Origin of the sequence: Burkholderia sp. AU31624 (genome assembly GCF_020420065.1) — a bacterium.
GTDB lineage: Bacteria > Pseudomonadota > Gammaproteobacteria > Burkholderiales > Burkholderiaceae > Burkholderia.
The window spans coordinates 391,925-839,021 of the sequence record NZ_JAIZRT010000003.1 but is presented as its reverse complement, the minus strand read 5'-3'; the positions used below and the strand labels follow the sequence as shown (position 1 = coordinate 839,021).

General features: G+C 67.4%; 406 protein-coding genes, 2 tRNA genes, 1 pseudogene and 1 riboswitch (2 of these 410 cut by a window edge). Of the genes and pseudogenes, 217 read left to right on the top strand and 192 right to left on the bottom strand.

The features are described from left to right. On the bottom strand, positions 1–1,642 hold the 5' portion of the coding sequence (locus tag LGM89_RS14155) for an EAL domain-containing protein (RefSeq protein ID WP_226273265.1). The gene continues 197 nt to the left of window position 1, outside the view; the window shows 1,642 of its 1,839 coding nt (coding positions 1–1,642); the start codon lies at positions 1,640–1,642; the stop codon falls past the left edge of the window. 425 nt (positions 1,643–2,067) lie between these two features. Beyond that, positions 2,068–3,099, bottom strand: coding sequence for a bile acid:sodium symporter family protein (locus LGM89_RS14150; protein ID WP_226273264.1), 1,032 nt, complete (start codon positions 3,097–3,099; stop codon positions 2,068–2,070). A gap of 346 nt (positions 3,100–3,445) precedes the next feature. Between LGM89_RS14150 and LGM89_RS14145 the strand changes: the two genes are divergently transcribed. From LGM89_RS14145 to LGM89_RS14135, 3 genes are all read left to right on the top strand, one after another. Further along, positions 3,446–3,943 carry a peptide-binding protein gene (locus LGM89_RS14145; protein WP_089495765.1) on the top strand — a complete coding sequence of 166 codons (498 nt, stop codon included), beginning with the start codon at positions 3,446–3,448 and terminating at the stop codon, positions 3,941–3,943. 345 nt (positions 3,944–4,288) lie between these two features. Further along, the gene (locus LGM89_RS14140; protein WP_089426481.1) at positions 4,289–5,365 is read left to right on the top strand and encodes a porin; all 1,077 of its coding nucleotides are present in this window, start codon (positions 4,289–4,291) and stop codon (positions 5,363–5,365) included. A 181-nt stretch (positions 5,366–5,546) separates the two neighbouring features. Next, entirely contained in the window at positions 5,547–6,509 is a 963-nt protein-coding gene (locus LGM89_RS14135; RefSeq protein WP_226206712.1) for a LysR family transcriptional regulator, read from the top strand. A gap of 118 nt (positions 6,510–6,627) precedes the next feature. Here LGM89_RS14135 and LGM89_RS14130 read toward each other — a convergent pair whose 3' ends face one another. Then, positions 6,628–7,587, bottom strand: a complete 960-nt coding sequence (locus tag LGM89_RS14130) for an NAD(P)H-dependent flavin oxidoreductase (protein ID WP_226273263.1) — start codon at positions 7,585–7,587, stop codon at positions 6,628–6,630. 266 nt (positions 7,588–7,853) lie between these two features. Here LGM89_RS14130 and LGM89_RS14125 point away from each other — a divergent pair, with 266 nt between their 5' ends. Further along, positions 7,854–8,750, top strand: a complete 897-nt coding sequence (locus LGM89_RS14125; RefSeq protein WP_089495762.1) for an alpha/beta fold hydrolase — start codon at positions 7,854–7,856, stop codon at positions 8,748–8,750. 48 nt (positions 8,751–8,798) lie between these two features. Here the strand turns inward: LGM89_RS14125 and LGM89_RS14120 are convergent, their stop codons facing one another. Next, the gene (locus tag LGM89_RS14120) at positions 8,799–9,290 is read right to left on the bottom strand and encodes an Lrp/AsnC family transcriptional regulator (protein WP_089495761.1); all 492 of its coding nucleotides are present in this window, start codon (positions 9,288–9,290) and stop codon (positions 8,799–8,801) included. Positions 9,291–9,402: 112 nt separating this feature from the next. Here LGM89_RS14120 and LGM89_RS14115 point away from each other — a divergent pair, with 112 nt between their 5' ends. Beyond that, positions 9,403–10,305 carry a DMT family transporter gene (locus LGM89_RS14115; RefSeq protein WP_226273262.1) on the top strand — a complete coding sequence of 301 codons (903 nt, stop codon included), beginning with the start codon at positions 9,403–9,405 and terminating at the stop codon, positions 10,303–10,305. Between the two features lie 267 nt (positions 10,306–10,572). Here the strand turns inward: LGM89_RS14115 and LGM89_RS14110 are convergent, their stop codons facing one another. Genes LGM89_RS14110 through LGM89_RS14095 form a run of 4 tightly spaced genes read right to left on the bottom strand, consistent with a single transcriptional unit; the run spans position 10,573 to position 13,216 of the window. Further along, positions 10,573–10,785, bottom strand: a complete 213-nt coding sequence (locus tag LGM89_RS14110; protein ID WP_011353411.1) for a DUF1289 domain-containing protein — start codon at positions 10,783–10,785, stop codon at positions 10,573–10,575. After that, on the bottom strand, positions 10,782–11,288 hold the full coding sequence (locus LGM89_RS14105; protein ID WP_226206716.1) for a YbaK/EbsC family protein: 507 nt from the start codon (positions 11,286–11,288) through the stop codon (positions 10,782–10,784). The genes LGM89_RS14110 and LGM89_RS14105 overlap by 4 nt, the downstream gene beginning before the upstream one ends. A 26-nt stretch (positions 11,289–11,314) precedes the next feature. Continuing rightward, positions 11,315–12,247, bottom strand: coding sequence for a hydroxymethylglutaryl-CoA lyase (locus LGM89_RS14100; RefSeq protein ID WP_226273261.1), 933 nt, complete (start codon positions 12,245–12,247; stop codon positions 11,315–11,317). A gap of 27 nt (positions 12,248–12,274) precedes the next feature. Then, the gene (locus LGM89_RS14095) at positions 12,275–13,216 is read right to left on the bottom strand and encodes a 2-hydroxyacid dehydrogenase (RefSeq protein ID WP_226273260.1); all 942 of its coding nucleotides are present in this window, start codon (positions 13,214–13,216) and stop codon (positions 12,275–12,277) included. A 320-nt stretch (positions 13,217–13,536) separates the two neighbouring features. Between LGM89_RS14095 and LGM89_RS14090 the strand changes: the two genes are divergently transcribed. Continuing rightward, positions 13,537–14,160 (top strand): RBBP9/YdeN family alpha/beta hydrolase, encoded by a 624-nt coding sequence (locus LGM89_RS14090; protein WP_226273259.1) that lies wholly within the window; start codon positions 13,537–13,539, stop codon positions 14,158–14,160. 228 nt (positions 14,161–14,388) lie between these two features. Here the strand turns inward: LGM89_RS14090 and LGM89_RS14085 are convergent, their stop codons facing one another. After that, positions 14,389–14,676 carry a hypothetical protein gene (locus LGM89_RS14085; protein WP_089495758.1) on the bottom strand — a complete coding sequence of 96 codons (288 nt, stop codon included), beginning with the start codon at positions 14,674–14,676 and terminating at the stop codon, positions 14,389–14,391. Positions 14,677–15,229: 553 nt separating this feature from the next. Between LGM89_RS14085 and LGM89_RS14080 the strand changes: the two genes are divergently transcribed. Genes LGM89_RS14080 through LGM89_RS14070 form a run of 3 tightly spaced genes read left to right on the top strand, consistent with a single transcriptional unit; the run spans position 15,230 to position 19,227 of the window. Continuing rightward, entirely contained in the window at positions 15,230–15,985 is a 756-nt protein-coding gene (locus tag LGM89_RS14080) for a (2Fe-2S)-binding protein (protein WP_226273258.1), read from the top strand. 18 nt (positions 15,986–16,003) lie between these two features. Then, complete coding sequence (locus tag LGM89_RS14075) at positions 16,004–17,005, top strand: FAD binding domain-containing protein (RefSeq protein WP_226273257.1); 1,002 nt, start codon at positions 16,004–16,006, stop codon at positions 17,003–17,005. Continuing rightward, positions 17,002–19,227 carry a xanthine dehydrogenase family protein molybdopterin-binding subunit gene (locus tag LGM89_RS14070; RefSeq protein ID WP_226273256.1) on the top strand — a complete coding sequence of 742 codons (2,226 nt, stop codon included), beginning with the start codon at positions 17,002–17,004 and terminating at the stop codon, positions 19,225–19,227. Before LGM89_RS14075 ends, LGM89_RS14070 begins: the two co-directional genes overlap by 4 nt. 3 nt (positions 19,228–19,230) lie before the next feature. On the opposite strand, the gene LGM89_RS14065 is transcribed toward LGM89_RS14070, so the two are convergent. Continuing rightward, on the bottom strand, positions 19,231–20,151 hold the full coding sequence (locus LGM89_RS14065; RefSeq protein ID WP_226273255.1) for a LysR substrate-binding domain-containing protein: 921 nt from the start codon (positions 20,149–20,151) through the stop codon (positions 19,231–19,233). A 111-nt stretch (positions 20,152–20,262) separates the two neighbouring features. On the opposite strand from LGM89_RS14065, the gene LGM89_RS14060 reads away from it, so the two are divergent. Continuing rightward, positions 20,263–20,901 carry a glutathione S-transferase family protein gene (locus LGM89_RS14060; protein ID WP_089495753.1) on the top strand — a complete coding sequence of 213 codons (639 nt, stop codon included), beginning with the start codon at positions 20,263–20,265 and terminating at the stop codon, positions 20,899–20,901. A 56-nt stretch (positions 20,902–20,957) separates the two neighbouring features. Here the strand turns inward: LGM89_RS14060 and LGM89_RS14055 are convergent, their stop codons facing one another. Beyond that, on the bottom strand, positions 20,958–22,229 hold the full coding sequence (locus LGM89_RS14055; protein ID WP_226273254.1) for an MFS transporter: 1,272 nt from the start codon (positions 22,227–22,229) through the stop codon (positions 20,958–20,960). Positions 22,230–22,335: 106 nt separating this feature from the next. On the opposite strand from LGM89_RS14055, the gene LGM89_RS14050 reads away from it, so the two are divergent. From LGM89_RS14050 to LGM89_RS14040, 3 genes are all read left to right on the top strand, one after another. Beyond that, positions 22,336–23,373, top strand: coding sequence for a LysR substrate-binding domain-containing protein (locus tag LGM89_RS14050; RefSeq protein WP_226273253.1), 1,038 nt, complete (start codon positions 22,336–22,338; stop codon positions 23,371–23,373). A gap of 115 nt (positions 23,374–23,488) precedes the next feature. Continuing rightward, entirely contained in the window at positions 23,489–23,698 is a 210-nt protein-coding gene (locus LGM89_RS14045; protein ID WP_089495750.1) for a hypothetical protein, read from the top strand. Further along, on the top strand, positions 23,698–24,078 hold the full coding sequence (locus LGM89_RS14040) for a type II toxin-antitoxin system VapC family toxin (RefSeq protein WP_226273252.1): 381 nt from the start codon (positions 23,698–23,700) through the stop codon (positions 24,076–24,078). The genes LGM89_RS14045 and LGM89_RS14040 overlap by 1 nt, the downstream gene beginning before the upstream one ends. Positions 24,079–24,134: 56 nt before the next feature. Here the strand turns inward: LGM89_RS14040 and dapA are convergent, their stop codons facing one another. Continuing rightward, positions 24,135–25,028 (bottom strand): 4-hydroxy-tetrahydrodipicolinate synthase, encoded by an 894-nt coding sequence (gene dapA, locus LGM89_RS14035; protein WP_226273251.1) that lies wholly within the window; start codon positions 25,026–25,028, stop codon positions 24,135–24,137. A gap of 452 nt (positions 25,029–25,480) precedes the next feature. On the opposite strand from dapA, the gene LGM89_RS14030 reads away from it, so the two are divergent. Together LGM89_RS14030 and LGM89_RS14025 are read left to right on the top strand one after the other, a co-directional pair. Continuing rightward, positions 25,481–26,500, top strand: coding sequence for a sulfate ABC transporter substrate-binding protein (locus tag LGM89_RS14030; RefSeq protein ID WP_069249019.1), 1,020 nt, complete (start codon positions 25,481–25,483; stop codon positions 26,498–26,500). 179 nt (positions 26,501–26,679) lie between these two features. Further along, positions 26,680–27,642, top strand: a complete 963-nt coding sequence (locus tag LGM89_RS14025) for an ion channel (RefSeq protein ID WP_039346434.1) — start codon at positions 26,680–26,682, stop codon at positions 27,640–27,642. A 52-nt stretch (positions 27,643–27,694) separates the two neighbouring features. Here LGM89_RS14025 and LGM89_RS14020 read toward each other — a convergent pair whose 3' ends face one another. After that, a complete protein-coding gene (locus LGM89_RS14020; RefSeq protein WP_089495746.1) occupies positions 27,695–28,309 on the bottom strand; it encodes a glutathione S-transferase family protein in 615 nt (204 codons plus the stop codon). Between the two features lie 400 nt (positions 28,310–28,709). Between LGM89_RS14020 and LGM89_RS14015 the strand changes: the two genes are divergently transcribed. Together LGM89_RS14015 and LGM89_RS14010 are read left to right on the top strand one after the other, a co-directional pair. Continuing rightward, the gene (locus LGM89_RS14015; RefSeq protein WP_226206857.1) at positions 28,710–29,267 is read left to right on the top strand and encodes a sugar O-acetyltransferase; all 558 of its coding nucleotides are present in this window, start codon (positions 28,710–28,712) and stop codon (positions 29,265–29,267) included. Between the two features lie 2,003 nt (positions 29,268–31,270). Then, positions 31,271–34,843, top strand: coding sequence for an indolepyruvate ferredoxin oxidoreductase family protein (locus tag LGM89_RS14010; protein ID WP_226273250.1), 3,573 nt, complete (start codon positions 31,271–31,273; stop codon positions 34,841–34,843). Positions 34,844–34,935: 92 nt separating this feature from the next. On the opposite strand, the gene LGM89_RS14005 is transcribed toward LGM89_RS14010, so the two are convergent. Then, a complete protein-coding gene (locus tag LGM89_RS14005; RefSeq protein WP_226273249.1) occupies positions 34,936–36,603 on the bottom strand; it encodes a Na+/H+ antiporter in 1,668 nt (555 codons plus the stop codon). A 298-nt stretch (positions 36,604–36,901) separates the two neighbouring features. Between LGM89_RS14005 and LGM89_RS14000 the strand changes: the two genes are divergently transcribed. Both LGM89_RS14000 and LGM89_RS13995 read left to right on the top strand, forming a co-directional pair. Next, positions 36,902–38,188 (top strand): EAL domain-containing protein, encoded by a 1,287-nt coding sequence (locus LGM89_RS14000; protein WP_039346416.1) that lies wholly within the window; start codon positions 36,902–36,904, stop codon positions 38,186–38,188. A gap of 95 nt (positions 38,189–38,283) precedes the next feature. Further along, positions 38,284–39,009, top strand: coding sequence for a copper homeostasis protein CutC (locus LGM89_RS13995; protein ID WP_089495742.1), 726 nt, complete (start codon positions 38,284–38,286; stop codon positions 39,007–39,009). A 196-nt stretch (positions 39,010–39,205) separates the two neighbouring features. On the opposite strand, the gene bioB is transcribed toward LGM89_RS13995, so the two are convergent. The 11 genes from bioB to aceK form a co-directional block, all read right to left on the bottom strand. After that, positions 39,206–40,228 carry a biotin synthase BioB gene (gene bioB, locus LGM89_RS13990; RefSeq protein ID WP_089495741.1) on the bottom strand — a complete coding sequence of 341 codons (1,023 nt, stop codon included), beginning with the start codon at positions 40,226–40,228 and terminating at the stop codon, positions 39,206–39,208. A 54-nt stretch (positions 40,229–40,282) separates the two neighbouring features. Beyond that, on the bottom strand, positions 40,283–41,002 hold the full coding sequence (bioD, locus tag LGM89_RS13985) for a dethiobiotin synthase (RefSeq protein WP_089495740.1): 720 nt from the start codon (positions 41,000–41,002) through the stop codon (positions 40,283–40,285). Continuing rightward, positions 40,999–42,447 (bottom strand): 8-amino-7-oxononanoate synthase, encoded by a 1,449-nt coding sequence (gene bioF / locus LGM89_RS13980; RefSeq protein WP_226273248.1) that lies wholly within the window; start codon positions 42,445–42,447, stop codon positions 40,999–41,001. Before bioF ends, bioD begins: the two co-directional genes overlap by 4 nt. Continuing rightward, a complete protein-coding gene (gene bioA / locus LGM89_RS13975) occupies positions 42,444–43,790 on the bottom strand; it encodes an adenosylmethionine--8-amino-7-oxononanoate transaminase (protein ID WP_226273247.1) in 1,347 nt (448 codons plus the stop codon). The genes bioF and bioA overlap by 4 nt, the downstream gene beginning before the upstream one ends. Before the next feature lie 398 nt (positions 43,791–44,188). Beyond that, on the bottom strand, positions 44,189–45,538 hold the full coding sequence (locus LGM89_RS13970; RefSeq protein WP_226206730.1) for a type II toxin-antitoxin system HipA family toxin: 1,350 nt from the start codon (positions 45,536–45,538) through the stop codon (positions 44,189–44,191). Beyond that, positions 45,538–45,927, bottom strand: coding sequence for a helix-turn-helix domain-containing protein (locus tag LGM89_RS13965; RefSeq protein ID WP_226206731.1), 390 nt, complete (start codon positions 45,925–45,927; stop codon positions 45,538–45,540). Before LGM89_RS13965 ends, LGM89_RS13970 begins: the two co-directional genes overlap by 1 nt. A gap of 154 nt (positions 45,928–46,081) precedes the next feature. After that, positions 46,082–47,356 carry a dienelactone hydrolase family protein gene (locus tag LGM89_RS13960; protein ID WP_226273246.1) on the bottom strand — a complete coding sequence of 425 codons (1,275 nt, stop codon included), beginning with the start codon at positions 47,354–47,356 and terminating at the stop codon, positions 46,082–46,084. Positions 47,357–47,462: 106 nt separating this feature from the next. Further along, complete coding sequence (locus tag LGM89_RS13955) at positions 47,463–47,900, bottom strand: YchJ family protein (protein WP_069248996.1); 438 nt, start codon at positions 47,898–47,900, stop codon at positions 47,463–47,465. Between the two features lie 45 nt (positions 47,901–47,945). Beyond that, entirely contained in the window at positions 47,946–48,623 is a 678-nt protein-coding gene (locus LGM89_RS13950) for an SDR family oxidoreductase (protein ID WP_089441137.1), read from the bottom strand. Positions 48,624–48,735: 112 nt separating this feature from the next. Further along, positions 48,736–49,503, bottom strand: coding sequence for a carbonate dehydratase (gene can, locus LGM89_RS13945; RefSeq protein ID WP_226273245.1), 768 nt, complete (start codon positions 49,501–49,503; stop codon positions 48,736–48,738). Between the two features lie 55 nt (positions 49,504–49,558). Continuing rightward, positions 49,559–51,376, bottom strand: a complete 1,818-nt coding sequence (gene aceK, locus LGM89_RS13940) for a bifunctional isocitrate dehydrogenase kinase/phosphatase (RefSeq protein ID WP_226206734.1) — start codon at positions 51,374–51,376, stop codon at positions 49,559–49,561. A 304-nt stretch (positions 51,377–51,680) separates the two neighbouring features. Between aceK and LGM89_RS13935 the strand changes: the two genes are divergently transcribed. Next, positions 51,681–52,760, top strand: a complete 1,080-nt coding sequence (locus LGM89_RS13935) for an MBL fold metallo-hydrolase (RefSeq protein WP_089495733.1) — start codon at positions 51,681–51,683, stop codon at positions 52,758–52,760. A gap of 16 nt (positions 52,761–52,776) precedes the next feature. On the opposite strand, the gene LGM89_RS13930 is transcribed toward LGM89_RS13935, so the two are convergent. Beyond that, entirely contained in the window at positions 52,777–54,423 is a 1,647-nt protein-coding gene (locus LGM89_RS13930) for an ABC-F family ATP-binding cassette domain-containing protein (RefSeq protein WP_226273244.1), read from the bottom strand. 186 nt (positions 54,424–54,609) lie between these two features. Continuing rightward, on the bottom strand, positions 54,610–55,719 hold the full coding sequence (locus LGM89_RS13925) for a tetratricopeptide repeat protein (RefSeq protein ID WP_226273243.1): 1,110 nt from the start codon (positions 55,717–55,719) through the stop codon (positions 54,610–54,612). A gap of 407 nt (positions 55,720–56,126) precedes the next feature. On the opposite strand from LGM89_RS13925, the gene LGM89_RS13920 reads away from it, so the two are divergent. The 10 genes from LGM89_RS13920 to LGM89_RS13875 all read left to right on the top strand — a co-directional run bounded on the left by LGM89_RS13920 (position 56,127) and on the right by LGM89_RS13875 (position 76,560). After that, entirely contained in the window at positions 56,127–70,964 is a 14,838-nt protein-coding gene (locus tag LGM89_RS13920) for a LysM peptidoglycan-binding domain-containing protein (RefSeq protein WP_226273242.1), read from the top strand. Beyond that, positions 70,965–71,234 (top strand): hypothetical protein, encoded by a 270-nt coding sequence (locus LGM89_RS13915; protein WP_226273241.1) that lies wholly within the window; start codon positions 70,965–70,967, stop codon positions 71,232–71,234. It abuts the gene before it with no gap. A 91-nt stretch (positions 71,235–71,325) separates the two neighbouring features. Further along, the gene (locus tag LGM89_RS13910; RefSeq protein ID WP_226273240.1) at positions 71,326–71,790 is read left to right on the top strand and encodes a DUF2846 domain-containing protein; all 465 of its coding nucleotides are present in this window, start codon (positions 71,326–71,328) and stop codon (positions 71,788–71,790) included. Positions 71,791–71,813: 23 nt separating this feature from the next. Then, positions 71,814–71,969 carry a type II toxin-antitoxin system RelE/ParE family toxin gene (locus LGM89_RS13905; RefSeq protein ID WP_226273239.1) on the top strand — a complete coding sequence of 52 codons (156 nt, stop codon included), beginning with the start codon at positions 71,814–71,816 and terminating at the stop codon, positions 71,967–71,969. Beyond that, positions 71,962–72,267 (top strand): helix-turn-helix domain-containing protein, encoded by a 306-nt coding sequence (locus LGM89_RS13900; RefSeq protein WP_226273238.1) that lies wholly within the window; start codon positions 71,962–71,964, stop codon positions 72,265–72,267. The genes LGM89_RS13905 and LGM89_RS13900 overlap by 8 nt, the downstream gene beginning before the upstream one ends. A gap of 435 nt (positions 72,268–72,702) precedes the next feature. After that, entirely contained in the window at positions 72,703–73,920 is a 1,218-nt protein-coding gene (locus tag LGM89_RS13895) for a hypothetical protein (protein ID WP_226273237.1), read from the top strand. Next, on the top strand, positions 73,917–74,126 hold the full coding sequence (locus LGM89_RS13890) for a hypothetical protein (RefSeq protein WP_226273236.1): 210 nt from the start codon (positions 73,917–73,919) through the stop codon (positions 74,124–74,126). The genes LGM89_RS13895 and LGM89_RS13890 overlap by 4 nt, the downstream gene beginning before the upstream one ends. Then, a complete protein-coding gene (locus tag LGM89_RS13885) occupies positions 74,092–74,883 on the top strand; it encodes a LysM peptidoglycan-binding domain-containing protein (protein WP_226273235.1) in 792 nt (263 codons plus the stop codon). The genes LGM89_RS13890 and LGM89_RS13885 overlap by 35 nt, the downstream gene beginning before the upstream one ends. Before the next feature lie 178 nt (positions 74,884–75,061). After that, on the top strand, positions 75,062–76,000 hold the full coding sequence (locus LGM89_RS13880) for a hypothetical protein (protein WP_226273234.1): 939 nt from the start codon (positions 75,062–75,064) through the stop codon (positions 75,998–76,000). Positions 76,001–76,122: 122 nt separating this feature from the next. Then, positions 76,123–76,560 (top strand): hypothetical protein, encoded by a 438-nt coding sequence (locus LGM89_RS13875; RefSeq protein WP_226273233.1) that lies wholly within the window; start codon positions 76,123–76,125, stop codon positions 76,558–76,560. A gap of 22 nt (positions 76,561–76,582) precedes the next feature. Here the strand turns inward: LGM89_RS13875 and LGM89_RS13870 are convergent, their stop codons facing one another. From LGM89_RS13870 to argS, 31 genes are all read right to left on the bottom strand, one after another. After that, the gene (locus LGM89_RS13870) at positions 76,583–76,975 is read right to left on the bottom strand and encodes a hypothetical protein (RefSeq protein ID WP_226273232.1); all 393 of its coding nucleotides are present in this window, start codon (positions 76,973–76,975) and stop codon (positions 76,583–76,585) included. A gap of 17 nt (positions 76,976–76,992) precedes the next feature. Beyond that, positions 76,993–77,562 (bottom strand): tetratricopeptide repeat protein, encoded by a 570-nt coding sequence (locus LGM89_RS13865; protein WP_226273231.1) that lies wholly within the window; start codon positions 77,560–77,562, stop codon positions 76,993–76,995. A 9-nt stretch (positions 77,563–77,571) separates the two neighbouring features. Continuing rightward, on the bottom strand, positions 77,572–78,369 hold the full coding sequence (locus LGM89_RS13860; protein WP_226273230.1) for a sigma-70 family RNA polymerase sigma factor: 798 nt from the start codon (positions 78,367–78,369) through the stop codon (positions 77,572–77,574). Next, positions 78,366–79,112, bottom strand: a complete 747-nt coding sequence (fliP, locus tag LGM89_RS13855; RefSeq protein ID WP_226273229.1) for a flagellar type III secretion system pore protein FliP — start codon at positions 79,110–79,112, stop codon at positions 78,366–78,368. The genes LGM89_RS13860 and fliP overlap by 4 nt, the downstream gene beginning before the upstream one ends. 47 nt (positions 79,113–79,159) lie before the next feature. Next, the gene (locus LGM89_RS13850) at positions 79,160–79,459 is read right to left on the bottom strand and encodes a flagellar biosynthetic protein FliO (protein ID WP_226273228.1); all 300 of its coding nucleotides are present in this window, start codon (positions 79,457–79,459) and stop codon (positions 79,160–79,162) included. A 96-nt stretch (positions 79,460–79,555) separates the two neighbouring features. After that, positions 79,556–79,891 (bottom strand): FliM/FliN family flagellar motor switch protein, encoded by a 336-nt coding sequence (locus tag LGM89_RS13845; protein ID WP_226273227.1) that lies wholly within the window; start codon positions 79,889–79,891, stop codon positions 79,556–79,558. Then, a complete protein-coding gene (locus LGM89_RS13840) occupies positions 79,888–80,712 on the bottom strand; it encodes a FliM/FliN family flagellar motor C-terminal domain-containing protein (RefSeq protein ID WP_226273226.1) in 825 nt (274 codons plus the stop codon). The genes LGM89_RS13845 and LGM89_RS13840 overlap by 4 nt, the downstream gene beginning before the upstream one ends. Beyond that, positions 80,709–81,875, bottom strand: a complete 1,167-nt coding sequence (locus LGM89_RS13835; protein WP_226273225.1) for a flagellar hook protein FlgE — start codon at positions 81,873–81,875, stop codon at positions 80,709–80,711. Before LGM89_RS13835 ends, LGM89_RS13840 begins: the two co-directional genes overlap by 4 nt. Before the next feature lie 7 nt (positions 81,876–81,882). Continuing rightward, on the bottom strand, positions 81,883–82,290 hold the full coding sequence (locus tag LGM89_RS13830) for a flagellar hook assembly protein FlgD (protein ID WP_226273224.1): 408 nt from the start codon (positions 82,288–82,290) through the stop codon (positions 81,883–81,885). Then, complete coding sequence (locus tag LGM89_RS13825) at positions 82,280–82,600, bottom strand: hypothetical protein (protein WP_226273223.1); 321 nt, start codon at positions 82,598–82,600, stop codon at positions 82,280–82,282. Before LGM89_RS13825 ends, LGM89_RS13830 begins: the two co-directional genes overlap by 11 nt. A gap of 401 nt (positions 82,601–83,001) precedes the next feature. Continuing rightward, positions 83,002–83,451, bottom strand: coding sequence for a hypothetical protein (locus LGM89_RS13820; RefSeq protein ID WP_226273222.1), 450 nt, complete (start codon positions 83,449–83,451; stop codon positions 83,002–83,004). Next, complete coding sequence (locus LGM89_RS13815) at positions 83,448–84,731, bottom strand: FliI/YscN family ATPase (protein ID WP_226273221.1); 1,284 nt, start codon at positions 84,729–84,731, stop codon at positions 83,448–83,450. The genes LGM89_RS13820 and LGM89_RS13815 overlap by 4 nt, the downstream gene beginning before the upstream one ends. A 25-nt stretch (positions 84,732–84,756) precedes the next feature. Next, complete coding sequence (locus LGM89_RS13810) at positions 84,757–85,452, bottom strand: hypothetical protein (protein ID WP_226273220.1); 696 nt, start codon at positions 85,450–85,452, stop codon at positions 84,757–84,759. After that, complete coding sequence (locus LGM89_RS13805; protein ID WP_226273219.1) at positions 85,449–85,961, bottom strand: hypothetical protein; 513 nt, start codon at positions 85,959–85,961, stop codon at positions 85,449–85,451. The genes LGM89_RS13810 and LGM89_RS13805 overlap by 4 nt, the downstream gene beginning before the upstream one ends. After that, positions 85,958–87,439: a flagellar basal-body MS-ring/collar protein FliF gene (fliF, locus tag LGM89_RS13800; RefSeq protein WP_226273218.1), complete on the bottom strand. Its 1,482-nt coding sequence runs from the start codon at positions 87,437–87,439 to the stop codon at positions 85,958–85,960. The genes LGM89_RS13805 and fliF overlap by 4 nt, the downstream gene beginning before the upstream one ends. A gap of 1 nt (position 87,440) precedes the next feature. Beyond that, positions 87,441–87,731, bottom strand: a complete 291-nt coding sequence (locus LGM89_RS13795; RefSeq protein WP_089431753.1) for a flagellar hook-basal body complex protein FliE — start codon at positions 87,729–87,731, stop codon at positions 87,441–87,443. Further along, positions 87,728–88,177 (bottom strand): flagellar basal body rod protein FlgC, encoded by a 450-nt coding sequence (locus LGM89_RS13790; protein WP_226273217.1) that lies wholly within the window; start codon positions 88,175–88,177, stop codon positions 87,728–87,730. Before LGM89_RS13790 ends, LGM89_RS13795 begins: the two co-directional genes overlap by 4 nt. A 2-nt stretch (positions 88,178–88,179) precedes the next feature. Further along, the gene (locus tag LGM89_RS13785) at positions 88,180–88,533 is read right to left on the bottom strand and encodes a hypothetical protein (RefSeq protein WP_226273216.1); all 354 of its coding nucleotides are present in this window, start codon (positions 88,531–88,533) and stop codon (positions 88,180–88,182) included. 14 nt (positions 88,534–88,547) lie between these two features. Beyond that, positions 88,548–89,696, bottom strand: a complete 1,149-nt coding sequence (flgI, locus tag LGM89_RS13780; RefSeq protein WP_226273215.1) for a flagellar basal body P-ring protein FlgI — start codon at positions 89,694–89,696, stop codon at positions 88,548–88,550. Then, positions 89,690–90,322: a flagellar basal body L-ring protein FlgH gene (locus tag LGM89_RS13775; RefSeq protein WP_226273214.1), complete on the bottom strand. Its 633-nt coding sequence runs from the start codon at positions 90,320–90,322 to the stop codon at positions 89,690–89,692. The genes flgI and LGM89_RS13775 overlap by 7 nt, the downstream gene beginning before the upstream one ends. Beyond that, positions 90,319–91,095: a flagellar hook-basal body protein gene (locus LGM89_RS13770; RefSeq protein WP_226273213.1), complete on the bottom strand. Its 777-nt coding sequence runs from the start codon at positions 91,093–91,095 to the stop codon at positions 90,319–90,321. Before LGM89_RS13770 ends, LGM89_RS13775 begins: the two co-directional genes overlap by 4 nt. 1 nt (position 91,096) lies before the next feature. Then, positions 91,097–91,789: a flagellar hook-basal body protein gene (locus LGM89_RS13765; RefSeq protein WP_226273328.1), complete on the bottom strand. Its 693-nt coding sequence runs from the start codon at positions 91,787–91,789 to the stop codon at positions 91,097–91,099. A 36-nt stretch (positions 91,790–91,825) separates the two neighbouring features. After that, entirely contained in the window at positions 91,826–93,910 is a 2,085-nt protein-coding gene (locus LGM89_RS13760; protein WP_226273212.1) for a flagellar biosynthesis protein FlhA, read from the bottom strand. After that, positions 93,907–94,971 carry a flagellar biosynthesis protein FlhB gene (locus LGM89_RS13755; RefSeq protein WP_226273211.1) on the bottom strand — a complete coding sequence of 355 codons (1,065 nt, stop codon included), beginning with the start codon at positions 94,969–94,971 and terminating at the stop codon, positions 93,907–93,909. The genes LGM89_RS13760 and LGM89_RS13755 overlap by 4 nt, the downstream gene beginning before the upstream one ends. Next, positions 94,971–95,729 carry a flagellar biosynthetic protein FliR gene (locus tag LGM89_RS13750; RefSeq protein WP_226273210.1) on the bottom strand — a complete coding sequence of 253 codons (759 nt, stop codon included), beginning with the start codon at positions 95,727–95,729 and terminating at the stop codon, positions 94,971–94,973. The genes LGM89_RS13755 and LGM89_RS13750 overlap by 1 nt, the downstream gene beginning before the upstream one ends. A gap of 3 nt (positions 95,730–95,732) precedes the next feature. After that, a complete protein-coding gene (locus LGM89_RS13745; RefSeq protein WP_226273209.1) occupies positions 95,733–95,999 on the bottom strand; it encodes a flagellar biosynthetic protein FliQ in 267 nt (88 codons plus the stop codon). Between the two features lie 268 nt (positions 96,000–96,267). Beyond that, positions 96,268–97,863 carry an ABC transporter substrate-binding protein gene (locus LGM89_RS13740; protein ID WP_226273208.1) on the bottom strand — a complete coding sequence of 532 codons (1,596 nt, stop codon included), beginning with the start codon at positions 97,861–97,863 and terminating at the stop codon, positions 96,268–96,270. A 427-nt stretch (positions 97,864–98,290) separates the two neighbouring features. After that, complete coding sequence (locus LGM89_RS13735) at positions 98,291–99,064, bottom strand: SDR family oxidoreductase (RefSeq protein WP_226273207.1); 774 nt, start codon at positions 99,062–99,064, stop codon at positions 98,291–98,293. A gap of 19 nt (positions 99,065–99,083) precedes the next feature. After that, entirely contained in the window at positions 99,084–99,722 is a 639-nt protein-coding gene (locus LGM89_RS13730) for a thiol:disulfide interchange protein DsbA/DsbL (RefSeq protein ID WP_089441130.1), read from the bottom strand. A 69-nt stretch (positions 99,723–99,791) separates the two neighbouring features. Next, entirely contained in the window at positions 99,792–100,697 is a 906-nt protein-coding gene (locus tag LGM89_RS13725) for an SPOR domain-containing protein (RefSeq protein WP_089441129.1), read from the bottom strand. 92 nt (positions 100,698–100,789) lie between these two features. Then, complete coding sequence (gene argS / locus LGM89_RS13720) at positions 100,790–102,571, bottom strand: arginine--tRNA ligase (protein ID WP_089426440.1); 1,782 nt, start codon at positions 102,569–102,571, stop codon at positions 100,790–100,792. 200 nt (positions 102,572–102,771) lie between these two features. Between argS and LGM89_RS13715 the strand changes: the two genes are divergently transcribed. Then, positions 102,772–103,095 carry a DUF1840 domain-containing protein gene (locus LGM89_RS13715; protein ID WP_089426439.1) on the top strand — a complete coding sequence of 108 codons (324 nt, stop codon included), beginning with the start codon at positions 102,772–102,774 and terminating at the stop codon, positions 103,093–103,095. A gap of 115 nt (positions 103,096–103,210) precedes the next feature. On the opposite strand, the gene metH is transcribed toward LGM89_RS13715, so the two are convergent. The 5 genes from metH to LGM89_RS13690 all read right to left on the bottom strand — a co-directional run bounded on the left by metH (position 103,211) and on the right by LGM89_RS13690 (position 110,025). Beyond that, positions 103,211–105,928, bottom strand: a complete 2,718-nt coding sequence (gene metH / locus LGM89_RS13710) for a methionine synthase (protein ID WP_226273206.1) — start codon at positions 105,926–105,928, stop codon at positions 103,211–103,213. Between the two features lie 42 nt (positions 105,929–105,970). Beyond that, complete coding sequence (locus LGM89_RS13705; RefSeq protein WP_226273205.1) at positions 105,971–107,038, bottom strand: homocysteine S-methyltransferase family protein; 1,068 nt, start codon at positions 107,036–107,038, stop codon at positions 105,971–105,973. Between the two features lie 201 nt (positions 107,039–107,239). After that, entirely contained in the window at positions 107,240–107,497 is a 258-nt protein-coding gene (locus tag LGM89_RS13700; RefSeq protein ID WP_006477667.1) for a DUF3567 domain-containing protein, read from the bottom strand. A gap of 254 nt (positions 107,498–107,751) precedes the next feature. Then, positions 107,752–109,032 carry a DUF3108 domain-containing protein gene (locus LGM89_RS13695; RefSeq protein ID WP_226273204.1) on the bottom strand — a complete coding sequence of 427 codons (1,281 nt, stop codon included), beginning with the start codon at positions 109,030–109,032 and terminating at the stop codon, positions 107,752–107,754. Positions 109,033–109,158: 126 nt separating this feature from the next. Beyond that, complete coding sequence (locus LGM89_RS13690) at positions 109,159–110,025, bottom strand: IclR family transcriptional regulator (RefSeq protein ID WP_179254841.1); 867 nt, start codon at positions 110,023–110,025, stop codon at positions 109,159–109,161. A 155-nt stretch (positions 110,026–110,180) separates the two neighbouring features. On the opposite strand from LGM89_RS13690, the gene LGM89_RS13685 reads away from it, so the two are divergent. The 6 genes from LGM89_RS13685 to rfaE2 all read left to right on the top strand — a co-directional run bounded on the left by LGM89_RS13685 (position 110,181) and on the right by rfaE2 (position 116,215). Next, entirely contained in the window at positions 110,181–111,173 is a 993-nt protein-coding gene (locus LGM89_RS13685) for a fumarylacetoacetate hydrolase family protein (RefSeq protein WP_039346348.1), read from the top strand. 137 nt (positions 111,174–111,310) lie between these two features. Further along, entirely contained in the window at positions 111,311–112,138 is an 828-nt protein-coding gene (locus LGM89_RS13680) for an enoyl-CoA hydratase/isomerase family protein (RefSeq protein ID WP_226273203.1), read from the top strand. A gap of 88 nt (positions 112,139–112,226) precedes the next feature. Next, positions 112,227–112,988 (top strand): PhaM family polyhydroxyalkanoate granule multifunctional regulatory protein, encoded by a 762-nt coding sequence (locus tag LGM89_RS13675; RefSeq protein ID WP_226273202.1) that lies wholly within the window; start codon positions 112,227–112,229, stop codon positions 112,986–112,988. A gap of 24 nt (positions 112,989–113,012) precedes the next feature. After that, positions 113,013–114,239: a patatin-like phospholipase family protein gene (locus LGM89_RS13670; protein WP_175236814.1), complete on the top strand. Its 1,227-nt coding sequence runs from the start codon at positions 113,013–113,015 to the stop codon at positions 114,237–114,239. A gap of 467 nt (positions 114,240–114,706) precedes the next feature. Continuing rightward, positions 114,707–115,585, top strand: coding sequence for a diiron oxygenase (locus LGM89_RS13665; protein WP_011353352.1), 879 nt, complete (start codon positions 114,707–114,709; stop codon positions 115,583–115,585). A gap of 150 nt (positions 115,586–115,735) precedes the next feature. Continuing rightward, a complete protein-coding gene (gene rfaE2, locus LGM89_RS13660; protein ID WP_226273201.1) occupies positions 115,736–116,215 on the top strand; it encodes a D-glycero-beta-D-manno-heptose 1-phosphate adenylyltransferase in 480 nt (159 codons plus the stop codon). 22 nt (positions 116,216–116,237) lie between these two features. Here rfaE2 and LGM89_RS13655 read toward each other — a convergent pair whose 3' ends face one another. The 3 genes from LGM89_RS13655 to LGM89_RS13645 all read right to left on the bottom strand — a co-directional run bounded on the left by LGM89_RS13655 (position 116,238) and on the right by LGM89_RS13645 (position 118,404). Next, positions 116,238–116,480, bottom strand: coding sequence for a hypothetical protein (locus tag LGM89_RS13655; protein ID WP_089426666.1), 243 nt, complete (start codon positions 116,478–116,480; stop codon positions 116,238–116,240). A 206-nt stretch (positions 116,481–116,686) separates the two neighbouring features. Next, positions 116,687–117,487, bottom strand: coding sequence for a type III pantothenate kinase (locus tag LGM89_RS13650; protein WP_226206744.1), 801 nt, complete (start codon positions 117,485–117,487; stop codon positions 116,687–116,689). Continuing rightward, on the bottom strand, positions 117,484–118,404 hold the full coding sequence (locus LGM89_RS13645) for a biotin--[acetyl-CoA-carboxylase] ligase (protein WP_069248972.1): 921 nt from the start codon (positions 118,402–118,404) through the stop codon (positions 117,484–117,486). Before LGM89_RS13645 ends, LGM89_RS13650 begins: the two co-directional genes overlap by 4 nt. Before the next feature lie 432 nt (positions 118,405–118,836). Between LGM89_RS13645 and LGM89_RS13640 the strand changes: the two genes are divergently transcribed. The 3 genes from LGM89_RS13640 to LGM89_RS13630 are packed head-to-tail and all read left to right on the top strand — an operon-like array spanning position 118,837 to position 120,473. Then, positions 118,837–119,391 carry a hypothetical protein gene (locus tag LGM89_RS13640; RefSeq protein WP_089495721.1) on the top strand — a complete coding sequence of 185 codons (555 nt, stop codon included), beginning with the start codon at positions 118,837–118,839 and terminating at the stop codon, positions 119,389–119,391. Next, complete coding sequence (locus LGM89_RS13635) at positions 119,378–120,052, top strand: M35 family metallo-endopeptidase (protein WP_226273200.1); 675 nt, start codon at positions 119,378–119,380, stop codon at positions 120,050–120,052. Before LGM89_RS13640 ends, LGM89_RS13635 begins: the two co-directional genes overlap by 14 nt. Before the next feature lie 49 nt (positions 120,053–120,101). Further along, a complete protein-coding gene (locus LGM89_RS13630; protein ID WP_179254839.1) occupies positions 120,102–120,473 on the top strand; it encodes an OmpA family protein in 372 nt (123 codons plus the stop codon). 77 nt (positions 120,474–120,550) lie between these two features. Here the strand turns inward: LGM89_RS13630 and LGM89_RS13625 are convergent, their stop codons facing one another. The 3 genes from LGM89_RS13625 to LGM89_RS13615 form a co-directional block, all read right to left on the bottom strand. Further along, positions 120,551–121,099: a hypothetical protein gene (locus LGM89_RS13625; RefSeq protein WP_089495718.1), complete on the bottom strand. Its 549-nt coding sequence runs from the start codon at positions 121,097–121,099 to the stop codon at positions 120,551–120,553. A gap of 214 nt (positions 121,100–121,313) precedes the next feature. After that, the gene (locus LGM89_RS13620) at positions 121,314–122,159 is read right to left on the bottom strand and encodes a tetratricopeptide repeat protein (RefSeq protein ID WP_089495717.1); all 846 of its coding nucleotides are present in this window, start codon (positions 122,157–122,159) and stop codon (positions 121,314–121,316) included. 8 nt (positions 122,160–122,167) lie between these two features. Beyond that, on the bottom strand, positions 122,168–124,237 hold the full coding sequence (locus tag LGM89_RS13615) for a bifunctional 2',3'-cyclic-nucleotide 2'-phosphodiesterase/3'-nucleotidase (RefSeq protein ID WP_226206748.1): 2,070 nt from the start codon (positions 124,235–124,237) through the stop codon (positions 122,168–122,170). A 246-nt stretch (positions 124,238–124,483) separates the two neighbouring features. On the opposite strand from LGM89_RS13615, the gene LGM89_RS13610 reads away from it, so the two are divergent. The 10 genes from LGM89_RS13610 to LGM89_RS13565 all read left to right on the top strand — a co-directional run bounded on the left by LGM89_RS13610 (position 124,484) and on the right by LGM89_RS13565 (position 133,610). Beyond that, entirely contained in the window at positions 124,484–125,719 is a 1,236-nt protein-coding gene (locus tag LGM89_RS13610) for an MlaE family ABC transporter permease (protein ID WP_306427110.1), read from the top strand. Continuing rightward, positions 125,716–126,630 carry an ABC transporter ATP-binding protein gene (locus LGM89_RS13605; protein WP_089495714.1) on the top strand — a complete coding sequence of 305 codons (915 nt, stop codon included), beginning with the start codon at positions 125,716–125,718 and terminating at the stop codon, positions 126,628–126,630. The genes LGM89_RS13610 and LGM89_RS13605 overlap by 4 nt, the downstream gene beginning before the upstream one ends. A gap of 18 nt (positions 126,631–126,648) precedes the next feature. Further along, positions 126,649–127,578 (top strand): MlaD family protein, encoded by a 930-nt coding sequence (locus LGM89_RS13600; protein ID WP_089426421.1) that lies wholly within the window; start codon positions 126,649–126,651, stop codon positions 127,576–127,578. A 38-nt stretch (positions 127,579–127,616) separates the two neighbouring features. After that, a complete protein-coding gene (locus LGM89_RS13595) occupies positions 127,617–128,240 on the top strand; it encodes an ABC-type transport auxiliary lipoprotein family protein (protein ID WP_089495713.1) in 624 nt (207 codons plus the stop codon). 19 nt (positions 128,241–128,259) lie between these two features. Further along, positions 128,260–129,411, top strand: a complete 1,152-nt coding sequence (locus LGM89_RS13590) for a VanZ family protein (protein WP_226273199.1) — start codon at positions 128,260–128,262, stop codon at positions 129,409–129,411. A 139-nt stretch (positions 129,412–129,550) separates the two neighbouring features. After that, positions 129,551–129,868 (top strand): (2Fe-2S) ferredoxin domain-containing protein, encoded by a 318-nt coding sequence (locus LGM89_RS13585; protein WP_226273198.1) that lies wholly within the window; start codon positions 129,551–129,553, stop codon positions 129,866–129,868. A gap of 13 nt (positions 129,869–129,881) precedes the next feature. Next, positions 129,882–130,526: an alpha/beta hydrolase gene (locus LGM89_RS13580; RefSeq protein ID WP_175236804.1), complete on the top strand. Its 645-nt coding sequence runs from the start codon at positions 129,882–129,884 to the stop codon at positions 130,524–130,526. Positions 130,527–131,013: 487 nt separating this feature from the next. Next, a complete protein-coding gene (locus LGM89_RS13575; protein ID WP_089495710.1) occupies positions 131,014–132,327 on the top strand; it encodes a D-alanyl-D-alanine carboxypeptidase family protein in 1,314 nt (437 codons plus the stop codon). A gap of 48 nt (positions 132,328–132,375) precedes the next feature. Further along, positions 132,376–133,302 carry a D-amino acid aminotransferase gene (locus LGM89_RS13570; RefSeq protein ID WP_226273197.1) on the top strand — a complete coding sequence of 309 codons (927 nt, stop codon included), beginning with the start codon at positions 132,376–132,378 and terminating at the stop codon, positions 133,300–133,302. After that, positions 133,302–133,610: a YbeD family protein gene (locus LGM89_RS13565; RefSeq protein ID WP_011353335.1), complete on the top strand. Its 309-nt coding sequence runs from the start codon at positions 133,302–133,304 to the stop codon at positions 133,608–133,610. The genes LGM89_RS13570 and LGM89_RS13565 overlap by 1 nt, the downstream gene beginning before the upstream one ends. On the opposite strand, the gene LGM89_RS13560 is transcribed toward LGM89_RS13565, so the two are convergent. Then, complete coding sequence (locus LGM89_RS13560; protein WP_089441104.1) at positions 133,594–134,580, bottom strand: transcriptional regulator GcvA; 987 nt, start codon at positions 134,578–134,580, stop codon at positions 133,594–133,596. The two genes, LGM89_RS13565 and LGM89_RS13560, sit on opposite strands and share 17 nt — an antisense overlap. A 102-nt stretch (positions 134,581–134,682) precedes the next feature. Between LGM89_RS13560 and LGM89_RS13555 the strand changes: the two genes are divergently transcribed. From LGM89_RS13555 to LGM89_RS13520, 8 genes are all read left to right on the top strand, one after another. After that, entirely contained in the window at positions 134,683–135,009 is a 327-nt protein-coding gene (locus LGM89_RS13555) for a DUF2917 domain-containing protein (RefSeq protein WP_089426664.1), read from the top strand. A gap of 84 nt (positions 135,010–135,093) precedes the next feature. Further along, a complete protein-coding gene (gene lipB, locus LGM89_RS13550) occupies positions 135,094–135,852 on the top strand; it encodes a lipoyl(octanoyl) transferase LipB (RefSeq protein WP_089495708.1) in 759 nt (252 codons plus the stop codon). Beyond that, positions 135,845–136,837 (top strand): lipoyl synthase, encoded by a 993-nt coding sequence (gene lipA / locus LGM89_RS13545; protein ID WP_039346279.1) that lies wholly within the window; start codon positions 135,845–135,847, stop codon positions 136,835–136,837. Before lipB ends, lipA begins: the two co-directional genes overlap by 8 nt. A gap of 334 nt (positions 136,838–137,171) precedes the next feature. Next, a complete protein-coding gene (locus LGM89_RS13540; protein WP_089495897.1) occupies positions 137,172–137,540 on the top strand; it encodes a helix-turn-helix domain-containing protein in 369 nt (122 codons plus the stop codon). Between the two features lie 7 nt (positions 137,541–137,547). Continuing rightward, positions 137,548–138,873 (top strand): type II toxin-antitoxin system HipA family toxin, encoded by a 1,326-nt coding sequence (locus LGM89_RS13535; protein WP_226273196.1) that lies wholly within the window; start codon positions 137,548–137,550, stop codon positions 138,871–138,873. A gap of 182 nt (positions 138,874–139,055) precedes the next feature. Further along, positions 139,056–140,072 carry a taurine ABC transporter substrate-binding protein gene (gene tauA / locus LGM89_RS13530; protein ID WP_089495706.1) on the top strand — a complete coding sequence of 339 codons (1,017 nt, stop codon included), beginning with the start codon at positions 139,056–139,058 and terminating at the stop codon, positions 140,070–140,072. A gap of 26 nt (positions 140,073–140,098) precedes the next feature. Further along, the gene (locus LGM89_RS13525) at positions 140,099–140,896 is read left to right on the top strand and encodes a taurine ABC transporter ATP-binding protein (RefSeq protein WP_089495705.1); all 798 of its coding nucleotides are present in this window, start codon (positions 140,099–140,101) and stop codon (positions 140,894–140,896) included. Continuing rightward, positions 140,896–141,858, top strand: coding sequence for an ABC transporter permease subunit (locus LGM89_RS13520; RefSeq protein ID WP_089495704.1), 963 nt, complete (start codon positions 140,896–140,898; stop codon positions 141,856–141,858). The genes LGM89_RS13525 and LGM89_RS13520 overlap by 1 nt, the downstream gene beginning before the upstream one ends. A 15-nt stretch (positions 141,859–141,873) precedes the next feature. Here the strand turns inward: LGM89_RS13520 and LGM89_RS13515 are convergent, their stop codons facing one another. The 3 genes from LGM89_RS13515 to LGM89_RS13505 form a co-directional block, all read right to left on the bottom strand. After that, positions 141,874–142,470 carry a hypothetical protein gene (locus LGM89_RS13515; protein ID WP_089495703.1) on the bottom strand — a complete coding sequence of 199 codons (597 nt, stop codon included), beginning with the start codon at positions 142,468–142,470 and terminating at the stop codon, positions 141,874–141,876. Positions 142,471–142,475: 5 nt separating this feature from the next. Beyond that, positions 142,476–144,353 (bottom strand): gamma-glutamyltransferase, encoded by a 1,878-nt coding sequence (gene ggt / locus LGM89_RS13510; protein WP_226273195.1) that lies wholly within the window; start codon positions 144,351–144,353, stop codon positions 142,476–142,478. Between the two features lie 71 nt (positions 144,354–144,424). After that, on the bottom strand, positions 144,425–145,387 hold the full coding sequence (locus tag LGM89_RS13505; RefSeq protein ID WP_226206754.1) for a LysR family transcriptional regulator: 963 nt from the start codon (positions 145,385–145,387) through the stop codon (positions 144,425–144,427). A gap of 248 nt (positions 145,388–145,635) precedes the next feature. Between LGM89_RS13505 and LGM89_RS13500 the strand changes: the two genes are divergently transcribed. From LGM89_RS13500 to LGM89_RS13460, 9 genes are all read left to right on the top strand, one after another. Further along, positions 145,636–147,768 carry a 3-hydroxyacyl-CoA dehydrogenase NAD-binding domain-containing protein gene (locus tag LGM89_RS13500; protein WP_226206755.1) on the top strand — a complete coding sequence of 711 codons (2,133 nt, stop codon included), beginning with the start codon at positions 145,636–145,638 and terminating at the stop codon, positions 147,766–147,768. A 29-nt stretch (positions 147,769–147,797) separates the two neighbouring features. Further along, the gene (locus LGM89_RS13495; protein ID WP_226273194.1) at positions 147,798–149,006 is read left to right on the top strand and encodes an acyl-CoA dehydrogenase family protein; all 1,209 of its coding nucleotides are present in this window, start codon (positions 147,798–147,800) and stop codon (positions 149,004–149,006) included. Between the two features lie 14 nt (positions 149,007–149,020). Continuing rightward, a complete protein-coding gene (locus tag LGM89_RS13490) occupies positions 149,021–150,157 on the top strand; it encodes an acyl-CoA dehydrogenase family protein (protein ID WP_226273193.1) in 1,137 nt (378 codons plus the stop codon). Between the two features lie 30 nt (positions 150,158–150,187). Further along, a complete protein-coding gene (locus LGM89_RS13485; protein WP_226273192.1) occupies positions 150,188–151,393 on the top strand; it encodes a CaiB/BaiF CoA transferase family protein in 1,206 nt (401 codons plus the stop codon). 101 nt (positions 151,394–151,494) lie between these two features. Then, complete coding sequence (locus LGM89_RS13480) at positions 151,495–151,800, top strand: DUF485 domain-containing protein (RefSeq protein WP_071335156.1); 306 nt, start codon at positions 151,495–151,497, stop codon at positions 151,798–151,800. A gap of 11 nt (positions 151,801–151,811) precedes the next feature. Continuing rightward, positions 151,812–153,497 carry a cation acetate symporter gene (locus tag LGM89_RS13475; protein ID WP_226273191.1) on the top strand — a complete coding sequence of 562 codons (1,686 nt, stop codon included), beginning with the start codon at positions 151,812–151,814 and terminating at the stop codon, positions 153,495–153,497. Positions 153,498–153,854: 357 nt separating this feature from the next. After that, a complete protein-coding gene (locus LGM89_RS13470) occupies positions 153,855–155,144 on the top strand; it encodes a dicarboxylate/amino acid:cation symporter (RefSeq protein ID WP_039346259.1) in 1,290 nt (429 codons plus the stop codon). A 4-nt stretch (positions 155,145–155,148) separates the two neighbouring features. Next, positions 155,149–157,158 (top strand): sensor histidine kinase, encoded by a 2,010-nt coding sequence (locus LGM89_RS13465; protein ID WP_226273190.1) that lies wholly within the window; start codon positions 155,149–155,151, stop codon positions 157,156–157,158. 94 nt (positions 157,159–157,252) lie between these two features. After that, positions 157,253–158,608, top strand: coding sequence for a sigma-54-dependent transcriptional regulator (locus LGM89_RS13460; protein ID WP_226273189.1), 1,356 nt, complete (start codon positions 157,253–157,255; stop codon positions 158,606–158,608). 97 nt (positions 158,609–158,705) lie between these two features. On the opposite strand, the gene LGM89_RS13455 is transcribed toward LGM89_RS13460, so the two are convergent. Further along, positions 158,706–159,242, bottom strand: a complete 537-nt coding sequence (locus tag LGM89_RS13455) for a peroxiredoxin family protein (RefSeq protein ID WP_089426404.1) — start codon at positions 159,240–159,242, stop codon at positions 158,706–158,708. A gap of 160 nt (positions 159,243–159,402) precedes the next feature. Between LGM89_RS13455 and LGM89_RS13450 the strand changes: the two genes are divergently transcribed. Continuing rightward, positions 159,403–159,975, top strand: coding sequence for a hypothetical protein (locus LGM89_RS13450; protein WP_089495694.1), 573 nt, complete (start codon positions 159,403–159,405; stop codon positions 159,973–159,975). A 333-nt stretch (positions 159,976–160,308) separates the two neighbouring features. On the opposite strand, the gene LGM89_RS13445 is transcribed toward LGM89_RS13450, so the two are convergent. Together LGM89_RS13445 and LGM89_RS13440 are read right to left on the bottom strand one after the other, a co-directional pair. Further along, complete coding sequence (locus LGM89_RS13445) at positions 160,309–161,940, bottom strand: YifB family Mg chelatase-like AAA ATPase (protein WP_226273188.1); 1,632 nt, start codon at positions 161,938–161,940, stop codon at positions 160,309–160,311. A gap of 321 nt (positions 161,941–162,261) precedes the next feature. Then, the gene (locus tag LGM89_RS13440; RefSeq protein WP_006489451.1) at positions 162,262–162,513 is read right to left on the bottom strand and encodes an accessory factor UbiK family protein; all 252 of its coding nucleotides are present in this window, start codon (positions 162,511–162,513) and stop codon (positions 162,262–162,264) included. Positions 162,514–162,868: 355 nt separating this feature from the next. On the opposite strand from LGM89_RS13440, the gene LGM89_RS13435 reads away from it, so the two are divergent. The 7 genes from LGM89_RS13435 to ptsP (LGM89_RS13405) all read left to right on the top strand — a co-directional run bounded on the left by LGM89_RS13435 (position 162,869) and on the right by ptsP (LGM89_RS13405) (position 170,295). Beyond that, positions 162,869–163,207, top strand: coding sequence for a P-II family nitrogen regulator (locus tag LGM89_RS13435; protein ID WP_027789049.1), 339 nt, complete (start codon positions 162,869–162,871; stop codon positions 163,205–163,207). A gap of 37 nt (positions 163,208–163,244) precedes the next feature. After that, positions 163,245–164,759, top strand: coding sequence for an ammonium transporter (locus LGM89_RS13430; RefSeq protein WP_226273187.1), 1,515 nt, complete (start codon positions 163,245–163,247; stop codon positions 164,757–164,759). A 244-nt stretch (positions 164,760–165,003) separates the two neighbouring features. Further along, positions 165,004–166,293 (top strand): glutamate--cysteine ligase, encoded by a 1,290-nt coding sequence (gene gshA, locus LGM89_RS13425; RefSeq protein WP_011353295.1) that lies wholly within the window; start codon positions 165,004–165,006, stop codon positions 166,291–166,293. Between the two features lie 26 nt (positions 166,294–166,319). After that, a complete protein-coding gene (gshB, locus tag LGM89_RS13420) occupies positions 166,320–167,276 on the top strand; it encodes a glutathione synthase (protein WP_089456980.1) in 957 nt (318 codons plus the stop codon). Positions 167,277–167,507: 231 nt separating this feature from the next. Continuing rightward, complete coding sequence (locus LGM89_RS13415) at positions 167,508–167,978, top strand: PTS sugar transporter subunit IIA (RefSeq protein WP_089426398.1); 471 nt, start codon at positions 167,508–167,510, stop codon at positions 167,976–167,978. A 73-nt stretch (positions 167,979–168,051) separates the two neighbouring features. Further along, on the top strand, positions 168,052–168,321 hold the full coding sequence (locus LGM89_RS13410) for an HPr family phosphocarrier protein (RefSeq protein WP_089441083.1): 270 nt from the start codon (positions 168,052–168,054) through the stop codon (positions 168,319–168,321). A 201-nt stretch (positions 168,322–168,522) separates the two neighbouring features. Continuing rightward, positions 168,523–170,295: a phosphoenolpyruvate--protein phosphotransferase gene (gene ptsP / locus LGM89_RS13405; RefSeq protein ID WP_089495691.1), complete on the top strand. Its 1,773-nt coding sequence runs from the start codon at positions 168,523–168,525 to the stop codon at positions 170,293–170,295. A 72-nt stretch (positions 170,296–170,367) separates the two neighbouring features. Here the strand turns inward: ptsP (LGM89_RS13405) and LGM89_RS13400 are convergent, their stop codons facing one another. The 3 genes from LGM89_RS13400 to gpmA form a co-directional block, all read right to left on the bottom strand. Further along, entirely contained in the window at positions 170,368–171,120 is a 753-nt protein-coding gene (locus tag LGM89_RS13400) for a HesA/MoeB/ThiF family protein (RefSeq protein WP_226273186.1), read from the bottom strand. Between the two features lie 103 nt (positions 171,121–171,223). Continuing rightward, positions 171,224–172,771 carry a S41 family peptidase gene (locus LGM89_RS13395; RefSeq protein WP_089495689.1) on the bottom strand — a complete coding sequence of 516 codons (1,548 nt, stop codon included), beginning with the start codon at positions 172,769–172,771 and terminating at the stop codon, positions 171,224–171,226. A gap of 278 nt (positions 172,772–173,049) precedes the next feature. Then, entirely contained in the window at positions 173,050–173,796 is a 747-nt protein-coding gene (gene gpmA / locus LGM89_RS13390) for a 2,3-diphosphoglycerate-dependent phosphoglycerate mutase (protein ID WP_027789056.1), read from the bottom strand. Positions 173,797–173,931: 135 nt separating this feature from the next. Between gpmA and LGM89_RS13385 the strand changes: the two genes are divergently transcribed. The 5 genes from LGM89_RS13385 (at position 173,932) to LGM89_RS13365 (ending at position 176,845) form a co-directional block, all read left to right on the top strand. Continuing rightward, positions 173,932–174,354, top strand: coding sequence for a rhodanese-like domain-containing protein (locus tag LGM89_RS13385; RefSeq protein WP_089426395.1), 423 nt, complete (start codon positions 173,932–173,934; stop codon positions 174,352–174,354). Continuing rightward, on the top strand, positions 174,351–174,611 hold the full coding sequence (gene grxC / locus LGM89_RS13380) for a glutaredoxin 3 (protein WP_039346228.1): 261 nt from the start codon (positions 174,351–174,353) through the stop codon (positions 174,609–174,611). Before LGM89_RS13385 ends, grxC begins: the two co-directional genes overlap by 4 nt. A gap of 107 nt (positions 174,612–174,718) precedes the next feature. Continuing rightward, on the top strand, positions 174,719–175,201 hold the full coding sequence (gene secB / locus LGM89_RS13375; protein ID WP_089426394.1) for a protein-export chaperone SecB: 483 nt from the start codon (positions 174,719–174,721) through the stop codon (positions 175,199–175,201). 25 nt (positions 175,202–175,226) lie between these two features. Further along, positions 175,227–176,225 carry an NAD(P)H-dependent glycerol-3-phosphate dehydrogenase gene (locus LGM89_RS13370; protein ID WP_089426393.1) on the top strand — a complete coding sequence of 333 codons (999 nt, stop codon included), beginning with the start codon at positions 175,227–175,229 and terminating at the stop codon, positions 176,223–176,225. A gap of 95 nt (positions 176,226–176,320) precedes the next feature. After that, entirely contained in the window at positions 176,321–176,845 is a 525-nt protein-coding gene (locus LGM89_RS13365; protein ID WP_089426392.1) for an O-acetyl-ADP-ribose deacetylase, read from the top strand. Positions 176,846–176,879: 34 nt separating this feature from the next. Here LGM89_RS13365 and trmL read toward each other — a convergent pair whose 3' ends face one another. Together trmL and LGM89_RS13355 are read right to left on the bottom strand one after the other, a co-directional pair. Then, a complete protein-coding gene (trmL, locus tag LGM89_RS13360; RefSeq protein ID WP_226273185.1) occupies positions 176,880–177,350 on the bottom strand; it encodes a tRNA (uridine(34)/cytosine(34)/5-carboxymethylaminomethyluridine(34)-2'-O)-methyltransferase TrmL in 471 nt (156 codons plus the stop codon). A gap of 103 nt (positions 177,351–177,453) precedes the next feature. After that, positions 177,454–178,251 carry a ComF family protein gene (locus LGM89_RS13355; protein ID WP_226273184.1) on the bottom strand — a complete coding sequence of 266 codons (798 nt, stop codon included), beginning with the start codon at positions 178,249–178,251 and terminating at the stop codon, positions 177,454–177,456. A gap of 81 nt (positions 178,252–178,332) precedes the next feature. Between LGM89_RS13355 and LGM89_RS13350 the strand changes: the two genes are divergently transcribed. The 8 genes from LGM89_RS13350 to LGM89_RS13315 all read left to right on the top strand — a co-directional run bounded on the left by LGM89_RS13350 (position 178,333) and on the right by LGM89_RS13315 (position 185,397). Then, positions 178,333–179,298 (top strand): methyltransferase domain-containing protein, encoded by a 966-nt coding sequence (locus LGM89_RS13350; RefSeq protein ID WP_089495684.1) that lies wholly within the window; start codon positions 178,333–178,335, stop codon positions 179,296–179,298. A gap of 195 nt (positions 179,299–179,493) precedes the next feature. After that, on the top strand, positions 179,494–180,018 hold the full coding sequence (locus tag LGM89_RS13345) for a DUF2244 domain-containing protein (RefSeq protein ID WP_089441077.1): 525 nt from the start codon (positions 179,494–179,496) through the stop codon (positions 180,016–180,018). Between the two features lie 55 nt (positions 180,019–180,073). Continuing rightward, a complete protein-coding gene (gene coxB, locus LGM89_RS13340; RefSeq protein ID WP_226273183.1) occupies positions 180,074–181,675 on the top strand; it encodes a cytochrome c oxidase subunit II in 1,602 nt (533 codons plus the stop codon). 43 nt (positions 181,676–181,718) lie between these two features. Further along, positions 181,719–183,326, top strand: coding sequence for a cytochrome c oxidase subunit I (gene ctaD / locus LGM89_RS13335; RefSeq protein WP_069248929.1), 1,608 nt, complete (start codon positions 181,719–181,721; stop codon positions 183,324–183,326). Between the two features lie 69 nt (positions 183,327–183,395). After that, the gene (locus LGM89_RS13330; protein ID WP_226273182.1) at positions 183,396–183,536 is read left to right on the top strand and encodes a cytochrome oxidase small assembly protein; all 141 of its coding nucleotides are present in this window, start codon (positions 183,396–183,398) and stop codon (positions 183,534–183,536) included. A 35-nt stretch (positions 183,537–183,571) separates the two neighbouring features. Further along, a complete protein-coding gene (locus LGM89_RS13325; RefSeq protein WP_089426388.1) occupies positions 183,572–184,180 on the top strand; it encodes a cytochrome c oxidase assembly protein in 609 nt (202 codons plus the stop codon). 17 nt (positions 184,181–184,197) lie between these two features. Next, positions 184,198–184,398, top strand: coding sequence for a DUF2970 domain-containing protein (locus LGM89_RS13320; protein ID WP_089426387.1), 201 nt, complete (start codon positions 184,198–184,200; stop codon positions 184,396–184,398). Between the two features lie 141 nt (positions 184,399–184,539). Next, complete coding sequence (locus LGM89_RS13315; RefSeq protein WP_059233128.1) at positions 184,540–185,397, top strand: cytochrome c oxidase subunit 3; 858 nt, start codon at positions 184,540–184,542, stop codon at positions 185,395–185,397. 171 nt (positions 185,398–185,568) lie between these two features. On the opposite strand, the gene LGM89_RS13310 is transcribed toward LGM89_RS13315, so the two are convergent. Continuing rightward, positions 185,569–185,778, bottom strand: a complete 210-nt coding sequence (locus tag LGM89_RS13310; RefSeq protein WP_043187227.1) for a twin transmembrane helix small protein — start codon at positions 185,776–185,778, stop codon at positions 185,569–185,571. An 84-nt stretch (positions 185,779–185,862) separates the two neighbouring features. On the opposite strand from LGM89_RS13310, the gene LGM89_RS13305 reads away from it, so the two are divergent. Genes LGM89_RS13305 through LGM89_RS13285 form a run of 5 tightly spaced genes read left to right on the top strand, consistent with a single transcriptional unit; the run spans position 185,863 to position 189,944 of the window. Next, complete coding sequence (locus LGM89_RS13305; protein WP_226273327.1) at positions 185,863–186,573, top strand: SURF1 family protein; 711 nt, start codon at positions 185,863–185,865, stop codon at positions 186,571–186,573. 60 nt (positions 186,574–186,633) lie between these two features. Continuing rightward, complete coding sequence (locus LGM89_RS13300; RefSeq protein WP_089431714.1) at positions 186,634–187,260, top strand: SCO family protein; 627 nt, start codon at positions 186,634–186,636, stop codon at positions 187,258–187,260. 24 nt (positions 187,261–187,284) lie between these two features. After that, positions 187,285–188,397, top strand: a complete 1,113-nt coding sequence (locus LGM89_RS13295) for a COX15/CtaA family protein (protein ID WP_089495681.1) — start codon at positions 187,285–187,287, stop codon at positions 188,395–188,397. A gap of 8 nt (positions 188,398–188,405) precedes the next feature. Beyond that, complete coding sequence (gene cyoE / locus LGM89_RS13290) at positions 188,406–189,308, top strand: heme o synthase (RefSeq protein WP_089441071.1); 903 nt, start codon at positions 188,406–188,408, stop codon at positions 189,306–189,308. A gap of 18 nt (positions 189,309–189,326) precedes the next feature. Next, complete coding sequence (locus LGM89_RS13285) at positions 189,327–189,944, top strand: SCO family protein (protein WP_043187233.1); 618 nt, start codon at positions 189,327–189,329, stop codon at positions 189,942–189,944. 153 nt (positions 189,945–190,097) lie between these two features. Here the strand turns inward: LGM89_RS13285 and LGM89_RS13280 are convergent, their stop codons facing one another. Beyond that, on the bottom strand, positions 190,098–190,388 hold the full coding sequence (locus LGM89_RS13280; RefSeq protein ID WP_089441070.1) for a YciI family protein: 291 nt from the start codon (positions 190,386–190,388) through the stop codon (positions 190,098–190,100). Positions 190,389–190,636: 248 nt separating this feature from the next. Here LGM89_RS13280 and LGM89_RS13275 point away from each other — a divergent pair, with 248 nt between their 5' ends. Together LGM89_RS13275 and LGM89_RS13270 are read left to right on the top strand one after the other, a co-directional pair. Beyond that, a complete protein-coding gene (locus LGM89_RS13275) occupies positions 190,637–192,241 on the top strand; it encodes a methyl-accepting chemotaxis protein (protein ID WP_089495896.1) in 1,605 nt (534 codons plus the stop codon). A 212-nt stretch (positions 192,242–192,453) separates the two neighbouring features. After that, entirely contained in the window at positions 192,454–193,269 is an 816-nt protein-coding gene (locus LGM89_RS13270; RefSeq protein ID WP_089473595.1) for a MetQ/NlpA family ABC transporter substrate-binding protein, read from the top strand. A 111-nt stretch (positions 193,270–193,380) separates the two neighbouring features. Here the strand turns inward: LGM89_RS13270 and LGM89_RS13265 are convergent, their stop codons facing one another. Continuing rightward, positions 193,381–193,689 (bottom strand): VF_A0006 family four-cysteine protein, encoded by a 309-nt coding sequence (locus LGM89_RS13265; protein WP_226273181.1) that lies wholly within the window; start codon positions 193,687–193,689, stop codon positions 193,381–193,383. 333 nt (positions 193,690–194,022) lie between these two features. Between LGM89_RS13265 and LGM89_RS13260 the strand changes: the two genes are divergently transcribed. From LGM89_RS13260 to nagE, 11 genes are all read left to right on the top strand, one after another. Further along, positions 194,023–194,988 carry an ABC transporter substrate-binding protein gene (locus tag LGM89_RS13260; RefSeq protein ID WP_226206769.1) on the top strand — a complete coding sequence of 322 codons (966 nt, stop codon included), beginning with the start codon at positions 194,023–194,025 and terminating at the stop codon, positions 194,986–194,988. 139 nt (positions 194,989–195,127) lie between these two features. Continuing rightward, positions 195,128–196,024, top strand: a complete 897-nt coding sequence (locus LGM89_RS13255; protein WP_039346181.1) for an ABC transporter permease — start codon at positions 195,128–195,130, stop codon at positions 196,022–196,024. 1 nt (position 196,025) lies between these two features. After that, positions 196,026–196,820 carry an ABC transporter ATP-binding protein gene (locus LGM89_RS13250; protein ID WP_011353261.1) on the top strand — a complete coding sequence of 265 codons (795 nt, stop codon included), beginning with the start codon at positions 196,026–196,028 and terminating at the stop codon, positions 196,818–196,820. A gap of 306 nt (positions 196,821–197,126) precedes the next feature. Continuing rightward, positions 197,127–197,834 (top strand): translesion DNA synthesis-associated protein ImuA, encoded by a 708-nt coding sequence (gene imuA, locus LGM89_RS13245; protein ID WP_089461670.1) that lies wholly within the window; start codon positions 197,127–197,129, stop codon positions 197,832–197,834. After that, on the top strand, positions 197,767–199,263 hold the full coding sequence (locus LGM89_RS13240) for a Y-family DNA polymerase (RefSeq protein WP_226273180.1): 1,497 nt from the start codon (positions 197,767–197,769) through the stop codon (positions 199,261–199,263). The genes imuA and LGM89_RS13240 overlap by 68 nt, the downstream gene beginning before the upstream one ends. Positions 199,264–199,269: 6 nt before the next feature. Next, positions 199,270–202,476: an error-prone DNA polymerase gene (locus LGM89_RS13235; RefSeq protein WP_226273179.1), complete on the top strand. Its 3,207-nt coding sequence runs from the start codon at positions 199,270–199,272 to the stop codon at positions 202,474–202,476. 334 nt (positions 202,477–202,810) lie between these two features. Further along, a complete protein-coding gene (locus LGM89_RS13230; RefSeq protein ID WP_043187255.1) occupies positions 202,811–203,545 on the top strand; it encodes a GntR family transcriptional regulator in 735 nt (244 codons plus the stop codon). Between the two features lie 98 nt (positions 203,546–203,643). Further along, positions 203,644–204,747, top strand: a complete 1,104-nt coding sequence (gene nagA / locus LGM89_RS13225) for an N-acetylglucosamine-6-phosphate deacetylase (protein ID WP_047852242.1) — start codon at positions 203,644–203,646, stop codon at positions 204,745–204,747. After that, positions 204,740–205,747: an SIS domain-containing protein gene (locus LGM89_RS13220; RefSeq protein ID WP_179250069.1), complete on the top strand. Its 1,008-nt coding sequence runs from the start codon at positions 204,740–204,742 to the stop codon at positions 205,745–205,747. Before nagA ends, LGM89_RS13220 begins: the two co-directional genes overlap by 8 nt. Positions 205,748–205,762: 15 nt before the next feature. After that, positions 205,763–208,345 carry a phosphoenolpyruvate--protein phosphotransferase gene (gene ptsP, locus LGM89_RS13215; RefSeq protein WP_226273178.1) on the top strand — a complete coding sequence of 861 codons (2,583 nt, stop codon included), beginning with the start codon at positions 205,763–205,765 and terminating at the stop codon, positions 208,343–208,345. Between the two features lie 87 nt (positions 208,346–208,432). Further along, positions 208,433–210,202: an N-acetylglucosamine-specific PTS transporter subunit IIBC gene (gene nagE / locus LGM89_RS13210; protein WP_089495676.1), complete on the top strand. Its 1,770-nt coding sequence runs from the start codon at positions 208,433–208,435 to the stop codon at positions 210,200–210,202. Positions 210,203–210,367: 165 nt separating this feature from the next. Here the strand turns inward: nagE and LGM89_RS13205 are convergent, their stop codons facing one another. From LGM89_RS13205 to rpoH, 6 genes are all read right to left on the bottom strand, one after another. Further along, positions 210,368–212,851 carry a family 20 glycosylhydrolase gene (locus LGM89_RS13205; protein WP_226273177.1) on the bottom strand — a complete coding sequence of 828 codons (2,484 nt, stop codon included), beginning with the start codon at positions 212,849–212,851 and terminating at the stop codon, positions 210,368–210,370. 586 nt (positions 212,852–213,437) lie between these two features. Further along, positions 213,438–213,554 carry a cytochrome bd-I oxidase subunit CydX gene (cydX, locus tag LGM89_RS13200; RefSeq protein ID WP_011353251.1) on the bottom strand — a complete coding sequence of 39 codons (117 nt, stop codon included), beginning with the start codon at positions 213,552–213,554 and terminating at the stop codon, positions 213,438–213,440. Positions 213,555–213,616: 62 nt separating this feature from the next. Beyond that, positions 213,617–214,753: a cytochrome d ubiquinol oxidase subunit II gene (gene cydB, locus LGM89_RS13195; RefSeq protein WP_089426368.1), complete on the bottom strand. Its 1,137-nt coding sequence runs from the start codon at positions 214,751–214,753 to the stop codon at positions 213,617–213,619. 31 nt (positions 214,754–214,784) lie between these two features. Continuing rightward, a complete protein-coding gene (locus tag LGM89_RS13190) occupies positions 214,785–216,365 on the bottom strand; it encodes a cytochrome ubiquinol oxidase subunit I (protein ID WP_089431704.1) in 1,581 nt (526 codons plus the stop codon). Next, on the bottom strand, positions 216,355–216,633 hold the full coding sequence (gene cydP / locus LGM89_RS13185; RefSeq protein ID WP_089426366.1) for a cytochrome oxidase putative small subunit CydP: 279 nt from the start codon (positions 216,631–216,633) through the stop codon (positions 216,355–216,357). Before cydP ends, LGM89_RS13190 begins: the two co-directional genes overlap by 11 nt. Before the next feature lie 367 nt (positions 216,634–217,000). Further along, entirely contained in the window at positions 217,001–217,936 is a 936-nt protein-coding gene (rpoH, locus tag LGM89_RS13180) for an RNA polymerase sigma factor RpoH (RefSeq protein WP_089426365.1), read from the bottom strand. Positions 217,937–218,296: 360 nt separating this feature from the next. Here rpoH and pagL point away from each other — a divergent pair, with 360 nt between their 5' ends. Both pagL and LGM89_RS13170 read left to right on the top strand, forming a co-directional pair. Beyond that, the gene (pagL, locus tag LGM89_RS13175; RefSeq protein ID WP_089456962.1) at positions 218,297–218,866 is read left to right on the top strand and encodes a lipid A 3-O-deacylase PagL; all 570 of its coding nucleotides are present in this window, start codon (positions 218,297–218,299) and stop codon (positions 218,864–218,866) included. Between the two features lie 45 nt (positions 218,867–218,911). Next, positions 218,912–219,295 (top strand): nuclear transport factor 2 family protein, encoded by a 384-nt coding sequence (locus LGM89_RS13170; RefSeq protein ID WP_039346091.1) that lies wholly within the window; start codon positions 218,912–218,914, stop codon positions 219,293–219,295. 143 nt (positions 219,296–219,438) lie between these two features. Here the strand turns inward: LGM89_RS13170 and leuA are convergent, their stop codons facing one another. Both leuA and ybiB read right to left on the bottom strand, forming a co-directional pair. Continuing rightward, positions 219,439–221,085, bottom strand: coding sequence for a 2-isopropylmalate synthase (leuA, locus tag LGM89_RS13165; protein WP_226273326.1), 1,647 nt, complete (start codon positions 221,083–221,085; stop codon positions 219,439–219,441). Between the two features lie 380 nt (positions 221,086–221,465). Next, entirely contained in the window at positions 221,466–222,440 is a 975-nt protein-coding gene (ybiB, locus tag LGM89_RS13160; RefSeq protein ID WP_226206779.1) for a DNA-binding protein YbiB, read from the bottom strand. A gap of 193 nt (positions 222,441–222,633) precedes the next feature. On the opposite strand from ybiB, the gene maiA reads away from it, so the two are divergent. Continuing rightward, a complete protein-coding gene (maiA, locus tag LGM89_RS13155) occupies positions 222,634–223,278 on the top strand; it encodes a maleylacetoacetate isomerase (protein ID WP_089495895.1) in 645 nt (214 codons plus the stop codon). 83 nt (positions 223,279–223,361) lie between these two features. Here maiA and ftsY read toward each other — a convergent pair whose 3' ends face one another. Then, positions 223,362–224,516 carry a signal recognition particle-docking protein FtsY gene (ftsY, locus tag LGM89_RS13150; RefSeq protein WP_226273176.1) on the bottom strand — a complete coding sequence of 385 codons (1,155 nt, stop codon included), beginning with the start codon at positions 224,514–224,516 and terminating at the stop codon, positions 223,362–223,364. Positions 224,517–224,731: 215 nt separating this feature from the next. Between ftsY and rsmD the strand changes: the two genes are divergently transcribed. The 3 genes from rsmD (at position 224,732) to LGM89_RS13135 (ending at position 226,281) form a co-directional block, all read left to right on the top strand. Further along, positions 224,732–225,346, top strand: coding sequence for a 16S rRNA (guanine(966)-N(2))-methyltransferase RsmD (rsmD, locus tag LGM89_RS13145; protein WP_089426360.1), 615 nt, complete (start codon positions 224,732–224,734; stop codon positions 225,344–225,346). Between the two features lie 111 nt (positions 225,347–225,457). After that, a complete protein-coding gene (gene coaD, locus LGM89_RS13140) occupies positions 225,458–225,955 on the top strand; it encodes a pantetheine-phosphate adenylyltransferase (RefSeq protein WP_039346084.1) in 498 nt (165 codons plus the stop codon). Between the two features lie 59 nt (positions 225,956–226,014). Next, the gene (locus tag LGM89_RS13135) at positions 226,015–226,281 is read left to right on the top strand and encodes a YfhL family 4Fe-4S dicluster ferredoxin (RefSeq protein WP_069248899.1); all 267 of its coding nucleotides are present in this window, start codon (positions 226,015–226,017) and stop codon (positions 226,279–226,281) included. Positions 226,282–226,365: 84 nt separating this feature from the next. Here the strand turns inward: LGM89_RS13135 and hisC are convergent, their stop codons facing one another. The 8 genes from hisC to LGM89_RS13095 form a co-directional block, all read right to left on the bottom strand. After that, entirely contained in the window at positions 226,366–227,433 is a 1,068-nt protein-coding gene (gene hisC / locus LGM89_RS13130) for a histidinol-phosphate transaminase (protein WP_226273175.1), read from the bottom strand. Positions 227,434–227,547: 114 nt separating this feature from the next. Continuing rightward, on the bottom strand, positions 227,548–228,147 hold the full coding sequence (gene pth / locus LGM89_RS13125) for an aminoacyl-tRNA hydrolase (RefSeq protein WP_006477776.1): 600 nt from the start codon (positions 228,145–228,147) through the stop codon (positions 227,548–227,550). Positions 228,148–228,268: 121 nt separating this feature from the next. Then, on the bottom strand, positions 228,269–228,874 hold the full coding sequence (locus tag LGM89_RS13120) for a 50S ribosomal protein L25/general stress protein Ctc (protein WP_085042200.1): 606 nt from the start codon (positions 228,872–228,874) through the stop codon (positions 228,269–228,271). Positions 228,875–229,035: 161 nt separating this feature from the next. Next, entirely contained in the window at positions 229,036–229,992 is a 957-nt protein-coding gene (locus LGM89_RS13115) for a ribose-phosphate pyrophosphokinase (RefSeq protein WP_069248896.1), read from the bottom strand. A gap of 44 nt (positions 229,993–230,036) precedes the next feature. Then, a tRNA-Gln gene (locus tag LGM89_RS13110) sits at positions 230,037–230,113 on the bottom strand. A 55-nt stretch (positions 230,114–230,168) separates the two neighbouring features. Next, positions 230,169–231,050, bottom strand: coding sequence for a 4-(cytidine 5'-diphospho)-2-C-methyl-D-erythritol kinase (gene ispE, locus LGM89_RS13105; RefSeq protein WP_226273174.1), 882 nt, complete (start codon positions 231,048–231,050; stop codon positions 230,169–230,171). A gap of 25 nt (positions 231,051–231,075) precedes the next feature. After that, entirely contained in the window at positions 231,076–231,696 is a 621-nt protein-coding gene (gene lolB / locus LGM89_RS13100; RefSeq protein WP_089495668.1) for a lipoprotein insertase outer membrane protein LolB, read from the bottom strand. Continuing rightward, positions 231,696–233,519, bottom strand: coding sequence for a tetratricopeptide repeat protein (locus LGM89_RS13095; RefSeq protein WP_226206783.1), 1,824 nt, complete (start codon positions 233,517–233,519; stop codon positions 231,696–231,698). The genes lolB and LGM89_RS13095 overlap by 1 nt, the downstream gene beginning before the upstream one ends. A gap of 86 nt (positions 233,520–233,605) precedes the next feature. Between LGM89_RS13095 and mutM the strand changes: the two genes are divergently transcribed. Further along, positions 233,606–234,433, top strand: a complete 828-nt coding sequence (mutM, locus tag LGM89_RS13090) for a bifunctional DNA-formamidopyrimidine glycosylase/DNA-(apurinic or apyrimidinic site) lyase (RefSeq protein WP_046544386.1) — start codon at positions 233,606–233,608, stop codon at positions 234,431–234,433. 24 nt (positions 234,434–234,457) lie between these two features. Further along, complete coding sequence (mutY, locus tag LGM89_RS13085; RefSeq protein ID WP_089495665.1) at positions 234,458–235,561, top strand: A/G-specific adenine glycosylase; 1,104 nt, start codon at positions 234,458–234,460, stop codon at positions 235,559–235,561. Positions 235,562–235,776: 215 nt separating this feature from the next. On the opposite strand, the gene LGM89_RS13080 is transcribed toward mutY, so the two are convergent. From LGM89_RS13080 to kdsD, 11 genes are all read right to left on the bottom strand, one after another. Continuing rightward, on the bottom strand, positions 235,777–236,412 hold the full coding sequence (locus tag LGM89_RS13080) for an LON peptidase substrate-binding domain-containing protein (protein ID WP_089441042.1): 636 nt from the start codon (positions 236,410–236,412) through the stop codon (positions 235,777–235,779). A 27-nt stretch (positions 236,413–236,439) separates the two neighbouring features. Then, positions 236,440–237,348, bottom strand: coding sequence for an RNase adapter RapZ (gene rapZ, locus LGM89_RS13075; RefSeq protein WP_089495664.1), 909 nt, complete (start codon positions 237,346–237,348; stop codon positions 236,440–236,442). A gap of 75 nt (positions 237,349–237,423) precedes the next feature. Further along, the gene (gene hprK / locus LGM89_RS13070; protein WP_011353227.1) at positions 237,424–238,392 is read right to left on the bottom strand and encodes an HPr(Ser) kinase/phosphatase; all 969 of its coding nucleotides are present in this window, start codon (positions 238,390–238,392) and stop codon (positions 237,424–237,426) included. 129 nt (positions 238,393–238,521) lie between these two features. Further along, positions 238,522–239,061, bottom strand: a complete 540-nt coding sequence (locus LGM89_RS13065) for a PTS sugar transporter subunit IIA (protein ID WP_011353226.1) — start codon at positions 239,059–239,061, stop codon at positions 238,522–238,524. 168 nt (positions 239,062–239,229) lie between these two features. Next, a complete protein-coding gene (gene hpf, locus LGM89_RS13060) occupies positions 239,230–239,589 on the bottom strand; it encodes a ribosome hibernation-promoting factor, HPF/YfiA family (protein WP_006477786.1) in 360 nt (119 codons plus the stop codon). A gap of 159 nt (positions 239,590–239,748) precedes the next feature. After that, positions 239,749–241,254 (bottom strand): RNA polymerase factor sigma-54, encoded by a 1,506-nt coding sequence (locus tag LGM89_RS13055; protein WP_226273173.1) that lies wholly within the window; start codon positions 241,252–241,254, stop codon positions 239,749–239,751. Positions 241,255–241,413: 159 nt separating this feature from the next. Further along, positions 241,414–242,190, bottom strand: a complete 777-nt coding sequence (gene lptB, locus LGM89_RS13050; RefSeq protein ID WP_039346017.1) for an LPS export ABC transporter ATP-binding protein — start codon at positions 242,188–242,190, stop codon at positions 241,414–241,416. Beyond that, positions 242,187–242,852 (bottom strand): lipopolysaccharide transport periplasmic protein LptA, encoded by a 666-nt coding sequence (gene lptA / locus LGM89_RS13045; RefSeq protein WP_089441039.1) that lies wholly within the window; start codon positions 242,850–242,852, stop codon positions 242,187–242,189. The genes lptB and lptA overlap by 4 nt, the downstream gene beginning before the upstream one ends. 20 nt (positions 242,853–242,872) lie before the next feature. Then, positions 242,873–243,487 carry an LPS export ABC transporter periplasmic protein LptC gene (gene lptC / locus LGM89_RS13040; RefSeq protein WP_089441038.1) on the bottom strand — a complete coding sequence of 205 codons (615 nt, stop codon included), beginning with the start codon at positions 243,485–243,487 and terminating at the stop codon, positions 242,873–242,875. A 3-nt stretch (positions 243,488–243,490) separates the two neighbouring features. Beyond that, the gene (locus LGM89_RS13035) at positions 243,491–244,027 is read right to left on the bottom strand and encodes a KdsC family phosphatase (RefSeq protein WP_089426347.1); all 537 of its coding nucleotides are present in this window, start codon (positions 244,025–244,027) and stop codon (positions 243,491–243,493) included. Continuing rightward, on the bottom strand, positions 244,027–245,010 hold the full coding sequence (gene kdsD / locus LGM89_RS13030; protein WP_039345999.1) for an arabinose 5-phosphate isomerase KdsD: 984 nt from the start codon (positions 245,008–245,010) through the stop codon (positions 244,027–244,029). Before kdsD ends, LGM89_RS13035 begins: the two co-directional genes overlap by 1 nt. Positions 245,011–245,135: 125 nt before the next feature. Between kdsD and LGM89_RS13025 the strand changes: the two genes are divergently transcribed. From LGM89_RS13025 to purU, 5 genes are all read left to right on the top strand, one after another. After that, positions 245,136–247,142: a monovalent cation:proton antiporter family protein gene (locus LGM89_RS13025; protein ID WP_089495661.1), complete on the top strand. Its 2,007-nt coding sequence runs from the start codon at positions 245,136–245,138 to the stop codon at positions 247,140–247,142. Positions 247,143–247,223: 81 nt separating this feature from the next. Further along, positions 247,224–247,790 (top strand): adenine phosphoribosyltransferase, encoded by a 567-nt coding sequence (locus LGM89_RS13020; protein ID WP_011353218.1) that lies wholly within the window; start codon positions 247,224–247,226, stop codon positions 247,788–247,790. 43 nt (positions 247,791–247,833) lie between these two features. Further along, positions 247,834–248,448: a LysE family translocator gene (locus tag LGM89_RS13015; RefSeq protein WP_059233178.1), complete on the top strand. Its 615-nt coding sequence runs from the start codon at positions 247,834–247,836 to the stop codon at positions 248,446–248,448. Positions 248,449–248,454: 6 nt separating this feature from the next. Further along, the gene (locus LGM89_RS13010) at positions 248,455–249,321 is read left to right on the top strand and encodes an NUDIX hydrolase (RefSeq protein ID WP_089495658.1); all 867 of its coding nucleotides are present in this window, start codon (positions 248,455–248,457) and stop codon (positions 249,319–249,321) included. 73 nt (positions 249,322–249,394) lie between these two features. Beyond that, positions 249,395–250,279 carry a formyltetrahydrofolate deformylase gene (gene purU / locus LGM89_RS13005; RefSeq protein ID WP_175237339.1) on the top strand — a complete coding sequence of 295 codons (885 nt, stop codon included), beginning with the start codon at positions 249,395–249,397 and terminating at the stop codon, positions 250,277–250,279. A gap of 111 nt (positions 250,280–250,390) precedes the next feature. Here the strand turns inward: purU and LGM89_RS13000 are convergent, their stop codons facing one another. Together LGM89_RS13000 and uvrA are read right to left on the bottom strand one after the other, a co-directional pair. Continuing rightward, a complete protein-coding gene (locus tag LGM89_RS13000) occupies positions 250,391–251,476 on the bottom strand; it encodes an AI-2E family transporter (RefSeq protein ID WP_179243660.1) in 1,086 nt (361 codons plus the stop codon). 250 nt (positions 251,477–251,726) lie between these two features. Beyond that, complete coding sequence (gene uvrA, locus LGM89_RS12995) at positions 251,727–254,612, bottom strand: excinuclease ABC subunit UvrA (protein ID WP_089426343.1); 2,886 nt, start codon at positions 254,610–254,612, stop codon at positions 251,727–251,729. A 274-nt stretch (positions 254,613–254,886) separates the two neighbouring features. On the opposite strand from uvrA, the gene LGM89_RS12990 reads away from it, so the two are divergent. The 7 genes from LGM89_RS12990 to LGM89_RS12960 all read left to right on the top strand — a co-directional run bounded on the left by LGM89_RS12990 (position 254,887) and on the right by LGM89_RS12960 (position 262,208). Further along, a complete protein-coding gene (locus LGM89_RS12990; RefSeq protein ID WP_089426342.1) occupies positions 254,887–256,074 on the top strand; it encodes an MFS transporter in 1,188 nt (395 codons plus the stop codon). A gap of 101 nt (positions 256,075–256,175) precedes the next feature. Continuing rightward, entirely contained in the window at positions 256,176–256,733 is a 558-nt protein-coding gene (locus tag LGM89_RS12985; protein WP_059233184.1) for a single-stranded DNA-binding protein, read from the top strand. 253 nt (positions 256,734–256,986) lie between these two features. After that, positions 256,987–257,832 (top strand): hypothetical protein, encoded by an 846-nt coding sequence (locus tag LGM89_RS12980; RefSeq protein ID WP_226206787.1) that lies wholly within the window; start codon positions 256,987–256,989, stop codon positions 257,830–257,832. A gap of 5 nt (positions 257,833–257,837) precedes the next feature. Continuing rightward, entirely contained in the window at positions 257,838–260,150 is a 2,313-nt protein-coding gene (locus tag LGM89_RS12975) for a UvrD-helicase domain-containing protein (RefSeq protein ID WP_226206788.1), read from the top strand. 32 nt (positions 260,151–260,182) lie between these two features. Next, positions 260,183–260,731: a G/U mismatch-specific DNA glycosylase gene (gene mug, locus LGM89_RS12970; RefSeq protein ID WP_226206789.1), complete on the top strand. Its 549-nt coding sequence runs from the start codon at positions 260,183–260,185 to the stop codon at positions 260,729–260,731. Continuing rightward, a complete protein-coding gene (locus tag LGM89_RS12965) occupies positions 260,718–261,341 on the top strand; it encodes a DNA-3-methyladenine glycosylase (protein WP_226206790.1) in 624 nt (207 codons plus the stop codon). Before mug ends, LGM89_RS12965 begins: the two co-directional genes overlap by 14 nt. A gap of 102 nt (positions 261,342–261,443) precedes the next feature. Further along, positions 261,444–262,208, top strand: coding sequence for a ParA family protein (locus LGM89_RS12960; protein ID WP_039345972.1), 765 nt, complete (start codon positions 261,444–261,446; stop codon positions 262,206–262,208). Positions 262,209–262,271: 63 nt separating this feature from the next. Here LGM89_RS12960 and LGM89_RS12955 read toward each other — a convergent pair whose 3' ends face one another. Further along, positions 262,272–262,424 (bottom strand): hypothetical protein, encoded by a 153-nt coding sequence (locus LGM89_RS12955; RefSeq protein WP_226273172.1) that lies wholly within the window; start codon positions 262,422–262,424, stop codon positions 262,272–262,274. A 284-nt stretch (positions 262,425–262,708) separates the two neighbouring features. Between LGM89_RS12955 and phaP the strand changes: the two genes are divergently transcribed. From phaP to LGM89_RS12935, 4 genes are all read left to right on the top strand, one after another. Beyond that, entirely contained in the window at positions 262,709–263,293 is a 585-nt protein-coding gene (gene phaP, locus LGM89_RS12950) for a TIGR01841 family phasin (RefSeq protein ID WP_226273171.1), read from the top strand. A gap of 292 nt (positions 263,294–263,585) precedes the next feature. Further along, positions 263,586–264,767, top strand: a complete 1,182-nt coding sequence (locus LGM89_RS12945; protein WP_226273170.1) for an acetyl-CoA C-acetyltransferase — start codon at positions 263,586–263,588, stop codon at positions 264,765–264,767. A gap of 217 nt (positions 264,768–264,984) precedes the next feature. Next, on the top strand, positions 264,985–265,728 hold the full coding sequence (gene phbB, locus LGM89_RS12940) for an acetoacetyl-CoA reductase (RefSeq protein WP_043187380.1): 744 nt from the start codon (positions 264,985–264,987) through the stop codon (positions 265,726–265,728). 108 nt (positions 265,729–265,836) lie between these two features. Then, the gene (locus LGM89_RS12935; RefSeq protein WP_226273169.1) at positions 265,837–266,043 is read left to right on the top strand and encodes a hypothetical protein; all 207 of its coding nucleotides are present in this window, start codon (positions 265,837–265,839) and stop codon (positions 266,041–266,043) included. Between the two features lie 90 nt (positions 266,044–266,133). On the opposite strand, the gene LGM89_RS12930 is transcribed toward LGM89_RS12935, so the two are convergent. The 10 genes from LGM89_RS12930 to LGM89_RS12885 form a co-directional block, all read right to left on the bottom strand. Further along, positions 266,134–266,481 (bottom strand): hypothetical protein, encoded by a 348-nt coding sequence (locus LGM89_RS12930; protein ID WP_089426337.1) that lies wholly within the window; start codon positions 266,479–266,481, stop codon positions 266,134–266,136. Continuing rightward, complete coding sequence (locus tag LGM89_RS12925; protein WP_226273168.1) at positions 266,465–266,944, bottom strand: hotdog family protein; 480 nt, start codon at positions 266,942–266,944, stop codon at positions 266,465–266,467. The genes LGM89_RS12930 and LGM89_RS12925 overlap by 17 nt, the downstream gene beginning before the upstream one ends. Further along, positions 266,944–267,759, bottom strand: coding sequence for a beta-ketoacyl synthase chain length factor (locus tag LGM89_RS12920; RefSeq protein ID WP_226273167.1), 816 nt, complete (start codon positions 267,757–267,759; stop codon positions 266,944–266,946). Before LGM89_RS12920 ends, LGM89_RS12925 begins: the two co-directional genes overlap by 1 nt. An 8-nt stretch (positions 267,760–267,767) precedes the next feature. Then, positions 267,768–268,979, bottom strand: a complete 1,212-nt coding sequence (locus LGM89_RS12915; protein ID WP_226273166.1) for a beta-ketoacyl-[acyl-carrier-protein] synthase family protein — start codon at positions 268,977–268,979, stop codon at positions 267,768–267,770. Positions 268,980–269,042: 63 nt separating this feature from the next. Continuing rightward, a complete protein-coding gene (locus LGM89_RS12910) occupies positions 269,043–269,936 on the bottom strand; it encodes a polysaccharide deacetylase family protein (protein ID WP_226273165.1) in 894 nt (297 codons plus the stop codon). Further along, positions 269,933–272,410, bottom strand: coding sequence for an MMPL family transporter (locus tag LGM89_RS12905; RefSeq protein ID WP_226273164.1), 2,478 nt, complete (start codon positions 272,408–272,410; stop codon positions 269,933–269,935). Before LGM89_RS12905 ends, LGM89_RS12910 begins: the two co-directional genes overlap by 4 nt. After that, a complete protein-coding gene (locus LGM89_RS12900) occupies positions 272,410–273,066 on the bottom strand; it encodes an outer membrane lipoprotein carrier protein LolA (RefSeq protein ID WP_226273163.1) in 657 nt (218 codons plus the stop codon). Before LGM89_RS12900 ends, LGM89_RS12905 begins: the two co-directional genes overlap by 1 nt. Next, entirely contained in the window at positions 273,063–274,046 is a 984-nt protein-coding gene (locus LGM89_RS12895) for an acyl-CoA synthetase (protein WP_226273162.1), read from the bottom strand. The genes LGM89_RS12900 and LGM89_RS12895 overlap by 4 nt, the downstream gene beginning before the upstream one ends. After that, positions 274,043–275,791, bottom strand: coding sequence for an acyl-CoA synthetase family protein (locus tag LGM89_RS12890; protein WP_226273161.1), 1,749 nt, complete (start codon positions 275,789–275,791; stop codon positions 274,043–274,045). Before LGM89_RS12890 ends, LGM89_RS12895 begins: the two co-directional genes overlap by 4 nt. A gap of 50 nt (positions 275,792–275,841) precedes the next feature. Then, on the bottom strand, positions 275,842–276,495 hold the full coding sequence (locus LGM89_RS12885) for a hypothetical protein (RefSeq protein WP_089495642.1): 654 nt from the start codon (positions 276,493–276,495) through the stop codon (positions 275,842–275,844). Positions 276,496–277,067: 572 nt separating this feature from the next. Between LGM89_RS12885 and LGM89_RS12880 the strand changes: the two genes are divergently transcribed. From LGM89_RS12880 to LGM89_RS12860, 5 genes are all read left to right on the top strand, one after another. After that, a complete protein-coding gene (locus LGM89_RS12880) occupies positions 277,068–277,328 on the top strand; it encodes a phosphopantetheine-binding protein (RefSeq protein ID WP_039360173.1) in 261 nt (86 codons plus the stop codon). A gap of 111 nt (positions 277,329–277,439) precedes the next feature. Next, positions 277,440–278,156, top strand: coding sequence for a 3-oxoacyl-ACP reductase FabG (gene fabG, locus LGM89_RS12875; RefSeq protein ID WP_226273160.1), 717 nt, complete (start codon positions 277,440–277,442; stop codon positions 278,154–278,156). 87 nt (positions 278,157–278,243) lie between these two features. Continuing rightward, the gene (locus LGM89_RS12870) at positions 278,244–279,542 is read left to right on the top strand and encodes an endoribonuclease L-PSP (RefSeq protein ID WP_226273159.1); all 1,299 of its coding nucleotides are present in this window, start codon (positions 278,244–278,246) and stop codon (positions 279,540–279,542) included. A gap of 125 nt (positions 279,543–279,667) precedes the next feature. Then, on the top strand, positions 279,668–280,450 hold the full coding sequence (locus tag LGM89_RS12865; protein WP_089495638.1) for a glycosyltransferase family 2 protein: 783 nt from the start codon (positions 279,668–279,670) through the stop codon (positions 280,448–280,450). A 196-nt stretch (positions 280,451–280,646) separates the two neighbouring features. Continuing rightward, positions 280,647–281,408 (top strand): M48 family metallopeptidase, encoded by a 762-nt coding sequence (locus LGM89_RS12860; RefSeq protein ID WP_089446404.1) that lies wholly within the window; start codon positions 280,647–280,649, stop codon positions 281,406–281,408. Positions 281,409–281,507: 99 nt separating this feature from the next. Here the strand turns inward: LGM89_RS12860 and LGM89_RS12855 are convergent, their stop codons facing one another. Genes LGM89_RS12855 through LGM89_RS12840 form a run of 4 tightly spaced genes read right to left on the bottom strand, consistent with a single transcriptional unit; the run spans position 281,508 to position 286,235 of the window. Further along, positions 281,508–283,226, bottom strand: coding sequence for a lactate permease LctP family transporter (locus LGM89_RS12855; protein WP_226273158.1), 1,719 nt, complete (start codon positions 283,224–283,226; stop codon positions 281,508–281,510). A gap of 50 nt (positions 283,227–283,276) precedes the next feature. Beyond that, a complete protein-coding gene (locus LGM89_RS12850; protein ID WP_226273157.1) occupies positions 283,277–284,722 on the bottom strand; it encodes a LutB/LldF family L-lactate oxidation iron-sulfur protein in 1,446 nt (481 codons plus the stop codon). Further along, positions 284,719–285,438 (bottom strand): LutC/YkgG family protein, encoded by a 720-nt coding sequence (locus tag LGM89_RS12845; RefSeq protein ID WP_089495635.1) that lies wholly within the window; start codon positions 285,436–285,438, stop codon positions 284,719–284,721. The genes LGM89_RS12850 and LGM89_RS12845 overlap by 4 nt, the downstream gene beginning before the upstream one ends. Further along, positions 285,435–286,235 carry a (Fe-S)-binding protein gene (locus LGM89_RS12840; RefSeq protein ID WP_226273156.1) on the bottom strand — a complete coding sequence of 267 codons (801 nt, stop codon included), beginning with the start codon at positions 286,233–286,235 and terminating at the stop codon, positions 285,435–285,437. The genes LGM89_RS12845 and LGM89_RS12840 overlap by 4 nt, the downstream gene beginning before the upstream one ends. Positions 286,236–286,369: 134 nt before the next feature. On the opposite strand from LGM89_RS12840, the gene LGM89_RS12835 reads away from it, so the two are divergent. The 5 genes from LGM89_RS12835 to LGM89_RS12815 all read left to right on the top strand — a co-directional run bounded on the left by LGM89_RS12835 (position 286,370) and on the right by LGM89_RS12815 (position 291,703). Next, positions 286,370–287,086: a FadR/GntR family transcriptional regulator gene (locus LGM89_RS12835; protein ID WP_069248848.1), complete on the top strand. Its 717-nt coding sequence runs from the start codon at positions 286,370–286,372 to the stop codon at positions 287,084–287,086. 214 nt (positions 287,087–287,300) lie between these two features. After that, a complete protein-coding gene (locus LGM89_RS12830; RefSeq protein WP_226273155.1) occupies positions 287,301–288,926 on the top strand; it encodes a phospholipase D family protein in 1,626 nt (541 codons plus the stop codon). Between the two features lie 148 nt (positions 288,927–289,074). Then, positions 289,075–289,848: a class II aldolase/adducin family protein gene (locus tag LGM89_RS12825; RefSeq protein ID WP_089495632.1), complete on the top strand. Its 774-nt coding sequence runs from the start codon at positions 289,075–289,077 to the stop codon at positions 289,846–289,848. 368 nt (positions 289,849–290,216) lie between these two features. Beyond that, entirely contained in the window at positions 290,217–290,651 is a 435-nt protein-coding gene (locus LGM89_RS12820; RefSeq protein ID WP_046544429.1) for a CHRD domain-containing protein, read from the top strand. An 89-nt stretch (positions 290,652–290,740) separates the two neighbouring features. Further along, entirely contained in the window at positions 290,741–291,703 is a 963-nt protein-coding gene (locus LGM89_RS12815) for an alpha/beta hydrolase (protein ID WP_226273154.1), read from the top strand. Here the strand turns inward: LGM89_RS12815 and LGM89_RS12810 are convergent. Beyond that, positions 291,673–292,515, bottom strand: coding sequence for an EcsC family protein (locus tag LGM89_RS12810; protein WP_089495630.1), 843 nt, complete (start codon positions 292,513–292,515; stop codon positions 291,673–291,675). The two genes, LGM89_RS12815 and LGM89_RS12810, sit on opposite strands and share 31 nt — an antisense overlap. A gap of 107 nt (positions 292,516–292,622) precedes the next feature. Here LGM89_RS12810 and LGM89_RS12805 point away from each other — a divergent pair, with 107 nt between their 5' ends. Next, the gene (locus tag LGM89_RS12805; RefSeq protein ID WP_089495629.1) at positions 292,623–294,218 is read left to right on the top strand and encodes an MDR family MFS transporter; all 1,596 of its coding nucleotides are present in this window, start codon (positions 292,623–292,625) and stop codon (positions 294,216–294,218) included. A 26-nt stretch (positions 294,219–294,244) separates the two neighbouring features. Next, positions 294,245–294,691, top strand: a complete 447-nt coding sequence (locus LGM89_RS12800) for a MarR family winged helix-turn-helix transcriptional regulator (protein WP_089456909.1) — start codon at positions 294,245–294,247, stop codon at positions 294,689–294,691. 80 nt (positions 294,692–294,771) lie between these two features. On the opposite strand, the gene LGM89_RS12795 is transcribed toward LGM89_RS12800, so the two are convergent. Beyond that, positions 294,772–295,353 (bottom strand): DJ-1/PfpI family protein, encoded by a 582-nt coding sequence (locus LGM89_RS12795; protein WP_021161332.1) that lies wholly within the window; start codon positions 295,351–295,353, stop codon positions 294,772–294,774. 166 nt (positions 295,354–295,519) lie between these two features. Then, positions 295,520–296,800 carry an amino acid deaminase gene (locus LGM89_RS12790; RefSeq protein ID WP_226206808.1) on the bottom strand — a complete coding sequence of 427 codons (1,281 nt, stop codon included), beginning with the start codon at positions 296,798–296,800 and terminating at the stop codon, positions 295,520–295,522. A gap of 132 nt (positions 296,801–296,932) precedes the next feature. On the opposite strand from LGM89_RS12790, the gene LGM89_RS12785 reads away from it, so the two are divergent. The 4 genes from LGM89_RS12785 to LGM89_RS12770 all read left to right on the top strand — a co-directional run bounded on the left by LGM89_RS12785 (position 296,933) and on the right by LGM89_RS12770 (position 300,460). Then, on the top strand, positions 296,933–297,871 hold the full coding sequence (locus LGM89_RS12785; protein ID WP_089495627.1) for a MurR/RpiR family transcriptional regulator: 939 nt from the start codon (positions 296,933–296,935) through the stop codon (positions 297,869–297,871). A 2-nt stretch (positions 297,872–297,873) separates the two neighbouring features. After that, entirely contained in the window at positions 297,874–299,355 is a 1,482-nt protein-coding gene (locus LGM89_RS12780; protein ID WP_226273153.1) for an N-acyl-D-amino-acid deacylase family protein, read from the top strand. Positions 299,356–299,479: 124 nt separating this feature from the next. Beyond that, entirely contained in the window at positions 299,480–299,866 is a 387-nt protein-coding gene (locus LGM89_RS12775; protein ID WP_011353171.1) for a RidA family protein, read from the top strand. Between the two features lie 174 nt (positions 299,867–300,040). Next, a complete protein-coding gene (locus tag LGM89_RS12770; RefSeq protein ID WP_089495625.1) occupies positions 300,041–300,460 on the top strand; it encodes a bleomycin resistance protein in 420 nt (139 codons plus the stop codon). Between the two features lie 110 nt (positions 300,461–300,570). Here LGM89_RS12770 and queF read toward each other — a convergent pair whose 3' ends face one another. Continuing rightward, positions 300,571–301,395: an NADPH-dependent 7-cyano-7-deazaguanine reductase QueF gene (gene queF, locus LGM89_RS12765; RefSeq protein ID WP_089495624.1), complete on the bottom strand. Its 825-nt coding sequence runs from the start codon at positions 301,393–301,395 to the stop codon at positions 300,571–300,573. A gap of 11 nt (positions 301,396–301,406) precedes the next feature. Then, entirely contained in the window at positions 301,407–302,930 is a 1,524-nt protein-coding gene (ilvA, locus tag LGM89_RS12760) for a threonine ammonia-lyase, biosynthetic (RefSeq protein WP_089495623.1), read from the bottom strand. Positions 302,931–303,503: 573 nt separating this feature from the next. Here ilvA and LGM89_RS12755 point away from each other — a divergent pair. The 18 genes from LGM89_RS12755 to LGM89_RS12670 all read left to right on the top strand — a co-directional run bounded on the left by LGM89_RS12755 (position 303,504) and on the right by LGM89_RS12670 (position 325,584). Then, a complete protein-coding gene (locus tag LGM89_RS12755; RefSeq protein ID WP_226273152.1) occupies positions 303,504–307,529 on the top strand; it encodes a DUF3683 domain-containing protein in 4,026 nt (1,341 codons plus the stop codon). An 85-nt stretch (positions 307,530–307,614) separates the two neighbouring features. After that, positions 307,615–308,058 carry an HIT family protein gene (locus LGM89_RS12750; RefSeq protein ID WP_089426308.1) on the top strand — a complete coding sequence of 148 codons (444 nt, stop codon included), beginning with the start codon at positions 307,615–307,617 and terminating at the stop codon, positions 308,056–308,058. Further along, complete coding sequence (locus LGM89_RS12745; protein WP_089426307.1) at positions 308,055–308,468, top strand: gamma-butyrobetaine hydroxylase-like domain-containing protein; 414 nt, start codon at positions 308,055–308,057, stop codon at positions 308,466–308,468. Before LGM89_RS12750 ends, LGM89_RS12745 begins: the two co-directional genes overlap by 4 nt. A 53-nt stretch (positions 308,469–308,521) precedes the next feature. After that, positions 308,522–309,253 (top strand): bifunctional demethylmenaquinone methyltransferase/2-methoxy-6-polyprenyl-1,4-benzoquinol methylase UbiE, encoded by a 732-nt coding sequence (gene ubiE, locus LGM89_RS12740; protein WP_039360112.1) that lies wholly within the window; start codon positions 308,522–308,524, stop codon positions 309,251–309,253. Between the two features lie 41 nt (positions 309,254–309,294). Then, the gene (locus LGM89_RS12735) at positions 309,295–310,329 is read left to right on the top strand and encodes a Tim44 domain-containing protein (RefSeq protein WP_089495620.1); all 1,035 of its coding nucleotides are present in this window, start codon (positions 309,295–309,297) and stop codon (positions 310,327–310,329) included. A 163-nt stretch (positions 310,330–310,492) separates the two neighbouring features. After that, positions 310,493–311,119 carry an SCP2 domain-containing protein gene (locus tag LGM89_RS12730; RefSeq protein WP_069248831.1) on the top strand — a complete coding sequence of 209 codons (627 nt, stop codon included), beginning with the start codon at positions 310,493–310,495 and terminating at the stop codon, positions 311,117–311,119. 13 nt (positions 311,120–311,132) lie between these two features. Beyond that, positions 311,133–312,710, top strand: coding sequence for a ubiquinone biosynthesis regulatory protein kinase UbiB (gene ubiB, locus LGM89_RS12725; protein WP_226273151.1), 1,578 nt, complete (start codon positions 311,133–311,135; stop codon positions 312,708–312,710). 17 nt (positions 312,711–312,727) lie between these two features. Beyond that, a complete protein-coding gene (locus LGM89_RS12720) occupies positions 312,728–313,354 on the top strand; it encodes an SAM-dependent methyltransferase (RefSeq protein ID WP_089495618.1) in 627 nt (208 codons plus the stop codon). A 95-nt stretch (positions 313,355–313,449) separates the two neighbouring features. After that, a complete protein-coding gene (locus tag LGM89_RS12715) occupies positions 313,450–313,788 on the top strand; it encodes an FmdB family zinc ribbon protein (RefSeq protein ID WP_089495617.1) in 339 nt (112 codons plus the stop codon). Between the two features lie 62 nt (positions 313,789–313,850). Further along, the gene (locus LGM89_RS12710; protein WP_069248829.1) at positions 313,851–314,501 is read left to right on the top strand and encodes a DUF502 domain-containing protein; all 651 of its coding nucleotides are present in this window, start codon (positions 313,851–313,853) and stop codon (positions 314,499–314,501) included. Between the two features lie 67 nt (positions 314,502–314,568). Continuing rightward, on the top strand, positions 314,569–316,371 hold the full coding sequence (gene aspS / locus LGM89_RS12705; protein WP_089495616.1) for an aspartate--tRNA ligase: 1,803 nt from the start codon (positions 314,569–314,571) through the stop codon (positions 316,369–316,371). A gap of 159 nt (positions 316,372–316,530) precedes the next feature. Continuing rightward, entirely contained in the window at positions 316,531–317,025 is a 495-nt protein-coding gene (gene nudB, locus LGM89_RS12700) for a dihydroneopterin triphosphate diphosphatase (protein WP_071335062.1), read from the top strand. Then, positions 317,022–318,296, top strand: a complete 1,275-nt coding sequence (clsB, locus tag LGM89_RS12695) for a cardiolipin synthase ClsB (RefSeq protein WP_226206814.1) — start codon at positions 317,022–317,024, stop codon at positions 318,294–318,296. The genes nudB and clsB overlap by 4 nt, the downstream gene beginning before the upstream one ends. A gap of 201 nt (positions 318,297–318,497) precedes the next feature. After that, positions 318,498–319,097, top strand: coding sequence for a TetR/AcrR family transcriptional regulator (locus LGM89_RS12690; RefSeq protein ID WP_006751498.1), 600 nt, complete (start codon positions 318,498–318,500; stop codon positions 319,095–319,097). A gap of 58 nt (positions 319,098–319,155) precedes the next feature. Then, positions 319,156–320,943, top strand: coding sequence for an acyl-CoA dehydrogenase C-terminal domain-containing protein (locus LGM89_RS12685; protein ID WP_124580733.1), 1,788 nt, complete (start codon positions 319,156–319,158; stop codon positions 320,941–320,943). Positions 320,944–321,061: 118 nt separating this feature from the next. Then, positions 321,062–323,497: a 3-hydroxyacyl-CoA dehydrogenase/enoyl-CoA hydratase family protein gene (locus LGM89_RS12680; RefSeq protein ID WP_046544448.1), complete on the top strand. Its 2,436-nt coding sequence runs from the start codon at positions 321,062–321,064 to the stop codon at positions 323,495–323,497. Positions 323,498–323,524: 27 nt separating this feature from the next. Beyond that, positions 323,525–324,724 carry an acetyl-CoA C-acyltransferase gene (locus LGM89_RS12675; RefSeq protein ID WP_039360089.1) on the top strand — a complete coding sequence of 400 codons (1,200 nt, stop codon included), beginning with the start codon at positions 323,525–323,527 and terminating at the stop codon, positions 324,722–324,724. Between the two features lie 92 nt (positions 324,725–324,816). Beyond that, complete coding sequence (locus LGM89_RS12670; RefSeq protein ID WP_089495612.1) at positions 324,817–325,584, top strand: enoyl-CoA hydratase; 768 nt, start codon at positions 324,817–324,819, stop codon at positions 325,582–325,584. A 59-nt stretch (positions 325,585–325,643) separates the two neighbouring features. Here LGM89_RS12670 and fdhD read toward each other — a convergent pair whose 3' ends face one another. Then, positions 325,644–326,486 (bottom strand): formate dehydrogenase accessory sulfurtransferase FdhD, encoded by an 843-nt coding sequence (gene fdhD, locus LGM89_RS12665; RefSeq protein ID WP_373452550.1) that lies wholly within the window; start codon positions 326,484–326,486, stop codon positions 325,644–325,646. Positions 326,487–326,603: 117 nt separating this feature from the next. On the opposite strand from fdhD, the gene LGM89_RS12660 reads away from it, so the two are divergent. Further along, positions 326,604–327,086, top strand: coding sequence for a nitrate reductase associated protein (locus LGM89_RS12660; protein WP_089456899.1), 483 nt, complete (start codon positions 326,604–326,606; stop codon positions 327,084–327,086). Positions 327,087–327,131: 45 nt separating this feature from the next. Here the strand turns inward: LGM89_RS12660 and LGM89_RS12655 are convergent, their stop codons facing one another. After that, the gene (locus LGM89_RS12655; RefSeq protein ID WP_059684352.1) at positions 327,132–327,527 is read right to left on the bottom strand and encodes an acyl-CoA thioesterase; all 396 of its coding nucleotides are present in this window, start codon (positions 327,525–327,527) and stop codon (positions 327,132–327,134) included. A gap of 174 nt (positions 327,528–327,701) precedes the next feature. Between LGM89_RS12655 and LGM89_RS12650 the strand changes: the two genes are divergently transcribed. Next, a complete protein-coding gene (locus tag LGM89_RS12650) occupies positions 327,702–329,573 on the top strand; it encodes an ABCB family ABC transporter ATP-binding protein/permease (RefSeq protein ID WP_089495609.1) in 1,872 nt (623 codons plus the stop codon). A 197-nt stretch (positions 329,574–329,770) separates the two neighbouring features. On the opposite strand, the gene murU is transcribed toward LGM89_RS12650, so the two are convergent. Both murU and LGM89_RS12640 read right to left on the bottom strand, forming a co-directional pair. Beyond that, positions 329,771–330,490 carry an N-acetylmuramate alpha-1-phosphate uridylyltransferase MurU gene (murU, locus tag LGM89_RS12645; protein WP_089495608.1) on the bottom strand — a complete coding sequence of 240 codons (720 nt, stop codon included), beginning with the start codon at positions 330,488–330,490 and terminating at the stop codon, positions 329,771–329,773. Positions 330,491–330,528: 38 nt separating this feature from the next. After that, positions 330,529–331,578: an aminoglycoside phosphotransferase family protein gene (locus tag LGM89_RS12640; protein ID WP_089495607.1), complete on the bottom strand. Its 1,050-nt coding sequence runs from the start codon at positions 331,576–331,578 to the stop codon at positions 330,529–330,531. 223 nt (positions 331,579–331,801) lie between these two features. Here LGM89_RS12640 and LGM89_RS12635 point away from each other — a divergent pair, with 223 nt between their 5' ends. From LGM89_RS12635 to rsmA, 4 genes are read left to right on the top strand one after another with little or no spacing between them, the layout of a single operon-like run. Further along, positions 331,802–334,162, top strand: coding sequence for an LPS-assembly protein LptD (locus LGM89_RS12635; RefSeq protein ID WP_124580751.1), 2,361 nt, complete (start codon positions 331,802–331,804; stop codon positions 334,160–334,162). A gap of 51 nt (positions 334,163–334,213) precedes the next feature. Then, positions 334,214–335,572 (top strand): peptidylprolyl isomerase, encoded by a 1,359-nt coding sequence (locus tag LGM89_RS12630; RefSeq protein ID WP_226273150.1) that lies wholly within the window; start codon positions 334,214–334,216, stop codon positions 335,570–335,572. A gap of 11 nt (positions 335,573–335,583) precedes the next feature. After that, a complete protein-coding gene (gene pdxA / locus LGM89_RS12625) occupies positions 335,584–336,573 on the top strand; it encodes a 4-hydroxythreonine-4-phosphate dehydrogenase PdxA (RefSeq protein WP_089495604.1) in 990 nt (329 codons plus the stop codon). A 49-nt stretch (positions 336,574–336,622) separates the two neighbouring features. Beyond that, positions 336,623–337,450, top strand: a complete 828-nt coding sequence (gene rsmA, locus LGM89_RS12620) for a 16S rRNA (adenine(1518)-N(6)/adenine(1519)-N(6))-dimethyltransferase RsmA (protein WP_047852199.1) — start codon at positions 336,623–336,625, stop codon at positions 337,448–337,450. 60 nt (positions 337,451–337,510) lie between these two features. On the opposite strand, the gene LGM89_RS12615 is transcribed toward rsmA, so the two are convergent. After that, complete coding sequence (locus tag LGM89_RS12615; protein WP_226273149.1) at positions 337,511–338,473, bottom strand: DMT family transporter; 963 nt, start codon at positions 338,471–338,473, stop codon at positions 337,511–337,513. Between the two features lie 408 nt (positions 338,474–338,881). Here LGM89_RS12615 and gloA point away from each other — a divergent pair, with 408 nt between their 5' ends. After that, on the top strand, positions 338,882–339,271 hold the full coding sequence (gene gloA / locus LGM89_RS12610; RefSeq protein WP_089495601.1) for a lactoylglutathione lyase: 390 nt from the start codon (positions 338,882–338,884) through the stop codon (positions 339,269–339,271). Between the two features lie 108 nt (positions 339,272–339,379). Here the strand turns inward: gloA and LGM89_RS12605 are convergent, their stop codons facing one another. Genes LGM89_RS12605 through glyQ form a run of 5 tightly spaced genes read right to left on the bottom strand, consistent with a single transcriptional unit; the run spans position 339,380 to position 344,822 of the window. Beyond that, positions 339,380–340,267, bottom strand: a complete 888-nt coding sequence (locus LGM89_RS12605) for a M48 family metallopeptidase (protein ID WP_226273148.1) — start codon at positions 340,265–340,267, stop codon at positions 339,380–339,382. A 46-nt stretch (positions 340,268–340,313) separates the two neighbouring features. Next, a complete protein-coding gene (locus tag LGM89_RS12600; RefSeq protein WP_089495599.1) occupies positions 340,314–341,078 on the bottom strand; it encodes a lysophospholipid acyltransferase family protein in 765 nt (254 codons plus the stop codon). A 43-nt stretch (positions 341,079–341,121) separates the two neighbouring features. Further along, positions 341,122–341,685 carry a D-glycero-beta-D-manno-heptose 1,7-bisphosphate 7-phosphatase gene (gene gmhB / locus LGM89_RS12595; RefSeq protein ID WP_089495598.1) on the bottom strand — a complete coding sequence of 188 codons (564 nt, stop codon included), beginning with the start codon at positions 341,683–341,685 and terminating at the stop codon, positions 341,122–341,124. Between the two features lie 10 nt (positions 341,686–341,695). After that, positions 341,696–343,795: a glycine--tRNA ligase subunit beta gene (glyS, locus tag LGM89_RS12590; RefSeq protein ID WP_089495597.1), complete on the bottom strand. Its 2,100-nt coding sequence runs from the start codon at positions 343,793–343,795 to the stop codon at positions 341,696–341,698. Between the two features lie 22 nt (positions 343,796–343,817). Then, positions 343,818–344,822 (bottom strand): glycine--tRNA ligase subunit alpha, encoded by a 1,005-nt coding sequence (glyQ, locus tag LGM89_RS12585; RefSeq protein WP_011885965.1) that lies wholly within the window; start codon positions 344,820–344,822, stop codon positions 343,818–343,820. 321 nt (positions 344,823–345,143) lie between these two features. Here glyQ and LGM89_RS12580 point away from each other — a divergent pair, with 321 nt between their 5' ends. After that, positions 345,144–346,799: a hypothetical protein gene (locus LGM89_RS12580; RefSeq protein ID WP_226273147.1), complete on the top strand. Its 1,656-nt coding sequence runs from the start codon at positions 345,144–345,146 to the stop codon at positions 346,797–346,799. An 88-nt stretch (positions 346,800–346,887) separates the two neighbouring features. On the opposite strand, the gene lnt is transcribed toward LGM89_RS12580, so the two are convergent. The 8 genes from lnt to LGM89_RS12540 form a co-directional block, all read right to left on the bottom strand. Beyond that, positions 346,888–348,576: an apolipoprotein N-acyltransferase gene (lnt, locus tag LGM89_RS12575; protein ID WP_226273146.1), complete on the bottom strand. Its 1,689-nt coding sequence runs from the start codon at positions 348,574–348,576 to the stop codon at positions 346,888–346,890. 52 nt (positions 348,577–348,628) lie between these two features. Then, on the bottom strand, positions 348,629–349,516 hold the full coding sequence (locus tag LGM89_RS12570; RefSeq protein ID WP_089426284.1) for an HlyC/CorC family transporter: 888 nt from the start codon (positions 349,514–349,516) through the stop codon (positions 348,629–348,631). A 307-nt stretch (positions 349,517–349,823) separates the two neighbouring features. Next, positions 349,824–349,976 (bottom strand): hypothetical protein, encoded by a 153-nt coding sequence (locus LGM89_RS12565; protein WP_174972906.1) that lies wholly within the window; start codon positions 349,974–349,976, stop codon positions 349,824–349,826. Positions 349,977–350,046: 70 nt separating this feature from the next. Continuing rightward, positions 350,047–350,679 (bottom strand): gamma-glutamylcyclotransferase, encoded by a 633-nt coding sequence (locus tag LGM89_RS12560; protein ID WP_089426283.1) that lies wholly within the window; start codon positions 350,677–350,679, stop codon positions 350,047–350,049. 12 nt (positions 350,680–350,691) lie between these two features. Beyond that, entirely contained in the window at positions 350,692–351,468 is a 777-nt protein-coding gene (gene ybeY, locus LGM89_RS12555; RefSeq protein ID WP_226206825.1) for an rRNA maturation RNase YbeY, read from the bottom strand. A gap of 147 nt (positions 351,469–351,615) precedes the next feature. Beyond that, the gene (locus LGM89_RS12550; RefSeq protein WP_089426281.1) at positions 351,616–352,662 is read right to left on the bottom strand and encodes a PhoH family protein; all 1,047 of its coding nucleotides are present in this window, start codon (positions 352,660–352,662) and stop codon (positions 351,616–351,618) included. 29 nt (positions 352,663–352,691) lie between these two features. Beyond that, positions 352,692–354,065 (bottom strand): tRNA (N6-isopentenyl adenosine(37)-C2)-methylthiotransferase MiaB, encoded by a 1,374-nt coding sequence (miaB, locus tag LGM89_RS12545; RefSeq protein WP_089495594.1) that lies wholly within the window; start codon positions 354,063–354,065, stop codon positions 352,692–352,694. Between the two features lie 217 nt (positions 354,066–354,282). Next, entirely contained in the window at positions 354,283–355,215 is a 933-nt protein-coding gene (locus tag LGM89_RS12540) for a LysR family transcriptional regulator (RefSeq protein ID WP_089495593.1), read from the bottom strand. A 144-nt stretch (positions 355,216–355,359) separates the two neighbouring features. Here LGM89_RS12540 and LGM89_RS12535 point away from each other — a divergent pair, with 144 nt between their 5' ends. From LGM89_RS12535 to ribB, 3 genes are all read left to right on the top strand, one after another. Further along, positions 355,360–356,535: an MFS transporter gene (locus LGM89_RS12535; protein ID WP_226273145.1), complete on the top strand. Its 1,176-nt coding sequence runs from the start codon at positions 355,360–355,362 to the stop codon at positions 356,533–356,535. Between the two features lie 218 nt (positions 356,536–356,753). Continuing rightward, positions 356,754–357,455 (top strand): helix-turn-helix domain-containing protein, encoded by a 702-nt coding sequence (locus LGM89_RS12530; protein WP_069248802.1) that lies wholly within the window; start codon positions 356,754–356,756, stop codon positions 357,453–357,455. A gap of 195 nt (positions 357,456–357,650) precedes the next feature. Beyond that, positions 357,651–357,799, top strand: a riboswitch (FMN riboswitch). A 118-nt stretch (positions 357,800–357,917) separates the two neighbouring features. Beyond that, the gene (ribB, locus tag LGM89_RS12525) at positions 357,918–358,628 is read left to right on the top strand and encodes a 3,4-dihydroxy-2-butanone-4-phosphate synthase (RefSeq protein ID WP_089495591.1); all 711 of its coding nucleotides are present in this window, start codon (positions 357,918–357,920) and stop codon (positions 358,626–358,628) included. 106 nt (positions 358,629–358,734) lie between these two features. On the opposite strand, the gene LGM89_RS12520 is transcribed toward ribB, so the two are convergent. The 5 genes from LGM89_RS12520 to LGM89_RS12500 form a co-directional block, all read right to left on the bottom strand. Further along, positions 358,735–359,421, bottom strand: a complete 687-nt coding sequence (locus LGM89_RS12520; protein ID WP_089495590.1) for an HAD family hydrolase — start codon at positions 359,419–359,421, stop codon at positions 358,735–358,737. A gap of 202 nt (positions 359,422–359,623) precedes the next feature. Beyond that, a complete protein-coding gene (gene iolG, locus LGM89_RS12515; RefSeq protein WP_226273144.1) occupies positions 359,624–360,610 on the bottom strand; it encodes an inositol 2-dehydrogenase in 987 nt (328 codons plus the stop codon). Between the two features lie 71 nt (positions 360,611–360,681). Further along, positions 360,682–361,509: a TIM barrel protein gene (locus LGM89_RS12510; RefSeq protein WP_226273143.1), complete on the bottom strand. Its 828-nt coding sequence runs from the start codon at positions 361,507–361,509 to the stop codon at positions 360,682–360,684. A 39-nt stretch (positions 361,510–361,548) separates the two neighbouring features. Further along, positions 361,549–362,571, bottom strand: a complete 1,023-nt coding sequence (locus LGM89_RS12505) for a xylose isomerase (protein ID WP_089495587.1) — start codon at positions 362,569–362,571, stop codon at positions 361,549–361,551. A 156-nt stretch (positions 362,572–362,727) separates the two neighbouring features. Then, positions 362,728–363,792: a LacI family DNA-binding transcriptional regulator gene (locus LGM89_RS12500; RefSeq protein ID WP_226273142.1), complete on the bottom strand. Its 1,065-nt coding sequence runs from the start codon at positions 363,790–363,792 to the stop codon at positions 362,728–362,730. A 172-nt stretch (positions 363,793–363,964) separates the two neighbouring features. Between LGM89_RS12500 and LGM89_RS12495 the strand changes: the two genes are divergently transcribed. The 3 genes from LGM89_RS12495 to LGM89_RS12485 are packed head-to-tail and all read left to right on the top strand — an operon-like array spanning position 363,965 to position 366,638. Next, positions 363,965–365,047, top strand: a complete 1,083-nt coding sequence (locus tag LGM89_RS12495) for a fatty acid desaturase family protein (RefSeq protein WP_089495586.1) — start codon at positions 363,965–363,967, stop codon at positions 365,045–365,047. 36 nt (positions 365,048–365,083) lie between these two features. Beyond that, positions 365,084–365,392: a non-heme iron oxygenase ferredoxin subunit gene (locus LGM89_RS12490; protein ID WP_089495585.1), complete on the top strand. Its 309-nt coding sequence runs from the start codon at positions 365,084–365,086 to the stop codon at positions 365,390–365,392. Between the two features lie 4 nt (positions 365,393–365,396). Next, complete coding sequence (locus tag LGM89_RS12485; RefSeq protein ID WP_089495584.1) at positions 365,397–366,638, top strand: NAD(P)/FAD-dependent oxidoreductase; 1,242 nt, start codon at positions 365,397–365,399, stop codon at positions 366,636–366,638. Positions 366,639–366,749: 111 nt separating this feature from the next. Here LGM89_RS12485 and LGM89_RS12480 read toward each other — a convergent pair whose 3' ends face one another. The 3 genes from LGM89_RS12480 to glpD all read right to left on the bottom strand — a co-directional run bounded on the left by LGM89_RS12480 (position 366,750) and on the right by glpD (position 370,680). Beyond that, a complete protein-coding gene (locus LGM89_RS12480; RefSeq protein WP_006484467.1) occupies positions 366,750–367,466 on the bottom strand; it encodes an MIP/aquaporin family protein in 717 nt (238 codons plus the stop codon). Between the two features lie 81 nt (positions 367,467–367,547). Beyond that, a complete protein-coding gene (glpK, locus tag LGM89_RS12475) occupies positions 367,548–369,050 on the bottom strand; it encodes a glycerol kinase GlpK (RefSeq protein WP_089431661.1) in 1,503 nt (500 codons plus the stop codon). A gap of 106 nt (positions 369,051–369,156) precedes the next feature. Continuing rightward, the gene (glpD, locus tag LGM89_RS12470) at positions 369,157–370,680 is read right to left on the bottom strand and encodes a glycerol-3-phosphate dehydrogenase (protein WP_089495583.1); all 1,524 of its coding nucleotides are present in this window, start codon (positions 370,678–370,680) and stop codon (positions 369,157–369,159) included. A gap of 162 nt (positions 370,681–370,842) precedes the next feature. Here glpD and LGM89_RS12465 point away from each other — a divergent pair, with 162 nt between their 5' ends. Beyond that, positions 370,843–371,211: a hypothetical protein gene (locus tag LGM89_RS12465; protein ID WP_089495582.1), complete on the top strand. Its 369-nt coding sequence runs from the start codon at positions 370,843–370,845 to the stop codon at positions 371,209–371,211. 90 nt (positions 371,212–371,301) lie between these two features. Here the strand turns inward: LGM89_RS12465 and LGM89_RS12460 are convergent, their stop codons facing one another. Next, positions 371,302–371,499, bottom strand: a complete 198-nt coding sequence (locus LGM89_RS12460) for a hypothetical protein (RefSeq protein ID WP_011353109.1) — start codon at positions 371,497–371,499, stop codon at positions 371,302–371,304. A gap of 303 nt (positions 371,500–371,802) precedes the next feature. After that, the gene (locus LGM89_RS12455; protein ID WP_006493999.1) at positions 371,803–372,582 is read right to left on the bottom strand and encodes a DeoR/GlpR family DNA-binding transcription regulator; all 780 of its coding nucleotides are present in this window, start codon (positions 372,580–372,582) and stop codon (positions 371,803–371,805) included. Between the two features lie 223 nt (positions 372,583–372,805). Between LGM89_RS12455 and LGM89_RS12450 the strand changes: the two genes are divergently transcribed. The 3 genes from LGM89_RS12450 (at position 372,806) to LGM89_RS12440 (ending at position 376,177) form a co-directional block, all read left to right on the top strand. After that, a complete protein-coding gene (locus LGM89_RS12450) occupies positions 372,806–374,446 on the top strand; it encodes a gamma-glutamyltransferase family protein (protein WP_226273141.1) in 1,641 nt (546 codons plus the stop codon). 326 nt (positions 374,447–374,772) lie between these two features. Next, on the top strand, positions 374,773–375,600 hold the full coding sequence (locus tag LGM89_RS12445; RefSeq protein WP_039360322.1) for a ferritin-like domain-containing protein: 828 nt from the start codon (positions 374,773–374,775) through the stop codon (positions 375,598–375,600). Positions 375,601–375,670: 70 nt separating this feature from the next. Beyond that, positions 375,671–376,177: a hypothetical protein gene (locus LGM89_RS12440; RefSeq protein ID WP_226273140.1), complete on the top strand. Its 507-nt coding sequence runs from the start codon at positions 375,671–375,673 to the stop codon at positions 376,175–376,177. Here the strand turns inward: LGM89_RS12440 and LGM89_RS12435 are convergent. The 3 genes from LGM89_RS12435 to LGM89_RS12425 all read right to left on the bottom strand — a co-directional run bounded on the left by LGM89_RS12435 (position 376,171) and on the right by LGM89_RS12425 (position 379,836). Continuing rightward, complete coding sequence (locus LGM89_RS12435) at positions 376,171–377,619, bottom strand: DEAD/DEAH box helicase (protein WP_089426269.1); 1,449 nt, start codon at positions 377,617–377,619, stop codon at positions 376,171–376,173. The genes LGM89_RS12440 and LGM89_RS12435 overlap by 7 nt on opposite strands. Positions 377,620–377,753: 134 nt before the next feature. Beyond that, a complete protein-coding gene (locus LGM89_RS12430) occupies positions 377,754–379,052 on the bottom strand; it encodes a c-type cytochrome (protein ID WP_089426268.1) in 1,299 nt (432 codons plus the stop codon). Between the two features lie 19 nt (positions 379,053–379,071). Continuing rightward, the gene (locus tag LGM89_RS12425) at positions 379,072–379,836 is read right to left on the bottom strand and encodes a c-type cytochrome (protein WP_046544481.1); all 765 of its coding nucleotides are present in this window, start codon (positions 379,834–379,836) and stop codon (positions 379,072–379,074) included. Positions 379,837–380,215: 379 nt separating this feature from the next. Here LGM89_RS12425 and LGM89_RS12420 point away from each other — a divergent pair, with 379 nt between their 5' ends. Then, positions 380,216–381,148 carry a CopD family protein gene (locus tag LGM89_RS12420; RefSeq protein WP_089431658.1) on the top strand — a complete coding sequence of 311 codons (933 nt, stop codon included), beginning with the start codon at positions 380,216–380,218 and terminating at the stop codon, positions 381,146–381,148. Positions 381,149–381,301: 153 nt separating this feature from the next. Here LGM89_RS12420 and dgoD read toward each other — a convergent pair whose 3' ends face one another. Further along, positions 381,302–382,450, bottom strand: a complete 1,149-nt coding sequence (gene dgoD, locus LGM89_RS12415; protein WP_089426266.1) for a galactonate dehydratase — start codon at positions 382,448–382,450, stop codon at positions 381,302–381,304. Between the two features lie 163 nt (positions 382,451–382,613). On the opposite strand from dgoD, the gene LGM89_RS12410 reads away from it, so the two are divergent. Then, positions 382,614–383,297 (top strand): FadR/GntR family transcriptional regulator, encoded by a 684-nt coding sequence (locus LGM89_RS12410; RefSeq protein WP_089495577.1) that lies wholly within the window; start codon positions 382,614–382,616, stop codon positions 383,295–383,297. A 27-nt stretch (positions 383,298–383,324) separates the two neighbouring features. On the opposite strand, the gene LGM89_RS12405 is transcribed toward LGM89_RS12410, so the two are convergent. Further along, entirely contained in the window at positions 383,325–383,570 is a 246-nt protein-coding gene (locus LGM89_RS12405) for a DUF1272 domain-containing protein (protein WP_089495576.1), read from the bottom strand. Positions 383,571–383,725: 155 nt separating this feature from the next. Between LGM89_RS12405 and LGM89_RS12400 the strand changes: the two genes are divergently transcribed. Beyond that, positions 383,726–384,073, top strand: a complete 348-nt coding sequence (locus LGM89_RS12400) for a GFA family protein (protein WP_089431884.1) — start codon at positions 383,726–383,728, stop codon at positions 384,071–384,073. Between the two features lie 34 nt (positions 384,074–384,107). On the opposite strand, the gene LGM89_RS12395 is transcribed toward LGM89_RS12400, so the two are convergent. Next, complete coding sequence (locus tag LGM89_RS12395; RefSeq protein ID WP_226273139.1) at positions 384,108–387,209, bottom strand: transglycosylase domain-containing protein; 3,102 nt, start codon at positions 387,207–387,209, stop codon at positions 384,108–384,110. 423 nt (positions 387,210–387,632) lie between these two features. Between LGM89_RS12395 and LGM89_RS12390 the strand changes: the two genes are divergently transcribed. Continuing rightward, positions 387,633–388,025, top strand: coding sequence for an MAPEG family protein (locus LGM89_RS12390; protein WP_226273138.1), 393 nt, complete (start codon positions 387,633–387,635; stop codon positions 388,023–388,025). Positions 388,026–388,180: 155 nt separating this feature from the next. Further along, on the top strand, positions 388,181–388,465 hold the full coding sequence (locus LGM89_RS12385) for a PAAR domain-containing protein (protein WP_039359956.1): 285 nt from the start codon (positions 388,181–388,183) through the stop codon (positions 388,463–388,465). Positions 388,466–388,526: 61 nt separating this feature from the next. Here LGM89_RS12385 and LGM89_RS12380 read toward each other — a convergent pair whose 3' ends face one another. Together LGM89_RS12380 and LGM89_RS12375 are read right to left on the bottom strand one after the other, a co-directional pair. Beyond that, positions 388,527–388,838, bottom strand: coding sequence for a cupin domain-containing protein (locus LGM89_RS12380; RefSeq protein WP_089495573.1), 312 nt, complete (start codon positions 388,836–388,838; stop codon positions 388,527–388,529). An 81-nt stretch (positions 388,839–388,919) separates the two neighbouring features. Continuing rightward, positions 388,920–389,603: a DJ-1/PfpI family protein gene (locus LGM89_RS12375; protein WP_226273137.1), complete on the bottom strand. Its 684-nt coding sequence runs from the start codon at positions 389,601–389,603 to the stop codon at positions 388,920–388,922. 116 nt (positions 389,604–389,719) lie between these two features. On the opposite strand from LGM89_RS12375, the gene LGM89_RS12370 reads away from it, so the two are divergent. The 3 genes from LGM89_RS12370 (at position 389,720) to LGM89_RS12360 (ending at position 395,637) form a co-directional block, all read left to right on the top strand. After that, positions 389,720–390,691: a GlxA family transcriptional regulator gene (locus tag LGM89_RS12370; protein WP_226206839.1), complete on the top strand. Its 972-nt coding sequence runs from the start codon at positions 389,720–389,722 to the stop codon at positions 390,689–390,691. A gap of 178 nt (positions 390,692–390,869) precedes the next feature. Beyond that, a complete protein-coding gene (locus LGM89_RS12365) occupies positions 390,870–391,844 on the top strand; it encodes a LysR family transcriptional regulator (RefSeq protein ID WP_226206840.1) in 975 nt (324 codons plus the stop codon). A gap of 385 nt (positions 391,845–392,229) precedes the next feature. After that, a complete protein-coding gene (locus tag LGM89_RS12360; RefSeq protein ID WP_226273136.1) occupies positions 392,230–395,637 on the top strand; it encodes a DEAD/DEAH box helicase in 3,408 nt (1,135 codons plus the stop codon). A 121-nt stretch (positions 395,638–395,758) separates the two neighbouring features. Here LGM89_RS12360 and LGM89_RS12355 read toward each other — a convergent pair. The 4 genes from LGM89_RS12355 to LGM89_RS12340 all read right to left on the bottom strand — a co-directional run bounded on the left by LGM89_RS12355 (position 395,759) and on the right by LGM89_RS12340 (position 400,191). Then, positions 395,759–395,835: transfer RNA gene (locus LGM89_RS12355), tRNA-Met, on the bottom strand. Between the two features lie 158 nt (positions 395,836–395,993). Next, positions 395,994–397,652: an MFS transporter gene (locus LGM89_RS12350; protein WP_089495565.1), complete on the bottom strand. Its 1,659-nt coding sequence runs from the start codon at positions 397,650–397,652 to the stop codon at positions 395,994–395,996. A 236-nt stretch (positions 397,653–397,888) separates the two neighbouring features. After that, on the bottom strand, positions 397,889–399,445 hold the full coding sequence (locus LGM89_RS12345) for a sensor histidine kinase (protein WP_206148400.1): 1,557 nt from the start codon (positions 399,443–399,445) through the stop codon (positions 397,889–397,891). 17 nt (positions 399,446–399,462) lie between these two features. Beyond that, a complete protein-coding gene (locus tag LGM89_RS12340) occupies positions 399,463–400,191 on the bottom strand; it encodes a response regulator transcription factor (RefSeq protein ID WP_041492943.1) in 729 nt (242 codons plus the stop codon). Between the two features lie 187 nt (positions 400,192–400,378). Between LGM89_RS12340 and recA the strand changes: the two genes are divergently transcribed. The 9 genes from recA to LGM89_RS12295 all read left to right on the top strand — a co-directional run bounded on the left by recA (position 400,379) and on the right by LGM89_RS12295 (position 409,549). Further along, complete coding sequence (gene recA, locus LGM89_RS12335) at positions 400,379–401,452, top strand: recombinase RecA (protein ID WP_089495563.1); 1,074 nt, start codon at positions 400,379–400,381, stop codon at positions 401,450–401,452. Continuing rightward, positions 401,452–402,321 (top strand): recombination regulator RecX, encoded by an 870-nt coding sequence (gene recX, locus LGM89_RS12330; protein WP_226206843.1) that lies wholly within the window; start codon positions 401,452–401,454, stop codon positions 402,319–402,321. Before recA ends, recX begins: the two co-directional genes overlap by 1 nt. A gap of 146 nt (positions 402,322–402,467) precedes the next feature. Next, the gene (locus LGM89_RS12325; RefSeq protein WP_089473498.1) at positions 402,468–403,076 is read left to right on the top strand and encodes a DUF2889 domain-containing protein; all 609 of its coding nucleotides are present in this window, start codon (positions 402,468–402,470) and stop codon (positions 403,074–403,076) included. A gap of 68 nt (positions 403,077–403,144) precedes the next feature. Further along, positions 403,145–404,311, top strand: coding sequence for an ADP-forming succinate--CoA ligase subunit beta (gene sucC / locus LGM89_RS12320; protein WP_011353083.1), 1,167 nt, complete (start codon positions 403,145–403,147; stop codon positions 404,309–404,311). A gap of 64 nt (positions 404,312–404,375) precedes the next feature. Next, complete coding sequence (gene sucD / locus LGM89_RS12315) at positions 404,376–405,257, top strand: succinate--CoA ligase subunit alpha (protein WP_006477916.1); 882 nt, start codon at positions 404,376–404,378, stop codon at positions 405,255–405,257. Positions 405,258–405,412: 155 nt separating this feature from the next. Further along, on the top strand, positions 405,413–406,117 hold the full coding sequence (locus LGM89_RS12310) for a TerC family protein (protein WP_089473497.1): 705 nt from the start codon (positions 405,413–405,415) through the stop codon (positions 406,115–406,117). 97 nt (positions 406,118–406,214) lie between these two features. Further along, on the top strand, positions 406,215–406,811 hold the full coding sequence (locus LGM89_RS12305) for a pilin (RefSeq protein WP_226273135.1): 597 nt from the start codon (positions 406,215–406,217) through the stop codon (positions 406,809–406,811). A gap of 154 nt (positions 406,812–406,965) precedes the next feature. Next, complete coding sequence (locus LGM89_RS12300; protein ID WP_226206845.1) at positions 406,966–408,744, top strand: PglL family O-oligosaccharyltransferase; 1,779 nt, start codon at positions 406,966–406,968, stop codon at positions 408,742–408,744. A 454-nt stretch (positions 408,745–409,198) separates the two neighbouring features. Further along, the gene (locus tag LGM89_RS12295) at positions 409,199–409,549 is read left to right on the top strand and encodes a TonB family protein (RefSeq protein ID WP_226273134.1); all 351 of its coding nucleotides are present in this window, start codon (positions 409,199–409,201) and stop codon (positions 409,547–409,549) included. An 84-nt stretch (positions 409,550–409,633) separates the two neighbouring features. On the opposite strand, the pseudogene LGM89_RS12290 reads toward LGM89_RS12295, so the two are convergent. The 6 genes and pseudogenes from LGM89_RS12290 to moaC form a co-directional block, all read right to left on the bottom strand. Further along, positions 409,634–410,052 (bottom strand): annotated as a pseudogene (locus tag LGM89_RS12290) (hypothetical protein); the annotation flags it as partial. Positions 410,053–410,097: 45 nt separating this feature from the next. Further along, entirely contained in the window at positions 410,098–411,417 is a 1,320-nt protein-coding gene (locus LGM89_RS12285; RefSeq protein WP_226273133.1) for a WD40/YVTN/BNR-like repeat-containing protein, read from the bottom strand. 57 nt (positions 411,418–411,474) lie between these two features. Continuing rightward, entirely contained in the window at positions 411,475–412,623 is a 1,149-nt protein-coding gene (locus LGM89_RS12280; protein ID WP_226273132.1) for a WD40/YVTN/BNR-like repeat-containing protein, read from the bottom strand. 79 nt (positions 412,624–412,702) lie between these two features. Beyond that, positions 412,703–413,569, bottom strand: coding sequence for a hypothetical protein (locus LGM89_RS12275; RefSeq protein WP_089495557.1), 867 nt, complete (start codon positions 413,567–413,569; stop codon positions 412,703–412,705). Further along, positions 413,562–416,249, bottom strand: a complete 2,688-nt coding sequence (locus tag LGM89_RS12270) for a type VI secretion system Vgr family protein (RefSeq protein ID WP_226273131.1) — start codon at positions 416,247–416,249, stop codon at positions 413,562–413,564. Before LGM89_RS12270 ends, LGM89_RS12275 begins: the two co-directional genes overlap by 8 nt. Before the next feature lie 215 nt (positions 416,250–416,464). After that, positions 416,465–416,953, bottom strand: a complete 489-nt coding sequence (gene moaC / locus LGM89_RS12265) for a cyclic pyranopterin monophosphate synthase MoaC (RefSeq protein ID WP_089495555.1) — start codon at positions 416,951–416,953, stop codon at positions 416,465–416,467. A gap of 270 nt (positions 416,954–417,223) precedes the next feature. On the opposite strand from moaC, the gene LGM89_RS12260 reads away from it, so the two are divergent. Further along, positions 417,224–418,918, top strand: a complete 1,695-nt coding sequence (locus tag LGM89_RS12260; protein ID WP_226273130.1) for a M48 family metalloprotease — start codon at positions 417,224–417,226, stop codon at positions 418,916–418,918. 39 nt (positions 418,919–418,957) lie between these two features. Here the strand turns inward: LGM89_RS12260 and LGM89_RS12255 are convergent, their stop codons facing one another. The 6 genes from LGM89_RS12255 to LGM89_RS12230 form a co-directional block, all read right to left on the bottom strand. After that, positions 418,958–419,545: a DUF2946 family protein gene (locus tag LGM89_RS12255; protein ID WP_089495553.1), complete on the bottom strand. Its 588-nt coding sequence runs from the start codon at positions 419,543–419,545 to the stop codon at positions 418,958–418,960. After that, positions 419,538–420,575 carry a hydrolase gene (locus LGM89_RS12250; RefSeq protein WP_089495552.1) on the bottom strand — a complete coding sequence of 346 codons (1,038 nt, stop codon included), beginning with the start codon at positions 420,573–420,575 and terminating at the stop codon, positions 419,538–419,540. The genes LGM89_RS12255 and LGM89_RS12250 overlap by 8 nt, the downstream gene beginning before the upstream one ends. A 34-nt stretch (positions 420,576–420,609) precedes the next feature. Next, on the bottom strand, positions 420,610–421,056 hold the full coding sequence (locus LGM89_RS12245) for a nuclear transport factor 2 family protein (protein WP_006749968.1): 447 nt from the start codon (positions 421,054–421,056) through the stop codon (positions 420,610–420,612). A gap of 115 nt (positions 421,057–421,171) precedes the next feature. After that, entirely contained in the window at positions 421,172–422,209 is a 1,038-nt protein-coding gene (gene waaF, locus LGM89_RS12240) for a lipopolysaccharide heptosyltransferase II (protein ID WP_041492938.1), read from the bottom strand. 150 nt (positions 422,210–422,359) lie between these two features. Beyond that, entirely contained in the window at positions 422,360–422,554 is a 195-nt protein-coding gene (locus LGM89_RS12235) for a zinc-finger domain-containing protein (RefSeq protein WP_006749970.1), read from the bottom strand. 50 nt (positions 422,555–422,604) lie between these two features. Then, entirely contained in the window at positions 422,605–423,528 is a 924-nt protein-coding gene (locus LGM89_RS12230; RefSeq protein WP_089473488.1) for a branched-chain amino acid transaminase, read from the bottom strand. A gap of 193 nt (positions 423,529–423,721) precedes the next feature. Between LGM89_RS12230 and LGM89_RS12225 the strand changes: the two genes are divergently transcribed. The 3 genes from LGM89_RS12225 to LGM89_RS12215 all read left to right on the top strand — a co-directional run bounded on the left by LGM89_RS12225 (position 423,722) and on the right by LGM89_RS12215 (position 426,273). Continuing rightward, positions 423,722–424,477, top strand: a complete 756-nt coding sequence (locus LGM89_RS12225) for an AzlC family ABC transporter permease (protein WP_226273129.1) — start codon at positions 423,722–423,724, stop codon at positions 424,475–424,477. Next, a complete protein-coding gene (locus LGM89_RS12220; protein WP_069248754.1) occupies positions 424,474–424,797 on the top strand; it encodes an AzlD domain-containing protein in 324 nt (107 codons plus the stop codon). Before LGM89_RS12225 ends, LGM89_RS12220 begins: the two co-directional genes overlap by 4 nt. A 279-nt stretch (positions 424,798–425,076) precedes the next feature. Then, positions 425,077–426,273 (top strand): phosphoglycerate kinase, encoded by a 1,197-nt coding sequence (locus LGM89_RS12215; RefSeq protein ID WP_069257480.1) that lies wholly within the window; start codon positions 425,077–425,079, stop codon positions 426,271–426,273. 157 nt (positions 426,274–426,430) lie between these two features. Here LGM89_RS12215 and LGM89_RS37170 read toward each other — a convergent pair whose 3' ends face one another. Beyond that, entirely contained in the window at positions 426,431–426,559 is a 129-nt protein-coding gene (locus LGM89_RS37170) for a hypothetical protein (RefSeq protein WP_256093618.1), read from the bottom strand. On the opposite strand from LGM89_RS37170, the gene pyk reads away from it, so the two are divergent. From pyk to LGM89_RS12185, 6 genes are all read left to right on the top strand, one after another. Continuing rightward, complete coding sequence (gene pyk, locus LGM89_RS12210; protein ID WP_039360687.1) at positions 426,558–427,994, top strand: pyruvate kinase; 1,437 nt, start codon at positions 426,558–426,560, stop codon at positions 427,992–427,994. The two genes, LGM89_RS37170 and pyk, sit on opposite strands and share 2 nt — an antisense overlap. A gap of 316 nt (positions 427,995–428,310) precedes the next feature. Next, positions 428,311–429,375 carry a class II fructose-bisphosphate aldolase gene (gene fba / locus LGM89_RS12205; protein ID WP_034189083.1) on the top strand — a complete coding sequence of 355 codons (1,065 nt, stop codon included), beginning with the start codon at positions 428,311–428,313 and terminating at the stop codon, positions 429,373–429,375. A gap of 224 nt (positions 429,376–429,599) precedes the next feature. Beyond that, positions 429,600–430,490, top strand: coding sequence for a phosphoribosylaminoimidazolesuccinocarboxamide synthase (locus LGM89_RS12200; RefSeq protein WP_089495549.1), 891 nt, complete (start codon positions 429,600–429,602; stop codon positions 430,488–430,490). Positions 430,491–430,508: 18 nt separating this feature from the next. Further along, positions 430,509–431,030, top strand: a complete 522-nt coding sequence (gene purE, locus LGM89_RS12195) for a 5-(carboxyamino)imidazole ribonucleotide mutase (protein WP_039360624.1) — start codon at positions 430,509–430,511, stop codon at positions 431,028–431,030. An 87-nt stretch (positions 431,031–431,117) separates the two neighbouring features. Beyond that, positions 431,118–432,329, top strand: coding sequence for a 5-(carboxyamino)imidazole ribonucleotide synthase (locus LGM89_RS12190; RefSeq protein WP_089495548.1), 1,212 nt, complete (start codon positions 431,118–431,120; stop codon positions 432,327–432,329). Positions 432,330–432,340: 11 nt separating this feature from the next. Beyond that, on the top strand, positions 432,341–433,369 hold the full coding sequence (locus tag LGM89_RS12185; protein ID WP_089426234.1) for an L-threonylcarbamoyladenylate synthase: 1,029 nt from the start codon (positions 432,341–432,343) through the stop codon (positions 433,367–433,369). Positions 433,370–433,449: 80 nt separating this feature from the next. Here the strand turns inward: LGM89_RS12185 and LGM89_RS12180 are convergent, their stop codons facing one another. From LGM89_RS12180 to dacB, 3 genes are all read right to left on the bottom strand, one after another. Further along, positions 433,450–434,580 carry an SGNH/GDSL hydrolase family protein gene (locus tag LGM89_RS12180; protein ID WP_089473483.1) on the bottom strand — a complete coding sequence of 377 codons (1,131 nt, stop codon included), beginning with the start codon at positions 434,578–434,580 and terminating at the stop codon, positions 433,450–433,452. Between the two features lie 95 nt (positions 434,581–434,675). Further along, the gene (locus tag LGM89_RS12175; protein WP_089495546.1) at positions 434,676–435,590 is read right to left on the bottom strand and encodes a sterol desaturase family protein; all 915 of its coding nucleotides are present in this window, start codon (positions 435,588–435,590) and stop codon (positions 434,676–434,678) included. Between the two features lie 400 nt (positions 435,591–435,990). Next, positions 435,991–437,523 (bottom strand): D-alanyl-D-alanine carboxypeptidase/D-alanyl-D-alanine-endopeptidase, encoded by a 1,533-nt coding sequence (dacB, locus tag LGM89_RS12170; protein WP_226273128.1) that lies wholly within the window; start codon positions 437,521–437,523, stop codon positions 435,991–435,993. A 186-nt stretch (positions 437,524–437,709) separates the two neighbouring features. Here dacB and LGM89_RS12165 point away from each other — a divergent pair, with 186 nt between their 5' ends. From LGM89_RS12165 to LGM89_RS12140, 6 genes are all read left to right on the top strand, one after another. After that, entirely contained in the window at positions 437,710–438,372 is a 663-nt protein-coding gene (locus LGM89_RS12165; protein ID WP_021164091.1) for a response regulator, read from the top strand. Between the two features lie 3 nt (positions 438,373–438,375). Further along, positions 438,376–439,722, top strand: a complete 1,347-nt coding sequence (locus tag LGM89_RS12160) for an ATP-binding protein (RefSeq protein WP_089456846.1) — start codon at positions 438,376–438,378, stop codon at positions 439,720–439,722. A gap of 111 nt (positions 439,723–439,833) precedes the next feature. After that, positions 439,834–441,318, top strand: a complete 1,485-nt coding sequence (locus LGM89_RS12155) for a DegQ family serine endoprotease (protein WP_089440919.1) — start codon at positions 439,834–439,836, stop codon at positions 441,316–441,318. Positions 441,319–441,423: 105 nt separating this feature from the next. Next, positions 441,424–441,861 (top strand): carboxypeptidase regulatory-like domain-containing protein, encoded by a 438-nt coding sequence (locus LGM89_RS12150; protein ID WP_089495543.1) that lies wholly within the window; start codon positions 441,424–441,426, stop codon positions 441,859–441,861. Positions 441,862–441,993: 132 nt separating this feature from the next. Next, positions 441,994–442,353, top strand: a complete 360-nt coding sequence (locus LGM89_RS12145; RefSeq protein ID WP_089456844.1) for a DUF427 domain-containing protein — start codon at positions 441,994–441,996, stop codon at positions 442,351–442,353. 28 nt (positions 442,354–442,381) lie between these two features. Then, entirely contained in the window at positions 442,382–443,089 is a 708-nt protein-coding gene (locus LGM89_RS12140; protein ID WP_089456843.1) for a CoxG family protein, read from the top strand. A gap of 41 nt (positions 443,090–443,130) precedes the next feature. Here the strand turns inward: LGM89_RS12140 and LGM89_RS12135 are convergent, their stop codons facing one another. Beyond that, positions 443,131–444,147 (bottom strand): helix-turn-helix domain-containing protein, encoded by a 1,017-nt coding sequence (locus LGM89_RS12135; RefSeq protein ID WP_226273127.1) that lies wholly within the window; start codon positions 444,145–444,147, stop codon positions 443,131–443,133. Positions 444,148–444,299: 152 nt separating this feature from the next. Between LGM89_RS12135 and LGM89_RS12130 the strand changes: the two genes are divergently transcribed. After that, the gene (locus LGM89_RS12130) at positions 444,300–444,965 is read left to right on the top strand and encodes a cysteine hydrolase family protein (RefSeq protein WP_226273126.1); all 666 of its coding nucleotides are present in this window, start codon (positions 444,300–444,302) and stop codon (positions 444,963–444,965) included. Between the two features lie 83 nt (positions 444,966–445,048). Here the strand turns inward: LGM89_RS12130 and LGM89_RS12125 are convergent, their stop codons facing one another. Continuing rightward, positions 445,049–445,690 carry a TetR family transcriptional regulator gene (locus LGM89_RS12125; RefSeq protein WP_089426224.1) on the bottom strand — a complete coding sequence of 214 codons (642 nt, stop codon included), beginning with the start codon at positions 445,688–445,690 and terminating at the stop codon, positions 445,049–445,051. A gap of 402 nt (positions 445,691–446,092) precedes the next feature. Between LGM89_RS12125 and LGM89_RS12120 the strand changes: the two genes are divergently transcribed. After that, positions 446,093–447,097: the 5' portion of an efflux RND transporter periplasmic adaptor subunit gene (locus tag LGM89_RS12120; RefSeq protein WP_089495538.1), read on the top strand. It continues 270 nt past the right edge of the window; the window shows 1,005 of its 1,275 coding nt (coding positions 1–1,005); the start codon lies at positions 446,093–446,095; its stop codon lies off the right edge, out of view.

Sequence of the window (447,097 nt, the reverse complement as noted above, 5' to 3'; positions counted from 1 at the left end):
TCGTCACGAAGCCGAAGAACGCCGGGTTGCCGTGGCGGTCCTCGCCGTGCAGCCCGCCCGCCTGCCGGTCGGCCTGCGTGTAGAAGAGCTGCGCGCCTGCGTTGAAGCGGGCGATCGCGTCGGCGGCGCGTTCGCGCCAGTCGTCGCGCTGAAACAGCACGAGGAAATCGTCGCCGCCGACGTGCCCGAGAAAGTCGCGCTGCGGGTCGCACACGCCGGCCAGCACTGTCGCCGCGAACTTCAGCACCTCGTCGCCCTGCCAGTAGCCGTACTGGTCGTTGAACGGCTTGAACTGGTTCAGGTCGACGTAGCACGCATGAAAGCCGGCGTCGCGCTGGAGCAGGCGGTCGATGTGCGCGCTGATCGGGATGTTGCCGGGCAGGAACGTCAGCGGATTCGCGTAGCGCGCGGCCTCGATGCGCATCTCGGTCACCGCGCGCACCAGGCTCTCGCCGGTGCCGAGCCCGACGTAGCGGCCGTGTTCGGTGATCACGAAGCCGTCCGCGAGATAGCGCTGGTCGTGGCTCGCGAGCAGCATCGCGAGTTGCTCGAAGGTCGTCGCGTTGTCGATCATCAGCGGCGCGTCGTTCGCGAACTGCAGGCACGGCTTCTTCCCGAACACCTCGCGGTGATACGGCAGCGCGAAGCGGTCGATGAAGCCGCGGCGATTCACGAGCGCGACGGGCCGCCCGCGTTCGACGAGCGCGACCGCATGCAGGTCGGGCATCCGGTTGAACAGGTCGAGCACGTCGTTGCTGGTCGCGTCGCGCGGCAGCGCCGGCGCCGGCACCAGCATCTTCCCGGCGATCGTGCCGGCCGGCCGCACCGAGCGCGTCGCGCCGGGAAACACCGCGATGTGCGGCGCGCGGATCGCATCGCGCGCGGCCGGCGCGACGACCCGCGACGGCTGCGCGTTCGGCCGGCCGAGCAGGAAACCCTGCACGCAGCAGATGCCCATGTCGCGCACGACGATCAGGTCGCTTTCGTTCTCGATGCCTTCCGCGATCAGTTTCGCGCCGCTCGCCTGCGCGAAGTGCTGCATTGCCTTCACGGCTTCGAACTTAAGCGGGTCGCGGGCGATGTCGTGGATGAAGAAGCGGTCGATCTTCACGACGTCGGGATGCAGGCGCAGCCACAGGTTCATGCTCGCGTTCGCGGTGCCGTAGTCGTCCAGCGCGAACTGGATGCCGGCGTCGCGCAGCGACGCGACCGCCGGGCCGATCTGGGCGACATCGGGAATCGCGTTCTGCTCGGTCAGCTCGATCACGATGCGCTCGGCGCCGATCCGCGCGCGGACGAGGAGCTGGCGTGCCCGCTCGCGTTCGCTGGCGAGCTTCAGGATCGTTCCGGCACTGAAGTTGAGGAACAGCTTGCCGTCGCAGCCGAGCGCCGCGAATGCATCGAGGCAGGTGCGCGCGGCGGCCTGTTCGAGCGCGATCGTTTCGCCTTCGCGCGCGGCCTGCGCGAACAGCGCGGCGGGCGGTTCGAGGTCGGTGCCGCGCGGGCCGCGTATCAGGCCCTCGTAGCCGACGACCGTTCCCGACCCGAGATCGACGATCGGCTGGAAGACGGCGGCGAGCGCGCGATCCGCGATCAGGCGCGGGATGCTGGCGGCAGCGGAGTCGGAGTGGGGCGCGGGCATGGGCGAGGGCAGCCGAATCGACAGGACGCCCGGCATAACGGCATCGCCCGCGGAGAATTGAATGAAGATTTCGTGACGCGATGAGCGGTGGTGGTGCATTGCGCCTGGGGCGCATCGGGAAGGGCGGTGCGGCGGGAAGCGCGGTGCGGCGGTGCGGCGGTGCGGCGGGAAGGCGGAAGGCGGAAGGCGGAAGGCGGAAGGCGGAAGGCGGAAGGCGGAAGGCGGAAGGCGGAAGGCGGAAGGCGGAAGGCGGAAGGCGGAAGGCGGAAGGCGGAAGGCGGAAGGCGGAAGGCGGAAAGGCGGAAAGGCGGAAAGGCGGAAAGGCGGAAAGGCGGAAAGGCGGAAAGGCGGAAAGGCGGAAAGGCGGAAAGGCGGAAAGCGAGAACGTCGGGACGGCACCACTCGAGGGCCGTCCCGCCTGCTCGTCAGCGCTTGCCCGGGCTCAGCGCGCCGGACGCAGATGCCGCGTCGCCCTCGTCGTGCTCGCCGGTCGTGTCGCGCGCGCCCCAGCGCTGCGCGAGCGCCGCGCACGCCATCAGCTGGATCTGGTGGAACAGCATCAACGGCAGCACGATCGCGCCGACCGCGTTCGCCGAGAAGATCACCTTCGCCATCGGGACGCCGGCCGCGAGGCTCTTCTTCGACCCGCAGAAGATGATCGTGATCTGGTCGGCGCGGTTGAAGCCGAGCCGCTTGCTGACGAACGCGGTCAGCAGCAGCGCGATCGCGAGCAGCACGAGGTTGACGACGAGCAGGCCGCCGAGCGCGCGCGGCGGGATCTGGTGCCACAGGCCTTCGTTGACGGCCTCGCTGAAGGCGACGTAGACGACCAGCAGGATCGAGCCCTGGTCGACGAAGCGCAGCACGCCGCGGTTGCGGTCGATCCAGCCGCCGATCACGGGCCGCAGCAACTGGCCGGCGATGAACGGCACGAGCAGCTGCATCACGATGCTGCCGACGGTGCTCCACGGCGACGCGGCGGCCGCCGACTGCGACGTGATCATCAGCCCGACGAGCGCCGGCGTGACGAAGATCCCGAGCAGGCTGGACGCGGATGCCGCGCACACGGCGGCCGGCACGTTGCCCTTCGCGATCGACGTGAACGCGATCGACGACTGGACCGTCGACGGCAGCGTGCACAGGAACAGCACGCCCGCATACAGCGTCGGCGTGACGAGCGGCTGCAGCACGGGCTTCAGCGCGAGGCCGAGCAGCGGGAACAGCGCGAACGTGCTGAGCAGCACGACCGCGTGCAGCCGCCAGTGGGTCGCACCCGCGACGACGGCCTCGCGCGACAGCTTCGCGCCGTGCAGGAAGAACAGCAGGCCGACGGCGATGTTGGTCGCCCAGTTGAACGCATGGGCGGCCGGGCCGCGGCACGGCAGGAGGCTCGCGAGCACGACGGTGCCGACGAGCGCGAGCGTGAAGTTGTCGGGGAGAAAACGGGGACGGACCATCGGGAACTCGATTCGGAAACGACCAGGGCGCGCGTCGCGCGCGCGGATGGCGCCATTGTCCCGGTCGGCGATTCACTACACAAATGCATTGTGGGAATCGATTGATGAGCCAATCTCATGCACCAGCGCCCGCGGCGCCGGCCCGGCCGTGCGCAAAACGGCAGAAGAATGTTCTGTCGCGGTCGCGCCCGGAAGTGAAAAAACCTAGCAGTAACATGGTGTTACACCGATGCCGGCGACATAACACTTTTTGGCTCGACACGCTTTCGGCCCGCTCATAAATTACTGCTGAAAGCCTTGGGTCGGCCGAAAGGAGCCGGCGGCGGGCGTGGACAGGCACTGAACGATGACGGAACGGGTGAAACGGAAGATCGGACGATGGGTGGCAGGCGTGCTCGGCGCGCTGCTGTTGCCGCTCGCGCTCGCGCAGCCGCCCCACGGCGGTCATGCGTTCGGCGGCCAGGGCTTCGGCGGCCACGGCTTCGGTGGCGGCGACATGCGCGCGTACGGTCAGCCGGCTGGTGGCGGGCCCGTCTGGCGCCGCGTGGCGCCTTCGCCCGGTGCACGCGCCGGCGGTGTGAACGGCTACGGCTCCCGCTGGGGGCTGCGGCCGACGCCGTCGTATGGCCATTACGCCGCGCAAAGCCCGTATCGTCCGATCAGCGCCGACGTGCGCCAGGTGCCGCGCCCGCCGGGCGGCGGCAACGTGCCGCTGCGTGCCGGTTCGATCCGCGCCGACGTCGCGCGCTACAACGAGGAGCGCGGCGGACGTCCGATGCCGCCGCCCCGCTCGCAGGAAGAGCCTGCGCACTCGCCGTCTTTCTCCCCGTTCTACCGAAACTGAGCGCCCGCGCGCTCGGCCCTCCGCCGGCTGATGCGAATTCGCCACAGTCGCGCACAGATTTCCGCTGATTTTCCCGTCGCATTGCGCTATCTTTCGCGCCCGGCTCGCGTGTGCCCCGCTGCCGTCCCGCCGCGCGACCGCGTTCGTGCGGGGCCGCCGGCAGGTGCCCGGCCATGTATCCATTCCGCGAAGTTAATGCTGGCGCTATACCAGCAATAAGTGTGCGCAATTTTGGCCGGACGAATGATCCGTAAAGATGGCTGCGCCCCATACGACGCAAGCACTCGGCTCCAAAAAACAACGCTCGCGCCACTTATCGACCATTCGACAAAATCTGGAGATCCAATGAAAGCATTCGCTCGCCGTGCGTCGCGCACGTCCGTCAAGCTGATCGCCGCGGCCGCCTGCGTGGCGGCTACCGCACCCGTCCATGCACAGTCGAGCGTGTCGCTCTACGGTCAGGTCGACGAATGGGTCGGCGCAACCAAGTTCCCGGGCGGCAACCGTGCGTGGAACGTGAGCGGCGGCGGGATGTCGACGTCGTACTGGGGCCTGCACGGCGCCGAGGATCTCGGTAACGGCTACAAGGCGATCTTCACGCTGGAAAGTTTCTTCCGCGCACAGAACGGCCAGTTCGGCCGCTTCCAGGGCGACACGTTCTTCGCGCGCAACGCCTACGTCGGCATCGATTCGCCGTACGGCACGGTCACGGCCGGCCGCCTGACCACGCACCTGTTCCTGTCGACGATCCTGTTCAACCCGTTCTACGACTCGTACACCTTCTCGCCGATGGTGTACCACGTGTTCCTCGGCCTCGGCACGTTCCCGACCTACCCGAGCGACCAGGGTGCCGTCGGCGATTCGGGCTGGAACAACGCACTTTCGTACACGTCGCCTTCGTTCGGTGGCCTGAATTTCGGCGCGATGTACGCACTCGGCAACCAGGCCGGCGACAACGGTTCGAAGAAGTGGAGCGCGCAGTTCAACTATGCGAACGGCCCGTTCGCGGCGACCGCGGTCTACCAGTACGTGAACTTCAACAACGGCCCGCGTGACCTGAGCGCGCTGGTGGCCGGCATGAAGAGCCAGGGCATCGCGCAAGTCGGCGCGACCTACGACCTCAAGTACGTGAAGCTGTTCGGCCAGTACATGTACACGAAGAACGACCAGGTCGCGGGCAGCTGGCACGTGAACACCGCGCAGGGCGGCGTGTCGGTGCCGCTCGGCGTGGGCAACGCGATGGCGTCGTACGCGTACTCGCGCGATTCGGGCGGCCTCGACCAGACGCGCCAGACCTGGGCCGTCGGCTACGACTATCCGCTGTCCAAGCGCACGGACGTCTACGCCGCGTACATGAACGACCACATCAGCGGCCTGTCGACCGGCAACACGTTCGGCGCCGGCATTCGCGCGAAGTTCTGACGCGCACGCGCGGCCGGTGCGCCGGACGCGTGTGAAAAACGCGTCCGGACTGCATGTTTTCCCGCCAAAACGGCGCTGCGACCCCGCGGCGCCGTTTTGCCTTTCTTGACCTTTCTGTTTCCCCGCCTTTGTTACCCTATCTCGTAATTGGACCATTCCCCCGTCATTACGAGCTAGTTCGATGGATACCCTCGTCAGCATGAATGTGTTTCGCTACGTCGTCGAAGTGGGCAGCTTCGTCGGCGCGGCCGAGCGCATGCAGATGTCGGCTGCGATGGCGAGCAAGCACGTGATGCATCTCGAGCAGCAGCTCGGCGCACGGCTGCTGCATCGCACGACACGACGCGTCGCCCCTACCGAGGCGGGACGCGAATACTATGAGCGCCTCGTGCAGGCGCTGTCCGAACTCGACGAAGCCGGGCAGGCCGTCGGCGCTGCGAGCGTGGTGCCGCAAGGCCGGCTACGCGTGACGTCGCTATCGGCGTTCGGTCTGCGGCACGTGATGCAGGCCGTCACCGATTATGCGAGCCGGTTCCCGGACGTGACCGTCGACATGACGCTGTCCGATCGCGTGGTCGACCTGATCGAGGAAGGCTACGACGTCGCGGTGCGCGCGGCGCCGAACGGATTGAAATCGTCGTCGCTGGTCGCGCGGCAGATCGCGACCGCGCACATCCTGCTGGTCGCGTCGCCCGAGTATCTCGAGAAGCACGGCACGCCCGCGACGATCGGCGATCTCGCGCACCACAACTACCTGCGGCGCGACTCGAATTCGACGATGCTCGACTCGCTGGTGATCGACGCGGCCGCCGCGTCGCGCGTGAACCTCAACGGCAACCTGATCGTGAACCATCTCGAAGGGCTGCGTGCGGCCGTGCTCGCGGGCGCGGGCATCGCGCTGCTCGGCACCGAGGTGGTCGGCGACGACATCGAGTCCGGCCGGCTCGTGCCGGTGCTGCTCGATGCGGTGCCGCCGCACGAGGCGCCGATCTACGCGGTCTACGCGAGCCGTCGTCACGTATCCGCGAAGGTGCGTTCGTTCGTCGACTTCCTGGCCGCGCGTTTCGAAGGGCAGTCGCTGTGCCCGTCGATCGAATCGCGCCTGCGCGTGCTGCCGATCACGCGGATGAAGCGCGTGGTCTGAACCGCCGTGTGCCCCGCTGCAGCGGGGCAATGAAAAAGCGCGAACCGCTGCGGTTCGCGCTTTTTGTTTTGTCCGACGGCATGCGCGCCGACGGCGGCCGCGATGGCCGCCGCATCCGTCAGCGTGGAATGCCGAGCCGCGCCTTCGCGTCGTCGTATTCGCGCTTCAGTCGCTCGACGAGCGCGCCCACGCTCGGCAGGTCGTCCATCAGGCCGACGCCCTGCCCGGCGCCCCAGATGTCCTTCCACGCCTTCGTCTTGTCGTTGCCGAAATTCATCTTGGTCTTGTCGGATTCCGGCAGCGCCTCCGGATCGAGGCCGGCCTTCTCGATGCTCTCCCGAATGTAGTTGCCGTGCACGCCCGTGAAGAGGTTCGTGTAGATGATGTCCGACGATTTCGCGTTCACGATCGCGTGCTTGTAGTCGTCGATCGCGTGCGCTTCCTGCGTCGCGATGAAGCGCGTGCCCATGTACGCGAAGTCGGCGCCCATCGCCTGCGCCGCAAGGATCGAGCCGCCGTTCGCGATCGCGCCGGACAGCACGATCGGGCCGTCGAAGATCTTGCGGACTTCGCCGACGAGCGCGAACGGCGACGTCGTGCCCGCATGGCCGCCTGCGCCGGCCGCGACGAGGATCAGCCCGTCGACACCGGCTTCGAGCGCCTTCTGCGCGTGGCGCAGGTTGATCACGTCGTGCAGCACGATGCCGCCGTAGCTGTGCACCGCGTCGACGATTTCGCGCGCCGGTGCGCGCAGGCTCGTAATGAAGATCGGCACCTTGTGCTCGACGCACACGCGTACGTCGTGCTCGAGCCGCGCATTCGACTGGTGGACGATCTGGTTGACCGCGATCGGGCCGATCACCGCGCCGGGATTCCTCGCCTGGTGGTCGGCGAGCTCGGACTGGATCTGCGTGAGCCATTCGTCGAGCAGTTCGGCCGGACGGGCGTTGAGCGCGGGGAACGAACCGACGATGCCTGCCTTGCATTGCGCGAGCACGAGTTCGGGGTAGCTGACGATGAACATCGGCGACGCGATGACGGGCAGCGTCAGGTTCTGCAGGACGGTGGGCAATGCCATGTGATGTCTCCAGTCTCCAGGGGCGCCCGCGCGGTCGCGCCGGCGCCATGCTTTGCGGTCGAACGGTGATTCGAGTGTAGCGGTAAAACGAGGTCGTCCTTATTAATACGAACGATCGTGCGATTCTACGCGAGCTTAACAAAATGCGTGGCGTGCCGGCAATCGAGGGAGTGTTCTCTTTCTACGGATTCTGGCTGTTGCCCCGCTGTGCAGAGGCGCAAGCGCTCCTAAAATAGCGGCCATAACAAACCAACGAGAAATAAACCATGTCGTTTGAGGCGTTTGCACCGTTTCGCGTGACGGTGCAGGACACCGACATCTTCGGTGTCAAAGGAGGCGCGGGTCCGCCGCTCCTGTTGCTGCACGGACATCCGCAAACCCACATGATCTGGCATCGCGTTGCGGCGACGCTCGCGAATCATTTCACGGTGATCGCCACCGACCTGCGCGGCTACGGCGCGTCGGGCAAGCCGCCGAGCGACGCGCAGCACGTGCCGTATTCGAAACGGGCGATGGCGGCCGACCAGGTCGCCGTGATGCGGCATTTCGGCTTCGAGCACTTCCATGTGTGCGCGCACGATCGCGGCGCGCGGGTCGCGCACCGGCTCGCGCTCGATCATCCGGACGCGGTCGAACGGATGATGCTGCTCGACATCGCACCGACGCTCGCGATGTACGAGAAAACCGATCGCGCGTTCGCGACCGCGTATTTCCACTGGTTCTTCCTGATCCAGCCGGAGCCGCTGCCCGAGACGCTGGTCGGCGCGCATACCGATGCGTATATCGAGCGCGTGATGGGCAACCGGTCCGCCGGGCTGGCGCCGTTCGCACCCGAGGCGCTCGCCGCGTACCGCGCCGCGCTCGCGCAGCCGGGCGCCGTGCATGCGATGTGCGAGGACTACCGCGCGTCCGCGACGATCGATCTCGAGCACGACCGTGCGGATCTCGAGCGCGGCAGCAAGGTTGCGTGCCCGCTGCGCGTGCTGTGGGGAGAGAACGGAATCGTCGGCCGCTGCTTCGATCCGCTCGACGAATGGCGCCGTGTTGCGCGCGACGTCAGCGGCCGCGCGCTCGAGTGCGGGCACTACATTCCGGAGGAGGCGCCCGTCGCGCTGATCGACGAACTGCTGGCGTTCTTCGAGGCGCGCGACGCGGCTGCCTGACGGTACACGCGCGGGCACGTCGGCGGCGCGGCGCGCGTGCCGGCTCGTTCAGCGGTGCGCGGCGTCGTCCTCGACGAGCGGCGGCAGCCGGCGCGGCACCGGTGTCGACTTCACGATCGCGGTGCTCGTCTCGGCGCGCTCGGTCACTTTCGACAGGATGTCGTCGAGGTGCGCGATCGTGCGCAGGTAGAGCCGGCAGATGAAGCAGTCGTCGCCGGTCACCTTGTCGCACTCCACGAACTCGGGAATCCGCCGCAGCATCTCTTCGACGAGATGCAGCTGGCCGGGCAGCGGCTTCACGCGGACGATCGCCTGCAGCGTGTAGCCGAGCGCGCGCGGGTCGAGCTCGACGGTGAACGCGGCGATCACGCCCTGCGCCTCGAGCCGCCGCACGCGGTCGGCCGTCGCGGGCGCCGACAGCCCGATCTGCCGGGCGAGTTCGCTGGTGGCGATGCGCGCGTCGTCGGCCAGCGCCGCGAGAATCGCGCGGTCGGTTGCGTCGAGCGACGCGACGGCGGGCGGGGAAAGGCGTTTCGGCATGATCGCTTTGCTTTCGAAGGTGAATCGGTCGATTCACTTCAGTTTAGCCGTGGTTGCCGCGAAAGCAAGTTTCTAGAATCGAAGTCATCCACTCTTCTGAACGGAGTTCACGATGGCTTCGAATGAAATTCGCCGCGGCGCCGCCGAGATGGTCGTCGCGATGATGATGTCCGGCACGATCGGCTGGCTCGTGATGTCGTCGCAGCAGCCGCTGACGAACGTCGTGTTCTTCCGCTGCCTGTTCGGCGCCGCGACGCTCGCGATCGTCTGCGCGGCGTTCGGGTTCCTGCGCCGTGCACTGTTCTCGCCGCGGATGCTCGCGCTGGCGACGCTCGGCAGCGTCGCGATCGTCGCGAACTGGCTGCTGCTGTTCGCCGCCTATTCGCGCGCGTCGATCTCGATGGCGACCGCCGTCTACAACACGCAGCCATTCATGCTCGTCGCGCTCGGCGCGATCGTGTTCCGCGAGCGGATCACCGCGTCGACGGTCGCGTGGCTCGCGCTCGCCTTCGTCGGGCTCGTCGCCGTGGTGCGCGTCGAGCCGGCCGTGCTCGCGGTGCCGGGCGAATATCTGGAAGGTGTTGCGCTGTCGCTCGGCGCGGCGTTCCTGTATGCGATCTCGTCGATCGTCACGAAGCACCTGAAGGGCACGCCGCCGCATCTGCTCGCGTTGCTGCAGGCCGGCCTCGGGGTCCTGCTGCTCGCGCCGTTCGCGCACTTCGGCACGTTGCCGGCGACCGCCGGACAGTGGCTCGACCTCGTCGTGCTCGGCGTCGTGAACACAGGTCTGATGTATGTGCTGCTGTACGGCGCGATCCAGAAGCTGCCGACCGCGATGACCGGCGCGCTGTCGTTCGTCTATCCGGTCGTCGCGATCGTCGTCGATCGCGTCGCGTTCGGGCAGACGCTCGCGTGGACGCAGGTGGTCGGCGCGCTGCTGATCCTGCTCGCGGCGGCCGGCGTGAATCTCGGCTGGCGCATCGTGCCGGCCCGTCGTGCGGCCGTCGGCCACTGAAACGGTCGTGCGATTCGGCGAGCCGCTACGGGGCAGCGCAGCCGCTCGTCGAATGCGTATTTCAGGCGCGCCTATTGCGGGCAGCGGGTGCGTACATGGCGAGCAAAAGTCGTGCGCGCACACGCGTGGAAGACGCTGTAAGAAGTTGTAGGGAAACACCCGATGCGATGCGGCCGCGTCGCTCGTATGATGCGGGCTGTGACGTTGATCACGTTCACAGGATTCCGATCTCGATGCCGTTCGCCTGTCAGGCTGAACGGCTTTTTTTTATGCGCCGCTTCTCGCCAGCAGACGCCGCCGCGCATCGAGCCGCGCGAGCAACGCGCGCCGCGCGTCGTCGTCCGACGCACGCCATCCCTTGATCTCGTCGCGCGTGCGCAGGCAGCCCGCGCACCAGTCGGTGCGCGGATCGATCCGGCATACGTCGGTGCACGGCGACGCGACCGTGCCGACTGGCACCGTCACCGGCACGTCGCTCATGCGGGCTCCCGCAACGCGACGTCCGCGACCGGCGCGCCCGTCAGCGACACGAGTTCGTTCGGCGACAGGTTGAACACCGCGTGCGGATGACCGGCGGCCGCCCACACGCTGTCGAGCTCGAGCAGGTCGGCGTCGATCAGCGTGACGGGTTCGACGAGATGGCCGATCGGGCACACGCCGCCGATCGCATAGCCGGTGTTGTCGCGCACGAACTTCGCGTCCGCGCGGCCGACCGCGCCGACTTGCGCGGCGACCTTCTTCTCGTCGACGCGATTCACGCCGCTCGCGACCACGAGCACCGGCGCGCCGTCCGACTGGCGGCGAAACAGGATCGACTTCGCGATCTGCGCGACCGAGCAGCCGAGCCCGGCCGCGGCCTCGGCCGACGTCTTGCCGGTTTCGGCGAGCATCACGATGCCTTTCGCATGGCCGCGCTCGCGCAGCAGCAGCGCGACGCGTCGCGCGGAATCGGGGAGGGAATCGAATGAAGCAGGTGTCGTCATGTTGAGGAATCCATCGAATACCGGGGTCATACGCAGTTCGCGGCGTCGGCCGCGCTCTGCGCCTTGGCGAGCAGGGCGCGACCGGCGCGCGACACGTTCGCGCGGCCGATCGCGTTCGAGATGAAGTCGCCGGCGGCGACGACCTGCGCGAGGTCGATGCCGGTGTCGATGCCGAGGCCCTGCATCAGGTACAGCACGTCCTCGGTCGCGACGTTGCCGGTCGCGCCCTTCGCGTACGGGCAGCCGCCGAGGCCCGCGACCGACGCGTGGAAGATCTCGATCCCTTCGAACAGCGCCGCGTAGATGTTCGCGAGCGCCTGGCCGTAGGTGTCGTGGAAGTGGCCCGACAGGCGTTCGCGCGGGAACACGCGCGTGACGGCCGCGAGCACTTCGCGCGTGCGCGTCGGCGTGCCGACGCCGATCGTGTCGGCGATGTCGATCTCGTCGCAGCCGAGTGCCGCGAAGCGCTCGACGACGTCGACGACCGATGCGACCGGCACGTCGCCCTGGTACGGGCAGCCGAGCGTGCACGACACGCTGCCGCGCAGCCGCAGGCCCGTATCCTTCGCCGCCTTCGCGACCGGCTCGAAGCGCGCGATGCTCTCGGCGATGCTGCAGTTGATGTTCCGCTGCGAAAACGCCTCGCTCGCCGCGCCGAAGATCACGACTTCGTCCGCGCGCGCCGCGACCGCATTCTCGAAGCCCTTCAGGTTCGGCGTGAGCACCGAGTACACGGTGCCCGCGCGGCGCTCGATGCCGGCCATCACGTCGGCGCCGTCGGCCATCTGCGGCACCCATTTCGGCGACACGAACGACGCGGCCTCGACGTTGCGGAAGCCGGCGTGCGACAGCCGGTCGACGAGCGCGATCTTCACGTCGGTCGGCACGAAGGTCTTCTCGTTCTGCAGCCCGTCGCGCGGGCCGACTTCGACGATCTTGACGGCGGTGGGGAACGTCATGGTTGTCTCCTTGGTGTGCTTGTAGGTTCAGTAGCCGCGTGCGTAATCGACGATGCCGCCGACGCGCTCGCCGCGCTCGAGCGCGCGGATCTTGCCGGCGATCTGGGCGATGGCGTCGTCGCGCAGCGTCTCGGCCGAGCTGTGCGGCGTGATCGTGATGCGCGGCGCGTGCCAGAACGGATGGTCTTCCGGCAGCGGCTCGCGATGGAACACGTCGAGCGTCGCGGCGGCGATCTGGCCGCTCGCGAGCGCGTCGAGCAGGTCGGCTTCGACGAGATGCGCGCCGCGTGCGACGTTGACGACATACGCGCCGGGCGCGAGCCGTGCGAACGTGCGCGACGCCAGGATGCCGTGGGTGTCGGGCGTGCTCGGCAGCAGGTTGACGAGCACCTTCGCGCCGTCGATGCACGCATCGAATGCGCCGTCGCCGGCGAAGGTCGTCACGCCGTCGAGCTGCTTCGCGCTGCGGCTGTAGCCGCGCACGGGCAGGCCGAGCGCGGCGAGCGCGCGCGCGACCTGCGCGCCGAGCACGCCGAGGCCGAGCACGGCGACGGTGAAGCTGGCGCGCGCATGCGGTTCGAGCGGTTGCCAGCGGCGCTCGCGCTGCAGCACTTCGTATTCGTCGAAGCGGCGCAGGTAGCGCAGCACCGCGTGCGTCACGTATTCGACCATCTGCTGCGCCATGCCCGAATCCTCGAGCCGCACGAGCGGCACGTGGCGCGGCAGCGTGCCCGGATGCGCGTGCTCGAGCGCGAGGAGCGCGTCGACGCCGGCACCGAGGTTGAAGATTGCGCGCAGGCCGTCGCGCGGGGCGAAGAATTCGCGCGGCGCGCGCCAGACGAGCGCGTAGTCGGCGGCGGCCGTGTCGCCTGGCTGCCACGCGCGCAGTTCGGCTTCCGGCAGCGCATGCGCGATCTGGTCGCGCCACGCGGCCGCTTCCTGGTGCGGGGAATGGAACAGGATCTTCATTGGATGACGGCGCGCGCGCTGGCGAGGCGCGTCGCGGGAACAGCGAGCGGGGCCGGGCGCGGCGCGCCGGCGGGCGTAGCGGACATCGGGCGTCTCCTGACGACCGGGCGCCCGGCGCGTCGGCGCCCGGCCCCGGTTCCGTGTGAAGCTGACGGGAAGCCCACATTCTACGGTTTCGCGGCGCATCGCGCGCCGGTGCGCGGAGCAGGCGGACGCCCCTGCTGGCCCGCCCAATTAAAAGCAAAGCACAAAATATTGGTTCGGCCGCCGCGGACGCCGCGCCACAATCGAATCCCGTCTTCAAGCAAGCGAGGGCAATCATGCGCGCATGCAGCAAATCGGCGTGGCCGCCGCGGCTCGTCACCGTTCCGGGCCTGCACGGCAGCGAAGGCGCTCACTGGCAGACCTGGCTCGAACGGCAGTTCCCGCGCTCGCTGCGCGTCGAACAGGACGACTGGGACGCGCCCGATCTCGCGCGCTGGGCGCAATCGGTGCGCGCGTTGCTCGACCGCGAACGCGGCCCGTTCGTGCTGGCCGCGCACAGCTTCGGCTGCCTCGCGGCCGCGCATGCGCTCGCGCAGTGGCCGCATACGGGCGACGTCGCGGGCGTGCTGCTCGTCGCGCCCGCCAGTCCGAAGAAATTCACGTTTGCCGGGCCGTTCGACGCGCGCCGGCTCGCCGTGCCGTCGATCGTGATCGGCAGCGAAACCGATCCGTGGATGCCGCTCAGCGACGCGCGCACGCTCGCGCAGCATCTGGGCAGCGCGTTCGTGAACCTCGGCGACGCGGGGCACATCAACACCGCGGCTGGCTTCGGGCCGTGGCCGCGCGCGAAGTACTTCATCGACACGCTCGTCCATTGCGCGGCACCGCTGCGCTTTCGCGACGCGGACGACGGCTTCGAGGCCGCGCTCGTCGACCGCGCGCTCGCGCACGCGGTCTGACGGGCGGGCGGCGCGTGCCGCGCGCCGGCGCGCTTACGCCGCGGCGATGGGCCGCACCGCCGCCGGATCCGAATCGCTCGGCCGGCCGGGCTCGGCGTGGCCCGCGAGGTGGCGCGACGTCATGCCGTTTGCGCCACCGCCGACCGTGACGTCATGTCGGCGACGCCTCCCAACGAATGCCCACCGCTCTCCCCGAGCGGGTCCGACTCCTATCGCGTGGTGACGGGATCAGCCCGGCGACGACGCGGCCGCGCTGGAGGCGGCTGCATTCGCGGCGGGCTTCGCATCGTCGTCGTCATCGGGCGGGTAGTGCACGACGGGCGGCGCGAGCGGCGCGGCATCGGATGCGGCGGTATTCGCGCTTGCGTCGCTGTTGAACGCGCTGGCGGCGCCGCTCGATGCGCCGCCGGCCTGCTGCGTGGCGTCGGTCGCGTTGGCGTCGTGCGGCGCGTCGTCGCTGCACGCGGCGACGAAAACGGCGGCACACAGAACGACGGCGACGAAAACGCGACGCATGACTTCTCTCCTGGCAGGCTGATCGGGAAACGTTTTCGAGTATGCCGCCGCGATGCGACGTTTCGGTGAATCGTTTGCAATTCTGGCCTGATCGCGAAGCGTTTTCGTCAGGCTGACCGAATGCTGTCGCGGCGATCCACCGGCACGCATGGCGGAATTTTCCAGCAGAGGCGGATGCTGCGCGCATTTACACGGCGCGCGATGCCGCGACCCGGCCACGGCGACGCGGGCACCCTGCGCGGCATCGTAAATACGACCGGCAATTTGCGACCGATGCGCGGCCGGCCACGCCGAAAAACCGGGCGTTATTGCCACTTCGTCAGCGAACGGCCAGCCGCGCGCCAGCGTGGCGTCATGGCGGCGCGATCACCGCCGACCCGGCCCGTCTGCCGCCCGGTGCGCGCCGCGCACGGTAGCCCGCGCTGCACCTGCATGCGGCCTCCGCAGTGTCGCGGCACCCGAATTGCTCCTTGCCGATGCGTGCGCCGACCGCGCTGCCATCCGGGCACGCGGCGCACCGCCGCGTCCATCAACCATGGAGCTCGCAGAAGTCATGTCCAGCGATCGATCCGATTCTCCGTCTGCCGAACCGCCGCGCGACGCCCCGTCGCCGCTCGGGCCCGGCCATTCAGCGGCGCTGCCGCCGTTGCCGCACGAATTGCCGTCCAGTGCCGCGCGGCGCCGCTTCCTGCAATCCGCGGCGGCTGCCGCGACCGTCAGCGCCGCATCGCACGTTCATCCGCAGCCGTCGTACGCGGCATCCACGCCGGCCGCGCCCCGCCGCGATACGGTGCCGGCGCAGCCCGTGCGTTTCGACATCAACGGGCGCGCGTACACGCTGCAGCTCGAACCGCGCGTCACGCTGCTCGACGCACTGCGCGAATACGCCGGGCTCACGGGCACGAAGAAGGGCTGCGATCGCGGGCAGTGCGGCGCGTGCACGGTGCTCGTCGACGGGCGGCGCATCAACGCGTGCCTGACGCTCGCGGTGATGCACGAAGGCGCGCGGATCACGACCGTCGAAGGGCTCGCGCGCGGCGGGGTGCTGAGCCCGGTGCAGCGCGCGTTCGTCGAATGCGATGCGTTCCAGTGCGGCTACTGCACGTCCGGCCAGCTCTGCTCGGCGACCGCGCTGCTCGACGAGTTCGAGGCGGGGGCCGGGAGCGCCGCCACCGACGACGTGCGGCGCCGTCCCACGCAGCTGTCGGACGACGAGATCCGTGAGCGCATGAGCGGCAACCTGTGCCGCTGCGGCGCGTACCCGAACATCGTCGCCGCCGTGCGCGCCGCGTACGCGGCGCGCGGCTAGCCGACGGAGGGCACCGCAATGGAAGCGATCTCCTACGAACGCGCGACCGACGTCGCCGGCGCCGTGCGCGCGGCGCAGCGGCCCGGCGCGGCCTTCATCGGCGGCGGCACGAACCTGCTGGACCTGATGAAGGGCGGCGTCGCGCGGCCCGTCACGCTCATCGACATCACGCGGATCGCGGGCCTGGATACGGTCGATGCGCTGCCCGGCGGCGGCGTGCGCATCGGCGCGCTCGTGCGCAACAGCGATGCGGCCGATCATCCGCGCCTGCGCGCCGACTATCCGCTGCTGTCGCAGGCGCTGCTCGCCGGCGCGTCCGCGCAATTGCGCAACATGGCGACCGTCGGCGGCAACCTGATGCAGCGCACGCGCTGCCCGTATTTCTACGATCCCGCGTTCGCGCAATGCAACAAGCGCGAGCCGGGCAGCGGCTGCGCGGCGATCGGCGGCCACAACCGGATGCACGCGATCCTCGGCGCCAGCCCCCAGTGCGTGGCGGTGAACCCGTCGGACATGAGCGTCGCGCTCGCCGCGCTCGACGCCGTCGTGCAGGTGAGCGGCCCGCGCGGCGCGCGGCAGATTCCGATCGCATCGTTTCACCGCTTGCCGGGCGATCGTCCCGAACTTGACACGACGCTCGAACCGGGCGAGCTGATCACCGCGGTGGACTTGCCGCCGCCGCGCTTCGCCGACCATGCGCACTATCTGAAAGTGCGCGATCGCGCGAGCTACGCGTTCGCGCTGGTGTCGGTCGCGGCTGCGCTGCGGATGGATGGCCCGCGTGTCGCCGACGCACGGATCGCGCTCGGCGGCGTCGCGCACAAGCCGTGGCGGGCGATGGAGGCGGAAGCGCATCTCGCGGGCCGCACACCGACCGACGCGACGTTGCGCGAGGCGGCCGCGCTGGCGTTGCGCGACGCGCGTCCGCTCGACGGTAATGGCTTCAAGGTCGCGCTCGCGCAGCGGGCGATCGTCCGTGCGGTCGAAACGGCAGCCGCCATGCCGGGAGGTGCAGCATGAACACGATGACGGGACAACCGCTGGACCGTGTCGACGGCGTGCTCAAGGTGACGGGCGGCGCGCACTACGCGGCCGAATTCTCCGATGCGCGGCTCGCGCACGCGGTGCTCGTGACGAGCACGATCGCATCCGGCCGCATCGAATCGATCGATGCGGCGCGCGCACGTGCGATGCCGGGCGTGCTGAGCGTGATCACGCATGAGAACGCGATGCGGCTGCCCAACGGCGGCCGGCCGCCGTTGTCGCCGCCGGCCGGGCGCCGGCTCACGTTGCTGCAGGACGACACGGTGCGCTACAGCAACGAACCCGTCGCGGTCGTCGTCGCCGAAACGCTGGAGCAGGCGACCGACGCCGCACATGCCGTGCAGGTGCGCTATCGCGCGACCGATGCCGTGGTGGATTTCGCGCTGGCGAAGCGCTGCGCGCGCGTGCCGCCGAAGCAGCAGGGCCGCCCGATGGATACGCAGCGCGGCGACGTCGATGCGGGCCTGCGCGAAGGCGCGGTGCGCATCGACGCGACCTATACGACGCCGATGCAGCATCACAACCCGATCGAGCCGCATGCGACGATGGCGCGCTGGGACGGCCCGACGCTCACGCTGCACGATGCGACACAGGGCGTGTCGGGCGCGAGCACGGCGGTGGCCGCGGTCTTCGGCATCACGCCGGACCACGTGCGCGTGATTTCACCGTTCCTCGGCGGCGGCTTCGGCTGCAAGGGGTCGTCGTGGTCGCACGTGTCGTTGTGCGCGATGGCCGCGAAGCAGGTCGGGCGCCCGGTTCGTCTCGCGCTGACGCGGCCGCAGATGTTCGGCCCGGTCGGCGGTCGGCCGTTCACCGAACAGCGCATCGTGCTGGCCGCGCGCCAGGACGGCACGTTGACGGCGATGCGCCACGACACGATCGCCACCACGTCGACGTTCGAGGACTGGATGGAGATGTGCGGGATGCCGTCGCGGATCATGTACGCGGTGCCGAACCACGCGACCACGCACCGGATCGTGTCGCTGAACGTCGGCACGCCGACGTTCATGCGTGCGCCGGGCGAGGCGTCGGGCTCGTTCGCGCTGGAATCGGCGATGGACGAACTCGCGTGGCGGCTCGGCATGGACCCGGTCGCGCTGCGGCTCGCGAATTACGCGGCGGTCGATCCGCAGGACGGCAAGCCGTGGTCGAGCAACAAGCTGCGCGAATGCTACGAGGTCGGCGCGCGGCGCTTCGGCTGGTCGCGCCGCACCGGCACGCCGCGCACGATGCGCGACGGCGACACGCTGATCGGCCTAGGGATGGCGGCCGCCACGTATCCGGCGAACCGCAGCGAAGCGTCGGCGCGGGCGCGCATCTTGCCGGACGGCACGGCCGAAGTCGCGTCGAGCACGCAGGACATCGGCACCGGAACCTACACGGTGATGACGCAGGTCGCGGCCGATGCGCTCGGCTTCTCGCCGCGGAACGTGCGCTTCGCGCTCGGCGATTCCAGCCTGCCGCGTGCGCCGGTATCGGGCGGCTCGCAGTCGGCGGCGAGCGTGGCGCCGGCCGTGCGCGAGGCCGCGCTGCAGGCGCGCGCGAAGCTGATCGCGCTGGCGGTCGCCGACCCCGGGTCGCCGCTGCACGGCACCGCGGCCGGCGACGTGACGGTCGACAACGGCTGGGTCGTGCATCGCGGCGAGCCGTCGCGGCGCGATCCGGCCGCGGCGGTGATCGCGCGTGCGGGCGGCCGGCCGATCGACGCGCAGGCGACGACCAAGCCGGGCGACGAGAAGTCACGCTATGCGTCCCATTCGTTCGGCGCGGTGTTTGCCGAAGTGCACGTCGACGCCGAGCTCGGCACGATTCGCGTACCGCGCATCGTCGGCGTCTACAGCGTCGGCAGCCTGCTCAACGCGAAAACGGCACGCAGCCAGTTGATCGGCGGGATGGTGTGGGGGCTCGGCACCGCGCTCGAGGAAGGCTCGCATCTCGACGTGCGGCACGGCCGCTTCACGAACGCGAATCTCGCTGAATATCACGTGCCCGTGAACGCGGACATCGGCGAGCTGGATGTGAGTTTCGTCGACGAGCGCGACACGCATTTCAATCCGCTCGGCATTCGCGGCATCGGCGAGATCGGCATCACCGGCGTGCCGGCCGCGATCGCCAATGCGGTCTATCACGCGACCGGCGTGCGGGTGCGCGATCTGCCGATCACGCTCGACAAGGTGGCGATGCCGATGCGGGCGTGAGTGTCAGCGCCGCGGCGTCCTGCGCCGCACCTCGCTGCGCAGCCAGTCGAGCCACGTGCGGATCGCCGCTTCGTGCGGATGGCCCGGGCGCCACACGACGTAGTGTGCGTACACGTCGGCAATGCGCACCGTCGATACGCGCACGAGCGTTCCGTTCGCGAGTTCGGGCTCGATCAGCGAGCGGCGCGCGAGGGCGACGCCGCGGCCCTTCAGCGTCGCGTCGATCAGCGCGTTCGGATCGGTGAAGCGCGGCGCGCGTGCGGATTCGGTGAGGTCGAGCCGCGCGGCCTGGAGCCACGGTTCCCACGGTTGCGCGGGATGACGCAGCAGCGTCGCGCGCACGAGATCGGCCGGCACGCGCGGTGCGATGCCGTCGCGATTGCGATACGCGGGGCTCGCGACCGGAAAGATCGTCTCGTTCATCAGCTTCTCGGCGACGACGCCCGGCCACGTGCCGGGCCCGTAGCGCAGCGCGACGTCGATGCGGTCGCGCTTGCGCAGCGGCGCGAGCGCCACGTCCGGGTGCAGCGCGATCGCGATGTGCGGATGCGCGGCCGCGAAGCGCGGCAGGCGCGGCGCGAGCCAGCGCTCGGCGACGCTCGGCAGCACGCTGACGTTCAGCGTGACGTCGCAGGTGCGCGGGCGACTGCGCACGGCGAGCGCCGGCTCGAACGCACGCTCGAGCACGCTGAGGCCCTGGCGTACCTGCAGGGCGAGCGCGTGCGCGGCGTGCGTCGGCGTTGCGCCGTTGCGCTCGCGCGTGAAGAGCGGATAGCCGAGCTGCGCCTCGAGCGCGCGGATGTGCTGGCTGACGGCGCCTTGCGTGAGCGCGAGTTCGTCGGCCGCGCGCGTGAAGCTCTGCAGCCGCACGGCGGTCTCGAACGCGCGCAGCGTCTGCAGCGGAGGAAGGTGGATGCGTCGCATGCGGGTATTAGTAACACTAATGTCCGAGCACGACAATTCATCGTTTGCGGCGGGCAGGCACGCGTTCCTACACTCGGTTCCGTCTTCCACAGCCTCGTCGGGCCCCCCACCATGAACGCCTATCGTCTCTATCTTTCGCCGGGCGCCTGCTCGCTTGCCGCCCACATCGCCCTGGAGGAAACCGGCGCGCCGTTCGACGTCGAGATCGTCTCCGTGCAGAAGCAGCAGAATCTCGAGGCGCGCTATCTCGCGATCAACGCGAAGGCGCGCGTGCCGGTGCTCGCGATTCCAGGCGAGCCGCACGTGCTGACCGAAACGCCGGCGATCCTCACGTATCTCGCGCGCCGTTATCCCGATGCGCAATTGCTGCCGCTCGGCGATCCGCTGCGCGAGGCACGGTGCCACGAATGGCTCGCCTGGCTGGTCGGCTGGGTGCATGGCGTCGGCTATGGCGCGCTATGGCGGCCGGGCCGCTTCATCGGCGATCCGGCCCTGCATGGCGAGGTCAGCGCGCACGGGCGACGCACCATCGAAGCCGCGAACGAAACGATCGAAGCCGCGCTCGCCGACGGCCGCACATGGGCCGAGCCGGGTGCGCATTCGATCGTCGATCCGTTCCTGTTCGTGCTGTATCGCTGGGGCGTCGCGATCGGGCTCGACATGACGCGGCATGCGGCTTGGACTGCCCACGCGCAGCGCGAGGCCGAGCGGCCGGCGTCGCGGCGTGCGCTGGCGCGCGAGGCGGTCTGACGGATTGCGCGGGCGTCGTGGCGTGCGCGGCGACGCCGGCCTGAGACGTGCGGCTGCTATTTCGCGGCGAACAGCGGATAGGTCGCGCCGGCGACCAGCGCGGCCGCGAGCCACACGACACTCCACGAACTGACCGCGAGCAGCGGTGGAATCGCGAGTGGCGTCGCGAACAGCCCCAGGTAGACGATGGTATTGGCCATTCCGAGTGCGGTGCCCGCCTGATTCGCGCCCGCGAGCGTCGCGAGCTCCGTGTACGCGACGCCGTGCCACGCGGACACGCAGATGCCGGCGAACACGAGAATCGCGACGATCGCGGCGAGCGGCACGTGCGCATGGCCGGCCGTTGCGGCTGCGAGCAGCGCGAACGAGCCGGCCGCGACGAATACCGATCCGCGCAGATACGCGCGCCGGTTGCCGTGCCGATCGGTATGACGGCCGCTCCACACGCGCATCACCATCGCGCCCAGCTGCAGCGTGACCATCGCCGCGCTGATGCCGGCGAGGCCGAGCCGGCCGAAGTCGTGCAGGAACACCGTCGCGAACGTGAGCACCGCGAACTGCGGCGCGCACAGCAGGCCGATGCCGAGCACGATGCGCCACACGGGGCCGCTCGCGAGCGGGTTGCGCCCCTGATGCGCGGACGGCTGCCGCTCGACGGGGCGATGCGTGGCCGGGTGCATCACGGCCGGTTCGGCCGGCGGCTCATGCAGCCAGCGCCAGGTGAGCGCGGCCGATCCCGCGCACAGCAGCATCAGCGCGCCGAATACCGCGGCAAAGCCGATATGCGACGCGAGCGACGGCAGCAGCGCCGCGCCGATGCCGCCGCCGAGCGGCACGGCCGTCTGGCGGATGCTCATCGCGAGCCCGCGTTCGCGCTCATCGAACCAGCGCATCACCGCGCGCCCGCTCGACCCGTTCACGCTGCCGCCGAGCAGGCCGACGCAGCACATCGCCGCGACGACGCGCATCAGCGGCGGCACGCCGTGCGTGGTCGGGACGATCGTGCCCACCATCAGCGCGAACATCGCGGCCGTCGCGACGAGCCCGGCGAGCAGCACGCGGCGGTCGCCGAAGCGGTCGGCGGCCATCCCCCAAGGCAGCTCGGACAGCGCGACGCCGAAGCCGAGCGCGCCGAGCACGAGGCCGAGCGCGCCGTTGTCGAGGTGATAGGCCGTGCGCATCCACACAGCCGTGGTCGGAATGCCGGCCGCCGCGGCCGAAAAGCTCATGTTCGCGGCGACGCCGGCCGCCAGCACGCGCCAGCGATGAGCCGCGCCGCGCACGTCGCGGGCGGGCGAGGAGGGGGAAGCGATGCACGAGGTATCCATGACGGCAGGCCCGGGTGGAAATTGACATCCACAGTCTGGCAACCTACATTAATCCTGAAAATCGGAAAGTTCTTGATGAATCGTTCGATAAAACAGGATGGTTGAGATGTCCGGACAAGACATTCCACACGACGACGGCGCGTCGCTCGCGCCGGCCGATGCCACGCTGGCCCGGCCCAACTTCGACGTGGCGGCGCTGCGCAGCCTCGTCGCCGGGGTGGATCTCGGCAGTTTTGCGAAAGCGGCCGACCGCGTCGCGCGCTCGTCGTCGGCGGTGAGCGCGCAGATTCGCAAGCTCGAGGAGCAGGCCGGCACGCCGCTGTTCGTGAAGGCGGGGCGCGGGCTGGCGCTGACCGATGCCGGCGACGCGATGCTGCGCTATGCGCGGCGGATGATCGAGCTGAACGACGAGGCGGCCGCGGCCGTGCGCGGCATGAATCTCGACGGCTGGGTGCGGGTCGGGCTGCAGGAGGATTTCGGCGAGGCGATTCTGCCCGACGTGCTCGGGCGGTTCGCGCGTGCGCATCCGAAGGTGCGGATCGAGGCGCGCGTGGCGCGCAATGCCGACTTGCTCGACCGGCTCGACGCGAACCAGCTCGATCTCGCGCTGGTGTGGGGTGACCCGGCGTCGGCGGCGCTGGTGGCGCGCGCGGGGATCGACAGCGAAGCGATCGCGCAGGTGCCGATGCAGTGGGTGGGGGCGGCGGGCGGCTTCGGCGTGCCGGGCGGTGCGGAGAAGGAGGGCGGCGCGGACGAAACAGGCGGCGATGCGGTGCGCGCGCCAGGCGAGCCGCTGCCACTCGTCGTGTTCGACCGGCCGTGCCGATTCTTCGGCGCGGCGACCGGCGCGCTCGATCGCGCGGGCGTGCCGTGGCGCGTTGCGTTCACGACCCCCAGTCTCGCCGGGCTATGGGCCGCGGCGGCGGCCGGCCTCGGGCTGACGGTGCGCTCGCAGTACGGGCTGCCCGCGTCAGTGCGCGTGCTCGATGCGGCTTCGTGCGGGTTGCCGGCGCTGCCGAGTTTGCCGCTGATCTTGCTGCGACGCACGTCGTCGGCGACGCCGACCGTCGATCGGCTCGCGCGGATCGTGAAGCAGGCGGTGCGGGATGCGACGGAGGGGACGGGGGTGGCGCTGGCGGCGTGACGAAACCTTCGATTGCCGTGGCAGGGTGTTGTTCGGCACTCCCTCTGCCGATCGGTCGAATGGATCGATCAGGTGAACCTGACTACAGTGATGATCACTTGAAACGGAGGTCATCATGCGAAACGCAAATACGCCCGGCGCCAGTGCGGCCGATCCGGCCCAAAGGGCAGATGTCACGATCCGCGGTGACGGGGCGTCAACTGATCGACTCGTGCCTGGCGATCCGCCTGTTCGGTTCGGTATCCTGCAAGGGCAGGCGTGGATCGCGGACGATTTCGATGCCCCGCTGCCCGATTACCTGCTGGATGCCTTCGAAGGGCGCTGATGCGGCTGTTGCTCGATACGCACATCTTTTTGTGGATCGTGACCAATGACCCCAGGCTGAGCGCAACGGCGCGCCGGCTGATCTCGGCCGCCGACGTACGTTTCGTCAGCAGCGCGAGTATCTGGGAGGCCGCCATCAAGGCCGGCCTGGGGAAGCTCGATATCGACGTCGGCAAGCTGATCGGAGCGATCGGCTCGAGCGGGATTCGCGAGCTACCCGTTCGGGCCGCGCATGGGGCCGCGGTCCGTGATTTGCCGCACCACCATCGTGATCCATTCGATCGCTTGCTGGTCGCGCAGGCTCGTCACAAGCCGCTTCAGCTCGTGACGGCCGATGCCTATCTCGCGCGGTACGACCGGTCTCTCGTTCTGACAGTTTGAAGCAATCTGTCGGGGCGAAATCGATCGGTCGCCTGCACGTCATGTGGCGTCGCGGTTCATGCTGCCGCGACGTCCGGCTCGATTTCGTCCAGCTCCGCACAAATGGCCGCCAGCCGCTCCTTCAACCCTTCACTCGCCGGCACGAACGGCAGCCGCAACCCGTCCTCGCACCACCCTTGCGCGGCCAGCACGGCCTTCACCGGCGCCGGGTTCGGCTCCGCGAACAGCGCCGCGACGAGCGGCTGCAGCGCGACCGACAGGCGCCGCGCATCGGCGAGCCGGCCGTCGCGCAGCAGCATATGGATGCGCACATGCCATTCGGGCAGCACGTGCGCGCTGCTCGCGATCGCGCCGTGCGCACCGGCGCACATCGCCGCGAAGTTCTGATTGTCGTCGCCGGACAGGATCGCGAGCGGCGTGTCGTGCACGAGCCGGCTCATCCGGTCGAGCGTGCCGCCGCATTCCTTGATGCCCGCGACGCGCGGGTCGCGCGCGAGCGCCTGCAGCGTGTCCAGTTCGACGTTCACGCCGGTGCGGTACGGGATGTTGTAGACGAGCACCGGCAGGTCGGCCGCGTCGACGATCGCCTCGACGTGGCGGCGGATGCCGTCCTGCGTCGGCCGCACGTAGACGGGCGGCGTGACGAGCAGCCCGTCAGGCCGCAGCGCCGCGAGTTCGCGCGCACGGGCAGCCGCGAAATGCGTCGCGCTCGCGGTCAGCCCGACGACGATCGGCAGCCCGGGTGCCGCGTCGCGCAGCGTCGCGAACACCGCGTCCTGTTCGCGAGCGTCGAGCAGCACGCCTTCGCCGGTCGTCGCGCCCGCGACGAAGCCCGCGAGGCCCGCGGCCGCATAGTGGCGCGCGAGTCGCGCGAGCGCGGCATGGTCGACTTCGCCGTGGTGGAACGGCGTGATGATCGGCAGCCAGATACCTTCGAAACGTGTGTTCATGCAAAGCCTCAGGGTGGAAACGGAGTGGGAAGGAACCGTTCCGCCGGCGGAGAGCCGGAGCGAGGCGTGCGAGCAAGGAGAAAGAAACGACCTGCGGGCATCCCGTCCGGCATTCGCCTGACGGGACGCGACGTCCCCGTCAGTCGAGGAGTCGTTTTTTCAGTTTCAGCCCGGCCGCGCGCGCACCTGCCGCGACGGCGGCGAGGATCGGAAGCGAGCGCAGGGCAGCGGACATGGAGGAACCGGGAAATGGGCTGAGCGGCGATCTTAACACCGGTTCCGATCCGCGCGCGAGCGCCTGCCGTCGTTTAGCAGGATTCGAGATTTGCTTTCCACGACTGATTGGAAAGCGCGCCGCGCCCGGCCGCTAGAATGCCCGCTTACGTTTCGATGACAGCGCGTACGCGTGCCGTCACGCACATTCACCACCACTGGAAACGGGGCATATCACGATGGCAAGCATGAAGGGGATCGGCCGCTGGCTGCACACGGGCGCGGCGGCGGCGCTGGTCGTGGCGGCGACGGCCGCGCACGCGGATACGTCGATCCTGAACGTGTCGTACGACGTGACGCGCGAACTGTACAAGGACATCAACGCGGGTTTCGCCGCTGCCTACAAGCAGAAGACCGGCGAGACGGTCGCGATCAAGCAGTCGCACGGCGCGTCGAGCGCGCAGGCGCTGTCGGTGCTGCAAGGGCTGCAGGCCGACGTCGTGACGATGAACCAGCCGAACGACATCGACCTGCTCGCCGAGCGTGGCCAGCTGCTGCCGAAGGACTGGCGCGCGCGTTTCCCGGACAACAGCTCGCCGTACTCGACCACGATGGTGTTCCTGGTGCGCAAGGGCAACCCGAAGGCGATCAAGGACTGGAGCGATCTCGCGAAGCCGGGTGTCCAGGTGATCATCGCGAACCCGAAGACGTCGGGCAACGGCCGCTATGCGTATCTGGCCGCGTGGGGCTTCCAGAAGCAGAAGGGCGCGACCGACCAGCAGGCGATCGACTTCGAGAAGGCGATCTTCCGCAACGTGCCGGTGCTCGACTCCGGCGGCCGCGGCGCGACGACGACGTTCACGCAGCGCGGCATCGGCGACGTGCTGGTCACGTTCGAGAATGAAGTCGCGCTGATGGACACCGGCGCATCGGGCGCGCAGTTCGACGCGGTGTATCCGTCGGCGAGCATCCTCGCGGAGCCGCCCGTCGCCGTCGTCGACAAGGTTGTCGACAAGAAGGGCACGCGCAAGGTCGCGCAGGCGTATCTCGACTACCTGTACACGCCGGAAGCGCAGGAAATCATCGCGCAACACCATTTGCGCCCGCGCGACGCGAACGTGCTGAAGAAGCATGCGGCCGAATTCAAGTCGCTGAAGACGTTCAGCGTCGAGCAGGTCTTCGGCAGCTGGGCGAACGCGCAGAAGACGCACTTCGCGGACGGCGGCACGTTCGACCAGGTGATCGTCGACCGCAAGTGAGCGCCGCGCGCAGCGCGCCCTCGCCCATCCGCCGACGATGCAGCCGGCCGCTTCCGCGGCCGGTTTTTTTTGCGCCGCGCGGCCGGTGGCGCGACGGATTTCCATTCCGAACCGGCACGCATACCCGGCCGCCGCCGCGCGTGCTACGCTCATCGCCTCCCTGTTTCCGGCACCGCGCGATGAACGTCGATTCGTCCTCCCCAGCCTCCCGCGGCCGTGGCCGCAAGCTCTGGTCGGGCACCCGCCCGGTGATTGCGTACGGGATGCCGCCGCTCGGCTGGCGCGACCTCTATCACCGCGCGCTGACGGTGAGCTGGCCCGTATTCTTCCTGTCGCTCGCCGTGCTGTTCCTGCTGCTCAATGGCGCCTTCGCGACGCTCTACCTGCTTGGCCATGCGCCGATCGCGAACCAGTCGCCGGCCGGCTTCGGCGGCGCGTTCTTCTTCAGTGTCGAGACACTCGCGACCGTCGGCTATGGCGACATGCACCCGCAGACCGTCTATGCGCACCTGGTCGCGACGTTCGAGATCTTCGTCGGGATGTCGGGCATTGCGATGGCCACGGGGCTCGTGTTCGCGCGGTTTTCGCGGCCGCAGGCGAAGATCCTGTTCGCACGCTACGCGATCGTCCGGCCGTTGAACGGCAGGATGACGCTGATGGTGCGCGCCGCGAATGCGCGCCAGAACGTGATTGCCGAGGCGCAGGCGAAACTGCGGCTGATGCGCGTCGAAGGCACGCACGAGGGCTACACGTTGCGCAAGATCCACGACCTGGCGCTCGTGCGCAGCGAGCATCCGATCTTCCTGCTCGGCTGGAACCTGATGCACGTGATCGACGAATCGAGCGCGCTGTTCGGCGAGACGCCCGAATCGCTCGCCGCGCGCGACGCGTCGTTACTGATCACGATCGAAGGCTCGGACGAGACGACCGCGCAGGTGATGCAGGCGCGTCACTCGTGGGAGCATGACGAGATCCGCTGGCGTCACCGCTATGTCGACCTGATGCACGACGAAGACGGCATCACGCACATCGACTACACGCATTTTCATGAGGTGGTGCCGGTCGACGCCGATACCGACGAGCGCGGCTCGCCGGGTGCGGTGGTCAACGCCGGCGCCGCGACGTCGGGCCCGGCCGCGTAGCGGCGCTCGCGGGCGGGCCGGTCGTGCCGCTCCCGAGCGACGCGTCTACACGTCACGCATGCAGCAGGCGCGCCGCTTCGCGCTGTTCGATCGCGACCGCGCGGCGGAATGCGTCGCGATCCTCGGCGCGCGCGACGTAGTCGCCGAGCACGCCTTCGTGCGGCAGCAGATGCGCGTCGAAGGCGATCTTCAGCGTGCTGGCGAGCAGCAGGTCGGCCGCCGTGAAGCGGTCGCCGACGAGCCACGGACGATGGGCGAGCGCTTGCGCGAGTGCGCGCTGCACGCGCGTGATGTTGCCCCAGCCGAATGCGACCGGATTTCCCGACGCGCCGGTGAATTTTTCGGCCATCGCCGGTTCGAGGCAGGTCGGCGTGAAGAACATCCATTGGAGGAAACGGCCGCGCAGCGGATCGTCGGGCGCGACGCCGAGCCCGGCAGCCGGGCAGCGGTCGGCAAGATAGAGCAGCACGGCGCCCGATTCGGCGAACGGCATGCTGCCGTCGTCGAGTGCGGGCAGCTTGGCCATCGGGTTGACCTGCACGAACGCGTCGCTGCCCTGTTCGTGCGAACGCAGGTCGATCGGCACGAGTTCGTACACCACGCCGAGTTCTTCGAGCATCCACAAGGCCCGGAATGCCCGGGTCTTCGGCCAATAGTAGAGCTTCATCTTGCCTCCGCGTTGGGGTGCAACTGTCGGTCCGGTGGATGCTCCAGCGTACCCGAGCAGCGGCGGTTCGGACAGGGGCGCCCGGCGAGGGGCGCCCGGCTAGGGGCGCCCGGCGAGGGGCTTCCCGCCGCGCGCGGCTATCTGCGTGTGATGACCCGATGCGTTATGTGTCGGGCGTGAATTAGGCAGAAGTCCGGGCAAAGCCTTACGATACAAGAAGGTTTGGTTATGACTAGTTATACTTAAACTAGTTATAAATTTTGCGGAAATCCCGGTATTGGCTGGCATCCCGCACACGGCATCACGGAGGCCGCAGCGTCCGCGCACACGCCAACACCGGCATCCTTCCGCAAGCGCCGATGCATCGCGAAACAGGGAAATCATGGGAGACAACTCACGCATGGCAAACGACGATCGCACCACGATCATTCCGAGAAGAACGCCGGAATCGGCGGCGATGGTGGCCGAAGTCAAGCGGGCGATGTCGATCGCCGCGCGGATCAATCGCCTGACGTTCGACGATGCCGCCGAGGTGCGCACATTATTCGGAGAGCTGATCGGCACGCAGGTGGATGACGGCTTCGTGTTGATCCCGCCGTTCCATGCGACGGGCGGCACCGGCATGACGCTCGGGCGCAATGTGTTCATCAACCAGAACTGCACGTTCTACGATCTTGGCGGGCTCGAGATCGGCGATGACGTGATGATCGGGCCGAACGTCAGCCTCATCACGTCCGGCCATCCCGTCGAACCTTCGCGGCGGCGCGACTTCGTCGTCGCGAAGCCGATCGTGATCGAACGGAACGTCTGGATCGGCGCCGGCGCGACGATCATCGGCGGTGTGACGGTGGGCGAAAACTCGGTGGTCGCGGCCGGCGCCGTCGTCACGCGGGATGTTCCGCCGAATGTGCTGGTCGGCGGCAATCCGGCGGCGGTCATCCGGTCGATTGTCGAGTAATCCGACGCGAGGACGCTTGCCCATTCGAGGCAGCCGGGATGGGCGGATGTGGATAACCGACCCCCGAGGCGACTCGAAACACTGTGCATTTGAATGGTGAGGGCGCCGCCGAGGCAGTCTGGATGCGGCTTTCTGGCAAATGCCCGATAGCGGTTGGCGGATGCGCGGGCCGTTCCGGTCGATGGTTGGAAGAAAGTCGCGCCGCGCGATCGGTTGTGGATATCCTCACGCCGAAACGACTCGGCGCCCTGTGCATTTCACAGGTGAGGGTCACCGGATGATACGGAACGCATGAAGCGGGTTGTGGACAACTCGCCCGCGACACGACGCGAAATGCTGTGGAATTCAACGGTGAGGGGCCGCGTCCGATCGGGCGATGCGCCTTTCCTGGCGCGGCTTACCGGTCTTTGCGTGGTTCGAGGCGTCGCGCATTCTAGCCGAACGCGCGCATGCTTGGCGGAACCGCGTGCGTGCCGCGATGTGGAGATCCGGTTCCGGCTGTCACCCGGAAGGCCGTGCATTTTAACGGCGAGTGCGGGTGCGTGGTCTGCAACATGCAGATTTCGCGGCGCCTCGCCGCGTTCGCAAGCGACTCGAAACGCTGCGCAATGCAGCGGCGAGTGCGAATACGCGAGCGGTGGTCGGCGCGGCAAGATGCGATCGTTCCGCCAGCGGTTCCGTCCGAAGTGGCGTGCATGTCCGGTTCGGACGCGAGCGTGCGAGCGGGGCCAACGCAAGCCCCCGTGTGGATATCCGATCACCGAAACGACTCGCGACACTGTGCATTTCGACGGTGAGCGGCGGTACCCGATCGGCCGATGAGCCTTTGCCAGCAAGGATTGCCGGCCGGTCTCGCCTTCCGCGGCGCGCATCCGTCATCGCATTGGTAGATGCGCATGCATGTGGATATCCTGCGTCGCGGACCACTCGACGCGCTGTGGTTTTCAACGGTGAGGGTGCCCGCGTGGCTGGTCGGCAATGCCGGATCGGGCGTGGATAACCGCTGTTGTGGACACTCGAAGCCCTGTGTATTTCAACGGTGAGCGCGAGCCCGCGATTGTGCCGCATGCGCGTTGCGGCGTACATGTCCGGCCGATAAACCCGCGCGCGATCCGGTGTATTTCCACGGTGAGTGTGAGTCCGCGATGGTGCGGCATGCGTGCACCAGGGCGCCCGTCCGGCGGATCGTCCCGTTCGCGACCCGGTGTATTTCCACGGTGAGTGCAGGCCCGCGATTGCGCAGCATGCGTGTTCCAGCGTGCCTTTCCGGCTGATAAACCCACTCGCGACCCAACGTACTTCCACCATGAGCGCGAGTCTGCACTTGCCCGGCATGCATGTTTCCGCACGCCTTTCCAGCCGACAAACTCACTCACGACCCTGAGCATTCGAACGCCGAAGGCGAGCCGCCGATCGACGCAACACGCCCTCACCGATGTGGATATCCGCAGCCGAAACCCACTCGCCGCGCTGTGAATTTCGACGGTGAGCGTCGAGGCAAGCGCCAAACGCATGCCGCCAACGATGTGGACATCCCGGCCTCCACGCCACTCGAAACGCTGTGCAATCGAACGGTGAGCGCGCGAGCCCGGTCGGCCGAGGGGCGCGGCGTTGTGGACATCCCGCGCCGCCGACCAATCGCAACGCTGTGCATTTCAATGGTGAGGGTCACCGCCACGAAGCGCTGAAACGCTTGTCGCACGGGGCACGAGCGCCATCCGCCCCCTACCCGGGGCCACCGTCGGACCGCCACGCGTTTCCCCGACAAGCGACCCGCCCACCCCGACGCGTCGCCCATCCCGCCCGACCGCCGTGCGCGAAAACTCTCTCAAATCCCGCCAAAAAGGTGCGCAGTTTTTCTCACAGAGGGCCCGCCCGAGCAAGATGAGAAAAAACATTCTCGGCTGCGCGCGAAAAAATAGAGCCATTCGCTGCCGCCAGTCACGCGTCGCCCGACGCCCTGCCGAGCAGCCCAGAACAGCACAATCCGGAGACATCCCCCCATGACTGCCCGCCTGCCCGTCGATGGCACGCCTGCCCTGTCCGACTACCGCCTGACCGACAACCTGACCGCGACGCGCGGCCGGATCTTCCTGACCGGCACGCAGGCGCTGGTCCGCCTGCTGCTGATGCAGCGCACGGTCGACGCCGAACAGGGGCTCAACACGGCCGGCTTCGTCAGCGGCTATCGCGGCTCGCCGCTCGGCATGGTCGACCAGCAGCTGTGGAAGGCGAAGAAGCTGCTCGACGCCGGCGGCGTGCGCTTCCTGCCCGCGATCAACGAGGAACTCGGCGGCACGGCCGTGCTCGGCACGCAGCGGGTCGAGGCCGATCCCGAGCGCACGGTCGAGGGCGTGTATGCGATGTGGTACGGCAAGGGGCCGGGCGTCGATCGCGCCGGCGACGCGCTGAAGCACGGCAACGCGTACGGCTCGTCGCCGCATGGCGGCGTGCTCGTCGTCGCGGGCGACGACCACGGCTGCGTGTCGTCGTCGATGCCGCACCAGAGCGACTTCGCGATGATCGCGTGGCACATGCCGGTCGTGAACCCGGCGAACATCGCCGACATGCTCGAATTCGGCCTGTACGGCTGGGCGCTGTCGCGCTACTCGGGCGCGTGGGTCGGTTTCAAGGCGATCTCGGAAACGGTCGAATCGGGCTCGACCGTCGACCTCGACGCGCTGCAGACGCAGTGGCCGGCGCCGGAAGGCTTCACACCGCCGGCGGGCGGCCTGCACAACCGCTGGCCCGATCTGCCGAGCCTCACGATCGAGGCGCGCCTCGCCGCGAAGCTCGACGCGGTGCGCCATTTCGCGCGCACCAACAGCATCGACAAGTGGATCGCGCCGAGCGCGCAGGCGAACGTCGGCATCGTGACCTGCGGCAAGGCGCACCTCGACCTGATGGAAGCGCTGCGCCGCCTCGACCTGACGGTGGCCGATCTCGACGCGGCCGGCGTGCGGATCTACAAGGTCGGCCTGTCGTATCCGCTCGAGATGACGCGCGTCGAAACCTTCGTCGACGGCTTGGCCGAAGTGCTCGTGATCGAGGAGAAGGGCCCGGTCATCGAGCAGCAGATCAAGGACTACCTGTACAACCGCACGGAAGGCGCGCGCCCGCGCGTGCTCGGCAAGCACGACGCCGCCGGCGCCTGCCTGCTGTCCGAGCTCGGCGAGCTGCGCCCGTCGCGCATCCTGCCGGTGTTCGCCGACTGGCTCGCGCGCCACAAGCCGGCGCTCGACCGCCGCGAGCGCGTGGTCGATCTCGTCGCGCCGCAGATCCTGTCGAACGAGGCGGACGCGGTGAAGCGCACGCCGTATTTCTGCTCGGGCTGCCCGCACAACACGTCGACGAAGGTGCCGGAAGGCTCGATCGCGCAGGCCGGCATCGGCTGCCACTTCATGGCGTCGTGGATGGAGCGCGACACGACGGGGCTGATCCAGATGGGCGGCGAGGGCGTCGACTGGGCCGCGCACGCGATGTTCACCAACACGAAGCACGTCTTCCAGAACCTCGGCGACGGCACCTACTTCCACTCGGGCATCCTCGCGATCCGCCAGGCCGTGGCCGCGAAAGCGAACATCACGTACAAGATCCTCTACAACGACGCGGTCGCGATGACCGGCGGCCAGCCGGTCGACGGCAGCATCTCGGTGCCGCAGATCGCGCGGCAGGTCGAGGCGGAAGGCGTGTCGCGCTTCGTCGTCGTGTCCGACGAGCCGGAGAAGTACGACGGTCATCACGGCCTGTTCCCGACGGGTACGACGTTCCATCACCGCAGCGAACTCGACACGGTGCAGCGCGAGCTGCGCGAGACGCCTGGCGTCACCGTGCTGATCTACGACCAGACCTGCGCGGCCGAGAAGCGCCGCCGCCGCAAGAAGGGCGAATTCCCCGACCCGGACAAGCGCCTGTTCATCAACGACGCGGTGTGCGAAGGCTGCGGCGATTGCGGCGTGCAGTCGAACTGCCTGTCGGTCGAGCCGCTCGAAACACCGCTCGGCCGCAAGCGCCGCATCGACCAGTCGTCGTGCAACAAGGACTACTCGTGTGTGAACGGCTTCTGCCCGAGCTTCGTGACGGTCGAAGGCGCGGCGCTGAAGAAGGCGGCCGGTGCCGCGTTCGACGAAGCCGCGCTCGCCGTGCGCGTCGACGCGCTGCCGGTGCCGGCGACGCATCTCGACGCGGCGCCGTTCGACATGCTCGTGACGGGCGTCGGCGGCACGGGCGTGGTGACGGTCGGCGCGCTGATCAGCATGGCCGCGCACCTCGAAGGCAAGAGCGCGTCGGTGCTCGACTTCATGGGCTTCGCGCAGAAGGGCGGCTCGGTGCTGTCGTTCGTGCGGATCGCGTCGAGCGACCGGTGGCTGAACCAGGTGCGCATCGACACGCAGCAGGCCGACGTGCTGCTCGCGTGCGACATGGTCGTCGGCGCAAGCGCCGAGGCGCTGCAGACGGTGCGTCACGAGCGTTCGCGGATCGTCGTCAATACGCACCGGATCCCGAACGCGTCGTTCGTGCAGAACCCCGATGCGAACCTGCATGCGGACGCGCTGCTCGAGAAGATGCGCCACGCGGCCGGCGACGGCTACCTGTCGAGCTGCGACGCGCAGGCGCTCGCCGCGAAGTTCCTCGGCGACTCGATCGGCGCGAACATCCTGATGCTCGGCTATGCATGGCAGCTCGGCCTCGTACCGGTGTCGCTCGCGGCGATGATGCGTGCGATCGAGCTGAACAACGTCGCGGTGCCGATGAACAAGCTCGCGTTCTCGATCGGCCGGATGGCGGCCGGCGACGCGGCGGGCCTCGATGCGTTGTGGAACGCGCGTCACACGGTGGCCGCGCATGCCGCGCCGGAGACGCTCGCCGAGCTGATCGCCGATCGCGAAGCGCGTCTCGACGCGTACGGCGGCGCACGCTATGTCGAGCGCTACCGTACGCTCGTGAGCGCGGCGCGTGCGAAGGGTGACGACGCGCTGACGCGCGCGGTCGCGACGACGTTCTACCGGCTGCTCGCGGTGAAGGACGAATACGAGGTCGCGCGGCTGTACACGGACGACGCGTTCCGCACGGCGCTCGAAGCGCAGTTCGAAGGCGTGCCGGGGCAGGCCTATCGCGTGAAGTTCAACCTGGCGCCGCCGACGGTCGCGAAGGCCGGCCGCGACGGCAGCGCGCCGAAGAAGCGCGTGTTCGGCCAGTGGATGTGGCCGGTGTTCGGCATGCTGGCGCGCGTGCGCAGCCTGCGCGGCACGTGGCTCGATCCGTTCGGCCGCACTGTCGAGCGCAAGATGGAGCGTGCGCTCGCCGACGACTACGAGACGACGCTCGCGCGTGCGCTCGCCGCGATGACGGCCGGCAGTGCGGCGCAGGTCACGCAACTGGCCGATCTGCATGCACGTGTGCGCGGCTTCGGGCACGTGAAGGTGCGCAATCTCGCCGGCGTGAAGCGCGCGGAGCGCGAGCTCGCATTGCAGCTCGGCATCGAAGCGGCGACGAGCGCGGCCGTGCAGCACGCGCTCGACGAGATGAAGGGCGCGGGGATGCTGAAGGGGATTCCGGTCGTCGTCGCGAAGTAACGCGAGCGCGGGTGGATGTGAAAACGGCGACGCGTGTGCGTCGCCGTTTTTTCTTGGGCGCCGGCTGCCGCGTACGGGCAGCGGCCGGCCCTTTAGAGAATGCCTTTCTTGCGCGTCGACAGCGCGGTTTCCGACAGGTCGATCTCGCGGAGCAGCTTCGTCAGCGTCTCGTCGGAAATCTTGCTTTCGCTGCGCAGCCGGTACAGCGCGGAGCGTTCCGCGCGCACGGCCGCGATCCGCATCTGCAGTTCCATCGTTTCGGCCTGCTTCGCTTCCGCGCGCGGCGTGGGGCCGTCCTCGGCGAGCGTCGCGAGGCGGCGGCGGTACTGGTCCATCACGCGTGCGGAGATGTCCGCGCAGCGTGCGGCGCCCGATTCGTCGAGATCGACCGAGATCGCGTCGTGCGACGAGTCGATCGCGCGGATCGCGGCCTGCGCGGCGGCCGCGCGCGCGGCGCGCTCCTCGTCGCCGAGCGGGCTGCGCGACGAACGCACGCCGCGCAGCAGCAGCGGCAGGCCGATCACCGCGACGACGAGCGAGCCGAGGATCACGGCCGACGCGACGAAGATCGCCGTATCGCGGCCCGGCAGCGGCACGCCGTCGGACATCGCGACCGGAATCGACAGCACGCCGGCGAGCGTGACCGCGCCGCGTACGCCGCCGACCGTCATCACCGCGATCGTGCGCACGCCGGCCATCGTGCCCGCGAGGCCGTGGCGGGCGGCGCGTCGGCTCGCGAACCAGCGCAGCAGCCAGACCCACAGGAAGCGGATCGCATACAGCGCGAGCATCATCGCGCAGACGTTGAAGATCATCCGGCCGACGAGCGCGTCGCTCGTGTGGTGCGCGTCGACGAGCGTGCGGCCGATGATGTGCGGCAGCTGCAGCCCGAGCATGATGAACACCATGCCGTTGAACACGAACTCGATCATCGCCCACGTGCTTTCGGCGCGCACGCGCGATGCGACGGTGCTTTTACGCGAGAAGCTCGTGTAGTTCATCATCATCCCGGCCGACACGGCCGCCAGCACGCCCGACAGGTCGAGGTGCTCGGCGAACAGGTAGGCCGCGAACGGCACGAGCAGCGTCATCACGATGCCGGGGGCCGGATCGCCTTCCTGCTCGGCGTTCAGGAAACGCGTCGACAGCGCGCTGAACGCCCACGACACGATCGCGCCCGTCGCGAGCCCGCCGGCCGCGACGATCACGAACGTGACCGACGCGTCGCGCAGCGAGAACATGCCCGTCAGCGCGGCCGCGATCGCGAATTTCAGCGCGACGAGGCCGGACGCGTCGTTCATCAGCGCCTCGCCTTCTAGGATGTGCATCAGTTGCGGCGGGATCCGGCCCTTGCCGGCGATACCGGACAACGCGACCGCGTCGGTCGGCGACAGCACGGCCGCGAGCGCGAACGCGATCGGCAGCGGCAACTCGGGTATCAGCCAGTGCGCGAAGTAGCCCACTGCGAGTACCGTCATGAACACGAGCCCGAATGCGAGCATCAGGATCGCGCGGCGCTGCAGGTACAGCTCGCGCTTCGGAATCCGCCAGCCGTCCGCGAACAGCAGCGGCGGAATGAACAGCAGCATGAAGATTTCGGGATCGAACGTGACGTGCAGGTTCAGCTTCGGCCACGCGAGCATCGCGCCGAACGCGATCTGCATCAGCGGCAACGGCAGTTGGAACGGCAGGTTGCGCGTGACGGCGCCGGACAGCGCGACGGTCAGCAGCAGGATCAGGACGGTGAAGACGATTTCCATCGATACGGCGAATACGGGGAATGAAACGATCGTACGGAGTGTAGCGTGCTGGCGTGACGGCTGCGTTCGAGCGGCCGGTGCGCGTGCACGAAAACGGTGCGCGCGACCTGCGCCGGGATGGTGCGGCAAGCCGGCGCGAGCCGTGCGGCGCACGGGCTGTCGGCGCCTTGCACGGAGCTTGCTTGAGGTTCGGCAGCCGTCCGGCGTCGACCGGACAACCGAGGGTCCAACCAATGACATTGCACGTGCCGCTCGCTTCGTCGGGCGCCGCGTTCGAAGGCAATACCAGGAGGAAGGCATGACGATCGTGCAACAGGAGCGTCCGGCCGCCGCGTCGCCGTACCGGTTCGAGCGGGAGGTGAGTTCCGGCTTCGAACGTCTGGCGACGCAGCACCGCGACATGACGCTCACGACCGTATTCCAGCCGATTTTCAGCCTGTCGCACCAGCGTGCGGTGGGCTACGAGGCGCTGCTGCGCGCGCACGATGCGCTCGATCGCGCCGTGTCGCCGCTCGACGTGTTCGGCGAAGCCGCGCGCCAGGGCGAGCTGCTGCAGCTCGACCGGCTCGCGCAGGCGCTGCATCTCGAGAACTTCGCGCTGCTCGGCGCCGAGCGCGAGTGGCTGTTCCTCAACGTGCATCCGGGCGTGCTCACCGACCCGTTCCAGGCGGCCGCGCTGCTCGCGAACCTGAAGCGGCTCGGCATGCCGCCGCGCCGCGTCGTGCTCGAAGTGCTCGAGCAGCGCGCGGAAGACGTCGAGCGGCTCGCCGAGGCCGTGCGCGAATTCCGCACGCACGGCTTCCTGATCGCGCTCGACGATTTCGGCGCGGGCCACTCGAACCTCGAGCGGATCTGGCAACTGAACCCGGACATCGTGAAGCTCGACCGGATCATGCTGTCGCACGCGGCGCACCGCACCGGGCTCACCGCGATCCTGCACGGGCTCGTGACGCTGCTGCACGAGGCCGGCAAGCTGGTGCTCGTCGAGGGCATCGAGACCGAGCACGAGGCGCAGATCGCGCTGTCGTGCGAGGCCGATTTCGTGCAGGGCTACTACTTCGGCCGGCCGGCGCCGGGGCTGCCGGACAGCGCGGCCGCGACGGGCTGCATCGGCGAGCTGACCGAGCGCTTCCGGCAGCAGACCGACGCGCGCGAGCGGCGCGATGCGCAGCGGCTCGCGCCGTACCTGCGCGCGTTCGAACGTGCGGCCGAGCGTCTCGCGGCCGGCGAGCCGCTCGACGAGGTGTGCTGGAACTTCCTCGCGCTCGACGCGGCCGCGCGCTGCTTCCTGCTCGACGCGCACGGCCGCCAGTCGGGCCGCAACGTCGTGCTGCGCGCCGACCGCGCGCTCGCCGAGGCGCGCTTCTCGCCGCTGGCGGACGCGCAGGGCGCGAACTGGCTGCGCCGGCCGTATTTCCGCTCGGCGATCGCCGAGCCTGGGCGCGTGCAGGTCACGCGGCCGTACCTGTCGATCAACGAGGCGCAGCCGTGCGTGACGCTGTCGGTGGCCGTGCGCATCGGCGATGCGCAGCGCGTGCTGTGCGGCGATATCGACTGGCGCGACGACGAAGCGGACGCCGGCTAGCGCCGCGCGCATCACGGGCGGCCGCCGGCACGCTGGCGTCCGTCACGCGGCTCGGCTAGGATGCGCGAATTGTCCTGACGATTCGCGGGCCGCCCATGAACCGAAACGCCGCTTCCTCCGTTCTCCTCGAAGTGATCGCCACGACCGTCGGCGATGCGCAGGCCGCCGCCCGCGCGGGCGCCGACCGCCTCGAACTCGTGACCGCGATCACCGAGGGCGGGCTGACGCCGAGCGTCGGCCTGATCGAAGCCGTCGTGGCCGCCGTGCCGATTCCCGTCAACGTGATCGTGCGACCGCACAGCCGGTCGTTCGTCTATGACGTCGACGATCTCCGCGTGATCGAACGCGACGTGCGTGCAGCCGTCGCGGCCGGGGCGAACGGCGTCGTGTTCGGCGCGCTCGACGCACGCGGCGACGTCGATCTCGGCGCGCTGGCGCGCATCGCGGCCGCGGCGGACGGCCGCGCGCTGACCTTCCACCGCGCGTTCGACGTGTCGCGCGACCTCAATGCCGCCTTCGACGCGCTGTTGCGCGTGCCGGCCGTCACGTCGGTGCTGACGTCGGGCGGCCATCCATCGGTGCTCGACGCGGTCCCGACGATCACGCGGCTCGCGCGGCAGGCGGCAGGCTCGACCTGCACGGTGCTGGCCGGCTCGGGGCTCACGGTCGATGCGGTCGGCGATTTCGTCCGCGCGACCGGCGTGCGCGCGGTGCATGTCGGCTCGGGTGTGCGGCCGCGCGGCGAGGTGCTGGCGCCGGTCGATCAATCACTCGTCGAGCGCGTGCGCGCGGCGATCGACGGCGCGGCGGCACACGTGTGACGCGCACCGCAGCGGGCAGCGGCCGCTGCCGTACGTGCCGATACGACACACCGGTACGCCATCCGGAAGGGCGGGCCACGTGACGGGCGTGACATTCGCCACGCGGGACGGCGCGCGAGTCTATCCGGTGCAGACGATCGGGTGAAGAAAAGCCGGGGCATGCCCCGGCTTTTTCGTGGGTACGCGATGCTGCCGCTTACGCGTTCGCCGTCATCGCGTCCGCATCGCTCGAACGGATCCCGAGGCGTTCGAACAGCGCGCGGTCTTTCTGCGACTGCGGGTTGCTCGTCGTCAGCAGCTGGTCGCCGTAGAACATCGAGTTCGCGCCGGCGAGGAAGCACAGCGCCTGCAGCCCGTCGTCGAGCTGCTCGCGGCCGGCCGACAGGCGCACCACGGCCTTCGGCATCGTGATCCGCGCCACCGCGATCGTGCGCACGAATTCGAACGGGTCGAGCGGCGCGGTGCCTTCGAGCGGCGTGCCTTCGATCGCGACGAGGTTGTTGATCGGCACCGAATCCGGGTACGGGTTCAGGTTCGCGAGCTGCGAGATCAGGCCCGCGCGTTCGCGGCGCGATTCGCCCATGCCGATGATGCCGCCGCAGCACACGTTGATGCCCGCGTCACGCACGCGGTCGAGCGTGTCGAGGCGATCCTGGTAAGTGCGCGTCGAGATCACCTGGCCGTAGAACTCCGGCGACGTGTCGAGGTTGTGGTTGTAGTAGTCGAGGCCCGCGCTCGCGAGTTCCTGCGCCTGCTCGTCTTCCAGCATGCCGAGCGTCATGCAGGTCTCGAGGCCGAGTTCCTTCACGCCGCGTACCATCTCGGTCAGCGCCGGCATGTGGCGCTCCTTCGGGTTGCGCCACGCGGCGCCCATGCAGAAGCGGCTCGCGCCGTTCGCCTTCGCCGCGCGCGCGGCGTCGAGCACCGCGTCGACGTCCATCAGCTTCTCGGCCTTCAGGCCCGTGTCGTGGTGCGACGACTGCGAGCAGTAGCCGCAATCTTCCTCGCAGCCGCCCGTCTTGATCGACAGCAGCGTCGACAGCTGCACCGCGTTCGCGTCGAAGTGCTCGCGGTGCACCTGCTGCGCGCGGAAGAGCAGGTCGTTGAACGGCAGCTCGAACAGCGCGACGACGTCGGCGACGCGCCAGCGCTGCGAGACCGGAGCGGCCACGGGAATCGCGTCGGGATGCACGGTGGCGGCGGTCTGGGCTTGGGTCATATCGTTTTCCTGTCCTGGTCGGGGATGAGGGATCGGGGATCTGTTTCGGTTGGGTCAATGCCGCGCGGTGCGCAGCGTCTCGACGAGCGCGGCGATGTCGAGCATCGCCGCGGCGGATTCGGGGGCGGCGGGGCTCAGGTGCGGAATGCGGCCGAGCAGCGGCGCGCCATGCTCGCGCGCGAGCCAGTCGCGCATCGTCGCGATGTTTTCATCGGGGAACGACATCGCCGGGTCGACGTGGTTCGCGACCCAGCCGGCGAGCGTGAGGCCGCGCGCGGCGATCGCGTCGGCGGTCAGCAGCGCGTGGTTGATGCAGCCGAGCCGCACGCCGACCACGAGCACGACCGGCACGCCGAGCGCGACCGCGAGATCGGCCATGTCCTGCGTGTCGTTCATCGGCACGCGGAAGCCGCCGGCGCCTTCGACGACGACGATCTCCGCGCGCGTCAGCGCTTCGCGATGGCACGCGACGATCGTGTCGATGTCGAGCGTCACGCCTTCCTGTGCGGCGACGATATGCGGCGCGGCCGGTGCCTTCAGCAGGAACGGCGTGCGCAGCTCGGGCGGCAGCACGACGTTCGCGGCCGCGTCGAGCTGGTCGGCGTCCTCGTTGCGCCACACGCCGTCGCGTTCATACGCGCCGGCCGCGACGGGTTTCAGCGCGGCCGCGCGCAGGCCATGCCGCGCGAAGCCGTGCAGCATCGCGGCCGACACGAAGGTCTTGCCGATTTCGGTGTCGGTGCCGGTAACGAACAGCGAGAGCGGGGCGGTCATGCCGCAGTCTCCCGCCGGGCCGCCCCAAGGGAGGCTGCAGCCCCCTCGGGGGGCGGCGAACGAAGTGAGCATGGGGGCGGTTCTGTTTCCCGCCGGGCCGCCCCAAGGGAGGCTGCAGCCCCCTCGGGGGGCAGTGAACGAAGTGAGCGTGGGGGCTGTTCTGCCTCCTGCGCGGCCTGCGCTTCGCTGGCTTCGATCAGCGCGGCTTCGAGTCGCGCGAGATCGTCGAACGAATGCGCGGCCGACAGCGACACGCGCAGCCGCGACGTGCCGACGGGCACCGTCGGCGGCCGGATCGCGGGCACCCACAGGCCGTGCGCGTCGAGCGCGCGCATCGCCGCGAGCGTCGCGTCATTGCTGCCGATCACGAGCGGCTGCACGGCCGTGTGCGAATCGACCGGCTGCCAGCGCGTGTTGCGTAGCAGCGCGCGCGTGCGGTCGATCAGCGCGGCGAGATGCGCGCGTCGCGCGTCGCCTTCGTCGCCCGCGATCACTTTCAGGCTGGCCGATACCGCGTGCGCGACGGCCGGCGGCGCGGCCGTCGTGAAGATGTAGCTGCGCGCGCGCTGGATCATCCATTCGATCACGGTCTCGTGCGCGATCACGAACGCGCCCGCGACGCCGGCGGCCTTGCCGAGCGTGCCGACGTACACGAGATGCTGCGAGCGCAGCGCGGCGGCCGCGAGCGCGCCGCGGCCTTGCGGGCCGAGCACGCCGAAGCCGTGCGCATCGTCGACGACGAGCCACGCGCCGTGGCGTTCGGCCAGCGCGACGAGTTCGGCGAGCGGCGCGATGTCGCCATCCATGCTGAACACCGTGTCGCTGACGATCAGCTTCGTTTCGGCATCCGATGCGTCGAGCAACGCGGCGAGCGCGGCCGTGTCCGCATGCGGATAGACCTGCACGTTCGCGCGCGACAGCCGCATGCCGTCGATCAGCGACGCGTGGTTCAGCGCGTCGGAGAAGATCGTCGCGCCCCGGCCGGTGAGCGCCGTCATCGCGGCGAGGTTCGCCATGTAGCCGGTGCTGAAGTACAGCGCGCGCGGCGCGTCGGAGAAGCCGCCCGAGAAGGCCGCGAGTTCGTCCTCGAGCGTCGCGTGCGCACGCGAATGGCCGCCGAGCAGGTGCGAGCCGCCGCTGCCGGAGCCGTAGCGCTGCGCACCTTCGGCGAACGCGGCGACGAGCGCCGGATGCGCGGCGAGGCCGAGATAGTCGTTGCTCGCGAAGCCGACGATTTCGCGGCCGTCGACGGTCATGCGCGCATCGCAAGCGGTGTCGGCGGTGCGGCGCACGCGGCGCAGCCCTTGCGCGTCGAGCTCGGCGAGGCCGCGTTGCAGGGTATCGAGCAGAGGGTTCGTCGCTGCCTCCCGCCGGGCCGCCCCAAGGGAGGCAGCCGCCCCCTCGGGGGGCAGTGAACGAAGTGAGCGTGGGGGCTGTTGTGTCATCCGGCGATCTCCGCGAGCGTTGCATCGAGCGTGTCGCGCGTGCTTTGCGCGAGCCACGCGATGTCGTCGTCGCTCATCACGTACGGCGGCATCAGGTACACGGTCGTGCCGATCGGGCGCAGCAGCAGCTCGCGTTCCAGCGCGCGCTCGAAGAAGCGACGCGAGAAGCCGCGCGCCGCGTCGCCGTCGAGCGCGACGTCGAACGCGAACAGCGTGCCGCGCTCGCGCAGGTGCCGTACCTGCGGGTGCGCATCGAGCGGCGCGAGCGCGGCGCGCAGCGTCGCCGACTTGCGGGCATTGGCCGCGAGCACGTCGTCGCGCGCGAACAGGTCGAGCGTCGCGACCGCCGCGCGGCACGCGAGCGGGTTGCCCGTGTACGAATGCGAGTGCAGGAAGCCGCGCGTCGTGTCGTCGTCGTAGAACGCGGCGAACACGTCGTCGCGCGTGAGCACGAGCGACAGCGGCAGGTAGCCGCCGCTGATGCCTTTCGACAGGCACAGGAAATCGGGCCACACGCCGGCCTGCTCGCACGCGAAGAAAGTGCCGGTGCGGCCGCAGCCGACCGCGATCTCGTCGGCGATCAGATGCACGCCGAATTCGTCGCACAGCGTGCGCAGCCCGCGGACGTACGACGGATCGTGCATCGCCATGCCGGCCGCGCACTGCACGAGCGGCTCGACGATCAGCGCGGCGATCCGGTCGCCGCGTTCGACGAACAGGCGCCGCACGTCCGCGAGCGCGCGGCCCGCGACGTCGGCGGCCGTTTCGCCCGGCAGTGCGCCGCGTGCGTCGGGTGACGCGACGACGTGCGCATGGCGGATCAGCGGGTCGTACGCGTCCTTGAACAGCGCGACGTCGGTCACGCCGAGCGCGCCGATCGTCTCGCCGTGATAGCTGTTGGCGACGCAGACGAATTCCTGCTTGTTCGCGCGGCCGCGGTTGCGCCACGCGTGGAAGCTCATCTTCAGCGCGATCTCGACCGCCGACGCGCCGTCCGACGCGAAGAACGCATGGCCGAGCGTGCGCTGGGTGAGCGCGTGCAGCCGCTCCGCGAGCTCGATCGCGGGCTCGTGCGTGCAGCCGGCGAGCATCGCGTGCTCGAGCGTGTCGAGCTGGTCCTTCAGCGCCGCGTTGATGTCCGGGTTCGCATGGCCGAACAGGTTGACCCACCACGAGCTGATCGCGTCGAAGTAGCGGCGGCCGTCACGATCGTACAGCCACAGGCCCGCGCCGCGCGCGACGGGGATCAGCGGCAGGCGCTCGTGATGCTTCATCTGGGTGCAGGGATGCCAGACCGCGCGCAGGCTGCGCGCGACCCAGTCGTCGGTGGCTGGCGTACTCAAGGCGACTCCGGGGGATAAAACGGCTGCGCGGCATCGACGGGATGCCGCGCGGCGAGATACGAAACGCGCTGAGATTAGCGTGTTCCGCGACCCGTTGCACTACCGGTTACAAACACCGCAAAGCCTTGCCGGGCGGGAGTTCGGCGCAGATCGGGGCGGCTCGGGACGGTACGGTTCAGATATCCCGAAATGACCGCAGATGACGACGTTCGAGTGAGCCCCCCCAACTGAAAAAATCGTGGGGCGGGTGGGGCGTGATGGCGCAGAAATATGGGGAATGATGAAATGGGTGGTTTGTGGCGACACTGGGAGATCGAACGATCCAGCGTCTCGCGTTGCCCGATCGACGGGGACCATGCATGGCAAGGCGCCGGGACGGACGCCGATGGAAGGTGAGATCAGGGCAACGCTTTACGTAACGCCGGGTGGGATACGTCATCGATGTGGCGGAACGCCGGCGTGATCTTGTCGATTTCCTTGCCGGGCACGCCGCGCTCCTCGAAACACGTCTTCCACTCGCGGGTCGGCTGCCAGACTTCCGCAATCGCGAGTCCGGCATCCGTTTTCGAAAGACCGAACGCATCCCGGGCGTCGAACGCGTTGTCCAGCGTCGCGAGCCGGCCTTGCGGCCCGATGCCGAGGTGCAAATAGCGTTCGTGCGCGCTGCTCGGCCGGGGCAGGACATCGTACAGCGGGCTGAGGCGCCAGCCGGGGAGGCGGGGGTCGTAGATGAATCCGTGGTTGCGCAGGTGGTCGTCGTCGTTGCTCACGAGGATGTTGAAGACCATCCGCTTGAACAGTTCCCGGTTGTCGGCGCGAATGGCATCGATGTGTCCATGCTGCCGGATCGCGTGCGCGACGTCCTGGTAACTTTTCGCCATCGATTCCATCTCGGCACAGCCGACCAGCGTCAACGCACTCGCGAAGGGGAGTCTTCGCTCGGTTGCTCCGGCGCGAGGGGGCAGGTATAACGCGTCGTCGCCGCGAAGGGTGCCGAATTTGGGGTGGGTCCAGTACCGATCGAATCGACGGATCAACATGACCTGACGGGTTCCCACGTCGACGATGCGGGTGGGCGGTACCCGAATGCCGCACTGTGCCGCCAGACGAAGCGTGGCTTCTTCGATGACCGTCAGGTTCAACCGATCGCTGAGACTCGGGAATTTGGCCAGCCACAACACGCCTTCTTCGTCTCGCACCGTCGCCTTCGGGCGCGCACCGCCGAGACCGCTCCCTTGTACGAAGATGGCCTCGAGTTCGGCGGGCACGGTCTCGCCTTCCTCGATGCGCGCCGCCGAATCGACCAGGTATTCGAGGTTGAGCAGGCCATTGCCCGCCTGCGGGCCGGGAGGCGTGTCCAGGCTTTCCCGAACGTCGAGTGCGCCGATCCGCTGACTGCCGGCGTGCAGGAGATAGGTGGACTCGGGCAGCGCGTTGGCTTTGGCCCTGAGCTTGGCTTCGATGACACGTCGCCCCCATGCATCGGGCGCGGCATCGCGAATACCGCCGAACTGCGTCAATCCGCCCGCCGGAAAGTTCATCTTGCCGCGTATCTCGTCCTTTCTTGCGAGGCCCAGGCTGACCGGATCGATTTCGATGGCGTTGGGCCGGCCGAGATAGCGCAAGCCGTATGCGAAGCTCGACGCCTGCAGGCTCACGCCGTCTTCGGTCATTTCGAGCAGGCCGGCGGGTGCCCAGTCGTCGTCGAGATAGGCAAACACCGCGAGTCTTTTGACGACGGCAGCCATCAGAAGTCCAGATCCTTGAGTTCGTTGTCGGTGAGCGAGCGCACACGCCGGCCGCGTTCGCGGGCCGCTTGAGCCTTGAGCGACGGGTCCGTTCCGGAGAGCAGTTCCAGCAGGGTCGTTCCTGGCGCAATCGCGTCGAGATACCGAAGCCACTGCCCGAGGGCGACGCCCGGATCGCCTTTCTCGATGCGATAGGCGGTATTGCGCGAGAGCCCGGCGCGGGTGGCCGCCTCGTTTTGCTGAACGCGGCGCGAAACGCGCAGACGGGCGAGCGCTTCGCCAACGCGGGCGGCTTCCGCGAGAACGGTTGGGCCGGCGGCAGCGGCTTGATTGACCTTCATGCTCGTAAAATCGATCGTTATGTCGATAGGGATCGAAATAACGATCATGATAGATCATGACTCCACGAATTCAAGCTGGATGCTCGTAAAAACAAGCGTTCCATGGATTGCGCTCGATTTTACGAGCACGAGCGATGCGTGAAGCGAGGCGCTGAGATGGTCTCGGCGTGCCGGGCGAGGGGAGGGAAGTGACGGACTTGCGTCAGCGCGACGCCAGCGCCGGCGTACCGGTGTCGCGTGCGGTGCCGTCGTCGTGATCGGCCGTCTGCGTCGCGTCGTTCCACACGACCCGGTCGTTGACCGCATACAGCCGGCACGAACCTGCGCCCTGCTTCGAGCAGTTGTCGAGCGCGAGCGCCATCGGATCGTCGCCGCCTTCGGCCCACGACCACGCGCCTTCCGACGACACCGCGAACGCGCGGCTCGGATGCTGGTTCAGGAAGCGGCGATAGCCTTCACGGCCGGCTTCGTCGACATACGGTACCGCGTTGACCGAGTCGATCGACGCATAGCCGCTCGCCTTCGGTTCGTGCGGGCTCGCGACCGCGTAGCGCACCGACGTCGGCAGGTTCAGCTGCGCGAGGAACGCGTTGACGGCCGGCCACCACACGGGCACGCCGTCGCGATCGACGATCAGCCGGTGCGCGTCGTCCTTGTAGCGGCCGAAATCGATGAACTGGGCCTGCGTGCCGTGCGAAACGTACGCGTCGTGCATCTGCGCGACGAGCCCGGGCGTCCACACCGAGTCGTTGTCGCCGTACAGCCACAGCGACCGCACGGCCGTGTGCGCGCCGTACTGGTCGAACGCGTCGACGAGGTTTTTCTGCCAGCCGTCGCAGAGGTCCTGGCGCAGCCCGCCGGAGAAGTTGATGATGCCGCGCACGCCCGGTGCGGCTTCGGTGCCGTACGCGACCGACACGAGGCCGCCGTGCGACGTGCCGGCGACGACGATGCGCGACGCATCGACGTACGACTGATGCGACATGTAGCGCACCGTCGCGTCGACATCGGCCGCCTGCGCGAGGCCGTTCTTGCCGACGTTGCAGCCTTCCTGCTGGTACGTGCCGTCCGAGCCCGCGAAGCCCTGGCGGTTCGGCGCGATCACCGCATAGCCGCGGCGCACGAATTCGCGCGCGAACGCGAGCGGCCGGCTGCGCGGCTGCTGATGGAGATCGCCGGTGTTCTTGCCGTGGTTGAAGACGACGAGCGGGAACGGGCCGGGCCCGTTCGGCTTGAAGAGCGTGGCCTCGAGCGTGACGGTGCCCGATGCGTCGGCCGGAATGCGGAGGATCTGTTCGTTCAGGTCGGCGGCGACCTGCGGCAGGTTCGAATCGGCGTAGTCGAAGCGTTCGGCGTGGGCGAGCGACCCGCTGGCGCCGGCACCCGTCCCCGTATTGGCGCTCGGCAGCGTACCGGCCTGAGCGGCCGACAGCGCACACGCCGCCATCCATCCCACCAATCCCTTGCTGAACGCCATTCGTAAGCCCTGCCATGCAACATGACCAATTCGAGGTCATCGTAGCCGGACAAAATGGGGTTGTGCAATGCGGGAATTACCCGGCGTCTGACACAGCAACTATTTGTCAACGTTCACTGACTTCGCCGTCGACGTAGCGCCAGAAACCCTGTTCGTCGCGCTCGAAACGGCTCGTCTCGTGGAGCCGGTAAGCGCGTCCGCCAACCTTGTAGCGGGCCACGAACTCGACCTCCGCGTGCCGCTCGTCGAGCGGCGCGTGGCGTTTGACCGCGAGGCCGAGCCAGCGCGGCGCGTCGGGCGCTTCGGGGTCGGTGTCGAGATCGGGCGGGCAGGTGCGCGCGGCCCAGGTCGCGCGCAGGTAGTCGGTCGCGCCGAGCACGTATGCGCTGTACCGCGAGCGCATCAACTCGAGTGCGGTCGGCGCGGCCTCGCCGCCGTCGATGAAGCGGCCGCAGCAGGCCGCATAGCGGGGCGCCGGCGCTTTGCCGGCGGGAGCGGGGGACGCGCCGCCGCACGGGCACGCGTCAGGTCGGTTCAAAATCATGCGAAACAGGAATTAACGACGTAGGGTTGTCGGCTGACTACCCGCTCACCAGCTCAGCTCGATACCGTCGTACTGGAAGAAACGGCCGTTTGCCTGCGACACGTCCGCGCCGGATTCGGCGATCACGCGGCGCATGCCGGTCACGCTGGTTTCCGGGTCGATCGCGGCCTGCGCGCCGCCCATGTCGGTGCGCACCCAGCCGGGATGGAGCGAAATGCATGCGGCGTGGCGCGTCTGCAGCGACGCGATGCGCAGCGCATCGTTCAGCGCGGCCTTGCTCGCGCGGTACAGCCAGCCGGTCGTGCCGGTCGCCTCGGCGATGCTGCCCATCCGGCTCGACACGACGGCCAGCACGCCGCGCGCGTCCTCGACGAGCGGCAGCACGATCGGCAGCAACTGCATCGGCCCGCGCACGTTCGTATGCATCACCGCGTCGAAATCCTCGGCAGTGACCGTCTCGACTCCTTCGGTGCGCGGCCCGTACACACCCGACACCAGCACGGCCGCATCGAGCCGCTCGCCGTCGAGCTTCCAGCCGAGCGCCGCGATCTGCTCGGGCTGCGTGATGTCGAGCGCATGGGCCTGCGCGCCGAGCGCGCGCAGCGCGTCGAGCGACGCGTCGTCGCGCGCGGTGGCGATCACGTTCCAGCCGTCGCGCCGGTATTGGCGGACGAATTCGCGGCCGAGGCCGCGCGATGCACCGACGATCAATGCGGTTTTCATGCCCGTCGCTCCTTTGCTTGGCGCCGCCGTGGCGGCAGCGCCGGGGTCAGATCCATTCGATGGGTGGCACGGCTGCACGCCTGCGCAGCGATCCGCTGCGCAGGCTAGAGTGTCACTTCGTGTCGTCGCACGGCTTCAGCGTGGCGGCGACCGCCTGCGCGACGCCTTCGAGTCGTGCGGCGTCCGCCGCGATCATGTCGTTGTCCGGTGCATGCTCGCCGCCGGCGACGAGTGCGGCCACGCAGCGCTTGTAGGTCTCGTCGAGCGCGTCGAAGCTCGACACGGCCATCCCGAGGTTGCGCATCCGGCCGTCATGCACGCCGTACACGAGCCCGTGCACGGTGAGCGACTGGCCGCGCGCCCACGCGTCGTTGACGATCGTCGTGCGGCACACGTTGACGACCTGCTCGATCGCGTTCAGCTCGATCAGGCGCCGATAGCGCGCTTCGCCCACCGGCCATGCGTCGAGCAGCGCCGAGTGGCGTTCGCGCACGTCCTGCACGTGATGCAGCCAGTTGTCGGCGAGGCCGACGCGGCGGTTGAGCAAGGCGGCGTTCACGCCCGAGCAGCCGTAGTGGCCGACCACCATGATGTGCTTCACGCGCAGGATGTCGACCGCGAACTGGATCACCGACAGGCAGTTCAGGTCGCTGTGCACGACCACGTTCGCGATATTGCGGTGGACGAACACTTCGCCCGGCGGCAGGCCGATGATCTCGTTCGCGGGCACGCGCGAATCCGAGCAGCCGATCCACAGATATTCCGGCGCCTGCTGGTGGGCGAGACGCGCGAAGAACTGCGGGTCGTCCTCGAGCTTGTGCTTGACCCAGGCGTCGTTGTTGTCGAACAGGTGTGAAAGCGGATTGTCTTGGGGGTTCATCGGTGTGGATTCCGTTGACGGAAATCGGGTCGCAATCGGTGCGGTCTAGCGGGCGTCAGGCGGCGCGCTGCGCGTCGCCGGCGCCCTCGTTCTGGTCCGTCGCGCCGAAGCGCGCGGGGTAGCGCACGCAAAAGCGCAGCGCGGTGTCGTACGGGTAAAAGTCGGGCAATTCGCCCTGGATCAGCTTGTCCTTGCTGGCCTGCCACAGCGCGGGATCGAAAAAGTCCGCGTGATGCTTCATGAAGACGTCGCGCACGCGCGGGTCGCCGAGCAGGAACGGCCCGTAGGTCTCCGGAAAGATGTCGTGCGGGCCGACGGTATACCACGGCTCGCCGGACAGCTCGTCTTCCTCGTTGCGCGGCGGCGGCACGCGGCGCACGTTGCAGTCGGTCAGGTACTCGATCTCGTCGTAGTCGTAGAACACCACGCGGCCGTGGCGCGTGACGCCGAAGTTCTTGTACAGCATGTCGCCGGGGAAGATGTTCGCCTTCATCAGCTCCTTCACCGCGTTGCCGTACTCCTTCACGCCGTGCTCGACGTCGGCATCGGAGCCGTTCTGCAGGTACAGGTTGAGCGGCGTCATCCGGCGCTCGATGTACAGGTGCTCGATCACGAGATTGCCGTCCTCGTATTCGAGCAGCGACGGCACCTCCTTCTCCAGCTCGCGCACGAGCGCGTGGTCGAGCCGCGCGAGCGGCAGCGCGACGCTCGAATACTCGAGCGTGTCGGCCATTCGCCCGAGGCGGTCGTGGCGCTTCACGAGCTGGTACTTCTCCATGATCTGCGCGCGCGTCGTTTCCTTGGGCGGCGGGAACTGATCCTTGATGATCTTGAACACGTACGGGAACGACGGCAGCGTGAACACGAGCATCACGAGGCCCTTGATCCCGGGCGCGATGATGAAGCGGTCGCTCGAATGCGACAGATGGTGCAGCAGGTCGCGATAGAACAGGTTCTTGCCCTGCTTCTGCAGGCCGACCGACGTGTAGATCTCCGCCTTCGGCTTGCCGGGCATGATCGTGCACAGGAAGTCGACGTACGCGGACGGCACGCCCATGTCGACGAGGAAATACGAGTGCGAGAAGCCGAAGATGATCATCAGCTGGTCGCGGCGCAGCAGCACGGTGTCGAGCGCGAGCACGCCCGGGCGCACGTGGCGGATCGGCACCGCGAACGGCAGCACGCGGTCGGCGTTGATGATGCGGCCGACGATGTATGCGCTCTTGTTGCGGAAGAACAGCGACGACAGCACGTGGATCTGGAAATTCGGCGCTTCGTCGAAATGGCCGAATTCGTCGTGGATCGCGTCCATCACGCATGCGATGTCGCGCGGGAGATCGTCGAACGCCGGCTCGAGCTGGAAGTTCGTGACGATCCGCTCGAGCGTCGCCGCGAGCCCGTCGGTGCCTGGATAGTACGCGCGGTAGGTCGGCTTCGCGGCCGGCTCGTCGTTCTCCAGATACTCGGTCGAGATCGCCGGGCGCACGAAGATGAAATCGTTGCTGAAGTACGAGCGGTGCAGGATCTTGCAGCACACCGAATTGAAGAAGGTCTCCGCGCACTCGGGCTGGCGGTGCGACGTGAGCAGGCCGATGTAGTGCAGCTTGATCTGCTGCCACACTTCGTCGTCGATGTTCTCCGCGTCGTATTCGTCTTCCAGCACCTCGACGCATTCCTTCACGCGATCGTCGTACGACGTGATCCGCTCGCGCGCGAGCCGCTGCAGCCCGTGCCAGTCGCCGCGCTCGAACAGCGTCTTCGCCTCGACGGCCGCGTCGCGGAAGATCCGGTAGTGGCGGTCGAAGTTTTCGAGCATCGTCTGCGCGACGTCGAAACCGATCTGCGAGGACAGCAGTTTGGGGAAGTGATTCATCGCGTGCAGGCTCGTTCGGGAGGGGCTGTAAGCACTCGCCATTTTAGCGCCCAAGCGGGCGGTTCAAGGGCTTTGCGGCAAGGCGCGGCCGGCCGGCAAGCGGCGGGTTGCCCGCCGTTGGGTGCCGTTCGGTGCATCTTCGCGTAAAGATACGGGTACGGAACCGATTCTGGCACGAACTTTTTTTGACGGGCAGCAAGCCGCCGGGCACGCGTTCCCCGGGACGGCGATAGAATCGGCGGAACGCCCGCCATGGCCTGCCGCCCGCGCGCAATCGCACCGATAACGACGAGACGCCCCACCGATGAACGCACTGGAACACCAACTCGACTATCCCTTCGCCGATACGCTGCCCGCCGCGGGCGACACGTTCGAGGTCGCGCCCGGCGTGCGCTGGCTGCGCATGCCGCTGCCGTTCTCGCTCGATCACATCAACCTCTGGCTGCTGCGCGACGAGATCGACGGGCAGGCCGGCTGGACGATCGTCGATTGCGGGATCGCGTCGGATGCGATCCGCGCGCACTGGGAGCAGATCTTCGACACGCATCTCGACGGCCTGCCCGTGCTGCGCGTGCTCGTCACGCATTGCCACCCCGATCACTTCGGCCTCGCGAACTGGCTGTGCGAAGGCGGCGACAAGGGCCGCTGGAACGTGCGGTTGTGGATGACGCTCGGCGAGTACATGTTCGGCTGCCTGATGGCGGCCGGCAACGGCTCGAACGCGGGCGGCGCGGCCGCCGCCGATCACTTCGCGCGCCACGGGCTGACCGATCCGGCCGCGCTCGACAAGCTGCGCAACCGCCGCCACTACTACTCGGATCTCGTGCCGGCCGTGCCGCCGCGCTACCGGCGCTTGCGCGAAGGCGACGCGGTGACGATCGGCGCGCGCACGTGGCGCGTCGTGACCGGCTTCGGCCATTCGCCTGAACATTGCGCGCTGCACAGCGAAGCGGACGGCGTGCTGATCTCCGGCGACATGGTGCTGCCGCGCATTTCGACGAACGTGTCCGTGTTCGACCTCGAACCGGAGGCGAACCCGCTCGCGCTGTACCTGCAGTCGCTCGGCCGCTACGAGACGATGGCGCCCGATACGCTGGTGCTGCCGTCGCACGGCAAGCCGTTTCGCGGCGTGCGCACGCGCATCACGCAACTGCGCGAGCACCACGACGCGCGCCTGGCCGAAGTGCGCGTCGCGTGCGCGGAACAGCCGATGAGCGCGGCCGACATCGTGCCGATCATGTTCCGCCGCCGCGAACTCGACATCCACCAGATGACGTTCGCGCTCGGCGAGGCGCTCGCGCACCTGAACCTGCTGTGGCTCGCGGGCGAGCTCGTGCGCGAGCAGGGCGACGACGGTGTGCTGCGGTTCCGCACCGCCGGCTGACACCGTTTCGTTCTCCTCAAGCGACGGGTTCGTAGCGCCACCCGTCGCGATGCCATTGCATCGTATGCGTCGGGTCGAGCGCCGCAAGAAACGCGGGGTCGTGCGACGCGACCACGATCGCGCCGGGGAAGCCCGCCAGTGCGGCTTCGATCGCCCGCACCGATTCGAGATCGAGGTGATTGGTCGGCTCGTCGAGCAGCAGCAGTTGCGCGGGCGTGCCGCGCCACAACGCGCACGCGAGCGCGGCCTTCAGCCGTTCGCCGCCGCTCAGTTGCCGCGCCGGCTGCGTTGCGCGTACCGCGTCGAGCTGCAACAACGCGAGACGGCTACGCAGGTCGCCTTCGGCGAGCGGCGTATCGAGCAGCCCCAGTTGCTCGACGATCGAGCGATCGGGATCGAGCAGCGCGAGCCGCTGGTCGAGATACGCGGCACTTACGTGTGTCGTGCATGCGCCCGAACGCGGCGCAAGCTCGCCCGCGAGCATGCGCAGCAACGTTGATTTGCCGCAGCCGTTCGGGCCGGTCAATGCAATGCGCACCGGGCCGCTGGCCGACCATGTGATCGCGTCGGCATCGCCGGCGATGCGCCACGGCAGTTGCGCGCGGTCGAGCGTGAACAGCTGGCGGCGTGCGCTGACCTCGGTGCCCGGCAGCGACACGAGCACGGGCGCATCGGCTTCGACGCGCGCGGCCGCTTCCTGCACGCGTTCGTCGAGCGTCGCCTTGAATTCATTCTGGTGGCGCCGCACCGTGCCCATGATGCTGCGCGCCGCACCCTTGCGACTCTGTTTTGCCCCCGACGACAGGTTGGCCGTCTTCGCGTCGCGCAGCGACGCGGCCGCGTGGCGCTGGATCGTGTCGTGTTCCTGTTCGAGCCTGCGCCTGACGCGTCCGCGTTCGGCACGCGCGTTGTCGAGCGCGGACTGCGCGGCATCCTGTTCCGCGTCGCGCTGCGCACGATAGAGCGCGTAGTTGCCGCCGTACGCGCGCACGCCTTGTGGCGTCAGCTCGACGATGCGCTGCACGTCGGCGAGCAGCGCACGGTCGTGGCTCACGATGACGAGGCCGCCGCGCCAACCGTCGAGCGCCGCGCGCAGCCACGCGCGGCCCGACGCGTCGAGATGGTTGGTCGGTTCGTCGAGCACGAGCAAGCCCGCGCCGGACAGCAGCGCGCCGATCAGCGCGACGCGTGCGAGCTGCCCGCCGCTCAGTGCCTGCGCGGGCGTGTCGGGTTGCACGTCGTGCAGGCCGGCCGCGTCGAGCGCGGTGCGCAGCCGTTCCGCGAGATCCCAGCGATCGCCGATCAGGTCGAAGTCGTGCGGTTCCGCGCGGCCGTCGGCGAGACGTGCGAGCGCGCCGAGCGGTGCATCGAGTGCGGCGATCTGCGCGACGGTTCGCGGGCCGGCCGATACGCCACCGTAGTCGTGCTGCTGCGCGACGTAGACGACGTGCGTGTGCCGCTCGATCGCCCCCGCGCTCGGCGCGCAGCGGCCCGCGATCAATTGCGCGAGCTGGCTCTTGCCGATGCCGTTGCGGCCGACGATGCCGGTCGGCGTGCGATCGATGGAAAGGTTGAGCGAATCGAACAGCGTGAAGCCGTCGTCGAAGCGGAAGGAAACGTGATGAAGCGCGACGAGCGCGCCGGTGGGCGTGGCTGCAGCCATAAGCACCTCCAAAAATGCGTGAAGACCTTCGCGCGCGGCGTACGTGGCACGGCGGCGAAAACATTTTGGGAAGGCTTAGTTGTTCACTTTGGCTGGCGTCCGGTATGAGGAATAGGCGCGCAGTGTAGCAAGCGCGGCGCGCGGGCCGCAAGCGACGGTCGGACGCACCGTCGCTTGCGCGCCACGTCATGCGCCGCGTCCGGCGCGCATCAACAGCGCTTTCGCGAGGGTCCTGCCGTCAGGACCGAGCGGTCGGTCGAGCGCCGCCTGTCGAATCTCGCCGGCTTTCCGTTCATTCCCGGCCCGTGTCGCCAGCAGACTTTCGGCCAGCGCGGCGGACAGGCACGAGGCGTCGAGCCGCCGCGCGATTTCCGCATGGTGTTTCGCTTCGTCTATGCGGCCGTCGTGGACACAGACCACCGCCAGGCCGCCATGTGCGTCGGCGAAGCCGCCGTCCAGCGCCGCCGCGCGTTCGAAGCGGGGGCGCGCGGCATCCGGAGCGCCATCGAACAACTGGCCCCAAGCGGCGGCGGCCCAGGCACCTGAGTGGACTTTCAGGTTGTTTGCAGCCTGGTCGAGCAATTTGCAGGCGGTGTCGAAATGCCGTTCGGACAATTCGACGAGACCCATGCCGAGCGTTGCGCGAGCGCTGTCGGGGTTGAGCGCGAGCGCGCGCCGGAACAGCTCGCGTGCCGTGTCGACCGATGGGCCGTCGAGCGCAAGGAGGCCGCGCACGGTGAGGCCATCGACGGTGTCGGCGGCCGATTCGGCGCAACGGCGTGCTTCGTCGAGGTTCGCTGCGTCGAAGAGTGCGGTGGCGAGTGCGCCGTACAGGTCGGGGCTGGCGTCGGGGCGGTCGACGTGGAGCCGGCCGAGTGCGATCGCGTCGTCGAGGCGGCCCAGATGATGAAGCACGCGCAGCGTCAATGGAATCGCGCCGGGGACGCCAGCGACCGCGGCGTCGTCGAGCATGTCGAGCGCATCGTCGAAGCGGCCGAGCATCGCGGTTGCGTAAGCGGCGTTGTAGCGGATCGACCCCTCGCCGTGCGTCGCAAGCAGCGGCGCGAATGCGCGTAGCGCGGCGTCGAATCGACGCTGCGACAGCGCGGCCAGGCCTCGCAGGTGAGCGAGTGCAGGTGGCAGCGGTGCATGGGCGGCGTGGCGATCGAGCAGCGCGTCGCATAAGGCGACGTCGTTCGCGTCGAATGCGGCATCGGCCGCATCGGCCAGCAAATTGAGATTGTCTGGGTCCGCATCCAGGAATGACATCAGCCGCTCGACGCGGACCGTCGCCATCATGTCGGAAGCGAGAGAGGAAGGTTGAGTCGGCATCGTCTTGGATTCCTGATCGATCGACGGGTTGCGGGCGCGCGATCACGAAATGCGACGAAAGGCGCGATGAACGACGCACGCGTGCGGCGCCGGAACCCAGCATAACAGTGCATGCGCTCATTGACCAAATCGTCTCGGCTTTCGACCTTCATCTCGAAATTGATTGGTTGGCCGAAAAGATGGCGATTCGGACCGTGACTGATTCGTGCGCGTCGTCGTTCGATCTTGTCTGATGGCAAGAGGGGCGGGCGGCAGGGCGTCGAGGGACCGGCGACTAAACCATCGACGAAATCCTTCGACAACCTGTTTGCAACGCGCGCCGTGTTTCCAACGGTGCGCGATTTACATCACGAACAAGATCGAGGGGCGCCATGGTAGCGATCGTCACGGGCAACGGGTTGGGCTTGCAATCGTCATCGGCATTGGGTCTGGGGGCGCGCGGCCAACTGGGTACCGCGTCGTTCGGTCAGGCTCGCGAGCAGGTCTACGTGAACGCGGCGAACGGCAACCTGATGGTTCAGGATCTCGACCTGATGTTGATCGGCCGAGGCGTGAATGGCGCGATACACCGTGCATACAACAGCCAGGGGCGCGTGGCCGCGGATGGCTGGCGTCCGGGCGGGGCACGCACGGTGGGTGAGTTGACCGGCAAGCTCAACGAGGTTGGCAGTACGGTGACGCGAACCGATTGGGACGGCTCGACGATCATCTACGGTTACGACGCGCAGCGGCGGCTCTATGTCGCGACGAGCGGCGTGGGTGCGCGGGCGACGCTGGCGTACGACGCCGGCCTGCGGCAGTGGGACTGGCAGGATGGCGGCAAGCGCGTGGCCGAGCGCTACGATGCCGTGCGCGGCGGGCGCCTGCTTTCGAGCACCGACAGCGATGGCAACCGTGTCGATTACGCCTATGACAGCGCGGGTTTGCTGAGTCGAGTGAGTACCGCGAGCGGCGAGTCGACCTATCTCGATTATGTGGGCGGTCGGCTCGCGCGCTTGCGCACCGTTTATACGGACAGCAACGGCAGCCAGCGCACATCGACCGCGGTGCGTTACGGATACGACACGGCGGGCCGCCTGTCGACGGTGACCGTCGATCTCTCGCCCGACGACAGTAGCATCGCCGACGGCCGGGTATTCACGACGACCTATAGCTACGATGGCAACAGCGACCGAGTGGCGGCGATCGCGCAATCGGATGGCGCCGAGCTGGCATTCACCTACGCGCTGCTGGGCGGCGAATACCGGGTGACGAGCATCGCACAGCGTGCCGACGGCGGCGTCGCGCGCGTGACGCGTCTTGACTACGATCTCGACGCGCGCCGGACGACGATCACCGATCCGCTCGGGGCGGCGACCGTGCTGGCGTATGACGACCGGGGCCGGCTCGTCGAGAGCGTGCCGCCTGCGGGCGGCGTGCAACGGTTTCATTACGATGCAGCCGGCAATGTCGTGAAGGTGGAGGAGGCGGGCGGCGGCGTCGAATATCGCTACGATGCGAACGGCAACCGTGTCTGGCAGCGCGATGCGGCAGGCGTTGTCGTCGAGTGGCGCTATGGCGCGCACAACGAATTGCTCGAGGAGATCACCCGGGTCGGCGAGGGGGGCGGAGAACGCGCCAGTACGACCTACGTGTACGACGCGCGGCGCCATCTCCGGTTCGTCGTCGATGCACAGCAGCGCGTGACCGAATACCGTTACAACGCACTCGGCCAGCAGATTTCGGTTTTGACGTATGCCGGCGCGGGCTATGAGGGAACCGCGTTCGGCGAGATCGAGCTGACCCGCTGGGTCGCCGGCCTGGCTGACAAGAGCGCCGGTACCCGCACCGACACGGCATACGATTTTCGCGGCAACGTTGCGAGCGTCACGCGCTACGGCCGCCTGCTGAAGGATGGCTCGGGTGATGCGCGTGCGGGGGCCGGTGAAGTGACGCAGACCCGCTACGTCTACGATCCGTTCGGACGTTTGCTGCAACGACTTATCGGTGCGCCGGGAAAACAGCAGGTCGAACAGTTCGCTTATGACGGGCTCGGGCGAATGCTGTCGGCGCGCCGTTTCGACGGCACGTTGACGCTCTATCGTTACGACGATGCGCGTCACCAGACCATCGTCACGTTCGCCAACGGCCTCACGCGGACGTCTACGTTCAACGCAGCAGGTGAATTGGTGGCGCTCGCCGAGTCCGCGGCGGACGTGCTGTTGTCTCAGGTCGGCTATACCTACGACGCTGCCGGCAGGCTGCGTATGGAAACCGATGCGGTCGGCCAGCGCTCGCATTATCTGCACGATGCGGCTGGCCGCAAGATCGCGCAGGTCGACGCGGCTGGTGGATTGACCGAATACGTGTACACGCCGGCAGGGCAGGTCGCGCGCACGATCCGCTACGCGACGCCGCTGGCGGCCGCACAGCTGGCAGCGCTAGCGGATGCCGACGGATCGGCCGGCGCTGCCGTGCTCGAGCGTGTGCGTCCCGCGCCGCATGGAGCCGATCAGATCCAATGGCGTGCGTATGACGGTGCGGGCCGGCTTGTGCGCAGCGTGAACGGCGATGGAGCGCTGACCGAGTACCGGTACGACGATGCGGGCCGGTTGTTGCAGGCCCTCCAGTATGCGACGCGCGTCGACGCGAGCAATGGTGATCCGATGGCCGGCGCTGCGCCAGCCGAGTCGGCCGCCGACCGCAGCACGCGCTATTTCTATGACGCTAGCGGCCTGTTGCACGGGCAGATCGACGCGGAAGGCTATCTGACCGAATACCAGTACGACATGGCGGGCCGGCGTATCGCGACGATCCGCTATGCGACCGCCGTTGCGGATGCGAAGCGCGCGTCGGCGTCCGTGCTTGATTTCCGTCCCGCGGAAAGCGCCAACGACGTTCGCGAGCAGGCGAGCTACGATGCGCGTGGCCTGCTGCGCACGGAAATCGACGGCGAAGGGCACTCGACCGTGTACGAGTACGACGAATTCGGCAACGTGGCGCAGCGTATTCGCAGCGAACGAGTGGACCCGGACGCATTGCGCACGCCGCAGACCGTACGACTGACGTTCGAGGCGAGGCTGGAGCGTCCCAAGCTGACTGGCGCGGTGCTCACGGTCCGTGTCGACGGCAGGGACGTCGGCAAGGTGGACGTGATGTCCACGACCGCGCGGCGCTACGCGATCGACGTCGCGGGCGTCATCCCAGCCGACGATCACCGGGTCGAATTCGTCTTCGGCTCGTTCATGGACGATGCGGTGGTCCAGAACGCGATGTTCGGCCATCGACCGTTCGCGCGGACCGGCACGACGCCGAACGGGCGGCCGTCGGGACCGCTCGAGAAGACCCAACGCTATGTGCTCGACGCCGCCGAGACGGTGAAATACTGGCAGGCTGCCTCGACGAAGCAGGAGCGGACCACGTACCGCTACGATGCGATGGGCCGCCTCCTCGAACGGACCACCGGAACGATGCTGGGAGCATCCGCGACACGCTACACGTACGACAGCGAAGGGCGCGTGACGAGCGAGACGACCGGCAGCCGGACACGGCACTACCGCTACGACATACAGGGGCGGCTGGTCGCGCAGTTGTCGGGAGAGGGCGCGGCGGCACTCGCCGCGCTGGGCACCAGGCCGACCGAAGCGCAGGTCGACGCTGTGTGGCAAGCATGGGGAGACCGCTTCGCATATGATGCGGCGGGACGCCGGACCTCGTCGACGGACGCGGAAGGCCGCCGTACCCTCTATTTCTACGATGCGGCTGGACGTACGACCCATCGGATCAATGCGCTCGGCGAGATTGCCGAGCAGCGCTACGATGCGCTCGGCAATCTGACGCAGGCGATTGCCTATGCGCGGCGTATGGAGCGCGACGCGCTCGATCGGTTGAACGGTGGTGTCTTGACCGACGCCGTGCGGCAGGCGGTTTTCGTGCTCGGCGACGACCGGGGGTCGCGCACGACCTTTGCATATGACCGGGCGGGGCGCTTGGTGCGGAGCGTCGACGCACAGGCGTTCGTTACCTGGCGGACCTATAACGCGTTGGGCAACGAGATTGCCACGCGTCAGACGCTGTCAGCGGGCCAGCGGTCGATACGCGCGGTCGACTACGACCGGCTTGGGCGAGCCGTACGGACAACCGTCGATCCGGGCGGCCTGAATATCGTCACGCACGCCGTGTACGACGCCTTCGGGCGCGAGGTCGAAGCGGTCGACGCGAACGGCGTCGTTCGGCGACGCGAATACGATCGCAATGGCAACACGGTCGTGCTGACCGACGGCCTCGGTCGGCAGAGTCGGATGACCTACGATGCGTTCGGCAACGTACTGACGCGCACCGACCGTGCCGGCGCGACGACCCGTTACGGTTATGCACCCGACAAGCGTCAACTCACGGTCTCGATGCCGGACGGGATCGAGACCGTGACGACCTACGATGAATTCGGCCAGACCATCGCAGTGACCGACGGGCGCGGCGTCACGACGAAATTCGCGTACGACAGGGACGGCCGTCTGATCGATACGACTTCGCCGACCGGCGTCACCCGGCAGCGTTACGATCGTGCCGGCCAGTTGATCGAGACAATGGATGGGCGCGGCGTGCGCGCGACCTATCGGTACGATGCGGCGGGACGTGTGATGACACGAACGCTGGATCCGGACGGCCTGAATCTCGTGACGCGCTATGTGTACGATGCGAAGGGTAGTCTGGTCCGGACGACGGAGCCGTCGGGCACCGTGGTGGCGACCGAATACGATCTTAACGGGCGCCGGGTCGCCGTCGTGACCGATGCCGGCGAGGGCCGGCTCAACCTGCGCACTACGTTCGAATACGATGGCGCCGGCAGGGTGCTGACGGTGACGGAGGGGGCGGGTACGGCAGGCGCGCGCTTGACGCGTCACGAATACGACGTGGCGGGCCGCCTGGTCGGCACGGTCGTCGATCCGGACGGGCTCGCGCTGGCGACCACGTATCGCTACGACGGCAATGGCAACGTGATCCGGGTGGTCGATGCGGCGGGCGGGGTCACGCGATACGGTTACGACGCGGAGAATCGGCGGATCTGCGAGGTCGGTCCGACGGGGGCGGTCGTGCTGAGCCGCGTCGATGCGGAAGGACGCGTGGTGGCGCGCACCCAGTACGCGACGACGAATGCCGGATTGCTCGACGACGCCGGCGGCGTGCTGACGGTCGGCAATCTCGAATCGCGCATCGCGGCTTCGCCCGGCCGGGATCGAACGACGCGTCACGTCTACGACCTCAAGGGGCGGGTGCGCTACACGTTCGACGCGCTCGGCGCGTTGACCGAGTTTCGCTATGACGGTAACGGCAATGCCGTGTCGATCGCCCGGCATGGAAAGGTGCTCGATGCGACGCAGCCTGCGACCGAAGCCGCGATAACCGACCAGTTGCGGGGTCTCGGTGTCAATGATTCGCGGAGCGAGAGTCGCGTGACGCGCACTGCCTATGACGCAGCAAACCGGGTCGCATTCGTCATCGATCCGCTGGGTTATGTGACGCAGAATTGCTATGACGTTAACGGCAATCTGCTCGAGCGCGTCAATGCATTGCGCAGCGCATGGCAGGTCATGGCAGGTTTCACCGAGCCAACCGAAAGAGACATGCTCGATTGGGCGGAGACGGAAAGGAGGTTTATCCTGACGCGTGTTGCAAGTTGGCGCTACGACAATGCCGACCGGGTGACCGATAGCATCGACGCGGAAGGCTACCTGACGCGCCACGAATACGACGGTGCCTCGCTTCGGAAGACCATTCGCTACGGTGAGGCGGTGGACGCGCAGCGCGGCATGCCGTTCGGCGCAGCCGAAAAACTTCTGCCCGCCAAACCGGTGGCAGCTGCGACGGCGGTGACGGAATATCGTCACGACGGTGCGGGCCGGGTAACGGGCGTCATCGATGCATCGGGCGTTGCGACGCATTACGTGCTGGATGCGTTCGGTCGCGCGGTGGAAACGATCGCCGCAGTCGGCACGGACCGCCAGGTGTCGACACGCACGACGTTCGACGCGGCGGGGCGCATGACCCGGGAAGTGCGCGCCTTCGGCTCGGCGGTCGCCGCAGCGTTCGCCTATCGATACGACGCGTTCGGCAACGTGATCGCTCGTGTCGATCCGCGTGGCGTCGAGCTCGCGGAATCCGACAGCGACTGGGCGCTTGCGCAGCGCAAGTCGCTCGGCTATGTGGATGAACAGAACCGCGCGCTAGCGGCCGCCGCGTTGACGGCTGCTCAGCGCGACGCGCTGATAGACCGATACGCGACTCGTTACCGCTACGACGCCGTCGGCCGGTTGATCGAGGCCACGGATCCGCTCGGTCATGCGGATCGAACGACCTATGACGCGTTCGGCGATGCAGTCGAGCGCGTGACGAAAGGTGTCGCCGCGAAGCTGTTTTACGACGGTCTCGGCCGCGTCGTCGCGCAGGTGAACCCGGATGGCGCGGTTGTCCGGACCGAATATAGCGCGTCGGGGCAGCCGGTTCGCGTCGCGCGCTTCGAGCGCGGGACGCTCGACTGGTCGGCGCTCGCCGCAAACGGCGATGTATCCGCGGTGTTGCCGGGGTTGCAAGGTGGCCGGCCGGCCGCCGTGACGATGCTCGAATACGACAAGCTCGACCGTCTGGTGAAATCGACCGACGCTGAAGGCGGCGTCGAGTCATACGGATACAACGGGTTCGGCGACCGCATCTTCTATCAGAACAAGATCGGTGCCGTCTTCCAGTATGGGTACGACAATCGCGGCCTGGTGATATCCGAGACGCTGCCCGTTACGTCGAAAGGCCGGACGGTACAGAACTTTCACCTGTACGACGCAGCCGGTCGTCGCACCGCGACGATCGAGGCGGCGGAGTTGGCCGAGCAGCGCATCACGCGTTTCGAATACGATGCACTCGGCCGCCTGATCCGCCAGACGGGCGACAAGTTGACCGTTCGCACGGCGTCGGGCGAAACGCACACGACGGAGCCATTCGAAACCCGCGCGTACGATGCGCGCGGCAATCTGATTCGGCAAACCGGTGCGAACGGCAAGACGACTACCTGGTACTACGACGCGGCAAATCGCAAGACAGCCGAAGTGAGTGCGACCGGCACGCTGACGCAATGGATTTACGACACGGCGGGCAATCCGATTGCGGTGCGGGTGTTCAGTGACCCGGTCGCGCCGACGAACGGCGCGGAACCGCCGGATCCGGTCGATGCGGGCCGCGTTCGAGAGACCCGCTACCGCTACGACGAGAACAATCGGTTGATCGAATCGCGCGTGCTCGGCGTGGCGACCGGGTATTTCGATCCGTCGGCCGGCGAAACGCAGCGCGGCGAGTATTTCATCACGGCCGGCAGTGACCTCGTCACGCGCTATCGCTACGACGGCGCCGGACGCTTGATCGAGCGAACCGATCCGGCCGGTAACCGTACGCTCAGCTTCTACGATCGCATGGGCAACAAGCTGCTCGAAGTCGATGGCGCGGGATACGGAATTCGCTGGGAGCGGGACGCCGAAGGGCGGGTGCTGACGGAGACGCGGTTCGCGTCGCGTTATCCCGATCCGATCGCACCGAATCCGGCGCTGGCCGAAACGCTCGCGGCGAACTGGCCGACGAGCGCTGACGACCGTGTCACGCACTACACATGGGACGGCAACGGACGGCTGACCAGCGAAACGCGGCGAGGCGTCCGCCATGCGGCAGTCGACGGGAACGGGCGACTCGAGGAGCGGATGGCCGACGCGGCTTCGCGCTACGTCTACGATGGCGAGGGTCACCTGCTGCGCAAGACGGATGCGAACGGGAGCCAGTTCGACTTCACGTACGACGCACTCGGTCGGCAGACCAGCCAGACCTTGCCGCAGTTCGTCGATTATTTGAATCGTCAGGTGCGTGCGCGGATTTCGTTCGAATTCGATGGTTTGAATCAGGTCGTCAAGGAGACGAGACATGGCGACGCGGATCAGGTGACGACCTATGCGTACGGTGCGGGCGGCCGGCTCGCGTCGAAGACGAATGCGCTCGGGGTGGTGACGCGGTTCGGCTATGACGCGGTGGGCAACACGGTGCTGGTCAGCTATCTGCGCTCGGATGCGGACGGGCGGCAGCAACTCGATGAAACCGAGATTGCTTACGACGCCGCGCAGCGCGAGACATCGCGGATCACGCGTTCGCGCAATCCGCAAGGCGGTGCGGTGCTGACGAGCGGCGCATTGCGGGAGCAGTACTACAACGCATTCGGCGAGGTTGTCGCGCGTCGGACCGGCGGCGGTGGCGCGAACGGCGAATGGCAGGAGTATGCGGATTACAACAACGCCGGATGGATCGTGCGCTCGAATTTCGGCGACGGCGTGTCGCGGCTGTTCCTTCACGATCGCAACGGCAATGCGACGCTGAAGATCGAGTCGATGCAGACCGATTTGCGCGAGCTCACGATCGAAACGGGGGAAGATATCGAGAAGCTGCTGCAGAAGGTCGACATGATGCAGACCTTTACGCGCTACGACGCGCGTAACCAGGTCATCCAGATTCGCCAGCCGAAGACGTCGGGGAGCGTGCCGCGCATCAGTTTCAGTCCGGTCGACATTCCGATTGATGGCGGGGTGTTTGCGAATACACAGTTGAGCATCAATGGATGGATCGAGAAGCAGAGTCGGCCGGTGGCGGGGCCGGTGCAGCCCAGTGAGTCCGGGTCGATTGTCGGGGGCGGCACGGCTGGCCTGGGCCCTGTATCGCTCGCGTTGAATTGGACCCCGCAGGGTAGGTCGCCACTGAATATGCGCTTCTCCGTCGACTCGATTGATCTGAGACTTCAGGATCTTGCCGGCGAATTCAATCTGGAAGCGCGCGTGTCGTGGGAAATCACGGATGGCAACGGTGCATTTCCGCAGACAGGCACCCTGACGTCGACGATTCCGTCAAAAGGCGGGTTGACGCAGATTCCTCTGGGGCTCAACTTCAATCGTAGACTCAGCGCCGCGAGTCAGTTCAGATACAAGCTGGAAATCTATGCCACGCCTAAAAGTGGCGGCAGCGCGGAATTGGTCGGGTCGACGGATCAGCAAGCGAAGCTCACATGGCCGAATGAGGGCCAGGAGCTGGCGTCGACCAGGACGGCAGAGTCGCTTGTCTTTCTCGGTGTTCCGACGAGCGGGTTGATGCTCCCGCCGCGGGCGATCGTCGGGATGAACTGGGCTGCCAGTTCGCTGGGCGGGCTGGCGACCGCATTCAATGTCAAATCGATCGACTTGGCATTGCCCTATCTCAAGGGGACGTATGGCGCATACGACCTCGAGGCGCGCGTCTCATGGCAGGTAGGCCATTCGGACTATAAGCCTGAAACGGGAAATTTCACGGCAGCGTTGCCGTCTGAGGGCGGTTTTGCATCGATCGAGGTTAACCGAGCGTTCGGTCGTTTCAACAATGACGCGTTCTTCAAATACACATTGGAGCTCTACGCGAAACCGAAGAGCGGGAGTGGAGCACCCGAGTTGATCGGGTCGACTACGCAAACGGTGAAAATGTGGGCCTCTGCTAACGATCACATGGTCCTGACGGAGCGGAAAGACGGCGAAGCATTTTTCGGGCTGAACACCCCGACCAATCAATTGACGGTTGCGCAGCACTCGCTGCCCGAGGGAGCTCGAGGCGCGCTCTACTATCGACCAGCGGGTTCGAACTCGACATTCCGGCAGTTGCCGAAGGCCGCCGGCAGTCAACCCAACTCGTTCAGCGTCGATTCGGGCAGCCTGCCCGCCGGCGATTACGAGATGATCTTCCTGGCTGTTTCGGACGGCAGTGACGGACGTGAGGCCGGCACGTTGCTGCGCCGCGATGGTTATCGCGTTCACATCGAACCCGGTGGGAGCGCTTCCGTGACGTCCGAACCGATTCCCGTCGATCGGGAAAGCAGCCGTCCGGGCTTCCTGGCGGATGCATCGGGCAGCTACATCTGGACTTCACCACAGACCTTGAACCTGTATTCGGCGCGCGATTCCGCGCTGCATCTGGTCGATCATGTCGTCGTGAAGGTTCGACAGCAGGGCGCCGGTGCGTGGAGCGAAGCGCGCACGGTCATGCGCGATCCTGTTACCGGCGCGTTTGCGATCGATCTGTCCGGATACGGCCCTGGCAACTGGGACGTGGAAATCGATCTGTACGACGCGGCCGGCCAGAAGCTGGATGCCGTGCTAGGCTCGGTCGGCTTGCCGGAGGGCGGTGGCGCGCCGTCGCTTTCCACCAACTATCTTGCCGATCTGAAGTCGACGATCGTATTCCATTCGCAACCCGCCGATACCGATTACCTCATGGTGTCGTGGGAGCAGGACGGCGTGACGCGCTACTCGCGCATCACGCGCCTCGGCAATGGCGATTTCGCGTGGGATGTGATGGCGGGAGGCCTGATACCGCGGCCCGGGTCATATACCTACGCGATCAAATACACCGCCTACGACTCGGCCGGCGTGCCGCTGGCGATGGGGGCCGGCGACATCACCGTCGGCTCGCCCGGCAATTCCAGGGTCACGTTGACGGGCAGCCAGCGCCCGAGCCTTTTCGAGTTCAGACCGACTGGAACGGATGGCTTGCCGCTGACGAACGTCGATACGATTACGTTGTACTACCGTCAATCCACGGCGAAGGACCACGCCTACGATCGTCCGTTTACCGAAGTGACGTTGACGCGGGATGCCAAGGGGCGTTTCCTGTTCGACGCGTCGGCGTTGCCGACGCACACGGAATTCGAGTATCGATACCTGGCCAAGGATGCCGGCGGCAATGTCCTGGTCGAGCGTCAGAGCTACCTGCTGACCGGTACGCGAAACAATCCGATTACGAACGTCGACATTGTCGGTGTGATCGAGCAGACCGCGAAGGACATGACGATCGATCGGATGCAGGCGCACAACGCGTTCCAGGAGGTATCGGCCGAACGGGATGGTCGAGGCAACTGGACCTATCTGTCCTACAACACGATGGGGGCCTTGACGCTCAAGCGTGAGCCGACCGTCAAGGTGACGTTGGCGAACGGCGCGCAGGTCGAGCTTGCGCCGGAGACGAAGTTCTACTACGACCTGCTCGGTAATCTCGTCGGCACGCGGGATGCAAACGGCAACCTGTCGACCCGGCAATGGAACCATGGGCAGCAGCAGCCCGCGATCGCGAAATCATGGGACGCGATGGGGTACAGCAAGGTGTTCCAGTACGACGGACTCGGCAATTTGCGTACGTCGACAGACGAGTTGAATCGCAAAACCGAGTATGCGTACGACGCGGAGAATCGTCTCATTGAAAAAGCGAGGCCGGTGCTGACGAATGGTCGACGCAGCATCGAGCGCTTCGAGTACGACGCGTCGGGCAACCGCATCGCCCGCGTCGATGCGCTGGGCGGCCGAGAACGGACCTACTACGACGGCGAAGGCCGAATCGTCCGGACCGTCAGTGCCGCAGGACGAGACGTGCGCTACGACTATCGCTGGGCCAGCACGGTGCGGTCCGTCGGATCGTCGGTGACGGGCGGTTGGGTGAAGACCACCACGGACGCGAACGGCCGGACGATGGTGGACGAGAAGGACCTGTTCGGTCGATTGACGAAGCACACGGATCTCGGCGGTCGCGTATTTCTGTATGCATACAACCGGGCCGGCCTGCTGACGAAGCAAACCGGGTCCAGCGGGCAAGACGTGGACTACACGTACTACTCGCACGGAATGGTGCGTTCGATCGTCGACAACGCGACGAAGACGCAATCGCTCTACGAATACGACGGCGACGGCAATCGGACCGCGGAGTACTTCACGAACTTCGGGGATTCGTACATCTTTGCGCAATCGGCCGTCGAATACGATGCGTTGAATCGCGTCGTGTCGATCAAGGACAACGCGTATCAGGTTGCGTACGAATACGATGCGGTCGGCAATCGCCGGCGGATGCTCGCGACCTATACCGACATGGTCGGATATCACGAGAAGAATCAGGACTACTGGTACGAATACGACGCGCTGAACCGTTTCACGGTGACGATGGGCAGCTTGTCGGGCGAGCGGCCGGTAGATCCGGACGACGCCAGTGTGTCGATCGTGCCGGGCGCGGCCGGAAGCGCGGGCATACGGCTGGGCTACAACGCGGCGGGCGAGCGGGTGCTGGCGGTTTATGCGAAGGACGGCCGCACTGAGCGGTACACGTACGATGCAAATGGCTACCTGGAGACGCAGTCGATCAATGGCGTGGTGGCGCAGGAGCGTACCAATGACCTGCTTGGGCGGGCGATCCGCGTGGTGGAGCGACGCCCGGACAACGGCCAGGTGGTGTCGGATGTCACGCGCGCCTGGGATGCGGACAGCATCCTGTCGTCAGAGCGAGACCGGGTGGCGGGCAACACGACAACCTATACGCGGATGGCGGACGGTACGGTCGCGAGAGTCGACGTGAAGCCGGACGACGCGAAGGGAACTCATAGCGCATTCGTGTACGAATACGAGTGGTGGGACGGCGCGAAGCAATCGAAGATCACGGCGCAAGGGACGAATCCGAACGCACCGGGATGGAGGCCGGCCTCGTCGTGGTTCAACTACGACGTGAACGGCAACCTGAAGTCGACGTACGACGACGGCGGGAACCAGCCGGGCAACGGACGCGCGTTTACGTACTGGACGGACCTGAGAGGGCAGGTTCAGCGGCGAGACGAACTGGTCAACGTGCGAGTGGATGGCAACGGGAGGATCGTCGGGGCGGCGGGGGATCGCAAGCACAACTACTACTACCTGAACGGCACGCGAGTCGGGAACCAGGGCAACGACGGGATTGATCAGGTTGACTACGTGAAGGAACTGGCGGGCAAGCTGCAGAAAGGAGACGATAGCCAGTACAAGGTGTTCACGCCGATGGGGACGGCGGATTTCGACGAAAGCTTCATGACGATCAACGGGGTGTACCCGGGCACGAGTCCAGGCGTGTGGACGGTGCGGGAAGGCGATTCGTTGAGGTCGATCGCGTCGGCGTTGTGGGGGGACGAGACGCTGTGGTACGTGCTGGCGGACGCGAACGGTTTGAAGAGCACGGACGAGCTGAAGGCGGGCCGGTTGCTGACAGTGCCGAACAAGGTGACGAACGTGCACAACACGGCGAGCACGTTCAAGCCGTACGATCCGGGCCGCGCGATCGGGAATACGCAGCCGACGCTGCCGGATCCGCCGCCGCCGAGTCGTGGAGGTGGGTGCGGCGGGTTCCTGCCGGTGATTGCGATCGTGGTGGCGGTGGTGGTGACGGCGGTGACGCTGGGTACGTCCACTCCAGTGACAGGGCCGATGGCGGCGGGGGCAGCGGGAGCAGGAGCAGGAGGGGGGGCGGCAGCGGGGACGGCCGCCGCAGCCACTGCGGCTGGCGCGAGTGCGGCGGCGGGCGCTGCCGCTACGAGCGTCAGCATGGCGGCTGTCGGCACGGGGATTGCAGCGGGAACTGCAGGTGCGCTGGCCGGCCAGTTGGTGATGATAGCGGGTGGCGCACAGCACGGGCTGGATTGGAAAAGCCTGGCGTTGAGTGCGTTGGGCGCGGGCGTGACAGCGGGGGTGGGGAGCGCGTTGGGGGCGGTGAGTTCGGTGCCGTCGGCGATCGCGCAAGGCGCGGCACGATCGGCGGTGACGCAGGGCATTGGCGTGGCGACGGGGTTGCAGCATAGTTTCGACTGGAAGGGCGTGGCGGCGAGCGCGATCGCGTCGGGGGCGGGGTATCAGGCGGGTGCGTTGGCGAATCAGGCTGGAGCGAGCCTGGGTTTCCAGATGGGTTCGGACGGAGGGCGGTTCGCGAGTGGCTTGGTTGCGCGCGCGGCGGCTGGGTCGGCGAGTACAATGGTTCGAGGTGGGAGTCTGGGGCGGAACGTCGGGGCAATTGCGGCGGATGCCGTCGCCAGTACCGTGGGCAATATGGTCGCTGACCGGATGAAGAGTCGGCCGACATCGACCGAGCTGCGCACCCAGCAGGCGATTGAAGCGATGAACGGGCAGATCCTGCCAAGTGGTGTAGGTTCCGCCGGGACGGGTTTCGTACCCGCCAATGCGTCGTACATCCGGTTCGATAACGGCCCGTCAGTAAGCGCCGCAACGGCACTGGCGAATTACGACTTCCCTGCGGGCCTTGAACAAGCGAGGGCGCAGCGCATTGCCGAGCTGCAACTGCTCGCTGATCAACCTCTGGATCAAGGATTCTCCGGGGTACAAGTTCTGATCGAAGGTGTTGGGTCGACCGGCGAACCGATCCCCCAGCCGGCCGCTGAGCTGGGCACGATTCGAAATCTGAACTGGTTCGAGAGCCAGTTGGCCTTCAATCCGGTTGCGCAGGCAGCGCAAGGGTTTGTTGACCAAGGGCTAACGCTCGCGAGCGGTGCATGGAATGTCGTGTCGCATCCCGTGAATACGGTAGCCGCGATCGGCGCGCACTACGCGAACGCGTATGAAGCTGGCAACCTTGGTGGCGCGATTCTGCGCGACGCAAGCGGTATCGCGGCCGGTGCGGTGAAGGGCGCGCTCAGCCCGATTGATGCGCTGTATCGGCAAAACGAGGCGGGCGGAGCTTACCGACTGGGCGGGTCCATGATGGATGCGGCGCTGTCGGTGGCAACCCCCGGTGCCACGAGCGCAGCGATTCGTCTAACCGGAGCTGGACTCGAACGTGGCGCGGCAGTGTTTGGGCCGAATCTAGCCCGCATGTCGGAAAATTTCCTCGCCAGGACGGGCGGGTTGTCGTATGTGGTCGACAATGGTGGTGTTGGGATCAACTACTCAGCCGCAATCGCTCGAATTAAGTCTGAAGGACATGCTCTGGTTCGACATGGCGGGTCTGTAACGGAAAACGATCTATTTGTTCGTGCTACAACCGGTGTTGCGCCTGACGGTTCTGTTGTATTGGATAAAAAATCAGGGTTTGCAATCGTTCCTCCTTCTTCAACAGCGTTTAACTCCGATGCTTTGTTGGCTCGTGCAGACTTGAAAATTCGAGAGGGCTATCTCGATAGAGCCATCGCCTTTTCCCCACCTGGAGCAGAACGTGTCGTTATCGAAGGAGTCAATGTAGGGGCAGCTGTGGGGCGCGGCTTTGATCGAGTGAGCAGGGTGCCTGGCGTTGCGGGACCGCTTCGATATGACGCTGGGCTGTCGCATGCAACGGGTGTCTATCAATACGATGCGTTGTCAGGACTTTGGAAGACCGTAACCATTTATCCGGGGAAGTAAATGTACGAATATGTTGATCACGTTTTGGCGACTTACTTTGGCTCCTCTGCGGAAACGTCTGAGGAAGAGGCAATCTCTTTGTTGTCGGGCAACATAAAAAATAATGATGTTTTCGCGTCTGGGCTGCGTGCGGACGTAGGGAGAGCGTTGCAGGACAGCGGCTACTCATGGAAAGATGTTCTTGAGCAATATGAAGTTGCATTTTTCGACACGGAAGAAGATGCCAGGTCGTATGCAAAGCGAATTCTTTGGGATTCGTTTTTCATCTGATAACGGACGAAGATGCCTAGGGTGCCGTTTACTGGGGTGACTGTCGGTAAATTTTTTCTGGTATTTAATGACAATAAAAGAGGCGGATGAAATGCAGTTGAAGAAATTGATCCCGCTGGGTGTCTCGCTGTTGATTCTGGCGGGCTGTGCCTCGGTGCCGATGGGCGATCCCCAGCGAGATGCGGAGCTGAAGACGTTCAGCGCTCCGCAGGAGAAGGCGGCGATTTACGTGTATCGGAACGAAGGCATGGGCGGGGCCATCAAGATGCCGGTGACGCTCGACGGCAAGATTCTGGGCGACACGGCCGCGAAGACTTACCTGTATAGCGAGGTGGAGCCAGGCCGTCACCAGTTGGTCTCGAAGGCGGAAAACGACTCGACGCTGGACGTAGATACGGTCGCCGGAAAGATCTATTACGTCTGGCAGGAGGTCAAGATGGGGGTGATATACGCTCGCAGCAAACTGCAGCTCGTCGACGACACGACCGGGCAGGACGGGGTGAAGGAATCGAAGCTGGCGGTCCTGAAGTCCGAGCAGACCGAGGCTGCAAAATGACGATCTGCTGTTGCTAGCGGATCGTGTTCGGCTTCGCGAAGAACGAGCGGGCCAACGGGAGCGCGAAGGAGTTGCAGGCGCTGAAGCTGTTGGCGGCGCAGTTGCTGGGCTATGACGCGCGGACGCTGGCGAAGGCGCTGGCCGCGGGCGAGTTATATGAGGTGGAAAGCGATGAGTGACAAACTGCTGAAGGTGCTGCACGAGACGGCGCAGGGTCTGCACGAGGCGGGCGCGATGGACGCGGTGACGCTGCGCGAGTTCGATGCGCTGTGCCTGCCGCCGGTGAAGACGTACAGCGCGGCGCAGATTCGCCGGCTGCGCCAGCGCAGCATGGCGAGCCAGGCGGTGTTCGCGGCATGCCTGAACACGAGCACGTCGACGGTGCAGAAGTGGGAGCAGGGTCAGAAGCATCCGAACGGGCCGTCGCTGAAGCTGTTGAATCTGGTGGATCGTAAGGGCCTGGAAGCCCTGTTCTGAAGTTGTACGGGCGGGCGCGCAATGCGCCCGCTGTTGTTGCACGGGTGCTGGCCCGGCGACGTGCGTCGCAGTCTCCCAGCGAATCCCTTCTGAACCGTGTGTAAAGTGATGAGCGTGGCGTGTCACTGGCCGTCGCTCGTGTGTAGCCGGGTTGTATCCGACGTGTAGCCCGAGCGTATCCCGGCCGTCGTCCAGATGAACCGGACAGGCACGACGGATATGTTTACGGATCGCTGCGCGCTCCGCGAACGTATCGTGTGCCAAAGGGGCCAAGCCCCTTTGCAACCCCGGCAGTGAGCCGGAAAACCGCGTCTAGGGCGAAAATTTACGTCAAGCCTGATGGAATGGCTGGGAGGCTTGTGCTATAAGGGTTTGCGGGCGGCAGAGGCGGGGAAGTGCGTCTAAGGAGGTGTAGGGGCAATTGCGGCGGATGCGGTGGCCAGTACTGTTGGCAATATGGTGGCCAACAGCATGGCCGACCGACCGACGTCGAGTGCGAGCACGCTGTACGGTATTGGTGTTGACGTCAACTCGATGGTGCAGGGCGCGTATCCAGTCGATCCGGCCAAGCAGTTCGCGTGGTCGGCGAACGCACGGCTCCAACCCGAATTTAGCTCGTTCGATTCGACCGCAGCGAGCCTCGGTCTGTCGACGGAGCAGGCGCTGCGCTTGATGGCGTCATCGAGCAGTGCATCGATCATTGATTCGAATGGGCCGACGAGTGCGGTCGCGTATCCGGTGCCGACGCCGTATGTTCCAGCCGTTGAGATTCCCGGCGGGCCGCCGCTCAAATCGATTCCGGTGCTGACGGAAACGGACGGGGGATTCTGGCGTGGGCTCGCAGGTGATCGCCGTAGCGTGTTCGAGACGCCGGCCCCGTTGTCGGAAAAGATCGGGGCGGGGGTTCGAGCTGTGGGCGAGTTCATCGCCGATCCGCTGATCGAACTTGGCAATCAATATCGAGACGTGCACTCCGCAGCGAGCGGAGCGACGGGCGGTTGGCGCAGCGCCTTTGCGCAGCAGGTCTCGGATGGGAGCTACGGTGGAGCCGCGCTGACCGAATTGGGTATGGCGGCCGGAGCGGCACCGATGGCCGGAGCAGCGCTCAAGGGGCTGGCATGGGCCGTGCCGGCGGCTGGGCCGATGATTGATGCGTATGCTGCTAGAACCGGCATGCTGTCTTATGTCGTTGACAATGGTGGAGTGTCCGGAAGCGGCATTAGTGCGTCAGGCGGTCAGTTTGTTGTCGCTCCAACGCGAGAAGCAGTGGGTGCCCTGAAAGATTTTGGTTTGGATGCCACGCAGCGTCGTGCATTCTTCGAGGGCAAACAAGTTATCTTCGAGGACCCGGCCACAATCTATCAAACGGCAACAATATTCCAGCTTGAAAGTAATACGCTTCGCGCAGGGATTTGGGATGTTGTGAGCGACGGTAGTGGGGCAATTCTTAGCTTTGCCAACAGGTCCCGCGCGCTTGGTTCTACGCTTGGCGTTCGTCAATTGGAGCTATTCGGGGCGGATCTCCAGAATGATGCGCTTGCGAATATCTTGGTTCGTAGGGGGTTCACGCCTGGCGAGCCGGTTCTCATTAATTCATTTGGATTCAATAAGTACGTTCCCACCTTGCGCCGACTGGAGGATTTGCAAAAATGAGCGCACCACTTCACCAGGACCCAACGCCATATATCGCGATGAAGGATGCAGGCGCCTCGCCTCAAGACGTGTTTCGCAAAGCTCGGGGCGATGGCTACAAGAACTTTGAGTGCATTGTGCTGATTAGTGGCATCTTTGATATTTCCCTGAACGATGCGCGCGATATGGCGCATGCCATTTACCGCGAAGACAAAGAAGCGGGTTGATCGGGGGTATGGACACTTTTTTGTACTCAACTTTTTATCGATAGCCCATCAACGCCCGCGCAAGCGGGCGTTGTTGTATCTGAGCTCGCTGCGTAAGAAAAGCCTCTCTGCAACGCGTCGCCGCTCGTCGTCATCGAGGCACATTGCACGAATTCCATCGATCGCGCGACGCAGCCGATCGTCCGCAATAGCTCGATGTTCGTCGATCGCGCCGGATCGCAAGCACAATTACTACTACCTGAACGGCACGCGCGTCGGGAACCAGGGTAACGACGGGATTGATCAGGTTGACTATGTGAAGGAACTGGCGGGCAAGCTGCAGAAAGGAGACGATAGCCAGTACAAGGTGTTCACGCCGATGGGGACGGCGGATTTCGACGAAAGCTTCATGACGATCAACGGCGTGTACCCGGGCACGAGTCCAGGCGTGTGGACGGTGCGAGAAGGCGATTCGTTGAAGTCGATCGCGTCGGCGTTGTGGGGGGACGAGACGCTGTGGTACGTGCTGGCGGACGCGAACGGGTTGAAGAGCGCGGACGAGTTGAAGGCGGGGCAGTTGCTGACGGTACCGAACAAGGTGACGAACGTGCACAACACGGCGAGCACGTTCAATCGGGGGCAGCCATTTGTGAGCAGAACGAATTGGAATTTGCGAATGGAAGAAGGGCTCGGGGGAGAACGCATTGCTTGCGCTCAACAAGTCGAGAAGAATCGAACTTGTCCAATGGGATTCTCTGCGTCAACGTATCAGAATTGACAAGTCAGACGAGAAGATGCCATCCCGAGGCGATTCGGAAACGAAAAAGGGGGATATTTGAAAGAATTTCGCTTTGTCGCTTTGTCGCTTTGTCGCTTTGTTTGCGGGTGTTGCCATGCTTGCCGGATGTGCTCGCATGCCGATTAGTCAGCCCTTGGAGCGCGAGGCTCTAACAGTCATGCAACCTGTCGAAGTCCAGATCGGTATCGCGCAGGCCGAACTGTACGCGGCTTTCATCCCGTCTACCGCGGGTGTGACCGCGGCAGCGACCTGCGGTGCGATTCCCGGCGTTGGCATCCTGCTAGCCGCTGTCTGCGGCGGGGCTCTCGGTGCGGTAGACGCCACGACGGATGCTATACGCGCCAAGGCCGCGGAAGACACGGTGGGCCCCCTCAAGGACCAACTGGCTGAACTTAACTTCGACCAGCAGATGCGAAAATCGGTGTCACGAGCGTTCCGGAGGGAGCAAGATGTGCAGGTTGCGCGCATTGAGTTAACTAAGGAGGTCAACGACAAGGCCTATAACGAGCTGTACGTCGCCTCGAAATCAGGCTCGGTGATGTTCGTGAACGTCGACTATCACTTGTCGCCGGATTATTCCGCCTTGCTGCTATCGACACGCAGTCTATTGTTTCCGCGTAGCGTTGAGGCTCGCGCCCTAGCCAAGCTACCACCGACCGTCGAGGCGACGACACCCGACAACGAGCTGGCGGTTGCCCCGAAAAACGCCGTGTACCGGGCCAGCATTACTTATCGCGCCAAGCTGGTGTCTCCTAGCGAAGATGCGGCGCGCAACGTGTCTGCATGGAATGCAGACGATGGTCGCCTGCTGCGAGCAGCCATGGACGACGGCATTGCGCAAATGGGCCGGTTGCTGACCGAAAACCTGCAGCGCAAGCACGAGATCAATGGCAGCGTCACAGAGGTCACTGGGGACAACGGTGTTCTTGTGAGTCTGATCGGGAAGGGCGACGCAGGATCGCTGGTGCGCTATCCCGACGGATCCTTGCAATTTAACGCTAACCTCGAGGTGGCGGTGGCGAACTTCGACGCGGCTCGTCAGACAGAAAGTGTTTCCGCAGGACCGGCACAAGTTACAGCGCCCACTGAGGACTAGGGCGTGTTCATGCTATCGAAGGGCTTCGATGATCAGGGCGAAGTTGATAGCCGTCGCATCGGAATCCGTCAGCAGCGCAAAAAGCAGCCGGTCTTTCTCAATAATTTTCGCGATTTGACCAAATGCAAGACGACAACCAGAACCCGCCGCCCCCTACCCGGCCAGCTACCACGCCGGCCATGTCATCAGTCGACATTCCCGGCGGAAAGCGAACCGACTTCCCGAACGGCAGCCACGTTGTCGAGGGGCCCGCGGGTGACAAATACCTCGTTTCCGAGGCAGGCGACATCAGTGCGACCATACCAGCGATCCGGCAAGTGCAGATCGACGACATCGCGCTGGTCCTGCAACATGAGATCACGCACGTACACCGGACGACATCCCATACATTGCATTTCGTCGGGGGCGGAGTCTTTTCCTACCTGCATCATCACGACGGCTCAGGCATGTCAATCGAGGCAAATTGCATCGAGTTCCGGACGCTACCCAGGGGGGTGATCGCTGTACATGGCACGGCGCGAAACACGGCGATACACGAAGAGACGAATCGAAAGAGCTAAGGTAAGGGGGCATACCTCGGTCTCACCGCTTTTCCGGCCGATGCCCGAGCTCATGTATCACGTCGCCGAGCAGCGCCGACGTTTGCACGTCGTCCATTATCCCCTTCCAAACCCACTCCACCATTTCCTGAAACTCCGGCTCATTGCCGAGCGTCGCGCCGAATTCATGTCTCAGCACGACGTTGATGGCTATGCGCTCCAACAGGGCCTGATCGTCGACGCCGGCGGTGCGCAACGCGTCGATTCTTTCGCGCAGCAGCGCGCCCAAATCCGGGCCGGCCACGCGTGCTGCCACCGGCGCGTTGTCGTGCGTGGGTGCGCGACTCGCCTCCGCGCTCACCTGGCGCCGCGTCCGGTCGATGACTTGCTGCCGTAGCAGCGCCAACACCTGATTGAGCGTTGAAACAGGATCCATGCGTGCTCCGATGATGATTAATGTCGGGTACGAGACGCCAGATATCCGGCCAAAAGCAGATGACCGTCTTCCGCGTCGGCGGTGGCATCCCGTTTTAAGGCGTCGATGTGCGCAACGATGCTCGCTATGTAGGGGTTGATGCCCGGATAGCGCTCGTTCACCGCGATTCCCTGCTTTAACCAATCGAGTGCCACATCGAACCGATCGTCGCACAGCGCGAGCAATCCGGTTTTGAACAACTGCAGCTCTTCGTACTCGGACTGTTCTGAGTCGAGCGCCTCCCAGCGAACCGTCGCATTCTGTACGTGTCCGTCAAGCAAGTCGACGAAACCCAACATGAAGTGCGCGATAGCGAAATCCGGTGCGAGTGCGACTGTCCGAGCGAAATCGACGCGTGCTTCGGCGCGACGCTGTTCCCCGGCGTAGATCGACCCGCGCAAGAACCAGAGTCGATGATCGTCGGGCCAGTGCGTGAGCGCGGCGCTGAGTAGTTCCAGCGCTTCGCTGCCTGGCCTGTCGACGATGCGGACGATCTCGTCCATCGTATCGTCGTCGCACAACATGGCGCGGGGTTCATTGCGATTCATCGACCTCTCCTATCCGATTAGATGCATGTACTCTGCTTCGCCGAGCCGCTCGCGCAGCTCCGCCAGCGCAGTGCGATGCAATTGCGAGATCCGGCCTTTGCTGCCGCCGAGAATGTCGGCGATCTGCTCGAATGCGAGGCCGTGAAAATAGTGATACTGAATGATCTTGCGCGCGCGTTCAGGCAGATGCCGGACTGCGTCTACCAGTCGCGCTTTCGTCTGGCGCCACGCAATACCGTGATAGGCCGCGCCAGGCAGCGTCGGATCGCCCGCTGGCGCGTCATCCGCCGTCGGTGCGATGAGGCCCGTGCCGTCCAGCATGAATCCGATCGCCAGCCCGGCCGCCAGCGTGCCGAGCGCCTGCAACGCATCGCGGCCCGGGCGTGTCGCTCGATCGCCGTCGGTTTGAAGCGACGCGACCCGTTCCCTGCGCACGCGTCGGGAGAACGAAATCTGCTCCTGCCCGTCGGTCAGTTTCTCGACGCCGGTCAGGATCGCGCCTCGCACGCGCGTCGTGCAAAACGTCTCGAAAGTCACGCCGCGTGCAGGATCGAAGCGATCGATCGATTCGAGCAGGCCGATGCAGGCCAGCTGAACGAAATCCTTGAACTCGACGTCATCGCGATGTCGTCCCGCATACAGTCGAGCCGCGATCGCGCGTGCGTAGGGCAGGTAATGCGCAAATACGGCTTCTCGGGCCCCTGGGCTGTGCTCGACCGCCCACCTCCGCCACAGCCCCGTTTCGTGAGCGTTGCCGGCGTCGTCCACCGACGGCGTGTCCGGGTTCCACGCGCCCTCCTGCGTCATCTGAACCCTCCGAGCACCCCTCGCATCACGAGCCCCCAGCCGTCGATCAGAACGAACATCAGGATCTTGAGTGGTAGCGAGATGGTCGCAGGCGGCACCATCAGCATGCCGAGCGACAACAGGACGGTCGATACCACGAGGTCCAGCAACAGAAACGGCAACAGCACGACGAAGCCGATCTGGAATGCGACGCGCAGCTCGTTCAGGATGAAGGCCGGCGTGAGTTGCAGCAGCCCTACCTCGTCGGCCGACGCAGGTAACGGCTTGCGGGACAGTTCGTACATCAACCGCAGTTCGTCGTCGCGCACCTGGCGCAGCATGAAATCGCGCAACGGTGCTGCGCCAAGTTCCAGCGCGCGATCGACGGCGATGCGGCCGTCCATGAATGGCTGCAGCGCGTCGCGATGCAGGGTTTCGAACGTGGGCATCATCACGAAGGCGGTCAGGAATAGTGCGAGGCTGATCAGCACGGGCGTCGGCGGAGTTTCGAGCATCCCGAACGCATGCCGGATCATCGACAGCACGATGACGATCCGGATGAATGCCGTCATCGAGACAACGAGGGCCGGACCGATGCTGAGCAGCGTCAACAGCACCGCGATGCGCACGGCTTCCGACGTGCCGTTCCGATCGAGCGCGAAGGGGGCGCCGTGCGGCGGCGCGACGGCGACCGCGGCGGCGGTTGCGGTCCCGTGCATCGCGAGCCCGCCGATCAGCGCAGCGGCTACCAGCAGGCCCAGCATGCATGACGGCACGGAGCGCCGGCGCGAGTCGGGCAGGAGGCTTCCGGTCATGATGTCGCCTCCGACGACGGATGCGCATGCGCATCGAGCAGCGAGACGCCGTTCGCGTGAAGGACGAGGAGCACGCGCCGCTCGTCGTATTCGATCAGATGAAGTGTCGCGCGCGGAGCAAGGCGTGCGGTCTCGACGATCGTCAGCCTTTTCCGGGTCGATTGCGTGCCGCGCCTTCCCGGAAACGAACCTCCGTATCGACGCAACGCCAGCATGACGACGATGCCGAGCACCACGCAGACGAGAAGCGCACCGCCGATTCGATAGAGGTCGATACCGTCGCCGAGTGCCGGCAAACGTGCGAGCGAATAGGTCGCGTCGGCGCCGGTGCTGGTGTCGGATGCGATCGACGCCGGCGGTGGTTTCAATGACGAGTCGAATGATGGCCGCATTCAGCGTTCCTCGACGATTTCGACGATCCGGATGCCGAACTGGTCGCCGACGGCGACGATCTCGGCGCGGGCCACCGTGCGCTCGTTGAGTCGGACGTCGACGCAGTCGTCGATGAGGCGGTCGAGCGTGACGACCGAGCCGGACTGCAAGGCCAGCAGCTCCTTGACGGCGAGGGTGCCCGAACCGAGATGCACGTCGAGGGATACGATGACGTCGCCGACGAGATCAAGGCGCGGCTGGGCGGCGGCGCGCGCATCGGAGGTCTCGACCGGCCCGTGCTCGGGAAGGTCGACACGCATGACGACGGGGCGGTCGGGGGTGGCGTGGCTGGTCATCGGTGATCCTCGGGTTCGACGAGCGATTGCAGTTGAATGGAAAGTTGTCCGTCAGTGCGACCGAGGCGGCCGAAGCCGACCGCGATCTGGCCGGGATGTCCGGTCGTGACGGAAATGTCGGGATCGAGCCGATCGGCGAGCACGAGGACGTCACCGGGCGTGAGGTCGAGCAACTGAGCGACGGGTAGCGCAACGATGCCGAGCCGGGCGTGGACGTGTGTGCCGATCGATTCGATCGCAGCCGTACGCGGCGTCAACGGGGCGTTGCGTGCCGTCGATGCGTGGCGGGGCGCGTGTCGGGCCCACCAGAACGGGGCGGCGAAGACGATCGACAGGCATGGGGCATCGGAACCCAGCGCGAGTCGGACATGAACCGCGCCGTACCGTGATGCGATCGGTTTTGCCGCAACTGATTGCGGCAGGTGTCGCGCGTCGGGTGGGGAGGCACCGCAGACGGCGCGCAATGCGGCGGCCAGGTCGTCGGCCATCGACTTTCCGAACGCGCGCACGATCTCGGCGCAGTAATCGACGCGCGTTGCGGCGAAGCCGTTGGCGGGCTCGAGGTCGAGCGCGCGCAGGGCGAGCCGGTCGAGCGATCGTGGTTCGATGGCCCAGTGCAGGTGCGGCCCGCATGACCAGACATGGGCGTCGGACGACCAAGGCGGCGGTCGCAGCGGCGCTATCCGCTCGACGTCGTCGACGCGCGGTGTGTCGTCGCACCAGTTGCGCAACCAGGGGGCGATGGCGCTTTCCGACAGCGTGCCGGCTTCCAGCAGATCACGCTCGGCGAGCGGTCGCCAGCGCAACGGCGCTTCGCTCATCCCTGCCCCCGCATCTGGAACAACTGCATGATCATCTCGTTCGATGTGCTGATGACCTGGGAGGATGCCTGGAAGCCGCGCTGAATCAGGATCAGTTGTCCGAATTCGCCGGACAGATCGACGTTGGACGCCTCGACCGCACCGGAGCGCAACTGACCGACGAGCGGATCGCCGCTTTTCGAGTAACGCGGCGCAGGGAGATGCGATGCGTCGAACAGGCCCGCGCCGAGCTGAACCAGCAACTGAGGATTGGCGAAGTGGGCGAGCGCGATGGTGCCGGCTTTGCCGGTCTGGCCGTTCGAGTAGCGCAACGCGAGCTGACCGTCGCGGTCGATGCTCATCGACGCGAGCGTACCGGCTGCGTAGCCGTCCTGCTTCGATACCCGCAGAGTCGATGTGGCGCCGGCCGAGAACGCGGTGACGCCATCGGAAAAATCCAGCGTCACCGTGAGCTGCGACGACGGCAGCGTAACGTCGATCTTGTCCTGGCCGGGTTCAGGAATGCCGCCATGAAATTGCAGCGTGCCGATCTGGAGCGGCATGCCGTCGGGATCAGTGACGGTGACCTTCCAGCGTCCCGGCATCACGCCGGTATCCTCCGCAAACGATACTTTCAGCGTGTGCTTCGCGCCGTTCGCGTCGTAGACCTCGACGTTCGATACGGAAAAATCGGTCGAGCCGGGCGACAGGTTGTCGGTGAAGCGGACCACGCGCGTCGCGCGTGGCGGATCGAGCTGACGGTGTGCCAACGAGATCGGCGCGAGCGTGCCGGCCGCATCGAGCGTGGCGAGTTTCAGGCCGCTCGCTCGTTCGGTCAGCGAGCCGTCGTCGGCGATCTGGAATTGGCCGGTACGCGCGTGGCGGATCGTTTCGCCGTCGCGGAGTGCGAACAGGCCGTCGCCGTCGATGGCGAGATCGAGCTGTCCGGTACTGCCGCGCAATTCACCTTGCCGGAAATTCAGCGCCGTGTGCGCGTAGGCGATGCCGCTGCCGGATCGTGTCGCGTCTCGCGCGGTGGGTCGCCCGTCATACAGATCCTGAAAGCGCGGCGTCGACGATTTGAAGCCGGGCGTGTTGAGGTTCGCGACATTGTTGCCGATGGTCTGCAAGCCTTTCGAGTAGGCGCGCAGGCCGCTCATGCCGATATAGAGGCTGTCGAGCATGGGCGCCTCAGCGTACGGTCAGGATCTGCGACACGGTCGCATCCGCGAGGAACTGCCCGCTCTCGCTCTCGATCGTGAGTTTCGGTTCGCCGTCCTTGAACGACAGGCCCTTGACGACGCCGGTAGTCGTGCCAGCGTCGCCGCGGATGTCGACTTTGCGTCCGAGCAGCCCGAGGGTCTGGGTTGCGGATTGCACGGACAGCAGGTCGTCGATCTTGGCGGCGATCTGGCGGCTCTGCTCGAGCGACGTGAACTGTGCGAGCTGCGACACGAATTCGTAGTTGTCGACCGGCTTGAGCGGATCCTGATAAGTGAGTTGCGTCACGATGATCCGGAGCAGCGATTGCAGGTCGAGTCCGGTCGGGTCGGTTTGTCGGTCGTTGCCTGTCATGGGGCCGATGGAGTCAATCGCCATGTGTTCCTCCTGAGAGTCGGTGCGTTTCGATGAAAAGCCTGCCGTTGATAAAGAGCCGTGCGGACGGCACGCCGAGCCGGCGCAGTTCGACGAAGGCGCGTTGCGCAAGCGTCGAGTCGTCGATTCCGGCGGCGCGTACCGCGATTGAGAGGCCGACCGCACCCGTCAGCACGCTGAGCCGGCAGTGCGGCCCTGAAGTTGGGCGGGGTGCGGTCTCGCCTGCGTGACGTGACGACGAGGGGAAGGTCGCGGGGGCCGGCGGTGAGGCGGTGACGGATGCGGCGCGGTGAGCGCCGGGCACGATCGACATGGGCGGCGTGGGAGCGAGCAACGCTTGCACGTTTCCGCCGGACCGAGCCGGCGGGCGTTGTGTCGACACGGGCGCTCCCGGTTCGGCAACTACCATGTCGCGTCGCATGGGTGAGCAGTACCCGACACTCGGTGGCGTAGCTGGCACGCTGGCCGGTGCGCGATCCGGTCGTGCGGGAGCAGGAGCACTCTCGGACGCAAGTGACGGCGCAGCGCGCGGCGAGGCCGCCTGATTCGGTGCCGATGGCGCGTGTCCGGCCGTTGCCCCTCGCCACATGTCTCGTTCGAGCCGGCGCAGGGTTTGGGCGAATGCCGATGGCGAGTCGTCTCGATGTCGCGATACCGCAGATGTGTTGCCGGAGGCAACGTCGAACGAAGGGCGGACGGTTGTCGGGGGGGCGTTCACTCGACCCTCCGCCGAGTCGACAGCCACGCTTCGAGCTGCGCGTTGTCCGCCTTGTCGCGCGCGCGCCGTGCGGCGACGTGTGCCTGTGCGACGAGCGCGTCGGCTGCGTCGGCATATTGCTGCTGCCGCTCAAGCGTCGAGCGGTGTGCGTCGACCTTCGCGGCGGCTGAGTGTGCGTATTCCACCGCCGTCAGCCAGGTGTCGCGCGTCGCGTCAATTGCGCCGGCGAGATTGCGCAGCAGGTCGCTCGACAGCGCGGCGCTCGCGGTTCCGGATCGTCCGGCCAGTGCGACGGCGGCCAACCGGCCCGCTGCGTCGCGTTCGAGCCGGCATGCGTCCTGGCTGGCGGCCGCGAGCTGTCGTGACGCGGCGCGCTCGCGCGACAACCACAGGGCGCGGAGCTCGGCGATCCGCGTTGCCAGTGACAAGCGATCCGAGGGTTTCATGCGCTGTCCTCCAGTAGCGAGGCGAGCATTGCAATCGCCTGTTCGCGCCCGGTCGGAGTGTCGGCGTCCTGGCGCAGGAACGAGAGCAGCGCGGGGCGCAGGCGCAAGGCGCGATCGAGTGCTGGATGGCTGCCGGCCGTGTAGAGCCCGGATTCGACGAGCGTCTTCGATGTGTCGTACAGCGCGAGTTGGGCGATTGCGTCGGCGGCCAGCGCGCGTTCCGTGTCGCTGGCGACGTACCGGCTGACCCGGCTCACGCTTCTGGGGACCTGGATCGGCGGGAACTGCCCCTGTTCCGCGAGGGCCCTGCTCAGGACGATGTGGCCGTCCAACAGCGAGCGCATTGTTTCCGCCATCGGGTCGTCGATCTCGTCGCTTTCCGTCAGCACGGTCATCAGTGCTGTGATCGCGCCGCCGTTCTTCAACGCGCCGCAACGCTCGACGATTTTCGGTAGCGCTGCGAACACGCCGGGCGTATATGCACGCACGGTCGGCGGCTCGCCGGCAGCGAGGCCAATCTCGCGCAGCGCGAGCGCGTAGCGCGTCACGGAGTCGATCATCAGCAGGACATGTGCGCCTTGCGAGCGGAAGTATTCGGCGAGCGACAGCGCGGCCGGCACGCTGCGGGCACGCAGTGCGGCGGATTGGTCGGAGGTTGCGACGACGAGCGTCGTGCGAGCACGGTTCGCGGCGGACAGTGTCCGGTTCCAGCACTCCTCGACTTCGCGGCCCCGTTCGCCGACGAGACACAGGATGCGGACGTCGGCATCGACGTCGCGGGCGAGCGCTCCGAGCAGCGTCGTCTTGCCGACGCCGCTCCCCGCGAACAGGCCGACCCGCTGGCCGACGCCCAGCGTCAGGAGCGCGTCGAGCGCGCGCACGCCGGTTTCGAGCGTTCGCTCGGGCGATTGCCGCGTGAGCGGGGGCGTGGCGAGACCGGCAAGCGGCCACGTCGCAGTGCATTGGCCCAGTGCCCCGGCGCCGTCGAGCGGGCGGCCGAGTGGATCGACGACGCGGCCGAGATACGCGTCGCCGACGGGAATCGTCGCGCCCGCCTGCAGTGCTGCGACTTCATCGCCGATCCGGATGACGGACGCGGTCGTGTAGGGCGCGAGCGTGACGCGTGTGCGTTCGACGTTGACGATCTCCGCAAGTGTTGGCTCCGATCGGTTGCTGCCGATCGCGCACAGCGATCCGAGCGCGGCACCGGGGCCGTCCGCTTCGACGAACGTCGGCATGACGCGCGTGACGACGCCGGTGCGTCGCACCGGATCGGTCATGCGGATGGCCGCGACGTACGCGTGCTCAGTGGCTGGTCGGTGCGGCATCGTCGCGGAACTGGGTGAGGGCGGCCATCAGGCGGTCGTATTGTCGTGGGAGGTCGAGTTCGGCGCGACCGGGTGCGAGTCCGAACCGGCATGCACCGGCAGGCAGGTGTGAATGCGCGTTGACGATCGCTTCGGGTACGGCCGAGCCAATCGGCCGCAACGCGTTTTCGTCGGGGAAGTCGGTGCGCGATACGTCGACGGTCAGTACGACACTCGCCTCCATTTGCGCGACGTGATGCCGGACCGTTTGTGCAATGAGCGCCGGATAGTGCTCGGTTGCGCCGAGAATCCGCTCCAACGCGATTTGCGCGATGTCGAGTGCCAGGTTTTCGAGCGACGCGAAGCGTGCATCCAGCGACGCGCGCGCGTCCAGCACGCCGCGCGACAAGGCGTCGACACGCGCGTCGTCGTCGCGCTTCGCACTCGCATCGGCCGCGCAGCTGCCGTCATCGACACCTCGACGGTAAGCGCTGTCGCGCTCGCCTTCCAACGCGGCGCACTTCGTCTCGAGTTCGGCGAGCCGTGCAGTCAGCGCGTCGATTTCGGCGGTGTGTCCGTCGGGCGGAACAGGCACGGAGAGGGCGTCCGGGCCAGGCTCGCTTGCGGCTGTTGCAGCCAGCCGCTTGCGGCCGCCCTCGAGTCGCACGCGATGCGCTTTCAGGATGACGTTCATCGTCGTTTCCTTACCAAGTTGCGGAGCCGGGTGCGTAACGGGGGCCGCGCCGGCGCGAGTGCAGGTGGCGCGGCGTCGGCTGGCCCATCGAGCGTCAACACGACGTCGCGCAGCGCGCCGGCCGCCCGGGGCGAGATACGGAATCCGCCTGCGCGCGCTTCGACGCAGCGGGTGAGCACGTGCCGGCGCTCGTTGGTCAGATGGGCGAGCACGAGCGAGCGTTCGGCATCGTCGAGTCCTGCTGCGAGGCGTGCCGCGAGTTCGACCGGCAGTACCGCGAACGCGCGGGCGAGCCGGCCCACGTGCGTGCGTGTCTCGGCGTCGAGCGCAATCGCGGATGCCTCTGCCGATCCGCCGGCCGCGCGGAACGCGTCCGCGAGTAACGGTCGTAGCCGTTCGCGCTCGGCGTCGGACAGCATGCTCCAGATTGATTCGACGTCCTCGATCCGGCAGCTGGCGAGTTCCGCTATCGCTCGCCGCAGACGGCGCTCATCATCGACGTGCGTCATGCCGACCCCTCACGTGATCCGCCTGGTTCGGCCAGGAGTTGCCGCAAGCGCGTGGCGTATTCGGCCCGTTGGGCATCGGTCAGGCGTCGGGGTTGCGTCTGCCGACCGACGACTCTGCGACGCGCGACCCACGCGGCGATGGCACCGAGCGCTGCCGCGGCGGCGGCCGGCACGTAGGGGCGTGCGCTGTCGAGATCGGCGAAGCGAAGCCAGTGCGGCCCTGCCGCCTGCGATGCGGAAACGGGGGCTGCGCGCGGGCCGCTCGCGCCGTCCACGCGCGTGGTCAAAGCGATCGCGGCGGGCTGTGGTGCGACTTGTTTGTCCGTCGGCCCGGCCGGCGCGTCTGGCAGATAGATCGCAAGCGTGTCGCCGCGCCCGGGATCGAGGCCGATCGATGCAGACACGATGTCGCGCAGGCGGGCAGTGCGCTCGGGCGTCATCGTGCCGTCGAGCACGATACCGACCGACAGCTTGCGTATCGCGCCCGGGCTCCTGACGATTTGTTCGACGCTTCTTTCCGAGCGCGCGATTTCCTGTGCGGGCGGCGCCGGCGGTACGCCGGGTAGCGGCGGCAAGCTGACGGTCGGCCATCCGGTAGCGGCGTGTCGCGTCGGCACACCCGGCGTGCCGTCGGGACCGGCCGTCGACTGCGTGAGGCCGGATTCGCGCGTGGTGCGGATCTGATCGAAATCGAGCGTGGCGTCGACGCTCACCGTCGCGCGACCCGCGCCGGCGATGGGGGCGAGTTGCGCGAGGACCTTGTGTTCGTAGCGTTGTTCGACGGCATGCTTCAACGCGAACTGAGGATCGTCGGAATCGATGCCGCGCCCATCGGCGGACGCGCCCCGCTGATCGAGTACCGAGACGTCGGCGGCCGACATTTCGGGCACGGCCGCAGCAACCAGCCGCTGGATTCCCTTGACGACGTCGGGCGCCAGCGTATGACCGTCGCGTACGAACAGTGCGACGGATGCTTTCGGACGATTGCGATCGCGTCGAAACAGCGCCGTCTCCGGCAGGCTTAGGTGCACGCGTGCCAGCTCGATTGCATCGAGCGTCGCGATCGTGCGCGCGAGTTCGCCTTGCAATGCGCGCTGGTAATTCACTTTTTGCGCGAATTCAGTCAGGCCGAAGTCGCTCTGATTGAAGAGTTCGAATCCGACCACCCCCTGCAGACGCAAGTCAGCGCTCGTCAGCTTGACGCGCGCGGTGCGCGCGTCGTCCGCGGGCACGAGGATTGCGGACGTTGGCTCGTCATAGCGAAACGGTATCTTTTCCTTGTCGAGCTGAGCGGCGACGGCGGCCGCATCCTGTGGCTTCAGATCGCGGGCCAGGACCTGATACGACGGACGCCAGGCCAGCCAGGCGGTGAGCCCTGCACAGCCGACCACGGCGGTGAGCGTGCCCGCGAGCGCAAATTGACGCGTGCGGGAGCCGGCAGGAAAGTAGGCGCCGAGGCGGGAAATTGATTGCTTCATCTCACAGTTGCATCCGCATCAGTTCCTGATAGCCCTCGACGAGCCGCGTGCGCACGTTGAGCGCGAGCTGCAGCTTGAATCGTGCGTCCTCAAGCGCCAGCACGACCTGGTGCGGCGGTTGCTCGTCGCCGAGTGCGATCGCAGTGCTGGCTGCCTCGGCAGCATGCAGCGCCCGGTCGACGTTCTGTACCCCTGACATCAGCTGCATCCCGAAGCTGTCCACGGCGAGTGGGGACGGGGCCGTTGTCCAGGGCGTGTTCGCGTATTCGGCAATGGCCTCGATTGGCGTCATGATTGACCTCCGATGTCGAGCGCGCGCAGGTACATCGAACGCGCAGCGTTGAACATCACGACGTTGGCCTCATAGGTACGCAGCGTTTGCACCAGCAGCGCCATTTCGGCGGCATGGTCGAGGCCCGGATAGCGGACCAGCCCGTGCGCGTCTGCGTGCGGATGCGCGGCGTCGCGCACGAGGCGCGGCGGCGTATCGAGTGCGTCGATGCCGAGCGCGCGGGTGCCGGAAGGCGGGACGGCCGGGGCCGCGCCGGGTGCGCGCCGCAGCGCTTCCGGGAATGCCGGTTCGATTGGCGGGCCGGAGACGAGCCGCAACGGCCGATATGGTTCGACGCCGGGGGCAGTGGATACGCCCGCGTTGGCGAAGTTCCGAGCGATGAGTTCGAGACGCTGGCGTTCGACGTCGAGGCCGGAGCGCGCGATGGCGAAAATCGTGTCGGACATGTTTAGCCTCCCCGCACCGAGAGCTGTCGAAGCTGCAGCGCGCGGGTGAGTACGCCCGCGAGCAGCGCGTAGCGCGCCGACGTCTGCGATGCGTCGGCGATTTCGCGATCGAGACGGGGGGCATCGGGCGTCGCAACGGTGTGTGGCTGGACGGCTTCGATGCGCGCGCGTTGCGCAGCTGTCGTATCGCCGGGCCGCGCGGCCGCGGCGGCGGACAGCGCATCCTCGAAAGTCACGCGCAGTGGCGAGACGGCGGCAGCGTTGGCGGTCGCGACGTTGTGCGCGAGCGCGGCCGAGCGTGCATACAGGCCGTCCATCGCCTTGCCGGCGATCGCGGCGACTAAATCCATCGACATCGCTTGCTTCTCCTTCATTGAATGAGCAGTTCGGCATACAGCGCGCCGGCAGCCTTGACGGCTTGCAGGATCGCGATGACATCGCGGGTGCCGACGCGCGCTTTCGCGAGCGCTTGCACCAGGTCCCCGACCGTGCCGCGCGGAAACGACACGGCAACGGTTTGGCTCGCTTCGTCGACCGACAGCTCGCTGTTGGCGAGCACGACGCTGCGCACGTCACGTCCGCCGAACGTGACGAAGTTCGGTTGCGACGCCGAGTATTCGGTGGTGACCGACACCCGGATGTCGCCGTGTGAAATCGTGACGGGGGAGATTCGCGTATCGCTGCCGGCGACTACCGTGCCGGTGCGCTCGTTGACGACGACGCGTGAGCGTTGGTCCGGCTCGACCGTCAGCGTCTCGATGCGGGCGACGAACGAGAGGAGCGCCGTCGGGTCGGTTGGCGCGTCGATCTCGATGGCGTCCGCGCCGAGCGCGCGCGCGGCCGATTGCCCGAGCGTGCCGCTGATGCGTTGCGCGATGCGTTGTGCGGTGACTGGATCGGGGTCGCGAAGTACGAAGCGGAGCTTGCCGTCCGGTGTGACGAGCGCGGCGCGCACTGCGATCTCGACGATGCCGCCTCTCGGCACGATGCCGACCGTCGGATGATTCTTCAGCTTCAGGTTGCCGTTCGCGTCGTACCGGTAGCCGCCGACCGACACGGGGCCTTGCGCCAGCGCATAGATCCGGCGATCGGGCCCACGCAGCGGCGTCATGATCAGCGTGCCGCCTGCGAGGCTGCGTGCGTCGCCCGTCGACGTGACATTGACGTCGAGCGCATCGCCGAGATTGGCGGCGGGCGGCAGCGCAGCCGTCACCATGACCATCGCGACGTTGCGGCTCTGGATCTGCTCGTGTCCGACGACGAGATCGAACTGCGACAGCAGGTTCGCCAGTGCCTGGCGAGTCGCCTGGTTGCGCGGCGAGTCGCCGGAGCCGGCGAGGCCCGTCACGATTCCATATCCGACCAGCATGTTGTCGCGCCAGCCGAGGAAGCGTCCGAGATCCTTGAGCCGGACCTCGGCTTTCGTGTTTGCGGCTGCCGACTGCGTACCTGCGGCGAGCAGCGCGAGCGCGGCCAGCGGCAACAGGCGACGGAGCCATGTGTGAAGGCGGCTCACCATAGGCCGAGCCACGCGAAAAAACGGGGAATGAGTCCCGGTTTCGTGCGATCGGTGACGAAACCGTCGCCGGTGTAATCGATCCGGGCATCGGCGAGCCGGGTCGACAACACGGTATTGCTGGGGCCGATGTCGATCGCGCGCACGCGTCCGTTCAGGCGGATGCCGGTCTTCTCGCCGTTGACGTCGATGCGCTGCTCCCCTGCGACGACGAGATCGCCGTTCGGTAGCACGTCGATGACGGCTGCGCTCAGTTGCGCGAGCAGCCGGCCGCTGCGCTGGATTTGTCCGCGGCCGCCGTAGTCGTCGCCCGCGCCGACCTGTGCACGATTGTTGCCGGCATAGAGCGTCGAGACGCTGCCGTTGATCGAGAAGCCGGTGCGCGTCGACGTGTCGGCCGTCTGGCTCGCACTCGACTGTTCATAGACGAGAACCGTGACGATGTCGCCGATCGCGCCCGCGCGACGGTCGGCGACCAGCGGCTGGAAGGCATCGGGCCGGTAGAGCGTGTCCGCGTGGCTGAGCTGCGCCGCGATCAGCACGCCGCAGACGATCGCCGAGACCGGCCCGAGACGGCACGAACGGTTCGTCGCCCAGCGCGGGTGGGGGTTGCCAGGGTGCATGCTCATCGCTTCAAGCCGTTCGCGATCGCCATCAACTCGTCGCCTGCCTGGACGAGTTTTGCGCTCGCGGCATAGGCGCGCTGGTAGAGCATCAAGTTCGCGAGTTCGTCCGCGAGCGCGACGTTCGACGCTTCGCCGAATCCTTGCGCGAGCGTGCCCGCATTGTCTTCGCCGGGGCGCGAGCGGATCACGGTGGCGCCGTCGTCGGCGATCCGATAGGTGCCGTCGCCGAGCGCCAGCAGCGCACGCGGATCGGACGCCTGCGAGATCTCGATCCGGCCGACCTCGAGCGGCGCGGCCTGATTCGGGATCACGGCGAGCACTTGGCCGTCCGGCGCGATGTCGAGTTGCTCGGCGTCGCGCGGCACCGAGATCGCCGCTTTCAGCGGGAGACCGTTCGACGCGCGCAGCGTGCCGTCGTCGCCGACGCGCAGCCGCCCGCCCCGCCACAGCATCACGTTGCCGTCGGCCGCGTCCAGCTCGATGAAGCCTTCGCCGCGGATCGCGAGATCCCACGCGTCGTCGCTTTGCCGCAGCGTACCGGGCGAGAACACCGGTCGGGTTTCGGCGGCGACTCCCGAGCCGCCTGCCAGACCGGCCGTTGCGATGATTTCCTGCCGCGGCGCGGGAACACTGCTCGCGGTCAGCAGTGTCGAAAACGTCACGGCGCCTCGCTTGAAGGCAGGGGTGTTCAAGTTGGCGATGTTGTGACCGGTCGTATCGACGGCAGTTTGTTGCGCGGCAAGACCGGTCGCGCCGATGTAGAACAGGTTGTTCATGTCACATGCCTCCGAGGCGTTGCAATACGGTGCCCATCAGATCGTCGTAGGCGTGAACGAGCTTTTGTCCGGTTTCGACGCGGCGCATCGCTTCGACGAGCCGCACCATGTCGTCCGCAGCGCTGACGTTGGAGGTCTCGGTGAAGCCTTGGGCGAGCCGGGTCTGGACGGTCCGCATGCCGGCCGTACCGTCGGGCGTGTACAGGCCGCCCGCGATGCGTCGCAGCTGCGACGGTGCGTCGAACGCCGCGACGCGAATGACGGACGTCGGCATGCCGTGATCGAATACGGTGCCGTCCGGGTCGACGCGCCAGCCGTCCAGGCTGACGACGATATCGCCATGCGTGCCCTGCAGCGGCCAACCGCCGGTGCGGGTGACGAGGCGTCCGTCAGCCGTGCGCCGGAACGCACCGGCTCGCGTGTATGCCGGGCCGGCGTCAGTCAGCACTTCGAAGAAGCCGTCGCCGGCGATCGCCAGGTCGAACGGATCACCGGTCCGGACAAACCGGCCTGGTGAAAAATCGGCTAGCCGGTGGAGCGTCGGTTCGCCGCCGGCTTGCGTGGCGTCGCCGGCGAGCACGTCGTGGAACGTGACTTCGCGCTGATAGCCGGGCGTCGCTATATTCGAAAGATTGCGTGCAGCCGTTTCCGCACGCTGTGTTTCGAGCGAGATCAGTCGTAACGACAGCGTCATCAGGTCATCCATCGGGGCGTCTCGTACATGGTGGGTTTATGCGGCCAGCGGCGTAGCCGATGCAGGGGAGGCGGGTGATGCGGCCGGCGGCGGATCGATGCGGACGGTCGCGAACGCGCGCAACGGAATCGCATCGGGCACTTCATTGATCGACAGCACGACGAGCCTCGGCACGACACGGCGGGAGAAGGTCTTGAGCGCACGCCGGATATCCGGCCGGCATAGCAGCGCGGGTGTGTGTCCCTGACGCATCATCGTCTCGGTGTGTGCCAACAGGCGGGCCAGAAAGGGCTCCGCGACCCGTGGGTCGAGCACGTGCGTGCCGTGACCATCAGCGCCGGCGAGATTGCGTGCGATTTCAGCTTCAAGCGCGGGGTCGAGCGTCAGCACCGCAAGCGCGTCGCGCTCGCCCTGCACGCGTTGGCAAATCGCATGCCCGAGGCGTTGGCGCCCGGCCTCGACAAGCCGCGCGGGGTCTTTCTCGTGGCGTCCGACGTCGGCAAGCGTCTGCACGATCAGGTCGATATCGCGGATCGGAACCTGCTCGGCGAGCAGCCCTTGCAACACCTGCTGCACGTCGCCAACGGCGAGCACGTTCGGCACGACTTCGTCGACGAGGCCGGGCTGGCGCGCGCGCACGCCGTCGAGCAGCGCGATCGTTTCGGCACGGCCAAACAGGCGCGCTGCGTGGGTCTTGATCAGCTCGGTGACGTGCGTCAGAAGCGCGGTGACGGGATCGACGCACGTGTGGCCGAGCGTTTTCGCACGATCTCGCTGGTCGTTGTCGATCCAGACGGCCGGCAGGCCGAACGCCGGGTCCCGCGTCGGGGCACCGGGCAGCGTGCTCGTTACGCCGGTGGGATGGATCGCGAGCGTGCGATCCGGATACATCTCGGCCTGGCCGACGCGAGTGCCGAACAGCCGCACTTGGTATTCATCCGGCGGCAGTTGCGTCGAATCGCGAAACACGACGGCTGGCGCGACAAAGCCGCTTTCGTCGGCGTACTGTTCACGGAAGGTTGCGATGCGTTCGGCGAATACGGTTTGCATCGGCTGCCAGGCGGCCGTCAGTGCCGTGCCGAACACGACCTCGACGGCCGGCAGCGCGGTCGGGCCCGCCGCGTCCTGCGACGGCGCTGGCGGTGTGGTGTCTTCGTTTGCCGGCGTGGGGCGTGCCCGCGTGCCGGCCCAGACGCCGAGCGCTGCGAGCGCCAGGAGGGTGGCCGGCCACTTAGGCATGCCGGGCAACGCGACGAGACCCGCCAGCGCCGCCGCGACGAGCAGCTGGATCTTGGGAAAGCGAGCAAGCTGTCGCAGCGCTTCGTGGCTCAGCGCGTTGTCCGCGGACGAGCGGGTGACGATGATGCCGGTTGCGACCGAGATCACCAGCGCGGGCACTTGCGTGACGATGCCGTCCCCGATCGTGAGCAGCGTGAACGTGCGGACCGCATCCGGAAACGACATGCCCATCTGTGCGACACCGACCGCCCAGCCGCCGAGAATGTCGATGAGCAGAATAATGATGCCGGCGACTGCGTCGCCTTTGACGAACTTGCTTGCGCCATCCATCGAACCATAGAAGCCCGCTTCGCGTTCGAGTGTCTTGCGGCGGCGTTTTGCCTCATCCTGATCGATGAGGCCCATGTTGAGGTCGGCGTCGATGCTCATTTGCTGGCCGGGCATCGCGTCGAGCACGAAGCGCGCAGCCACTTCGGAGACGCGCTGCGCACCATTGGTCACCACTACGTACTGCACCACGACGAGAATAAAGAACACGATCAGCCCGATCACGTAGTTGCCTTGTACCGCGAACTGGCCAATTGCATCGATGACCTGGCCGGCGTTGGCACCGGACAGGATGAGACGCGTCGCCGCGACGTTGAGCGACAGGCGGAACAGCGTCGCGATCAACAGCAGTGAAGGAAACGTCGAGAACTCGACGGGTCGGGTCACATAGAACGTCAACAGGAGAATCGTGAACGCGAACGCAAAATTGACGATGATCAGCAGGTCGAGCAGGGCGGCGGGGACCGGCGCGAACAGAATCAGCAGGATCGCGCTCGCCGCGAACACGAGTGCGAGATCGGATTGGCCCCGGAGGCGGTGCTCGAGCCAGTTCATCGCGCAGCCTCCTGCGTGCGCCGGACGCGCAGATAGAGAGCGGCGGTCGCGGTGAACAACTGCGGCGGGATTTCTTTCTCGAGCGCACCGTGGCGGAACAACTGACGCGCGAGCGCCGGCGCCTCGATGATTTGTACGCGATGGATAAACGCGAGTTTCCTGAGACGCAGCGCGAACTCGCCGGCGCCCTTCGATACGATGGTCGGCGCAGCCATCTCGACGGGGGCGTAGCGCAGGCCGACCGCGTAATGCGTCGGGTTGGTCACGAGGATATCGGCTCCGCGCATCCCCCGCAGGCTGCGCGAGCGCTGCAGCAGTTCGCGCTGCAATTGCCTGCGACGTTGTTTGATGCGAGGGTCGCCCTCGTGCTGTTTGTACTCCTGCTTGACCTCATGGCGGCTCATCCGCATTTGCTTGTTGAATCGGCGCCGGACGAGCGCGTAATCGAGCACGGTGAAAAGTGCCGCCGCGATCAGCAGCTGTACCGCGAGCGCGAGGCCGGCCGAGCCGAGCGCGCGGGCCAGGCCGGCCGCGGTCAATCCGGCGTGCGACGCGGTGCGCGCCGCGTCGACGATGCACCGGTAGGCGAGTGTGCAGTAGACCGCCAGCTTGACGCAGGCCTTGGCTGCGTCAAGCACGGTCTGCAGCGAGAACAGGCGCTTGATTCCGGCCGCCGGGTTCAGCCGCGAGAAATCGACCTTCAGTGCGTTGGGCGCGAACAGGAAGCCGGCTTGCGCGAGCGCGCCGACGAGGGCGCCACCCGCGGCAGCAGCGACCAGCGGTGTGACGATGGCCAGCGTGTCGGGCAATAGTGCGCGGAGCCAGTGCGTGACCGCGCGACCATCGGCCGGGAGGCCGGCTGAGTCGTTCAGTACACGGATAGCGAGCGCGGCGACCCGGCTGGCCATCCGATCCCCGGACAACCACAGATAGCCGGCGCTAGCTGCGATGGCGAGCACGATGCCGGGCTCCTGGCTGCGCGGCAACTGTCCCCGCTTGCGCGCCCGGGCGAGCTTGTAGCGAGTTGCCTGCTCGGATTTTTCCTGGTCCTGATCAGCCATCAGAAAATTCCCGATGCAAGGGCGAATTCGAGCGCGGCACGCAGCAGCCGCAAGGTGACGGGCGCGAGGAGACCGATCGAGAGCGCCGTGACGACGATCGCGGCAATGGCCTTGACCTGTAGGCCGAGCATCAGTGCATTCAACTGTGGCAGCGTGCGCGACAGGAATGCGATGGACAGGTCGATCAGGAATAGCGCGAGCATCACGGCGGCGACGGCGCCGAGACCGATTGCCATGACCATGCTGAAGTAGCCGATGAACGCTTGCGGCGACGCGACGACGTGCGCGGTACCGGGCGGCATCCGTTCGATCGATGCGGCGACGAGTCGCAGCAGCTCGAGGTGCGCGCCGTTCGCAAAGCAGATTGCACCGGTGCCGAGCGTGAGGAGCGTGCCGAACAGCGGGGCGGGGCCGCGCGAACCGGGGTCGATAACCGTTGCAAGGCCGAAGCCGGCCTGGACGTCGAGCGCGCGCCCGGCGAACGACAGCGCGGCGAACGCCGCCTGAAACGGAAAAGCTAGCGCGAGCCCCAGTGCGAGTTCGGCGAGCGCGCTGGTGACGAGTGCAGTGGACGTGTCCAGGCGTGCGGCGGGAATGGGCGTGGCGAACGCGCCGGCCAATGAGAGTACGAGGCAGACGCGCATCCTCAACGGAATGCGGAGTTGCGAAAATGGAGGTGCGAGCACGAATAGCGGGCCGAGGCGTAAAGACAGCAGCAGCGCGGCCGTTGCCCATCCGGTGAAGGTTTCGGTGGGCATGATTCAGCGGAGATCGGCGATGCCAGCGAATAACGTGGTGGTAAAGCCGGTCAGACGGCCGAGCATCCACGGAGCGAGCGTCACGATTACGATGCCGGCGACGACGAGTTTGGGCACATAGCTCAGGCTCATCTCCTGCAATTGCGTTACGACCTGGAAAATGCTGACGAGCAGGCCGGCGATAAGCGTTGCGGCAAGCACGGGGCCTGCGATCAGGAGGCTATTCCAGACGAGCTGGGAGAGCATCTGTAGTGCTTGGCTTTCTGACATCGACCGTTCCCCGTTTCAGCGTGGATATTCCGCTATTAATTCGTGTTGCGTTGTTTCAACTTCGGAGTCCGGAGAGTGTATAAGCCGATTTTGGGGTTTGATATGGGACGTGTATGAATTTGAATGAATAATTTACGCGAGTCTCAAACGTCGAGTTGCGACATACCTGAATGGGAGACAAGTCGACGCGATCGAGTTACATAAAAAAGCCCGGCCGCAGATTGCGGCCGGGCTCGATGTCGAATTAACGGGTTTAGGTCGGATCGGGTTATTGAACGCTGACTGTGCCGAAGTTCTGCCGCCCGAACGGACTCACGTGATAGCCGCTCACGTTCGTGCGCGTGAGCGCGGCCGCGGTCGGATAGCCGAGCGGAATCCACAGCGCCTGGTCGTGGATGATCTTCTGCGCCGCTTCGTACAGCTTCGCGCGCTTGGCCTGATCGGCGGTCGACTTGCCGTCGCCGATCAGCTTGTCGAGTTGCGTGTCGCAGAAGCGCGCGAAGTTGATGCCCGACTTCACCGCATTGCAGCTGAACAGCGGCGACAGGTAGTTGTCCGGATCGCCGTTGTCGCCGGCCCAGCCCATGAACAGCATGTCATGCTGGCCGAGCTTCGCCTGCTTGATCAGCTCGCCCCATTCGATCACCTTGACCTCGGCCTTCACGCCGATCTTCGCGAGGTCGGCCTGCAGCAGCTCCGCACCGACCTTCGGGTTCGGGTTCAGCACGCTGCCGGTCGGGCGCGTCCAGATCGTCGTCGAGAAGCCGTTCGGGAAGCCGGCCTGCGCGAGCAGCTGCTTCGCCTTCGCCGGATCGTACGCGTACGGCGCGACGTCCTTCGCGTAGCTCCACGTGTTCGGCGGATACGGATTGTTCGCGGCCGTCGCGGTGTTGTCGAACACGACCTTCAGGTAGGTCGCGCGGTCGAACGCGAGGTTCAGCGCTTCGCGCACCTTGTCGTTGTCGAGCGGCTTCTTCTGCGTGTTCAGTGCAACGAACGCGGTCATGAACGCGGGCGTCTGCACGACCTTCAGCGCGCTTTCGCCCTTCGCGGCGAGCACGTCCTGCGGCTTCGGCGACAGCGCGATCTGGCATTCGCCGGCCTTCACCTTCTGCAGCCGCACGGACGGATCGGGCGTGATCGCATAGATCAGCCGGTCGACCTTCGGCTTCGTGCCCCAGTAGGTCGGGTTCACGTCGTAGCGGATCAGCGCATCTTTCGTGTAGCTCTTCAGCACGAACGGGCCGGTGCCGACCGGCTTCGCGTTCAGGTCGGCCTGCTTGCCGGCCTTCAGCAGCTGGTCCGCGTATTCGGCCGAGTAGATCGACGCGAAGCCCATCGTCAGGATCGGCACGAACGTCGCGTTCGGCTCGTTCAGCACGAACTTCACGGTGTTGTCGTCGACCTTCGTGACCGACTTCACGAGCTTCACGAGGCCCATCGACTGCGCGTGCGGGAAGCCGCTCGCGCCGGCCACCTTGTGCCACGGATTCGCGTCGTCGAGCATCCGCGAGAACGTGAACACGACGTCGTCCGCGTCGAGCGCGTGGGTCGGCTTGAAATACTCGGTGGTCTGGAACGCGACGTTCGGGCGCAGATGGAACGTGTACGTGAGGCCGTCGGCGCTCGCGTCCCATTTGTCGGCGAGCGCGGGCACGACCTTCTTCGCGGCTTCGTCGTACGACACGAGCGTGTTGAAGATCACGTCGGCAGACGCGTTGGTCGTGACGAGCGAGTTGTATTGCACGACGTCGAAGCCGTCGGGGCTCGATTCCGTGCAGACGGTGAGCGGCTTGGCGGCGGCGAGGCCGGGGGCGGCGAGGGCGGCGGCGAGCGTGGCCGCGGCGAACAGCTTGACCTGCATAGGATCTCCCACGTGGCTTGTGTTTTTTGCTGGGTGACGGGATGCGGGCGCGGCCCGGAAGCGGACAGGGCCGGCGCGGCTGGCGAATAGCATACCGTCAAAGCGCGCGGCGCGTGAAAAAAGGCGCCTGAACGCGGCGAATTGGCCGAAAAACGGCTGCGTTCGCGACGGAACGGGTGTTGGGGCGGCGAGTGGGGCGAAGGAGGCGGCGGGCGGCGGAACGCTGGCGCCGGGGATGCCGGGCAGCGACGCGTCGGGGATGGCGCGGGAGCGGTGCGGGCGTGTCGCGAATCGAAGCGTCGAAACGGCCAGGTGGCGGTGCGGAGAAGTGGAGAAGCGGAGAAGCGGAGAAGCGGAGAGACGGAGAGACGGAGAGACGGAGAGACGGCCCGCGAAGCTTCACGCGGGCCGAGCGCTCACCGGAGCGTCAATGCGCGCCCGCCTTCGGCTTGCGCGGCGCCTTCTCGAACAGGCGGTCGTACAGCCAGCGCGGCAACACATGCAGCACCTTCGCGACCACACCCATCTGCCACGGAATCACGCGGAACGCGCGCTGCCGCGCGATCGCCTGGGCCGCACGCGAGGCGAAGCGGTCGGCGTCCATCAGGAACGGCATCCGGTACGGGTTGTGTGCGGTCATCGGCGTACGGATGTAGCCGGGCGCGATCGTCACGACGCCGACGCCGGCCGGCCGCAACTCGACGCGCAGCGCTTCGAGATACTTGATCGCGGCCGATTTCGACGCGCTGTACGCGCCGGAACCAGGCAGCCCGCGCACACCGGCAACGCTCGCGACACCGACCAGCGTGCCGTGGCGCGTGGCCGTCATCGGGCCGACGAACGGCTCGAACGTCGCGACCATCCCGTAGTAATTGATGTCCATCACGTCGCGGAACGCCGCGAGATCGCCCTGGCCCGTGACGGCACCCTGGCTGATGCCGGCGTTCGCGATCACGACGTCGGGGCAGCCGTGCGTCGCGATGAACGACGCGGCGGCCGTCGCGAGCGCGTCGGCATCGCGCACGTCGGCGGAATAGACGGAGATGGACAGCTTCGGGAAGCGCCGCGCGAACGCCTCGAGGGCATCGGTGCGGCGCGCGACGAGTGCGAGCGTGGCGCCCTGGCGGGCGTATTCCTCGGCCATCGCGAGGCCGAGGCCGCTCGATGCGCCGGTGATGAAGACCTTCAGCGGAGTAGTCATGCCGGCGCGCGGGCGGGGATCAGAGCTTCTTGTCCTGAACCTGCTTCACGAGGAAGTCGAGCACCTGGGCGGTACCCGGGATGCTGTTCGTGTAAGCGGGGCCCGTCTTGTACTTGCCCTGGACGACGACCGTCGGCACGCCGTCGATCGCGTAGTCCTTCAGCAGCTTGGCCGACTGGTTCACTTCGCCCTGCACGCTGAACGAGTTGTACGCGTCCGTGAACTGCTTCTTGTCGACGCCCTGCGTGGCCAGGAAGTCGGCCTGCGCCTGCGGCGTCAGCAGGTAGTTCTTCTGCTTGTGGATCGCGTTGAAGATCGCCGGCGTGACCTTCTCGGAGATGCCGAGCGCGGACACCGCGTAGAACAGCTTCGAGTGCGGGACGAAATCGTCACGGAATGCGACGGGGACGCGCTTGAAGTCGATGTTGTTGCCTTGCTTCTTCACCCAGGCCTCGATCGTCGGCTCGAATTCGTAGCAGTGCGGGCAGCCGTACCAGAAGAATTCGATCACCTCGACCTTGCCGGCCGGTGCGGACACCGGCTGCGGCGACTTCATCACCTCGAAGTCCTTGCCGGAGACCGGTGCGGCGGGCGAAGCCTGCGCGAGGCCGGCGGCCAGGCCCAGGGACAGAAGGAGCGTGCTAAGCAGTTTTTTCATGTTGTGAACGTCGAATCAGTTGCTCGGGTTACGAAACGTAACGGGTTCTGAGTGGGCTCGGCCGGTTGCTTACTGCTTCGTGAAACGGATCACCGCCGTGTCGACACCTGCATCGGACAGGCGCTGGCGAGCCGAGTTCATATCCTCGAATTTCGAGAACGGGCCGACACGCACGCGGAAATACGTCACGCCGCTGACATCGCGCTTCGACACCTTCGACTCGAAGCCCTGGAAGCCGAGGCGCGCGCGCTGCTGCTCGGCGTCGCCTTCCGTCTTGTACGCGCCCACCTGCAGGAAGTAGCCGGTATTCGCGTCGTTCGCGGTCGGCGGCTTTGCCGTCGCGGCGGCCGCGGCCGACGAGGTCGGCTTCGGCGTGTTCGCGGCCAGTTGCTGTTGCTGCTGCTTTTGCGCGGCCGCTTGCTGCGCCTGCTTCTGCGCGGCGAAGCGGGCGAGGTCGTCCTCGCCGCCTTGCTGCTGTTGCTGCTGCGCCTGCTGCGTCTTCTTCGGCGGCGGCGTGGTGTCGGCCGGCTTCGGCGCGACGGCCACGCCGTTGCTCGACGACGTGTTGTTCGACGCGGTCGAATTGTTCGAGCTGCCGGTGTTGTTCGAGCCGCTCGACCCGTTGGCCTGCGGCGGCACTTCGACGATTTGCGGCTCGGGCAGCAGGCCGCCCTGGGTCTGGTTCGCGGCTTGGCCGGGCGCGGTGTTCGGCGGCGCGGGCTGCGCGGCCTGCGGCACCGGCTGGCCCGGCGTCTTGCCCTGCAGCGCGCGGTTCGGATCGAACTGCTGCGGCTGGCTTGCGCCGTTGTCGGCCGGCGGCGGCGCGACCTTCGATACGAACGGAGACGGGGAACGCGTGATGTAGAGCGCCACCACCACGGCGATCGCGAGGCCGACGATCAGGCCCAGCACGATTCCAAGAAATGTCCCTCCGGCTTGTTTCGATTGCTTCGAAGTTCGGCGTGGTTGTGCCATTGCTTGAGTCACCTGCAAAAAGAATCGTGAAAAGGCTGCGACGGGCGCTCCAGCCGCAGCCATTCGCTGCCCGGTTCGGGCCGCTTACTGCCTTACATCTTGGCGGGCGCGGACACGCCGAGCACCGCCAGGCCGTTCTCGAGCACCTGCCGGGTCGCGGCGAGGAGTGCGGCGCGCGCATTGCGCGGCGCTTCGTCGTCGACCAGCACGCGCTCCGCATTGTAGAACGAGTGGAATTCGCCAGCGAGGTCGCGCAGGTAGAACGCAACCGCGTGCGGTGCCAGTTCGTTGGCCGCGTGCGTGAGCATGTCCGGGTACTCGGCCAGCTTCTGCATCAGCGACGCCGCTTGCGTGCTCGTCAGCTGCGACAGGTCGGCGCCCGGCAGCTGCGCGACGTCGACGTTGTAGCGCGACTTCAGCTCGTTGAGCACCGAGCAGATCCGCGCATGCGCGTACTGGACGTAATAGACCGGGTTTTCGTCGTTCTGTTTCAGCGCGAGGTCGATGTCGAACACGAACTCGGTATCGGCCTTGCGCGAGATCAGGAAGAACCGCACCGCGTCGCGGCCGCGCGTGATGGTCGCTTCGTCGATCAGGTCGGGCGCCGCTTCCTGGCCCGCCGCCGCGCCGCCCGACCATTCGATCAGGTCGCGCACCGTCACGTAGCTGCCCGCGCGCTTCGAGATCTTCACTTCCTGGCCGTCGCGCATCACGGTGACCATCTTGTGCAGCACATAGTCGGGGTAGCCCTTCGGGATCCCGATGTGCAGGCCCTGCAGGCCGGCGCGCACGCGCGCGATCGTGCCGTGGTGGTCCGAACCCTGGATGTTGATCACCTTCGTGAAGCCGCGCTCCCACTTCGTCACGTGGTACGCGACGTCCGGCACGAAGTACGTGTACGTGCCGTCCGACTTGCGCATCACGCGATCCTTGTCGTCGCCTTCGTCGGTCGTGCGCAGCCACAGCGCGCCGTCCTGCTCGTAGGTCATGCCGGCCTTGATCAGCGCGTCGACCGTCTTCTCGACACGGCCTTCGCTGTACAGCGACGACTCGAGGTAGTACTGGTCGAACTTCACGCCGAACGCCTGCAGATCCATGTCCTGCTCGCGACGCAGGTACGTGACCGCGAACTTGCGGATCGCGTCGAGATCCTCGACGTCGCCCGTGCCCTTGACCGGCTCGCCGTCCGACGCGGCGACTGTTTCGCCGTTCAGGAAGTCGCGTGCGATGTCGGCGATGTATTCGCCGTTGTACGCGGCTTCCGGCCAGCCCGCGTCGCCCGGCTTCAGGCCGCGTGCGCGTGCCTGCGTCGAGATCGCGAGGTTGCCGATCTGCACGCCCGCGTCGTTGTAGTAGAACTCGCGGTGCACCGCGTAGCCCTGGCTCGCGATCACGTTCGCGAGCACGTCGCCGAGCGCGGCCTGGCGGCCGTGGCCGACGTGCAGCGGGCCGGTCGGGTTCGCCGACACGAATTCGAGCAGCACCTGCTTGCCTTTCTCGCGATCCGACGTGCCGAACGCGCGGCCCTGGTCGAACACGGCGGCGATCACCGCCTGCTTCGCGGCGGCCGACAGGCGCAAGTTGATGAAGCCGGGGCCGGCGATCTCGGCGGCTTCGACGAGGCCTTGCGCGCCCGGCTGGGCGGTGAGGGCGGCGACGATCTGCTCGGCGAGCTGGCGCGGGTTCGTGCCGAGCGGCTTCGCGAGCTGCATCGCGACGTTGCACGCAACGTCGCCGTGCGCGGCGACCTTCGGGCGCTCCAGCGTGATGACGGGGGCGACGGACGCGGCGTCGGCGCCTTTCAGCGCGTGTGCGACCTGCTTGACGCTATCCGCGAGCAGGGCTTCGAGGGTCTGTTTGTGTGCTGGCAGCATGCTGGTAGAAGGCTTCGTTGGTGGCGGCCGGAAACGCCGGCCCGCCGGCGCGCTTTTTAAGCGCGCGTTTCAGGGATCGCAGAATTTTAACAGGTGCTAATATGCCGCTCAGGCGGCCCGCGTCCGCGAGGCCGGACGCCGGTCTGCCGGCGTTCCCCAACCGCGCCGCGCAGGCACAACAAGATGAAAAGGGAATTGTCATGATTACGTTCAAGAGCAAGGCGGCACAGGATCTCGACGTGCTGAAGGATTTCGCCGTGTATGTGCTGGGTCTCGTCGGCAAGCAGCTGGGCGAGCGCGGGGTGATTACGCACGACGAGCTGGACCACGCGATCGCCAAGCTGGAAGGCGCGGTCGCGCAGGCGAAGCAGGAGCGCGCCGAGCACGCCGGCCATTTCCACGAGGACGAAGCCGACCACGCGCACCACGAAGTGCCGGCGAGCCTGGCCCAGCGCGTTGCGCCCTTCCTCACGATGCTGCGCGAAGCGAAAGCCGGCGAAGCCGACGTGCACTGGGGCTTCTGAGCCTGCTTGCCCGGCCGGTCCGAAAGGATCGAAAGGCATGAAAAAGCCCGCTTTCGAGCGGGCTTTTTCTTTTGTCTGATGATAACGGGCGGCGCCGCGCCCGTCGAAGGGCCGATCAGAGCTGCGGCGCGAGCGCGCGGCGCGCGTCGTCGAGCGACAGCGCCATGCGCTGCGCGTAGTCCTCGAGCTGATCCTGGCCGATTTTGCCGACCGAGAAATACGTGCTGTCCGGATGGGCGAGATAGAAGCCCGACACGCTCGCGGCCGGCAGCATCGCCAGCGAGTCGGTCACGCTCATGCCGATCTCGTCCGCGCGCAGCACGTCGAACATGTCGCGCTTCACGAGGTGGTCGGGGCAGGCCGGGTAGCCGGGCGCCGGGCGGATGCCCGCGTACTTTTCCGCGATCAGCGCATCGTTGTCGAGCGTCTCGCCGCTCGCGTAGCCCCACAGCTCGCGCCGCACGCGCGCGTGCATCGCTTCCGCGAAGGCTTCCGCGAAGCGGTCGGCGAGCGCCTTCAGCATGATCGCGCTGTAGTCGTCGTGGTCGGCTTCGAACTGCTTTTCCTTCGCGTCGACGCCGAGGCCGGCCGTCACCGCGAACATCCCGATGTAGTCGGCGACGCCCGATTCCTTCGGCGCGATGAAGTCGGCGAGCGAGCGGTTCGGCCGCATCACGCCGTCGACCACCGGGCGCACGCTCTGCTGGCGCAGGTTGCGCCACGTGAGCAGCACTTCCGAGCGCGACTCGTCGCTATAGATCTCGATGTCGTCGTCGTTGACGCTATTCGCCGGCAGCAGCGAGATCACGCCGCTCGCGGTCAGCCAGCGGCCCTGGATCAGGCGCGCGAGCATCGATTTCGCGTCGGAGAACACGCGCCGCGCCGATTCGCCGACGATCTCGTCGTTCAGGATCGCCGGGTACGGGCCCGCGAGATCCCAGGTCTGGAAGAACGGGCCCCAGTCGATGTACTGCGCGAGCTCGTTCAGGTCGTAGTTCTTGAACACGCGGCGGCCGATGAACTTCGGCTTCACCGTCTGGTAGCCCGCCCAGTCGACCTTGGTCTTGTTCGCGCGCGCTTCGGCGAGCGTGACCATCGGCTGTGCCTTGCGGTTCGCGTGCTGGTCGCGGATGCGTTCGTAGTCGGACTTCAGCTCGTCGAGGTACTTCGTCGCGCCTTCGTCGGACAGCAGGCTGGAGGCGACCGACACCGAGCGCGACGCGTCCGGCACGTACACCACCGGGCCTTCGTAGTGCGGCGCGATCTTCACGGCCGTGTGCACGCGCGAGGTCGTCGCACCGCCGATCAGCAGCGGGATCTTCTTCACGCGGAAGTAGTCGTCGCGCTGCATTTCGGACGCGACGTAGGCCATTTCCTCGAGGCTCGGCGTGATGAGGCCCGACAGCCCGATGATGTCCGCGCCCTCGACCTTCGCCTTCGCGAGGATCTCGTTGCACGGGACCATCACGCCCATGTTGACGACTTCGAAGTTGTTGCACTGGAGCACGACCGACACGATGTTCTTGCCGATGTCGTGCACGTCGCCCTTCACGGTCGCGATGACGATCTTGCCCTTCGCGCGCACGTCGCCGCCCGCTTCCGCGAGCAGGCGCTTTTCTTCCTCGATGAACGGGATCAGGTGCGCAACCGCCTGCTTCATCACGCGCGCCGATTTCACGACCTGCGGCAGGAACATCTTGCCCTGGCCGAACAGGTCGCCGACGATGTTCATCCCGTCCATCAGCGGCCCTTCGATCACGTTGATCGGGCGGCCGCCGGCCGCAGCGATCTTCGCGCGCACTTCTTCGGTATCCTCGACGATGAAGTTCGTGATGCCGTGCACCAGCGCATGCGAGAGCCGCTTCTCGACCGGCTGGTTGCGCCACTCGAGGTTCTCTTCCTTTTTCGCGCCGCCCGCCTTGAACTTGTCGGCGATCTCGAGCAGGCGGTCGGTCGAATCGTCGCGGCGGTTCAGGATCACGTCCTCGACGCGCTCGCGCAGCTCCGGGTCGAGGTCGGCGTACACGCCGAGCTGGCCCGCGTTGACGATGCCCATGTCCATCCCCGCCTGGATCGCGTGGTACAGGAACACGGTGTGGATCGCCTCGCGCACCGGGTCGTTGCCGCGGAACGAGAACGACACGTTCGACACGCCGCCGCTCACCTTTGCGTACGGCAGGTTCTGCTTGATCCAGCGGGTCGCCTCGATGAAGTCGACCGCGTAGTTGTTGTGTTCCTCGATACCGGTCGCGACCGCGAAGATGTTCGGGTCGAAGATGATGTCTTCCGGCGGGAAGCCGACTTCGTTCACGAGGAAGTCGTACGAGCGCTTGCAGATCTCGGTCTTGCGTTCGTAGGTATCGGCCTGGCCGGTTTCGTCGAAGGCCATCACGACGGCGGCCGCGCCGTAGCGACGGATCAGGTTCGCGTGGTGGCGGAACGCGTCCTCGCCTTCCTTCAGCGAGATCGAGTTCACGATCGCCTTGCCCTGCACGCACTTTAGGCCCGCCTCGATCACGTCCCACTTCGACGAGTCGATCATGATCGGCACGCGCGCGATGTCCGGCTCGGATGCGATCAGGTTCAGGAAGCGCACCATCGCCGCCTTCGAATCGAGCATCGCCTCGTCCATGTTGATGTCGATCACCTGCGCGCCGTTCTCGACCTGCTGGCGCGCGACCGCCAGTGCCTCGTCGAACTGGCCGTTGAGGATCATGCGTGCGAACGCCTTCGAGCCGGTGACGTTGGTGCGTTCACCGACGTTGATGAAGAGCGTCCCGGACGTGACGTTGAACGGCTCGAGGCCGGCGAGGCGCATCATGTGATCGGTCATGGCGGTGCGAAATCTGGTGATGAAGGACGGGGGACGGTCGGGTCAGGCGTTGTCGCTGTACTGGTTCGGCCAGCGGCGCGGCTTCACGTCGGCGAGCGCCTTCGCGATCTCGGCGATGTGTTCGGGCGTCGTGCCGCAGCAGCCGCCCGCGAGGTTCACGAGCCCGGCTTGCGCGAATTCCTTCAGGAGGCCCGACGTGACGTCCGGCGTTTCGTCGAAGCCCGTCTCGGCCATCGGGTTCGGCAGGCCCGCGTTCGGATAGCACGACACGTACGTGTCGCACAGCTTCGCGAGCTCGGCGATGTACGGGCGCATCAGCGCCGCGCCGAGCGCGCAGTTCAGGCCGAACGTGAGCGGCTTCGCATGACGCAGCGAATTCCAGAACGCCTCGACCGTCTGGCCCGACAGGATCCGGCCCGACGCATCGGTGACGGTGCCCGAGATCATGATCGGCAGGCGCTCGCCGGTGTCCTCGAACAGCTCGTCGAGTGCGAACAGCGCGGCCTTCGCGTTCAGCGTGTCGAAGATCGTCTCGACGAGGAACAGGTCGACGCCGCCGTCGAGCAGCGCCTTCGCCTGCTGGTAGTACGACGCGCGCAGTTCGTCGAACGTGACGTTGCGTGCGCCCGGATCGTTGACGTCCGGCGAGATGCTGGCCGTCTTCGGCGTCGGCCCGATCGCGCCCGCGACGAAGCGCGGTTTGTCGGGCGTCGCGTATTGCTCGGCCGCTTCGCGCGCGAGCTTCGCCGATTCGAGGTTCATCTCGACGACGAGATCTTCCATCTCGTAGTCGGACTGCGCGACGGTCGTCGCGCCGAACGTGTTGGTCTCGACGATGTCGGCGCCGGCCGCGAAGTACTGGTCGTGGATCTCGCGGATGATCTGCGGCTGCGTGATCGACAGCAGCTCGTTGTTGCCCTTGATGTCGCGCGGGAAATCCTTGAAGCGCTCGCCGCGATACGCGGCTTCGTCGAGCTTGTAGCGCTGGATCATCGTGCCCATCGCGCCGTCGAGGATCAGGATGCGCGATTTGAGCAGCGCAGGCAGAGCGGCGCCGCGCGTGTAGGACGCGTCGAGCGGGACGGAAGCGGCGAGAGGAGTCGCAGACATGGGCGAAAGACCGGCGAAGACGGGAAAGCCGTCATTGTAGCCGGTGCGCATGGGCGCCGCCCGGCCTCGCGCCGCGCCGGCCGGGCCGCCAAATGAAAACCCCCGCCGGCGAACCGGGCGGGGGCAGGATCGGAGTGCTCGCGGCGCCGCGTCGATGCGCGGCGAATGGCCCGGCCGCACGAGGCGCCGGGCCGCGGGCCGTCAGTGCAGCACGACGGGCATCATCATCAGGCTGTCGAATTGTCCGAGGAATTCGTCGACTTCATCGAGCGACGGTTCATCCTCGATCAACTGCTTCACGTGCGCGCGGAATCGTTCGGCAAGTTCGCCGTCGATGAAGATTTCGCGCTGCGCGTTCTTGTCGACGATTTCATATCCGCCGGCATTCATCAGGTGGTGGCCGGCCTGCGGCGCGAATTCGACGACGCAGTAGTTGGGGCTGTTGTAGATCATTTGCATGGCGGCACTCCTCTTCGCAGTGGCATCTGGCCTTGTTGTCCCCTAGGTGGGGCGAGCCTTGCCGGTTTCAAGGGGCTTGCGCTGCACACCCCGTTCCCGTCTGCATGGGGTGTATCGGTTAGAAGCCGATGTCTATGAAACGTTTCCCATTGTCTGCCGGTGGACTGAAATAGTTGTTAAAGAGTGTCATCGGCCATTTCACGGAAATCTGTAACCGGTCGAAATTGCCGAATCGCGTGCATATGCGCGCGAGTTCACTGTGTGACAGGCGATGTGACAGGCGAGGGCGCGGGCGGTGCAGCCGGTTGTGCCGGCGGTTGCACGGCGGCCGGCGGTGCGGGTTGTGCCGGTTCCGCGGCGGGAGCGGTTGATGCGTCTGGCGTCGGCGTACCGGCGGGCGCATGCGTTGCGCCGCCTGCGGGTGCGTCGTCGGACGGTACGCCCGGCACCGCGAGCCGGCCATGCCACAACAGCTCGATCTGCGCGCCGTTCGGTTCGGTCTGCACGAGCCGCGCCGGTAGCCAGCCGAGCGACGGTGCGAGCCACATGTCGATGCGGCGCGTGTCGCCGTCGCGCCGCGGCAGGCGCATGAAGTGCCGCGCACTGATGATGCCGGCCTGCGTCTGCACCTGCTCGTCGCCGATCACGGTGATCGGCCAGGTTTCGCCGCTGTTGTTGTCGATCACGAAGAACTGCTGCGTGACGCCCGGCTTGTACGCGGACGGATTGCCGCGCACGAGCCCCGACAGTTGCATCAGCATGCTGAAGCGGTCCTGCACGCCGTCGGGCAGCGGCGCGTTGTTCGGCGTGCGCGTAAACACGACCTGCCGGATCTCGCGGTTGAAGATCGCGATGTCCTCCGGCCGCTTGCCGCGCTTCTCGACGTAGCGCTCGGGCGCGACGCCGAACGCGTCGATGCGGCCTTCGCTGCGATAGGTGAACGGGCCGACGAACGGCACGGGCATCGACACCGACAGGTCGTAGGTGTGCCCGTCGGTGCGCCAGTGGATCGTGCCGATCATGTTCTGCATGCCGTTGTAGAACGTGTCGTACTGCAGGTCGCCGGACGGCGGCGCGTTGAACTTCACGCCGTTCGTCGCGGGGCCCGGAGTCGCGGTGCTGGCGGCGCCGGCAGCCGACGCGGCATGCGCGCCCGATGCGGCAGGCACACCACTCGCTGCTGCTGCGGCGGCCGGCGGCTCGCCGTGCTCGGCCGTTTGCGTCGACGTGAGGACCGGCTCGGGCGCGGGTTTCGGTGCGGCGGCCTTCGGGGCCGCCGGCGCGGGCGCGGCCGGCTGCTCGACCGGCTGCGGCGCAGGCGGCGCAGGCTGGCGCTCGATCGGTTGCGGTTTCAGCAGCTCGATCTGCACGGGGACTTCGGCGGCTGGCGGCGGCGTGAACGAATCGCGGTTGCGCATCAGCCAGAACGCGGCGAGCGCATGCAGCACCAGCACGATCACGAGCGCAATGCCCACGCGCAGCCAGTGGCGGGGCAACGCGTGACTCGGGCGGGTGTCGGCAGGCTGCATGGGCATCGGGACAGGATCGGGGCGTTCGCGTGAGCTCGGGCGCGCAGCGCGCGCCACAGGAATCGGACTGTCGAATGCGCCGCACGTTCGCGCTGCGTGACGGGCAGGTGCCGGGGGCGGTTACCGGATGCGTCAGGCGTCGCGCGCGTCGGCACTATAGCCGAGTTCGTAAGACAGTTTCTGCGCGCAGGCGCGCAGCGCGGTGTCGATCTCGCCGCCCCATGCAATGTCGAACGAGCCTTCCTGGCCGAGCGCGACGATCGCGAGCGCGAGTTCGCCGACCGCATCGAACACGGGCATGCAGAACGCGTGGATCGTCGGCAGCAGCATCCCCTCGACGCGCGCGGCCTCGTGCCGGCGCACGTCGGCGAGCACCGCGTCGACCTCGTCGAGCGTGCGCGGGCCGCCGTGGTGCGGCGAGCGGCGCGTATCGGCGAGTTCGCGCTCGAGCATCGCGGCGGTCTTGCTGCGCGGCAGGTACGCGGCGAACAGCAGCCCCGTCGCGGAGCCGAGCAGCGGCATCACGTCGCCGAGCTTCAGCGACGCCTTCGCCGGGTGGCTCGATTCCATCCAGTGCACGATCGTCGGCCCCTGGTTGCCCCACACGGCGATGCCGACCGTCTGGTCGAGCCGATCGCGGAATTCGGTCAGCGCGATCCGCGCGAGCTTCACGCCGTCGACGCGCGCGAGCCGCGCGAGCCCCATCTGCAGCGCGAAGCCGCCGAGTTCGTAGCGCCCCGAGACGGGATCCTGCGACACCACGCCGAGCCGCGAGAAGCTGACCAGGTAGCGGTGCGCCTTCGCGGGACTCATGCCCGCGCGCTGCGCGAGGTCGCGCAGCATCATCGCGCGCGGCTCGCTCGTCAGCACGTCGAGCAGGCGGAAGCCGACCTCGATCGACTGGATGCCGGAACGGACCTTCTCGCCGTGCTCGCCGGAAGCGGCGTCGTCGGTGTCGGAGTCGGCGAGATCGTCGTCGGGAAGCGGGCTGGCAGGCATGGGTGGCAGGTGCGCGAAAACGCGGCAGGAGTCGGACTGGAAAACCGGGCCGAAAAATCGGGGCGAAAACGGCACGCACGATCGCAGCGCGCCGCAGGGATTCACCATCGTAAAATAGATTCCCTCCATCGTCACTACAACGCCAGAGTCCCCTTATGAAACTTGCTTCGCTGAAGGACGGCACGCGCGACGGCCAGCTGATCGTCGTGTCGCGCGACCTGCACACCGCGGCGATCGCCGACGCGATCGCGCCGACGCTGCAGCGCGTCCTCGACGACTGGGCGTTCTACGCGCCGCAGCTGCGCGACCTGTACGACGCACTGAACCACGGCCGCGCGCGCAATGCGTTCGCGTTCGATCCGGCCAACTGCATGGCGCCGCTGCCGCGCGCGTTCCAGTGGGCCGACGGCTCCGCGTACGTGAACCACGTCGAGCTCGTGCGCCGCGCGCGCGGCGCGGAGATGCCGCCCGAATTCTGGACCGATCCGCTGATGTACCAGGGCGGCAGCGACGATTTCCTTGGCGCTCGCGACGACGTCGTGTGCCCGTCCGAGGAATGGGGCATCGATTTCGAGGCGGAAGTCGCGGTGATCACCGGCGACGTGCGGATGAGCGCGACGCCCGACGAAGCGCTGAAGGCCGTGCGGCTCGTCACGCTGGTGAACGACGTGTCGCTGCGCAACCTGATCCCGGCCGAGCTCGCGAAGGGCTTCGGCTTCTTCCAGAGCAAGCCGGCCACCGCGTTCGCGCCGGTCGCCGTGACGCCCGACGAGCTCGGCGACGAATGGCGCGAAGGCCGCGTGCACCGGCCGATGATCGTCCACTGGAACGGCAAGAAGGTCGGCCAGCCCGATGCCGGCACCGACATGGTGTTCCACTTCGGCCAGCTGATCGCGCACGCGGCGAAGACGCGCAACCTGCGCGCCGGCTCGATCGTCGGCTCGGGCACGGTGTCGAACAAGGACGCGAAGCGCGGCTACTGCTGCATCGCCGAGAAGCGCTGCCTCGAGACGATCGAGCACGGCGCGCCGCAGACGGAATTCATGCGCTACGGCGACACCGTGCGCATCGAGATGTTCGACACGGCCGGCAAGTCGATCTTCGGCGCGATCGAGCAGTCGGTCGCACCGCCCGACGGCGCGGCGTAAGTCGCGCGGCGCACGCAGCGCTGCGCTTTCGCGAAACCCGGGCCCGGCCCGCGCGCCGGGTTTCGCCTGATGTTTGCCCGCGCGGGCTTGGCTACACTCGATTCAGGGGCGCGAAAGCCTCGAGCAAGGAGCAGCGCATGGCCGATCTCGCCGCGTACGGCGGTTACGAAGCACTGAAGGTGACGCGCCGCGACCATGGCGTGCTCGACATCGTGATGAGCGGCGAGGGCGCGAACCGCAGCGGCCTCGCGACCGCGAACGCACGCATGCATCGCGAGCTCGCCGACATCTGGCGCGATATCGACCGCGATCCCGACACGCGCGTCGCGGTGATCCGCGGCGAAGGCAGGGGCTTCTCCGCGGGCGGTGACCTCGCGCTCGTCGAGGACATGGCGAACGACTTCGACGTGCGCGCCCGCGTGTGGCGCGAGGCGCGCGACCTCGTCTACAACGTGATCAACTGCAGCAAGCCGATCGTGTCGGCGATGCATGGCCCGGCCGTCGGCGCGGGGCTCGTCGCCGGGCTGCTCGCGGACATCTCGATCGCCGCGAAGGATGCGCGCATCATCGACGGCCATACGCGGCTCGGCGTCGCGGCCGGCGATCATGCGGCGATCGTGTGGCCGCTGCTGTGCGGGATGGCGAAGGCGAAGTACTACCTGATGCTGTGCGAGCCGGTGAGCGGCGAGGAGGCCGAGCGGATCGGGCTGGTGTCGCTCGCGGTCGAGCCGGCCGACCTGCTGCCGAAGGCCTACGAAGTGGCCGAGCGGCTCGCGCACGGTTCGCAGTCGGCGATCCGCTGGACCAAGTACGCGTTGAACAACTGGCTGCGCACGGCCGGGCCGACCTTCGATACGTCGCTGGCGCTCGAATTCATGGGTTTTTCGGGGCCCGACGTGCAGGAAGGCATTCGCTCGCTGCGCGAGCGGCGGCCGCCCGAGTTTCCCGGCGACGCGCCGTTCTGACACGCGCCGGCGCTATGATCGATCCAGGCGCGGCTCGCGCGACGCATGGCGGCCGCCTCGCTCTCACCCAGTCAACCAGGATGCCCGTATGACGACCGATGCCTCCGGCTCCAACCCTTTCGCCGGCTTTGCCGGCTTCAAGCCCGCCGACATGATGGACCGGATGTGGGACATGATGCGGATGTCGCCGTTCGGCGGGATGACGTCGTTCCCGGGCGCCACGCAAGGACTGCCGCCGTCGCTGTCGAGCATGTCCGACATGATGGCGCCGCTCACGAGCGTCGAGGAACTCGACAAGCGGATCACCGACCTGCGCGCGGTCGAGCAGTGGCTGAAGCTCAACCTCGGGATGCTGCAGTCCGCGATCCAGGCGCTCGAGGTGCAGCGCGCGACGCTCGCGACGCTGCGCGCGTTCGGCGCGTTCGCGCAGAGCTCGATGTCGGCGGCCGAGGAAGCGGCCGTCGCGGCCGCGCATGCGGCGAAGCACGCGTCGGCGGCGTCGAGCGATACACCGCCGGCACCGGATGCCGACGCGTCGGAGGCAGCGTCGGGCGACGCCGCGCAGCAGGCCTTCGACCCGTCGGGCTGGTGGAGCCTGCTGCAGTCGCAGTTCAACCAGCTCGCGAGCCTCGCGATGGCGCAGCCGGGCATGCAGCCCGCCGCGCCGGGCGATGCACAGCCGGACGCGGCCGCTGCGCCGGAGCCGGCCGCGAAGCCGGCACCGGCCGCCGCCGCGCCGCGCAAGCCTGCCGCGAAGCGCGCGAAATCAGCCGGTGCGGCCGGTTCGGCCGCGGCGCGCGCGGCCGCCGCATCGTCGCCCGAAACCCGTCCGCCGAAGCGCTCGACGTGACGCGGCGCAGGTAGCAGGTCGATCATGCGGCTCGCGCTCGTTCTGATGGGAGGCGGCGCACGTGCCGCCTATCAGGTCGGCGTGCTGAAGGCGCTGGCCGAGATCGCGCGCGAGGCCGATCCGCTGCGGCACACGCTGCCGTTCGCGGTCGTGTGCGGCTCGTCGGCCGGCGCGATCAACGCAACGTCGATCGCGAGCCACGCGGACGATTTTTCCCACGGCGTGCGGCGCCTGCTCGAATTCTGGGAGCCGTTGCGCGCCGACTACGTGTATCGCACCGACTGGCTCGGCATCGCGGGCGCCGGCGCACGCTGGCTGGCGACGATGACCTTCGGCTGGGCGGCCCGCCGTTCGCCGCGCGGGTTGCTCGACAACGCGCCGCTCGCGCACCTGCTGCAGCGCGAGCTGAGTTTCCACCGGATCGAGCAGATGCTCGAGGCGCGCCTGCTGCATGCGCTCGCGGTGACGGCGCTCAGCTATTCGAGCGGGCGGCACCTCACGTTCTACCAGGCCGCCCAGCCGATCCAGGCGTGGCGGCGCGCGCAGCGCACCGCGCGGCTGGTCGACCTGTCGGCGTCGCACCTGCTCGCGTCGTCGGCGATTCCGTTCGTGTTCCCGGCCGTGCCGCTCGTGCTCGACGGGCAGATCGAATACTTCGGCGACGGGTCGATCCGGCAGATCGCGCCGCTGTCGCCGGCGATCCACTTCGGCGCGGACCGGATCGTCGTCATCGGCGCGGCCGACCCGCGGCCCGAGATTCCGGCCGCGAACGGCCACGGGCTGGTGCGCGGCTACCCGACGCCCGCACAGATCGGCCAGCAGGTGCTCGCGAGCGTGTTCCTCGATTCGATCGGCTCGGACATCGAGCGCATCGAGCACATCAACCGGATGATCGAGCACCTGCCGCACCAGGTCGAGATGGACAGCGGCTGGCGGCACGTCGACGTGCTCGCGATCGCGCCGTCCGAGCGCATCGAGCTGATCGCCGCGAAGCACCTGAAGCAGATGCCGGCGACGATGCGCGGGCTGCTCGGCGCGATCGGCGGCAGCCAGCCGGCCGGCGCGTCGTTTGCGAGCTACCTGCTGTTCGAGGAGGCGTTCACGCGCGAACTGATCGAGCTCGGCTACCGCGACGGGCGTGCGCAGCGCGACACGCTGGCCGGCTGGATCGCGCGAGCGGACGGCGGCAGCGCGCCGGCCGCCGGCATGCCGCCGGAAGACGGCCTCGCGACCGGAGAAATACGGGTCTGATGCTTGCAGGAGAATGTAAGGTTGCGTTTTCGCGACGGTCGGCCGCGACCGATCGCCGCACCGCGATGGGCGGCGCACGACCGGGCGGGCGTCTCGGAACCGTCATGCACGCGTGATATCATGGCCGCCGCCGTATACACCATATCGAGCAGCCCGCCGATCCGGCATCCGCACGGGACCTTTCGGGGAACCCGCCTGGGGCAGGGGACGGGCGCGCCAACGAGCCGGCCAGCGCCGGCCCCCACTCAGGCAAGCGTCCAGCCGGTTCCGTTCGCGGAGCGTGGCTGCGGCATGCCGCAACGGCGGCGGCGCGGCCGCCCGGCTGCCGGACGAGGAATCACCGTCCGGCTGGCCGGTTTCCCGCGTAAAATTAGAGTCTTGGCTGCAAAAGGCGCGCTCGGGCGCGCTTGCGCGGCAACAGTCACGTTTAGAGAAGTCGCATTGCGCAGAACAGGGGTGGGACCATCATGAACACGATGCTTTATCCGGAACTTTACCGATCGCTCGAAGCCGTCCGCTGGGACATGGAGAAGGACATTCCGTGGGACAAGTTCGACGCGTCGCTGCTCACCGACGAGCAGGCGAAGACGATCAAGATGAACGCGATCACCGAATGGTCGGCGCTGCCCGCGACGGAAATGTTCCTGCGCGACAACCAGCACGACAGCGACTTTTCCGCGTTCATGAGCGTGTGGTTCTTCGAAGAGCAGAAGCATTCGCTCGTGCTGATGGAATACCTGCGCCGCTTCAAGCCGGAAATGGTGCCGACCGAAGAGGAACTGCACGCGGTGCGCTTCCAGTTCGACCCGGCGCCGCCGCTCGAGACGCTGATGCTGCACTTCTGCGGCGAGATCCGCCTGAACCACTGGTACCGTTGCGCGGCCGACTGGCACACCGAGCCGGTCATCAAGCAGATCTACGAAACGATCTCGCGCGATGAAGCACGCCATGGCGGCGCGTACCTGCGCTACATGAAGAAGGCGCTGAACAACTGCGGCGACGTCGCGCGTGCGGCATTCGCGAAGATCGGCGTGCTGATGGCATCGGCGCGTCGCACCGAAAAGCCGTTGCACCCGACCAACCTGCACGTGAACCAGGCGCTGTTCCCGCGCGACACCGTGCAGTCGCGCCTGCCCGATCCGGAATGGCTCGAGCGCTGGCTCGACGAGCAGATCCGGTTCGATGGCGAGTGGGAAAAGAAGGTCGTCGAGCGGATCCTGCACAACCTGTCGATCCTGTTCGAGCGCACGTTCGCGACCGCGCAGGAGCTGAACCGCTACCGCAAGGAAGTCACCGGCCGCCTGCAGGCCGAAAGCGGCCCGTCGTCGGCCGCCCAGCCGGCCTGAGGCCGGTTGGCGCCGCAGCCGGCGTGAATCGCGCCGGCCGCGTTGCGCGATGTCGTACCCGTTGCATGAAGCCCGCCCGGTCAGTCCGGCGGGCTTTTTATCTGGCGCCGCCGCCGCGCGCGCCGTTGCCCACTTCGTCCGACCTCCATCATGTCCGCCACCTTCGAACGCAAGCTGATCACTCGTGATGCCCTCGTCGCCCTGCGCGCGTCGCTGCCGTCGCCCGTCGTGTTCACCAACGGCGTGTTCGACATCCTGCATCGCGGCCACGTCACCTATCTCGCCGACGCGAAGGCGCTCGGCGCATGCCTGATCGTCGGCGTGAACAGCGACGCATCGGTACGCATGCTCGGCAAGGGCGACGACCGGCCGATCAATCGCCAGGAAGACCGCGCGGCACTGCTCGCGGCGCTGGAAAGCGTCGACTGGGTCGTGACGTTCGAGGAAAAGACGCCGGTGTCGCTGATCGAGGCGGTCCGGCCGGACATCCTCGTGAAGGGCGGCGACTACGACATGGATGCGTTGCCGGAATCGGCGCTGGTGCGTGGCTGGGGTGGCCGGGCGCTGGCGATTCCGTTCGAGCACGATCGCTCGACCACCGCGTTGCTGAAGAAGGTGCGCGCGCAGTAGTCCTGAGCGCGGCCCGGCGCCGTCAGGGCGCGGACGCGGCGAGCGGCTCGGCCGTGACGGACGGCGGCGCGATCGGGCCGCCGATGACGGGCTGGTCGGTGGCCCGTGCGAGCGGCGTCACGCGCAGCGCATCGGGCCGCACCTGTCGCGCCAGCACGCCGGGTTCGCGCGGGCCGGCCGCCGGCAGCGGCCCGAACACGCCGCGCGCCACCACGAACGCGAGCATGTTGGCGAGAAAGAGAACAGCGATCAGCCAGCGCAGCATCGTCGACACTCCTCGTCGTCATTGACGTGGTTCACGTCATTCAATCGGGCCGGCCGCATCGCCGGCGATTTCATTCCTTCCCATTCCTGCCGTTGACCGTGCGCGCGGGCGGCCAGCACGGCGCCGCCGGTGCTTCACCGTCATCGTGACGCAGGCCCGCACGGGCTCGCGTTGCCGTGCGCCGGCGCGATGCCGGCGCTTTTCCGTCACGCCTGCGTCGGCGTGGCGGTTGCTGCTTCCGCGGCGATCAGCGCCAGCCCGGACAGGATCAGGGCATCGTGCCGCGTATGCGGGAGCGTCAGCGCACGCGCGACGTCGTCCGCCGCGCCGCCGGCCAGCACGAGCCGCACGGGTGCCTGCCAGGCATCCGCGAGATCGCGCCACGCGCGTTCGATCAGCCCGGCCTGCGCATACAGGCAGCCGGCCGACAGCGAGCGCGGCGTATCGACCTGGAACGGTTCGGCCGGTGCGCCGGCGAGCAGGCCGCTCGCGATGTCGGTGGTCAGCGTCGGCAACTGCGCGGTGTGCGTGCCGAGCGCGCGCATCATCAGCGCCCAGCCCGGTGCGATCAGCCCGCCCGTGAAGCGGCCGTCCGCGCGCAGCGCCTCGAGCGTCGTCGCGGTACCGAACGTCGCGATCAGCAGGTGCTCGCCCGGAAACGCCGCGTGCGCGCCGATCAGGCCGGCCCAGCGGTCGCTGCCGAGCTGGTCGGGCGTCGTATAGCCGTTCGTCACGCCGCATTGCGTCTGACGCGCGCGTATCGTCGTGCGCGGCAGGCCCGGCCAGCGTGCGTCGAGCAGCGCGTCGAGCCGGGCGGCCACGTCGGCGCCCGCGACGTTCGAGATCCACGCGCCGCGCGGACGCGGCAGGGCCGACCAGTCGGGATCGGCGCCGCCGTCGCGGGTGTGGCCGAACGCGCCCGTCTCGACGAGCGTGCGCTGCGCATCGGCGAGCGCCCACTTGATCCGGCTGTTGCCGGCGTCGATCAGCAGGTGCGGCTCGTTCATTGCGCTTCGCGCAGCGACACGTCGCCGGCGGCGATCGCCTGCACGCCGTCCGGCGTATCGAGCAGCAGCTGGCCGGTCGCGTCGATGCCCGTCGCGATGCCGCGCACGCGTTCGACGCCCTGTTCGAGCAGCACGACTTCGCGCCCCGCGTACGCGTGCAGCGCGTGCCAGCGCGGCAGGAACGGCGCGAGCCCTTCGGCGCCGAACTGCGCGAGCGCGGGCGTGAGTGCGTTCAGCGACGCGGCGAGCGTGTCGGTGAGGTTGGCCGATGCGCACGCGATCGACAGCGCGGCGGGCGGCAGCCCGCTCGCGAGCGTCGCTTCGCGCGCGCGCAGCGCATCGACCTGCGCGGCGACGGCCTCCGCGCCGCGCACGTTGATGCCAAAGCCGATCACGACGGCGGTGGCGTCGGCGCTGGTCCACGCGGTTTCGATCAGGATCCCGGCGAGCTTGCCGACGATGCGCGGCGTGCCGTCGTCGGTAGCGGTCAGCAGCAGGTCGTTCGGCCATTTGAGCGCGACGCGTGTATGGGCGTCGAGCGGCAGCGCGGCCAGCCCTTCGGCGAGCGCGACGCCGATCGCGATGCTGAGGCCGCCGAGTGCTTCGACGGGGCGCGGCACGATGCAGCCGACCGAGCACAGCAGCGCATTGCCGGGCTGCGCGAACCACGGGCGGCCCTGCCGGCCGCGGCCGGCCGTCTGCTCGAACGCGACGCGCACGAGCGGCGCGGGCAGCGCGTTCGCGTTGCGCGGCAGCGCCTTGAGCCGGGTGGCGACGTCGGCGTTGGTCGAGCCGGTGGCGGCGACGATGTCGAGCGGCCACGCACGCGGCGCGGCGTCCAGGTGCGCCTCGAGCCGGTTGCGCGCGATGTGCGCGTCGCCGGAATCGGGCGTGTCGGAGGAGGTGGGGGCGTTCATGGCGCCTATTGTAGCGACAGGGCGCGGTGGCGCGCGTCGGGCGGGGTAATAGTCATTTCCCCGGGACAGGGGCCAATTGGTATCCGACGCTTCGCGCGTATGTGCTCGTGCCGAATCGAAGGAAGTTACGTTCAGGTAGTCATGGGCATGCGAGCCGGAAGAAATGCCGCACCGACATTCCGGTCGATCAATTGACGAAACATCGCCGACCGATATCGATCGGTCAGAAGTTCGAATTCGTATGATGGATTTCCCGGTGCCGATCGTGCATTTTGGTGGGATGAGATTGCGCTGATAGCGACGAGAGGGAATCCGGATGAATGGTGGCGAGAAATGGTTAAGCGAGTCTTCGTTGACCGTTGGCGGAGGGGCGGGGCCCGGTACTTTCGCGGATGAGCGTTGCTCGGGCGCGATGAGCCGAGGTGACGCCGCATGATCCGCTATTTCCTCGCCAAGGGCGATCGGGGCGGCAGCGCGACGATCACCGAGGGATTGGAATGCGTCACGTGTTCCAATCCGCCGCCGCGTGTGCAGATCGCCACGCTCTACATGAAAACTTACTGCACGGCTTGCGAGCAGGTGGGGTTTGTCGCGCCGAAAGGCCCGCGCTTGCCCGGCAGGGCGCCGAATGGTCAGGGATGGGCGTTGAGTGGGGATATCAATGCATGCGGGTGCAGTCCGCCGCCTGTGTTCTATGCCGAGCGGGGCATGAGGATGCGGGTCGGTGACGGGGCGACTGAGCCGAAAGAACTGGGAGACGATCATTCTCACTCGCCGGTCTCTGGGGTGGAATGCGACGAGCAGTATGTATTGAAAAACGAGAAGACGGGGCAGCCCTTGGTATGTGTGCCTTATCGAATACATACCAGTTCCGGCCAGGTCTTCAGCGGTATGACTGATCGTGCCGGGCACACACAGCGCGTAGCGACTCGTCATTCGGAGAAACTGCGAATTGAAATAGTGGAGCATGGCCATGCCGCACGATGACTACGAATACGTGACCGTGCATGACTCGGCCATAACGAATACGACGCGTGGTTCGAAGGTTGAGCTTTTACTGGCAGTCGACGGGCCGCCCATCTGTAAAAACATGACCGATGCGGAATTTCGGAAGAAAGTCCTGACATTGCGCGACGATGCCGTAAAAATAATCACGCAGAGAGTCGACGAACTCGATGTCTGGAGAGAGCCTGCGCGGGCGAGAGTCAGAGAGTGGTTCGGGGTCGCCGACGAGCCCACTCGCGGTGCGCTGACGAACGGATTGGTGGCGTTGATCACAGTCATGAACGGATTGACGGCAAGGAATTTCGTTCGCTCCGATCCCGACCTTGATCGGTCTCTCGGCTGTACGCCAAATACCAAAAATCTAGACGGCGAAGTTGCGCACGTTTGCGGCCCCGATACCGCCACGCACACGATATCGATTTCCCCGAAGTTCTGTGAGCTTCCGGATACGAGTGCGGGTACGTTTTCCTCGATGCAACTGACCATTGTTCACGAGTGTGTGCATTTTCGGGATACATTCGGAGCGATTGACTACAAGAACACCTATGGACAATTTCTCAGCAGGCGGCTCGCCAAAGAGGTCCCGACAATGGCGATCAGGAATGCGGACAATATTGCGTGGTATATCTTGTGCATCGATTAGCCTTGTGGGGCTTTGTGCTTCAAGCGTCCTGTTTGCTTGCAGCTTTTCCTTGCAATACGCAAGTAAGCTCGACCTCGGCGTCGTGGCCATTTCGAATGCTGACCGGATTGCGCTCGCCAGCTTGTTGGTGACCGTTCGGAACAGTGCGGCCAACAATGGTCCCGTCGTGATCTACGGATATGCCGACGAGCGTGAGCGCGACGCAATTTCTATCGCCCGTACTCGGGCCAATGCTGTCCGAGCGTATCTGCTCGATCTCGGCGTAGCAAAAGATCGGATTCACATGGACTCTAAAATCTGGCGCAGCAACTCCGTTGTTCCGTCGAGTAAACGCAATCAGATAGAGATAGAGTTTATTCCAGCGTGTTCATCGGAAGGTTGCGAGAATCCGTGCGGTACGGTCCTGCCGGAGCAGAAGTAACGACGCACGGTATTCGCATGCGAGATATCCCCGGTGTGGCGTTGCGTTGCGTTGCGTCGCGCCAGCGCCTCACCTCCTCAGCGCCGCATCTCCATCCGCTCCAGCGCCTTGATGTCCTCCTCGGACGTCATCTCGCAGGCCAGCAGCGTCTTGCCCTTCAGCGCGGGGCCCTGGCGGGCCGACACGAGGATCAGCGCGCCGCCCGGGCCGCGCACCGTCAGCCGGCGCGAATAGCCGACGGACGACGCGCCCAGCAGGTGGCCCTTCTCGAGGGCGAGCTGGTAGCGCTTCGCGAGCTGGTCGGCGACTTCGCCGTCGACGAGCACGCCGATCCCGGTACTGACGAACACGACCTGCTGCGTCGTGAAGCCGTCGCGGTGGATCGGCTCCGGCAGGCGATAGACCGCGGCGCCCAGCATCGATTCGTCCGGCTTCGGATCGGCCGCCTTGGCGATGTTGTAGATCGAGTCCATCAGGTCCGACGTGAACGGCGGCTTGCAAAGCGCGGCGTTGAAGATGTCGGGCTGGGCGGGCGGCGCGGCGCGTGCGGTGAGCGGTGCGCCGGCAATGACGAGGGCGACGGCGCCGACGGCAGCGGCACCAAGCCTGGAAAGGCGATGGGACATGGATGCAGTTCTCTCAGGTTTTATTGTGAGGCTGCATGTTAATGCATTGCCGCGTGTCGAACGGTCGACGTGGCGCAGCCGGAGGGCGGCAATGCAACCGGCGCGCGAGCCCGGACGCGCCGCGATCGATTCCGTTGCCGGGTGATCGATGCGCGGGGCGTCGGGGCATGCGCGTCATGCAGCCGGTGGGATGCCGGTGCGTGCGGACGAACCGTTACGGCGCGACGACCGGGTGCTTCAGCGCATGCGCGGTCTCGATCCACTGCGCGTGGAACGCGTCCGCGTCGGGCTTGAGCCCGAGTTCGCCGTTGCGATAGGCCATCGCGAGCGTCTGCACGGCTTCCGGCAGTTCGTGCTCGGCGGCGCGGCGATACAGCGCCAGCGCGCGCGCCTCGTCGCGCGGCACGCCGCTGCCTTCGCGGTACGCGTTCGCGAGCATGAAGTCCGCGGCCGGGATGTCCGCGCGCGACGCGACGTCGAACCAGTGCGCGGCCTGCACGGGATCGGCGGCGACGCCGTAGCCGCTGCGATAGATCAGCCCGAGGTAATACGCGGCGGCCGGGTCGCCCTGCGCGGCCGCTTCGCCGAGCAGCGTGCGGGCGCGTGCGTAGTCCTTCGGCATGTCGCTGCTGCCGAGCAGCAACGCCTTGCCGAGCGCGAGCTGCGCACGCCGGGCGGCCGGCGCGTCGGCCTTGCTGTCTGCCGCCGCGGCCGTTTCCAGCCAGCCGCGCCCCTCGTCGCGCAAGCCCGGTTCGCGCGCGTCGACGAGCGCGATCCCGAGCGCCGCCTGCGCGTCGCCCGAGCCGCGGCGCGCCAGCGTGCGCAACTGCGCGAGCGCATGCGGCTCGGTGGCCTGCGTGACCATCGCCTGCCACTCGTCGAGCTGCGCGGCGCTCGGCGCGGGGCCGGCGCCGCGCAGGCCGGCTGCCGCGACGACGGCCGCGACGGTCACGGCCGCCGCCGCGAGCAGCGCGGCCGGCGGGAGTTTCGCGCGCAGCAGGCGCCGCGCGGCGGCGGCGAGGCCGGTTTCGGCCGGCCGCATCGTCCGGATCGGTTGCATCGCGGGTCTCATTGCGTGAGGTCGATTTCGTAAGTGGCGAGGTTCTTGCCCGAGCCGTCGTCGGCCGCGACCTGCGTGATGCCGGTCAGGCCGGCCGCCGCCGCGTCGCCGAGGCGGTTCGGCGCGGACGCGAACTGCACGTGCGCGACCGAGCTCGCGAGCTTCGTGAAGCGCCAGCTGCGCTGCGCGCCGTCGGCTGCGCGCGTGATGGCGCCGCGCTTCTTGACGAACGCGATCAGCACGTCGCGGTTCGCGTCGGGCGACGCGAAGATCGTCTTGCTGCCGTCGAGGCCCGGGAAGTTGCCGCCGCCGCTCGCGCGGTAGTTGTTGGTCGCGACGATGAACTGCGCGTTCGGGTCGATCGCCGCACCCTTGTACGTCAGGTTCTTGATCCGGCTGCCGACCGGCTGCGTGACGTCGATTTCATACGCGAGATCGGCCGACGTGAACATGTCGAAGTTGTAGCCGGGGAACGTGCTGACGAGCGGCTGCACGGTCGCCTTGGTCGGGTCGATCCGGTTGAAGCGCTTCGCGGCCGTTTCGAGCCAGTTCTTCACGTCGGCGCCGCTCACCTTCACCGCGTACACGGTGTTCGGGTACAGATAGAGGTCGGCCGCGTTGTTGATCGCGAGCGCGCCCGGCGCGACGTCGGTGTAGTCGGTGCCGCCGCCGAAGCCGCTCTTGAACGGCGCGCTGACCGACAGCACCGGCAGCGACGCGTATTGCGGCAGGTTCGCCTGCACGTAGGTCTTCACGTAGTCGGCCTGCGCCTCGTTGACGATCTGGATCGCGCCCGGATCGCCGACATCGGCGAAGTACGAGTTCATCCGGTAGTCGGTCGAGCCGATCGGCGTCTTCACGTAGTCGATCGTCGCCTGGTGCTCGGCGGCGATCGCGGCGGACACGGACGGATCGGCCGCGACGTAGCTCTTGTCGGCGTTCTGGATCGGCCGCGCCTCGACGGTCGTCTGCGACTTGTCGACGCTCCACGTCTTGCCGTCGAACTTCAGGCCGAGCTTGATCACGCCGAGGTGCTTGCCCCAGTAGTTGGCCATCACGGTCGGCACGCCGTTGACGGTGCCCTTGACCTTGTCGACGCCCGGCAGGTTGAACTGCGACACGGTGCTGTTCGCGTCCGGGAACACCTGGTGCGAGTGGCCGATCAGCATCGCGTCGATGCCGGTCACCTTCGACAGCCACCAGCTGCCGTTCTCCATCGTCGGCGAATACGCGGAATTGTCGAGGCCGCCGTGCGAGATCGCGACGACGAGATCGGCGCCCTTCGCGCGCATCTCCGGAATGTACTTCTCGGCGGCTTCCTTCAGGCCGGTCGTGTAGACCTTGCCGTCGAGCCAGCGCTTGTCCCAGTTCATGATCGCGGGCGGCGTGAAGCCGATGATGCCGATCTTCACGGGCGCGCTGACCGTCTTGCCGTCCGGCGTCGTCGCGGTCACGGTGCGGGTCAGGATCGTGTACGGCGTGAACAGCGGCGCGTTGGTCTTCGCGCTGATCACGTTCGCGAGCACCTGCGGGAAGTTCGGGCCCGCGCACTTCTTCTGCTGAGCCGGCGCCGGCAGGCCGTCGACCTCGAACGTGTTGCCGGTCACCTGCGACAGGTACGGCAGCCCGTAGTTGAATTCGTGGTTGCCGATCCCGCCGCCGTCGAATTTCGCGGCGTTCATCACCTTGTAGATCGCGAGCGTCTGGTCGCAGCCGACCGGTTTCACGAGCGCCTGGTAGTCCGACAGCGCGGTGCCCTGGATCGTGTCGCCGTTGTCGAGCAGCAGCGTGTTCGGATACTGCGCGCGCGCTTGCGCGATCAGCGTCGACACGCGCTCGAAGCCGAGCGAATTGTCGGCGGCGAGCTTGAAATAGTCATACGACAGCACGTTGGTGTGCAGGTCGGTCGTCTCGAGCAACGCGAGCGTGGCCGTCGTGCCGACGGGCGCCTGGGCCGCCGGCGGCGTCGCGGGCGGCGAGGTGACGTCGTCGCCGCCGCAGGCGGCGAGGATGAAGGCGAGGCTGGCGAGCGCGGCGATGGCCGGCACGCGACGGCGGGAAAGCAGGGGGAGACGCATCGGTTGTCCTGTTCGGTGTTCTGTTTTATGAAAGGCGAGAGTCGCAACGATTGGCGGCGCGGGGCGCCGACGGCCTGATGTGCGGCGCGTGAGAGTATCGAAAGGAATCGTGACGGAACAATGAAAGGTTGCGACGTCGGCAGCGGGCCGTGGCCGGCGACGGCTTCGGGCCGGTTCCGGCCGGCCCCCCGGCTCGGCGCCCCGGCGCCCCCGCTGCGCGCGCCGAGCTCGCCGCCCGCAGCTACGCTGCCCCCACGCTTGCCGCCCGGGCTGCGCGCCCCGACGGAAATCCTCACGTCGCGTCGTCGGGCGGTTCGCTACAATGGCCGCTGTCACCTTTTTGCAAACAATCCGCCCTTGGACTTCGAGACTCCTCCCGGCCTGTCGGTCGACGCCGGCGGCCAGGGCCAGACGGTGCGCCTGACCGGCCAGTGGACCGCGCTCGCGCTGGCACGCAATCGCGGCGCGGTGGCGCGCCGTATCGCGAGCATCGCGTCCGGGCGCGTGAGCGAATGGGATCTGTCCGGCATCGAGCGGCTCGACCATGTCGGCGGCCAGGCGCTGTGGCGCGTGTGGGGCCGCAAGCTGCCGGCCGGCGTCGCGCTGAGCGCCACGCAGCGCACGATCTTCGAGCGCATCGAGCGGCTCGACAGCGCGCGCGAGGCGCCCGAGCGCGTGGTGCGCTTCGGCCCGATCACGCGCTTCGGCTTCATGCTGTTCGCGTTCGGCGAACACCTGAAGGGCGGTATCGCGATGTTCGGCCTCGTGATCCTCGATGCATTGTCGGTGCTGCGTCGCCCGAAGACGATGCCGTGGAAGGAGACCTCGGCGAACATCTACAGCGCCGGCGCGCAGGCGCTGCCGATCACCGCGCTCGTCGCGTTCCTGATCGGCATCGTGCTCAGCTACCTGTCCGCGCAGCAGCTGCAGATGTTCGGCGCGAACCGCTACATCGTGAACATCCTCGGGCTGTCGGTGATCCGCGAGCTCGGCCCGGTGCTGTCGGCGATTCTCGTCGCCGGCCGCTCGGGCTCGGCAATCACCGCGCAGATCGGCGTGATGCGCGTGACCGAGGAGCTCGACGCGATGCGCGTGATGGGCATCCCGCACGGGCTGCGGCTGATCCTGCCGCGCGTGCTCGCGCTCGGCGTCGCGATGCCGCTGCTCGTGATGTGGACCAACATCATCGCGCTGACGGGCGGCGCGCTCGCCGCGAAGCTCGTGCTCGGCATCGACGTCAACTATTTCGTGCGCTCGCTGCCGGGCGTCGTGCCGATCGCGAACCTGTACATCGGGGTCGGCAAGGGCGTCGTGTTCGGCATGCTGATCGCGCTGGTCGCCTGCCATTTCGGCTTCCGGATCAAGGCGAATTCGCAGAGCCTCGGCGAAGGCACGACCACGTCGGTCGTGACGTCGATCACGGTCGTGATCCTCGCCGACGCGGTGTTCGCGATCCTGTTCCAGAACGTGGGGCTCGGATGAACGCATCGAACGAAACGACCGCACACGCCGCGGCCATCGGCGCCGGGTCGGTCGGCAACGGGCCGGCCGCGGCGGCCGACGGCGGCGACCTCGTGATCGAGGTGCGCAATCTGACCAAGCGCTACGGGCGCAACATCATCCACCAGAAGCTCGACTTCGACGTGCGGCGCGGTGAGATCGTGTCGATCGTCGGCGGCTCGGGCTCCGGCAAGACCACGCTCGTGCGGCAGATCCTCGGTCTCGAGCGGCCGACGTCGGGCACGATCAAGGTATTCGGCGAAGATACCGCGACGATCGACGACGCGAGCGCGCGGATGATGCGCACGCGCTCCGGGATGCTGTTCCAGCAGGGCGCACTGTTCTCGTCGATGACGGTGTTCGACAACGTCGCGCAGCCGCTGCGCGAGCTCGGCCGCGTGCCGCCGGACCTGCTGCACGACATCGTGATGCTGAAGCTCGAGATGGTCGGGCTGCCGTGCAAGCACGCGTCGAAGATGCCGGCCGCGCTGTCGGGCGGGATGGTCAAGCGGGTGGGCATCGCGCGCGCGATCGCGCTCGAGCCTGAACTGCTGTTCCTCGACGAGCCGACGGCCGGCCTCGATCCGCAGGCGTCGGACGAATTCGTCGAGCTGATCGCGACGCTGCACCGCACGCTCGGGCTGACCGTCGTGATGGTGACGCACGATCTCGACACGATGGTCGCGCTGTCGACACGCGTCGCGGTGCTGGCCGACCGCAAGGTGCTGGTCGCCGCGCCGGTCGAGGAGGCCGCGAACGTCGACCATCCGTTCATCCACGAATATTTCCTGGGGCTGCGCGGGCGCCGCGCATTGCAGGCGCTGCCGCCCGAGCGGCGCGCGAAGCTGCCGAAGGCGGCCCTCGAACCGGCGCTGTCGAGCGTCGAGCTGTAGGCACGAAGGAATCCGCGAATGGAAAACAAATCACATGCGTTCTGGGCCGGCCTGTTCACGATCGCGCTGACGCTCGCGATCGCGGGCACCGTGTTCTGGTTCAACGTCGATCGCACCGTGCGTGTGCCGTACGACCTGCTCGCGCGCACCAACGTGACGGGGCTGTTCCCGGACGCGGCCGTGCGTTTTCGCGGCCTCGACGTCGGCAAGGTGCAGTCGATCGGCTTCGACCGCACGCATCCGGGCCAGATCCGGATCCGGATCCTCGTCGATCACGACGCGCCGATCACGCAGTCGACCTACGGCAGCCTCGGCTTCCAGGGCGTGACGGGCATCGCGTTCGTGCAGCTCGAGGACACGGGCCGCGACCTGGCGCCGCTGCCGTCGTCGCCGAAGGCGATCGCGCAGATCCCGATGCGGCCGAGCCTGTTCGACCAGATCCAGGAGCGCGGCGACGTGCTGCTGCGGCAGCTCGAACTGGCCGCGAAGAGCGCGAATGCGCTGATGTCGCCCGAGATGCGCGAGCAGTTGCGCGCGACCGCCGAAAGCCTGCAGCACGCGGCCGATGGCGCCGCCACGCTGACGAAGCAGCTCGGCCCGGCGGTGACCGCGCTGCCGGAAACGATGCACGAGGTGAACCGCGCGATGGCGTCGGCGAACACGCTGCTGCAGCCGAACGGGCCGCTCGTGTCGAACCTGAACAAGGCCGGCACGGCCGCCGAGCAGATCAGCGTCGCGCTCAACGGTCTCAACACGCGCGTGCAGTACGACACCCTGCCGCGTTTCAACGCGCTCGCCGGCAGCGTCGGCGACGCATCGCGGCAATTGAAGGACGTGGCCGGTGAACTTGGCCGCAATCCGCGCAGTCTGTTGTTCGGTTCGCCCGGCGCGGCGCCGGGGCCCGGCGAGCCGGGCTTCGTCTGGCCGGGTGCGACGGCCGGGCAGTGACACCCATCGAAACCGGAAACATCATGCAGGAACACGCCATGCCACGAATCCTTGACCGCGCGCTGCGTCCCGCCGCGGCCGCGCTTGCCGTGCTGACGCTGTCGCTCGCGGCCGGCTGCGCCGGCAACGGCGCGGTGCTGTCGAATGTCCGCTATGACCTCGGGCCGGCCACGTCGGTCGTGACCGCGGGCCCGGGCCCCGCGCTGAAGGTGCTCGACGTCGCCGCGCCCGACGCGCTCGACTCCGACAAGTTCGCGTACCGCCTCGCGTACGTGGACGCGCAGCACGTGGCCGTCTATCGCGACAGCCGCTGGACCGCGCCGCCCGCGCAACTGCTCACGCAGCGGCTGCGCGGCGCGCTGTCGTCGCGCGGCACGGTGCTCGAAGGCTCCGACGGCGTGCGCGCGCCGACGCTCAAGGTCGACCTGAACGAATTCGAACAGGTGTTCGACGGCCAGTCGCAGAGCCACGGCGCCGTCACCGCGCGCGCGACGCTGATGCTGGACGGCAAGGTGCTCGGCCAGCGCACGTTCGTGGCACGCGCGCCGTCCAGCACGCCGGACGCGGCGGGCGGCGCCCGCGCGCTCGCGACGGCGAGCGACCAGCTCGTGTCGCAGATTGCCGCGTGGGTCGGCATGCAGGCGTACGCGGGCACGCCGTGACGCGTGCCGTGCAGCCGCGATGAGCGCGACCGGCACCCTTCGCGCATCGCCGCTCGCGCGGCAGGCCTTTGCCGCTTATGCGGCCCTCGTCGTCTACGCGTCGCTGTATCCGTTCGCAGGCTGGGTGTCGCTCGGCATCGGGCCGTTCGACTACCTGTTCGCGCCGATGCAGCGCTACGTGACCGCATTCGACGTGGTCACGAACGTGCTCGGCTATATGCCATTCGGCGCGCTTGCCGTGCTCGCGCTGCACCCGCGCTGGCGCGGCGTGGCCGCGACGCTGATCGCGGCCGGGCTCGGCGTGCTGCTGTCGGGCACGATGGAAGCGCTGCAAACCTACCTGCCGACGCGCGTCGCGTCGAATCTCGATCTCGCGGCCAACGCGCTCGGCGCGCTGCTGGGCGCGGCGCTCGTCGCGCCGGCCACCGGTGCGCTGCTCGATCGCGGCGCGCTGCGCCGGCTGCGCTTCGCGTGGTTCGAGGACGACGGCGCGACGCCGCTGCTGCTCGCCGGGCTGTGGCCGTTCGCGATCCTGTTTCCGTCGCCATTCCTGTTCGGCATCGGCGACTGGCCGGCCGCGCTGTGGGAGCGCGCCGACGTGTCGATGCAGGACGCGCTGCTCGCGTGGCTGCCGGCCGCGTGGCGCGTGGGCGAATGGCCGGAGCGCGTCGACGGCTGGCTGTCCGACTCCGGCTGGGAAGCCGCGCTCGGCGGGTTGATGCTGTTCGCCGCGCTGACGATCGCGTCGCTCGCGATGCGGCCGCGCGCGCCGCGCATCCGGCTCTTGGTCGCGCTCGTCGTCGCGACGCTCGTGCTGAAGGCGGCCGCGACCTTCATGCAGTCGGCCACCGGCCTCGTCGTCGTCTGGGCGACGCCCGGCGCGCGGCTCGGGATCGAGCTCGGGTTCGCGGCCGCGCTCATCGCGCTGCACGTGCCGGCGACCTGGCGCGCGACGCTGGCGGCGCTCGCGCTGCTGGCCGGCGTGGCGCTCGTGAACCTGCTGCCGGTCAATCCGTTCTTCGATTTCACGCTGTCGGGCTGGCGGCAGGGCCGCTACGTGCACTTCAACAGCCTCGCGCGCTGGCTCGCGTGGATCTGGCCCTACGCGGCGCTGATCTGGCTCGGCCAACGCGTCGAGCATGCGTGGCTGCCGGCCGTGCTGCGCCGCTGACGCGGGGGCGCAGCACGGCCGCAGTGCTGTCGCGGGCAGCGACACGTGCCGCTCGCTATAATCGTCTCCTCCGTTGCCCCGCGCAGCGGCAACCGCTCCTCTTTCCGCACGGCCTCGCGCCGGGCCGCTCGTCACCATCATGGATTCCTACTACCAGCACCACGTCTTCTTTTGCCTGAACCAGCGCGAACCGGGCGCCGAACGCCCGAGCTGCGCGCAATGCGACGCGCAGACCATGCAGGAATACGCGAAAAAGCGCGTGAAGGAGCTCGGCCTCGCGGGGCCCGGCAAGGTCCGCATCAACAAGGCCGGCTGCCTCGACCGCTGCGAGGAAGGGCCCGTGATGGTCGTGTATCCGGAAGGCACGTGGTACACGTACGTCGACCAGGCCGACATCGACGAGATCGTCGAATCGCACCTGCTCGACGGCAAGGTCGTCGACCGCCTGAAGATCTGAGCGGGCCGGCGCAATGAACGTTCATACGCAGAAGTCGCTGATCGCGGGCCCGGTCGGGCAGATCGAAATCGCCGTCGACCTCCCCGACGCCGTGCGCGAAAGCGGCGCCGCGCCGCGCGGCATCGCGCTCGTCGCGCATCCGCATCCGCTGTTCGGCGGCACGATGGACAACAAGGTCGCGCAAACCCTGGCGCGCACGCTCGTGCAGTTGAACTACGTCGTGTTCCGGTCGAACTTCCGCGGCGTCGGCGCGACCGAAGGCGTACACGACAACGGCACCGGCGAGGCCGACGACCTGCTCGCGGTGCTCGCGCACATGCGCGCGCAGCCCGCGTATGCCGACCTGCCGCTCGTGCTCGCGGGCTTCTCGTTCGGCACCTTCGTGCTGTCGCACGTCGCGAAGCGGCTGCGCGACGCGGGCGAGACGATCGAGCGGATGGTGTTCGTCGGCACGGCCGCGAGCCGCTGGCAGGTGGCCGACGTGCCGGAGAACACGCTCGTGATCCACGGCGAAACCGACGACACGGTGCCGGTCGCTTCCGTGTACGACTGGGCGCGGCCGCAGGAACTGCCGGTCGTCGTGATCCCCGGCGCCGAGCATTTCCTGCATCGCAAGCTGCACGTGCTGAAGCGCATTATCGTCGACGCATGGCGCTAGCCCGTGCGCGGGGGCCGGCATGACGCCGGCAGCCTGCTTCGCCATTTGCACATGACCTCCGGTCCTCGCCCGAGGCGCGCTTTCCCCCACGCGACATCGCGCCGCACCGTGCGGCGCCACCTCACTTCCACCTCGCCTGCGCATGCCTTTCGCACCCCTTCGCGTGCGATGACGGGCAGCTTGCCGTCACCCCGCGCTCGATGCGGATGTGCAACTGTCCGGCGCCGGGTTCGCGAAAACGCCCTGCGCGCCCACGTATAATGGCCGGATTCCGCGTCGCCCGCGGCCCGGCTGGGCCCATGCGGCGCTCGTTTCGCCGCCTGTCCGCCCGCTCGCGACGGCCGCGAACCGAACGCGTCCGCACGAGTCCAACCGGCGCGTTTCGCGCCGCCCGACGATGTCGGGCGAGTGCCCGAAACGCCCGCCGCCTTGCCGTTCAACCCTGCGCGTTTCGCACCGCACTTTCTGCCATCAGCCTGAATCGATCATGCGTCTGTCTCCCCAAGGCCTCAAGTCCCTCGCTTCCTCCATCGCCTTCGGCACCGCCGCGCGCAACGTCGCGCTCGGCGTGATGCTGCCCGTCGCGCTCGCCTCGACGATCGTCGTCGCCGAAGCGAAACCGGCCGCCAAGGCCAAGGCCGCGCATGCGGCGCCGGCCGCCACCGAGCAGTTCACCGGCGCGCCCGCGACCTACATGCCGGGCGCGGTGCCGCCGCCGGGTGTGAATGCGCGCTCGTGGGTGCTCGTCGATGCGACCAGCAACACGGTGCTCGCATCGGGCAATGCCGATGAACGCGTCGAGCCCGCGTCGCTGACGAAGCTGATGACGGCGTACCTCGTGTTCGAGGCGCTCGACAAGAAGAAGATCTCGATGGAGCAGATCGTCACGCCGAGCGAAGCCGTGCGCCGCGTCGGCCGCGACGAGTCGCGCATGTTCATCGAGGCGAACAAGCCGGTGTCGGTGCATGACCTCGTGTACGGGATGATCATCCAGTCGGGCAACGACGCCGCGATCGCGCTGGCTGAACTCGTCGGCGGCAGCGAAGGGCAGTTCGTCACGTTGATGAACGACGAGGCGCAGCGCCTCGGCATGAAGGGCACGCACTTCGCCGACGTGAACGGCATGCCCGACCCGAACCACTACACGACGGCCGGCGACCTCGCGAAGCTGTCCGCGCACCTGATCCGCGATTTTCCGCAGTACTACAGCATCTTCTCGGAGAAGGAATTCAAGTACAACAACATCCGCCAGGGCAACCGCAACCGCCTGCTGTGGCTCGACCCGACGGTCGACGGCCTGAAGACGGGCCATACGCAAGCGGCCGGCTACTGCCTGATCGCGTCGGCGAAGCGCGCGATCCCGGGCGTGGACGGCCAGCGCCGCCTGGTGTCGGTGATGATGGGCGAGCAGAAGGAAAGCGAGCGCACGCAGGACAGCATGAAGATGCTGAACTACGGCTACAGCGCGTTCGATTCGGTGCGCCTGTTCAAGGGCGGCCAGGCGATGTCGACGCCGCGCATCTACAAGGGCAAGGACAACACCGTGCAGGTCGGCGTGAAGGCCGACCAGTGGGCGACCGTGCCGCGCGGCCTCGGTGACAAGATCAAGACGGAAGTCGACGTCAACGCGCCGCTGATCGCGCCGCTCGCGGAAGGCCAGCAGGTCGGCACCGTGAAGATCGTCGCCGACGGCAAGACGCTGTCGGAATTCCCGGTCGTCGCGCTGCAGGCCGTGCCGGAAGCGGGTATCTTCGGGCGTATCTGGGACTCGATCCTGCTGATGTTCAGCAAGAAGAAGTAAGCACGACGGGCCTTTGTTTTCGCGACTTCATCCCCATCTGACATAGCTATGAGCCAAGCCGAATTCGAACCGATCGTCTACCTCAGCGTCTCGTCGCAGGAGGAAATGGTGCCGCTGTCGGAAGCCCGTGTGCCGGTGCTCGACCGCGGGTTCATCTTCGGCGACGGCGTGTATGAAGTTGTCCCCGTTTATGCGCACGACGGCGCGCACGTGCCGTTCCGGATCGAGCAGCATCTGGCACGGCTCGAGCGCAGCCTGAAGAAGATCGGCATCGCGAGCCCGCACGACGACGCGGGCTGGCGGGCGTTGATCGAGCGCGTGGTCGCGGCGAATGCCGAAGGGCTCGGCGATGGCAACGCGCTCGTCTACCTGCAAGTGACGCGCGGCGTCGCGAAGCGCGGCCACGCGTTCCCGGCGAACGCGGTGCCGACGGTGTTCGTGATGACGAGCCCGCTGCGCCTGCCGTCCGCCGAAGAGCGCGCGCGGGGCGTGCGCTGCGTGACGGCCGAGGATCGTCGCTGGCTGCATTGCGACATCAAGTCGATCTCGCTGCTCGGCAACGTGCTGATGGCGCAGCATGCGGCCGAACGCGATGCGTTCGAGACGCTGCAGCTGCGCGACGGCAACCTGACGGAAGGCTCGTCGTCGAACGTGTGGATCGTGAAGAACGGCGAGCTGCTCGCGCCGCCGCGCAGCAACAAGATCCTCGAGGGGATCCGCTACGCGCTGATCGAGGAACTGGCGGACGAATGCGAGATCCCGTTCGTCGCACGCGAGATCAGCGAAGTGGAGTTGCGCGCGGCCGACGAAATCATGATCACGTCGGCCACGAAGGAAGTGCTGCCCGTCACGTCGCTCGACGATCTGCCCGTGCATGGCGGCAAGCCGGGCCCCGTATTCGCGGCGTTGTACGACGCGTACCAGCGCGCGAAAGCGCGCGAGTTTGAACAGTTTGACCTAACCCGGAGCAAATGATGAGCGAACCGACCAAAACCATCGAGGTGACCGGCGCGATCGATACCCGGAAGGAGTCGCTGCTGGAGTTCCCGTGCGATTTCCCGATCAAGATCATGGGCAAGGCGCACCCCGAGTTCAAGGACACGATCTTCAAGGTCGTCGCCGTTCACGACAACGAGATCGATGTCGAGAAGATCGAGGAGCGCGCGTCGAGCGGCGGTAATTACACGGGCCTCACGATCACCGTGCGGGCGACGAGCCAGGAACAGCTCGACAACATCTACCGCGCACTGACCGGCCATCCGATGGTCAAGGTCGTACTCTAAGCGCCTTCCATCCTCCTTCCTGCGCGCACTCGGCGGGGGTCTTCCCCGCCGCGCGCCGCGCGTCCAGCTCGTCGCACAGCCGCTTGTATTCGGCGACTTCCTGAAGCAGCCAGGTCCTGAACGCCTGCACGCGCGGCGTGTTCACGAGCGGCGGCGGACACACGAAAAAATAGTGCCACGGGCTCGGCCCGTCGATGTCGAACAGGCGCACGATGCGCCCGTCGAGCAGGTCGTGCACCGCGAGCGAGCGGCGCACGAGCGCGATGCCCTGGCCGTCGATCGCGGCCAGCAGCAGGTTCGACGAATCCTGGTACAGAATCCCCCGTTTCGGCTCGGTCAGCGTCTTGAGCCCGGCCGCGTCGAACCACGGCCGCCACAGCTCGTCGTCCGAGCGCAGCAGGTTGTAGTGCACGAGATCGGCGGGCGTTTGCGGCAGCTTGCCGCCGTTCAGCGTCGGCGCGCACGCCGGAAAGAACACCTCGTCGAACAGCGGCTCGACATGGAGCCCCGGATAGTTGCCTTGACCGAAGCGGATCGCGATGTCGACGTCGTCGCGCGCGAAATCGGTGAGCGAGTTGGTGGACTGCAGCTCGACGTCGATTTCCGGATGCCGCTCGATGAACGTGCCGATGCGCGGCGTGATGAAGCGCGCGGCGAACGACGACAGCATCGACACCACGAGCCGCCGGTCGCGGTCGCTCGCGCGCACGTCGCGGGTCGCATCGGCGATCACCATCAGCGCGGTGCGGATCTGCTGCGCGTAGCGCATGCCGGCGTCGGTCAGGCACAGCCGCTTGCCGTTGCGCGTGAACAGCTGCACGCCGAGTTCTTCCTCGAGTGCGCGTACCTGGTGGCTCACCGCGCCGTGCGTGACGAACAGCTCGTCGGCGGCGCGCGAGAAATTCTCGTGACGGGCGGCGGCTTCGAACGCACGAATCGCGTTCAGCGCAGGTAGCTGGCGGAGGTCCATTTGCTAATTTTCCTCACATCGACGTGAAAATTGGTCGTTTTGTCTGACGCCTTGGAGTGACTACGATTGTAGCCATCGAAGCACTTTTTGGCGGAGTCGATCATGCAAGAAATTTCTTCAAGCATCACGTTCGAAATCCCCGCGGGCGAAACCGTGCCGATGAAGGTACAACGCAGCACGCGGCTGATCGTCCAGAGCGGGCCGGTGTGGGCAACGCGCAGCAACGACGTCAACGACTACTTCCTGGTCGACGGCGAAACGCTGAAGCTGCGCCGCGGCGAGCGGCTGTGGCTCAGCGCGGAGGGCCGGGAGGGCACGCGCGTGGCGTTCTCGGTGTCGCGGCCGCCCCGGGAAGTCGCGCTCGGCGGGCTGGCACGGCTGCGTGAACGGCTGTCCGCGCTGCTCCATGACGGATGGCGCACCGTCTGACCATCATTTCCTCCGACGGATACCGGCGATCCGTCCCCCTCCCCAGGCCGGCGAGACCCACGGGTTTTCGGTAAACTACCGCCCATGTCCGTTTCGCCGGTTTCCATCGTGTCCACGCCTGTTGCCGTTTCCGCATCGCCCACCGGATCCCCGGATCAGCCGGCCCCGCCGGTCACCGTGCGGTGGCGGGGCGTCGAGACCTACGAGGCGAGCTTCGACGCGATGCGCGCGTTCACCGACACGCGCACCGCCGACACCGGCGACGAGATCTGGCTGGTCGAGCACCCGCCCGTCTACACGCTCGGCCAGGCCGGCGACCCGGCCCACCTGCTGGTGGCCGACAGCGGCGTGCCGCTCGTGAAGGTCGACCGCGGCGGCCAAATCACTTACCACGGCCCCGGCCAGATCGTTGCGTACCTGCTGCTGGACCTGCGTCGGCGCAAGCTGATGGTGCGCACGCTGGTGACGAAGATCGAGGAGGCCGTGATCGAAACCCTCGCGGCGTATAATCTCGCTTCGGTCCGCAAGGCGGGCGCGCCCGGGATCTACGTGGCGTCCGGCGTGCACGAAGGCGCGAAAATCGCGGCCCTCGGCCTGAAGATCCGCAACGGCTGCAGCTATCACGGGCTGAGCCTGAACGTGAAGATGGATCTGCGCCCGTTTCTTGCGATCAACCCGTGCGGCTATGCCGGACTGGAAACTGTCGACATGGCGAGCCTCGAGGTTGCCGCCGACTGGAACGACGTCGCCCACACGCTGGTGCGCCGTCTGATCGCCAACCTCGACGGCGCATCCGCGGCCGCCGACAAGCCGCAGGCACTGGAACAACATTCGAATGACTGACGTTACCGCTTCCCCCGCACCGGCCGATTCGGCCGCGACCCCTGCCTACGATCCGACCGCCAAGCAGAAGGCGCAGGCGAAGACGGCGCGCATCCCGATCAAGGTCATTCCGATCGAGAAGCTGAAGAAGCCCGAGTGGATCCGCGTGAAGGCGGCCACCGGCAGCTCGCGCTTCAACGAGATCAAGACGATCCTGCGCGAGCACAACCTGCATACGGTGTGCGAGGAAGCGAGCTGCCCGAACATCGGCGAATGCTTCGGCAAGGGCACCGCGACGTTCATGATCATGGGCGACAAGTGCACGCGCCGCTGCCCGTTCTGCGACGTCGGCCACGGCCGCCCCGATCCGCTGGATCCGGACGAGCCGAAGAACCTCGCGCGCACGATCGGCGCGCTGAAGCTCAAGTACGTGGTGATCACGAGCGTCGACCGCGACGACCTGCGCGACGGCGGCGCGGGCCACTTCGTCGAGTGCATCCGCGAAGTGCGCGAGCAGTCGCCGGAAACGCGCATCGAAATCCTGACGCCGGACTTCCGCGGCCGTCTCGACCGTGCGATCTCGATCCTGAACGCCGCGCCGCCGGACGTGATGAACCACAACCTCGAAACGGTGCCGCGCCTGTACAAGGAAGCGCGCCCGGGTTCGGACTACGCGCACTCGCTGAAGCTGCTGAAGGACTTCAAGGCGCTGCATCCGGACGTCGCGACGAAGTCGGGCCTGATGGTCGGCCTTGGCGAAACCGAAGAGGAAATCCTGCAGGTGATGCGCGACCTGCGCGCGCACGACGTCGACATGCTGACGATCGGCCAGTACCTGCAGCCGTCCGAGCACCACCTGCCGGTGCGGGCGTACGTGCATCCGGATACCTTCAAGATGTACGAGGAAGAGGCTTACAAGATGGGCTTCACGCACGCGGCCGTCGGCGCGATGGTGCGCTCGAGCTATCACGCCGATCTGCAGGCGCATGGGGCCGGGGTGGTCTGAGCGCCGTTGCTTTGCCGTCTTCCGGCGAAACCCAAAGAAGCCCGCAGCGATGCGGGCTTTTTTGTTGATGCGGACGCGGAGCGTGGCCAAACGGCCGAATTGTGTGCCGGTAGGGTGCCGTCGATGATGTATGCGACGACGAAGTGTTGGACTACGCGACACGTCAGAGTCGCGCTGTTAACGGTGCCCGCGTTGGGTGCAGTAGCGCATTGCCCATCAATGAATGCCCTTTAAGGTATCCAATGAGAGCTGTTATACGGGTTAATGGTTCTCGTTGGGGCTCTTAAGGGGTGCTCGCCTTGAGATCCTGCTGTGTCGACTTATAATGGGTCTCATGGAAACCATTAAGTCGGATAAAGGCTCGGTTGAGAACCGTAAGGTTGAGCGACCTTTGCCTGTCATCGCGCAGCGTACGCTCAAGAAACTGGGTGGCGACATCAATCGTGGCCGGCGTCGGCGAGGGTTGACGCAGCAGGCGTTGGCCGAGCGTGTCGGAGCAGGACTCAGCACGATCAAGCGACTGGAGGCCGGTGATCCGCGCATGCAACTGCATGTGCTTGCGCGCGTGCTTCAGGTGTTCGGTGAACTCGACCGGCTGAGCGATCTGCTCGACAGTGCACAGGACGACGTCGGGCTCGCGCTGATGGACGAGCAACTGCCCCAACGGGTTCGCACGCCCAAGAAGAGCCCCCACGCATTTTGAGCAGCGAATGAACGGTAAAGCGATCAAACCGGATGTCAGCGACGCACTGGACTTGCACATCGGCACGGCCGGGTTGCCGGTCGGGCGCTTACTCTATGTGAGTCAAGGGCGGCGCGAATTGTCCCAGTTCGTCTATGACGAGCGCTGGTTGACGCATCCCGATCGCTTCGAGATATCGCCGGATCTGCCGCTGCACGCTGGCTATCAGACCCGCCGCGCACCGCGCGCGGTGGATTCGGTCTTTCACGTCGCGCTCGCCGATACGGAGCCCGATGCATGGGGGAGACGCGTCATCGATCGGGCGCACGCCAAGCTGCGTCGAACCCAGCCCGACCTCAGGCCACTCAACGAGCTGGATTATTTGTGTGCGGTCGATGACTTCAGCCGGGTTGGTGCGCTGAGGCTGTGTCGTTCGGGCCGGTATTTGCGGACCGAGGAGGGCGGGCGGCGGACCACGCCACCTTTCATCGAACTCGAGCGGATCGCCGATGCCACGCGCGCGCTCGAGGCGGGCACCGACACGGCCGCCGATCTGAGCTATCTGCAGGGCAAGGGTACGTCGCTGGGTGGTATGCGTCCGAAATGCACGGTGCTGGACGAGAACGGCAGGCTCGCCATCGGCAAGTTTCCCAGCATCGGGGACACGATCAACGTCACGCGAGCCGAGGTGCTGGCACTGCGTCTTGCTCGCATGGCCGGTATCGATGCGGCGGGCGCGCGATGCGTGATGGTGGGCGAGACGCCCGTTGCGCTCATCGAACGGTTCGACCGCACCGGCGACGATCTTCGTATTCCGTATCTGTCAGCCGCGTCGATGCTGCAGGCGTCCCGTGACGATGAGCACGCCTATACGGAGATCGTCGATGCGATGCGCCAGCATGGCGCCCGGCCGCTCGATGATGCGCGCGAGCTCTGGCGGCGTCTCGTGTTCAACCTCCTTATCACGAACACTGACGACCATCTGCAGAATCTCGGCTTCCTTTACGACGGCAATCGACGATGGCGGTTGGCACCGGCTTTCGACGTCAATCCGATGCCCGGCAAGTTGCGCGAATCGAAGACGTGGCTCACCGAGGATACGGGTCCGATCGATTCGATTGGCATGCTGCTCGATGCATGCAGTCATTTTTCGTTGACGCGCGAACAGGCGCTTGACGTGCTGGGCGGCGTGTTCGATGCCGTTCAGAGTTGGCGGCGCGTCGGTCAATTGGCGGATATCGGTTTGACGGTACGGGAACTCGACGATCTAGAGGACGCGTTCGAGCACCCGCAGACCGAGCTAGCGCGCAGGTATCTCGGCCGGCCAGTGCGACCCGCGACCCGCGAACGCTGACACACGCGTTCCGCGTCCCCGCACGACAATCGCCACCCGACCGGACGCGTAATCCGGTCGAGCATGGAAAGCAAAGCTGAAACGGCATCGATAGCTTCGCAGGATAAGTTCGCTCCCGCCGCGCGCAAAGCTCCTATAGTCGGCTCTCCCGCAGCAATGCCCGCATTCCGAAGGAGAGCCGCATGTCCCGTTTCAGCTTCATCCGCCGCGCCGTCGTCGCGCTGACCGCCTTTGCCGCGCTCGGCGCGGCGCACGCCGAAACGCGCGAAGTCGTGATCGCGTACCAGGACATGGTGGTGCCGTGGCGCTATGCGCAGGCGAGCGGTGAAGTCGAAAAGGCGACCGGCTACAAGGTCACGTTCCGCAAGCTCGACAGCGGCGCCGACGTGATCCGCGCGCTCGCGTCGGGCTCCGTGCAGCTCGGCGAAGCCGGCTCGAGCCCGATCGCGGCCGGGCTGTCGCAGGGGCTCGACATCTCGCTGTTCTGGGTGCTCGACAACATCAACGACGCCGAGGCGCTCGTCGCGCGCAACGGCTCGGGCGTGACGAACGTCGCATCGCTGAAGGGCAAGAAGATCGGCGTGCCGTTCGTGTCGACGTCGCATTTCCACACGCTCGTCGCGCTGCAGGCCGCGGGCGTCAATCCGAACGACGTGAAGATCGTCAACCTGCGTCCGCCCGAAGTCGCGGCGGCGTGGGCACGCGGCGATATCGACGCGACCTACATCTGGGATCCGGTGCTCGCGAAGGTCAAGCAGTCGGGCACCGTGCTGACGACGTCCGGCCAGGTTGCGAAAGAAAGTGGCAAGGCGACCTTCGACGGCTTCGTCGTGAGCCGCAAGTTCGCGCGCGAGAATCCCGAGTTCGTCACGCGCTTCGTGAAGGTGCTCGCGGCCGCCGATGCCGACTATCGCGCGCATGCGGCGGCGTGGAAGGTCGGTTCGCCGCAGGTCGCGGCGGTCGCGAAGGTATCGGGCGCGAACGCGCAGGACGTGCCGGCCAGCCTCGCGCTCTATGCGTTCCCGACCGCGGCCGAGCAGGCGTCGCCGACGTGGCTCGGCGGCGGTTCGCAATCGGGTGCCGCGAAGTCGCTGGCGGCGACGGCCACCTTCCTCAAATCGCAAGGCACGATCCAGACGGTGCTCGCCGACTATTCGGCCGGCGTCGATCCGCAGTTCGTGCAGAAGGCCGCGCGCTAAGCGGCGATCATCGCGGAGCCCTGAGCATGAGCACGCTGGAAGTCCGTCAGGTATCGGTGGCCTATCCGGGCGAGCGCGGCAGGCCGACGACACAGGCGCTCGCGCGCGTCGACCTGCGCATCGATGCCGGTGAATTCGTCGTCGCGCTCGGCGCGTCCGGGTGCGGGAAGACGACGCTCTTGAATTGCATGGCCGGCTTCGTCGCGCCGACCACCGGTGAGGTGTGCGTCGACGGCGTGCCGGTCACGGGCCCCGGCGCCGATCGCGGCGTCGTGTTCCAGAAGTACGCGCTGCTGCCGTGGCTCGACGTGCTCGACAACGTCGCGCTCGGGCTGCGCTTCGCGCGCGTGTCGAAAGCCGAACGCGAAGCGCGGGCGCGGGAGATGCTCGCGCTCGTCGGGCTCGACGCTCATGCACATGCGCGCGTGTACGAGCTGTCGGGCGGGATGCAGCAGCGTGTCGGCATCGCGCGTGCGCTCGCGAGCGACCCGCGCGTGCTGCTGATGGACGAGCCGATGGGCGCGCTCGACGCGATGACGCGCGGCACGATGCAGGCGCTCGTGCTCGACGTATGGGCGCGCACCGGCAAGACGGTGTTCTTCATCACGCACGATGTCGAGGAGGCGCTGTTCCTCGCGACGCGCCTCGTCGTGATGACGCCCGGCCCCGGCCGGATCGCGGAAACCTTCGAATTGCCGTTCGCGCGCCGTTACGTCGAATCGCGCGATGCGCGCGCGGTGAAGTCGTCACCGGATTTCATCGCGTGGCGCGAGCGGCTGATCGCGTACCTGCATCGCGACGAAGCGGCCGAGGCGGCCGCGTGATGCACGAACTCGCGCGACAGGGCGCGTCGGTCGGACGCGGTCGGATCAGCACTTTGCACAGGCAGGACAGCATGAGCACGCAGGATTCGTGGACGGCCGACGGAACGGCCGCAGGTGTCGAGCAGGGCGATCGCACGCAGGCTCGAGCGACGGAGCGCCGTGCGCCGTCGTCGCGCCGCTACCGGTTGCCGGGGGAGGGGAAGACAGCGGCCTTGAGCACGGCGACGGTCGCGGTGCTGGCCGTGCTGTGGTGGGTCGCCACGCATCGCCAGTGGCTGCCGCCGCTGTTCCTGCCCGCGCCGGAAGCCGTGTGGACGGCGTTCGTCGATGCCTGGCATGGTCGCATTCAGGGTGGGCTGCCGTTGTCCGAGCACCTGCTGTGGAGTGCGGCGCGCGTGTTCGGCGCGTTCCTGCTCGCGACCGCGATCGGCGTGCCAGCCGGCATCCTGATGGGCGTGAGCCGCGTCGCGCGCGGCGTGCTCGATCCGCTGCTGGAGTTCTACCGGCCGCTGCCGCCGCTCGCGTACCTGCCGCTCGTCGTGATCTGGTTCGGCATCGACGAAACGGCGAAGCTCGTCGTGATCTTCCTCGCGTGCTTCGCGCCGATCGCGATGGCCGCGCGCGCCGGCGTGCGTGCTGCGACGGTCGAGCAGATCAACGCCGCGTATTCGCTCGGCGGCAGCTTCGCGCAGATCGTGCGGCATGTGGTGCTGCCGGCCGCGCTGCCGGAAATCCTCACCGGGCTGCGGATCGCGATCGGCTTCGGCTGGACGACGCTCGTCGCGGCCGAGATGGTGGCCGCGACGGCCGGGCTCGGGCAGATGGTGCTCAACGCGTCGAGCTTCCTGCGCACCGACATCGTCGTGATGGGGATCCTGATCATCGGCGCGATCGCGTGGCTGTTCGATCTCGCGATGCGGTGGGTCGAGCGGCGGATCGTGCCGTGGAAGGGGCGTGGTTGACGCAGTGCGCAGTGCTCAGATGTGCTGGTGCACGACCGCCAGCGGCTGGCCATACGCGGCGGTGAATTCGGCGATGAACGCATCGCTCAGCAGCCAGTTCTGGAAATTGAAGCCGAGATTGCCGAAGGCCCACGGCGGGTCGTAGCGCCACTGCGTCACGGCCTGCCGATGTCCGCACGCGCCGCATACGAGCGGAGCCGCATCGTCACCCTTGAACCAGTCGGAAAATGCATCACCCCATGCGTCGCCGAGTGCGGTCTGCTCCGCGTTGCACGCCCGGCAGAAAATTTCGAGGCCGTTCCCCCCGGCATCGAAGATGCGGCGCTCCACGGCGACCTCCAGCCAGTTCGGGATTGACGGCGGCAAATTCGCGCGCGCGTCGCAGGCGTTCGCATGATGCGGGCCGGGTGGGTAACCGGTTCGGTCGATGGCCGTCAGATGGCTTTCCTTGAGCCCCCAGGTCTTGCCCCATTCGCGATACAGGTCACCGACGCGCGTCGCCGTGCCGACGATGCCTGCCGCCTGCAGCCAAGCGATCATTCTCTGCGCTTGCGCGGGCGCCGCATCGAGTGAGACCGCTGGGTCGATCAGCCACGTGAAGTTGTCGCTCATCGCCCTCAATCCCCCATCGCCGCGCCTTCCCGCCGCGGATCCGCGCCGCCGAACCACACTGTCTGCCCCTGCACGTTCAGCCGCTGGATCCCCTGCAGCCCCGAGTTCATCTCGACGACCTGCACGTCGTGCCCGCGGCCCTTCAGCCCGTCGGCGAGCGCTTCCGACACGCGGCCGCGTTCAAGCTGCGTCGGCCCGTTCATCGACCCGAAGTTCGGCAGCGCGATCGCCTGCTGCATCGTCATCCCCCAGTCGAGCACGCCCACCAGCGTCTTCGCGACGTGGTTGATGATCGCGGGGCCGCCGGCCGAGCCGACGATCATCGTCACCTGCTTCGTCTTCTTGTCGAACACCAGCTCCGGCGACATCGCCGAGCGCGGCCGCTTGCCGGCCTGCACGCGGTTCGCGACCGGCCGGCCGTTGTCGTTCGACACGAACGAAAAATCGGTGAGCTGGTTGTTCAGCATGAAGCCGCGCACCATCAGCCGCGAACCGAACGCGTCCTCGATGCTCGTTGTCATCGACAGCGCCTGGCCGTAGCGGTCGACGATCGCGATGTCGGACGTCGACGGCAGCTCGGGGCTGCGGTCGTCGGCCATCGCGAGCGTCGCGCCCTGCGGCGTGCCGGCTTGGGCCACGCCCATGCTGCTGTCGCCGATCAGGTGCGCGCGCTGCGCGAGATAGGTCTTGTCGGTGAGGCTCGCCCAGCTGCCACCGGGCAGCGGCACGAAATCGGGATCGGCGACGTAGCGCGCGCGGTCCGCATACGCGAGGCGCCCGGCTTCGCTGAACAGGTGCGCGGCGAACGGCGTCGGCTCGTAGCCGACGTCGTTGCGCACCGGCTTCTGCGCGCCGATCTGCTGCCAGTCGGGCATCGCTTCGAGGATGCCGAGCATCTGCGCGATCGCGAGGCCGCCCGACGACGGCGGCGGCATCCCGCACACGACCGAGCGCCGGTAGTCGGCGCACAGCGGCGCGCGCACCTTCGCCTTGTAGCGCGCGAGATCCTGCAGCGACAGCAGGCCCGGGTTGGTCGGGTGCTTGCGCACCTTCGTGACGATGTCGCGCGCGATCGCGCCGCTGTAGAACGCGTTCGCGCCGCGGTCGGCGACCTGGCGCAGCACGGTCGCGAGCGCGGGGTTCTTCAGCACCGTGCCGGCCGCCTTCGGCGTGCCGTCCGGGTTGTAGAAGTACGCGCGCGCGGCCGGGTCGTTCTTCAGGTATCGGTCGTTGGCGATCAGCGTCGCGAGCCGCGGGCTGATCGTAAAGCCGTGCTCGGCGAGCCGGATCGCCGGCTGGAACAGCCGGCGCCACGACAGCTTGCCGTGCGCGCGATGCGCGGCGTCGAGCATGCGCAGCACGCCCGGCGTGCCGACCGAGCGTCCGCCGACGACACCTTCGTAGAAGCTCATCGGCTGGCCGGTCGGCCCGTAGAACAGGCGGTCGGTCGCGGCGGCCGGCGCGGTTTCGCGGCCGTCGTAGGCCTGCGTTGCCTTGCCGTCGAAGTACAGCAGGAACGCGCCGCCGCCGATCCCCGACGATTGCGGCTCGACGAGCGCGAGCACCATCTGCGTGGCGATCGCCGCGTCGATCGCGGTGCCGCCCGCTTTCAGCATCTCGTAGCCGGCCTGCGTCGCGAGCGGGTTCGCAGCCGCGATCATGAAGTGCTGCGAGGTCCAGCCGGGCTTGTCGGTCCAGCCGGACGACAGCTCGGGCGCGTGGAAGCCGGGCAGCGGCACGGCGGCGCCCGAGGCGGCGGCGACGGGCACCACCGCGCCCGACGGCGGCGTGGACGGGGACGTGCAGCCGGCGTTGAACGCGACGAGCGCGACGGCGGCGAGCAGCGTCCAGGAGCGCGAATGCGGACGAATCCGGTCGAACATTGAACCCTCGGCAGCAGTGAATTCGAAGGAGGCGACAGTGCCGGCGCAACGCGGCTGCCCGCCCCGGCGCGCTATTGTCGCCGCGCGCCCGGCGGCTTGTCACCCGACAGGAAACCCTGACGCATCGCGCCGGGCCCGCCCCGGCCGGTCTTTCCGGCCTGTTCGAGGATGAACTCTATGAACGTCGACGTCGCGCGCGTGTGGTGCCGGTTCGGCATGTAGAGCATGTACATGTGCGTGCCGAAGATGCTGAGCCGGTACGCGTCGAGCGACGTGACGACCGTGCCGCGCCGGATGTCGTCCTGTACCACGTAGTCGGGCACGATGCCGACGCCGATCCCGCCGAGGATCGCCTGCCGCAGGAACAGGAAGTTCTCCGAAACCAGCGTGGGCTCGAGCAGCACCTCGTGGCGCTCGTCGCCCAGATACGCGGCGATCCGGAGCTGCCGCCCCATCACCGTCGCGGTGACGACCGGGGCGGCCGACAACGCGCCGAGGCTCGCCGGCATCCCGTGCTCGGTCGCGAATGAGGCGGACGCGCACGCGACGTAGCGCACCGCGCCCATGTCGCGCGCGACGAGGTTCTGCGGCGGCTCCGGCATCACGCGCACCGCGATGTCGATCTCGTCGCGCATCAGGTCTTCCACGCGGTTCTCGAACACGACGTCGAGCACGATGCCCGGGTGCAGCCGCTTGAACGCGAGCAGCCAGTCGGACATCACCATCTGCCCGTAGCCGCTCGGCACCGACAGCCGCACGCGGCCCTGCAGGTCCTGGCCGAGCGTCGTCACCGATTCCTGCGCGGCGAGCAGTTCGTTGCGGATGCGCCGGCCGTGCTCGTACAGCTTCAGCCCGATCTCGGTCGGCTCGATGCGCCGCGTCGTGCGCCGCACGAGCTGCTGGCCGATCGAGCGCTCGAGCTGGTTCAGCCGGTAGCTGACGTTCGCGCGGCTCATCTTGAGCCGCTGCGCGGCCTTGCTGAGATTGCCGGCGTCGAGGATCTCGACGAGCAGCGTCAGCGCGTTCAGATCCATGCGTCGCGTCTCCTGATCCGTCCCGGTTAATGGTCGGAAGCATTCAGTGTCAAGTCAGACTTGACAGCTTGTAAAAGCAGGAGGGAATTGTCAATGAATCTCGATCAATCGAGAATCAGGTCATGCCCGGCGTACGGCCGGATCTTGTCCCGCTTCGTGCGGGACGGGGGCCGGTGCCCGGCGCCGCTCGCGTGGCCGTGAACCACGAACCGGCGTCGACGCACCCGCCGCCGCGTCAAGGAGACACGATGAATTCACCCGCTTCCCCCGCCAGCCCGGCCGGCACCGTCACGCGCGAACGGCGCGACAAGGTGCTCGTCGTCACGATCGACCATCCGCCCGTCAACGCGCTGTCCGCCGAGGTGCGGCGCGGCCTCGCCGACGCGCTCGACGCCGCGCAGGCCGACGACGCGATCCGTGCGGTGCTGATCGTCGGCGCCGGCCGCAACTTCATCGCGGGCGCCGACATCCGCGAATTCGGCAAGCCGATCGCGCCGCCGTCGCTGCCTGATGTATGCGAGCGGATCGAATCGGGCACGAAGCCGGTCGTGGTCGCGCTGCACGGCGCGACGCTCGGCGGCGGCCTCGAAGTCGCGCTCGCCGCGCATTACCGGCTCGCGGTGCCCGGCACGAAGCTCGGGCTGCCCGAAGTCACGCTCGGCCTGCTGCCCGGCGCGGGCGGCACGCAGCGCGCGCCGCGCCTGATCGGTGCGAAGGCCGCGCTCGACCTGATGCTGACGGGTCGTCATGTGAGCGCGGACGAAGCGCTCGCGCTGGGCCTCGTCGACCGCGTCGCGCACAGCGACGACACGCTCGCCGAAGGCCTCGCGTATGCGCAGGAACTCGTGTCGCTCGGCGCGCCGGTGCGCCGCACGCGCGATGCGCGGGGGCTCGCCGATCGCGTGGCCGCGCAGGCCGCGATCGATACGGCGCGCGCGGAACTGCCGAAGAAATCGCGTGGCCTGTTCTCGCCGGCGAAGATCGTCGACGCGGTCGAGGCCGCGCTCACGCAGTCGTTCGACGCGGGGATGAAGCTCGAGCGCAGCCTGTTCCTGCAGTGCATCGACAGCCCGCAGCGCGCGGGCCTCGTGCATGCGTTCTTCGCGGAGCGCGAAGCGGCGAAGGCGCCCGAGGCGCGGCGCGCGAGCGCGCGGCCGGTCGAGCGGATCGGCGTGGTCGGCGGCGGCACGATGGGCGCGGGCATCGCGGTCGCGGCGCTCGATGCCGGGCTGCCGGTGACGATGATCGAACGCGACGAAGCATCGCTCGCACGTGGCCGAGCGCACGTCGAGAAGGTGTACGACGGCCTCGTCGCGAAAGGGCGGATGACGCCGGCCGCGCACGCGGCGCGGCTCGCGCGCTTCAAGGGCAGCACGTCGTACGACGCGCTCGCGCAGGCCGACGTCGTGATCGAGGCGGTATTCGAGGACATGGCCGTGAAGCAGGCCGTGTTCGCCGAACTCGCGCGCGTGTGCAAGCCGGGCGCGGTGCTCGCGACCAACACGTCGTATCTCGACATCGACGCGCTGGCCGCCAGCATCGACCGGCCGGCGGACGTGATCGGCCTGCATTTCTTCTCGCCGGCCAACGTGATGAAGCTGCTCGAGATCGTCGTGCCGGCGCGCGTGAGCGCGGACGTCGTTGCGACCGCGTTCGCGCTGGCGAAGCAGCTGAAGAAGACGCCGGTGCGCGCCGGCGTGTGCGACGGCTTCATCGGCAACCGGATCCTCGCGGTCTATCGCACGGCGGCCGACTACCTGATGGAAGACGGCGCGTCGCCGTACCAGATCGATCGCGCGGTGCGCGAATTCGGCTTCCCGATGGGGCCGTTCCAGGTCGTCGACCTCGCGGGCGGCGACATCGGCTGGGCGACCCGCAAGCGCCGCGCGGCGACGCGCGACCCGCGTGCGCGCTACGTGGAAATTTCCGACCGGCTGTGCGAGCGCGGCTGGTTCGGCCAGAAGACGGCACGCGGCTACTACCTGTATCCGGACGGCGCGCGTGTCGGCACGCCGGACCCGGAAGTCGAGGCGATCGTCGCGGAAGAACGCGCGAAGAAGGGCGTCACGCCGCGCACGTTCACCGACGACGAGATCCTGCGCCGCTATCTTGCCGCGATGATCAACGAAGGCGCGAACGTCGTGCACGAGAAGATCGCGCTGCGCCCGCTCGATGTCGATGCGGTGTTCCTGCACGGCTACGGCTTCCCGCGCTATCGCGGCGGCCCGATGCATTACGCGGACACGGTCGGCCTCGCGAACGTGCTCGCCGATATCCGCGCGTTCGCGAAGGAAGATCCGCTGTTCTGGAAGCCGTCGCCACTGCTCGTCGATCTCGTCGCGCGCGGCGCGGATTTCGCGAGCCTGAACCGCATCGACTGAACGCCCACCGCATTCGCCACGGACCGAAGATGGACCTCAATTTCACTCCCGAAGAGGAAGCCTTCCGCACCGAAGTGCAGCGCTTCCTGCGAGCCGAACTGCCCGCGCGCATCGCGCGCAAGGTGAAGAGCGGCCTGCATCTCACGCGCGACGACATGCGCGAATGGCACGCGATCCTCAACGCGCGCGGCTGGCTCGCGAGCCACTGGCCGCGCGAATACGGCGGCCCCGGCTGGAGCGTCGCGCAGAAGTTCCTGTTCGACAACGAATGCGCGCTCGCGGGTGCGCCGCGCATCGTGCCGTTCGGCGTGAACATGCTCGGCCCCGTGCTGATCAAGTACGGCAACGACGCGCAGCAGCGCCACTGGCTGCCGCGCATCCTCGACGGCACCGACTGGTGGTGCCAGGGCTACTCGGAGCCGGGCGCCGGTTCCGATCTTGCAGCGGTGAAGACGAGCGCGGTGCGCGGGATCGACGCGCAGGGCGAGCACTACCTCGTGAACGGCCAGAAGACGTGGACCACGCTCGGCCACTACGCGAACATGATCTTCTGCCTCGTGCGCACCGCGACCGACGTGCGCAAGCAGGAAGGCATCAGCTTCCTGCTGATCGACATGAACACGCCGGGCGTCGAGGTGCGCCCGATCGTCACGCTCGACGGCGAGCACGAAGTGAACGAGGTGTTCTTCACCGACGTGCGCGTGCCGGCGGCCAACCTCGTCGGCGAGGAGAACCGCGGCTGGACCTACGCGAAATACCTGCTCACGTACGAGCGTACCAACATCGCGGGAATCGGCTTCTCGACGGCCGCGCTCGACCGGCTGCGGGCAGTCGCCGCGAAGGTCACGAAGAACGGCCAGCCGCTCGCGAACGATCCGTTCTTCGCGGCGCGCGTCGCGCGGGTCGAGATCGAACTCGAGAACATGCGCACAACCAACCTGCGCGTGCTGGCCGCGGTCGCGGGCGGCGGCGCGCCGGGCGCGGAAAGCTCGATGCTGAAGATCCGCGGCACGCAGATCCGCCAGGAGATCACCGCGCTGATGCGGCGCGCGATGGGGCCGTACGCGCAGCCGTTCGTCGAGGAAGCACTCGATGGCGACTACGACGGCGAGCCGGTCGGCCCGGACGAAGCCGCGAGCGCCGCGCAGCAGTACTTCAACAACCGGAAGCTGTCGATCTTCGGCGGCTCGAACGAGATCCAGAAGAACATCATCGCGAAGATGATGCTCGGGCTGTAACGAGGGACGCGACGATGGATTTCCAGCACACAGAAGACCGCCGGATGCTGGCGGATACGTTGAACCGCTTCATCGCCGAACAATACGCGTTCCCGGTGCGCGATCGCATCGCGCAGTCGGCCGAGGGGTTCGATCGCACGATGTGGCGGCGCCTTGCCGACCTCGGCACGGTCGGCGCGCTGTTTGCCGAAGCCGACGGCGGGTTCGGCGGCGCGGGCTTCGACATCGCCGTGGTGTTCGAATGCCTCGGGCGCGGGCTCGTCGTCGAGCCGTTCCTCGGCGCGCTGCTCGCGGGGCGTGCGCTGTCGCTCGCCGGCGGCGCCGCGCATCGCGACCGGCTCGCGGCGCTGATCGACGGCAGCGCAAGCGCCGCGTTCGCGCATGACGAGCCGGGCTCGCACTACGAACTGACGACCGTGCGCACGCGCGCCGAACGCTCGGGCGACGGCTGGGTGCTGACGGGCGCGAAGGGTGTCGTCGACCAGGCCGCGCAAGCGGCGTTCTTCGTCGTCAGCGCGCGCGTGTCGGGGCACGACGACGATGCGGCCGGCATCGGCCTGTTCGTCGTGCCGGCCGATGCGCCGGGCGTATCGCTGCGCGACTACCGGAAGATCGACGGCGGCCGCGCGGCCGAGGTGCGCTTCGAACGCGTCGTGCTGCCGGCCGATGCCGCGCTCGGCGCGCACGACGGCGAAGCGGGCGTCGAGCTGCTCGAACGGGTGCTCGGCTACGGATTGCTCGCGCTGTCGGCGGAGGCGCTCGGCGCGATGGACGTCGCGAAGGAATACACGCTCGACTACCTGCGCACGCGCAAGCAGTTCGGCTTGCCGATCGGCAGCTTCCAGGCGCTGCAGCACCGGATGGCCGACCTGCTGCTCGAGGTCGAGCAGGCGCGCTCGGCCGTGATCAACGCGGCCGCGCAGCTCGATGCGCCGCGCGGGGTGCGCGAACGCGCGCTCGCGGCGGCGAAGGTCACGATCGGCCGGATCGGCACGCTCGTTGCCGAAGAGAGCATCCAGCTGCACGGCGGGATCGGGATGACGTGGGAGCTGCCGCTGTCGCACTACGCGAAGCGCCTCGTGATGATCGATCACCAGCTCGGCGACGAGGATCATCACCTCGCGCGCTACATCGCGCTGTCGAAACAGTAAAGACGAACGACGCGAACGGAGGAGACAAGGATGACGAACGAATCGCGCGCATTGCCGCTGGCCGGCGTGAAGGTGCTCGATTTCTCGCGTGTGCTCGCGGGCCCGTGGTGCGCGATGGTGCTCGCCGATTTCGGCGCGGAAGTGATCAAGGTCGAGCATCCGGCGCGCGGCGACGACACGCGCGACTGGGGCCTGAGGATCGGCGACACCGAGACGACCTACTTCAACAGCGTGAACCGCAGCAAGCGCTCGATCTGTCTCGACCTGCAGACTGAAGACGGGCGCCGGCTCGCGCGCGAGCTGGCCGCGCAGGCCGACGTGGTGCTCCACAACTTCAAGTTCGGCGGCGCGGAAAAGCTCGGGCTCGGCTACGACGCGCTGGCCGAGCTGAATCCGCGCGTCGTGCACTGCGCGATCTCCGGCTACGGCCGCTCGGGCGCCGAGGCCGCGCGGCCTGGCTACGACCTCGTCGTGCAGGGCGAGGCCGGGTTGATGGCGCTGAACGGCGAGGCCGGCCAGCCGCCGCTGAAGTTCGGCGTCGCGGCGGTCGACCTGTTCACCGGCATGTATTCGGCGCAGGCGATCCTCGCCGCGCTGTACGAACGACACGCAACGGGGCGCGGGCGGCGCATCGAGATGGCGCTGTTCGACTGCGGGCTGATGATCACCGCGTACTACGGGCTCGACGCGCTGCTGATGGGCGAGGACCCGCCGCGCTACGGCAACGCGCATCCGTCGGTCGTACCGTACGGCGTGTTCGACGCGGCCGACGGCCCGCTCGTGATCACGGTCGGCAACAACACGCAGTTCGCGCGTTTCTGCGAGGCGATCGAGCGGCCTGATCTCGCGGCCGACGCGCGCTACAAGACCAACCTCGGCCGCTCGGAAAACCGCGCCGAGCTGCTGCCCGAGATTTGCGGCGAACTCGCACGCCGGCCGCGCGCGGCGTTGCTCACGGCGCTTTCCGGCGCGGGCATTCCGTGCGGCGAAGTGCTCGGGCTGCACGAGGCGCTGAAGTCGGAACGCGCGGCGAGTGCGGGGCTCGTCACGCGGCAGCCGCACCCGGTCGCGGGCGGCGTCGACGTGCTGGCGCCGCCGTACCGGTTCGACGGCGCGCGGTTGCCGGTGCGCGGTGCGCCGCCGGTGCTCGGTGCCGATACGGAGGCGGTGCTCGGCGGCTGGCTCGGGATGTCGGCCGACGAGGTGGCGCGGCTGCGGGCGGATCGCATCGTGTAACGCGCTTCATGCCTTGCCGCCGTGGCGCGGGCGGAGCAGTCGACGCGCCAGCCATCCACAAGACAACCCTCGCGCAACGACGCGGCGGAAATGGAGACACCATGGAGCTTTCCGTCATCGAATCGGTCACGGCGCGCCGTGACTACCAGCAGCTCGTGCGGGCGCGGCGCCGCTTCAGCTTCACGCTGACGGCGCTGATGATCGCCACGTACTACGGCTTCATCTTGCTCGTCGCGCTCGCGCCGCACGTGCTCGCCGCGCCGCTGTACCGCGGAGCGACGATGACGGTCGGGATCGCCGCCGGCGTCGCGATCATCCTGGTCGCGATCGGCCTGACCGCGTGCTACGTGCTGCGCGCGAACCGTGCGTTCGACCGCCGCGTCGACGCGATCCTGCAGCGTTCGTGATGGAGGCCGACATGCGACGACTCTCGATGGCGCTCGGCGCGCCTGCCGTTCTCGCTTCCACCGCCGCGCACGCGGTATCCGTCGCGGGCCCGATGCCCGACAAGGTCGAACTGAACCCGGTCGCGATCGGGATGTTCTTCGCGTTCGTGTTCGCGACGCTCGCGCTCACGCGCTGGGCCGCGCGCCGCACGCGCTCGACGCGCGACTTCTACACGGCCGGCGGCGGCATCACCGGGCTGCAGAACGGGCTCGCGATCGCGGGCGACTACATGTCGGCCGCGTCGTTCCTCGGGCTGTCGGGGATGGTGTTCATGTTCGGCTTCGACGGGCTCATCTACTCGATCGGCTTCCTGGTCGGCTGGCCGTTCGTGATGTTCCTGATCGCCGAGCCGCTGCGCAACCTCGGCAAGTTCACGTTCGTCGACGTCGTCGCGTACCGCTTCGCGCAGCGGCCGATCCGGCTGCTGACGTCCGCGAATTCGCTGACCATCGTCGTGCTGTACCTCGTCGTGCAGATGGTCGGCGCGGGCAAGCTGATCCAGCTGCTGTTCGGGCTGTCGTACGGCACGGCCGAGCTGATCGTCGGCGTGCTGATGGTGGTGTACGTGTTCTTCGGCGGGATGACCGCGACCACCTGGGTGCAGGTGATCAAGGCCGTGCTGCTGCTGTGCGGCGCGACGCTGCTCGTCGTGCTCGCGCTCGGCGAATTCGGCTTCAGCGTCGACGAGATGTTCCGCCGCGCGGTGGCCGTGCATCCGGGCGCGCTGTCGATCATGGGCCCCGGCAAGCTGATCCGCGATCCGGCCAACGCGCTGTCGCTCGGCATCGCGCTGATGTTCGGCACGGCCGGCTTCCCGCACATCCTGATGCGCTTCTTCACGGTGCCGAACGCGAAGGAGGCGCGCAAGTCGGTGCTCTACGCGACCGGCTTCATCGGCTACTTCTATTTGCTGACCTTCGTGATCGGCTTCTCCGCGATCGTGCTGCTCGCGCAGCATCCGGAGTTCTTCAAGCTCGGCGCGAACGGCACGTTCAGCCTGACGCACGACCTGCTCGGCGGCTCGAACATGGTCGCGGTGAAGCTCGCGCAGGCGGTCGGCGGGAACTGGTTCTACGGCTTCATCGCGGCCGTCACGTTCGCGACGATCCTCGCGGTGGTGGCGGGCCTCACGCTCGCCGGCGCGACGACGATCTCGCACGACCTGTACGCGCAGATGTGGGCACGCGGCAAGCCCGACGAGCGCGTCGAGATGCGCATCTCGCGCGCGGCGACGATCGCGCTGTCGGCGGTCGCGATCGGGCTGTCGATCCTGTTCGAGCACGTGAACGTCGCGTTCATGGTCGGCCTCGTCGCGGCGGTGGCCGCGAGCGCTAATTTCCCGGTGCTCGCGATGTCGATCTTCTGGCGCGGGATGACGACGCGCGGCGCGGTGCTCGGCGGCGGCCTCGGCCTCGTGTCGGCGGTCACGCTCACGGTGCTGTCGAAGTCGGTGTGGGTCGACGTGCTCCACCACGCGCACGCACCGGTGTTCCTCGACAACCCGGCGCTCGTGTCGGTGCCGCTCGCGTTCATCGGGATCGTTGCGGGCTCGCTCGCGGATCGCGGCGAGCGCGCGCGGCGCGAGCGCGACGCGTTCGCGCAGCAGGAGTTCTACGCGCAGACGGGCGTGCTGGCCGGCCGCGCCGTGCAGCATTGATTCGTCAGATGAATGAGCGCATCCGTCCGGATCGCCGGACGGATATTTTCCGGAAATCCGGAATCCCGGATTTCCTTGCCTGCCGCATTATGAGAAATACAATGAATACAAAGGTTTGACGGGTTTCAGGAACCTGGCATCGACCTTGCAATATAAAGCGCACGGCCCTCCCCCGGCCGAACTACTACAGCAAGCAAGGAGACAATCGATGACCACTGCCTTCCTCCCCCTCCGGACGTCCTGAGGCATCGCTTGTTGCGGCACGGCAGCCGCGCGGGCGAGTGAATCTCCCCTGTGACATTCGTCCGCGCGCGTGACGCCGTTTCCATCGGCTCATCTACTTCTGCAGGAACCATCGTGAAGAAGAAACCCTTCTACAAAGTGCTCTATGTGCAGGTGATCTTCGCCATCATCGTCGGCGTGATCCTCGGCCATTTCTACCCGTCGATCGCCACCGACATGAAGCCGCTCGGCGACGGCTTCATCAAGCTGATCAAGATGGTGATCGGCCCGATCATCTTCTGTACGGTCGTCACCGGCATCGCCGGCATGGAGGACATGAAGAAGGTCGGCCGCGTCGGCGGCAAGGCGCTGCTGTACTTCGAGATCGTGTCGACCTTCGCGCTGGTGCTCGGCCTGGCGGCCACGCACATCCTGCGTCCGGGCGTCGGCTTCAACATCGATCCGGCGACGCTCGACGGCAAGGCCGTCGCGTCGTACGCGGCGAAGGCGCACGGGCAGTCGACGGTCGACTTCCTGATGCACATCATCCCGAACACGATGGTCGATGCGTTCGCGCAGGGCGAGATCCTGCAGATCCTGCTGATCGCACTGCTGTTCGGCAGCGTGCTCGCGCACCTCGGCGAGCGCGGCAAGGTCGTCACCGACTTCATCGACGGCCTCACGCGCGTGCTGTTCGGCATCGTGCACATCGTCACGAAGCTGGCGCCGATCGGCGCGTTCGGCGCGATGGCGTTCACGATCGGCAAGTACGGCGTCGGCTCGCTGGTGCCACTGCTCAAGCTGATCGGCACCTTCTACCTGACGTCGGTGGTGTTCGTGCTCGTCGTGCTCGGCACGATCGCGCGCTTCACCGGCTTCTCGATCATCCGCTTCGTGTCCTACATCAAGGAAGAGCTGCTGATCGTGCTCGGCACGAGCTCGTCGGAAGCCGCGCTGCCGCAGCTGATGGAAAAGCTCGAGAAGGCCGGCTGCTCGCGTTCGGTCGTCGGCCTCGTCGTGCCGACCGGCTATTCGTTCAACCTCGACGGCACCAACATCTACATGACGATGGCCGTGCTGTTCATCGCGCAGGCGACCAACATCGAACTGACGTGGATGCAGCAGCTCACGCTGCTCGCCGTCGCGATGCTGACGTCGAAGGGCGCGAGCGGCGTCACGGGCGCGGGCTTCATCACGCTCGCCGCGACGCTGGCCGTCGTGCCGACGATCCCGCTGTCGGGCATGGTGCTGATCCTCGGCATCGACCGCTTCATGAGCGAATGCCGTGCGCTGACCAACATCGTCGGCAACGGCGTCGCGACGGTCGTCGTGTCGGCCTGGGAGAAGGAGCTCGACCGCAACAAGCTGCGCCAGGCGCTGAAGGGCGGCGGCGAAGTGACGCCGACCGAGACGGCCGGCGTCTGACGCGATGAAGGAGCAGGCGGCGGCACCGCCCGCCGGCGGTGCGAGCCGCGGCGGTCGAGGCGGAAGGGCGGAGGCCTATGACACAATAGGCGATCCGCATCGCCAGGAAGCCTCGACCGTGACGCGTCGTCTGCTCATTCTCGTCGTGCTTGCCGCCGCGCTCGCCGCGGCGTGCACGCTGACGTGGACGATCACCTGGCGGCGCGGCGTCGCCGAGCTGCAGCGCAACGCCGCCGTGCGCGTCGATCGCACCACCAACGCGCTCAAGAGCACGCTCGACCGCTACGAGTCGCTGCCCTATCTGCTCGGCAGCCATCCGTACGTGCAGGACCTGCTCGCCGAGCCGACGCGCGCCGACTACACCGGGCGCGTCAATCGCTATCTCGAAGACCTCAACGAACACGCGCACGCGACCGTCACCTATGTGATCGGCGCGGACGGCCTGTGTGTCGCCGCCAGCAACTGGCGCGCGCCCGACAGCTTCGTCGGGATCGAATACCGCTTCCGCCCGTATTTCCTCGATGCGATGAACGGCCAGGTCGGCCGCTTCTTCGGGATCGGCACGATCTCGCGCGATCCCGGCTACTACATCTCGCAGCCCGTGTGGCGCGACGGCAAGATCGCGGGCGTGGTCGTCGTGAAGCTCAACCTCGAATGGTTCCAGGGCGCCGATGCATCCGAGCCGCTCGTCGTCGTGGACGATCACGGCGTCGTGTTCCTGTCGTCGGTGCCCGCGTGGAAGTACCACACGCTGCGGCCGCTGACGGGCTCCGTCGCCGCGTCGATCTACGAGACGCGCCAGTACGCGCAGCAGCCCGTCACGCCGCTGCCGTTGCGCATCGAGCAGGTGCTCGGCCCCGATGCGGAGATCGTGCGCCTTGGCCCGGGCCTGCGCGCGCCGCGGTTTCTCGCGAGCAAGCGCCGGATCGGCGAGCCCGACTGGCTGCTCGTCACGCTCGCGCCGATCGCGCCCGTCGACGCCGATGCGCGCAACGCGACGATCGTCACGGGTTTCGGCTTCGTGTCGGTCGCGCTGCTCGCGTTCTACTGGCGGATGCGCCGCGCGCGCGTGCGTGAAATGATCCGCGGCCGTGCGCTGCTGCAGCAGGCGTATGCGGAGCTGAACCGGCGCGTCGAGGAGCGCACGGCCGACCTGTCGGAAGCGAACGAGCAGTTGCAGAAGGAGGTCGGCGACCGCATCCGCGCGGAGCAGGAGCTGCGCGCCGCGCACGACGAACTGATCCAGGCGAGCAAGCTCGCCGCGCTCGGCCAGATGGCGGCCGGCATCACGCACGAACTGAACCAGCCGCTCGCGGCGCTGCGCAGTTTCTCGGACAACACGCGCGTGCTGCTCGATCGCGGCGAGCAGGCGGCCGCGCGGGAAAACCTCGAGGCGATCGCCGCGCTTACCGAGCGGATGGGCAAGATCACGAACCAGCTGAAGCTGTTCGTCGGCCGCGCGAAGCCGCGCAACGAGCAGGCGCTCGTCGTGCGCGCGCTGCGCAGCGTGCTGTCGCTGCTTGGCGAGCGTCTGCGCGGCGTCGCGCTCACGCTGACGCTGCAGGACGCGACCGTGTCGCCCGCGCAGGATGCGCCGCTCGACCTGGCGCGCGACTATCCCGAACTCGTCGCCCGTTGCGAGGATCTGCGCCTCGAACAGGTGCTGATCAACCTGCTCGGCAACGCGCTCGACGCGGTGGCCGGCGTCGCGTCGCCGGCGATCGAGGTGACGATCGCGGTGTCGGCGGCCACGCTCGCCGTCGAGGTGCGCGACAACGGAAGCGGCATTGCGCCCGACCTGCTGCCGCGCCTGTTCGAGCCGTTCTTCACGACCAAGGAAATGGGGCGCGGGCTCGGCCTCGGCCTCGCGATCTCGTCGTCGATCGCGAGCGATGCGGGCGGTGCGCTCACAGCGCGCAACGCGCCCTCGGGCGGTGCGCTGTTCGTCTTGACGCTGCGGCGCGCCCGCACGCATCATCCGGACTCCGTGTCCGAGCCGGCGGGCTCGCGCTAGGCGCGCCACGCCGCCCGCCCGATCGGCGCACGATCGGTATCAACGACGCCGCGCGCGCTGCCGCCGCGCGGCCCGTCAGGAGCAAGTGAGTACGATGGCCAACCGGCTGCAAGTGATCTATATCGAAGACGATGCGCTCGTTCGCCGGGCCAGCGTGCAGAGCCTTCAGCTGGCGGGGTTCGACGTCGCCGGCTTCGAGTCGGCCGAAGCGGCCGAGAAGGCGATCGTCGCGGATAACGCCGGCGCGATCGTCAGCGACATCCGGCTGCCCGGCGCGAGTGGGCTCGACGTGCTCGCGCAGTGCCGCGAGCGCGTGCCCGACGTGCCCGTGATCCTCGTCACGGGGCACGGCGACATCTCGATGGCCGTGCAGGCGATGCGCGACGGCGCATACGATTTCATCGAAAAACCGTTCGCGGCCGAGCGCCTGATCGAGACGGTGCGCCGCGCGCTCGAGCGCCGCGAGCTCGTGCTCGAGAACCACGCGCTGCGGCGCGAGCTGGCCGGGCAGAACGTCGTCGCGCCGCGCATCATCGGCCGCAGCCCGGCAATCGAGCAGGTGCGCAAGCTGATCGCGAACGTCGCGCCCACCGACGCGTCGGTGCTGATCAACGGCGACACCGGCGCCGGCAAGGAGCTGATCGCGCGCAGCCTGCACGAGCTGTCGCCGCGCCGCGACAAGCCGTTCATCGCGGTGAATTGCGGCGCGCTGCCCGAGCCGATGTTCGAGTCGGAGATGTTCGGCTACGAGCCCGGCGCGTTCACCGGCGCCGCGAAGCGCCGCGTCGGCAAGCTCGAATATGCGTCCGGCGGCACGCTGTTCCTCGACGAAATCGAAAGCATGCCGCTCGCGCTGCAGGTGAAGCTGCTGCGCGTGCTGCAGGACGGCGTGCTGGAGCGGCTCGGCTCGAACCAGCCGATCCGCGTGAACTGCCGCGTGGTGGCAGCCGCGAAGGGCGACATGAGTGAGCTCGTCGCGGCCGGCACGTTCCGGCGCGACCTGCTGTATCGCCTCAACGTCGTGACGATCGCGCTGCCGCCGCTGGCCGAGCGCCGCGAGGACATCGTGCCGCTGTTCGAGCACTTCATGCTCGATGCGGCCGTGCGCTACGCGCGGCCCGCGCCGGTGCTGACCGACCGGCAGCGCGCGAGCCTGATGCAGCGCGACTGGCCCGGCAACGTGCGCGAGCTGCGCAACGCGGCCGACCGCTTCGTGCTCGGCGTGGCCGACATGCCGCAGGAGACGGGCGCGAGCGGCGACGGCGCCGACAGCGAGCAGACGCTGAAGGAGCGCATCGAGCAATTCGAGCGCGCGGTGATCGCCGAGGCGCTGAACCAGACGGGCGGCGCGGTCGCCGCGACGGCCGACCGGCTGCATGTCGGCAAGGCGACGCTGTACGAGAAGATGAAGCGCTACGGGCTGTCGGCGAAAGGCGAAACCGAGCGCTGAAAAGCAAACGGACCGCGGAACCGGGTTGCCCGGTCGTGCGGTCCGTGGTGCGGGGAAGGGCGCGGTGCGCGGCCCTTCCAGCCGGATCGGGCGGCGCTCAGGCCGCGTTGCCGTCGAGTGCCTTCTTGAGCAGTGCGTCGAGTTCCGCGAACTGCGGCGCGCCGACGTAGCGCTTCAGGATCTTGCCGTCCTTGTCGACGACGAAGGTCGTCGGCGTGAGCTGCACGTTGCCGAACTGCTTCGCGACGCTGCCGTCGTCGAGCGCGACCTTGAACGGCAACTGGCGCGTCTGCGCGTAGTTCGCGACGTACATCGGCGGATCGTAGTTCATCGCGACCGCGACGAATTCCAGCCCCTGACCCTTGAAGCGATTGTAGGTATCGACCATCTGCGGCATTTCCTGCATGCAGGTTGCGCAACTCGTCGCCCAGAAGTTCACGAGATAGACCTTGCCTTTCAGGTCGCCTGCCGTCGAGACCTTCTGGCCCGACAGCAGCGTGAACGTGGCGTCCGGCACGCTGGACTTGCCGTTGAACGCGAAGAAGCCGGCGACGGCGATCGCCGCGACGACGGCGGCGGCGACGATGTAGCGGACGGGGCCGGCGCTGCGCCGGACGGGAGGCGTGGTGTTCATCTGGTGCTCTCGGAGTCGGTCGATGACGCGGATCAATGCAAAGGACATCGAAATTCGACGCTCATTTTAGCGCGAATGCGGCTTGCGCACCGGCGGCGGCCACGCATCCCGGAATTCACGTTCGGCGGATAATGCCGGCTTTGCCTGCCCGATCCACTCCATGCCGAAGGAAGTCACCGTTTCGTTGCGCCCCCTTTTTCGTCCGCTGCGACACTTCGCCGCGCTCGCGTGCATGAGCGCGGCGCTGGCCGCGTGCTCGCCGTCGTACGACTGGCGCACGCTGCACAACGACGCCGGCTACACGATCGACCTGCCGGCGAAGCCGACCGTCGAGGAGCAACCGGTGGCGATCGGCGGCGCGTCGATGCCGATGCGGATGCAGGCCGCGCACGTCGATGGCGCGGTGTTCGCGGTCGGCACGCTGACGCTGCCGGACGACCGCGACGACACGCGCCGCGCGGCGCTCGAGTTCCTGCGTGCCGGGTTGTCGCGCAACCTCGAAGGCGCGCCGCGGACGGCTTCGGTGCCCGTGCCGCTCGCGGCCGGCGGCGCGGTGAACGGGCTCGAACTGCGCGTCGCGGGCGCGGCCGCCGGCGGCGATCGCGCGCACAAGACGATCGTGGCGCGACTCGTCGCGCGCGGCCGGCACGCGTACCAGGCCGTCGTGATCGCCGACGGCCCGCTCACGCAGGAGCAGCTCGACCAGTTTTTCGGGTCGTTCAAACTCGACTGACGGCGGCCGGAGAGGGCGCTCAGATACGCGGCGACAACTGAAAGTTCATTCGCAGCTTTCGACGCTAGTCGCCGGATTTTGCGAGGTTTTTTCGGCTATCCACAACGCATGTGGATAACTTTGTTGAAAAGTTGCCCGGATTTCCCGCCAAGCCGCGCGGGACGGCCTTCCGGCCCGTTTGGTCGCTCGCTCGCGTTTTGATAAAAGTCAATCAAAACAACGAGATACGGATTCCGTGCTGCAAAGGTCTCGCCGAGCCCCGATCCGGGGCCGGATTCGCGGAATTGTGCATAAGTCAAGTCTTGACAGCCGGATTTTGTCCTCCGAGGGCGTTCAGAGCGCCGTCAGTGCGCGCCGGTAGCGGATCGCTTCGGCGATCTGCGCGGCCGTCGGCAGCGGGTCGCCGGCCAGATCGGCGATCGTCCGCGCGACCTTCAGCACGCGGAAATACGCGCGCGCCGACCAGCCGAAGCGCTCGCCGGCCTCGCGCAGCAGCCGTTCGCCTTCGTCGGTCGGCCGGCACAGGTCGTCGGTCTCGCGGCCGCTCAGCATGTGGTTCGTCTTGCCCTGCCGATCGAGTTGCAGCGCACGCGCCTGCGCAACCCGCGCGGCGACCGCCGCGCTCGGCTCGCCCGGCGCCGACGCGCGCGTCGCCAGTTCGGCCGGCGACAGCGCGGGCAGGTCGATCTGGATGTCGATGCGGTCGACGAGCGGCCCCGACAGCTTGCGCAGGTAGCGCGCGGCGACGTCCGGCGAGCAGCGGCAGCGCCCCGACGGATCGCCGTGCCAGCCGCACGGGCAGGGATTCATCGCGGCGATCAGCTGGCACGCGGCCGGGAAGTCGGCTTGCTGGGCCGCGCGTGAAATCGTGATGCGGCCGGCCTCCAGCGGCTCGCGCAGCATCTCGAGCACGTGCCGGTCGAATTCCGGGAGTTCGTCGAGGAACAGCACCCCGAGGTGCGCGAGCGTGATCTCGCCCGGTTGCGGCGGGTTGCGGCCGCCGACCAGCGCGGCGGCACTCGACGAGTGATGCGGTGCGCGGAACGGCCGCCGGCGCCACTGCGCGGGCGAGAAGCCGAGGCGGCTCGCGGAGAGGAGTGCCGCCGACGTCAGCGCCTCGTCGTCGGTCAGCGGCGGCAGGAGGCCCGGCAGCCGGGCGGCCAGCATCGACTTGCCAGCCCCCGGCGGCCCGACCATCAGCATGTGATGGCCGCCCGCGGCCGCGACTTCCAGCGCGCGGCGGGCGCCGCGCTGACCGACCACGTCGGCGAGATCGGGGGCGGCCGGCGTCGGCAGGCCGTCGAGGCACGGCGCCGCGACCGGCGCGAGCCGCCCGTCGGGCGCGCCGGTGAGATGCGCGCACAGCGCGGGCAGGTCCGGCGCGCCGAACACGGTGACGCCCGGCACGAGCGCGGCCTCGGCGGCGCTGGCGAGCGGCAGGTACAGCTCGGGGGCGTTCGACGCGGCGGTGGAGCGCGGCGCCGGGCCGGCCCCTTGGCCACCGTCGCCTGAACCGGACAGCGTGCCGGAACCCAGGCCGGAAGCCGCGGCACTTTCCGCTGACTGCGCATCCCGCGCCACGCCGCACGCCATCGCGAACGCGCCGCGCATCGGCCGCAGCGCGCCGGTCAGCGACAGTTCACCCGCGAATTCGCGGCCGGCCAGCGCGTCGGCCGGAATCTGGCCGTTCGCGGCGAGGATGCCGAGCGCGATCGGCAGGTCGAACCGTCCCGACTCCTTCGGCAGGTCGGCCGGCGCGAGGTTGACGGTGATGCGGCGCACGGGGAATTCGAAGCCGCAGTTCTGCAGCGCGGCGCGCACCCGCTCGCGGCTTTCGCGGACTTCGAGATCGGGCAGGCCGACGATCGAGAACGACGGCAACCCGTTGGCGAGATGGACTTCGACGGTGACGTCCGGCGCACGGCCGGAGGCGGGCGCGCGACTGCGCACCACGGCGAGCGACATGGCGAGGCTCCTGTAAACAAGGCGGACGGACGACGGCCGTTCGAGGCCGCGTGCCGCGGGAATCGGAGGAATCGGTGCGCGCTTGCCGGCGTGGCGCGGGGAAAGAACGAGGAACAGCGGAACGTCGGACTGCGAAGAGCGATGAACAGCGAAGAGCGGGGGCTGCGGAGAACGACGGACGACGAAGAGCGGTACGGTGACTTCAGTGCTTCAGTGCTTCAGTGCTTCAGTGCTTCAGTGCTTCAGTGCTTCAGTGCTTGAGGCGGCGGGCGCGGGCCGCACGAGGCGGCCCGCGCCCGGGCCTTGCGGCCGGGCAGGGCGTCAGGCTTGCGGCGCGGCGAGCTTCTGCTCGAGTTCCGCGACGCGTTTCTCGAGTTCCTCGAGGCGCACGCGGGTGCGGGCGAGCACTTGCGCCTGCGTGTCGAATTCCTCGCGCGTGACGAGATCGAGTTTCGAGAAGCCTTGCGACAGCATGGCCTTCACGTTGCGCTCGACGTCCTTGGCCGGCGAGTTTTTCAGCAGATCGCTGACGCGCGACTGCAGATCGTTGAAAACGTCGCTGGGTTGCTTCATGTGATTCCCCTTCCTTGCACAAAAAATGTGCATCTTCAGTTGCGTACGTGCCCATGATGCACGCATGACCGGAAATGGTGCGCCCGGAGCGCGAATTCCGGGCATGGCGCCCGCATGGGTGAATGCCCCGGCGATCCGGGACGTGCGTGCACTCTAGCAACGATCCTTTCGCCGCGCCAGCAAACCGGGCCACGTTGGCCATTCGGCCGGGCCTCCGCACCTTACATCACGCGATGCGACCCCTTGATGAAGCCCTTTGAAACGGTGCTCGAACCGACTTGGCATGCGAGTTGCTGAGAAGAGTCCGTTACAACATTCCAACCAATTCGACGGGACAACCCAGCGAGAGGACTTCATGAAACTCATTACCGCAATCATCAAGCCGTTCAAGCTCGATGAGACGCGCGAAGCGCTGTCGGCGCTTGGCGTCTCGGGCATCACGGTGACGGAGGTGAAAGGGTTCGGGCGGCAGAAGGGGCACACCGAGCTGTACCGCGGCGCCGAATACGTGGTCGATTTCCTGCCGAAGATGAAGATCGAGGCAGCCGTGTCCGACGATCTCGTCGACCAGGCGGTCGAGGCGATCGAGCGGGCCGCGCGCACGGGCAAGATCGGCGACGGCAAGATCTTCGTCACGGCGATCGAACAGGTGATCCGGATTCGCACCGGGGAGACGGGCGCTGACGCGCTGTAACAGAACAGACAAGACAAGCGACAAGAGGAAACCCAAGATGCGCAAACTTCTGATGTCCCTGCTGATGGCCGGCTCGCTGATCGCGGCCGGCGTCGGCCCCGCGCTCGCCGACGACGCGGCGTCCGCCGCGGCTGCGTCCGCGCCCGCCGCAACGGCTTCCGACGCGTCGGCTGCCGCCGCTCCGGCCGCCTCGGCGCCTGCTGCCACCGACGCATCCGCCACGGCTGCCGCCGCCGCGCCGGCCTCGGGCGCCACCGACGCGTCGGCTGCTGCCGCCGCTTCGGCACCGGCCGCTCCCGCCGCGCCGACCGCGCCGTTCTCGGTTGACTCGTCGAAGATCAGCGCGGGCGACACCGCGTGGATGCTGACGTCCACCGCGCTCGTGCTGTTCATGACGATCCCCGGCCTCGCGCTGTTCTACGCCGGCATGGTCCGCAAGAAGAACGTGCTCGCGACCGTGATGCAGAGCTTCGCGATCACCGCGGTGATCACGGTGCTGTGGACGGTGGTCGGCTACAGCCTCGCGTTCACGCCGGGCAACGGCTTCATCGGCGGCCTGTCGCGTGCGTTCCTGCACGGGATGAACTACATCCACGGCGACAAGGCGACGACGCTGACCGTCAGCCACCTGGCCCCGACGATTCCGGAATCGGTCTACTTCGTCTACCAGATGACGTTCGCGATCATCACGCCGGCGCTGATCTGCGGCGCGTTCGCCGACCGGATGAAGTTCTCGGCGATGCTCGTGTTCATGACGCTCTGGTCGCTGATCGTCTATGTGCCGATCGCGCACATGGTGTGGGAGCCGACCGGCTGGCTGTCGTCGGACGGCGTGCTCGACTTCGCGGGCGGCACCGTCGTGCACATCAACGCCGGTATCGCGGGCCTCGTGTCGTGCCTGATGCTCGGCAAGCGGATCGGCTTCGGCCGTGAATCGATGGCGCCGCACAACCTCGTGCTGACGATGATCGGCGGCTCGATGCTGTGGGTCGGCTGGTTCGGTTTCAACGCGGGTTCGGCGGTGGCGGCCGACGGCCGTGCCGGCTTCGCGATGCTGACGACGCAAGTCGCGACGGCCTGCGCGGCGCTCGGCTGGATGTTCGCCGAGTGGATCTCGCACGGCAAGCCGTCGGTGCTCGGCATCGTGTCGGGTGCGGTCGCGGGTCTCGTCGCGATCACGCCGGCGGCCGGCTTCGTCGGCGTGACGGGTGCCCTCGTGATCGGTATCGCCGCAGGTGTCGTGTGCTTCTGGTCGGCGACGTGGCTCAAGTCGAAGCTCGGCTACGACGATTCGCTCGACGCATTCGGCGTGCACGGCATTGGCGGGATTCTCGGCGCATTGCTGACGGGCGTGTTCGCGATCAAGGACATCGGCGGCGCCGACGGCAGCCTGCTGCTGCAGGCCAAGGGCGTGCTGATCACGCTGGTCTACAGCGGCGTGCTGAGCTTCGTGCTGCTGAAGCTGATCGACCTGACGATCGGCCTGCGCGTGTCGGAAGAGGAAGAGCGCGAAGGCCTCGACGTGGTCCTGCACGGCGAGCATGTCGAATAAGTCACGGGAATGACCGGCGGGCCGCCGCGACGACGGCGCCCGCCATGAATGAGCGCAGCGACTTGGGCCCGCCTCACCCGGCGGGCTTTTTTTCTCCTGTCACCCACTGCCGTAGCGCATAACCCTTTGCACTATCGGGTCAATAGCCGAAAACTTCCTTCAAACCCTTGCGAAGCCGGGAACAATCCCCAAATGGGCAGGGCAATTGCTCTACAATCTTCATTCTCCCGCTCGCGAGTGATTCATGGTTCCCCACCTCGTTACGGCGTTGAACGGTCCGCTGCTCGAACTCGAGCAGAAGATCCTCGACGCGACGCCTGCGATCGAACGCTGGTTCAGGCTCGAATGGCAGGAACATACCCCGCCGTTCTATTGTTCGGTGGACCTGCGCAATGCCGGCTTCAAGCTGGCGCCCGTCGACGCGAACCTGTTTCCCGGCGCATTCAACAATCTGCCGTCCGAAGTGCTGCCGCTCGCCGTGCAGGCGGCGATGGCCGCGATCGAGAAGATCTGCCCGGACGCGAAGAACCTGCTCGTGATTCCCGAGCTGCCGACCCGCAATGCGTTCTACCTCGAGAACGTCGCACGCCTCGCGACGATCATGCGCCAGGCCGGCCTGAACGTGCGCTTCGGTTCGCTCGACCCGAGCATCACCGACATGACGCCGATCACGCTGGCCGACGGCCAGAAGATCGTGCTCGAACCGCTCGAGCGTTCGCAGCGCCGCCTCGGCCTGAAGAATTTCGATCCGTGCTCGATCCTGCTGAACAACGACCTGTCGGCCGGCATCCCGGCCGTGCTGGAAAACCTGCACGAGCAGTACCTGCTGCCGCCGCTGCACGCGGGCTGGGCCGTGCGCCGCAAGTCGACGCACTTCTCGTGCTACGACGACGTCGCGAAGAAGTTCGCGAAGATGGTCGGCGTCGATCCGTGGATGGTGAATCCGTATTTCGCACACGTGGAAGGCGTCGACTGGCAGGCGCATGAAGGCGAGCAGGCGCTCGCCGACGCGATCGACGGCGTGCTGAAGAAGATCGCGCGCAAATACCGCGAATACGGGATCAGCGAGAAGCCGTACGTCGTCGTGAAGGCCGACGCGGGCACGGCGGGGCGCGGCGTGATGACCGTGCACGACGCGGCCGAGATCGGCCGGATGTCGAAGGCCGAGCGCGCGCAGATGGCCGAGTCGAAGGCCGGCCTCGCGGTGCGCGACGTGATCGTGCAAGAAGGCGTGTATACGTTCGAGCGCGTCGGCGACGAAGTCGCGGAGCCCGTCGTGTACATGATCGACCGCTACGTGGTCGGCGGCTTCTACCGCACGCACGCCGGCCGCGAACGCGACCAGAACCTGAACGCGCCCGGCATGCACTACGTGCCGCTCGGCTTCGAGCACACCGCGCTGCCGGATGCGGGCGCGAAGCCGGGTGCCGCGCCGCCGAACCGTTTCTACATGTACGGCGTCGTCGCGCGGCTGTCGCTGATCGCGTCGTCGATCGAACTGGAAAAGACCGACCCCGAAGCCATCCAGGTGTAACGGACCTTCGCCACGTACAGGACCTCATGGACATTCTCTTTATCGCCGACCCGCTCGAGCGCTTCAAGATCTACAAGGATTCGACCTACGCGATGATGGCCGAGGCGGCGCGGCGCGGGCATGCGGTGTACGCGTGCGAGCCGAACCAGCTCGCGTGGACGGGCTCGGCCGTCGAGGCCGACGTGCGTCGCATCACGTTCGTCGGCGATCCGGACGACCTGCATCGCGAGACGTGGTACGAGGCCGGGCCGGTCGACGCGCGCCGCCTCGAATCGTTCGGCGCGGTGCTGATGCGCAAGGATCCGCCGTTCGACATGGAATACGTGACGTCGACCTGGCTGCTGGAGCTGGCCGAGCGCGCCGGCGCACGCGTGTTCAACAAGGCGCAGTCGATCCGCGACCATTCGGAGAAGCTCGCGATCGGCGAGTTTCCGCAGTTCGTCGCGCCGACGCTCGTCACGCGCGACGCGAAACGGCTGCGCGCATTCCACGCCGAGCACGGCGACGTGATCCTGAAGCCGCTCGACGGGATGGGCGGGATGGGCGTGTTCCGCGTGAAGCCGGACGGCATGAACCTCGGTTCGATCATCGAGATGCTGAGCCACGACGGCACGCGTTCGGTGATGGCGCAGAAATTCATCCCCGAGATCAAGGCCGGCGACAAGCGCATCCTGCTGATCGGCGGCGAGCCGGTGCCGTTTTCGCTCGCCCGGATTCCGCAGGGCAGCGAGGTGCGCGGCAATCTCGCGGCGGGCGGCCTCGGCGTTGCGCAGCCGCTGACCGCGCGCGATCGCGAGATCGCCGACACGCTCGGGCCGGTGCTGGCGGCACGCGGGTTGCTGCTGGTCGGCCTCGATGCGATCGGCGACTGGCTGACCGAGGTGAACGTCACGAGTCCGACGTGCTTCCGCGAGATCATGGAGCAGACGGGCTTCGACGTCGCCGCGATGTTCATCGACGCGCTGGAGCGTGCGGCCGCGTAGGCCGCTTTCCCGCGCAACCCCGGCGGCGGCCGCGCAGGTCCCCCGTCGCCGGAGCAGTTCGACCGGCCTGCTACAATGCCCGCTTGTCTGGTGCCGCGCTCGCGCGCCCAAGGCCCGGCGGTCGGGCCGAAACTGTTGCAAGGCTGAACATGGAACGTTTCCCTCACTCGCTACGCTCATTGCCCCGCCGCGGGGTGTTGGCCCGCCAGGGGCGGCCGGGAGCGATCTGACATGGCCGGGATCCTGATCATCGCGCACGCCCCGCTCGCCACCGCGCTGCGGGACTGCATCGCGCACATCTATGGCGGCGTGCCCGCCCGCATCGGCTGTATCGACGTGATGGCGGACAGCGATCCGACCCAGGTGATGGCGTTCGCGCACGCGGAGCTCGCGCGGCTCAAGGAAGAGAACGGCGTGGTCGTCCTGACCGACATGTACGGCGCGACGCCCGCGAACATCGCCGGCCAGCTGGCCAAGATCGACAACGTGCGCGTGCTCGCGGGCGTGAACCTGCCGATGCTCGTGCGGGCCGTCTGCTACCGCACGGTGCCGCTCGACAAGCTGGTCGACAAGGCGCTGTCCGGCGGCGCGAAGGGCGTCCACGAGGTGTCGTCCGGTACGCCGCCGCCGCCGACGGAAACCGGCTGCGGCCAGTGCGCGCCGATTCCGCCCGAGCCGCAGCCGCGCACCGAGTCGCACTGATTTCCCGTTTTCCGTTTTAGACCGCACCGCCGGCGCGCGCCGCCGGCGGCCCCGACCGACCCGACCGAGAATCATGCTTCAACAAGAAACCACCATCGTCAACAAATTGGGGCTCCATGCGCGCGCATCGGCCAAGCTTACGCAACTGGCCGGCAACTTCCAGTCGGAAGTCTGGATGACGCGCAACGGGCGCAAGATCAATGCGAAGAGCATCATGGGCGTGATGATGCTGGCGGCCGGCATCGGCAGCACCGTGACGATCGAGACCGACGGGGCCGACGAGCAGGAAGCGATGGACGCGCTGCTGAAGCTGATCGCCGACAAGTTCGGCGAAGGCCAATAATCCTCAAGCGGGATCGTTGCCGTTTCCAGCCAGAATGCCGCGGATTCCGCGGCATTTTTTTCGTCGCAAGCATTGATGCGGAATGCGCAATGCTGCGGTGCATGCAGTCAGCGGGGAGTCGCGGAATTTATAATCGCTAACCGGGGTCATAAGCGCATCGCAGCAGTGTGCCGCGGCTTTACTTGTACAGAGGAGGTGCGCGTGTCCTTCACGCTGCATGGCATTCCCGTCTCACGTGGTATCGCGATCGGGCGAGCGTATCTGATCGCGCCGGCGGCGCTCGACGTCGCCCATTACCTGGTCGAGGCAAACCAGATCGATGCGGAGGTCGAGCGCTTCCGCACCGCGCTCGAGGTCGTGCATCACGAACTCGAAGCGCTGCGCGCCGACCTGACCGACGACACGCCGAGCGAAGTCGGCGCCTTCATCGACGTCCACGCGATGATCCTGAGCGACGAGATGCTCGTGCAGGAAACCATCGACCTGATCCGCACGCGCCGCTACAACGTCGAGTGGGCGCTGACCGAGCAGCTCGAGCTGCTCACGCGCCACTTCGACGATATCGAGGACGAATACCTGCGCGAGCGCAAGGCCGACATCGAGCAGGTGGTCGAGCGCGTGCTGAAGGCGCTCGCCGGCGCGCCGTCCGCGTCGCAGGCGCTCGACCGCGCGGCCAGGAACGGCACGAACGAGATGATCGTCGTCGCGCACGACATCGCGCCGGCCGACATGATGCAGTTCAAGTCGCAGTCGTTCCAGGCATTCGTCACCGATCTCGGCGGGCGCACGTCGCACACGGCGATCGTCGCGCGCAGCCTCGGCATTCCGGCCGCGGTCGGCGTGCAGCACGCGAGCGCGCTGATCCGCCAGGACGACCTGATCATCGTCGACGGCGACCAGGGCATCGTGATCGTCGATCCCGCGCCGATCGTCCTCGAGGAATATTCGTACCGGCAGTCCGAGAAGCTGCTGGAGCAACGCAAGCTGCAGCGTCTGAAGTTCTCGCCGACGCAAACGTTGTGCGGCACCAAGATCGATCTGTACGCGAACATCGAGCTGCCCGACGACGCGAAGGCGGCCGTCGAGGCCGGCGCGGTCGGCGTCGGGCTGTTCCGTTCCGAGTTCCTGTTCATGCATCAGAAGGAGATGCCGGAAGAGGAGGAGCAGTTCGCCGCGTACAAGCGGGCCGTCGAGTGGATGAAGGGCATGCCGGTGACGATCCGCACGATCGACGTCGGCGCGGACAAGCCGCTCGAGGCGCTCGACGAAGGCTACGAGACGGCGCCGAACCCCGCGCTCGGCCTGCGCGCGATCCGCTGGAGCCTGTCCGAGCCGCAGATGTTCCTCACGCAGTTGCGCGCGATCCTGCGCGCGTCCGCGTTCGGCCAGGTGAAGATCCTGATCCCGATGCTCGCGCACGCGCAGGAGATCGACCAGACGCTCGACCTGATCCGCGAGGCGAAGCGCCAGCTCGACGACGCGGGGCTCGCGTACGACCCGAACGTGCGCATCGGCGCGATGATCGAGATTCCGGCCGCGGCGATCGCGCTGCCGCTGTTCCTGAAGCGGTTCGACTTCCTGTCGATCGGCACGAACGACCTGATCCAGTACACGCTCGCGATCGATCGTGCGGACAACGCGGTCGCGCACCTGTACGACCCGCTGCATCCGGCGGTGCTGCACCTGATCGCCTACACGTTGCGCGAAGCGAAGCGCGCGGGCGTGTCCGTGTCGGTGTGCGGGGAAATGGCGGGGGACCCGGCGCTCACGCGCCTGTTGCTCGGGATGGGGCTCACCGAGTTCTCGATGCACCCGAGCCAGTTGCTGGTCGTGAAGCAGGAGATCCTGCGTGCGCACCTGAAGGCGCTCGAAAAGCCGACTGCCGACGTGCTCGCCGCGTTCGAGCCGGAGGAAGTGCAGGCCGCGTTGCAGCGTCTGTCGGTTGCGGAGCCGCGCGCGGATGCGGCGGCTTGAGGCGCTGGCGTCCCCATTAATCGTAGCGAAGTGTCACCACGCATGCGCCGCCCGGTGCATGCGCGTCGCGCGTCAGTGCCGGTCCCCGCACACGGGGCAGTCGGCCTGACGCGCGATTTTCATCGTCGTCCATTCCATCCGCAGCGAATCGAGCATCATCAGCCGGCCGTTGAGCGTCTTGCCGATGTCGCCGATCACGCGCAGTGCCTCGGCGGCCTGCATCGCGCCGATGATCCCGACCGTCGGCGCGAACACGCCCATCGTCGCGCACGCGACTTCCTCGAACGGCTGGTCTTCCGGAAACACGCACGCATAACAGGGCGCGGCCGGGTCGCGGAAATCGAACGTGCTGATCTGCCCGTCGAAGCGCAGCGCGGCGCCCGATACGAGCGGCACGCCGTGCGCGACGCACGCGCGGTTGATCGCATGCCGCGTCGCGAAGTTGTCGGTGCAGTCGAGCACGACGCTCGCATGCGGCACGTGCGCGCCGAGCCACGCATCGTCGACACGCTCCGCGACCGCGTGCACGGTCACCTCGGGGTTCAACTGCGCGAGCGCGTCGCGCCCCGATTCGACCTTGTGGCGGCCGACCGACGCCGTCACGTGCAGGATCTGTCGCTGCAGGTTCGTGAGATCGACCGTATCGGCGTCGACGAGCGTGATCGTGCCGACGCCCGATGCCGCGAGGTACATCGCGGCGGGCGAGCCGAGCCCCCCCGCGCCGACGACGATCGCATGCGCGTCGAGAAAGCGCTGCTGCGCCTCGATGCCGATTTCGTCGACGAGGATGTGACGGGAGTAGCGAAGGAGTTGATCGTCGTTCATGGGGAGTCGTGGCGAGGCGGCACAGGTGTCGTTATTTTAGGCGCGCATGAAAAACGGGCCATCGCGGTCTTCCCGCGATGGCCCGTCGGATGCCGGCCGGCGCTTACTTCGGCGCCGACGCGGGCTTCGGTGCGGAAGCCGGCTTCGCGCTGGCGCCCGATGCCTTCGGGGCCGTGGCGGCCTTGCCGGCCGGGCCCTTCGTGCTTTCGGCGAGCAGCGACTTCGATTCCTGGACCGGCTTGCCTTCGAGCTTGTTGAGCGCCTGCTGCATCATGAAGTCGTCGGCGCTGCCGAACTCGATCGGCTTGCGATCGCGATCCTTCTGGCGCTGCTCCGGCGTCTTCTTGTCGTTCTGCTCTTCAAGCACGCGCAGCTGATCCATCCGGCGCTGCTCGCGGTCTTCCTGTTCCTTCTTCTCGTTCGGATCCTGCGTGTTCGCGAGGTGGTTCGTGTAGTCGACCTCGCGCGTCACGAGCACGTCGTCCGGATCGCCGTCCGCGTACTGATCGACCGGCACGTCCGGCGTGATGCCCTTGTTCTGGATCGAACGGCCGCTCGGCGTGTAGTAGTACGCGGTGGTCAGGCGCAGCGCGGTGTCGGCCGTCATCGGGCGGACCGTCTGCACCGAACCCTTGCCGAACGTCGTCTTGCCCATGATCTGCGCGCGCTTCGAATCCTGCAGCGCACCGGCGACGATTTCCGACGCGGACGCCGAATAGGCGTTCGTCAGCACGATCATCGGCACGGTCTTGAAGACCGGCGGCAGGTTCTTCAGCGGATCGCCGTCGAAGGACGGCAGGCGGTAGTTGTCATACGTATCGCGGTAGACCTGCTTCGAATCGGCGATCTGGCCGTTGGTCGACACGACGACGGAGTCGGGCGGCAGGAACGCGCCGGCCACGCCGACCGCGCTCTGCAGCAGGCCGCCGCCGTTGTTGCGCAGGTCGAGGACGAGGCCCTTCAGGTTCGGCTGCTGGCGTGCGATATCTTGCAGCTTCTGCGCGAGATCGGGCGTCGTGCGCTCCTGGAAGCTCGTGATGCGGACATACGCATAGCCCGGATCGAGGATCTTCATCTTCACGCTCTGGACCTTGATGATCGCGCGCGTGACCGTGACCGGGAACGTGCGGTCATCGCTCTTGCGGAAGATCGTCAGCGTGACCTTGGTGCCCGGCTCGCCGCGCATCTGCTTCACGGCCTTGTCGAGCGTCATGCCGCGCACCGGCTTGTCGTTGATGCGGGTGATCAGGTCGCCCGGACGGATGCCGGCGCGGAACGCGGGGGTATCCTCGATCGGCGAGATCACCTTGACGAGGCCGTCTTCCTGCGAGATCTCGATGCCGAGACCCGCGAAGCGGCCCTTCGTCTGCTCCTGCAGCTCGTCATAGTCGGTCTTGTCGAGGAACGACGAGTGCGGGTCGAGGCTCGACACCATGCCCTTGATCGCGGCCGTCAGCAGCTTCTTGTCGTCGACCGGTTCGACGTACTCGCGCTTGATCTGTCCGAAGACTTCCGCGAACAGGCGGAGCTGGTCGAGGGGAAGCGGCGCCGTGGCGGTCTGCTCGGCCGATGCGGAAACCTGCAGCGTGGCGAACACGCCCGTGGCGAGGCCCGCGGCAATCAGGCCGATGTTCTTCAATTTCATTCGCATAGAGATCTGGTGCGGTCGGGAAGCGCGTGGCGGTAGCGGGGATGATGTAGCGGACAAGTATAACTGTTCGTCCGATAACTCAGTGGAACGGCGCGAAAAGCGTCGAAAAGGGCCCGGGGCCGGTCAGGCGGGCATCGCCGTGCGCACCGCGGGTTCGAAAGCGGGTTCGACAGCGCCGGCGCCGCGAAGGTTCGCGCGGGGCGCAGGGCAAGGGGCTGGGCCGGGGCCGGGCGGGCCGCACCGGACGCGGCCCGCCCGGCTCACCCGGCCGACGGGCGTCAGCCCGCCTTGCCCTGCTTCGCGACGGCGGCCTGCGCCTGCGCGATCGCGTCCTGGTCGCCGAGGTAATAGTGCTTGATCGGCTTCAGGTTCTCGTCGAGTTCATACACGAGCGGCACGCCGTTCGGGATGTTCAGGCCGACGATGTCGCTGTCCGAGATGCCGTCGAGGTACTTGATCAGCGCGCGCAGCGAGTTGCCGTGCGCGGCGATCAGCACCTGCTTGCCGGCGCGCACCGCCGGGGCGATCGACTCGTTCCACAGCGGCAGCACGCGCGCGACCGTGTCCTTCAGGCACTCGGTGAGCGGCAGCTGCTCGCGCGGCACCTTCGCGTAGCGCGGGTCGTTGAACGGCGCGCGCTCGTCGGTCGGCTCGAGCGCGGGCGGCGGCGTGTCGTAGCTGCGGCGCCACACGAGCACCTGGTCGTCGCCGAACTTCGCGGCCGTTTCCGCCTTGTTCAGGCCCGACAGCGCGCCGTAGTGGCGCTCGTTCAGGCGCCACGAGTGGACGACCGGCAGGTACATGAGGTCCATCTTGTCCTGCACGTGCCACAGCGTGCGGATCGCGCGCTTGAGCACCGACGTATACGCGATGTCGAACGTGTAGCCGGCCTCCTTGAGCAATTCGCCGGCCTGGTAGGCCTCGTTGCGACCCTGTTCGGTCAGGTCGACGTCGACCCAGCCGGTGAAGCGGTTTTCCTTGTTCCACGTCGATTCGCCGTGGCGGATGAGAACGAGTTTGTACATGGATCTTGCGGTCGGTAGTGAAGGAAGCGGTGGCGCGTCGCGCGGGACCCGACCCGGGCCCGCCATCGCGCAAGACGGTTATTTTATAATGGCGGGATTGTCCTCATCCGATTTCTCTTTTTCCGGCGGAATTCCGTGACGTTCTTTACCAATTACACCAACCTGGCCCTTATCGCGATCCTGGTGGTATCCGGCGGCCTGCTGGCCTGGCCCGCGCTGCGCCGCGGCCGCGGCGGCCTGTCCGCCGCGGAGGCGACGCAGCTCATCAACCGCCGCAACGCGGTCGTGATCGACGTGCGCGCCGCCTCCGACTTCGCTGCCGGCCACCTGCCGTCGGCGCGCCAGGTCGCGGCGGGCGAGATCGGCACGAAGATCGCGCAGGTCGCGAAGAACAAGAGCACGCCGGTGCTGCTCGTCTGCCAGAACGGCCAGCAGTCGCAGAAGGCGGCGCGCGAGGTCGAGGCGGCGGGTTACGCCGAGGTGCACGTGCTCGAGGGCGGCGTGGCCGCCTGGCAGCAGGCCGGGATGCCGGTCGTCAAACAAGGAGTGGCGAAGTGAACAAGGTTTTGATGTACAGCACGCAGGTGTGTCCGTATTGCATCCAGGCCGAGCGCCTGCTGAAGCTGCGCGGTGTCGAGCAGATCGAGAAGGTGCTGATCGACCGCGATCCGGCCCGCCGCGACGAAATGATGACGCGCACGGGGCGCCGCACGGTGCCGCAGATCTATATCGGCGACACGCACGTCGGCGGTTACGACGATCTGTCGAAGCTCGACCGCGAAGGCGGCCTCGTCCCGCTTCTGCAAGCGGCCTGATTAGGGCAGAATGGCCGCCGGCCGCGCCGCGGCTTGGGCGCGCAGGATTCATCCGTGGCGGCCGGCGTGAAGCCGGGCCGCCCCGTCACCACTTTTAGGGAAACACCATGTCCGACGTCGAAAACCAACCGTTCTTCAACATCCAGCGCGTCTACCTGAAGGATATGTCGCTCGAGCAGCCGAATTCGCCGGCGATCTTCCTCGAGCAGGACATGCCGTCGGTTGAAGTCGAAGTCGACGTCAAGGCCGACCGCCTCGCGGAAAGCGTGTTCGAAGTCGTCGTGTCGGGCACCGTCACCGCAAAGGTGAAGGACAAGATCGCGTTCCTGATCGAAGCGAAGCAGGCCGGCATTTTCGACATCCGCAACATTCCGGACGAACAGCTCGACCCGCTCGTCGGCATCGCCTGCCCGACGATCCTGTTCCCGTACCTGCGTTCGAACATCGCCGACGCGATCACGCGTGCGGGCTTCCCGCCGATCCACCTGGCGGAAATCAACTTCCAGGCGCTGTACGAACAACGCCTCGCGCAGCTTCAGCAGCAGGCCGGTGCCGCAGCAGGCGCACCGAACGGCACGACGCTGAACTGACGTTTCACTCGGACCGGTGCTGGGTATGAAAGTAGCCGTTCTCGGCGCCGGTGCCTGGGGCACCGCGCTCGCGGGCCATCTGGCCGCGCGGCACGATACGCTTCTGTGGGCGCGCGACGCCGCGCTCATCGCCGGGCTGCAGGCCCGGCACGAAAATTCCCGCTATCTGGACGGCATCGCGCTGCCTGACGCGTTGCGCTACGACGCCGATCTCGGCGCCGCGCTCGCGCATGGCGCCGCGGACGACGCATTGTGCGTGATCGCCGCGCCGGTGGCCGGGTTGCGCACGCTGTGTCACGCGATGCGCGACGCAGGCTGCGTGCCCGCGCATGTCGTCTGGGTTTGCAAGGGCTTCGAGGCCGACACGCATCTGCTGCCGCATCAGGTGATCGCGGCCGAGCTGCCCGGGCAGCTCAGCAACGGCGTGCTGTCGGGGCCGAGCTTCGCCCGCGAAGTCGGGCAGTCGCTGCCCGTCGCGCTGACGGTGGCGAGCACGTCCGCCGAATGCCGCGAGCGCACGCTCGCCGCGTTCCATCACGGCGCGATGCGGATCTATACGGGTGACGACGTGGTCGGCGTCGAGGTCGGCGGCGCGGTGAAGAACGTGCTCGCGATCGCGACCGGCATCGCCGACGGTCTCGGCCTCGGGCTGAACGCGCGCGCCGCGCTGATTACCCGCGGCCTCGCCGAAATGTCGCGCCTCGGTGTCGCGCTCGGCGGCCGGGCGGAAACCTTCACGGGCCTCACGGGCCTCGGCGACCTGATCCTCACCGCCACGGGCGACCTGTCGCGCAACCGCACGGTCGGCCTGCAACTGGCGGCCGGCCGCACGCTGAACGACATCCTCGGCGCGCTCGGCCACGTGGCCGAAGGCGTGCGCTGCGCGCAGGCCGTGCTGGCCATCGCACGCGCGCAGTCGATCGAAATGCCGATCACCGAAGCCGTGTGCGGCGTGCTGTTCGACGGCATCGCGCCGCGCGACGCCGTCAGCGGCCTGCTGCGGCGCGACGCGCGCGCCGAGTAATACGACCCGGCGCCTTTGGGTGCCGTGTTCGCTGCGGGCGCGCGGCGTCAAAGCGCGCTACGCTTGAACAGTCTCCGGCGTTCCGGGAGGTTGTCATGCTGCAGATCCATTCCACCACGCTCGATGCGCAGGTCGTCGACATCACGACGCTCGATGTCGACGCGATCGTCAACGCCGCGAACGGCTCGCTGCTCGGCGGGGGCGGCGTGGACGGCGCGATCCACCGCGCGGCCGGCCCCGGCCTGCTCGCCGAATGCCGCACGCTCGGCGGCTGCGAGACGGGCGACGCCAAGCTCACGCGCGGCCACGGGCTGCCGGCGCGCTACGTGATCCATGCGGTCGGGCCCGTGTGGCACGGCGGCGGGCGCGGCGAGGCCGACCTGCTCGCGTCGTGCTACCGGCGCGCGATCGAGCTGGCCGAGGAGGTCGCGGCGACGTCGATCGCGTTCCCGGCGATCAGTTGCGGCATCTATCGCTATCCGGCTGAGGAAGCCGTCGAGATCGCGGTCGGCACCGTTGCCGAAATGTTGCCGCAGGCGCCGAACCTCGCACGCGTGGTGTTCGCGTGCTTTTCTCCCGACATCTACGACCTGTATCGCGCGCGGCTCGCACGGACGTGACGCGTCCCGCGGGGCGCGCTGCGCCGTGCAGGCGTCAGGCGCCGCCTTCGAAGCCGGCCTGGCGCCACGCCTCGAACACGACCACCGCGACCGTGTTCGACAGGTTCAGGCTGCGATTGTCCGGCCGCATCGGCAGGCGCACGCGCTGTTCGTTCGGGAAGCGCTCGAGCAGCTCGGCGGACAGGCCGCGCGTTTCCGAGCCGAACACGAACCAGTCGCCGGGCAGGAACGCGTGATCGTGGAAGCGGCCCGAGCCGCGCGTCGTGAACGCGAACATCCGCGCGGGATCGGGCGTTTCCGCCGCGACGAACGCATCCCAGTCGCGGTGCACGCGCATCTGCGCATACTCGTGATAGTCGAGGCCCGCGCGGCGCATCCGCGCGTCGTCGAGCGGGAAGCCGAGCGGCTCGATCAGGTGCAGGCGCGCGCCCGTGTTGGCGCACAGGCGGATCACGTTGCCGGTGTTCGGCGGAATTTCGGGGGCGACTAGGACGACGTTGAACATGTTTCGGTCTGGCTGGGCCGGCCGGGACGGCGCAACGCGCGCTCCCGGCCGGCCGGTTCGTGGCGGCCGCCGCCGTGTCCGGGCGGCTGGCCTCTCTATCTAATTAATCCCTGGCGGTGCGCAGCGCAACCAGATTCGTCACGCGCGCGGCGCCCGCCGCTTTCAGCGCGTGCGCGGCGGCCGCAAGCGTCGCGCCGGAGGTCATCACGTCGTCGACCAGCGCGACGTGGCGGCCGGCGACGCCACCCGCCACCGCGAATGCCGCCATCACGTTGTCGCGCCGCGCGTGCCGGTCGAGCCGCGACTGCGGCGCGGTGTCGGCGACGCGCGCGAGCAGCACCGCATCCGCGCGCACGCCGAGCCGCCGCGCGAGCGGACGCGCGATCGCCCACGCCTGGTTGTAGCCGCGCGCGACGAGCCGCCGGTGCGACAGCGGTACCGGCGCCACCAGGTCGAAGCCGCCGGCGCCGGGCGTATCGTCGATCAACCGGGCGAGCCGCGCCGCGAATTCGGTGCCGAGCGCGAGTTGCCGGTGAAACTTCAGGCCGCGCGCGAGCCCGTCGAGCGGTGCGCGGTAATCCGCCAGCGCGAGCGTCGCATCGAACGGCGGCGGCGCCGTGCGGCACGCATCGCAACGGTATGCGGTAACGCGGCCGGCGCGAGCGCCACGTAGCGGGGGCGAACGCGATGGCCCGATGCCCAGCGGCAGCGCGCAGACGTCGCAGCGCAGCCGCGCTTCATTCCAGTACGCGGCGTCGCAAGCACCGCAAATCACGCCGTGTGACAAATTGCCGCACAGTGCGCAGCGATTCGGCAGCGCGACCGCGATGACGCGCGCTGCCAGCGCGCGAACCTGCGACAAAGCGACGCGCATCGTGCGCGGGGCGGAACGGCGGATCATTGCAACACTCCTGACACCCCGCCTCAATGAAGCCTGCGGGGCGAGCGAGTATACTTCGGGCTCTTCGCCAGTGTGCCCGACATGTCCCCAGCTTCGACTTCAACCGGCCGTCCGGCCAATGACGCAAGGCGCCTGCGGCGGATCTTCGACCGCCGTGCCGCCACGTTCGATGCGGTCGCGTTCCTGCCGCGCGAGATCGCGCAGCGCATGAACGAGCGCCTCGAATACATCAAGGTGAGCCCCACGGCCGTGCTGGACGCGGGCTGCGGCCCGGGCGACGACCTGCCGGCGCTGCGCGCGCGCTTTCCCGAGGCGCCCGTGTTCGGCGTCGACCTGTCCGGCGCGATGCTCGCGCGAGCAGGGCAGCGCGAGGTCGAGCAGACGAGCTGGCGCCGCTGGCTGCCGGCCTCGCTCGGCCGCGCACTGGGCCCGCGCGGCCCGCGCGTCGCGCAGGCCGATTTCGCCGCGCTGCCGTTTCCCGGCGGCGCGTTCGACCTGATCTGGTCGAATCTCGCCCTCCACTGGCATTCGCGCCCGGACGCGGTGCTGCCCGAATGGCAGCGCGTGCTGCGCGTGAACGGGCTGCTGATGTTCAGCACGCTCGGCCCCGATACGCTGCGCGAACTGCGCGCGGCCTGCGCGGACGCCGAAGCGGCGCTGGGCATGGCGCCGCCCGCCGCGCGCGTGATCGATTTCGTCGACATGCACGACCTCGGCGACATGCTCGTCGAGAGCGGCTTCGAGATTCCGGTGATGGATCAGGAAGTGCTGACCGTCACCTACAAATCCCCCGACTCGCTGCTGGCCGACGTGCGCCGCTGGGGCGCCTATCCGTTCGACCGCGAGGCGCCGCAGCGCGCGACGCGGCGCTTTCGCGCGGCGCTCGGCGACGCGCTGGAGGCCCGCCGGCGCGAGGACGGCACGATTCCGCTGACATTCGAAGTGATCTACGGCCACGCGTGGAAGGCCGTGCCGCGCACGACTGCCGAAGGGCACGGGATCGTGCGCATCGAGGACATCGGAAAGGGGCGTCCGAAGAATCGGTAAAGCGGTAAAGAGGGGTTTTGTTATGTCTGAAATTAGCGGCGCAAAGCGGGGTCGAATTGGCGCCTAAAATGGCCGGAAAGCTTGTCGCGCTTGGCTCGCGGGCCGATAGTCGCTTGCTTGTGGATGCCATTGAACCCGCCTATAATGCGTCAGCTTGTCGTCCCGGGGTCCCCGCAATACGGGCCGACGAGTCCGATGCAGGCATGCATCGCATGCCATTCGCGTGAGGCGGCGATGGAAGCAGCGAGGGTGTTGGCGGAGACGACGAACGGCGAGCCGGTCCTCGAAGACTGGCTGATGAAACGCAACTGTTCGGCGTCGCCGCGCCAGTTCGTGCTGTTTTATGCGTCGCTCGCGAGCTTCTCGCTGGTGATCGCGACATTGCTGATGTGGCGGGGGGCTTGGCTCGTCATGCCCTTCACCGGAATCGAGTTGCTGGCTGTGGGTGTCGCATTTGCGATCTATGCTCGCCATGCGGTCGATTACGAACGCATCAGGCTGTATCCGCACCGGCTCGTGATCGAGCGGATGGATGCGGAGCGGCTCACGCAGATCGAATTCAACCCGCGCTGGGTGCGGGTCGAGCCGGGTGCGACGCCACGCGATCCGATTCGGCTGGTATCGCGCGGGCAGACCGTCGTAATCGGTCAGCATCTCGCGCAGTACAAGCGTGCGCAGTTCGCCGACGAACTGCGTATATCGCTCAGGCGCTGCGGCTGACGAGGCGCGGGCACCGGCGGATAGGGCCGGTCGCTTGCGACGGGGGAGGGTTTGAATGGAAATTTTGGGTAAGGATGCTATGAAAACAATCAAGCGAGCCCTCGCGGGCGTGCTGGCATGCAGCGGATTGCTCTTTGCCGGTGCCGCCCTGGCGGTCGGTGATAGCCCGGGCGGCCCCCGTGTCAACGAGATCAACTTTCAGCCGCCTGTCACGAAGATCGCCGAGGAGCTCTACGATCTCCACACGATGATGCTCATCCTGTGTACGGTGATCTTCGTCGGCGTGTTCGGCGTGATGTTCTATTCGATCTTCGCGCACCGCAAATCCAAGGGCCACAAGGCCGCCAATTTCCATGAAAGCACGACCGTCGAGATCATCTGGACGATCGTGCCGTTCGTCATCGTCGTGCTGATGGCGCTGCCGGCGACGAAGGCCGTCGTCGCGATGAAGGACACGACCAACGCCGATCTCACGATCAAGGTCACCGGCTACCAGTGGAAGTGGGGCTACGACTACGTGAAGGGCCCGGGCGAGGGCATCGGCTTCCTGTCGACGCTCAGCACCCCGCGTGACGAAGTGATGGGCAAGAAGCCGATCACCGACACCTATCTGCAGGAAGTCGACAACCCGCTCGTCGTGCCGGTCAACAAGAAGATCCGCATCATCACGACCGCGAACGACGTCGTCCACTCGTGGTACGTGCCCGCGTTCGGCGTGAAGCAGGATGCGATCCCCGGCTTCGTGCGCGACACGTGGTTCAAGGCCGACAAGGTCGGTACGTTCCGCGGTTTCTGTACCGAGCTGTGCGGCAAGGAACACGCGTACATGCCGGTCGTGGTCGAAGTCCTGTCGGATGACGACTACGCGAAGTGGGTCACCGCGCAGAAGGCCAAGCTGGCCAGCGCCGCAGTCGATCCGAACAAGGTCTACACGATGGCTGAGCTCGTCGCGCACGGCGAGGAAGTCTATAAGGCGAACTGCGCGGCCTGCCACCAGGTGAACGGCAAGGGCCTCGGCGCCTTCCCGGCCATGGATGGCAGCCCGATCGTGAACGGCCCGATCGCAGCTCACGTCGAGCGCGTGCTGCACGGCAAGGGCGCGATGCCGTCCTGGGCGTCGCTGTCGGATCTCGACATCGCGTCGGTCGTCACGTACGAACGCAATTCGTGGGGCAACCACAAGAACGACCTGCTGCAGCCGAAGCAAGTGGCCGACGCGCGTAACGGCAAGATGCCGGAAGACGCGGCGGGCGCAGCGGCAGCGGCAGCGGCACCGGCGGAAGCCGCTTCGGCACCGGCGCAGGCTGCGTCGGGCGCGGAGCAGCCGGCGGCAGCGGCCTCGGCCGCACTGTCGACGATCTACTTCGAGACGGGCAAGAGCGTGCTGCCGGCCGACGCGAAGGCGGCGATCGCCGCCGCGGCCGACTATGCGAAGGCACATCCGGACGCGAAGCTCGCGCTGTCGGGTTTTACCGACAAGACGGGCTCGGCCGACGCGAACGCCGAACTGGCGAAGCATCGCGCACAAGCCGTGCGCGACGCGCTGAAGGCAGCAGGCGTGGCGGAAGACCACATTATTCTCAAAAAGCCGGAAACGATCACGGGCGGGGCTGACGCGAAGGAAGCCCGGCGTGTCGAGATCGGCCCGGCGGCTTGACGTGTCGCTGAGTTAGTCGACGTATTCGCATTAGGAGATTCTCATGTCTAGCATCGGGCACGACGTAGCCGCGGACCACGCGCACGACGACCACGCGCACGAAATGCCGCACGGCTGGCGGCGCTGGCTGTTCGCCACCAACCACAAGGACATCGGTACGCTGTACCTGTTGTTCTCGTTCATCATGTTCCTGTCGGGCGGCGTGATGGCGCTCGCCATCCGGGCCGAGCTGTTCGAACCGGGCCTGCAGATCATGCGTCCGGAGTTCTTCAACGAACTCACGACGATGCACGGCCTGATCATGGTGTTCGGCGCGATCATGCCGGCGTTCGTCGGCTTCGCGAACTGGATGATTCCGCTGCAGATCGGCGCGTCCGACATGGCGTTCGCGCGGATGAACAACTTCAGCTTCTGGCTGCTGCCGGTCGCGGCCGTGCTGCTGGTCGGTTCGTTCTTCGCGCCGGGCGGCGCGACGGCCGCCGGCTGGACGCTGTACGCGCCGCTGTCGACGCAGATGGGTCCGGGCATGGACTTCGCGATCTTCGCGGTCCACATCATGGGCGCCTCGTCGATCATGGGCGGGATCAACATCGTCGTGACGATCCTGAACATGCGCGCACCGGGCATGACGCTGATGAAGATGCCGATGTTCGCATGGACGTGGCTGATCACGGCGTACCTGCTGATCGCGGTGATGCCGGTTCTGGCAGGCGCGATCACGATGGTGCTGTTCGACCGCCACTTCGGCACGTCGTTCTTCAACGCGGCAGGCGGCGGCGACCCGGTGATGTACCAGCACATCTTCTGGTTCTTCGGCCACCCCGAGGTGTACATCATGATTCTGCCGGCGTTCGGGATCGTGTCGCAGGTGATCCCGGCGTTCGCACGCAAGACGCTGTTCGGCTATAGCTCGATGGTGTACGCGACGGCTTCGATCGCAATCCTGTCCTTCATGGTCTGGGCGCACCACATGTTCGCAACGGGCATGCCGGTCACCGGCCAGCTGTTCTTCATGTACGCGACGATGCTGATCGCGGTGCCGACGGGCGTGAAGGTGTTCAACTGGCTCGCGACGATGTGGCGCGGCTCGATGACGTTCGAAACCCCGATGCTGTTCGCGATCGGCTTCCTGTTCGTGTTCACGTTCGGCGGTCTCACGGGCCTGATGCTCGCGATGGCGCCGCTCGACATCCAGTATCACGGTACCTACTTCGTGGTGGCGCACTTCCACTACGTGCTGGTGGCCGGCTCATTGTTCGCGCTGTTCTCGGGCTGGTACTACTGGGCGCCGAAGTGGACGGGCTGGATGTACAACGAGACGCGCGGCAAGATCCACTTCTGGGCGTCGATGATCTTCTTCAACCTGACGTTCTTCCCGATGCACTTCGTCGGTCTCGCAGGCATGCCGCGTCGCTACGCGGACTACCCGGCGCAGTTCACGGACTTCAACCAGGTGGCGACGATCGGCGCATTCGGCTTCGGCCTCGCGCAGGTGTACTTCCTGTTCGCCGTCGCGCTGCCGGCCTACCGTGGCGGCGGCGAGCTGGAAAAGGCGTCGGACAAGCCGTGGGATGGCGCGGAAGGCCTCGAGTGGACGGTGCCGAGCCCGGCTCCCTTCCATACGTTCGAGCAACCGCCGCACGTCGAGTAAGTTTCACAGTGCGTTCCGCCGCTGCCTGCCGCGCAGGCAGGCGCGGCGGGCGCCGAACCGAAGTGTCAGATGAACCGGAATCCACAAGAAAGACGAACGCCCGACCAGATCCGCGCGGGCAACAAGCGGCTCGGCCTCATCCTGCTCGTCATCGCCGCCGTTTTTTTTGTGGGTGTCGTGATCAAGCAGTGGTGGCTGTCCACTCACTGATGCAGCAACAGACGCAGTAGCGAGGAAGTTGTCGTATGTCGAAGCCGGAAGAGGGCGCCGTCGATCGCGCGTTCAATCGTTCGATGCTGGTGAAGCTCTTCGTCGTGGCCGGGCTGATGTTCGGTTTCGGCTTCGCGCTGATCCCGATGTATCGGGCGATCTGCCAGATCACCGGCATCAACAACCTGGTGCAGCGCGATGTCAGCGAGCGCGAGGTGAAGAACTCGCAGGTCGACTATAGCCGCACGGTGTCGGTCGAGTTCGATGCGAACGCGCGCGGCCCGCTCGGTTTCAAGCCGGAGCACAACAGTCTCGACGTGCATCCGGGCGAGCTGATGACGATCGTGTACGACGTGACGAACGGGCAGGGCCGGCCGGTCGTTGCGCAGGCGATTCCGAGCTACGCGCCGAAGCAGGCGACGGAGTTCTTCAAGAAGATCGAGTGCTTTTGCTTTACGCAGCAGACGCTGGCCGCGAACGAGTCGCGCAAGATGCCGGTGGTGTTCGTGATCGATCCGAAACTGCCGAAGGACGTGAAGACGATCACGCTGTCGTACACGTTCTTCGAGCTGAATACGCCGGCCACGCCGGCGCCGGCGCCGGGCAAGACCGCGGCGCAGGGCGCGGCGAAGCCGGACGCATGACGACGGAGGCGGGGGCGATGACGGAGGGCAAGCGGGGCGGATCGTTCGGCCAGGCGCTGAAAGCGGTGTTGTGGTCGTTCTTCGGGGTGCGCAAGCGGCGCGACCTGGAGGCCGACGCGACGCAGCTGAATCCGCTGCACGTGCTGATCGTCGCGTTGTTGGCAGCCGGTTTGTTCATCGGCGTGCTGATCCTGGTCGTGCGTGCCGTCGTGGGCTGAAGCCCGCGGCCACGAAGGAAGAATGCAGTGCGTGGCGCCACGGCGCCGCGTGCAGGAAGGAGCGGTGGTGGTCACGCCGCGCAAGAAATAAAGCCGGAGCGGTTTCCGGTACACAAATTGGACAGAAGTGGAGAATCAAGCATGAGCGGTCAAAACCAGACCCCGTACTATTTCGTGCCGCATCCGTCGCACCATCCGATCAGCGCGGCCATCGGCCTGCTGGTCATGCTCGGATCGGCGGCGCTGTGGATCAACGGTCACGACTGGGCGCCGTTTACGGCGCTGCTCGGCCTGCTGTGGTTGCTCTTCACGCTGTATCACTGGTTTGGCGACGCGATCGCCGAATCGGAAGGCGGTCACTACGGCAAGAACGTCGACAAGTCGTACCGCTGGAGCATGAGCTGGTTCATCTTCTCGGAAGTCATGTTCTTCGGCGCATTCTTCGGCGCGCTGTTCTATGCACGTGAAATCGCGCTGCACCAGCTCGGCAGCCTCGACTACAAGCTGATCTGGCCGGATTTCTCCGCCGTGTGGCCGAACGAAGGCCCCGCCGCGCTCGCCGGTCACTTCAAGACGATGGGCCCGTGGCCGATCCCGACGCTGAACACCGCATTCCTGCTGTCGTCGGGCGTGACGCTGACGATCTCGCACCACGCACTGCGTGACGATCATCGCAAGAAGGCGATCGCCTGGCTGGCCGCGACGCTCGCGTTCGGTATCTGCTTCCTGTTCCTGCAAGGCTTCGAGTACTACCACGCGTACAACGAACTGAACCTGACGCTGAACTCGGGCGTGTATGGTTCGACGTTCTTCCTGCTGACCGGCTTCCACGGCTTCCACGTGTTCCTCGGCGGCACGATGCTCGCGGTGGTGCTGGTGCGGATGATCCGCGGCCACTTCAAGCCCGATCACCACTTCGCATTCGAAGGCGCCGCGTGGTACTGGCACTTCGTCGACGTCGTCTGGCTCGGCCTGTACGTCGTCGTCTACTGGCTGTAAATGGAACAACGGCCCGCGCAGCAATGCGCGGGCCGTTTTCATTGGGTCGGCCGGGCAGCGTGACTGCCGGCCTTCACCACCCGGGCGCCGCCGCGACTCAGTCAGGCGGCGCTTTTGCTTGGTGCCGTGGCCGTGCGGCGAAATGCCACGGCGGCCGCGGCGGCGAATCGATCAACGCCCGATCGGCAGGCCGGTCGAATGGATCCAGCCCATCCCGTTCGCGATCAGGATGAGCAGGAACAGCGACACCGACAGCCCGACGCGGGTGGCGAGCGACCAGACCATGCGTTTCGTGTGGCCGCGGTCGTGCATCATGAAGTAGAGCGCCGAGCCCATGCTGGCAATGATGAGGACGAAGGCGATGGGAACGAGTATGTGCATGACACGAACCGGACGACGGCAATTCGAAAGGAAGAGGATAATTATCGCACTTCGCCTGTCGGCAGGTGCCGGGCGGGCCGCATGATGAAGATCCGCTGGCTGCCCGCGTTGCTGATCCTCGTCGTCGTCGCGGTCACGATCCGTCTCGGTTTCTGGCAGCGCGACCGCGCGCACCAGAAGGAAGCGCTGCAGGCGAGCATCGCGCGCTACGAGCAGGCGGCGCCCGTCGACATCGGCGCGCAGCCGATGCCGCTCGCGTCGATCGAGTTCCATCGCGTGCGTGCGACGGGCCGCTTCCTGCCCGAGCAGGCCGTGTTCCTCGACAATCGGCCGTATAACGACCAGCCGGGTTTTCACGTCGTGATGCCGTTTAAACTCACGGGCGGCGGCGTCGTGCTCGTGAACCGCGGCTGGCTGCCGCGCAATATCGCCGATCGCACGGCGATCGAGCCGTTCGCGACGCCCGCGGGCGACGTCGAGATCGTGGGCATCGCGCGCGCCGACGCGTCGCGAGCGTTCGAGCTCGGCGAAGGCGGGTCGGCGGCGCACCAGAAGATCCGGCAGAACCTGGACGTCGCCGCGTATGCGAAGGAAACGGGGCTCCCGCTGCAGCCGTTCGTGATCCAGCAGACGAGCGACGACGGCGACAAGCTCGTGCGCGACTGGCCGGCGGCGACGACCGGCGTCGAGCGCAATTACGGTTACATGTTTCAGTGGTGGGCGATGGCGGCGGCCGCGCTCGGCTTCGGCCTGTACGCCGCGCGGCGTGCGGCGAAGAAGTCGGCCGGCGCGTGAGCGCCATGCCAGGACGCGGCGCTCGCGCCGCGGGTTCGTTTCGAGAGGTCTGATTTGTCCATGCAATCTCCCCGTCAGGGTTCGGCCGCTGCGCCGATGTCGCCGGCGGCCCGCAAGCGCGGCCGCTGGATGCTCGTGCTGCTGGGTCTCGTGTGCGCCGCGCCGATGATCGCGTCGTACTTCACCTATTACGTGATCAAGCCGAAGGGCGGCTCGACCAACTACGGCACGCTGATCGAGCCGCAGCGCCCGATCCCCGCGGATCTGCAGGTAACCGACGAAACCGGCAAGACCGTGCCGCTGTCGTCGCTGCGCGGCGTGTGGCTGTTCGTGATGACCGACCGCAGCGCGTGCGACGAGGCCTGCGCGAAGAAGCTCTATTTCATGCGCCAGATCCGCGTCACGCAGGCGGGCGAGCGGCACCGGCTCACGATGGTCTGGCTGCGCAGCGATGCGGGCGCGATGCCGCAGAAGGTGCTGGACGCGTACCCCGACACGCGCCGGCTCGTCGCCGATCCGGCCGCGGTGGCCGCGTGGCTGCCGGCCGACGCCGGCACGAAGGACAGCGACCACCTCTACATGGTCGACCCGAACGGCAACCTGATGATGCGTTTCCCGAAGGATCCGAACCCCGGCAAGATCAAGGCGGACGTGACGAAGCTGCTGAAGTGGTCGAGCATCGGCTAACGCAACACGAGAGGCATTGAACCGATGGCGTATCTACTGCAACTCGGCCTGATCGGCTTCTGCATCGCGCTGCTGCCGCTGTCGTACGTGTGGGTGAAGGCCGACGACAACAAGTTTCGCAAGCTGGTGTGGATCACCACCTTCCTGACGCTCGACCTGGTGATGTTCGGCGGCTTCACGCGGCTGACCGATTCGGGGCTCGGCTGCCCGGACTGGCCCGGCTGCTACGGCACGTCGTCGCCGTTCATCGCGCACGCCGCGATCACGGCCGCGCACCAGGCGATGCCGACGGGCCCCGTCAGCATGTCGAAGGCGTGGATCGAGATGATCCACCGCTATTTCGCGATGGCGATCGGCGTGCTGATCATCGCGCAGGTCGTGATCGCGTGGTCCGCGCGGCTGCGCCGCCGCCCGCTGCACGTGTCGCCGTGGTGGCCGACGAGCCTGCTGCTGCTGATCCTCGTGCAGGGCGCGTTTGGCGCGTGGACGGTCACGATGAAGCTGCAGCCGGTGATCGTCACGATCCATCTGCTGCTCGGCCTCGCGCTGCTCGGCACGCTCGGCTGGCTCGCGGCGCGGCAGACGCCGCTGCCGTCGCATGACCCCGAAGCCGGCCGCTATCGCGCGGCCGCGCTCGCGGCGCTCGTGCTGCTGGTCGTGCAGATCGCGCTCGGCGGCTGGGTGAGCACCAACTACGCGGTGCTCGCGTGCACCGACTTCCCGACCTGCAACGGCCAGTGGATCCCGCCGATGGATTTCCAGCACGGCTTCCACCTGTGGCGCGCGCTCGGGATGACGAAGGACGGCGACGCGATCACGCAGGACGCGCTGGTCGCGATCCACTGGACGCACCGCACGTTCGCGTTCGTGGTGGTCGCGTACCTGGTCGCGTTCGCGCTGAAGATGCGCCGCTTCGAATCGCTGCGGCGCCCCGCGAACGGCGTGCTGGTGGTGGTCCTGCTGCAGTTCGTGACGGGCCTGACCAACATCGTGCTGCAGTGGCCGCTGCCGGTCGCCGTCGCGCACAACGGCGGGGCCGCGATCCTGCTGCTGCTCGTCGTCATGTTAAACTTTCGCATCCTTTCAAGCCGCCCCGGCCGTGTCGCGCAGCCTGCGCGCGACGCCGCCCCGGCGTGACCGCCCCCATGCAAAGCACCCTCTCCCAATCGCCCGGTAGCCGGTTTTCGCAGTACATGGCATTGACGAAGCCGCGTGTCACGCAGCTCGCGGTGTTCTGCGCGGTGATCGGCATGTTCCTCGCGACGCCGGGCATGGTGCCGTGGCACGTGCTGATCGGCGGTACGGTCGGCATCTGGCTGCTGGCTGGCGCCGCGTTCGCGATCAACTGCCTCGTCGAACAGAAGATCGACGCGATGATGCGCCGCACCGCGTGGCGCCCGTCCGCGCGCGGCGAGATCACGCCCCCGCAGATCCTGATCTTCTCGGCCGTGCTCGGCAGTGTCGGCGCATGGACGCTCTATACGTTCACGAACCCGCTGACGATGTGGCTGACGATCGCCACCTTCGTCGGCTACGCGGTGATCTACACGCTGCTGCTCAAGCCGATGACGCCGCAGAACATCGTGATCGGCGGCGCGTCGGGCGCGATGCCGCCGGCGCTCGGCTGGGCCGCGGTCACCGGCGCGGTGCCGGGCGACGCGTGGATCCTCGTGCTGATCATCTTCGTGTGGACGCCGCCGCATTTCTGGGTGCTCGCGCTCTATCGCCGCAAGGATTACGAGAACGCGGGGCTGCCGATGCTGCCCGTCACGCACGGCGAGAAGTTCACGCGGCTGCACATCCTGCTGTACACGGTGATCCTGTTCGCGGTCACGCTGATGCCGTTCATCTCCGGGATGAGCGGGGCCGTCTACCTGACGAGCGCGGTGCTGCTCGGCGCGGTGTTCCTCGCGTATGCGTGGAAGATCCATCGCGACTACTCGGACGAACTCGCCCGCAAGGCCTTCCGCTACTCGATCGTCTACCTGTCGCTGCTGTTCGCCGCGCTGCTCGTCGATCACTATGCACGCCCGCTGCTCGGCGTGTAACCGCACGGTTTGAACGCAATGCTCCAATCACGGTTCGGGCGCCGCGCGCGCCAAGGCTGGATGCTCGCATGCGCATTCACGGCAGCGCTGCTGCTCGCCGGATGCGACAACGCGCCGAAATTCCAGAATCTCGACATCACCGGCAACACGCAGTTCGGCAGCGATTTCTCGCTGCCCGATACGGCCGGCAAGGTACGCACGCTCGCCGATTTCAAGGGTAAGGCCGTCGTGATGTTCTTCGGCTATACGCACTGCCCGGACGTGTGCCCGACGACGATGGCCGAGCTGTCCGAAGCGCTGAAGCAGCTCGGGCCCGATGCCGCGAAGCGCGTGCAGGTGCTGTTCGTCACCGTCGATCCGGAGCGCGACACGCCGGCGCTGCTCGGCCAGTACGTGCCCGCGTTCGATCCGTCGTTCATCGGCCTGCGGCCCGCCGACGAAGCGGCACTGAAGAAGGTCACGAAGGATTTCCGCGTGTACTACGCGAAGGTGCCCGGCAAGACGCCCGGCAGCTACACGATGGATCACACGGCCGCGAGCTACGTGTTCGACCGCGACGGCAAGCTGCGCCTGTTCGTGCGCGACGGCCAGGGCCCCGGCCCGTGGGTCCACGACCTGAAGCTGCTGGTCGACTGACCGGCAGCCGCCGGGCGCCCGGCCCGGCGATCACGTGACGGCCGCCTCGCGCCGTCACGTTTTCCCCCTCTCTCTTCGTTGTTTGCATGCGCCGCCCGGGGGGCGGCGTGTCGGCCTGCGCGCGTATCGTGCAGAGGTCGTGCAGAGGTCGCGTTACGGCAGCGCGGGCACGTTGAAGCCGGTTGCGGCACGCGTGATCCGGAATTCCGTCACGCGATACGTGGCGAGCCCCTCGATGACGAACGGATCGGTATTCAGGATCGCGTCCAGTTCGTCGCGATCGATGCGGGCCGCGAGGATCACGCCGCCTTCGCGCGGCACCTTCGGCCCCGCTGCGATGAAGATGCCCTTGTCGAACTGCGGCTGCAGGAATGCGCGATGGCGTTCGAGCGCGTCGTCGATGCGCTCGAGCGATGCGGTGTAGTGAATGTCGATGACGTACATGGGTGGCCCTCGGAATGGCGCCGGCTCTTCGTGTGCCGGCTAGCCGGTCTTTTTAGCACAGCAGATGCGGACTGTCGCGCCGGCGGCCGCGGTGCGGCGCAGGGCGCGGGCGGCCTGTCGATCGCCGGTTCGCGGCGCCGGCCGTATTCAAGTTGTAAGCCTCGGTGCCGTAAATGAATGAGCAAGCGTTTGCGCGCGGCAGGCCGTTCGCGCGCAGCGTGCGCATCGACATCGACAGAGGCACGCAGATGAGCAGAATGAGTTTGAACCGCAAGCTGTGGCTCGCGCTTGCGCTGGTATGGATCGGTCTCCTGGGCGTCGGCGCATGGAGCGCGTACGAGACGCGCGCGACGATGCTCGCCGAACGCAAGGCCGGCATCGCGAATCTCGTCGATTCGGCGGCCGGCATCGTGCAGGCGTATCACGCACTCGCGCAGAGCGGTACGCTGCCGGAGGCCGATGCGAAGCGCGACGCGCTCGCGAGCCTCGCTGCGATGCGCTACGGCGATTCGGGCTACGTGTTCGTGATGGACTCGAAGCCGGTCGTGCTGATGCATCCGACGCTGCCGAAGCTCGTCAACACGCAGGTCGGCGACTATCTCGACCCGGACGGCAAGCCGCTGTTCGTCGCGATCCTGAACGCCGCGAAGGAAACCGGCAGCGGCTTCGCCGAGTATCGCGGGCGCCTGCCGCACAGCGAGACCGCCGTGCCGAAGATCAGCTACGTCACGCGATTTACGCCGTGGGACTGGAACATCTCGAGCGGCGTGTTCCTGAAGGACATCGACACCGTCTATTACCGGACGCTGCTCGGCCACCTCGCGGTCGTGTTCGTGATCGGCTTCGTGATCAGCGCGGCGATGCTGGTGATCATCCGCAACGTGCGCAGCAGCCTCGGCGGCGAACCCGACGAAGCGGCCGCGCTCGCGACGCGCATCGCGCAGGGCGACCTGACGCTGCCGGTGCCGGTTCGCGCGGGCGACCGCACGAGCATGATGGCCGCGATGCACGACATGCAGGCTCGGCTGCAGGCGACGATCGGCGGGATTCGCCAGTCGGCCGGATCGATCGCGTCGGCGAGCCGCCAGATCTCGGCCGGCAACGACGACCTGTCGCAGCGCACCGAGGAGCAGGCCGCGTCGCTGGAAGAAACCGCCGCGAGCATGGAGCAGCTGACCGCGACCGTGAAGCAGAACGCCGACAACGCGCGGCAGGCGAGCGGGCTCGCGAACAGCGCATCGGAGATCGCGCGCATGGGGAGCGACGTCGTGAACCGCGTGATCGGCACGATGGGCCAGATCGACGACAGCTCGCGCAAGATCGCCGACATCATCGGCGTGATCGAAGGCATCGCGTTCCAGACCAACATCCTCGCGCTGAACGCGGCGGTCGAAGCCGCACGCGCCGGCGAGCAGGGCCGCGGCTTCGCGGTGGTCGCGGGCGAGGTGCGCTCGCTCGCGCAGCGCAGCGCGACGGCGTCGAAGGAGATCCGCGAGCTGATCGTCGACTCGGTCGAGCGCGTGCGCAACGGGTCGACGCTGGTCGGCCAGGCCGGCACGACGATGGGCGAGATCCTGCAGGCCGTCGCACGCGTGACCGACATCATGGGCGAGATCGCGGCGGCGTCCGAGGAGCAGGCGAGCGGCATCACGCAGGTCGGGCGCGCGGTCACGCAGATGGACCAGGTGACGCAACAGAACGCGGCGCTCGTCGAGGAGGCCGCCGCGGCCGCCGCGTCGCTGCAGGAACAGGCCGCGCGACTGCGCGATACGGTCGGCGCGTTCCGGGTCGGCGGGCAGATGGGCGAGCCTGCATTCGAGACGAAGGCGGCCGGCCGGGCGGCGGTGGCGTAACGCGCTCGGGCCGATGCGCGACTCGCACAAATGCAACTAACGGCCGAATCGCGACACCCCTGCCAGCACCGCTGCGGTGCATACCCATATGAGCGGGATGTATTTCACTTCCCGCCGATCCTGTGACACCATTTGCCCCTTCCTGCGAGTCGGGGCATACCCGTATCGCGCCCCATTTTCAGTCATCCAGTAAGCAAGAAAGCGAGAAACAGATGAAGCGTCGCAGTCTCCTGAAGGTATTTTCCGTGCTGGCCACCGGTGCGGCACTGACGCTGTCGGCAGGCGCGCACGCCGAAGACAAGGTGATCAAGGTCGGCACGGTCGCCGGCCCGGATTCGGAAGTGTGGCAGCTCGTGCAGAAGGTCGCGAAGGAGAAGGAAGGCCTGAACGTGAAGGTCATCGAGTTCAACGACTACGTGCAGCCGAACGCGGCGCTCGACTCGGGCGACCTCGACGCCAACAGCTTCCAGCACCAGCCCTACCTCGACAGCCAGGTGAAGCAGCGCGGCTACAAGCTGGTCAGCGCGGGCCTGACCTACATCTCGCCGATGGGCGTGTACTCGAAGAAGTTCAAGGCGCTGAAGGACCTGCCGCAAGGCGCGAAGGTCGCGGTGCCGAACGATCCGTCGAACGAGAACCGCGCGCTGCTGCTGCTGCAGACGCAAGGCGTGATCAAGCTGAAGGCGGGCGCCGGCACGGGCGGCAACAACGCGACGGTGCTCGACATCGCCGACAACCCGAAGAAGCTGAAGATCTCCGAACTTGACGCCGCGCAACTGCCGCGCGTGCTGTCGGACGTCGACGCGGCCGTGATCAACACGAACTACGCGCTCGCCGCGAACCTGCAGCCGACCAAGGACGCGATCGCGCTCGAATCGCTGACGAGCCCGTATGCGAACCTGATCGCCGTGCGCGCGAAGGACAAGGACCAGCCGTGGGTGAAGAAGCTGGTCAAGGCATACCAGTCGCCGGAAGTGCGGGAATTCATCAAGAAGCAGTTCAAGGGCTCGATGGTCGCGTCGTTCTGAACGCCGCACACCCGCCTAACCGCTGAACGAAAAGGCCTGCATCGCGCAGGCCTTTTTCATTGGCGCGGCCGATCGACGACGGCCGCACGGTATGGCGCGTTCAACGCCGGCTCACATCTCGCCGCGCCGCGAGCAGATCGACATGATCTGCTGGATCGCATAGTTGTCGCGCACGCCCGGCAGCGACTGCACGACGCACTCGTGAAAACGCCGCTCGCGCGGCAGCAGCATCGCGTTGTTGCGATACAGCGCGTCGCACGAGCGCTGGATCAGTTGCGCCGCCGCGCCGTTGCGGCTTTCGCGCAGCGCATTGAGCATGCAGTCGTCGTATTGCGCACTGCCGTCGGTCAGTGCGAATGCTGCACCCGGCAGCGCCAGCGCGACGGCCGCGCATGCGATGACTCGGATCCCCCGTTTCATGTGCCCTCCGATGGCGTGGACTGGGTCGGCCGACAGCATAACGTAAAGCCGCGAGTGCGGCTGACGCGTTGCGCCGAGGCCGGCGGGAACCCCCGCCGGACGGGCTTCACACGCGCTCGCGCACGTCGGCGCACGCTGCAATCCGGGGCGCGATACGAAAGCGCGGAGTCAGGCGGTGGTCTGCGGAAATGGTATCCTCGTGCGTTCGCCGCTGCACGCTTTCCCGGAGCGTGCGCGGGCCGTTCGCCAGCGCGTCGCACGCATGGCGGCGCCCGCCCGACGGCGGCGGGAATCCATCATCCAGAACCGACACAATACGGGGGAGACACACCCATGAAGCGTTTCAAGACTTTCGCGATCCGTTCGATCACGGCCGGCGTGGCCGCACTCGCGCTGGCCGGTGCCGCGCACGCCCAGACCGTCAAGGTGCTGTCGATCGTCGACCACCCGGCGCTCGACGCGATCCGCGACGGCGTGCGCGCCGAGCTGAAGGCGGAAGGTTACGGCGACGACAAGCTCAAGTGGGAATATCAGAGCGCGCAGGGCAACACGGGCACGGCCGCACAGATCGCGCGCAAGTTCGTCGGCGACCAGCCCGACGTGATCGTCGCGATCGCGACGCCGGCCGCGCAGGCGGTGGTGGCCTCGACGAAGAGCGTGCCGGTCGTCTATTCGGGCGTGACCGATCCGGTCGCCGCGCAGCTCGTGAAGGGCTGGGGCGCGTCGGGCACCAACGTGACGGGCGTATCCGACAAGCTGCCGCTCGATCGCCAGGTCGCGCTGATCAAGCGCGTCGTGCCGAATGCGAAGACGGTCGGCATGGTCTACAACCCGGGCGAGGCGAACTCGGTCGTCGTCGTGAAGGAGCTCAAGGAGATCCTCGCGAAGCAGGGGATGACGCTGAAGGAAGCGGCCGCGCCGCGCACCGTCGACATCGGCCCGGCCGCGAAGAGCCTGATCGGCAAGGTCGACGTGATCTACACGAACACCGACAACAACGTCGTGTCCGCGTACGAAGCGCTCGTGAAGGTCGCAAACGAAGCGAAGATCCCGCTCGTCGCCGGCGACACCGACAGCGTGAAGCGCGGCGGCATCGCGGCGCTCGGCATCAACTACGGCGACCTCGGCCGCCAGACGGGCAAGGTCGTCGCGCGCATCCTGAAGGGCGAGAAGCCGGGCGCGATCGCATCGGAAACGAGCAGCAACCTCGAGTTGTTCGCGAACACGGGCGCGGCCGCGAAGCAGGGCGTGACGCTGTCGCCGGATCTGCTCAAGGACGCGAAGACGGTCATCAAGTAAGCCGCGGCCCGACCGCCGCGCTTGCGGGCCCGATCCGGGCCTGAACGACACCGCCGGACGGGCGGCTCCCACCCGGGGCCGCCCGTTCGCTTCGCCCGGCCGTACACGTCCGGCCGGGAAGCAACAGGATTTCCCCATCATGTCTCTGTTCTCGTTTCTGGGCGCGCTGGAGATCGGCCTGATCTTCAGCCTCGTCGCCCTCGGGGTGCTGATCTCGTTTCGCATCCTCAACTTCCCCGACCTCACCGTCGACGGCAGCTTTCCGCTCGGCGGCGCCGTCGCCGCGACGCTGATCTCGGCCGGCTACGACCCGTTCAGCTCGACCTGCATCGCGATCGTCGCGGGCGCGGTGGCCGGCTTCATCACCGGCTGGCTCAACGTGCGCCTGAAGATCATGGACCTGCTCGCCAGTATCCTGATGATGATCGCGCTCTATTCGGTGAACCTGCGGATCATGGGCCGGCCGAACGTGCCGCTCATTACCGAGCCGACCATTTTCACCGTGCTGCAGCCGGACTGGATGCCCGACTACGTGTTGCGCCCGGCGCTGCTCGCGATCGTCGTCGTGGTCGCGAAGCTTGGCCTCGACTGGTTCTTCTCGTCGCAGCTCGGCCTCGCGATGCGCGCGACCGGCGCGAACCCGCGGATGGCGCGTGCGCAGGGCATCGCGACCGGCCGTGCGACGCTCGCCGGGATGGCGCTGTCGAACGCGCTCGTCGCGCTTGCAGGCGCCCTGTTCGCGCAGACGCAGGGCGGCGCGGATATCTCGATGGGGATCGGCACGATCGTGATCGGGCTGGCCGCGGTGATCATCGGCGAGACGCTGCTGCCGGCGCGCCGGCTCGTGCTGACGACGCTCGCCGTCGTGCTCGGCGCGATCGTCTATCGCTTCTTCATCGCGCTTGCGCTCAACAGCGAATTCATCGGGCTGAAGGCGCAGGATCTGAACCTCGTGACGGCGGCGCTCGTCACGATCGCGCTGGTGCTGCCGGCGACGCGCAAGAAGCTGTTCGCGCGCAAGAACGGAGGCGCCTGACATGCTGTCCGCACAAGACCTGAAACTCACGTTCAATCCCGGCACGCCGATCGAGACGCGCGCGCTGCGCGGGCTGTCGCTCGAGATTCCCGACGGCCAGTTCGTCGCGGTGATCGGCTCGAACGGCGCCGGCAAGTCGACCTTCCTCAATGCGGTCAGCGGCGACCAGGCCGTCGATGCGGGACGCATCTCGATCGACGGCACCGATGTGACGCGCAAGGCCGCGTGGGATCGCGCGCACCTCGTCGCGCGCGTGTTCCAGGATCCGATGGCCGGCACCTGCGAGGCGCTGACGATCGAGGAGAACATGGCGCTCGCGATGGCGCGCGGTGCGCGGCGCGGCTTCCGGGCCGCGCTCGACCGGCCGTCGCGCGAGCTGTTCCGCGACAAGCTGCGGCTGCTGAACCTCGGCCTCGAGAACCGGTTGACCGACCGGATCGGGCTGCTGTCGGGCGGCCAGCGGCAGGCGGTGAGCCTGTTGATGGCGTCGCTGCGGCCGTCGCGGATCCTGCTGCTCGACGAGCACACGGCCGCGCTCGACCCGAAGACGGCCGCGTTCGTGCTGGAGCTGACCGCGCGCATCGTCGCCGAGAGCAAGCTGACGACGATGATGGTCACGCACAGCATGCGGCAGGCGCTCGACTACGGGGACCGCACGGTGATGCTGCACCAGGGGCAGGTCGTGCTCGACGTGTCGGGCGACGCGCGCAAGGGGCTCGACGTGCCGGACCTGCTGCAGATGTTCGAGAAGGTGCGGCACGAGCAGCTCGACGACGACGCATTGCTGCTCGGCTGACGGGCGGCAGGCGGGGCCGGCGCGGTGTGCAGGGTGCGCATCGTGCCGGTTGGCCGGCCGGGCCGGGCTCTGCTCGGTTCGGCCCGGCTGTGCGATTCGGTTCGCATGCGCCGCATCGGCGCCCGAGGGGTGTGGCGTCCGTCCGGGCGGTGCGAGCCGGTGATGCCGGGGCGACCCGCCGTCATAGCGTGGGCCTGCCGGCTTTTCACCCGTCTTTCATCTGACGAAATACCGGTTTCGTACCAGTACTGTGCGGCGTGGACGCATTGCCATATACTGTATATTCATACAGTTGTGGGTGGCATCATGCTCGCATCCTCCATTTCTCCCGAATCCCTTCATCCATCGCTGTGGCGCGGCTCGCAGCTCGCGCGCGGCGGCCCGCGCACGATCGAGACCGGCTTCGCGCCGCTGTCGGCCGAGCTGCCGGGCGGCGGCTGGCCGGTCGGCGGGCTCGTCGAACTGCTGGCCGCGCAGCCGGGCTGCGGCGAGATGCGGCTGCTCGCGCCTGCGCTCGCGCACACCGTCAGCGCCCGGCGCCCGCTCGCGCTCGTCGCGCCGCCGCAGTCGCCGCATGCGACCGCGCTCGCCAGTCTCGGCGTGCCGGCCGACGCGCTGCTGTGGCTGCGCGCCGGCAGCCGCACGGATGCGTTGTGGGCCGCCGAGCAGGCACTCAAGACCGGTTGTTGCGGCGCGCTGCTGCTGTGGCAGGACGCGCGGCCCGATGCGCTGCGGCGCCTGCATCTCGCGGCCGCGCGCACGGGCGACACGCTGTTCGTGATGCTGCGCCCGCTGTCGGCCGAGCGGCAACCGTCGCCGGCCGTGCTGCGCGTCGCGCTGTATCCGGTGCCGGGCGGCGTGTCGCTCGACATCGTCAAGCGGCGCGGCCCCGCCCGCAGCGAGCCGCTCGTGCTCGACCTGCCGTCGCCCATCGTGGAGAGCCGCTATGCGCGTCTTGCTCGGCATCCATCTGCCGCGCCTGCCGCTCGACGTGTGCGTCGCGCTTCCGTCTGACGGCGAGGCGGGCGAGGCCGGCAGCGCAGGCAGTGCGGTACTCGAGCAGGGTGTCGTGCTGATCGCCGACGCGGCCGCGCGCCGGCAGGGCGTGCGCGCGGGCATGAAGCGCGGCGGCGTGCTCACGCTCGCGCCGCATACGCAGCTCGTCGAACGCGACCCCGCGCGCGAGGTCGATGCGCTGCGCGCGGTCGCGCTCGCGTTGCTGCGCTTCTCGCCGTGCGTCGCGCTCGGCGACGAAGCCACGCTGCTCGTCGACGTCGGCCCGAGCCTGCGCTTGTTCGGCGGGCTGCCGTCGCTGTGCCGTCAGGTACGTGCGACGCTCGCGGCGCTCGGCTATGCGGCGCGCCTGTCCGCCGCGCCGACCGGGGGCGGTGCGTGGCTGCTCGCGCGTGTGTCGGCCCGTGCGCGGATCCGGCGCCGCGTCGCGAGCCCGGCCTCGCTTGTCCGCGCGCTTGACCGGCTGCCCTGCGTGCTGCTGCCCGATGCGCGTCCGTATGCGGGCTGGTTCGACGGGCTCGGTTGCCGCACGCTCGCCGATCTGCGCGGCCTGCCGCGCGCGGGGCTGCAGCGCCGTTGCGGTCCCGCGTTGCTGGTTGCGCTCGATCGTGCGTATGGCGACGCGGTCGAGCCGCTTGCGTGGATGGCGGTGCCGCCCGTGTTCGACGTGCGGCTCGAATTGCAGGAGCGCGTCGAATACGCGGAAGCCGTGTTGTTCGTGGCGCGGCGGCTCGTCGTGCAGCTGTGCGGCTGGCTGGCCGCGCGGCACCTGTCGCTGGCCGCGATGACGTTCGATCTCGAACACGAGCGCGGCCGCCAGGCCGTGCCGCCGACGCCGCTCGAGCTCGCGTTCGCGTCGCCCGTGCGTGACGAGGCGCATTTCATGCGGCTGCTCGGCGAGCGGCTCGCGCGCGTCGAGTTGCCGGCCGCGGTGATCGCGGTGCGTCTGAAGGCCACGCGCGTCGAATCGGTCGCGCCGCCGGCCGACGATCTTTTCCCCGAGCCGGGCGGCACGCGCGAGACGCGCGCGCGGCTGTTCGAGCTGCTGGTCGCGCGGCTCGGCGCGGACAACGTGCTGCGCGCGGCGCCCGTCGCCGATCACCGGCCCGAGGCGGCGAACCGCTGGCTGCCGCTCGATGCGCAGGCCGGCAAGCCGGCTCCCGGGCCGCCCGCCGTGCCGCCGAGGCCAGCCTGGTTGCTGGCGGAGCCGCTGCCGCTGTTGATGCGCGGGGAGCGGCCGGTATTTCATACGCCGCTGAGGATGATGTCGTCGGTGGAGCGGATCGAGGCCGGGTGGTTCGACGGTCAGCTCGCTGCGCGCGATTACTGCGTCGCGCAGGACGAGGCCGGCGCGTGCTACTGGGTGTTCAAGGAGCGGGCGGGGAGCGAGGCCGAGCCGCGCTGGTTCCTGCACGGCCTGTTCGGGTGAACGGTGATGGTTGCGGAATTCAGCTGGCTGCCCGATTACGCGGAGTTGTTCTGCCGTTCGAACTTTTCGTTCCTGCATGGCGCGTCGCATGCGGAGGAACTGGTCGAGCGCGCGGTCGAGCTCGGCTATCGCGGGATTGCGATCACCGACGAATGCTCGCTTGCAGGCGCGCCGCGCATGCACGTCGCGGCGAAGGCGAAAGGGTTGCCGCTCGTCATCGGGTCGTATTTCGACGTCACGCCGGATGAAGTCGCGCCTGGCCACGATCCGGGCCCCGGCGCGTTCGGGCTCGTGTTGCTGGCGCAGAATCGCGAGGGCTACGGCAACCTGTCCGAGCTGATTTCGTGGCGGCGGATGGCATCGCCGAAGGGGACTTACAAGCTGACGTCGCGGATGCTGTCGGCGCCGCCTGCCGAGTTTGCGCATTTGCGCGGGATGCCCGACTGCTTCGCGATCCTCGTGCCGACGTATCCGGTGCGTGCTGATGTACTCGATGCGCAGGTCGCGTGGTTTCGCACGACGTTCGGCGAGCGGGCGCGGCTGGGGCTCGTGCAACTGCAGCGCGCGCTGGACGGTGCGCAGCGCGAGGAGATTCGTGCGGCGGGTGAGCGGCGTGGCGTGCGTGTCGTCGCGCTGGGCGACGTGACGATGCACCGGCGCTCATGCAAGGAGCTGCAGGACGTGATGACGGCGATTCGCGTCGGCATGCCGGTTTCCGAGTGCGGGTATGCGCTTGCGCCGAATGCGGAACAGCATTTGCGTGGGCGGAACCGGATCGGGAATCTGTTCTCGCCGGAGGAGATTGCGCAGACGTGCGCGATTCTCGATGCGTGTCCTTTCGAACTGGATTCGCTGCGCTACGAGTATCCCGACGAGATCGTGCCGAAGGGGCTCACGCCGACGAGCTATCTGGAGCAGGAAACCATGGCCGGGGCGGCCACACGCTATCCGCAAGGTGTGCCGGAGAAGGTGTCGAAGCAGATCCGATATGAACTCGACCTGATCGCGCAATTGAGTTACGAGCCGTTCTTCCTGACCGTCTACGACATCGTCAAATACGCGCGCAGCCAGAACATCCTGTGCCAGGGGCGCGGCTCGGCGGCGAACTCGGTCGTCTGCTTCTGCCTCGGCATCACCGAGGTGAATCCCGAGCAGAGCACGATGCTGTTCGAACGCTTCATCAGCGCGGAGCGCGGCGAGCCGCCCGATATCGACGTCGACTTCGAGCATCAGCGCCGGGAAGAGGTGATCCAGCATATCTACGAGAAGTACGGACACAACCGCGCAGCACTCGCAGCCGCCGTATCGACCTATCGTCCGCGCGGCGTGCTGCGCGAAACCGGCAAGGCGCTCGGCGTCGATCCGATGCTGGTCGATCGCGTCGCGAAAGCGCACCGCTGGTTCGACGGTAGCCGCGACCTGCTGCAGCAATTCTCGACGATCGGGCTCGATCCCGAGACGCCGCTCATCCAGGCATGGGCCCGGCTCGCCGCGCGGCTGCTGAACTTTCCGCGTCACCTGTCGCAGCACTCGGGCGGTTTCGTGATCAGCCGCGGCAAGCTCACGCGGCTCGTGCCGGTCGAGAATGCGGCGATGGACGGGCGGCGCGTGATCCAGTGGGATAAAGACGACCTCGAATCGCTCAAGCTGATGAAGGTCGACGTGCTCGCGCTCGGCATGCTGTCGGCGCTGCATCGCGCATTCGACATGCGTACCGCGTGGCGCGGGCCGCCGGAGCCGGATGGCGAGCCGTTCACGCTGAAGCATATTCCGCAGGATGACAAGGCGACTTACGACATGATCTGTCGTGCCGATACGGTTGGCGTGTTCCAGATCGAATCGCGCGCGCAGATGTCGATGCTGCCGCGCCTGCGCCCGGAGACTTACTACGATCTGGTGATCGAGGTGGCGATCGTGCGGCCGGGGCCGATCCAGGGCGGGGCAGTGCACCCTTATCTGAAACGGCGCCAGGGACTCGAAAAGGTCAGTTATCCAAAGGAGGACCTGAAGCCCGCGCTCGAGCGTACGTACGGCGTGCCGATCTTCCAGGAGCAGGTGATGCAGATCGCGATGATCGCGGCAGGCTTCACGCCCGGCGAGGCGGATGAACTGCGTCGCGCGATGGCCGCATGGAAGCGCAAGGGCAATCTCGAGAAATATCACCGCAAGATCGTCGACGGGATGCGCGAGCGCGACTATCCGCCCGACTTCGCCGAACAGATCTTCGAACAGATCAAGGGCTTCGGCGAATACGGTTTCCCCGAAAGCCACGCAGCCAGCTTCGCGAAACTCGCGTACGCCAGCAGCTGGCTCAAATGCCACGAACCGGCGATCTTCCTCGCTGCGCTGCTGAACAGCCAGCCGATGGGTTTCTACCCGCCGTCGCAGCTCGTGCAGGACGCGAAGCGGCACGGCGTGCAGGTGTTGCCGATCGACGTGACGCAAAGCAACTGGGAAGCATCGCTCGAAGCGCTGCCCGATCAGCCGCCGCCGCACGGCCAGCCGGCCGTGCGGCTCGGCCTGTCGCTCGTGCGGGGGCTCGGCGAAGCCGCCGCACGCCGCATCGAAGCCGCGCGCACGGCGGCCGGCCGGTTCGACAACGTCGACACCCTCGCACGCCGCGCGCAACTCGAACGCCGCGATCTCGAAGCGCTCGCCGCCGCGAACGCGCTTGCGACGCTCGCCGGCCATCGCCGCGATGCGCTATGGCAAGCGGTTGCGGCCGCCCCCGAACGCGACCTGCTCGCGACCGCGCCGATCGACGAAGTGGAGAAGCCCGCGCTCGGCGCGCCGTCGGAAGCCGACGACATCCTCGCCGACTATCACACCACCGGCCTCACGCTGAACCGCCATCCCGTCGCGCTGCTGCGGTCCGAACTGCGCGCGCGGCGGCTGTCGTCCGCGGCCGAATTGCACGACCGCCCCGACGGCCGGCTCGCGCGTGCGTGCGGGCTCGTGACCGCGCGGCAGATGCCGGGCACCGCGAAAGGCGTGATGTTCATGACGCTCGAGGACGAAACGGGCTGCGTGAACCTGATCGTCCGGCCCGAGCTGCTCGCGCGGCAGCGCCGCGAAACCCTCGATTCGCGGCTGCTTGCCGCGTCCGGCGTGTGGCAGGTCGCGAGCGACGTGAGGCACCTCGTCGTGCAGCATTTCGAGGATCTGACGCCGCTGCTCGGCGGCCTGCGCACGTCGAGCCGCGAATTCCACTGATTCCACTGACGCAACCGGCGCGCGCCGCCGAACGCGCGGTGCCTCGCCACCCGTGCATACCAGTTGGCCAAACTGGTTCTATCCAGATCTCATATTCGCGCCCAAAACCCGGCCGAACCGCGTACTGGAACTGTCCCCTTGCATACCAATCCGGGTAAATCCCTACCCCGTACTTCGTTGTAAACAAAGGGTTTGTGAGAACTAAAACGCTTGCCGGGCAAGGCTTCCGGCGATTTCGGCGCCACTAATACCAGTTCGTTGACTGGTATTATGGTGGTTATATAATGCCCTCACTTTCGACGGCCTGAGGTCGTCGTCCGACACCCGGAGGCACATGGAAACCGGCTGGTCCGAACTGGCGCCCGATCCCCTCAGCGATACGCCGCTCTATCTGCAGCTCGCCCGCAACCTGGCGAGCGCGATCCACGCCGGCGCGTGGCGGGCCGGCGAGGCGCTGCCGTCGGAACGGCTGCTGTCGGTGTCGGTCGGCGTGTCGCGGATCACGGCCCGTCGCGCCCTCGCGCTGCTGGTCGAGCAGGGGCTGATCAAGCGGGCGCGCGGCGCGGGCAGCTTCATCACGCCGCGCGTCGCCGATCCGCTGTCGCGTCTCGTCGGCTTCACCGCGAAGATGCAACAGCGCGGCTTCGTGCCCGATTCGGTGTGGCTGTCGCGCACGCTGCGCGCCGCAAACCGCGACGAGATCACGCGGCTCGGCCTCGCGCCCGGCGCGACGGTGGCGCGGCTTGAACGGCTGCGCCGCGCGGACGGCATCGTGATGGCCGTCGAGCACTCGACGCTGCCGGCCGCGGTGGTGCCCGATCCGCAGGTGCTCGGCGCGTCACTGTACGAATACCTCGAAGCGCGCGGCATGACCGTCGTGCGCGCGCTGCAGCACTTTCGCGCGGCGAACGCGACCCACGCGATCGCGAAATGGATGGCGGTGAAGCCGGGATCGGCCCTGCTGGTGATCACGCGGATCGGCTACGGCGCCGACCAGCGCGCGATCGAAGTGAGTGAAACGTATTGCCGCGACGATTACTACGACTTCGTCGCCGAACTGAAACGCTGACGCGCGAGACTGCCCGCGCGCGACACGCGTGAAGCAACGACACGGATTTGCAAATCACGACGCGGATGCCCGCGTCACCAGATCATCAAGAGAACGTCATGCTGACTGGAAACATCCTTACCCCCGACGGCTGGATTCACGGTTCGCTCGATAGCGAGAACGGCCGCATCACGACCCTCGACGGCAAGCCCGTCGATCCCGCGAAGAACGACGCGCCTTACATCCTGCCCGGCTTCATCGACCTGCACGTGCACGGCGGTGGCGGTGCCGACGTGATGGAAGGCGGCGACGCGATCGAGACGATCGCCCGCACGCACGCGCAATTCGGCACGACGAGCCTGCTCGCGACGACGATGACCGCGCCGCGCGACGAACTGATGCAGGTCGTCGCGAACCTCGGCACCGTCGCGCGCACCCGCACGCCGGGCGGCGCGCGTGTGCTCGGCGTGCACCTCGAAGGCCCGTACATCAACCCCGGCAAGCTCGGCGCGCAGCCCGACGCGGCCGTGTCGGCCGTGCTCGACGAAGTGCTGAAGTACCTGTCGATCGCGCCGATCCGCGTCGTCACGCTCGCGCCGGAAATCGCCGGCCACATCGAGATCATCGGCGAGATGGCCGCGCGCGGCGTGCGCGTCCAGCTCGGCCATTCGCTCGCGACCTACGACGACGCGGTGGCCGCGCTCAAGCACGGCGCGTGCGGTTTCACGCACCTGTTCAACGCGATGTCGCCGCTGCATCACCGCAACCCGGGCCTGGTGGGGGCGGCGCTTGCCCACGCCGAATACGCGGAAATCATCCCCGATCTGCTGCACGTCCACCCGGGCGCGATTCGTGCTGCGCTGCGCGCGATCCCGCGCCTGTACGTCGTGACCGACAGCACGTCCGCAACGGGCATGCCCGACGGCGAATACCGGCTCGGCAGCCAGCACGTGACGAAGTGCCTCGGCGGCGTGCGCCTCGCCGACGGCACGCTCGCCGGCAGCACGCTGACGATGGACCAGGCGCTGCGCAACCTCGTGTCGCTCGGCCTGCCGATCGCCGACGTGTCGAACCGGATGTCGCGCTACGCGGCCGACTACCTTGGCGTCGCCGATCGCGGCCGCCTCGAGCGCGGCGCATGGGCCGACCTCGCGGTGTTCGACCGCGACCTGAACCTCACCGCGACCTACGTCGAAGGAGAATCGATTGTCGAATATGCTTAAGGAAGCGCGCGAGTCCGCCCAGGTCGTCGCCGCGCAGATCGCCGACACGACGCGCGTCGAAGCGCTCGCCGGCCAATTGCTCGATCACCCGCCGGCCGTCGCGCTGACGGTCGCACGCGGCAGCTCGGATCACGCCGCGAGCTATTTCGCGAGCCTGACGATGAGCCGCCTCGGCGTGCCGGTCGCGTCGCTGCCGATGTCGGTCGCGACGCTGCAGCAGGCGCCGCTGAAGGTGCAGGACCAGCTCGCGATCGCCTTCTCCCAGTCGGGCAAGAGCCCCGATCTCGTCAATACGATGGCCGCGCTGCGCGAAGCCGGCGCGCGCACCGTCGCCGCCGTGAACGTGCTGCCGTCGCCGCTCGCCGACGCGTGCGAGCACCAGTTGCCGCTGCTCGCCGGCCCCGAACTGTCGGTGGCCGCGACGAAGAGCTATATCGCGATGCTGTCGCTGTCCGCGCAGATCGTCGCGTACTGGCAGCGCGACGCCGCGCTGATGACCGCATTGCGCGGCCTGCCCGACGTGCTCGCGCAGGCCGGCCAGCTCGACTGGTCGCAGGCGGTGGCCGCGCTCGCGGGTGTCGAGCGGATGATCGTGATCGGCCGCGGCCTGGGCCTCGCGATCGCGCAGGAAGCCGCGCTGAAGCTGAAGGAAACGTCCGGCATCCAGGCCGAGGCGTTCTCGAGCGCCGAAGTCCGTCACGGCCCGATGGAGCTGATCGACCGCGACTATCCGCTGCTCGTGTTCGCTCCGCCGGGGCCCGAGCAGGCCGGCCTGCTGCAGCTTGCCGCGGACATGCGCGCCCGCGGCGCCGCCGTGCTGCTCGCGGCGCCCGCCGGCATACCCGGCGCGACGCTGCCGCTCGCGCAGTCCGCCCATTCGGCGCTCGACCCGATCGCCGCCATTCTTTCGTTCTACGTGATGGCGGCGGATCTCGCCGTTGCGCGCGGCCGCAATCCCGACACGCCGCGCCACCTGAACAAAGTCACCGAAACGCACTGATAGCCGAGACCGCCGATGAGACGCGCCGAGGAGTCCCAGTTGAAGAGCCCCACCCACGATCAGATCGTCCTGCTTAGCCCCATGACGGGGCCGATCGTCGCACTGGCCGACGTGCCCGATCCGGTGTTCTCCGGCGGGATGTTCGGCGACGGCATCGGCATCGACCCGCTCGCGGGCCAGCTCGTCGCGCCGTGCGCGGGCGTCGTGTCGCATCTCGCGCGCACGGGCCACGCGGTGACGATCACGACGCCGCAAGGCGCGGAAGTGCTGCTGCACATCGGCATCGACACGGTCGAGCTGAACGGGCAGGGTTTCATCGCGCACGTCGAGGCCGGCGCGCGTGTCGAGGCCGGCACGCTGCTGATCGAGTTCGACCAGGATGCGGTGGCGCGCAGCGCGCATTCGCTCGTGTCGGTGATCGCGATCGCCAACTCGGATGCGTTCGAGGTGGTCGACCGCGCGAGCGGTTTCGCGACGGCCGGCGAGACCCCGCTGCTCGCGCTGCGCGGCAAGGGCGAAGCGGCCGCGCAGGCGGCACAAACCGGCGCCGCGGCGCAGAACGAAGTGCGCCGTGAAATCGTGCTGGCGCAGCCGGGCGGCCTGCATGCGCGGCCGGCCGCGCGGGCGCGTGAAGCCGTGCGCGGGTTCGACGCGACCGTCGACGTGCTGTTCGACGGGCGCAAGGCGTCGATCGCGAGCGTCGTCGGCCTGCTCGGCCTCGGCGCCGGCGAAGGCGCGACGGTCGAACTGGTCGGCCGTGGCGCGCATGCGCAGCAGGCCGTCGATGCGGTCGAGCACGAGCTGCTGCGCGAAGCGCACGGCGAAGTCGAGGAGAAACCGGCGCGGCTGAGGTCGCCCGCGCCCCAGACGGTCGCGCGCAACGTCGGTGCCCCCATCGACCCGAACACGCTCGCAGGCGTGTGCGCGGCGCCCGGTATCGCGGTCGGCACGCTGGTGCGTCTCGACGCTGCGGAAATCGTGCCGCCCGAACAGGCCGCCGGCACGCCGGCCACGGAAAGCCGCCAGCTCGACCAGGCGCTGAAGGCCGTCGACGCCGAACTCGACGAAACGGTGCGCAATGCATCGGCGCGCGGCGCGGTCGGCGAAGCGGGCATCTTCGCGGTGCACCGCGTGCTGCTGGAAGACCCGACGCTGATCGACGCGGCGCGCGACCTGATCAGCCTCGGCAAGAGCGCGGGCTTCGCCTGGCGCGCGACGATCCGCACGCAGATCGACACGCTGTCGAAGCTCGACGATGCACTGCTCGCCGAACGCGCGGCCGACCTGCGCGACATCGAGAAGCGCGTGCTGCGCGCGCTCGGCCATACGAACGGTGCGGCACGTGCGCTGCCCGACGAAGCGGTGCTCGCGGCCGAGGAATTCACGCCGTCCGACCTGTCGTCGCTCGATCGCCAGCGCGTGACCGCGCTCGTGATGGCGCGCGGCGGCGCGACGTCGCACGCGGCGATCATCGCGCGGCAGCTCGGCATTCCGGCGCTGGTGGCGGTCGGCGATGCGCTGTACGCGATTCCGGACGGCACGCAGGTCGTCGTCGATGCGAGCGCGGGCCGGCTCGAACACGCGCCGACCGCGCTCGACGTCGAACGTGCGCGGCACGAGCGCCAGCGCCTGGACGGCGTGCGCGAGGCGAATCGGCAATTGGCCGGTGAAGCGGCCGCGACGGTCGATGGCCGCGCGATCGAGGTCGCCGCGAACATCGCGACGCTCGACGACGCGAACACCGCGGTCGACAACGGCGCCGACGCGGTCGGCCTGCTGCGCACCGAGCTGATGTTCATCCATCGCCAGGCCGCGCCGACGGTCGTCGAGCACCAGCAGAGCTACCAGTCGATCGTCGACGCGCTGCAGGGCCGCACGGCGATCATCCGCACGCTCGACGTCGGCGCCGACAAGGAAGTCGACTACCTGACGCTGCCGCCTGAACCGAACCCGGCGCTCGGCCTGCGCGGCATCCGTCTCGCGCAGGTGCGCCCCGATCTGCTCGACGATCAGCTGCAGGGCCTGCTCGCGGTGAAGCCGTTCGGCGCGGTGCGCATCCTGCTGCCGATGGTGACCGACGCGGGCGAGCTCGTGCGCCTGAAAAAGAGCATCGACGAATTCGCGCGCGTACTGGGCCGCACCGAGCCGATCGAAGTCGGCGTGATGATCGAGGTGCCGTCGGCCGCGCTGCTGGCCGACCAGCTCGCGCTGCACGCGGACTTCCTGTCGATCGGCACCAACGACCTGACGCAGTACACGCTCGCGATGGACCGCTGCCAGGCCGACCTGGCCGCGCAATCCGACGGCCTGCATCCGGCCGTGCTGCGCCTGATCGACATCGCGGTGCGCGGCGCCGCGAAGCACGGCAAGTGGGTGGGCGTGTGCGGCGCACTCGGCGGCGATCCGCTGGCGGTGCCGATCCTGGTGGGCCTCGGCGTGACCGAACTGTCGGTCGACCCCGTATCGGTGCCGGGCATCAAGGCGCGTGTGCGCCGTCTCGATTACCAGTTGTGCCGTCAGCGCGCGCAGGATCTGCTCGCGCTCGATTCGGCACAGGCGGTAAGGGCAGCAAGCCGCGAGGTCTGGCCGCTCGACTGAGCGTCGACGGCAGGTTCGCGACCGGTTTCAAGACGAAAGCAATTAGGTCAACGACGATTAATGACGAGACAAGGATTGGAGGACTGAATGAACGGGAATCCGTTTCTGAAAATACAGGGCCTGGGCCGGGCGCTGATGCTGCCGATCGCGGTATTGCCGGTCGCCGGCATCCTGCTGCGACTCGGCCAGCCGGACGTGTTCAACATCAAGATGATCGCCGACGCCGGCGGCGCGATCTTCGACAACCTGCCGCTGCTGTTCGCGATCGGCGTGGCGGTCGGTTTCGCGAAGGACAACAACGGCGTGGCGGCGCTCGCGGGCGCGATCGGCTATCTGATCGAAACCGCGATCATGAAGGACATCGATCCCAAGCTGAACATGGGCGTGCTGTCCGGGATCATCGCCGGTGTGGTCGCAGGGCTGCTGTACAACCGCTACAAGGACATCAAGCTGCCGGACTACCTCGCGTTCTTCGGCGGCAAACGGTTCGTGCCGATCATCACGGGGCTGGTCTGCGTGGTACTCGGCATCGCGTTCGGGTACGTGTGGCAGCCGGTCCAGCATCTGATCGACGCGGCCGGCCAGTGGCTGACGACGGCGGGCGCGATCGGTGCGTTCGTGTTCGGCTTTTTGAACCGACTGCTGCTCGTCACGGGCCTGCATCACATCATCAACTCGCTCGCATGGTTCGTGTTCGGCAACTTCACGCCGCCCGCCGGCGGCGAGATCGTGCACGGCGACCTGCACCGCTTCTTCGCGGGCGACCCGACCGCGGGCACCTTCATGGCCGGCTTCTTCCCGATCATGATGTTCGGCCTGCCGGCCGCGTGTCTCGCGATGCTGCACGAAGCGCCGAAGGAACGCCGTGCGATGGTCGGCGGCCTGCTGTTCTCGATGGCGCTCACGTCGTTCCTGACCGGCGTGACCGAGCCGATCGAATTCAGCTTCATGTTCCTCGCGCCGGTGCTGTACGTGATCCACGCGGTGCTGACGGGGCTGTCGCTCGCGATCTGCCAGATCCTCGGCGTGAAGCTCGGCTTCACGTTCTCGGCCGGCGCGATCGACTATGTGCTGAACTACGGGCTGTCGACGAAGGGCTGGATCGCGATCCCGCTCGGCATCGCGTACGGCGCCGCGTACTACGGGCTGTTCCGCTTCTTCATCCGCAAGTTCAACATGGCCACGCCGGGCCGTGAGCCGGCTTCGGCCGACGCGGCCGCGGAATCGTACGCATCGGGCGGCTTCGTCGCGCCGGCTGCAGGTGCCGCTGCGGTTGCCGCTGCACCGCGTGCGCAACGCTACATCGCCGCGCTCGGCGGGGCAGGCAACCTGTCGGTCGTCGACGCGTGCACGACGCGCCTGCGCCTGACCGTCGTCGACCCGGAGAAGGTCTCGGAGCCGGAACTGAAGTCGATCGGCGCGCGCGGCGTGCTCAAGCGCGGCGGCAACAGCGTGCAGGTGATCATCGGGCCGGAGGCCGACATCATTGCCGACGAAATGCGTGCCGCCATCGGCAGCGGCGCGGCAGGCGCGGCATCGACGGCGACGGCCGCCGCGGCACAGCCCGTCACGGGCGCGGCCGCCGGCCCGCTCGATCCGGAGCCGACGCGCTGGCTCGCGGTGTTCGGCGGCGCGACCAACGTCGTGTCGCTCGACGCGGTCGCGACCACGCGCCTGCGGGTGGTCGTACGCGATCCGTCGGCGGTCGATCGCGATCGTCTCGGTGCGCTCGACGTCGCATGGGTGTCGCTCGACACGTTCCACATCGTCTGCGGCAACGCGGCGGCGCGCTATGCCGAACAGCTCGGCGCGCGCCTGCCGCCATCGGGCAGCGGGGCGGCCGCACAACCGGCCTGATGCTGATGCGATGAAGCCGATCCGATCCGCGCTGCGGGTTCGGGCCGGCTGGTAAAACGAAAACGGCTTGCGATGCGTCGCAAGCCGTTTTTCTTTGGTGCGGGTGATGGCGCGATGCGTTCGCCTGCGTCGCGCCGTCGCTCAGCCCTGCAACCGCTCAGCCGTTCACGGATTCGTCAGCGTGAAGGTCGGTTTCCGGTAGCCGACGCCCGCCCGGTCGAGCTTCGGCAGTTCGCGTTGCGTGAGCAGCGTCGCGAAGCCGGCCCAGTCGCGCTGCAGCGCGGCCGTGTCGACGTGATGCGTGTCGCCGCGCCTGAAGCGCACGCCGGCCGCATACGGCAGCTCCCAGTCGGCCCGGTGCCATGCGCGCTCGGCCAGCGCGAGCAGCCGCGGATAGGCCATGTATTCGAGGAAGGTGTCGTTGCGCATCACCTCGCCCCACGCCTGCCCCTGCATGCCTTCGATGCGCGGCGCGGCGCCCGTGCCCGTCACCTCGAACGTGTTGCCGTCACGGTCGCCCATCACTTCGGCGTTCTGCGGCAGGTTCTCCGGCGCGAGCGAGAACACCTTGTACTCGTCCGTCGCATGCGAGCCCCAGTAGTAGCCGCGCTCGCGCGGGTTCAGCGTGTACGGGAAGTCGAAGTACAGGTAGTCGGGCAGCGCGAGCACCGTCAGGTAGCCCTTGCCGCTCAGGTCGCGTGCGCTGTCCGATGCGCCCCAGAAGATCGTGTCCCACAGCGACACCATCACGTGGCGCGTGCTGAAGTCCTGCGGCCCGTTCGCATGCTTGATGCCGTCCTGCCACGCGGCCATCGTGTCGATCCCGTTCGCGCTGACCGCCGCGCTCACCTGTTGCGCGAAACGTGTCGGCAACTCGTCGATCGACTTGATCTCGCCGCGCTTGAGCAGTGCCGTGCATGCGGGCGAACGTGCCCACGGCTTGTCCTGCGCGGCGAGGTCGATGCGCCCCTTGTTCGGATCGGTGCCGCTCAGCGGCTGGAAGCCCCCGCCGAGGAAGATGTTCTTCGCCTCGTCGCCGCCGTAGTGCCAGGTGTGCAGCGGCGCCTGCGCGTCCGCATGCATCGCCGCGATCTCGCGGATCACCTTCGACGCGAAATTGAGCGCGCCCGGCACGCACGGGTTCAGGTCGCTGCGCCGGTCGTAGAACTGCACCGTCGTCAGGTTCGACGTGTCCTGCGGATCGAGCAGCCGGTATGCGTTCGCTTCCTGCTCGCGGCCGGCCGCATGCAGCCGCTTGTAGCGTGCCTCCATCGTCACGACGGCCGCCCGCGCATGCGCGGGCATGTCGATCTCGGGGATGATCTCGACGAAATGCGCGGCCGCGTAGCGCACCAGCGACACGTAGTCGTCGCGCGTCAGGTAGCCGCCGCCGGAGCGGTTGTCCGGGCCGGAGCCGAGCTGCGGCAGCAGGCAGCGTGTCTCGCTCGGGTCATGGCAGCGGCGCCCCCCGATCTCGGTGAGTTCGGGCAGGCCGGGAATCTCGATGCGCCAGCCCTCGTCGTCGGACAGATGCAGGTGCAGGCGGTTGAGCTTGTACGCGCTCATCTGGTCGATCAGCCGGCGCAGCGTCGCCGGGTGCTTGAAGTTGCGTGCGAGATCGACGTGCATTCCGCGATGCGCGAAGCGCGGCGCATCCTCGACGAGCATCGCCGGGATCGGGCCGCCGCCGGCGGGCGCGAGCGAGTAGAGCGTCTGCACGCCGTAGTAGACGCCGGCACGATCGTACGCTTCGATGAACGCGCCGCGCGGCCCGATCGCGAGCCGGTAGCCGCCCGGCGTCGCGATGTCGGCCGGCAGCCGGCGCGGCGCGACGGCGCCCCACACCGGCACGCGTGCGCCGTCGAGCCCGAGTGTCGCCGCGCGCTCGCGCAGCGCCGCGACCTGCGCGTCCGGCAGGTTCGGCAGCGTGAGCTCGACGCCGCGCAGGTCGAGCGTGCCGGGCAGCGGCTGCTCGCGCTTCACGCTCGGCAGCGCGCGGCTCGCGTCGGGCCGCGCGGCGACGGGCGGCGCATTGCCGGTCGAGTTGTTCTGCGCGTCGGCCGGCAGCGATTCGACGTAGCGCAGTTCGTCGTCGGTGTCGTTGTAGCGGAGCACGGCGGGCGGCGCGCCGTCGACGACCACGTACGGGCGCGGGATCACGTCGCTGTAGCGCAGCAGCCAGTATTCGGCGACGAACGGCAGCTCGATGCGCTCGCCCTGTGCAAGCCGCACCGAGCCCGGTTGCGGCGTCAGTTCGTACAGGTCGCCGGTGAGCCGCCGCAGCGCGAAGCCGGGGCGGTCGATCCGCAGCAGGCGGCGGATGCTGTGCAGGTAGAGCTTCCAGCCGCCATCTGCGATCGCCTGGTGGCCGCGGTTCTGCAGGATCAGGCGGCCGGTCGCGCAGGCCGCGCCGTCGGCGCCGAGATCGGCGCACGGCACGCCGGCCGCGGCCGCGTGATTGTTGTCGACGGCGACGCGCAACGCGAGGCCGTTCGACAGCCGAGCCGCGAGCTCGGCCGGCGGCACGGGGGGACGGACGGCGCCGGCCGTCGCGACCGCCGCGCTCGACGCCGGCGGCGCGCCGAGCGCGACCGGCGACAGCGCCACGATCTGCAGGCCGGCAAACAGGGTGGACAAGGTTCGGTTCATGCGGACTCCTGAGACAAAAGGGGGCGTAGCGGCGTCACGGGATGACGTCGCTGCGAACGGGTCTTTCAACGGAGCTGCGGGGACAACAGGGTGCGCGGGCGATGCGGCGGCCCCGCGCGAAGTCGGCACGCGGGCGCGTGCGTTACGGAACGGGGGGCGGGCAGGCGTGCCGGTCGGATCGGCGCGGGCGGGTGCGCGTCTTCATCGGCGGCGCACGGCAGCGGCTGCTGCTGATGTGGATGCCGTGACGACGTGCGCATGAGCAAAGGCGCGCGCGCGACCTGCGCGGTCGATGACGGCGACCGTCGCCGACGACGCACAACCGGCCGCCGCGTGCCGACGACGAGACGGCGCGCCAGCGCGCGCCACATACAGGATTCGCATGTCTCCCCCACCCGGAAGGATTCGGCCTGTCAGCGGCCGTGTCCAAAGATCTTATGAAACCTTTTATTGGTATTCAAGTGGTATCAATCTGGCGCTAAATTGGCATCGCTCCGTCGGGCACGTCCAGCCGGCGAGGGCGAAAAAAAACCTCGCGCGAGGCGAGGTTCCTTCGGGACGGCGGCGGCGCGCTCGGCCGCGCGCGTCAGTCGTGGCGAACGCGTGCTTCCTGCGTCTTCTGCCGCGCTTCGAGCCACATCGCATTGACGATGCCGAACGACAGCGCGACGCCGATACCGAGAATCCAGCTGAAATACCACATGATCCGACTCCTTGCGAAACGGTGGGCGAGGGCGCGTGCGCGCCCCGGCCCGGTTCAAAGCATCAATACATCGAATGCTTGTTCTCTTCGAGCACCTCGCGCGTGACCTTGCCGCGCATCACGCGATACACCCAGCTCGTGTAGAGCAGGACGATCGGCAGGAACACGATCACCGCGAACAGCATCACCTGCAGCGTCATGTGGCTCGACGTGGAATCCCACACGGTCAGGCTGCTGCGCGGGTCGAGCGACGACGGCATGATGAACGGGAACATCGAGAACCCGGCGGTCAGGATCACGCCGGTGATCATCAGGCCCGTGCAGAAGAACGCCGTCTTCTCCTGCTTCGAACCGGCGAGCAGCAGCGCGATCAGGCCACCCGCGATCGCGACGACGGGCGCTGCGATCATCCACGGGAATTCGCCGTAGTTCGCGAGCCACAGGCCCGAGCCGGCGGCGACGTCCTTGAGCAGCGGGTTCGCGACGGTGTCGGTCGGTGCGGCGTGCGTGATGTGGAAGCCACCGATGGTCGACGCGACCAGCACGCCGGCCAGCACGAACAGCACGACCGCGAGGAACGATGCCACGCGCAGCGCGACCGACGCACGGCGCGCGATCACGCCGTCCGTCTTCATCTTGATGAAGGCTGCGCCGTGCGCGACGAGCATCGTGAGGCTGACGAGCCCGCACAGCAGCGCGAACGGGTTCAGCAGCGCCCAGAAGCCGCCGTAGTAGGTCACGCGCAGGTCGCTGTCGAACTTGAACGGCACGCCTTGCAGCAGGTTGCCGAACGCGACGCCGAACACGAGCGCCGGCACGAAGCCGCCGACGAACAGGCCCCAGTCCCAGCCCGCGCGCCAGCGCGGGTCAGGGCGCTTGCTGCGGTAGTCGAAGCCCACCGGCCGGAAGAACAACGCGAACAGCACGAGCAGCATCGCGAAGTAGAAGCCGGAGAACGACGCCGCGTAGACGAGCGGCCAGGCCGCGAACATCGCGCCGCCGGCCGTGATCAGCCACACCTGGTTGCCTTCCCACGTCGCGCCGACGGTGTTGACGATGATGCGGCGCTCCTCGTCGGTCTTGCCGAGGAACGGCAGCAGCGCGGTCGCGCCCATGTCGAAGCCGTCGGTGACGGCGAAGCCGATCAGCAGCACGCCGACGAGCAGCCACCAGATCAGCTTGAGAGTTGCATAGTCCATAGCGATTCCTTGTTCCGTTTCAGGTGCGTGCTCACGCCGTGGCGCGCTCGCTGGCGGCCGCGATTTCGTGGTGATAGCGGCCGGTATGCAGCGACGACGGGCCGAGGCGCGCGTACTTGAACATCAGCTTGATCTCGATGACGAACAGCGCGGTATAGAACAGGATGAAGCCCGCGAGACTCAGGTACAGGTCGCTCGGCTGCAGGCTTGACGCGGACAGGTGCGTCGGCAGCACGCCGGCGATCGTCCACGGCTGGCGGCCGAGCTCGGCGACGATCCAGCCGAATTCGATCGCGATCCACGGCAGCGGGATCGCCCACACCGCATAGCGGAGGAACCAGCGGCGGTTGTCCTGCAGCAGTTCGCGGCGCGCGCAGAACCAGAACGCGGCGATGAACGTCGCGACGAACAGGAAGCCGAGGGCCACCATGATCCGGAACGAGAAGAACACGGGCGCGACCGGCGGGATCGTCTTCTTCGCGGCGGCCTTGATCTGCTCGGGCGTCGCGTCGACCACGTTCGGCGTGAACTGCTTGAGCATCAGCCCGTAGCCGAGATACTGCTTGTGCTGGTCGAACAGGGCGCGGGTCGCGTCGCTCGTGTCGCCCTGCTTGATCTTCTGCAGCGCGCCGTACGCGACCATGCCGCTCTGGATGTGCTCCTCGCTGTGCTTCGCGAGCTCGCGCAGGCCGATCACCGGTTCGTCGATCGAGCGCGTCGCGATCAAGCCGAGCGCGTACGGGATCTTGATCGCATAGTCGGTGCGCTGTTCTTCCTGGTTCGGGATGCCGATCAGCGTGAACGATGCGGGTGCCGGCTGCGTTTCCCATTCGGATTCGATCGCGGCGAGCTTCATCTTCTGCACTTCGCCGGTCGTATAGCCCGATTCGTCGCCGAGCACGATCACGCAGAGCGTCGCCGCGAGGCCGAAGCCGGCCGCGACCGCGAACGAGCGCAGCGCGAAGTCGACGTCGCGCTTCTTCAGCAGGTACCACGACGACACGCCGAGCACGAACATCGCCGCCGACACATAGCCGGCCGACACCGTGTGCACGAACTTCACCTGCGCGACCGGGTTGAACAGCACGTCGAACAGGCTCGTCATCTCCATGCGCATCGTCTGGTAGTTGAACTCGGCGCCGACCGGGTTGTTCATCCAGCCGTTCGCGACGAGGATCCACAGCGCGGACAGGTTCGAGCCGAGCGCGACGAGGAACGTGACCATCAGGTGCTTGACCTTCGACAGGCGGTTCCAGCCGAAGAAGAACAGGCCGACGAACGTCGATTCGAGGAAGAACGCCATCAGGCCTTCTACCGCGAGCGGTACGCCGAAGATGTCGCCGACATAGTGCGAGTAGTACGACCAGTTCGTGCCGAACTGGAATTCGAGCGTGATGCCGGTCGTCACGCCCATCGCGAAGTTGATCCCGAACAACTTGCCCCAGAACTGGGTCATGTCCTTGTAGACCTGTTTGCCGGTCATCACGTAAACCGCTTCCATGATGACGAGCAGCCAGGACAGGCCGAGCGTCAGCGGCACGAACAGGAAGTGGTAGAGCGCCGTGATGCCGAACTGCAGACGTGACAGATCGACGACTTCACTACTTATCATGGTGGTCTCCCTCGGTAGATGCAGGCGCCGGTACCGAGAGCAGCTTCTCGGCGACGGCGGCAGGCGGCAACGACATGTGCTCGGCCTGCGGATGATTGAAGAATGCGTATTTGAGCGACATCAGGAGGATCAGCTTGACGATCAGCACCAGGGTGATGTCGCGGGCGAGGGTTGGGCCGCGTGCCCACGCGGCGATGCGCGCGCGCCAGCCGATCGTACCGGCCGGCCGCGCGGGAGGCGGCGCAGGCTCTTTATTGATCGAGATCAAGGCGAATATCCTGAATCGATTTAAGTCTGATTTGGGGCGACTTTACGTCGGATTTATGACGGCCGTGAAGCTGTTTTAATCCTTTTGCGCCTGACATGCCAATTTTAAAAGGACGGCTTTCCGATGCCGAGTGCTGCGCTGCGGCAGACCGTCGCGAAACCCGGGCCGAAACTTGAGGCAGATCAAGGTTATGCGGAAGGGGCCCCCAAACGGCCTATTACCTGACGAATCAGGTCAATTAATCCGCACTGAAACGCGCCGAAAAACGAACGAAGCAGCGAATGAAAAGCAGTGGAAAAGACGGGCGAAAAAAAACCGCTGCCGGTCGGGCAGCGGTTTTTGATGAGGCGCTCTAAATCGCAGCGATTTACGCGTATTCGGCGAGGGCGGTGCGCATCTTTTTCATCGCGCTCGCCTCGATCTGGCGGATGCGCTCTGCCGACACACCGAACTCGGCGGCGAGATCGTGCAGCGTCGAGCCGCCCGAGCCGTCGTCGTCGACGTGCAGCCAGCGCGCCTCGATGATGCGGCGGCTGCGCGCGTCGAGTGCGCCGAGTGCCTGCGCGATGCCGTCCGTCTGCAGCGTGTCGCGCTGACGCGCGGCCAGCACGGCGGTCGGTTCGTTGTGCGAGTCGGCCAGGTAGGCGATCGGCGCGTACGACTCCTCGCCGTCCTCGACCTGCCCTTCGAGCGCGATGTCGCCACCCGACAGGCGCGTTTCCATTTCGGTCACGTCTTCGCGCTTGACGTTGAGTTCCTTCGCGAGGCCGTCGATTTCCTCGGGCGTCATTGCCTGCAAGCCCTTCTTGTGGCTGCGCAGGTTGAAGAACAGCTTGCGCTGCGCCTTCGTCGTCGCGACCTTCACCGTGCGCCAGTTGCGCAGGATGTACTCGTGAATCTCGGCCTTGATCCAGTGGATCGCGTACGACACCAGGCGCACGTTTTGCGCCGGGTCGAAGCGCTTCACCGCCTTCATCAGGCCGATGTTGCCTTCCTGGATCAGGTCGCCGTGCGGGAGGCCGTAGCCGAGATAGTTGCGCGAGATCGACACGACGAGCCGCAGGTGCGACAGCACGAGGCGGCGTGCCGAGTCGAGGTTGTTGCCTTCGCGGAATTCGGTCGCGTACTGGCGTTCCTCTTCCGGCGTCAGCAGCGGAATGCGATTGACGGCCTGGATATACGCGTCGATGTTGCCAAGCTGGCCCGGCAACATCGATTGGGCTGCGAGCGCCAGCGAGCCTGCCGATGCGGCCTTGGCCGGCGTGGGGCTCAGGGTGTTCGGGAGGGTCAGGGCGTTGCTCACTAAAAAACTCCTTTGGAATCAGGGACAAACCCCCGGTCTCGGATGAGATTCCGGGAGCCATCTTAGCACTCCCGGAAACCGAGTGCTAATTCCTTAGAGCAAGCGTGGGCATCGGAGTTCCCGCTTTTTCTATCGAGCAAGTCGAGTCGATAGTCTATTCTGCGACAGAGAGGGCGAAGCGAAGTTCCGTAAGCCGTTGTTTCTGATGGTAATCGGTAGACGATTTCAATTTTTGTCGTTTTGGAAGCAAGCCATTTCGCTTTGTGATGCCGATCCGAAAAGTCCTTTACCATACCATTCAGTTCGCTTGAGCCGGCCGAAGCGGCTGGCTCCATTCAACCCACAAAGTTGGAGTGACAGATGAACAATAAGAAGAATCGCCGGCCCCGCAGCCGGCTGGCGCTGCATGCGATGCTGGCGGCGTCCCTTCTGGGCGGATCGGGTGCGGCATGCGCGGATCGATGGGGGATTCAGGCGGGCGGCGGTTTTTCGGATCGCCGTGGGGTCGACAAGGCCGATCTCGGCGTGGTGTGGGATCCGGGCTGGAACTGGTGGGAAATCGGCGGCTGGCACTTCGCGTTCGTCGTCGAAGGGCATGCCGGCTACTGGCACACGGGCGGCAACGTCCACAGCAGCATCGGCGAATTCGGCGTGACGCCGATGTTTCGTTTCATCAAGAGCGCCGGGGAGATCCGCCCGTTCATCGAGGCCGGCGGCGGCGTGAGGCTGCTGACGCACCCGACGATCTCGGATCACTTCTCGTTGGGGACCGCGTTCCAGTTCGCGCCGACGGCGGGGGTGGGCGTGCAGTTCGGCCAACGGCAACAGTATCAGGTCGGCTACCGTTTTGAACATGTGTCTAACGCGGGTATCAAAGAGCCGAATCCTGGTATAAATTTCCACCAGTTCTACTTGCAGTACAACTTCTGATCCGCACGCCCGCGCACGGCGTGCGCGTTGCCGAGGAGTCAGGCGATGGCGAAGGTGGTCGATGCGATCCGCGCGCTCGAGCGCGATCGGTTCCGGGCGATGGTGGACGGGGACGGCGAGGCGCTCGACACGCTTTTGTCGGACAAGGTGTTCTTCGTCCATACCAACGGCAAACGCGAAACCAAGCAGCAGTTCATCGACGCCATCGTCGCCGGCCGCCGCCGCTATCGCCAGATCGAAATCCAGTCGCAGGACGTGCTGCCCGTCGGCGATGAAACCTGCGTCGTCACCGGGCGCGCGTTGATCGAGATGGAAACGAACAACGGCGGCCTGGTCTTCCCGATCGCCTATACCTCCGTCCATACCCACGAACAGGGCCGCTGGAGCCTGTTCGCGTGGCAGGCGACGCGGTGCGCGACCGAGACGTGAGCGCGTGTGGCGCTCCTTTTCATGTCCCGACCGAAGCGGCCTTCTGGGCCGCTTTTTGCTGCCTCGTGCGGCGCGGATCGCGCGGCGCACGGGCAGTCACGCCCCGCTCGCTGACGTTTGAACCCTGAAACGGAACCTGCCGCTCAGGCCGCCGCGCGGCGATCCGCGCAGTGCCAGGCCGAGCGGTTGATCGCGCTGACGACCGCGTCGAGCGCGGCGCTCGCCGCATCGGCGTGCAGGCCGACGCCGTGCCGCAGCGGCGCATCGCCGACCCGGCAGCCGACCGATACCGCGATTCGTCCGTCCGTCGTGCGGGCGTGTTCGCACGACGCGACGTCGATCGCCGCGCCGGCAGCCGCCGCGAATGCCGCGGCCAAACGTCGCACGGTCTCGTCGGGCGTCGTATCCGCCGCGGGCGCTGCCGCGATCTCGCGGTTCTGCCAGCGTGCGCCGTTGCCGTGTCGCGCGGCCGGCCCGTCGGTGTCGAAGAATTCGCGCGCGAACAACGCGCAGATCGCGTCGCCCGTCACTTCCTCGCCGGACGCGTCAGCGAGCGTCTGCACCGCATGGCTGAATTCGATCTGTACGCGGCGCGTCGGCGTGAAGCCCATCCCGCGTTCCAGCAGGAACGTCGCACCGCCCTTGCCGGACTGGCTGTTCACGCGGATCACCGCGTCATAGCTGCGGCCGAGGTCGGCCGGGTCGATCGGCAGGTACGGCACTTCCCAGGCCGCGTCGGGGCGCTGCTGCGCGAAGCCCTTGCGGATCGCGTCCTGGTGCGAGCCCGAGAACGCGGTGAACACGAGGTCGCCCGCGTACGGATGGCGCGGATGCACGGGAATCTGGTTGCAGCGTTCGACGACGCGGCGCACCGCGTCGATGTCGGAGAAATCGAGGCCCGGATCGATGCCCTGCGTGTAGAGATTCAGCGCGAGCGTGACGAGATCGACGTTGCCGGTGCGCTCGCCATTGCCGAACAGGCAGCCCTCGATGCGGTCGGCGCCCGCGAGCAGCGCGAGTTCGGCCGCCGCGACCGCGGTGCCGCGATCGTTGTGCGGATGCACGGACAACACGATGCTGTCGCGGTACGCGAGGTTGCGGTCCATCCACTCGATCTGGTCGGCGAACACGTTCGGGCTCGCGGCTTCGACGGTGGCCGGCAGGTTGACGATCATCTTGTGATCGCGGGTCGGTCGCCAAGTCTGCGCGACTGCGTCGCAGATCTCGCGCGCGAACGTCAGCTCGGTCATGCTGAAGGTTTCCGGCGAGTACTGGAAGGTCCACTGCGTGTCGGGGCGCGCGGCGGCGTGCTCCTTGATGATGCGCGTGCCGTCGATCGCGAGCGCCTTCACGTCGGCCTTCGACATCCCGAACACGATACGGCGGAACGACGGGCACACCGCGTTGTACAGGTGCACGATCGCGCGCGGCACGCCTTCGAGCGAGTCGAACGTGCGGGCGATCAGGTCCTCGCGCGCCTGCACGAGCACTTCGATCGTCACGTCATCGGGAATCCGCTTGTCGTCGATCAGCTTGCGGACGAAATCGAAGTCGGTTTGCGACGCCGACGGAAAACCGACTTCGATCTCCTTGAACCCGATCGCGACCAGCATCTCGAAGAACTCGAGCTTCTGCTCGATGCTCATCGGCTCGATCAGCGACTGGTTGCCGTCGCGCAGGTCGGTGCTCATCCAGACGGGCGCGCGCTCGATGGTGCGCGACGGCCATTTGCGGCCATTGAGGCGGACGGGCTCGAACGGACGGTACTTGTCTTGCGGATTGCGCTGCATCTTCTGGACCTCGGGTCTCAAGTCGCGAGCGAAGACGGGCGGCATGGGCGACGGTTGGCGCTGCCTCGCTCCGCGGCACGTGAACGCGCTGCGGATGCGGATGATCTTCGCGAGTCGGCCGACGGATAGACGGACGAATGCTGACGACTTCGGGTTGTAAAAACTACGAGAGGGGTACTGCGAGGAACTGCTGGGAGGGACCGTGCGGACAGCACACGGCGCTACGAAAGCCTTAGGCTAGTCGTAGCGATAGCGGCCGCGCTAGGCGGCCGGAGGTAATTCGGAGGGTGTTCGGAAAGGAACGCATGACGGCAACTCTATGCCAGGATGCGCTCGCGTGTCAAATGCCCCGCAAGCGGGGCCGGTTCGCGAGCGTGCCGTCAGCGTGCGATGCGGGCGATCTGCACGATCGTCGCGACCTGTCGGGCGACCGTGTCGGGCACCGGCACTTCGCCGCGCAATACGGCGTCGGTCCATGCGGCCGTCGTGGCCGCGTCGCGCGATTCGGGCAGGGGAACCGGGGGCGCATCGGTCGACGAGCGTTCGGCCTCGATCAGCGTGTCGCACGCGCCGTCGTGCAGCCAGTCGACCTGCACCTGGCGCCGCGTGTCGGCAACGGCTTCGCCCTCGGTGCCGCGTGCCAGCAGCGCGCCGCCGAGCGCGGCATCCGGATGGTCGCGGAACAATTGCGCCAGGCTGTCGCGGTACGGCGGGTGCGTGTAGTTGACGAGCCGCAGGCCGGCCGGCGCGAACGGCTGCAGGATCTTCACGAGCGTGTGCGTCGAGTTGCGCACGCCGAGCACGCTGCGCATCGACAGCAGGCGTGCGATGCGCGGCGCCAGCACCTCGATCGACGCGAACGCGACGCGGCGCTCGGCGAGCATGTCCTCGATCGCATCGTGCGAAGCCGACGGTGCGAGCGATAACGCCGAGAAAATCTCGGCGCTCGTCACGCGGCCCGGATCCTGCTCGACGCCATGCACGAGCACCGGCACGCCTTCGCGCGCGAGCAGCAGCGCGAGCAGCGGCACGAGGTTCGGCTGCTTGCGCGCGCCGTTGTAGCTCGGGATCGACACGGGGCGGAACGCGGCATCCTGCACGTGCACCGGCTCGAACGACGCCTGCGCGGCGGCGAGCATCGCGGCCAGCTCGTCGGCGGATTCGCCTTTCAGCCGATAGGCGATCAGGATCGCGCCGAGTTCGATGTCCGACACGCGCGCGTCGAGCATCGCGCGGTAGAGCTCGAACGTGTCCTCGGCGGACAGCGCGCGTGCGCCGTGCGGGCCGCGGCCGATTTCCTTGATGAAGCGGGCGCACGGGAACGGAACGGCGGCGGGATCGTGGGAAGCGGTCATCGGGGCGTGGGGCGGGCGGCCGGCATCGGGCCGCGCTGTGAGCGGTGAGGAATGCCCCGAGTATCGCACGGGTGCGGCTGCCGCCAGGCGGGGCCGCGCGGCGCGGCGCGCTACACTCTGATTCCCGGCGGTGCGCGCCGGCTGCGCCGCGCCCGTGCCGTCGCCGGCCGAATACGACTACGAGAGACATCCCATGAAGCTTTACAGCTATTTCCGCAGTTCCGCGTCGTACCGCGTGCGGATCGCCCTGAACCTGAAGCAGCTGCCGTTCGACTATGTCCCCGTGCACATGCTGCGCGACGGCGGTGAGCAACTGAAGGACGCGTACCGCGCGCTGAATCCGGATGCGGTCGTGCCGACGCTGATCGACGGCGACGCGACGCTGCAGCAGTCGCTCGCGATCATCGAATATCTCGAGGAAACTCATCCGGAACCGGCGCTGCTGCCGAAGCAGCCGGTCGATCGCGCGTATGTACGCGCGGTCGCGCTGCAGATCGCGTGCGAAATCCATCCGCTCAACAACCTGCGCGTGCTGAAGTACCTGAAGCACACGCTGAAGGTGCCCGAGGACGCGAAGAACGCGTGGTACCGGCACTGGATCGAGGCCGGCTTCGAGACGCTCGAGACACGTCTCGCGAGCGATCCGCGCACCGGCAAGCTGTGCTTCGGCGATACGCCGACGCTTGCCGACGTGTGCCTCGTGCCGCAGGTGTTCAACGCGAACCGCTTCTCGATCGACACGACGCGCTATCCGACGATCCAGCGGATCGTCGACCATGCGTCGACGCTCGATGCGTTCAAGGCCGCCGAGCCCGGCGCGCAGCCCGACGCCGAATGAGCGTGGTGCGCCCGGCATGCATGACCGGGCGCGCATGAAAAAGGGCGCCCGAAGGCGCCCTGTGCGATGCGTGCCCGCGGTGTTCAGCCGAGCAGCGCGTCCGCGAATTCGACCGCGCTGAACGGCTGCAGATCCTCGACCTTCTCGCCGACGCCGATGAAGTAGACCGGCACCGGGCGCTGCCGCGCGATCGCGGCGAGAATCCCGCCCTTCGCGGTGCCGTCGAGCTTCGTGACGATGAGGCCGGTGAGGCCGAGCGCGTCGTCGAATGCCTTCACCTGCGTGAGCGCGTTCTGGCCCGTGTTCGCGTCGATCACCAGCAGCACTTCATGCGGCGCGCCGTCGTGCGCCTTCGAGATCACGCGCTTCACCTTCTTCAGCTCTTCCATCAGGTGGAGCTGCGTCGGCAGGCGGCCGGCCGTGTCGGCCATCATCACGTCGATCTTGCGCGCGCGTGCGGCGCTGACCGCGTCGAAGATCACCGCGGCCGGATCGCCGCTTTCCTGCTGCACGACCGTCACGTTGTTGCGCTCGCCCCAGACCGCCAGTTGTTCGCGCGCGGCCGCGCGGAACGTGTCGCCCGCGGCCAGCAGCACCGACTGGTCGAAGCTCTGCAGATGCTTCGCGAGCTTGCCGATGCTGGTCGTCTTGCCGGCGCCGTTCACGCCGGTGATCATCATCACGAGCGGCTGCGCGCGGCCGAGCATCAGCGATTTCTCGAGCGGCGTCAGCAACTCGACGAGCAGGTCGTGCAGCGCGGATTTCACCTCCTGCGGGTCGGTCAGGCGGCCCGTGCGCACCTTTTCGCGCAGCGCGCCGAGCAGGTACTCGGTCGCGTCGACGCCCGCGTCGGACATCAGCAGCGCGGTCTCGAGCTCCTCGTACAGATCCTCGTCGATCTTCGTATTGACGAACACGCCGGTGATGCTCGAGCCCGTCTTGGCGAGCCCCGTTTTCAGGCGCGCGAGCCACGATTTCTTCGCGGTGGCGTCCTGCAGCGGCGGCGGGACGATTTCGACCGTCTCGACGACTTCGTCGCGGCCGTCGTTGGTCGGCGTGACCGTCATCACGACGGCCGGCGCGGCCGGTTGCGCGGGCGCTTGCGGCACGGCGGCCGCGGGCGGGGCCTCGACCGCGGGCGCATCGGACGGCTCGTCCGTTTGCTGCGCGTCGGCCGATTGCGATTCCGCCGGATCGGGCTCCTGCGTTTTCTTGAATCGTTTGAAGAAGCTGAACATGGTCTGACGTCGGGAAGAGGGCGGGCCGCCGCCAGGGGCGGGCACCGGACGGGCCGTTCTGCGTTCGCGCGGGCGCGGCGCACGGCGGCCGAAACCGTGCATTTTATCAGTGCGGCGTGGCGCTCGCGCCAGTGCGCATCGCCGCTGTGGTAACGTGCGCCTGTTTAGCGGTGCGCCCCCGCGCGCGCCCGGTCCCTCCGTCGTCGATATTCCGTATGTCCCGTTCCTCTCCCGGCCGCCCGGCGGCCCCTTCTGGCCGCGGCAAGCCGCACACGATCCGCATCATCGGCGGTGACTGGAAACGCACGCCGCTCGCGGTGCTCGATCTCGACGGCCTGCGGCCGACGCCCGATCGCGTGCGCGAGACGCTGTTCAACTGGCTCGGCCAGGATCTCGAAGGCCGGCGTTGCCTCGACCTGTTCGCGGGTACCGGCGCACTCGGTTTCGAGGCCGCGTCGCGCGGCGCGGCGAGCGTCGTGATGGTCGAGCGCCATCCACGCGCGGCGCAGCAACTGCGTGCGATCAAGGACAAGCTCGGCGCGCGTGCGGTCGAGGTCGCGGAGGCGGACGCGCTGCGGCTCGCGGCCGGGCTCACGCCGGGCGCGTTCGATGTCGTGTTCCTCGATCCGCCGTTCGACGATCTGGCCGCGCTCGAGCGCGCGATTGCGCTGGCGGCGCCGCTCGTCGCGGCCGGCGGCGCGCTGTACGTCGAGACGGGGGCGGAGCTCGATCCGGCCGCGCACGACGCGCTCGCCGGCTGGGAGGTCGTGAAGCACGGCAAGGCCGGTGCGGTTCACTATCATTTGCTGCGGCGCGAAAATGATGAATAATGCGCGTTCCATACGAGGCGGCGCGCCGCAAAGGCGACGCATGCCCATCTCGGCAGCGGCGTGCGCATCGCACCGCTGCCATCCCGTTTGCGTGATGACAGGAGGAGCGACATGGTAGTCGCCGTGTATCCCGGTACGTTCGATCCGCTGACGCGCGGGCACGAAGACCTCGTGCGGCGTGCGTCGAGCATTTTTGATACGCTGGTAGTCGGTGTGGCCGACAGCCGCGCGAAAAAGCCGTTCTTCTCGCTCGAAGAACGTCTGACGATTGCGAACGAGGTGCTCGGCCATTATCCGAACGTGAAGGTGATGAGTTTCACCGGCCTCCTGAAGGACTTCGTCCGCACCAACAATGCGCGCGTGATCGTGCGCGGCCTGCGCGCCGTGTCCGATTTCGAGTATGAGTTCCAGATGGCGGGGATGAACCGCTACCTGCTGCCCGACGTCGAGACGATGTTCATGACGCCGTCCGATCAGTACCAGTTCATCTCGGGGACGATCGTGCGCGAAATCGCGCAGTTGGGCGGCGATGTCAGCAAGTTCGTGTTCCCGTCCGTCGAGAAGTGGCTGACCGAGAAAGTCGCTGCGATCGGAGGCCCTGCCGCGTGATGCGGCGCCGGCCGGTTTCGTTGCGAAGCCGGCCGCCGGCCTGAAGAAGTGAGATCAGTATGGCTTTGATGATTACCGACGAGTGCATCAATTGCGACGTGTGCGAGCCCGAGTGCCCGAACGGCGCGATTTCGATGGGCCCGGACATCTACGTGATCGACCCGAACAAGTGCACCGAGTGCGTCGGCCATTTCGACGAACCGCAGTGCCAGCAGGTGTGTCCGGTCGAATGCATTCCGCGCGATCCGCAGCATGACGAATCGCACGCGCAATTGATGGAGAAGTATCACGCGTTGACCGCCGAAAAGGGCGACGACGCGTCGTGACCCTGCGGTGACGCGCGCGCTCGAGTCCTTCGGCACGACCGTCACGCATCCGGATCGGCGCCGCCCGGCGCCGGTTCTTCCGTTTCAGGCCAGCAGCTCGCGCAACGCCGCGACGAGCGCATCGCATTCGGCGTCGGTGCCGACGGTGATGCGCAGGTGCTGGTCGATCCGCGGCAGCCGGAAGTGCCGCACGAAAATCTCCCGTTCCTTCAGTTTCGCTGCGATCGCGCCCGCGTCGTGCGCGGGATGGCGCGCGAACACGAAATTCGCGGCCGACGGCACGATGTCGAAGCCGAGCGCGTCCAGCGCATGCGTCAGACGCGTCCGGCTGTCGATCACGCGCCGGCAGGTTGCGTTGAAATAGTCGGTGTCTTCATAGGCGGCCTGCGCGGCCACTTGCGCGAGCCGGTCGAGCGGGTACGAGTTGAAGCTGTCCTTCACGCGGTTCAGCGCGTCGATCAGCGCGGCATCGCCGAACGCGAAGCCGACGCGCATGCCCGCAAGCGAGCGCGCCTTCGACGTCGTGTGGACGACGAGCAGGTTCGGGTAGCTGTCGATCAGCGTGATCGCGGACTGCGCGCCGAAGTCGACATACGCTTCGTCGATCACGACGACCGACGACGGATTCGCCGCTGCGATCCGCTCGACGTCAGCGAGCGGCAGCGCGCGCCCGGTCGGTGCGTTCGGGTTCGGAAACAGCACGCCGCCGGCGTCGTCGAGATAGTCGTCGACTCGGATCGAGAAGTCGTCCGCGAGCGGCACGATCGACGTCTGGACGCCGTACAGGCGCGCATAGGTCGGATAGAAGCTGTACGTGATGTCGGGAAAGCGCAGCGGCCGGTCGTGCTTGAGCAGCGCCTGGAACGTGTGCGCGAGCACCTCGTCGGAGCCGTTGCCGACGAACACCTGCTCGGGCTTGATCCGGTGATGGGCCGCGACCGTTTCGCGCAGCGCGCGCGCAACCGGGTCGGGATAGCGGCGCAGCGTGTCGCCGGTCTCGCCGAGTTCGCGCGCGATCGCCGCGACGACGCGCGGCGACGGCGGATAGGGATTCTCGTTGGTGTTCAGCTTGACGGGGTGTGCGAGCGCGGGCTGCTCGCCCGGCACGTAAGGCACGAGTTGCTGAACGATGTCGCTCCAGTAACGGCTCACCGCTTGGCTCCTGTCGGGCAAAGCGACCAGATTACCGCATGTGCGCCGGGGCGGGGCGGGCGGGGCCGGCCGGCGGCGCCGGACGGCTCGATGCACAGGAGCGGTGCGATGCGGTCAGTTGCGATGCAGCTGCATCGTCGCGCGGTCGAGTTCGCCCTTGACGACCATCGGCATCACGGCGAGCGCGCGTTCGATCGACGCGTCGATCACGTCCTGTTCCTCGCGGCGCGGCGGCTTCAGCACGAAGTTCGCGACGTCGGGCTTCGCGCCGGCGCGCGCGCTTTCCGGAATCAGGTCGCGCGGATGGCCGATGCCGATCCGCAGCCGCCAGTACTGCTGCGACGACAGGTGAGCGGTGATGTCCTTCAGGCCGTTGTGGCCGCCGCTGCCGCCGCCGAGCTTAAGCTTCACGGTGCCGGGCGGCAGGTCGAGCTCGTCGTGCGCGACGAGGATCTGGTCGGGCAGGATCTTGAAGAACTGCGCGAGCGCGACGACCGACTGGCCGGAGCGGTTCATGTAGGTTTGCGGCTCGAGCAGGTGGACTTCTTCGCCGTGCAGGCGCGCTTTCGCGTAGAAGCCATGGAAGCGGCGCTCGTCGCGCAGCGTCGTGCCGGCTTCGCGGGCGAGCTGGTCGATCAGCCAGAAGCCGGCGTTGTGGCGCGTCGCGGTGTATTCCGCCCCGGGATTGCCGAGGCCGACGATCAGTTTGATCATGACGTTTCGAAGGCGGCAACGGCCGCCTGGGCGCAGAAAAAGAAAAACCCGCCGGGCAAGCCGCGGCGGGTTGCGTCGACCGTTTCGAGAAACGGATCGATGGGGCGCGTGGGCAGCCCGCTTAGGCAGCCGGCGTTTCGCCTTCTGCTGCGTCCGACACGGCACCCGCCGGGACCGTCGCCGATGCGACAACCGGGTTTTCCGCGTCGATGTGCGCGACCAGCGCGACGCCCTTCGGCAGCGTGATGTCCTTCGCGTGCAGCGATTGACCGGCTTCGATCTTCGACAGGTCGACTTCGAGGAACTCCGGCAGGTCAGCCGGCAGGCACTCGATTTCGATTTCCGTCGCGACGTGCGAAACGATCGCGCTCGACAGCTTCACGGCCGGGCTGATTTCAGCGTTCAGGAAGTGCAGCGGAGCCTTCGTGTGCAGCTTCTTCTTCGCGTCAACGCGTTGGAAGTCCACGTGCAGCACCAGTTGCTTGAACGGGTGGTATTGCACGTCGCGCAGCAGAACCTGTTGCGACTGGCCAGCCACTTCGAGGTCGAGGATCGACGAGTGGAAAGCTTCCTTCTTCAGGGCGTGCCACAGGGCGTTGTGATCGAGTTCGATCTTTTGCGGGGCTGCTTCGCCACCGTAAACGATACCCGTGGTCTTACCAGCGTTGCGCAGGCGGCGGCTCGCACCCGTACCTTGCTCTTGGCGCTCGAAAGCGACGACTTTCATGTGATTCTCCAATAGCTGCCCGCGACCAGGCAGTAAAACGGGGCCGTCAAACTGCGGCCCCCGATGAAACGGACGGGGTTTCGTCTATCCCGTCCGATTGTGCAAAAAGCGAAGCGTTGCCGCTTCGCTTTCTGCGCATGCTTTGTTCAGTCGATTCGCGATCAGGATTCCGCGAACAGCGACATCACCGAGTCGCCGCGGCGGATCCGCGAGAACGTTTCGGCCAGCAAGCTCGCGCTCGTCAGCGAACGGATCTTCGAGCAGCCGAGCGATTCGGCGGACAGCGGGATCGTGTCGGTGACGACCAGCTCGTCGAGCGCCGATGCGGCGATACGATCGGCTGCGCCACCCGACAGCACCGGGTGCGTCGCGTAGGCGAAGACCTGCTTCGCGCCGCGCTCTTTCAGCACTTGCGCGGCCTTGCAGAGCGTGCCTGCCGTATCGACCATGTCGTCCATGATCACGCAGGTGCGGCCTTCGACTTCACCGATGATGTTCATCACTTCGGAGACGTTCGCCTTCGGGCGACGCTTGTCGATGATCGCAAGATCGCAGTTGAGCTGCTTCGCGAGTGCCCGGGCACGCACCACGCCGCCGACGTCCGGCGACACGACGAGCAGATCCGGGTAGTTCTGCTTGCGCAGGTCACCCAGCAGGATCGGCGTTGCGTAGATGTTGTCGACCGGGATGTCGAAGAAGCCTTGAATCTGGTCGGCGTGCAGATCCATCGTGATGATCCGCTCGACGCCGGCGATTTCCAGCATGTTCGCGACGACCTTCGCCGAGATCGCGACGCGCGCCGAACGCGGGCGGCGATCCTGACGGGCGTAACCGAAGTAGGGGATGGCTGCGGTGATCCGGCCGGCGGATGCGCGCTTGAGCGCATCGACCATGATCATCAGCTCCATCAGGTTGTCGTTCGCCGGTGCGCACGTGGATTGCAGGACGAAGACGTCCTTGCCACGCACGTTTTCCTGGATCTCGACCTGGATCTCGCCGTCGGAGAAACGGCTGACCATTGCTTTGCCGAGGGGAATTCCAAGGATATTGACGACTTCCTGGGCGAGCGCGGGATTCGCGTTGCCAGTAAAAACCATCAGGCCGTCATGGCTGCTCATCGTGCACCTGCTTCGGGCTTAGGCGGGAAATGCGGGAAAATTTTTGGCAGGGGAGGAAGGACTCGAACCCTCGCATGCCGGAATCAAAATCCGGTGCCTTGACCAACTTGGCGACTCCCCTACACTTAACTGATAACTTCACCGAACTTGTGTAGGCCGTTCGGCAAAGTAAAACTTCATGACGCGAAAGCGAAGAGCGGATGCTCGTTCAGGCTCTCGGCAACTGCACCGTTCCAGCCGGTGGGCAGCTTGGCTTGCGCCGCTTCTGCCTCATGCTTGCTGCGAAACGCTGCAAACACGCTTGCTCCGGAGCCGGTCATCCTCGCGGGGGTCACATCATACAACCATTTGACCACCTGCGCAACTTCCGCGTACTTACTTGTCACAACTCGCTGCATATCGTTCCGACCGAAACTATCTGGCCATCCCGCGTCGCTGTTTTGCTGTGCAAGAAAGTCCGTAATTGTGACGCGCTTCGAATCTCTTGTCAACAACTCATCTGAAAATATTTCAGCGGTTGGGACGTGAACGCGGGGCGTTACAACCAAGAACCAGCGAGTCGGCAATTGTACCTCAGCTAATTCTTCTCCGATACCCTCTGCGAACGCATTTTTTCCAAAAATAAAAAACGGGACATCTGCGCCGAGTTTTACCGCGAGCGACTGGAGTTCGGCGCGCGGCAGGTCGAGTTGCCACAGGCGGTTCAGCGCGAGCAGCGTCGTCGCCGCGTCGGAGCTGCCGCCGCCGAGGCCGGCCCCCATCGGCAGGCACTTGTCGATCTCGATGTCGACACCGTGCGCGGTGCCCGTATGCGCTTTCAGCAGGTTGGCCGCGCGCACGACGAGATCGCTTTCCTCGGGCACGCCGGGCACGTCGGTGACGCGTGCGACGCGGCCGTCGTCGCGGAGCGTGAAGTGCAGCGTGTCGCCCCAGTTCAGCAACTGGAACACGCTCTGCAGATCGTGATAGCCGTTCGGACGGCGGCCGGTGATGTGCAGGAACAGGTTGAGTTTCGCGGGCGCAAGGCAGTTGCGCAGCGAGCGGGTCGAATCGGTCATGCGTATGTCTGGGCTGGGCCAGTGCTCACTGATCGAGCACGAGCTTGATGTCGAGCGGCGGTGTCGCGCGCACGAGGTTGACGCGTTTGACGCCCGTGGCCGGGGCGTCCGCGTAGGCAAGGTAGTCGATCGTCCAGCCGTCCTGGCGGATCTGCTTGACGCGCGTACCGTCGGCCGGATCGCGCACCGTCTGCGCGGGCGTGGCGGGCGCGGCGGTCGGCAGCAGCCAGTAGCGCAGGCCTGCGAGCGGCAGTTCGAAGCCGAGCGTTTTCTGCATCAGGTCGCCGACGTCCGGCGCATATTGCGTCGGACGGTTCGGCAATTCGAGCGATGCCGCCTGCGGCGTCGACTTCACGACCGCGAGCGTCTGGCCGAGCGGGCTGCGCAGCTCGAGCGACACGTCGTCGCCGTGCTCCTGCCAGTCGAAGTTGCCGTACACGTTCTGCGGATTGCCGAGACGGTCGTCGTACCGCACCGCGAAGCGGCCATGGTAAGCGTGCGTTGCGGCGGTCTGCAGCGCCGCGCCGGTCGGCGCGCTGGCCGACGGCGGCGTGCTCGCGCAGCCGGCGAGCACGAGCGCCGTGCCGGCTGCGGCCAGCGTGCGCTGCGCGCGGAAGGACAGGGAAAACGTCGGGAACATCTGCATCAGAGACCGTTGATCTGGAGGCGTTTCAGCGTCTGCACGAGCGTGTCGTTGTCCGGCTCGAGCTTCTGTGCGTCACGCCATGCGGAACGCGCATCGTCCTGCGCGCCGCTCTTCCACAGCACTTCGCCGAGATGCGCGCCGATCTCGGCGTTCGGCTGCAGTTCGTACGCGCGCCGCAGCACCTTCGTCGCGCCGGCCGTATCGCCCATCCGGTACTTCACCCAGCCGAGGCTGTCCATGATGTACGCGTCGTTCGGTGCGAGCGTCATCGCCTTGTCGATCAGCTTGCTGGCTTCGGGGAGCCGCTGGTTGCGATCGGCGAGCGAGTAGCCGAGTGCGTTGTACGCCTGCGGATTGTCGGGCTGCGTGCGGATCAGCTCGCGCAGCTGCTTTTCCATCGTCGTGTAGTGGCCGGTCTTTTCGGCCGCCATCGCGTAGTCGTAGCGCAGGTCGGGATCGTCTGGGAAGTCCTGAACCGCCTGCCCGAGCCGTGCCTCGGCTTCCGGGTAGCGCTTCGCGGTGAACAGGATCGACGCGTCGGTGCGTGCGACCACGGCCGCATCGCGCGGATCCGTGATCGGCAGGTCGTCGAGCACCTTGCGCGCCTCGTCGGTCTTGCCCTGTTTCTGCAGCAGCTGCGCGCGCGTGATCTGCGCGGGCAGGTAGTGCTGGCTCGTCTGGTCGACCTTGTCGAGCCACTGCGACGCTTGCGCGTCGTTGTTCTGGTCGATCGCGATCTGCGCGAGGTAGATGTAGCCCTGGCCGACGTCGAGGTTCGGCTGCTTGTCGCCGAGCTGGACGTACTGCTTCAGGTAGCCGGTCGCTTCGTCGAGCTTCTTCTGCTGGATCTTGATCAGCGCGAGCGCCATCAGCGGCGTCGGATCCTTCGAGTCGAGCTTGCGCATCGTCTCGAACTGCTTCTGCGCGTCGTCGAGGCGATCGTCGGCGAGATAGAGCTGCGACAGCGCGAGCCGCGCATCGCGCGACTTCGGATTCTGCTGAACATACTTCTCGAACGACGCGATGCCCGCCGCGCGTTCCGCCGGCCCCATCTGCGACAGCATCAAAGCCGCCGGCAGGTAGTCGGGGCGGAGCTGCAGCGCCTGCTTCAGCGACTGCGCGGCGCCGTCCTTGTCGTCGACCGCGAGCTGCTGGCGCGCGATCGCGAGCTGGGCTTCGGGCCGGTTCAGGTCGTTCTTCAGCATGTCCTTCAGCACCGCGAGGCCGCCGACGCGGTCGGAGCCGCGCACGAGCAGCGCCTGCAGCGCGAGGATCGCCGGGCCGCGCGTCTCGCCGGTCGCCCGGGCCAGCTCGCGCGCGAGCATCGGCTGTGCGTCGGCCGGCTTGCCGGCGAGCACCAGCAGCGCGGCGTCGACCTGCGATGCGCGATTCGAATCGGGTGCGTACTGGCGCCACAGGTTCGCGGCGGACAGTGCGTCGGCCGGGCTCTGCGCGCCGAGCGCGATCTCGGTCGCACGCTGCGCCATGCGCGGATCGCGCGTGTCGCGGGCGAGCGCGAGGTAGGTCTGGTAGGCCGGTGCGGGCTGGTTACGCTGCAGCGCGACCTCGGCGGCGAGCACCTGGTAGACGATCTGGCTCGTCAGCGGAACGCCGGGGAGATCTTTTTTCTCGTCCGGCATCACATGCTCGAACGCGCCCTGCGACTCCGCGTCGTCCGATGCCGGATCCTGCGCGTGGGCCGGGAAGGCGGTGAGGGTCCAGGCGGCAAACAGCGCGGCGCCGAGTGCACGGCGGACCGGGAAGGCGCGCGCGCCGCGCACGGCGGCGGGACGCTTCTGAAGCAGCTTCGAGGGCAGGGTCATGGAAATCCGTTCGATGTTTCAACCGATTGTAACGCGCTCGCTACAATACACGCACGATCGTGAATCCAGTCTCAGACCCGCAAAACATGCCAGAGTTGCCAGAAGTCGAAGTCACGCGCCGGGGCATCGCGCCCTTTGTCGCGGGCCGCCGCGTCGAGCGTGTCGACGTCCGTACCGAGATGCTGCGCTGGCCCGTGCCGGCCGGGCTCGCCGAGCAGTTGCGCGCGCGCGAGGTGCTCGCCGTCGAGCGTCGCGGCAAGTATCTGCTGTTCGAGGTCGACGCGGGCTGGTTCATCGTCCACCTCGGCATGACGGGCACGCTGCGCGTGCTGCCCGCGGCTGGCGTGCCGGTCGCCGCGAAGCACGACCACATCGACTGGATCTTCGACGAATTCGTGTTGCGGTTCCGCGATCCGCGCCGCTTCGGCGCGGTGCTGTGGCACCCGCGCGAAGCGGGCGACGTGCATGCGCATCCGCTTCTCGCGAGCCTCGGCGTCGAGCCGTTCTCGCCGGCGTTCACCGGCGCGCTGCTGCACGCGCGCACGCGCGGGCGCACCGTGTCGGTCAAGCAGGCGCTGCTCGCGGGCGACATGGTCGTCGGCGTCGGCAACATCTATGCGTCGGAGAGCCTGTTTCGCGCCGGCATCCGGCCGACGACGGCCGCCGGCAAGGTGTCGCTGCCGCGCTACGAGCGGCTGGCCGACGCAGTGCGCGCGACGCTTGCCGACGCGATCGAGCGCGGCGGCAGCACCTTGCGCGATTTCGTCGGCAGCAACGGCGAAAGCGGCTATTTCCAGCTCGACTGCTTCGTCTACGATCGTGCGGGCCAGCCGTGCCGCGTATGCAACACGCCGATCCGCCAGATCGTGCAGGGCCAGCGGTCGACCTATTTCTGCCCGACCTGCCAGCGTTGAAACCTTTTTCCACAATTAGATCACTTGAAGCCGCCCCGCATCGCCCCCGCTCCGTTCCCCGTCACGCCGCTGCATCGCACGTTCGCCACGCGCCTGGTCGCGTGGCAGCGCGAGCATGGCCGCCACGACCTGCCGTGGCAGAACACCCGTGATCCGTACCGGATCTGGCTGTCGGAAATCATGCTGCAGCAGACGCAGGTATCGACCGTCATCCCGTATTACACGCGCTTTCTCGAACGCTACCCCGACGTGGCCGCGCTCGCGGCCGCGCCGACCGACGACGTGATGGCGCTCTGGGCGGGGCTCGGCTACTACTCGCGCGCGCGCAACCTGCATCGCTGCGCGCAGGTCGTCGTCGCCGAGCACGGCGGTGCGTTTCCGGCGACGCCTGACGCGCTGGCGGAATTGCCGGGCATCGGCCGTTCGACGGCCGCGGCGATCGCGTCGTTTGCGTACGGCGCGCGCGCGACGATTCTCGACGGCAACGTGAAGCGCGTGCTGGCGCGGGTGTTCGGCGTCGAAGGCTTCCCGGGTGAGAAGCGTGTCGAGAACGACATGTGGGCGCTCGCCGAATCGCTGTTGCCCGACGCCGCTAACGCGGCCGACGTGAGCGCGTATACGCAGGGGCTGATGGATCTCGGCGCGACGCTGTGCGTGCGCGGCAAGCCCGATTGCGCGCGCTGCCCGTTCGCGGGCGACTGCGTCGCGCAATCGACGGGCCGCCAGCGCGAACTGCCGGCCGCGCGGCCGAAGAAGGCCGTGCCGACCCGCAAGACCTGGATGCTCGTGCTGCGCGACGGTGACGCCGTGCTGCTCGAGCGGCGGCCGCCGACCGGCATCTGGGGCGGGCTGTGGAGCCTGCCGCAAGCGGACGGCGACGCCGCGCTCGCGGAACTCGCACGTGGCTTCGGCGGCGGCGGCACGGTGCCGCTCGCGCCGCTTACGCACACGTTCACGCATTTCCGGCTCGAGATCGAGCCGCGGCTGAGCGACATGGCCGCCGGCGGCCTGCCCGCCGGCGCGCGGGACGCGGACACCGCGTGGGTGCCGCTGAGCCGGCTCGACGCGTATGGCGTACCAGCGCCCGTGCGCAAGCTGCTCGATGCGCTGAGCGGGCCGCTGCTGTAACGAAGGGGAAGGGGCGCGGCGCATGCCGCGCTTTCAGGGAAACGTCGGACGCTCGTGGTTTTTCGTGCCGACGGAAGTCGCCTTGGGTTGGCTGGCGGGAAGTGGCTGTCTGGGGCGATTCGGAGCACGCCGGCCCGGCTTTTCGCCCGGAAGGAAGCCCCTCGTTGGACGCCCTCTCCCGGATAACTCAGGCAAAGCGACAGGTCCCGCGCTCGCTATAACCAGCCGTGCCGGTCGAGCACGTGGTGCACGGCATCGATGCGCGCGCCGACGTCCGGAAACTCCATCAGCTTCTGCCGCGCGCGCAGGTCGAGCGGCAGCAGTTCCGCGAGACGGTTCGATACCCAGCTCGGATCGTCGAGGCGGAACGGTTCGCCGAACGGCATCTTCTGCGGATCGGATTTCTTCAGCGCGTCGATGATGCGCTCGAGCACCTCGGCGCACGAGCCGAACTGCGCGAGCGCCTGCTCGCCTTCGAGCGGGATGTCGTCCGGCAGCGGCTCCGCGATACCGACCAGCAGCCCGTTGCCTTCGACGCGATACGACAGCAGCTCGAAACGCTGGGTGCCGACCGCCTGCAGGTACAGCATGCCGAATTCACCGGTATCGCATTCGGTGATGCGCGCCATGCAGCCGATGGTCTCGGGCACCGAGACGGCGCCGTCCTGCGCGACTTCCGGCCCGCTCTTCAGCAGGCACACGCCGAACGGTGCATCGTCGCGCAGGCACGCGCGGGCCATGTCGAGATAGCGCGCCTCGAACACCTTGAGCGGGAGCAGGCCCCCCGGGAAGAGCACCGTGTGCAGCGGAAACAGCGGCAGGTCGATCAGGGTGGTCGATAGGGAGGACATGGCGCGCGGGCGTTGGGGCGGGCGTCGCTAGGGTCGGTCGACCTCGGAGACGAGCCGCGACGACGCGTCGACATCCACTGGCGCGTCACGATGCCGCACGATCACGTTCGCGTCGTGCGCAAGGCGCGCGGCGAGCGTTTCCGCGATGAACACCGACCGATGCTGCCCGCCCGTGCAGCCGATGGCGACGGTCAGGTAGCTGCGGTTGTCATCGCGGAAGTGCGGCAGCCATTTCATCAGGAACGCATGGATGTCGTCGATCATCTGGTGGACGATCGGCAGTGCGTCGAGAAAGGCGATGACCGGCTGGTCGAGCCCGGTGAGCGGGCGCAACTCGTGGTCGTAGTACGGATTCGGCAGCGCGCGCACGTCGAACATCAGATCGGCGTCGAGCGGCACGCCGCGCTTGAAGCCGAACGATTCGAACATCACCATCAGGTCGTTGTTCTTCTGCTCGATGAAGCGCTTGACCCAAGTACGCAGCGCGTTCGCGCGCAGCGTGCTGGTGTCGATCTGGTGGCCGAATTCGGCGAGCGGCGCGACGAGGTGGCGTTCGCGCTCGATCGCTTCCTCGAGCGACGACAGCAGGCCGACGTCCGCATCGTGCGACAGCGAGCCGGACAGCGGATGGCGGCGGCGCGTTTCGGAGAAGCGCTGGATCAGCGCCTGGGTGCTCGCGTTGAGGAACAGCACGCGCACGTCGTGCTCGCGCGACAGGTCGCGGATCAGGCCAGGCATTTCGTCGAGCGACGCGCTCGAGCGCGCGTCGATCGCGACCGCGAGCCGGTGCTGGCCATCCTCGGCGAGGTAGCGGGTGAGTTCGGGGAGCACGTGCGGCGGCAGGTTGTCGACGCAGTAATAGCCTGCGTCTTCGAGCGCGTTCAGCGCGACGGACTTGCCTGAGCCGGAGATGCCGGTGATGAGGACGATGCGCATGGGAAGCAGAGAATCCTGACGTTTCATCATAGCACCGGCTCGACGCGTCGGCGTTGCGCGGCCGGCGCGTGCGGGTTACACCAGTTTGCCGGGGAACTGACTGTCGGGATCTTGCATCGCCAGTCGTTGCCGATCCATGAAATCGCGCAATGTGTCGATTCCGCGCAACTGCAGGATCGTGTTCCGGACGGCCGCCTCGACGAGCACCGCGAGGTTGCGGCCGGCCGCCACCTGGATCGTGACCTTGCTGATCGGCAGGCCGAGCACGTCGACCGTCTGGCTTTCGAGCGGCAGGCGCTGGAATTCGCCGTCGGGGCGCCGCACGAGCTGGACGATCAGCTTCAGCTTCATTTTCCGCCGCACGGCGGTTTCGCCGAAGATCGTCTTGATGTCGAGCAGGCCGAGACCGCGCACTTCGAGCAGGTTCTGCAGCAGCGGCGGGCAGCGCCCTTCGACGAAATCGGGGCCAAGTCGGACGAAATCGACCGCGTCGTCGGCGACGAGGCCGTGGCCGCGGCTGATCAGCTCGAGGCCGAGTTCGCTCTTGCCGAGGCCCGAATCGCCGGTCAGCAGCACGCCCATCCCGAGGATGTCGATGAACACGCCGTGCAGCGTCGCGCGCGGTGCGAGGATGCGCGACATGTAGAGCCGCAGGCTGTCGATCACCGCGGCGGCCGACATGGGCGTGGTGAACAACGGGGTCGACGAGCGCGTGCAGCGCAGCACGAGTTCGGGCGGGGCCGCGGCCCCGCCGGCGACGACGAGGAACGGCGGTTCGAGCGCGATCAGCTCGGCCATGTGGCGCGAGCGGTCTTCGTCGGTTTGCCGCTGGTAGTAGTCGATTTCGGCTTCGCCGAGCACCTGGATCCGGTTCGGGTGGATCAGGTTCAGGTGGCCGACGAGGTCGGCGCTCGAGGTTGCATTGCCGACGGTGTCGGCCGAAAAACCGCGCTCCCAGCCTTCATGCCCCGTCAGCCAGCTCAGTTTCAGCGTGGCCGCGTTGTCGTCGAAGATGCTCTGGGCGTTGATGCTGGACGTATCCATGACTCTCGTCACTCCAATGGGCCGGTGCGTGCGCGCGGCGACGGACGTCGCCATGCCGGGCCGGCGCCGGGCGGCCCTGAACGGCGGCGTGTGCCGCCGCGTACGGGAAAATATTCCGCCCGGATCAACTCAAGGTTGCCACTGAGTGAGCAGGCGATGCAACTCGGCGATATCCGTTTCGTTGTGCAGACGCTCGCGTGCGTCGCGATCGGACAGCAGTTGCGCGATTTCCGACAGGATCTCGAGGTGCTGCTGGGTGGCTTGCTCGGGCACGAGGAGGAAGATCAGGAGGCCGACCGGCTGGCCGTCGGGGGCTTCGAACGGGATCGCATCGGCGAGCCGGACGAACGCGGCGAGCGGGTGCTTGAGACCCTTGATGCGCCCGTGCGGAATCGCGACACCTTCGCCGAGCCCGGTCGAGCCGAGGCGCTCGCGCGCGAACAGGTTGTCCGTGACGGTGCTGCGGGCGATGCCGTTCTGATTCTCGAACATCAGCCCGGCTTGTTCGAACACGCGTTTCTTGCTGGTGACTGAGAGGTCGATGACGACGTTCTCTATGGGCAGGATTTTGGCTAGGCGATTCATGTTGGCAGGCGATTGGGCGGCCTGGGGTCTCCTTGCGGCGGCAGACTGATTATCCATGTTCGGCGATATCAAGGCGTTCGGCATCGGCAACCTGCAAGGCAGCTACCGCATCCAGCGCCCCCCGGCGATAACCGGAACATTATAGAGCACAGCCGCGTGCGTGGCGCAGCGCGGAAGGACCGGTTGCACCCCTGCGCGGAGTCGCAAAAAAAACGCCCGGCGAACCGGGCGACGTGTGTGTTGCGGTGAAGGTTACTGCGGCGGCAGTTCGATCTGGTCGATCGACGGTTGAAGCTTGATCGGGTCGTGCGCGTGCGTTTGCAGGCGCTCCATGTGCTTGACGACCTGGCGATCCAGCTTGTCGATCAGCAGGTCGATCGCTGCATACAGGTTACCGTTCGCGCTTTCGACGAAGATGTCCTTGCCCTTCAGGTGCAGGTTGATTTCCGCGCGCTGCTGCTTGTCCTTTTCCTTGTGGTTGTCGACCGAGAGGATCACAGTGCCATCGATCACCTGATCGCTATGCCGTAGCACCCGGTCCAGCTTGGTGATCACGTATTCGCGAATTGCAGGCGTGACTTCGAGATGATGTCCACTGATCTTCAGGTTCATAGTGCTTCTCCAAGCGAGTGACCACCCGGCCGCATCGAGGCGGCGCTCCGGTCGACTTGCCCGTGCCGCACGAAGGCGGCGTATCGCGGACAGGTCGCCCGGCCTGTTCCCCGTGTGCGCGGTGGTCGGGACACGCCTGCCGCCGGGCAGGCAGCAGGCTTAAAGAGACTTGCGCAGATTCACTGCCGGGATCTTGAGGGCTTCGCGATACTTCGCAACCGTGCGGCGCGCGACCACGAATCCCTGTTCTGCCAGCAGCTCGGCAATGCGGCTGTCCGAAAGTGGCGATTTAGGGTCTTCAGCTCCTATCAGTTGCTTGATGAGGGCTCGGATGGCTGTCGACGAAGCGGCGCCACCGGTGTCGGTCGAGACGTGAGATCCGAAGAAGTACTTAAATTCAAGCGTCCCGAACGGGGTCAGCATGTACTTCCCGGTTGTCACACGGCTGACAGTCGACTCGTGTAGGCCCAGCGTATCAGCTATTTCCCGCAAAACCAAGGGGCGCATGGCAATTTCACCGTGCGCAAAGAAGTTCTTTTGACGCTCGACAATGGCCTGCGCGACACGCAGGATCGTGTCGAAACGCTGCTGGATATTCTTGATCAGCCAGCGTGCTTCCTGGAGCTGCTGCTTGAGCGAACCGGCCGACGGATCGCCGCGGCTGTTGCGCAGGATGTTCGCGTAAAGGTTGTTGATCCGCAGGCGCGGCACGACCTCCGGATTGAGCTCCGCGAGCCATCCTTGGCCGGCTTTCTTCACGATGATGTCGGGCACGACGTAGTCGGCCTCGGCCTTGCCGTACGCGGCGCCGGGGAACGGCTCCAGCGAGCGGATCAGCGTGTGCGCGTCGCGCAGCGCGTCGTCGCTCGCCTTCAGGTGCTTGCGCAGCCGCGTGAAGTCGCGGGCGGCGAGCAGCTCGAGATGCTGCGACACGATCTCGAGCGCGAGCGTGCGTGTCGGGGACGGATCGAGGCGCAGCAACTGGAGCTTCAGGCATTCGGATGCCGAGCGGGCACCGACCCCGGCCGGATCGAAGCTGTGCAGCAGCGCGAGCGCCGCGTTCAGTTCGTCGCAGTCGATTTCCAGCTCGGGCGGCAGGTCGGCGAGCACTTCATCGAGCGTGGCGGTCAGGTAACCGTCGTCGTCGAGCGATTCGATCAGGAACATCACGAGCGCGCGGTCGCGCGGGCCGGCCTGCGTGACGCGCAATTGCGCGGACAGGTGGTCGCGCAGCGACGTCGCCGCTTCCTGGACCTGCAGCGGCGGGAGGTCGTCGTCGTCGGATGCGCCGCTCGAGCGGCCGTATTCGTCGAGGTTCCACTGCGGGCCGTCGTTGCCGTCGCCGGATGCATAACCGTCGTATTCGTCCGCGCCGGCCGGCTCGTCGCGTTCGGCACGATCGCTCGACGAACCGCTGCCGTTGGTCGCAGCGGGCTCGGTGTTCTGCGCGGGAGGCGTCTGCGCGATCAGCGATCCGTCCGCAGCGACACGCAGCGGGCTCGCGATCCATTCATCCTCGTTCTCGAGCAGCGGGTTCTGCGCGACGGCCATCGCGACTTCCTGCTGCAATTCGAGCGTCGACAACTGCAGGAGCCGGATCGACTGCTGTAGCTGGGGCGTCAGCGCCAGATGTTGCGACAGGCGGAGTTGAAGGCTGGCTTTCATGGCAAGGAGGGAGTCATACCGGCAGTTTGCCACGACCCAGGCGCGTTGAGCCATCCGCGATTACGCGCGGCGCGCCGCCCGGCCGCGGGCATGGCCGCGAAGCGGGGCGCGGCCCCGCGCGGCGACGCCGGGCGGGGTGCAGCCAGCCACGAGGAGGAGTTACATCCGGAAGTGTTCGCCGAGGTACACGCGGCGTACGCTTTCGTTTTCGATGATTTCGCTCGGCGCACCGGCGGCGAGCACCGAGCCGTCGCTGATGATGTAGGCGTGGTCGCAGATGCCGAGCGTTTCGCGGACGTTGTGATCGGTAATCAGCACGCCGATGTTGCGCTGCTTCAGGAACTTGACGATCTTCTGGATCTCGAGCACCGCGATCGGGTCGACGCCGGCGAACGGTTCGTCGAGCAGGATGAAGTTCGGGTTGGTGGCGAGCGCGCGCGCGATTTCGACCCGGCGCCGTTCGCCGCCCGACAGCGACAGCGCGGGATTCTCGCGCAGGTGGGCGATCTGCAGCTCGTCGAGCAGCGCTTCGGCGCGCGACGAGATCGCGTCCTTCGACAGCCGCTTGCCGTCTTCGCCGTGCTGCAGCTCGAGTACCGCGCGGATGTTCTCCTCGACGGTCAGCTTGCGGAACACGGACGCTTCCTGCGGCAGGTACGACAGGCCGAGCGAGGCGCGCTTGTGGATCGGCAGCAGGCTGATCGAGCTGCCGTTCAGCGAGATCTCGCCGGCGTCGAGCGGCACCAGGCCGACGATCATGTAGAACGACGTGGTCTTGCCGGCGCCGTTCGGGCCGAGCAGGCCGACGACTTCGCCGCTCTTCACGTCGAGCGACACGTCCTTGACGACCGTGCGCGAGCCGTAGCGCTTCTTCAGGTTGCGGACGACGAGCGAGCTCGTCGTGCCGGCCGGCTGGCGGTTCGGTAGCGCGTTCATTGGCCCGGCGCCCCCTGGATCGTGGTCGACGGCGACAGCTTTGCCGGCGCGCCGTTCAGCGGCGCGGGGCCGCCGTTCTTCGGCGACAGCATCGCGCGCACGCGGCCGTTCGGGTTGCCCGGCGCGGCGACGTCCTTGCCGCCCTTCGCGGTGTAGAAGTCGCGCTGGCCGTCGTACGTGATCACGCTGCCGTGCACGGTATCGGCGACGGTCGACGTACCCTGCAGGCGGCGCACGGTCGCGGCGGTGGTCAGCGTGGTCAGGTCCTGCTTGCCGTCGTAGTCGATGCGCTCGGCGTCGCCGTCGATGTACTCGTCGAGGCCTTCGCGCTTCTGGCGGAACGTCGCGTGCTTCTTGCCGCTGCCGAACGAAGTGGCGTACTGATAGCCTTCCGGGTCCTGGCGCACTTCGACGCGATCGCCCTTGATGATGATCGTGCCCTTCGTGATCACGACGTTGCCGGTCGCGACCGTGACCTGCTTCAGGTCGTCATAGGTCAGGTTGTCGGCCTCGACGTTGATCGGCTTGCTTTGGTCGGCCTTCTCGGCATGGGCGAGCGGCGCCAGCCCGACCAGCGGGAGCGCCACGAGCGTCGCGGCAAGCGCGGCGCGGACGGCGCGCGCAGCGCCGCCGGAAATCTGTCGAGGGAACGATTCGTTCATGCAGTCACGTGAGGGATGCGTCACTTGGGTTGACCTTTCGAGCCGCCGGACGTGTCCTGCGCGGCGATCGTGCCGCGCACGTTGCCGTAGAGCTCGATGACCCGGGTGACGTTGTTGTACTTCATGCCGTCGGTCGCGTTGACGAGCGACAGGCCGCGCTGAAGTTTAACCGGCTTTTCGGTCTGGATCACATCGTCATTGACGAAGATCCGGAAATGCTGGGAATCAGCCTGCATCTGCGGATCGCCGCCGCCGGCCGCACGCAGGATGCGCGCGTCGTCGTACAGGTCGACGATCGACACGTCGCCGTTGACGGTGCCGCGCTTCGAGGTGGTCGTCACGACCGGCTTGCCGGGCTGGAACGCGCGCATGGCCGGATCGGTCAGGTCGCTGTCTTCGGTGTCTTCGTAATGGATCAGCTTCGCGGCCGTCAGCCGGTACTGGGTCGCGCCCGACTGGTCGAGCTCGGTGACCGAGAAGTTGTCGGCGAAATAGTCGGGCGTGTGGCGCTTCGGCTGCACGGTGCCCTCGCCGGGCGGCGGCAGCGTGGCCTGCAGCAGCCACCAGGTGATGCCCGCGAGCGCGGCGACCGCGACGAGCGGCAGCAACTGGGTCCAGCGGAAATGCGTGTTCATCCGTCAGGCTCCGCAGGCGGCCGCGAGCAGCGCGTCGTAGCGGCGCTGCGCGCGCAGGATCGCGTCGCAGACTTCACGGACGGCGCCGTGGCCGCCGCGGGCCTCGGCCACCCAGTGCGCGCGGGCGATCACCTCGGGGTGCGCGTTCGCGGGGGCCGTCGCGAAGCCGCAGCGCAGCATCACGGGCAGGTCGGGCCAGTCGTCGCCCATGTAGCCGCACTGGTCGGCGGTGAGGCCGAGCGACGCGATCAGGTCGGTGAACACGGTGAGCTTGTTCTCGACGCCCTGGAACAGGTGCGCGATCTTCATTTCCTTCGCACGTGCCGCGACGATCTCCGAGCGACGGCCCGTGATGATCGCGGTCGCGATGCCGGCTTCGCCGAGCAGCTTCACGCCGTGGCCGTCGAGCGAATTGAACGACTTCATCGCGTCGCCGGCCGCGGTAAACAGCAGGCCGCCGTCGGTCAGCACACCGTCGACGTCGAAAATCATCAGCTTCACGCGGCTCGCGCGTTCGGCCGCAGTCAGCGCTGCGCTCATCAGATCACCTTCTTCGAAAACAGGTCGTGCATGTTCAGCGCGCCGATCAGCACGCCGTCGGCATCGACCACCAGCATCTGGTTGATCCGGTGGCGCTCCATCAGTTCCACGGCCTCGACCGCCAGGTGATCCGGTGCAACCGTGCGCGGGTCGCGCGTCATCACGTCGGTGATCGGCAGCGTGCGGAAGTCGCCGTCGCGCGCGAGCACGCGGCGCAGGTCGCCATCGGTGAAGATGCCCGCGACCTTGCCGCCGGCGTCGACCACGGCGGTCATGCCGAGGCGCTTCGCGGTGATCTGGAACAGGGCGTCCGACAGCGTCGCGTCGAGCCCGACGGACGGGACGTCGTCGCCCGAGCGCATCACGTCGCGCACGTAGGTGAGCAGGCGCCGGCCGAGTGCGCCGCCCGGGTGCGAGCGCGCGAAATCTTCCGAGCCGAAGCCGCGCGCGTCGAGCACCGCCACGGCGAGCGCGTCGCCGAGCGCGAGCGCGGCGGTCGTGCTCGCCGTGGGCGCGAGGTTCATCGGACAGGCCTCTTTCGAGACCGCGGCGTTCAGGTTCACGTCGGCGAGCGTGCCGAGGCTCGATTCCGCGCGGCCCGTGATCGCGATCAGCTTCGCGCCGATCCGCTTCACGAGCGGCAGGATCGCCACGAGTTCTTCCGATTCGCCGGAATAGGAGATGCCGATGAAGACGTCGTCGGAGGTGACCATCCCGAGGTCGCCGTGGCTGGCCTCGGCCGGGTGGACGAAGAAGGCCGGCGTGCCGGTGCTGGCCAGCGTGGCCGCGATCTTGCGGGCGATATGCCCCGATTTGCCGATACCGGACACCACCACGCGGCCGCGGCAGCCGAGCAGCAGCGCGACGGCCTGGACGAAGCCGCCGTCGAGCTGGTCGCGCAGCGCGCGCACGGCGTCCGCCTCGATGTCGAGCACGTCGCGGGCGAGCGCGAGCGCCCGGTCATCATTGATTTTCGCTATCATGCGCGGAGTATAGCAAAGGCGTTTGTTCGCCGCGCCGGGCCTTCGGACTCGTCCGAGGTCGCCTGACCACCGCCACCACCCGCGCCCGCATTGCCGTGGCCCCGACGAACGAGGACGCTTCGCCCGTGATTTCCCCGCTCGAAATGACCCTGCTGCTGCTGCTGGCCTCAGTGGTGGGCGTCGTCGTATTCCGCTCGTTGAACCTGCCGCCGATGCTCGGCTACCTGACCGTCGGCATCCTGGTCGGCCCGCATGCGTTCGGCATCGCGGCGGATCTGGAGCGGGCCGAGCATCTCGCGGAATTCGGCGTGGTGTTCCTGATGTTTTCGATCGGCCTCGAGTTCTCGCTGGCGAAGCTGAGGGCGATGCAGCGGCTCGTGTTCGGGCTCGGGCTGCTGCAGGTCGTCGCGACCCTCGTGCTCGCGCTCGTGCTGGGCATGCTGTTCGAGCACTGGGTGCACATCACGTGGCAGGGCAGCATCGCGCTCGGCGGCGCGCTCGCGATGTCGTCGACGGCGATCGTGTCGAAGATGCTCGCCGAGCGGCTCGAGATCGAGACCGAGCACGGCCGCAACATCTTCGGCGTGCTGCTGTTCCAGGATCTCGCGGTGGTGCCGCTGCTGATCGTGATCGCCGCGTTCGGCGCCGAATCGTCGAAGGACCTCGCGATCACGCTCGGCTTCGCGGCCGTCAAGATCGTGATCGCGCTCACGCTGCTGCTGGTCATCGGCCAGCGTTTCATGACGCGCTGGCTCAACGTCGTCGCACGGCGCCGCTCGCAGGAGCTGTTCGTGCTGAACCTGCTGCTCGTCACGCTCGGCGCCGCATTCATCACCGACCGCTTCGGCCTGTCGCTCGCGCTTGGCGCGTTCATCGCGGGGATGCTGATCTCCGAGACGCCGTTCCGCCATCAGGTGGAGGAGGACATCAAGCCGTTCCGCGACGTGCTGCTCGGCCTGTTCTTCGTGACGACCGGGATGCTGCTCGACCCGCGCGTGATCTGGGAGCACCCGTTGCTCGTGCTCGGTTTCTTCGTCGGGCAGATCCTGTTCAAGGGGACGATGATCGCCGGGCTCGCGCGGCTGTTCGGCGCGACACCGGGCGTGGCGATGCGCACCGGCATCGGGCTCGCGCAGGCCGGCGAATTCGGCTTCGTGCTGCTGAACCTGATCCTCGACCGGCATCTCGTCGATTCGACGCTGCTGCAGGCGATCCTCGCGTCGATGCTGCTGTCGATGCTCGCGGCGCCGTTCCTGATCCAGAACGCCGACCGGATCGTGATGCGGCTGTCGTCGACCGAATGGATGCAGCAGTCGCTGCAGATGACGCGGATCGCGACGCAAAGCCTCAAGCAGCGCGGCCACGTGATCATCTGCGGCTACGGCCGTGCAGGGCAGAACCTGGCGCGGATGCTCGAACAGGAAGGCATTTCGTACGTCGCGCTCGACCTCGACCCCGATCGCGTGAGCGCGGCCGCGGCGGCCGGCGAATCGGTCGTGTTCGGCGACGCGGCGCGCCGCGAGTCGCTGCTCGCGGCCGGTATCCACCGCGCGGCGGCGGTGGCGATCACCTATGCGAACACGCCGTCCGCGTTGCGCGTGCTGCATCACGTGCACGAACTCGAGCCGACGCTGCCCGCGATCGTGCGCACCGTCGACGACGCCGATCTCGAGAAGCTGCTCGCAGCCGGTGCGACCGAGGTGATTCCGGAGATCGTCGAGGGCAGCCTGATGCTCGCGTCGCACACGCTGGTGCTGGTCGGCGTGCCGATGCGCAAGGTCGTGCGGCGCGTCGAGGAGATGCGCGACGAACGCTACAGCCTGCTGCGCGGCTATTTCCGCGGCGCGGACGACGCGGACGACGACGACCACGAGCAGGTGCGGCTACAATCGGTGCCGGTCGATGCGCGCGCGGACGCGGTCGGGCGTTCGCTGGAAGAACTGGGGCTGTATGCACTCGGGCTCGAAGTCACGGCGATTCGCCGGCATGGTATCCGCGGCGTCGAACCCGATCCGCAAACCAAGCTGCGCGCGAGCGACATCGTCGTGCTGCGCGGGCTGCCCGAGGCGCTCGCGCTCGCGGAGGAGCGGCTGTCGCGCCATCGGCGCGAACCGCCAGCCGCGGCCGCCTGAGCCGCGCTGGTTTGATAACCTGACCCGTATTTATTCGAAACGGTGCCCGATCTTCGCGCACCGTTTTTTTCGGAGAGTTTCATGCCGCATTCGTCGTCGGGCGCACCGCTCGATCCGGTCGCCTTCATCCACAGCCAGATCCGCACGGTGCCCGACTGGCCGCAGCCGGGCGTGATGTTCCGCGACATCACGACGCTGCTGCAGAGCCCGAAGGCGCTGCGCATCCTCGTCGACCTGTTCGTCGAGCGCTATGTCGATGCGAAGCTCGACTATGTCGCGGGCCTCGATGCACGCGGCTTCATCATCGCGCCGATCGTCGCGTACGAACTGAGCGTCGGCTTCGTGCCGATCCGCAAGGTCGGCAAGCTGCCGTACAAGACGCGCTCGGAATCGTACGACCTCGAATACGGCAGCGCGACCGTCGAGATTCATGAAGATGCGTGCCGCCCCGGCGACCGCGTGATCATCATGGACGACCTGATCGCGACCGGCGGCACGATGATGGCGGGGCGCAACCTGCTGCAGCGGCTCGGCGCGGAGGTCGTCGAAGGCGCGGCGATCATCGACCTGCCCGATCTCGGCGGCTCGGCGCTGCTGCGCAACGCGGGACTGCCGGTTTATACCGTCACCGAATTCGCCGGCCACTGAACGCCGGCCAGCCTGAGCTTCCACGTTACGCAGCGAGGTCACGATGCCCAACTTCATGCTGTTTCTCGCCACGTCGATCGCGATCACGTTCGCGCCGGGGCCCGACAACCTGCAGGTGCTCGCACGCGGCATCTCGCAAGGCCGCGCGGCCGGCTTCGTCGCCGCGCTCGGCTTCACGGCGGGGATCCTGTTCCACACGACGCTCGCGGCGCTCGGCGTCGCGGCCGTGCTGCGTTCGTCGCCGGTCGCGTTCCAGATCCTGAAGCTCGCGGGCGCCGCATACCTCGTGTGGATCGGCATCAAGGCGCTGCGCAGCCAGGGGCTCTCGAATGCGCACGCGCGTCCGCCGCAGCCGCTCGGCACGATCTTCCGGCAGAGCGTGATCGGCAACCTGATGAACCCGAAGGTCACGCTGTTCTTCGTTGTGTTCCTGCCGCAGTTCGTCGATCCGCACGGCGCGCAGAGCGTCACGCTGCAGATGTTCGAACTCGGCGCGCTGTTCATGCTGCAGACGGCCGCGGTCTTCTCGCTGTTCGGCGTCGGCGCGGGCATGATCGGCGCATGGCTGAAGCGCCGTCCGAAGGCCGGCGTGTGGCTCGACCGGATCGCCGGCGCGACGTTCATCGCGATCGGCATCCGCGTGGCGCTGAAGGACTGACACACGATGACGTTTCCGTGCATTGCGGCTGCGCGCCGCTTCGATCCCGCTGCGCACCTGCGTTTCGAGATTGCCGGCCAGGCTGTCGGCTGGGTGCGCCGTGAGGACGTCGCGATGCTGGCGCGGTGGCCCGACGTGTTCGAGCTGGCCGATGAGCGCGTCGTGCTGTCGGCGCGCTACGATTCGGTCGACGCACGCAGCATGGCGCTGGCGAGCGCGATCGGGGCGCTCGCGGCCGAAGGCGCGATTCCCGGCTGGCGCGACGAGATCTACGCGATCCGCAACCGCTTCGACGATCCGCCGCTCGCGTACATCGAGCGCGCCGCATCGCGCTTCTTCGGCACGCAGACTTACGCGGTGCATCTGAACGGCATCGTAGAATATGCGGTTGCACCGGGCGAGCCGTCCGCCGCGGCCGTCCCGCAGATGTGGCTCGGCCGCCGCAGCGAGACCAAGGCAACCGACCCCGGCATGCTCGACAACGTCGTCGCCGGCGGAATCGGCTGGGGCTTGGGCGTTCACGAGACGCTCGCGAAGGAATGCTGGGAAGAAGCCGGCATTCCGGCCGAACTGGCCGCGCGCGCGATCGCGGGCCGCGCGGTGCAGGTGCTGTGCTCGCTGCCGGAAGGCACGCAGTCCGAACTGATCTTCGTGTACGACCTGCCGCTGCCGCGCGACTTCGCGCCGCGCAACCAGGACGGCGAAGTGGCCGAGCACCTGCTGGCCGGCGTGCCCGAGGTGATCGGCTGGCTGCGCGCCGGCCGCGCGACCATGGATGCGAGCCTCGCGACGCTCGACACGCTGCTGCGTCACCGCTGGATCCCGGCGGCCGACGCGGCGGGCATCGACGCCCTGTTCGCACCGGCCGCGTGACGCGTGCCGCGCACGCAGCCTGGCGGCGCGAACGGGCAATTTGACGAATACGGAAACGAAGGGAGTAGCGGTCATGCCGACCGATCACAGCTTTATCTTGAAACTGTCGTGCCCCGACCGGCACGGCATCGTCCATGCGGTCTCGGGCTTCCTGTTCGAGCGCAGCAACAACATCCTCGATTCGGCGCAGTTCGGCGACAGCCGCACCAGCGAATTCTTCATGCGCGTGCACTTCGAGCAGGACGGCGGCGGCGCGGATGCCGCGACGGCGCTCGACACGCTTCGCAAGGAATTCGCGCCGCTCGCCGAACAGTTCTCGATGCGCTGGGAGCTGCATGACGCGGCCGTGAAGCCGCGCGTCGTGATCATGGTGTCGAAGATCGGCCACTGCCTGAACGACCTGCTGTTCCGCTATCGCACCGGCCAGCTGCCGATCGAGATCCCGGCGATCGTGTCGAACCACAAGGAGTTCTACCAGCTCGCCGCGAGCTACAACATCCCGTTCCATCACTTTCCGCTGATCGGCGGCTCGTCGGATGCCGCGAAGGCCGCACAGGAAGCGCGCGTGCTGGAAGTGATCGACGAGCACCAGGCCGATCTCGTCGTGCTCGCGCGCTACATGCAGATCCTGTCGCCGAACCTGTGCAAGCAGCTCGCCGGCCGCGCGATCAACATCCACCATTCGTTCCTGCCGAGCTTCAAGGGCGCGAAGCCGTACTACCAGGCGTTCGACCGCGGCGTGAAGCTGATCGGCGCGACCGCGCACTACGTGACGACCGATCTCGACGAAGGCCCGATCATCGAGCAGGAAGTCGAGCGCGTCGACCACAGCATGACGCCCGACCAGCTGACCGCGATCGGCCGCGACGTCGAATGCGTGACGCTGGCGCGCGCGGTGAAGTGGCACGTCGAGCACCGGATCGTGCTGAACGGGACGAAGACGGTCGTGTTCCGCTGATGTGTTGAATGCCGATTGCCGGCCGTCGGCTGGCGGGCAATCACAAACAAAAACGCCGCGCCCTTTACGGGGCGCGGCGTTTTTTTATCGCTGTTTGGCGGGCGGGCTGCTTCAGATCAGCCGCAGCAGGTACAGCTCGCGCTTCAGGTACGCGTAGAAGATCGGCGCGGCGATCACGCCCGGCAGCCCGAACGCGGCCTCCATGATCAGCATCGCGAGCAGCAGCTCCCACGCGCGCGACTCGATCTGGCCGCCGATGATCTTCGCGTTCAGGAAGTATTCGAGCTTGTGGATGATCACGAGGAACGCCAGCGACGCGATCGCGGTGCCCATGCTGACCGATAGCGACACGGCGACGATCAGCGTGTTCGAGATCAGGTTGCCGATCACGGGCAGCAGGCCGACGATGAACGTGACGAGCACGAGCGTTTTCGACAGCGGCAGCCGCTGATGGAAGATCGGCAGCGCGACGAGCAGGTAGATGCCGGTGAACACCGCGTTGATCGCCGAGATCTTGATCTGCGCGAACACGATCCGGCGGAATGCGTCGGCGAAGCGCGACACGCGCGTGACGAGCGCCGTGGACAGCGGCCGGCGCACCTTGCCGTGCTCGACGCCGATCGCGATCATCGCGCCGATGATCATCCCGAACAGCACATGGCCGAAGCCGCGCGCGACGCTCTTGCCGCTTTGCTGGAGCTGGTCCATGTGCGAGTGCATCAGCACGGCGGCCTTCGTCTTCATCTGCTCGACGTCGACGGGCAGCAGGTTCGCGATCCAGGCCGGCGTGCGGGCGCGGGTCTGCTCGACGATCTGCATCAGCTGGTCGAGCAGGCTTTGCAGGTTCGGCACCGTGCGCTCGAAGTGTTCGATGATGCCGATCGTCAGGCCCGTCAACGCGCCGACGATCGCGATCGACAGCAGCACGACGGCGACCCAGCGCGCGCGCATGCTCGTGGTGTGGCGTTCGATCACGGGGGCGATCGTGTGGATCAGCTGGTAGACCAGCAGGCCGGCCAGCAGCCCGCCGAGCAGCTTGAGTTCGATCACGAGCCACATCGCGAGGATCGCGAACGCATAGCTGCCGATCTCGAGCGCCGACAGCTTCGGCAGGCTGAAGTCGCTCGTCAGCCGCACGCTGCGCAGGTGCGGTTCGCGATTCTGCGCATCGCGCGACGAGTCTGGTTGCTTCTCCATCGTGGATTCCTGTCGTTCGTGTGTCATGCCGCGGAATGCGCGGCAGAGCCGTGTTCGCCCGGCGCCGCACTGGATTGGTGCGTACGGCGAACCTTACGACCGTAAAGTATAGCTGCCATTATGGTCCGCAACCGGGCCGTTTGGCGCATGGTGTAAACGCAGGAGGGAAAACGAGAAGGGGCCGGTTCGGCGGTGCGCAAGGGCGCGCGGCCGGGCGGCCGCGCGCGGGAAGGGAGGCAGGCGGGACGCGTCAGCCGGCCGCGACCTTGCGGGCCGTGCGCTTGAGCAGCGGCGCGAGGTATTTGCCGGTAAAGCTCGCCTTTGTCTTCGCGACCTGCTCGGGCGTGCCCTGCGCGATGATCTGGCCGCCGCCGGCACCGCCTTCGGGGCCGAGGTCGATCACCCAGTCGGCCGTCTTGATCACGTCGAGGTTGTGCTCGATGATCACGACCGTGTTGCCCTGGTCGCGCAGCCGGTGGATCACTTCCAGCAGCAGGGCGATGTCGTGGAAGTGCAGGCCGGTGGTCGGCTCGTCGAGGATGTACAGCGTGCGGCCGGTGTCGCGCTTGGAGAGCTCGAGCGACAGCTTCACGCGCTGCGCCTCGCCGCCCGACAGCGTCGTGGCCGACTGGCCGAGGCGGATGTAGCCGAGGCCGACGTCGAGCAGCGTCTTCAGCTTGCGCGCGATGACCGGCACCGCGCTGAAGAATTCGTACGCGTGCTCGACCGTCATGTCGAGCACTTCGCTGATGTTCTTGCCCTTGTACTGCACTTCGAGCGTTTCGCGGTTGTAGCGCTTGCCGTGGCACACGTCGCACGGCACGTAGACGTCCGGCAGGAAGTGCATTTCCACCTTCAGCACGCCGTCGCCCTGGCACGATTCACAGCGGCCGCCCTTCACGTTGAACGAGAAACGGCCCGGATCGTAGCCGCGCTCCTTCGAGGTCGGCACGCCCGAGAACAGCTCGCGGATCGGCGTGAACAGGCCCGTATACGTGGCCGGGTTCGAGCGCGGCGTGCGGCCGATCGGCGACTGGTCGACGTTGATCACCTTGTCGAAGTGCTCGAGGCCCTCGATCGCCTCGTGCGGCGCCGGCTCGGCCGACGAGCCGTACAGGTGGCGCGCGACCGCGTGATACAGCGTGTCGTTGATCAGCGTCGACTTGCCGGAGCCCGACACGCCGGTGATGCAGGTCAGCAGGCCGACCGGCAGCTCCAGATCGACGTGCTTCAGGTTGTTGCCGTGCGCGTCGACGATGCGCAGCATCCGCTCGGGATCGGGCGCGAGCCGCTCGTCCGGGTACTCGATCACGCGTTTGCCGAGCAGGTACTGGCCGGTGAGCGACTGCGGGTTCGACTGCACCTGCTTCGGCGTGCCCTCGGCCACGATCACGCCGCCGTGCTCGCCGGCGCCCGGACCCATGTCGACGACGTAGTCGGCCGTGCGGATCATGTCCTCGTCGTGCTCGACGACGATCACCGAGTTGCCGAGGTCGCGCAGGTGCTTGAGGGTCGCGATCAGGCGGTCGTTGTCGCGCTGGTGCAGGCCGATCGACGGCTCGTCGAGCACGTACATCACGCCCGTGAGGCCCGAGCCGATCTGCGACGCGAGCCGGATGCGCTGCGCCTCGCCGCCCGACAGGGTTTCCGCGCTGCGCTCGAGCGACAGGTAGTCGAGGCCGACGTTGTTCAGGAAGGTGAGGCGCGCGACGATTTCCTTGATGACCTTGTCGGCGATCTCACGCTTCGCGCCGTCGAGCGACAGGCCGTCGAAATAGCCGAGCGCGTCGCGCAGCGGCCAGCCGCTGATTTCGAAGATGCCGCGCGCGTAGTCGCCCGTGCCGATCCGCACGTGGCGCGCTTCGCGGCGCAGGCGCGTGCCGTCGCACGACGGGCACGGCTGGTTGTTCTGGTACTTCGACAGCTCTTCACGCACCGCGACCGAATCGGTCTCGCGGTAGCGGCGCTCGAGGTTCGGGATGATCCCCTCGAACACGTGCTCGCGGATCGTCGTGCGGCCGCGCTCGTTGATGTACGAAAACGGGATCGTCTGCTTGCCCGAGCCGAACAGCAGCACCTTGCGGATCTTTTCCGGCAGATCCTCGAACGCGGCGTCGATGTCGAATTCGTAGAACGCCGCGAGACTCTGCAGCATCTGGAAGTAGAACTGGTTGCGGCGGTCCCAGCCTTTCACGGCGCCGGCGGCGAGCGACAGCGACGGGTGCGCGACGACCCGCTTCGGGTCGAAGAACGTGATCTGGCCGAGGCCGTCGCATTCCGGGCACGCGCCCATCGGGTTGTTGAACGAGAACAGGCGCGGCTCGAGCTCCTGCAGCGAGTACGAGCAGATCGGGCACGCGAACTTCGAGCTGAACAGGTACTCGCGATCGGTATCCATCTCGAGCGCGATCGCGCGGCCGTCGGCGAGGCGCAGCGCCGTCTCGAACGATTCGGCGAGGCGCTGCTTCATGTCCGGGCGCACCTTGAGACGATCGACGACGACGTCGATCGTGTGCTTGTCGTTCTTCTTCAGCTTCGGCAGCGACTCGACCTCGTAGATCTTCGCGACGCCTTCGTTCGCGGCGCCGCCGCCCGAGCGCACGCGAAAGCGCACGAAACCCTGCGCCTGCATGTCCTCGAACAGCTCGGCATGCTCGCCCTTGCGGTCCGCGACGACGGGCGCGAGGATCATCAGCTTGGTTTCCTCGGGCAGCGCGAGCGCCGCGTCGACCATCTGCGACACGCTTTGCGCTTCAAGCGGGATGTCGTGGTCGGGGCAGTACGGCGTGCCGACACGTGCGAACAAAAGTCGCAGGTAGTCGTGGATTTCCGTGACCGTGCCGACGGTCGAACGCGGGTTGTGGGACGTCGCCTTCTGCTCGATCGAGATCGCCGGCGACAGGCCTTCGATCAGGTCGACGTCGGGTTTCTCCATCAGCTGCAGGAACTGGCGGGCATACGCGGACAGGCTTTCGACGTAGCGGCGCTGGCCCTCGGCATAAAGGGTATCGAACGCGAGCGACGACTTGCCCGATCCGGACAACCCGGTAATCACGACCAGCTTGTGGCGCGGCAGGTCGAGATTGACGTTTTTCAGGTTGTGGGTACGCGCCCCACGGATGCGGATCTGTTCCATGAACCTGGCGAAAATGGAGGGAACCAAACCTGCTACTATAACGGCTTTTCGAGGCCGTCGTTTGGGGTCCCCAGCCTTAGCAGCAGGTGGCAGCAAGATGGCGCCTGCGCCGGGAAAAGTGGCCGCAGCGGCCGCGCCGCGCGGTTCCGGGCGGCCTGCGGGCTGCCTGAATCCTGCCCCGACGTGTTGCCGGCCAAGCCTCCCGGGCCGCTGGTCCTGATCTTCCGCCGCCCGGTGTCGGGCGGACATTCCGATCATTCGAAATTCATTCCCGATGTCCAATCCGTCTGCCACGTCTTCCCGCATGACCGCGCCCGAATTGCGCGCGACCACGTCGCTCGCGGCGATCTTCGCGCTGCGCATGCTCGGCCTGTTCATGATCATGCCGGTGTTCTCGGTCTACGCGAAAACCATCCCGGGCGGCGACAACGTGCTGCTCGTCGGCATCGCGCTCGGGGCCTACGGCGTCACGCAGTCGCTGTTCTATATCTTCTACGGCTGGGCGTCCGACAAGTTCGGCCGCAAGCCGGTGATCGCGACCGGCCTCGTGATCTTCGCGATCGGCAGCTTCGTCGCCGCGTCCGCGCACGACATCACGTGGATCATCGTCGGCCGCGTGATCCAGGGGATGGGCGCGGTGTCGTCCGCGGTGCTCGCGTTCATCGCCGACCTGACCTCCGAGCAGAACCGCACGAAAGCGATGGCGATGGTCGGCGGCTCGATCGGCGTGTCGTTCGCGGTCGCGATCGTCGGTGCGCCGATCGTGTTCCACTGGGTCGGGATGAGCGGGCTGTTCGCGATCGTCGGCGTGCTGTCGATCCTCGCGATCGGCGTCGTGCTGTGGATCGTGCCCGATGCGGCCAAGCCCGTGCACGTGCCCGCGCCGTTCGCCGAGGTGCTGCACAACGTCGAGCTGCTGCGCCTGAACTTCGGCGTGCTGGTGCTGCACGCGACGCAGACGGCGCTGTTCCTCGTCGTGCCGCGCCTGCTCGTCGACGGCGGCCTGCCGGTCGCCTCGCACTGGAAGGTCTACCTGCCGGTGATGGGGCTCGCGTTCGTGATGATGGTCCCGGCGATCATCGTCGCGGAAAAACGGGGCAAGATGAAGCCGGTGCTGCTCGGCGGCATCCTGGCTATCCTGATCGGCCAATTGCTGCTGGGCAGCGCGCCGCATACCATCCTGATTGTGGCGGCGGTTCTTTTCGTCTACTTCCTCGGCTTCAATATCCTGGAAGCGTCGCAGCCGTCGCTTGTGTCGAAGCTCGCGCCCGGTTCGCGCAAGGGTGCGGCCACGGGTGTTTACAACACCACGCAGTCGGTCGGGCTCGCGCTCGGCGGCATCGTGGGCGGCTGGCTGCTGAAGCACGGTGGGGCCAATACGGTCTTCTACACGTGTTCGGGGCTCGTTGCCGCGTGGCTTATAATCGCGGCCAGCATGAAAGCGCCGCCGCGCAAGGCCTGAACTCACTTCGGGCAGGCCCCGGCGACTTTCGCCGGCTTGCCCGGCGGGCCGCACCGACAGCATGAGCGGGCGGCCCGGCATCGAATTTACTGGAGAAACACATGGCATCCGTCAACAAGGTCATCCTCGTCGGCAATCTCGGCGCCGATCCTGAAGTCCGTTACCTGCCGAGCGGCGACGCGGTTGCGAACATCCGTCTCGCGACGACCGACCGCTACAAGGACAAGGCGAGCGGCGATTTCAAGGAAATGACCGAGTGGCATCGCGTCGCGTTCTTCGGTCGCCTGGCGGAAATCGTCAGCGAATACCTGAAGAAGGGTTCGTCGGTCTATATCGAAGGCCGCATCCGCACGCGCAAGTGGCAGGGTCAGGACGGCCAGGATCGTTACTCGACCGAAATCGTCGCCGACCAGATGCAGATGCTCGGCGGCCGCGGTGCGGGCGGCGGCGGCGGTGGTGGCGGTGACGAAGGCGGTTACGGCGGCGGCTACGGTGGTGGCGGCGGCGGTGGCCGTGGCGAGCAGATGGAACGTGGCGGTGGCGGCGGCGGTCGTGCCGGCGGCGCAGCGCGTGGCGGTGCAGGCGGCGGCGCGCAAAGCCGTCCGAGCGCACCGGCAGGCGGCGGCTTCGACGAGATGGACGACGATATTCCGTTCTGACTTAGGTTTAGCTATATTCTTCGTGGTAAGAAGCCCGCTCTCCTTTGGAGGGCGGGTTTTTTTCTTTCAAAACTGCTATCAAGTCATAAAACGGAACGGGAGATTGTCGTCCAAATAATGTGTGATCAGCACGATTGGGATCAAGACTATCGAAATCTGCGAATAACTAGTGACGGATGTTAAGCTCTAGGGCACGATTCAACAGCATCTATCCTTTCAAGACGGATGGGTAAATAGAAAAACGGGGGCTAGCATGTTCGACGCGCCGCGGGCGAATGAGTTTACGCAGGGGACGGTATTCTCTTGTGCGTATGCAGAGAATTACAAAGAAGAAATGGTTCACGGGTTGGTGATAACCGCTCGTTGTGACGTTGCGCAGGCGAAGGTTCAAGCATTCTCATATGTACCAGTAATTCCATTGAGTTCATGGTTGTTTGGTGACGGGGCGACAGTTGTTTTTGATCGAGCAGAGTCGGATTACATTAACTCATTTTCTGATCGATTGGAAAAAGATGGATTGTCGAGATCTTTGTTGCAAGCTCATAGTTTTTCTTCAGTGTACGATGCACATTATCGTAAATTTGAAGGTGTGAAAAACAGGGCTGCGCAATGTGAGAAGTTGAAAAATATTATTCGGCAATTGGATGAAACTCGTGATCTGCAAAATAGCAGAGTGGATCGTGAGAGAATGAGGGCGCATTTTCAAATTTGTCGATCACATGTAGACTCGGTAATTAAGGAATTGTCTGGAAATAGACTTTCTGGTTATTATTTGTTGAGAGGGTTGGAGACTTTTGAGGATGGCGGCCCCCGTGATTTCGTGGCGTTACTTCGGGAAGTTCATCATATTCCTAGTGATATTGTTGGTGATATTTCGAGTGGTATCTCAAGGGAGCAGTGGCGGGATCGAGAAAATTTGGGGTTGATTTGCCCACGATTTATATCTGATGGCGATTACGCGCTTCCAGTTGCAAAAATGAAATCTCCTTGGATTGAGCACCTCATGCAGAATTTCGCATTGCTGTTTTCGCGAATTGGTGTGCGCGATAACGATTTGGAAGACGTTAAAAAATCTCTTGATGCAATTGGGGTGAGGTGATGACCATGAAATATCTTTATATTTGCCAGGAAGCCGCTCAGGAGCTGGTCGCGGAAAGGATGCTGCAATCTGCTGAGTTTGAAACCGGTAAATTATTTGCTGGATTTATCCGCGGGGAAGTGAAAATGATGGCGCTTAGTGCCAAAATTGCTGCGGTGTTCTCTGGTGAGGGTGCATATATTGTTTCTCCTGATTCAAGATCTGAAAATTATATTGTCTTTGATCTTGAGGAAGCTCCGAGGTTGTTGTCGCTAGACGATAACGGATTGCTGTTGGTTATTCAAAAAACGCTGCGTTTCGCCATCAAGCTCTGGAATGGCTTGAAGCCAAGTTCTCACGAAAAAGTCTTGGTAAACGGAAAGGCTGTTGTTTTTCCTTATCCAATTGGAATGCAAACGGATTTGCGAGCTGTGATCGAGCGTCAGCCGGATGAACGGAGACGGAGCAAGCGCGAATCCGGCTCGGCGTTTCTCGTTTATAAATTTTCTAGTGATGAAGGCGAAGGTGTTGCTGAAATTGCGCGCGTCACTAATTTTAGAAAAGCCGGAGATGGGCGAGATTCGGCTCTTGCAACGGCATCTGAAGTGATTGCTCGCTCCAACATACGTCCGGTGCTTGGTAGTCAGGCCTTAGCAGTAACGCATCTCGACGCGTCTAATCATGATCGCCCTGCATTTCAAGCGGGGCTGGATGGTTGGCGAAGCGCACTCACTAGTAGGCAACTTGAGTTTGTGAATCGTCGACTGGACGTTCCGCATCGCATTGAGGGGCCGGCGGGAACCGGTAAGACACTTTGCTTGGTGTTGAAGTGTTTGAAATCATTGAAGGACTCCCAGGAGCAAAATGACGAATATCGCGCGCTATTTATTGCGCATAGCGAGGCGACAAAGAGAGCGATTGAAAACCTTTTTGCGATAAATGATCAGGATGGATTTTATTCGACCGAGCGATCATTGTTGGGGGCGGCCCAAGTCCTCAGGGTGACAACCTTGCAGGCACTATGTGCCAATCTGCTTCATCAAGAAATATCTGAGTCTGAGCTCGTCGACCGCGATGCATATGAGTCGAAACAGGTGCAAACTCTATATGCGCGTGAGGCAATTGACAGTGTGATCGATAATGAATTTGATTCGCACCGCCCATTTATGTCGGACGATTTTTCGGATTTTATTTCGAAGACCGATCGATGGATTATTGCCGACATGTTGTGCCACGAAATCAGTGTGCAGATAAAGGGGCGGGCTGATCAGGATTTGGATAAATACAAAAAACTTCATAGGTTGAAAGTTGGTATGCCGGTTGTTTCGGAGGGCGATAGATCATTTGTTTTTTTGATGTATCGGAGATATCAAAATGCTTTGATAGCATCAGCCCAATTTGATACGGATGATGTTGTATTGAGTGCAATATCATCGCTGAATACTCCGATTTGGAGGCGTAGGCGAGGGCGCGAGGGATACGATGGTATTTTTATTGACGAAACGCATCTGTTTAATTTAAATGAATTATCAATTTTTCATCGACTTTCGCGTGACGAAACAACTCAACCAATTGCGTACTCGGTTGATCGTTCGCAAGCGCTTGGTGATAGAGGGTGGACAGATGAAGCCTTTGATTTGATTTTTGATCCTGAATGTGGGGGCGATGGGTCGGCAAGTACTCCGGTGAAATCTATATTTAGATGTTCTCCGGATATTGTAAATCTCGCATTTTCGGTAACTTCGTCGGGAGCGACGCTGTTTACCAATTTTCATGATCCACTTACTACGGCTATTAGTGCTTTTACGTCAGAAGAGGAGAGAAAAACCGAGCGCCCGGTCATGATTCAATATCCCTCTGGTGATGCGATGTTGAGTGGTGCTTTTGCGCGTGCTGATGCGCTTGCCAAAGAAATGGGGGAGACGAAAGCAGATGTTGTGATTATCGCGTTCGGTGACGATATATTCAAGGATTTGCAGGAGCGAGCCAAGAGTGCTAAAAAGCCGGTGGAGATTGTGAAAAGTCGAGGGGATTTGGATGCTGTTGTGCGTGCTCGGCAGGCAGGGCGCTTTGTGCTTACTGCTCCCGAGTTTGTTGGGGGCCTTGAGTTTTCCGCCGCCGTTTTAGTTGGTGTTGATGGCGGTAGAGTGCCACCAAAGGGTGGAACATCATATGAAGATAGTCAGAATTATTTAAGCTACGCGTCCCATCAGCGTGTTTATGTGGCTCTTACAAGGGCTCGCTTCCGTGTTGAGTTGCTTGGGGAAAAAGCGCGAGGGATTAGTTCGATTCTTTCAAATGCGGTTCGTGGTAATCTCATCGATGTCCGCGATGCGTGAGGGTTTATACAATAATTCGGTTCGGGCAAACCATGGCTGACGAACTTCCCGACCTCATCGCTCCGCATCTCGACGTGCTGTTCTGCGGGATCAACCCGGGCCTGACCGCGGCCGCCACGGGGCATCACTTCGCGGGGAGAAGCAACCGCTTCTGGCGCGTGATCCATCTCGCGGGCTTCACGCCGGCGGAAATCTCGCCGCAGGACGATCGCGCGATTCTTCAATATGGCTGCGGCCTGACCGCGGTGGTGAAGCGGCCGACCGCGAGTGCCGATCAGCTTTCGCGCGCGGAATTCATCGCCGCGGCTGCGGAGTTCGACCAGAAGCTGGCGCGCTACGCGCCGCGCTTCGTCGCCTTTCTCGGCAAGGCGGCGTACTCCGCGCTTTCCGGGCAGCGAGAAATCGAGTGGGGGCTGCAACCGGCCCGGATGCAGGGGGCGAGCGTCTGGGTGCTGCCCAATCCGAGCGGGCGAAACCTCGCGTTCAGTCTCGACGATCTGGTCGACGCATACCGTCAGCTTCGTCTGCAGGCGAAGGCCGTTTCCGGTCTCCAACTGGAGGGGCAGGATGCGGCGCGGTGAACCCTCGCCCCGGTGGCCGGGCACCGTGCTGCCGCGCGCATTCTTCGACCGAGTCGCCACCGACGTTGCGCCGCAACTGCTGAACAAGATCCTCGCGGCCGCGGACGGCCGTGCCGGGCGGATCGTCGAAGTGGAAGCCTATGCCGGTGCGATCGACCCGGCTGCGCATACCTACCGCGGCAAGACGCTGCGCAATGCGACGATGTTCGGGCCGCCGGGGCACCTGTACGTCTATTTCACCTATGGCATGCACTGGTGCTGCAACTGCGTGTGCGGCCCGGATGGCGCGGGAACGGGCGTGCTGATTCGCGCGCTCGAGCCGCTGCAAGGGCTCGAGCAAATGCGTGCGGCCCGGCCGCCGCGGACGCGCGATCGCGACCTGTGCCGGGGGCCGGCACGGCTGACCCAGGCGATGGGGATCACCGGCGCGCAGGACGGTGTCGACCTGATCGGTGCGCACGAAGGGTTCGCAATCGTCGACGACGGCATCGCGCCGCCCGCTGATCTGGCGGGCGGGCCGCGCATCGGCATTCGTGTCGGCACGGATCGGCCGTGGCGCTGGAGCGTGCCGGGCAACCTGTACGTCTCGGGGCCAGTGACGCGCCGCTGATACACCCCGTGCCGGAATGCGCACAATTCGACCTGCGTCACGCGACCGCCATTATTGACCGGCTAAGCTTGCCTTTTCGACGTATTCGATCGAGGAGACACAATGCGGCGGGTCGTATTCAACCAGAAGGGCGGCGTGGGCAAATCGACGATCGTCTGCAACCTGGCGGCGATCAGCGCGAGCGAAGGGCTGCGCACGCTCGTCATCGACCTCGATGCGCAGGCGAATTCCACGCGCTACCTGCTCGGCGACGCCGCAGCCGACGCGCAGCCAGGTGTCGCCGATTTCTTCGAAACCGCGCTGACCTTCAACTTCCGCCCGGTCGACGTCGCGTCGTTCATTCATCCGACCCCGTTCGAAGGGCTCGACGTGATGCCCGCGCATCCGGAGCTCGACACGCTGCACGGCAAGCTCGAGTCGCGCTACAAGATCTACAAGCTGCGCGATGCGCTGAACGAACTCGACACCTACGACGCGGTGTACATCGACACGCCGCCCGCGCTGAACTTCTATACGCGCTCAGCGCTGATCGCGGTCGAGCGCTGCCTGATCCCGTTCGACTGCGACGATTTCTCGCGCCGTGCGCTGTACACGCTGCTCGAGAACGTGAAGGAAATCCAGCAGGACCACAACGCGGCGCTCGAGGTGGAAGGGATCGTGATCAACCAGTTCCAGCCGCGGGCGAGCCTGCCGCAGCGGCTGGTCGACGAACTCGTCGAAGAAGGGCTGCCAGTGCTCGCGTCGAGGTTGTCGGCGTCGGTGAAGATTCGCGAGTCGCATCAGCAGTCCAAGCCGGTGATCCATCTGGAACCCGGGCACAAGCTCGCGCAGGAGTTTCTCGCGCTGCATCGCGAGCTGGCCGGCTGATACCGCATTTGCCTGACGATACCGCGGCCGCATCATGCGGCCGCTTTTTATTGCGACCGCAATTCATCCGATCATTGATTTCGTCATTAATAATCCCGAAAACGATTTCATAATAAATCCAGAAAAAACGATTACATAAGTGGCTGCTCCATTTTCAATGCGCCCCGGTTTTCTAATAAACGGAATAATGGATTGGTAAATGTTGCGCGACGTCATGATCCGCTATCCTGTAAAAAGGTAAAAATACATTGCGGGACAGAGTGATGCGCGGCCTCGTCTGCGATGTCGGCGCATCACGGGTTCCAGCGGTCGCCTGGATGGAAATGAGGGTTTACACCTAGCATTAATGCCATTTAATTGACAATTAATCGATCTAGAATGGGCTCCTTCAACTTCCCGCACTCAAATAAGTGGCGGGTTGTCAATAAGGAAGCCTGCTGTCGATCCGGCTTCCAATTTTCTTTACGTCGTCTCTCGCATTGCTAACAGGAGCGTGCCCGATGTCCGTATTTGCCCCCGAAAAAATCAACGCCGAATATCAATCCGGTATTGCAGCGTGGTTCGCGATTGCCCGTCCGGCGATCCAAGGTTTCGAGGCTGTCGTCGAACTCAACCTGCAAGCGGCCCGGACGGCGCTCGAGGAGTACGAGGACAAGCTGAAGAACGCATTCAACAGCAGCAACCCGGCCGCGGGTTTCGCGCAGCAGGTCGCCGCCCCGCAGGAAGCGGCCGGCAAGGCCGTGTCGTACGGCCGCCATCTGTTCGACATCGCCGTGTCGACGCAGTCCGAATGGGCGAAGGTCGCACAAGCGCAATACGAACAGAACGACAAGCGCCTGAAGGACGTGCTCGGCGAACTGTCGAAGCATGCGCCGGCCGGCTCGGCACCGGTGGTGGCCGCGCTGAACTCGGCGCTGTCGGCGGCGACCGCCGCAGCCGATTCGGTTCGCGCCGCGACCGGCCAGGCGATCGAAGCCGCGCAGAGCGGCTTCGATGCGGTCAGCGAAACGGCCGCGCGTGGCGCGAAGCAAACGGCTGCCGCCGCACGCAAGGACGCCGCGGCCACACGCGAATCGGCTGCGTAATCGCGTAGCCACGCAAGCACGTGTCGCGCACGGGCGCGACACGATTGATCGGCGCCGGATGGCGCCGGACGCCGCGTGTGCCGCGGGGCGTCCGGCGAACGTCCGGTATGCCGCAAGACGCCGGTGAACCGGCGAGCCGTACCGGCGTGCCGCCCGTTCGAACGGGTGCCGCGCGCCCTCCGGCGGCGTGCGATCGCCATCGAGCCGAATGGCCCGGGATGCGCGATCGCCAGCCGAGGCCGGCACGCGCCGGCGTCAGAACGACGAACTGATTTCGATGCAGGAACTGGACATGACGGATGTAGTGATCGTATCGGCCGCGCGGACCGCGGTCGGCAAATTCGGCGGTTCGCTTGCGAAGATCGCAGCGCCCGAGCTGGGCGCGACGGTGATCCGCGCGGTGCTGGAGCGTGCGGGCGTGAAGCCCGAGCAGGTCAGCGAAGTGATCATGGGCCAGGTGCTGACGGCCGGTTCCGGGCAGAACCCGGCGCGGCAGTCGCTGATCAAGGCCGGGCTGCCGACGGCGGTGCCGGGGATGACGATCAACAAGGTGTGCGGCTCGGGCCTGAAGGCCGTGATGCTGGCGGCGAACGCGATCGTCGCGGGCGACGCGGACATCGTGATCGCGGGCGGCCAGGAGAACATGAGCGCGTCGCCGCACGTGCTGCCGGGCTCGCGCGACGGGTTCCGGATGGGAGACGCGAAGCTGGTCGACACGATGATCCTCGACGGCCTGTGGGACGTGTACAACCAGTACCACATGGGCATCACGGCGGAGAACGTCGCGAAGGAATACGGGATCACGCGCGAAGAGCAGGACGCGTTCGCGGCGTTGTCGCAGAACAAGGCGGAAGCCGCGCAGAAGGCCGGCCGCTTCGACGACGAGATCGTGCCGGTGGCGATTCCGCAACGCAAGGGCGAGCCGCTGCAGTTCGCCACCGATGAATTCGTGCGTCACGGCGTGACGGCGGAATCGCTGGCCGGGCTGAAGCCGGCGTTCTCGAAGGACGGCTCGGTGACGGCGGCGAACGCGTCGGGGCTGAACGACGGTGCGGCGGCGGTGCTGGTGATGTCGGCGCAGAAGGCGGCGGCGCTGGGCCTGACGCCGCTGGCGCGGATCAAGGCGTACGCGAACGCGGGCGTGGATCCGAGCGTGATGGGGATGGGCCCGGTGCCGGCATCGCGCCGGTGCCTGGAGCGCGCGGGCTGGACGCCGGGCGATCTGGACCTGATGGAGATCAACGAGGCATTCGCGGCGCAGGCGCTGGCGGTGCACAAGCAGATGGGCTGGGACACGTCGAAGGTGAACGTGAACGGCGGGGCGATCGCGATCGGGCACCCGATCGGCGCGTCGGGGTGCCGGATCCTGGTGACGCTGCTGCACGAGATGGCCAGGCGCGATGCGAAGCGCGGGCTGGCGTCGCTGTGCATCGGCGGCGGGATGGGGGTCGCGCTCGCGGTCGAGCGCGCCTGAGCAGGGTCTGACGACTCGTCCCGCGTGCGGCAGCGGCCAGCGTCGCACGCGGGCGAAGCGGTTTTCGCGCACGACAAGCAGTCAACAACACGCGCGAGGTGCCGGTGCGTGCCGCGCCCGCGACGCGGGCGGCTGCGCATCGAAGCGGTGGGGCGGCAGCCTGAGCGACGCCGCCGCTCCGCCTTGATCGATTACTTTTTTGTCGGTAATTAATAGGATGACTAAGCGAATTGCAGTAGTGACTGGTGGAATGGGCGGCCTCGGCGAAGCGGTCAGCATCAGGTTGAACGACGCGGGCCACCGGGTAGTCGTCACGTATTCGCCGAACAACACCGGCGCGGACCGCTGGCTGACCGAGATGCACGCGGCCGGCCGCGAGTTCCACGCGTATCCGGTGGACGTGGCCGATCACGATTCGTGCCAGCAATGTATCGAGAAGATCGTGCGGGACGTCGGCCCGGTCGACATTCTCGTGAACAACGCGGGCATCACACGCGACATGACGCTGCGCAAGCTCGACAAGGTCAACTGGGATGCGGTGATCCGCACCAACCTCGATTCCGTGTTCAACATGACGAAGCCGGTCTGCGAAAGCATGGTCGAGCGCGGCTGGGGCCGCATCGTCAACATCTCGTCGGTGAACGGCTCGAAGGGGTCGGTCGGCCAGACCAACTATGCGGCCGCGAAGGCCGGCATGCACGGCTTCACGAAATCGCTCGCGCTCGAGATCGCGCGCAAGGGCGTGACGGTGAACACGGTGTCGCCGGGCTACCTCGCGACGAAGATGGTCACGGCGATCCCGCAGGACATCCTCGACTCGAAGATCCTCCCGCAGATTCCGGCGGGCCGGCTCGGCAAGCCCGAGGAAGTCGCGGCGCTGGTGGCTTACCTGTGCTCGGAGGAGGCCGGCTTCGTGACGGGCTCCAACATCGCGATCAACGGCGGCCAGCACATGCATTGACACGGGGCGGACCGGCGGCGTGCGCGCACCTGCCGGGCCGCGTTCCGCACTATCCAGTGCCGAGGCGGCGGCAGGCGCGCCGCTTCGGCTTCGCATTCCGGAGAAGGCATGGGCGATACCTGGATGGGACTCGCGATCGGCGGCACGGCACTGGCCGTCGCGCTGACGATGGCAATCTCGCTCTACTGGCTCGAGCGGCGCCGTGCGCGGCTGCTGCGCAACTTCGATCATCGCGATTGCTCGCTCGTCGCGTACGGCAGGTGCTTCGCACGCGGGCGGGCCCGGCCGGCACGCCGCCTGCGCGGCGCGCGTTGACGGCGGCGGCATTGCGGCAGTGACGCGTCAGGATTGACGAGCGGTCACGCATCGCGCGCCTGCCTGCGGCGATGCGCGCGATGCCCTTGATCAATCGTTCTTTTCGCTCTTTCCACCCGACTCGCCCGAGTCGTTCTTGTGGAAGATCCGCTTCGTCGTGCGCTTGGTGGCATCCCAGCCTTCGCGCGACGCGTGTGCGACCCCGTGCCCGACCGCCTTCGCGGCGCTCGCGGTCGCGTGGCCGAAGCTGCGGGCCGCCTCGCCGGTCTTGTGCGCGGCTTCCTTCGAATCGCGCTTGATGTCCTGCTTCACTTCCGACATGTCCGCGTGCGCGATCGGGCTGATCAGCGCCAGAACGAGCGCGGTGCCAATGAACTGACGAACTTTCACGACCTGGTTTCCTTCTCTTGAGTAAGCGGCTTCATCGAGGATTCGCATCGCCGGCTGCCAACGCGTCGAGCATCACCGCGGCGCGGCCGGACAGCAGTACGCGATCGCCGCAGCGCAGTGCGAAGCCGTACAGCACCGAGCGGGCGTCGCCGCTCACGCGTTCCGCTTCGACGACGAGCGGCTGCGCGAACGTGTCGAGCCGGTCGACGAAAGCGTCGACGTTGCGCACGCTCGCCAGATAGCCGACGCGCGGGCGCGCTTCGTGCGCACCGAGCAGCGCGCCGTGCACGGCCATCGCCTGCGCCGCGTATTCGATCCCGCAGACGGAGGCAAGTCGGCCGTGCGAGCGCAGCGGGTTGTGCGGATCACGGTGGCTCGTCGCGGTGCAGCGGATGCGGGCGGCATCCCAAGCATCGACCGTATCGAGCACGCACATCGCGCCGCCGTGCGGAATGTGCGCGGCGATCCATGCATGGTCGAGCGGCGGCGCGAGCGGGATCGTCGCGGTCATCACGCGCGCTCCGCGAACGTATCCGGCATCGCGACGTCGACCTGCACGCGCGTATCGGCCAGGTAGTCGAGCACGACGCGCGTCGAACGTCGCGCGGCGATGGCGTCGAGCAGCGGCAGCACGCGCGCGGCCGGATTGCCGGCGCGCAGTGCGTCGAGTTCGGCACGCGCGAGCGGCGTGGCGGGCGCGTCGGCGAGCTGCACGTCGATGCGGGCGAGCGCGCGCTCGCTTGCTTCGGGCGCGAGCACGAGTGCCACGCCGAACGCGTCGCCGATCGGGCGCACTGCGTGCAGCGGTTCCGGATAGTCGGTGTCGTACGCGATCAGCAGGGTCGGCACGCGATCGACCACGACCTGGCACAGGCTTTCCAGCAGGCCCGCGGCAAAGCTGCCGTCGTGCGCGCACAGCACGTTCGACGTCGCCATCGCGCGGGTCGCGATGCTCCAGTAGCCGGCCGGCGCGTTGTGCACGGAGTTGTGGAAGCGCGTCGGCGACAGCTGGCGATCGTCGCCCGCCAGCGTCTCGCAGATCGCGTGGCAATTCTGGCCGTCGCCGCCCGACGCGCTGAACACGGTCGCGAGCGTCGCGGCGTCGCGTCCGCTCGCGGCCACCGCTTCGTGGCCGACCGCGAGCGCCACGCGCACGACGGGGCCGGTGCGGCGGCGCTCGGCCGACGGCAGGCCGGCCGGCGGCGGCAGCTCGGTGCGGGCGGGCGCATACGGCACGCGGCCCGCGAGCACGTCGGCCGCGTGCGGCCAGTCGTTCAGTCCGGGCCCGATGAGGCCGATGCTTTCGATGAAGGCGGTGAGTGTCATGGCGGGCCTCAACGGCGGGCGTGGTCGGCGCGGCCGAGGATCAGGCTGCAGTTCGTGCCGCCGAAGCCGAACGAATTGGACAGGACGGCGCGCACGCGGGTATCGCGGCTCGCGAGCACGTAATCGGCGGCGAGTGCCGGGTCGGGCTGTGTCGTGTTGACGCCGGCCGGCACGAACTGCTCGCGCAGCGCGAGCGCGGCGACGACGGCCTCGAGCGCACCCGCCGCGCCGAGCGTATGGCCGGTCGCGCCCTTCGTCGAGCTGCACGGCGTGCTGGCGAACAGCGCGCCGATCGCGCGGCTTTCGGCCGCGTCGTTGCTCGGCGTCGCGGTGCCGTGCAGGTTCACGTAGTCGATGTCGGTTGCATCCAGGCCGGCGGATGCAAGCGCCTGCTCGATCGCGACGCGCGCGCCGAGCCCGTCCGGATGCGGCGACGACATGTGATGCGCGTCGCTCGATTCGCCGATGCCGAGCAGCAGGACCGCATCGGCGCCGAGTGCGGCGGGCGGGTCGGGCACGCGTTCGACGAGCGCGAACGCGGCGGCTTCGCCGATCGAGATGCCGTCGCGCGCGACGTCGAACGGCCGGCACGGCTGGCGCGACAGCAGCTCGAGCGAATTGAAGCCGTACAGCGTCGTCAGGCACAGCGAATCGACGCCACCGACGACGGCCGCGTCGATCAATCCCGCTTCGATCATGCGGCGTGCGGAGCCGAACACTTTCGCGCCGGACGAGCACGCGGACGAGATCGCCATCGCCGGCCCGCGCAGCGCGAAAAACGCGCGCACGAACGCGGCCGGCGAATACGGATTGTGCGTGTGTGCGTAGCGGAAGTCGACGGGCAGCGCGCCGCTCGCCGGATCGCGGCGCTGGTATGCGTGTTCGGTCTCGAGGATGCCGGCCGTGCTCGTGCCGATGAACACGCCGACGCGCGCCGCACCGTAGCGCGCCACGGCCGCCGCGACGCGTGCGTCGAAGCCATCCTGCGTGAGGCCGAGTTGTGCGAGGCGGTTGTTGCGGCACGCGAAGTCGGCGAGATCGGCCCGCACGGGCTGCGCATCGACGCCGTCCACCGCGCCGATCCACGTGTCGAGATCCGCACCTTCGAAGTCGCAGGGTGTGAGCCCGCCGCGCGCGTCGCGCAGCGCATCGAGGGTCGCATCGAGGCCGCGACCGATGCAGCTGGTGGCGGTGAAGTGCGAGAGCAGGAGAGGTTTCACGAGGGTCGCATCCGGTGGCCGGAACGGGCGCCGCAGCAGGGCTGGCAGGCGCGCCGTTCGAGGTCAGATTTTATCAAACGGGGGGAGCGAACCGGCCGGCTCGCCCGGCCCGCCGGGCGGCTCCGGCGCGAGCGCCGCGCGCAGCGTGGTCCAGTGCAATTGCGCGTCAGCGGCGGCGTGCAGTACCGCTTGCAGCACGTCGAGCACGACGGGTTCGCCGCGCGCATCGCGCGCCGCGTGACCGTCGTGCACGAGCAGGATGTCGCGTGCCGCGAGGCCGTGCAGCAGGCGGTGCGTGACGGTCGCGGCATCGCGCGCGCGCGTATCGAAGCCGCGCCGCGTCCAGCTCGCCAGCTGCAGGCCGAGTTCGCACAGCACCGGCTCGAGAAACGGGTTGCGCAGGCCGGCCGGCGCACGGAAGAACAGCGGGCGCGTGCCGGTGAGCTCGGTCAGCGTCTGCTGCGCGGCCGCGATCTCGCGCCGCAGCGCGGCGGGCCCCGACAGCGAGAACGTGTGCCGGTGCCGCTGGCTGTGGTTCTCGATCGCGTGACCGCGCGCGACGATTGCCTCGATCCAGCGCGGATGACGGCGCGCGAGATCGCCGATGCAGAAGAACGTCGCGCGCGCGTCGTAACGGTCGAGCAGGTCGAGCACGCGCGGCGTGACGTCCGGGTCCGGGCCGTCGTCGATCGTCAGCGCGATGTGGCGGCCGGCACCGGGCGGCAGGCGCGTCCAGTTCGGGCCGAGCAGCGTGCTGCGCGGCCACAGGCCGGCGGCGGTCAGCGCGAGATGCGACGCGACCACGCCCCCGAGCGCCCACGGCCACGCGGCCGGCTGCGCGACGACGGCCGCCGCCGCGCCCGCATGCAGCGCGGCCGTGCCCGCGATCAGCGGCGTCGGCTTCCAGCGGCGCGTGTCGCCGGGCTGTCGCGACGGAACGGACGACGGCGCGTTCATGCGTGGCCTCCTCGATGACGGTTGATGGCCATACCGTCAGCCGGGCGCGGCGCGAGAATCGCCGCGAACGCGAGCGCGAGCATCGCACCCGGGCCGACGGTCAGCCCGAAGGTTTCGAGCAACGGCACGCGCGACAGCGCCAGCAGCCCGAAGCCGGCAACCGTTGCGAGATTCGCGATCAGCAGCGACACGAGCGTGTACGGCGTGACGGGCTGCGCGTCGTCGCGCTTGCAGAAGAACAGCGCGTAGTTCGAGCCGACCGCGACGATCAGCAGCATCCCGACGAGATGCAGGATCGTCAGCTGCACGCCGGCGAGCGCGAAGCCGGCCGTCACGACCAGCACGGCCGCGACGAGCGGCGCGAGCGCGTGCATGGCGCGGCGCGGCGAGCGCAGCGCGATCAGCAGCAGCACGGCGATCGCGGCGAAGCCTGCGAGCGACAGCCGGATGTCCTCGTGCACGTAGCTCACGTACAGGCGATCGGCTTCGGCCTTCATGTCGACGAACAGCGCATCGGGCACGCCCGCGCGGGCGACGGCTTCGCGAATCGGCGTGGCATCGAGACTCGATGCCGGTTGCGCGGCGCGGGCGGCATCCGGCGCACGCAGCGGCAGCATCGCGCGCCAGCGGCCGTCGCGTTCGGTCAGCAGCGCATCGACGGCGAGCGCCATCGACGTGCCGCGCAAGTCCGCGCGTGTCAGCAGCGGTGCGTGGCGCGCGGCCCCGACGTCGGTGATGAACGGTGCGAACAGGTCGGGCTTGACCGCGATCGGCTGGTTCGCGACGGCGTCGCGCATCCGCGCGGCGAGCACGTCGGCATCCGGCAGGCTCGCCTGGCGTGCGCGCTGCGCGGCGTCGCTCGGCAGGTAGCGCGCGGGGCTTTCGAAGCCGGCGAGTGCGCCCCGGTCGACGAGCGGCTGCAATTGCGCGGCGACCTTTTCGGCGCCTTCGAGCGCGGTTTGTTCGGTCGACGCGGAAATCACGACGAGATAGCGCACATCGGGCGCGCCGACATCGGCGCGCAGCCGCGCGTCGAGCGCCTGCGCTTGCGCCGGCACGGGGCTGAGCGCGGCGAGCTCACGGCTCCACAGCCCGTCGCGATGCAGCACGAGCGTCGCGGCCGCGGCGATCACCAGCACGGCGAGCGGCCAGCGCAATCGCGGCGCGGCGTCGGCCGCACGCGCGAGCACGGCGCCGACGCGCGACACGTCGCGGATCGCGACATGCTCGCCGCGCAGGTGCGGCAGCACGAAGCGCGTGACGAGCGCGGCGGCCGTCAGCCCGACGATCGAATACAGCCCGAGTTGCACGAGGCCCGGGAATCCGGAGAACAGCATCGACGCGAACCCGCACACGGACGTCAGCACGCCGAGCCGGATCGTCGGCCAGTACGCGGCGACCCATGCGCGCGTCGCGTCGGCCGGGCGCGCCGCGCCACGCGTGCCGGCCTGCGCCGATTGCACGAACAGGTAGATCGAATAGTCGACGGCTTCGCCGATCAGCGTCGTGCCGAAGCCGAGCGTCAGCCCGTGGACCGTGCCGAACGCGATGCTGACCGCCGCGATGCCCGCCGCGACACCCGTCAGCACCGGCAGCAAGCCGAGCGCGAGCGTGCGCGGCGAACGGTAAAGCGTCAGCAGCAGCGCGACGATCAGCACGACGCTCGCCGTCGACAGCCGTTCGACGTCGTGCCGGATCGTGTCGCGCGTGTCGACCGAGAACACGCTGGGGCCCGTCATCGCGAGCGTGGTCGCGGCGGTGTTCGGCACGGCCTGCTTGGCGGCGGCGAATGCATCGCGCACGGTGTGGATCGCGCGGGCCTGCGCGTCGGTATCGGAACCGGCGGCGGCCGTCTGCACGACGAGCACCGCGCGCGCGCCGTCGCGCGATGCCCACACGCCATCGCGGCTCGCCGGTTCCGCCGCGCTGTCGAACTGATCGACGAGCGTGGCGACTTCGCCGGTCGGGTCGCGCGGCAGCATCGCCTTGGCCACGAGGCCGGCCGACGAACTCAGCAGGTCGAGGCTGTCGCCGAGCGCCTGATGCAGGCCGGCGGCGCTGAAGCGCTGCGGCGTGACGGCCGGGCTCAGCAGGTAGCGGTGATCGAAGATGAATTGGCGATCGCGCGCGTCGTTCGCGGCTTCGCCGTTGTGAACGGCCGCGAATTGCGGATCGGTGCGCAGCGCGCCGGCGACGCGTCGCGACAGCGCGGCGCGCGTCGTGGCATCGCGGCCGTCGATCGCGACGAGGATCAGCCGCGACACGACGCCGTCGCGCAACTGGTCGACGAGCACGCGCTGCCCGGCGCTCGGCGCGCTCGGCAGGAACGCGGACAGGTCGGCCGTGAAGTGCGCGCGCCCGATCGCGACGCCGCATGCGACGAGCGCGAGCAGCCACGCGAGCACGGCACGCTGCCGCAGCGCGTGCAGGCGGCGCGCGACCGGTGACGCGGGGGGCCGGGTGCGTTCGTCCATCAGTTCGGGTTCGCCGGAACGGGCTGCAGCCGCATCACTGAGCGGTCGCCGTCGGCCTGCCGGATCGCGACGCTGCGCAACACGTCGCGCGTGCCGTCGAGCGTGATCGTGCTGACGACCTTCAGCATCCGCGAGTCGAGCGGCGTGAGCGTCAGCGTCCAGTCGTCGCCGCGCCCGGCGAGCGCGACCTTGTACACCTGTTCGAGCGCGAAGCGGTTGCCGGCGAGCGTCGCGCGGATGCTGTCGATGAACGCGCCGAGTTCCGGATAGCGTGCGAGCGCGAGCGTGAACTTGCGGTTGTTGCGCTCGACGGTGAGCATGTCGCCGTCGACGACGAGGTGTTCGGGCTTCGGGCTCAGCGTGTGCTTCTCGAGATGGTCGGGCGCGACGAACACGAGTTCGCCGGACGATTCGACCGGCTGCGTCGCGATCGACAGGGTCTTCGTCTCGGTGAACGTCGCGCGCCCCGACTTGTGTTGCGCAAGCGTCGACATCAACCGGTCGAGGTTCCACGCCGGCGCCGTGTCGGCCGCCTGCGCGGGCGCGGCAGCCAGCGCGATTGCGGCGATGGTCGCAGCGACGGCGACGGCCAGCGTGCGGACGGCGCGACGCAGCGCGGACGGGAGCGTGGGCAGGCAGCGGCGAACGGCGGTCATGCGTCGGAATCCCTCGTGGCGGCCAGGCCGGCACCGGCGCATGCAGCGTCGCTGCGTGCGGTCGCGGTTGCGGCATCGCCGCCTTGCCAGAAGTCGAAATAGTTGAACCAGTTGTACGGCGCCGCGCGGCAGTATTTGTCGAGCAGCGCGACGTAGCGCGCGAGTGCCGCGTCGACGGCCGCCGCGCGCGCGTCGCGCCGCACGTCGGAGAAATCGGCGAGCGTCTCGAAGTGCACATCGTAGCGGTTGCCGTCGCGATAGAGGCCCGTCATGAAGATCACCGGGCGCTTCAGCATCGCGGCCATGTAGAGCGGCCCGAGCGGGAACGCGGCGGGCGCGCCGAGCAGCGGCAGCCGGCGCAGCGACGCGGCCGCGTCGTCGAGCAGCGTACGGTCGGCGAGCATGCCGACCATGCAGTTCGCGTCGAGGCGCTCGCGCACCTTCAGCATCGAGTCGACATGACCGAGCGGAATCACTTCCGGCTGCGCGGCGGGATTCACCGCGGCGAGCGTCGCGTTGATCTTGCGCGCGTTCTTCTCGTACATCGTCACGACCACGCGCAGGGCCGGGTGCGTGCGGCCGATCGCGCGCACGACCTCGAAGCTGCCGAGGTGCGCGCCCATCAGGAACGCGCCGCGTCCGCCCGCGAGCGCGTCGTCGACGAGCGTTTCACCGTGCAGCCGGATGTCGAACAGGTCGAAGCGTCCGTTCATCAGGTAGATGCGGTCGTGGATCGTCGCCGCGAACGTGAACACGTGCCGGTACACGTCACGCCAGCGCACGGGGCGTCCGAGCACGCGGCGCAGGTAGTCGCGCGACGCCGCGCACGCAACCGGCGAGAACAGCACGAAATACGTCGCGGTCAGGTGCAGCACGACGCGTGCGCGCTGCCGGCCGAAGCGCAGCGAGATCCACGTCATCGCGCGCAGCAAGCCCGCATTGCTGCGTTCCTGGCGTTCGGCCCATGCGGTGCGCTTCATGGCTGCGCGCCATCCTGCGCGGCCGGCGGCGCTGACAGAACGCCGCTCGCGACTTCGCGCGCCCCGGCGCGCAGCGTGAAGCGGATCGCACCGCTCGCCGCGGCGTCGTACGCGAGATCGAGCGGTTCGCCGGGTGCGACCGGGCTCAGGAATTTCGCGGACCCGAGCCGCCACGTGTGCAGCGGACGGTCGAGTGCCGCACCGATCGCATGGATTGCGTGATCGAGCAGCACGACGCCTGGCACGACCGGATGGCCGGGGAAGTGGCCGGGCAGTGCCGGGTGATCGGCGGGGATCGTGAGCCCGAGCGCCGGCGCGGGCGCGCCGGCCGGGTCGCGGATGGGCGTCGGCGCGGCTGCGGTGCGCGCATGTTGCGCCACGAGCGCGGCGAGCACGTCGCGCGGCAGCTTGCCGGTTTCGTTGCGCGGCAGCGCGTCGACGAACACGAGCGGGCGCGGCATGAACGCGGGATCGATCCGCTCGCGCAGCGCGCGCTGTAGATCGGCGGCCGCGAGCGTCGGTGCGACGACCAGCGCGACGAGGCGCGTGACCGGTTCGAGGCCCGCGCCGGCCTGGGCGGGCGCGGCTTCGTCGGGCATGAAGAACACGCCGTCGATCACCTGCGCAATCGCATTGAGCTGATGGTTCAGGTACGCGAGCGACGTGCGCTTGCCGGCGATGTTGACGAGGTCGGCCTTGCGGCCGTGCAGCAGGAACCGGTCGTCGCCGAGCAGTTCGAGCGCATCGCCCATCGGCACGGGCGCCTCGACGTGCCCGCCCGACACCCAGATCGTCGGCTCGCCGTCGTCGCTCTCCGGTTCGTCGCGCGCATCGAGCCGGATGCCCGGGAACAACGCCCAGGTCGCGCCTTGCGACGTGCGACGGGTCGCGATCTGGCCGGTTTCGGTGCTGCCGTAGATCTCGACGAGCGGCGCGTCGAGCGCGGCTTCGGCTTCGCACGCGAGCTTTTCCGACAGCGGCGCGGTGGCCGACAGCACGAGCGCCGCGGGCGGCAGCGCCTGGCCGGCCGCCAGCAGCGCGCGCAGGTGGATCGGCGACGTGACGAGCACGCGCGGCTGCGGGATCGTGTCGAGTTCGTCGCGAATGTCGACCGGGTAGAACGGCTGGCGATTGCTGAACGCGAGGCCGCCGATCAGCGCGAGCAGCACCGTCGACTCGAAGCCGTACATGTGCTGCGCGGGCACCGTGCCGATCAGCGTGGCCGCGCGGCCGTCGAGCAGCCCGAGGCGGTCGGCCGCCGCGCGCACGCAGCCGACCAGGAAGCCCCAGGTCTTGCGGTGCGGCACCGGTGCGCCGGTCGAGCCGGACGTGAACACGTAGGCCATGATCCGCGCCGCGTCGATCTGCGGCACGACGAACGGCGCATCGCTCGCGCGCTCGCCGGGGGCGGCATCGGGGTACGCGAAGCGCGGCAGGTCGATCGCGCAGTCGGGCGCGTCGTGCAGGCAGAACGCGTCGGGCGCGAACGATGCGAGCTGGCGAACCATTTCCGGCGTGTGCGTCGACGGCAGCAGGCTGATCTTGCCGGCAACGAGCGCCGCGCACAGGCTGACCGCGAAGCGGTAACGGTCGCGGCACACGTTGAACACGTGGCCGCCGGCGGGCAGCGCGGCGGCCACGCGCGCGACGTCGGCGACGAATGCGCGCACGGTGACGGGCGCGCCGTCGCGCCAGGCGATCGTCTGGTCCGGCGACGAATGGAAAACCAGCGGGTGAGTCGGCATAAATCGGTCGAAACGGGAGCGAAGGCCGGCGCGGCGCGCCGGCCGGGAATTCATCGTGACGGCTGCGATGCGTGCGTCGTCGCGCGATACGCGCGCACCGCATCGACCATGCGCGGCCGCGGTTCGTGCGGCAGTGCGAACCGCCGGCACGCATGCTCGGCGGCGAACATCACGGCGACGAGCGGCAGCGACAGGTAGTTCGCGAACGTCGACCACGTGACGATCGGCGCGGTCGCGAACAGCAGCGTCGACACGGCGGCGATCGCGACGAAGAACAGCGTCCATGCGAGCGTGATCTGCCGGGTGTAGCGCGCGACGGCCGGCGTGATCGCGCCGTGGATCATCGTCGCGAAGCGCGTGCACAGCGGCACCTGGCCGGCGGCGAGCGTGCGGCCGAACACTAGCGCCATCGCGAGGTTGAAACTCGCGTGTTCCAGATACAGGCCCCATTCGAAATGCCGGGCGAGCGGCACGCGCGCGGCCCACAGCACGGTGGCGGCAAGCAGCCACGCCGGCACGAGCCATGCGCGATGCGGCGAGCGCAGCGCCGCACCGAGCGCGAGCAGCAGCGGCGGCACCAGTGCCATCGCGAGGCCGAAGCCGTGCGCGCCGGGTGTCGCGGCCGCGTAGTGCGCGCCGGCCTGGTACGCCGCGACGGCGCCGACCGCGGCGAGGCCGCGCGCGGCGGGCAGCAGCCGGCTCATCGGCGGCCTCCGCGCACACGGCGCGCGAACGCATGCCCGGCGGCCGGGCGGCAGCGGGCGGACGGGCGAACCGGAACGGAGCGGAAGGTCGGGCGCGGCATGACTGGCGACATCGGGCGGATCGTGGCCGGACGTGGTGGTCGGGCCGTCAAACATCATATGAATGGCGGCCGGGACGCGGGTCCGGGCCGGTGGTCGGGCACGCTCATTTTAGGGCCGCGGCACCGCGTGTTCGGGGCGGGCGCGAACGGGTTTTGTAACCGATTGTATGGCGCGGGATGAACGGTTTGGCGGGGTCGGTCCATTTCCATCCAAAGCGGCTCAAGCGTCTCGTGCATTCGGGCTCCGAAACGGGCTGCGGTGCCGGCTCGCCAGTCTGTAACCATTGGCCGTATACGGCCCGATACCCGTTCGTCTAGAATCCGCGTAACTTTTACAAACGATCCCCCAATAAAGCAGGCGGGGAAGCCGGCAGACGCCGGAGGGACGGAGATTCGCACGCGCCGGGCGTGCATGGCGACAGCCGTTTCCGGGCACCTTCCGCTGCCACGGGCCGCCTGCCCGCACGCATGATGAACGCACTGGAACAAGAGCTCGCCACGCTGATCATCGGCGAACTGAATCTCGAAGACGTCACGCTCGAAACAGTGACGGCCGAGACCCCGCTGTATGGCGAGGGTTTCGGGCTCGACTCCATCGACATCCTGGAAATCGCCCTGCTGATCTCGAAGAAATACGGCTTCGAGCTGCGTTCGGACAATCCGGACAACCAGAAGATCTTTGCGACGCTCGGTGCACTGGCGGCGTACGTCGCCGCGCACCGCACGAAGTGACGGGGTCGCGCCACGGGCGCGACGTGCAGATGATGACGGCAGGCGGCCGCGATCGGCAGACGATACGCGGCCGCGTCGGTCGAGGTGGAACGCGATGAACGGAGCAATTCGATGCGGGCTCTCGTGACGGGCGGCGGCGGCGCACTCGGGCAGGCGATCTGCACGGCGCTCGCGCAGGCTGGCCACGAAGTGTGGGTGCATGCGAACCGTCATCTCGCGCAGGCGGAGGCGGTCGCGCAGCAGATCGTCGCGGCCGGCGGCACCGCGCACGCGATCGCGTTCGACGTGACCGACGCCGATGCGACGCTCGCCGCGCTGCAGCCGTTCATCGACGATGCGCCGGTGCAGATCCTCGTCAACAACGCAGGCATTCACGACGATGCGCCGATGGCCGGCATGTCGCGCCGGCAGTGGTACAGCGTGCTCGACGTGACGCTCAACGGCTTCTTCAACGTCACGCAGCCGCTGCTGTTGCCGATGATCCGCACGCGGCGCGGCCGGATCGTCAACATCGCGTCCGTGGCCGGCGTGACCGGCAATCGCGGCCAGGTCAACTACGCGGCCGCGAAGGCGGGGCTGATCGGCGCGACGAAGTCGCTGTCGCTGGAGCTCGCGTCGCGCGGCATCACCGTGAACGCGGTCGCGCCCGGCATCATCGAATCGCCGATGGCCGGGTACGCGTTTCCCGCGGAACGCATCAAGCAGCTCGTGCCCGCGCAGCGCGCGGGCCGGCCCGACGAAGTCGCGGCGATGGTCGCGTATCTGGTGTCCGACGCCGCGGCCTATGTGACGGGGCAGGTGCTGTCCGTCAACGGCGGGCTCGCCTGACGAAGCGCGCAGCGTCGGCGTGACGTAACGCAACGCGGCGCAGGCCGCGAGGTTGCGCGGCCTGCGCCGCATAGTGAGGAAATCGAAGTGTCCGTGCATCCAGTCGACGCCGAACGGCGCCCGTGTTCCTTGTCGTCCTCCACCGCGCCCGTCGTGCGCGGGCAGACGGCGGCCGGGCCGGCCGCATCGCGATCGGGCGAAGCGCTCGCGCACGGCGGCGGCCGAGCACTGCGGCTCGTCCGGACGAGCCATGCGCGGCTCGCCGCATTGCTGCACGATGCGCGTGGCCGTGGCGATGGATTCGAGCGCGCGTTTCCCGGCGCATTGGGTGCGGTATGCATCGGCGCGGACACGGCTTCGCATGCCGAATCACGAGCGGACGCGGCAGCACGGATGCTGGCCGAAGTCGTGCCCGACCTGCCGGTCGCCCCGGTGCCGATGACGCTGCTCGGCGCCGGCATCGCGCCGGACGACGCCATCTGCGAAATCTGGCAATGCCGTGCGCGCGACCTGCGCAGCGAACGGCGCGGCGCGCTGCACTATCGGTACAGCGAAACGGCGGGCCTCGTGTTCGGCAGCATCGTCGTGCACGAAGCAGCACGTGAGGCGAACGAATCGCACGACAGCGGCACCCCGCTCGAACGCGCGACCCGCGACGCGTACCGCGCACTGTTCGACGTGCTCGATTCGCTCGGCATGCCGCATCCGCTGCGCATCTGGAATACCGTGCCGGCGATCAATGCGATGCAGTTCGGGATCGAGCGCTATCGTCAGTTCAATATCGGCCGCCAGCACGCGTTCGATGCGTGTCGCCGCGCGCTGACGGGCGGCGTGCCGGCCGCATGCGCGCTCGGCTCGGTCGTGCCGGTCGCGGGCGATGCATCGCCGGCCGCGCCGCTCGCGATTCATTTCCTCGCGAGCCGCACGCCGGCCGATCCGGTCGAGAACCCGCGCCAGGTCAGCGCGTATCACTATCCGGCCGAGTACGGCCCGCGTGCGCCGACGTTCGCGCGCGCCGCCGCGTGGTCGGACGGCGATGCCGCGCCGGTGCTGTTCGTGTCGGGCACCGCGAGCATCGTCGGGCACCGCACCGTGCATCACGGCGACGTCGTCGCGCAAACGCGCGAGACGGTCGCGAACCTCGCGGCCGTGCTCGAGCAGGCCGCGCGCCAGGGGCACGGCCCGTTCTCGCTCGCCGACCTGAGCTATCGCGTCTACGTGCGCGACGCCGGCGATGCCGCGGCGCTGGCCGCGATCGAGCGCGTGCTGCGCGAGGCGGCCGGCCCCGGCGTGCGGCCGCTCGTCGTCCATGCGGACGTGTGCCGCGACGACCTGCTGGTCGAGATCGAGGCCAGCACGGGTCATCAGGAGGCGTGGCTGTCATGAAGCGAGAAAACCTCACGATCGAGCCGCCGGCCCCGCATGCGGGCGACGTCGACGAAGCCTGCCGACGGTCGCCGGCAAGTCATAAACTTTTGTCAGGATCCCCGTCTTCGCAATCGGCCGTTTCCATGTCCAAGCTGCACGCCTCGTCCACCCATCTCGTCCTGATTCCGAGCTACAACCCGGGCGCCAAGGTCGACACGACCGTCCGCAATGCCCGCGCGCAGTGGAATCCGGTGTGGGTCGTCGTCGACGGCAGCACCGACGGCAGCGCCGAACGGCTGCAGGCGATGGCCGAGCGCGACCCGGGCTTGCGCGTGATCGTGCTGCCGGAGAACCGCGGCAAGGGCGCCGCGGTGCTCGCCGGGCTCGACGCGGCGGCCGCGAGCGGCTTCACGCATGTGTTGACGATGGATTCCGACGGCCAGCATCCGGCCGACCTGATTCCCGCGTTCATGGCCGCGTCGCAGGCCGCGCCCGACGCGATGGTGCTGGGCGTGCCGAAGTTCGACGCGAGCGCGCCGCAGTTGCGCGTGCAGGGGCGCCGGCTGTCGAACGCGTGGGCCGACCTCGAGACGCTGTGGGCCGGGATCGGCGATTCGCTGTACGGGTTCCGCGTGTATCCGGTCGCGCCGCTGGCCGCGATCATGCGCCGCCAGCCGTGGATGCGCGGCTTCGACTTCGATCCCGAGGCGGCCGTGCGGTTGTGCTGGGCCGGCGTGCGGCCGATCCGCATCGACGCGCCGGTGCGCTATTTCGGCCGCCACGAGGGCGGCGTCTCGCACTTCCACTACGGCCGCGACAACGCGCTGCTTGCGTGGATGCACCTGCGCCTGTTCACCGGCTTCGCGGTGCGGCTGCCGATGCTGGTCGCGCGGCGGCTGACGCGACGCCACGGCCAGACGGCCTGAGCCCGCCCGTTTCCCGGTCCGGTCGTCGCCCGGCTGCGGCGATTGCTCCGTTTTCCGTCGTCAATCCCGTGTCGACGCGCCGTTTCGTCCCTGTTCGTCGAGTAATCAACGTGTCATCGGATGTAAACATCTGGTAATTTTCTGCCGGATTATGCAAAATCGCCGCTCCCAAATACAACTATCGAGGGATTCCGGGATGCAACTCAAGAAAGCGGTGGCAGCGTGTGGCGTGGCGTTTCTGTTGAGCGCGTGCGGCGGGGTACAGAGCCTTGACGCGAACAGCCTGACGTCGGCGGGGACCAGCCTGTACAAGGCAGCGACGCTGTCGGACAGCGACATCGCCGCACTGTCGAACGACTCGTGCAAGGCGAGCGATGCCGAATCGAAGATCGCGCCGGCGAACAGCGCGTACGCGAAGCGCCTGACGAAGGTGATGAAGGGCTTCGGCGACATGACGCTGAACGGCCAGAAGATCAACTACAAGGTCTACATGACCAAGGACGTCAACGCGTGGGCGATGGGCAACGGCTGCGTGCGCGTGTACAGCGGCCTGATGGACCAGATGAACGACGACGAGCTGCGCGGCGTGATCGGCCATGAAATGGGCCACGTCGCCCTGGGTCACTCGAAGAAGGCGATGCAGACGGCCTACGCGGTCAGCGCGGCGCGCACCGCGGCCGGCGCGGCATCGCCGGGCGTGGCGGCACTGACGAGCTCGCAGCTCGGCGACATCACCGAGAAGTTCATCAACGCGCAATTCTCGCAGACGCAGGAAAGCGCGGCCGACGACTACTCGTTCGACCTGATGAAGCAGAAGGGCATGAACCAGAAGGGTCTCGTCACCGCATTCCAGAAGCTCGCGAAGCTCGACGGCGGCAAGAGCTCGATGATGGATTCGCACCCGTCGTCGGCGAGCCGTGCGCAGCACATCGAGGATCGCATCGCGAAGGGCAGCTGATCGCGCAACCGGTCGCCTGCCGCGGCGGGCGATCCAGCGGCGACATGAAAAACCCCACGCTCTTCCGGGCGTGGGGTTTTGTTTTTGGGCGGCCGCCGCTTACGGCACCATCCCCGGCAGCACGTACGCCTGCGCGAGCGTGATCAATCCGACGATCACCGCGAACAGCAGGCTGTGCCGCACCGTGAAGCGGAACAGCTCCGATTCCTTGCCGACGAGGCCCGTCGCCGCGCAGGCGACCGCGATCGACTGCGGCGAGATCATCTTCGCGGTCACGCCGCCCGTCGTGTTCGCGGCCACCGCGAGCGTCTCGGGCACGCCGAGCTGATGGGCCGTGGCCTGCTGCAGCGAGCAGAACAGCGCGTTCGACGACGTGTCCGAACCGGTCAGGAACACGCCGAGCCAGCCGAGGAACGGCGAGAAGAACGGGAACGCGGCGCCGGTCGCGGCCAGCATCAGCGCGAGCGTCGACGACATCCCCGAATAGTTCGCGACGAACGCGAACGCCAGCACGAGGCCGATCGACAGGATCGGGCGCGTCAGTTCCTTCAGTGTCTCGCCGAACGTGACGAGCGCGTCGCGCGGCTTCATCCGCAGCAGCGCCATCGAGATCAGCGCGGTCACGAGGATCGCGCTGCCCACCGCCGACACGAGATCGATCTTCAGCACCGCGTCGAGCGCCTTCGGCGTCGCGGCGATCGGCGCGGTCTTCACGACGAGCTGGTCGAGCCCCGCCACATGGAACTTCAGCACGGTCGACGCGAGTGCGCCGTGCGCGGCGAACAGCGCCTTGAACGGCGCGATGCTCCATACGGTGACGACGGCCGTCAGGATCAGGAACGGCGACCACGCGCGCACGGTTTGCGCGAGCGTGTACGGCGACGCCTGCCGGCTCGTGCCGGTGCCGAAGCCGCTGCGCGAGCCTGCGGCTGCGCCGCCGAAGCCCGCGAGCGCGGCGCCGCCGCCCGACGCGACGAGGCCGCCGGCCGTCTGCTGCGCGGTGCGCGGCTGCCACACCTTCAGGAACGCGGCGAGTGCGACGAGGCTGACGAGCGACGACGTGATGTCCGGCAGCTCGGGCCCGATGTGGTTCGACGTGAAGTACTGCGTCACCGCGAAGCTGCCGCCCGCGACGAGCGCGGCCGGCCAGGTCTGCCGCACGCCGCGCAGCCCGTCCATCATGAACACGAGCCAGAACGGCACCGCGAGCGACAGCAGCGGCAGCTGGCGGCCGGCCATCGCGCCGATATGGAACGGGTCGATGCCCGTCACCTGCCCGGCGACGATGATCGGAATGCCCATCGCGCCGAACGCGACCGGTGCCGTGTTTGCAATCAGGCACAGTCCTGCCGCGTGCAGCGGCTTGAAGCCGAGGCCGACGAGCAGCGCCGCCGTGATCGCGACGGGCGCGCCGAAGCCGGCCGCGCCTTCGAGGAACGCGCCGAACGAGAAGCCGATCAGCAGCATCTGCAGGCGCTGGTCGTCGGTGATCGACAGCACGGACGCGCGAATGATGTCGAACTGGCCGGTCTTCACGACGATCTTGTACAGGAACACGGCCGCGACGATGATCCACGCGATCGGCCAGATGCCGTACGCGAAGCCGAAGCCGGCCGCCGCGAGCGCCTGCGGCACGGGCATCCCGTACGCGAGGATCGCGACGCCGAGCGACAGCAGCAGCGTGATCGGCGCGGCGACGTGGCCCTTGAGCCGCAGCGCGGCCAGCGCGACGAAAAAGAAGATGATCGGGATTGCGGCGACGAACGCCGACAGCCCGAGGCTGCCGAGGGGCGTGTAGATCTGATGCCAGGCCTGCATGGATGTCTCCTCCATAGGTTTTTGTCGATACGGCTTGAGAAACGAAACGGCTATTCGGGCTGGCCGCGGGCGCGCAGCAGGTCGGACAGGCTGCGCGGCGCCGGTTCGAGCGGCGTGCGGTGTTGCGTCCAGCCCATCTGTTTTGCCGGCGTCAGCGCACGCAGCCGCGTCGCGGTCCAGCGGAACGCGCGGTATGCACGCGGATGCGCGAACGCCCCCGACCAGAAGCGCCACACGAGGTCTTCCGCGCGGTTGTAGTTCGCGCCCTGGCCGCGCAGCGGATGCGCGACGGGCTCGTTAGGCTTGCGGTTCGCTTCGGTGCGCAGCCGCACGAGCAGTTGCGGGATCGGGATCCGCACCGGGCACACCTCGCCGCAGGCACCGCACAGCGTCGATGCGGTCGGCAGGTCGGCCGTCGCGTCGAGGCCGAGCAGGTGCGGCGAGATGATCTTGCCGATCGGGCCCGGGTAGGTCGTGCCGTAGGCGTGGCCGCCGATGCGCGTGTAGACGGGGCAGTGGTTCATGCACGCGCCGCAGCGGATGCACTGCAGCGTCGCGCGCAGCTGCTCGTCCGCGTAGGCCTGCGTGCGGCCGTTGTCGAGCAGCACGAGATGCAGCTCGCGCGGGCCGTCGCGTTCGCCGTCGCGGCGCGGGCCCGAGATCAGGTTGAAGTAGGTCGTGATCGCCTGGCCGGTGGCCGAGCGCGTGAGCAGGCTCGACAGCGGCACGATGTGCTCCAGCTTCTCGACGACCTTCTCGATCCCCATGATCGCGACGTGCGTATCGGGCACCGTCGTCGACAGGCGGCCGTTGCCTTCGTTCTCGACGAGCCACAGCGTGCCCGTGTCGGCCGCCGCGAAATTCACGCCGGACAGGCCGATGTCCGCCTCGGCGAACGCGCGGCGCAGCGCGCGCCGGCCGGTCTGGATCAGCTCGTCGACGTCCTCGGTGTAGCGCGTGCCGGGGATGTGCGCCTCGAACAGCTCGGCGATGTCGCCGCGCGTCTTGTGGATCGCCGGCATCACGATATGCGACGGCTTCTCGCCCGCGAGCTGCACGATGAATTCGCCCATGTCGGATTCGATGCAGTCGACGCCGTGCTCCGCGAGGGCGTGGTTCAGCTCGATTTCCTCGCTCGCCATCGACTTGCCCTTGATCACGCGGCGGGCCTTCTTCGCCTGCGCGATGCCGAGCACGATCGCGTTCGCTTCGGCGGCCGTCTCGGCCCAGTGCACGTGCACGCCTGCTTCGGTGAGCTTCGTTTCCAGCCGTTCGAGCAGGGCGGGCAATTGCGCGAGCGCGTGCTGCCGCACGGCTTCGCCTAGGTCGCGCAACTGTTGCAGCTCCGCGTCGTCGGGGAACTGCGTCGCGCGCTTGCCTTGCAGGAAGTCCATCGCACCACGAAAGCTCTTGCGCAGTGCGGGATCGTCGAGCGCGGCGCGCGCGCGGGCCTTGAAGTCGCCGGGGGCGACGAAGTGCAGCGTCTGGTCGTTCATTGCGGGAGAGCCTCGCTGGCGGTGGCGGCCGTATCGGTGACGATCACGACCCACAGGCGGCGCGGGCCGTGTGCGCCATAGGCGAGCGTCTGCTGGATGTCGGAGGTTTTCGACGGACCCGATACCAGCACGAGGTTGGTCGGCATGCCGGCGTGCCAGCGCTCCGTGTGCACGGCCGCGTGCAGGTCGGGGTGCAGCGTGTTCGCATGGACGAGCGCGACATGCAGCGGCGGCACCAGCGACACCGTGCGCGGCGTGCCGGCATCGGGTGCGAGCACGACGGTGCCGGTGGCGGCGATGCCCGAGCGCGCAACGGTGAAGCCCGCGTCGATCGTGTCGAACAGTTCGGTCTTCCATGCGTCGATCGGCCGGTCGAACGGCACCGGCACGACCGTGTCGGGCAGCGCGCGGGCGAGCGCCGCGGATTCGGCACGGGCCGGGTCGAGCAGCAGGCGGCGCACGCCGGCCTCGGCGAGCCGCGCGGCGAGCTGAGCGGGCCACTCGTCGCCGGTCGCGCACCAGACGTCCGCGTGCGACGCGGCGAGCGCGGCCTGCATCGTGAGGGCAAGTGTGTGCGGTTCGTGTGCCGTCTCGGTTTGCATGCGGCGCATGTCGTAATGCGTGTCGATGCGCGCGTCGAGCGCGGGGGCGGCCTCGGCGGCGACACCCGGGGCGGCGGCGCGCAGCCGCTGGAGGATGGCGTCGCGCGCGCTCATCGCTTGTCTCCGCGCAGCGATGCGGCGCCGGCCGTGCGCCGCCACAGGAAGCTGGCGAGGTGCTCGACCGGCAGCGGCGCGCCGGATTGGTCGGCCGCGTGGCCGATGTTCAGCAGGCAGCCGCAGTCGGCGGACACGAGCCGGTCGCAGCCCGTCGCGCAGGCCGATGCGACCTTGTCGCGTACCATCGCGCCGGAGATGTCGGGATGCTTCAGCGAGAACGTGCCGCCGAAGCCGCAGCATTCGGATTCGCGTTCGTGTTCGATGCGCGTCACGCCCGGCAGCGCGTCGACGAGCGCGACGCCGTGCACGCGCGTGCCCATCTCGCGGCGGGCCGCGCACGACGTGTGCAGCACCACGCGCTCGTCGGCGCCGGCCGGCGCGGCGAGCGCATCGAGCCGCACGTCGAGCACGTGTACGAGGAATTCGGTGAGTTCGTAGGTCCGTTCCGCAATCGCACGCGCCTTGGGGCCGTGGACCGGATCGTCGGCGAACAGCGCCGGCCAATGGTGCCGGATCATGCCGCCGCACGAGCCCGACGGCACGATCACGGGCCACGGTTCGGCGAACAGGTCGAGCTGCGCGGCCGCGACGCGGCGCGCCTCGTCGGGATTGCCGCTGCTGTAGGCCGGCTGCCCGCAGCAGCTCTGGCCGCGTGGATAGTGGACGGTCAGGCCTTCGCGTTCCAGCAGGCGGACCGCGTCGAGCCCGGCTTCGGGGACGAACAGGTCGACCAGGCAGGTCGCGAACAGGTAGACGTGCGCGGCGGCGGCGGCGGGGTACTGCCGTTGGTTCATGTCTCGCTCCAGAGGCGACGGCCCGGCATGCGGATGCGGGACGACGATTTCGCTGCATAATTCCCGCGACGGCGCCGCAGCTCAAATTGGTTGGGCCAATCGGCGCGGCAGGCATTCCGCGGGGAGACGCGACGATGGCAGCGATGACGGCACGGGGCCGGACCGAAGTGGTGATGCGCAAGATCGAGACGGCGCTGCTCGACGGCACCTGGCCGGCCGGCGCGCGCCTGCCGGCCGAGCGCGTGCTTGCGCAGGAATACGGCGTGGCGCGCAATACGGTGCGCGAGGCGACCCAGCGGCTCGTCGCGCGAGGGCTGCTGCAGAGCCGGCGCGGCGCGGGCGTCTACGTGACGGACCAGTTGCGTGCCGGTATCGCGTCGCCGTGGGGCCAGCTGGTCGCCGATCATCCGGCGCTGCGCGACGACATCCTCGAGTTCCGCCGCGTGCTCGAAGGCGCGACCGCCTATTTCGCCGCGCTGCGCGCCGATGCGAACGACCGGCGCCGGATCCGTGCGCTGCTGCGCGAGCTCGAAACCGCGCACGCGAACGGCGCCGCGGCCGTCGAAGCCGCGACCGACGCGAAGCTGCACGAGGCGATTGCGCTCGCGTCGCACAACACGATGTTCCTGCACCTGCATACCAGCGTGATCGGGATGCTGCGCGAGCACATCTCGATCAACGTGGCGGGCATGACGACGCACGACGAGCAGGCGTCCGAGCTGCTGTTGCTGCAGCACCGCGTCGTGTGCGACGCGATCTGCGCGCAACGGCCCGAGGAGGCGCGCACCGCGATGCAGACGCATATCGACTATGTGCGCAGCCATTTCGAGCGCAGCGGCGATGGCGCATGAAATTGGTTGGGCCGCTTTGGTCCGTGGCCCGTCCGGCGGGCGACTCCGGAGCGGCGGGGCATCGGTGCCCGGCGGGCGGGCGGCCGTCCGTGGCCCGAAGTTGCCGGCGGCGCCCCGCGCGATTGACCGGTTCATCGGGCGCCCACTAGAATCGGCCGGAACCGCGCGCCGCGGCGCATGCGGGCCTTTTGTTCCGCCAGTCGAGGAAGTTTCCGTGTTCACCTCTTTGATCCGGCGCGCACCGGCCGCGCTGTCGTGGCGCGCCGCCTGCCGCCCGGCCCGCGCACTGGCCGTCGGTGTGCTGTTGTCGCTCGTCGCCGCCTGCGCGACGCATCCGCCCGCCACCACGCTCGAGCGCCCGGTCTCCCACGCGTTGCCGCCCGATACCGCGACGCCGCTGCGCGACGCGCTGGCCGCGCCCGAGGCCGCGCATCCGGGCCAGTCCGGTTTCCGGCTGCTGCCGGAAGGTGCCGAGGCGCTGCAGATGCGCATCGCGCTCGCGCGCGCCGCGACGAAGACGCTCGACATGCAGTACTACATCGCGACCGAGGACACGACCGGCAAGCTGCTGCTCGCCGCGGCGCTGTACGCGGCCGATCGCGGTGTGCGCGTGCGGATGCTGGTCGACGACCTGAATTTCCGCGACATCGATCGCATCATGGCCGCGCTGAACACGCACCCGAACATCGAGATCCGTGTGTTCAACCCGTTCGGCGCGTCGCAGCAGGGCATGGTCGAGCGCACGGCCAATTTCTTCACGCGCATCGACAGCTTCACGCGCCGGATGCACAACAAGGCGATGATCGCGGACAACCAGATCGCGATCGTCGGCGGCCGCAATCTCGGCGACGAATACTTCAACGCGAGCCCGACGCTGCAGTTCCGCGATCTCGACGTGCTGGCCGCCGGCCCCGTGACGAACGACGTCTCGGCGAGCTTCGACGCGTACTGGTCGAGCGCGAGCAGCTATCCGCTGCGCGTGCTGAATCACCAGTCGTTCGATCCGAAGGACCTCGACGCGACGCGCGACGAGCTGCGCGCCCACTGGCGCACGAACGCCGAGCCGTACAACGCGAAGCCGCTGAACGCGTCGCCGCTCGCGCAGCAGATCGCGCGCGACGAACTCGCGCTTGTCTGGGCACCGGCCGAGTTCAAGGTCGATGCGCCCGACAAGGTCGCGCAGCCGACCGACGCGTACGTGAGCCCGCCGATGCAGCGCCTGGTGGAACTCACGCGCGGCGCGCAGCAGGAATTTCTCGCGTTCTCGCCGTATTTCGTGCCGCACGACGCGGGCGTGAAGATCCTCGGCGACGCGACCGCGCGCGGCGTGCGCGTCGCGATCCTGACGAATTCGCTCGCCGCGACCGACGCGGTCGCCGTGCAAGCCGGCTATGGTCCGTATCGCGTGCCGTTGCTGCGGCACGGCGTCGAGCTGTACGAGTTCAAGGCGCAGCCGGGTCAGCCGCGCGCGCGCCTGTTCGGGTCGCGCTCGCGGGCGAGCCTGCATGCGAAGGCGTACGTGATCGACCGGACGATCCTCGTGATCGGCTCGATGAACCTCGATCCGCGTTCCGCGCACCTGAACACCGAACTGGCGCTCGTGATCCACAGCCCGGCGCTCGCGCAGCAGGTCGCGACGATCTTCGCGCGCGTGACCCGGCCGGATGAAAGCTACCGCGTGAGCCTCGTCACGCCGGCGGGCGGCGGGTCGCCCGAACTCGAATGGACGGGCATCGACAACGGCCAGCCGACCACCTATCACGTCGATCCGCACGCGGGGCTGCTGCGCAACGTGATGACCGGCATGTTCATGCTGCTGCCGGTGGACGACCAGCTTTAAGGGGACGGAAGCGCTCCGGCTAAACCCGCGTTTCCGGTGCTCGGGGAAGCGTGATATGGTTGTGTGCGCAACTAATGTGGCGTGCGCGACAGCGCCGCCGGGCGGCTGCGCCACGCGTGCCGCGCACACCCGCAACCGGAGTTCCCCCATGCAACGTGTCCCGAACCAGCCGTTCACGCGTCCCGCCCGTTTCTCCGAAGCCGAATGGCAAGCGCGGGTGCAGCTCGCGGCCGCCTACCGCATCTTCGATCACCTCGGCTGGACCGAGCTGATCTACAACCATATCTCGCTGCGCGTGCCGGGCGAGGATGGTCATTTCCTGATCAACCCGTTCGGGCTCCATTACCGCGAGGTTTGCGCGTCGAACCTCGTGAAGATCGACATCGACGGCAACGTGATCGGTCATTCCGACTGGCCGATCAACCCGGCCGGCTTCACGTTCCACAGCGCGATCCATGCGGCGCTGCCCGATGCGCACTGCGTGATGCACGTGCACACGACGCCGACGATGGCCGTGTGCTGTTCGCGCGACGGGCTGTCGTTCTCCAATTTCTATTCGGCGCAGCTGTACGGGAAGATCGCGTATCACGACTTCGAGGGCATCACCGTGCATCTCGAAGAGGGGCGGCGCATCGTCGAGAGCGCCGGCTGGCGGCCGGTGCTGCTGTTGCGCAACCATGGGCCCGTGACGATCGGCGCGACGCTCGCGCAGACCTTCTCGCTGATGTGGCTGCTCAATCGTGCATGTGAGGTGCAGGTCGCCACGCATGCGATCGGCGACGCGCTGCCGATCGCGCCGCCGGTGCTCGAAGGGTGTGTGCGCGATTCGCTGAATTTCGATCCGAAGCATGGCGCGGGGCAGGACGCGTTCGACGCGCTGCAGCGGATCGTCGATCGCATCGATCCGGGCTATCGCGCGTGACGTGAAGCGGTGCGCTCGCTTCGTCGTGCCTGATACGGGGTGAACCGGATCCGACGGCGGCGTGCGCAAAAAAAAACGCGGCCGGGCGGCCGCGTGAATACTCGCAGACTCCTTCGGACGAAGGAAACAAGCAACTGTGAGACGAAGTGTAGCGAAAGGCTACGCGCCGATTCAGTCACCTGGCTGCAAAGGTCCATTCCAGGTTGATGCAGACTGATGCGCCGTGCGTCGCGTGAGCGGGTCGGCCGGGCGCGGTGCGGCGATTCGCTGCATGGCCGTTCGGTGGACTCCCGGAGCGGCGGCGATCGACTACCATCCTATCTGGCGCCCCCGCTCGGGCGGCGTACAACGTCGTACAAGGAGAGTCCATGCTCAAGCTGCGTTTGCTCCAGGTCGCGTTACTCGCGGGCGTGCTCGCCGCCGGCAGCGCCGCCGCCGAAACGGTGCGCCTGTCCGCCAATCTCCAGCCGTCGAGTGAGGTGCCGCCCACGGCGACCAAGGGCTCGGGCGACGTCGAAGCCACCTACGACACGGCCACGCACATGCTGCAGTGGAAGGTCACTTACGAACACCTCACGGGGCCGGCCACCGCCGCGCACTTCCACGGGCCGGCGCCGGTCGGCCAGAACGCGGGCGTGCAGGTGCCGATTCCGAAGGAGGAGCTGGCGAGCCCGATCAAGGGCTCGAAGGAACTCACCGACGCGCAAGTCACCGACCTGATGGGCGGCAAATGGTATTTCAACGTCCATACGAAGGAGCACCCGGCCGGCGAGATCCGCGGCCAGGTGATGCCGGCGAACTGAGCGCCGGCGTTTAATGTAGAGGCACCTGTCGAGCGGTGCGGGAGCGATCGCACGTACCATCGTCACACTGTGATTACGGAGTGCGTCCGATGAGTTGGCAAAGCAAGTTCGCCTGCTGGCTGCTGCGCTGGCAGTTTCGTCCCGAGACCACGCGTGAGGTACTCGATCCCGCTCGCGCACGGCGCTTTACCGACTTGAGAATGTATGTGCCGCGCCGTGCGCCGTCGGGCTACCGGCTGCGCCAGTGTTACGGCGTGGCCGATGCGCCGCTGCGCGGCGAATGGCTCGAACGCACCGACTCGGTTGCGGGCCGCGGCCCCGGCCGCACGCTGCTGTACTTCCACGGCGGCGGCTATTACTTCTGTTCGACGAAGACCCACCGTCCGCTCGTGTTCGGCCTGACGAAGCGCGCGGGCGTGCGCTCGTTCTCGCTCGACTACCGGCTGGCGCCCGAGAACCGCTTCCCGGCCGCGCTCGACGATGCGCTGGCCGCGTACCGGCAACTGCTGGCGCTCGGCACGCCGCCCGAGTCGATCGTGTTCGGCGGCGATTCGGCGGGCGGCGGCCTCGCGCTTGCGACGCTCGTCGCGCTGCGCGACCGCGGCGAGCCGCTGCCGGCCGGCGCGATCCTGTTCTCGCCGTGGACCGACCTCGCCGCCACCGGCGCGACGCTGCGCACGAACGACGGCGCCGATCCGATGTTCGCGGGCGCGGCGCTGCCGAAGGCCGCGAAGCTGTACCTGGGCGACGAGCCGGGCACGAATCCGTACGCATCGCCGCTCTATGCGGATTTCGCGGGCCTGCCGCCGCTGTATATCCAGGTCGGCAGCACCGAGGTGCTGCTCGACGATTCACGCCGCGTCGCCGAGAAGGCGAAGGCGGCCGGGGTCGGGGTGGAGATCGAGGTGTGGCCCGACATGCCGCACGTGTGGCAGCTGTACGCGCCGATGGTGCCGGAAGCACGTGACGCGCTCGACCGCGCGGCCGCGTTCCTGCGCCGCGTCGCGGTCGAGCGTGCGGTTCAGCGTGCCGGCGAGGCGTCGATCGCCTGATAGGCGGCCTTGACGGCCACCGAGCCGTACTTGCGCTCGAGCCGGCGCACGGTGAAGTGGCCGTGCGCCATCTGCTGGAAGTGGTCGATGAACAGCGTATTGACGGTCGCGCCGAGCACGGCGCCGATCGCCGGAATCGACTTCGCGGCCATCTGCTCGGTCACCTGCACCGAAAAGCGCGACGCCACCGTCTGCACGAGCTTGAACACGGCCGCCGAGCTGTGCGCGGCGATGCCCTTCGTCGTGATGTCGGACGACGCCTTCGAGATCGCCTGCGCGAGCGCGCCGCGCAGCACGAAATAGCCGAGATCGGCGTCCTCTTCCTGCTTGTCCGGGTTGCCGCCCATGCCGAGCACGGCCAGGCATTGCAACTGCGTATCGACCGAGCTCAGGTCTTCGCCCTCGCTGCGCGCGATGTCGCACACCGAGCGGAAGATCAGCGTCGTCGTCACCGGCAGCTCGACCGGCAGCGCGAGAAAGCCGAACGCGCCGCCCGCCGCGCCGGTCGTCGCCACCGCGAGCTTGTGCAGCAGGTTGCTCGGCTTGTCGGGCTCGGCGTCGGGCCCGGGCGGCTTGCCGAGCGTGCGCAGTGCGATGTTCAGGCACTTGCGCAGCGCGAGCTGCGTCGCGTCGTTGATCTTGCCGGTCGCGAAATCCGGCAGCCGGGCGATCATTTTCTCGACCGGCGCGCCGAGCATGCCCGTCAGCTTCATCGTCAGCGACGGGCTTTCCAGCACCTGCTTCGCGCGCCACAGCGCGTCCCGATCCTCCTGGGACAGCGTGGTCGCGGGGGTGATTGAAATCGGTTCCATCTTTCTCCTTGGCGGTCTGGTTCTGTTTGACCGTCGCCAGCCTAGATTACTCCGGCATGCTAGAATTTTGAGATTGCTTGACTCGTCAAAAGTTGCGCCAACAAAAAATGGCCGTCCATACTGCCGCCCACCATTCGAGCGGGCAAGTCCTGCCGTTCCGTGAATCGCTGCTGGCGATGATCGGGATCTCATTCGTCACCATGCTGGTCGCGCTCGACCAGACCGTCGTCGGCACCGCGCTGCCGACCATCGTCGCCGAGCTTCGCGGTTTCGACCTGTACGCGTGGGTCGCGACCTCGTACCTGCTCAGTTCCGTGATCACGGTGCCGATCTTCGGCCGGCTCGGCGACTACTACGGCCGCAAGCCGTTCGTCATCGCGTCGATCGTCGTGTTCACCGGTGCGTCCGTGCTGTGCGGGATGGCGAACGACATGCTGATGCTCGTGCTCGCGCGCGGGCTGCAGGGGATCGGCGGCGGGATGTTGGTCGGCACCGCGTTCGCGTGCATTCCCGACCTGTTCCCCGATTCCGTCGTGCGGCTGCGCTGGCAGGTGCTGATGAGCTCCGCGTTCGGCATCGCGAACGCGGTCGGCCCGTCGCTCGGCGGCGTGCTGACCCAGTCGTTCGGCTGGCGTTCGGTGTTCTACGTGAACCTGCCGGTCGGCCTGCTGTCGCTGCTGTTCGTGTGGCGTTACCTGCCGCACCTGCGCCACGTCGAGCACGATCGCAAGATGCGGCTCGACTGGCCGGGCGCGCTGCTGATCGCGCTGTCGCTCGGCGCGCTGCAGCTGTTCGTCGAATGGCTGCCGAAGTACGGCGTTGCGAGCTGGGCGTCGCTGCTGCTCGTCGTCGCGGTCGCGGCCGGTTTCGGCCTGTGGCACTGGGAGAAGCGTTGCGCGCAGCCGATCTTGCCGTTCGACATGTTCGGCAACCGCGCGCTGTCGGCACTCTTCGTGCTGGCGATCCTCGCCGGTTTCTCGATGTTCTCGTTGCTGTTCTACGCGCCGCTGCTGTTCCAGGGCGGGTTCGGGATGTCGCCGAAGGAGGCGGGGCTCGTGATCACGCCGCTCGTCGTGTTCATCACGATCGGCAGCATCATGAACGGCCGGGTCGTCACGCGCATCCGCAACCCGAACGCGATGCTGCACGTCGGCTTCGTGCTGTTCGCGATCACCTGCGCGGGCATCGTCGTGTCGACCCACACGACGCCGAAGTGGCTGCTGATGGCGCTGATGGTCGCGGGCGGCATCGGGCTCGGCTTCGTGCTGCCGAACCTCACCGTCTTCGCGCAGCAGACGGCCGGCCGCGAGCATCTCGGTATCGCCACGGCGTTGCTGCAGTCGCTGCGGATGGTTGGCGGGATGGTCGGCACCGCGCTCACCGGCACGCTCGTCAACCAGATGTATTCGAGCGGCGTGCGCAATGCGCTGTCGGCCGACCATGCGATGCAATGGCATGCGCAGCTCGCCGATCCGCAGATCCTGATCGATCGGGCCGCGCAGGGCGGTCTCGTCGCGGAGCTGACGCGCGCCGGGCATAATGGCGCGCTGCTGCTGGAAGCGGCCCGCGAATCGCTCGTCGGCGCGATTCACCTGGGCGTCGCGATGGCGGCGGTCGTCGCCGTGGTGTCGGTGTGGCAGTGCCGCCGCGTGCCGCCGATCGCGCTGCGGCACAAGATCGAACCGCATGTCGCGGCCGACTGAACGATTGAACGAGTAGAACTGAGCGCATGGAAGAACAGGACCGCGTCGCGATCTTGCAGCAATTCGGACGCACGTATCGCGCATTCATGACCGCGTTCGAGGCGCACGTCGGGCAACCGATGCCGCGCTGGCGCATCATGGTCGCGTTGCACACGATGGGCGGGCATTCGTCGCAGAAGAAGCTCGTCGAAGTGCTGCGCGTCGATCCCGGCGCGCTCACGCGCCAGTTGAAGTCGCTCGACGCGCTCGGCTGGATCCAGCGCGAATCCGACGCACGCGACAATCGCGTGACCAACGTGACGCTGACGGACGACGGCCGCGCCGCGTTCGACGCGTGCCTGCCGCGCCGCAAGGCGTTTCTCGAACAGACGATGGCGCAATTGCCGGACGACGTGCTGACTGCGCTGTCGGGTGCGCTGGCGATGCTGGAGTCGCGGATCGCGGACGTCGGCTCGACGCCGGTCGCGCGCTGAAGCGCGGGGCAGGGCGGCGCGCGTCCGCCGCCGGCCCGGCCCTTCATCTCATCTCAATTCACTTTCGGTCGGAAGCGGGTTCAAAGCTCGATGCGCGTGCCCAGCAGCGCGAGGAACTGCGCGAGCCACGCCGGATGCGCGGGCCACGCGGGCGCGGTGACGAACGGCGCGTCGGTCACGGCCGCGTCGACCGGGATGTCCGCGTATTCGCCGCCGGCGAGCTTCACCTCGGGCGCGCAGGCCGGGTAGGCCGAGATGCGCTTGCCGCGAATCACGTCGGCGGCCGCGAGCAGTTGCGCCGCGTGGCAGATCGCGGCGATCGGCTTGCCGGCTTCGGCGAACTCGCGCACGAGCGAGATCACCTTCGGATCGAGTCGCAGGTATTCGGGCGCGCGGCCGCCCGCGATCGCGAGCGCGTCGTAGCGCGATGCGTCGACGTCGTCGAACGCCGCGTTCAGCGTGAACTGGTGGCCGGGCTTCTCGGTGTAGGTCTGGTCGCCCTCGAAATCGTGGATCGCGGTCTTGATCTTGTCGCCCGCGCGCTTGCCCGGGCAGACTGCATCGACGTGGTGGCCGACGGCCTGCAGCGCCTGGAACGGCACCATCGTTTCGTAGTCTTCGGCGAAATCGCCGGTCAGGAACAGGATCTTCTTCGCGGCCATGGCTTTCTCCAGTGGAGCTGCGTTGAGGGCCCGCGCGACAGGCAAGTGCCACGCCCGCGTGGGGCCCCGAGGACGAAAGCGCAGTGTACTCCGGCCGCTTGAAGCGCGCGTGACGGCCGCCCCGCGCGAGCGGCGGGGCGGTGGTGCACGTTGTGCGCGACGGGCGTCAGAAGAAGGTTTCGACGACTTCCGTCACGCTGAACTGCGGATCGAGCACGAGCACCTGGCGCCACTTGTCGAACGTCAGGCACGGGTGCGAGATGTCGAACGCGACCATGTCGCCCACTTTCACGTCCGCGCCCGGCGGGATCTGCAGGTACGCGTGCTGGTCCATCATCCCGGTGACGGCCCAGCCTTCGGTGGCGGCGACGTCGCGCGGCGCGGTGTCGCGGCCCGGGCGGAAGTGGCGCGCCGGCTCCGGCAGCCCCGCGTCGAACGCCGCGTCGCGCTTGCCGAGCGCGACGATCGCGCGGTCCGCCTCCGGCACCGACTGCACGTAGGCCCACAGTTGCAGCGCGGGCAGCAGCCCTTCGCCCATCGTGCGTGCGATTGGGTTGCGCGCGAACACGTCGGTCTGCGCCTTCTTGTAGATGCCGACATCGTGCGTCAGGTAGCAGCCTGGACGCAGCACGACTTCCGCGAAGCCAGCGTTCGACGCCTTCGCGAATTCCTCCGCGACCACGTCGTACCACGCCGAACCGGCGCCGGACAGGATCGCCGGCGTACGCGCGAAGCGGCCGGCTTCGGCCAGCTCGCGCGTGAGCGCGACCGCTTCCTGCAGGAACGTGCGGATCTCGCCTTCTTCCTTCAGCACGCCTTCGTAGAGTTCGATACCGGCCAGCTTCAGCGTGTCCGGATAGCGCGCGATCGCGGCGAGCACGGCCTCGCGTTGCGCGGCGTCGCGCACGCCCGCGCGGCCGCCCGGCACGCCGAGCTCGAGCAGCACGTTCAGCGGCTTCTTCAGCGCACCGAAGAAGCGGCCGAGCTGGTCGACGCTCTCCGCCGAATCGACGAGACAGAAGAATTCGAAATCGGGATCGGACAACAGCCCGGCGATGATCGTCATGTTCTGGCGGCCGACCAGCTGGTTCGCGAGCAGCACGCGGCGCACGCCGCCGTGATACGCGGCCTGCGTCTGGTGCGCGGTCGCGAGCGTGATGCCCCACGCGCCGGCGTCGAGCTGGCGGCGGAACAGTTGCGGCGCCATCGTCGTCTTGCCGTGCGGCGCGAACTTGACGCCGTACTTCTGGACGAAGGCCTGCATCCAGTTCAGGTTGTGTTCGATGCGATCCTCGTAAAGCACGGCGGCCGGCAGGCTGACGTCTTCCTCAAGCAGGTTCCACTCGAGGCGGCCTGCGTCGCCGAGCGGCACGCTCGCGCTGGGCAGATTGCCGAGGCCCTTGCCGAACGGATCGATCGTCGCTTCCTGATAGTTTGTAACTTTCATGTCATCCCGCTCCATCATCACTATGCATTGCACTGAAGTTGACACGCCGATGGTACAGAAAGTAGCATCGGCGCGGTGATGTTATTTAGTAACATCGAGCCTCGCACCCTCGAGCTTCGCCCCTTTTTGCAGATGAATACGCCCGCCACCCCGTCCGCCCCGCTCGCAGCCGAGCTTCATCCGGCGCCGGCCGCTCCGCCGGTGCTCGACATCGTCGCGCGGATCGCCGAATGTGCGCCCGAGCTGCGCGAAGCCGAGCGCAAGGTCGCCGCGTTCATCCTCGCCGACCTGGCGCGCGCCGCGCATGCCAGCATCGGCGCGCTGGCACGCGACGCGGAGGTCAGCGTCGCGACGGTCACGCGTTTCGCGAAGGCGGTCGGCTGCCGCGACGTGCGCGAACTGAAGGTGCTCGTCGCGCAGGCGGCGGCCGTCGGCCAGCGTTTTCTGGTGCCGTCCGACGACACGCCGGCCGACGATACGAGCCCCGCGTCGATGGTCTACGACGAGATCCGCGTCGCGCTCGCGCACAACCATCAGTTGCTGCGCAACACGTCGTTCGACGCAGCCGCCGACCTGCTCGCCGCCGCGAAGATGACCTACGTGTACGGCCAGGGCGGCGGCTCGACCGCGCTCGCCGACGAGCTGCGCTTCCGGCTCGTGCGCTTCGGCCGGCCGGTCGCGAGCTACCAGGACAGCGTGCTGCAGCGGATGGTGGCCGCGACGCTGTCGCGCGACACCGTCGTCGTCGCGCTGTCGGTGAGCGGGCGCGTGCCCGAGCTGCTCGAAAGCTGCCGGCTCGCGAAGCGCTACGGCGCGAAGCTGATCGCGATCACCGCGCCGGCGTCGCCGCTCGCGAAGCTGGCCGACCACCTGATCCCGGTCGTCGCGTTCGAAACCGATTTCATTTACAAGCCGTCGACATCGCGTTACGCGATGATGATGGCGATCGACGTGCTCGTCACCGGAGTCGCATTGCGGCTCGGCGATGCGGGCCGAGAATCGCTGCGTCGCATCAAGCATGCGCTCGATGCGCATCGCGGCGGCGGAGACCGTCAACCGGTAGGAGACTGACCATGCATTCGCATCCCGAAGCCGCCGATACGCTGATCGTCGGCGCGCAGCTTTACGACGGTACCGGCGCGCCGCCCGTCACGCGCGACGTCGCGATCCGCAACGGCATGATCGCGGCGATCGGCAACCTGTCGAACTGGCTTGCTGAAAATGTCGTCGATGCGAACGGCCGCGCGCTCGCGCCGGGCTTCGTCGACGTGCACACGCACGACGACACGCACGTGATCCGCGCACCGGAGATGATTCCGAAGATCTCGCAGGGCGTGACGACCGTGATCGTCGGCAACTGCGGGATCAGCGCGTCGCCGGTGACGCTCGCGGGCGATCCGCCCGATCCGATGAACCTCCTCGGCGAGCGCGGCGCGTTCCAGTACCCGACCTTCGCCGACTACGTCGCGGCCGTGAACGACGCGCGTCCGGCCGTAAACGTCGCGGCGCTCGTCGGCCACACGGCGCTGCGCAACAACCAGATGGACCGCCTCGACCGCGCGGCGACCGACGGCGAGATCGCCGGCATGCGCGCGCAGCTCGAGGAGGCGCTCGCGAACGGTGCGCTCGGCCTGTCGTCGGGCCTCGCGTACGGTTCCGCGTTCGCGGCGCCGGCCGAAGAGGTGATGGCGCTCGCCGAGCCGCTCGCGAATGCGGGCGCGCTGTACACCACGCACATGCGCACCGAGTTCGACGCGATCCTCGATGCGATGGAAGAGGCGTACCAGGTCGGCCGCCATGCGCGCGTGCCGGTCGTGATCTCGCACCTGAAGTGCGCGGGCCCGTCGAACTGGGGCCGCAGCACCGAGGTGCTCGCGTCGCTCGAAGGCGCGCGCCGCTACCAGCCGGTCGGCTGCGACTGCTATCCGTATAGCCGCAGCTCGTCGACGCTCGACCTGAAGCAGGTGACGGGCGACATCGACATCACGATCACGTGGTCGGAGCCGCACCCGGAAGTGGCGGGCAAGCTGCTGAAGGCGATCGCGGCCGAGTGGGGTGTGACCGAGCAGGAGGCCGCGCAGCGCATCCGCCCGGCGGGCGCCGTGTACCACAACATGTCCGAGGAGGACGTGCGCCGGATCCTGTCGCATCCCGCGACGATGGTCGGCTCCGACGGCCTGCCGAACGATCCGCTGCCGCATCCGCGGCTGTGGGGCGCGTTCCCGCGCGTGCTCGGCCACTACGTGCGCGACACGAACCTGCTGCCGCTCGAGGAGGCGATCCGCAAGATGACGTCGCTGTCCGCGCGCCGCTACGGGATCGCGCGGCGTGGCGAGGTGCATGTGGGCTACCACGCGGATCTCGTGCTGTTCGACCCGGCGAGCGTGATCGATGCCGCGACGTTCGAGAAGCCGCAGCAGCCCGCGCACGGGATCGACGCCGTGTGGGTGAACGGCGTGCTCACTTATGAAAACGGCCAGCCGACCGGCGAGCGCGCCGGCGGCTTCGTCGCGCGCGGCGAGCGCGTGCCGGCGAGTGCCGACGCCGCGTTCTGAACGCGGTGGTTGTCCGATCTGCCGCGCGCGCCGTCGTCGGTGCGCGCATCCGTAACCGTGCGTTGCATGGGGCCGGAGCAGGCGCTGAAGCGCCGGCTCCGGCCGACAAACAAGGAGAGAAACGATGAAGCGATATGGCGTAGGCGAAGCGAAGGGCACGGGCGGCCAGGTGATGCCGTTCGCACGCGCGGTCGAGGCCGACGGCTGGCTGTACGTGTCGGGCCAGACGCCGATGGTGAACGGCGAGGTTGTCGAAGGCGGCATCGTCACGCAGTCGAAGCAGACGATCGAAAACGTGATCGCGATCCTGAAGGAAGCCGGTTACGGCCTCGAGCACGTCGTGCGCTGCGGCGTGTGGCTCGACGATGCGCGCGATTTCGCGTCGTTCAACAAGGTGTTCATTTCGTACTTCGGCGAGCATCCGCCGGCACGCGCGTGCGTGCAGTCGAGCATGGTCATCGACTGCAAGGTCGAGGTCGACTGCATCGCGTACAAGGCGCCGGCGAAGTAACGCCGCCACGGCGAGCCGCTACGCAACGGGCCCGGCGCATTCACGTGCGCCGGGCCCGTTTTTCATGTGCAGGGCACCGGTCGACTGGCCGATGGCGCCTCCGAGGCCACAACCGCCGCAACGCATCCCGTCCGTTCATGTAATGTGCCGCATGACCTTATGGGGAGGACATGCATGGAATGGGCTGCGCTGGTGCCGGAGCTGATCTGCTCGGACCTTGCCGGAAGCGTTCGCTTCTATCGTGACGTGCTCGGATTCCGGATCCGCTTCGAGCGTCCGGAAGACGGTTTCGCCTATCTCGAGATCGGGGGCGCGCAGTTGATGCTCGAGCAGTACAGCCCGGAGAGCTGGCTGACCGGCCCGCTGGAGCCTCCGCTCGGGCGCGGGATCAACTTTCAGATCGAGGTCGATTCGCTCGATCCCATCCTCGACAGGATTCATGCCGCGGGCGTGACGCTGTTCGTCGAGCCGCGCACGTCCTGGTATCGGGAGGACGAGATCGAGCATGGCCAGATCGAGATGCTTGTGCAGGATCCCGACGGCTACTTGTTGCGCCTGGTGGAGATTCTTCCGGAGCGGCCGGCGAGTGGATGAGGGCTGTCCGCGCGCCTCTACACATTGAAAAACAGCCCGGCCGGGCTGTTTTTGTCTGGGTTGGTCACCGCGCGTCGCCAACTTCGAACCGCGGCGGCCGCCCGCCGCCGTTACTGCCGCGCATTACGCGCGTTATCCGGCATCGGCTGGTTGTAGTTGGTGCGGAACGGATTGATGTCGAGCCCGCCGCGGCGCGTATAGCGCGCATACACCGCGAGCTTCACCGGTTTGCATGCGTGCAGGATGTCGAGGAAGATCCGCTCGACGCACTGCTCGTGAAAGCCCGTGTGGTTGCGGAACGAGATGATGTAGCGCAGCAGGCCCGCGTGGTCGATCTGCGGCCCGACGTAGTGGATCTGCACGCTGCCCCAGTCGGGCTGGCCGGTGACGGGGCAGTTCGAGCGCAGCAGGTCGGACACGAGCGTTTCCTCGACCGGCGCTTCGTCTTCAGCGGCCGACAGCAGCGACGGATCGGGTTCGTACACGTCGGTGTCGAGGTCGAGCCGGTCGAGCGACAGCCCGTCGAGCTCGTCCATCTCGAGCTTGCCGAAATCGTGCGGCGACACGAGCTGCACGGAGACGGTCGCGCCGCACGCGGCCGACACGTCGCGCTTCAGCACGTCGCGCACTGCGTCGATCGAATCGAACTTCGTCTGCGCGAACGAGCCGAGATACAGCTTGAACGACTTCGATTCGACGATGTTAGGCGATTCGGCCGGCACGTAGAACGTCGCCACCGCGATCTGCGGCTTGCCGCGCGCGTTGAGCCACGACAGCTCGTAGGCGTTCCAGATGTCGGTGCCGAAGAACGGCAGCGCCGACTTGATGCCGAGCTGCTCGCGCGCGCCGGCGCGCGGGATTGGGAACAGCAGCGACGCGTCGTACTGGGCGGCGTAGACGGTGGCCTTGCCGAGCGGGGAATGTTCGGGATTCATGCGTGACGCCTTTACGACAGGAAGAGGCGGTAAGCCGGGTTGGCGCTCTCCTCGACATACGGATAGCCGAGTGCCGCGAGGAAGCGTTCGAATTCGGCGCGATCGGCCTGCGGCACCTGCAGCCCCACGAGGATCGAGCTGTAGTCCGCGCCCTGGTTGCGGTAGTGGAACAGGCTGATGTTCCAGTCCGGCGCCATCGACGACAGGAACTTCATCAGCGCGCCCGGGCGCTCCGGGAATTCGAAGCGGAACAGGCGCTCGTCGAGCGCGAGCGGCGAGCGGCCGCCCACCATGTAGCGGATGTGTTCCTTCGACAGCTCGTCGTGCGTCAGGTCGACGCTCTTGAAGCCATGCGATTCGAAGTTCGCGGCGATCTCGGCCGATTCGCCGCGGCGCTTGATCTGCACGCCGACGAAGATGTGCGCGGCCTGCGCATCGGCGATCCGGTAGTTGAACTCGGTGACGTTGCGGTCGCCGACGAGCGAGCAGAAGCGCTTGAAGCTGCCGCGCTCCTCGGGGATCGTGACCGCGAACACGGCTTCGCGCGCTTCACCCACTTCCGCACGCTCGGCGACGAAGCGCATCCGGTCGAAGTTCATGTTCGCGCCGGACGTGACCGCGACGAGCGTCTCGTTCTCGATGCCTTCACGTTCCGCGTAGAGCTTCGCGCCCGCGACCGCGAGCGCGCCGGACGGCTCGAGCACGCTGCGCGTATCTTGGAATACGTCCTTGATCGCCGCGCACAGTGCGTCGGTGTTCACCGTCACGACGCCGTCGAGGTATTCGCTGCAGAGCCGGAAGGTTTCCTCACCGACCAGCTTCACGGCGGTGCCGTCCGCGAACAGGCCGACCTCGCTCAGCTCGACACGCTTGCCGGCTTCCAGCGACTGCGCCATCGCGCACGAATCCTCGGCCTGCACGCCGATCACCTTGATCTCCGGGCGCACCGCCTTCACGTAGGCCGCGACGCCGGACGCGAGCCCGCCGCCGCCGATCGGCACGAAGATCGCGTGGATCGGGCCCTGGTGCTGGCGCAGGATTTCCATCGCGATCGTGCCCTGACCGGCGATCACGTACGGATCGTCGAACGGGTGGACGAACGTGAGGCCGCGCTCTTCCTGCACCTTGACCGCGTGTGCATACGCGTCGCTATAAGACTCACCGGCCTGGATCACCTCGACGCTCGGGCCACCGTGCGCACGCACCGCATCGACCTTCACCTGCGGCGTCGTGACGGGCACGACGATCACGGCCTTGACGCCCATCCGGGCCGCCGAGAACGCGACACCCTGCGCGTGATTGCCGGCCGACGCCGTAATCACGCCGCGCGCGAGTGCTTCCGCCGGAATGTGCGCCATCTTGTTGTACGCGCCGCGCAGCTTGAACGAGAACACCGGCTGGTTGTCCTCGCGCTTCAGGTAGACGGCGTTGCGCAGGCGGGCCGACAGGTTGCGGGCGGATTCGAGTTCCGTCTCGATCGCGACGTCGTAGACGCGCGCGGTGAGGATTTTCTTCAGGTAATCGTGGGATGCCATGGGCGCTCGCGTGCAGTGCGGAAAGCAGACGGTAAAGGATCAATGATAGCGCCAAGGGTCTGCCTGCACGCAAGCGGCATGCCGAGCCGGTGTTCGCGGGGCCGTGCAGGCGGGGCGTCGGCGCGCGCGCGGCCTTTTTTACCGGCTTAACCGCACGGTTACCGACCGGACGGACGGCGAATGATCGCGCGAAATCGCGCCGAGCCAGGCCTGGCGCGGCTTGCGGGGATAGCCCCACGACCTGTCCGACGTGTCACGCGTGGCCCGATCATGGGTTAGAATTCCGTTTTGAATCAAGGATCGGAAGATGCAGAGGCACCCTCGGATCGCACCGTTGAAGCCGACGCCGCGCGCAGCCAGCCCCGCGGCCGAACGGCATGCGCGCCGCGCGCGATCGTGCTGATCGTTCCGAGTGCCGCCAGGCCCTGTCGCCGGCCAGGAGGGGCGAGTCGCCCGCTCCGGCCCCATGAAGGACAGCCGCGCGCCTGGTAACAGAACAGATTTCCCCAAGATTGCGCCTACGCGCTTGCCGACGCCCGTGCACGGTGTATCGGCCCTCCGAGTCGTCCGAACATGAACGCACCACAAGTTTTCGATCCGCATGGCGCGGCCGCCGCCGTCGCCGCCGACCCCGCGCCCCGATTGCGCGAGATTCCCTACAACTACACGTCCTTCTCGGATCGCGAGATCGTGATCCGCCTGCTCGGCGAAGAGGCGTGGTCGGTGCTCGACGAACTGCGCGCCGAGCGCCGTACGGGCCGCTCGGCACGGATGCTGTATGAAGTGCTCGGCGACATCTGGGTCGTGCGCCGCAACCCGTACCTGCAGGACGACCTGCTCGACAACCCGAAGCGCCGCGCGCTGCTGATCGAGGCGCTGAACCACCGCCTCACCGAAATCGGCAAGCGCCGCAGCGCGGACCTCACCGAGCACCGCGACGACGCGGGCCGCGAACGTGCGTCGCGCGTCGAGATGCTCGAAACCGCCGCGCAGCGGGCGGTCAACGAGTTCGCCGACGAATTCGAGAAGATGGCCGACCTGCGCCGCCGCGCAACGAAAGCGCTCGGCCGCTGCACGCAGAAGGACAACATCCGTTTCGACGGGCTGTCGCGCGTGTCGCACGTGACCGACGCGACCGACTGGCGTGTCGAATACCCGTTCGTCGTGCTGACCCCCGATAGCGAAGCCGAGATCGCCGGCCTCATCAAGGCCTGCTTCGAGCTCGGCCTGACCGTGATCCCGCGTGGCGGCGGCACTGGCTACACGGGCGGCGCGGTGCCGCTCACGCCGTTCTCCGCCGTCATCAACACCGAAAAGCTCGAACAACTCGGCGCGGTCGAGCTGACCGAGCTGCCGGGTGTCGCGCACAAGGTGCCGACGATCTTCTCCGGCGCGGGCGTCGTCACGCGCCGCGTGACCGAGGCGGCGGAAGCGGCCGGCTACGTGTTCGCGGTCGATCCGACCTCGCTCGACGCATCGTGCATCGGCGGCAACGTCGCGATGAACGCGGGCGGCAAGAAAGCCGTGCTGTGGGGCACCGCGCTCGACAACCTGGCCTGGTGGCGGATGGTCGATCCGGACGGCAACTGGCTCGAAGTCACGCGCCACGAGCACAACCAGGGCAAGATCCACGACATCGCGGTCGCGCGTTTCGAGCTGAAGTGGTTCGACGGCGCCTACGCGCCGGGCGAGAAGCTGCTGAAGAGCGAGATGCTCGAGATCGAAGGCCGCCGGTTCCGCAAGGAAGGGCTCGGCAAGGACGTGACCGACAAGTTCCTCGCCGGCCTGCCGGGCGTGCAGAAGGAAGGCTGCGACGGGCTCATCACGTCCGCGCGCTGGGTGCTGCACAAGATGCCCGCGCACACGCGCACCGTCTGCCTCGAATTCTTCGGCCAGGCGCGCGAGGCGATCCCGAGCATCGTCGAGATCAAGGATTACCTGTTCGAAACGTCGAAGCAGGGCGGCGCGATCCTCGCGGGCCTCGAGCACCTCGACGAGCGCTACCTGCGCGCGGTCGGCTACGCGACCAAGAGCAAGCGCAATGCGTTCCCCAAGATGGTGCTGATCGGCGACATCGTCGGCGACGATGCCGATGCGGTTGCGCACGCCACGTCCGAGGTGATCCGGATGGCGAACGGCAAGAGCGGCGAAGGCTTCGTCGCGGTCAGCGCGGAGGCGCGCAAGCGCTTCTGGCTCGACCGCAGCCGCACGGCCGCGATCGCGAAGCACACGAACGCGTTCAAGATCAACGAAGACGTCGTGATCCCGCTGAACCGGATGGGCGAGTACACCGACGGCATCGAGCGGATCAACATCGAGCTGTCGCTGAAGAACAAGCTGCAGCTCGTCGACGCGCTGGAAGCGTTTTTCCGTGCCGGCAACCTGCCGCTCGGCAAGACCGACGACGCGAACGAGATCCCGAGCGCCGAACTGCTCGAAGACCGGGTCCAGCAGGCGCTGGAGCTGCTCAAGCGCGTGCGTGCCCGCTGGGAATTCGTGCGCGACCGGCTCGACCAGCCGCTGCGCGAGGCGCAGCACTACCTCGTGCAGCTCGGCTACGAGGCGCTTGCCGAGAAGTTCGCCGATCGCGCGGACGATCAGCCGGGCGCGACCGTGTTCCACATCACGCAGGACCGCACGGTCCGCATCTCGTGGAAGCAGGAGATCCGCGCCGAACTACGCGCGATCTTCAACGGCGGCGCGTTCAAGCAGATCCTCGACGAGGCGCAGGCGATCCACAAGCAGGTGCTGCGCGGCCGCGTGTTCGTCGCGCTGCACATGCACGCGGGCGACGGCAACGTCCACACCAACCTGCCGGTCAACTCCGACAACTACGAGATGCTGCAGGACGCCCACGCGGCGGTCGCACGCATCATGACGCTCGCGCGTTCGCTCGACGGCGTGATTTCCGGCGAGCACGGCATCGGCATCACGAAGCTCGAGTTCCTGACCGACGACGAGATCGCCGAATTCCGCGCGTACAAGCAGCGCGTCGACCCGAACGGCCGCTTCAACAAAGGCAAACTGCTCGAAGGCGCCGATCTGCGCAACGCGTATACGCCGAGCTTCGGGCTGATGGGGTACGAGTCGCTGATCATGAAGCAGTCCGACATCGGCGCGATCGCCGATTCGGTGAAGGACTGCCTGCGCTGCGGCAAATGCAAGCCGGTGTGCGCGACGCACGTGCCGCGCGCGAACCTGCTGTACAGCCCGCGCAACAAGATCCTCGCAACCTCGCTGCTGGTCGAGGCGTTCCTGTACGAGGAGCAGACCCGCCGCGGCGTGTCGATCAAGCACTGGGACGAGTTCAACGACGTGGCCGACCACTGCACGGTGTGCCACAAGTGCGCGACGCCGTGCCCGGTGAAGATCGACTTCGGCGACGTCACGATGAACATGCGCAACCTGTTGCGCAAGATGGGCAAGAAGAAGTTCAACGCCGGCAATGCGGCGGGCATGTTCTTCCTGAACGCGACCAATCCGCAGACGATCAACGTCGCGCGCAGCGTGATGATGGGCGCCGGCTACAAGGTGCAGCGCTTCGCGAACGACATGCTGAAGAAGGTCGTGACGAAGCAGACGCAGCACCCGCCGGCGACGGTCGGCAAGCCGCCCGTGGTCGAGCAGGTGATCCACTTCGTCAACAAGAAGATGCCGGGCAACCTGCCGAAGAAGACGGCGCGCGCGCTGCTCGACATCGAGGACAACAAGATCGTGCCGATCATCCGCAATCCGAAGTCGACCACCGTCGATTCGGAAGCGGTGTTCTACTTCCCGGGCTGTGGCTCCGAGCGCCTGTTCTCGCAGGTCGGGCTGGCCACGCAGGCGATGCTGTGGGAAGCCGGCGTGCAGACGGTGTTGCCGCCGGGCTACCTGTGCTGCGGCTATCCGCAGCGCGGCTCGGGCCAGTACGACAAGGCCGAGAAGATCGTCACCGACAACCGCGTGCTGTTCCACCGGGTCGCGAACACGCTGAACTACCTCGACATCAAGACGGTGGTCGTGTCGTGCGGCACCTGCTATGACCAGCTCGCCGGCTACGAATTCGACAAGATCTTCCCGGGCTGCCGGATCATCGACATCCACGAGTTCCTGCTCGAGAAGGGGGTGAAGCTCGATGGCGTGACGGGCACGCGCTACATGTATCACGACCCGTGCCACACGCCGATCAAGACGATGGACCCGGTGAAGCTCGTCAACGAGCTGATGGGCGCCGAGAAGGACGGCTACAAGATCGAGAAGAACGATCGCTGCTGCGGCGAATCGGGCACGCTCGCGGTCACGCGCCCGGACATTTCGACGCAGGTCCGCTTCCGCAAGGAAGAGGAGATCCGCAAGGGGGCCGCGAAGCTGCGCAGCATCCCGGTCGTGGCCGGCAACGCGCCCGGGTCGGCCGCCGCGGCCGCGAACGGCCCGGACGTGAAGATCCTGACGAGCTGCCCGTCGTGCCTGCAGGGCCTGTCGCGCTACAGCGAGGACGCGAACCTCGAAGCCGACTACATCGTGGTCGAAATCGCGCGCCAGGTGCTCGGCGAGAACTGGATGGCCGATTATGTCGCACGTGCGAACAATGGCGGGATCGAGCGCGTGCTGGTCTAATGCGGGCATGACGACCGCCCGACCGGGCCAGGAATGAGCGGGCGCCGGCGCAGCAATGCCGGCGCCCGTCCACATGGGAGCGACGATGGAATGCGTGTTTTGCCGTGAAGACGGCGGCGAAGTGCTCTGGCAGGACGATGCGGTGCGTGTCGTCCTCGCGACGGGCGAGCACGACTACCCGGGCTTCTGCCGGGTAATCTGGGGCGCGCACGTGGCCGAATTCTCCGATCTCGGCGAACCGGAGCGGGCACACCTGATGCGCGTGGTCTACGCGGTCGAGCGGGCCGTGCGCCGCGTGATGCAGCCGAACAAGGTGAATCTCGCGAGCCTCGGCAACATGGTGCCGCACGTGCACTGGCACGTGATCCCGCGCTTTTCCAACGACGCACACTTCCCGCAGCCCGTATGGGCGCCGCGCCAGCGCAGCGTGTCCGAGGCGCTGCTGCGCTCGCGCGCAGCGCAGGCCTCGCTGCTGCACAATGCGGTGCGCGAGGAAATTCAACGCATGACCGATTCGAGGCAGCCATGAGCGGTTTGACTTCCACGACGCCGATTCCGTCCGGCGTCGTCGTGCACGCGGTATCGCGCGTGCTCGAATTGCAGTACCCGAACGGCGACAGTTTCCGGATTCCGTTCGAGCTGATGCGCGTGTATTCGCCGTCGGCCGAGGTGCGCGGCCACGGGCCCGGCCAGGAGACGCTGCAGACGGGCAAGCGCGAAGTGACGATCACCGCGCTCGAGGGCGTCGGCCACTACGCGCTGCAGCCGACGTTCTCCGACGGCCATTCGACCGGTATCTACTCGTGGGACCTGCTGTACGAGCTGGCCACGCAGCAGGACGCGCTGTGGCGCGACTATTTCGACAAACTGAAGGCGGCGGGCGTCGAGCGCGATGCCCCGATGCCGGCGGCGAACGCGTCGCACGGCCACTGCCACTGAAATTCGACGGCGCCCGCTCGGCGCCGTCTTGCCATTTACTGAGGATCAACGCGATGAGCAAAACCCACTTCGGCTTCGAAAGCGTCGAGGAAAACGAAAAGGCGAAGAAAGTGGCGGGTGTGTTCCATTCGGTCGCGAGCAACTACGATCTGATGAACGACCTGATGTCGGCGGGCATGCACCGCGCGTGGAAGGCGTTCACGATCGCGCAGGCGAACGTGCGCCCCGGCTTCAAGGTACTCGACCTTGCGGCCGGCACCGGCGACCTGACCCGGTCGTTCGCGAAGGCGGCCGGGCCGACGGGCGAGGTCTGGCACACGGACATCAACGAATCGATGCTGCGCGTCGGCCGAGACCGGCTGCTCGACAAGGGCATCGTGACGCCGTCGCTGCTGTGCGACGCGGAGAAAATTCCCTTTCCGGACAACTACTTCGATGTGGTCACGGTCGCGTTCGGGCTGCGCAACATGACGCACAAGGATGCCGCGCTGGCCGAGATGCGCCGTGTGACGAAACCCGGCGGCCGCGTGATGGTGCTGGAATTCTCGAAAGTCTGGGATCCGCTGAAAAAAGCGTACGATCTGTATTCTTTCAAAGTATTACCGTGGCTTGGCGACAAGTTCGCGAAAGATGCTGAAAGTTACCGGTATCTTGCCGAATCTATCCGGATGCACCCCGATCAGGACACACTGAAGACGATGATGGAACAAGCGGGCCTCGATGCCGTCAAATATTACAATTTGTCAGGTGGCGTGGTAGCTTTACACATGGGAGCCAAGTATTAAGGGGCTCTTTCCATACATTTGTCTTACATCCGGAGAAACTGATGTTCGAATCGCGTTCGTTGTTCAACCGTAGCAAGCCGTCGAAGCCGTGGGCTCGACGGGTCGGCACGCTGCTGATGGTCGGCCTGCTCACGGCCGGGACGTTCGCATCGCTCGACGCCGAAGCCAAGCGCATGGGCGGCGGGCGCAGCATCGGCCGCCAGAACTCCACCGTTACGCAGCGCCAGGCCACGCCGCCCGCGCAGCAGCCGATGCAGCAGGCCGCGCCGTCGCAGGCGCAGCGTGCGAATCCGGCCGCACCCGCACCGGCTGCGCAGCCTAACCGCTCGCGCTGGCTCGGGCCGATCGCCGGCCTCGCGGCCGGTCTCGGCATCGCGGCGCTGCTGTCGCACTTCGGCCTGGGCGGCGCATTCGCGAGCATGATGGCGAACGTCATCGTGATCGCGCTGCTCGCGGCGGTCGGCATCTGGCTGATCCGCAAGTTCATGAACCGCCGTCGTCCGCAGGAGCCGGCCTACTCGGTCGGCGGCTCGGCGTCGTCGTCGGGCGGCTACTCGCAAAGCCCGTCGTTCCAGCAGGGCGGCACCGGCAGCAACTACTCGGGTAGCGGCAGCAGCTACGCGAACGAAGCGCAAGGCGTGTTCGGCGGCGGTGCCGCGGCCACCGGCGCGGCAGCGGCTGCCGCGGCAGCACCGCTCCAGGTGCCGGCCGGCTTCGACACCGAAGCGTTCCTGCGCAGCTCGAAGGTCTATTTCGTGCGCCTGCAGGCCGCGTGGGACCAGGGCAACCTGGCCGACATCCGCGAGTTCACGACGCCGGAAATGTTCGCCGAGATCAAGATCGACCTCGATTCGCGCGGTAACGAGTCGAACCAGACCGACGTCGTGCAACTCGACGCGGAACTGATCGCGATCGAGGATCGCGGCATCGAGCAGTCGGCGAGCGTGCGCTTCCACGGCCTGATCCGCGAATCGGCGAATGCATCGGCCGCGCCGTTCGACGAGGTGTGGAACCTGTCGAAGTCGGGCAGTCAGGGCTGGCTGCTCGCGGGCATCCAGCAGATCAACACGCACTGAGCGTGACCGGCGGCCCGCGCCGCCGGCACCCGGGCGACGGCCGCCGCACTGCGACCGCTTGCCGCCCGGGTGTGCGGTCAGGCACGGTCTGCCGACGATCCGACGTTACAATAGAAACCCGCGTGGGCGCCCGGCCTGCGCGGGTTTTTTCTTTCCCAGCCCGATGACCTTTGCCGCCAAGCCTTTTGCTGCCGCTGTCAATCACCTGCTCGCCCGCGAATCGTGGGCGCGTGACCGCCTGATTCCCTATTCGGGCAAGACTGCCCGGATCGACGTGCCCCCGGTTACGCTGACGCTGCTGGTGCAGCCCGACGGCTATCTGTCGGCCGTCGACGCGCACGATGCGCAACAGGTCGACGTGTCGATCGCGCTTGCTGGCGACACGGTCGCCGCGTTCCTGCAGGGCGGCCAGGCGGCCGTGATGAAGCACGTGAAGATCGAGGGCGACGCGGAGTTCGCCACGCAGATCGCGAAGCTGGCCGAGCACCTGCGCTGGGAACCTGAAGAAGATCTCGCGAAGCTGGTCGGCGACGCGGCGGCCTACCGGATCGCGACGGTCGTGCGCGACGCCGGCGCGCGCGCGCGACGCACCGGCCGCAACGTGCTCGATTCCGTCGCCGAATACTGGCTCGACGAGAACCCGCAAGTCGTCCGGCGCGCGTCGCTCGGCGGCTTCGATGCCGAACTGGCGCGCGCACGCGATGCGCTCGCACGGGTCGAAAAGCGGGTCGAGCGACTCGAACAAAAAATCGGCGCGCGCACGGGTTCCGGCCCGCGCGGCGCGCACTGAGGGGCCGCAGGGCATGCGCATTTTCCGTTTCATCAAGATTGTCTACACCGTCATCCGCTTTGGTCTCGACGAAGTGATGCTGTCCCGGATCGACGACCGGCGCGTGAAGCTGCTGTTGCGGATCACGACGATCGGCCGCCGCTACTCCGATCCGCCTGCCGTGCGGCTGCGTCACGCGCTCGAGAGCCTCGGCCCGATCTTCGTGAAGTTCGGCCAGGTGCTGTCGACGCGCCGCGATTTGCTGTCGGTCGATTTCGCGAACGAACTCGCGAAGCTGCAGGACCAGGTGCCGCCGTTCGATTCGGCGGTCGCGATCGGGATCATCGAGAAGTCGCTCGGTGCGCCGGTCGACGAGCTGTTCGACGAATTCGAGCGCGAGCCGGTCGCGAGCGCGTCGATCGCGCAGGTGCATTTCGCGAAGCTCAAGCAGGGCCAGCACGCGGGCAAGGCCGTTGCCGTCAAGGTGCTGCGCCCGAACATGCTGTCCGTGATCGACTCCGACCTCGCGCTGATGCGCGACATCGCGATCTGGACCGAGCGCATGTGGGCCGACGGCCGGCGCCTGAAGCCGCGCGAGGTCGTCGCCGAATTCGACAAGTACCTGCACGACGAGCTCGACCTGATGCGCGAGGCCGCCAACGGCAGCCAGCTGCGCCGCAACTTCGCGGGCCTCGACCTGCTGCTCGTGCCCGAGATGTTCTGGGATTTCTCGACGTCGCAGGTGCTCGTGATGGAGCGCATGACCGGCGTGCCGATCAGCCAGGTCGAGACGCTGCGTTCGGCCGGCGTCGACATCAAGAAGCTCGCGCGCGAAGGCGTCGAGATCTTCTTCACGCAGGTGTTCCGCGACGGCTTCTTCCATGCGGACATGCACCCCGGCAACATCCAGGTGAGCCTCGATCCGAACACGTTCGGTCGCTACGTCGCGCTCGATTTCGGGATCGTCGGCGCGCTGTCCGATTTCGACAAGAACTACCTCGCGCAGAACTTCCTCGCGTTCTTCAAGCGTGACTACCACCGCGTCGCGACGCTTCACCTCGAGTCGGGCTGGGTGCCGCCCGAAACGCGCGTCGAGGAACTCGAAAGCGCGATCCGCGCGGTGTGCGAGCCGTATTTCGACCGCGCGCTGAAGGACATCTCGCTGGGCCAGGTGCTGATGCGGCTGTTCTCGACGTCGCGCCGCTTCAACGTCGAGATTCAGCCGCAGCTCGTACTGCTGCAGAAGACGATGCTGAACGTCGAGGGCCTCGGCCGTTCGCTCGACCCCGAGCTCGACCTGTGGAAGACCGCGAAGCCTTACCTCGAGCGCTGGATGACCGAGCAGATCGGCCTGCGCGGCTGGTACGAGCGCTTCAAGGTCGAGGCGCCGCAGTGGAGCAAGACGCTGCCGCAACTGCCGCGCCTGATCCATCACGCGATGGTCGCGCGCCATGACGCGCCGCGTGCCGCGAGCGAAGACCTGATGCGCCAGATCCTCATCGAGCAGAAGCGGACGAACCGGCTGATGCAGGCGCTGCTGATCTTCGGCCTTGCCGTCGGCGTCGGGGCGCTCGTCGCGCGTGTGCTGCTGGCGCTCACGTACGGCACATGACCGAAAGGAGCAGGGCGATGTCCGATCCGAAGCAACCCGCTACACCGTCAGCCGCCGATTTCGCGACGCGCGATCCCGGCAACGCATCGTTCTGGGACGAACGTTTCGAGCGTGGTGTGACGCCGTGGGAATTCGGCGGCGTGCCCGAGGGTTTCCGCGTGTTCGCGCACCGGCTCGAGCCGTGCACAGTGCTGATTCCCGGCTGCGGCAGTGCGCAGGAAGCCGGGTGGCTGGCCGACGCCGGCTGGCCCGTGCGGGCGATCGATTTCGCCGCGCAGGCGGTGGCGGCCGCGAAGGTGCAGCTCGGCGCGCATGCGGGCGTCGTCGAGCAGGCCGATTTCTTTGCGTACCGGCCGCCGTTCGACGTGCAGTGGGTGTACGAGCGTGCGTTCCTGTGCGCGCTTCCGCCGGCCATGCGTGCCGGCTATGCGGCGCGCATGGCCGAGCTGCTGCCTGCTGACGGATTGCTGGCCGGCTATTTTTTCCTGATGGCGAAACCGAAGGGGCCGCCGTTCGGAATCGAGCGTGCCGAACTCGATGCGCTGCTCACGCCGCACTTCGAGCTGATCGAGGATTTGCCCGTGACCGATTCGCTGCCCGTGTTCGAAGGGAACGAGCGCTGGCTCACGTGGCGCCGCCGCTGATGCGCGGGTATCGCGGCCATTGCCGGAGCGCGGCAGGGTTTCGGCTATAATTCAAGGTTTTGCAAGCCGTTTCCAGTTTCCGCGGGAAAAATATCATGCCGATCTACGCCTATCGATGCGAAGCGTGTGGTTTCGCGAAGGACGTGCTCCAGAAGATGAGCGACGCGCCGCTGTCGCAGTGCCCGGAATGCGGGAAGGATGCATTTCGCAAGCAGGTCACTGCCGCGGGCTTCCAGCTGAAGGGTTCGGGTTGGTATGTCACCGATTTCCGTGGCGGTTCGGGCGGCACCAGCGCACCGGCGACGGCGTCGGGCGACGCAGCCCCGGCTGCGGCAACGGACGCCGCGGCCGCGCCGGCTGCATCGAGCAGTTCCGAAAGCACGACGACGAGCGCCGCGCCCGCCCCGGCTGCAGCGCCCGCCGCCGGCAGTTGACCGTCGCGGCCCGGCCGGGCTGCGACCAACCCGCGCCCGCCGGCGCGGTTCATTGACGGCAGATGATGAAAAAGACGACCCTGAAATCGGTGTTTCTGACCGGCCTGCTGGTTCTCGTCCCGCTCGCGATCACGCTGTGGGTGCTTGGTCTCATCATCGGCACGATGGACCAGACACTGCTCCTGCTGCCCGAATCGTGGCAGCCCGAGCGGATGCTCGGCTTCCATCTGCCGGGGATCGGCGCGGTGCTGACGCTCGCGTTCATCTTCGTCGTCGGGCTGGCCACGCAGAACTTCATCGGCCAGAAGCTCGTCACGTGGTGGAACGCCGTGGTGCGTCACATCCCGGTCGTCGGGCCGATCTACACGAGCGTCAAGCAGGTGTCGGACACGCTGCTGTCGAGCAGCGGCAACGCGTTCCGCAAGGCGCTGCTGATCGAATACCCGCGTCGCGGCTCGTATACGATCGCGTTTCTGACCGGCACGCCGGGCGGCGACGTGCTCAATCATCTGACGGAAGAATACGTGAGCGTCTATATCCCGACGACACCGAACCCGACGTCGGGCTTCTTCCTGATGCTGCCGAAGAGCGAAGTCATCGAACTCGACATGTCGGTCGATGCCGCGCTCAAGTACATCGTCTCGATGGGCGTGGTGGCGCCCCCGGCGCCGGCTCCGGCGCCTGCACGCCGCCCCGTCGAGCCGCCGCTGTAAGTAAAGAATCATCGCCCGGGCCGCGCGTTGCGGCGCCCGTTGATCAAACCGAACGAAAGCAAACATCATGTCGATGCGTACTGAATACTGCGGTCTCGTGACCGAACACCTGCTGGGCCAAACCGTGTCGCTGTGCGGCTGGGTGCAGCGCCGCCGCGATCACGGCGGTGTGATCTTCATCGACCTGCGCGATCGTGAAGGCCTCGTGCAGGTGGTGTGCGACCCGGATCGCGCGGAAATGTTCGCGACCGCCGAAGGCGTGCGCAACGAGTTCTGCGTGCAGATCAAGGGCCTCGTGCGCAACCGTCCGGACGGCACGGTCAACGCCGGCCTGAAGAGCGGCAAGATCGAAGTGCTGTGCCACGAACTGAACGTGCTGAACGCATCGGTCACGCCGCCGTTCCAGCTCGACGACGACAACCTGTCGGAAACGACGCGCCTCACGCACCGCGTGCTCGACCTGCGTCGCCCGCAGATGCAGCACAACCTGCGCCTGCGCTACCGCGTAGCGATCGAAGCGCGCAAGTACCTTGACGAGCAGGGCTTCATCGACATCGAAACGCCGATGCTGACGAAGAGCACGCCGGAAGGCGCGCGCGACTATCTCGTGCCGTCGCGCACGAACGCGGGCCAGTTCTTCGCACTGCCGCAGTCGCCGCAGCTGTTCAAGCAGCTGCTGATGGTCGCGAACTTCGACCGTTACTACCAGATCACCAAGTGCTTCCGCGACGAAGACCTCCGTGCCGACCGTCAGCCGGAATTCACGCAGATCGACTGCGAAACGTCGTTCCTCGGCGAGCAGGAAATCCGTGACCTGTTCGAAGACATGATCCGTCACATCTTCAAGACGACGATCGACGTCGAACTCGACGCGAAATTCCCGGTGATGCCGTACTCGGAAGCGATGGCGCGTTTCGGTTCGGACAAGCCGGACCTGCGCGTGCAGCTCGAATTCACCGAGCTGACCGACGCGATGAAGGACGTCGACTTCAAGGTGTTCAGCACGCCGGCCAACGCGAAGGACGGCCGTGTTGCGGCACTGCGCGTGCCGAAGGGCAGCGAGCTGTCGCGTGGCGACATCGACGGCTACACCGAATTCGTGCGCATCTACGGCGCGAAGGGCCTCGCCTGGATCAAGGTCAACGAGAAGGCGAAGGGCCGTGACGGCCTGCAGAGCCCGATCGTCAAGAACCTGCACGACGCATCGATCGCGGCGATCCTCGAGCGCACCGGCGCGGAAGACGGCGACATCATCTTCTTCGCGGCCGACCGCGCGAAGGTCGTCAACGACAGCCTCGGCGCACTGCGCCTGAAGATCGGCCATTCGGAATTCGGCAAGGCGAACGGCCTCGTCCATGCCGGCTGGAAGCCGCTGTGGGTCGTCGATTTCCCGATGTTCGAATACGACGACGAAGATGCGCGCTACGTCGCCGCTCACCACCCGTTCACGAGCCCGAAGGACGAGCATCTCGAGTACCTCGAGACGGATCCGGGCCGTTGCCTCGCGAAGGCCTACGACATGGTGCTGAACGGCTGGGAAATCGGCGGCGGCTCGGTGCGTATCCACCGCGAGGAAGTGCAGAGCAAGGTGTTCCGCGCGCTGAAGATCGGTGCTGAAGAAGCCCAGCTCAAGTTCGGCTTCCTGCTGGACGCGCTGCAGTACGGCGCGCCGCCGCACGGCGGTATTGCATTCGGTCTCGACCGCATCGTCACGATGATGGCCGGCGCCGATTCGATTCGCGACGTGATCGCGTTCCCGAAGACGCAGCGTGCGCAGGATCTGCTCACGCAAGCGCCGAGCCCGGTCGACGAGCGTCAGCTGCGCGAACTGCACATCCGTCTGCGTCAGCCGGAACAGCCGAAGGCGTAACGCGCTTCGTCCCCGGTCGTGTGAGCGTTCGTGCACACACGACGCACATGAAAAAGGCGCAGCGATGCGCCTTTTTCGTTTTTTGCGGTACAGTCGCAGCACTTGCCGCCCGTTCGGAGCCTTTGCCCGGCGCGCGGCCCTGTGTTGCATGAAACAAAGATGACGAAGCCGCCGAAAATCCCCGAATCCGTTCTTGTCGTGATCTACACGCCCGACCTCGATGTGCTCGTGATCAAGCGTGCCGACCAGCCCGATTTCTGGCAATCGGTGACCGGCTCGAAGGATGCGCTCGACGAGCCGCTCGCGCTCACCGCCGCGCGCGAAGTAGCCGAGGAGACCGGCATCGCAGTCGGCACGCCGGAGGTGCCGGCCAGCGCGCTCGTCGACTGGCGCCACAAGATCGAATACACGATCTATCCGCAATACCTGCACCGCTACGCCCCGGGCGTCACGCGCAACGTCGAGCACTGGTTCGGCCTGTGCGTGCCGCATCGCGTCGACGTGACGCTGTCGCCGCGCGAGCATGTCGACCATGCGTGGCTGCCGTTCCGCGAGGCGGCCGCGCGCTGTTTCTCGCCGTCGAACGCCGAGGCGATCCTGCAACTGCCCGCGCGCGTGGCACTGTCGCGCGCGCCGCACGGCTCGTCCGCATGACGGCGGAAGCCCGCAAGCGCTTCGCGCAATTGCGGCAGATGTTCCTGCAGGAACGCGGTTCCGCGTCGCGACTCGCGTTCACGGCCGGCAACACGGTGCGTCTGTGCGAAACCGGCGGCGAATTCTTCCGGGCGCTGATCGAGCGGATCGATGCCGCCCGCGAGCAGGTGATGCTCGAAACCTACATCTTCTGCGACGACGCGGCCGGCCGGCCGGTGTCGGATGCGCTGATCCGCGCGGCGCAGCGCGGCGTGCGCGTGCGCGTGATCACCGACGGCATCGGCACCGCGCGCCTGCCGTTGTTCGACACATGGGCCGAAGCCGGCGTCGAGCATTGCATCTACAACCGCTTCCTGTTCGGCCGCTTCGGCTTTTCGCGCACGCATCGCAAGCTCGCGGTGATCGATCACGCGGTCGCGTTCTGCGGCGGCATCAACATCGTCGACGACTACACGCAGGGCAGCGCGACGCTGCCGTTCCCGCGCTGGGATTTCGCGGTCGAGATGGCCGGGCCCGCGGTGTCCGACGTGCGTGCCGCGTTCGAGTTGCAGTGGCATCGGATCCAGTTCGGCCACAAGCCGTACGCGCAGTACGCGGCCGGGCTGCATGGCGGCGAAGCATTTCCCGACATGTTCCGCCGCTGGATGCGCAGCCACCGGTGGATAAAGGCCGGCGCGCTGCGGGTCGTGACGGAGCCGAGCGTCGCGTTCGTCGCGCGCGACAACGTCGTGAACCGCCGCGCGATCGAGAAGGCGTATCTCGCCGCGATCGGCCAGGCCCGCCAGCGGATCCTGCTCGCCAATCCGTACTTCATGCCGGGGCGCAAGCTGCGCCGTGCGCTGACGGGCGCTGCGCGACGCGGCGTCGACGTGCGGATCCTGATCGGCCGCAAGGAATTCGCGGCACTCGATACGGCCGTGCCGTTCCTCTATCACGCACTGCTGCGCGCGGGCGTGCGCGTGGCCGAATACGACAAGACGATGCTGCACGGCAAGGTGGCCGTGATCGACGATAACTGGGCGACGGTCGGCTCGTCGAACCTGGACGCGCTGAGCCTGATGCTGAACAATGAAGCGAACGTCGTGCTGGTGCGCTACGATGCAGTGACGAACCAGTTGCGCGACGCGATCGCGACTGCGTTCGCCGAAGGCCGGGAGATCGATGCCGCGCGCTACGCCGCGCGCCCGCGCATCGAGCGGCTGCTGAACTGGCTTGCGTACAACACGTACCGCCTCGTGATGAAGGCGCTGACGGTCGGCGGTTACGACTGAACGCAGACTAAGTATTCGCTTCAAAAAATCTGTCCGCACGTTCGTGCGGAAAAGCCGCTCCGGTCCCGCCGGAATCGCGCAAAATAGCGGCTCGGTTAGACACCGGTTTCTAATAATTTCCTTGTTTCGCGAGCGGCCGCACTCAATAATAGTACGGCCGTTCGATTTTATTCGAACCCCCGAACGGTTACAGAAATAGCTATGCGAAAAGGCGAACAGACGCGTGCCGCGATACTTGAAGCTGCTTTGGACCTCGCCAGCCGTGACGGGCTGGAGGGGCTGACGATCGGCCTGCTGGCCGAGCGCATGCAGATGAGCAAGAGCGGTGTGTTCGCGCACTTCGGATCGCGTGAGGACCTGCAGGTCGAGGTCGTCCGCGAGTATCACCATCGTTTCGAAAACGAGGTGTTCTTTCCGAGCCTGCGCGAGCCGCGAGGCTTGCCGCGCCTTCGGGCGATGCTGGCCCGCTGGACGGAGAAGCGCATCCAGGAGGTGACGACCGGATGCATCTACATCAGCGGTGCGGTCGAGTACGACGACCGGCCCGACAGCCCCGTGCGCGAGCAGTTGATCGCAAGCGTGACGGCCTGGCGTGCCGCGATGCTGCGTGCCATTTCGCAGGCGAAGGAAGAAGGCCATCTGCGTGCGGATACGGATCCGGACCTGATGCTCTTCGAGTTGTACAGCTTCACGCTCGGCCTGCATCACGACGCACGCTTCCTGCATTCGCCGGACGCCGTGCGCCTCACGTGGGCCGCGCTGGAAAAGACGATTGTTTCGTATCAGAGCGAGAGCCGTTAGCGGCGCGTGATCCGCCCGCCAGGAGCTCGAGCCGTTTTGCCCACCTTTGGAGAGAGTCATGGGACAGTACGCCGCGCCGCTGCGCGACATGCAATTCGTGTTGCACGAGCTTCTGAACGTCGAAGCCGAAGTCAAGCAAATGCCCAAGCATGCGGACCTCGACGCCGACACGATCAACCAGGTCCTCGAGGAAGCGGGCAAGTTCTGCTCCGAGGTACTGTTCCCGCTGAACCAGGTCGGCGATCGCGAAGGCTGCACGTATGAAGGCGACGGCGTCGTGAAGACCCCGACCGGCTTCAAGGAAGCCTACCAGCAGTACGTCGAGGCCGGCTGGCCGGCGCTCGGCTGCGATCCGGACTACGGCGGCCAGGGCCTGCCCGCGTTCGTGAACAACGCGCTCTACGAAATGCTGAACTCGGCGAACCAGGCCTGGACGATGTATCCGGGCCTGTCGCACGGCGCCTACGAGTGCCTGCACGCACACGGCGCGCCGGAACTGCAGCAGCGCTACCTGCCGAAGCTCGTGACGGGCGAATGGACGGGCACGATGTGCCTGACCGAGCCGCACTGCGGCACCGACCTCGGCATCCTGCGCACCAAGGCCGAACCCAACGGCGACGGCTCGTACTCGATCAGCGGCACGAAGATCTTCATCTCGAGCGGCGAGCACGACATGTCGAAGAACATCATCCACCTCGTGCTCGCGCGCCTGCCGGACGCGCCGCAAGGCACCAAGGGGATCTCGTTGTTCATCGTGCCGAAGTTCATCCCCGACGCAGCCGGCGAGCCGGGCGAGCGCAACGGCATCAAGTGCGGCTCGATCGAGCACAAGATGGGCATCCACGGCAACTCGACGTGCGTGATGAACCTCGACGGCGCGAAGGGCTGGATGGTCGGCGAGCCGAACAAGGGCTTGAACGCGATGTTCGTGATGATGAATGCCGCGCGCCTCGGCGTCGGCATGCAGGGCCTCGGCCTCACGGAAGTCGCGTACCAGAACTCGCTCACTTATGCGAAGGAGCGCCTGCAGATGCGCTCGCTGACGGGCCCGAAGGCACCGGACAAGCCGGCCGACCCGATCATCGTGCACCCGGACGTGCGCCGCATGCTGCTCACGCAGAAGGCCTACGCCGAAGGCGCGCGTGCATTCACGTACTGGTCCGCGCTGCAGATCGACAAGGAACTGTCGCACGGTGACGAAGCGGTGCGCAAGGAAGCGGCCGACCTCGTCGCGCTGCTCACGCCGATCATCAAGGCGTTCCTGACCGACAACGCGTTCGAGTCGACCAACCACGCGATGCAGATCTACGGCGGCCACGGCTTCATCTCCGAGTGGGGCATGGAGCAGTACGTGCGCGACGCGCGGATCAACATGATCTACGAAGGCACGAACTCGATCCAGTCGCTCGACCTGCTGGGCCGCAAGGTGCTCGGCGACATGGGTGCGAAGCTGAAGAAGTTCGGCAAGCTCGTCACGGAATTCGCGGAAGCCGAAGGCGTGAAGCCGGAAATGGCCGAGTTCATCAACCCGCTCGCCGACATCGGCGACAAGGTGCAGAAGCTGACGATGGAAATCGGCATGAAGGCGATGCAGAACCCGGACGAAGTCGGCGCTGCCGCCGTGCCGTACCTGCGCACCGTCGGCCACCTGGTGTTCTCGTACTTCTGGGCGCGCATGGCGCGCCTCGCACTCGACAAGGAAGCGTCGGGCGATCCGTTCTACAAGTCGAAGCTCGCCACCGCTCGCTTCTACTTCGCGCGCCTGCTGCCCGAGACGGCTTCGACGATCCGCGCGGCGCGCGCCGGTTCGAAGACGCTGATGGAAGTCGACGAATCGCTGTTCTGACGCGAGTCCGGGCGGGGCGCGCCGCGTGCCGCGCCGCCCGAACGCAACGGTTCCTGGTACTCACTTCGCCGTGCAGCCCCCACCTCCCGCGCTGCACGACACTATCCGGAGACATCCCGTGAGCAATTTCCTGATTCGCAAGGTCGCCGTGCTGGGCGCCGGCGTGATGGGCGCGCAGATCGCCGCGCACCTCATCAACGCGCGCGTGCCGGTGCTGCTGTTCGACCTGCCGGCCAAGGAAGGTCCGAAAAACGCGATCGCGCTGAAGGCGATCGAGAACCTGAAGAAGCTGTCGCCCGCGCCGTTCGGCGTGAAGGACGATGCAAAGTACCTCGAGGCAGCGAACTACGAAGACGACATCGCGAAACTCGCCGAGTGCGACGTCGTGATCGAGGCGATCGCCGAGCGGATGGACTGGAAGCACGACCTGTACAAGAAGGTCGCGCCGCACATCGCGCCGAACGCGATCTTCGCGACCAACACGTCGGGCCTGTCGATCACGAAGCTGTCCGAAGGTTTCTCGGACGAGCTGAAGTCGCGCTTCTGCGGCGTGCACTTCTTCAACCCGCCGCGCTACATGCACCTCGTCGAGCTGATCCCGACCGCGCATACGCGCCCGGAGATCCTCGACCAGCTCGAAACCTTCCTGACGAGCATCGTCGGCAAGGGCGTCGTGCGCGCGAAGGATACGCCGAACTTCATCGCGAACCGCGTCGGCATCTTCTCGATCCTCGCGGTGATCACCGAGGCCGCGAAGTTCGGCCTGCGCTTCGACGAAGTCGACGACCTGACGGGCAGCCGCCTCGGCCGCGCGAAGTCGGCGACGTTCCGCACCGCGGACGTGGTCGGCCTCGATACGATGGCGCACGTGATCAAGACGATGCAGGACAACCTCGCCGACGATCCGTTCTTCCCGGTCTACCAGACGCCTGCCGTGCTCGCCGAACTGGTGAAGCAGGGCGCGCTCGGCCAGAAGACGGGCGGCGGCTTCTACAAGAAGGAAGGCAAGGCGATCAAGGTGCTCGACGCGAAGACGGGCACCTACGTGGATTCGGGCGCGAAGGCGGACGAAACGGTCGGCCGCATCCTGAAGCGCCCGCCGGCGGAACGCCTGAAGCTGCTGCGTGAAACGGACCATCCGCACGCGCAGTTCCTGTGGTCGATCTTCCGCGACGTATTCCACTACATCGGCGTGCATCTCGAATCGATCGCCGACAACGCGCGCGACGTCGACCTCGCGATCCGCTGGGGCTTCGGCTGGAACGAAGGCCCGTTCGAAGGCTGGCAGGCTGCCGGCTGGAAGCAGGTCGCCGAATGGGTGCAGGAAGACATCGCGGCCGGCAAGGCGCTCGCGAACGTGCCGCTGCCGTCGTGGGTGCTCGAAGGCGCGGTGGCGGAGAAGGGTGGCGTGCACACGGCCGAAGGCTCGTGGGCGCCGGCAGCGAAGCGCTTCGTGCCGCGTTCGGACCTCGCGGTCTACGACAAGCAGGTATTCCGCGCGCCGCTGCTCGGCGAAGCCGGTGCCGATCCGAAGACGTACGGCAAGACGCTGTTCGAGACCGATGCCGTGCGTGCCTGGGTCGACGACCGTGCGGGTGAAGACGACGTCGTGATCGTGTCGTTCAAGTCGAAGATGAACACGATCGGACCGAGCGTGATCGACGGCCTCGTGCAGGCCATCGAACTCGCGGAGAAGGACTACAAGGGCGTGGTGATCTGGCAACCGACGTCGCTGAAGCTCGGCACGCCGGGCGGCCCGTTCTCGGCCGGTGCGAACCTCGAAGAGGCGATGCCCGCGTTCATGATGGGCGGCGCGAAGGGCATCGAGCCGTTCGTGAAGAAGTTCCAGGAAGGCATGCTGCGCGTGAAGTACGCGAACGTGCCGGTCGTCGCGGCCGTGTCGGGCATCGCGCTCGGCGGCGGGTGCGAGCTGATGCTGCACAGCGCGAAGCGTGTCGTGCACGTCGAGAGCTACATCGGTCTCGTCGAAGTGGGCGTCGGCCTCGTGCCGGCGGGCGGCGGCCTGAAGGAAGCGGCGCTGCGCGCGGCGGACGCCGCAACGGCCGCGAACGCGACCACCGACATCCTGAAGTTCGTCACGAAGTCGTTCGAGAACGCGGCGATGGCGAAGGTGTCGGCGTCCGCGCACGATGCCCGTGCGATGGGCTACGTGAAGCCGTCCGACACGATCATCTTCAACGTGTTCGAACTGCTCGACACCGCGAAGAAGGAAGCGCGTGCACTGGCCGCAACCGGCTACCGCGCACCGTTGCGCGCGAAGGACGTGCCGGTCGCCGGCCGTTCGGCGATCGCGACGATCAAGGCATCGCTCGTCAACATGCGTGACGGCCGCTTCATCAGCGATCACGACTACCTGATCGCGAGCCGCATCGCCGAAGCCGTGTGCGGCGGCGACGTCGAAGCCGGCAGCCTGGTCGACGAGCAGTGGCTGCTCGCGCTGGAGCGCCGTGCGTTCGTCGAGCTGCTCGGCACGCAGAAGACGCAGGAACGGATCATGGGCATGTTGCAGACCGGCAAGCCGGTGCGTAACTGAGCGAGCGGATAAGGCAAGGAGTCTCAAATGAGCAAACAATTGCAAGACGCATACATCGTCGCCGCCAGCCGCACGCCGATCGGCAAGGCCCCGCGCGGTGTCTTCAAGAACACGCGCCCGGACGAGCTGCTGGTCCACGCACTCAAGTCGGCGGTGGCGCAGGTGCCCGGCTTCGACACGAAGCTGATCGAAGACGCGATCATCGGCTGCGCGATTCCGGAAGCCGAACAGGGCCTGAACGTCGCGCGCATGGGCGCGCTGCTCGCAGGCCTGCCGCAGACGGTCGGCGGCGTGACGGTCAACCGCTTCTGCGCGTCGGGCATCACGGCGCTGGCGATGGCGGCCGACCGCATCCGCGTCGGCGAATCGGACGCGATCTTCGCGGGCGGCTGCGAATCGATGAGCATGGTGCCGATGATGGGCAACAAGCCGTCGATGTCGCCGCACATCTTCGATCGCAACGAAGACTTCGGCATCGCGTACGGGATGGGCCTGACGGCCGAGCGCGTCGCGGAGCAGTGGAAGGTGAGCCGCGAAGACCAGGACGCGTTCTCGGTCGAGTCGCACCGCAAGGCGCTTGCCGCCCAGCAGGCCGGCGAGTTCAACGACGAGATCGCCGCGTACACGATCACCGAGCGTTTCCCGAACCTCGCGACGGGTGAAGTCGACGTGAAGACGCGCGAGATCAAGCTCGACGAAGGTCCGCGTGCGGATACGTCGATCGAAGGCCTCGCGAAGCTGCGCACGGTGTTCGCGAACAAGGGCTCGGTCACGGCCGGCAACAGCTCGCAGACGTCGGACGGCGCGGGCGCGCTGCTCGTGGTGTCGGAGAAGGTGCTCAAGGAATTCAACCTGACGCCGCTCGCGCGCTTCGTGAGCTTCGCGGTGCGTGGCGTGCCGCCGGAAATCATGGGCATCGGCCCGAAGGAAGCGATTCCGGCCGCGCTGAAGGCCGCCGGCCTGAAGCAGGACGATCTCGACTGGATCGAGCTGAACGAAGCGTTCGCCGCGCAATCGCTGGCGGTGATGCGCGATCTCGGCCTCGACCCGTCGAAGGTCAACCCGATGGGCGGCGCGATCGCCCTCGGCCACCCGCTCGGCGCGACCGGCGCGATCCGCGCGGCGACCGTCGTGCACGGCCTGCGCCGCCGCAACCTGAAGTACGGGATGGTCACGATGTGCGTCGGCACCGGCATGGGTGCCGCGGGCATCATCGAACGCCTGTAAGCGGAGCACGACGACAAGCTACGACGGTGCGCGGGCCACGAGCTCGCGCACCGTTTTTTCATTCCGATAGAGGAAAGTCAAAGGAGACGGTTGTGGCCGAAATTCAAGTGGAACGCGCCGATGGCGTGATGACGATCACGATCGCGCGCCCGGCGAAGAAGAACGCGCTGACGGCGGCGATGTACCAGACGATGGCCGACGCACTCGCGGAAGCGCAGGAAGACAAGGCGGTTCGCGTGATCCTGCTGCGCGGTGGCGACGGCAACTTCACCGCGGGGAACGATCTCGAGGATTTCCTGAAGTCGCCGCCGAAGGACGACACCGCGCCGGTGTTCCAGTTTCTCGCGCGGATCAGCAGCGCGAGCAAGCCGATCGTGGCCGCGGTGCCGGGCCTGGCGATCGGGGTCGGCGTGACGATGCTGCTGCACTGCGATCTGGTCTACGCGGCCGACACCGCGACGTTCTCGCTGCCGTTCACGCAGCTCGGGCTGTGCCCGGAAGCCGCGTCGAGCGCGCTGCTGCCGCGTCTGGCCGGCCATCAGGTCGCGGCCGAGAAGCTGCTGCTCGGCGAAGCGTTCGACGCGCTGGAAGCGCACCGGATCGGCATCGTCAACCGCGTGCTGCCGGCGGCCGAGCTCGACGCGTTCGCAGCGAAGCAGGCGGCAAAGCTCGCGGCGCTGCCGGCGGCATCGCTGCGTGTGACGAAGGCGCTGCTGAAGGATACGGGCGGGGTGGCGACGCAGGCGCGGATGGCCGAGGAAGCGGGCCACTTCGCCACGATGCTGCGCGCGCCGGAAGCGCGCGAGGCGATGACGGCGTTCTTCGAGAAGCGCAAGCCGGATTTCCGTCAGTTCGACTGACCGTCTGACGGAGCAGGGCGCGCCGGCAGCGGACTGCCGGCGCGCTCCCGGGATCGCGATCAGGCCGTGCCGTAGTCGACGTGGCCCGTTTCGCGGCAGAAGCTGACGAGCCGCAAGCCGGCTGCCTTCGCGATCTCGATCGCGAGCGACGACGGCGCGGAGATCGTCGCGACCAGCGGGATGCCGACCCGTGCGGCCTTGCGCACGAGCTCGTAGCTCGCGCGGCTCGACAGGAACACGAAGCCGTCGGTCGCGTCGGCGCGCGACAGCACGAGCGAGCCGATCAGCTTGTCGAGTGCGTTGTGGCGGCCGACGTCCTCGAATGCCATCCGGATCGCGCCTGTTGCGTCGCACCACGCGGCCGCATGCAGGCCGCCCGTGAGCCGCGTGAGCGCCTGGTGAACCGGCAGCGCCTGCGCCGCGCGCGTCAGCGCGTCGGGGGCGAGGCGTGCGAGAAAGCCCGTATCGGGCACGCGTTCGGGCGCGAGGTCGAGCAGGTCGATGCTTTCGATCCCGCAGACGCCGCAGCCGGTACGCCCCGCGAGCGCACGGCGCCGGTCCTTCAGCGCGGCGAACGCCTGCTGGACGACCTCCAGGTGGACTTCCGCATGCGGCAGCGGCGCGTCGGCGTGCAGGATCACCTCGATGTCCTTGATGTCGCTGCCGCGCGCGACGATCCCTTCCGAGATCGCGAAACCGACCGCGAACGCTTCGAGGTCGCACGGCGTACACATCATCACCGCATGCGAGATGCCGTTGAAGACGAGTGCGACGGGCCATTCCTGGCCGACGTAGTCGTGTGCGGTTTCGACGGCGCCGCCGCGCGTGCGGCGCACGGACAGTTCGATCGCGCCGCGCGGTTCGTCGCGCAGGTCGCCGGATTCGGTCGGATTCACGAGCACTCCCGTTGATTCGGCGCGCGGGGCCGGCGGCAATCGTATCCGCCACCCGCGCGCAGAGGTTCTAAAATACCCCAGGCAAGCCGGCCGCGCCGGTATCCGCCACATCAGGTAACGATCATGGGACTCAGCGACGCTCCACTGCTATTCGCCTTCGAACACGATTCGTCGGAAAACTTCACGTACATCCCGATGATCGTGCGTTTCAATCTCGACCGTTTCGGTCTGCGGATCTCATTGGAGCAGTGGCAGTTGCTGCCGCTCGAGGACCGCAAGCTGCTCGCGCGCTTTCCGGCCGACGAGGACACCGCGATCGAGCCCAACTTCGATCACGCGCTGTTCGAAATGCTGCGTACGCACGCGGATCTGGAGCCCTCGTGGTTCCAGCCGGACGAGCAGCCGGCCTGGCGTGCCACCGACAGCGTGCCGGAGTCGCTCGTGCAGCAGAGCGCGCTGGCCGGGCTGATGGCGCCCGAGCTCGCGCAGTGGCAGCGGCTCGCGCCGTTCCAGCGCTATGTGCTGGTGAAACTGTCGCGCAAGCCGAAGCTGAACCACGATTTCCTGCCCGCGATGCGGGAGTTCGGGCTGACGGCCACGCACTGAGGTGGCCGAAGGCAGGGGGAAGCGCCGCCGCGCGGCGCTCGTCCGTCAGAGCGGCGGCAGTTGCCGCGGCTTGCGGTCGGTGCCGGTCGCGACGTAGGTGAGCGTCGCTTCGGTGACCTTCACGATTTCACCCATCAGGCGCATGCGCTGCGCGTATACCTCGACGTCGACCGTGATCGACGTGTTGCCGGTACGCGTGATGGTCGCGTAGAAGCTCAGCAGATCGCCGACGAACACCGGCTGCTTGAACACGAACGAATTGACCGCGACCGTCGCGACGCGACCGTTCGCGCGCTGGCTCGCGGGGATCGAGCCGGCGATGTCGACCTGCGACATGATCCAGCCGCCGAATACGTCGCCGTGGACGTTCGCGTCGTGCGGTTGCGGGACGACGCGCAGCGCGGGCTGCTTTTGCGGGAGTTCGAGGGTCGAATCGGTCATGGCGGGGGCTTTCATCCTGTAATAAATACGCCGCCGCGCGCAGGCTGGCCGGCGAGGGCGCCGGCAGCGGCGCGAAGCGGCTTCTGCGACAATACAACGTTCGCAAATTGTACGAGAAAGTGAGCGAGCCGGCCGCCGATGCACGCGTCCGGCACCGCCGCCGATCCTTCCCCCATGCGCCGATTTCCTGCTTCCGGCGAGCCCGCGCCGGCTTCGACCGGGCCCCGCAACGACTGGCAAACCATCCGGTCGCTGCTGCCGTACCTGACCACCTACAAATGGCGCGTCGCGCTCGCGCTCGGCTGCCTGATCGGCGCGAAGGTCGCGAACCTCGGCGTGCCGGTCGTGATGAAGCGCATCGTCGACCACCTGTCCTACGTCCAGCAGATCACCGCGATCGGCCGCGCCGAGCAGTCGGCCGGCATCGTGCTCGCGGGCGGCGTGGGGTTGCTGGTCGTCGCGTATGCGCTCGTGCGGCTGTCCACGTCATTGTTTACCGAGCTGCGCGAGATCCTGTTCTCGAAGGTCACCGAGAGCGCGGTGCGCCAGCTCGCGCTGCAGGTGTTCCGGCACCTGCACGGGCTGTCGCTGCGGTTTCACCTGGAGCGTCAGACCGGCGGCATGTCGCGCGACATCGAGCGCGGCACGCGCGGCATCCAGCAGCTGATTTCGTATTCGCTGTACAGCATCCTGCCGACGCTCGTCGAGGTCGGGCTCGTGCTTGGCTTCTTCGTGGTCAAGTACGAGGCCTATTACGCGTACGTGACGTTCGCGGCGCTGGTCACCTACATCGTGTTCACGGTGAAGGTCACCAATTGGCGCACGCATTTCCGCCGCACGATGAACGAACTCGATTCGCGTGCAAACTCGCGGGCGATCGATTCGCTGATCAACTACGAGACGGTCAAGTATTTCGGCAACGAGGAGTGGGAAGCGCAGCGCTACGACGAGAACCTGAAGCGCTACCGGAAGGCCGCGATCCGTTCGCAGAATTCGCTGTCGGTGCTGAACTTCGGCCAGCAGGCGATCATCGGCACGGGGCTCGTGTTCATCCTGTGGCGTGCGACGCAGGGCGTGCTCGCGGGCAAGCTGACGCTCGGCGACCTGGTGCTGATCAACACGTTCATGCTGCAGCTGTACATCCCGCTGAACTTTCTCGGTGTCGTCTATCGCGAGCTGAAGCAGAGCCTGACCGACATGGATCGCATGTTCGGGCTGCTGTCGGCCGCGAAGGAAGTGGCCGATTTGCCCGATGCGCGGCCGCTCGCGGTCGCCGGCGCGCAGGTGCGCTTCGAGCACGTGAATTTCGCGTACGAGCCGGCGCGGCAGATTCTCCACGACGTGTCGTTCACGATCGATGCGGGCACGACGACCGCGGTGGTCGGCCACAGCGGCTCCGGGAAGTCGACACTGTCGCGGCTGCTGTTCCGCTTCTACGATCTCGACCGGCAGGCGGGCGGTGCGATCCGGATCGACGGCCAGGACATCCGCGACGTCACGCAGGACTCGCTGCGCGCGTCGATCGGGATCGTGCCGCAGGACACCGTGCTGTTCAACGACTCGATCTACTACAACATCGCGTACGGCCGGCCGAGCGCGACCCGCGACGAGGTGATCGCGGCCGCGCGTGCCGCGCACATCCACGATTTCATCGAAAGTTTGCCGAAGGGTTATGACACGCCGGTCGGCGAGCGCGGGCTGAAGCTGTCGGGCGGCGAGAAGCAGCGCGTCGCGATCGCGCGCACGCTATTGAAGAACCCGCCGGTGCTGCTGTTCGACGAAGCGACGTCGGCGCTCGATTCGCGCTCGGAGCGCGCGATCCAGCACGAACTCGACCAGATCGCGCGGCATCGCACGACGCTCGTGATCGCGCACCGGCTGTCGACGGTCGTGCACGCGCAGCAGATCCTCGTGATGGACCACGGGCGGATCGTCGAGCGCGGCACGCACGACGAACTCGTGCGCGCCGACGGGTTGTATGCGCAGATGTGGGCGTTGCAGCAGCAGCGTGCGGCGGCAGGCGGGGAAGAAGCGGAAGCCGCGTGAGCGGCGGGGCTGCGCGCGGGGTGGGCGCAGCAGGACGGGGGACGTTTGATGGGCGGGAGTCGGGCCGGCATGGCGGTCGGACATGCGCGGACCCTTTGATCGGCCAGGCCAACGCCGCCAGTTCGCCCGTCAGCCAGCTAGCCAACCAGTCAGTTGACCGGTCTGTTGATCAATCAGCCCGACGACCCGTCAGCCGGTCACTCTGCGGCGCGCAGCCGCGCATCCAGCTCGCCGAGTTGCGCGGGCGTGCCGACGTTCTCCCAGATACCTTCATACAGTTCGCCGCTCGCGCGGCCGGCCTCGATCGCCGCGCGATAGTACGGCGTCAGCGCGCGCCGCGTGCCGGGCGCGAGATCGCGGAACATCCGCGTGTCGTACAGGCCGATGTTGCCGAACGTGAAGCGCGCGGCGCCGTCGAGTGCAAGGCGGCCGTCGTCGCCGAGCGCGAAGTCGCCCGCCGGGTGGAACGGCGGGTTCGGCACCATCACGAGGTGCATCGCCGGCGTGTCGAGCGCAGCCATCCGGGCGGCACGCGGCGCGAGTGACCGATAGTCGAACGCGCAGTACACGTCGCCGCTCACCGCCGCGAACACGGCCGGCTGCCCGTCGCGTTCGAGCAGCGGCAACGCCTGCGCGATGCCGCCCGCGGTTTCCAGCGCTTCGCCTTCGGCCGAATACACGAGCCGTACGCCCCAGCGCGAACCGTCGCCCAGCGCAGCCTCGATCTGCTCGCCGAGCCACGCGTGGTTGATCACGATCGTCTCGATGCCCGCGCGGGCGAGCGCCTCGATCTGCCACACGATCAGCGGCTTGCCGCCCGCTTCGAGCAGCGGCTTCGGGCGGGTGTCGGTGAGCGGGCGCATCCGTTCGCCGCGCCCGGCGGCGAAGATCATCGCCGTGGTCAGGGTGTTGCTCATGTTCGGCCGGGTGTCAGGAGAGTCGGAACGATCAGAAATCAGAACGTATAGCCCACGTCGGCCGGTGCGTTGCCCTCGAGCTCGTCGAGCAGCTTCGCGAACGGCACGAGCGGGCGATAGCGCAGCGCGACCTTGCGCGCATACGCGATGAAGCGCGGCAGGTCGTCCAGGTAGTGCGGCTTGCCGTCGCGGTAATTGATCCGCGCGAACAGGCCGAGCACCTTGATGTGGCGCTGCAGCCCCATCCATTCGAGCTGGCGGTAGAACTCGCCGAAATCGGGGTCGACCGGCAGGCCGGCCTTTTTCGCCTTTTCCCAGTAGTACGCGAAGCAGTCGAGCTCGAACTCCTCGTCCCAGCTGATGAACGCATCGCGCAGCAGCGACACGACGTCGTACGTCAGCGGCCCGTGGACGGCATCCTGGAAGTCGAGGATGCCCGGGTTGGGCTCGCACACCATCAGGTTGCGCGGCATGAAATCGCGCAGCATGAAACCCTGCGGCTGCGCGTGCGCGCTGGCGACCAGCAGCGCGAAGGTGCGGTCGAGCGTGCCGCGCATCGCGTCGGTGACCGGCTTGCCGAGGTGGCGGCCGACGAACCATTCGGGCATCAGCTCCATCTCGCGGCGCAGGAATGCCTCGTCGAACGGCGGCAGCACGTCGGGCTTCGACGTGAGCTGGAAGCGGATCAGCGCGTCGAGCGCCGCGCGCATCAGCGGTTTTGCGGCGGCCGGGTCGGCCGGATCGAGCACCGCGATGTACGACGTGCGGCCGAGATCGGTCACGAGCATGAAGCCCGAGTCGAAATCGTGGGCCAGCACGTCCGGCACGTGGTCGCCGGCCGCGGCGAGCAGTTGCGCGACCTGGACGAATTCACGGCACTTTTCGGGCGGCGGCGCGTCGACGGCGATCAGCGTGCCGCCGGCGCTCGTGGCCGACGCGACACGGAAATAGCGGCGGAAACTGGCATCCGACGAGGCGGGCGCGAGGGTCGACAGGTCGAGCGCATAGCGTTCGGCGAGCGGGTGCAGCCACGCGGTGAGCGCTTCGAGGCGGGCGTCGGGCTGGGATGCGGCGGATGGGGGCGTCATGAAACTCGGCGGAGGGGGGAACGTCTTGCCATATAATACCCCACGACTTTTTTGACGCGCCCCGCGTCAGCTTTCCGCCGTGCAGGCCCGCCGCCTGTCGCGCGGTCGCCCGAACGCCTCCCCGGTTTGCGCTCAGCCGCAGTCGCGGTGCGACGGTGCGGCCTGCCGCGCGCGCATGTGCCGCGACGGCGCGGTTGACAAGGGGCGATTCGCCAAACGATAGATGCCGCCCAAACCGCTATTCCCGAATGTTTTCCCCGGTGACGGGGCGCCGCGCAAACGGCGGCTCGCGCTCGCACTCCTGGCCGTGCCCGGCCTCGTGCCGGCCGTGTCGTACGCGCAGCTGTCGGGCGCGGCCGCGCAGCCGCAGCCGCTCGACTCGCCGTGGGATCTGCGTCTCGCGCCCCAGCTCGAGGATCATCCGCTGAAGGACGGCGCGAAGCCGGCCGCGTTCGTGATCGCCGACCACACGAGCGGCACGGCCGAGCAGGATCTCGCCGCGAAGGGTTCGGCCGAGCTGCGGCGCGGTGACGCCGTCGTGAAGGCCGACGCGATCCACTACGATCAGGATACCGACATGGCCGATGCGTACGGCCAGGTCAGGATCAACAATGCCGGCACGTCGTTCGCGGGCCCCGAGGCGCACCTGAAGATCGAGGCGAACCAGGGCTTCATGACGGCGCCGAAGTATCACTTCAACGTGACGGGCGGCTCGGGCAGCGCGGAACGCGTCGACATGGTCGACAACGAGCGCTCGGTGTTCGTCAACGGCACCTACACCGCGTGCCAGTGCTCGACGAACCCCGCGTGGTACATCAAGGGCAGCCGCTTCGACTTCGATACGGGTGCCGACGAAGGCACCGCACGCAACGGCGTGCTGTTCTTCCAGGGCGTGCCGATCTTCGCGAGCCCGTGGATGACGTTCCCGCTGTCGGGCGAGCGGCGCAGCGGCCTGCTGCCGCCGACGTTCTCGATGGACTCGAAGAATGGCTTCGAGTTGACGCTGCCGTACTACTTCAACATCGCGCCGAACCGCGACCTGACGCTCACGCCGCGCATCATCTCGCGGCGCGGCGTGATGGCCGAGGCGACGTTCCGCTACCTGTCGCCGTCGTATTCGGGCACGTTTACGGCCAATTACCTGCCGGATGACCGGCTCGCGCACCGCAACCGCTACGCGATCTACTGGCAGCACCAGCAGAATTTCGGCGGCGGCTTCGGCGGTTACGTGTACTACAACAAGGTCTCGGACAATACGTATCCCGAAGACCTCGGGTCGGCGAACCAGTTCATCAACGGGACGCAGACGCTGTACCAGCAGGAAGCCGGTATCACGTACAACAACGGCCCGTGGTCGGTGCTCGCGCGCTACCAGCACTGGCAGACGCTGCCGCCGTCGATCGCGCCGTACAGCCGCGAGCCGCAGTTGAACGTGAAGTACACGAAGTACAACGTCGGCGGCTTCGACTTCGGCGCGGAAGCCGACTATTCGCGGTTCCGCATCACGACGGCCGATGCGACCCAGGGTGACCGGATCGTCTTCAATCCGTACATCTCGTACGGCGTGTACGGCCCCGGCTACTTCGTCGTGCCGAAGGTCCAGTACCACTTCGCGTCGTACGACCTGAACTACCTGTCGTCGACCACGCCGAACAGCCCGAAGCGCTTCACCGAGTCGATCCCGACCGTGAGCTTCGATACGGGGCTGATCTTCGACCGCTCGGTGCGCCTGTTCGGCCAGGACTTCATCCAGACCCTCGAGCCGCGCCTGTACTACGTGTACACGCCGTATCGCGACCAGTCGAACGCACCGTTGTTCGACACCGCGGAGTCGGACTTCGGCCTCGCGGAGATCTACCAGCCGAACACGTTCGTCGGCAACGACCGGATCGCCGATGCGAACCGGATCACGGCGGGCCTCACGTCGCGCTTCATCGATCCGCGCACCGGCGACGAGCGTGCGCGTTTCGTGATTGCGCAGCAGTACTATTTCGCCGATCAGCGCGTCACGCTGAATTCCGGGCAGGCCGCCGCGCAGGCGCGCCACTCGGACCTGATCGTCGGCGCCGCGCTGAAGCTCGGCTCGGGCTTCATGTCGGAGACGGCGTTCCAGTACAACCAGAACAACAATCAGCTCGTGAAGTCGAGCGTCGGTTTCGGCTACAGCCCGGGCGAGCGCCGCGTGATCAACGTCGGCTACCGCTACACGCGTTCGAACACCACGCTCGACAACCAGCCGATCAACCAGTTCCTGGTGTCCGCGCAATGGCCGCTCACGCGCCGCCTGTATGCGATTGGCCGCTTCAACTACGACCTCGCCGGCGATCGCGTGGTCGACGGTCTGGTCGGCTTACAATACGACGCGGACTGCTGGGCGCTCGGGGTCGGGGTGCAACGGGCGGCGAACGGCATCAATTCGTCGGGACAGCAGAGTTCGTCGACGCGAGTCATGATGCAGCTGACGCTCAAGGGCCTGTCGACCGTCGACAACGGCCTCGTGTCGGCGTTCCGCGCCGGGGTGCCGGGCTACACGCCGCTGCCGCCGCCGCCGCCGCCGATGTCCCGCTTCAGCAACTACGAGTAACGCCGGCTTGTCTGCACCGGTCAGCACGATTTCAATGGAGTTCCAGTGGCAATGAAGAAAACCCTTCGTTTCGCGGCAGTCGTGTCCAGCCTCGCTGCGGCCTGCGCGCTGCTCGCCGCCGCGCCGGCCGCGGCGCAGGCGCTCGGTTCGCAAGGTGCGCAGCTCGCCGACGAAGTCGTCGCGGTCGTCAACAACGACGTGATCACGGGCCGCGAACTCGACCAGCGTGCCGGCCTGATCGCGCGCCGGCTGCAGCAGCAGAACGCACCGGTGCCGCCGACCGACCAGTTGCGCGCGCAGGTGCTGAACCAGATGGTGCTCGAGCGTATCCAGGTGCAGAAGGCCAAGGACGACGGGATCCGCATCGACGACGCGACCGTGCAGGCCACGCTGCAGCGTCTCGCGCAGGCGAACGGCATGACGCTCGAGCAGTACCGCGCCCGTCTCGAGGCGCAAGGCGTGCCCTGGAGCATCTTCACGAGCGACGCGCGTACCGAACTGATGCTGTCGAAGCTGCGCGAGCGTGAGGTCGACGGCAAGATCACCGTGTCGGACGCCGAGGTCGCGAACTACATCGCGAGCCAGCGCGGCCCGAGTGCGTCGCAACAGCAGGACCTGCGCTTCCAGCACATCTTCATCAAGGCGCCGACCAACGCGCCGCAGGCCGACATCGAAGTCGCGCAGAAGAAGGCTGACGCGTTGCTGCAGCAGGCGAAGTCGGGCGCCGACTTCGAGAAGCTCGCGAAGAACAATTCGGAAGCGAACGACGCGAAGAAGGGCGGCGACCTCGGCTTCAAGGCGCCGAGCGCGCTGCCGGCCGACGTCGTCGACGCCGCATCGAAGCTGCGCCCGGGCCAGGTCAACCCGACGCTGATCCGCGTGCCGGACGGCTTCGAGATCGTGCGCCTCGTCGATCGTCGCCAGAGCCAGGGCGCGACCGCCGCCGCACCGAAGATCGTGCAGACGCACGTGCGCCACATCCTGTTGCGCGTGGGCGAAGGCAAGTCGGAAGGCCAGGCGCGCCAGCAACTGGCCGACATCCGCAACCAGGTCGAGGCCGGTGGCGATTTCGCGAAGTTCGCGCGCACCTACTCACAGGACGGTTCGGCGTCGCAAGGCGGCGATCTCGGCTGGATCAGCCCGGGCGAGACCGTGCCGGAATTCGAGCGCGCGATGAACAACCTGCAGGACGGCCAGGTCAGCCAGCCGATCCGGACCGAGTACGGCTATCACCTGATCCAGGTGCTGAGCCGCCGCGAAGCGGAAGGCTCGGTGCAGCAGCAGATGGATATCGCGCGTCAGGCGATCGGCCAGCGCAAGGCCGAGCAGGCCTATGCCGACTGGCTGCGCGAGCTGCGCGATTCGTCGTACGTGCAGTACAAGATCGGCGGCGTCGGCCCGGCGAACTGAGCGAGCTTCGGATGACCACACCCGCGCTGCAGATCGCGATCACGACTGGCGAACCCGCGGGGGTCGGCCCGGAGCTGACCGTGCAGGCGCTGCGTGATGCCGCGCAGCGCTGGCCCGACGCACATTTCACCGTGCTCGGCGATGCGACGCTGCTCGACGCGCGTGCGGCGGCCGTCGACGCCGACCGCGCCACGCTGGCCGGCAGCGGGCCGGTGTCGGTCGCGCATCACGCGCTTGCCGTGCCCGTGCAGGCGGGCAAGCTGGACGCCGCGAACGGCCCGTACGTGCTCGGGTTGCTCGACGCGGCGATCGACGGTGCGCTGGCAGGCCGGTACGATGCGATCGTCACCGCGCCGCTGCAGAAGAGCACCATCAACGATGCGGGCGTGCCGTTCACCGGCCATACCGAATACCTGGCGGAGCGCACGCATACGCCGCGGGTCGTGATGATGCTGGCCGGTACCGGCCACCAGCCGCTGCGCGTCGCGCTCGCGACCACGCACCTGCCGCTGAAGGACGTGTCCGCCGCACTCACGGTCGACGGGCTCGTCGAGACACTCGCGATCATCGATCGCGACCTGCGGCGCGACTTCGGTCTCGCCGCACCGCGCATCCTCGTGACGGGCCTGAACCCGCACGCGGGCGAGAACGGTTATCTCGGCCGCGAGGAGATCGACGTGATCTCGCCGGCGCTGGCCCGCGCGAACGCGCAGGGCATCGACGCGCGCGGCCCGTATCCGGCCGACACGCTGTTCCAGCCGCGCCATCTCGCGGACGCCGATTGCGTGCTCGCGATGTTCCATGACCAGGGCCTGCCCGTGCTGAAGTATGCGACGTTCGGCGAGGGCATCAACGTGACGCTCGGGCTGCCGATCATCCGGACGTCGGTCGATCACGGCACGGCACTCGATCTGGCCGGCACCGGCCGCGCGGATCCGGGCAGCATGATCGCCGCGCTCGACACGGCCGTCACGATGGCGCGTCATCGCCGCACGGCCTGACGCGGCCCGGCTTCACCTCTTTCGTCGTATTTTTCGTTTTACTCAGTCGATGTCGAACAGCAGACAGCACCAAGGCCATTTCGCGCGCAAGCGCTTCGGGCAGAACTTCCTCGTCGATCACGGCGTGATCGACTCGATCGTTTCGACGATCGGCCCCGCGCGCGGCCAGCGCATGGTCGAGATCGGCCCCGGGCTCGGTGCGCTGACCGAGCCGCTGATCGAGCGCCTCGCGACGCCCGAGTCGCCGCTGCATGCAGTGGAGCTCGACCGCGACCTGATCGGGCGCCTGCAGCAACGTTTCGGCGCGCTGCTCGAACTGCACGCAGGCGACGCGCTCGCGTTCGACTTCCGGTCGCTCGCGGCGCCCGGTGACAAGCCGTCGCTGCGGATCGTCGGCAACCTGCCGTACAACATATCCAGCCCGCTGCTGTTTCACCTGATGACGTTCGCCGATGCGGTCATCGACCAGCATTTCATGCTGCAGAACGAAGTCGTCGAGCGGATGGTCGCGGAGCCGGGCACGAAGGCGTTTTCGCGTCTGTCGGTGATGCTGCAGTACCGCTACGTGATGGAGAAGATGCTCGACGTGCCGCCGGAATCGTTCCAGCCGCCGCCGAAGGTCGATTCCGCGATCGTCCGGATGATTCCGTACGAACCGCATGAACTGCCGGACGTCGACCCCGTGCTGCTCGGCGAAATCGTCACCGCCGCGTTCTCGCAGCGCCGCAAGATGCTGCGCAATACGCTCGGCGACTATCGCGAGACGATCGATTTCGACGCGCTCGGCTTCGATCTCGCACGCCGTGCGGAGGACGTGAGCGTGGCCGAATACGTCGGCGTCGCGCAGGCGCTCGCGGCGGTGCGCAAGGCCGGTTGAGGCCGGTCACGCGAGCCGGACCGGATGTGACGAAGAGGCTGCCCTGCGAGGCAGCCTTTTTTATTGCGTGGGCGCGCGCGTGCTGCGCCGGGTCGTCATGCCCGCCGGCGCGTTGACGAGCGCGATGCCGGTCAGCACGAGCGCGGCCGCGGACATGAAGCGCCAGCCGACCGATTCGCCGAGCAGCAGCACGCCGAACGCGACGCCGAACAGCGGCGACAGGAACGTGAAGACGGACAGCCGCGACGCACTGTAGCGCGTCAGCAGCCAGAACCACGACAGGTAGCTGACGAACGCGACGATCACCGACTGGTACGCGAGGCTCGCCACCGCGACCGGCGTGACCTGCGCGAACGACACCTGGCCGAACAGGGCGGCAAGCGCGACCAGCACGACCGCCGATACCGCGAGCTGGTAGAACAGCGTCTTGCTTGCACTCGCGCGCGCGAGCGCCGTCGAGCGCACGACGACCGTCGTCGCGGCCCACATCGCGCCGCCGAGAATCCCGAGCGCATCGCCGGCCAGCCCGGCAAGCGCCGATGCGCCGGGCGCGCGCGGTTTCAGGAAGCCGTCCGCGAAGGCGAGCGCGATGCCGGCGAATGCCAGGCCGACGCCGGCCCACTGCGTGCGCTGCAGCCGTTCGCCCGGTGCGAACAGGTGCAGGCCAAGCGCGGTAAAGCACGGTGCCGTGTACAGGAAGATCGCCATGTGCGACGCGCTCGTCAGCGTCAGCCCGAAGAACACGCAGATGAATTCGCCGGCGAACAGCGCCCCGGCCGCGAGGCCCGCGCCGAACGTGCCGTCCGCCTGGAACAGCGGCGTACCGCGGGAGCGGGCCCAGCCCCATAGGAGCACCGCTGCGATCACCGAGCGCAGCCCGGCCTGGAACATCGGCGCGATCGCAGCGTTCGTGCTCTTGATCGCGACCTGCTGGAAGCCCCAGATCGCGCACAGCAGCAGCATCAGGCCGACGGCGCGCATGTCGAGCGCGCGGCGCATGGGGGCGGCGGCGAGCGTGGTCATCGGCGAACCTCGCCGGTTCGGCGCGGCAGCTGCATGATCGGGAGGGCGGCGCATCCGGCGCGCTCGAATCGGCGGTTTCGCACGGCAGTGTGGCTGTCTCGGGGGAGGGGTGGTCGCGTTCGGGCACTAGGTCGCATGCCCGTTTTTGGTGCGAGGTGGAAGGATGTTACCCGATCGGCGCAGCCGCCGGGCGCGTCGGATCGTGCCGCTTTCCGCCGTTGTGCTCGCGCCGGTTGATGTCGACGAATCGTATTGGCGCACTCGGGCGAGGCGCCTCCGGCTGGACGCCCGTGGGCAGCCGCGGCCTGGCGCTCCCGGCCAGGCGCCCCCGGCTAGGCGCCCCCGGCGAAATTCACCCGACTCCGGTAAAATTCCCGGTTCTGGAAAGTCCCCACAGGAGTACAACACATGCGATTGCTGCATACGATGCTGCGAGTCGGCGATCTCGACCGCTCGATCAAGTTCTACACCGAATTGCTCGGCATGAAGGTGCTGCGCCGCGACGACTATCCGGAAGGCAAGTTCACGCTCGCATTCGTCGGCTACGGCGACGAAAGCGACAACACGGTGATCGAGCTGACCCATAACTGGGATACGCCGGCCTACGATCTCGGCAACGGCTTTGGCCACCTCGCGCTCGAAGTCGACGACGCGTACAAGGCCTGCGAGCAGATCAAGGCGCAAGGCGGCAAGGTCACGCGCGAAGCGGGCCCGATGAAGCACGGCACGACCGTGATCGCGTTCGTCGAGGATCCGGACGGCTACAAGATCGAGTTCATTCAGAAGAAGGCACGCTGAGCGCCGGATGAACCGGGCTGCGGCGTGCGATGGGCGCCGCGGCAGCAAAAGAGGGCGATGCGGGGTGACCCGCATCGCCCTTTTCCGTTGGCGGCGACGCCGTGCGTATCACAGCGACGGCAGCAACTCGGGCGGGTGATGCTTGAGCGTGTGCCGTGCTTCGCGGAACTCGGGGAAGATCGATTCGACGGTCTGCCAGAAGGCCGGGCTGTGGTTCATCTCGCGCAGGTGCGACAGCTCGTGTGCGACGACGTAGTCGATGATCGACATCGGGAAATGGATCAGCCGCCAGTTCAGCCGGATCTTGCCGTCGCTCGAGCAGCTGCCCCAGCGCGTCGCGGCCGACGACAGCGCGTACATCGAATACGTGACGCCGAGTTTCTCCGCATAGACGGCGAGGCGTGCGCCGAAGATCCGCTTGGCTTCGCCCTGCAGCCAGCCCTGCACGCGATCCTTGATCTGCTGCATGTCGGCCTGCACGGGCAGCGGCAGCGAGAGCCGCAGCGCATCGGTATCGAACGCGACGGCGCCCGCGCCGAGCGCGATCGTCACCGTCTTGCCGAGATAGGGAAGCGTCGCACCGTCGCGCCAGTCGATCTGCGGCAGCGCGCGCTGTTCGGTGCGCGTCTTCCACTCCGCGAGCTTCGCGAAGATCCAGCGCTGCTTCTCGGAGATTGCCGCTTCGATGTCGGCGAGCGTGACCCAGCGCGGTGCTGTGATCGACAGCCCGCTGCCGTCGATCGTGAAGCCGATCGTGCGGCGCGCGGAGCGCTTCAGGCGGTATTCGAGCACGCGGCTGTCGAGTGCGAACGTGCGCACGCGCGAGCGGTCGGGCGCCAGGCCCGGATCGAGGGGCGCCGCGGGCGCCGCTTCGGGCGGCGCCGGCGGCGTGGCGGGCGCCGACGGCGCGGCGGCCGGCCCGTCGAAGAGCGGCAGGTCCATCTGGCGATGATCGAGAGCCACGACGGCAGGCCGTGGCCGCGGACGCTGTTTCATCAGTTCGCTTCTTTTTGTCGTACGCAACGGCTGCAACCTGGGGGCGTCAGACACGCGCGGCATCGCGCGTGCCCGCATTGCCCGACTGGCGATACGAATCGGGATCGATCCGGCGCATTTCCGCTTCGATCCATGCTTCGACCTGCGAGTTCAATGCATCGGGCGTCAGCCCCTCGCTCGCGATCGGCTTGCCGATCGACACGGTGACGACGCCCGGGAATTTCGTGAACGAGTTGCGCGGCCACACCCGACCTGCATTGTGCGCGATCGGCACGACCGGTGCGCCGGTTTCGATCGCGAAGCGCGCGCCGCCCGTCTTGTACTTGCCCTGCTTGCCGACCGGCGTGCGCGTGCCTTCCGGGAACATGATCATCCATGCGCCTTCCGACAGACGCTTCTTGCCCTGGCGGATCACCGACGTGAACGCGTTCTTGCCTTCCTTGCGGTTGATGTTGACCATGTGCAGCATCCCGAGCGCCCAGCCGAAGAACGGCACGTACAGCAGCTCGCGCTTGAACACGTAGCAAAGCGGCCTCGGCATCAGTGCCGGAAACGCGAGCGTCTCCCACGCGGACTGGTGCTTCGACAGCAGCACCGCCGGGCCGTCGGGCAGGTTCTCGTACCCTTCGATCCGGTAGCGGATGCCGTTCAGCCAGCGCACGACCCACAGCGTCGACTTGCACCAGCCGGCGGCCATCCAGTAGCGCGCGTCGGAGCGCATGAACGGAAAGGCGATGAAGCACGCGGTGGCATACGGCACCGTGTACAGGACGAAGTAGATCAGCAGCAGCAGGGAGCGGACGAAGCGCATCGGCGTAAGTCTGGCGTTAGGGAGGATGCGCGCGGCGGCTGCATCACTCGTGTTCGTGTGAAAGGAAATCGAGCGCGAACGCGCGCAGGTCGTCGTGGACCTTCGTGCCGGGCGGCAGGTTGCCGGCGGCGAGCGTTTTCTTGCCCTTGCCGGTGAGCACGAGGTGCGGCTGGAAGCCGACCGCGACACCGGCCTGCAGGTCGCGCAGCGAATCGCCGACGACCGGCGTGTGATCGGGATCGATCTCGAAGCGCTCGGTGATCATCTGCATCATGCCGGGTTTCGGCTTGCGGCAGTCGCAGTGATCCTCGGCCGTGTGCGGGCAGAAGAACACCGCGTCGATACGTGCGCCGACCGCGGCCGCCGCGCGATGCATCTTCAGATGCATCTCGTTGAGGGCGGCCATGTCGAACAGCCCGCGACCGATGCCGGACTGGTTGGTCGCGACGACCACGCGATAACCCGCGTGGTTGAGCCGGGCGATCGCCTCGAGGGCGCCGGGCAGCGCGATCCATTCGTCGGTTGTCTTGATGAACGCATCCGAATCGACGTTGATCACGCCGTCCCGGTCGAGGACGACGAGCTTTCGGTTGGGGCTGGTCGGCATCGTGCGGCCCTTATGCGGCGAGCTTCGAGATGTCGGCGACGCAGTTCATCTGCTGGTGCAGCGCGGACAGCAGCGCGAGACGGTTCGCGCGCAGTGCCGGATCTTCCGCGTTGACCATCACGTCGTTGAAGAACGTGTCGACCGGTGCGCGCAGCGCGGCGAGCGCCGACAGCGCGCCCGTGTACGCACGCGCCTCGAGCTGCGACTGCACGTGCGGCGTCACGGCCGCGAGCTGTTCGTGCAGCGCCTTCTCGGCCGCCTCGACGAGCAGCGTCGGCTGCACCGTGCCGTTCGCGCCGCCTTCCGACTTCTTCAGGATGTTCGAGATCCGCTTGTTCGCGGCCGCGAGCGCTTCGGCTTCCGCGAGGCGCGTGAACTCGCGCACCGCGTCGAGGCGCGCGACGAGATCGTCGACACGCGTCGGGTTCAGGCTCAGCACCGCATCGATTTCCCCGGCCGAATAGCCGCGCTCGCGCAGCAGGCCGCGCAGGCGGTCCATGAAGAACGCGAGGATCGCATCGGTCGATTCGGCCACGCCCGGCACGCCTTCGAAGCGTGCATGGGCCGTGCGCAGCAGCGATACGAGATCGAGCGGCAGCTGCTTCTCGAGCAGCAGGCGCAGCACGCCGAGCGCGTGGCGGCGCAGTGCGAACGGATCCTTCTCGCCGGTCGGCGCGAGGCCGATGCCCCAGATGCCGACGATCGTCTCGAGCTTGTCGGCGAGCGCGACGGCGGTCGACACCGGCGTGGTCGGCAGTGCGTCGCCGGAGAAGCGCGGCTGGTAGTGCTCGGCGCAGGCGAGCGCGACGTCGTCGGCTTCGCCGTCGTGGCGCGCGTAGTACGTGCCCATCGTGCCCTGCAGTTCCGGGAACTCGCCGACCATGTCGGTCAGCAGGTCGGCCTTCGCGAGACGCGCGGCGCGCTTCGCGTGCGTGGCGTCGGCACCGATCGCGGGTGCGATCTCGCCGGCCAGCGCCTCGAGGCGCTCGACGCGTGCGAGCGCCGAACCGAGCTTGTTGTGATACACGACGTTCGCGAGCTGCGGCACGCGGTCGGCGAGCGGCTTCTTCTTGTCCTGCTCGAAGAAGAACTTCGCATCGGCGAGGCGCGGGCGCACGACGCGCTCGTTGCCTTCGATGATCTCGCCCGGCGTCTTCGTCTCGATGTTCGACACGATCAGGAAGCGCGAGCGCAGCTTGCCGGCGACGTCGGTCAGCGCGAAATACTTCTGGTTGGTTTGCATCGTGAGGATCAGGCATTCCTGCGGGACCTGCAGGAATTCGTCCTCGAAGCGGCACGGGTAGACGACCGGCCATTCGACCAGCGACGTCACTTCGTCGAGCAGCGACTCGGGCATCACGACGGTATCGCCGTTCGCGTGCTCGTTCAGTTGCGTGCGGATCGTTTCGCGGCGATCGGCGAAGTGCGCGATCACGCGGCCCTTGTCGCGCAGCGTGTCGGCGTAGCTGCGCGCATGCTGGATCGCGACGAGGCCGTCGGACAGGAAGCGGTGGCCGAGCGTGGTGTCGCCGGCGTCGACGCCGAATGCGGTGACGGGCACGATGCGATCGTCGTGCAGCACCGTCAGGCGATGCACGGGGCGCACGAACTTCACGTCGGAGCCGTCCGGGCGCTGGTAGGTCATCACCTTCGGGATCGGCAGCTTCTCGAGCGTCTCGTCGAGCGCGGCCTGCAGGCCGTCGGCGAGCGTCGCGCCGGCTGCCGAATAGTTGATGAAGAATGCTTCGGCCTTGCCGTCCTGCGCGCGCTCGAGATCGGCGATCGACAGGTTCGGGTGGCCGAGCGCCGCGAGCTTCTTCGCGAGCGGCGCGGTCGGCTTGCCTTCGGCGTCGAGCGCGACCGACACGGGCAGGACCTTTTCGCGAACCTGCTTTTCAGGGGCGACGGCGCGCACGTTCTGCACGACGACGGCGAGGCGGCGCGGCGTGGCGTAGCGTTCGAACACGAGTTCGCCTTCGATGAGGTCGCGCGCCGCGAGGCGTTGCGCGAGACCATCGGCGAATGCGTCGCCGAGGCGCGCGAGGGCCTTCGGCGGCAGCTCTTCGGTCAGCAGTTCGACGAGCAGGGGGGCGGGATGATTGTGCGTCATGATTGGAATGAATCTCGTCTCGTCAGTCCTGATCGATCTTGCGTTCGACCTTGAGCGGCGGCGCCCACGCCGGTTGTGCGGCGTCCTGGGCGTCGGTGGTGAGGCCCGGCACGCCCGGCGGGTTGCCGAGCATCGGGAAGCCGAGCTTCTCGCGCGAGTCGTAGTAAGCCTGCGCGACGAGACGCGACAGTGCGCGGATGCGGCCGATGTACGCCGCGCGCTCGGTGACCGAGATCGCGCCGCGCGCATCGAGCAGGTTGAACGTGTGGCCGGCCTTCAGCACGAGCTCGTACGCGGGCAGCGCGAGCTGCGCGTCGATCATCTTCTTCGCTTCCGCTTCGTAGCTGTTGAAGAACGTGAACAGCAGGTCGACGTTCGCGTGCTCGAAGTTGTAGGTCGATTGCTCGACCTCGTTCTGGTGGTAGACGTCGCCGTACGACAGGCGGCGCAGCTCGGGGCCGTTCGGGCCTTGCTCTTCCCACTCGGTCCACACGAGGTCGTACACGTTCTCGACCTTCTGCAGGTACATCGCGAGGCGCTCGAGGCCGTACGTGATTTCGCCGAGCACCGGCTTGCAGTCGAGGCCGCCGACCTGCTGGAAATACGTGAACTGCGTGACTTCCATCCCGTTCAGCCACACTTCCCAGCCGAGGCCCCACGCGCCGAGCGTCGGGTTTTCCCAGTCGTCCTCGACGAAGCGCACGTCGTTCTGCTGCAGGTCGAAACCGAGCGCCTCGAGCGAGCCGAGGTACAGGTCGAGGATGTTTTCCGGCGCCGGCTTGAGCACGACCTGGTACTGGTAGTAGTGCTGCAGGCGGTTCGGGTTCTCGCCGTAACGGCCGTCCTTCGGGCGGCGCGACGGCTGCACGTACGCGGCGCGCCACGGCTCGGGGCCGACCGCGCGCAGGAACGTGTGGACGTGCGAGGTGCCCGCGCCGACTTCCATGTCGATGGGCTGGAGCAGGGCGCAACCCTGCTTGTCCCAGTAGGACTGCAGCGTCAGGATGATTTGCTGAAACGTAAGCATGAAGAGCCTTCGTGGCGCTGGCGCTCCGTTGCGGGCGGCGCTCCGGGCGGGGCCCGGAGGGTCGGCTCGCGCGGCGGCGCGGCTTGTTAGTGTGCTGAAACGCGTAATTTTACCGGATCGGCGAGCGGATGCGGCCGGAACGCGGGCGGGCGCACCGTCGGCCCCGTCCGGGCGGCCTGCGCGGGCGTGACCGGCGCCCGCCGGGTGGCCGCGCGCGGCCTGTCGTGACGCGCGTGCCGCGCGGCTTCGCGCGGGCGTTAAGATGCGCGTATTGCGGTGCGCGCGACGTGTGCCGCGCCACCGCTAGCCGATTCCGACTGCATGGACGATCCGACCGATATCCTCATTCCGCTGCTTCCGCCCTTCCTCGCGCTGCTCGGGCAGGCCGCCGATGCGCAGGCGCGCGGCGAACATGCCGCGCACGATCTGTGGCTTGCCGCCGCCGCGCAGCTGCATGCGGTCGACGCCGATGCGCTCGCGCAACTCACCGGCACGCTCGTCTCGCGGCAGCGTACGGCCGATGCGCTCGCGCTCGCCGAATGCGCGGCGCGCGTGCAACCGGGCGCGACCGCGTACTTCAATCACGGCTACGCACTGCAGATGGCGGGCCGCCACGCGGACGCCGTGGCGCCGTATCGCGCGGCGCTGGCGCTCGATGCCGACCGGCCATCGCTGCGCAACAACCTCGCGATCGCGCTGCGGCTGTCGGGTAGCGGCCGCGCGGAGGAGATCGCGCTGCTCGAAGCGGCGGTGCGCTTCGACCCGCGCGACGTGCAGGCGTGGATCAATCTCGTCGTCGCGCGGCTTGCAACGCACGACCTGGACGCCGCGCTCGCGTGCGCGGCGCGGCTCGTCGAGCTCGCGCCCGACAACGCGCTCGCGATGAATAACGTCGCGCTGGCGATGAAGGAGGCGCAGCGCTGGGACGACGCCGAGCGCTACGCGGCGCGCGCGTGCGAGCTGGCGCCCGACGACGCGTCGTTCCGCTTCAACCTGGCGATCATCCAGCTCGTGCGCGGCAACGTCGCGGCCGGCTGGCGCGGCCACGAGGCGCGCTGGGACGGCGCGGGCGAATTGCGCGGCCGCCGGCCGGTGCTGCCGGGCCCGCGCTGGCAGGGCGAGCCGCTCGCCGGCAAGACGCTGCTCGTGTGGGGCGAGCAGGGGCTCGGCGACGTGCTGCAGTTCTGCCGCTTCGTCGCGCCGCTCGCCGAGCGCGTGCACCGCGAGGGCGGCCGGCTCGTCTGGAATACGTTCCCGCTGGTGGGCACGCTGATGCAGCGCAGCCTCGGCGCGCATGCGGACGCATTCAGCGCGGGCGGCGGCATCGAATTGCTGCCGGCCTTCGATTACGAAGTGCCGCTGATCGGCCTGCCGCTGATGCTCGGCATGGAAGCGTCGACACTCGCGTCGTCGGTGCCGTATCTGCGGGCCGATCCGCATGCGCGCGATGCGTGGCGCGCGCGGCTCGCGGGCGACCGCCGGCTGAAGGTCGGGCTCGTGTGGACGGGCAGCGCGGGGCACCAGCGCAATCCGTTCCGGCGGGTCGGGCTCGAGCGCTATGCCGACGCGTTCCGCGGGATCGACGGCGTCGCGTTTTATTCGCTGCAGCCGGGCGCGAACGCGGATGTCGAGGCGGCGCGCGCGGCGGGCTTCGCGATCGAGGACGTCACGGCGGAACTGACGAGCTTCGACGATACGGCCGCGTTCATCGGCGCGCTGGATCTGGTGATCACCGTGTGCACGTCGGTCGCGCACCTGGCGGGTGCGCTCGGCGCGCGCACCTGGGTGCTGCTCGACGTGAATCCGCACTGGCCGTGGCTGCTCGAACGCAAGGACAGCCCGTGGTATCCGACCGCGACGTTGTACCGGCAACCGGTTTTCGGCGCGTGGGCGCCGGTGATGGAGGAGGTGAGCCGCGACCTGCGGCGCCTCGCCGCGCAGCCGGTTCAAGCGGAGGGGGCGACCCGGCAGGCCTGACCGGCCGGCCGTATCGCGGCTGCGGGCCGCTGCTGCAAGTTGCATTCGACGGCGGCCGCCACGCACTGCGCAGCGGTCGCCCGTTGCGTCATTCCGGCTGGTCGTCGCCGTTCTTCTTGCCGTTGCGCCGGCGCAGCCCGGGGCCGAACGTGAAGCCGAACGCGAGCAGCACGAGCGATACCGCGAGCACGATGTTGTTGCCGCTCGTCACGTACGGCGTGAAGCCGCTGGTGCCTTCGATCCGAACGTCGAGCGAGCCGATCGTGAACGGCTTCAGCTGCCCGAGCACGCGGCCGCGCGCATCGATCGCGGCCGTCATCCCCGTGTTGGTCGCGCGCAGCATCGGCCGGCCCGTCTCGAGCGAGCGCATCCGCGCGATCTGCAGGTGCTGGTCGAGCGCGATCGTGTCGCCGAACCACGCGAGGTTCGTCACGTTGACGAGCACGCCGGGCGGCTGCGGGTTGTCGCGGATCGTCGCGGCGATTTCCTCACCGAACAAGTCCTCGTAGCAGATGTCGGCCATCACGGGCTGGTTGTGCACGAGGAACGGCTTCTGCACGGGCGCGCCGCGCGCGAAGTCGCCGAGCGGCATCTTCATCAGGTCGACGAACCACCGGAAGCCCCACGGGATGAATTCGCCGAAGGGCACGAGGTGGTGCTTGTCGTAGTGATAGATGTCGCGCGAATTCGGCGTCACGCCGTACAGGCTGTTCGTGTAGTCGACGTAGTGACCGTCCTCGGTCACCGATGCGCCGACCGCGCCGAACAGCACGGCCGAGCCCGTCGTGTCGCTGAACTTGCGGATCGCGACGGCGAACGGCTCGGGCAGCTCCTGGATCATCACCGCGATCGCGGTTTCCGGCGTGACGATCAGGTCGGCCGGCTTCTCGATGATCATCTGCGTGTACATCTTGATCGCCGCGTCGATGCCCGCTTCCTCGAACTTGATGTCCTGCTTCACGTTGCCCTGCAGCAGCCGCACCGTGAGCGGCTTGTTCGCGGGCACGGTCCACGTGACCTGCGACAGGCCGAGACCGGCCGCGATCAGCGCGAGCGCGATGCCGGCCGGCGCGGCGATGCGCACGCGCGCATCGCCGGCGCGGGGCTCGGCAAGCGGCGACGGCCGGGCGGCGGCGAGCGCCTGCACGACGAGCGCGGCGAACAGCGCGAGCACCCACGCGATCCCGTACACGCCGGCGACCGGCGCGAAGCCCGCGAACGGGCCGTCGACCTGCGGATAGCCGCTGGCGAGCCACGGGAAGCCGGTGAGGACGGTGCCGCGCAGCCATTCGCCGAGCGCCCAGGCGCTCGCGAACGCGAATGCGCCGTGCCAGGTCGGCGAGAACGGCCGCGGGTCGGGCGTGCGGCGATGCCACGCATGGCCCGCGCAGAACGACCACAGCCCGGCGGAGAACGCCGGGTACAGCGACAGGTACAGCGAGAACAGCACGAGCGCGCCGCCCGCGAGCGGCGCGGCCATCTCGCCGTACACGTGCATGCTGATGTAGAGCCACCAGATGCCGGTGATGAAGTTGCCGAAGCCGAACGCGCCGCCGGTGAGCGCGGCGCTGCGCCAGCTTGCGGTGCGCGTGAGCTGCGCGAAAAACCAGACGAATACGACGAGTTGCAGCCAGCCGCCATGCGGCGTCGGTGCGAAGCTGAGCGTATTGGCTGCGCCGGCGAGCAGCGCGGCCGGGTAGTGCCAGCGCGGCAGCGCGCGGCCGGGAGTCGGCGCGAGCAGGCCGCCAGCCGGGCGGGACAGGATCGGATCGTCCATGTGAAGCGGAAGTGGGCGAGCGGTTGTGGAACGCGCGGCTGGCGCGCGACGGTCAGTCCTCGTGCGAGGTTTCGGCGCGACGGCTGGCGAGCGGGTTGCGGCGCACCAGCAGTACGTGGACCTGGCGCGCATCGCCGCGCTGGATCTCGAACACGAGGTTGCCGAGCTGCAGCTTTTCGCCGCGATGCGGGACGCGGCCGAAATGATGCGTGATCAGCCCGCCGATCGTGTCGACTTCGTCGTCGGGGAAATCGGTGCCGAACGTCTCGTTGAACTGCTCGATCTCGGTGAGCGCACGCACGCGGTAGCGGCCGTCGGGCCCCGAGATGATGTTGCCGGCTTCCTCGTCGAAGTCGTATTCGTCCTCGATGTCGCCGACGATCTGCTCGAGCACGTCCTCGATCGTGATCAGGCCCGCGACGCCGCCGTATTCGTCGACGACGATCGCGAGGTGATTGCGGTTCACGCGGAAGTCGTGCAGCAGCACGTTCAGGCGCTTCGATTCGGGAATGAACACGGCCGGGCGCAGCATCCCGCGCACGTCGAATTCCTCTTCGGCATAGAAACGCAGCAGATCCTTCGCGAGCAGCACGCCGATGACGTTGTCGCGGTTCTCCTCGTACACGGGGTAGCGCGAGTGCGCCTTCTCGAGGACGAACGGGATGAAATCTTCGGGCTTGTCGGCGATGTTGATCGCGTCCATCTGGGCGCGCGGCACCATGATGTCGCGTGCGCACAGGTCGGATACCTGGAACACGCCTTCGATCATCGACAGCGAATCGGCGTCGATCAGGTTGCGCTCGTGGGCGTCCTGGAGGATTTCCAGCAGCTCGCCGCGGGATTCGGGCTCGGGCGAGATGAAGTCGGTCAGGCGCTCGAGCAGCGAGCGCTTTTCTTGCGGTTTGTCGGTTAGCTTACGACTGGGATACGAATCGTTCATGGTGGTGCGCCCGGGTCATGCCGGAGCGCGCGGTCACGGAGTAGGCAAGGATACACCAAGGGCACGACGCGACCGTGTCACACCGGCCGCACGGCCAAGGTGGGCGGCTCGCGCGGGCCCCGCTCGCGGACGGCCGCGCCGGGCGCGGCATCGTCCTCGGTTCCATCCTATCTCAGAAAGGCGCGACGGGGCAGCGGCGGCAAAAAACGGGTGCGGAAGGGGTGGGGGCGTGACGCGGGAAAACGTCCGGCGGAGGTGGCTGGGGGCGGCATTCTGACGCACGCGGGTGGGGTCGCCGCGCCGCGGTTCAGAACCGCATGCCGGCCGAGCAGCCGCCGGCGGCCGCGCCGTTGGTCGCGGCGCCGCCGCAGCCCAGGATGCCGCAGCCGGACAGCGCGACGCTCGCGGCAACGAGCAGCGCGGCAATCCTGCAACGCGACCAGCGTGACGGTTTCATCATCGGGCGTGCCCTCGTTCGAATGCGCATGCGGCGCGGCAGCGCGTGGCGGCAAGCCGGGCGCCGGGCCGCGTCACCGGCATCGCGCGAGCAGCCCTTCGAGCGCGCGATCGGGGATGCCGCTCGCGCGCAGCGCGTCGACCGTGCGGCTCACGTAGTCGAGCGTCGTGCCGTAGCGGCCGGCCGCGCAGCTGAACACTTCCTTCACGACGGGATCGGTCAGCTTGCCCGTGTAGGTCGGCGCGTCGCGGCGCATCACGAACGCGAGCGCGTTCACGCGTTCGCCGCTTTCCAGCGAGCACGGCAGCCACGCGGGCCGGTACGAGCCCATCGGCATTTCGCGCTTCCACAACGTTTCGAGGTGCGGTTGCGCGGTCGGGCCGGCGAGCCGGAACGCGATGCCCGAGCAGGAGCCGCCGCGATCGAGCGCGAGCACGAGGCCCGGGCGTTCGGGCGTCCCGCGGTTCACGCGCGACCACAGGTAGAGCCCGCGGTGATAGCCGTGCACCTTGCCGCGCACCGCGGCGACGGTCGGCAACCCCGGGTTCCAGATCAGTGAGCCATAGCCGAACAGCCAGAGATCCTGCTGGCCGTCCCAGTCGCGCATCGTGTGCGCGAGCGAGGCCGCGAGCTCGTCTTCCGTCAGCAGGCGCCCGGCGCCGATCGACGGCGGGTAGGCGGGCGGGAGCGTCGCGGCGTTGCGCATCGTGCGGAGGGCTTACTGGTACGGGTTCGGGAAGCCCAGCTTCGCGAGGATGTCGACTTCGAGTGCTTCCATTTCGGCTGCGTCCTCGTCGCTCGTCTCGTGGTCGTAGCCCTGCGCATGCAGCGCGCCGTGCACCAGCAGGTGCGCGTAATGGGCCGTGAGCGGCTTGCCCTGGTCGTGCGCTTCCTTCTCGACGACCGGGCAGCACAGCACGAGGTCGCCGATCACGGTGCCGTCGGGCGCCGCGTCGTACGCGAAGGTCAGCACGTTGGTCGGGTAGTCCTTGTGGCGGTAGCCGGCGTTCAGCGTGCGGCCTTCTTCTTCGCCGACGAAGCGCACCGTGAGCTGCGCGCTGGCGAACAGCGCGGGCTCGATCCATTCGGCGATCAGCTTGCGCTTGGGCAGCGTCTTGCGCACGTCGCTCGTGATTTCGTCACCGTATTGCACGGACAGGTCGAGTTCCAGCTCGCGCAGCGCGTCCTCGGCGTCGTCTTCGCGCGGCGCGGGCTCGGCGCCCACGTGCAGCGTCACGCTGTCGTAGTGCTCGGGCTGCAGCGCGAGCTTCGCGCGCATGGCCGGATCGTTGTGCTGCGCGACGATCGCGACGGCGGCTTCTCCCGAACTGCCCGACAGGTCGAACATCAGGCTGCGGCCATCCGGGAAGTCGATTCGCAGCCCTTGCGCGTTGACGGTCCGGGCCTTGCCCTTCGCATCGAACAGCGAAAGGCGGGGGGAGGCGGGCGCGGCCGACTGGGCGCGCCCGGACTTGCGGGAACGGGAGGATTTCATGACGCGTACGGCGATTAGGACGCGTTGAGGATACACCAAACGGCCGATCGCACCCGAATTCGCACAGGCGAAAAAAAGCCCGGCGCGCCGTGTGGCGGGCCGGGCCGGGCTGTCGGGCCGGGGCGGCGTACGGGTGCCGCCGGCCGGTCAGCCGTCCTGGTGCTGCGCGTGGAATTCGTCGTACGCCTCGACGATGCGCGCGACGAGCGGATGGCGCACGACGTCCGCGCTCGTGAAGCGCGTGAGCGCGATGCCGCGCACGCCGCCGAGCACCTGCTGCGCCTCGACGAGGCCGCTCTTATGGCCGCGCGGCAGGTCGACCTGGCTCGTATCGCCGGTCACGACCGCCTTCGAGCCGAAGCCGATCCGCGTGAGGAACATCTTCATCTGCTCGGGCGTCGTGTTCTGCGCCTCGTCGAGGATGATGAACGCGTGGTTCAGCGTGCGGCCGCGCATGTACGCGAGCGGCGCGATCTCGATCATCTGGCGCTCGAACATCTTCGCCGTCTTGTCGAAGCCGAGCAGGTCGTACAGCGCGTCGTACAGCGGACGCAGGTACGGGTCGACCTTCTGCGCGAGATCGCCCGGCAGAAAGCCGAGCCGCTCGCCGGCCTCGACGGCCGGGCGCGTCAGCACGATCCGCTTGACCTGGTCGCGCTCGAGCGCGTCGACCGCGCACGCGACCGCGAGGTAGGTCTTGCCGGTGCCGGCCGGCCCGATGCCGAACGTCACGTCGTGCGACAGGATCTGCTTCAGGTACTCGCGCTGCGCCGGCGTGCGGCCGCGCAGGTCGGCGCGTCGCGTGTAGAGCTTCGGCGCGGGCTCCTCGTCCGGCTCGCTGGCGTCGAGCTGCACGACGGGCTCGTCGAACGGATGGTCGGGGTCGCCGCGAAAGCGCACGTCGAGCGTGTCCTGACGGCCGTTGCCGGACGTGTGGCGCACTTCGACCAGCGCGAGCTGGATGTCGTCGACCGACAGCGCATCGCGCGCGCGGTTGTAGAAGTTCTCGAGCGCGGCGAGCGCGAGCTTGGCGCCGCGCCCGCGGATCGCGATCCGGTGGCCGCGTCGCGACAGCGTGACGTCGAGCGCCTGTTCGATCTGCCGCAGGTTCTCGTCGAGCGGGCCGCAGAGGTTGGCGAGGCGCGCGTTGTCGTCGCGCGGCGCGACGAATTCCAGTGCTTGGGTCGGCTTCAAAGTGGCGTCGGGCTCCTGTTGAGCGTCAGTCAGTGCGTGGCCGCGCTCGCGTCGTCGCTGACGAGCACGAGTTCGCCGCGCAGCGAATGCGGGTAGGCGTGGTTGATCTTCACGTCGATCATCTGGCCGATCAGGCGCGGGTGCGACGCGAGCGGCGCCGGGAAATTCACGACCCGGTTGTTCTCGGTACGGCCCGCGAGTTCGTTCGGGTCCTTGCGCGACGGGCCCTCGACGAGGATCCGCTCGACCTTCCCGACCATCGACGCGCTGATGCGCGCGACGTTTTCCTCGATGGTTGCCTGCAGATGTTGCAGGCGTTTGAGCTTCACGTCGCGCGGCGTGTCGTCATGCAGGTTCGCGGCCGGCGTTCCGGGGCGCGGGCTGTAGATGAACGAGAAGCTGGTGTCGTAGCCCATCTCGTGCACGAGCGCCATCATCTTGTCGAAATCGTCCTCGGTCTCGCCGGGGAAGCCGACGATCATGTCGGTCGACAGCGACAGGTCCGGGCGGATCGCGCGCAGCTTGCGGATCACCGATTTGTATTCGAGCACCGTGTAGCCGCGCTTCATCGCCATCAGGATGCGGTCGGAGCCGTGCTGGACGGGCAGGTGCAGGTGGCTCACGAGCTTCGGCACCTTCGCGTAGGTATCGATCAGGCGCTGCGTGAATTCCTTCGGATGCGACGTCGTGTAGCGGATCCGCTCGATGCCGGGGATGTCGGCGACGTATTCGATCAGCGTCGCGAAATCGGCGATTTCCGACGAGCCGGCCGCGAGCGCGCCGCGATACGCGTTCACGTTCTGGCCAAGCAGCGTGACTTCGCGCACGCCCTGGTCGGCGAGGCCGGCCACTTCGGTCAGCACGTCGTCGAGCGGGCGCGACACTTCATCGCCGCGCGTGTACGGCACCACGCAGTAGCTGCAGTACTTCGAGCAGCCTTCCATGATCGACACGAACGCGCTCGGCCCCTCGACGCGCGCGGGCGGCAGGTGGTCGAACTTCTCGATTTCGGGGAACGAGATGTCGACCTGCGCACGGCCGCTCTCGCGGCGCGCATCGATCATCTGTGGGAGGCGGTGCAGGGTTTGCGGGCCGAACACGAGGTCGACGTACGGCGCACGCGACACGATCGATGCGCCTTCCTGGCTCGCGACGCAGCCGCCGACGCCGATCAGCAGGCCGGGCTTCGCTTCCTTCAGCTCGCGCACGCGGCCGAGATCGGAGAACACCTTCTCCTGCGCCTTTTCACGCACCGAGCAGGTGTTGAACAGGATGATGTCCGCGTCTTCCGGCGTATCGGTCTTTTCGAGGCCTTCGGCCGCATTCAGCACGTCCACCATCTTGTCCGAGTCGTACTCGTTCATCTGGCAGCCGAAGGTCTTTACGTAAACTTTCTTGGTCATGGGGGTTCGCCGTTCGCAGTGGTTGACCTGGGGGCGTCGTCTATAGGGTGAATCGGGACGGCCGTGCGCTGCACGCGGATGGCGCGCAGCCAGCATGAAAAGCCGTCGGGAAAGCCTTTCATTATAGCTTTTCATGCTTGGCTGGGACGGGCGGCGGGTTGCGGCCGCGCGACGCCGCGCTCCAGGTTCCGACCCCTTGGCGTCAGCGTGCCGGCCGTCAGCGGCACGCGTTCAGCAGGTCTTCGTGCACGGCTTCCTCGCGCGCGAAGCGTTCGGCGAGAAAGTCGAGCAGCACACGCACGCGCGGCGCCATGTAGCGCTTGCCCGGATAGATCGCGTGCAGTGGCGCGCTCTGGTGGCGCCAGTCCGGCAGCAGGACCTTGAGCCGCCCGGCGCGGATGTCGTCGGCGACATCCCAGATCGAGTTCAGCACGATGCCGCGGCCGCGCAGCGCCCATTCGCGGGCCAGGCCGCCGTCGTTGGTCTCGAACGCGGTGGCGAGCGGCACCGTGCAGGTTTGTGTGTCGTCGCCGCGCGTGAAGCGCCACGTGTTCATCGGGCCGGACGCCACCGTGATCACGGTGCACGGAAAGCGGGCCAGATCGTGCGGATCACTCGGCACGCCGTGGCGTTCGATGAACGACGGCGCCGCGCATGGCACGCGCCGGTCCGCGGCGAGCCGGCGGGCGATCAGCGCGCCGTCGGGCGGCGCCGCGAAGCGGATCGCGAGGTCGATCTCGTCCTGCCACAGGTTCGCCGTCGAGTCGGACGCCGTCAGCGAGAACGTCACGTCCGGGTAGCGCGCGGTGAATTCGTCGAGCCAGTCGAGCAGCCGGCGGCGGCCGAAATCGGACGTCGCCGACAGCCGCACCCGGCCGCCGACGACGTTGCGGCCGGCCTGCAGCAGCGCGTTCGCGTCGTCGAGCGCCTGCAATGCCTGCCGGCAGCCGGTCAGGTACAGGCGGCCCTCGTCGGTGAGCCGCAACTGCCGGGTCGAACGGTCGAACAGCCGGGTGGCGACCGCCGCCTCGAGCTTCGCCAGGCGCGCGCTCGCGGCGGCCGGCGTGAGGTTCAGCTTGCGCCCGGCGGCGGACAGGCTGCCCAGTTCGGCCGCCTCGACGAACAGCCGGATATCGCCCAGTCGATCCATGCGATTTTCCAGAAATATTTGAAAATGGTTCAAACGCCACGCCAATTATCAAATATCGGCATCTTCGGGACAATGCGCACATCCTGCCTTTTGTGCGGTGCGGCACCGCCCGGGCGCCGCGTCCGCCGCCTTCCGGAGAACCTCATGCCCATTCCGTTACTGGCGCTTGCGATCAGCGCCTTCGCCATCGGTACCACCGAGTTCATCATCATGGGCCTGTTGCCCGAAGTCGCGCGCGACCTGGCCGTGTCGCTGCCGTCGGCCGGCCTGCTGGTCACCGGCTACGCGCTCGGCGTCGCGGCCGGCGCGCCGCTGCTCGCGGTGCTGACGAGCCGCATGCCGCGCAAGGCCGCGCTGCAGTGGCTGATGGCGATCTTCATCGTCGGCAACGTGCTGTGCGCGACCGCGTCCGGCTACGCGATGCTGATGGTCGCGCGGGTCGTCACCTCGTTCGCGCACGGGTCGTTCTTCGGGATCGGCGCGGTGGTCGCCGCGTCGCTCGTGCCCGCCGACAAGCGCGCGAGCGCGATCGCGTTGATGTTCACGGGACTCACGCTGTCGAACGTGCTCGGCGTGCCGTTCGGCACCTTCGTCGGCCAGTTGCTCGGCTGGCGCGCGTCGTTCTGGATCGTCGCCGCGCTCGGCGTGCTGTCGCTCGGCGGCGTCGCCGCGCTGGTGCCGAACCGCCACGACAGCGGGCCGGTCGGCCTCGGCCACGAAGTGCGCGTGCTGAAGGAGCCGCAGGTGTGGCTCGCGCTGCTGATGACCGTGCTCGGCTTCGGCGGCGTGTTCGTCGTGTTCACGTACATCGCGCCGATTCTCCAGTCCGTGTCGGGCTATTCGCCGCGCGCGGTCGCGCTGATCCTCGTGCTGTTCGGCGCGGGGCTGACGATCGGCAACACGCTCGGCGGCAAGCTCGCCGACCGCGCGTTGATGCCGTCGCTGATCGCGATCCTCGTCGCGCTGATGGCCGTGATGGTCGTGTTCGCCAAGACGAGCCACCATCCGGTCGCGGCGGCCGTCACCGTGTTCGTATGGGGGATCGCCGCATTCGCGACGGTGCCGCCGCTTCAGGCGCACGTGGTCGAGAAGGCCGCGAGCGCGCCGCATCTCGCATCGACGCTGAACATCGGCGCGTTCAACGTCGGCAATGCGCTCGGCGCGTGGCTTGGCGGCGTTGCGCTGGAACACGGCCTGGCGCTCGATGCGCTGCCCTGGGTGGCCGTCGCGGTGACGTTCGCGGCGCTCGTCGTCACGTGGTGCGCGATGCGGCTCGACGCGCGCGGGCCGGCGCGCGGCACGGCGCCGGCGGCGCAATGAACGGTGCAACGCGCGGCGCCGGCACGACGCGATAGCGGCGGGAAAAGGTTCGCGAGGAACGCATTCCTCCGCGATGCTGATAACGGTGTGAAGATAACTTCGTTTGCCGGTGCAAGACCGGGTGATAGCGTCTCGATACGCGCCGTTGCTGGCGCAACCCGATTCCGATCCCGGCTTACCCCATTCGCAGGGCTGCACCGCGGCCCGGAGGCAATGCTATGTCTTCATCCCTGGCGCTCGTGCGCGACGTGTCTTCCTTCGAATCCGGCAACGCCGCCGATGCGCGGGCGTCCGCGTCGCTCGACGTGCTCGAACAGGTCGTTGGCGTGAACCTCGCGCGGTTGCGTGCCGAGCGGCAATTGTCGCTCGATGCGCTCGCGCGGCTGTCCGGCGTGTCGCGCGCGATGCTCGCGCAGATCGAGTCGGCGCGCAGCGTGCCGTCGATCAAGGTGCTCTGCAAGATCGCCGCGGCGCTGAAGGTATCGGTCGCCGCCTTCCTGCGCCGCCATGCGGTGAACGGCTTCGAGCATCTGGCGGCCGAGCGTGCGTCGCGGGTCGTCAGCTCGAACGGCCGCTTCTCGGCGCGGGCGCTGTACCCGGAGGGCGAGCCGGCCGCGGCCGAGTTCCACGAGCTGCGGATCGCACCGCTGCATACGGAGCCCGGCGCCCGCCGCGCGCCCGGCACGACGGTCAACCTCGTCGTCAGCGAGGGCACGCTCGAAGTCAGCGTGCACGACCGCCGCCAGTTGCTCGCGACCGGCGACGCGATCGTGTTCGATGCCGACCAGCCATACAGCCTGCGCAACCCGGGCGACAGCGAGGCGCGTGCATTCCGCGTGACGGTGAGCCCCGAGGTGCCGCCGCGCTGGCTCGTGCCCGATGCGGCGCACGCGGCACATGCCGCGCACGCGGCCGGCTGACCGCGCAACGCAGGCCGCACAGAAGCGGCTCGCGTGCTCGCCGTTCGGACGAGAACGCGGGTCGTCCGTCGGCCGTTTGGACGATGCCGTTAGACGGGGTCGTCAGTAAGGTTTTAGGCCGTGTTCGCTGCGCCGCGCGCGCAGCTGTTGTATGCTTGGCCCGCCGTCGATGGGGTTGGCCCATCCGGCAAATCAGTGCGTCTTCAGGGCGGGGTGAAATTCCCCACCGGCGGTAGGCTGGCGTAAGCCGGCGAGCCCGCGAGCGCCCGCGCATTCGCGCGGGGTCAGCAGATCTGGTCGAATGCCAGAGCCGACGGTCATAGTCCGGATGAGAGAAGATGTGCAGATAGTCATGTCCGTCAGGGCCGCTTCGCCATGTGTGCGAAGCGGGTTGTCGTTCTGTCTGTTTGCAATGCCCTGAAACGTTTTTCGCCCAAATCGTATTTGCGAGGAGCGTTTCACATGTCCTTGATGTCCGTTTCGTCGGCCCCCGCCGACGCCTTTGCCGATCTCCCGTTGCTGGATTCCGAACCGATGCCGCCGCGCATCGCCGCCGCGCTCGACGCGATGCGCGCAGGCCGTGCCGTGGTGCTGCAGGACGACCACGACCGCGAGAATGAAGCCGACCTGATCGTTGCCGCCGAGCGCATCACGCCCGAGACGATGGCGCTGCTGATCCGCGAATGCAGCGGCATCGTGTGCCTGTGCCTGACCGACGACACCGTGCGTGCGCTCGAGCTGCCGCCGATGGTGCAGACCAACGAGAGCCGCAACGGCACCGCGTTCACCGTGTCGATCGAGGCACGCGAAGGTGTGCATACGGGCGTATCGGCGGCCGATCGCGTGACGACGATCCGCGCGGCGATCGCAGAAGGGGCGAAGCCGCACGACATCGTGCGCCCGGGCCACGTGTTTCCGCTGCGTGCGCAACCGGGCGGCGTGCTGGCGCGCCGCGGTCACACCGAAGGCACGGTCGACCTGTCGATCCTCGCGGGCCTGAAGCCGGCCGGCGTGCTGTGCGAACTGATGAATCCGGATGGCACGATGACGCGCGGCGACGATGTCGAGCGTTTCGCGCAACAGCACGGGCTGCCGATGCTGACGATCGCGGAACTCGTCGAGTTCCGCGAGGCGCTGGCCGCCGCGCGCGAGCGCTGCTGCGAACCGGCCTGAGTACGGGGAAGGGGAAGGCGGGCGCGTTCGCGCGCCCGTTGCACGGCGTGCGTGAACCGGTGCACGCCGGATCGGCCCGATCAGCGTGATCGGGCCGGCACGACCATCAGGACTGTACGTCCCCGAATTCGCCGCGCATGCCGGCTTCGACGAACGCCGGTAGTTCATCCATCTTGCGCATGATCCGCGTGATGCCCATCGCGCGCAGCGCGTCCGCGTAGTTGTCGGGGATGTGGCTCGCGCCGACGAACGCGATCGTCTTCATGCCTGCCGCCCGCGCGGCATTCAACCCCGACACGCTGTCCTCGACGACGATGCAGCGCTCCGGCGCGACGCCGAGCGCGTGCGCCGCATGCAGGTAGACGTCGGGGTAGGGCTTCGGCCGTGCCACCTGTTCGGAGCTGAACACGCGATCGCCGAAGATCTCGGTGAGCGCCGCGCGCTTCAGCGAGCTGCGCACGCGCGCGAGCCGGCTGTTCGACACGACGGCCGCCGGCAGGGTCACCTTCAGTAGTGCGTCGCGCACGCCGGAGATCGGCGCGAGCGATTGCGCCAGCGCGCGCTCGATGTTGTGCTCGATGGTCTCGATGAAGTTGGCCGGCATCTCGATCCCGAAGCGGGATTCGATTCCCGTCAGGAAGCGCGACGTCTGCTGGCCGAACGCCGACTTGGCGGCGGCTTCGAAATCGAGATTCGGAAACGTGGCGGACAGCGTGTCGAGCAGGACGCGGTCGGCAATGATTTCGCTGTCGACGAGCACGCCGTCGCAGTCGCAGATAAGGTGATCGAGCATGGTGGTGAAAAGGCGGGAGGTCGGCGACACGGATCAATTCGCCATCATACGTGCATTCGCGCACACGCCGCGCGACGCTTCGGCAAAATTTCCCGATGCGGCCGCGTGCTGACTGCGTCTCCCCCGGGTGGGTTGCCGATCGTCCGGCGGCGGCCCGCTTGCGCGGTTCGCCGCCGCCTGTCACCGCTTGTCGCCGGTGACGTCACAGCTCGATTACGCGCCCCGTTTTCCACGAAGTCATCGCGGCCTCGGCTAGTTCGAGCGCGGCCAGCCCGTCGTCGATCGTCGTGCGGACCGGCGTGCCGTCGCGCAGCGCATCGACGAAATGCGCGATCTCGGCCGCATACGCGTGCCGGTAGCGTTCGAGGAAGAACGGCTCCGGCACGTCCGTCGCGATGCCGGCCGCGAGCCACGCGCTCACCTCGGTCGGCCGCACGTTGCCGGCCTGCAGCATCCCGTTGCTGCCGAGCAGCTCGAAACGCTGGTCGTAACCGTACGCGGCGCGCCGCGACGTGCTGATCTGGCACAGCAGCCCGCGCCGCGTGCGGATCGTCACGGCCGTCGAATCGATGTCGCCCGCATCCTGCACGGCCGGATCGGTCAGGCAGCTGCCGGTCGCGTGCAGCGTCTGCGCTTCGTCGCCGAGAATCCAGCGGAACACGTCGAAGTCGTGGATCAGCATGTCCTTGAAGATGCCGCCCGAACTGCGGATGTAGTCGACGGGCGGCGCGCCCGGGTCGCGGCTCGTGACGACCAGCATTTCCGGCGCGCCGATGTCGCCGCGCTCGACGCGCGCCTTCAGCGCGGCGAACGTCGGGTCGAAGCGGCGCTGGAAGCCGATCATGCAGGTCACGCCGCTGCGCCGGACGGCGTCCGCGCACGCACGCGAGCGCTCGACGCTCAGGTCGACGGGCTTCTCGCAGAACACGGCCTTGCCCGCATTCGCGGCCGCGACGATCAGGTCCGCATGGGTGTCGGTGCTCGACGCGATCACGACCGCCCGGACGTCCGGATCGCCGAGTGCGCGCTCGACGTCGGCCACCTGCGCGCCGTGCGCGTGAGCCAGCGCTTCGGCCGACGGCGCATGCCGGTCGACGACGTATTTCAGCTTCGCGCCCGGATGGCGCGCGAGATTCGCCGCATGGATCTTGCCGATCCGTCCCGCGCCGAACAACGCGAATTCGATCATTCCGTTCTCCTGTTGATTTCGTGGATATGCGCCGGTGCGCGGCTTCAGTTGGCCGTGCACCGTGGCGGCGCTCATTGATTCGCCAGTTCGCCGCGCACGTAGTCGATGCTCGCGCGCAGTCGGTCCTCGATGTCGTCGGCCTCGGCGATTTCGTGCGCGAACGGCTCGAACGAGAACGCGCCACGGTAGCCGCGCGCGAGCAGTTCGCGCAGTTGCCGGATATTGCCGAGCCGGTCGGCGCCGCCGACCAGCACGCGATGGCCGTCGCGCATCCGGTCGACCGGCAGGTCGTCCTCCTCGACGCCCGAGAGGTGCACGAGGCCCGTCAGGTTCGGGAAGAAGATGTCCTCGCCCGACAGATGATGGTGGAACGTGTCGTGCACGAGCCGGAACACCTGTTCGCCCGCTGCGTCGTAGATGCCTTTCACCGCATCCGACTTGCGGCGTAGCGCGCATTCCTCGAAGCCGAGCGGCTCGATGAAGCCGAGCAGGCCGCGCGCGTCGAGGATCGGCTTGAGCGCCTTCAGCGCCTTCACGAGATCCGCGTGGCGCACGTCCGCGCCGCGCGTGTCGCCGCGGCTGTTGGTCGGGCACAGCACCAGCGCACGCGCGCCGCATTGCGCCGCGTAGTCGGCCAGCACGGTCGCCTCGTCCGCGCGCTCGGCGTTCCATTGCTCGAAGCGCTGCAGCGCGTTGATCGTCAGGATCGTCACGCCGCCGGCTTCGGCCGTTGCGCGCACGGTGGCGGCCGGCGCGCCGTCGGCGATCTCGACGCCGTCGAGATCGTTGCGGATCTCGATCGTGTCGACGCCGAGGCGCTGGCACAGCGCGACGTAACGGTCGAACGGCAAGCGCGGGGCGCTCATCCGGTTCAGCGAAAAATGGAAGGCTTGCGTCATCGTTCTGTCCTTGGGTCTCGAGTGGGGGCGGGGATCGAATCAGGTGCCGGTGTGCGCGACGTCGGTTGCCGGCGGCGCGGCGACGGCGTGCCACGTGTCGCGCAGCCAGTGCGCGCACGCGACGTTGTTGTAGAAGATCGAATAGCGCGCGCCGCCGCCGTAGTCGGGAAACGGGATGAATTCGCAACTGATCTGCTCGACGCGCGCCGGCTGTGCGTGGGCCTGCGCGTGCAGCAACTGCCGAAGCGCGGCCTTCCACGTGTCGAGCGCCTCCGCGCGCCATACGTCGTGATAGGTGCCCGGTGCGGGCGCGACGAACGGATACTGGATGCCGCGCCCGGGCCTGCCGTCGGCGCGGCGCATCCACGGGTTGTCCGGATTGTTCGGCATCACGCTGCGGGCATGCGCATGCCGGACCCAGCCGCGCGCGATCCAGTCGGCGTAGAGGGCGTCGGGCGATGCAGGGTCGAGCAACCGCCGGCCGCCGTCGGCCGCGTCGCGGATGCCCGACGCATCGAGTTCGATGTGGTTGCCGATCTTGAACAGCAGGTGCGAATGATCGAGCGTGATCCGGAAGGGCACGCCGGCCTGCTCGACAAGCCGTGCAACGCGTGCGACACGCGTGAAATCCTCGCTCCACATGTCGACGTGCACTTCGAGGCTCGGCAGGCAACCGGCCGGCTCGCCGCGCTCGTAGGTCCGCAGGTAGAAATCGGCGACCTCGCGATCGGACAGCGGATGGCCGCTCGCGTGATGCGCATGCAACTGGCAGTTGAGCACCGTGCTGCCGAAGCGCGCGCCCGCGTCGACGATCTCGGCGACGTGCGCTTCGTCACGGCCCGCGCACCAGATGCCGCCGATCACGCGAATCGGCAGCGCATGACGTTCGACCAGCGCGAAATACGGCGACAGGTCCTCGCCGCGCGCCGGGTTCTTTTCGATGTAGTCGAACACACCGGCGCCGGCGACCATCCGGAAGCGTTCGGCGGGCGTGGGCAACGGCAGGCCGTCGTGTTCGAGCACGCCGTCGAGGTTCACGCCGATGAGGATCGGTTCAGCCATCGTCTCCTGTCCGCCGTTGTCATGGGATGGGTTGCCCAATGTACGGAGGCGCGGCGCGGGCTGCATGACAAACGTTGGCGAAAAATCGCCAATGCGGCGGTCGATTTTTTCGCAATGCGCGTGCGGCGCGACAGACGGTGTGCCGGGCGTTCGAATTCAGGCTGGCAGGTACGCGCTCGTCCGCACGTTTGCCGGACAGAACACGCGGAATTCGACCGGATCGGCCGGTGGCGGCTGTTCGACGATCCCGCACGCATGCAGCACGTGCTGCAGTGCGGAAATCACCTGGCCGTCCGGATCCTGGTCGATCGCGAGATCCATCGCGCCGGATTCGATGAAGGTGCGGTGCAGGTCGATCATCTCGTGGCCGATCCACACGACGCGACCGGCCGCGCCGGCCTTGCGCAGCGCCGCCTCGATGCCGGCCGAGCCGGCGCCGCTGTTGTAGATCGCGACTACGTCGTCGTGCGCCTGCAGCGCCTTCGTCACCGCGCGGTAGCAGCGATCGTCCTGGTCGAGCGTCTCGGCCGGCTCGTCGTCGCAGCGGACGGCGGCGAACGCTTCGGCAAGCTGGTCGCGGCAGCCGGCCATCCGGTCGGCATGCGCGCGGTAGCCCATGCGCCCGCCGAGCAGCAGCACGCGGCCGGGGCGTGCCGCCAGGCGGCCGATGTAATAGCCGGCCGTGCGCCCGGCCCGGTAGTTGTCGATACCGGCGAAGTGCGCGCGGTCGATGCCGCCGATGTCGGTGACCATCGTGACGACGGTCTCGCCGCGCGCGATCGCGCCGGCCAGCGCGTCGCGCACGCGGCTCGTGTCGCGTGCCGTGACGATCAGCGCCGCGCGCCGGTAGGCGGGCCGTTCGATCAGCGCGGCGGCCCGCTCGTCGTCGGCGGCGGGCAGGATCGTCCGGTGCACGACCACGCGCCGATCGAGCATCTGCAGCGAGCGCTGCAGCGCCAGCTGCAGCCGCTTGAAGAAAGCCGCGTCGGTATCCGGCAGCAGCACGTCGACGTGGAGCAGCCCGTGCCGCGTGTCGGGCAGCTGGCGCGGCACGCCGAGCTGCCGCGCGGCTGCCACCACGCGTTCGCGCGCCTGCGCCGAGACGCTGCCGCGCTCGTTCAGCACGCGGTCGACGGTGGTCGTGCTGACGCCGGCAAGCGCCGCGATCTCGTCGAAGCGTGCGGTGCGCTTGCGCCAGCGCGGCCCGGATTCGCCTGCCATGGTTGTCTCCATCGTGGTGTCGCCATCGAGACGTGGCGATGCGGTGAACGCTAAAGCGATGGCGAAATTTCGTCAACGTTTCGATTGAGCGGGGGAGGCCGCGGGCCTAATTTTGATTCCATGCCGAAGCGCTTGCCGCGCTTCCAACGAACAAGGAATCCAGGAGACGCACGTGGCTCATATCGACGACCAGGCGCACGACCGCACCGTGGCGCGCCGTCAGGCATACCGGATGATCGGCGGCGCCGGCGAGCGCGCGCAGGCGGCCGGGCTCGCCAACGCCGAGTGGTATCGATGCCCGGTGCCGCGGCCGCTGATGAAGCAGCTGATGCAGCGTGGCGACGCGCGCGCGCTTCGCGACACGCTGATCTGGTACGCGGCGATCGCGATCAGCGGGGTGCTCGCATGGCTGGCGTGGCGTGCACATTCGGCGTGGGCGATTCCCGCGTTCTTCGTGTACGGCACGCTCTACTGCAGCCCGGCCGACTCGCGCTGGCACGAATGCGGGCACGGCACCGCGTTCCGCACGCGCTGGATGAACGACGTGCTGTACCAGGTCGCGTCGTTCCAGGTGTTCCGCCGCGCGACGGCGTGGCGGTGGAGCCATGCACGTCATCACACCGATACGCTGGTCGTCGGGCGCGATCCGGAAATCGCCGCGCCGAAGCCGACCGACTGGCGCTCGCTCGCGCTGAACATCGTCGCGCTGAAGCATGTGGCCGGCGAGCTGCGCAAGATGATCGCGACGGCCTTCACCGGCCGGCTCGACGACGAGGAGCGCACCTACGTGCCCGAATCGGAACGGCCGAAGGTGGTGCGCGAGTCTCGCATCCATCTCGCGGTGTACGCACTCGTGACCGGTGCTTCGCTCTACTGGCACACGATCCTGCCGCTCCTCTACATCGGCCTGCCGAGCCTCTACGGTGCGTGGCTGTACCTGTATTTCGGCCTCACGCAGCACGCGGGCATGCCCGAGAACGTGCTCGATCACCGGCGCAACTGCCGGACCGTGATGATGAATCCGGTGTTCCGCTTCCTGTACTGGAACATGAACTATCACGTCGAACACCACATGTTCCCGATGGTGCCGTTCCACGCGCTGCCGAAGCTGCACGAGGCGGTGAAGGCCGACATGCCGCCGCCGTATCGCAGCACGCTGGCCGCATACGCGGAGATCGTGCCGGCGCTGGTCCGGCAGACGCGCGACCCGACCGATTACGTCGTGCGGCCCGTGCCGGATGCCGCGCGCGCCTGACCGATATCGACTCTTCCAACCCAGGAGACACGCAACATGACGCAATGGATCGACACCGGCGCGCTCGACGACATCGACGACGAAGACGTCGCGCGCTTCGACCATGCCGGCCACACGTACGCGATCTACCGCATCGACGGCGAAGTCTATGCAAGCGACGGCCTGTGCACGCACGAGCAAGTACATCTCGCGGACGGGCTTGTGATCGACCACGTGATCGAATGCCCGAAGCACAACGGGCGCTTCGACGTGCGCGACGGCCGGCCGCTGTCCGCGCCCGCCTGCGAGAAGCTGCGCACATACCGCGCGAAGATCGAAGACGGCCGCATCCTGATCGAGGTGTGACGCGATGACGAACGATCGGGTGATGGCGATCGTCGGCGCGGGCCACGCGGGCGGCCGCGCGGCGCAGGTGCTGCGTGAATCCGGCTGGAGTGGGCGGATCGTGCTGATCGGCGCGGAGGCGCACCTGCCGTACGAGCGGCCGCCGTTGTCGAAGGGCGTGCTGACCGGCGAACGCAGCGCGGCGCAGTGCCGGTTGCGCGATCCGGCGGCGTGGGCGGCCGATCGTATCGAGCCGGTCGTCGCGACGGTCGAGCGCATCGATCCGGGCGCACGCGAAGTGCGCCTGTCGGATGGCAGCGTGGTCGGCTACGACGCGCTGCTGCTCGCGACCGGCGGCCGCGCGCGTCGCCTGACGATTCCGGGTGCGACGCTGGACGGCGTGTTTGCATTGCGCACGCTCGACGATGCGGCGGCGCTCGGCACGCGGCTCGCGCCCGATGCGCGGGTCGTGCTGATCGGCGGCGGCTTCATCGGCCTCGAAGTCGCGGCGTCGGCGCGACTGCGCGGGTGCCGCGTGACGGTGCTCGATGCGGCGTCGCGCCTGCTCGGGCGCGCAGTGCCGGAGGCGATCGCGGCGCGCGTGCACGCGCTTCACGAACGGCAGGGCGTGGCCATTCGCGTGAAGCGGAAGCCGGTTGCGATCGAGCGGACGACGGGCGGCGCGCTGGCCGTCGTACTCGACGACGGCGACACGCTGATCGCCGACACGGTCGTCGCCGGCATCGGCATCGAGCCGGCTGACGAGCTGGCGCGTGAGGCGGGCCTCGCCGTCGAGCGCGGCATCGTCGTGAACGAGCGGCTCGAGACATCGGCGCGCGGCATCTACGCGGCCGGCGACGTCGCGGTGTTCCCGAGTGCGTTGTCGGGGCGGCCCGTCCGGCAGGAGACGTGGCACGGCGCCGAGACCCAGGCGCGCGTCGCCGCGCGCAACATGCTCGGCGCCGACGAGCCGTATCGCGAGACGCCGTGGTTCTGGTCGGATCAATACGACGCGCAGTTGCAGGTGGCCGGTGAGCCGGTACTCGGCGAACTATCGGTCGCGCGCGCGCTCGGCGACGACGCGGAAATCCATTTCCATTTCGACGCCGGTGCGCGGCTCGTCGCCGCAAGCGGTTTCGGCCGCGTGTCCGGGTTCGTCAAGGACATGCGGGTGGCGAGAATGCTGGTCGAGCGCGGGATCGACGTGAGCCCGTCGGCTGTCGCGGATACGGGGGTGAAGCTGAAGTCGCTGGTCTCGGCCGAGTGAGGCCGGTAGCGGAAACGAAGCGGCGAAGCGGCGGAGCGCGAGGGAAGGCGAACGAAGGAAGGAAAGCAAAACGCGCGGCGAGGATCGCCGCGCGTTTCGGTCAAGCGACGATCAGATCGTCGTGTGCAGGTGCAGGTACAGGCCGGCCGCCGCGGCGCCGCCGAGCAGCGGACCGACGACGGGCACCCATGCATAGCGCCAGTCGCTGTCGCGCTTGCCGGGGATCGGCAGCAGCGCGTGCATGATGCGCGGCGACAGGTCGCGCGCGGGGCTCATCGCATAGCCGGTCGGGCCGCCGAGCGAGATGCCGATGCCGAGCACGAGCAGGCCGACGGGCAGTGCGTCGAGCGCGCCGAGGCCGACTTGCGGCGACGCGAGGTACAGCACGCCGAGGATCAGCACGAACGTGCAGATCGCTTCGGTCAGCACGTTGTGCGTGACGCTGCGGATCGCGGGCGCCGTGCAGAACACCGCGAGCTTCAGGTCCGCATCGGCTTCCTTCGCGAAGTGCTGGCGATAGGCGAGCCACACGAGCAGCGCGCCGGCCATCCCGCCGAGCATCTGCGCGAGGACGTAGCCGCCGACTTTCGACCACGCGAACTTGCCCGCGAGCGCGAGACTGATGGTGACGATCGGGTTCAGGTGCGCGCCGCTGAACGATGCGGTCACGTAGACGGCGACGAACACGGCCATCGCCCAGCCCATCACGATCACGATCAGGTCCGCGCCTTTGCCCTTGGTCTTTGCAAGCAGCACGTTTGCGACCGCGCCGTTGCCGAGCAGCACGAGGATCGCTGTGCCGATGAATTCCGCAATATAAGGTGACATGTTTGTCTCTCTTGAATCACGGCGGACTCGCGCAGTGCGCGGTCCGCCGGTGTTGTTGTATTTCGTCCGGATGCCTGACGGTTACTGCGCGTCGTCGGCCCATGCCTTCGCGGCACGCACCGCACGCTGCCAGCCCGACATGCAGCGTTCGACGTGCTCCTTCGGCATCGACGGCGAGAAGCGGCGATCGAGCTGCCACTGGTCGCGCACTTCGTCGAGGTTCTTCCAGTAGCCGATCGCGAGACCCGCGAGGTAGGCCGCGCCGAGCGCGGTCGTCTCGGTGATCTGCGGACGCACCGCGTCGACGCCGAGCAGGTCCGCCTGGAACTGCATCAGCAGGTCGTTCGCGCTCGCGCCGCCGTCCACGCGCAGCTCGCCGATGCTGATGCCCGAATCGGCTTCCATCGCGGCCAGCACGTCGAGCGACTGGTACGCGATCGAATCGAGCGCCGCGCGTGCGAGGTGCGCGGAGGTCGTGCCGCGCGTGACGCCGAACACCGAACCGCGCGCCCGCGCGTTCCAGTGCGGTGCGCCGAGGCCGGCGAACGCGGGCACCAGGTAGACGCCGTCGGTGTGCGGCACGCTCGCGGCGAGCGCTTCGATTTCAGCGGCCGACTTGATGATGCCGACACCGTCGCGCAGCCACTGCACCACCGCGCCCGCGATGAAGATGCTGCCTTCCAGCGCGTACTGCACGTCGTCGCCGATCTGCCAGGCGATCGTCGTGACGAGGTTGTTCTTCGACTCGATCGGCTTGTCGCCGGTGTTCATCATCAGGAAGCAGCCGGTGCCGTAGGTGTTCTTCACCATGCCCGACGTCGTGCACATCTGGCCGAACAGTGCCGCGTGCTGGTCGCCCGCGATGCCCGCGAGCGGGATCTTCGATGCGAACACGGTGGTCTTCGTGTGGCCGTAGATTTCCGACGACGCCTTCACTTCCGGCAGCATGCTGCGCGGGATGTCGAGCATGTCGAGCAGTTCGTTGTCCCACTCGCGCGTGTGGATGTTGAACAGCATCGTGCGCGACGCGTTAGTCACGTCGGTCACGTGCAGCTCGTGCTTCGTGAAGTTCCACACGAGCCAGCTGTCGACGGTACCGAACGCGAGCTTGCCCTGCTTCGCCTTCTCGCGTGCGCCCGGCACGTTGTCGAGAATCCAGCGGATCTTGGTTCCCGAGAAGTACGAATCGATCGGCAGGCCGGTCTTCGCGCGCACCTTCGCCTCGAAGCCTTGCGCCTTCAGCGAATCGCAGAAGTCGGCCGTGCGGCGATCCTGCCAGACGATCGCGTTGTAGACGGGCTGGCCGGTCTCGCGATCCCAGACGATCGTGGTTTCACGCTGGTTGGTGATGCCGATCGCGGCGATCGACGTGCCGTTCAGGCCCGTGCGCGTGACGGCTTCGGCGGCGACGCCGGCTTGCGTCGACCAGATTTCCTGCGGATCGTGCTCGACCCAGCCGGGTTGCGGGTAGATCTGCTCGAATTCCTTCTGGGCGATCGAAACGATATTGCCCTGGCGATCGAACAGCATCGCGCGGGAACTCGTGGTGCCCTGGTCAAGCGCGAGGATGTACTGATCCTGCATGTCTCTCATCTCCATCCGTGGATTTGGCTTAGTTGTGATGCGCGCCGCATGTGGGGCGGCGCGTCGGTGAGTCAACGTCGGTCAAGCAACTGCAACTGCATTCCGGTCAGGCGTGCGGCGCGTGCGCGGCGGCGAACCACGCGTCGACCGCGGCGGTCACCGCGTCGAGCGTGCCGGGCGCGACGTGCAGGCCGAGCTTCGAGCGGCGCCACAGCACGTCCTGCGCGCAGGTCGCCCATTCGGCGTCGCGCAGGTAGCGCAGTTCGGCGTCGTAGAGGCCCGGTGCGATTTCGGTGCCGAGATCGGCGAGCGACTTCGCGCCGTCGATCACGCGTTCCGCGCGCGTGCCGTAGGCACGCGCATAGCGGCGGGCGAGCGCGGCGGGCAGCCACGCATGGCGTTTGGCGAACGTATCGGCGAATGCGTCGAACTTCGCGTTCGCGATGTCGCCGCCCGGCAGCGCGACGCCGGCCGTCCAGGTCTTCGCGTCGCGGCCGAGTGCGCGGCACAGCATGTCGCCGGCTTCTTCCGCGAGCTTGCGGAACGTCGTGATCTTGCCGCCGAACACCGACAGCAGCGGGGCGCCCGCGCCGTCGTCCAGCTCGAGGCGGTAGTCGCGCGTGACGGCCGATGCGTTCGCGGCGTTCTCGTCTTCCAGCAGCGGGCGCACGCCCGAGTAGGTCCAGTGCACGTCGGCCGGCGAGATCTTGCGCTTGAAGTAGCGGTTGATCGAGTCGCACAGGTACTGCGTCTCGTCGCGATCGATCGCGACCTTCGCGGGATCGTTCGTGTATTCGACGTCGGTCGTGCCGATCAGCGTGAAATCGTGCTCGTACGGAATCGCGAAGATGATCCGCTTGTCCGGGTTCTGGAAGATGTACGCGTGGTCGTGATCGAACAGGCGGCGCGTGATGATGTGGCTGCCCTTCACGAGCCGCACGCTGTGGTGCGCGCCGCGGCCGAGCGCGCCTTTCAGCACTTCGCCGACCCACGGGCCGGCCGCGTTCGCGATCGCACGTGCATGCACGACGCGGATCGAGCCGTCGGCGTGCTGCAGTCGCGCTTCCCATTCGTCGCCGCGGCGTTCGGCGGACACCAGCTTCGTGCGCGTCAGGATCTGGGCGCCGCGCTCCTTCGCATCCATCGCGTTCAGCACGACGAGGCGCGCGTCGTCGACCCAGCCGTCCGAATAGACGAAGCCGCGCTTGATCGAGTCGATCAGCGGCGCGCCGGCCGCATGGCGGCGCATGTCGATGCCGCGCGAGCCGGGCAGCAGTTCGCGTTTCGCGAGGTGATCGTAAAGGAACAGGCCGATGCGGATCAGCCAGGCCGGACGCAGGTTCGGCATGTGCGGCATCACGAAGCGCAGCGGCCACATGATGTGCGGCGCCGCGCGCAGCAGCGTCTCGCGCTCCTGCAGCGCCTTGCGCACGAGTCCGAACTCGTTGTACTCGAGGTAGCGCAGGCCGCCGTGAATCAGCTTCGTGCTGGACGACGACGTGTGCGACGCGAGATCGTCCTGCTCGCAGAGCATGACCGACAGGCCGCGGCCGGCCGCATCGCGCGCGATGCCCGCGCCGTTGATGCCGCCGCCGACGACGAGCAGATCGTAGCGATTCGGTTGGGTCACCTGCTGTCCTTATCGTCTGAGGGAAAGGGTTGAACAGAAAATGTTCGAATTCGAAATTTAACGAACGAAATCGAAAAAGTAAAGTTCGATAAAGCGGGGTCAGTAGCGCGCGGCACGATCCCGGACGATACTGGCGAAATCGACCGTTTCGCGAGGTGAATCATGCGTATTGGGATGTGGGCCGGCGCGTGCGCCGTCCTTCTGGCGGGGTGCACTGCCGGGATGCCGCCGCTCGCCGGCAACTGGCGCACGCCGTCGTTCGCCGACCTGCAGACGTCATGCGGCGGCACGGCGCGGGACTGGGGCGCGGACGCTCAGCCGGTCTACTCGACGCTATATGACGCGTACGTGGCGAAACGGTATCGTGGGCTGACCGATGCGAACTATTGTGCGTTCGTAAACGAACTTTCGACGCACTATGCGGCGCCGGACGCGGCGGCGCGTGCCGGCTGGATCGCGTATTTCAACGGTGCGCGGGCGCAGGCCATCAGCTGGCGGGCGGCGGTCGATCCGACGCTGCGCGGGGGTTGAAACAGGCTGGGGCGGGGTGGGGGACGGAAGCGGAAGTGGCCGCGCGGCCCGGCATCCGGGCGGCGCGGTCAGGTCAGGAACGGTGTGGTTTTACGAATAGCGGTATTTGATGGATCGCAGTGCGGCGTCGCCGGTTTCGGTCACGCAGTATTTGCGTCCCGAACCGAGGCCTTCCAGACGGACGAGCTGCTGTTCGAGCAGCGCGTCGATTTCGTCCCGATCCATGTGGGTTTGATCGGGAGCGTCCTTCACAAGCAATAGCGTGGCGAATTCATGCGGACTCAGCATCGTTCTCTCCATGGCGACCAGTCAGCCCGCGCAGCCGGCGCACGGGCCGACGCGCGATACCCAGCGGGGTATGGCTTGGGGGGAAAGCTGTATTCGCCGGCCATGCCATTCGTCCGCGCCCTGGCACAGGCGGAACGGTCGAAATAGGCCGGGGAACTGGAGTCTAGTCGAGCGCGCAGGCAACGACAAATCGGGCCCCGTTAATTTTCCGTTTGACAGCCGGACCGCGCGCAAGCGGTTTGCTCGCGACGCCAACTTCTTGATTTCACTTGAAGTTTTAGGTGCGGTGCAGCATCGGAACCGTCACTCGGCGACGTACACCTGGGTGCCGGCGGCCGCCACGGTATCGGCCATCTCGGGCGGCAGCGGCTTGTCGGTGAAGAGCGCGTGCACCTGGCTCAGGTGACCCTGGCGCACCAGCGCGGGACGGCCGACCTTCGAATGGTCGGTCACGAGATAGACGGTGCGCGCATGCTGCATGATCGCCTCGGCCACGCGCACCTCGCGTGTGTCGAAGTCGCGCAGCGTGCCGTCGGCCTCGATCGCCGACGTGCCGATGATCGCGTAGTCGACCTTGAACTGGCGGATGAAGTCGATCGCGAGTTCGCCGACGATCCCCTTGTCCCACGGCCGCACGATGCCGCCCGTGATCAGCACCTCGCAGTCGGGGTAGCCGCTCATCATCGACGCGACGTTCAGGTTGTTCGTGATCACATGCAGCCCATGGTGGCGGTTCAGCGCGCGTGCGACTTCCTCGGTGGTCGTGCCGAGATTGATGAACAGCGACGCCTGGTCGGGAATGTGCGACGCCGCGAGTGCTGCGATGCGCCGCTTCTCGTCGTGGAACATCCGCTGGCGCGCGGTGTACGACACGTTCTCCGAGCTGGTCGGCAGGCTCGCGCCGCCGTGGTAGCGGCGCAGCAGGTTCAGGTCGGCCAGCCAGTTCACGTCGCGGCGGATCGTCTGCGGCGTCACCGCGAAGTGCGCGGCGAGATCGTCGACGGTCACGAAGCCGTCGCGCTGCACCCATTCGAGCAATTCCTGCTGGCGCGCGTTGAGGGTGAGGCGGGGATCTCGGGTCATGGCTCGATGGTCGTGTCGTGAGACGGAGCGGGTATTGTAAGGGCGGCAACGGCGTTAGGCCGGCCCGGCCCGCAGGCTTGCCCGATATTCATGTGGAAATTGCATGGATTCATTTCACAAATGAATTTGTGCGATTGTGCCGATCGCGCTGCAATGGCGGATTGTCCGCGCGCGCGGGGTGCGCGTCCGGCGCGATCATTCAGCTTTCGACGAGGTGGAACCGATGACTGGCTTCAACTGGCACAACCCGTATCCGACGACCCGCATCCCGGTGTTCGCGCGCAACGTCGTGTCGACGTCGCACCCGCTCGCCGCGCAGGCGGGGTTGCGGATGCTGTGGAAGGGCGGCAACGCGGTCGACGCGGCGCTCGCCGCCGCGGCCGCGATCACGGTCGTCGAGCCCGTGTCGTGCGGGCTCGGCGGCGATGCGTTCGCGCTCGTGTGGGACGGCGAGCGGCTGTCCGGGCTGAACGCGTCGGGCGTCGCGCCGGCCGCATGGAACGTCGACTATTTCCGCAAGCGCCACGGCGAGGCGGGCAACGGCATCGCGAACAAGCCGACGCGCGGCTGGGACACCGTCACCGTGCCGGGCGTGATCGCGGGCTGGGAAGCGCTGCATGCGAAGTTCGGTTCGCTGCCGTTCGCGGACCTGCTCGAACCGGCGATCGAGATCGCGGAGCGCGGCTATGCGGTGCCGCCGATCGTCGCGCACAAGTGGGCGGCCGCGGTGCCAGAACTCAAGGGACTGCCGGGCTTCGCGGACACCTTCATGCCGCACGGCCGCGCACCGCAGGTGGGCGAGCGCGTGTGCCTGCCGGGCCATGCTCAGACGTTGCGCACGCTGCAGAAGGAGGGGGCGCGCGCGTTCTACGAGGGCGCGCTCGCCGAGCGCATCGCCGCGTTCTCCCGCGAAGGCGGTGGCGCGCTGACCGCAGCCGACCTGCAGGCGTACCGGCCGGAATGGGTCGAGCCGATCGGCAAGCGCTTCGGCCGTCACACGATCCACGAGATTCCGCCGAACGGGCAGGGCATCGCCGCGCTGATCGCGCTCGGGATCGCCGAGCACGCGGGCGTGACCGAATGGCCAGTCGATTCGGTCGACTCGCAGCATCTGCAGATCGAGGCGATGAAGCTCGCGTTCGCGGACGTCTATCGCTACGTCGCCGATCCACGCGCGATGGAAGTCACGCCCGAGCAGATGCTCGACGACGCGTATCTCGCCGAGCGCGCGAAACTGATCGATCCCGCGCGCGCGACGCACTTCGCCGCCGGCCGGCCGCATTCGGGCGGCACGATCTACCTGTCGGCGGCCGACGAGCGCGGGATGATGGTGAGCTTCATTCAGTCGAACTACATGGGCTTCGGCTCGGGGCTCGTCGTGCCCGGCACCGGCATCGCGCTGCAGAATCGCGGGCACGGCTTCTCGATGGACCCGGCTTCGCCGAACGTCGTCGCGGGCGGCAAGCGGCCGTTCCACACGATCATCCCGGCGTTCGTCACCGAGGAGGTCGACGGCCGGACCGAGGCCGTGATGAGCTTCGGCGTGATGGGCGGCGACATGCAGCCGCAAGGGCTCCTGCAGACCGTCGTGCGGATGCTCGGCTACGGGCAGCAACCGCAGGCGGCCTGCGATGCGCCGCGCTGGAAGGTCAACCGCGACTTCACGCTCGACGTCGAGGCGACGATGAATCGCGCGACCGTCGATGCGCTGGCCGCACGCGGCCATACGATCAAGTCGATCGACGATCCTTACATGGATTTCGGTTCGGGGCAGTTCATCTGGCGTCTCGATCGCGACGATCGCGAGCGCGGCTACGCGGCCGCGAGCGACAGCCGGCGCGACGGTCTGGCGGCCGGTTTCTGACGGATTCCTGGCGGCTTTCGCCGGCATGTCGTGTGCTTCGCGGGCGGCCGAATGGCCGCCCGTTTCGTTTGCGGCAAGCCGTATCACCGCGCGGGCGCAAGCGGTTTGAAGGACTCGTCTAACGAACGGCAACAGACGCCGTGGAACTGCGCTTGTCGGGTATGGTCAGTGCTTTGAAGCATGAACATCAAAGTCCGGCTAAGATGCCAGCATGGTTCGGCCGGACCAATCCACTATAAACGCAAGTAAAACGCCGCCTGCGGGATGGCCGGCGCCTGTGCCGAAGGCATGGGCCGGCCCCGCGCGACGACTGGGAGCGCACTACCATGGACACCAAAACGACGCATGTGATGCCGTGGCGAATCGAGGACATCGACCTGAACCGGATCGATCGTCAACGTGCCGCCGCGAACGAGGATCTGTTGCTGCTGCTGTGCGCGTCGTCGTTCATCGAAAGCGGCTCGGATCTCTACACGAGCAATCTGAGCCAGTTCTTCAACGACGATCCGGAAGTCTCCGCATGGCTCAACAATGCATGGGAGCACGAAGAATTGCAGCACGGGCGCGCGCTGAAGGCGTACATCGCGCACGTGTGGCCGGAGTTCGACTGGGATACCGCGTTCGCGAACTTCTTCGCCGAGTATTCGCAGACCTGCAAGGTCGAGGCGTTCGAGAAGACCCGCGCGCTCGAGATGGTCGCGCGCTGCGTCGTCGAAACGGGCACGGCCACGCTCTATCGCGCGATCAACGAGTGCTCGGACGAGCCCGTGCTGAAGGAAATCACCGACAACATCCGCACCGACGAAGTACGCCACTACAAGCACTTCTTCAAGTTCTTCAAGAAGTACAACCAGGTCGAAGGCAATGGCCGCCTTGCGGTGCTCGGCGCGCTGGCGCGCCGCGTGATGGAAATCAAGAACGAGGATTCGGAGATCGCGCTGCGCCACGTGTTCGCGGTGCGCTATCCGGATCGTGTCGGCGACAGCCAGTACAACCGCGAACGCGCCGCGCGCATCAGCACGCTCGTGCGGCGCAACCTGTCGGCCGACATGTGCGTGAAGATGCTGCTCAAGCCGCTCGACCTGCCCGCGAAGATCCAGCCGGGCGTTCACTATCCGCTCACGAAGATCACGCGGCACGTGTTCCTGCGCTGAGCGCCGCGGCGCGGCCCGACGCGCGTATGCTGCGGCTCTTCATCCGCTTGTCCACCGGGGCCACGCCATCATGACCGATACCCATCGCGACGCGCTCGAACAATGGACGTTCGATGCGTGGCCGCCGGCCGTCGTCTCATTGTTCGACGGTACCGCGCTCGAACGTCATGCCGACCTCGCCGCGTCGCTGATCGTCGCGACCGACGATGGTCAGTTGCGCACGACGCTGCTCGGCGTCGGCGAAATCTATGCACACGATGCGCGCACGCTGCTGCTGGCGCTCTGGCCGCAATCGCGTGCGGCGCGCGCGATCGCGCACCGGCGATCGGCCGCGTTGACGCTGGTCGCGGACGGCGCGTTCTTTCAGGCGCAATTGAGGATGGCACCGCTCGAAGGAGATTTCGGCGGACTGGCCGGATTCGCTGCGACGATCGCGCACGGCGATGCGCAGCGGGTCGGCTATGCGCGTCTCGCGACAGGTGTCACGTTCACGCTGGAAGGGGAGCGCACCGAGGTGCTCGCGCGCTGGCAACGCCAGGTCGAGCACCTGCGGCGCGCAGCCGCACGGCTTCAGTGACCGCGCTGGCCGCTGCGCGACGAGCGGTTGCGGTTCGCGTGCGCGGCATTGCCGTTCGCCGGGCGCGCGCTGTTGCCGCCACCGGCCGGACGCCCGCCGTTGCCGCCGGCGCCGCCTTGCCCTTGCGTGCGCGGCTTCGCGGCCTTCTGCTGGGTAGCCTTCGGTTGCGCATTGCCGTCGCGTTTCGCGGCCGGCTGGCCTGAGCCGCCTGCGCGCGGCTGGCGATTGCCACCGCCGCCGCCACCGCCGCGCGGCTGCTGCTGCCCGCGGCGCTGCTGGATCGGCTCGGGCTTCGCGTTCGGATCGGGTTCGAAGCCCGCGATCACTTCCTGCGGAATCTCGCGCTTGATCAGCCGCTCGATGTCGCGCAGCAGCTGCTTCTCGTCGACGCACACGAGCGACACGGCTTCGCCGGTCGCACCCGCGCGGCCCGTGCGGCCGATCCGGTGCACGTAGTCTTCCGGCACGTTCGGCAGGTCGAAGTTGACGACGTGCGGCAGCTGGTCGATGTCGATCCCGCGCGCGGCGATATCGGTCGCGACGAGCACCTGCAGCGTGCTGTTCTTGAACTCCGCCAGCGCGCGCGTGCGTGCCGACTGGCTCTTGTTGCCGTGGATCGCCATCGCGCTGATGCCGTCCTTCGTCAGTTGCTCGGCGAGCCGGTTCGCGCCGTGCTTCGTGCGCGTGAACACGAGCACCTGGAACCAGTTGTGTTCGCGGATCAGGTGCGTGAGCAGTTCGCGCTTGCGGTCGCGGTCGACCGGGTGGATCTTCTGCGCGACGCTTTCGGCGGTCGTGTTGCGGCGTGCGACCTCGATCAGCGCGGGCGAGTCGAGCAGGCTGTCGGCGAGCGCCTTGATCTCGTCGGAGAAGGTGGCCGAGAACAGCAGGTTCTGGCGCTGCGGCGGCAGCTTCGCGAGCACGCGCTTGATGTCGTGGATGAAGCCCATGTCGAGCATCCGGTCGGCTTCGTCGAGCACGAGGATGTCGAGGTCCGACAGGTCGATCGTCTTCTGCTGCATGTGATCGAGCAGGCGGCCCGGCGTCGCGACGACGATGTCGACGCCGCGCTTGAGCGCATCGATCTGCGGATTGATGCTGACGCCGCCGAACATCACGGTCGAGCGCAGCTTCAGGTACTTGCTGTACGCACGGACGCTTTCCTCGACCTGGGCGGCGAGTTCGCGCGTCGGCGTGAGGATCAGCGCGCGCACCGCGCGCTTCGCGCCGCGATGTTCCGCATAGAACGTGTGCAGGCGTTGCAGGATCGGCAGCGTGAAGCCGGCGGTCTTGCCGGTGCCCGTTTGCGCGCCGGCGAGCAGGTCGCCGCCGCCGAGGACGGCCGGGATCGCCTGTTGCTGGATCGGGGTCGGCGACGTGTAGCCGAGCTCGTTGACCGCCTTGACCAGCGGTTCGGCCAAGCCGAGAGATTCGAAAGACATAGATACCACTCTTCAGTTTTATGATCGGCGACGTCGCGCGCGGCCCGCGCGGGAGGTGACATCGCAAAATGCAAAATGCAAAAGGGCGCGGCCGCGGTTTCCCGCAGCCGCGCCCCGTTTGTGTCAGCCGCTTCTTAGTCGAGCGGCGCGGAACGCAGGTCGCTCACCTGTTGCGGCGAGATCGGCGTACCGTTGTTGCCCCACGATACCCGGATATACGTGACGACCGCCGCAACTTCCTGGTTCGACAGCGACTGGGCGAACGGCGGCATCCCGTACGGACGCGGATTCTTGAACGTGCTCGGCGGATAGCCACCGTTCAGCACCATGCGGATCGGGTTGACGGCCGATTCCATCATGATCGAGTGGTTGCCCGCGAGCGGCGGATACGCCGGCGGCTTGCCCGCGCCGTTTTCGGCGTGGCAGGTCGCGCAGTTGTCCGCGTAGATCTTCTTGCCCTGGTCGAACAGCGCGTTGCCGAACTGCTTCGACGGCTCGTACTGCATGTTCTTCGGCGCTTCAGCCTTCTGCGGGATCGACTTCAGGTACGTCGACATTGCGCGCGTATCTTCGTCGGTCATGTACTGCAGGCTGTTGTGGACCACGTCCGCCATCGGGCCGAACACCGCGCCCTTCTGCGACACGCCGGCCTGCAGCAGGTCGGACAGCTCCTGCACGTGCCAGTCGCCGAGGCCGAGTTCCTTGTCGTTCGTCAGCGACGGCGCATACCAGTTCTGCAGCGGGATCAGGCCGCCGGCGAATGCCGAGCCCGTCACCGGGCCGCCCATCATGTTGATCGACGTGTGGCACATCGAGCAGTGGCCGAGGCCTTCGACGAGGTACGCGCCGCGGTTCCATTCGACCGACTTGGTCGGATCCGGCTTGTATTCGCCTTCCTTGAAGAACAGCGTGCGCCAGCCGATCAGCAGGTTGCGGTTGTTGAACGGGAACTTCAGTTCATGCGGACGGCTGGGCACCGACACCGGCGCGACCGAACGCAGGTACGCGTAGATCGCGTCCGAATCCGCACGCGTGACCTTCGTGTAGCTCGCGAACGGGAAGCCCGGGTAGAGCAGGCTGCCGTCCTTCGAACGACCGGTGTGCATCGCGCGGTAGAAGTCATCCGACGTCCACTTGCCGATGCCGTCCTTGTCGTCCGGCGTGATGTTCGGCGTGTACATCGTGCCGAACGGCGTCGCCATCGGCAGGCCGCCCGCGAACGACTTGCCGCCGCGCACGGTGTGGCACGCGATACAGTCGCCGACGCGCGCGAGGTATTCGCCCTTCTTGATCAGCGCGGCCTGGTCGGCCGGCGTGGCCGCGACGGCGGAAGCGCCGTGCAGCGTGTCGTTGCCCGGCCACAGGACCGGCACGAGAGCGGCAGCCGCGACGATCGCGACGGCCGAGAGTGCAAACAGGGACTTGCGTTTCATTGTGTCTGTCTCCCTTGCCTTATTGCGGTTCGCTGCCGCAGGCGAGCGGAGTCTTCATCGAACGCGCCGGAGCCGGCACGGGGTTGGCGGGCGCCGGTTGCGCGGCAAGCCATGCGGTCACGGCCGTCACGTCTTCGTCGGAAAGCTTCGAAGCGACTTCATGCATGCAGTCAGGCGCCTTCGCGTGACGGTTGCCCGAACGCCATGCACCGATCTGCGCGCTCAGGTAGTCGGCATGCAGGCCGACCAGGCCCGGGATCGCCGGCTGCATGCCGGTCAGCGTCGCGCCGTGGCAGGCCACGCAGGCCGGCAGCTTGCGGGACGGGTCGCCTTGCGTGACGAGCTGCTTGCCGCGCGCGAGCGTCGCGGCCGGCAGCGTCGGCTTCGCCGGCGCCGGGTACGGCGGGCGTTCGGCCGAGAAGTGCTCGGCCATTTCACGCAGGTAGTCGTCGTTCAGGTACGTCAGCAGGTAGTTCATCGGCGGGTACTTGCGCCGGCCGTCACGGAAGTTGACGAGCTGGTTGTACAGGTACTCGGCCGGCTTGCCGGCAAGCCGCGGGAAGTAGTCGTTGTCCGTGCCCTGGCCGTGGACGCCATGGCAGGCCGTACAGCCGCGCACACGCTCGGCCATGGTATCGGGTGCCTTGAGCGGCGCCTGCTGGGCGTGCGCTTGCTCCGTGGGCTTGGTCTGCGCTTGGGCAGCGCTCATAAGGCCCGCGCTGCCGAACATCAGTACGGCGAGCAGCGGACGGAAGAGGCGTCTTGAAGACACACGAGACTCCATGTTTATTCGACGGGGACCTGTTGTCCGGGCTACGATCGGCTCGGCGCATGACGGCAGGGCAGCCGGGCTGCTGCGACGCGGCATTCTATCATCGATGGGTAATGACGGCTATTTGGCAAAAGGACATCGGTTCCTGTCCGTTTGCGACTTGCGACAATTTGACGCGCATTGCGACGTGTCGGTGTGAACCGGCGTGCGTTTTCACCATCGAAGACCGTACACTCGCGGGTCGCGCGGCGCCGCCTCCGCCGCAGGTCCAGTCATTTCTCCCGTTTCCGGATTCATCGATGACGTTTTCTACCGTGCCGTTGCCTTCCTCACGCTGTCCATCCCGTTGCTGCCACCTCGCCGGCCTGCCGCTGTCGGGAGGGTGTGCGCGATGAAGTTCGACAGCTTGTGGATCGGTCAGGTCGCGCTCGCGGCGCTGATGGACGCCGCGTTCGCGATGGCGGTCGGCTCGGCGCTGCTCAAGGCATGGCTTGGCAAGGACGGTGCGCGTCCGGTCGTCGCGCCGTCGCATTCCGCGTGGCTGCGCGCGCAACATTCGCTGGTCGCGGCGGCGCTGGCGCTGGTGCTCGCGGATCTCGGCTGGCTCGTCTACGAGGCCGCGACGATGAGCGGGGCGGGGCTCGGCGGCGCGTTCGCCGCGATTCCCGTGATGCTGATGCAGACGCATACGGGCTTCGCGTGGAGCGTCGCGTTCGCCGGCGCCGTGGTGCTCGCGATCGTCGCGCTGGCGAAGCCGGAGGGCCCGGCCGCGCACGCGGTGCTGTGGCTCGCGGTGATCGTGGTCGCCGCCGGCAAGGCGTCGCTCGGCCATGCGGCCGATACGGGTGCGCTGTCCGCGGCGGTCGGCGTGCAGACGCTGCACCTGCTCGCGACGGCCGTGTGGGGTGGCCTCGTGCTCGCGGGCGGGCTCGCGGTGCTGCCGGCGCTCGGGTCGTCGGTCGCGCGCGGCGCGCTGATCCGCATCGGCCAGCATCTGTCGCGCACGTCGATCATCGCGGTCGTCTTCGTGCTCGGCACCGGCGCGCTCAATGCGATCCGCGGCCTCGGCGGTTCGCTCGCGCCGCTCGACGGCAGCACGTGGGGGCGCGTGTTGCTGCTGAAGCTGCTGCTCGTCGCGCTCGCGCTCGTGCTCGGCGGCCTGAACCGCTTCGCGGCGCTGCCGCGCCTGCGCCGCACCGCGTCGACCGAGGATGCACACACGTTCCGCAACATCCTGCATCTCGAGGCGCTGACGATGATCGGCGTGTTCGTCGCAGCCGCCGTGCTGTCGTTCAGCGTGCCGGGGTTCGCGGCGATCGGCTGACGGCAGGGCGCGCGCGGCGCGGCGCAAGGCCGCCGTCGCGCACCCGGCACGTGCCGGGCACCGCACTGCGCATGCAAAAACGGCTGCCCGTGGGCAGCCGTTCTCGAATCGATACTTGCCGCGCGGGCCGAAGCCGCACGCCGCGCATCGCGCTCACCACTCGGCGACGCTGCCGTCCTCGTGACGCCACACCGGGTTGCGCCAGCGGTGCCCCGTCTTCGCCATCTCGCGCACCTTCTCCTCGTTCACGTCGATGCCGAGCCCCGGGCCCTGCGGGATCGCGACGAAGCCGTCCTCGTAGCGGAACACCTCGGGGTTGCGCAGGTAGTCGAGCAGGTCGTTGCCCTGGTTGTAGTGGATGCCGAGGCTCTGCTCCTGGATGAATGCGTTGTAGCTGACCGCGTCGAGCTGCAGGCACGCGGCGAGCGCAATGGGCCCAAGCGGGCAGTGCAGCGCGAGCGCGACGTCGTAGCTCTCCGCGAGCGTCGCGATCTTGCGGCACTCGGTGATGCCGCCCGCGTGCGATGCGTCGGGCTGGATGATGTCGACGTAGCCGCCCGCGAGGATGTGCTTGAAATCCCAGCGCGAGTAGAGCCGCTCGCCGAGCGCGATCGGCGTGTTGGTCTGGTTGACGATGTCGCGCAGGGCCTCGGCGTTCTCCGACAGCACCGGCTCCTCGATGAACATCAGCTTGTACGGATCGAGCTCCTTCGCGAGCACCTTCGCCATCGGCTTGTGCACGCGGCCGTGGAAGTCGACGCCGATCCCGACGTGCGGGCCGACCGCGTCGCGCACCGCCGCGACGTTCGCGATCACCTGCTCGACCTTGTCGTAGGTGTCGACGATCTGCAGCTCCTCGGAGCCGTTCATCTTCACGGCCTTGAAGCCGCGCTCGACCACCGCGCGCGCATTGTTCGCGACGTCGCTCGGCCGGTCGCCGCCGATCCACGAATACACCTTGATGCGATCGCGCACCTGGCCGCCGAGCAGCGCGTGCACGGGCACGCCGTGATGCTTGCCCTTGATGTCCCACAGCGCCTGGTCGACGCCCGCGATCGCGCTCATCGTGATCGGGCCGCCGCGGTAGAAGCCCGCGCGGTACATCACCTGCCAGTGATCCTCGATCAGCAGCGGGTCGCGTCCGACGAGGTAGTCGGCCAGCTCCTGCACGGCGGCCTCGACCGTGTGCGCGCGGCCTTCGACGATCGGCTCGCCCCAGCCGACGATGCCCTCGTCGGTTTCGATCTTGAGAAACAGCCAGCGCGGCGGGACGACGAAGGTTTCGAGGCGGGTAATTTTCACGGTGCGAGTCTCCAGGGTTGACCGGCGCGGGCAGTCGGGCGCGGCGCACGGTCGCATGCTTTCGCGGTTATCCTAGCGCAGCCCGATAAAAAATAGTATTAATAGCACTATTGTGCAGATAGTGGGCAGCCGGCACGCCCGGGTACTCGCATAACGGAGAACGATCATTCGACGCGACCTGCATGGACAAACGGCCTTCCGGCTCGCCACGGCGATCCTGCGCGGCGACTACCCGCCCGAGTCGCTGCTGCCGAGGGAACCCGACCTGATGGTGATGTACGGCGTGAGCCGCACGGTGATGCGCGAGGCGCTGCGTACGCTCACGTCGAAGGGGCTCGTCGAGTCGCGGCCGAAGATCGGCACGCGCGTGCGGCCGCGCGGCGTCTGGAACCTGCTCGACGCCGACCTGCTCGACTGGTACGCGCGTGTCGCGCCGCCGATCGCGTTCGCGCTGAAGCTGCAGGAGATGCGCGAGATGGTCGAGCCGTACGCGGCCGCGCTTGCCGCGCGCATGCATACGCCGGAGACGTTCGACGCGATCGACGGCGCGGCGCGCGCGATGGCCGCCGCGCGCAACGTCGACGAATGGGTGCGCGCCGACCTGCGCTTTCACCTGAGCGTGCTCGAGGCCGGCGGCAACGAACTGCTGGTGCCGCTCGGCACGCTGATCGATCGCACGCTCGAGGCGCAACTGCAGCTCAATGCGCGCCGCGCGGACGTATACAACGCGTCGCTCGCCGAGCACATGGCCGTCAACGACGCGATCCGCGTGCGCGACGAGGACGGTGCGCGCCGCGCGATGGCCGCGCTGCTCGCGGTGACGCGCGCACGGATCGAGATGTCGTGACGGGGAGGGGCGGGCCGTGCGGCGCCGTCAGGCGTTCGCGCAGCCGCCCGGCTTGTGGATGCGTTCGGTGGATGCCGGGTACTTCGCGAGCAGGCTCGCCGGCCGCCGCGGGCGCACGACCAGGTCGCCGCCGCAGTTCGGGCAGCGGCCCTTCAGCACGTTGTCGGCGCAGGTCGCGCAAAACGTGCATTCGAACGTACAGATGCGTGCATCGGCCGAATCCGGCGGCAGGTCCTTGTCGCAGCATTCGCAGCCGGGGCGCAGTTCGAGCATGACGGTTTTCCTTGGTTTGGACGGGGTCGGGACGGGCGCCGCACGGACATTGCGTGCGGCGCAGGTGCGCGCTACTGTACCCGCTTGGATCGGCCTGGCCAACGGTGTTCCGCCGGGGCGCCGTCGATGCGCACGGGCCGCACCGGGAGACGACCATGCTTTATCGCGGAAGCTGTCACTGCGGTGACGTGAAGTTCGAGGCGGAAGGCGACCTGCAGGGCGTGATGGCGTGCAACTGCTCGATCTGCCGGCGCAAGGGCGCGCTGATGTGGTTCGTGCCGCGCGACCACATGACGCTCCTCACGCCCGACGACCATCTCGCCACCTACACGTTCAACAAGCACGTGATCCAGCACCGCTTCTGCAAGCGCTGCGGGATTCACACGTTCGGCGAGGGCGTCCACCCGAACGGCACCGCGATGGCCGCGATCAACGTGCGCTGTCTCGAGGATGTCGATATCGACGCGCTGCCGGTCACGCACTACGACGGCCGCTCGCATTGAGCGGCGCGCCGGCGCATGAACGGACGCGTGGCCGTCAGGACGGTTGCGCGGTCGCGGCGCCCGGCGCGGGCGTTTCCGCCTGCGGGGCGGGGCCCGCGGTGCGCGTGCCGGCCGGGCGTTCGATCAGCGGCGCGAGCGCCGGCGCCATCGACTTCAGCAACTGCACGGCCATCGCGCTCGTGAAGTCGTAGCGTGCCGCATACGGCTCGTGCGCCGTGGCGGTCAGGACCCCGAAGAACCGGTCGCCGAGCACGAACACGAAGGTGCCGCTGCGGTTCACCTTGCGCGACTCGATCAGCCGCGCGCCGCGCGCATAGACGTTGAAGCGCTGGTCGCCCGTCCCCGTCTTGCCGTACACGTCGAGCGTCTTGCCGTCGGGCAGCGTGAAGCCGCCCGCGAGGCGGCGCGCGGTGCCGTTGAGCACGACGTCGCGCAGCAGCGTGTGCGCCACGTTGACGATCTCCGGCGACAGCATCGGCTGCGGCCGGGCGACCGCGCGCTCGAAGTGCGTTTCGTACGGCGTGCCCTTCGCGAAGTCGAGCCGCGTGATCGTCTCGGTCGGCGCCTTCTGGCCGCCGTTCGCGATCAGGCCGATCAGTTTCGCGAGTGCGTCGGGCTGGTCGCCCGATGCGCCGATCGCGGCCGCGTACGACGGCGTGACTTCCGCGAACGGGTAGCCGAGCGCGCGCCACGACTTCGTGATTTCCGCGTACGCGCGCAGCTCGACCATGCGACGGATGCGACGGTCCTGGGTCGCGTGGTAGCGCGTCTTGTACAGCCACGAGTACGTGTAGAAACGCGCGTCGCGGCTCTCGCGCTGGACATCGGCGAGCGACGCTGCCGGGTGCGCGCGCAGGTAGTTGAGCGTCCACAGCGCGAGCGGATGCACGCTCGCGATATAGCCGCGATCGTTGAGGTTGAAGCGGTCGATCGCGTACTTCGCGTAGAGCCGGGCGAGATCGTCGTCGGACAGCGTCGCGGCGGGCGTGCCCTTCAGTTGCACGCGCATCTGCGCATCGAACCACGCGAGCGATTCGTTCGGTGCGACGCTGCGCAGCACCGTCGCGATCTTCGGCGGCGATTTGCGCACGTCCTTCAGCATCAGCGCGAGCGCGTCGTCGGGCGCCTTGCCCGCATAGCGCGTGTAGTAGCGCTTCACGTAGACCTGGCTTTCGCCGTCGACGAACTGCTGCAGGTAATGCCGGCGCTGCTCCGGATCGCCGAGCCACGATGACGACGGGCCGGCCGCCTGCAGCGTCTCGTAGTGGACGATGTCGCGCATCAGCCGCACGAACACGAGGTTGACCGAATGCTCGAACGCCGTGTGCAGCGTCAGGATGCGGCCGTTGTCCGACTTCTCGAAGTTCGAGAACACCTGTGCGCCGCCGCCCGTGTAGAACACGTCCGGGCTCGCCGAATACTTGCGCTCGACGGCCGCGTCGAGCATCGCCTGCAGCGAGCGGTCGCGCGTATGCGACAGGTAGTCGAGCGCCCAGTGCGACAGCCCGTCGATCGGATCGGGCTTCACGCGCGCCAGTTCCGCGTTCGACAGGTTTGCGTAGCGCGCATGCAGGTCGGACACGATCTGCAGGTACGTGATCAGCGTGCGCAGCTTCGCGGTCGAGCCGAGGTTGATGCGGCCGCCGCGATTCACGTCGAACGGCTCGTTCACGCTGTCGGTCTGCACGCGCAGCAGGTTCGCGCCGTTGCGGTGTTCGTACAGCGTGAAGCTGTACGTGAGGTGCGACGGGTCGTCCTTCGGCGCGAGCATCTCGAAACCGTACAGGCCGGCCTTCTGCGCCCCGTCGCGCGTCGACGCCTGGGCGAGCCGTTCGGCGACCGCCTGCTGCACGCCGTTGTCGAGCGTGCTGGTTGCCTGCAGGTCGAACTGGTCGAGCTGGTACAGGTCGCTGATGCCGAGCGCCGACAGCAGCGACGCGCGCGCGGACGTCACGGCCTTGCGCGACACGAACGACTGCACGTGCGCGGCGGCCGGCGGCGCGCTGCGTTCGATCTGCGCGGCAAGCGCGGCGTCGCGCAGCGCGGGCGAGATCACGCCGCCGTTCGACAGCAGCCGCAGGTAGCTGTCGGTCAGCTTCTGCAGCGCCGGGTAGCCGCGGTTGAGGAAGTACGATGGCGCGCGCTGCGCGATGATCAGCGACAGCACCTCGCGGAACGTCTTGCCTTGCTCGTCGACGTTGTCGCCGGTCGTCGGCGCGGACAGGATCCGGTTAACGTCGTTGAAGTCGCGGCCGTACCACGCGGCGAGACCGTCGCCGATGCCGGTGATTTCGCCGATATGCGGCCGTGCGGCGAGCGGCACCGAGTTCAGGTAGCGCACGACGATGGTGCGGCGTGCGAGCATCGTCTGCGGGCCGTTCAGGTACGCGCGCACCGACGCGGACGCGATCTGCCGCAGCTTCTCGGGCGGCGTCGCGGTGCGGCCCTCGGGCGAATGGCGGAACTTCTCGATCTGCGTCGCGAGCGTGCTGCCGCCCGGGCGCGCCTGATGGCGGTTGACCACGTGCAGCGCCTGGTCGGCGACCGCGCGGCCGAAGCGCCCCCAGTCGATCGCCGGGTTGCGGTTCGGTTCGTTCGCATCGAGCAGGTAGCGATCCTCGATGAACAGCAGCGAATCGGCCACCACGCGCGGCACCAGGTCGAAGTCGGCGTAGACGCGCTGCGGGAACACGGTCGCGAACAGCGGCGCGCCGGTCGAATCGAACAGCATCAGGCCCGCCTGGTCCTTTTCTTCAAACGGGAGGAACAATCCGCGCTCGCCGAGCGACAGCATTCGCTGCGAATCGCGCGCCTGCTTGCTGACGACGAAGCCGCGCGCGAGCAGCCGCTCCTGGAACGCCGGAATCATCGCGTAGCCGAGGCGCTGGTCGTAGGGGCCGTTCGCGGGGAAGCGGATGTGATCGCTCGGGCCCGTCTCGACCGTGTAGCCGACATCGCGGGTGAGCTCGGACAGGTAGTGCGCCTGCAGCCGCGACGTTTCGATCTCGCTCTGCACGAGTCGCGCAACGATCGCCACGGCGATCAGCAGCGCGGCCAGCAAAGACCACTTGACCCACGTCCAGACCGATGCGGGACCGGTCACGCGCGGCAGGATACGATTCAGCGGCCGATTCATGGCGGCGTCTCCCTGAAGGCGCGGGCTCCGGCCGCACCCCATTAAGGATTAGTGTAGTCCTCCGCAGCGGGCTGCCAAGGGCGTTCACTACCGAGATGCGTCGGCGCAACGCGCATGCCTGCGACGCGCTGTCACCCAAGTTGCGTTGTGCTGGTGCATGCCGTCGACGCGTAACGTTTGCGCGTTTCGTGCCGGGGGCGTCGTATGGCGGGGTGGGTCGGCGGGCAGGCTCGGACACCCAGGCAGGCAGGGGCGATGCACCGGTTTCGTGCGGTGCGGCCGAGCGACAATTGGGATCGGAACCCGACCGAAAAATTGTGTCCGGCGCACGGCGATGCTGAGGGTTTCCGTGATGGTCGCGTGTGTCGGTCACGGGTACGATCATTGGATCTGCGGCGCATTTCCGCGTTTGCCGGGAGTCCCATGGCGATCCACCCCGTCGCGCTCGTTTGCACGGCCATTCTCGGGCTGCTGCTGTTCGGGCTCGGGTTCGTCGTGTCCGTCACGCGCTTCCGGTGCACGACCGGTTCCGGGTGCGCGCCCGATCCCGCGAACGGGTTGCACAAGATCGTGCGCGCGCACGGCAACACGGCCGAATACGCGCCGTTTCTCGCGGTGCTGTTTCTCTATTTCGGTACACACGATCCATCGCGCGCGATCCTGGCGCTGATCGTCGCGGCGACCGCGTGCCGCTGCCTGCTCGTGATCGGCCTGCTTGCCTGGCCGACGATGGCCGACCCGAATCCCGCGCGTTTCGTCGGCGCGCTCGGCACGTATCTGTGCGGCGCCGTGCTGTGTCTCGCTCTGTTCGTCTGAATGGCGGCGCCGGCGGCATACGGCACGAACCCTGATCCGGGAGGCGGCTGAGGCGCGCGGTGATATGCTCGCGGGACGCCCGCGATCGACGGGCAGATTCCGACTGCCTGCGCGCTGCCGCGTTGCACGGCATTTCCGAGGGAAGAACCGACAACATGAGCCGCAAATTCATTCTGAAGGGCGACACGACCGACCACGGCGGTGTCGTGCTCGAAGGGATCGCCAATTCGTCGTTCGACGGACGCGAACTCGCCTATCTCGGCGCAGCGGTGTTCTGCGCCGCCTGCAAGTCGCCGGGCGTGATCGTGTCCGACGGCGGCGAGCGGACGATGACCGTGATGGGCAAGGTCGTCGCGCTCGAACACGACCTGTGCCAGTGCCTGTGCACGCCGCAGCCGAAGCTGATCGCGTCGCAGGCCACCGGGACGATCACCGGGTGAAACCGGCCGCGCGGAGGCGGCGGTTGCCATCCGCGCGGCATCGACACCCGGCCGCGGGCCGTCAGACGCTGCCTTCGGTTTCGATCACGAGGATGCGTGCTTCGCCGAGCGGATGCGCGACGTGCTCGGTGCCGGCCGATGCGTGGAACACGTCACCCGTTTCGAGCACCGTCGCGTGCTCGGCGCCTGCTTCTCGGTAGCGCATCTCGACGCGACCGTCGAGCACCGCGAACACTTCCTCGCCGTCGTTGACGTGCCACCGATACGGCTGGTCGGTCCAGTGCAGGCGGACCGTGATGCCGTTCAGGTTCGCGATGTCGAGCGCGCCCCATGCGCGGTCCGCGGTGAACGCGGCGCTGCGGACGATGTTCATCGATGGGTTCTCCGGCGCGAATGCGCGTCGTTCTCGTCTTCCAGTCTTCGAGCTTTCAAGTCGATTTTCCGGCACCGGCGTTCAGCGCGACCTCGCGCGCAGCGCCTGTTCGATCGTCGCCTTGCGCGTCGCGAAACCTGCCGCCGAGCGTTCGGTGACGCGCTTCACGACCGCTGCCGGTGCGGTGTCGGGCGAACCGGCGTCGAACGGCGGTGCCGGCGCGTATTCGAGTTGCAGCTGGATCGCCTGCGCTTTTTCCTCGCTGGCCAGCTCCGCGGCGATCGTCAAGGCGAAGTCGATGCCGGCCGTGACGCCGCCGCCCGTGATCAGGTTGCCGTCGCGCACCACGCGCTCGCGCACCGGCACCGCGCCGAGCGGCTCGAGCAGCGAGTGGAACGCCCAGTGCGTCGTCGCGCGCCGCCCGCGCAGCAGGCCGGCCACGCCCAGCAGCAGCGCACCCGTGCATACCGACGTCACGTAGCGCGCGGCGGCCGCGCGCTGCTGCACGAACGCGATCGTTTCGGCATCGAGCAACAGCGCGTTGATCCCGATCCCGCCCGGAATGCAGATCACGTCGAGCGGCGGACAGTCGTCGAACGTGCAGGTCGGCGCGAGCGCGAGTCCGCTGCTCGATGCGACGGAGTCGCGCGACTTCCCGACCAGATGAACGGTGGCGTCGGGCAGCGACGCGAGCACGTCGTGCGGGCCGGTGAGATCGAGTTGCTGGACGCCTGGAAACACGAGAAAGCCGATATGCAGGGTCATGCGAAGACTCCGATTGGATGGGGGCGGGCCGTAGCCGGTACGGGATGGACAGGTCGATTCTAGGCGCGTAGTGTTTGGCGAAATTGCCATATCACCCACGTTTTCAGCCAATCATCATGCCTGCCGCCCCGCGTTCGATCCTGATCCTCGCGTTCCCTCGTGCCCAGCTGCTCGACGTGTCGGGGCCGCTGCAGGTGTTTGCGTCCGTCAACGAGCTGGCGCAGGAGCGCGGCCAGCCGGCGCCGTATGCGCCGCGCGTCATCGCGGCCGAGGCAGGGCCCGTCGAGACATCGTCGGGCCTGGTCGTGATGGCGGAATCGCTGCGCTCGGCGGCGCGCCATCCGGACACGCTGATCGTCGCCGGCGGCAAGGGCGTGCATGCGGCATCGAAGGATGCGCGGCTGGTGCGCTGGGTGCAACAGCAGGCGGCGCGCACACGGCGCGTGGCATCGGTCTGCACCGGCGCGTTCCTGCTCGCCGAGGCCGGCTTGCTCGACGGGCGGCGCGCGGTCACGCACTGGGCGCGCTGCGAAGAATTCGCGGCACGCTATCCGAATGTGCGCGTCGAATCCGATCCGATCTTCATCCGCGAAGGCGCGTTGTGGACGTCGGCCGGCGTGACGGCCGGCATCGATCTCGCGCTCGCGTTGGTCGAGGAGGATCTCGGGCGCGCGACCGCCCTCGACGTCGCGCGCGAACTCGTCGTGTTCCTGAAGCGTCCGGGCGGGCAGGCCCAGTTCAGCACGATGCTGTCGATGCAGCGCACCGACGACCGGTTCGGCGAACTGCACGCGTGGATGGCCGAGCACCTGGCGGCCGACCTGTCGGTGCCCGCGCTGGCCGAGCGCGTGCGCATGAGCGAGCGCAGCTTCGTGCGCCACTACCGCGCCGGAACCGGCCGCACGCCCGCGCGCGCAGTCGAGCAGATCCGAGTCGAAGCCGCGCAACGCCTGCTCGGTGAAACGGCATGGCCCGTCAAGCGGATCGCCGCGCGGTGCGGCTTCGGCTCGGAGGAGACGCTGCGCCGCTGTTTCGTACGCGTGCTGGGCGTATCGCCGCAGGGGTATCGCGAGCGATTCGTGCGGTAACGCGCGGCGTGCGACCGGCGGGGCCGGAACGATTGCCGCGTGGGACTGAACGGAAATCGATCGCTTTCCAGTACGAAACGCCGGAACTATTCAGGATCGGAGAACAATGGGTGGGGACTTGTGCCGCGCCCGTCGTGCGCTCTATTCTGTTCCGTTGGCGATTCGAAGGGGGAGCAGCATGGACCGAATCCAGGCAATGGAAGTTTTTACCCGCGTGGTCGACGCGAACAGCTTCACGCGCGCGGCCGACACGCTCGCGATGCCGCGCGCGTCGGTGACGACCATCATCCAGAATCTCGAGGCGCTGCTCGGCGTGCGCCTGATGCACCGTACGACGCGCCGGCTGTCGCTGACGCCGGAAGGTGCGGCGTACTACGAGCATTGCATGAAGATCATCTCGGAGATCGCGGAGGCCGACGCGAGTTTCCAGACCGGCAACCGCAAGCCGAGCGGCGTATTGCGCGTTCACATGCCGAGTTCGCTCGGGCGGCGCATCGTGCTGCCGTCGCTGTCGATTTTCCGGCAGCGCTACCCGGACATCACGCTCGAACTGGGGCTCTCCGACCGCTACGTGGATCCGGTCGAGGAGGGGATCGACTGCATGATCCGGGTCGGGCCGCTCGAGGATTCGTCGATGGTCGCGCGGCGGATCGGGATGCTGAAGCGCGTGACTTGCGCGTCGCCCGACTACCTCGCGCGTCACGGCGAGCCGCACGAGATTGCCGATCTCGCCGACCACCACGCGGTGAATTTTCGGTCGAGCCACGGCGCGCGGGCAATTCCGTGGGTGTTCATGATCGACGGCAAGCCGTTCGAGGTGCGGATGAACGGGAGCGTCACGGTCAACGATTCGGATGCCTATGTGACGTGCGGGCTCGAAGGGTTCGGGATGATCCAGCCGACGCTCTTCATGGTGCTGCCGCACCTGCTCGACGGTTCGCTGGTCGAGGTGCTGCCGGACTGCAATCCGAAGCCGAAGCCGATTTCGATCGTGTATCCGCATAATCGGCATTTGTCGCAGAAGGTGCGCGTGTTCGCGGACTGGATCGCGGAGGTGTTCGAGTCGACGCCGTCGCTGGAAGGTGGGGAGAACTGGCGCGGGCGGGTGGGGGGCAACGCGCCGGAGGTGCGGCGCGGGGCAGTGGCGGCGTAGCGCACGGCCGGCCGACCGTCGATTCGGCCGCTTCCGCCGCAGCGTATCGGGGCGCTGCTCGACATTGCATCACGTGCTTGCCCGTCGCGGGTCAGTCGACATGGTTCTACCGGTTTGCGATGCCCGTCGGTACGATGTTTATTTGATTGCTCACGACGGCATGCCCGTATTAAAAGCGCACGAAGGTTCGACTGAAAATCTCCAGTCGGCGATGTTTTTTTCCGGATCCGCAGTTTGAATGATCTGGAATATGCCGGCTCTCAACGTATTGCGGAAGTGTCGAATACCGTGTCGTTACAGGTATTCGATCTGTGGTCGTCGGCGGTGACTCGGAATTCGGGAATATGATTAGACAAAATCAGCCGAACGAGGAGCCTGAGAAAGCATGGCCGACGTGGAACGGATTCATCATATTCTCGATTACTGGCACAAGATCGAATTCTTCATTCCTTTCGATTTGAAGCAGGTATTCGATCATGCCGACGACGATTCGCTTAAATGGATCGAACCGGCCGATCTCGCACCAGGTGCGGCGTCGTTGTGGGCAGTCGGGGCAATCCCGGAAGAGCGCGAATTGACGGGATTCCGGCTGTATCTCGGTGTATTCGACATGCAAGCCATCGTCGACTTCGCCAATACGCTTTCGCCGGAAGGGGCGTGCATTGCGCCGGAGGAAGAGGAGCGGACTGCACTCGACGGTCGTTCATGCATGGCACGGATAACGTTGGACGCTGCCGGCGAACCTGCTTTCGATCCATTGTCCGTATCAACTGCGCCGTGGGCGATCGGCACAGCCCGGAGCGACGGCCTCGAGATGCTCGGTTCGGCTTCCTTCGACCGTGCTCGGCGGAGCTTATCGGACCAATTGTTCAATTTCGAGACCGAACGGCGCCGCCGGAGACGCGCTGGCCTGAAACCGGACGAGCCGTCTATTCCGCTCACGGGAGACGAAATCCTGCAATTGCGCGATCTGCTGGCGGCGTGGAGCAACTGGGAATCGCAGACGGGCTCCACGGTGGCGCTTCTGGAAATCGTGACGCGCGAGAAGAAGCCGCGCACCAAGCCATCGAACGGCGGAGCGGAAGTCGCAAGGGACGATGCTGGTGCGCTGGATCGGGCGGCGCCGGCGGACGATGACGAAGGTGGCGACGAGGCCCAGGATGATGCGCCCACGGTCGACATCCTGAACAGTTTCTATATCGAGGATATCGAGCGCTGCATGGCGTCGGTCGATGCCGGCGACGTGCCGGCGGCGCTCCGCGCGTATCTGACGCCGGGCGACCCCGCGCGGCGAGTCGATCTTTATACCGATGCCGGTCGTGCGGCGATCATCGATACGTTACGTCCGGAAAAAACGAACGCCGGGCGCTGGCCTGCCGATGCGTCGCAAAAAATGAGTTTGATGCAGCAGTTTGCGATCAACACGGCGTTCGACCACTTGAAGGAAGACGGCGTGTTTTCCGTCAACGGACCACCGGGAACCGGGAAAACGACCCTGCTTCGCGACATGATTTGCGAGAACGTAGTGCGACGCGCGAGTCGACTGGCGAAGTTGGCGCGCGCGGCGGACGCATTGGCGGACATGAGCACGGGAATCCGCTTCATGGACGGCGATGTGGCGCGAATTCGCACGCTGCGCGCCGATCTCACGGGGTTCGAGATGGTAGTGGCCTCGTCGAACAACGCGGCGGTCGAGAATATCTCGAACGATCTGCCCAAGCAGAAGCAACTCGGTGCCGAGTGGAGCGGGGTGCGCTATTTGCAGCCGATCGCGCACAAGATTGCGGCGCAGGTGGGTGACCGCAAAATGACGCGGCTTGACGCCGACGATGTGCCCTGGGGGCTCGTGTCATGTGCGTTGGGCAACGGCGACAATCGATGGCGTTTCAAGGAGCGTTTCTTTATCGATTCCCGGCCGTTGGGCGAGCGTGGCGGGCCGAGCGACCCCCAGGCGTTCTGGGCGTGGCGTGACCGCTACTCGGGCCCGACCTTCCAGTCCGCGAGGGCGTCCTTTCTCGAAGCGGAATCCGCCTACCAGGCGGCGCTCTCCGACCGGGTGGCATTTAGAGCGTTGCATTCGGCGTGGGGCCACGTAACCGAGGCGCAGTTTGCGCAGCCAGCAGCGGACGCGTTGCGACAGGCGGAGCAGCATGGTCGCGACGCAAGCGCTGAACTTGCGGCGTGCGACGGCAGGACGGCGGCAGCCGATGCCGCGCTCGCGGAATTGCAGGAGGAAGAGCGATTGCTCGATCGCGCCCGCCCCGGATTCTTTTCCCGTTTTTTTCGGACGGAGGGGGCGCGACGGCACATGGAACAGGTGGCGACGAATGCGCGTGCACAGATCGACGCACGCCGTACCGCCGTGCAATGTCGTTTGGATGCCGCATCCGCGCGCAACGCGTTGGACAATGCGCAGTCGCAAGCGAAACGGGCGAGTGCGGAGTTGATCAATGCCCGTCGCGTGTGGGCGGAAAAGCACGCATTGCTTGCCGATGGGTGCCGCCGATTCGGTAAGGCCAGCTTGCCGGTCGGTTCCGACCAGCTCGAATCGGACGAAGTGCAGCGGAACGGCTTCGGGCACGACGACGAATTTGCGCGACTGCGGTCCGGTCTTTTCGTCGCGGGGCTTGCGCTGCACGAGGCCTGGCTCGCAGAAGTGTCGAGGAAAGGGGGCGGCTTCGGCGGCAATCTGGTGGCGATTCAGAAACTGCTTGCCGGGACCCGTCTGGAGGATCCTGCGGAAGCCGAATTCATATGGCAGAGCCTGTTCATGGTGGTGCCGGTTGTGTCGTCGACGTTCGCGTCGTTTGCTCGACAGTTTCGCGGCATGGGGCCGCGGTCGATCGGCTGGCTATTCATCGACGAGGCCGGTCAAGCCGTGCCGCAAGCTGCCGTAGGAGCGTTGTGGCGAGCGCGACGCGCGGTGGTCGTCGGCGATCCGTTGCAGATCGAACCGGTGTTCACGGTGCCGACTCGATTGATCAATGCATTGGCGGACCTGTCGCCGCACACGTCCGATGGACGATGCTCGCCCGCTAGGGTATCGGTGCAACGGCTGGCCGACGAGGCGAATCCCTTCGGTACGTACGTGCCGGTAGAAGGCGATGATCCATTGTGGATCGGGAGCCCGCTTCGTGTGCATCGCCGCTGCTGCGACAAGATGTTTACGATCGCGAACCGGATCGCGTATCGGGACAAGATGGTCTACGGGCTTAAGTCCCGCGCCCCTTCCGGAGATCCGCTCGAAAGACTGGGGGCGAGCGCGTGGATCGATGTGCGCGGCCGCACGTCGGACCGGCAGGTCGTGCCGGCGCAAATCGAAGTGATTGCGGCGCTGGTGATTCGTCTGTATGCGGACTCCGGCGCTTTGCCACCGTTGTACGTGATCGCCCCCTTCAAGGCGATCAGGAAGGCGCTGTCGGACCGCTTGCAGGCAATCCAATGGGTGGCCGACACGGGGCGGCGAGGGCCCTCGAGCAAGGTATGGAGACAGTGGTGCTCGCAACGTATCGGCACCGTACATACGTTTCAGGGAAAGGAGGAAAGCGTCGTGGTGTTCGTTCTCGGGGCGGACCACGAAAGTGCCGCGTCCGCGAACTGGGCAGCATCCAAGCCGAACCTGTTGAACGTGGCGGTGACCCGTGCAAGGCATCGCCTGTTCGTTGTCGGCGACGCGTCGCTCTGGGGCGGTTTGAAGTACTTCAGCGAAGCGCGATTCCAGCTCGGGGAAGCGAGTTCGGCAGACGCGTGGCTGGCGAGACTGGACGAGGCGCCGCACGGTCATCCGGCGTGACAGTGATTGCAGGTAAAGGCCGGGCTGTGCCCGGCCCGACACCGCGGGCCGCCAGGACATGGTGTTCGGAAGATACAAATGAAAAAGCCGCTGTTCCTTTCGAAACAGCGGCTCTCGCATTTGGTGGCGAATCAGGGATTCGAACCCCGGACCTGCGGATTATGATTCCGTCGCTCTAACCGACTGAGCTAATTCGCCGAAGACTTGAATTATGTCGATCGGGCGGTCCGCTGTCAATACCTTTTTCCATCTTTCCCGAAAAAAGTTGCCGGCGGCCCGTGCCGACCTTCATTGCGGGCGGGAGCCGGTCCCTGGAAGGAGACCTTCCGCCGACCGTCCCCGCTGCGCCCCCGCCATCAATCCTGCGCGTAGATGTTCGAGTCCTTCGTCTCCTTGACGAACAGCAGGCCGATCACGAACGTGGCCAGCGCGATCACGATCGGATACCAGAGGCCCGAGTAGATGTTGCCCTTCGCCGCGACGATCGCGAACGCGGTGGCCGGCAGGAAGCCGCCGAACCAGCCGTTGCCGATGTGATAGGGCAGCGACATCGACGTGTAGCGGATCCGCGTCGGGAACATCTCGACCAGCATTGCCGCGATCGGGCCGTAGACCATCGTCACGTAGATCACGAGGATCGTCAGGATCACGATCGTCATCGGCCAGTTGAGCTGCGCCGGGTCTGCCTTCGCCGGGTAGCCGGCCGATTTCAGCGTCGCCGCGAGCGTCTTGTCGAACGCCGCGCCCTGCGCCTTCGCGTCGGCCGCCTTGCCTTCATAGGCGGGGATCACCGTGTCGCCGACCTTGATCTGGGCCGTCGCGCCAGCCGGTGCCGCGACGTTCTCGTAGTTCAGGCCGGCCTTCGCGAGCGCGCTCTTGGCGACGTCGCACGAGTTCGTGAACTTCGACGTGCCCACCGGGTTGAACTGGAACGAGCAGGCGGCCGGATCGGCGATGACCGTGATCGGCGCCTTCTGCGTCGCGACCTCGAGCTGCGGGTTCGCGTAGTGCGTGAGCGCCTTGAACAGCGGGAAGTAGGTCAGTGCCGCGATCAGGCAGCCCGCGAGGATGATCGGCTTGCGGCCGATCTTGTCCGACAGCGAACCGAAGAACAGGAAGAACGGCGTGCCGATCAGGAGCGCGATCGCGATCAGGATGTTCGCACTCGCACCGTCCACCTTCAGCGTCTGCGTGAGGAAGAACAGCGCGTAGAACTGGCCCGTGTACCACACGACGGCCTGGCCGGCGGTCAGGCCGACGAGCGCGAGGATCACGATCTTCAGGTTCTTCCACTGGCCGAACGCTTCGGTCAGCGGCGCCTTCGACGTCTTGCCCTCCGCCTTGATGCGCAGGAACACCGGCGATTCGTTCAGCTGCATCCGGATCCATACCGACACCGCGAGCAGCAGGATCGACGCGACGAACGGCACGCGCCAGCCCCAGCTGCCGAACGCTTCCTCGCCGATGAACGTGCGCACGCCGAGGATCACGAGCAGCGACAGGAACAGGCCGAGCGTGGCGGTCGTCTGGATCCACGCGGTGTAGAAGCCGCGACGGTTGGCCGGCGCGTGCTCGGCGACGTAGGTCGCCGCGCCACCGTACTCGCCGCCGAGCGCGAGGCCCTGCAACAGCCGCATCGCGATGAAGATCACGGGGGCGGCGATGCCGATCGACGCGTAGCCGGGCAGGAAGCCGACCACGAACGTCGAGACGCCCATGATCACGATCGTCACGAGGAACGTGTGCTTGCGGCCGACGAGGTCGCCGAGGCGGCCGAACACGATCGCGCCGAACGGCCGCACCGCGAAGCCGGCCGCGAAGCCGAGCAGCGTGAAGATGAAGGCGGCGGTCGGATTGACGCCGGAAAAGAAACTCTTGCTGATGTAGGCCGCGAGCGAGCCGGCCAGGTAAAAGTCGTACCACTCAAACACGGTGCCGAGCGACGACGCGAAGATCACTTTCTTCTCTTCGCCCGTCATCGGCGAGTGGGAAATTTGCCCGCCTAACGTTGCCATGAGTCGTCTCCAAGTCCCTTGATATAGATGTGCGGCCGCCTTGGGTGGACGGGCCTGTCGAGGATTATTGGTACGGAAACTTACGGCCGACTGACTCGCGCGTGCAAAACGACTGCAGGTTAACCCGCGCCGAATCGGTGGTTTCGTGCGCTCATCGTGCTGCAAAGTGCTTTTATTTTCTGTTAAATCGTAGATTTTGACTCAATCGCGGCGTGCTGTGGCGGCGCCCATCAGGGTTAATCCGGGGCAGTTTCGGCCAGCGGCAGGCTGACGCGCACGAGTGTGCCGGCGAGGCGCGGTGCGTGCTGGTAGACGTGATCGTCGAGCGTCAGCGTGCCGCCGTGCTGCGTGGCGATCTCGCGCACGATCGCGAGCCCGAGGCCGCTGCCGTCGCCTTCGCGGCCGAGGATCCGGTAGAAGCGCTCGACGACGCGCTCGCGTTCGGCGGCCGGGATGCCCGGCCCCGTGTCCTCGACTTCGAGATGCACGAGCCGCGCCGCGGGTTCGGCGCGCACGCGCACCGTGATGCGGCCGCCGTCCGGCGTGTAGCGGATTGCGTTGTCGATCAGGTTGCCGAGCATCTCGCGCAGCATCACCGGATTGCCGTCGACGTCGAGCGGCCCGTCGTCCGGCGGGTCCGGCGGGCCTTCGTAGCCGAGATCCATCCGTTTCGCGAGCGCGGCCTGCACCCAGTCGCGCACCGCGCGCCGCGCGAGCGTGGCGATCTCGACCGGCTCGAACGTCAGCCCGCTCGCGCGGTTTTCGGCGCGCGCCAGCGCAAGCAGCTGCGTGACGAGCCGCGCGGCCTGCTCGGAGCTCGTCGCGATCTGCTCGAGCGAGCGCTGCACGTCGGGCGGGACGGGGTGGCGCAGCGCGAATTCGGCCTGCGTGCGCAGGCCCGCGAGCGGTGTCTTCATCTGATGGGCGGCGTCGGCGATGAAGCGCTTCTGCAGCGCCATGTTCTGTTCGAGGCGGGCGAGCAGGTCGTTGAACGACGTGACGAGCGGCTCGATCTCGGGCGGCGCGCGCTGCGCCTCGACGGGCGACAGGTCGTCGGGCCGCCGCGCGCGGATGTGCGCCTGCAGCGCGTTGAGCGGCGCGAGCCCGCGCGACAGCCCGAACCAGACCAGCAGGATCGCGAGCGGCAGGATCACGAACTGCGGCAGGATCACGCCCTTGATGATGTCGTTCGCGAGCGCGTTGCGCTTGTCCAGCGTTTCGCCGACCTGCACGAGCACGGGCTGCGGGCTGCCCGCTTGCGGCAGCGCGACCGTCGTATACGCGACGCGCACGTCGTTGCCGCGCAGCAGGTCGTCGCGGAACATGACGACGCCTGGCGGCGGGCGGTCCTCGTCGCGCGGCAGCGGCATGTCGGCTTCGCCCGCGACCAGCTCGCCGCGTGTGCCGAGCACCTGGAAGTACACGCTGTCGACGTTGTCCGCGCGCAGGAAGTCGCGGGTCTGCTCCGGCAGCGTCAGCTCGGCGACACCGTTCACCGGATGGATCTGCCGCGCGAGCACATAGGCGTTGGTCTCGAGCGCGCGGTCGAACGGGCCGTTCGCGATCGTCTTCGCGACCAGATAGGTGACGGCGATGCTCATCGGCCACAGCAGCAGCAGCGGCGCGAGCATCCAGTCGAGGATTTCGCCGAACAGCGAGCGCGGGCGCGGCGCCTCGGGCGCATCGGTTTCGTCGGGCGGCGCGAACGGGTTCTCGTAGCGCGCGTCGCGCGCCTCGTCGGCGGCCGACGACGGCGCGCCGGTCGGATGGCGGGGATGGGCCGGCGTGGCCATCGCGGCGACGCCCGGATTCAGCGCAACGGCGTGCCGGCCACCGCGGGCTGGGGCGCTGCCGTGTCGGCCGGCGCGGCGGGCGCGACCTTCTCGAGGCAATAGCCGAGGCCGCGCACGGTCGAGATCCGTACGCCGCTGGGTTCGATCTTCTTGCGCAGCCGGTGCACGTAGACTTCGATCGCGTTGTTGCTGACTTCCTCGCCCCATTCACAGAGATGGTCGACGAGCTGCTCCTTCGACACGAGCCGGCCGATCCGCTGCAGCAGCACCTCCAGCAGGCCGAGCTCGCGCGCGGAGAGGTCGAGCACGTGATCGTTCGCATACGCGATCCGGCCGACCTGGTCGAACGCCAGCGAGCCGTGGCGCACGACGGTCGGGCCGCCGCCCGCGCCGCGCCGGGTCAGCGCGCGCACGCGCGCCTCGAGTTCGTTGAGCGCGAACGGCTTGGCCATGTAGTCGTCGGCGCCGAGGTCGAGCCCCTTCACGCGCTCGTCGACGCTGTCGGCGGCCGTCAGGATCAGCACGGGGAGGTTGGAATTGCGGGCGCGCAGGCGCTTGAGCACGTCGAGCCCGGGCATTTTCGGGAGCCCGAGATCGAGGATCAGGAGGTCGAATGTCTGCATCGACAGCGCGGTATCGGCGTCGACACCGGTCTTCACGTGGTCGACCGCATAGCCCGATTGGCGGAGTGACCGGGTGAGGCCGTCCGCGAGTATGCTGTCGTCTTCCGCGATGAGAATTCGCATGGTGCTGACCGATGGCCGGCGGGGCGTTCGCGCCGGCCGGCTGTCTCCGAAGTTATTCGTGTACAACGCTCTGCATTGCGGGCTTGCACAAAACACTGTTTTTTTATACAGTGTCTGCATTCGTGGGCAGCGCTTGAAAGTGGGCGCGCCTCTAACAGACGCTGCTCATCATAGCAAAGGACGATTCATGGAAGATAGCAAGAAGGGCTCCGGGATGACCGCCGAGAAGAGCAAGGCGCTGGCCGCCGCGCTTGCCCAGATCGAAAAGCAGTTCGGCAAGGGCTCGATCATGCGCATGGGCGACGGCGAGGCGACCGAGAACATCCAGGTCGTGTCCACGGGCTCGCTCGGTCTCGATATCGCGCTCGGCGTCGGCGGCCTGCCGCGCGGCCGGGTGGTCGAGATCTACGGTCCGGAATCGTCCGGTAAAACCACGCTGACGCTGCAGGTCATCGCCGAACTGCAGAAGATCGGCGGTACGGCGGCGTTCATCGACGCCGAGCACGCGCTCGACGTTCAATATGCAGCGAAGCTCGGCGTGAACGTGCCGGAGCTGCTGATCTCGCAGCCGGACACCGGCGAGCAGGCGCTTGAAATCACCGACGCGCTGGTGCGCTCGGGCTCGATCGACATGATCGTCATCGACTCGGTCGCGGCGCTCGTGCCGAAGGCCGAAATCGAAGGCGAGATGGGCGATTCGCTGCCGGGTCTGCAGGCCCGCCTGATGTCGCAGGCGCTGCGCAAGCTGACCGGCACGATCAAGCGCACGAACTGCCTGGTGATCTTCATCAACCAGATCCGGATGAAGATCGGCGTGATGTTCGGCAACCCGGAAACCACGACGGGCGGCAACGCGCTGAAGTTCTACTCGTCGGTGCGTCTCGACATCCGCCGGATCGGCTCGATCAAGAAGAACGACGAGGTGATCGGCAACGAAACCCGCGTGAAGGTCGTCAAGAACAAGGTGTCGCCGCCGTTCCGCGAAGCGATCTTCGACATCCTGTATGGCGAAGGCATTTCGCGTCAGGGCGAGATCATCGATCTCGGCGTGCAGGCGAAGATCGTCGACAAGGCCGGCGCCTGGTACAGCTACAACGGCGAGAAGATCGGCCAGGGCAAGGACAACGCGCGTGAATTCCTGCGCGAGAATCCGGAAATCGCACGCGAGATCGAGAACCGCATTCGCGAATCGCTTGGCGTGGTCACCATGCCCGACGGTGTAGTCCAGGACGAAGCCGAGGCGATGGACGAAGAAGAGTGATGGTCGGGCGCCGAGGTCAGGCTGGCGAGCCGGAGGAGAGCGACGCGCCCGAAACGGCGGGTCGCTCCGGCCGGCGAACCGGATCCTCGGGCGCTGATCAGCGGGGCGCGGGCAGCGATGCCGCGAACCGCACCGCGACGAGGGCATCCGACGATGCCCTCGTTTCGTTTGAGATTGCCGTCCCGGACGATCCGTTCGACGACGATGAATCGTTCGACGCGCACGACCGCTCCCGCCGTCGTGTTTCCGGTGTCAGCTTCCCGGGTGATCGCGCAGCCGATGCATCGTCGCCGGCCAGGGAAGATGTCTATACGCGCAGCAGCCAGCATCCGCGCCGCACACGTCGCGCGCCGGGTGCTTCTTCCAGCACTTCATCGGGTGACGCTCCGGGCGCTACCGAGCGCAAGTCGTCGAAGCCTCAGCGATCGCTGAAGGGCCGCGCGCTCGGCTATCTGTCCCGCCGTGAATACAGTCGCACGGAACTCGCGCGCAAGCTCGCGCCCTACGTCGGCGAAGACGAATCCGTCGAACCCGTGCTCGATGCGCTGGAACAGGAAGGCTGGCTGTCCGATGCGCGCTTTGCCGAGAGTCTCGTGCATCGTCGCGCGTCGCGTGTCGGCGTCGCGCGCATCGTCAGCGAGCTGAAGCGTCATGCGGTGGGCGACACGCTCGTCGAAGAGGTGAATGCGCAGCTCCGCGAGACCGAATGGGCGCGTGCGCAGGCGGTCTGGCGCAAGAAATTCGGTGCACTGCCGCAAACGCCGGCCGAGCGTGCGAAGCAGGCGCGCTTTCTCGCCGCGCGCGGCTTCTCGAGTGCGACCATCGTGAAGTTGCTGAAGGTCGGCGACGATTTCCTGGTCGACGACTGATCGCACCGATCGCGCGCGTGGCGCGCGATTTTGCTGCAATGCAACCGCTTCCGGACAGGCGGGAATACCCGCCGTCGCGTCAAACTGTCTCAAATACCCAATATGCTAAAATCCTTGGGTTTTCCTCTTCGGCCTCAACCTCCAGCATGCCGCTATCCGAGCCCGTGCCCCGTCAGTTGCGACATCAACGCGCAATCCGAGCGGAAGCTTACGAGCGCGGCGACGGCTTGTGGGACATCGAAGCCTGCCTGACCGACCACAAGCCGCGCGATGTCGCGCTTGCGTCGGGCATCCGGCCCCAGGGCCTGCCGATCCACGAACTCTGGCTGCGCGTGACTATCGATCGTGACCTCAATGTCGTCGACGCCGAAGCGTCTTCGGAATGGGTTCCCTATCCCGGTCACTGTCAATCCGCCACTCCCGCCTATCGGGCCCTCATCGGGCTCAATCTCTTCCGCAATTTCCGCCGCAACGCGAACCGGCTGCTCGCCGGCGTCGCAGGCTGCTCCCATCTCACCGAACTGTGCGCCGTGCTGCCGACGGCAGCGATCCAGGCGTTCGCCGGTGACGTGTGGAACGTGCGCGAGGAGGGGGGCGAAGGGCCGGACCATGGCGGCGTGCACGACGAAGCGCCTTTCCAGCTCGGCCGCTGCCGGGCTTTGCGGTTCGACGGCGAGGTCGTGCGGCAGTACTACCCGCGCTGGTATGGCGCGAGCCGGCCGGACGTGCCCGGTGAAGGCAGCACGAAGGAATGAACGGAAATCATTCGAAGAAGCGTCTAAAGCGACTTTTCATCCAACTCTCAGACTGAAGGGAATCACGCATGAAGATTCACGAGTACCAGGGTAAGGAAATCCTGCGGAAATTCGGAGTCGCGGTACCGCGCGGCAAGCCGGCGTTCTCGGTTGACGAGGCCGTCAAGGTGGCAGAAGAGCTCGGCGGCCCGGTATGGGTCGTGAAGGCTCAGATTCACGCAGGTGGCCGTGGCAAGGGCGGCGGCGTGAAGGTGGCGAAGTCGATCGAGCAGGTCCGCGAATACGCGAACCAGATCCTCGGCATGCAGCTCGTCACGCACCAGACGGGCCCGGAAGGCCAGAAGGTCAACCGTCTGATGGTCGAAGAAGGCGCCGACATCAAGCAGGAACTGTATGTCAGCCTCGTCGTCGATCGCGTGACGCAAAAGATCGTGCTGATGGGTTCGAGCGAAGGCGGCATGGACATCGAAGAAGTTGCCGAAAAGCACCCGGAACTGATCCACAAGGTCATCGTGGAACCGTCGACGGGCCTGCTCGACGCGCAGGCCGACGACCTCGCCGCGAAGATCGGCGTGCCGGCTGCTTCGATCCCGCAAGCGCGCGCGATCCTGCAAGGCCTGTACAAGGCATTCTGGGAAACCGACGCATCGCTGGCCGAAATCAACCCGCTGAACGTTTCCAGCGACGGCAAGGTCATCGCCCTCGACGCGAAGTTCAACTTCGACTCGAACGCGCTGTTCCGCCACCCGGAAATCGTCGCGTACCGCGATCTGGACGAAGAAGATCCGGCTGAAATCGAAGCGTCGAAGTTCGACCTCGCGTACATCTCGCTCGACGGCAACATCGGCTGTCTCGTGAACGGCGCGGGCCTGGCAATGGCGACGATGGACACGATCAAGCTGTTCGGCGGTGAGCCGGCGAACTTCCTGGACGTCGGCGGTGGCGCGACCACCGAGAAGGTCACGGAAGCGTTCAAGCTGATGCTGAAGAACCCGGATCTGAAGGCAATCCTCGTGAACATCTTCGGCGGCATCATGCGCTGCGACGTGATCGCGGAAGGCGTGATCGCCGGTTCGAAGGCCGTGAACCTGAACGTGCCGCTCGTCGTGCGCATGAAGGGCACGAACGAGGACCTCGGCAAGAAGATGCTGGCCGATTCGGGCCTGCCGATCATCTCGGCGGACAGCATGGAAGAGGCTGCGCAGAAGGTCGTCGCGGCTGCCGCAGGCAAGTAACGCTATCGAATACGCATGGCGGCGCGGTTTGTACGCGACGCCCATCGAACAGAGGTCAAAATACATGTCGATTCTGATCAACAAGGACACGAAGGTCATCACGCAGGGTATTACCGGCAAAACCGGTCAGTTCCATACGCGCGCCTGCCGTGAATACGCAAACGGCCGCGAAGCATTCGTCGCGGGCGTGAACCCGAAGAAGGCCGGCGAAGATTTCGAAGGCATTCCGATCTACGCAAGCGTCAAGGAAGCGAAGGCGGAAACCGGCGCGACCGTGTCGGTCATCTACGTTCCGCCGGCAGGCGCAGCGGCTGCGATCTGGGAAGCGGTCGAAGCCGACCTGGATCTCGCGATCTGCATCACGGAAGGCATTCCCGTCCGTGACATGATCGAAGTGAAGGACCGCATGCGTCGCGAAGGCCGCAAGACGCTGCTGCTCGGGCCGAACTGCCCGGGCACGATCACGCCGGACGAACTGAAGATCGGCATCATGCCGGGTCACATCCACCGCAAGGGCCGCATCGGCGTCGTGTCGCGTTCGGGCACGCTGACGTATGAAGCGGTTGCCCAGCTGACGGCACTCGGCCTGGGCCAGTCGTCGGCAGTCGGTATCGGCGGCGACCCGATCAACGGTCTGAAGCACATCGACGTGATGAAGATGTTCAACGACGATCCGGATACGGACGCAGTCGTGATGATCGGCGAAATCGGTGGTCCGGACGAAGCCAATGCGGCAGAGTGGATCAAGGACAACATGAAGAAGCCGGTGGTCGGCTTCATCGCTGGCGTCACGGCGCCTCCGGGCAAGCGCATGGGCCACGCCGGCGCGCTGATCTCGGGCGGTGCGGATACGGCCGAAGCGAAGCTGGAAATCATGGAAGCGTGCGGCATCACCGTGACGCGCAACCCGTCGGAAATGGGCCGTCTGCTGAAGAAGGCGCTGTAATATTTCCCCTGGGTTCGTCCTGCAGAAAACGCCGGCTTTGCCGGCGTTTTTTGTTATGCTCGCGCAATGAATTCGTAAGCACCGGGCATGCATCGCGCATGTGCCGGCGATGAACCGGGCCGCCCGCGGGCGGCCGCCGTCCTGCCCTTCACGCCATGCTCGAATTCCTGACGTCGCTCCACTGGGGCGCCGTTCTCCAGATCGTCATCATCGATATCCTGCTCGGCGGCGACAACGCCGTCGTGATCGCGCTCGCGTGCCGTAACCTTCCCGCGAACCAGCGGTTGCGCGGCGTCGTCTGGGGCACCGCAGGGGCGATCCTGCTGCGTGTCGCGCTGATCACGTTCGCGGTCGCGCTGCTCGACGTGCCGTTCCTGAAGCTCGGCGGCGGGTTGCTGCTGCTGTGGATCGGCATCAAGCTGATGGCGCCGGCCGGCGACGCGCATGACGACATCAAGCCGGCCAGCCGGCTGTGGGACGCCGTGAAGACGATCGTGATCGCCGATGCGGTGATGAGCCTCGACAACGTGATCGCGATCGCGGGCGCGGCCGAACAGGCCGACCCGTCGCACCGGATCGCGCTCGTGATCTTCGGCCTCGTCGTCAGCGTGCCGATCATCGTGTGGGGCAGCACGCTGGTGCTGAAGCTGCTCGACCGTTTCCCGATCTTCGTGGCATTCGGCGCGGGGCTGCTCGGCTGGATCGCGGGCGGCCTGATCGTGAACGACCCGGTCGGCGACCGCTGGCCGGTGCTCGATACGCCGGAGGTCCTCTACGGTGCGAGCATCGCGGGCGCGCTGTTCGTGGTGGCGATCGGTTACACGCTCAGGAAGCGCCGCGACGTACCGCACGCGCACTGACATTGGCCGTCCGGCCGACTGCCGGATTCACGGCCTGCTGGCTACGATCGAGACGCCTGCCTTTACCGGCAGGCGTTTTTCGTTTCCGGAGCCTGCCATGTTCGAAGCCTTTTCCGTTTCCCTGTTCCGTCGCGTGGCCGCCGATCTGCGGCGCGCGAACCGGCCGTCGCCGCGCTGGCGGCCGGCCGGCTTCACGCTGATCGAACTGATGATCGTGCTGGCGATCGTCGGTGTGATCGCGGCCTATGCGATTCCCGCGTATCAGGATTACCTTGCGCGCTCGCGCGTCGGCGAAGGGCTCGCGCTTGCGTCGTCCGCGCGGCTCGCCGTCGCCGACAACGCCGCAAGCGGTGCGAGCCTCGACGGCGGCTACAGCCCGCCGGCCGGGACCCGCAACGTCGAATCGGTTGTGATCGACGGCGAGACCGGCCAGATCACGGTCGCGTTCACCACGCGCGTCGCCGCAGCCGGCACCAATACGCTGGTGCTCGTGCCGTCCGCGCCCGACAAGGCCGACGCGCCCACCGCACGCGTGCCGCTCAAAAAGGGCGCGATGCAGGCCGGCGCGATCGCGTGGGAGTGCTTCGCCGCCGGCAAGGCGTCGTCGTCGCTGCCGGCACCGGGGGCCGGGCCGCTGCCGGTCGATGCGGCGACGCTGCCCGCGAAATATGCGCCGGCGGAGTGTCGCGCCTAGCGCCGGAGGTGGAGCAGGGGCGGTGCGGGCAGCATGCCGGCCGCCTCGTCAGCCGGCCGGGGCGGCCACCCGGCGTCGGGTCGCGGCGCGAAGGCCCCGCACAGAGGGGGGAAAGTTTTGTATAGTGCGCCGGTTGCTGACATCCGGTTCGCTCATGCCTTCTACTTTTTCCCGTTCGTTGCCGCTCGTTGCGCTGGCTGTCGCCCTGATCGTGCCGTACGCGATCACGAATCACACGTATCCGATCCCGACCTTCTATTCCGAGTTTTCGGCGCTGGTGCTGTATCTGCTGGTGGGGGTGTCCGTCGTGCTGCTCGCGCGCACGGGCCGCCCGGCCGAGCCGTTTGCGGCGCCGGCCGCGTTCGTCGCGCCGCTTGGGTTCGCGGTGGTACTCATCGCGCAGGTCGCGCTGATCCCGCTCAAGGTGCCGTCGATGAACTGGCTGGCGGTCGGCTATCTCGCCGCCGCGCTGGTCGCGATGCAGGCCGGCTATGCGCTCGCGCGCGACGGGCTGGCAGAGGCCGTGTCGCGAATGATGGCCGGCGCGCTGCTCATCGGCGGCGTGTTCGCGGTCGGAACGCAGATCGTGCAGCTGTTCCACCTGGAGTCGGCGCTGTCGCCGTTCGTCGTGGTGTACAACGTCGCGGTCGATCGCCGTCCGTACGGCAACATGGCGCAGGCGAACCATCTGGCCAGCTACATCGCGTTCGCGCTCGCGGGCGCGCTGTATCTCGTGCAGACGCGCCGGCTTGCGGCATGGGCGTGGCTCGCGCTGTCGATCGTGCTGTCCGCCGGCCTAGCGCTGACGGTGTCGCGCGGGCCGTGGCTGCAGGTCGCGGTGATGGTCGTCGCGGGCTTCTGGATGGCCTGGCTCGAATCGCGCCGCGCGCCGGGCAATGCGCGTGCGTGGGCGATCCCGGTCGTGCTCGCGGTGGCGTTCATCGCGGTGAACGTCGCGGTGCGCTGGGCGAACGTCCATTACCACCTGGGTCTCGCGGAATCCGCGGCCGACCGGATGCGTGACGCGGGGCAGATCGCACCGCGCCTCGCGCTGTGGAAGTACGGGCTCGCGATGTTCCGCGAGCATCCGCTGCTCGGTGTCGGCTGGGGTGAATTCCCGTCGCACCAGTTCGCGCTCGTGCGCTCGCTCGGCGGCGTCGAGATCGCGAACAACTCGCACGACATCTTCATCGACCTGCTCGCGAAGTCCGGCCTCGTCGGCCTGGGCGTGCTCGTCGTCGCGCTCGTGACGTGGTTCGTGCGCGCGGTGCGCGCGCCGCAGTCGAGCATGCGCGTGTTCGGCTTCGCGCTGATCGGCATCCTGCTGATGCACGCGCTGGTCGAGTATCCGCAGCAGTACATGTTCTTCCTGTTGCCGGCCATGTTCGTGATCGGGCTGCTCGAGGTGAAGTCGCTGCGCATCCTGCCGGGGCGTGCGGCATTCGGGCTGTTCGCGGTGCTGTCGGTCGGCGGCGTGCTGGCGGCGGTGCCGGTGCTGCGCGACTACCAGCGCGCGGAAGTGCTGTATTACGGCAGCGATCCGGCAGCGCAGTACCGCGATGCGCCGTCGCTGCTGTTCGGCGCGTGGGGTGAATACGGTGCGGCCACGCTCCTCCCGATTTCGGCGGACGACCTGCCGGCCAAGCTCGCCGCCCATGAGCGCGCGATCGCGCTGCTGCCCGGCGAGACGGTGCTGCGCCGCTACGCGGCGCTGCAGGCGCTGGCCGGTCGCGAGGCCGACGCGCTCGACACCGTCGCACGCCTGCACGTGTTTGCGAAGGAGTTGAAGGACTGGCCGCAACAACTGGCCGCGCTGTACAAGCTGTGCGATCAGCAGCCGGCGCTGAAGCCGTTCAAGGCGGCGGTCGTCGCGAAATACGGCGAAGTTCCGGCCGATGCGGCCGACGACGAGGACGACGACGATTCGGATTGATGCGCGCAGCGCCTGCCGGAACGGGGAATTCCGGCATGTGCCGCGCCGCGACGGAGCGGCGGTGCGCGTCGGGCGTTAGCGCCCGGCGCGAACACGGCGATTCCGGCCGCGCATCGATTACCTCGCGGATTGCATGGATTCCGGCTGAAGGCCCGGCGATTCGCGTCAACCATTGTCAAATCGCCGCCGCTTGCCGGGCAGGGCGTGCACAATGCGCGAAAGCGCTCGCGTGCCGACCCGTGTGAGGCGAGGGTAGCGCGAACACAGGCAAAGCCCGGGCTACCCGGGAAGTCCGCCACGCAGGATCGCGGCCGAGCATCGATCGGCCGTGCGGCCGTAACGGGGCGCCGGTCCGATGGCCGCGGCGCAGTGTGATGCATGCGATGCGGCCGGGCGACGTGTTCCGGTGCGCGGCGCGTGTGTCCGGAACAGTGCTGAAGAACGATATTCGACCATGGCTATTCGCTCGACCTACCTGATCCTGCCCGCCGTCGCGATGCTGTTTTCCGGCTGCGCGATGCTGACGTCGTCGCAGGAAAGCAAGCTGACCTGTCACATTCCACGCGCCGTCTATCCGGATACCGCGAAGCCGCTCACGCGCCCGGCGACCGTGCTCGTGCGCGCGCTGATGACGACGTCCGGCGAAGCGCAGAACGTCACCGTGACGACGAGCAGCCGCAATTCGGCGGCCGACCGTGCGGCTGTCGACGCGATGACGCACGCGACCTGCGTGCAGACGGGCGCGACCGCGAACCCGTTCCTGCTGACCCAACCGTTCGTGTTCGAGCCGCAGCGCGGTAACTGACGAACCTGGGGAACCAGCATACGGTTCGGTGCTGAAGCGCCAGGGTCGTGCTGCGGCACGGTGGCTTGGGCGCATTCCGCAATCCGAGTTCTCGTCGAGCACGTAGTCGTTCTCTGAATGGAACACCGTGCGTTGCGCAGCCGAGCCGTTGGCCGGTGCGACCGCGACCTGCCCGCCAGGTAGCGCCGAGAGCCGGAATCCGCTGCCATACGCGTCGCCAGCCGCCGTTTTCCCATGCATACGCGGTTAGCAGGTTGTCGTCGCCGCATGCGATGTCGAAGCCGGCGCGCACGAACAGCATCGGGCGGGACGTGCCACCGCGTTCGACGTCGACGTCCGGATTGCGGCCGAACGCCGATTCGCCGTTTTTCGGCTGGACGGGCCGGCACGCCGAACGCCGCCGCGAGCGTGCGCTTCAGTGCGGCCGGATCGACCTGTTCGTCGCTGCACGCCAGCCACGCATCGATCGTGCTGACGAGCGCCTGCTTGTACGCACGCAGCGCAGCGATTTCTGCATCGAACGGAGTCCCCAGGCGTAGCGAGGGGATTCAGTCTTTTGAGGCGGGGGTATTTCTCACCGGAAACGACAGCTTCTTCAGTCTTTTGTCGAGCAGCGAATAGAGCGTGTTCGAATCCGGGTCGAAGTACCGACCTTGATAGGCGATTCTGTCGTCATGCTGTTTCCAGGTCATGCCTGCGTCGGTGCTGCTGAACATCAGTGGGACCGGCGGATCATCGATTGCCTGCTGGGGATCGGTCGCATATACGAGCAACAGGCCGTCGCGTCCCACATCGAGATCACGCTGGATGAGCTTCTTGTCAAATGTCGTCAATTGCCGGACGTGCTCAGGTCGCGTGTTCGTCCACGTTGAAAGCACGCCGGTCCGGTGTGTGTGATCCGGTGTAGCGTCGTTGCCGCTCTCGCTGTCGAGCAGAGACAGCGCGTAAAGCGCATAGCCGCCGGCCGTGGCCGGCGTCGACGCGAGTCGGGTGACGGTCTGGTTCGGCAGGACAGCATCCGGGACGAACGTCTGCTGATCCGGCGCGAGCCGGTAGACCACGCTGCGGGCGGGGGCCGTCGCAGACCGGTCGACATGGTAAGCCACGCGCAGAATGCCGTCGGGGCCAAGACTCACCGCGTTGAACTTGCGCTGAGGGGCACCGGGGACGACTGCATCCGGCGGTAGTGCAATCCGCTGCCAGGACTCGCCGCCGTCGGACGTCCGCCGGACGGCAGGGCCCCAGCCGATCGCGTAGCCTTGCTGCGCATCGATGAAGAGGAGCTGATGGATATCTTCGGGTTCGGGCCATGGGAGTGGCGACCAATGGCGGCCGCCGTCGAGCGATTTCCAGACACGGGTTTGCTGCGAGACGAGGTCGTCTGCGGAGCCCGGCGACGTGTAGCTCATCTGGCCGACACTGATCAAGTGCACATGACCGTCTCGCGAATGCCACCATGCGGTGTGCTGACCGGGTACTTGCAAGAAGCGCTGCAGTCCCCGATCGAGCGTGCCCCGGAAGAAATTCGCGGTGCGCCGATTCAGGGTTTCTCTCGCACTGTTCATCCATGCTTCGGTGGGTTCGGCGACCATCGGGTCTTTCCACTCGCTGACGGGCTTCAGCGTCACCACGGGATCGGCGATCGTGAACGACATGATCTCGTTGCCGGTGACGTAGAAATCCCCGACGCCTGACGACCCGTCGGGCCCCGTAATCCGCGACGAAACGGTTTCCCATCGAGGGCCGGTGCTTTCGTACAGCAGAATCAATGCGACGCTGCCGATCGCGATCGCGGCCAGTCGCTTCAGTCGAGATCGATTTCGCATAGGGCTGGCTGACGTCGGCGGAGGGATCATGAGGCGCGTCATGCGCGGGCGTCGTCCGATTCTGCGGACGCGGCCCGCGGCGAGCGTGTCAGGCGGCAATCAGAATTGCCGTTTGCGCAGCGTATAGGCGAAAACCGAATAGAGCGTATTCGTTTCCGGGTCGAAGTAGCCGCCCTGTGAAGCCTTGTCGGCGGCATGCTGCCAGGTCTTGCCGCCGTCGGTGCTGCTGATCGTCTGGTCGATCGGCGAGCCGCCGCCGTTTGCGGTGTTCGGATCGGTCGCGTGGACCAGCACGACACCGTTGCGACCCACGCTCAGTCCATTGAGCGTCAGCGGGTTGTCGAACGCATGCAGTTCCTGGATGTGGTCGGGGTGCTCGCTGGTCCAGGTCGAAATGACGCCCGCGCCACGGCCGCTGCCAGATGCGCTGCTGGTGCGTGACAACGCATACAGCGCGTAATCCCGGACGGGTGCCGGTGGCGATTCGAGACCGACGACTTGTCCGGGCAGTACCGCTTCCTGGGCGAAGTCATGCTGGCTCCACCCGAGCCGCCAGACGATGGTTGCCGGTTGCGGATGCTCGGCGTCCTCGACCTGATAGGCAATGCGCAAAACACCGTCGGGGCCGAGATTGATGCTGTCGAAAGTCCGCCTCGGCTTGCCTTGCACGGCGGCACCGGGCGGCTCCTTGATTTCCTGCCACGATTGCCCGCCGTCTGCCGTGCGCCACACGCGTGGTCCCCAGCCGATGGCGTAGCCCCGTTGCGTATCGATGAACAGCAGCCGGTTGACGTTGCGGTTCGCCGGCCATTCGAGTTGGGACCAGTGCTGGCCGCCGTCGCTCGATTTCCAGAGTCTGGTTGTCTGAGGGGCCGCTCCGTCGTCGGGGCGCGGCGCCTTGTAATCCATCCAGCCGGTGCTGACGTACAGGACCTGCCAGTCAGGCGAATACCACCAAGACGCGGTCTGGCCCGGTTGTTGGAAGTGGCGTGCGACGCCGCCGCCCAGCGTGCCGCGCAGAAAGCTGACGGTCGACCGGTTCAGCCGCTCGTTCGAATCGTCCATCCAGGGCTCGGCGAACTCCGCGACGTCAGGGTTCTTCTGCTCGCTTTCCGGCTTGAACCTGAGTTCCGGTCTGGCAATCTTCAATGAGATGAAGTCGTTGCGATGCACTCGAAATGCGCCCGCACCGTACGGCTTGTCGTTGCGCATGAATTCCGTTGATACCGTGTCCCACCCTGAAGTCATTTCCGTGTATCCGTAAATAGCGATCGGCAGAACAAGAACGCATCCCGCGACCCAAAGCCATCGTGTGCCTTTTCGCATGTCACTTCACCAGCAGTCTTCCGAGCGCCTTGCCGACCGGATCGTCGACGTCCCAGTCCTCGGCCTTTTTCCGTGCAACGGGGATGGCCGAATCTCGAGCCTGTCCCCATGTCTTTCCGTCGCCCCATTCCTGGATGTTCGGACGCATCCCGATCTTGACGAGATCCATGATCGGCAGGTCCGCCAATCCCCCGTCGAGGTAGGCCATCGGGTGCGTCTTGAACGCGAACTCCTTGAATTTCTCGTTGTTCATTTCCAGTTCGAACTGTGGCCAGGTCATATCGACACCGCCGTTTCCCGGTGTCGGGCTGGCCATCTGGATCGTGTCGCCCATCATGTTCTGGTTCAGGCCGTCTTCCATGTTGGCCTGCAGCAGCTTCCGTGCCTTGTTCAACCACGCTTTCCCTTGCGCGGACAGTCGCGGGAGGAGGTTGGCGCCGTAGTCAGAGCAATAGTAGTAGCCGTAGCTGATGTAGTAGTCGGGTGGCTTATGTCCGCATCCGATATGACGCATCATGAAGTTGCCATGACGCGACCAGTCGGAATTCGAACTTTCTGGCTTGATCAGTTCCTCGCGCCGGTGGAGGAGTTTGTGCGCCGCGTCCGAGTCTGTCCACGGATCCCACGAAAGCGCGAAACCCTTGATGGTCGACCAGATGCTCGACATGCTGACCTTTTCGACAGTCTCCAGATAAGCGCCATGCAGCGGCCGATAGTAGAACGGACAGGTGCCGACAATCCATTTCGGCGCCGGCGTCACATGCTTGTCGCAGATGTTGATCTGCACCTTGGGCCGATCCTTGTAATCCGTCGGGGTCAGCATTGCCGCGCCGGTGCCGAGTACCTTGTCCTGTTGTCCGTCAGCCATTCGATTTCCCTAAAAACTTGACGACGACGTCATGCGGCACGTGGCTCTGCGTGAGCCCCGTCTCGCCTGCCGCGTTGGTGACGCCTTCCGAGATCAGCGTGCCGTTCGAGAACATCTGGTATCGCGTGTTCGCGACCGGAATGTCGGTGCCGGCCCAGTGTGCGATGAACGCCTGGTCGTAGTTGCCGCTCGAGTTCGGCAGTGTCGGCATGGTTTGCGACAGGTGAGTGGGGCCGCTGAACGCATGCTGCGCGCCCTTGATGTCGATCTTGCCGGGCGCGTGCACTTCGATGTTGCCGTTCGCGATGCGGATATAGGCGCCGCCGGACGTCAGCAGGATTTCCTTCGCCGCGGCACCTTCGATCGATTGCGTGACGGCGATCAGCTTCAGCGCCTTCTGCGCGGTCAGCTCGATATTGTCTGCCTGCGCCTGCACTTCGACCTTGCCCTTGCCGGCGAACAGCTTGATCCCCGCGTTCTGCGCGAACAGGCTGATCCGGTCGAGGACACTCGCGATCAGCGATTTCCCGGCCGCGACGTGCGTGCTCTGTCCGCTGACGAGGTTGACGTGCTGGTCCGCGGCGAACTGCACCGATTGCTGTGTCGACAGTGCGATGCCGGCCGGGCTGCCGAACAGCATCACGGGTTCCTTGAATGCATTGGCGCTGCCGGCTCCGCCGCCGCCGGGTCGCCCGCCCGACGCGCTGCCGCTCACGCTGTTCTGCGTCGCATCGGTGAACTGCTTCAGCGCCGCGTGGCCGGAGTCGAGCGACTCGCCCTGATGCTGCGCGCTGACCCCCGACATCGCTTCCATCAGGCCTTCCGCCGTGACGAGCTGCTGTTGCGTCTCCTTGACGTCGAGCGGCTGGCTCGCCGGTTGTTTCGGATGCGTGGTGACGTACAGGCCGCGGTTCGCGCGAACCGCACCAAATGCGTCCGAGCGCAGGTCGAAGCCGCTGCCGAGATAACTGCCGCGGTTGTTGCCCGTGTGGTCGATCAGGTAGCCGAGGTGCAGGTGTGTGTTGGCCTGGCTGCTGTACAGGTGCACGCGGTTCTGCGCGGTCGCGTCGTCGAGCACCAGCTGGTTGTAACCGGCGCCTGCGTATTCCTTCGATCGGTACCCGGACAGGATGCCGTTGCTGTGCCATTGCGGGCGCGTTGCCCCGTTGTACAGCTTCCCGACGACGATCGGACGGTCGCAGTCGCCACCGAGGAAATCGACCAGCACTTCCTCGCCGCTGCGATGGGGGTGCACGGCGCCATAGCCGTTGCCCGAATCCGATGCGGCGGCGCGCAACCAGCACGAGGCCTTCTCGTCGCCGTCGTTGAGGCGATCCCAGTGGAAGCGGACCTTGATTCGATTGAGTTCGTCGGTGTGGACTTCCTCGCCTTGCGGCGCGACGACGATCGCCGACTGCAGATGCATCGGCGGCTTGGGATGTTCGAACGGGCTGCGGAACGGCACCGTGGTGCGCTGCGCTTCGATGCTGACCTGGAAAATGCCCGCGCTGCCGTCCGGATGCCGGACATGCGGCAGGTCGCTGCCGCCGGCCTGCACGAGGTCGTCGATTTCGGCCTGCAGGCTGTGCGGGAACCCGGCCTGTCGATCGGAGACGGGCAGGTTGTTGGCGATCAGCCACGCCGTTTCGATCACGGCGAAGCGGCGCTGGCCAGCATCGTCCTTGTCGTGTTCGGGGTGATCCGCCAGCTCGAACGTGCGTCCCGCGTCCATGCGCCGGGCGCCACCGATACCGTGAAAGCGCTTCGCGAGCGACTCCTGTTCCTCCATCCAGATCTTCGACAGATGGTCGCCGCGAGACTGTTCGGAATACGTGTAGGCCCCGGTGTATTCGTAGACTTCGAGTTGCTGTGGCAGGTCGCCCTGGTTCGCGATCGTCGGCAGGTGAGTCGCCTTAGGATTCGATGCGGTGGGCGGCTGCTTGTAGTCGAACGAGCGCGTCGTGCGCGCGACGCTGCGCAGTGTGCGCGTGCCGGAGAACTGGACGAGCGTGTCGGCTTCGTCGTGTGCGCCGGCGTGATGAAAGCGCAGGGTCTGTGGCGCCAGGGCCGGCAGTGCGTCGATCCGGTCGACGATGACGAGCCGGTGCGACTTGCCGTCCTGCGCCTGCTCCCAGAAGCCGTACAGGCCTTCCGATTCCATCAGGCGGTGCACGAAGTTCCAGTCGTCCTCGTATTGCATGCAGAACGAACGGGACGGCAGCGGCTGGTAGAGCCTGAAGTCGAAACAGCCCTTGGCCTGCGGATGCTGGTTCAGGACGTCGGTGATGATCTCGTCGGCGGACTTGTCCTGCCAGATGCGCTGGTCGCGGCGGAACCTCAGGAAGTGCAGGAACGAGGCGAAGACGATCTGGTAGTGCGTGAGGCCGCTGTCCGACCCGAGCCGGCGGGCAGCGTGCACGTACCCGTGGTGCGGCGCGTACGACTTGTCGGCCTGCTGGATCCGCAGTGTCACCGGCTGCGCGATCAGCTTCTTGAGTTCGATGTCATCGGACACCGACACGGCGTCGACCGCAAACTCGAAATGCCGTCCGAGCCGGGATCGCCCCTTGACGCGATGGGGCAGCAGGACGTCAGGGCCGAGCGGCGTCTCCAGTTTGACGAGTCGCTCGTCCTGGATCGGCCCGGCCAGCAGTGCGCTTCTCAATGCTTGCGAATTCATTACCCGTGCTCGCTTTTTTTTGTGCTGGGTCGCACGCTCTCTCGTGCGGAATCCCGTAATTGTATGAGATAAGCGACGGATATCTCGAATTTGCCCTTCAACGGCATTTCAAATCTGGTCGGATCGTCGGCCTGGCGGGCAACGCGCGCACGTCATCCGGCCAGGCAAGGGCTGGCCGTCAGCGGTTCCGGCCGGATCGACCGCCGCAGGGCCGCTCAACCCGCCGGTTCCTCCGCCTTCCAGTCCCCCGACTTCCCGCCGCGCTTCTCGCGCACGCTCACGTCGGTGATCACCATCCCGCGATCGACGGCCTTGCACATGTCGTAGACGGTCAGCAGCCCGACCTGCACGGCGGTCAGCGCTTCCATCTCGACGCCGGTGCGCCCGAACGTCTCGACCTGCACGACGCAGTGGACGCCCGGCAGCGCGTCGTCGAGGTCGAACTCGACGGCCACGCGCGTCAGCGCGAGCGGATGGCACAGCGGGATCAGGTCGGCCGTGCGCTTGGCGCCCTGGATGGCCGCGATGCGCGCGACGCCGAGCACGTCGCCTTTCTTGGCCTTGCCGTCGCGGATCAGCGCGAACGTGGCCGGCAGCATCCGGATCGTGCCGCGCGCGATCGCGATGCGTTGGGTTTCCTGCTTGCCGCCGACGTCGACCATGTGCGCATGGCCGGCGGCGTCGAAATGGGTGAGTCCTGACATGTCTTCCTCTAGTGGAACGGCGTGCGCGAGCGCGTCCCGCGATCGCGCATCGCGATTGGCCGGGGCATCGCATCCCGTCTCTGCGCCCCGCTCCGATCCAGCGGTTCAACGGGCGCCTATCATAGCAGTGGCATGCGCGGCGCCGGGGACGCAGATGGCGTCCATGTCGAACGGGACAGTCACGCTGCCGCCGGTACAATGACCCGAATATTCAGACCAAACGCCGCGATGCGCGCCGGGCGCGCGGGACGGCGTCGCTTTCATCCTGCCATGCGTGTCAAACAGTTGCTTGCCGTGTCGCTGTCGGTGGCGCTCGCATGGCCGCCGAGCGGCCGTGCGCAGAGCGCGTCCGCGCCGCCGCTCGAATCGGCGGCCGACGGCGCGCGGTCGATTTCCACCGTGCCGTCCGGCATCGCGGCCGGCGTGTTCGGCACGTACGGCGGCGCGGAGAGCCGGTTTTCGGACGCGGGCGGCGCGTCGGCGCCGGCCGCGAGCCTGCGCGCGCCGCTTCGCGCGCTGGAGCTGCCCGACCTGGGCGACGGCTCCGGCGGTTCGCTGACGCCGCAGGCCGAGCGCCGGCTCGGCGAGCGCGTGATGCGCGAAGTGCGGCGCGACCCCGACTATCTCGACGACTGGCTCGTGCGCGACTACCTGAACGCGATGGCGGCACGGCTCGCGGCCGCGGCTGCCGCGCGCTTCATCGGCGGCTATATGCCGGACTTCGACCTGTTCCCGGTGCGCGATCCGCAGATCAACGCGTTCTCGATGCCGGGCGGCTTCATCGGGATCAACAGCGGGCTCGTCGTCACGACACAGACGGAGTCGGAACTCGCATCGGTGGTCGGCCACGAGATGGGGCACGTGCTGCAGCGGCACATCGCGCGGATGATCGGTGCGAACGAGAAGACCGGCTATACGGCGCTCGCGACGATGCTGCTCGGCGTGCTGGCCGGCGTGCTCGCGAGAAGCGGCGACCTCGGCAGTGCGATCGCGGTGGGCGGGCAGGCGTATGCGGTGGACAACCAGCTGCGCTTCTCGCGGTCGGCCGAGCGCGAGGCCGATCGCGTCGGCTTCCAGCTGCTCGCGGGCGCGGGCTATGACCCGTACGGGATGCCGGGCTTCTTCGAGCGGCTCGACCGCGCGTCGATGGGCGATGCGGGCGTGCCGGCCTACGCGCGTACGCACCCGCTGACCGGCGAGCGGATCGCCGACATGGAGGATCGCGCGCGCCGCGCGCCGTACCGGCAGCCGCGCCAGTCGCCCGAATACGGGTTCGTGCGTGCGCGGCTGCGCGTCCTGCAGAACCGCGCGCCGACCGACATCGCGGCCGAGGCGCGGCGAATGCAGTTCGAGATCGACGATCGCACCGCGCCGAACGTCGCGGCGAACTGGTACGGCATCGCACTCGCGGATGCGCTGCTCGGCGAGTACGACGCGGCCGGCAAGGCGCTCGCGTCGGCACGCAGTGCGTTCGACGCCCGCGAGCGGCGCGAGGACGATCCGGCGACGAGCTCGCCGAGCCTCGACGTCCTGGCCGCCGACATCGCGCGCCGCGCGGGGCGGGCCGACGACGCGGTGCGGCTCGCGGTGCTCGCGCAGCGCCGCTGGCCGGTGTCGCACGCGGCGATCGTCGCGCATCTTCAGGCGCTGATCGCGGCGCGCCGTTTCGCGGACGCGCAGGCGCAGGCACGCGCGCAGGCGAAGGCCGACCCCGAGCAGCCGGACTGGTGGGACTATCTCGCGAAGGCGAGCGACGGCAAGGGTGACCTGCTGGCGCGGCGCCGTGCGCTCGCGGAGAAGCTCGCGCTCGACGGCGCGTGGCCGTCGGCGATTCGCCAGCTGAAGGAGGCGCGCGACGCGAAGGACGTGTCGTTCTACGAGCAGTCGATGATCGGCGCTCGGCTGCTGGAATTCGAAGCGCGCTACAAGGAAGAGCGCGAAGACGAGAAGAACGGCCGCGGGTAGCGGCCGGCGCGCGGCAAGCGCGGGCGAGACCGCTGTGGGTCAGTTGCCGCTGTCAGCCGTGTCGCGTGCCTGTTGCGCCGGGCTTGCGACATAGCCGAATCGCGCAGGCACGTCCGCGCAGACGATGCTGCCGAGCGGCAGCGTGTGGCCGTCGCGCCAGCGCAGCACCGGTGGCGCGGCATCGAAATCCACGTGATCGGCGAACAGCCCGAGGTCATGGTCATGCAGCGCCGCGATGCGCGGCGCTGCGCCCGCCGCGCGAAACAGCACGCCCCCCGCGTCGTCGAGCCAGGCTTCGTCCGGTTCGAACGGCGTGCCGGTCTGGTCGGTGAGCGTGAGCTGTCCGTCGCGCTCGGCGAGCCGGACGACCCACGGCGTATAGGCGAGCTCGACGTACACGCGCTGCGGCCCGTTCTGGAAGAACCACTGGCCCTGCGCGTCGCATTCGTAGTTGCGGCCGATGAACGCGTTCAGCGCCGCATGCCGAATCGGCGAGCCGAGTTCGCCGGCCGCCTGCGCCGCGTCGTCGCGCAGCCGCCATTCGCCGCGCCGGTCGAGCAGCAGCCAGCCGGTACAGTGCGGCACGTTCGGCCACTTGGCGAGGGCCTGCCTGACGATGTCATCCATGGTCGACGAATTTGGAGCAATAGCCGAACACCCGCGCCGACAGCCAGTCGAGACGGCCGGGGAACGGCCCGGTCATGAATCCCGCGTGCCCGCCTGCCGCGGGCTGGTCGAGCTCGACGGCCGGCGATACGTCGGCCGGGCCCGGCAGCGCCGATTCAGGCAGGAACGGGTCGTTGCGGGCGTTGAGGATCAGCGTCGGCACGTCGATTGCGGGGAGCAGCGGCCGTGTCGTCGCTTTGGTCCAGTAATCGTCCGCGTTCGCGAAACCGTGCAGCGGCGCGGTCACGATCTCGTCGAAGTCGCGCATCGTCACGGCCTGCAGCATGGCTTCACGGTCGAACAGCCCCGGGTACTGGTCGAGTTTCGCGAGCGCCTTGCGCTTGAGCGTTTTCAGGAAGCTGCGCGTGTAGACCATCGCAAAGCCTTGCGACAGCGCGCGCCCGCCGGCGTGCACGTCGATCGGCGTCGAGATCGCGGCGGCCGCCCGCAGGATCGACGTGTCGCTGCGATGCTCGCCGAGCCAGCGCAGCAGCACGTTGCCGCCGAGCGACACACCGGCCGCGACGAGCGGCCCGCGATGCTGCGCGGCGAGCCGGCGCAGGATCCAGTCGACTTCGGCGCTGTCGGCGAGATGGTAGAAGCGCGGCTGGCGGTTGATCTCGCCGCTGCAACTGCGGAAGTGCGGCACGACGGCGTGCCAGCCCTTCGCGCGCGCGGCGGCCATCATCGCGAGCGCGTAGTGTGACCCGGAGCTGCCTTCGAGGCCGTGGAACAGCACGAACAGCGGCGCATCGGGCCGCGGCGCCGCGCTGTCGAGATGCGCGACCCAGTCGAGATCGATGAAGTCGTGGTCGGGGGTTTCCCATCGCTCTCGTCGGTAAGCGACGACGGGACGCCGCGCGAACAGCGCGGGCACGATGGTTTGCGCATGGCTGTTGGGCAGCCAGCGTGGTGCGCGATAGCGCAGTATGTCGTCGTCGGGGGCCGGAGCCCCGGTCAGCGGCGAGGTGGGCGGAGAAGCCGTACTCATGATCGCCCCGCGTATGCGTTGCTTCGTCTTTTCGTCAGTGCAGCGGACCCTGCCCGTGACGGATCTTCGCGGCGAATTGTCCGGCCGCTTGTTCGGGAATCGGGCTCGCGTGAATGTGCGCGATGCGCCACTCGCCACGTTCGTGAATCATCACGTACGTCGCGAAAACCATGTCGGGTTCGGCCGTCAGGTCGGCCTGCTGATGCGCTTCGGCGATCGTATAGACGACCGTGCCGAGGCTGTCGTACACGCGGATGTCGAGCGGCTCGATCGTCACGGGGCGCGTGGCGAGCCGGTTGGCGAGCCCGCTGCGGATCTGGTCGAGGCCGTGCAGATGCTCGCCGTCCGCCCATACGCAGCTGGCGAAATCCTCGTCGATCCACAGTCCCAGCAGCGCGTCGAGATTGGCATCGGCGACGGCCTGGTAGTAGGCGTTCAGCGTATCGGCGGCGGCTTCGAAGAGGCGGGCAAAACGTGGCATCGGGGTTATCTCTCGCGCGCGTCGCGCGCCGTATTCAGTACGGCGGCCCGGATGGAGCCGCCGTACACCGGTGAATCGGATTGCCCGGCGCGCCGTGCGACGCTGCCGGCCAGGGTCAGCGCTGCCCGACGAGCATGCCGCGCAAATCGCCGAATACCTGCTCGGGACCGAGTTCGCGCAGGCACTTCAGGTGGCCGAGCGGGCACTCGCGTTCGAAGCAGGGACTGCATTCGAGATGAAGCCATTGTACCTTCGCCAGGTCCGACAGCGGAGGGGTGTGGCGCGGATCGGTCGATCCGTACAGCGCGACGAGCGGCCGGCGTAGCGCGGCGGCAACGTGCATCAGCCCCGAATCGTTGGTGACCACCGCGTTCGCGCGCGCGATCAGCGCGCACGCCTCCGACAGCGACGTCTGTCCGCACAGGTTGCGCACGTTCGGCGCGTGGTCGGCGATTGCCTGCGCGGCCGCGGCGTCCTTCTGCGAGCCGAGCGCGACGATCTGCGTGTACGGGAACGACTGGTGGACGATGGTGGCGAGCGACGCGAAGTGCTCGGGCGGCCAGCGCTTGGCCGGGCCGTATTCCGCGCCCGGGCAGAACACGACGAGCGGCTTGCGCGTATCGAGATTGAAACGGGCGGACACGCGCGCCGTCTCGTTGAGATCGGCGTCGAGGCGCGGCGCGGGCAGCGTCTTCATCGACTCGGGCAGTTTCGCGCCCGGTGCGTACGCGAGCGCCGCGTAGTGGGTTGTCATCGGCGGCCGCTCGCCCGATTTGTCCGGGTTCGCGTGCCGCACGTTCAGCAGCCCGTAGCGGTGCTCGCCCGTGTAGCCGACCCGCAGCGGGATGTTCGCGAGCCACGGGATCACCGCGGATTTCAGCGAATTCGGCAGCACGTACGCCGCGTCGTAGCCGACGTCGCGCAGGTCGCTCGCGAGCTGCCAGCGGCGCAGCAACTGCAGCTTGCCGTGCGCGAGATCGGTCGCGTAGACATCGTGGATCTCGGGCATCCGCTCGAGCACGGGCGCGACCCACGAGGGCGCGACGGCATCGATCGCGATGCGGGGATGGTTTTTCTTCAGCAGCGCAAAAAGCGGCTGCGCCATCAATGCGTCACCGATCCAGTTCGGTGCGATAACCAGCGCTCGACGCATCAGGTCGACTTCCGATGTCGTAATGAAGCACGGCGCCCAGGCGCCGCGTTCGGGTTGCCAGAATGGAGAACGGCGGCGCGCCGGCAATCCGGCTGCGCCGCCTGGGCGATCGGCGGGCCTGCATCAGCCTGCAGGCCCGGCCGCCGGGGCTCAGTGGCCCTTGACGACCTCGCCGTCACGCAGCTTGTAGCGCGTGCCGCAGTACGGGCAGCGTGCCTCGCCGTGCGAGACGTCGATGAAGACGCGCGGGTGGGCGCTCCAGCGCGCCATGGCCGGGTTCGGGCAGTACGCGGGAAGATCCTTGGCCGTCAGCTCGACCAGCGGCATTTCCTTGATTTCACTCATGAGACTTTCTCTTATCACTCTTTTGTGGGGCGGTCGGTGGCGCAGCGCGCTCAGACCTTCGTCAGCCAGTTCGCGTACTTCGCGTTCTTGCCCGACACGATATCGAAAAACGCCGACTGGAGCTTTTCCGTGACGGGGCCGCGCGCGCCGCTGCCGATCGTGCGGTTGTCGAGCTCGCGGATCGGCGTGACTTCAGCGGCCGTGCCGGTGAAGAACGCCTCGTCGGCCGTGTAGACCTCGTCGCGCGTGATGCGCTTCTCGATCACCTCGATGCCGGCGTCCTTCGCGAGCGTGATGACGGTGTCGCGCGTGATGCCGTCGAGGCACGACGACAGGTCGGGCGTGTACAGCTTGCCGTTGTTCACCAGGAAGAAGTTCTCGCCGGAGCCTTCCGACACGTAGCCGTCGACGTCGAGCAGCAGCGCTTCGTCGTAGCCGTCGGCGGTGGCTTCCTGGTTCGCGAGGATCGAGTTCACGTACCAGCCCGACGCCTTCGCGCGCACCATCGACACGTTCACGTGGTGGCGCGTGAACGACGACGTCTTCACGCGGATGCCCTTCGCGAGGCCTTCCTCGCCGAGGTACGCGCCCCACGGCCATGCCGCGATCGCGACGTGGATCGTGTTGCCCTTCGCGGCCACGCCGAGCTTTTCCGAGCCGACCCAGATGATCGGGCGCAGGTAGCACGACTCGAGCTGGTTCTCGCGCACGACTTCGAGCTGCGCGGCTTCGAGCGTTTCCCGGTCGAACGGCACGTCCATCTGGAAGATCTTCGCCGAATTCAGCAGACGTTTCGTGTGCTCGTACAGGCGGAAGATCGCGGTGCTGCCGTCGGCCGACTTGTACGCGCGCACGCCCTCGAAGACGCCCATGCCGTAGTGCAGCGTGTGGGTCAGGACGTGGATCTTGGCGTCGCGCCAGTCGATCAGCTTGCCGTCCATCCAGATCTTGCCGTCGCGGTCGGCCATTGACATAGATTTCTCCTGGGATGCGGTTGTATGCAGCGTTGAGCCGGAAAGACGCATATTTTAGCGTCATTTGAAGGCGATCCGGTCGGTCGGCGCGGGGCCGGCGCTATAATCGCCCGGTACCGATTCCAATAACGACGGGTCGACCCGGCAGGAGGCGCCGGCGCCCCGACGAACCGCCCGCTGCGGCCCGCTTCCCATGCTCGCTCGATTGTCCGCCACCGACCGCTTCGCGCTGATCCAGGGCGCGCGCGACTATTCCCCGACGCTGATGGCGATTTTCTCGTGGGGGCTCGTCACCGGCATCGCGATGAGCAAGTCGGTCATGACACTCTGGCAGGCGAGCGCGATGTCGCTGCTGGTCTACGCGGGCTCGTCGCAGCTCGCGGTGCTGCCGCTCCTCGCGGCGAAGCTGCCGATCTGGACCATCCTGCTCACGGCCGCGATGGTCAACACGCGCTTCGTGATCTTCAGCGCCGGGCTTGCTCCCCATTTTTCCTACCTGCCGCTGTGGCGGCGCCTCGCGATCGGCTATTTCAACGGCGACGTGATCTACCTGCTGTTCCAGAAACAGGGCTTCGCGTACGGCCACGTGCCCGGCAAGGAAGCGTACTTCTGGGGGATGGCGCTCGCGAGCTGGCTGTCGTGGCAGGTGTCGTCGCTCGCCGGCATCCTGCTCGCGAGCTTCTTTCCCGCGAGCTGGGGGCTGGAACTGGCCGGCACGCTCGCGCTGATCCCCATCATGGTGTCGGCGGTCGCGAACCGCTCGACGCTCGCGGCCGTCGCGGTCGCCGGCATCGTGTCGCTCATCGCGTTCGACCTGCCATACCGGCTCGCGCTGCCGCTCGCGGTGCTCGCCGCGCTCGCGGCCGGCTGCACGGCCGATTTCTTCGTCGAGCGGGCCGACTGGCGGCGCATCCGCACCGAAACCGTGCCCGAAAGGGAAATCGAATGAGCGCGACGGAAATCTGGATCGTCATCATCGGGATGACGATCGTCACGGCCGTCACGCGCGCGCTGTTCCTGATCGGCGGCGAACGCACCGTGCTGCCCGAGCGCGCGCAGCGCGCGATGCGCTACGCGCCGGCGGCGGCCCTGGTCGCCGTCGTGCTGCCCGACGTGCTCGAAACGCCGGCCGGGCTGTCGTTCGCGCTGTCCAACCATCCGTTCTACGCGGCGCTCGCCGGCCTCGGCTGGTTCCTGTGGCGGCGCAGCATGCTCGGCACGATCGTCGTCGGGATGCTCGTCTTCACCGCGCTGCGCCTGGTCTTCTGATGGGCCGCCGCTCGGGCCCGCCGGGCGCCGGCCGCCTGCGCGCGTGCATTACTGCGTTGCAGCAATGGGTCCGTTCCCGCGCGCGATCCCAAATAGGCGGAATTCGCCGCCCGCGGGTCAGTCTGCCGGATGGATCGGCTAGAATGCCCGTTCGAGATTTTTTACCCGTGCGCGTCATGCGAACCGCCAGCCACGGCCGCATCCGGCGCCCTTTCGCGGCAGCCCGCGCACGTCCAGCGTGAACCCCCTTTCCCCATCCACTACTTCAATTTGTTCAACATGAGCCAAGTCAAGCGTCTTACCGACCTGATCGCCGCCGGCCAGCTCGCCGGCAAGCGGGTATTCATCCGTGCCGACCTGAACGTTCCGCAGGACGACCAGGGCAACATCACCGAGGACACGCGCGTGCGCGCGTCCGTGCCGGCCATCCAGGCCGCGCTCGACGCCGGCGCGGCCGTGATGGTCACGTCGCACCTCGGCCGTCCGACCGAGGGCGAATTCAAGCCGGAAGATTCGCTCGCGCCGGTCGCGAAGCGCCTCGCCGAGCTGCTCGGCCGTGACGTGCCGCTCGTGTCGAACTGGGTCGAGAATGGCGTGAACGTCGCGCCGGGCCAGGTCGTGCTGCTCGAGAACTGCCGCGTGAACAAGGGCGAGAAGAAGAATTCGGACGAGCTCGCGCAGAAGATGGCGAAGCTCTGCGACGTGTACGTGAACGACGCGTTCGGTACCGCGCACCGCGCGGAAGCGACCACCCACGGGATCGCGAAGTACGCGCCGGTCGCGTGCGCTGGCCCGCTGCTGGCCGCCGAACTCGACGCGCTCGGCAAGGCGCTCGGCAACCCGGCCCGCCCGCTGGTGGCGATCGTCGCCGGCTCGAAGGTGTCGACCAAGCTCACGATCCTGAAGTCGCTCGCCGGCAAGGTCGACCAACTGATCGTCGGCGGCGGCATCGCGAACACGTTCATGCTCGCGGCCGGCCTGTCGATCGGCAAGTCGCTCGCGGAAGCCGACCTCGTCAACGAGGCGAAGGCGATCATCGACGAAGCGCGCGAGCGCGGCGCGTCGGTGCCGATCCCGACCGACGTCGTGACGGCCAAGGAATTCTCGCCGACGGCCGCGGCCACGGTGAAGCAGGTCGCCGACATCGAAGCGGACGACATGATCCTCGACATCGGCCCGGATACCGCCAAGGCGCTCGCGAGCCAGCTCGAGAAGGCCGGCACGATCGTGTGGAACGGCCCGGTCGGCGTGTTCGAGTTCGACCAGTTCGGCAACGGCACCAAGACGCTCGCGGAAGCGATCGCCAAATCGTCCGCGTTCTCGATCGCGGGCGGCGGCGACACGCTCGCGGCCATCGCGAAGTACGGCATCCATGACCAGGTCAGCTACATCTCGACGGGCGGCGGCGCTTTCCTCGAGTTCCTCGAGGGGAAGAAGCTGCCGGCGGTGGAAGTGCTGGAAACGCGGGCGGCCTGAGCGTGGCGGCGCGCGCAGGGGTGACGAAGGCCGTGCGCTCCGCGAAAGCGGAGCAGCCGGCCGGCGCGGGCAAGCGCAAACGCGCGCCCGCGCGGGCGAACACCGCCCCGCGCGCACCGGCGGCCGCCGGCGACGCGGCCGAGCAGCACCACGAGATTCAGAACAAAGCGATGCCGGGCGCAAGCACCGGCACGCCCCCCGGAGCGGCGGCCGCTGGGCCTGCCGCTTCCGGCTCTCGCAGCGTTTCACCCAGCGCATCCACCTTGATCCAGATGAGGAGTTTCATGCAGCGCGCCACCAAGATAGTCGCCACGATCGGCCCGGCTTCCAGTTCGCCGGAGATTCTGCTGCAGATGATGCAGGCGGGCCTCGACGTCGTGCGGCTCAATTTTTCGCACGGCACGGCCGACGATCACCGCCAGCGCGCCGAGATGGTGCGCGAGGCCGCCCGCAAGGTCGGCCGCGAGATCGCGATCATGGCCGACCTCCAGGGCCCGAAGATCCGCGTCGGCAAGTTCGAGAACGGCAAGACGACGCTCGAGCCGGGCCAGGCCTTCATCCTCGACGCGGGCTGCGAGCTGGGCAACGACGAGCGCGTCGGGCTCGACTACAAGGAACTGCCGCGTGACCTGCGCACGGGCGACCTGCTGCTGCTGAACGACGGCCTGATCGTGCTGACCGTCGAGCGCGTGCTCGGCGACGAGATCCACACGATCGTCAAGGTGGGCGGCGAGCTGTCGAACAACAAGGGCATCAACCGCCAGGGCGGCGGCCTGTCGGCGCCCGCGCTGACCGCGAAGGACATGGAAGACATCCGCACCGCGATGTCGCTCGGCGCGGACCTGGTGGCGGTGTCGTTCCCGAAGAACGCGACCGACATGGAAATGGCGCGCCAGCTCGCGAACATCGCGGGCGCGCCGTACGGCATCAAGCCGAAGATGATCGCGAAGATCGAGCGCGCGGAAGCGATTCCGGCGCTGCAAAGCATTCTCGACGCGTCCGACGGCATCATGGTCGCGCGCGGCGACCTCGCGGTGGAAGTGGGCAACGCGGCCGTGCCGGCGCTGCAGAAGCGGATGATCCGGATGGCGCGCGAGTCGAACAAGCTCGTGATCACCGCGACGCAGATGATGGAATCGATGATCCACGCGCCGGTGCCGACGCGCGCGGAAGTGTCGGACGTCGCGAACGCGGTGCTCGACGGCACCGACGCGGTGATGCTGTCGGCCGAGACGGCCGCCGGCAAGTATCCGGTCGTCACGATCGAGACGATGGCGGCCGTGTGCGTCGAGGCGGAAAAGTCGGAAGAAGTCGAGCTGGACAAGGATTTTCTCGACCGCACATTCACGCGGATCGACCAGTCGATCGCGATGGGCGCGCTGTTCACCGCGTACCACCTGGGGGCGAAGGCGATCATCGCGCTGACCGAATCGGGCGCGACCGCGCTGTGGATGTCGCGTCACTACACGCACGTGCCGATCTTCGCGCTGACGCCGCGCGTCGGCAGCGAGCGCACGATGGCGCTGTACCGCAACGTGACGCCGCTGCACGTCGACTTCAACAGCGACCGCGACTCGGCGCTGCAGGCGGCGCTCGAGATCGTCGTCAAGCAGGGCTACGTGCAGCACGGCGACATGGTCGTGCTGACCGTCGGCGAGCCGATGGGGCAGGCGGGCGGCACCAACACGCTGAAGATCGTGCGGGTCGGCGAGCACTATTGAGCGCCTGCTGAACCTCGGGCCGGCCTGCAGGCCGGCCGCCCGGGTCGGCTGAAAAATCGATCAGGCACCGTTTTTCGCGCGAAAGCCGCGTGGGGTCGAAGCCCCGCGCGGCTTTTTTTCTCATTTTTGCCCGCATTGTGCCGTGCGAACGTAACAAATTGCGAGTCGGCGCCACCGGGCGGTCGGAATCGGAGGCGCTTCGCGATAAAATGCGGCTATTCGACGCTCAGCCGCGCCGCGCCACCCCGGGTTCGACCGGGAGCGAGCGCCGCGCCGGCGTCAGGGCGCACCGGTTTTCATTCCATGGAGTTCCACAATGCCTCTCGTATCAATGCGTCAATTGCTGGACCACGCGGCAGAGCACGGTTACGGCCTGCCGGCCTTCAACGTGAACAACCTGGAACAGGTCCAGGCGATCATGGCGGCGGCGGACCAGGTCGGCGCGCCCGTGATCATGCAGGCATCGGCCGGCGCGCGTAAGTACGCGGGCGAGCCGTTCCTGCGCCACCTGATCGAAGCAGCGGTCGAGTCGTACCCGCACATCCCGGTCGTGATGCACCAGGATCACGGCCAGTCGCCGGCAGTCTGCATGGCCGCGATCCGCAGCGGCTTCACCAGCGTGATGATGGACGGTTCGCTGGAAGCCGACGGCAAGACGGTCGCATCGTACGAGTACAACGTCGACGTGTCGCGCAAGGTCGTCGAGATGGCGCACTCGATCGGCGTGACGGTCGAAGCCGAACTCGGCGTGCTCGGCTCGCTCGAGACGATGAAGGGCGACAAGGAAGACGGCCACGGCGCGGAAGGCACGATGACCCGCGAGCAGCTGCTGACCGATCCGGAGCAGGCCGCCGACTTCGTGAAGCTCACGCAGTGCGATGCGCTCGCGATCGCGATCGGCACGTCGCACGGCGCGTACAAGTTCTCGAAGAAGCCGACGGGCGACATCCTGTCGATCCAGCGCATCAAGGAAATCCACGCGCGCATCCCGAACACCCACCTGGTGATGCACGGTTCGTCGTCGGTGCCGCAGGAACTGCTGGCCGAGATCCGCGAATTCGGCGGCGACATGAAGGAAACCTACGGCGTGCCGGTCGAGGAAATCCAGGAAGGCATCAAGCACGGCGTGCGCAAGATCAACATCGACACCGACCTGCGTCTGGCGATCACCGGTGCGATCCGCCGCTACCTGTTCGAGAACCCGGGCAAGTTCGATCCGCGCGACTACCTGAAGCCGGCGCGCGAAGCGGCGAAGCAGGTCTGCGTCGATCGCTACCTCGCGTTCGGCTGCGAAGGCCAGGCCGGCAAGATCAAGCCGGTGGCGCTCGACAAGATCGCCGAGCAGTACAAGTCCGGCGCGCTCGCACAGGTCGTGCGCTGAGACTGTAGTACGATTGCCGCGCCCGATGTGGGCAACGGCAAGGCTGTCCGGCCGGATCTGATCCGGCCCCGCAGCCGCTCCGTCCGGCCGAACGAGGGCCGGCCGGCAACCGCCCGGGCGCCGTCGCCCGGCCGGTTCGCCGACGTATTGCAAGACCGCCGTTCCCGCCTGCCGCGGGGAACGGCGTTTCCCTTTTTGTTTGGCTCCTTATCTGCGAAAAGACGATGTCTACCCTCTACGAATCCACGCTCCGCTCGCTGCCGCTCCTCGGTCGCGGCAAGGTCCGCGATAACTACGCGGTCGGCAACGACAAGCTCCTGATCGTCACGACCGATCGCCTGTCGGCATTCGACGTGGTGATGGGCGAGCCGATTCCGAACAAGGGCCGCGTGCTGAACCAGATGGCGAACTTCTGGTTCGACAAGCTCGCGCACATCGTGCCGAACCACCTGACGGGCGACGCGCCGGAAGCGGTTGTCGCGGCCGACGAGGTCGAGCAGGTGAAGGGCCGCGGCGTGGTCGTCAAGCGCCTCGAGCCGATCATGATCGAAGCGGTCGTGCGCGGCTACCTGGCCGGCAGCGGCTGGAAGGAATACCAGGCGTCGGGCGCCGTGTGCGGCGTGCAGCTGCCGGAAGGCCTGCAGAACGCGCAGAAGCTGCCCGAGCCGATCTTCACGCCGGCCGCGAAGGCCGAGATGGGCGAGCACGACGAGAACATCACGTTCGAGGAAACCGAGCGCCGCATCGGCACCGAGCTGGCCGCGACGATCCGCGACATCTCGATCAAGCTGTACAAGGAAGCGGCCGACTACGCGGCCACGCGCGGCATCATCATCGCCGACACGAAGTTCGAATTCGGCCTCGACAACCACGGCCAGCTGTACCTGATGGACGAAGTGCTGACCGCCGATTCGTCGCGCTTCTGGCCGGCCGACCAGTACGAAGTCGGCACGAACCCGCCGTCGTTCGACAAGCAGTTCGTGCGCGACTGGCTCGAGGCGCAGCCGTGGGGCAAGACGGCGCCGGCACCGGCACTGCCGGCCGACGTCGTCGAGAAGACGGCCGCGAAGTACCAGGAAGCGCTCGAGCGCATCACGGGCCAGTCGCTGGCCTGACAAGAAGGAACGCACGAAATGAGTGAAGTCCAGACCGCCCACACGCACAGCGCGCCGCTCGTCGGCGTGCTGATGGGTTCGAGTTCCGACTGGGACGTGATGAAGCATGCGGTCGCCATCCTGCAGGAATTCGGCGTGCCGTACGAAGCGAAGGTCGTGTCCGCGCACCGGATGCCCGACGAGATGTTCGACTATGCGGAGAAGGCGCGCGAGCGCGGGCTGCGCGCGATCATCGCGGGCGCCGGCGGCGCCGCGCACCTGCCCGGCATGCTGGCCGCGAAAACGACGGTGCCGGTGCTCGGGGTGCCGGTCGCGAGCAAGTACCTGAAGGGTGTCGATTCGCTGCACTCGATCGTGCAGATGCCGAAGGGCGTGCCCGTCGCGACGTTCGCGATCGGCGAGGCCGGCGCTGCGAACGCCGCGCTGTTCGCGGTGTCGATCCTGTCCGGCAACTCGGTCGACTATGCGAACCGGCTCGCCGCGTTCCGCGTGCGCCAGAACGAAGCCGCGCACGCGATGGTGCTGCCGCCGCTGGAATGACGGCGCACCGGCGGCCGCCCTGCCATTCGAGCGGCTGCCTGACCTTCCCACTGCGGCGGGCAGCGCCCGCCGCGACCGACCACTGACATGACCGCAACTCCTGATTCCGTTTCCCCGATCCTGCCCGGCGCGTGGCTTGGCATGGTCGGCGGTGGCCAGCTCGGCCGCATGTTCTGCTTTGCCGCCCAGTCGATGGGCTATCGCGTCGCCGTGCTCGATCCCGATCCGACGAGCCCCGCCGGCGCGGTCGCCGACCGCCACCTGCGCGCGGCCTACGACGACGAAGCCGCGCTCGCCGAACTGGCCGACCTGTGTGACGCGGTGTCGACGGAGTTCGAGAACGTGCCGGCCGCGAGCCTCGATTTCCTCGCGCGCACGACGTTCGTCGCACCGGCCGGCCGCTGCGTCGCGGTCGCGCAGGACCGGATCGCGGAGAAGCGCTTCATCGAAGCGTCGGGCGTGCCCGTCGCGCCGCACGTCGTGATCGAATCGTCGGCGGCGCTCGCCGCGCTCGACGATGCCGCGCTCGACGCGGTGCTGCCGGGCATCCTGAAGACGGCGCGCCTCGGCTACGACGGCAAGGGCCAGGTGCGGGTGAGCACCGCGCAGGAAGTGCGCGACGCGCATGCGGCGCTGAACGGCGTGCCGTGCGTGCTCGAAAAGCGCCTGCCGCTGAAATACGAGGTGTCGGCGCTGATCGCGCGCGGCGCGGACGGCCGCTCGGCTGCGTTCCCGCTCGCGCAGAACGTGCACCACAACGGCATCCTCGCGCTGACCGTTGTGCCCGCGCCGGCCGCCGATGCCGCGCGTGTCGAAGCGGCGCAGCAGGCCGCCGTGCGGATCGCCGATACGCTCGGCTACGTCGGCGTGCTGTGCGTCGAATTCTTCGTGCTGGAAGACGGTTCGTTCGTCGCGAACGAGATGGCGCCGCGCCCGCACAATTCAGGCCACTACACGGTCGATGCGTGCGCAACGAGCCAGTTCGAGCAGCAGGTGCGTGCCATGACGCGGATGCCGCTCGGCAACCCGCGCCAGCATTCGCCGGCCGCGATGCTGAACATCCTCGGCGACGTGTGGTTCCCGAACGGTGCGGCCGGCGTAGGTGCGGCGGCCGATGCCGTCACGCCGCCGTGGGACACTGTCGCGGCGATGCCGACCGCGCACCTGCACCTGTACGGCAAGGAAGACGCGCGCATCGGCCGCAAGATGGGCCACGTGAACTTCACGGCCGAAACGCGCGACGAAGCCGTTGCCGCGGCCACCGCGTGCGCGCAGCTGCTGCGCGTGCCGCTCGACTGAGACGCCAGCCGATGTCCATCGACCTCCCGAACGCCGTGACGGCCGCGCAGATCGACGCGGCCGCCGCGTTGCTCGACGCGGGCCAGCTCGTCGCCTTTCCGACCGAAACCGTCTACGGGCTCGGCGGCGACGCGGCGAATCCCGAGGCCGTCGCGCGCATCTACGCGGCGAAGGGGCGGCCCGCGAACCATCCGGTGATCGTGCACCTGCCGCCGGGCGGCGATCCCGGCTACTGGGCCGACGATCTGCCGGCCGACGCGCAGGCGTTGATCGATGCGTTCTGGCCGGGCCCGCTGACGCTGATCCTGAAGCGCCACGCGCGCATCCCGGACGCCGTGAGCGGCGGCCAGGATTCGGTCGGGCTGCGCTGCCCGTCGCATCCGGTCGCACAGGCGCTGCTGGCCGCATTCAGCGCGCGGCGCGGCGGGCATGGCGGCGTGGCTGCGCCGTCCGCGAACCGGTTCGGCCATGTAAGCCCGACCACCGCGCAGCATGTGCGCGACGAATTTGGCGACACCGTGCACGTGCTCGACGGCGGCGCATCGGAAGTCGGTATCGAATCGACGATTCTGGACCTGTCGCGCGGTTTCCCGGCGCTGCTGCGCCCGGGGCACGTGACGCCGCAGCAGATCGCCGCCGTGCTCGGTCGCGCACCGCAACTGCCGGACGGCAGCGACGCGACCGCGCCGCGCGCGTCGGGCACGCTGAAGGCGCACTACGCGCCGCGCACGCCGCTCGCGCTGCTGCCGTTCGACGCGCTCGAGCCATTGCTCGCGGCCGCGCAGACCGACGGCGAGCGTGTCGCGCTCGTCGCACGCGCATCGCGCGCGGGACGCTGGGCGCAGGCTGACGGCGTGCATTTCGTCGCGGCGCCGGAGGATCCGCAGGCGTATGCGCGCGACCTGTACGGGATGCTGCGTGCGCTCGACCGCGCGCAGGTGGCGCGGATTCTCGTCGAGAAGCTGCCCGAGACCGTCGAATGGATCGCGGTCAACGATCGCCTCGGCCGCGCGGCCGCCGCGTTCGAAGCGCGCGACTGATACCCGTCGCGGTTCACGAATGAAAAACGCCCGACCGGCAAACCGGTCGGGCGTTTTCGTTTGGGCGCGTGGCCGGCGGCTTACTTGCCGACGCCCGAGGCCGCGATCTTCGACTGCGCGAACTGCGCGAACAGCGCATGCAGGCGCGTCGTCGGGTGGACCGTGTCGGCGAACATGTAGGTTTGATCCGCGTTCGCGACCGTGTAGGTCTGCGGCGAGCAGAACAGCGACGAGCCGAATGCGGTTGCGTTCGCGACGCCATACTGCGTGGCGGCCTGGACCATTGCCTTCAGGTTACAGGCGGTGTCGGTGTTCGACACGGCGAAGCCGTTCGCCTTGTAGTTCGCGAGGATGCCGTCCTGCCACGTGAACGTGTCGAGCAGCACGTACTTGGTCGTGTCGACCTTGAGTGCCTGCAGCGTCGCGGCGAGCGTGCCGTTGAACAGCATCGACAGTTGCGTGAGGGTCGTCTGCGAGCCGCTCTGGAGCGCGAGCGGCGTGCCGCCGATATCCGGCACGTTCGACACGAACACGTGCGTCGCGCCGGCGGCGACGATCTGCTGCACGATGCCCGCGAGCTGTTGCGCGGCGGCGCCGATGTTCTGCTGCAGCTGCGTCGGCGTGATCGCGCCGGCCTGCAGCGCCGCGACCTGGTAGAAGATGTCGTTCGCGCCGCCGTTCAGCAGCACGATCTGGCCGGCGTTGAAGCTGCCGTGCTGCGACACGTATTGCTTGACCTGGTCGGCGATCGGCGTCGTGGTCGCTTGTGCGTAATCGGGGTTCGGCACGCTGGCGTCCGCGTGGCCGATGCCCGGCTGCTGCGTCACGCGCGAGCCGCCCTGAGCGTAGCCGAGGCCGCCGGTGGCCTGCAGCGGAATGCCGAAACCGCCCTGGTTCGCGGGCTGCAGCGTGTCGCCGTAGTACTGCGCGACGTTCTGCGTCCACACCTGGCCCGGGTTGGTCGTGAAGCGGCCGCCGCCGAAGCCGAGCTTGATCTGCGAGTAGGTGCCCGCGTCGGACAGGCTGTCGCCGAACGACACGACCTGCATTTTCACGCCCGACGGCGGCGTGTTCGATGCGCTGTTGTTGTTGTCGTCACCGCCGCCGCCGCACGCGGCGAGCAGCGCGAGCGCGGCGCCGGCGATCGCGAGTTGCGCGGTGCGCAGCATGCGCTGACGGGTGCGGGCGGGTGCGTGTTGTTGTGTCTGCATCGTTCGATCTCCTCGTAGATATGGCCTGATGTGTTTCTCATCTGCCGCGTGCCTGCTCGGTTCCGGGCTGCGCGGCGGCCGTTGGCTGAAACGGTTTATTGGTCTCGCGCGGCCGCGAGCGGCACGGTGCGCGGATCGGGGTTCGCGGCCTCGGCAATCTGCGCATGATAAGCGCTCGCCCATTCGGGCGGGCCGAAAATCGCGCGCAGTTTGTTGCGCCAGCCGCCGACGCGCAACGCGTCGCCGGCCATCGACATCCACTCGTGGAACGTCGCGACGAGCGGGTTGTTCGAGCCTAGCCGCTCGACGATTCCGTACTGCGGCGGATCGTCGGGCGTTTCCTCGACATAGCTGCCGAACAGGCGATCCCAGATCACCAGGACGCCTGCGTAATTGCGGTCGATGTAGCGCGGGTTGCGCGCATGGTGCGCGCGGTGGATCGACGGCGTGTTCAGCACGTATTCGAGCCAGCCGAGCTTGCCGATCGCCTGCGTATGCACGAAGAACTGGAACGCGAGGTTGATCAGCACGATGCCGACGACCTGTTGCGGCGGAAAACCGGCGAACGCGAGCGGCAGCCAGAACACCCACATCCCCGCGACCGGGTACATCAGGCTCTGGCGGAACGCTGTCGAGAAATTCATCCGCTCGGACGAGTGGTGCACGACGTGCGCGGCCCACAGCCAGCGCACGCGATGGCTCGCGCGATGAAAGACGTAGTAGAGGAAATCCTGCGCGACGAACAGCACCGCGAACGACAGCCAGCCGTCATGCCATGTGAACAGGCGATAGTGCTGATAGCAGTACGCATAGACGGGGATCACGAACAGCCATGCGACCTTGTCGGCGCCCTGGTGCATCAGCGCGAGCGCCGCGTTGCACAGCGTGTCGCGCCACGCATAGACAGCGTCCTGCGCACGGGTGCGGGCGAGGTGCCAGGCCTCCCACGCGATGCAGAGCAGGAAGACGGGCGCCAGCGCGAGCAGAAGCAATTCGACGTCGAATCGCATGGGCGTGTCTCCTTCTTTCCCCTGCAAGCCTTGAGGCCGGGCGTATGGCCCGTTGTAGATATCGGTCAGGCCAACAGCCTACGCAATCGCCAGGCGCTAGGCGAGGGGGCAGCGTAGAGGGTTCCCTCTGAGGACAGGGTTTTTACGGAAGCCGTGCGGCACGGGGGCGGGCGGTGTGGCCCTGTTTTGCGGGCGTGGGTGGCGCGCGGTGTGTCGTGCGCCGGTGGCGGCCGGCGTTTCAAACCGGAGAGGGCGGGATTCGGTGTGCGCAGGCGCTGGCAGGCCGCCCCGGCGGTGCGTCAGGGCGACCCGCTGTGCGGCGCCGCCCCGATGCCGAGGCGGACCGACGCGCGCCGGCAGCAGGCCACGGGCGCGCCGTATGTCGCGGCGCGCGGCGACGTCAGTGCGTGCCGGCGTAGATCCACTCGAGCAGCGAGTCGTGCGCGGCGCGCGCGGCTTCCGCGTGATCGTTGTTGATGAAGCTCACGACGATGTAGCTCTGGCCGTCCGCACCGGCGACGTAGCCGGCGATCGCGCGCACGTCGCGCAGCGTGCCGGTCTTGATGTGCGCGTTGCCGAGCACGCCGGCGTTGGTGAGGCGGTTCTTCATCGTGCCGTCGATACCGGCGATCGGCAGCGAATCGACGAACGCCTGCGCGACCGGGCTCGCGTTCGCGGCCTGCAGCAGCGCGGCGAGCGACAGCGCGCTCACATGCTCTTCGCGCGACAGGCCCGAACCGTTCTCGAGCACGAGGTCGGGCATCGCGATGCCGTTCTTCTGCAGGAACGCCTGGATCACGCGGCTCGACTGCTCGGGCGTCGCGGGCGGCTTGCCGCTGACCGCGCCGATCGTCAGGAACAGGTTGCGCGCCATCACGTTGTTGCTGAACTTGTTGATGTCGTAGACGATGCTGCCGAGCACCGGGCTGTGATGCACGGCGAGGGGCCGCGCGGCGGTCGGCACCTTGCCCTCGCTCACGGGCCCGGCGATCGTGCCGCCGTCCTGCTGCCACAGCGCGAGGAAGCCGCGCGCGAAGAACGTCGTGTGATCGAGGATCGCGAGGTTGGTCGTGTGCGCGCCGCAGCGCAGCGGGTAGTCGCCCGCGAACGAGGCGGTCATGATCCCGCCGCCGGCCGTCAGCGTCGGGCGCGCGGCCGCGGCGGCCGCGCTGCACGAGCCCGTGCCTTCGACCAGCTGGTTGTCGATCGACAGGTCCGCGAGCGGCGGCAGCACGTCGACGGCCACCTTGCCGTCGTCGCCCGGCGTGACCGTGAACGACACGGCCTTGAATGCGTACAGCAGCGGATCGGGGCCGACGTTGTACGGCGCGCTCGCGTCGTCGTCGAACGAAGGGAGGTCGCGCGTCGAGGTCGCGAAGTAGCTCTTGTCGAGTACGAGTCCGCCTGCCACGCGCTTGACGCCGGCCTTGCGGAGCTTGTCGACGAGATCGATCAGCTCTTCGGGCACGAGCTTCGGATCGCCGGTGCCCTTGATGTACAGGTTGCCCTGCAGCGTGCCGTCCGGGTCGACGGTGCCGTCCGTGTAGGCGGTCGTGCGCCAGCGGTAGTCGGCGCCGAGGATCGACAGGCCCGAGAAGGTCGTCACGAGCTTCATCGTCGAGGCCGGCATCATCGGCCGGCTCGCATTCCACGCGATCAGCGGCTCCGGATCGCCGACGCGCTCGACGACGACGCTCATCGCCGACGCCGGCACCTTCGCGCGCTGCAGCGCGACGAGCACCGACGCCGGCAGGCCGGCCGCGCGCGCGGCCGGCGACACGACGGCCGTCTTGCGTGCTTCCTTGTGGGATTTCTTGCGGGCCTGCGCGGGCGGCGCGAAGACGAGGGCCGTGCAGGTGGCGACGATGGCGGCCGCTTTCAGGCAGACGCGGGCGCGGGGGGCGAACCGGGTGGAAAGATCGGAAATCGGCATGAGCGAATACGGGGGAAGCACGACGTTCGGGCAGGGCGCGCGCGGCGCCAAAGCGCACATTGTAGAGACAAGTCCGGACAGCCCCCTTGCAATCCGCCTTTCTGTTGCATTGCACGGTGCCGCGCGCCCGGTTCGCGGCGCTACAATGGTCGGCGTGTTTGACTCGCCCCATGGATGCCTGTCCCGATGCGGATTCTGCTTGTCGAAGATGATCGAATGATTGCCGAAGGCGTGCGCAAGGCGCTGCGCTCGGACGGCTTCGCGGTCGACTGGGTGCAGGACGGCGACGCCGCGCTGACGGCGCTCGGCGGCGAGACGTACGACCTGCTGCTGCTTGATCTCGGCCTGCCGAAGCGCGACGGCATCGACGTGCTGCGCACGCTGCGCGCACGCGGGCTGGCGCTGCCGGTGCTGATCGTCACCGCGCGCGACGCGGTGGCCGACCGCGTGAAGGGGCTCGACGCGGGCGCCGACGACTACCTCGTCAAGCCATTCGACCTCGATGAACTGGGCGCGCGGATGCGCGCGCTGATCCGCCGCCAGGCCGGGCGCAGCGAATCGCTGATCCGCCACGGCGCGCTGACGCTCGATCCCGCTTCGCACCAGGTGACGCTCGACGGCGCGCCCGTCGCGCTGTCCGCGCGCGAGTTCGCGCTGCTCGAGGCGCTGCTCGCGCGGCCCGGCGCGGTGCTGTCGAAGAGCCAGCTCGAGGAGAAGATGTACGGCTGGGGCGAGGAGATCGGCAGCAACACGGTCGAGGTCTACATCCACGCGCTGCGCAAGAAGCTCGGCTCGGACCTGATCCGCAACGTGCGCGGGCTCGGCTACATGGTCGTCAAGGAAAGCTGACGCGTGAGGTCGATTCGTCATCAATTGCTGATCTGGCTGCTCGCGATCGTCGTCGCGGGCGTGGGCCTCGCGGGCTGGCTCATCTACCGGCAGGCGCTCGCCGAAGCGAACGAACTGTTCGACTACCAGTTGCAGGAAATCGCCGCGGCGTTGCCGTCCGAGCCGTTCTCGCAGGTGTTCGGTTCGCGCACCAACGGCGACGAAGGTATCGTGATCCAGATCTGGAACCGCAACGGCGTGCTGATGTACTTCTCGCATCCGCGTGCGCCGATCGCGCCGCGCGCGGAGCTCGGCTTCTCGACCGAACGCACCGATCGCGGCGAATGGCGCGTGTACGGCGCGATCGTCGGCGACAACGTCGTGCAGCTCGCGCAGCCGTTGTCGGTGCGCAACCGGCTCGCGGCGAACGTCGCGCTGCGCACGCTGTGGCCGCTGATCGTGCTGTTGCCGTTCCTCGGCGCGGCCGTGTGGGTGATCGTCGGACGCGGGCTCGCGCCGCTCGGCCGCGTGACGCGCGCGGTCGAGGCGCGCCGGCCGGAAGCGCTTGATGCGCTGCCCGATGGGCGCCTGCCGCTCGAGGTGCAGCCGCTCGTCCGCGCGCTGAACGGGCTGCTCGCCCGGCTGGCGGCCGCGCTTGACACGCAGAAGGCCTTCGTGGCCGATGCCGCGCACGAACTGCGCACGCCGCTCGCGGCCGTGCAGATCCAGGCACAGCTCGTCGCCCGTGCGAAGGACGACGCGTCGCGCCGCGAGGCGATCGCCGATCTCCAGGATGGCGTGTCGCGTGCGACGCGCCTCACCGAGCAACTGCTCGCGCTCGCCCGCGCCGAACCGGATGGCGCGACGATGCGCGAGCCGGTCGACCTGCAGGCGCTGCTCGCCGAATGCGTGGCCGCGCTTGCGCCGCTCGCGCAACGGCGCGACATCGATCTCGGCTTCGAGGAGACGCGCGCGGCGAGCGTCGTCGCGGACGTCGGCGCGCTGCGCGTGATGTTCGGCAACCTGCTCGACAACGCAGTGAAGTACACGCCGGACGGCGGCCGCATCGACGTATCGCTGACCCGCGACGCGGCCGGCCGCGCGTGCGTGCAGATCGGCGACAGCGGGCCCGGCATTCCGGCCGACGAGCGCGAACGCGTGTTCGACCGCTTCTACCGCGACAGCTCCGCACGGGCGCGCACCGACGTGTCGGGCAGCGGGCTCGGGCTCGCGATCGTCAAGCGCGTGGCCGCGCAGCAGGGCGCGACGGTGTCGCTCGGCGACGCGGCCGCGGGCGGCCTGCTCGTCAGCGTCGTGTTTCGCGATGCCGAGATGCCGGCCGAGGCGCCGCAGCCGTCCGAATCCGTGTGAAGCACGACCCCGCGCAGGCGCCGGCGGCCGCTTAAGCCCCGCTTAAGGCTGATTAAGCCTCCTTTAAGTCAGGGTCGTTACGCTGCGTCCTAACAAAGAGGAGGTCCTACGATGAATACCCGATTCCTTGCGCGCGGCGCCGTCGCGGTCGCCGTGGCGGCCGCCCTGTCCGCCGGTTATGTCGCCGGCACCCACCGCGCCGATCCGCAGATCATCACGCCCGCGCAGGCCGCCGCACTGATGCCGGCCGAAGCGGCCGCGAAGACCGGCATCCCCGATTTCTCCGGGCTCGTCGAGACCTACGGCCCGGCGGTCGTGAACATCAGCGCGAAGCACGTCGTGAAGCAGGTGTCGCGGCGCGTGCCGCAGCCGCAGCTGCCGATCGATCCGAGCGACCCGTTCTACCAGTTCTTCAAGCACTTCTACGGCCAGGTGCCGGGCATGGGCGGCGACGCGCAGCCGGACGACCAGCCGAGCGCGAGCCTCGGTTCGGGGTTCGTCATCAGCTCCGACGGGTACATCCTCACCAATGCGCACGTGATCGACGGCGCGAACGTCGTCACGGTCAAGCTGACCGACAAGCGCGAATACAAGGCGAAGGTCGTCGGCTCCGACAAGCAGTCGGACGTCGCGGTGCTGAAGATCGACGCGAGCGGCCTGCCGACCGTGAAGATTGGCGACCCGGCGCAGAGCAAGGTCGGCCAGTGGGTCGTCGCGATCGGTTCGCCGTACGGCTTCGACAACACGGTCACGTCGGGCATCATCAGCGCGAAGTCGCGCGCGCTGCCGGACGAGAACTACACGCCGTTCATCCAGACCGACGTGCCGGTGAACCCGGGCAACTCGGGCGGCCCGCTGTTCAACCTGCAGGGCGAGGTGATCGGCATCAACTCGATGATCTACTCGCAGACGGGCGGCTTCCAGGGCCTGTCGTTCGCGATCCCGATCAACGAGGCAATCAAGGTGAAGGACGAGCTCGTGAAGACGGGCCACGTGAGCCGCGGCCGCCTCGGCGTCGCCGTGCAGGGGCTGAACCAGACGCTCGCGAGCTCGTTCGGGCTGCAGAAGCCGGACGGCGCGCTCGTCAGCTCGGTCGACGCCAACGGCCCGGCCGCGAAGGCCGGCCTGCAGCCGGGTGACGTGATCCTGTCGGTCAACGGCTCGCCGGTTGCCGATTCGACGTCGCTGCCCGCGCAGATCGCGAACCTGAAGCCGGGGTCGAAGGCCGACCTGCAGATCTGGCGCGACAAGTCGAAGAAGTCGATCAGCGTGACGCTCGGCGCGATGGCCGACGCGAAGCTCGCGTCGAACGACGGCGGGCCGGTCGAGCAGGGGCGCCTGGGCGTCGCGGTGCGTCCGCTGTCGCCGCAGGAGCGCAGTGCCGCCAACCTGTCGCATGGCCTGATCGTGCAGCAGGCCGGCGGGCCGGCCGCCAACGCGGGCATCCAGCCCGGCGACGTGATCCTCGCGGTCAACGGCCGTCCGGTCACGAGCCCCGAGCAGTTGCGCGACGCGGTCAAGGGGGCGGGCAACAGTCTTGCTCTGCTGATCCAGCGCGATAATGCACAGATCTTCGTGCCGGTCGACCTGAGCTGACCGGCGACGGCCGATGGCCGGCCAGGCCGGCCGCGGCGGGCGCCGCCGCCGTACTGAAGGTGTGGCGCGGCGCCCTGTATGTGTTCCGACCCCAAGGAGAGAGCCATGCAATATCTACGCAACGTGTCCCGATTTGCCGTCGCCGCGGCGCTGGCCGCCGGCCTCGCAGCCGGAGCGACCGGCGCGTACGCGCAGTCGGACGGCTTGCCCGCCGCGCGCCAGCAGGGCGACGTCACCTTCGTGTCCGGCGGCGTCGGGCTGGACGAATCGACGGCGTTCCAGCGCAACGAGCCGAGTTGGCCGCTGGCGCTGCGGTTCACCGGCAAGGGCGGTGAGTTCCTGGCCGACGTCCACGTGCGGATCGTCGACGGCAAGGGTACCGAAGTGCTGAAGACCGACGCGCGCGGGCCGTACATGCTCGTGAAGGTGCCGCCGGGCCGCTATACGGTGCAGGCGTCGTATCAGGGCAACGAGGAATCCCACGCCGTCACGGTCGGCGCGAAGGGCGGCGCGAAAACCGCCTTCCAGTGGAGCGCGCAGTAGCCCGCCGCGCGCGGCCCCGGCCGGGGTTGCGCATTCGGCTGCGGTTTCGCCCATAATGAAAGCCACGGCACTCGTGCCGTGGCTTTTTCGTTTCCTGAGTCCGGCCTGGCCGGGCCGCCCCAAGGAGAAACGATGTCCGACGCAGCCGACCCTCGTCTCGAAATCGTGCCGAACCGCCATCGCGTGCGCGTGATCCATCGCGGCATCACGTACGCCGATTCGCACGGCGCGTTGACCGTGCGCGAAACGGGCCTGCCGGACACCCACTACCTGCCGCGCAGCGACGTCAACATGCGCCGGCTCGTGAAGTCGGGCGTCACGTCGGCCTGCCCGTTCAGGGGCGAGGCCGTGCACTTCGACTTGCAGACCGAAGACGGCGTGATCGAGAACGCCGCGTGGAGTTACGAGGCACCGAAGGCGGCTGCGTTGGCGCTCGCGCACTACGTTGCCTTCGACGCCGCACGGATCGACAGTCTCGTCGAGACGTCCTGATGCGGCGCGTGTTCATCGGGGAGGCGTCATGGAACTGAACGACACGTTACGCATACCGCTCGCCCCGCCCGTCGTGCGGGAGGCATTCGAGGATCTCGCGTTGCTGCGCGCGAGCTTCGACCATTGCGAATCCTTCGTGAAGCTTGCGCATGGCGAGTTTGCGCTGACGATCACGGTGCCGCTCGGCCCGCTGCGCGCCCGCTACGACGTGCGCGCGCATGCGGCCGCGGAGCAGGGCGACGCGGAAGGGCAGCCGCGCCGCGTGCTCAACTTCAAGGCGCGGGCCGACGGGCTTGGCGCGCTGCGCGGCCAGGTCGAACTCGTGCTGATGCCGGATGACGATGCGAACGCCACGCGCATCGAGTACGTCGTCTGGGCGACGGCAAGCGGCCCGCTCACCGAGTTGCCGGGGCGGCAGATCGAAAACACGCTGCGCGAATGGACCGACGATTTCTTCCGTGAATTCTGCACGGTCGTGCAGGCGAAGCACGGTCTTGCACCGAATCGCGCGCGCTCGGCCGTGCCACGGCGCCAGCACGTGTTCCTGCGGCCGGCGTCGCTGGTGGCCGCGACGAAGCGTGCGCTGCCGCCGCACCTTGGCGGTGCGCTGAGCGGGCGTGCCGCCAGCGCGCTCCCGCATCGCGGCGCCGGCACCGTGCCCGTGTGGGCGTGGGCCGCGATGATCGTCTTCGTCGCGCTGCTGCTGTACGCGGCGCGCTGGATCAACGGCGGCTGAGCGGCCGGACGGTTCCGCTGCGAGGCTGCTCGCCGCGCGCGTTACCGCACGACCTCGGCGCCGGCTCCGGCGCCGCGAAATTCCCTTCGATATGCCGACGGCGACGTGCCGAGCGCGCCCGCGAAATGCTGGCGCAGCGACACGCTCGACCCGTAGCCGGCCGCCTGCGCGATCGCATCGATCGATTGCCCGGTGGTTTCCAGCAGATGCTGCGCGCGCGCGAGCCGCTCGGCCTGCAGCCACGCGGTGACGGTCGTGCCGGTCGCCTGGCGGAAGTGGCGCGTGAACGTGCGCCGGCTCATCAGCACGCGTTCGGCGAGCGAATCGACGCTGTGTGCGGCGTCGAGGTGGGCGCGCACCCAGTCGAGCAGGCCCGCGAGCCGCGCATCGCGCGGGTGCGCGGCCACCGGCTGCGGCACGTACTGCGCCTGCCCGCCCTGCCGGTGCGGCGGGATCACGAGGCGGCGCGCGATCTGGTTCGCGGCGTCCGAGCCGAAGCGCAGCCGGACGACGTGCAGGCAGCAGTCGAGCCCGGCGGCCGTGCCGGCCGACGTCATCAGGTTGCCGTCGTCCACGTACAGCACGTCCGGATCGAGCTTCACGCGCGGAAAGCGTTGTGCGAAGTCGTCGGCCCACGCCCAGTGCGTGGTGGCCGGGCGGCCGTCGAGCAGGCCGGCCGCAGCGAGCACGTACGCGCCGAGGCACAGCCCGACGAGCTGCGCGCCACGCGCGGCGGCCGCGCGGACAGCGTCGAGCAGCACGTCGGGCGGCGCTTCGTCCGGGTCGCGCCATGCCGGCACGATGACGATGTCCGCGTCGTCGAGCCCGTCGAGCCCGTACGGCGCGGTGATCGTGAAGCCGCCCGTCGTCGACAGCGGGCCACGTTCGGCCGAGCAGACGCGGAACTCGAACGCGGGCGAGGCGGCCGCGTCGCGTTCCTTGCCGAATACGACCGACGGCACCGACAGGTGGAACGGGCTGATGCCGTCGTACGCGATCACGGCGACGACGGTCGGAGCGGGCTGGGCGGTCCGGGTGGGCGAGGCGGCGGCGGTCATGGCAGGCTTCGGAGTGGCGATGGCCCGATTCTATCGAAGAATGGCTATCGGGCCACTGTCCCCGTGAGCGATGCGCGCCGACAATGCATCGCATCGCGCCGCTGGCCGTCCCGTTCCGGGGTGGGGCCGCGCCACCGCACCAGGAGCCCGTCATGTCGAACGCCGTCCCGCCTTCCGCTTCCCAAACCGTTCCCCGTCGCGCACTGATCGTGATCGACGTCCAGAACGAATACGTGACGGGCAACCTGCCGATCGACTATCCGCCGCTCGACGTGTCGCTCGCGAACATCGGCCGCGCGATCGATGCCGCGCATGCGGCCGGCGTGCCGGTGATCGTGGTCCAGCACGTCGCACCGGCCGGCGCGCCGATCTTCGCGCCCGGCTCCGACGGCGTCGCGCTGCACGCGGTCGTTGCCGGCCGGCCGTATGCGCACCTGATCGAGAAGAAGCAGGCCAGTTCGTTCGCCGGAACCGACCTCGCCGCGTGGCTCGACGCGCACGGGATCGACACGCTCACGGTGGCCGGCTACATGACGCACAACTGCAACGCGTCGACGGTCTATCACGCGGCGCACGCGGGGCTGAATGTCGAGTACCTGAACGACGCGACGGGTGCGCTGCCGTACGAGAACGAAGCAGGCGCGGTAAGCGCCGAGGAGATTCACCGCACGTACGCGGTCGTGTTCCAGTCGAATTTCGCGGCCGTGATGTCGACCGACGCGTGGATCGCGGGACTGGCCGGTGCGCCGATGCCGAAGCGCGATTCGGTCGCCGCGTCGAACCGGCGGGCCCGCGCGCAGCGCGCGACGGTGGCCTGAAACGGGAGGGAGAGGGGGGAGGGCGCGGGCGGCGCGCCGCCCGATGAAACAAACAACCCCGCAAGCGCGCGCTCGTCGCGCGGTCAGTCGCCGTCCTTCAGCATCGCCGGGCTGAAGCGCAGCATGTCGAAACAGCCGTCGACGAGCTTTTCCGCATGCTGCTCGGCGTCGATTTCGTCGGGCAGCATCAGCATGTCGCGCACGAAACCGCTGACGAGCGTGTGCAGCATCAGCGTCGCGCGCCACGTATCGAGCCGCTCGGGCAGCAGCTTGAGCCGCACGGCCCCCGCGAGATCGGCATCGATCGCGTGCAGCGCCTCGCTCATGCCCGCACGGTTGCGCTGGAGCAGCGGCTCCAGATCCGCGACGTACTCGCACTTCATGAACAGGATGCTGAACACGCGGCGCAACTGCGCGTCGCGCTGCACGCCGAGCAGGCACCAGATCAGGATCTGCCGGATCTTCTCGAGCGGATTGCCGCCCGGCGCGTCGAGCGGCATCCGCTTCAGCTCGTCGATCGGCAGAAACACGCGGTCGAACATCGCGTCGAACAGTTCGCTCTTGTTCGCGAAATGCCAGTAGATCGCACCGCGCGTCACGCCGGCGTGCTGGGCGATGTCCGCGAGCGACGTGTGCGACACGCCTTTCTCGAAGAACACGTGTTCGGCGGCGTCGAGAATGCGGTTACGCGTCTCGAGCGCCTCCTCCTTGGTACGTCTGACCATGTGCAGGCCTGATTGGAATGAATCGTAGGTGAATTTAGGGTCTGCAACCCTCGGCGCAGTCATATAGACTGGCTATGCTTGCGATTGGTAACAATCCGTAAGACTGGACGGCAGGCGGGGCATAAACGGGCTTTTTACATACATTCATGAATGTATATACAATACCACCCTACGATCGAATGACCCAAGTGGCAATCAGTTAATATCCCACTCTGCTGATTCCCGCCAAAGTTCCAGTCCGCAGTGCGGGGCAACCTGTCGGCACGGAGGTTTCGTGCCGCTTGCTGTATCTAGCAGTCCAGTATTTCAGGTGTTCGATCTGCGCCGTGAGGCGCATCCGTGTCGCGCTCCCTCCGGTGGGGTGCGGCACTTATTCCATTGGTTATACACAGAGGTCGCTCCATGCGCGTCGAACGGGTTCCATACCGCTTAATCACTGTCGCGACGGCCGCCGTTTTCCTGGCCGCGTGCGGGAAAAAAGAATCGGCACCGCCGCCGCAAACGCCGGAAGTCGGCGTCGTCACCGTCCAACCGCAAGCCGTACCGGTCTTCAGCGAACTGCCGGGCCGCACCAGCGCATTCCTCGTCGCGCAGGTGCGCGCACGAGTCGACGGCATCGTGCTGCGTCGTGAATTCACCGAAGGCACCGACGTCAAGGCCGGCCAGCGTCTGTACAAGATCGATCCGGCGCCGTACGTCGCCGCACTGAACAGCGCGAAGGCAACGCTCGCGAAGGCGCAGGCGAACCTCGTCACGCAGAACGCACTGGTCGCGCGCTACAAGGTGCTGGTGGCCGCGAACGCGGTCAGCAAGCAGGACTACGACAACGCAGTGGCCACGCAAGGCCAGGCCGCGGCGGACGTCGCGGCCGGCAAGGCAGCGGTCGATACCGCGCAGATCAACCTCGGCTACACCGACGTCGTGTCGCCGATCACCGGCCGTGTCGGCATCTCGCAGGTGACGCCAGGCGCGTACGTGCAGGCGAGCCAGGCGACGCTGATGTCGACGGTGCAGCAGCTCGATCCGGTGTATGTCGACCTCACGCAGTCGAGCCTCGAAGGCCTGAAGCTGCGCCAGGACGTGCAGAGCGGCCGCCTGAAGACGAGCGGCCCGGGCGCCGCGAAGGTGTCGCTGATCCTGGAAGACGGCAAGACCTACTCGGAAGCCGGCAAGCTGCAGTTCTCGGACGTGACGGTCGACCAGGCCACCGGTTCGGTGACGATCCGCGCGGTGTTCCCGAACCCGGGCCGCGTGCTGCTGCCGGGCATGTTCGTGCGCGCACGGATCGAGGAAGGCGTGAACGAGAACGCGTTCCTGGTGCCGCAGATCGGCGTCACGCACGACCAGAAGGGCCAGGCGATCGCGATGGTGGTGAACGCCAGCAACAAGGTCGAGCCGCGTCCGCTG

What these genes read in the sequence shown, in the direction of transcription:
- LGM89_RS14150 (WP_226273264.1), bottom strand. Translation starts at nt 3,099, where the DNA reads ATGGTCCGTCCCCGTTTTCTCCCCGACAACTTCACGCTCGCGCTCGTC.
- LGM89_RS14145 (WP_089495765.1), top strand. Translation starts at nt 3,446, where the DNA reads ATGACGGAACGGGTGAAACGGAAGATCGGACGATGGGTGGCAGGCGTG.
- LGM89_RS14140 (WP_089426481.1), top strand. Translation starts at nt 4,289, where the DNA reads ATGAAAGCATTCGCTCGCCGTGCGTCGCGCACGTCCGTCAAGCTGATC.
- LGM89_RS14135 (WP_226206712.1), top strand. Translation starts at nt 5,547, where the DNA reads ATGGATACCCTCGTCAGCATGAATGTGTTTCGCTACGTCGTCGAAGTG.
- LGM89_RS14130 (WP_226273263.1), bottom strand. Translation starts at nt 7,587, where the DNA reads ATGGCATTGCCCACCGTCCTGCAGAACCTGACGCTGCCCGTCATCGCG.
- LGM89_RS14125 (WP_089495762.1), top strand. Translation starts at nt 7,854, where the DNA reads ATGTCGTTTGAGGCGTTTGCACCGTTTCGCGTGACGGTGCAGGACACC.
- LGM89_RS14120 (WP_089495761.1), bottom strand. Translation starts at nt 9,290, where the DNA reads ATGCCGAAACGCCTTTCCCCGCCCGCCGTCGCGTCGCTCGACGCAACC.
- LGM89_RS14115 (WP_226273262.1), top strand. Translation starts at nt 9,403, where the DNA reads ATGGCTTCGAATGAAATTCGCCGCGGCGCCGCCGAGATGGTCGTCGCG.
- LGM89_RS14110 (WP_011353411.1), bottom strand. Translation starts at nt 10,785, where the DNA reads ATGAGCGACGTGCCGGTGACGGTGCCAGTCGGCACGGTCGCGTCGCCG.
- LGM89_RS14105 (WP_226206716.1), bottom strand. Translation starts at nt 11,288, where the DNA reads ATGACGACACCTGCTTCATTCGATTCCCTCCCCGATTCCGCGCGACGC.
- LGM89_RS14100 (WP_226273261.1), bottom strand. Translation starts at nt 12,247, where the DNA reads ATGACGTTCCCCACCGCCGTCAAGATCGTCGAAGTCGGCCCGCGCGAC.
- LGM89_RS14095 (WP_226273260.1), bottom strand. Translation starts at nt 13,216, where the DNA reads ATGAAGATCCTGTTCCATTCCCCGCACCAGGAAGCGGCCGCGTGGCGC.
- LGM89_RS14090 (WP_226273259.1), top strand. Translation starts at nt 13,537, where the DNA reads ATGCGCGCATGCAGCAAATCGGCGTGGCCGCCGCGGCTCGTCACCGTT.
- LGM89_RS14085 (WP_089495758.1), bottom strand. Translation starts at nt 14,676, where the DNA reads ATGCGTCGCGTTTTCGTCGCCGTCGTTCTGTGTGCCGCCGTTTTCGTC.
- LGM89_RS14080 (WP_226273258.1), top strand. Translation starts at nt 15,230, where the DNA reads ATGTCCAGCGATCGATCCGATTCTCCGTCTGCCGAACCGCCGCGCGAC.
- LGM89_RS14075 (WP_226273257.1), top strand. Translation starts at nt 16,004, where the DNA reads ATGGAAGCGATCTCCTACGAACGCGCGACCGACGTCGCCGGCGCCGTG.
- LGM89_RS14070 (WP_226273256.1), top strand. Translation starts at nt 17,002, where the DNA reads ATGAACACGATGACGGGACAACCGCTGGACCGTGTCGACGGCGTGCTC.
- LGM89_RS14065 (WP_226273255.1), bottom strand. Translation starts at nt 20,151, where the DNA reads ATGCGACGCATCCACCTTCCTCCGCTGCAGACGCTGCGCGCGTTCGAG.
- LGM89_RS14060 (WP_089495753.1), top strand. Translation starts at nt 20,263, where the DNA reads ATGAACGCCTATCGTCTCTATCTTTCGCCGGGCGCCTGCTCGCTTGCC.
- LGM89_RS14055 (WP_226273254.1), bottom strand. Translation starts at nt 22,229, where the DNA reads ATGGATACCTCGTGCATCGCTTCCCCCTCCTCGCCCGCCCGCGACGTG.
- LGM89_RS14050 (WP_226273253.1), top strand. Translation starts at nt 22,336, where the DNA reads ATGTCCGGACAAGACATTCCACACGACGACGGCGCGTCGCTCGCGCCG.
- LGM89_RS14045 (WP_089495750.1), top strand. Translation starts at nt 23,489, where the DNA reads ATGCGAAACGCAAATACGCCCGGCGCCAGTGCGGCCGATCCGGCCCAA.
- LGM89_RS14040 (WP_226273252.1), top strand. Translation starts at nt 23,698, where the DNA reads ATGCGGCTGTTGCTCGATACGCACATCTTTTTGTGGATCGTGACCAAT.
- dapA (WP_226273251.1), bottom strand. Translation starts at nt 25,028, where the DNA reads ATGAACACACGTTTCGAAGGTATCTGGCTGCCGATCATCACGCCGTTC.
- LGM89_RS14030 (WP_069249019.1), top strand. Translation starts at nt 25,481, where the DNA reads ATGGCAAGCATGAAGGGGATCGGCCGCTGGCTGCACACGGGCGCGGCG.
- LGM89_RS14025 (WP_039346434.1), top strand. Translation starts at nt 26,680, where the DNA reads ATGAACGTCGATTCGTCCTCCCCAGCCTCCCGCGGCCGTGGCCGCAAG.
- LGM89_RS14020 (WP_089495746.1), bottom strand. Translation starts at nt 28,309, where the DNA reads ATGAAGCTCTACTATTGGCCGAAGACCCGGGCATTCCGGGCCTTGTGG.
- LGM89_RS14015 (WP_226206857.1), top strand. Translation starts at nt 28,710, where the DNA reads ATGGCAAACGACGATCGCACCACGATCATTCCGAGAAGAACGCCGGAA.
- LGM89_RS14010 (WP_226273250.1), top strand. Translation starts at nt 31,271, where the DNA reads ATGACTGCCCGCCTGCCCGTCGATGGCACGCCTGCCCTGTCCGACTAC.
- LGM89_RS14005 (WP_226273249.1), bottom strand. Translation starts at nt 36,603, where the DNA reads ATGGAAATCGTCTTCACCGTCCTGATCCTGCTGCTGACCGTCGCGCTG.
- LGM89_RS14000 (WP_039346416.1), top strand. Translation starts at nt 36,902, where the DNA reads ATGACGATCGTGCAACAGGAGCGTCCGGCCGCCGCGTCGCCGTACCGG.
- LGM89_RS13995 (WP_089495742.1), top strand. Translation starts at nt 38,284, where the DNA reads ATGAACCGAAACGCCGCTTCCTCCGTTCTCCTCGAAGTGATCGCCACG.
- bioB (WP_089495741.1), bottom strand. Translation starts at nt 40,228, where the DNA reads ATGACCCAAGCCCAGACCGCCGCCACCGTGCATCCCGACGCGATTCCC.
- bioD (WP_089495740.1), bottom strand. Translation starts at nt 41,002, where the DNA reads ATGACCGCCCCGCTCTCGCTGTTCGTTACCGGCACCGACACCGAAATC.
- bioF (WP_226273248.1), bottom strand. Translation starts at nt 42,447, where the DNA reads ATGACACAACAGCCCCCACGCTCACTTCGTTCACTGCCCCCCGAGGGG.
- LGM89_RS13970 (WP_226206730.1), bottom strand. Translation starts at nt 45,538, where the DNA reads ATGGCTGCCGTCGTCAAAAGACTCGCGGTGTTTGCCTATCTCGACGAC.
- LGM89_RS13965 (WP_226206731.1), bottom strand. Translation starts at nt 45,927, where the DNA reads ATGATCGTTATTTCGATCCCTATCGACATAACGATCGATTTTACGAGC.
- LGM89_RS13960 (WP_226273246.1), bottom strand. Translation starts at nt 47,356, where the DNA reads ATGGCGTTCAGCAAGGGATTGGTGGGATGGATGGCGGCGTGTGCGCTG.
- LGM89_RS13955 (WP_069248996.1), bottom strand. Translation starts at nt 47,900, where the DNA reads ATGATTTTGAACCGACCTGACGCGTGCCCGTGCGGCGGCGCGTCCCCC.
- LGM89_RS13950 (WP_089441137.1), bottom strand. Translation starts at nt 48,623, where the DNA reads ATGAAAACCGCATTGATCGTCGGTGCATCGCGCGGCCTCGGCCGCGAA.
- can (WP_226273245.1), bottom strand. Translation starts at nt 49,503, where the DNA reads ATGAACCCCCAAGACAATCCGCTTTCACACCTGTTCGACAACAACGAC.
- aceK (WP_226206734.1), bottom strand. Translation starts at nt 51,376, where the DNA reads ATGAATCACTTCCCCAAACTGCTGTCCTCGCAGATCGGTTTCGACGTC.
- LGM89_RS13935 (WP_089495733.1), top strand. Translation starts at nt 51,681, where the DNA reads ATGAACGCACTGGAACACCAACTCGACTATCCCTTCGCCGATACGCTG.
- LGM89_RS13930 (WP_226273244.1), bottom strand. Translation starts at nt 54,423, where the DNA reads ATGGCTGCAGCCACGCCCACCGGCGCGCTCGTCGCGCTTCATCACGTT.
- LGM89_RS13925 (WP_226273243.1), bottom strand. Translation starts at nt 55,719, where the DNA reads ATGGCGACGGTCCGCGTCGAGCGGCTGATGTCATTCCTGGATGCGGAC.
- LGM89_RS13920 (WP_226273242.1), top strand. Translation starts at nt 56,127, where the DNA reads ATGGTAGCGATCGTCACGGGCAACGGGTTGGGCTTGCAATCGTCATCG.
- LGM89_RS13915 (WP_226273241.1), top strand. Translation starts at nt 70,965, where the DNA reads ATGTACGAATATGTTGATCACGTTTTGGCGACTTACTTTGGCTCCTCT.
- LGM89_RS13910 (WP_226273240.1), top strand. Translation starts at nt 71,326, where the DNA reads ATGCAGTTGAAGAAATTGATCCCGCTGGGTGTCTCGCTGTTGATTCTG.
- LGM89_RS13900 (WP_226273238.1), top strand. Translation starts at nt 71,962, where the DNA reads ATGAGTGACAAACTGCTGAAGGTGCTGCACGAGACGGCGCAGGGTCTG.
- LGM89_RS13890 (WP_226273236.1), top strand. Translation starts at nt 73,917, where the DNA reads ATGAGCGCACCACTTCACCAGGACCCAACGCCATATATCGCGATGAAG.
- LGM89_RS13885 (WP_226273235.1), top strand. Translation starts at nt 74,092, where the DNA reads ATGCCATTTACCGCGAAGACAAAGAAGCGGGTTGATCGGGGGTATGGA.
- LGM89_RS13880 (WP_226273234.1), top strand. Translation starts at nt 75,062, where the DNA reads ATGCAACCTGTCGAAGTCCAGATCGGTATCGCGCAGGCCGAACTGTAC.
- LGM89_RS13875 (WP_226273233.1), top strand. Translation starts at nt 76,123, where the DNA reads ATGCAAGACGACAACCAGAACCCGCCGCCCCCTACCCGGCCAGCTACC.
- LGM89_RS13870 (WP_226273232.1), bottom strand. Translation starts at nt 76,975, where the DNA reads ATGGATCCTGTTTCAACGCTCAATCAGGTGTTGGCGCTGCTACGGCAG.
- LGM89_RS13865 (WP_226273231.1), bottom strand. Translation starts at nt 77,562, where the DNA reads ATGAATCGCAATGAACCCCGCGCCATGTTGTGCGACGACGATACGATG.
- LGM89_RS13860 (WP_226273230.1), bottom strand. Translation starts at nt 78,369, where the DNA reads ATGACGCAGGAGGGCGCGTGGAACCCGGACACGCCGTCGGTGGACGAC.
- fliP (WP_226273229.1), bottom strand. Translation starts at nt 79,112, where the DNA reads ATGCTGGGCCTGCTGGTAGCCGCTGCGCTGATCGGCGGGCTCGCGATG.
- LGM89_RS13845 (WP_226273227.1), bottom strand. Translation starts at nt 79,891, where the DNA reads ATGACCAGCCACGCCACCCCCGACCGCCCCGTCGTCATGCGTGTCGAC.
- LGM89_RS13840 (WP_226273226.1), bottom strand. Translation starts at nt 80,712, where the DNA reads ATGAGCGAAGCGCCGTTGCGCTGGCGACCGCTCGCCGAGCGTGATCTG.
- LGM89_RS13835 (WP_226273225.1), bottom strand. Translation starts at nt 81,875, where the DNA reads ATGCTCGACAGCCTCTATATCGGCATGAGCGGCCTGCGCGCCTACTCG.
- LGM89_RS13830 (WP_226273224.1), bottom strand. Translation starts at nt 82,290, where the DNA reads ATGGCGATTGACTCCATCGGCCCCATGACAGGCAACGACCGACAAACC.
- LGM89_RS13825 (WP_226273223.1), bottom strand. Translation starts at nt 82,600, where the DNA reads ATGTCGATCGTGCCCGGCGCTCACCGCGCCGCATCCGTCACCGCCTCA.
- LGM89_RS13820 (WP_226273222.1), bottom strand. Translation starts at nt 83,451, where the DNA reads ATGAAACCCTCGGATCGCTTGTCACTGGCAACGCGGATCGCCGAGCTC.
- LGM89_RS13815 (WP_226273221.1), bottom strand. Translation starts at nt 84,731, where the DNA reads ATGACCGATCCGGTGCGACGCACCGGCGTCGTCACGCGCGTCATGCCG.
- LGM89_RS13810 (WP_226273220.1), bottom strand. Translation starts at nt 85,452, where the DNA reads ATGAACGTCATCCTGAAAGCGCATCGCGTGCGACTCGAGGGCGGCCGC.
- LGM89_RS13805 (WP_226273219.1), bottom strand. Translation starts at nt 85,961, where the DNA reads ATGACGCACGTCGATGATGAGCGCCGTCTGCGGCGAGCGATAGCGGAA.
- fliF (WP_226273218.1), bottom strand. Translation starts at nt 87,439, where the DNA reads ATGAAGCAATCAATTTCCCGCCTCGGCGCCTACTTTCCTGCCGGCTCC.
- LGM89_RS13795 (WP_089431753.1), bottom strand. Translation starts at nt 87,731, where the DNA reads ATGACGCCAATCGAGGCCATTGCCGAATACGCGAACACGCCCTGGACA.
- LGM89_RS13790 (WP_226273217.1), bottom strand. Translation starts at nt 88,177, where the DNA reads ATGTCCGACACGATTTTCGCCATCGCGCGCTCCGGCCTCGACGTCGAA.
- LGM89_RS13785 (WP_226273216.1), bottom strand. Translation starts at nt 88,533, where the DNA reads ATGTCGATGGATTTAGTCGCCGCGATCGCCGGCAAGGCGATGGACGGC.
- flgI (WP_226273215.1), bottom strand. Translation starts at nt 89,696, where the DNA reads ATGGTGAGCCGCCTTCACACATGGCTCCGTCGCCTGTTGCCGCTGGCC.
- LGM89_RS13775 (WP_226273214.1), bottom strand. Translation starts at nt 90,322, where the DNA reads ATGAGCATGCACCCTGGCAACCCCCACCCGCGCTGGGCGACGAACCGT.
- LGM89_RS13770 (WP_226273213.1), bottom strand. Translation starts at nt 91,095, where the DNA reads ATGAACAACCTGTTCTACATCGGCGCGACCGGTCTTGCCGCGCAACAA.
- LGM89_RS13765 (WP_226273328.1), bottom strand. Translation starts at nt 91,789, where the DNA reads ATGACGCTGTCGTTACGACTGATCTCGCTCGAAACACAGCGTGCGGAA.
- LGM89_RS13760 (WP_226273212.1), bottom strand. Translation starts at nt 93,910, where the DNA reads ATGAACTGGCTCGAGCACCGCCTCCGGGGCCAATCCGATCTCGCACTC.
- LGM89_RS13755 (WP_226273211.1), bottom strand. Translation starts at nt 94,971, where the DNA reads ATGGCTGATCAGGACCAGGAAAAATCCGAGCAGGCAACTCGCTACAAG.
- LGM89_RS13750 (WP_226273210.1), bottom strand. Translation starts at nt 95,729, where the DNA reads ATGCCCACCGAAACCTTCACCGGATGGGCAACGGCCGCGCTGCTGCTG.
- LGM89_RS13745 (WP_226273209.1), bottom strand. Translation starts at nt 95,999, where the DNA reads ATGTCAGAAAGCCAAGCACTACAGATGCTCTCCCAGCTCGTCTGGAAT.
- LGM89_RS13740 (WP_226273208.1), bottom strand. Translation starts at nt 97,863, where the DNA reads ATGCAGGTCAAGCTGTTCGCCGCGGCCACGCTCGCCGCCGCCCTCGCC.
- LGM89_RS13735 (WP_226273207.1), bottom strand. Translation starts at nt 99,064, where the DNA reads ATGACTACTCCGCTGAAGGTCTTCATCACCGGCGCATCGAGCGGCCTC.
- LGM89_RS13730 (WP_089441130.1), bottom strand. Translation starts at nt 99,722, where the DNA reads ATGAAAAAACTGCTTAGCACGCTCCTTCTGTCCCTGGGCCTGGCCGCC.
- LGM89_RS13725 (WP_089441129.1), bottom strand. Translation starts at nt 100,697, where the DNA reads ATGGCACAACCACGCCGAACTTCGAAGCAATCGAAACAAGCCGGAGGG.
- argS (WP_089426440.1), bottom strand. Translation starts at nt 102,571, where the DNA reads ATGCTGCCAGCACACAAACAGACCCTCGAAGCCCTGCTCGCGGATAGC.
- LGM89_RS13715 (WP_089426439.1), top strand. Translation starts at nt 102,772, where the DNA reads ATGATTACGTTCAAGAGCAAGGCGGCACAGGATCTCGACGTGCTGAAG.
- metH (WP_226273206.1), bottom strand. Translation starts at nt 105,928, where the DNA reads ATGACCGATCACATGATGCGCCTCGCCGGCCTCGAGCCGTTCAACGTC.
- LGM89_RS13705 (WP_226273205.1), bottom strand. Translation starts at nt 107,038, where the DNA reads ATGTCTGCGACTCCTCTCGCCGCTTCCGTCCCGCTCGACGCGTCCTAC.
- LGM89_RS13700 (WP_006477667.1), bottom strand. Translation starts at nt 107,497, where the DNA reads ATGCAAATGATCTACAACAGCCCCAACTACTGCGTCGTCGAATTCGCG.
- LGM89_RS13695 (WP_226273204.1), bottom strand. Translation starts at nt 109,032, where the DNA reads ATGCCCATGCAGCCTGCCGACACCCGCCCGAGTCACGCGTTGCCCCGC.
- LGM89_RS13690 (WP_179254841.1), bottom strand. Translation starts at nt 110,025, where the DNA reads ATGCCTGCCAGCCCGCTTCCCGACGACGATCTCGCCGACTCCGACACC.
- LGM89_RS13685 (WP_039346348.1), top strand. Translation starts at nt 110,181, where the DNA reads ATGAAACTTGCTTCGCTGAAGGACGGCACGCGCGACGGCCAGCTGATC.
- LGM89_RS13680 (WP_226273203.1), top strand. Translation starts at nt 111,311, where the DNA reads ATGGCCGATCTCGCCGCGTACGGCGGTTACGAAGCACTGAAGGTGACG.
- LGM89_RS13675 (WP_226273202.1), top strand. Translation starts at nt 112,227, where the DNA reads ATGACGACCGATGCCTCCGGCTCCAACCCTTTCGCCGGCTTTGCCGGC.
- LGM89_RS13670 (WP_175236814.1), top strand. Translation starts at nt 113,013, where the DNA reads ATGCGGCTCGCGCTCGTTCTGATGGGAGGCGGCGCACGTGCCGCCTAT.
- LGM89_RS13665 (WP_011353352.1), top strand. Translation starts at nt 114,707, where the DNA reads ATGAACACGATGCTTTATCCGGAACTTTACCGATCGCTCGAAGCCGTC.
- rfaE2 (WP_226273201.1), top strand. Translation starts at nt 115,736, where the DNA reads ATGTCCGCCACCTTCGAACGCAAGCTGATCACTCGTGATGCCCTCGTC.
- LGM89_RS13655 (WP_089426666.1), bottom strand. Translation starts at nt 116,480, where the DNA reads ATGCTGCGCTGGCTGATCGCTGTTCTCTTTCTCGCCAACATGCTCGCG.
- LGM89_RS13650 (WP_226206744.1), bottom strand. Translation starts at nt 117,487, where the DNA reads ATGAACGAGCCGCACCTGCTGATCGACGCCGGCAACAGCCGGATCAAG.
- LGM89_RS13645 (WP_069248972.1), bottom strand. Translation starts at nt 118,404, where the DNA reads ATGAACGCCCCCACCTCCTCCGACACGCCCGATTCCGGCGACGCGCAC.
- LGM89_RS13640 (WP_089495721.1), top strand. Translation starts at nt 118,837, where the DNA reads ATGATCCGCTATTTCCTCGCCAAGGGCGATCGGGGCGGCAGCGCGACG.
- LGM89_RS13635 (WP_226273200.1), top strand. Translation starts at nt 119,378, where the DNA reads ATGCCGCACGATGACTACGAATACGTGACCGTGCATGACTCGGCCATA.
- LGM89_RS13625 (WP_089495718.1), bottom strand. Translation starts at nt 121,099, where the DNA reads ATGTCCCATCGCCTTTCCAGGCTTGGTGCCGCTGCCGTCGGCGCCGTC.
- LGM89_RS13620 (WP_089495717.1), bottom strand. Translation starts at nt 122,159, where the DNA reads ATGCAACCGATCCGGACGATGCGGCCGGCCGAAACCGGCCTCGCCGCC.
- LGM89_RS13615 (WP_226206748.1), bottom strand. Translation starts at nt 124,237, where the DNA reads ATGCGTCTCCCCCTGCTTTCCCGCCGTCGCGTGCCGGCCATCGCCGCG.
- LGM89_RS13605 (WP_089495714.1), top strand. Translation starts at nt 125,716, where the DNA reads ATGAACGCATCGAACGAAACGACCGCACACGCCGCGGCCATCGGCGCC.
- LGM89_RS13600 (WP_089426421.1), top strand. Translation starts at nt 126,649, where the DNA reads ATGGAAAACAAATCACATGCGTTCTGGGCCGGCCTGTTCACGATCGCG.
- LGM89_RS13595 (WP_089495713.1), top strand. Translation starts at nt 127,617, where the DNA reads ATGCCACGAATCCTTGACCGCGCGCTGCGTCCCGCCGCGGCCGCGCTT.
- LGM89_RS13590 (WP_226273199.1), top strand. Translation starts at nt 128,260, where the DNA reads ATGAGCGCGACCGGCACCCTTCGCGCATCGCCGCTCGCGCGGCAGGCC.
- LGM89_RS13585 (WP_226273198.1), top strand. Translation starts at nt 129,551, where the DNA reads ATGGATTCCTACTACCAGCACCACGTCTTCTTTTGCCTGAACCAGCGC.
- LGM89_RS13580 (WP_175236804.1), top strand. Translation starts at nt 129,882, where the DNA reads ATGAACGTTCATACGCAGAAGTCGCTGATCGCGGGCCCGGTCGGGCAG.
- LGM89_RS13575 (WP_089495710.1), top strand. Translation starts at nt 131,014, where the DNA reads ATGCGTCTGTCTCCCCAAGGCCTCAAGTCCCTCGCTTCCTCCATCGCC.
- LGM89_RS13570 (WP_226273197.1), top strand. Translation starts at nt 132,376, where the DNA reads ATGAGCCAAGCCGAATTCGAACCGATCGTCTACCTCAGCGTCTCGTCG.
- LGM89_RS13565 (WP_011353335.1), top strand. Translation starts at nt 133,302, where the DNA reads ATGAGCGAACCGACCAAAACCATCGAGGTGACCGGCGCGATCGATACC.
- LGM89_RS13560 (WP_089441104.1), bottom strand. Translation starts at nt 134,580, where the DNA reads ATGGACCTCCGCCAGCTACCTGCGCTGAACGCGATTCGTGCGTTCGAA.
- LGM89_RS13555 (WP_089426664.1), top strand. Translation starts at nt 134,683, where the DNA reads ATGCAAGAAATTTCTTCAAGCATCACGTTCGAAATCCCCGCGGGCGAA.
- lipB (WP_089495708.1), top strand. Translation starts at nt 135,094, where the DNA reads ATGTCCGTTTCGCCGGTTTCCATCGTGTCCACGCCTGTTGCCGTTTCC.
- lipA (WP_039346279.1), top strand. Translation starts at nt 135,845, where the DNA reads ATGACTGACGTTACCGCTTCCCCCGCACCGGCCGATTCGGCCGCGACC.
- LGM89_RS13540 (WP_089495897.1), top strand. Translation starts at nt 137,172, where the DNA reads ATGGAAACCATTAAGTCGGATAAAGGCTCGGTTGAGAACCGTAAGGTT.
- LGM89_RS13535 (WP_226273196.1), top strand. Translation starts at nt 137,548, where the DNA reads ATGAACGGTAAAGCGATCAAACCGGATGTCAGCGACGCACTGGACTTG.
- tauA (WP_089495706.1), top strand. Translation starts at nt 139,056, where the DNA reads ATGTCCCGTTTCAGCTTCATCCGCCGCGCCGTCGTCGCGCTGACCGCC.
- LGM89_RS13525 (WP_089495705.1), top strand. Translation starts at nt 140,099, where the DNA reads ATGAGCACGCTGGAAGTCCGTCAGGTATCGGTGGCCTATCCGGGCGAG.
- LGM89_RS13520 (WP_089495704.1), top strand. Translation starts at nt 140,896, where the DNA reads ATGCACGAACTCGCGCGACAGGGCGCGTCGGTCGGACGCGGTCGGATC.
- LGM89_RS13515 (WP_089495703.1), bottom strand. Translation starts at nt 142,470, where the DNA reads ATGAGCGACAACTTCACGTGGCTGATCGACCCAGCGGTCTCACTCGAT.
- ggt (WP_226273195.1), bottom strand. Translation starts at nt 144,353, where the DNA reads ATGTTCGACCGGATTCGTCCGCATTCGCGCTCCTGGACGCTGCTCGCC.
- LGM89_RS13505 (WP_226206754.1), bottom strand. Translation starts at nt 145,387, where the DNA reads ATGGATCTGAACGCGCTGACGCTGCTCGTCGAGATCCTCGACGCCGGC.
- LGM89_RS13500 (WP_226206755.1), top strand. Translation starts at nt 145,636, where the DNA reads ATGAATTCACCCGCTTCCCCCGCCAGCCCGGCCGGCACCGTCACGCGC.
- LGM89_RS13495 (WP_226273194.1), top strand. Translation starts at nt 147,798, where the DNA reads ATGGACCTCAATTTCACTCCCGAAGAGGAAGCCTTCCGCACCGAAGTG.
- LGM89_RS13490 (WP_226273193.1), top strand. Translation starts at nt 149,021, where the DNA reads ATGGATTTCCAGCACACAGAAGACCGCCGGATGCTGGCGGATACGTTG.
- LGM89_RS13485 (WP_226273192.1), top strand. Translation starts at nt 150,188, where the DNA reads ATGACGAACGAATCGCGCGCATTGCCGCTGGCCGGCGTGAAGGTGCTC.
- LGM89_RS13480 (WP_071335156.1), top strand. Translation starts at nt 151,495, where the DNA reads ATGGAGCTTTCCGTCATCGAATCGGTCACGGCGCGCCGTGACTACCAG.
- LGM89_RS13475 (WP_226273191.1), top strand. Translation starts at nt 151,812, where the DNA reads ATGCGACGACTCTCGATGGCGCTCGGCGCGCCTGCCGTTCTCGCTTCC.
- LGM89_RS13465 (WP_226273190.1), top strand. Translation starts at nt 155,149, where the DNA reads ATGAAGGAGCAGGCGGCGGCACCGCCCGCCGGCGGTGCGAGCCGCGGC.
- LGM89_RS13460 (WP_226273189.1), top strand. Translation starts at nt 157,253, where the DNA reads ATGGCCAACCGGCTGCAAGTGATCTATATCGAAGACGATGCGCTCGTT.
- LGM89_RS13455 (WP_089426404.1), bottom strand. Translation starts at nt 159,242, where the DNA reads ATGAACACCACGCCTCCCGTCCGGCGCAGCGCCGGCCCCGTCCGCTAC.
- LGM89_RS13450 (WP_089495694.1), top strand. Translation starts at nt 159,403, where the DNA reads ATGCCGAAGGAAGTCACCGTTTCGTTGCGCCCCCTTTTTCGTCCGCTG.
- LGM89_RS13445 (WP_226273188.1), bottom strand. Translation starts at nt 161,940, where the DNA reads ATGTCGCTCGCCGTGGTGCGCAGTCGCGCGCCCGCCTCCGGCCGTGCG.
- LGM89_RS13440 (WP_006489451.1), bottom strand. Translation starts at nt 162,513, where the DNA reads ATGAAGCAACCCAGCGACGTTTTCAACGATCTGCAGTCGCGCGTCAGC.
- LGM89_RS13435 (WP_027789049.1), top strand. Translation starts at nt 162,869, where the DNA reads ATGAAACTCATTACCGCAATCATCAAGCCGTTCAAGCTCGATGAGACG.
- LGM89_RS13430 (WP_226273187.1), top strand. Translation starts at nt 163,245, where the DNA reads ATGCGCAAACTTCTGATGTCCCTGCTGATGGCCGGCTCGCTGATCGCG.
- gshA (WP_011353295.1), top strand. Translation starts at nt 165,004, where the DNA reads ATGGTTCCCCACCTCGTTACGGCGTTGAACGGTCCGCTGCTCGAACTC.
- gshB (WP_089456980.1), top strand. Translation starts at nt 166,320, where the DNA reads ATGGACATTCTCTTTATCGCCGACCCGCTCGAGCGCTTCAAGATCTAC.
- LGM89_RS13415 (WP_089426398.1), top strand. Translation starts at nt 167,508, where the DNA reads ATGGCCGGGATCCTGATCATCGCGCACGCCCCGCTCGCCACCGCGCTG.
- LGM89_RS13410 (WP_089441083.1), top strand. Translation starts at nt 168,052, where the DNA reads ATGCTTCAACAAGAAACCACCATCGTCAACAAATTGGGGCTCCATGCG.
- LGM89_RS13400 (WP_226273186.1), bottom strand. Translation starts at nt 171,120, where the DNA reads ATGAACGACGATCAACTCCTTCGCTACTCCCGTCACATCCTCGTCGAC.
- LGM89_RS13395 (WP_089495689.1), bottom strand. Translation starts at nt 172,771, where the DNA reads ATGCGAATGAAATTGAAGAACATCGGCCTGATTGCCGCGGGCCTCGCC.
- gpmA (WP_027789056.1), bottom strand. Translation starts at nt 173,796, where the DNA reads ATGTACAAACTCGTTCTCATCCGCCACGGCGAATCGACGTGGAACAAG.
- secB (WP_089426394.1), top strand. Translation starts at nt 174,719, where the DNA reads ATGTCCGACGTCGAAAACCAACCGTTCTTCAACATCCAGCGCGTCTAC.
- LGM89_RS13370 (WP_089426393.1), top strand. Translation starts at nt 175,227, where the DNA reads ATGAAAGTAGCCGTTCTCGGCGCCGGTGCCTGGGGCACCGCGCTCGCG.
- LGM89_RS13365 (WP_089426392.1), top strand. Translation starts at nt 176,321, where the DNA reads ATGCTGCAGATCCATTCCACCACGCTCGATGCGCAGGTCGTCGACATC.
- trmL (WP_226273185.1), bottom strand. Translation starts at nt 177,350, where the DNA reads ATGTTCAACGTCGTCCTAGTCGCCCCCGAAATTCCGCCGAACACCGGC.
- LGM89_RS13355 (WP_226273184.1), bottom strand. Translation starts at nt 178,251, where the DNA reads ATGATCCGCCGTTCCGCCCCGCGCACGATGCGCGTCGCTTTGTCGCAG.
- LGM89_RS13350 (WP_089495684.1), top strand. Translation starts at nt 178,333, where the DNA reads ATGTCCCCAGCTTCGACTTCAACCGGCCGTCCGGCCAATGACGCAAGG.
- LGM89_RS13345 (WP_089441077.1), top strand. Translation starts at nt 179,494, where the DNA reads ATGCAGGCATGCATCGCATGCCATTCGCGTGAGGCGGCGATGGAAGCA.
- coxB (WP_226273183.1), top strand. Translation starts at nt 180,074, where the DNA reads ATGGAAATTTTGGGTAAGGATGCTATGAAAACAATCAAGCGAGCCCTC.
- ctaD (WP_069248929.1), top strand. Translation starts at nt 181,719, where the DNA reads ATGTCTAGCATCGGGCACGACGTAGCCGCGGACCACGCGCACGACGAC.
- LGM89_RS13330 (WP_226273182.1), top strand. Translation starts at nt 183,396, where the DNA reads ATGAACCGGAATCCACAAGAAAGACGAACGCCCGACCAGATCCGCGCG.
- LGM89_RS13325 (WP_089426388.1), top strand. Translation starts at nt 183,572, where the DNA reads ATGTCGAAGCCGGAAGAGGGCGCCGTCGATCGCGCGTTCAATCGTTCG.
- LGM89_RS13320 (WP_089426387.1), top strand. Translation starts at nt 184,198, where the DNA reads ATGACGGAGGGCAAGCGGGGCGGATCGTTCGGCCAGGCGCTGAAAGCG.
- LGM89_RS13315 (WP_059233128.1), top strand. Translation starts at nt 184,540, where the DNA reads ATGAGCGGTCAAAACCAGACCCCGTACTATTTCGTGCCGCATCCGTCG.
- LGM89_RS13310 (WP_043187227.1), bottom strand. Translation starts at nt 185,778, where the DNA reads ATGCACATACTCGTTCCCATCGCCTTCGTCCTCATCATTGCCAGCATG.
- LGM89_RS13305 (WP_226273327.1), top strand. Translation starts at nt 185,863, where the DNA reads ATGAAGATCCGCTGGCTGCCCGCGTTGCTGATCCTCGTCGTCGTCGCG.
- LGM89_RS13300 (WP_089431714.1), top strand. Translation starts at nt 186,634, where the DNA reads ATGCAATCTCCCCGTCAGGGTTCGGCCGCTGCGCCGATGTCGCCGGCG.
- LGM89_RS13295 (WP_089495681.1), top strand. Translation starts at nt 187,285, where the DNA reads ATGGCGTATCTACTGCAACTCGGCCTGATCGGCTTCTGCATCGCGCTG.
- cyoE (WP_089441071.1), top strand. Translation starts at nt 188,406, where the DNA reads ATGCAAAGCACCCTCTCCCAATCGCCCGGTAGCCGGTTTTCGCAGTAC.
- LGM89_RS13285 (WP_043187233.1), top strand. Translation starts at nt 189,327, where the DNA reads ATGCTCCAATCACGGTTCGGGCGCCGCGCGCGCCAAGGCTGGATGCTC.
- LGM89_RS13280 (WP_089441070.1), bottom strand. Translation starts at nt 190,388, where the DNA reads ATGTACGTCATCGACATTCACTACACCGCATCGCTCGAGCGCATCGAC.
- LGM89_RS13275 (WP_089495896.1), top strand. Translation starts at nt 190,637, where the DNA reads ATGAGCAGAATGAGTTTGAACCGCAAGCTGTGGCTCGCGCTTGCGCTG.
- LGM89_RS13270 (WP_089473595.1), top strand. Translation starts at nt 192,454, where the DNA reads ATGAAGCGTCGCAGTCTCCTGAAGGTATTTTCCGTGCTGGCCACCGGT.
- LGM89_RS13265 (WP_226273181.1), bottom strand. Translation starts at nt 193,689, where the DNA reads ATGAAACGGGGGATCCGAGTCATCGCATGCGCGGCCGTCGCGCTGGCG.
- LGM89_RS13260 (WP_226206769.1), top strand. Translation starts at nt 194,023, where the DNA reads ATGAAGCGTTTCAAGACTTTCGCGATCCGTTCGATCACGGCCGGCGTG.
- LGM89_RS13255 (WP_039346181.1), top strand. Translation starts at nt 195,128, where the DNA reads ATGTCTCTGTTCTCGTTTCTGGGCGCGCTGGAGATCGGCCTGATCTTC.
- LGM89_RS13250 (WP_011353261.1), top strand. Translation starts at nt 196,026, where the DNA reads ATGCTGTCCGCACAAGACCTGAAACTCACGTTCAATCCCGGCACGCCG.
- imuA (WP_089461670.1), top strand. Translation starts at nt 197,127, where the DNA reads ATGCTCGCATCCTCCATTTCTCCCGAATCCCTTCATCCATCGCTGTGG.
- LGM89_RS13240 (WP_226273180.1), top strand. Translation starts at nt 197,767, where the DNA reads ATGCGCGTCTTGCTCGGCATCCATCTGCCGCGCCTGCCGCTCGACGTG.
- LGM89_RS13235 (WP_226273179.1), top strand. Translation starts at nt 199,270, where the DNA reads ATGGTTGCGGAATTCAGCTGGCTGCCCGATTACGCGGAGTTGTTCTGC.
- LGM89_RS13230 (WP_043187255.1), top strand. Translation starts at nt 202,811, where the DNA reads ATGGAAACCGGCTGGTCCGAACTGGCGCCCGATCCCCTCAGCGATACG.
- nagA (WP_047852242.1), top strand. Translation starts at nt 203,644, where the DNA reads ATGCTGACTGGAAACATCCTTACCCCCGACGGCTGGATTCACGGTTCG.
- LGM89_RS13220 (WP_179250069.1), top strand. Translation starts at nt 204,740, where the DNA reads ATGCTTAAGGAAGCGCGCGAGTCCGCCCAGGTCGTCGCCGCGCAGATC.
- ptsP (WP_226273178.1), top strand. Translation starts at nt 205,763, where the DNA reads ATGAGACGCGCCGAGGAGTCCCAGTTGAAGAGCCCCACCCACGATCAG.
- nagE (WP_089495676.1), top strand. Translation starts at nt 208,433, where the DNA reads ATGAACGGGAATCCGTTTCTGAAAATACAGGGCCTGGGCCGGGCGCTG.
- LGM89_RS13205 (WP_226273177.1), bottom strand. Translation starts at nt 212,851, where the DNA reads ATGAACCGAACCTTGTCCACCCTGTTTGCCGGCCTGCAGATCGTGGCG.
- cydX (WP_011353251.1), bottom strand. Translation starts at nt 213,554, where the DNA reads ATGTGGTATTTCAGCTGGATTCTCGGTATCGGCGTCGCGCTGTCGTTC.
- cydB (WP_089426368.1), bottom strand. Translation starts at nt 214,753, where the DNA reads ATGGACTATGCAACTCTCAAGCTGATCTGGTGGCTGCTCGTCGGCGTG.
- LGM89_RS13190 (WP_089431704.1), bottom strand. Translation starts at nt 216,365, where the DNA reads ATGATAAGTAGTGAAGTCGTCGATCTGTCACGTCTGCAGTTCGGCATC.
- pagL (WP_089456962.1), top strand. Translation starts at nt 218,297, where the DNA reads ATGAACAATAAGAAGAATCGCCGGCCCCGCAGCCGGCTGGCGCTGCAT.
- LGM89_RS13170 (WP_039346091.1), top strand. Translation starts at nt 218,912, where the DNA reads ATGGCGAAGGTGGTCGATGCGATCCGCGCGCTCGAGCGCGATCGGTTC.
- leuA (WP_226273326.1), bottom strand. Translation starts at nt 221,085, where the DNA reads ATGCAGCGCAATCCGCAAGACAAGTACCGTCCGTTCGAGCCCGTCCGC.
- ybiB (WP_226206779.1), bottom strand. Translation starts at nt 222,440, where the DNA reads ATGACCGCTTCCCACGATCCCGCCGCCGTTCCGTTCCCGTGCGCCCGC.
- maiA (WP_089495895.1), top strand. Translation starts at nt 222,634, where the DNA reads ATGAAGCTTTACAGCTATTTCCGCAGTTCCGCGTCGTACCGCGTGCGG.
- ftsY (WP_226273176.1), bottom strand. Translation starts at nt 224,516, where the DNA reads ATGTTCAGCTTCTTCAAACGATTCAAGAAAACGCAGGAGCCCGATCCG.
- rsmD (WP_089426360.1), top strand. Translation starts at nt 224,732, where the DNA reads ATGTCCCGTTCCTCTCCCGGCCGCCCGGCGGCCCCTTCTGGCCGCGGC.
- coaD (WP_039346084.1), top strand. Translation starts at nt 225,458, where the DNA reads ATGGTAGTCGCCGTGTATCCCGGTACGTTCGATCCGCTGACGCGCGGG.
- LGM89_RS13135 (WP_069248899.1), top strand. Translation starts at nt 226,015, where the DNA reads ATGGCTTTGATGATTACCGACGAGTGCATCAATTGCGACGTGTGCGAG.
- pth (WP_006477776.1), bottom strand. Translation starts at nt 228,147, where the DNA reads ATGATCAAACTGATCGTCGGCCTCGGCAATCCCGGGGCGGAATACACC.
- LGM89_RS13120 (WP_085042200.1), bottom strand. Translation starts at nt 228,874, where the DNA reads ATGAAAGTCGTCGCTTTCGAGCGCCAAGAGCAAGGTACGGGTGCGAGC.
- LGM89_RS13115 (WP_069248896.1), bottom strand. Translation starts at nt 229,992, where the DNA reads ATGAGCAGCCATGACGGCCTGATGGTTTTTACTGGCAACGCGAATCCC.
- ispE (WP_226273174.1), bottom strand. Translation starts at nt 231,050, where the DNA reads ATGACCGATTCGACCCGCTCGCTGCGCAACTGCCTTGCGCCCGCGAAA.
- lolB (WP_089495668.1), bottom strand. Translation starts at nt 231,696, where the DNA reads ATGCAGATGTTCCCGACGTTTTCCCTGTCCTTCCGCGCGCAGCGCACG.
- LGM89_RS13095 (WP_226206783.1), bottom strand. Translation starts at nt 233,519, where the DNA reads ATGACCCTGCCCTCGAAGCTGCTTCAGAAGCGTCCCGCCGCCGTGCGC.
- mutM (WP_046544386.1), top strand. Translation starts at nt 233,606, where the DNA reads ATGCCAGAGTTGCCAGAAGTCGAAGTCACGCGCCGGGGCATCGCGCCC.
- LGM89_RS13080 (WP_089441042.1), bottom strand. Translation starts at nt 236,412, where the DNA reads ATGTCCTCCCTATCGACCACCCTGATCGACCTGCCGCTGTTTCCGCTG.
- rapZ (WP_089495664.1), bottom strand. Translation starts at nt 237,348, where the DNA reads ATGCGCATCGTCCTCATCACCGGCATCTCCGGCTCAGGCAAGTCCGTC.
- hprK (WP_011353227.1), bottom strand. Translation starts at nt 238,392, where the DNA reads ATGGATACGTCCAGCATCAACGCCCAGAGCATCTTCGACGACAACGCG.
- LGM89_RS13065 (WP_011353226.1), bottom strand. Translation starts at nt 239,061, where the DNA reads ATGCCGAACGCCTTGATATCGCCGAACATGGATAATCAGTCTGCCGCC.
- hpf (WP_006477786.1), bottom strand. Translation starts at nt 239,589, where the DNA reads ATGAACCTGAAGATCAGTGGACATCATCTCGAAGTCACGCCTGCAATT.
- LGM89_RS13055 (WP_226273173.1), bottom strand. Translation starts at nt 241,254, where the DNA reads ATGAAAGCCAGCCTTCAACTCCGCCTGTCGCAACATCTGGCGCTGACG.
- lptB (WP_039346017.1), bottom strand. Translation starts at nt 242,190, where the DNA reads ATGAACGCGCTACCGAACCGCCAGCCGGCCGGCACGACGAGCTCGCTC.
- lptA (WP_089441039.1), bottom strand. Translation starts at nt 242,852, where the DNA reads ATGAACGAATCGTTCCCTCGACAGATTTCCGGCGGCGCTGCGCGCGCC.
- lptC (WP_089441038.1), bottom strand. Translation starts at nt 243,487, where the DNA reads ATGAACACGCATTTCCGCTGGACCCAGTTGCTGCCGCTCGTCGCGGTC.
- LGM89_RS13035 (WP_089426347.1), bottom strand. Translation starts at nt 244,027, where the DNA reads ATGAGCGCAGCGCTGACTGCGGCCGAACGCGCGAGCCGCGTGAAGCTG.
- kdsD (WP_039345999.1), bottom strand. Translation starts at nt 245,010, where the DNA reads ATGATAGCGAAAATCAATGATGACCGGGCGCTCGCGCTCGCCCGCGAC.
- LGM89_RS13020 (WP_011353218.1), top strand. Translation starts at nt 247,224, where the DNA reads ATGCCGCATTCGTCGTCGGGCGCACCGCTCGATCCGGTCGCCTTCATC.
- LGM89_RS13015 (WP_059233178.1), top strand. Translation starts at nt 247,834, where the DNA reads ATGCCCAACTTCATGCTGTTTCTCGCCACGTCGATCGCGATCACGTTC.
- LGM89_RS13010 (WP_089495658.1), top strand. Translation starts at nt 248,455, where the DNA reads ATGACGTTTCCGTGCATTGCGGCTGCGCGCCGCTTCGATCCCGCTGCG.
- purU (WP_175237339.1), top strand. Translation starts at nt 249,395, where the DNA reads ATGCCGACCGATCACAGCTTTATCTTGAAACTGTCGTGCCCCGACCGG.
- LGM89_RS13000 (WP_179243660.1), bottom strand. Translation starts at nt 251,476, where the DNA reads ATGGAGAAGCAACCAGACTCGTCGCGCGATGCGCAGAATCGCGAACCG.
- uvrA (WP_089426343.1), bottom strand. Translation starts at nt 254,612, where the DNA reads ATGGAACAGATCCGCATCCGTGGGGCGCGTACCCACAACCTGAAAAAC.
- LGM89_RS12990 (WP_089426342.1), top strand. Translation starts at nt 254,887, where the DNA reads ATGTCCAATCCGTCTGCCACGTCTTCCCGCATGACCGCGCCCGAATTG.
- LGM89_RS12985 (WP_059233184.1), top strand. Translation starts at nt 256,176, where the DNA reads ATGGCATCCGTCAACAAGGTCATCCTCGTCGGCAATCTCGGCGCCGAT.
- LGM89_RS12980 (WP_226206787.1), top strand. Translation starts at nt 256,987, where the DNA reads ATGTTCGACGCGCCGCGGGCGAATGAGTTTACGCAGGGGACGGTATTC.
- LGM89_RS12975 (WP_226206788.1), top strand. Translation starts at nt 257,838, where the DNA reads ATGAAATATCTTTATATTTGCCAGGAAGCCGCTCAGGAGCTGGTCGCG.
- mug (WP_226206789.1), top strand. Translation starts at nt 260,183, where the DNA reads ATGGCTGACGAACTTCCCGACCTCATCGCTCCGCATCTCGACGTGCTG.
- LGM89_RS12965 (WP_226206790.1), top strand. Translation starts at nt 260,718, where the DNA reads ATGCGGCGCGGTGAACCCTCGCCCCGGTGGCCGGGCACCGTGCTGCCG.
- LGM89_RS12960 (WP_039345972.1), top strand. Translation starts at nt 261,444, where the DNA reads ATGCGGCGGGTCGTATTCAACCAGAAGGGCGGCGTGGGCAAATCGACG.
- LGM89_RS12955 (WP_226273172.1), bottom strand. Translation starts at nt 262,424, where the DNA reads ATGACGTCGCGCAACATTTACCAATCCATTATTCCGTTTATTAGAAAA.
- phaP (WP_226273171.1), top strand. Translation starts at nt 262,709, where the DNA reads ATGTCCGTATTTGCCCCCGAAAAAATCAACGCCGAATATCAATCCGGT.
- LGM89_RS12945 (WP_226273170.1), top strand. Translation starts at nt 263,586, where the DNA reads ATGACGGATGTAGTGATCGTATCGGCCGCGCGGACCGCGGTCGGCAAA.
- phbB (WP_043187380.1), top strand. Translation starts at nt 264,985, where the DNA reads ATGACTAAGCGAATTGCAGTAGTGACTGGTGGAATGGGCGGCCTCGGC.
- LGM89_RS12935 (WP_226273169.1), top strand. Translation starts at nt 265,837, where the DNA reads ATGGGCGATACCTGGATGGGACTCGCGATCGGCGGCACGGCACTGGCC.
- LGM89_RS12930 (WP_089426337.1), bottom strand. Translation starts at nt 266,481, where the DNA reads ATGCGAATCCTCGATGAAGCCGCTTACTCAAGAGAAGGAAACCAGGTC.
- LGM89_RS12925 (WP_226273168.1), bottom strand. Translation starts at nt 266,944, where the DNA reads ATGACCGCGACGATCCCGCTCGCGCCGCCGCTCGACCATGCATGGATC.
- LGM89_RS12920 (WP_226273167.1), bottom strand. Translation starts at nt 267,759, where the DNA reads ATGACACTCACCGCCTTCATCGAAAGCATCGGCCTCATCGGGCCCGGA.
- LGM89_RS12910 (WP_226273165.1), bottom strand. Translation starts at nt 269,936, where the DNA reads ATGAACGCGCCGTCGTCCGTTCCGTCGCGACAGCCCGGCGACACGCGC.
- LGM89_RS12905 (WP_226273164.1), bottom strand. Translation starts at nt 272,410, where the DNA reads ATGGACGAACGCACCCGGCCCCCCGCGTCACCGGTCGCGCGCCGCCTG.
- LGM89_RS12900 (WP_226273163.1), bottom strand. Translation starts at nt 273,066, where the DNA reads ATGACCGCCGTTCGCCGCTGCCTGCCCACGCTCCCGTCCGCGCTGCGT.
- LGM89_RS12895 (WP_226273162.1), bottom strand. Translation starts at nt 274,046, where the DNA reads ATGAAGCGCACCGCATGGGCCGAACGCCAGGAACGCAGCAATGCGGGC.
- LGM89_RS12890 (WP_226273161.1), bottom strand. Translation starts at nt 275,791, where the DNA reads ATGCCGACTCACCCGCTGGTTTTCCATTCGTCGCCGGACCAGACGATC.
- LGM89_RS12885 (WP_089495642.1), bottom strand. Translation starts at nt 276,495, where the DNA reads ATGAGCCGGCTGCTGCCCGCCGCGCGCGGCCTCGCCGCGGTCGGCGCC.
- LGM89_RS12880 (WP_039360173.1), top strand. Translation starts at nt 277,068, where the DNA reads ATGAACGCACTGGAACAAGAGCTCGCCACGCTGATCATCGGCGAACTG.
- fabG (WP_226273160.1), top strand. Translation starts at nt 277,440, where the DNA reads ATGCGGGCTCTCGTGACGGGCGGCGGCGGCGCACTCGGGCAGGCGATC.
- LGM89_RS12865 (WP_089495638.1), top strand. Translation starts at nt 279,668, where the DNA reads ATGTCCAAGCTGCACGCCTCGTCCACCCATCTCGTCCTGATTCCGAGC.
- LGM89_RS12860 (WP_089446404.1), top strand. Translation starts at nt 280,647, where the DNA reads ATGCAACTCAAGAAAGCGGTGGCAGCGTGTGGCGTGGCGTTTCTGTTG.
- LGM89_RS12855 (WP_226273158.1), bottom strand. Translation starts at nt 283,226, where the DNA reads ATGCAGGCCTGGCATCAGATCTACACGCCCCTCGGCAGCCTCGGGCTG.
- LGM89_RS12850 (WP_226273157.1), bottom strand. Translation starts at nt 284,722, where the DNA reads ATGAACGACCAGACGCTGCACTTCGTCGCCCCCGGCGACTTCAAGGCC.
- LGM89_RS12845 (WP_089495635.1), bottom strand. Translation starts at nt 285,438, where the DNA reads ATGAGCGCGCGCGACGCCATCCTCCAGCGGCTGCGCGCCGCCGCCCCG.
- LGM89_RS12840 (WP_226273156.1), bottom strand. Translation starts at nt 286,235, where the DNA reads ATGAACCAACGGCAGTACCCCGCCGCCGCCGCCGCGCACGTCTACCTG.
- LGM89_RS12835 (WP_069248848.1), top strand. Translation starts at nt 286,370, where the DNA reads ATGGCAGCGATGACGGCACGGGGCCGGACCGAAGTGGTGATGCGCAAG.
- LGM89_RS12825 (WP_089495632.1), top strand. Translation starts at nt 289,075, where the DNA reads ATGCAACGTGTCCCGAACCAGCCGTTCACGCGTCCCGCCCGTTTCTCC.
- LGM89_RS12820 (WP_046544429.1), top strand. Translation starts at nt 290,217, where the DNA reads ATGCTCAAGCTGCGTTTGCTCCAGGTCGCGTTACTCGCGGGCGTGCTC.
- LGM89_RS12815 (WP_226273154.1), top strand. Translation starts at nt 290,741, where the DNA reads ATGAGTTGGCAAAGCAAGTTCGCCTGCTGGCTGCTGCGCTGGCAGTTT.
- LGM89_RS12810 (WP_089495630.1), bottom strand. Translation starts at nt 292,515, where the DNA reads ATGGAACCGATTTCAATCACCCCCGCGACCACGCTGTCCCAGGAGGAT.
- LGM89_RS12805 (WP_089495629.1), top strand. Translation starts at nt 292,623, where the DNA reads ATGGCCGTCCATACTGCCGCCCACCATTCGAGCGGGCAAGTCCTGCCG.
- LGM89_RS12800 (WP_089456909.1), top strand. Translation starts at nt 294,245, where the DNA reads ATGGAAGAACAGGACCGCGTCGCGATCTTGCAGCAATTCGGACGCACG.
- LGM89_RS12795 (WP_021161332.1), bottom strand. Translation starts at nt 295,353, where the DNA reads ATGGCCGCGAAGAAGATCCTGTTCCTGACCGGCGATTTCGCCGAAGAC.
- LGM89_RS12790 (WP_226206808.1), bottom strand. Translation starts at nt 296,800, where the DNA reads ATGAAAGTTACAAACTATCAGGAAGCGACGATCGATCCGTTCGGCAAG.
- LGM89_RS12785 (WP_089495627.1), top strand. Translation starts at nt 296,933, where the DNA reads ATGAATACGCCCGCCACCCCGTCCGCCCCGCTCGCAGCCGAGCTTCAT.
- LGM89_RS12780 (WP_226273153.1), top strand. Translation starts at nt 297,874, where the DNA reads ATGCATTCGCATCCCGAAGCCGCCGATACGCTGATCGTCGGCGCGCAG.
- LGM89_RS12775 (WP_011353171.1), top strand. Translation starts at nt 299,480, where the DNA reads ATGAAGCGATATGGCGTAGGCGAAGCGAAGGGCACGGGCGGCCAGGTG.
- LGM89_RS12770 (WP_089495625.1), top strand. Translation starts at nt 300,041, where the DNA reads ATGGAATGGGCTGCGCTGGTGCCGGAGCTGATCTGCTCGGACCTTGCC.
- queF (WP_089495624.1), bottom strand. Translation starts at nt 301,395, where the DNA reads ATGAATCCCGAACATTCCCCGCTCGGCAAGGCCACCGTCTACGCCGCC.
- ilvA (WP_089495623.1), bottom strand. Translation starts at nt 302,930, where the DNA reads ATGGCATCCCACGATTACCTGAAGAAAATCCTCACCGCGCGCGTCTAC.
- LGM89_RS12755 (WP_226273152.1), top strand. Translation starts at nt 303,504, where the DNA reads ATGAACGCACCACAAGTTTTCGATCCGCATGGCGCGGCCGCCGCCGTC.
- LGM89_RS12750 (WP_089426308.1), top strand. Translation starts at nt 307,615, where the DNA reads ATGGAATGCGTGTTTTGCCGTGAAGACGGCGGCGAAGTGCTCTGGCAG.
- LGM89_RS12745 (WP_089426307.1), top strand. Translation starts at nt 308,055, where the DNA reads ATGAGCGGTTTGACTTCCACGACGCCGATTCCGTCCGGCGTCGTCGTG.
- ubiE (WP_039360112.1), top strand. Translation starts at nt 308,522, where the DNA reads ATGAGCAAAACCCACTTCGGCTTCGAAAGCGTCGAGGAAAACGAAAAG.
- LGM89_RS12735 (WP_089495620.1), top strand. Translation starts at nt 309,295, where the DNA reads ATGTTCGAATCGCGTTCGTTGTTCAACCGTAGCAAGCCGTCGAAGCCG.
- LGM89_RS12730 (WP_069248831.1), top strand. Translation starts at nt 310,493, where the DNA reads ATGACCTTTGCCGCCAAGCCTTTTGCTGCCGCTGTCAATCACCTGCTC.
- ubiB (WP_226273151.1), top strand. Translation starts at nt 311,133, where the DNA reads ATGCGCATTTTCCGTTTCATCAAGATTGTCTACACCGTCATCCGCTTT.
- LGM89_RS12720 (WP_089495618.1), top strand. Translation starts at nt 312,728, where the DNA reads ATGTCCGATCCGAAGCAACCCGCTACACCGTCAGCCGCCGATTTCGCG.
- LGM89_RS12715 (WP_089495617.1), top strand. Translation starts at nt 313,450, where the DNA reads ATGCCGATCTACGCCTATCGATGCGAAGCGTGTGGTTTCGCGAAGGAC.
- LGM89_RS12710 (WP_069248829.1), top strand. Translation starts at nt 313,851, where the DNA reads ATGATGAAAAAGACGACCCTGAAATCGGTGTTTCTGACCGGCCTGCTG.
- aspS (WP_089495616.1), top strand. Translation starts at nt 314,569, where the DNA reads ATGTCGATGCGTACTGAATACTGCGGTCTCGTGACCGAACACCTGCTG.
- nudB (WP_071335062.1), top strand. Translation starts at nt 316,531, where the DNA reads ATGACGAAGCCGCCGAAAATCCCCGAATCCGTTCTTGTCGTGATCTAC.
- clsB (WP_226206814.1), top strand. Translation starts at nt 317,022, where the DNA reads ATGACGGCGGAAGCCCGCAAGCGCTTCGCGCAATTGCGGCAGATGTTC.
- LGM89_RS12690 (WP_006751498.1), top strand. Translation starts at nt 318,498, where the DNA reads ATGCGAAAAGGCGAACAGACGCGTGCCGCGATACTTGAAGCTGCTTTG.
- LGM89_RS12685 (WP_124580733.1), top strand. Translation starts at nt 319,156, where the DNA reads ATGGGACAGTACGCCGCGCCGCTGCGCGACATGCAATTCGTGTTGCAC.
- LGM89_RS12675 (WP_039360089.1), top strand. Translation starts at nt 323,525, where the DNA reads ATGAGCAAACAATTGCAAGACGCATACATCGTCGCCGCCAGCCGCACG.
- LGM89_RS12660 (WP_089456899.1), top strand. Translation starts at nt 326,604, where the DNA reads ATGGGACTCAGCGACGCTCCACTGCTATTCGCCTTCGAACACGATTCG.
- LGM89_RS12655 (WP_059684352.1), bottom strand. Translation starts at nt 327,527, where the DNA reads ATGACCGATTCGACCCTCGAACTCCCGCAAAAGCAGCCCGCGCTGCGC.
- LGM89_RS12650 (WP_089495609.1), top strand. Translation starts at nt 327,702, where the DNA reads ATGCGCCGATTTCCTGCTTCCGGCGAGCCCGCGCCGGCTTCGACCGGG.
- murU (WP_089495608.1), bottom strand. Translation starts at nt 330,490, where the DNA reads ATGAGCAACACCCTGACCACGGCGATGATCTTCGCCGCCGGGCGCGGC.
- LGM89_RS12640 (WP_089495607.1), bottom strand. Translation starts at nt 331,578, where the DNA reads ATGACGCCCCCATCCGCCGCATCCCAGCCCGACGCCCGCCTCGAAGCG.
- LGM89_RS12635 (WP_124580751.1), top strand. Translation starts at nt 331,802, where the DNA reads ATGCCGCCCAAACCGCTATTCCCGAATGTTTTCCCCGGTGACGGGGCG.
- LGM89_RS12630 (WP_226273150.1), top strand. Translation starts at nt 334,214, where the DNA reads ATGAAGAAAACCCTTCGTTTCGCGGCAGTCGTGTCCAGCCTCGCTGCG.
- pdxA (WP_089495604.1), top strand. Translation starts at nt 335,584, where the DNA reads ATGACCACACCCGCGCTGCAGATCGCGATCACGACTGGCGAACCCGCG.
- rsmA (WP_047852199.1), top strand. Translation starts at nt 336,623, where the DNA reads ATGTCGAACAGCAGACAGCACCAAGGCCATTTCGCGCGCAAGCGCTTC.
- LGM89_RS12615 (WP_226273149.1), bottom strand. Translation starts at nt 338,473, where the DNA reads ATGACCACGCTCGCCGCCGCCCCCATGCGCCGCGCGCTCGACATGCGC.
- gloA (WP_089495601.1), top strand. Translation starts at nt 338,882, where the DNA reads ATGCGATTGCTGCATACGATGCTGCGAGTCGGCGATCTCGACCGCTCG.
- LGM89_RS12605 (WP_226273148.1), bottom strand. Translation starts at nt 340,267, where the DNA reads ATGAAACAGCGTCCGCGGCCACGGCCTGCCGTCGTGGCTCTCGATCAT.
- LGM89_RS12600 (WP_089495599.1), bottom strand. Translation starts at nt 341,078, where the DNA reads ATGCGCTTCGTCCGCTCCCTGCTGCTGCTGATCTACTTCGTCCTGTAC.
- gmhB (WP_089495598.1), bottom strand. Translation starts at nt 341,685, where the DNA reads ATGCCGACCAGCCCCAACCGAAAGCTCGTCGTCCTCGACCGGGACGGC.
- glyS (WP_089495597.1), bottom strand. Translation starts at nt 343,795, where the DNA reads ATGACGCACAATCATCCCGCCCCCCTGCTCGTCGAACTGCTGACCGAA.
- glyQ (WP_011885965.1), bottom strand. Translation starts at nt 344,822, where the DNA reads ATGCTTACGTTTCAGCAAATCATCCTGACGCTGCAGTCCTACTGGGAC.
- LGM89_RS12580 (WP_226273147.1), top strand. Translation starts at nt 345,144, where the DNA reads ATGGACGATCCGACCGATATCCTCATTCCGCTGCTTCCGCCCTTCCTC.
- lnt (WP_226273146.1), bottom strand. Translation starts at nt 348,576, where the DNA reads ATGGACGATCCGATCCTGTCCCGCCCGGCTGGCGGCCTGCTCGCGCCG.
- LGM89_RS12570 (WP_089426284.1), bottom strand. Translation starts at nt 349,516, where the DNA reads ATGAACGATTCGTATCCCAGTCGTAAGCTAACCGACAAACCGCAAGAA.
- LGM89_RS12565 (WP_174972906.1), bottom strand. Translation starts at nt 349,976, where the DNA reads ATGATGAAACCGTCACGCTGGTCGCGTTGCAGGATTGCCGCGCTGCTC.
- LGM89_RS12560 (WP_089426283.1), bottom strand. Translation starts at nt 350,679, where the DNA reads ATGCGCAACGCCGCGACGCTCCCGCCCGCCTACCCGCCGTCGATCGGC.
- ybeY (WP_226206825.1), bottom strand. Translation starts at nt 351,468, where the DNA reads ATGAAATCCTCCCGTTCCCGCAAGTCCGGGCGCGCCCAGTCGGCCGCG.
- miaB (WP_089495594.1), bottom strand. Translation starts at nt 354,065, where the DNA reads ATGACCAAGAAAGTTTACGTAAAGACCTTCGGCTGCCAGATGAACGAG.
- LGM89_RS12540 (WP_089495593.1), bottom strand. Translation starts at nt 355,215, where the DNA reads ATGGATCGACTGGGCGATATCCGGCTGTTCGTCGAGGCGGCCGAACTG.
- LGM89_RS12535 (WP_226273145.1), top strand. Translation starts at nt 355,360, where the DNA reads ATGCCCATTCCGTTACTGGCGCTTGCGATCAGCGCCTTCGCCATCGGT.
- LGM89_RS12530 (WP_069248802.1), top strand. Translation starts at nt 356,754, where the DNA reads ATGTCTTCATCCCTGGCGCTCGTGCGCGACGTGTCTTCCTTCGAATCC.
- ribB (WP_089495591.1), top strand. Translation starts at nt 357,918, where the DNA reads ATGTCCTTGATGTCCGTTTCGTCGGCCCCCGCCGACGCCTTTGCCGAT.
- LGM89_RS12520 (WP_089495590.1), bottom strand. Translation starts at nt 359,421, where the DNA reads ATGCTCGATCACCTTATCTGCGACTGCGACGGCGTGCTCGTCGACAGC.
- iolG (WP_226273144.1), bottom strand. Translation starts at nt 360,610, where the DNA reads ATGATCGAATTCGCGTTGTTCGGCGCGGGACGGATCGGCAAGATCCAT.
- LGM89_RS12510 (WP_226273143.1), bottom strand. Translation starts at nt 361,509, where the DNA reads ATGACGCAAGCCTTCCATTTTTCGCTGAACCGGATGAGCGCCCCGCGC.
- LGM89_RS12505 (WP_089495587.1), bottom strand. Translation starts at nt 362,571, where the DNA reads ATGGCTGAACCGATCCTCATCGGCGTGAACCTCGACGGCGTGCTCGAA.
- LGM89_RS12500 (WP_226273142.1), bottom strand. Translation starts at nt 363,792, where the DNA reads ATGGCAGGCGAATCCGGGCCGCGCTGGCGCAAGCGCACCGCACGCTTC.
- LGM89_RS12490 (WP_089495585.1), top strand. Translation starts at nt 365,084, where the DNA reads ATGACGCAATGGATCGACACCGGCGCGCTCGACGACATCGACGACGAA.
- LGM89_RS12485 (WP_089495584.1), top strand. Translation starts at nt 365,397, where the DNA reads ATGACGAACGATCGGGTGATGGCGATCGTCGGCGCGGGCCACGCGGGC.
- LGM89_RS12480 (WP_006484467.1), bottom strand. Translation starts at nt 367,466, where the DNA reads ATGTCACCTTATATTGCGGAATTCATCGGCACAGCGATCCTCGTGCTG.
- glpK (WP_089431661.1), bottom strand. Translation starts at nt 369,050, where the DNA reads ATGCAGGATCAGTACATCCTCGCGCTTGACCAGGGCACCACGAGTTCC.
- LGM89_RS12465 (WP_089495582.1), top strand. Translation starts at nt 370,843, where the DNA reads ATGCGTATTGGGATGTGGGCCGGCGCGTGCGCCGTCCTTCTGGCGGGG.
- LGM89_RS12460 (WP_011353109.1), bottom strand. Translation starts at nt 371,499, where the DNA reads ATGCTGAGTCCGCATGAATTCGCCACGCTATTGCTTGTGAAGGACGCT.
- LGM89_RS12455 (WP_006493999.1), bottom strand. Translation starts at nt 372,582, where the DNA reads ATGACCCGAGATCCCCGCCTCACCCTCAACGCGCGCCAGCAGGAATTG.
- LGM89_RS12450 (WP_226273141.1), top strand. Translation starts at nt 372,806, where the DNA reads ATGACTGGCTTCAACTGGCACAACCCGTATCCGACGACCCGCATCCCG.
- LGM89_RS12445 (WP_039360322.1), top strand. Translation starts at nt 374,773, where the DNA reads ATGGACACCAAAACGACGCATGTGATGCCGTGGCGAATCGAGGACATC.
- LGM89_RS12440 (WP_226273140.1), top strand. Translation starts at nt 375,671, where the DNA reads ATGACCGATACCCATCGCGACGCGCTCGAACAATGGACGTTCGATGCG.
- LGM89_RS12435 (WP_089426269.1), bottom strand. Translation starts at nt 377,619, where the DNA reads ATGTCTTTCGAATCTCTCGGCTTGGCCGAACCGCTGGTCAAGGCGGTC.
- LGM89_RS12430 (WP_089426268.1), bottom strand. Translation starts at nt 379,052, where the DNA reads ATGAAACGCAAGTCCCTGTTTGCACTCTCGGCCGTCGCGATCGTCGCG.
- LGM89_RS12425 (WP_046544481.1), bottom strand. Translation starts at nt 379,836, where the DNA reads ATGGAGTCTCGTGTGTCTTCAAGACGCCTCTTCCGTCCGCTGCTCGCC.
- LGM89_RS12420 (WP_089431658.1), top strand. Translation starts at nt 380,216, where the DNA reads ATGAAGTTCGACAGCTTGTGGATCGGTCAGGTCGCGCTCGCGGCGCTG.
- LGM89_RS12405 (WP_089495576.1), bottom strand. Translation starts at nt 383,570, where the DNA reads ATGCTCGAACTGCGCCCCGGCTGCGAATGCTGCGACAAGGACCTGCCG.
- LGM89_RS12400 (WP_089431884.1), top strand. Translation starts at nt 383,726, where the DNA reads ATGCTTTATCGCGGAAGCTGTCACTGCGGTGACGTGAAGTTCGAGGCG.
- LGM89_RS12395 (WP_226273139.1), bottom strand. Translation starts at nt 387,209, where the DNA reads ATGAATCGGCCGCTGAATCGTATCCTGCCGCGCGTGACCGGTCCCGCA.
- LGM89_RS12390 (WP_226273138.1), top strand. Translation starts at nt 387,633, where the DNA reads ATGGCGATCCACCCCGTCGCGCTCGTTTGCACGGCCATTCTCGGGCTG.
- LGM89_RS12385 (WP_039359956.1), top strand. Translation starts at nt 388,181, where the DNA reads ATGAGCCGCAAATTCATTCTGAAGGGCGACACGACCGACCACGGCGGT.
- LGM89_RS12380 (WP_089495573.1), bottom strand. Translation starts at nt 388,838, where the DNA reads ATGAACATCGTCCGCAGCGCCGCGTTCACCGCGGACCGCGCATGGGGC.
- LGM89_RS12375 (WP_226273137.1), bottom strand. Translation starts at nt 389,603, where the DNA reads ATGACCCTGCATATCGGCTTTCTCGTGTTTCCAGGCGTCCAGCAACTC.
- LGM89_RS12370 (WP_226206839.1), top strand. Translation starts at nt 389,720, where the DNA reads ATGCCTGCCGCCCCGCGTTCGATCCTGATCCTCGCGTTCCCTCGTGCC.
- LGM89_RS12365 (WP_226206840.1), top strand. Translation starts at nt 390,870, where the DNA reads ATGGACCGAATCCAGGCAATGGAAGTTTTTACCCGCGTGGTCGACGCG.
- LGM89_RS12360 (WP_226273136.1), top strand. Translation starts at nt 392,230, where the DNA reads ATGGCCGACGTGGAACGGATTCATCATATTCTCGATTACTGGCACAAG.
- LGM89_RS12350 (WP_089495565.1), bottom strand. Translation starts at nt 397,652, where the DNA reads ATGGCAACGTTAGGCGGGCAAATTTCCCACTCGCCGATGACGGGCGAA.
- LGM89_RS12345 (WP_206148400.1), bottom strand. Translation starts at nt 399,445, where the DNA reads ATGGCCACGCCGGCCCATCCCCGCCATCCGACCGGCGCGCCGTCGTCG.
- LGM89_RS12340 (WP_041492943.1), bottom strand. Translation starts at nt 400,191, where the DNA reads ATGCGAATTCTCATCGCGGAAGACGACAGCATACTCGCGGACGGCCTC.
- recA (WP_089495563.1), top strand. Translation starts at nt 400,379, where the DNA reads ATGGAAGATAGCAAGAAGGGCTCCGGGATGACCGCCGAGAAGAGCAAG.
- recX (WP_226206843.1), top strand. Translation starts at nt 401,452, where the DNA reads ATGGTCGGGCGCCGAGGTCAGGCTGGCGAGCCGGAGGAGAGCGACGCG.
- LGM89_RS12325 (WP_089473498.1), top strand. Translation starts at nt 402,468, where the DNA reads ATGCCGCTATCCGAGCCCGTGCCCCGTCAGTTGCGACATCAACGCGCA.
- sucC (WP_011353083.1), top strand. Translation starts at nt 403,145, where the DNA reads ATGAAGATTCACGAGTACCAGGGTAAGGAAATCCTGCGGAAATTCGGA.
- sucD (WP_006477916.1), top strand. Translation starts at nt 404,376, where the DNA reads ATGTCGATTCTGATCAACAAGGACACGAAGGTCATCACGCAGGGTATT.
- LGM89_RS12310 (WP_089473497.1), top strand. Translation starts at nt 405,413, where the DNA reads ATGCTCGAATTCCTGACGTCGCTCCACTGGGGCGCCGTTCTCCAGATC.
- LGM89_RS12305 (WP_226273135.1), top strand. Translation starts at nt 406,215, where the DNA reads ATGTTCGAAGCCTTTTCCGTTTCCCTGTTCCGTCGCGTGGCCGCCGAT.
- LGM89_RS12300 (WP_226206845.1), top strand. Translation starts at nt 406,966, where the DNA reads ATGCCTTCTACTTTTTCCCGTTCGTTGCCGCTCGTTGCGCTGGCTGTC.
- LGM89_RS12295 (WP_226273134.1), top strand. Translation starts at nt 409,199, where the DNA reads ATGGCTATTCGCTCGACCTACCTGATCCTGCCCGCCGTCGCGATGCTG.
- LGM89_RS12285 (WP_226273133.1), bottom strand. Translation starts at nt 411,417, where the DNA reads ATGACGCGCCTCATGATCCCTCCGCCGACGTCAGCCAGCCCTATGCGA.
- LGM89_RS12280 (WP_226273132.1), bottom strand. Translation starts at nt 412,623, where the DNA reads ATGACTTCAGGGTGGGACACGGTATCAACGGAATTCATGCGCAACGAC.
- LGM89_RS12275 (WP_089495557.1), bottom strand. Translation starts at nt 413,569, where the DNA reads ATGGCTGACGGACAACAGGACAAGGTACTCGGCACCGGCGCGGCAATG.
- LGM89_RS12270 (WP_226273131.1), bottom strand. Translation starts at nt 416,249, where the DNA reads ATGAATTCGCAAGCATTGAGAAGCGCACTGCTGGCCGGGCCGATCCAG.
- moaC (WP_089495555.1), bottom strand. Translation starts at nt 416,953, where the DNA reads ATGTCAGGACTCACCCATTTCGACGCCGCCGGCCATGCGCACATGGTC.
- LGM89_RS12260 (WP_226273130.1), top strand. Translation starts at nt 417,224, where the DNA reads ATGCGTGTCAAACAGTTGCTTGCCGTGTCGCTGTCGGTGGCGCTCGCA.
- LGM89_RS12255 (WP_089495553.1), bottom strand. Translation starts at nt 419,545, where the DNA reads ATGGATGACATCGTCAGGCAGGCCCTCGCCAAGTGGCCGAACGTGCCG.
- LGM89_RS12250 (WP_089495552.1), bottom strand. Translation starts at nt 420,575, where the DNA reads ATGAGTACGGCTTCTCCGCCCACCTCGCCGCTGACCGGGGCTCCGGCC.
- LGM89_RS12245 (WP_006749968.1), bottom strand. Translation starts at nt 421,056, where the DNA reads ATGCCACGTTTTGCCCGCCTCTTCGAAGCCGCCGCCGATACGCTGAAC.
- waaF (WP_041492938.1), bottom strand. Translation starts at nt 422,209, where the DNA reads ATGCGTCGAGCGCTGGTTATCGCACCGAACTGGATCGGTGACGCATTG.
- LGM89_RS12235 (WP_006749970.1), bottom strand. Translation starts at nt 422,554, where the DNA reads ATGAGTGAAATCAAGGAAATGCCGCTGGTCGAGCTGACGGCCAAGGAT.
- LGM89_RS12230 (WP_089473488.1), bottom strand. Translation starts at nt 423,528, where the DNA reads ATGTCAATGGCCGACCGCGACGGCAAGATCTGGATGGACGGCAAGCTG.
- LGM89_RS12225 (WP_226273129.1), top strand. Translation starts at nt 423,722, where the DNA reads ATGCTCGCTCGATTGTCCGCCACCGACCGCTTCGCGCTGATCCAGGGC.
- LGM89_RS12220 (WP_069248754.1), top strand. Translation starts at nt 424,474, where the DNA reads ATGAGCGCGACGGAAATCTGGATCGTCATCATCGGGATGACGATCGTC.
- LGM89_RS12215 (WP_069257480.1), top strand. Translation starts at nt 425,077, where the DNA reads ATGAGCCAAGTCAAGCGTCTTACCGACCTGATCGCCGCCGGCCAGCTC.
- pyk (WP_039360687.1), top strand. Translation starts at nt 426,558, where the DNA reads ATGCAGCGCGCCACCAAGATAGTCGCCACGATCGGCCCGGCTTCCAGT.
- LGM89_RS37170 (WP_256093618.1), bottom strand. Translation starts at nt 426,559, where the DNA reads ATGAAACTCCTCATCTGGATCAAGGTGGATGCGCTGGGTGAAACGCTG.
- fba (WP_034189083.1), top strand. Translation starts at nt 428,311, where the DNA reads ATGCCTCTCGTATCAATGCGTCAATTGCTGGACCACGCGGCAGAGCAC.
- LGM89_RS12200 (WP_089495549.1), top strand. Translation starts at nt 429,600, where the DNA reads ATGTCTACCCTCTACGAATCCACGCTCCGCTCGCTGCCGCTCCTCGGT.
- purE (WP_039360624.1), top strand. Translation starts at nt 430,509, where the DNA reads ATGAGTGAAGTCCAGACCGCCCACACGCACAGCGCGCCGCTCGTCGGC.
- LGM89_RS12190 (WP_089495548.1), top strand. Translation starts at nt 431,118, where the DNA reads ATGACCGCAACTCCTGATTCCGTTTCCCCGATCCTGCCCGGCGCGTGG.
- LGM89_RS12185 (WP_089426234.1), top strand. Translation starts at nt 432,341, where the DNA reads ATGTCCATCGACCTCCCGAACGCCGTGACGGCCGCGCAGATCGACGCG.
- LGM89_RS12180 (WP_089473483.1), bottom strand. Translation starts at nt 434,580, where the DNA reads ATGCAGACACAACAACACGCACCCGCCCGCACCCGTCAGCGCATGCTG.
- LGM89_RS12175 (WP_089495546.1), bottom strand. Translation starts at nt 435,590, where the DNA reads ATGCGATTCGACGTCGAATTGCTTCTGCTCGCGCTGGCGCCCGTCTTC.
- dacB (WP_226273128.1), bottom strand. Translation starts at nt 437,523, where the DNA reads ATGCCGATTTCCGATCTTTCCACCCGGTTCGCCCCCCGCGCCCGCGTC.
- LGM89_RS12165 (WP_021164091.1), top strand. Translation starts at nt 437,710, where the DNA reads ATGCGGATTCTGCTTGTCGAAGATGATCGAATGATTGCCGAAGGCGTG.
- LGM89_RS12155 (WP_089440919.1), top strand. Translation starts at nt 439,834, where the DNA reads ATGAATACCCGATTCCTTGCGCGCGGCGCCGTCGCGGTCGCCGTGGCG.
- LGM89_RS12150 (WP_089495543.1), top strand. Translation starts at nt 441,424, where the DNA reads ATGCAATATCTACGCAACGTGTCCCGATTTGCCGTCGCCGCGGCGCTG.
- LGM89_RS12145 (WP_089456844.1), top strand. Translation starts at nt 441,994, where the DNA reads ATGTCCGACGCAGCCGACCCTCGTCTCGAAATCGTGCCGAACCGCCAT.
- LGM89_RS12140 (WP_089456843.1), top strand. Translation starts at nt 442,382, where the DNA reads ATGGAACTGAACGACACGTTACGCATACCGCTCGCCCCGCCCGTCGTG.
- LGM89_RS12135 (WP_226273127.1), bottom strand. Translation starts at nt 444,147, where the DNA reads ATGACCGCCGCCGCCTCGCCCACCCGGACCGCCCAGCCCGCTCCGACC.
- LGM89_RS12130 (WP_226273126.1), top strand. Translation starts at nt 444,300, where the DNA reads ATGTCGAACGCCGTCCCGCCTTCCGCTTCCCAAACCGTTCCCCGTCGC.
- LGM89_RS12125 (WP_089426224.1), bottom strand. Translation starts at nt 445,690, where the DNA reads ATGGTCAGACGTACCAAGGAGGAGGCGCTCGAGACGCGTAACCGCATT.